This window comes from Sulfitobacter aestuarii (assembly GCF_042685005.1).
In the GTDB taxonomy this organism is placed as follows: Bacteria; Pseudomonadota; Alphaproteobacteria; order Rhodobacterales; family Rhodobacteraceae; genus Sulfitobacter; species Sulfitobacter aestuarii.
In genome coordinates this window covers 1-444,231 of sequence record NZ_JBHUMP010000001.1, presented here as the reverse complement: position 1 = coordinate 444,231, position 444,231 = coordinate 1, and the positions used below count along the sequence as shown (strand labels likewise).

Genomic DNA, 444,231 nt, shown 5'->3' with positions numbered 1-444,231 from the left:
GCATTGGCGCAAACCTCCTCCTACAACGGGGCCGAGACCACCGAGAACGAGCGCGACTTGACCGAGACCGTGCAGCGCAATATCTCGAGCTTCCGCTCGTTGGATTGGCAGCCTTATTTCAGCAACACGCGCAACGGTGCGATTCTGGTCGATATCGACAGCCGCGCGGTGCATTACTGGTCAGAGGATCAGAGTATCTACAAGCTCTACCCTTCCAGCGTTCCGCTGACCGAGGATCTCACGCGGCGCGGCCGCACATCGGTCGTGAAGAAGGTGGAGGGTCCGAGCTGGCGTCCGACACCGTCGATGCTCAAGCGCAACCCGGAGTGGCCGCCCTATGTCGGTCCCGGTCCGGACAACCCGCTGGGGACCCATGCGCTCTATCTGAGCTGGACCTATTACCGGATCCATGGCACTCACGATACGCGCAAGATCGGCCGCCGTTCATCCAATGGTTGCATCGGCCTCTACAACGAGCATATTGCTGAGCTTTTCGCGATGACGAAGGTCGGAACGCAGGTGTTGCTTATTTGACGACATCCCGGCGTTTGTACGGGACCCAGACCAAAACTAGGTTTTCAAACCGACAGTTATGCTGTTTAGAAAGTTGTACGAGGTAAGTCTTGGGTGCGTGTGCGCACAATGTGTGGCACGCCTTTTCTGGAGGTTATGATATGAAGAAACTCGTTCTCGCCGCTGCTCTGTCGGGCGCTGCTTCGACTGCTTTCGCCGGTTCGCTGGCCGAGCCGATCATCGAAGCACCTGTCATCGTCGAAGAAGCTGCCGGTTCGTCCTCGGGCGTTCTGATCCCGCTTCTGCTGCTGGCGCTGGTCGCTGCTGCTGTTGCTTCCGACTAATCGGACACGACTTCTTTATGAAAAAGGCGGTGCTTGGCGCCGCCTTTTTTATGCCCGGTAGAGACGTTCCTGCGGACAGATCCAGCCGTACTCAGTCAAGCCAGCCCTGCAGGTTTTCCTCGATCACCGCGCTCAGGGCCCTGATATGGGCTTCGTCGTCGTTGAGACAGGGAATATATGTGAACTTTTCTCCGCCCGCTTCCTCGAAGCTTTCCTTGATTTCCTCGTTGATCTCCTCAAGCGTCTCGATGCAATCGGCCGAAAAGGCAGGGGCGCAGAGGGCGATATTCTTCTTTCCCGCCTTGGCGAGACGGGCCACCTCCTCGACAGTATAGGGCTGCAGCCATTCCTCCGGCCCGAACTGGGACTGGAAGGTCGTGACGATCTCGCAATCCCGCCAGTCGAGTCGCTCCCTCAGCAGTCGCGTGGTTTTCTGGCACTGGCAATGATAGGGGTCACCCTCCATCAGATAGCGGATCGGCAGGCCATGGTAGGAGCAGACCAGCACATCCGGGCGGTTCGTGCCGTCCGGATAGGTACGCTCGATAGATTGCGCCAAAGCTTCGATATAGTCGCCGCGGTCGAAATAGGGCGGGACGGTGCGGCTCGCAGGCTGCCATTTCTCCTTGGCCAGCGCAGCGAAGAACGCATCATTCGCAGTCGCGGATGTCGCGCCGGCATATTGCGGATAGAGCGGAAAGAACAGGATCCTGTCGCAGCCCGCTGCCGTCATCTCGGCCACTTTCGAGCGGGTCGAGGGATTGCCGTAGCGCATGCAGAAATCGACCATGACATCCGTGCCATAGCGCGCCTCCAGTGCGGAGCGGATCTTGCCCGTCTGCGCCTTGGTAATGGTCATCAGCGGGCTTTCGTTCTCAGCCTCGTTCCAGATCGACTTGTAGGCCTTGCCGCTGCTGAAGGGACGTTTGCTCAGGATCACCAGCTGCAGCAGCGGTTGCCACTTCCAGGGGCTGTAGTCGATGACGCGGCGGTCCGAGAGGAACTCGTTGAGATAGCGGCGCATCGACCAGTAATCGTAGTTATCCGGGGTGCCGAGATTGGCCAGCAACACGCCGACCTTGCGGCTCGGCAGTGCCGGGTGGTCGGGTTCGGCGTGTTCTGGACGGGTATTCGGCATGGGCTTCCCTCGGTAAAGACATCTCCCCGAGATATAGCCTTTGGCACCGGGGTCAATTGCGCAACTTTGTCTCATCCGTGCGCAGTGCGTCGGCCAGCCGCTGCTGCGCGGAACCCGGACGCAGCGGTTTCTGCTGGCTCTCGTCCGGTGCCCAGCCTGTCAGGAACACCAGTTCGAATGTCGCGGTAATACGGCCGGTCTGCGTGCCGAAATGCTGTTGATAGAGCGCGGCGGCCTTTGCCAGCACACTGCGGCGTGTCGGATGGCGCAGTCTTCCCTGCAGGGCATTGCCTTCGCCCATTTGCCGCAGGTCCCGCATCAACGCCCATGCATCGGCATATTCGACGTGGAGCGGCACGACGTCAGCCACCGGCAGGGCGTATCCGGCGCGTTGCAGCAACCCCCCAAGGTCGCGCAGCTCAGCCATCGGAGCAATCCGCGGTGAAAGCCCCCCGACGATCTCCGCCTCGGCCTGGGCAAGACAGGCGCGCAACTCATGTAGCGTTTGCCCGCCAAAGGCCGCGCAGAGGAACAGCCCGTCAGCGCGCAGCGCGCGGCGGCACTGGATGAGTTGACCGACCGGGTCATTGGCCCAGTGCAGCGCCATCGCATGGATCGCCAGATCATGAGCGCCCTGTTCGAGCGCCAGCGTCTCCGTGTCGGAGACAACCCGCGCCGAGGGGCATATTCCTGACCATATCCCGGGGAAGCCGGTGATCACGACGGGAGCGGTAAAGGACTTGTTAACCAGTTCCAGCCGATCCTGAACCTCATCCATCGCAGTGCGATGCAGGAACATGCCGGTGTCCTCGGCACGGCTGCGATGTCGCGCGAGAGCCGCGCGGTCGGTCAGGAGGGGCTGTGATGTCATCAGGGCAGTTTAAGGTGCTGGCTCGGGGAGTTCAAACGGCACTTGATCTTATCTACCCGGCGCGCTGCCTGACCTGCGGTGATCTTGTAACCGGAGATTTCGGTCTCTGCGGTCCCTGTTGGCGCGAGACCGGATTTATCGGCGGAACAATCTGCGATAGCTGCGGGGCGCCTCTGCCGGGGACCGCGGGCGAGGCGGCCGAGCATTGCGATGGCTGTCTGTCCGCCCCGCCGCCCTGGCGACAAGGGCGCGCTGCGTTGCTTTACCGGGATACAGCGCGTCGCCTTGTTCTGGCACTGAAATACGGTGATCGTCTCGAAGTTTCCCGCCCGGCCGCGAAATGGATGGCCCGCAGCGCCGCAGATCTGCTATGCGACGATATGCTTGTTGTACCGGTGCCGCTGCACTGGCGTCGTCTGGCGGCTCGCCGTTACAATCAATCCGCGTTGCTGGCCAGTTCGCTGGCACGTGAAACAGGGCTGGCCTGCTGCCTCGACTTGCTGCAACGGCCCCTCAGCACGCCGCCGTTCAAGAAAATGGACTCCGCTGCACGCTTTGCCACGATGCAGGGAGCGATCAGGGTGCGGCCGAAACGACGGCAGCGGATCGTTGGACGCCCGCTGCTGCTGGTCGACGATGTCATGACCTCGGGCGCCACTCTGAGCGCGGCGACCAAAGCCTGCGTCGAGGCCGGATCCGGACCGGTTTGCGTGGTAACACTGGCGCGGGCGGCAAAAGACACCTAAATCCTTTGCAACACGTCGATGCAAAGGACACCGCAATGAAGAATGTCGAAATCTACACCTCGCCGCTCTGCGGCTATTGCCACGCCGCCAAACGGCTTCTGAACCAGAAGGGCGTAAGCTTCGTCGAGGTGGACGTGCTGGAGCAGCCCGAGCGCAAGGCAGAGATGATCCAGCGCGCCAATGGCGGACGCACTGTGCCGCAAATCTTCATCGGCGAGATGCATGTCGGCGGCTCCGACGAATTGCATGCACTGGAGCGCGCGGGCAAGCTCGATGCGTTGCTGGCGGCATGATGAAGGCCGCGCTGCTTCAGCTCAACGTTTCGGATGATCCGGCGGCCAACCTAGCTGGCACGTTGGAGATGCTGCGTGACGCGGCCGGGCAGGGCGCAGAATTCGTGCTCACCCCGGAGGTGACGAACTGCCTTTCGACCAGTCGCGCCCATCAGGACATCGTCCTGCAGCATGAGCGCGACGATGCGACGCTCAAAGCATTGAGCGCGGCTGCCGCCGAACTCGGCACCTGGCTGCTGATCGGCTCGCTTGCGCTGAAGACCGATGCGGCCGACGGTCGATTTGCCAATCGCTCGCTGCTGATTTCACCTGCGGGCGCGGTGGTGGCGCATTATGACAAGATCCACATGTTTGATGTGCAGATATCCCCCGAAGAAACCTTCAGGGAATCCGACGCCTATCGTCCCGGCGAGCAGGCCGTGGTTGCCCATACGCCGTTTGCCCGCATCGGTATGAGCATCTGCTATGATCTGCGCTTTCCGATGCTTTATCAGGCGCTGGCAGATGCCGGGGCCGAGATCCTCACGGTGCCCGCTGCCTTCTCGCCGGTCACCGGCGCGGCACATTGGCATGCGCTGCTGCGCGCCCGGGCCATTGAAACCGGCTGTTTCGTGCTGGCCCCGGCGCAGACCGGCGAACATGCCAGCGCCGCGCACAAGACGCGCAGCACCTATGGGCATAGCCTGGTCGTCGCCCCTTGGGGAGAAGTGTTGCTGGATGCCGGTGAGCGCCCGGGTGTCTACATGTTCGACCTGGACATGGATCAAGTCGGATCGGCCCGGCAGCGGGTGCCCAGCATGGCCAATCGCCGCGCCTTTACCGATCCATGATGGACAAGCAATGAGCGAAGACCGGAATATCCTTGCCATCCTGTTGTTCAGCGAAATGCTTGCCGCGGAACAATCGCTGCGCAACCGGCTGACCCGGGTGTTGCCGAAGGGGATGGAAATTTCGCATTTCTCGGTGCTGAACAACCTCGCGTGGCATGGCGGTGAACGGTCTCCGGCGCAGCTGGCCGAGACGTTCAACGTGACCCGGGGCGCGATGACCAATACGCTGAGCAAGCTCGAATGGGCGGGATATATTCATGTACGCCCTGATTGGGACGATGCCCGGCGCAAGATGGTCGCGATCAGCCCGGCGGGGCGACAGGCCCGCGATGCGGCTGTCGGCGCGATTACCCCGATGATCAATCACGTCGTGGAGGAGCTTGGCGAGGAAAAGGTCCGCGCGACGCTGCCCTTCCTGCGGGCGATCAGGGGGCAGTTGAGCCAGGAGAATTAGGCAGCCTCTGCCGGACTGCCCCTGTTGCAAGGTCGGGGGCTGCGAGCCATTGATTACGCGGGTTTGAGACTCGCGGTCACGTAATTGACGCTGAGATCCCTTTCCGACAGCCGCCAGGACCAGGCCACCGGGTTGAAGACGAAACCCTTGCGGTCCACCGGCTCGAGCCCGGCGTCGCGCAGCAGCTTGAACAGCTCGTCGGGGGTGATGAATTTTGACCATTCATGTGTCCCCTTGGGCAGCCAGCGCATCACATGTTCGGCCCCGATGATCGCCATCATGTAAGATTTCGGATTGCGGTTGATCGTCGAGCAGATGTGTAACCCACCGGGTTTTAGCAAGGCGCGACAGGCAGTCAGGTAATCGATCGGCGAAGCGACATGTTCGACGACTTCCATGTTCAGCACCACGTCGAATTGCTCGCCGTGCGCCGCCAGCGCCTCGGCAGTGGTATGGCGGTAATCGATCGCAAGACCCGATTGTTCGGCATGCACCTGCGCCACCGGGATATTGCCTGCTGCCGCATCAGCGCCCACCACGTCAGCCCCAAGCCGGGCCATCGGCTCGGCGAGCAGCCCGCCGCCGCAGCCGATGTCGAGGAGCCGCAGTCCGGCGAAGGGCGTCTCCGCGTTCAGGTCGCGGTCGAATTCTCCGGCGATCTGACTGGTGATGTAATCCAGCCGACAGGGATTGAGCATATGCAGCGGCTTGAACTTGCCGTTCAGGTCCCACCATTCCGCGGCCATCGCCTCGAACTTCGCGACCTCGGCCGGGTCGATCGTCGTGTGATCCGCTTGCATTTTACTCTCCCTGTGATCTTCTGAGCTGAAACACTATATAGGCCGATGATGGATAAGTTTCCCGATCAAAAACACGCAGTACAATATCTGTATCCGCCGATTGAGCCTTTCGATCAGCGGATGCTTTCGGTGGGTCAGGGGCATCGGGTCTATGTCGAGCAATGCGGCAATCCCGACGGCTTGCCCGTGGTGGTGCTGCATGGCGGTCCCGGCGGCGGGTGCAGCCCGTCCATGCGCCGCTATTTCGATCCGCAGATCTACCGTATCATCCTGTTCGATCAGCGCGGCTGCGGCCGCTCGCGCCCCCATGCAACGGTTGCCGACAACACGACATGGCATCTCGTCGCGGATATCGAGCTGATTCGCAGCACATTGGGGATCGGGGACTGGATCGTCTTCGGCGGCAGCTGGGGCGCCACGCTGGCGCTGATCTATGCCGAGACCCATCCGGACAGGGTGCGGCATTTGGTCCTGCGCGGGGTGTTCCTGATGACCCAGGCCGAGCTCGACTGGTTCTACGGAGGCGGCGCGGGGCGGTTCTGGCCGGAGGTCTGGGCGCGGTTCGTGGGACTGGTGCCGGAGGAGGAGCGCAGTGATCTGGTCAAGGCCTATCACAAGCGCCTGTTCTGCGGCGATCTGGCGACAGAGCAACGGTTCGGGCGCGCCTGGGCTGCCTGGGAAAACGCCCTTGCCTCGATCCATTCGAGCGGCGGTTCCCACGAGGGTCCGAGCGAATATGCCCGCGCTTTCTCCCGTCTCGAAAATCACTATTTCACCCACGGGGGATTTCTCGAGTTCGATGGCCAGATCCTCGCACATGTCGATCGGATCGCGCATATCCCCGGAATCATCGTTCAGGGTCGTTATGACATGATCTGCCCACCTTCGAGCGCTTACGCCCTGTCCGAGAAATGGGGCAATTGCGAATTGCGCATGGTGCGCCATGCCGGTCATGCGCTCTCGGAACCCGGGATCAGCGCCGAGCTGGTCCGGGCCATGGACAGGATCGCCAAGTTATGAGCCGTCGCGCCGCGTCATTCGAACGGCGGACGCTGTTCAGCATGGGCGCTGCCGCGGCGCTGCTGGCCGCGACTGGTGTCTCGGCGGCCGGATTGCCCCGACGCGGCGGACGGCTGCGGCTGGCATTGTCCGGCGCAAGGCGCGATGATGATTGGCAGCGGGGCGATGGGCTGTTCATGCAGGTCGCCCGGCAGGGGCTTATCTTCGACACGCTGACCGAGATTGCGGCCGACGGCACCCTGCGCGGTGAACTTGCGACCGGCTGGCAGGCCAGTGCCGATGCGCAGAGCTGGCTGTTCGAGCTGCGCCGCGGCGTGACCTTTCATGACGGTCGGCCCCTTCGTGTCGAAGACGCGATTGCCAGCCTCGCCCCCGGCCTTGATAAGAATGCGATACTACTGCGTGACGGAGAGAGCCGTTTGCGGATCACCCTTCCGGCGCCTGACCCAAGCCTGCCTTTCCGGCTTGCCGCGCCGGATTATGTGATTCGCCCCGCCGCTGCGCCGGGGAGCGGTATTGGCACGGGGCTTTATCGGCTCGCACATTTCGCCCCCGGTCAGCAGATTTTGAGCGAACGCGTCGCGCAGCATTACAAGGGCCAGAATGTCGGATGGTTCGACGAGGTCGAACTGGTCTCGATTCCATCGGAGCCGGTGCGGGCGCAGGCGCTGGGCGAATACATGGTCGATGCTGTGGATCTGAGCGATCCTGCGCTGTTGGGGCCGCGTCAGGACGTGATGTTGCTGCCGGACGCACAGGGCGCGATGCAGGCGGTTTCTGGGGCGCTCGGAATACCAGCCAATGTCGGACGCAGCCGTCCACTCGACGACCTGCGCGCGCCTGAGCGCTGGTGGTTTTCCTGAAGGGGTTGCAGACTCGGGGCTCGAAGCGTATATGGCTATCAACAGCGGCGCTTTCGGGTCCAAACCGAAGGTTCCACCGATCTTGAACACGGGCCGCGCGCCCGTTTTTTTGTGCCTGACGGAAGGCTGACAAATTCATGACAAACGATCTGATCGCCAAAGCCGCCATCGACCGTCGCCTCGCCGAGATCATCACCCCGGTGATCGAGGATATGGGATTCGAGCTGGTCCGTGTCCGACTGATGTCCGGCAAGTCCACCATCCTGCAGATCATGGCCGACAAACCCGAAGGCGGGATCGAGGTCGATGATTGCGCACAGATCAGCCAGGCCGTCGGCGCGGTGCTCGATGTCGAGGACCCGATCCTCGACGAATATGCGCTCGAGGTTTCAAGTCCGGGTATCGACAGACCGCTGACGCGGCTGAAGGATTTCGAGATGTTCGAAGGCTATGAAGCCAAGATCGAGACGACCGAGTTGATCGACGGACGCCGCCGCTTCAAGGGCGAGTTGGCGGGAGTCGAGGGCGATGAAGTGCTGATCAATGTCGAGGAAGGCACGATTGGCCTGAGATTTGACTGGCTGAGCGATGCCAAGCTGGTGCTGACTGACGAGCTGATCAAGGAAATGCTGCGCCAGCGCAAGGCGTCCGGTGCAATTGACGATTCCAATTTCGATGAGATCCAGACCGATGAGTCTGCTGAGGGAGAAGACTGATGGCCATTACATCCGCCAACCAGCTTGAGCTGCTGCAAACCGCCGAGGCCGTGGCGCGCGAGAAGATGATCGACCCCGGCCTGGTCGTCGAAGCGATGGAAGAATCGCTCGCCCGGGCGGCCAAGTCCCGCTACGGCGCCGAGATGGACATCCGTGTCAGCATCGACCGCAAGACCGGTCGCGCCACCTTCACCCGCGTGCGCACCGTGGTCGAGGATGAAGAGCTGGAGAATTATCAGGCCGAGTTCACTGTGGAGCAGGCCAAGCAATACATGGCCGATCCGAAGGTCGGCGACACTTTCGTCGAGGAAGTGCCGCCCGTCGAGATGGGGCGTATTGCCGCGCAGGCAGCCAAGCAGGTGATCCTGCAAAAGGTCCGCGAAGCCGAGCGCGATCGCCAGTACGAGGAGTTCAAGGATCGCGCCGGCACGATCATCAACGGTCTGGTCAAGCGCGAGGAATACGGCAACGTCATCGTCGATGTCGGCGCTGGCGAAGCGATCCTGCGCCGCAACGAGAAGATCGGCCGCGAAAGCTATCGCCCGAACGACCGTATCCGCGTCTACATCAAGGACGTGCGCCGCGAGCAGCGTGGCCCGCAGATCTTCCTGAGCCGTACCGCACCCGAGTTCATGGCCGAGCTGTTCAAGATGGAAGTGCCGGAAATCTATGACGGTATCATCGAGATCAAGGCCGTGGCCCGTGATCCGGGTTCGCGTGCCAAGATCGCCGTGATCTCCTATGATGGCTCGATCGACCCTGTCGGAGCCTGCGTCGGTATGCGGGGCTCCCGCGTGCAGGCTGTGGTGAACGAGCTGCAAGGCGAAAAGATCGACATCATTCCGTGGAATGAAGACCAGCCGACCTTCCTCGTGAACGCGCTGCAGCCGGCCGAGGTTTCAAAGGTGGTCCTGGACGAAGAAGCGGGCAAGATCGAAGTTGTCGTGCCTGAGGAGCAGCTGTCGCTCGCTATTGGCCGTCGCGGTCAGAACGTGCGTCTGGCCAGCCAGCTCACCGGTCTGGACATTGACATCATGACCGAAGAGCAGGAAAGCCAGCGTCGTCAGGCCGAATTCGAACTGCGCACCAAGCTGTTCATGGACAATCTCGATCTGGACGAATTCTTCGCCCAGCTGCTGGTTTCCGAAGGCTTCACCAACCTTGAAGAGGTTGCCTATGTCGAGCTTGACGAACTGCTGGTGATCGACGGGGTCGATGAAGGCACCGCCGGCGAGCTGCAGGCCCGCGCACGCGATGTGCTTGAGGCGCAGAACAAGGCGGCTCTCGAAAACGCCCGCGCGCTGGGGGTCGAGGACAGTCTGGTTGACTTCGAGGGGCTCACCCCCCAGATGATAGAGGCGCTGGCGAAGGATGACGTCAAGACTCTGGAAGATTTCGCGACCTGCGCGGACTGGGAGCTGGCAGGCGGCTGGACCACGGTGAACGGTGAACGGGTCAAGGACGACGGCGCGCTGGAACCGTTCGACATTTCGCTAGAAGAGGCGCAGAATATGATCATGACGGCCCGCGTGATGCTGGGTTGGGTCGATCCTGAAGAACTGGAAGCGGAAGCGGCTGAAGATGACGCCGCCGAAGGGGATGTGTCCGAGGAGGCCGAGGCCTGATCGCAGGGCTCGGGGTGAACCGGATGGGACACAACGGCGATTCCGACGACCGCAAGATCGGTCCAGAGCGCAAGTGTATTGCCACGGGCGAGGTGCAACCAAAGCATGGGTTGCTCCGTTTCGTGGTCGGTCCCGAAGGGCAGCTGGTGCCGGATATTCTCGGCAAGTTGCCGGGACGCGGTATATATGTCGCGGCAGAGCGCGGAGCGCTGGAACTGGCGGTGAAGAAGAACCTGTTCTCCCGGTCCGCCAAGCAGCCGGTCAAGTTGCCGGATGGTCTGGTTGAAGAGGTCGAAAGACAATTGGCGCGACGCGTGGTCGATCTGATTTCGCTGCAGCGCAAGGCAGGCAAGGCCGTGGCCGGCTATGAAAAGGTCAAGAGCTGGCTGCAGATGGAAGAGGCCGAAGTTCTGATTCAGGCGGTGGACGGATCGGGGCGTGGCAAGTCGAAGTTGAGCACGCCGCATTATGGCAGCTACATCGGCTGGCTGACGGCAGATGAATTGGGTTTGGCATTCGGACGCCAAACTGTGATACATGGGGCGCTCGCCTCTGGTGGACTCACGCAACGTGTTGTAGAGGAAGCCCGACGGTTAAAAGGCGTGCGCGTAAACGAGGGTGGCAAGGGCCATCCGAAAGGATAGACGAGCTTCATGAGCGATAGTGACGGCAAGAAAACATTGGGTCTGCGCGGCAGCGGCGCGCGTCCGGGAAATGTAAAGCAGAGCTTTAGCCACGGGCGGACCAAGAACGTCGTGGTCGAAACCAAACGTAAACGCGTTGTGGTCCCCAAGCCGGGCGGCCAGAAACCTTCCGGCCCGGGCGCCGGACCGATTGGCGATCCCAAGAAGCGTCCCGCCGGGATCACCGATGCCGAGATGGAACGTCGTCTGAAAGCGGTTCAGGCCGCCAAGGCCCGTGAAGCAGAGGAAGCCGCGGCTCGCGAAGCCGAAGAAAAGGCCCGTGCCGAGGAGCGCGAACGGCGTCGCGCCGAAGTCGAGGCCAAGGAGGCTGAAGAGCGCGCGCGCGAGGAAAGCCTCAAGGCGAAGGCTGAGGAAGACGCACGTCGTCAGCGCGAGGCCGAAGCCGCCGCGCAGGCCGCTGCCGCGCCCGCGGCCCCGACCGAGACACGCTCACCCGCGGCCAACAAGTCTGCGCCAGCCACGCCCGCCCGCAAGACCGAGCGCGAGCGCGAGGACACCAGCAAGCGCAGCAAGGGTGGTGACAACCGCCGTTCAGGCAAGCTGACAGTGAATCAAGCCCTGGCCGGAGGCGAAGGCGGACGGCAACGCTCCATGGCGCAGATGAAGCGCAAGCAGGAACGTGCCCGTCAGAAGGCGATGGGTGGCAATGTCGAGCGCGAGAAGATCGTGCGCAATGTGAATCTGCCCGAGGCGATCGTCGTTTCCGAACTGGCGAACCGGATGGCCGAGCGGGTTGCCGAGGTCGTCAAGTCCCTGATGAAGATGGGCATGATGGTCACGCAGAACCAGACCATCGATGCGGACACCGCCGAACTGATCATCGAGGAATTCGGTCACAAGGTTGTCCGGGTGTCGGATTCCGATGTTGAGGACGTGATCAAGGAAGTCGAGGATGACGCGAAGGATCTGATCCCGCGCCCGCCGGTGATCACGATCATGGGTCACGTCGACCACGGCAAGACCTCGCTGCTGGACGCAATCCGCAACGCCAAAGTCGTTGCCGGGGAAGCCGGGGGCATTACCCAGCATATCGGCGCCTATCAGGTCACTGCGGATAATGGTGCGGTCCTGTCGTTCCTCGACACGCCAGGCCACGCGGCTTTCACTTCAATGCGCTCCCGCGGTGCCCAGGTCACCGATATCGTGGTGCTGGTCGTGGCGGCGGATGATGCCGTGATGCCCCAGACCATCGAGGCGATCAATCATGCCAAGGCCGCCAAGGTGCCGATGATCGTGGCGATCAACAAGATCGACAAACCCGCCGCCAATGCGGACAAGGTGCGTACCGATCTGCTGCAGCATGAGGTGATCGTCGAGAAGATGTCCGGCGACGTGCAGGATGTCGAAGTTTCCGCGGTCACCGGAAAGGGGCTCGACGAACTGCTCGAAGCAATTGCGCTGCAGGCCGAGATCCTTGAGCTCAAGGCGAACCCGAACCGCGCCGCCGTTGGTGCCGTGATCGAGGCACAGCTCGATGTGGGCCGTGGTCCGGTCGCGACCGTGCTGGTACAGAACGGCACATTGCGCCAGGGCGACATCTTCGTTGTCGGGGAGCAGTATGGCAAGGTTCGCGCGCTGATCAACGATCAGGGTGAACGTGTCAAGGAAGCCGGTCCCTCGGTGCCGGTCGAAGTGCTCGGTCTCAACGGGACGCCGGAGGCCGGCGACGTGCTGAACGTCACCGATACCGAAGCGCAGGCCCGCGAGATCGCCGAATACCGTGCCAATGCCGCGAAGGACAAACGCGCGGCGGCCGGTGCGGCTACGACGCTCGAACAGCTCATGGCCAATGCCAAGGCGGACAAGGATGTGAGCGAATTGCCCATCCTGCTGAAGGCCGACGTGCAGGGTTCTGCCGAAGCAATCGTGCAGGCGATGGAAAAGATTGGCAACGATGAGGTCCGTGTCCGCGTGCTGCACTCGGGCGTCGGTGCGATCACCGAGACCGATGTCGGCCTGGCGGAGGCTTCCGGCGCGCCGATCATGGGGTTCAACGTCCGTGCCAATGCCTCGGCCCGTAACACGGCCAACCAGAAGGGTGTGGAGATCCGCTACTACTCGATCATCTACGACCTCGTGGATGACGTGAAAGCAGCGGCTTCCGGTCTGCTCAGTGCCGAGATCAAGGAGCACTTCATTGGCTATGCCAATATCAAGGAAGTGTTCAAGGTTACCGGCGTGGGCAAGGTTGCCGGCTGTCTGGTCACCGAAGGCACGGCGCGCCGCTCTGCCGGTGTGCGCTTGCTGCGCGACAACGTCGTGATCCACGAAGGCACGCTGAAGACACTGAAGCGCTTCAAGGACGAAGTGGCGGAGGTTCAGTCCGGTCAGGAATGCGGCATGGCCTTCGAGAACTACGATGACATCCGCCCCGGCGATGTGATCGAGATTTTCGAGCGCGAGGAAGTGACCCGAACACTCGCCTGATCCGACGGCTAGTCGAGAAATCTGCCAGAGACCCGGTCGAAGTGCCGGGTCTCTGTGTTTGTGAAGCTATGCGTCGCATCGTCGAAGCTGATCCGCGCGATGGTGAAACGCTCCGGCGCGATATCGATCACATTGTAGTCGTTCGGCTCTCCCCGTACCCGCGATGACAGGCTCGTCCCGGCATGGATCTGGATCGCATTCGCTTGGCCGCCGTCGCTGGCTCTATGGGCGAAGGCCCCGGCGTGCCAGACATGGAGATGCCCGGAAAGGATCATGTCTGCACCGCAATCGATCAGGGTCTCCAGCGCTTGCTCGGCGCCCGGTATCGGCTTCTTCTTGGTGGTGTTGGGATGGTTTAGCGGGTGATGCGCCACGATCACCTTGGCCATCCCCGGCTCGGCCTGACGCAGCGCCGCGCAGGCCCGGCGCGCGCGGCTATGGCTCAGCCGCCCGGTCTGCCAGCGGAAGCGATCCACGGTATTGACCCCGACAACCAGACAATCGGCGCGGCGATGCACCGGTGTAAGATCGCTGTCGATCCAGCGCTTGTAATAGCGCCATGGCCAGAGAAAGCGGGTTGCCGGTCGATGCACGGGAATATCGTGATTGCCCGGAACGCTCAGTACGGGCGCTTCTATCCGATCGACGAAGGCGCGTGCGGCGCGATATTCGCGCTCGCGGGCTCGCTGGGTAAGGTCGCCCGAGATCGCCACCAGATCGGGACGGCTTTCGTTTACGCTGCCCAACAGGGGTTCGAGCAGATCGGCACGATCCTTGCCGAAATGCAAATCGGAGAGGTGAATAAGACGACTCATCGCACACGGCCCTGATAATCCGCCGGGACGAAAACCGTCAACGCATCGGGCAGAATCCGAAGCCGGAACGGACCGCGCATCCGTTCCAGCTCGCCATCGCGCGCCACATGTTTGCGCCGATGGCGCAGGTCTATCTCGATTTCGTCTCCGCAGAGCATTTCGTAGTTTGTCTCCTCTTTCGCAATTCCCAGGGCCAGCGCGAAGGCATGGCGGAACAGCCCCCAGCGATTGGCCGGAGGGGCAATCAGCAGCACCATCTTGCCTTGCTCAATGCATTCGCGCCCGCCGAGCCCCATCTGGTCAAGCTGGAACGCGTTGTTGATGGCAAAGATCAGCGGCGTACGGAAACGGCGGGTCTGGCCCGAGAGTGTCACCCTCAGGTTCAGCGGCGCCCGGAAACTCGCCAGAGCCTTCAGAACCGACCAATAGGCTGCCAGCCGACTGCGCCCCCAGCGGTGATAGATCCCTTCGCGGGTCTTGAGAATGGCCGCATAGGCGCCGATGCTGGTATTGTTCAGAAATATACGGTCATTGATTGCCGCGACGTTGAGCCGTTCGACCCGCCCTGCGGCGATAACGGCCACAGCGTCGGGAATGTTTTGAGGCAACCCCAGCGATCTGCCGAAATAATTGAACGTGCCCGTCGGAATGATCCCCATTTCCCGGTCGCTGCCGCTCAATACGGAGGCGACGCCGCAGATCGTCCCGTCGCCTCCGGCTACCACGATCTGCTTGATATCGAGCGACAGCGCCTTCTTGGCAGCGGCGGCAACATCCCGGTCCGGACCGATCTCGATCAGGGCGACCGCAATGCCGTGAACGGCAAAGGCGGCAGAAATCTCCGCCGCCCGATCCGTGCCATTGTCGGCCCCGGAATGCTGATTGAGGATCAGCGCTACCTGTTTGATCAGCATTGTCGCCCCTGTACTGCTTCGGGGGCTCAACGCGGCCGCGGCCTTTCGGTTCGCAGCTCACCGTGGCTTTGGTTCAGAGCCAGTCCCGCAGGACCGCGATCAGCGGAATATCGGCGGCCGGCATCGGATAATCGCGCATCTGGTTCGGGCGCAGCCATCTCAGGGTCTGCCCCTCCCGCGACATCGGTGTGCCCTGCCATTTGCGGCAGGCATAGAGCGGCATCAGCAGGTGGAAATCCTGATAGCTATGGCTGGCAAAGGTCAGGGGCGCCAGGCAGGAGGCCCAGGTATCGATGCCGAGTTCCTCATGCAATTCGCGGATCAGGGCGGCTTCGGGTGTCTCTCCCGCTTCGACCTTGCCGCCGGGAAATTCCCAGAGCCCGGCCATCGCCTTCCCCTCCGGGCGCTGCGCGAGCAGCACCCGGCCATCGACGTCGATCAGCGCCACGGCCGATACCAGCACGACCTTCTTTATCGGGTCAGTCATCAGGAGCGGTAATCGGCGTTGATCTCGATATAACCATGGGTGAGGTCACAGGTCCACACGGTCGCTGTTCCCTCGCCCAGGCCAAGATCGACACTGATGAGGATTTCCTGACTCTTCATATGCGCTGCCGCGGCCTCTTCCGAGTATGCCGGACTGCGCCAGCCGTCCTTGGCAACCTCTACGTCGCCGAAGCGGATCGACAGGCGGTCGCGGTCGGCGGCGGCGCCGGATTTGCCGATCGCCATCACCACGCGACCCCAGTTCGGGTCCTCGCCGGCCACGGCGGTCTTGATCAGCGGTGAATTGGCGATAGCCATGGCATGGGTCCTCGCGTCGTCGTCGCTGGCGGCGCCGCTGATCGTAACCTCTACGAACTTGCTCGCCCCCTCGCCGTCGCGCACCACCTGATGGGCGAGGTCGCGCATCAGGTCATGCAAGGCGGTGTTGAAGGCGGCGCTGTCGCTCACATCGACGCCCGAGGCGCCCGTCGCGGCCACCAGCAGGCTGTCCGAGGTCGAGGTGTCGCTATCCACGGTGATGCAGTTGAAGGTCCGGTCGCAATGTTCCGAGACCATGCGTTGCAATGCCACCTGATCCGCCTTGGCATCGGTGAAAATATAGACGAGCATCGTCGCCATGTCCGGTGCGATCATGCCCGACCCTTTGGCGATCCCGGCGATACGGACCTTCTGACCGTCCACATCGATCTCCGCCCCGGCCCCCTTGGGGAAGGTGTCGGTGGTCATGATCGCCTTGGCGGCTGCGGCGATGCCTTCTGCATTCTGTCCTGCGGCGAGATCGCCGAGCGCGGCAGTGATCCTGTTATAGGGTAGGGGCTCACCGATCACCCCGGTTGAGGAGGTAAAGACACGTGCCTGCGGTACCCCGGTCGCCTGCGCCACGGCGGCAGTGATCGCTGAAACCGCATCGACGCCGCCCTGACCGGTGAAGGCATTGGCATTGCCGGAATTAACCAGGATCGCGGCGCCTTCTTCGGCAATGCCGCCGAGCTTCGCCTGGCAATCCAGCACGGGGGCCGCGCGGGTGGCCGAGCGCGTGAACGCTCCGGCCATCGCAGTGCCTGGCGCCAGAAGCGCCAGCATCACATCGGTGCGACCCTGATATTTGACCCCGGCGGCAGCGGTGGCGAAAGTCACCCCCGCAATCACCGGAAGGTCAGGAAAGGCAGCCGGAGCCAGCGGCGACACGGCGAGCGACTTGCCCATGGATCACTCCAGCATTTCGATATTGGTGAGGATCGAGGGATCGATCGTCGACGCGGCTTCCTTGTCGACATCCGCGGCTTCGGTCAGCTCTTCGATATGCGATTGCACGCGGGTCTGCCGGACCTGCATCTCAAGCTCGTCACGCACCTCGTCTAGCGCCGGAGCCTCGGACTTGCGGGTTTCATTGAGCTTGATGACATGCCAGCCGAACTGGGTCTCGACCGGGGCGGAGATTGCACCGACCTCCATGTCCATCACCGCTTCCTCGAAGCTCGGGACCATCGAGCCCGGGCCGAACCAACCCAGCGATCCGCCCCCGGGGCCGGAAGGCCCGGTCGATTTCTCGCGCGCCACGGCTGCAAAATCGGCTCCCTCGTCGAGCTCCTTCTTGATCGCCTTGGCCTCTTCCTCGCTTTCTACCAGGATATGCGAGGCATTGTATTCGTCGCTCGGCTCCACGCTGGCATATTGCTCGTCATAGGCGGCCTGCAGGTCGGCGTCGCTGATTTCTGCATTCATCACCCCTTCGATCACCTCACCGGCGGTCAGGGAGCGTGTCTCGTTGTCGAGTGACAATTTCACGCGCGGCGGCAGTTCGCCGGTGAATTGCTCGGCCAGCGCGGTCTGCTGGATGAGCTGATCGAGAATGCCGGTGAACAACACTTCCGCGGGCAGTTGTTGGTACTGCTCAGGCAGGCGTGCGCGCGCCACCATCATGTGACCGAGCGTGATTTCGGTCCCGTTCACCGTGGCAACGACGGTGTCGATCGTCGCATCGCCGGTCGTTCCGGCGCCGCTTTCCGTGTTCGTTTCGGCTTCTGCCGCTGTCTCATCCTGCGGCGCTTCCGATGGGGTTTCCTGAGCGAAGGCGGGGAGGGCGAAGCTGGCGGCGAATGCCAGCGGCGCGAGATATGTGAGGTGTCTTTGCATGGATCGATCCTAACGCTTCGCTCGTAGCGGGCTGCTACATTGACTAAGTTTGGCATGGCCCTTACATCGCCCTATGGGCGCGGCTCGGGCGCCGGTTCACCGTCTTATCTAGGGGGTGGCACCTTTCTGGGCAAGCAGATCGGCGCAAGACATCACAACTTCGGCTGGAGATTACATGCTGGGTATCGGTACAATCGCAAAAAAGGTCTTCGGCACGCCGAATGACCGGAAAATCAAGGCGACCCGCCCGCTGGTCGAGAAGATCAACGCGCTGGAGCCCGAGTTCGAGAAGCTCAGCGATGACGATCTGAAGCAGAAGACCCAGGAGTTCCGCGAGCGTGTCGAAGGCGGTGAAAGCCTCGATCACCTGCTGCCAGAAGCCTTCGCCAACTGCCGCGAAGCCGCGCGCCGGACCCTTGGACTGCGTGCCTTCGATACCCAGCTTCTGGGCGGGATATTCCTCCATCAGGGCAACATTGCCGAACAGAAGACCGGTGAAGGCAAGACCCTGACCGCGACATTCGCCGCCTATCTCAACGCGCTGACCGGCAAAGGCGTGCACATCGTTACCGTCAACGAATATCTTGCCAAGCGTGACGCCGAATGGATGGGCAAGGTCTTTGCCGCACTCGGGCTGACTTCGGGCGTGGCATGGTCGGGCATGCCCGAAGAGGCCAAGCGCGCCGCCTATGCCAGTGATATCACCTATGCGACAAACAACGAGCTCGGGTTCGACTATCTGCGCGACAACATGAAGTCCGAGCTCAGCCAGATCATGCAGAAGCATCATAACTTCGCGATCGTCGACGAGGTGGATTCCATCCTGATCGACGAGGCGCGGACGCCGCTGATCATCTCCGGCCCGGCGCAGGACCGTTCAGAGATGTACGAGGTGATCGACAAGGTGATCCCGCTGCTGCAGCCCGATCACTATGAGCTCGACGAGAAGACACGCAACGTGACCTTCACCGACGAGGGCAATGAGTTTCTCGAAGAGCAACTGCGCGCGCGTTCGCTGCTCGAAGAAGGTCAGACGCTCTATGACCCGGAAAGCACGTCGATCGTGCATCACGTCAACCAGGGTCTGCGCGCTCACAAGCTGTTCCTGCGCGACAAGGATTACATCGTCCGCGATGGCGAGGTCATGCTGATCGATGAATTCACCGGCCGGATGATGCAGGGCCGCCGCCTGTCTGACGGTCTGCACCAGGCGATCGAAGCCAAGGAAGGCGTCAAGATCGCGCCGGAGAACGTGACGCTGGCCAGCGTCACCTTCCAGAACTACTTCCGGCTCTATGACAAGCTCGCCGGGATGACCGGTACGGCGCTGACCGAGGCCGAGGAATTCGCGGAGATCTACGGTCTCGGCGTGGTAGAAGTGCCGACCAACCTGCCGATCCAACGGGTCGACGAAGACGATCAGGTCTATCGCACTGCGACCGAGAAATACGAGGCGATGATCGAGCAGGTCAAGGAGGCCAATGCCAAGGGCCAGCCGGTTCTCGTCGGCACCACCTCCATCGAAAAATCGGAGATGCTGAGCCAGTTGCTGACCCAGGCCGGGATCACGCACAATGTGCTCAACGCGCGCCAGCACGAGCAGGAAGCGCAGATCGTCGCCGATGCGGGCAAGTTCGGCGCCGTAACCATCGCCACCAACATGGCCGGTCGCGGGACGGACATCCAGCTTGGCGGCAATGTCGAGATGAAGGTTCTCGAAGCGCTGAGCGCCGATCCAGAGGCGGATCCGGTGGCGATCCGCCAGCGTATCGAGGCGGAACATGCCGACGAGAAGCAGAAGGTGCTCGAGGCCGGCGGGCTCTATGTGCTGGCTTCCGAACGCCATGAAAGCCGCCGCATCGATAACCAGCTGCGCGGCCGTTCGGGCCGTCAGGGCGACCCGGGCCGCTCGTCATTCTTCCTGTCACTGGAAGACGATCTGATGCGGATCTTCGGGTCGGAACGTCTCGAAAAGGTGCTGACTACACTCGGCCTCAAGGAAGGCGAGGCGATCATCCATCCTTGGGTTAACAAGTCGCTCGAACGCGCCCAGGCGAAGGTCGAAGGGCGCAACTTCGACACGCGCAAACAGCTGCTGAAATTCGACGACGTAATGAACGAGCAGCGCAAGGTGATCTTCGGCCAGCGCCGTGACATCATGGAAGCCGCAGATCTCAACGAAATCGTAACCGACATGCGCGAACAGGTGATCGACGACCTGATCGACACCTATATGCCCCCGCGCACCTATGCCGATCAGTGGAACACCCAGGGCTTCTATGCAGCAGTGATCGAGCAACTCAATATCGATGTGCCGGTGATCGAATGGTGCGAAGAGGACGGTGCCGATGACGAGGTGATCCGCGAGCGTCTCAACGCCGCGGCCGACAAGATGATGACGGAGAAGACCGAGGCCTTTGGCGCCGAGAACATGCGCAACATCGAGAAGCAGGTCTTGTTGCAGGCGATCGACGGCAAGTGGCGCGACCATCTGCTCATGCTCGAACATCTTCGCTCGGTGGTGGGATTCCGCGGCTATGCACAGCGCGATCCGCTCAACGAATACAAGAACGAGTCCTTCCAGCTTTTCGAGAGCATGCTAGACTCGCTGCGCGCCGAAGTGACCCAGAAACTCGCGCAGGTCCGCCCGATGACCGAAGATGAACAGCGCGCCATGATCGAGGAGATGACCACCCGTCAGGCCGCGATGCAGGCTGCGGTCGATGCGGCAGCTGAAAAAAACCAGGCCGCCAAGGAAAAAGGCATCGGTGGCGGTTTCGTCGAGCAGGATCCCTCAACCTGGGGCAATCCCGCGCGCAATGACGACTGCCCCTGTGGCTCCGGCAAGAAGTTCAAACATTGTCACGGCCGGCTGGCCTGAGCCGGGGCATCGCGCCATGAATCCACACCTTCGCGCCACAAGATAGCCCTGATCCTGGACTATCCTTATCCTTGTAGCGATTCCGGTGAGGAGAGTAACGATGGCACGAGGCAAGGAAGTACTGACCGCGGCTGGCACGTTGGGCTGCGCTGCCGCCGTAGGATTCGTGATGCAGAGTTCGGATATCGCGGACCAACGCTACAGCAAGGTGAGCGCCGAAAGACAGGCGATCTTGCAGGCTCAACACACGCTGCTAGATGTCGAGTCAATCACCCTGACCTCTGCGGTTTACGATGACGCGGTAGATCTGCCCGGCTCGAATAGTCGCGTTGCCAAGCGCTCGCCGCCGCCGCTCCTGCCGCGACCCGATCTGCCCAACGCGGTTGCCACACCAGATTGCGCCATGAAAGCCGAGGCGCGTGCGATGCAGGCGGCGATGGTCAGCCTCAGCCTTTCGGCGTCCTGCCTGCCCAATGAGCGCATCAGCATCCATCACAATGGCATGATCTTCACGGAGACCACCTCTGCCGAGGGCAGCCTCGATCTCGAAATTCCCGCCCTTGCGCGTGATGCGGTGTTCATCCTAGCCTTTGGAAATGGTGAGGGCGCGGTGGCTCAGACCAGAGTCGACGATCTTACCGATTTCGACCGAGTGGTATTGCAATGGAAGGGCGACACAGGTTTCCAGATCCACGCCCGCGAATTCGGCGCTGACTACGGTGCGGAGGGCCATGTCTGGGCCGAAGCGCCCGGAGAAATGAGCGCAGCGATGACGGGCGAGAGCGGCTATCTGGTGCAGCTCGGGAATACCGACGTGTCCGACCCCCTGATGGCCGAGGTTTACAGCTTTCCGGCAGCCGCGGCAGCGCCGGGTGGCAAAGTCGATCTGAGCGTCGAGACCGAAATAAGCGCGCAGAATTGCGGCATGGAAATCGAGGCGCAGGCACTGGAGCTGAGCGGGGCCGGGCAGGTTCGCAGCAGGGATCTGACCCTCGCAGTTCCGGACTGCGACACCATTGGTGGCTTTCTGGTGTTGAATAATCTGCTCCAAGACATGAAAGTCGCGCAGAAATAGTTAATTCTGCGGGGTCTCATGATCAGCATCAAGCGTGCGGCGGTTTGCGCCGCACTCTTTCTTTTCAGCCCAGCGGGGGCGGCGAACGCGCAGGACGTCACCCTGACCTCTCGCGACGGCAAGGTCGAGGTTAGCGGCACGCTTTCCGGTTTCGACGGTGAATTCTATCGGCTGGACACGGAATATGGCGAGTTGACGGTGGACGGCTCCGGTGTGCGCTGTCTCGGTCCCGGTTGCCCGAACCTGGAGGATTACGTCGCCGAGCTGCGGCTGTCGGGGGCGGCCAGCATGGGCGCGGTGTTGATGCCTGCTCTGGTCGAAGCCTTCGCGCAGAGGGATGGATATTCCGTGACCCGCGACGAAAACGGACCGGGACTATTTACCCTGTCCTTGACCCGGACCGAAGGCGACAAGCTCGCCGCGCGGTTTCATTTCCGTGCCAGCAATACGGATGAAGGGTTCGCCGATCTGCTTGCGGATGAAGCCGATATCGTCATGGCGCTGCGCGAGATCCGCCGCAAGGAGCGGATCAACGCGCGCGAAGCAGGGCTCGGCGATCTGACCGGGGCAAACCGCAGCCGGGTGCTGGCGCTGGATGCTCTGGTGCCGGTGGTGGCGCCGGGCAACCCTCTGCGCGAGATCACGCCGCGACAATTGGCCCGCGTATTGGCGGGGAAGATCACCAATTGGCAAGCACTTGGCGGCCCGGATGCGCCGATCGAGTTGCATTTGCCGGATTCACGCAGTGGCCTGGCACAGGCCATCGAGAACCAGGTGATGCGCCCGATCGAACTTGAGATAGCCGAGACGGTCACCCGGCATCCGTTGCCCGAAACTCTGGCCGAAGCGATCACGGCGGATAGTTTCTCACTCGGTGTGACCAATTATTCGGAACGGCGTGAAAGCCAGATGCTGGTCCTGACCGGAGGGTGCGGTTTCGCGCTGTCCGCCACCCGGCGCAGCGTTAAGACGGAGGACTACCCGCTCACCGCGCCGATGTTCCTGTATTTTCCGGCACGCCGGCTGCCGCTGATCGGTCGGGAGTTTCTCGGATTCATTCAGGGGCCGACGGCGCAGAACGTGATCCGGCGGGCCGGTTTCGTGGATCAGCGGCCCGAGGAAATCTCCATTGACGAACAGGGCAACCGTTTCGCGAATGCCATATCGGCCGCCGGCTCCGAAACCTCGCTGGAAGAATTGCAGCGGATGGCTGCGACTCTTTCGCCTCTGGCGCGACTGAGTACCACGTTCCGGTTCGAGGCCGGATCGATCCGGCTTGATGCGCAGTCACGATCGAATGTGCAGCAACTGGCCCTGGCGTTGGAGCAGGGGCAATATGACACGAGGCGCCTGGTCTTCGTCGGTTTTAGCGATGGGGACGGGCCTGCGACGGCCAATCGCGACATTGCCTTGCGCCGCGCCGAGGCGGTACGCCGCGCCGTGATCGCGGCAGCGGTCACCGCCAATCCCGAACGTCTGCAACTCGATGTCGATGCGTTCGGGGAGGCGATGCCGATGGCTTGTGACGACAGCGAATGGGGCCGACAGGTCAACCGGCGCGTCGAGGTTTGGGTCCGCTAGGCTGGATCAGAGATAGCCTTGACTGCGGAAGCTGAGCTCGCGTCCTCTACCGATGATTAGATGATCATGAAGCACCAGTCCAAGCGCATCGCAGGCGGTCTTGATCTGTTCGGTCATCGAAATGTCCGCCTGCGAAGGGCTCGGATCGCCCGACGGATGATTATGCACTAGGATCAACGCGGAGGCGTTGAGCTCGAGCGCTCGTTTTGCCACTTCACGCGGATAGACCGGCACATGATCCACCGTTCCCCGACCCTGCACCTCATCGGCAATCAGAACGTTTTTGCGGTCGAGATACAGCACGCGAAACTGTTCCGTCTCGCGATGCGCCATATAGATATGGCAGTAATCGAGCAAGGCGTTCCAGTTTGAAACTACATGCTGCTGCAGGATCCTGGCGCGGGCCATCCTTTGCGCCGCCGCTTCGATCACCTTCAATTCGGTGATCACCGCATCCCCGATGCCGGTTACGTCGCGCAAGCGTGCGGTGTCAGCGGCGATTACGCGGTTGAAGTCGCCGAATTGATCCATCAGCGCCCGCGCCAGTGGTTTGACATCGCGTCGAGGGATGGCGCGGAACAGAACCAGTTCGAGCAATTCGTAATCCGGCATCGCCTGGGCTCCGCCCTCACGGAACCTTGTCCGGAGGCGCTGTCGATGGTCAGCAAGGTAGGACGGCGGTTTGAGCGTCGCACGGTTGGCCTTGGCGCTCCCTTCCAGCAGGGAGGGCAGGGCTTGCTCGGAAAAGTTCGATGCTGGACGGCTCATGAAGCCAAGATGCCGGGCATCGGTTACTTTCCGGTTAATTGCCCTGGCACGGAAAAAGGGCGGGATGACCCCGCCCTTTCATGTCGATCAGAGCCGACGCATATAATACGGATCAGCCTTTCATGCTGTCCCAGAAGGATTTGACGCTCGAGAAGAAGTTGCTGCTCTCGGGGTTGTTGTTCTCCGCGAGCTCTTCGAATTCGCGCAGCAAATCCTTTTGACGGCTGGTCAGGTTGACCGGTGTCTCGACCGCGAGCTCGATGATCATGTCACCGGTGCCACCCCCCCGCAGCGGTGGCATGCCCTTGCCACGCAGGCGCATCTGGCGACCCGACTGGCTGCCTGCGGGCACCTGCACACGGCCGCGCCCACCATCGATCGTGGGCACTTCGATGCTGCCGCCGAGCGCGGCGGTGCTCATTGAAACCGGAACCCGGCAGAACAGGTTCGGGCCATCGCGTTCGAAGAGCTCATGCTCCTGAACCTCGATGAAGATATAGAGATCGCCGACCGGACCGCCACGCATCCCGGCTTCACCTTCACCGGCAAGCCGGATCCGCGTCCCGGTCTCCACCCCGGCGGGGATATTCACGGACAATTGCCGGTCTTTCTCGACTCGGCCTGCACCGCGACAGGTCTTGCAGGGATTCTTGACGATCTGCCCCATGCCCGAACAGGTCGGACAGGTGCGCTCGACGGTGAAGAAACCTTGCTGGGCACGAACCTTGCCCATGCCCGAACAGGTCGGACAGGTCGTCGGTTCGGCGCCCCCTTCGGCGCCGGAGCCGTCACAGGAGCCGCATTGTACGGAGGTCGGCACGCTGATCGACTTCTGCAGACCGCTGAACGCGTCTTCCAGCGTGATCCGGAGATTGTAGCGCAGATCGGCGCCGCGCGCGGCCCGTCGGCCGCCGCCACCGCCGCCGCGTTGACCCATGAAATCGCCGAAAAGGTCATCGAATACATCGGAAAATGCGCTGGAGAAATCGCCCTGACCCCCGCCGAAGCCGCCGCCCGGGCGACCGCCGCCGGCACCGCCCATTCCGCCTTCGAAGGCCGCATGGCCATAGCGATCATAAGCCGCCTTCTTGTCAGCGTTCTTCAGGATTTCGTAGGCCTCGTTGGCCTCCTTGAACTTCGCCTCGGCGTGGGGGTTGTCGCCATTGCGGTCAGGGTGCAGTTCCTTCGCCTTGCGGCGGTAGCCCTTTTTGATCTCGTCGGCCGAGGCCCCTTTGGCAACGCCAAGCACCTCGTAATAGTCACGTTTTGCCATCGGTCATCAGCTCCTGCTAGGAACGTGACGGGCCGGCCCGTCTGACGGACCGGCCCGATCAATCGCTCCGGCTACAATTTAGGCGCGCTTGTCGTCATCGAGATCTTCGAAGTCCGCATCGACGATGTCGTCATCGGCTCCGCCGCGCGGCTCGTCTGCCGCCGCCCGTGCGCCATCGTCGCCGCCTTCTTCCTGAGCCGACTTGTAGATCGCCTCGCCCAGTTTCATCGCCGCTTCGGTGACGTTCTGGATGCCGGACTTGATCTTGTCGACATTCTCGGTTTCCAGTTCGTCTTTCAAAGCGGCAATCGCCAGTTCGATGGCCTCGACCGTTGTCGGATCGACCTTGTCAGAATGCTCCTCCAGCGATTTCTCGGTGGAATGGATCAGGGATTCTGCCTGGTTCTTCGCCTCGATCAGGGCGCGGCGTTCCTTGTCGGCTTCCGCGTTCTCTTCGGCGTCCTTGACCATCTTCTCGATATCCGCGTCCGACAGACCGCCCGATGCCTGGATGGTGATCTTCTGCTCCTTGCCGGTGCCCTTGTCGAGGGCGCCGACCGACACGATGCCGTTGGCGTCGATGTCGAATGTCACTTCGATCTGCGGCATGCCGCGCGGGGCGGGCGGGATGTTCTCCAGGTTGAAGGCGCCGAGGATCTTGTTGTCGGCCGCCATCTCGCGCTCACCCTGGAATACCCGGATGGTCACGGCGTTCTGGTTGTCCTCCGCGGTCGAGAAGATCTGGCTCTTCTTGGTCGGGATCGTGGTGTTGCGGTCGATCAGACGGGTGAAGACACCGCCGAGCGTTTCGATGCCGAGGGACAGCGGCGTCACGTCGAGCAGCACCACGTCCTTGACGTCGCCCTGCAGCACGCCGGCCTGAATGGCGGCACCGAGCGCCACGACCTCATCGGGGTTCACCCCCTTGTGCGGCTCCTTGCCGAAGAACTTGGTAACTTCCTCGATCACCTTCGGCATCCGGGTCATACCACCGACCAGAACGACTTCGTCGATATCGGAGGCCGACAGGCCCGCATCCTTAAGCGCGGCCTGACAGGGCTTCATTGAGGCCTTGATCAGATCACCAACCAGGCTTTCCAGCTTGGCGCGGGTCAGTTTCATGACCATGTGCAGCGGCGAACCGTCCTTGCCCATCGAGATGAAAGGCTGGTTGATTTCGGTCTGGCTGGAGGAGGACAGCTCGATCTTGGCTTTCTCGGCCGCTTCCTTCAGACGCTGCAGCGCCATCTTGTCCTTGGTCAGGTCGACGCCGTGTTCTTTCTGGAATTGCTCGGCCAGGTAGTTGACGATGCGCATGTCAAAGTCTTCGCCGCCAAGGAACGTGTCGCCGTTGGTCGATTTCACTTCGAACAGGCCGTCGTCGATTTCGAGGATGGTCACGTCGAAAGTACCGCCGCCGAGGTCATAGACCGCGATCGTATGGGTGTTTTCCTTGTCGAGACCATAAGCAAGCGCCGCTGCCGTGGGCTCGTTGATGATTCGCAGCACTTCGAGACCGGCAATCTTGCCGGCATCCTTGGTGGCCTGACGCTGTGCATCGTTGAAATAGGCCGGCACGGTGATGACCGCCTGGGTCACTTCCTCGCCGAGGTAGCTTTCCGCGGTTTCTTTCATCTTGCCGAGGATGAAGGCAGAAATCTGCGACGGGGAGTATTTCTCACCCTTGGCTTCGACCCAGGCATCGCCGTTGCCGCCGTCGATCACGTTGAACGGCATGTTCTTCTTGTCCTTGGCCAGGTCCGCATCGTCGTTGCGGCGGCCGATCAGGCGCTTGACGCCAAAGACAGTGTTCTCGGGGTTGGTGACCGCCTGACGCTTCGCCGGCTGGCCCACGAGCCGTTCGTCGTCGGTGAAGGCGACGATCGACGGGGTGGTGCGCGTGCCTTCGGCGTTCTCGATCACGCGGGGTTGGCTGCCGTCCATGATGGCGACGCAGCTGTTAGTGGTTCCAAGGTCAATACCAATTACTTTGGCCATGTTTTCGATCCCTCATGTTATTCAAGGCGATGACACGAGGCGCGGACCCGTTGCGGCATCCTGCCCCGATCTGTGACACTGAAGCGATATGGGCTTGCAGCGGTTCGGAGCGTATATAAGGAGCGAAAATCCACCCTGCAACCGTTGCCAGAAGATGGATTGCAGCATTTTTCACGGTTTTGTGGCGCTGGCGGTAGGGAGCGGTAAAGATATGACGATTCTGCGGCTGCGGGGCTTCGAGATACACAAGGGTCGGCTCGACGCCGCGGCCCAGCAGGAGATCTTCGCCGCCGTGCGCGCGGTGGTGCGCAAGGCACCGCTGTTTCGCCCTGATACCCCCTATGGCAGGAAGATGTCGGTGCAGATGTCCGCGGCGGGACGTTACGGATGGTTCTCGGATCGCAATGGCTATAGATATGTTAACGAACATCCGAGTGGCGGGGCCTGGCCTGAGATACCCCCGTCCGTACTGAAAGTGTGGGATCAGCTGACCGGACTAGCGCGGCAGCCGGAATGCTGTCTCATCAATTATTACGGCCCCGAGGCACGGATGGGATTGCACCAGGACAAGGACGAGGCCGATTTCGATTTCCCGGTTGTCTCGATTTCGCTCGGCGACGACGGGTTGTTGCGGATCGGCAATGCCAGCCGTGGCGGCAGGACGGAATCCCTGTGGTTGCAGTCAGGCGATGTGGTGTTAATGGGCGGCGCGGCGCGGCTGACCTATCACGGGATCGACCGGATCAGGCCGGGCTCGTCCACGTTGCTTCCAAAAGGCGGACGCCTGAATCTGACACTGCGGGTGGTCGAATGAGTATTTCATGCACAAAGAAGTCAGGGGGCGAGCCAACAGCAGCCGGAATGGAGGGCCGGACCGGAGCCGAAATCGGCGATCATGTCGATCTCCAGCCCGAAAGCCCGGTCCGACATGCCGTCAATGCAATCACCGCCTGTGACAAGCGCGGTGATTTGCTGTGAAAGAACGGCTGTTCCCCGCGTTTCGAAGAGCAGGGCGTGATGGTCGCGGCGCGAGAGCGAGCCGAGGCGCGCGGTGATACGTCCTTCGAGCCGATCGATCTCGGGAGTGGCCAGGCTGACGCGGTCCGCGGCTTCGAAACGCAGTGACCAGAACGGCTCGGTCCCGAAACATTGCGCGAGCGGCGGCAGCGCGCCGAGCCATTGTCCGGGCTGACGGGTCATATAGGCGAGCGAGACCCACCCCCGGCCTTCGCCGGTGTTGATCAGTGCCCAGGTATGACGGTCGTTGGGGCGGATCAGCTCGATATCGCGGGCGTCCGGAGCCAAGGCGCCGATTACCGGCGCATTTGAAGAGTCGCGTTCACGGATATTGAGTCGGTCACCTTGCGCAACGCCATGAACGTCATAAAGGGCGGGCCATGCGTCCTGGGTGGCCTGCGCCGGGCCTGCCGGGAAGAACAGCAGCCAGATCAGGGAGCGGATCATCGTCGGGCGCTCCAGCTCAGCGAAGCGTGTTTGCGAGTGTAGAATTCGCCCATCAACCCGATGATCAGCAGAACCACACCAACCCAGAAGGCATATTCCCAGGTGCTGTAGCGCGGGTTGTAATTGATGAAGGCGAAACCGCGCGCCTGATCGATGACGTGGAACAGGGGGTTCCAGTCGAACATCGCCAACATGAAACCCGGCAGCGTATTGGCCAGGAACATCTTGCCCGATGCGATCATGTTGGCGCGTTGATAGATCGTATAAAACAGGCTGACGAAGGTGGGAAACCAGGGTTTGACTGCCAACAACACCAGCCCAAGCGCGCAGCCGGTGAACCAGGCGATGAGCAACATGCCGAAGGCGGCGAAGGGCTGCTCGACCTGCAGCGGTGTGAAGGCCACGTGATAGACGAACAGGATGGTGACGAGCGACAGGACCTGGATATAGAGCGCTCCGACTGCGGCCGAGGCGATCGAGATGATTGTCGTCATCGGCGCGTGTTGCATCATCGCGCTCGCGGGCCCTTCGGAGCCGACGACGGCGCCGAGCGCCTTGGTATGGGTCAGGTAGAGGAAGATTCCGGACATGATATAGACCAGGAAGTCGCCCCTGATCGCCGCGCCGCGCAGGCCGAGGACCGTGAACATCACATAGAAGGCAGCGATGAAGATCACCGCCTGCAACATGTTCATGGCGATGGCCATGAAGGCGTTGTTGTGGGTCTTGCGCACCGAGCGCACCACCGAATGATAGACCAGCTCGGCAATGCCGATGGCGGAAGCAAAACGGCCCCGTGGCTTTCGGATCGGTTTGAACATGCTGTCCTGCGCCTCCTGATCGTTCAGCCTTGCACGGAATTCTTGCTGTTCTGTTAGCTGCAAAGCATAAGAAGGGCGATAGTACAAATCAACGACAGCCGAAGGGGATGAGCCGCGTGGATTACGAAAGATTGGTGGAAGTGATGCGGCGGCTGTCGTTGGAGGCCGGCGAGCGGATCATGGAAATCTATGGTCAGGATGATTTCGACGTGAAGGCGAAATCGGACGACAGCCCGGTCACGGCGGCCGACGAGGCGGCGGATGCGATCATCGCGGCCGGGCTGCGTGCCGCCTTTCCCGACGTGATACTAGTGACGGAAGAGCAGGCCGCGACCCATGACGCAAAGGGGGATACCTTTCTGATCGTCGATCCGCTGGACGGGACCAAGGAATTCATTCATCGGCGCGGCGACTTCACCGTCAACATCGCTCTTGTCGAGGCGGGCGTGCCGACACGGGGGGTCGTATATGCGCCGGCCAAGGGGCGGATGTTCTTCACCCGGGCCGATGGCCAGTCAGTCGAGGAAACCGGCGCGTTCGAAAAGGAACGGCCCGGCGCATTGCGCGAGATCTCGGTTTCGGAGGCGGATAACGACGCGCTCATGGTCGTGGCGTCGAAGTCGCATCGCGATCAGGCCACCGACGATTACATCGGCAAATATGCGGTGCGCGACATGAAAAGCGCCGGCTCCTCCCTGAAATTCTGCCTTGTGGCGACAGGCGAGGCTGATCTCTATCCTCGCGTCGGGCGCACGATGGAATGGGACACGGCGGCAGGGCATGCGGTGCTGAGCGGGGCCGGTGGCGCGGTCGTGCGTTTCGACGATCTGACCCCGCTGCGCTATGGCAAAGAGGGATTTGCCAATCCGTTCTTCATCGCTCATGCGCCGGGCGTTGCGCTGAAGGCAGGCTGATGTCGGTCCTGGTCATCATCCCCGCCCGCTATGCGTCGACCCGCTATCCGGGCAAGCCGCTCGTGGCCCTGACTGGTGCCGGGGGCGAGAAGCGCAGCCTGATCGAGCGCAGTTGGCGGGCTGCCTGTGGCGTGCAAGGGGTGGACCGCGTGGTCGTTGCCACTGACGATGACAGGATCAGAAAGGCCGCCGAAGCTTTCGGTGCCGAGGTGGTGATGACCTCCGAAAGCTGCGCCAACGGGACCGAACGCTGCGCCGAGGCCCATGCAGCCTTGGGCGGTGGCTTTGACATCGTGGTCAATCTACAGGGCGATGCGCCACTGACGCCGCATTGGTTTGTCGAAAGCCTCGTTAAGGGCCTTCGGGATGCGCCTGATGCCGATATCGCCACGCCGGTGCTGCGCTGCGACGGGGCGACGCTGAACGCGCTGCTGGCCGATCGCAAGGCAGGCCGGGTTGGCGGGACCACGGCGGTTTTTGCCGCAGATAAAACGGCGCTCTATTTCTCCAAAGAGGTCGTGCCCTTCACCGCACATTCCTATGCGCAGAGCGAACCGAGCCCGGTTTTCCACCATGTCGGGGTCTATGCCTATCGCCCCGCGGCGCTGGCGGCATATCCGTCTTGGGCGACCGGACCATTGGAGCAGCTCGAAGGCCTGGAGCAACTGCGTTTCATGGAGAACGGACGCGCGGTGCTCTGCGTGGAAGTCGAAGCGCGGGGACGTGAGTTCTGGGAGCTGAACAATCCCGAGGATGTGCCGAAGCTCGAAGCGATGATGGCCAAGATGGGGATTGAGTGAGCGACCCTGCGGTCAGCGTGGTGATTGTCAGCCGGGGTCGGCCCGCCGCGCTCACCCGCTGTCTGCTGGGTGTCTCCCAATTGCAATATCCTCGTTTCGAGGTTGTGGTCGTCGCGGACCCGAGCGGCATCGCAGCCGCGGCGAAAACGCAATTCGCGTCCTGCCTCAAACTCGTGCATTACGATGAGCCGAACATTTCCGCGGCGCGCAATCTTGGGGTCGACCATGCGGCGGGTGAGATCATCGCCTTCATCGATGACGACGCGGTACCGGAGCCGCAATGGCTGCGACATCTGACGGGACCGGCTGCAAAGCGGGACGTCGCTGCCATGGGCGGTTTCGTGCGCGGGCGCAATGGCATCTCCTTTCAGTGGCGCGCCCGGTCGCTCGATGCGCTTGGCGAGCCGGAGAGGCTTGAGGTCAAGGGGGCGGAGCCCCATGTGCCTACGCCACCGGCAGGCTACGCGGTCAAGACCGAGGGGACCAACATGGCGATCCGCCGTGAGGTGCTGGTCGCCCTGGGTGGCTTCGACCCGGCGTTTCATTACTATCTCGATGAGACCGACCTCAACATGCGGCTGGCCGGGGCGGGCCATGCGACGGCGATCGCGCCGCTGGCGGAGGTGCATCACGGGTTTGCCGCCAACTGTATGCGACACCGCAATCGCGCGCCGCGTGATCTCTTCGATATCGGTGCGAGCTGGGCGGTATTTCAGCGCAAACATGTGCCGAAATCCGCAAGGTTTAGCCAATGGTGCCGGTTGCGGGATGGTCAGCGACGCAGGCTGATCCGCCATCTGGTTGTCGGCACGCTGGAGCCGCGCGAGGTGCGCTATCTGCTCGAACGGCTCGATGCGGGCTATGAGGTCGGCCGCAATCGGCCGTGCGGCGCACCGGGGCTTACCTCCCGCCCGCTATCGCCGTTTCGCCCCTTTCCGGCACCGCAGAGGGAACATGTCTGGTTGACCGCGAATTGGTTGCGCAGCGCCGCCGCGCGACGGGATGCGGAGCGTCTTGTGCGTGCGGGCAGGATCGTCACCCTGCTGCTCCTGTCGCGCAGTGCCCTGTTTCATCAGGTCAGCTTTGAGGCCGGGGGATACTGGTTGCAGCGCGGTGGTGTCTCCGGGCGCGCTGAGCGGGACGAACCGTTGCTGCGATGGGCAACCAGCGAACAACGTGCAATTCAGGAACATGCGCGGATAACGCCGCAGCGGGGCAACGGGGCATGGTAACCGCTGGTTGTAGCATATATCATATATGCACTGCATTTATTGCCAGTTTTTGCTAGCATTGCGAAACAACCGGGTGAAATCCTACATAAGCCCGCTAATATAGTCAGATTGTCATTAAGAAGTGCCCGGCGTGACCGGGCCAGTTTTAAACCAGGTTAAGACAGAGGTAACTCATGAACAGAAAAGTCACGAAAGCCGTTTTCCCGGTCGCAGGTTTGGGGACACGTTTCCTCCCGGCGACCAAATCGGTCCCCAAGGAGATCATGACCCTCGTGGATCAGCCGTTGATCCAATATGCGATCGATGAGGCCCGGGCCGCCGGGATCAAGGAATTCATCTTCGTGACTTCGCGAGGCAAAGGCGCACTTGAGGATTATTTCGACCATGCCCCGGTGCTGGAACAGCAGTTGCGTGCCAAGAACAAGGACAAGCTGCTCAAGGTGCTGGAGCGCACCAACATGGAGAGCGGCGCCATCGCCTATATTCGCCAGCACAAGGCGCTCGGTCTCGGCCATGCGGTATGGTGCGCGCGGCGACTGATCGGCGATGAACCCTTTGCGGTGATTCTTCCCGACGACGTGATTGCGGCGGAAAAGCCCTGTCTGCAACAGATGGTCGAAGCCTATGAAGAGACAGGCGGTAACATGGTCGCGGCAATGGAGGTCAATCCAAGCGATTCGTCGATGTATGGCATGCTCGACATTGCCGAAGATATGAACCAGATGGTTCGGATCAAGGGCATGGTGGAAAAGCCGAAGGCATCGGAGGCTCCCTCCAACCTGGCGGTGATCGGGCGCTATATCCTGTCGCCCGGCGTTCTGCAGAATCTCGACAACATCAGCGCCGGTTCGGGTGGCGAGATCCAGCTGACCGACGCGATCGCGCAGGAGATTGCACAGGGCAGCAACGTCTATGGCTATCGCTTCGCCGGCCAGCGTTTCGACTGCGGCTCGAAGGCGGGTTTCCTGCAGGCGACAGTGGCCTTCGCCCTGGCACGGGAAGAGCTGCGCGATGATCTGGACGGCTATCTGCGCAACCTGATGTCGCAGGACAAGGCCGCGCAATAACAGTCGCGGAAGGCGTATGAGTTATGAGTAATGTTCTGGTTACCGGTGGCGCGGGCTATATCGGCTCCCATGCCTGCAAGGCTCTGAAGGCGTCCGGGTTCACCCCGGTCACCTTCGACAATCTCGCTACCGGTTGGCGGGATGCAGTGAAGTTCGGCCCCTTCGTTAAAGGCGATCTGCTGGATCGTGCAGCACTCGACCGGGTTTTCGCGCAATATGAGCCGGTTGCCGTCATGCATTTCGCCGCCCTAAGCCAGGTCGGCGAAAGCATGCAGGATCCCGGTGGCTATTGGCGCAACAACGTGCAGGGCTCGCTGAACCTGGTGGAGGCTGCCGTGGCGGCGCAGTGTCTCGATTTCGTCTTCTCGTCCACCTGTGCAACCTATGGCGATCAGGACAACGTCGTGCTCGACGAGCAAAGCGTCCAGCTCCCGATCAATGCCTATGGCGCGTCCAAACGTGCGATCGAGGATATCCTGCGTGATTTCGAGGCAGCACATGCGCTGCGCCACGTGATCTTTCGCTATTTCAACGTCGCCGGCGCGGATCCGGAAGCCGAGATCGGCGAGTTCCACCGCCCCGAGACCCATCTGATCCCCCTGATACTGGACGCGGTTGAGCGCAAGCGTGATGCGCTCACGGTGTTTGGTACAGATTATGACACGCCCGATGGCACCTGTATCCGCGATTATGTACATGTGTGCGATCTGGTCGATGCCCATGTGCTCGGCCTGCGGTGGCTTCAGGCGGACCGCGGGAGCCGGGTTTTCAACCTCGGTACGGGCAGCGGGTTCTCGGTGCGCGAGGTGATGGAGGCCAGCCGTGATGCAACCGGGCGTGACGTGCCTTTTGTGGAAGGACCGCGTCGTCCGGGCGATTGTACCAAGCTGGTCTCCGGTTCGACACGCGCGGAGGCTGAGCTTGGTTGGACGCCGACGCGTTCGACGCTGGAGCTGATGATCCATGACGCGTGGAAATGGCATCAGACCGGCCATTACGCGGCCTGAAGTGCCCCCGGCTCGGCTGCTCGATCTGACCCGCAGCCTGCGCCGGGCGGGGCATGTGGTCACCGGCGTGGATCGGGTTGAACGGGCCTATCTGCGTCATCTCTTGCAGGACGACCCGCCGCTCTACGGATTGCTGCGCAGCGCATTCGGCTATCTGCTATTGGACCGAGACGGACTGGTTGAGCTCGACAGGCGGCTTCGCGAACGGCTCGATTGGGACACGTCCGATTTGTTGTCGAACCTTGCGGGACGGCGCAGCGAAGTGCTGAAACGCGCGGAGACGACGGCCCGGCGCCTGGCAATTGCACGTGCCGCCCCGCACCGGATGGCAGCTTTGCTGCGGCGATATCTGCCGCAAGGGTTCGACTATTACAATGTCGGACATAGCAACCTGACCATCCGTGTGCTTTCCGGTGTCCGGCAGGCGGGTGGGCGTATTTCGGTGCTGCTGCATGATGTGATCCCTCTCGAATACCCCGAGTTCCAGCGTCCCGTGACGGTGGTCCGATTCCGCAAGAAGCTTCAACGGATCGGGAAATATGCCAACCGAGTGATCTACAATTCGCAGGATACCCGGCAGCGCAGCGAGACCTATCTGGCGCAATGGGGTCGCATCCCTCCCGGCGTGGTCGCGCATCTCGGAATTGACATGCCGGAGCCGCAGCCGGGCGGATCTTTGCCGCAGGAGCCCTATTTTCTCATGCTCGGCACCATCGAACCCCGCAAGAACCATGAATTCCTTCTCGATATCTGGGAGGGTTGGGGGGAGGCCGCGCCGCTGCTGCTGATCTGCGGCAAACGCGGCTGGAACAACGACAAGGTCTTTGCCCGGCTCGACAATCTGCCTGCAGATGGGCGCATCAGGGAACTCTCCGTCCTCCCGGACTCTGCTATTGCACCATTGATGCGCAATAGCGCCGGGTTGCTCTTCCCCAGTCTTGCCGAGGGCTTCGGCCTGCCGCCGATCGAGGCTGCGGCGTTGGGAACGCGTGTTTTATGCAACAATCTGCCGGTGCTGCGGGAAATACTGGGGGATTATGGCGTTTACCTCCCTGTCTCGGACAGCTATTTGTGGAGACGTAGGATAGAGAGCTGGGCTCTGGAACCGCTGAAAGCGCAGATGACGTCGGGTTTCGTCGCCCCGTCATGGACCTCACACTTCAAGACGGTGTTAAGGTTAACCTGATAGCGCGTTGAAAAGTGCGGGTGATCCCGGTGGTAAAGGGCAGTGTGTGGGTATCTTCCAGTCATATCGGCTGAGACTACAGCGCAAGAGATGGCGGATCAGAGCCTTTCGCAAGCGACGTGAGCTCAAACGCATCGCCAACCGCACCGGACAGATCCGCCCGGACGACCTGCTGCTCTTCTGCACACAGCGCAATGAACGTATCCGTCTGCCATTCTTTCTCGACTATTATCGCGAGCTCGGAATCGGTCATTTCTTCTTTGTCGACAATGACAGCGATGACGGCGCGCTCGAATATCTGACGGAGCAACCCGATGTCTCGGTCTGGTCCAGCAAGTCGAGCTACAAGCGCGCGCGCTTCGGGGTTGATTGGCTGAACTGGTTGCAGATGAGATATGCCCACGGGCACTGGGCGCTCACGGTAGATCCAGATGAATTTCTCGTCTATCCTTTCTGTGATACCCGGCCGCTCCGGGCCTTGACCGACTGGCTCGATGCCTCGTCGATCAGATCCTTCTCGGCGATGTTGCTGGACATGTATCCCAAGGGGCGACTGGATTCGCAGCCCTATCAGGAAGGTCAGAACCCGATCGAGATCGCCTCCTGGTTCGACAGTGGCAATTACACCATGTCGCGCAATCCTTTGTTTACCAACCTGTGGATACAGGGCGGCCCCCGGGCCCGGGTGTTCTTCCCCGAAGCGCCACAAAAGGCACCTGCGCTGAACAAGGTGCCGCTGGTCAAATGGGACCGACGCTATGCCTATGTCAGCTCCACTCATATGTTGCTGCCGCGCGGGCTTAACCAGGTCTATGACGAATGGGGCGGCGAGAAAGCTTCCGGTGTGCTTCTGCATGCCAAGTTCCTCGACACGTTTTCCGGCAAGGCAGAGGAGGAACTGGCCCGCGGACAGCATTACGCGGCTTCGGTCGAGTATCGCGCCTATGCCGAACGGCTGCGCGAGAATCCTCAGCTCTGGTGCAAATGGTCGGAACGCTACATCAACTGGCGTCAGCTGGAGATCCTCGGGTTGATGTCGAAGGGGAACTGGGCATGAGCGTCGGCATCGTCATGCTGGTGCATACCGCGCTCGGCCGCGCCGAACAGGTGGCCCGGCATTGGTCTGCGGCTGGCTGCCCGGTGGTAATCCACGTGGACCGAAGCGTGCCGAAACGCACCCACGAGGCCTTCGTAAAGGCGCTGCGCGATGTGCCGAATCTGGAATTCTCGTCCCGCTATCGCTGCGAATGGGGCACCTGGGGTATCGTCGCTGCCTCGCAGGCGGCCAGCGAGCTGATGTTGGCCCGTTTTCCGGATGTGCGGCATGTCTATCTTGCCTCCGGCTCCTGTCTGCCGCTGCGCCCGGTGCAGGAGCTGATCGATTATCTCGCTGCCCGGCCCCATACCGACTTCATCGAGAGCGCCACGACTGCCGATGTGCCCTGGACGGTCGGCGGTCTCGATCACGAGCGGTTCACCCTGCGGTTTCCATTCGCCTGGAAACGCCATCGCTACCTTTTCGACCGCACCGTCGAATTCCAGCGTCGGCTCAAGCTGCGCCGCAAGATGCCGAACGGCATCCTGCCCCATATGGGCTCGCAATGGTGGTGCCTAAGCCGCCGCACCCTCTCCGCGATCCTGCAGGATCCCGAGCGCCCGACCTATGACAGGTTCTTCCGCCATGTCTGGATACCAGACGAAAGCTATTTCCAGACTCTGGCGCGGCAATATTCGACCCGTATCGAGAGCCGATCGCTGACTCTGTCGAAATTTGATTTCCAGGGCAAGCCGCATATCTTCTATGATGATCATCTGCAGCTTCTGCGGCGTTCCGATTGTTTTGTGGCGCGCAAGATCTGGCCTCATGCCGATCGGCTCTATGAAGCCTTCCTGACCGACGCGGCGGGCGCAATGAAACGGACCGAACCCAACCCGGGCAAGATCGACCGGATCTTCGCCAAGGCAGTCGAACGGCGCACACGCGGCCGTGCGGGTCTCTATATGCAGAGCCGGTTTCCCAACGAGGACTGGGAGAACGGCATCACCGCCGCACCCTATTCGATGTTTCAGGGGTTCTCCGAACTATTCGAAAATTTTGAGCCCTGGCTCGCCAAGGCGACCGGTGCTCGGGTACATGGGCATCTCTTCGCCACCGAACGCGCGGAATTTGCCGACGGGCAGACGGCGATCAATGGTGCGCTCAGCGATTCGACGTCTCTGCGCGATTACAATTGCGGAACCTTCCTGACCAACCTGATCTGGAATACCCGTGGCGAACGCCAATGTTTCCAGTTCGGCCCTTCGGACAATCAGGACATCAACTGGCGTATCGCCAAGGACGCGAATGCGCAGGTCTCGGTGATCACCGGTGCCTGGGCAGTACCGTTGTTTCGATCGAACCTAGATTTCGCCGATATCCGACGCATTGCCGCGCGGCTGCAAAAGATCGAGAGCGAGCATATGAAGGTGCTGCGCTCGCCCTATACCAAGGCACGCGTGCGGATCTGGAGCATGGCCGAATTCATCGAAGCCCCGATGGAACCGCTGCAGGGCATACTCGATGAGATTGGCCGCACGAGATTGCGCCGACTTTCCGAAGCACCGCGCATGGTCGATCTGAGCGGATTCGGCCAGTTTCTTCAAAATCTGAAAAATCAGGGAATGCATCCCTATCTGATGGGCGATTTTCCAGTCGAACGCGGGGCTTCCAACAGCAGTCAACCTGCCCGCAAACCCTATCTGGTGCGCTGACCCATGACCCAGGCCTTCGACAGTTTCGTGATTTTCGCAGAGATGCGCACGGGCTCGAATTTTCTCGAAACCAACCTCAACGCCTTCGCGGGGATTACCTGCCACGGCGAGGCATTCAATCCGCATTTCATCGGCTATCCCGACAACAAGCCGATCCTCGGTATCGACCAGAAACGCCGCGATGCGAAACCGGGCGACCTTTTGGACGCGATCCGTGGGGACCGCGCCACGCTGGGGGGATTTCGCTATTTCCACGATCATGACCCCCGTATCTTCGACGACATCATCGCGGACCGACGCTGCGCCAAGATCATTCTGACCCGCAACCCAGTCGAAAGCTACGTCAGCTGGAAGATCGCACAGGCCACAGGGCAATGGAAATTGACCAATGTGAAATCACGCAAGGCCGCGTTGGCACGGTTCGATCCCGATGAGTTCGGCGCCCATTTGACCGCATTGCAGGATTTCCAGATCAAGCTGCTGAATCGGCTGCAGACGAGCGGGCAGACTGCCTTTTATATCGCTTACGAGGATTTGCAGAACCTCGATGTGATGAACGGGCTGGCGGCCTTTCTAGGCATTGATGAACGTTTGGACGCATTGGATCGCGAGCTCAAGAAACAGAATCCGAGCCCGGTTACCGCCAAGGTCAGCAATCCCTATGATATGGTTGAGGCGCTGGCCCGGCTTGACCGGTTCGATCTGACCCGGACGCCGAACTTCGAGCCGCGGCGCGGTCCGGTGGTGCCTTCCTACGTGGCCGCGGCGCAAAGCCCGCTGCTCTATCTGCCGCTGCGTGGAGGACCGGAAGCGCAGGTCGTGGACTGGCTGGCGCGGCTCGACGGGGTTGCCCAGACGGCCCTGCACCGCAAAATGAACCAGAAGGAACTGCGGCGTTGGAAACGGCAGCGCCCGGGTCACCGCAGCTTCACCGTGTTGCGCCATCCACTGGCCCGGGCACATCATGCCTTTTGCCGTCATATTCTGGGGACCGGCCCGGAAAGCTACCTGCAATTGCGCCAGACGCTGATCCGCCAACATGGGCTGCCGCTGCCGGAGAACGGACCGGACGCGACTTATGACATCGCGGCGCATCGTGCCGCTTTCGTCACCTTCCTGACCTTTCTCAAGGCCAATCTATCCGGGCAGACCGCCATCCGCGTCGATGCTGCCTGGTGCAGTCAAAGTGCGGCAGTACAGGGCTTCGGCGAGCTGCTGTTGCCGGATCGGATCATCCGTGAAGAGGAGCTGGGACAGCAGCTGCATGAGCTTGCACGATCTGTCGGGCATGGGGCCGCGCCGTCGATTGACGTGGCCAAGGCAAGCGAACCGTTCACGCTTGACGATATCTATGACGAGGAGATCGAAAGCCTGGGGCAGGCGGCCTATCAGCGCGACTACCTGATGTTCGGATTCGGCCCCTGGCGCTGAGCGACGGCGTGCGTCAGGCGGCCTTGTTGGATTTATCCGAGGTAAGGATCGTATAGAGCGTCGCCGGATCCGGGTTGGCGCGCAATTTCGAGCAGATGGCAGGATCCCGCAAGGTCCGCGCCACCAATGCCAGCGCCTTCAGATGTTCGACACCGGCATCCTCCGGCGCAAACAGAGCGAAGGCGATGTCCACAGGTTGCCGATCGACGGAATTGAAGTCGATCGGCTTGTCGAGCAGCACGAAAGCCCCGAGCACCACGTCGAGACCTTCGAGTCGGGCATGGGGCAGGGCAACGCCGTGACCCACCCCGGTCGGCCCCAGGGACTCACGCGTGATCAACGCATCGACAACCTCGGCAGCATGAAGCCCATGCGCCTGAGCCATCAATTCGCCGATGTCATGCATCAGCCGCTTCTTGCTGGAGGCCGAGGTCAATACCTTCACGGCCTCCGGTTTCAGGAGATCTGCAAAATCCATGCCACTTGCTCTGTTCCGATGGCGGAAGTCATCCGCCGTATCCAGTTGATTATGGATCGATCCAGCCGATATTGCCGTCTTCGCGACGATAAACGACGTTCAACCCATCCTTGCCTTCCTTGCGAAACAACAGCACGGGTGCGCCTGCCAATTCCATCTGCATGACGGCCTCGCCCACAGACAAGGTTGCAATCTTGGTCTGCATCTCGGCGACAATCATGGGTTGGAGGCTGTCAGGTTCCTGCGCGTCAGCGTTGCTATCAGAGGCGAGGATATAGGATGAGGCGCCGGAAAGTTCAACCGGTTCGCTCCGCTCCTTGTAATGGTCCTTCAACCGGCGCTTATAGCGTCGCAACTGCTTGTCGAGCTTCTCCCTGCAGGCCTCGAAGGCACCGTAGATTTCCGTCGCGGAGCCTTTGGCGGAGGCGGTGAGGCCGGTGGAGAGATGGACCGTCGATTCGCAGGCGAACAAATGTGCCGACTTCGAGAACACCACCTGCGCATCGGTTGGCCGCTGGGCGTATTTCTCGACAATTTCGCCGAGCTCGTTCGTCACATGGGTTCGCAATGCTTCTCCGATGTCGATCTGTTTGCCACTGATCTGGTACCGCATGATCTCTCCTCGTGTTTGGCTTTCCTGCTCGCGAGATGGGCGCCGCTAGAGCGCTTCGCAGCAGAACGATGGGCAGCTGGTTCGCTCTTGTTTCCCTTTCCGGACTGACGTCGATACCCGCATGGTATCAAACAGGAACATTCTCCTGCCCAAGGACAATGAGGCCCAAATACCGACAAAGAGTCAATGGCGTCAGACCGGTCGGCAGGGCGATGGAAGAGCTTGGTTCACGAGATACGAAAATTGTCCCCCAGATAGACCCGGCGGACGTTTTCATTCTCTACCACTTCCTCGGGACTCCCGGACATCAGCACCCGTCCTTCATGCAGGATATAGGCACGATCGACGATTTCCAGCGTCTCGCGCACGTTGTGATCGGTGATCAGGACGCCGATGCCCCGGTTCTTCAGATCAGCGACAAGCTGGCGGATATCTCCGACGGAGATCGGATCGACGCCGGCGAAAGGCTCGTCGAGCAGCAGATACTTCGGGTTCGCCGCCAGGCAACGGGCGATCTCCACCCGGCGCCGCTCCCCGCCCGACAGGGCCAAAGCCGAGGCACGGCGCAGATGCTCGATGGAGAATTCCGACAGCAATTCCTCCAGCCGCTCGCGGCGCTGATGGCGGTGGGGCGTGGAAATGTCGAGAATTGCGCTGATATTGTCCTGCACATTGAGGCCGCGAAAGATACTCATCTCCTGCGGCAGATAGCCGATACCCAGCTGCGCACGACGATACATCGGCAGCATGGTCACGTCCTTGCCGTCGACCGTGACATTGCCGCCTTCCGGCGTTACGAGGCCGGCAATCGCATAGAACGTCGTGGTTTTGCCCGACCCGTTGGGGCCGAGCAGGGCGACCACCTCGCCACGGTCGAGCTGCATCGAGAAATCGCGGATCACCGCCTTCTTGCGATAGGATTTGCGCAAATGCGCGATGCGCAATCCCGGCGTTCCCTCGGCTACCTCCAACGTAGGCCGCGCCATCAATCGTTGCCGCCAGGCTGCAATATGGTTCTTACCCGGCCGGACATCTCGGCGGTACCATCGCTCAGATGCACGCGCATCCGTTCAGCACTGAGCGCATTACCGCCCTGGGTCAGCAGCACGTCGCCGATCATCACGATAGTGCCGTCATCGATGTCGTATTCCGCCCGCTGCGATTCCGCGGCATCCTCCCCCGACACCAATATCACACCGCCGGAAGCCTCCAGCCGCGCGATCCCCTTGTTCTTTTCGCGATAGACCACTTCGACCACGGCGGCCGAAAGCCGCATGTCGCCCTGACCGATCTCGACATTGCCGCTGAAAGTGGCGACGCCCGTTCCCTGATCCACGGCAAGATTATCCGCCGTGACCTCGACCGGGAGGCTGGTGTCCTGACGGATCGTACCGAAGGCGACACTGGCGCCCTGTGCAAACAGCGGATGCGTCAGCCCAATCAGCGACAGAACCGCAAGAACCAGCATGGCCCGGGTCCGGGCAAACAGCAGAAATCGCAAATATCTCACGGCAGGTCACTCTTCCATTTTCGAGGGTTCGTATACCAGTTTCACGCCGTCTTTGAAAATCAATTGCACGGCGCCGCCCTTCTGCGGCGCGGTCAACGACATGCTTCCCGCGGTGATTGTGCCAGCAGGCCCAATACCCTCGACTGGCCCCGGCGACTGGACATTGAGCGCGGTGAGTTCGGAGATCAGTCGGTCCGTGCTGATCCGGTATCCGGTAGAGCTCGTGAATATCACGTCGCCGCTAAGCTCCGCCTCATCGCGCGACAGGGCGACATTGGCTTCGCGCGCCTGCAAGGTGATCGCCGTACCCTGCGACAGGTCGAGCTCCGCATGGACACGCTGCGCGCGGTTCGCCCCGGTCTCGCCGCTCGGAGTGATCAGCTTTTCTGCCGAGAAGGCGATCTGGTCGCCATCCGCGGTGACACCGGAAAAGAACGGGCCAGTAATCTGCTGGTCGCGCAGGCGCTCTTGGATTTCCTTTTCGGCGAAGGGGATGACATCGCCGGGTTCGATCGCCCTCGACAGGAGGAACAGGGTCGAGAGCAATGCCAACGCGATCAGGGGGAAGAGCACCTTGAGCCAGGAAACCATCCGGGAATAGCGATCCGCCTGCATGCTGACTCAATTCCATTGCAGCGCCAGAGACGCATATGTGAATCGGACTGCGCCGCTATCAGACAAGGTGCTCATGCGTGTGCGAAAATATCCGTGTCGGGCCAGCCTTCGAGGTCAAGCTGTGCGCGCGTCGGAAGAAAATCAAAACACGCTTGCGCGAGCTCCATCCGGCCCTCGCGCATGAGGCGCTTGTTCAGCTCCTCGCGCAGCCGGTGCAGGTAGAGCACGTCCGAAGCGGCGTAATCGAGCTGAGCATCGGTCAAGGAGGCTGCGCCCCAATCGCTCGATTGCTGCTGTTTGGAGATATCGATGGACAGCATTTCCTGCAGCAGTTTGGCCAATCCATGCCGGTCGGTATAGGTCCGGATCAGCCGACTGGCGATCTTGGTGCAATAGACCGGTGCGGCCCGCGCGCCGAATGTCTTCAGCATCGCTGCAATGTCGAAACGGCCGAAGTGGAACAACTTCAACATTTCAGGGTCTTCCAGCAGAGCACAGAGATTCGGCGCCTCGGTCTGACCTCGTGCCACCTGCACCAGATGTGCATTCCCGTCCCCGCCGGATAATTGCACGACACAGAGCCTGTCTCTATGCGGGTTCAGACCCATGGTTTCGCAGTCGATCGCGACAACCGGTCCCAGATCCAGCCCATCGGGCAGATCGTTCTGGTAAAGATAATTTGTCATGCGCATCCTATATCGCGATGCCGACCTCTGGGAAAGCACCGGTTGCCGTCAGGCGCAGATGTTTGACCGGTTCGGTTTCGGATTTGGTAACGTGCCACGGATTCGGTGTCGGACCGCAAGTTCTGCGGTGTGGCTCGGGGCGGATATAACGTGGCCGAAAGTGTTGTCGAGGAACGCAGCGATAGCGGCTGCTCTTTGGCTTCTAAAGCCGCAAACGTTACATCACATCACAAGTGCGTCGATAATCGCTCGAGGGTCCAGCCCCGTTGTCTCGATGCCAAGCTTGATGCTGCATCGGGTTTGCAGGTCCCCGCTCCCTGCGAAACGCGCTCAAACGCCGATAAACCGCATGATCAATGCCCCTGCTCGCTCCCCAGAACCGAGAATTCGTAAAGAGCCTTGAGTGTGTTGCCGCCAATCCCTTGCAGCAATTCGGAAGGATCGCTGGTGTTGGTCAGGAGCGCGCTGGTCAGGCCGATTTCCTGCTGTTCCCGGGAGCTGCGTACCACTTCCTTGATGTCCGACACCGCACGCTGCACAGCGCGACAGACACCGGATAGCTTTGAAATCCGCTGCATGTTGTCGGCGTTGAATATCTCGTCATTTGCGGCGGTTTCGAAAATAGTGATCAGATTCTGCAGCTGCAGATCAGCGATGGAGCTGAAATACTGGATGTCATCAAAAGCCAGCGTCTTCACCGCGTCCTGAGAGGATTTGATGATCTGAAACGCGGTGCCCACAATTCTCTCGCGGCCGTCCGGCAGTTTCACATATTGCAGGGATGTATCCCATTCCATGACCTGATGAGCCATGGTCAGCTTTTCCTTGTAGCGCACGTCGCATCGATTGTCGGCGCAGAGCGCATATTTCCGGTTCACCTCTTCGGCTTCGTCCGGAGGCAGGAGATCCCGAAGATCAGCCCCGGTACCATCAATTCGCATGAAGCCCGAGGCCCGTTCCAGCGCCCGGTTGATACAGGTCAGGCGGAACCGCTCGCCTTGAGACCGTCGATCGGCCGCGAACATGGGTACAGAAAAGTTGTCGAACAAATCTGCAAGCTCTTCGGGCGAAGATGTATCAAACATAAGGACTCCTTCTTTCCACCGATCATGCGGGCGATGCGTGAAGAAATCATTTCCGCGTGAGGGCAAATTCTCGGTAATCTGCAGAGATGTCACGCTGACCGGTTATGGGTCCGAAGGCAGGGTCTGGGGCATAGTGTGCGACAGAAATAGAGAAATGCACCCCATAAACGCAAAAAGCCCAGCATTGCTGGGCCTTTTCGCTTGATATTGGTGCCCAGGAGAGGACTCGAACCTCCACACCGTTGCCAGTACTAGCACCTGAAGCTAGCGCGTCTACCATTCCGCCACCTGGGCAGGTGTCGTGAGCGCTGCATTAAGGGGGGCGTCGGCCGGTGTCAATCGGGTTTCCCGAAAAAACGCGCCTCGCGCGCGGAATTCTTCGCATCGTCGCGCAGAGCCTTTCCCCCCGCCCGGAATGCCCGGGGCGGGGCGATTTGCGCCTTGTTCGGAGCGGGGCGGGCAGGTACATCCCTTCCGAGTAATCGCGCGCGCAGGAGGTATTCATGTCCAAGCTGGTCACCATTTACGGCGGGTCGGGTTTCGTCGGGCGCTATGTCGCGCGGCGGTTGGCACTGGCCGGCTGGCGGGTGCGGGTAGCGGTGCGACGGCCCAACGAAGCGCTTTTCGTGCGAACCTATGGCGTCGTCGGGCAGGTGGAACCGATCGCATGTAATATACGCGACGACGTGTCGGTACGGGCAGCGATGGCAGGGGCCGATGCGGTAGTCAATTGCGTGGGCATTCTGGCGGAGCGCGGCAAGAACCGTTTCGACGCAGTGCAATCCGAAGGCGCGGAGCGGGTCGCGCGGCACGCTGCCGATCTCGGCATCGCGCGGCTGGTGCAGATTTCCGCAATCGGTGCGGATATGGATGCAGAAAGCGATTACGCCCGCAGCAAGGGCGAAGGCGAAGCGGCAGTGCTCAAACATGTGCCGGACGCGGTGATCCTGCGTCCGTCGATCATTTTCGGTCCCGAGGACGAGTTCTTCAACCGGTTCGGAGCGATGACGCGGTTCGGTCCGGCGCTGCCGGTAGTCGGGGCCAATACCCGTTTTCAGCCGGTTTTCGTCGATGATATCGCCCATGCGGCGGAGCTGGCCGTGACCGGGGCGGCAGCGCCCGGTATCTATGAGCTTGGCGGGCCGGAGCAGGTCACGTTCCGCGGGCTGATGCGGCGGATGCTGAAGGTGATCCAGCGGCGTCGCATGGTGCTGAATATCCCGATGCCGCTGGCGAAAGTCATGGCTTTCGGGTTCGACCTTCTTCAGACGCTGACACTCGGCCTTTTCCATAACACCATGTTGACCCGCGACCAGGTGCGCAACCTGCACCGCGACAATGTGGTGGCGCCCGGTGCCAAGGGGTTTGACGAATTGGGAATCGAGCCGACGCCGATGGCGACGGTGCTGCCGGAATATCTCTGGCGTTTCCGTCCGTCCGGCCAATATGAGGCGATCAAGGATTCCGCGCGGAACCTGCGGCACAATTGATGGAACATTCGACGACGCTGGTTGCGGCCATTCTGGGGCTCCTGGAAGGGCTGACCGAATTCATCCCGGTTTCCTCTACCGGACATATCCTGCTTGCCGGTCATTTTCTCGGCTTTGACAGTGCCGGCAAGACCTTCGAGGTGGTGATCCAGCTCGGTGCTGTGCTGGCGATCCTGACGCTCTACCTCGGGCAGCTGGTCTCCGTCTTTCGCAACGCGCCGCATGATCCGGCGGCGCGGCGGTTCATCCTGTCGGTGCTGATCGCCTTCCTGCCCGCCGTCGTGATCGGCGTGCTGGCGCATGGCTTCATCAAGGACGTGCTGTTCGAGACGCCGATGCTGATCGCGTCCATGTTGATTCTCGGAGGGGTAGCGCTGGTCTTAGTGGACCGGATCGCGCCGCCGACGACCCAGCCGGACGCGATGAGCTTCCCGCTGCCGATGGCGCTGAAGATTGGGTTCATCCAGTGTCTGGCAATGATCCCCGGCGTATCGCGTTCGGGGGCAACGATCGTCGGTGCGCTGATGCTGGGGGCGAGCAAGCGGGCGGCGGCTGAGTTCTCCTTCTTCCTGTCGATGCCGACGATGGCCGGGGCCTTTGCCTATGATCTCTATAAAAACCGCGATGTCCTTGACGGATCGGCTTTGGGGGAGATCGCGGTCGGTTTCATCATGGCGTTCATTGCGGCGGTGATCGTGGTGAAGTGGTTGCTCGGCTATGTAAGCAAGCATGGTTACGCGCTGTTCGGCTGGTGGCGAATCGCTGTCGGAGGAGTGGCTTTGGTGGTACTTGGAATGGGAATTTGACTGAAAGGTCCAGATCGGCCCTAATAATTGCAAGAAATCTGACTGCATTTGGGTGCCCTACGAGGATTTCTTGTGAATAGGTCAGCGTTGCTGCCTTTATTTTTCTTTACGGTTAGATTATCCGGAGGCCTCGGGAGAAATATGAAGGGGCCGGATCATGGCAGAACAGCCGATGCTGAAATTCGTGAGCGTGGAACGGGGCATGCCCGAGAAGCGGCTTCCTGATCTACGCCGCACCGACTTCAAAGAGATTTATGCCGAGTACGCCGATGCCAAGGCCAAGGAGCAGTCCAGCCGCTGCAGCCAATGTGGCGTGCCCTATTGCCAGACCCATTGTCCGCTTCACAACAACATCCCTGACTGGCTGCGCCTGACCGCCGAAGGGCGGTTGCAGGAAGCCTATGAAATCAGCCAAGCCACCAATACGTTCCCGGAGATCTGCGGTCGAATCTGCCCGCAGGACCGCCTTTGTGAAGGCAATTGCGTGATCGAGCAATCGGGCCATGGCACCGTGACCATCGGCTCGGTCGAGAAATACATCACCGATACCGCTTGGGAACAGGGCTGGGTGCAGCCAATCAAGCCGCGTCAGGAACGCAGCGAGAGTGTCGGGATCATCGGTGCCGGGCCGGGCGGGCTGGCGGCGGCCGATGTGCTGCGCCGCGCCGGTGTGCAGGTCACGATTTATGACCGCTATGACCGGGCCGGCGGGCTGCTGACCTACGGCATCCCCGGTTTCAAGCTGGAAAAAGACGTCGTCATGCGCCGCAATGACCAGCTCGCGGAGGGTGGGGTCAATTTCGAGCTCAATTGCGATGTCGATGCGGATATCTTCCAGACCATCCGCGCCGAGCATGACGCGGTGATTATCGCCACCGGGGTCTACAAGACCCGCGAGATCCAGGCGCCCGGCGTCGGGGGCCTTGGGGTCGAGCGGGCGATTGATTTTCTCACCGCCAGCAACCGCAAGAGCTTTGGCGATGCGGTGCCGGAATTTGACAGCGGCCGCTTCAACGCCAAGGGCAAGCGCGTGGTAGTGATCGGCGGTGGCGATACCGCGATGGATTGCGTGCGTACCAGCATCCGGCAGGGCGCGGAGAGCGTCAAATGCCTGTATCGCCGGGACCGGGCCAACATGCCGGGCAGTCAGCGCGAAGTGGCCAATGCCGAGGAAGAAGGCGTGGTTTTCGAATGGCTCAGCGCCCCGAAGGGGATCGTTGGCGATCCGGTCACCGGGGTGATGGTGCAGAAAATGCGGCTCGGCGCGCCGGATGTCACCGGGCGTCAGGCGCCAGAGGTGATCGAGGGGGCCGATTATGTCGAGGATGCCGATCTGGTGATCATGGCGCTCGGTTTCGAGGCCGAAGACCTGCCGACGCTCTGGGATACGCCGGAACTTCCAGTGAACCGCTGGGGCACGATCAAGGCCGATTATATCACCGGGGCTACGGAGATGGACGGCATTTATGCGGTGGGTGACATCGTGCGCGGTGCCAGCCTCGTGGTCTGGGCGATCAAGGACGGGCGCGATTGTGCCGCCGCGATTCTGGAAAAATTCGGCGCTGGATCGCAGGTGTTGGCGGCTGAGTGAGCCGCAGTATCGTTTGGTAAGACGTCGGTAATGCGTCGGTATTCCTGCCGACGGCCGGCAGAGGACCGGGCAACGGGGCTGACCTGTCTCCAAGAGGGTGAAACGGGAGGATGAACAATGTCTGAATCTGCTGAACATCACGGCCGCTGTCTCTGCGGTGCGGTGCGGGTCACCGTCACCGGGGCGCTGGGCAATATCTCGGCCTGCCATTGTGACATGTGCAAACGTTGGAGCGGGTCGATCTTCATGGGGATCGAGGTGGATCGGGGCCGGGTCAAGATCAGCGGTCCGGTGAAGACCTATCAATCCTCGCCCTTCGCCGCGCGCGGCTGGTGCGAGCTCTGCGGCTCGGCGCTGTGGTTCGGTGATACCGAGGGACGCCATGGCGATGTGCTGGAGCTGGCGCCCGGGCTCTTCGACAATGCGGGCGGCGCGCGACTGACCCGCGAAGTCTATGCCGACAGATGCCCCGAGGGCTATGCGCTAGCCGGGGATCACCAGCGGGTGAGCCGGGCGGAATACGAAGCCGAGAACAAATTCGTGGAGGATGCGGGATGAGCGAGACGAGAAACGGAAAATGCCTCTGCGGCGCGGTCAAGGTCGAGATCAACCTGCGTGAGGACAATGCCGAACTGCACGCCTGCCATTGCGGCATGTGCCGCAGTTGGAGCGGCTCGGCGCTGATCGGGATGGCGGTGAAACCCGATGACATCAGAATCGAAGGACCGGTCAGAAGCCGTGCCTCTTCGGATTGGGCGGCGCGCGACTGGTGCGACACCTGCGGTTCGACCCTGTGGTATCGTCTGACCGTGCCGGGGCATGAGTTTTACCATGTCTCCGCGGGGCTGTTCGACAACGCCGCGGATCTGCCGCTGACCAAGGAGATTTTTATCGATCGCAAGCCTTCGGGCTATGCCTTTGCGGGCGATCACGAACTAAAGACACAGGCCGAGATGGAAGCGATCTTTGCCTCCTTCGGCAAGGAGACCGGACAATGATAAAATACGATGATGCATGGATCGCCCGCGAGGAAGCCAAGCGCGCCTACATGGCCGAAAACGGTCTCTATTCACCGGAAGAAGAACATTCGTCCTGCGGCGTTGGCCTTGTCGTTAATATCGACGGCAGCAAGTCGCGCGATGTGGTGCTGAACGGGATCAAGGCGCTCAAGGCGATCTGGCACCGTGGCGCGGTGGATGCCGATGGCAAGACCGGCGACGGGGCCGGTATCCATGTGCAGATTCCGGTGAATTTCTTCTGGGATCAGGTCAAGCGCACTGGTCACACGCCGCGTGAGGAAGAGCTGTTTGCGGTCGGTCAGGTGTTTCTGCCGCGCACCAATTTCGCAGCACAGGAGACCTGCCGGACTATCGTCGAGACCGAAGTGCTGCGCATGGGCTACTATATCTACGGCTGGCGCCACGTCCCGGTGGATATTTCGGTGCTGGGCGAGAAGGCCAACGCGACACGGCCCGAGATCGAGCAGATCCTGATCTCCAACGCCAAGGGTGTTGATGAGGACACTTTCGAGCGCGAGCTCTACGTGATCCGCCGCCGTATCGAGAAGGCCGCCGTGGCAGCACAGGTACCGCATCTTTATATCGCGTCGCTGTCCTGCCGTTCGATCATCTATAAGGGCATGATGCTGGCCGAACAGGTGGCGGATTTCTATCCTGACCTGCAGGACGAGCGCTTCAGCAGTGCCTTCGCGATTTATCACCAGCGTTATTCGACTAACACCTTCCCGCAATGGTGGCTGGCGCAGCCGTTCCGGATGCTGGCGCATAACGGCGAGATCAACACGCTGAAGGGCAATTTGAACTGGATGCGCAGCCACGAGATCCGCATGGCCTCGGGGGCTTTCGGTGACATGGCCGAGGATATCAAGCCGATCGTCGCGGCGGGGTCTTCGGACAGTGCCGCGCTTGATGCGGTGTTTGAAGTGCTGGTGCGCGCCGGGCGCAACGCGCCAATGGCCAAGACGATGCTGGTGCCGGAAAGCTGGTCGAAGCAGGCGGTGGAACTTCCGCAGGCCTGGCGCGACATGTATTCCTATTGCAACTCGGTGATCGAACCCTGGGATGGTCCCGCCGCGCTGGCGATGACCGACGGGCGCTGGGTCTGTGCCGGGCTTGACCGCAACGGGCTGCGTCCGATGCGCTATGTGGTGACCGGGGACGGCATGCTGATCGCCGGGTCCGAGGCCGGGATGGTGCCGCTCGATGAGGCCAATGTGCTGCGCAAGGGCGCGCTGGGGCCGGGGCAGCTGATCTCGGTCGATATGGCCACCGGGCGGCTTTATGACGACGAGGAAATCAAGAACGAGATGGCGGCAAGCCAACCGTTTGGCGAATGGGTCGGCAAGATCACCGAGCTTGATGCGCCGTTGGCCGAGGTCACCGAAGCGCCGGTCTTCGAGGGGGGCGAGCTGCGCCGCCGTCAGGTCGCGGCCGGCTACACGATTGAGGAGCTGGAGCAGATCCTTGCGCCGATGGCCGAGGATGGAAAGGAAGCGCTGGCCTCGATGGGGGATGACACGCCGTCGGCGGTGTTGTCGAACCAATATCGGCCGCTGAGCCATTTCTTCCGGCAAAACTTTTCTCAGGTCACCAACCCGCCGATCGACTCCTTGCGCGAATTTCGGGTGATGTCACTGAAGACGCGGTTCGGCAACCTCAAGAACGTGCTGGATCAGGACAGCAGCCAGACCGAGATCCTGGTGCTCGACAGCCCCTTCGTGGGCAATGCGCAATTTGATGCGATGGTCGGGCATTTCAAAGCCGCTCTCGTGACCATCGATTGTACCTTCGAGCCGGGCACTGGCAGCCTGAACTCCGGGCTGGCGCGGATCCGCGCCGAGGCCGAGGATGCGGTGCGTTCCGGTGCGGGGCATCTGGTGCTGACCGATCAGGGCAGCGGCGAAGCTCGGGTGGCGATGCCGATGATCCTGGCGACCAGCGCGGTGCACAGCCATCTGGTGCGCAAGGGGTTGCGGACGTTTACCTCACTCAACGTGCGCTCGGCGGAATGTATCGACGCGCATTATTTCGCGGTGCTGATCGGTTGCGGCGCGACGGTGGTGAACGCCTATCTCGCCGAGGATTCGCTGGCCGACCGGATCAACCGCAGCCTGCTCGACATGAGCCTCACCGAGGCGGTGGCGCGATACCGTGACGCGATCGACGCCGGATTGCTGAAGATCATGGCGAAGATGGGGATCAGCGTGATCTCCTCCTATCGCGGCGGGCTGAATTTCGAGGCGGTCGGGCTGAGCCGCGCGATGGTGGCGGAGTTCTTCCCCGGCATGACCAGCCGGATCAGCGGTATCGGTGTTTCCGGTATCCAGCGCAAGGCCGAGGAGGTGCATTCCCGCGGCTGGCGCGGCGACGGTGTGGTGATGCCGATTGGCGGCTTCTACAAGGCGCGCAAGTCGGGCGAGACCCATGCCTGGGAAGCCAATTCGATGCACATGCTGCAAATGGCCTGCAACAGAGCCTCATATGAGTTGTGGAAGCAATATTCCGCGAAGATGCAGAGCAATCCGCCGATCCATCTGCGTGACCTGCTCGACATCAAGCCTTTGGGCAAGCCGGTGCCTCTGGAAGAGGTGGAGAGCATCACAGCGATCCGCAAGCGGTTCGTGACCCCGGGCATGTCGCTGGGGGCGCTGAGCCCCGAGGCGCACAAGACGCTGAACGTGGCGATGAACCGGATCGGGGCAAAATCCGACTCCGGCGAAGGCGGCGAGGATCCGGCACATTTCGTGCCGGAGAGCAATGGCGACAACCCGTCTGCGAAGATCAAGCAGGTGGCGTCCGGGCGGTTTGGTGTCACGGCGGAATATCTCAACCAATGCGAAGAGCTGGAAATCAAGGTTGCGCAGGGCGCCAAGCCCGGCGAGGGCGGGCAGCTGCCCGGCATGAAGGTGACCAAGCTGATCGCGCGGCTGCGTCATTCGACGCCGGGCGTGACGCTGATCAGCCCGCCGCCGCATCACGACATCTATTCGATCGAAGATCTGGCGCAGCTGATCTATGATCTCAAGCAGATCAATCCGCGCTGCAAGGTGACGGTCAAACTGGTGGCCTCTTCCGGTGTCGGCACGATCGCGGCCGGCGTGGCCAAGGCCAAGGCGGATGTGATCCTGATCTCGGGTCATAACGGTGGCACCGGCGCTTCGCCTGCGACCTCGATCAAATATGCGGGTCTGCCCTGGGAAATGGGGCTGACCGAAGCGCATCAGGTCTTGTCGATGAACAACCTGCGCGGCCGGGTGACCCTGCGCACCGACGGTGGGCTGCGCACCGGGCGGGACATTGTCATGGCTGCGATGATGGGGGCCGAGGAATATGGCATCGGCACCGCCGCGCTGATCGCCATGGGCTGCATCATGGTGCGCCAGTGCCAGAGCAATACCTGCCCGGTCGGCGTCTGTACCCAGGACCCGGCATTGCGCGAGAAATTCACCGGCAATGCCGACAAGGTGGTCAATCTGATCGGATTCTATGCCCAGGAGGTGCGCGAGATCCTGGCGCAGATCGGCGCGCGCAGCATCGATGAGGTGATTGGGCGGGCCGACCTGCTGGCACAGGTCAGCCGCGGTTCGGCGCATCTCGATGATCTGGACCTGAACCCGCTGCTGGTGACCGTCGATGGCGCCGATACCATCGTTTATGACCGCGACAAGCCGCGCAATGCGGTGCTCGACACGCTGGATGCGCAGATCGTGCGCGATGCGGCACGCTTTCTTGAGGATGGCGAGAAGATGCAGCTTTCCTATGCGGTGCAGAACACGCATCGTACGGTGGGCACGCGGATCTCGAGCCATATCGTCAAGCGTTTCGGGATGCGCGACAACGGGTTGCAGCCCGATCACCTGACGGTGAAGCTGACCGGGTCGGCAGGCCAGTCGCTGGGCGCCTTCGCGGCGCCGGGGCTGAAGCTGGAAGTGTCGGGCGATGCCAATGATTACGTCGGCAAGGGGCTGTCCGGCGGGACCATCGTGGTGCGTCCGCCGATGGCAAGCAGTATCGTGGCCTGCGACAATACGATCATCGGCAACACGGTACTCTATGGCGCGACGCAGGGGCATCTTTTCGCCGCCGGTCGGGCCGGGGAGCGTTTCGCGGTGCGCAACTCGGGCGCGCATGTCGTGATCGAGGGCTGCGGCTCCAACGGTTGTGAATATATGACCGGCGGCGTGGCCGTGATCCTCGGCGATATCGGTGCCAATTTCGCGGCCGGGATGACCGGCGGCATGGCCTATCTCTATGACCCGGAAGGAAAGGCCGCGGCCTTGCTGAACCGCGAGACGATCGTGACCGGGCCGGTAGAGGTCGACCATTGGGTTGGCGAGCTGAAGCGGCTGGTCGAGCGGCATCTGGCGGAGACCGGCAGCCGCAAGGCGGCGGATATCCTGCAGCATTGGGACATCGAACAGGGTAATTTCCTGCAGATTTGCCCTAAGGAGATGCTTGCGCTGCTGCCTGCGCCGCTGCGCCATGAACCTGCAGCGATGCCTGCGGAATAACGCGGAGCTGGCGCGCCCCGAGAGCGACGGAGCGGGGGTTTCACACCCCCGCGCCCCCGTGAGGTATTGAAGGCCAGAAGAAGGCCGGGCGGTGCTTGTTCACAAATCAAACGTCAGCCCCTATAGCTGGATCATGGCAAGAGCGAGCAGAACGGCGAAAGGCCGTCCAACACCGATATTGCGCCACTGGAAACGGCGGCTGACCCGGCTCGCCCTGCGCGGCGTCGCGTTGGTCCTGGCCCTCGTTCTGGTGCTGATCCTGCTGTTTCGTCTGATCGATCCGCCGAGCAATTTCTACATGTTCTCGGAATCGCGTCGGCTTGGCGGGGTTGCGCAGGAATGGGTGCCGATGTCGCGCATCGCTCCGGTAGTGGCGCGCTCCGCCGTGGCGGCGGAGGATGCCAATTTCTGTCGGCATTGGGGGTTCGACCTCGTGGCGATCCGCAAGGCGATTGCCGAGGGTTCCGCGCGCGGCGCCTCGACGCTGAGCCAGCAGACCGTCAAGAACGTCTATCTCTGGCATGGCCGGTCATGGGTGCGCAAGGCGATGGAAGCGGGGCTGACGCCGCTGCTCGAGGCGCTGTGGAGCAAGCGGCGAATTCTCGAGGTCTATCTCAACGTCGCGGAATTCGATGAGGGGGTCTTCGGGGTCGAGGCGGCGGCGCGGCATTATTTCGGCGTTTCGGCGCAGGATCTGAGCGCGACCCAGGCGGCGCGCCTGGCGGCAATCCTGCCTTCGCCGAAGGACCGTTCGGCGGCCAACCCTTCGAGTTTCGTGCGCCGTCGCAGCGCGCAGATCCGCGACGGCGCAGCGACGATCCGTGCCGATGGTCGCGCGGCCTGTTTCGAGAGTTGAAAAGAGGCGCCAATACGGGCATGGAAGGGGTCTCACCCTCTAGCTCTCGAGAAAACATGATGGCCCGCCTGTTCCACGTTCCCCTGTCACCTTTCTGTCGCAAGGTCCGTCTGAGCCTGGCAGAAAAGAAGATCGAGGTGGAGCTTGTCGAGGAGCGCTACTGGGAGGCAGACCCGGATTTCCTGCGCCGCAATCCGGCGGCCAAGGTGCCGGTGCTGCGGCTTGACGGGATCATGATGGCCGAAAGCGCGGCGATCTGCGAATATCTCGAGGAGACGCGGCCGGAGCCGAGATTGCTGCCGAAGGATCCGGTACAGAGACTGGAAGTGCGGCGGCTGGTGAGCTGGTTCGACGACAAGTTCCATCACGAGGTGACCTCGAAACTGCTTTACGAGCGGGTCAACAAGAAGGTGATGAAACAGGGATATCCGGACAGCAGCAATGTGAAATCCGGGGCCAAGGCGATAAAATATCACCTGGATTACATGTCCTGGCTGCTCGATCATCGCCGCTGGCTCGGCGGGGATGTGATGACCCTGGCTGATTTCGCCGCTGCGGCCCATCTGTCCTCGCTCGATTACATCTCGGATGTTGACTGGAACCGCAGCGAGGTGGTCAAGGATTGGTATGCCAAGATCAAATCCCGGCCGGCCTTCCGCTCGATCCTCGCCGATCAGGTGCCGGGCTTTCCGCCGCCGCTGCATTACAACAACCTCGATTTTTGAGGGCACCGGGCGTTTATTGCCCGGCGAGGGACCCATGAGCGCGACATTGAAAGACCGATTGGTGACGCAGGCACGCGCCGAGGGCTTCGTCGCCTGCCGGATCTGCCGCCCCTGGGATGTGCCGCAGGTGGCGGCAAGGCTCGAGGCCTTTGTCGCCGCCGGCTATCACGGGCAGATGGGCTGGATGGCGGAGCGCATGGGCTGGCGCGGCGACCCGGCGGCGCTCTGGCCCGAGGCGCGTTCGGTGATCATGCTGGCGGAGAGCTATGCTCCAGAGCAGGATCCGAGGGTAATATTGGAGCGGCCCGAGAAAGGGGCGATTTCGGTCTACGCGCAGGGGCGCGACTACCACGACATCGTCAAGAAGCGGCTGAAGCGCCTGGGGCGTTGGCTGATTGCGCAGGAAGACTGCGAAATCAAGGTCTTTGTCGATACCGCACCGGTCCCTGAAAAGGCTTTGGCGCAGGCGGCCGGGCTCGGCTGGCAGGGCAAGCATACGAATCTGCTGAGCCGCGATTTCGGCAATTGGGCCTTTCTGGGCTCTGTTTTCACAACGTTGGACCTGGTTCCGGACCCGGCCGAGGCGGATCATTGCGGCTCCTGTCGAGCCTGTCTCGATATCTGTCCCACGGCGGCATTCGTCGCGCCCTATCAGCTCGATGCCCGGCGCTGTATTTCCTATCTCACGATCGAGCATAAGGGGCCGGTAGATCTGCAGTTGCGTGAAAAGATGGGCAACAGGATTTATGGCTGCGACGATTGCCTGGCCGTCTGTCCGTGGAACAAATTTGCCGTGCCAGCCAGCGATCTGCGCTATCATGGGAAGGAAACCACGGCGAGCGACCTGGCGGATCTGGCCGGGCTCGATGACGCGGCGTTCAGGGCGCGGTTCTCCGGTTCACCGATCAAGCGCATCGGGCGCGACCGGTTTCTGCGCAACGTGCTCTACGCAATCGGCAATTCCGGGTTGGCCGAGTTGCGCGAGGTGGCGCAGCGCAGTGCCGAAGACCCGGATGCGACTGTCGCCGACGCGGCGCGCTGGGCGGTGGCGCGACTGCCGCTGGAATGACGCAAATGGGATGGCAGACGTGTCGATAACCTCTAGACCGGAGGTGTAGAGGCAAGGAGATCGACGTGGCGTTGCTGTTGGGGGTGGATACCGGGGGGACCTATACCGATGCGGTCCTGATCCGTGACGAAATAGAGGTGCTCGCGTCCGCCAAGGCGCTGACCACGCGTCATGATCTGGCGATCGGTGTCGGGAACGCCGTGCGCGCCGTTCTGGAGGAGGCAAAGGTTGCGCCGCGAGAGGTCGCACTCGCCTCGCTTTCCACCACCCTGGCAACCAATGCGCTGGTCGAGGGGCAGGGCGAGCGCGTCGGTCTGATATATATCGGTTTCAGGGAACGCGATCTGGAGATCCATGGGCTTGCGGAAGCGCTCAACGGTGATCCGGTGGTGCTGCTGTCCGGCGGCCACGATCATGCGGGCAACGAGGTGGCAACACTGGATGAACCGCGGCTGATCGCCTTTCTGGAGGCCAACAGGGGCAATGTCAGCGGTTTTGCCGTGGCCAGCCAGTTCGCGACGCGCAATCCGGCACATGAGCTGCGCGCTGCGGCTCTGGTGGCCGAGGTGACCGGTCGACCTGTCTCGGCTTCCCATCACCTGTCGGCGAAGTTGAACGGCCCGAAGCGCGCCCTGACGGCGGTGCTCAATGCCCGGCTGATCGGGATGATCGACCGGCTGATCGGGAGGACCGAAGATATCCTGACCGAACTCGGCATAGAGGCGCCGCTGATGGTGGTGCGCGGTGACGGTGCGCTGATCTCGGCCCTGCAGGCACGAGAGAGGCCAATCGAGACGATCCTCAGCGGTCCGGCGGCCTCGATCGTCGGGGCGCGCTGGCTGACCGGGGCGGATCTGGCCTTGGTCAGCGACATCGGTGGCACCACGACGGATATTGCCCTGCTGCGCGCCGGGCGGCCGAAGATCGATCCGGCGGGCGCGCGCGTTGGCCCCTATCGTACCATGGTGGAGGCCGTGGCGATGCGCACCACCGGGCTCGGCGGCGACAGCGAGGTTCACTTCATCAGCGAAGGCTTGCAGGGCGGCGTCACGCTCGGGCCGAGACGGCTGTTGCCGGTCGCGCTGATCGCCATGGAGGCCCCGGAGGTGGTTCACAGCGCGCTTGACGCGCAATTGCGCGGCAGCACACCGGGTGAGCATGATGGGCGTTTCGTGCGCGCCATACCCGGGCAGGTTGCCGAAGGGGCGGGACCGCGTGAGAAGGCCCTGCTGGACCGGATCGGCGATACGCTTCGCCCGCTTGGCCATGTCCTGCAGAACCGAGTGGAGTTGTCGGCAATGCGACGTTTGGTGGAGCGCGGCCTGGTTCAGATTGCCGGGGTAACGCCGTCGGATGCAAGCCATGTTCTGGGGCGCGTCGGAACCTGGGATGTCGAAGCGGCGCGCAAGGCGTTGCTTCTGTTCGGGCGCAAGCGCACAGGGGCCGGAACGCGGCTTACCGCCGAGGCCGAGAGCACCGCTCATATGATCATCGACCAATTGACCGAACAGACGACCTTGGCCTTGTTAGAGACCGCTTTTGCCGAAGAAGGCGAGATATTCGGTCAGTCGCCGGAGGCGATGGCGCGGCATGTTCTGCTGCGCGCGGCGCTTGCCGGACATCGCGGGTTGCTACGGCTCGACGCAGGGCTGAACCTGCCGGTCGTCGGGCTCGGCGCCTCCGCCAGCAGCTATTATCCGGCAGTTGGGCAGAGGCTGGACAGCGAGATGGTCCTGCCGAAACATGGCGGCGTCGCCAATGCGATCGGTGCGGTGGTCGGTCGGGTGACGATGCGACAGAGCGGTGTCGTGACCTCTCCAAGCGAGGGGAAATATCGGGTGCATCTGGAAACGGGGCCGCAGGATTTTACCGATCAGGAGAGCGCCTTGACCCAACTCGAACAGGAATTGCGCAGTCGGGCGGTGGCGCAGGCACAGGCGGCAGGAGCAGTGGATATTCAGGTCACGCTGGAACGGGATGTGCAGGTCGCCGGGATCGAATCGCGGCAGGTGTTTGTGGAAGCGACGTTGACGGTAGAGGCGGCGGGACGGCCTCGGGTGGCTTTGGGGTAGGGTGAGGGGAGTATTGGGAGACTGGTAGGAGGTCCCCGGATCTAGTCCGGGGATCACGGGGGCTTTGAAATGTCAGCCCCGGACTAGATCCCGGGATCTCGCTCCTCTCGAACCGGCCGGACTACTCCGCCGCGTCGCGCTTGGGCAGGACCCAGTCCGCGCGGGGGAAATGGCAGGTGTAGCCGTTCGGGATACGTTCCAGATAGTCCTGATGTTCGGGCTCGGCCTCCCAGAAATCACCGACCGGCTCAACTTCGGTGACCACCTTGCCGGGCCAGTGGCCGGAGGCTTCGACATCCGCGATAGTGTCCAGCGCCATGGCTTTCTGGGCCTCGCTCTCGTAGTAGATCGCCGAGCGATAGCTCATCCCCCGATCGTTGCCCTGTTGGTTCAGCGTTGTCGGGTCGTGAATCTGGAAGAACAGTTCCAGCAGATCACGATAGCTCAGCTGCTCATCATCAAAGATTACCTCGATTGCCTCTGCATGGGTGCCGTGATTGCGATAGGTCGCATTCTCAACGTCACCGCCGGAATAGCCGACGCGCGTCGAGAGCACGCCCTTCCTCTTGCGGATCAGATCCTGCATGCCCCAGAAACATCCACCTGCCAATACTGCGCGTTGCCTGCTCATGTGACGTCCTCCACCTGGTTGATATAATCGCCATAGCCTTCCGTTTCCATGTCGTCGCGATGGATGAAGCGCAGGGAGGCGGAATTGATGCAGTAGCGCAGCCCGCCGGTCTCGCGCGGGCCATCGGGAAAGACATGCCCGAGATGGCTGTCTCCGTGGCTGCTGCGCACTTCGGTGCGGACCATGCCGAGCGAGTCGTCGCGCAATTCGGTAACATGGGCAGGCTCGATCGGCTTGGTGAAACTGGGCCAGCCGCAACCGGATTCGAACTTGTCCGAAGAGGCAAAGAGCGGCTCGCCCGAGACGATATCGACATAGATCCCCGGTTCGCTGTTATGCAGCAGCTTGCCGGTTCCGGGCCGTTCGGTACCGCTGTTCTGTGTCACGTGATATTCCTCGGGCGTGAGGGCGGCGATGGCGTCTGGGTTCTTTTCGTATCTGGGCATTTCGGCTCTCCTTGGAGTCTTTGGCCTATTAGATGGGGTGTTCCAGCGAGATTCAAAGGGAGTCGGTGGATCGTATCCGGTGCTGAAACGAGAAAGGGCCGCCCGAGGCGACCCTTTATTGGCAGACCTTGCGAAGGTTCAGCCGTTGACGCTGTCCTTCAGCGCCTTGGCGATGGTCATTTTCACCACCTTGTCGGCTTCCTTCTTGAACTGCTCGCCGGTCGCCGGGTTGCGGACCATCCGCTCGGGGCGCTCGCGGCAATAGATCTTGCCAACGCCCGGCAGGGTCACCGCACCGCCGTTCGAGACTTCGCGGGTGATCAGGTCGCAGACCGCTTCGAGCGCCGTGTTGGCTGATTTCTTGTCGGTGCCCATTTCCTCGGCCAGTGCGGCGACGAGCTGGGTTTTTGTCATCGGTTTTGCCATTGTTATCTCCTTCGTCCGCCCGAATTTAGGGCCTCATGGGCAGAATGTAACGGTATGTAGTGTAGGAACACAACGAATAGTGGGCTGATCGGCCTTAAAACATGCGTTTTTTTGCTGGTTTTGGACGTTTCGCAGCTCAGAGGAAGGCCGTTTCCTCGAAAGAACGCAGTTTCCTGCTGTGAATACGTTCGATCGGCGTGCTGCGCAACAGTTCCATGGCGCGTATTCCGATCATCAGATGTCGCGCAACCTGGCTCTTGTAGAAGTCCGAGGCCATGCCCGGCAGCTTCAACTCGCCATGCAATGGCTTGTCCGAGACGCAGAGCAGCGTGCCGTAGGGGACCCGGAAACGGTAGCCGTTGGCGGCGATCGTGGCACTTTCCATGTCAAGCGCGATGGCCCGGGACTGGCTGAGGCGCTGCACCGGGCCGGATTGGTCGCGCAACTCCCAATTGCGGTTGTCGATGGTCGCTACAGTGCCGGTACGCATGATCCGCTTGAGCTCGTAGCCCTCGAGTTCGGTCACCTGCGCGACCGCCTGTTCCAGCGCGATCTGGATCTCGGCCAGTGCCGGGATCGGCACCCAGATCGGCAGGTCATCGTCGAGCACGTGATCTTCGCGCAGATAGGCATGAGCGAGCACGAAATCCCCCAGAGCCTGCGAATTGCGCAGGCCGGCGCAATGGCCGACCATGATCCAGGCATGCGGACGCAGCACGGCGATATGATCTGTCGCTGTCTTGGCGTTCGAGGGACCAACTCCGATGTTGACCAGCGTGATGCCGGCGCCGTCGGCCCGCTTGAGGTGATAGGTCGGCATCTGCGGCATCTTCAACGAACTGGCCAGCTCGGCGTCCCCGTCGGCGATCTCGGCATTGCCGGTGGAGACGAAGGAAGTATAGCCGCTGTCGGGATCGCGCAGCATGGCGCGGGCATATTCCTCGAATTCGGTGACGTAGAACTGGTAGTTGGTGAACATCACGTGGACCTGGAAATGCTCAGGATCCGTAGCGGTGTAATGGGCCAGCCGGGCGAGCGAGTAATCGACCCGCTGCGCCGAGAAGGGCGCCAGCGGCGCGACGTTGTCGGGGGGCACATAGGTGCCGTTGACGATGTCGTCATTGGTGGTCGAAAGGTCCGGCACGTCGAAGACATCGCGCAGCGTAAACTCGGCGGCCCCCTCCTGCGGGACGTTCAGCCGCCGGTCGCCCGTGACCGCGAAGTGCACCGGGATCGGCGTGTCGGAGGGACCGATGATCACCGGCTGGTCATGATTGTCGAGCAACAGCGAGATTTGCTGGATCAGGTAATTGCGGAACAAGTCCGGCCGGGTAATCGTCGCCGCATAGGTGCCGGGGGCGGAGACATGGCCGAACGACAGGCGGCTGTCGACATGGGCATAGGTCGATGTGCGAAAGCGAACCTCGGGATAGAAGGCACGGACACGCGCCTCCGGCGGGCCGACTTCCATCGCATTGGTGAACTGGGTGCAGAGGAAATCCGTCGCCTGCGCGTAGAGCTCAGTGAGCCGGTCCACGGCGGCGGTGGCGTCGTGGAATTGCTCGGACATCGGGGCGTCGGGGGTGAGGATTGCGGTCATGTATGGGACTCTAACAGGGGAATGAACTCGAACTTCCGAACATCGACCAGACCGAGATCGGAGATGCGCAGCTCCGGTATCACCACCAGCGCGAGCAGCGAATGTTGCATATAGGCATTATACAGCTTGCAGCCGCAGTCCCGCATCGCCTCCATCATCGCTTCGGCCTTGGCGGCGACCTCGGGGGCCGGGCTGTCTGACATCAATCCGGCTATCGGCAGTTCGACCAAGGCAAGCTCCGCGCCGTCGCGGAAAATCGTGATGCCGCCGCCGACATCGCGCAAACGGTTCGCGGCAAGCGCCATCTGTTCCTCGTCGGTGCCGACCACGATCATGTGGTGACTGTCATGGGCCACCGTCGAGGCCATCGCCATCGCCCCTTCATAGCCAAAGCCCGAGACGAAGGCGTTGACCACATTGCCGGTGCCCCGGTGACGCTCGACCAGCGCAATCTGGCAAACCTCGCCCCCGGCCTGCACCCGCCCCTCAGTAACCCGCAGTTCGAATTGCAGCGCCTTGGTAGGGGCCTGGTTTTCCACCACGCCGATGACATTGGCCATCACCGCATTGGCGCCTTCCGGGGCAGGGATGAGGAAATCCTTCGCCGTCAGTTCGCGGCCCATGTTCACGGTCTGCCGGGCGGCCGCAGGCCAGTCGTAATGCGGACAATCGACCAGACAGGTGTCCCCTTCGGCGACGATCTTGCCGCGGGCAATCACCAACTCGATCGGGAGGGTGTCAAGGTCTGAAGTCAGGATTACGTCCGCCCTGCGCCCCGGGGTCAGCGAGCCGATCTCGCGTTCCAGCCCGAAATGTGTCGCGGTATTGATCGTCGCCATTTGCAGCGCCACAAGCGGGTCGCAACCGCAGTCGATCGCGTGGCGCACCACCCGGTTCATATGGCCGTCATTGACCAGCGTGCCGGAGTGGCAATCATCGGTGCACAAGATGAAGGAACGCGGATCGAGCCCCTTTCCGGTAATCGCGGTAATTTGGCTTTCGACATCATACCAGGCCGAGCCGAGCCGCATCATCGCGCGCATGCCCTGACGGACCCGGGCGATGGCGTCGGCTTCGCAGGTGCCCTCGTGATCATCCGCCGGGCCACCCGCGACATAGGCGGCGAAGGCCGGGCCGAGATCGGGGGAGGCATAATGCCCGCCGACAGTCTTGCCCGCGTGCTGGGTCGCGGCGATCTCCGCCAGCATCTTCGGATCAGCGCCTGAGACACCGGGGAAATTCATCATCTCACCGAGCCCGATGATGCCGGGCCAATGCATCGCCTCGGCAACATCTTCGGCGGTGATCTCGAAACCCGTGGTTTCCAGCCCCGGCGCCGAGGGCGCGCAGGAGGGCATCTGTGTGAAGATGTTGATCGGCTGCATCAGCGCCTCGTCATGCATCATCCTCACGCCCTTGAGCCCCAGCACATTGGCAATCTCATGCGGGTCGGTGAACATCGATGTGGTGCCATGCGGGATCACCGCGCGGGCGAATTCAGCCGGAGTCAGCATGCCGCTCTCAATATGCATATGCGCGTCACAGAGGCCGGGGATCATATAGCGGCCATGGGCCTCGATGATCTGCGTCTGCTCACCCCGGCAATGGCTTGCGTCAGCGCCGACAAAAGCGATGCGCCCGACGGCGATGGCGATGTCGTGGCCAACTAAGGCTTCGCGGGTGTGGACGTTGACCCAGATGCCGCCGGTGATGATCATGTCGGCGGCCCGGCGTCCGGCGGCCACGTCGATCAGGTGCGCGGCGCTGTCGGGCCAGGAGGGAAATATTTCTTGCGTCATGGTCCAAGTTGACACGAAGCTGGCGGCAGGTTCAAGCTTGGGTAACGTAAGGTGTCGTCATGGATTACGAGACGGTATCGGCCGAGGATTTCGGCCAGTCGCTCCGTGGGATAGGATTGAACCTGCTGGTCCGCGACGTGCCGCGGCAAGTGGCCTTTCTAGAGGCTGTTTTCGGTATGAAAGGACATCGCGTCTCCGCCGATTTCGCGATCATGGTCTATGGTGATCAGCTTTTTCAGCTGCATAGTGACGGCACCTATCACGAGAACCCGCTGCTCACCCTGTTGCCGGAAAACCCGCCGCGCGGCGCCGGACTCGAGATCAGGCTCTATGACAGCGATCCCGAGGATGTTTGCGCGCGTGCCGAAGCGGCCGGCGGTATGATCCTGCAGTTGCCGAGCGATCGGCCGCATGGGCTGCGCGAGGCCTATGTGTTGTGTGAAAACGGCTATGCCTGGGTTGCCAGCCGCTCGCTTTGAAACGCGGCGAGTTCGGCGCGCAGCCATGTAACGAAGACCTGCGCCGAGGCCATGCCCTGTGCCGGAGCCGATTGGATCAGGTAATAGGCTTCCTGCATCGTCGCGCGATGCGAAAAAGGCGCGACAAGGCGACCTTGCACGATCAGATCGGCGGCAATCGCATCATGCCCCAGCGCCAATCCGCCGCCTGAAAGCGCGACGGCCAGCGGCATGGAATAGGTGGTGAAATAGGTGATAGGCGGCTGCGGCCAGTCCATATCCTGTTCCTCCGCCCAGCCTGCCCAGCTGCCCATCATGTTCGAACAATCGTATAGCGGCTGCGCCGTTAGATCGGCCAGCGTCACCGCATAGCCCGGGGCGCAGACCGGGTAGTAGGCATCCCTGTGCAACAGCTCGGCCAGCACCGTGTCGGCAGGACGCAGGGAATAGCGGATCTCGATGTCGATACCCTCGGCGATGTCGCGGGGCTCCCAGAGCTCGGTCGAAAGATAGAGCTGCACGTCGGGATGCGCGGCCTGGAAGCGGGGCAGCCGCGGCGCCAGCCAATATACCGCAAAGCTGAGGTTGCATTGTATGCGCAGCACGTCGCCACTGGCCCTTGTGATGGCGCGGGTGCCCTGGCTGAGCGTGCGAAATGCGTCTCTGACAACGGGAAGATAGGTCAGACCGGTCTGCGTCAGTTCCAGTATCCGGGCGCGCCGATAGAACAGCGGCCGTCCCAGATGTCCCTCCAGCGCCTTGACCTGCTGGCTTACCGCACTTTGAGTCATGTTGAGATCCCTCGCCGCGCCTGTGAAGGAAAGATGCCGCGCCGCGGCCTCGAAGGCGCGCAGCCAGTTCAGCGGCGGCAGTGAATTACGGTCCATAACATATCCAGTAGTAAAACTTATACGAGACTAGCGTTTTTTTCGTTGGTCATTCAACCCGTGCTTCGCCAGTCTGACGCAAACGGAGGAATGTCACATGAGCGTCACCAATCTGCGGCAGAACATGGAGCATTGGCAGGAGCGGGTCGATCTTGCCGCGGCCTTCCGCTGGACCGCGCGGCTCGACATGCATGAAGCAGTGGCCAATCATTTCTCGCTGGCGATCAACGAGGAAGGCACGCGCTTCCTGATGAACCCCAATCAGGTGCATTTCTCCCGCGTCAAGGCAAGTGACCTGCTGGTTGTGGATGCCAACGACCCCGAGACGCTCGAGGGGCCGAACGCTCCGGATCCGACGGCCTGGGGCCTGCATGGCGGCGTGCATCGCCTTTGCCCTCACGCCCGCTGCGTCATGCATGTGCATTCGATCTACGCGACGGTACTGGCCTGCTTGCAGGACAGCCGCCTGCCACCGATCGACCAGAACAGCTGCACCTTTTACGACCGAGTGGTGATCGACGAGGATTACGGTGGCCTGGCCTTCGAGGAGGAAGGCGCGCGCTGTGCGGCGTTGCTGCATGATCCCAGGCAGAAGGTCATGGTGATGGGCGGTCACGGGGTAATGGTGATCGGGGAGACGGTCGCGGAGACGTTCAACAGGCTCTATTATTTCGAACGTGCGGCCGAAACCTATATCAAGGCACTGCAGACCGGCCTGCCCCTGCGCCGCATCCCCGATGACATTGCCGAGAAGACCGCCCGCGAGCTGGAGGCCTATCCCGAACAGGATGCGCGGCATCTGGCGGAGTTGAAGGCGATCCTCGACAGCGAAGCCTCCGACTACGCAACTTGAGCCGCCCGACCGGTTCGACACGGTTATATTGTCCGATTGAGTGTCGGCCCGTGTTTGGCACGGCGGTAACCCGATCCCGGTGACGAATTCCAAGGAACAGTGACGCTGAAGGGCGTCTGAAGAGAAGAAAGACATCGCATGCATTACGGCCTCACCGAAGAAAATCACATGATCGCCGATACGGTGCGCAGCTTTGTCGAAAAGGAGATCTATCCTCACGAAGAACTGGTGGAGCGTACCGGCGAAGTGCCGCGGGAGATCGCGGACGAGATCAGGCGCAAGACGCTGGAGTTGGGGTTTTACGCCTGCAATTTCCCCGAGAGCGTCGGCTGCGCCGGTCTCAACCATCTGGAGTTTGCGCTGGTCGAACGCGAGCTGGGACGCGGCTCGATGGCGCTGAATCACTTCTTTGGCCGACCGCAGAACATTCTGATGGCTTGCGAGGGCGAGCAGGTGGAGCGCTACCTGATGCCGACGGTCCGCGGTGAGCGGATGGACGCGCTGGCAATGACCGAGCCCGGCGCCGGCTCGGACGTGCGCGGCATGAAATGCGCCGCCGTGCGCGACGGCGGCGACTGGGTGGTCAATGGCACCAAGCATTTCATCTCGGGCGCCGATCACGCCGATTTCATCATCGTCTTTCTTGCCACCGGCGAAGACGAGACGCCGAAAGGACCGAAAAAGCGGATCACGGCTTTCCTTGTTGACCGGGATACGCCGGGTTTCACGATCCGGGAGGGCTACAAATCGGTCAGCCACCGGGGATACAAGAACATGATCCTCGATTTCGACGATTGTCGCCTGCCGGATGCGCAGGTGCTCGGAGCAGTCGATGGTGGCTTTGAAGTAATGAATACCTGGCTCTATGCCACGCGGATCACCGTGGCGACAATGTCGGTGGGGCGCGCACGCCGGGTCTTTGACTATGCCCTCGATTACGCCGCAACGCGCGAACAATTCGGGCAGAAGATCGGCAAGTTCCAGGGGGTGAGCTTTCAACTCGCCGACATGATCACGGAGATCGATGCGGCGGACCTCCTGACACTTGCCGCCGCCGACCGGCTCGACAAGGATCTGCCCGCCAATCGCGAGATTGCCAGCGCCAAGCTCTACGCGTCCGAGATGCTCGCTAGGGTTACCGATGCGGCGATCCAGTTGCATGGCGGCATGGGGCTGATGGATGATTATCCGCTGGAAAGATTCTGGCGCGATGCGCGGGTCGAACGGATCTGGGACGGGACCAGCGAAATCCAGCGCCATATCATCAGCCGTGAAATGCTGCGCGCGCTGGGCGCCTGACGGCGGGCCTGAGAAAGAGGGGGCCAGCCCCCGTCGCGCAGGCGCGACGTCCCCCGAGGTATTTGAAACCCAAAGAAGCCGAGTGACGCAGATGTTTAGGGTTCGTTCATCATGACACAGCTAGCCTACAGAGGCGGTACAGGCGGAGGCGCCGATGACCGCACCCGAAGAAGCCCCTTGCTTGGGACATGCGGCAAGGGGAGGATTCCTGCCGGATCTCTTGGCTTCTCCTGGCCGGAAATACCTCCGCCGGAGGCTCGAATTCTCTTTCGGCGGGACATTGTCCATGCAGCGTGATCTTTCGAGATTGTTGCGCCCCCGCTCCATCGCGGTGATCGGCGGCGGGGCATGGTGTACCCAGATCATTCGTCAATCACGGCGCATGGGGTTTTCCGGTTCCATTCATCTCGTGCATCCCAAGGGGATCGAGGTTGACGGGGTGACCGCCGTTACGTCGCTGGCAGATCTGCCGGAGGTGCCCGATGCGGTATTCATCGGGGTCAATCGTTTTGCCAGCGTCGAGATCGTCTCGATCTTGGCGCAGATGGGCGCGGGGGGCGCCGTTTGTTTCGCCTCCGGATTTGCCGAGGCGGCGGCGGAGGATGCGGAAGGACAGGATCTCCAGGCCCGGCTCGTCAGGGCTGCGGGTGCGATGCCGGTACTGGGGCCGAATTGCTACGGATTCATCAATGCCCTTGACGGAGCATTGCTCTGGCCGGACCAGCATGGCTGCACCGGCGTCGAGTGCGGCGTGGCGATCCTCACGCAATCCTCCAATATTGCCATCAACCTGTCAATGCAGCAGCGCAGCTTGCCGATCGCCTATGTGGTGACCTGCGGCAACATGGCTCAGACCGGCCAGGCCGAGATTGCTAGGGCGCTGCTCGATGACCCGCGGGTGACTGCCATCGGGCTGCATGTCGAGGGGTTTTCGGACACGGGCACCTGGCACGCCCTGGCCCTAAAGGCAGCGGCGCGCAATGTGCCTTTGATCGCGCTGAAGGTCGGTGCGTCCGATCAGGCCCAGCAAGCGACCGTCTCCCATACCGCGTCGCTGGCCGGCAGTGATGCCGGGGCCGCAGCCTTGCTGGCGCGTTTGGGCATTGCGCGGGTGGCCGATCTTTCCGTTTTCTTGGAGACGTTGAAGCTGCTTCATTGCAATGGTCGACTTTCGTCAAGTTCTTTGTCCTCGGTCAGTTGTTCGGGCGGCGAGGCGAGCCTTGCGGCGGATAGCGCCCATGGACGTGCGATCGATTTCCCGCCTCTCACGGAAACACAGCGCAGCGCGCTTGCTGAGGCCTTGGGTCCGATGGTCGCGCTGTCCAATCCTCTGGATTATCACACCTATATCTGGCGCGACGCGGAAAAGATGGCGCGCGCCTGGGAGCCGATGGCGGCCGCGCATATCGGATTGACGCTGTTGATCGTAGATTATCCTCACACGGATGCGAGCGATTGGGAATGTGCCACGCAGGCGGCCTTGACGGTGCGCGCGCGCAGCGGACGGCCGGTGGCGGTTGTCGCCACCCTGCCGGAATTGATGCCCCCCGAGGTTGCCGCGCGGCTCATGGCGGGGGGCGTGACGCCGCTATGCGGCTTGAGCGAGGCCATCGCTGCGGCGGAGGCGGCAAGCTCTGCCGGGCTGCCGGACCCCGAACCGCCTCTCCTCCCCGGCGCTTCAGGCGGTGCGGAGATGATCAGCGAAGGGGAGGCGAAGTGTGCCCTGCAAATTTTCGGCCTCGATATTCCGCGGGCGCGGCAGGCAGCTTCGGCAAGTGATGCCGCAATCGCGGCGCGGGATCTGCGACCGCCCCTGGTGCTCAAGGGCATGGGGTTTGCCCATAAATCGGAGGCTGGCGCGGTGCGTCTCGGGCTGAAGGCCGACGAGATTGCGTCAGCGGCGCGGCAGATGCAGGCCGCTGACTATCTGGTCGAGGAGATGGTGCAGGATGGTATGGCTGAACTGCTGATCGGAGTGACCCGCGATCCTGCGCATGGATTCGTGCTGACCCTGGGGGCCGGGGGGGTGCTGACCGAGCTTTGGTGTGACACGGTCTCCCTGTTGCTGCCGGTGCGGCCGGAGGATATCGAACGCGCGCTCGATAGACTGCGCATCGCGCCATTGCTGCACGGATATCGTGGCAAGCCCGGCGTTGACCGAGCCGCGATCTGCTCGGCTGTTCTGGCGGTCCAGGCCTATGTGATTGCGCATCAGGACAGCATCAGCGAGGTTGAGATCAATCCGCTCATCTGCACGCCGGTGCGCGCCGTCGCCGCCGATGCGTTGATCAGAAAAGCCTGAAGGAGAGCCATTATGGACCCGATCAAGACCCGCGCCGAAGATGGCGTTCTCGAAGTCACACTGGATCGGCCGAAGGCCAATGCCATCGACCTGGTCACCTCGCGTCGCATGGGCGAGGTCTTTGCCGAATTCCGCGACGATCCGTCCCTGCGGGTGGCGATAATCACCGGAGCGGGCGAGAAGTTTTTCTGCCCCGGCTGGGATCTCAAGGCCGCTGCCGAGGGCGACGCTGTGGATGGCAATTACGGTGTCGGCGGCTTTGGCGGGCTGCAGGAGCTGCGCGATCTCAACAAGCCGGTCATTGCCGCGGTAAACGGGATCGCCTGCGGCGGCGGGCTGGAACTCGCGATTTCGGCGGATATGATCCTGGCAGCGGAACATGCCACTTTCGCGCTGCCGGAGATACGATCCGGCACCGTGGCAGATGCCGCTTCGATCAAGCTGCCCAAACGCATTCCCTATCATATCGCGATGGAGCTGCTGCTGACCGGTCGCTGGTTCGACGCCGAAGAGGGCAAAGGTTGGGGGCTGGTGAATGAGATCGTGCCTGCGAATCGGCTGATGGACCGGGCCTGGGAGCTGGCGCGGCTGCTCGCCTCGGGGCCGCCGCTGGTCTATGCGGCGATCAAGGAGGTGGTGCGCGATGCGGAGGATTCAAAGTTTCAGGACGCGATGAACCGGGTCACCCAGCGTCAGCTGCGCAGTGTCGATGTGCTTTATTCCTCGGAGGATCAACTCGAGGGTGCCCGAGCCTTTGCCGAGAAACGCGACCCGGTCTGGAAAGGCAAATAGCAGGGCCATTTGCCAAGAGACGTGCGCTGCGGTTATCTGGATCCTGTTGATTTGTTTTCAGGTATCCGCGGATGAACATTCTCTTCGTACATCAGAACATGCCCGGCCAATACCGTGAACTGGTGCAATGGCTGGCGGCGCAGGGCGGGCATCGGATCTATTTCCTGACCCAGCGCCGCCAGCCGCCACGGTTCGCCGGGGTCGAAACCCGTATTTATCAGCCACATCACCGGCCCGCCAAGGATGCCTATGGATTGTCGAAAGCCTGGGAGGAGGCCACCGGCAACGGATTTGGAGCGGCGATGGCAGCGCGCAAGCTCGAGCGCGAGGAGGGTTTCCGCCCGGATATCGTAATCGGCCATGTCGGCTGGGGCGAATTGACCTTTTTCAAGCAGGTCTGGCCGGATGTGCCGATCATTGGCTTTTTCGAATATTACTACAGCGCCAGCGGTGGGCCGGTTGGTTTCGACCCTGAGGAACCGGTGAGCGATCATGCGCCCTTCCTGCTTGAGGCGCGCAATGCGGTACCGCTGGCGAATATCGAGAATGTGGATCTCGGGCTCGCGCCGACCCGGTGGCAGCGGGATCGCTTTCCGGCGCGGTTCCATGACAAGCTCTACGTCTGTCACGATGGTATCCGCACGGATTTGCTCATGCCCGATCCGGAGGTCAGCCTGTCGCTCGGGCGGCTTTCGCGTCCCCTGACGCGGGAGGACGAGATCGTTACATATGTGGCGCGCAATCTCGAGCGAACCAGGGGATTTCACATATTCATGCGCGCGCTGCCGCGGATCCTGAAGGAGCGGCCCGGGGCCCGCGTTCTGGTGGTTGGGGGCAATGATGTTTCCTACGGCGGCAAGAGCAGCAATCCCGGCGGGTTGCGGGCCGAGATGGAGGCCGAGGTCGGCAGGAATGTCGATTGGGAGCGGGTGCATTTTCTCGGGCAGGTGCCCTATCCTGACTATCAGAAACTCGTGCAGATCAGCCGCTGTCACATCTATCTGACCATGCCCTTCGTGCTGTCCTGGTCACTGCTGGAATCGATGTCGATGGGTGCCACGATCGTGGCGTCCGACGTGGCACCGGTACGCGAGGCGCTCAGTCATGGGGAGACCGGGCTGCTGGTCGATTTCTTCAATCCGCAGGCGCTGGCCGAGCAGGTGGTCGATGTGCTGGCGCGGCCGGGAGCCTACGCGCATCTTGGTCCGGCGGCGCGCAAACATGTCGTGGAAACCTATGATTTCCTCGGCAAATGTCTGCCCGAACATTTGGCACGTATCAACGCGCTGGTGCAGCAGGACAAGCGGATCGCCCTGCCATAAGCCTGTGGGGGCACAGGGTCTAGTTGGTCACCCTGTTGGCCGTGTTGACCAGTCCGAAGCCAGCGCCGATCAGTCCCAGAATGGTACGTGCGGAGGTGACCGGGCTTTCGGTCGCCAGTACCAGATCTCCGGATTGAATCAGGAAGTTGCGGGCGGAGAAAAGGCCGTCGGATGTCGTCAGATCGAGGGTGAAAACGACCCTCTGCTGACGCGGGCCGCGGATGCCGGGACGGACCGCGCTGGCCGGGTATTCGCGCAGGATCAGGATGCCCTGCGGGTCGGCCCGGCCTTCGTTCACCCCGCCGATGATCGCCAGCGCATCTAGCGCAGAGACTTCGTCACGGTTGAAGGGGAACTGCGCTTCGCTACCGGCGGCGCCGAGCGAGAGGAAGTAGCGTCGGTCGGCCTCGACGATCACCTTGTCGCCGCCGCGCAGACGTGTGTCGAGACTCGGGTTTTCATAGAGCCGTTCGACGGATGTAGTGTAGATCTGGCTGCCACGGACCAGTTTCACCTGCGGGTTCTGCAGCGAGTCACGTACCCCGCCACCGGCCGAGATCGCGGCCAGCACGGTGAAGTTATTGTCGGGCATGACGATATTGCCCGGCGCGGTGACGCCGCCGACCAGATCGACCGAATTGCCCCGCCCTTCGGCCATGGCGAGCTGCACCTGCGCGGAGGGCACAATCGCTTCGAGCCGCCGCTGGATAAGGCTGCGCGCGCTGTCCGGCGTACGCCCGGCGACGTTGAGCCGTCCGACATAGGGTACGAAGATGCTGCCGCTTTCGGAGACCCGCACGCCGCTGAGCTGCGCCATGCGTTGTTCCGGTGCGGTCAGGAGCGAATTTTCGCTGCTGTCCCAGATCGCCAGATTGAGCGTGTCACCGGAGCGGATGATCTGCGCGTTCGAGCCTTGGCTGCGACCGATCCAGGCATGATCGGCCCCGCCGTTGCCCGGCCATTCCCGGACGCTGGGCAGAAAGGCGCGGGTGACGGGATAGACGGCGAAATCAGCATCCGCGTCATCGGCACCGCGCAGAATTTCCCGCTCGACCGCCGCACCGCGCGGCAAGCTGCTGCAGGCGCCGAGGGTCAGGGCCAGCACGACCCAGATAACGTTTCTGATAGTAAGACCCATGACTGCACGACCGCTCTCTTTGGGTGATCCCATTTCCGGGAGGTTGCCGCCCGTTTACGCAAATCGGCGCAGAAGTGGAAGTATGGCGGATGATATTTCCGCCCCCGGTTGGAATTCTCTGGCGCGCAGGATAATGGCTTGACGGATCGGGTCAATCATTTCGGCGGCGGAACAGTGACGGGGCGGGCAGATATAGGCCATATTGTCGACAGAACGTTGGTGCTGGGCGCATCGGGACGTCTGGGGGCGATGGTGTGCGGCTTCTGGCCGGAGCGCGGGGATCTCGTCTGCCATTCACGTCGCGCCCTGCCGGGTTTCGTCCGCTTCGATCCCATGTCGGAACCCGAAGCGCTGTATAATGCCGCGCGCGGCGCGCGTGCGCTGATTTGCCTGTCGGGTGTCACGCCGATACGGGCGGCGCAGGATGGCGATCTGTTCTCATTGAACCGCGATCTGGCATTGGCAGCCGTTCAGGCAGCGGCCCGGGGAGGGGTAGGGCGGGTGTTCCTTGCCTCTTCTGCGGCGGTCTATGGAAATGCATCGGGGATTTGCTCGGAAGAGCTGTCCTGCACCCCGGTTTCCGATTACGGCAAGGCGAAGTTGGCAATGGAGCAGGCGGCACGGAGTGCCGCCCGGGACTTGGATCAGCCGCTTACCATTCTGCGCATTGGCAATGTCGCCGGGGCAGATGCAATTCTTGGGAATTGGCATCCCGAGATGCAGCTCGACCGTTTCCCCGACGGCCGCACGCCGCGGCGCAGTTATATCGGGCCCGAAAGCCTGGCCCTCCTGCTGCATCAGCTTACCCATCTCGCGGACGCGCCGGAGATCCTGAATATCAGCGCACCGGGCTGTGTGGAGATGGGTGATCTTCTCGATGCGGCGGGTCTGACCTGGACCCCGCGACCTGCGGGACCGGGGGCGATTGCCGAGGTCCGCCTCAGCACTGCGCGGCTCGAAGCGCTCACAGGGGTTGCCGCAGAGCGTGGAGAGGCGGCCGGATTGGTGGGGGAATGGCGGGCCTTCGCGGCATTGGAGCAGGGAGACCCCGAATGACCTGGCGCAAACGCATCTTCGATCTGTTTTTTACCAGCCTGCTGGTGGTGATCCTCGGTCCGATCCTGATTGGCCTGCTGATCTGGCTCTATTTCAAGGAGGGACGGCCGCTCTTCTACGTTGCCGAACGGATGAAGGGGCCGGACCAGCCGTTCAATCTCTGGAAGCTGCGCACCATGCGGATCGTCGATGAGGATCAGGGGGTCTCGGGCGGCAACAAGGCCACGCGTATCACCAAGACCGGCGCCTGGCTGCGGGCCAAGCGGCTCGATGAATTCCCGCAATTATGGAACCTCCTGCGCGGCGATCTCAGCTTCGTCGGGCCCCGACCGCCCCTGCGGGAATATGTCGAGCGTTATCCCAATATTTACCGCGAGGTGCTGAAATCGCGTCCGGGAGTGACGGGGCTTGCGACCATTCGTTTTCACAAACACGAGGAGCGCCTGCTGTCGCGCTGCGCGACGCCCGAGGAGACCGACGATATCTATTGCCGGGTTTGTATCCCGCGCAAGGCCCGACTCGATCTCATCTATCAGCGTCATCAAAGCACCTGCTACGATTTCGATCTGGTGTTTCAGACCATCGGAAACCTGTTTCGGGGCCGCAATGCGCGTCGCGATCGGCGGAAAGTGACCAAAATCCCGCGCCACAGATGAATGTTGATGCACCAGTTAACATTTCACTGTGAGAATGGGAGCTGATCCGTTAAGGACACGAGGTCTTTCAAAGGCAGTGAATTGTCGAGAATTGGCACCGGTCCGGCGTCGTGGTCGCATATCTGACCCTAAGCCCGTAAATCACAGCGGGTTGGTGCCGATTTAGCTATGAGGTAATTAGCGCTTAATGCTCAACTGGATCAAGTCACTCTCAAAGGGCCGTAAACGGACGATCATGCTGATGCTCGATTGCGGGCTGCTGGTGGCGTCGCTGATCTTTGCCTTTGGAGCGCTTGGCCTGTCGGGCGGCGTGATCGATCACCTGAGCCGCTACCTGATCATCCTGCCCTATCTATTGCTCATCTGCATCGCCGTCTCGCGGCGGCTCGGGATCGATGCGATCCGGCTCAACGACTATGACACGCCCGAGGTCGGGCTCACCGGTGTCTTCGCCACGATCCTGAGCGTTGCGGCAATCGTGCTGTCCTATATCGCCGATCTCGGCCTGCCGATTGGCGTGCATCTGGTGTTCGGCGCGGTATTCTTCTCGCTGGTGGTGATCAGTCGGGCGCTGCTGCTGCAGGTCGTGCTGCGGATCTATCGCCGTTCGAAATCCCGCTGCCGGGTGTTGATCTACGGTGCCGGCACCACCGGCTCGCAGCTCGTCTCGGCGCTGCGCAATCACGAGAATATCGAGCCCGTCGCCTTCGTTGACGACAACAAGGGCTTGCAGGGTCAGAATGTGGCGCGGCTCCCCGTTTATCCGTCCCTGCACATCGCCGACATCGTCGAGGAAAAGAACATCGACCGCGTGTTGCTCGCGCTACCCTCGCTGAGTCTGCCGAAACAGGCACAGATCGCGCGCCGGCTGGTCAAGATGGGGCTCGAGGTGCAGACCCTGCCGTCCTTCGCACAGCTGATCGGCGAGGAGCAGCTGGTCGACAAGCTCAAGCCGGTTTCGGCCCAATCCTTCCTCAACCGCGACGAGGTCGCCCATGCGATCAAGGACGGCGCCAGCAGCTATGGCGGCAAGTCGGTCCTCGTGACTGGTGCCGGCGGTTCCATCGGCTCGGAGCTTTGTCGGCAAGTTCTTGACTGCGGCCCGGCGCGACTGGTGCTTTACGAGCTCAGTGAACTGGCGCTCTACAATGCCGACATGGAATTACGCCAACTGGCCGAGGGGACCGGTATAGAGATCATCCCGATCCTCGGTTCGATCACCGATGCGCGTCAGGTACGTCAGGTGATTGAAAACAACAACGTGCAGATCGTGCTGCATGCGGCGGCCTATAAACACGTGCCACTGGTCGAGGCCAACCCCCTCGCCGGGCTGGTCAACAACGTGCTAGGCACTCAGACCCTGGCACAGCAGGCCGCCAAGGCCGGTGTCGAGCGTTTCATGCTGATCTCCTCGGACAAGGCGGTGCGCCCGACTAATATAATGGGCGGGTCCAAGCGGCTTGCGGAGCTGGTGGTGCAGGATATGGCGCGTCCCGATGCGGCGCGGAATACCGTGTTTTCGATGGTGCGTTTCGGCAATGTGCTCGGTTCTTCCGGCTCGGTCGTGCCGCTGTTTCAGGATCAGCTGCGCCGCGGCGGGCCGCTCACCGTAACCGACCGCTCCGTTGCACGCTATTTCATGACGGTGCAGGAGGCAGTGCGGCTGGTGCTTCAGGCCGGGGCGATGGCCCAGGGGGGCGAAGTCTTCGTGCTTGATATGGGCAAGCCGGTGCCGATCCTGCAGCTGGCGCGTCAGGTCATCGAAAGCGCAGGCTATACGGTGCGCGATGAAGAACATCCTGACGGCGATATCGAGATTGAATTCACCGGCCTGCGCCCGGGCGAGAAGCTGACCGAGGAGCTTACCCTGTCGGGCGATCTGATCGGTACGCGGCACCCCAAGATCTTCTCGACCCGCGAGGACGCGCTGTCTGAAATCGAGGTCGCCGCCGCCCTGCGCCAATTGCGCGAAGCTTTCGTGGCCAGCAACGAGAACATGGCGCGCGAGGTGGTGCAGCGCTGGGTCGAGGGATTCGAGAATGGCATGCCTATGCTCAAGACCTCGTGAGAACAGGTTTTCGACACTGTGCAAGGTGACGCGAAACTCGATGCAACAGTCGGCACGGGCGCAGTTGCGTTCCTCCTTCAGGATAGGCAGAAGTGGGATTGATGTGGGACGCTGGAATGGGATGGTATGATGTGGCGAGTTGACAGGCGCTGGACTGGTAACGTGCGCCCGGCCTTAATGTCACTGGGGCTGTTTGCGCTGGTCCCGGCCCCTGCGTTTGCCGCTGACCGCCATGACCTGTTCCTCTCAGCCGATCGACCTTCGCTCAATTTTTACGGCTCCCCCGGTTTGATCGACATGCCAAGCGCCCCGGCGCTGCCCGACGGGCAGCTCGCGATCGGTATCTCTCATTTCGGTGGCGTCACGCGCAACACGCTGACCTTCCAGGCCAGCCCGCGGATTTCCGCCAGCTTCCGCTATGTCGGGATACAGGATTGGAACTCCGACGGGTTTGAGACCTATCGGGACCGCAGTTTCGACGTTCGTTTCCTGCTCAACCGCGAAAGTCGCTACCTGCCCGCATTGACGGTCGGGTTGCAGGACTTTGCCGGCACGGGAATCTATGCCGGGGAATATATCGTCGCGAGCAAGAGATTTTCCGGGCTCGGCGGCCTGCCTGGAGATATCACCGTTACCGGCGGTCTCGGCTGGGGACGGCTCGGCTCCGAAGGCGGTATCGGGGAACCGTTCGGCGGCGACCGCCCGAGCTTCCGCCCGGGAGGCGACGGGGGGAAGGTCTCTTTTGATCAATGGTTCCGGGGACAGGCCGCGCCCTTCGCCGGGATCGAATGGGCGATCAACGACAAATGGGGGGTGAAGGCCGAATACAGTTCGGATGCCTATGTCGCAGAGACCGTGGATCGCGACGTCTTTACCCGCAAGTCGCGGTTCAATTTCGGCGCCGAGTATCAATATTCCGACCGTGTCAGACTGGGCGGCTATTACCTCTATGGTTCGGAGCTGGGCCTCAATGTCCAACTGCAGTTCAACCCGCGCAAACCACTGACCCCACTGCGCGTGACCCCCGCAACGCCCGTCAAGCAGCGCCCCAGCCGCGCGACGACCCCGGAGGCCTATGACACGGACTGGGCGGCCAGCGACAGCGCGCCGATGCGCCTGCGTGATCAGCTGATCCCGCTGCTGCAGGAACACGGCCTGACGCTGTCCGCACTGCGGGTCTCGGCGAGCGAAGCGGAGCTGCGCTATCGCAACGAGCGTTACCAGGCCGAAGCGGTTGCGGTAGGACGTGCGGCGCGGTCCCTGGCGCAGGTGCTGCCCGCCTCGGTGGAGACCTTCCGCATCGTGCCCATAGAGGACAACCTGGCGCAATCGGCGGTGACGATCCGGCGCACCGATCTTGAGGCGCTCGAATATGATCCGCAGGCTGCCGAAGCGCTGTTGGCGGTCAGCGGCATTGGCGCTGTGGCGCCGACCCTGACCGGGGCGATCCATAATGATGATCTCTATCCGGATTTCGCATGGTCGCTCGGGCCCTATGTCTCGCCCAGCTATTTCGATCCGGACGAGCCGGTGCGGGCCGACGGCGGTGTGCAGCTCGATCTGCGCTATCGCCCGGCACCGGGTTGGCTGATCGGCGGCAAGTTGCGGCACCGGCTTCTCGGCAATATCGCGGATTCCGTGCGCACGAGCAATTCCGTGTTGCCCCGCGTGCGCACCGACGGCGTGCTCTATGCAAGGGGCGGCGATACGACCTTGCAGTCGCTCTATGTCTCCAAGCAATGGAAACCGGGCGAGGACACCTATGCGCGGTTCACATCCGGCTATCTTGAGCGCATGTTCGGCGGAGTCTCCGGCGAGCTGTTGTGGAAGCCGGTGGCCAGCCGACTGGCACTGGGGGTCGAGGCGAATTATGCCCGCAAACGCGACTTCGACGGCGCCTTCGGGTTTCAGGATTACGACGTCGTCACCGGTCATGTCTCGGCCTATTACGAATTCAACAATGGCTTCCTCGGCCAGCTTGATGTCGGGCAATATCTCGCAGGCGACAAGGGCGCGACGGTGAGCCTGAGCCGCGAATTTGCCAGTGGTTGGCGGATAGGCGGTTTCTTTACCCTGACGGATGTTTCCTCGGCAGAATTCGGTGAGGGTTCCTTTGACAAGGGGCTGACCGTGGAAGCGCCAATCAGCTGGTTCCTGGGAGAGCCGTCCAGACGCACGGTCAATACCACGATCCGCCCCATCCAGCGCGACGGCGGTGCGCGGCTGAGCGTCCCGGGGCGGCTCTATGAACAGGTGCGGTCGGGGCACCGCGAAGCGATCGAGGAGCAATGGTCGAGAGTATGGGAATGACCGGTTTCGCCAGGGCCTGCGCCCTTCTCGCGGCGGCCATTCTGGCCGGTTGCAGCAGCGACGGCAGCCAGGATCGCGAAATCAACGCTCTGGCCGTTGGCGGCAGCGCGGTATTGCAGACATTGCAGACCGGGCGACCGGCAAAGGATGCGGCAAAGATCAGGGTCGAGGTGACCCCGGCCTTGCTTGCGGCGACGCCCGGCGCGGTGCTCGAAGTGGTACCGGAGCGGCTCGGATTGCAGGATTTCCTTCAGCGGATCGAAATCCGGCGCGATGTGACGCCGGGTGTGGTCGAGGTCTGGAAATCCTCCGATGATGCCCATGTGATCCTGCGCGACGGCGTGCTGGTCGCAACCAAGGGTTTCGGCGGGGACCTGCGCTCGGGGGAGGCTCGCACGGCGGTTGCCGGGTTCGACGGGGAAGGCGGCGGCGGTGCGCGGCTTCTGGTGATCGACCGTCTGGACGGCTCGGCGCAGAACGTACATTTCTCCTGTGAGATGGTGCAGCTCGGGCGCCAGGACGTCACCATCGCCGGGCAGCAGATCCCGACCCGACGGATCCGCGAGAATTGCCACTATCGCGATTTCAGCTTCACCAATGATTACTGGGTCGAGATCGGCAGCGGCCAACTGCACCAGTCGCGTCAATGGGCCGGGCCGCATATCGGCTATCTGAAACTGCGCCGCCTGAAAGGCTAGCCCCTTGTCGTCACCTGCGGCAGAAGTACCATTCGCTGATGAACAAGACGTTACTCTCCTTCGGACATGGCTACAGCGCCCGCGCGCTGGCTACACGGTTGCTGCCCAAGGGCTGGCGGATCATCGGCACCACGCGCAATCCCGACAAGCTGGCAGAGATCGCCGCGACCGGCGTGGAGCCGTTGCTCTGGTCCGGCAGTGACCTGCGGGACTGGCTGCGAGAGGCGCCGCAACTGCTGATCTCCGCAGGACCGGCGCCGCAGGGCGATCCGGTGCTGCATGATCTCGGCAACGAGATCCGAGCCGCGGCGCCGAGCTTGCGTTGGGTCGGCTATCTCTCGACCACCGGGGTCTACGGGGATCATCAGGGCGGCTGGGTCGACGAGACAACGCCGCTGCGCCCCGCGACCAGGCGCGGGCAGGCGCGGGTGGAGGCGGAGGCCGCCTGGCAGGCGATCCCGGAACTGCCGCTGCATATCTTCCGGCTCGCCGGAATCTACGGGCCGGGGCGGGGGCCATTCGCCAAGGTGCGGCGGGGCACGGCGCGGCGTATCATTAAGCAGGGGCAGGTCTTTTCACGCATCCATGTCGAGGATATCGCACAGGCTCTCGACAAGTCTTTGGCGCGGCCGCAGCCGGGCGCAATCTACAACCTCTGCGACGATGATCCGGCGCCGCCGCAGGATGTGATCGGCCATGCTGCCGAGCTGCTTGGATTGCCGCTTCCCCCGGCGATCGCATTCGAGGATGCCGAGATGACCGAGATGGCCCGCAGCTTTTATGCGGAAAGCAAGAAGGTGCGGAACGATCACGCCAAGGCGGCGTTGGGCTGGCAGCCGAAATATCCCGATTATCGAAGCGGATTGTCGGCGATGCTGGAAAATGACGCATAGCACAGAAGGGACGCAGGGGCGGGCATGGCGATAGAGAATGACCGCAGCCTGACCGATCTTCTGGAGCGGTTGGAACATGCCGCCGAGCACGATACGGTTTCGATGAGCGATATTCTGGATGAATTCGGCGACCGCGCGATCACGCCTTTCATCCTGCTGATTGCCCTCCTCCTGATCTCGCCGATATCCGGCATTCCCGGTGTTCCTACTCTCTCGGCGGTGGCTCTCGTGATTCTGGCGGTGCAGGCGTTGCGGGGGCAGCGGCGACTCTGGCTCCCTGATTTCCTGCTGCGCCGCGAAGTCGCAGGGCCGAGGCTGCGCAAATCGGCACATTGGTTGCGCCGTCCTGCCGCCTTCGTCGATCGTCATACCCGGCCGCGGCTGCGTATGCTCGCCACCGGCATGATGCGGTTCCTGACCCTGCTGGCGATCATGATCATTCCGCTGGCCTGGCCGGCGCTCGAATTATTGCCGATGGTCACCTCGGTGGGCGCGCTGACGGTGTTCCTGCTGGCCTTCGGCCTGTTCACCCGCGACGGGCTTTATGTGCTGCTCGGCTATATCTGCATCCTGATCACGCTTGTGCCCGGGGTTTATCTGCTCACCTGATCGTGGCGTCTTGCCGCGCGGCCCCGGCGCAGCCATATAGGGCGGATGATCAGAAGCGAAAACCGGCGAATGACGCGAGCAGATCTCCAGGCTTTCCTGGAAACCGACCGCGTGCGCAATTTCATCCTCGGCGTCATCGTCTTCAACGCGATCCTGCTCGGCCTCGAAACCTCGAAGCAGGCGATGGCGCAGGCAGGGGGGCTGATCCTGGCGCTCGATGCACTCTGTCTGGTGATTTTCGTTGTGGAACTGCTGGCCAAGATCCTCGCCTATCGCGGGCGCTTCTTCCGGGACGGCTGGAACATCTTCGACTTCGTGATCGTCGCCATCTCGCTTGTGCCGGCGGCACAGGGCTTTTCGGCGCTCCGGGCGTTGCGAATCCTCCGGGTTCTGCGGGTGGTGTCCTCGGCACCGCGGCTGCGCCGGGTGGTCGAGGGCTTCATCACCGCCTTGCCGGGCATGGCCTCCGTTTTCCTGCTGATGGCGCTGATTTTCTATATCGGCTCGGTGATCGCCACCAAGCTCTTCGGCCTGCATTTCCCCGAATGGTTCGGTACGCTGGCGCGCTCGGCCTATTCGCTGTTCCAGATCATGACGCTCGAAAGCTGGTCGATGGGGATCGTCCGACCGGTGATGGAAGTCTATCCGCTGGCTTGGCTGTTCTTCGTGCCCTTTATCATGATCACCACCTTTGCGGTGGTGAACCTTCTGGTCGGCCTGATCGTGAACTCAATGCAGGATGCGCATCAGGAGGAAAGCAATGCTGAAACCGGCGCCTATCGCGACGATGTTAGCCAGCGTCTGTCCAGAATCGAGACGCAGCTCGCACAGGTACTGGAACAGCGCGACCGTCCCGGTTCCGGCGGCTGATCAGGCCCGCTGCGCGCCGATCTGGGCGATGCCAAGCACATCGAGCACCTTGGCGGCAATCTGCTCGGCTTCCATTCCGGCGGTCTCGTACATGTCGGCGGGGCTTGCCTGATCGATGAAGATGTCGGGCAGGACCATGGAGCGGAATTTCAGGCCGGCATCGAACACGCCTTCCTCGGCCAGCAGCTGCGCGACATGGCTGCCGAAGCCACCGACCGCGCCCTCTTCGATGGTTATCAGCGCCTCGTGATCGGCAGCGAGGGCGAGGATCATATCGCGATCCAGCGGTTTGGCGAAGCGGGCATCGGCGATGGTAGGCGTGATCCCCTTCGCAGCGAGCGTTTCCGCGGCCTTGCGGGTTTCGGCCAGCCGCGTGCCGAAGGACAGCAACGCCACCTTGTTGCCGCGTGCAACGATCCGTCCCTTGCCGATCTCCAGCGGCGTGCCGCGCTCCGGCATCTCGACACCATTGCCCTCGCCCCGCGGATAGCGGAAGGCGATAGGGCCGTCGTCATAGGCCGCAGCCGTCGCCACCATATGGCGCAGCTCGGCCTCATCGGCAGCGGCCATCACCACGAAACCGGGCAGATTGGCCAGGAAGGCCACATCGAAAGCCCCGGCATGGGTGGCGCCATCGGCGCCGACCAGCCCGGCCCGGTCGATGGCGAAACGCACCGGCAGGCGCTGAATTGCCACGTCATGCACAACCTGATCATAACCGCGCTGCAGAAAGGTCGAATACATCGCGCAGAAGGGCTTCATCCCGCCCGCCGCCAGCGCCGCACTGAAGGTCACGCCATGCTGCTCGGCGATACCGACGTCAAAGCAACGGCTCGGATAGCGTTCGGCGAACAGATTGAGCCCGGTGCCGTCGGGCATCGCCGCTGTGACAGCGCAGATCTTCTCATCCGCCGCCGCCTCGGCCACCAGGCTGTCGCCAAAGACGCTGGTATAGCTCGGCGCGTTGCTCGGTGCCTTCTTCTGCTCTCCGGTCACGACGTTGAACTTGGCCGTCGCATGACCCTTGTCCCGCGCCTGCTCGGCCGGACCATAGCCCTTGCCCTTCTTGGTCAGCACATGAATCAGAATCGGGCCGGTGGCGCGCTGCTTGACGGTGCGCAGCACCGGCAGCAGCTGATCGAGATCATGACCGTCAATCGGGCCGAGATAGGAGAAGCCGAGCTGCTCAAAGAGGGTGCCCCCCACGGCCATGCCCTTGAGCATCTCCTTGGCGCGCTTGGCCCCTTCGCGAAACGGCTCCGGCAGCAGACTTACAGCACCTTTGGCGGCAGCCTTCAGCTCATGCAATGGTGCCTCGGAATAAAGACGGCTGAGATAGGAGGACATGGCACCGACCGGCGGCGCGATCGACATCTCGTTGTCGTTGAGGATCACGATCATCCGCTTGTTCAGCGCCCCGGCATTGTTCATCGCCTCATAGGCCATACCCGCAGACATCGAGCCGTCGCCGATGACCGCGATTGCATCGCCCAACCCCTCCGGCACATCGCCGCCGAGGTCCCGAGCCACGGCAAAGCCGAGCGCGGCGCTGATCGAGGTCGAGGAATGCGCTGCGCCAAACGGGTCATAGGGGCTTTCGCTGCGCTTGGTGAAACCGCTCAAGCCGTCCTTCATCCGCAAGGTGCGAATCCGGTCGCGCCGCTCGGTCAGGATCTTGTGGGGATAGCATTGATGCCCGACATCCCAGATGATCTTGTCGCGCGGCGTGTCGAACACCGCATGCAGAGCCACGGTCAGCTCGACAACGCCGAGCCCTGCGCCGAGATGCCCCCCGGTAACCGAGACGGCCGAAATCGTCTCCGCCCGCAATTCCCGCGTCAGCTGTTCGAGCTGAGCATCGGAAAGCCCCTTCAGGTCGGCAGGTCGCCGGATCTGGTCGAGCAGCGGCGTCTCGGGCGTGTTACTCATTCCTGCCTCCTCCAAGGATGGCTCAATTCTGTCGCGCAATAACGAAGCGCGCAGCGTCCCGCAAGGTTGCGGCATCCTCTCCATAGGGAGATAGGGCGTCGCAAGCGGATTCCGCCAGTTCCCCGGCCCGGCGCCGGGCGGCCTCCAACCCGAGCAGTGACACGAAGGTCGCCTTGCCGGCGGCATCGTCCTTGCCGACCGCCTTGCCCATTTCCGCCGCATCGCCCTCGACATCGAGAATGTCATCCGCGATCTGGAAAGCGAGGCCAAGGTCGGCAGCATAGCGAGACAGCGCGGTGATATCCGCTCCGGCCATGCGTGGCCCGACACTCGCCGCCCACTCGATCAGGGCCCCGGTCTTGCCAGATTGCAATCCGGTAATTTCGGCGAGGGTCAGGGGCTCGGCGGCGGATTCCGCCGCGATATCGAGCGCCTGACCGCCAACCATGCCACGCACTCCGGCTGCCTGCGCCAGGCTGAGCACCAGCGAAACCTGCTGCTGCGGCGGACATCCGACCTGGGCAATCAATTGGAACGCCAGCGCTTGCAGGGCATCGCCGGACAGCACCGCCGTCGTCTCGTCCCATCTGCGGTGCACCGATGGCTGGCCGCGCCGCAGATCATCGTCATCCATACAGGGCAGGTCGTCATGGATCAGGGAGTAGCCATGCATCGCCTCGATCGCCGCCGCCGCCGGAGCCGCGGCCGCGGCGTCGAAACCATGCAGCCGCGCGCTTTCCAGCGCCAGAAAGGCCCGCAGCCCCTTGCCGCCACGGGTGGCATAGAGCATCGCCGCAGCGACCGGCCCTTCTGCCCCGGTGAGGGCCTGCGCGATGCCATTCGCCGCGACCTCCTGTGCATGGTGCAGGGCGGTTGCGAAGGATCTGGGTTTCAGATCGGCTGTCACGCGCAGCTCACAGTCCTTCAACCGGCCGCGTGCCGACCGGTTTGCCGTCACCATCCAGTGTAATCGCCGCGACCTTTTCCTCGGCTTCCTTCAGCTTGGTCTCGCAGCGCGCCTTGAGCTGCGCTCCGCGTTCATAGAGCGCGATGCTCTCCTCCAGCGCGACATCGCCGCGTTCGAGCTGCCCCAGCACCTTTTCAAGCTCGGCCATCGCCGCCTCGAAACTCATCTCGTTCACCGCAGTCTCGCTCATATCTGCCTCGCAAATCAATTTTGCCGGGACCATAAAGGGACAGCCGGGCCAAGACCAGCAGCCTCCCCGATTCTCCGGACTAAAAATACCTCAGGGGGGTCTGGGGGTCTGAAACCCCCGGTCCGACCTCTCAGTCAGGCGCCAGCATATAGCCGGCGCCGCGCACCGTCTGCAGGTAGCGCGGCTGTTTCGGATCATGCTCGATCTTACGCCGCAGCCGGGTGATCTGCACATCGACCGCGCGTTCCTGCGCCTGACCCCGGTCGCGCCCCAGTTCCTCGACCAGCTTGGCGCGGCTCAAAGCGGTATCGGGCTGTGCAGCGAAGATCTTCATCAGCTGGACTTCGGTCGCGGTGAGACGGATCAGCTCATCCCCCTGCCACATCTCGCCGCGTTCCAGATCATATCGGATCGGTCCCAGCGACAATACCTTGGGGGTTGCATCGGCGACGCTGGTATCGGGCATCCGGCGCAGGATCGCGTTGATGCGCAGCAGCAATTCCTTGGGTTCGAAAGGTTTCGGCAGGTAATCGTCCGCCCCCGCCTCGAGTCCCTCGATCCGGTTATCGGTCTCGCCCTTGGCGGTGAGCAGCAGGATCGGTGTTTGCATGGTCTCGCGCAGCGATCGCGTCAGCGCCAGCCCATCTTCGCCGGGCATCATCACGTCGAGCACGATCAGGTCGAAATCGAGCCCTTTCAATATCCGTCGCGCATGCGGTGCATCGCGCGCGGAGGTGACGAGGAAGCCGTGACGGATCAGGAATTTCTGCAGCAGCGTGCGGATGCGTTCATCGTCATCCACGATCAGCAGATGGGCGTCCTGTTCGCTCATGGCTTGGAATCCTTGAGCCTGATGAAACTATGGCGCATTTCCGGGTCCATCATCGCCTCGAGCACGGTCTTGAACCCGGCGACCGCCTCGGGCCCGGCATCGCGGAACGCAGCGCGCAGCCGGGCGCGTTGGGCGTCGGACAGAGTCTGTTCAAGCTGCTTTCCCTGTTCGGTCAGGTAGAGATGGCGTTCGCGCTTGTCATTCTTGCCGACCCTGCTCTCTACCAGACCATCGCTGATCAGGGTGCGCAACACACGGTTCAGTGATTGTTTGGTCACCCCGAGAATGTTCAGCAGGTTGTTCACTGTCGTTCCCGGGGCCCGGTTGATGAAGTGGATCGCCCTATGATGCGCGCGGCCATAGGCCAGCTCGTCGAGAATCCGGTCGGGGTCGGCCGTGAAGCCGCGATAGGCGAAGAACATTGCCTCGATACCCTGACGCAATTGCTCATCGGTCAGGAAAAGCAGGCTTTCGCCGCTGATGCTTGAGGGGCCGCGCCCGTCTGTCATGATCATTCCCACAGGTTGCCTCTCGCGAGTTTACGTCAGCCTTGTTGACATTCCAAGAGCGAAAGGATAACGAAACGTGAGTTTAGCGCAACAAAATATCCAGTCCGGACTTGAGTCGCGCAATATTCGCAAAATTATTAGGCGAGATGTGGAAAGGAAAGACCATGGCAGGCGCATATGATGATCGGGACGGGTATATCTGGCTGGATGGGAAGATGGTCGATTGGCGCGATGCCAATATTCATATCCTGACCCACGCGCTGCATTATGCATCGGCTGTCTTCGAGGGCGAGCGCGCCTATGGCGGCAAGATTTTCAAGTCGCGCGAACATTCCGAGCGGCTGAAGCGCTCCGCGGAGATGATCGATTTCGAGATCCCCTATACGATCGACGAAATCGAGGCGGCAAAGGTCGAAGTGCTCGCGGCTTCCGGGCTGAAGGACGCATATGTCCGCGCCATCGCCTGGCGCGGGGTCGGAGAAGACATGGGTGTCGCCTCGGCACGCAACCCGGTGCGGCTTGCCATCGCTGCCTGGGAATGGGGGGCCTATTACGGCGACGCCAAGATGAAGGGCGCCAAGCTCGACATCTCGAAATGGAAGCGCCCGAGCCCCGAAACCATTCCGAGCCATGCCAAGGCTGCCGGGCTCTACATGATCTGCACGATGTCCAAACATGCCGCCGAGGCAAAGGGCTGTTCGGATGCGATGATGTTCGATTACCGCGGCTACGTCGCCGAGGCGACGGGCGCCAATATGTTCTTCGTCAAGGATGGCGAAGTCCATACGCCGGACCCGGATTGCTTCCTTAACGGGATTACCCGCCAGACGGTGATCGGCATGCTGCGCGAGAAGCAGGTCAAGGTCCACGAACGTCACATCATGCCCGAGGAGCTGGAAGGCTTCGAGCAATGCTGGCTGACCGGCACCGCGGCGGAGGTCACCCCGGTCGGACAGATCGGCGATTACAATTTCGAGGTCGGGGCCCTGACCCGCGACATCGCGGAGAGTTACGAAAAGCTGGTGCGCAGCTGATCAGAGACCCGTCAGATAGCGCGCTGTTTTCGCCGCAAGCGAAGCCATGGCGCGCGCGGAATTGAACATGGTCGCCATCTGAAAGGTGACGAAAAAGAGAGCGACATAGAAGAGCGCTTCGTAGTCATATACTCGTTCCATCCAGCGCTGTCTGATTGCCCATCCTGTGAATACCGGATGGGCAATCGCGGCGAGCCCGCCGCCGATCAGAATGCCAACGGCGATATCAGAGGGCCAGTGCAGGCCGAAGAAGATCCTCGGCACCAGCACGACCACAAGAGAATAGATTAGCGCCAAGACACCAGCCAGCCGGTTCATGTAGAAAATACACACGCATAATGCCGCGTAGAAGACCGCATGATCGCTGGGCATCGAGCTCCAGCCGTCCAGTAAGTCCTCGTAAAACCATTCAGGCAAGATTATCGAGACATCGGGGTCATGCAGTGGCCGCAACCGGTGAGGAAATGTCAAGGCAAGGAGCCGTCCTGCCAACAGCGCAATCATTGCGATGAGTATGCTCGACAATACCTGGGGTCTGTAGACATAGGCCCCCTCTTTGCGGCGCCCCCAGAAAAACCACAGGAGCGCAATGATCGGGATGCCTTTGGTCACCGGATTGGATGAGATTCTTCTATAGGCAATATCAAACTCGGGAACACGACCAATCAGGGAGTTCAGATAAGAAAGAAGCTCCAGGTCCATGAAAGAAGCCTTGTTTCAAAAAATGTTTGAGAATCGCGTGTCGAAAAATAAAAAAAACAAACTACGTGATAGAGGCATGATTCCGCCACAATAGTAAAGACTGCAGAGGGCGGCATGAACTTTGCTGGGAGCTATGCAGAGTTCACCGGTACTTCAAGCTTCCTTGCGAACGTCGGTTCAATGGTCCGCTGTCCGATACAGACAACCTCGATGTGTGATCGCGCCGAGACCGCGGGACGCCTCGACGCGTTGTGACACAGGATAAACTCATGAGGTGACGCCAAGCCGCCGCCGCTGCCGGTCCCGCAACGATGCTTCAGCCGAATGGCGCGTGTTATCGGTGAAAAGCTTCAGAAATCGACACCCTTCTGAGCCTTGATACCGGCCTTGAACGGATGTTTCACCTCTGACATCTCGGTGACCAGATCGGCATAGTCGCACAGTTCCGGCTTGGCATCGCGCCCGGTCAGGATCACTGCGGTGCGCTTGTCGCGCGCATCGAGCGCGTCGATCACCTCGGCCACTCTGACATAGTCATAGCGCATGGCGATGTTGATCTCGTCGAGCACCACAAGGTCGAACTCGCCACTCTGCATCATCTCGCGCGCCTTGGAGAAGGCGGCCTGTGCAGCCGCGATGTCGCGCTCCTTGTCCTGAGTGTTCCATGTGAAACCATCGCCCATCGTGTGCCAGGTGACGCCGCCGACGTCTTCGAGGAACAGCCGCTCGCCGGTCTTCCACTTGCCCTTGATGAATTGCACCACCCCGACCTTCTGCTTCCAGCCAAGCGCGCGGATCACCACGCCGAAGGCGCTGGAGGATTTGCCCTTGCCCGCCCCGGTATGGACCAGCACCAGCCCCTTCTCCGGATCCTGAAGCTCTGCGACCTTCGCACGTTGCTCGGCCTGACGGGCCTGCATCTTCTGTTTGTGGGCGTCCTGGTCTGCGTCCGACATGGGGTTCTCCTTGTCCAAAATTCTGCGCACCATATGCGCTGGGGCGGCGAGGTAAAGCCTCAGGCCTTCGGATCGGTGACCGATCGCGCCTTGGACCGGTCCATGCCGAGCTGGCTTTCCCGCCAGATCACCAGCGCCCCGGCGGCGATGACCAGCAGCGCTCCCGCGAGCATCACCATCGTCGGCAGTTCGGAGAAAAAGAAATACCCGATCACTATGGCGAAGAGCATCGAAGTGTAATCATAGGGTGCCAGCATCGACACCGTGCCGAAACGATAGGAGGAGGTCACCAGGATCTGCGCGACCCCTCCGATCAACCCGGCCAGCGCAAGCAGCGCCGCGGTTTCCCAGCTTGGCACGACCCAGCCGAAGGGCAGGGTCAACAGCGCCAGCAGCGAGGCGGTGACGGAAAAATAGAAGACGATGGCGGCGGTATGTTCGCTCTGCACCATCTGGCGCAGGTGGATTTGCACGAGGCTGCGCATCATCGTGGCCATCAGGACCAGCAGGGCACCGATCGTCGCGGTCTGTTCCATCGTGCCGATATCGCTGAAACGCGGCCAGAGAATGATCATCACGCCTACCAGCCCGAGCGCCACCGCGGTCACCCGGACGAGCCTGATCTGCTCGCCCAGCAGGACAGCGGCGAGGATCACGGTGAAGATCGGCGCGGCGAAGCCGATGGCTGTGACCTCGGGCAGGGGCAGCAGGCCCAGGCCGGCAAAGGTCAGCCCCATTGCGGTCGTACCGAACAGCCCGCGCCAGACATGGACCATCGGGTTCTTCGCTTTCAGCCCATAGGCAAGCTGCCCGCGCTGCGCGAGCCAGATCAGGATTACCGGAATGGCGAAGAAGGAGCGGAAGAACACCGCCTCACCGGGAGGCACTTCATCTGCGGTGGCCTTGATGATCGCCGACATGAACGTGAAAAGCAGGATCGCCGTGACCTTGAGGCCGACACCGAGGGCCGGACGGGCGGAGAAATCCTCGACCTTTGCCACCTAGACCTGCCTCACGCTTGCGGGCCGATCTGTCCGCGGTTCTGCCCGACCTGTCCACGATGCAGCAACATGTGATCGAGGATCACGCAGGCCATCATCGCTTCGCCAACCGGCACTGCACGGATCCCGACGCAGGGGTCATGACGGCCCTTGGTAATGATCTCGCTGTCTTCGCCGGTCTTGGTGACGGTCTTGCGGGTGGTCAGAATGCTCGAGGTCGGCTTCACTGCGAAACGCACGACGATGTCCTGTCCGGTGCTGATACCGCCGAGAATGCCGCCCGCGTGGTTGGAGGAATAGACCGGCCCCTCCGGTCCCATGCTGATCTCGTCTGCGTTAAGTTCACCGGTGAGCATCGCGGCGGACATGCCTTCGCCGATCTCGACGCCCTTGACCGCATTGATGCTCATCATCGCCGCGGCGAGATCGGTGTCGAGCTTGCCATAGACCGGTGCACCGATCCCGGCGGGCACGCCCCGCGCCACCACTTCGATGATCGCGCCGACGGAGGAGCCCGATTTGCGCAGCCCGTCGAGATAGTCGGCCCATTCGCTTGCCGCCCCCGCGTCGGGCACCCAGAACGGATTGCGCGCGATCTCGTCCCAGTCAAAGGCGTCGCGGTCGATCTTGTGGGGGCCCATCTGCACCATGTAGCCGGTGATCTCGACCTCCGGCGCCATGGCGCGGATCACCTCCCGCGCCAGCCCGCCCGCTGCCACGCGCGCGGCGGTCTCGCGCGCCGAAGAGCGCCCGCCGCCGCGATAATCGCGGATGCCGTATTTCTGGAAATAGGTGATGTCGGCGTGACCGGGGCGGAACTTGTCCTTGATGTCGCCGTAATCCTTGCTGCGTTGATCGGTATTCTCGATCATCAGCTGCACCGGCGTGCCGGTGGTGACGCCCTCGAACGTGCCCGACAGGATTTTCACCGCGTCGGCCTCGCGCCGCTGTGTCGTGTATTTGTTCTGCCCCGGTTTGCGCTTGTCGAGCCAATGCTGAAGCATCTCGGCATCGATCTTCACCCCCGGCGGGCAGCCATCGACGGTCGCGCCGAGCGCCGGGCCATGACTTTCGCCCCATGTTGTAACGCGGAATAGATGGCCAAAGCTGTTGATCGACATGAACGGCACTCCTGTTGCCCTGTGCATATCGCCCGGCGCGGGGTCTCTCAAGGGGATATGGCTTGCATAAGCCTGCGTGCCGCCCTACCTGTTGGCTCACCTCGGGGGGCCGCAAGGCTGATATGCGCGCAATGCGCGGACCCGTTGAACCTGAACCGGTTAACACCGGCGAAGGGAAGGTCCGGAGCTGCATCCGCCTTGCACCTTTCGCCGCAGAGGAGGATGCCATGAAGTATCTTGCATTTGCAGCGGGCCTCGTCGGGGCCTCGGCGGCGCTCGCCGAAACCCCTCAACTGACAGTCTATACCTATGACAGCTTCGTGTCCGACTGGGGGCCGGGGCCGCAGATCGAGAAGGCCTTCGAGACCGAATGCGGCTGCGACCTGAAATTTGTCGGCATGGGCGACGGTGCCGCGCTGCTGGCGCGGCTGAAGCTGGAAGGTGCCCGCTCCGAGGCCGATGTGGTGCTCGGGCTCGACACCAGCCTGATCGCTGCCGCCAAGGAGACGGGGCTCTTCGCCGGAAGCGATGTGGAGGCCGATTATACCCTGCCGATCGAGTGGCGGGATGACGTCTTCGCGCCCTATGACTGGGGCTATTTCGCATTCGTGCATGACAAGGACCTGCAGGCACCCGGCAACTTCCGCGCCCTGGCGGAAAGCGACCTGAAGATAGTCATTCAGGATCCGCGTTCCTCGACCCCGGGTCTCGGGCTGTTGATGTGGGTCAAGGCGGCCTATGGCGACGAAGCCGAGACCATCTGGCAGGGGCTGGCCAACAATGTGGTGACGGTGACCAAGGGCTGGTCGGAGGCCTATGGGCTGTTTCTCGAAGGCGAGGCCGACATGGTGCTGAGCTACACCACCTCACCGGCCTACCATCTCATTGCCGAGGAGGATGACAGCAAGACCGCCGCGGCGTTCGACGAGGGCCATTACCTGCAGGTCGAAGTCGTCGGCAAGCTGGCGGGCAGCGACCAACCCGATCTGGCCGACCGGTTCATCGCCTTCATGGTCTCCGATACGGCGCAATCAATCCTGCCAACCACCAACTGGATGTACCCGGCGGTGATGCCGGAAGCCGGTCTGCCGTCCGGGTTCGACACCTTGATTGCGCCTGAGAAGGCGCTGCTGTTGCCGAATGAGGATATCCCCACGGTACGTGACGAAGCTTTGCAGGAATGGCTCGGCGCGCTGTCGCAATAAGGCCCTGGGCGGGGCGGGCCGCCGCGCTCGGCGTTGCGGTCCTGATCCTGCTGGCGTTGCTGGCGGTGCTGATGCGCGCCGAACTCGGTCGCGGCCTCGGGGCGGCCGACTGGGCGGCGATCCGTTTCACCATCTGGCAGGCAGTTCTGTCCGCGCTGATCTCCGTCGCACTGGCGGTGCCGGTCGCTCGGGCCCTGGCGCGCCGACGCTTCGTCGGACGCGGGATGCTGGTGACCCTGCTCGGCGCGCCCTTCATCCTCCCGGTGATTGTCGCGGTGCTCGGGCTGCTCACGGTCTTCGGGCGTAGCGGCTGGCTCAACACGCTGTTCGGTCAGCTCGGCCTGCCGAGCCTCTCGATTTACGGATTGCACGGTGTGGTGCTGGCGCATGTTTTCTTCAACCTGCCGCTCGCGACAAGGCTGCTGCTGCAGGGCTGGCAGTCGATCCCGGCGGAACGGTTCCGCCTTGCCGCGCAGCTCGGATTGACCCCGCGGGCAACATTTCTGACGCTCGAGTGGCCCCTGCTGCGCCAGGTCGTGCCGGGAGCCCTGGCGCTTATCTTCGTGATCTGCCTGACCAGCTTTGCGGTGGCGCTGACCCTTGGCGGCGGACCGCGCGCGACCACGCTGGAACTGGCGATCTATCAGGCCTTCCGCTTCGATTTCGATCTCGGCCGGGCGGCCCTGCTCTCGGTGCTGCAGCTAGTGATTGCCGGGTCGGCGGCGTTGGTGGCCCTGTGGATCGCGCCACCGCTGAGCCTCGGAGGCGGGCTTGACCGGCAGATGCGGCGCTGGGATGCGCGCGGTGGCGGGCAGCGGCTGCTTGATGCATTCTTGATCGCCCTGGCGGCGCTGTTCCTGCTGGCGCCACTGGCGGCGATCCTGTCTCGTGGCTTGGTAGGGCTGCCGCTCATGCCGGTGAGCGTCTGGCGCGCCGCCGGAACATCGCTGACGGTTGCGCTGCTGAGTGTTGCCCTGCTCGGCCTTCTGGCGCTGCCGATGGCGGGCTGGATCGCTACACGGCAGCGCGGCGGCGGCGAAGCGGTGGGTCTGCTGGGGCTCGCCGCGTCGCCGCTGATGATCGGCACCGGCTGGCTCATCCTGATCAATCCGGTGCTCGATCCGTCCCGGCTGGCCTTGCCCGTCACCGCGCTAGTCAACGCGCTGACGGCACTTCCCTTCGCGCTGCGTATCCTCGTGCCCCGGTTGCGCGATACCTTGGTGGATTATGGCCGTCAGGCTCAGATGCTGGGGCTGCAGGGTCTGCCGCTCTGGCGCTGGCTGATCCTGCCGCGGCTGCGGGCACAGCTCGGTTTCGCCCTGGGTCTGACCGGAGCGCTGTCCATCGGCGACCTGGGCGTGATCGCGCTGTTTGCCGATCCGCAATCGGCGACCCTGCCGCTGCAGATGTACCGTCTGATGGGCGCCTATCAGATGGAGGCCGCTGCCGGTGCGGCGCTGCTGCTGCTGACGCTGGCGCTCGGCGTGTTCTGGATTTTCGATCGGGGCGGGCGGTATCATGCTGAAGCTTGAAGGGTTGTTGATCGCGCAGGGCGATTTCATCCTGCAAGCTGATTTCACCCTCGAGGGCGGACGACGCTATGCGGTGATCGGCCCCTCGGGCGCGGGAAAATCGACGCTGCTTGCCGCGCTCTGCGGTTTCGTGCCGCTGGCGCGCGGTCGCTTGCTGTGGCGCGGTCACGATATCAGTGCCGCCGCGCCGGGCGCGCGGCAGATGACGATGCTGTTTCAGGACAACAACCTGTTTCCCCATCTCAGCGTCGCCCAGAATGTCGGGCTCGGACTGCGCCCTGATCTGCGGCTTTCGCCGGAAGAGCGTCAAAGAGTGGAAGCGGCCCTGCACCGGGTCGGGCTTGGGGCGCATGTGGAAAAACGCCCCGGTGCGCTTTCCGGCGGACAACAGAGTCGCGCCGCCCTTGCGCGGGTTCTGGTGCAGGCAAGGCCGCTGGTGCTGCTCGACGAACCTTTCGCCGCGCTCGGTCCGGCGCTGCGCCGCGAGATGCTCGAGCTGATGCGCGAGCTGGTGGACGAGACCGGTGCGGCGCTTGTCATGGTCAGCCACGCGCCGGAAGACGTGCGCCATATTTCCGAAGAAGTGATCTTCGTCGAGGGAGGCAGGGCCCAACAGCCACAACCGACCGCGACGCTGATGGACAATCCGCCGCCCGAGCTGCGCGCCTATCTCGGCTGAGACAGACGGAATGACGCAGGGCCTCCGCTCCGTCTTTCGGGGTATCGTTCTGCGCGAGATAGTGGGTGTGTCGCGCGCGGGAAAGCGCGATACTCCGGCAAGACCGACGCTCATTGACAAGGATATTTCCCATGAAACTCTATTATTCCCCAACCTCGCCCTATGTGCGCAAAGTCATGGTCCTGCTGCACGAGACCGGTCAAATTGCCGATGTGACGCTGGAAACAACCTCCGGCACACCGCTGGCTCCGGCAGAGGGTTTTCCCTCGCATAACCCGCTCGGCAAGGTGCCGGCGCTGGCGCGTGCCGAGGGGCCAACGCTCTATGACAGTCGGGTCATCTGCGCCTATCTCGATGACCGCACCGGCGGCAGCCTTTACCCGCAGGGCGCCCGCCGCTGGGATGCGCTGACGCTGGAGGCGACGGCGGATGGTATCCTCGATGCGGCTTTGCTGATGGCCTATGAATGGCGGCTGCGCCCCGAGGAGAAGCGTATGGAGGACTGGGTGGAAGGGCAATGGGACAAGGTCTCAAGGGCCTGTTCGGCGCTGAACAATCGCTGGATGAGCCACCTCTGCGGACCGCTCGACATCGGGCAGATCGCGGTCGGCTGCGCGCTTGGCTATCTCGATCTGCGCCATGATGCGCGCAACTGGCGGCAGAATAACGAAGCGCTGGCGGATTGGTTCGCCAAATTCGATTCGCGCCCCTCGATGCAGGCGACAGCCCCGCCGACGGTCTGACCCGACGGGATGATATTGCCACAGCGGCGTGATTTTTTCCGGTGACGCCGCTTGCTGCGACGCTTTGCGCGCCATTGACGTCTGGACGGGCGCGCTATCCCTCGGTAGATAGCGCCCTGAAGTGCGGTGGCAATCAGATGCCATCATTGTGTCTGATGGCCAATTATTGGCGAAAAATTGGAGAAAGCCCGTGTCCCAAGCAGATGAACACGCAGGAAGCCGGAGGGATTTCCTCTATTACGCGACCGCCGGAACCGGTGCCGTCGCGGTCGGCGCCGCCGTGTGGCCGCTGGTCAACCAGATGAACCCTTCGGCAGACGTCAAGGCGCTGTCCTCGATCCGTGTGGATGTTTCTGGTGTCGACGTGGGGACGCAGTTGACCGTGAAATGGCTGGGCAAGCCGGTGTTCATCCGCCGTCGGACGGAGCAGGAGATCGCCGAAGCGCGCGAGGTCGAACTCAGCGCTCTGCCGGACCAGAATGCCGAAAACGCCAACCTGCCGGGCGTGCAGCCCGCCACCGACGAAAACCGCGCGTTGGACGAAACGGGCGAATGGCTGGTGATGATCGGTGTCTGCACCCATCTTGGCTGCGTGCCGCTGGGCGATGCGGGGGATTTCGGTGGCTGGTTCTGTCCGTGTCACGGGTCGCATTACGACACCGCGGGACGCATTCGTAAGGGGCCGGCGCCGAGCAACCTTCTGGTGCCGGTCGCCGAGTTCCTCGACGAAACCACGATCAAACTGGGTTAAGGGAGAGCACGGATGTCTGGAATTCCGCACGACCATTACGAGCCGAAAACCGGCGGCGAACAGTGGCTGCATCGCCGCCTTCCCGTGGTCGGTCTGCTCTATGATACATTGATGATCCCCACGCCCAAGAACCTGAACTGGATGTGGATCTGGGGCATCGTCCTGACCTTCTGTCTGGCGCTGCAGATCATTACCGGCATCGTCCTGGTGATGCACTACACACCGCATGTGGACATGGCCTTTGCTTCGGTCGAGCATATCATGCGTAACGTCAATGGCGGCTACATGCTGCGCTATCTGCACATGAACGGCGCCTCGCTGTTCTTCGTCGCGGTCTATGCCCATATCTTCCGCGGCCTCTACTACGGTTCCTACAAGGCCCCGCGCGAGGTGACCTGGATCATCGGCATGCTGATTTACCTGCTGATGATGGCCACCGGCTTCATGGGCTACGTGCTGCCCTGGGGTCAGATGTCCTTCTGGGGTGCGACCGTAATCACCGGCCTCTTCGGTGCGATCCCCTTTATCGGGGAAAGCCTGCAGACGCTGCTGCTCGGCGGCCCGGCGGTGGACAATGCCACGCTGAACCGCTTCTTTTCGCTGCATTACCTCCTGCCCTTCGTGATCGCAGGCCTGGTTCTGGTGCATATCTGGGCCTTCCACACCACCGGCAACAACAACCCCACCGGGGTAGAGGTGCGCCGCGGCTCGAAGGAAGAAGCCGAACGCGACACGCTGCCGTTCTGGCCCTATTTCGTGATCAAGGATCTCTTCGCCCTGGCGGTGATCCTGGTGGTGTTCTTCGCGATCGTCGGTTTCATGCCGAACTATCTCGGTCACCCCGATAACTACATCGAAGCCAACCCGCTGGCGACGCCCGCGCATATCGTGCCCGAATGGTACTTCCTGCCCTTCTACGCGATCCTGCGCGCCTTCACCTCGGAAGTCTGGGTCGTTCAGATCGCCTCCTTCGTGACCGGCGGCATCATCGATGCGAAGTTCTTCGGCGTGCTGGCGATGTTCGGGGCGATTGCGGTGATGGCGCTGGTGCCGTGGCTGGATACTTCCAACGTGCGCTCCGGCCGTTATCGCCCGATGTTCAAATGGTGGTTCGCGCTGCTGGTGGTGGATTTCTTCGCGCTGATGTGGCTCGGTGCCATGCCCGCGGAAGAGCCCTATGCCACGTTCTCGCTGATCGCCTCGGCCTATTGGTTCGCCTATTTCCTGGTGATCCTGCCGCTGCTCGGCGTGATCGAGAAACCGCTGCCCCAGCCTGAAACCATCGAAGCCGATTTCGACGCGCATTATGCGCCCAAGGCGGGCGGAACCCATACGCTCGTCAAGCCGACGGAATAAGGACCATGATCATGAAGAAGAACAACATCCTTTCGGCCGTGGTCGCCATGGGGTTCGTGGTGCCGGGGAGCTTTGCCCTGGCACAGGAAACCGACACGACGACCGAGCAATTGCAGCTCGACACTGCGCCGGAAACCGAGGCCACGCCGGAGGCCGAAGCCACGCCGGAGGCCGAAGCCACGCCGGAAGCTGAACAGGCTCCGGCGGCGGAAGTCGAAACGCCGGAAGCGGAAGCGGATGCAGACAGCGCTGCTGACGAAACCGAGGCCGAGGCGGATGTCACGCCGACAACCGAGCCCGAAGCGGAAGCCCCGGCCGAGGAAGTAACCGAGACCGAGACGGAAGCTCAGACCGAAGAGGCGACCGAAGCCGAAGCAGCAACCGACCCCGCGGCGGAAGGTCAGTCCGAAGGCGAAGCTCCTACCGAGGAGCCGGCGACCGAGGAAGAGGCTGCCGAGGCCGATACCCCGGCCCAGGCGGCGGTCGAGGAAACCGCCGAGGAAATGGCCGAAGAGCAGCCTGAAGCGCTCGAAGAAGGCGACGCGGAAATCGTGGTGGACGGAACGACACAAGACGACGCCGAAGTCGGTGTCGCGGATGCCGAAGGTCATGACGACGAGGAACATGCGACGGATGACGCCCATGGGGCGGAGGAGGAACATGGCGATGCCCATGCAACGCCGCATATCGAGAATATCGACTTTTCCTTCGACGGTCCCTTTGGCGCCTATGACGTCAACCAGCTGCAGCGCGGCCTGCAGATCTACACCGAGGTCTGCGCTGCCTGCCATGGTCTGAAATACGTCGCAATGCGCACGCTGGCCGATGAGGGCGGACCTGGGCTGCCCGAGGAGCAGGTCATCGAATATGCCAAGCAGTTCGATGTGTTCGACGCCGATCTCGACGACACGCGGCCCGGCACCCCGGTCGATCATTTTCCTGAATCGAGCCTGCCGAACGCACCAGATCTGTCCCTGATGGCCAAGAAGCGTGCCGCTTTCCACGGGCCCTATGGTCTCGGGATCAACCAATTCCTGAAGGGGATCGGCGGACCGGAATATATCACCGCGCTGCTGACCAGCTATACCGGCGAGGAAAAGGAGCAGGCGGGGACCGTTCTTTATGGCAACACCGCCTTCCCAGGCGGCTGGATCTCGATGGCGCCGCCGCTGGGGGATGAACAGGTCGAATTTGTCGATGGTCACGCCAATGACCTCCAGCACCTGTCCGAAGATGTCTCGGCCTTCCTGATGTGGACTGCGGAACCCAAGCTCGGTGCGCGCAAGACGGCCGGATTCGCCGGGGTGATCTTCCTGACCCTGCTGTCGGTGCTGCTTTATCTCACCAACAAGCGGCTGTGGGCGCGTCACAAGTACAAGGGCTGATTGCTGATCGGACCCGCAAAAAAGCCCCCTGAACCGACATGGCTCAGGGGGCTTTTCTTGTCCGCGGGCGCTGCAAATACCTGGCAGGCGGTATGCGGCCTGGACGATAATCGTAGGGCCGTGACGATGGATGTTTTCCCCACTGCCACGAATGGCTCCGGCTTAGCCGAAGTGAATGCTCAGACATCCCCCATTCCGTTCAAAATGCGCCGAAGCGATCCCTGAATATAAAAGGTGCTCTTGCAATCGGCGCCGATCTTCAATGGATATAGCCTGCCACGCGCTCGCTCGCGGGTCTGTGATCTGGTTCACAGCGGTTCAGGTTTTCGGAAAGGCCGCGATCCCTGTCAGCGCGGGACGATCGAGGATCCGCAGCCCGCGCCGTTCCGGCACGATGATTTCCTCGCGTTTCCAGAGCGCCAGGGTCCGCGCGACTGCCTCACGGCTCGCACCGACGAATTCCGCCAGCTCCATCTGCGACATGTGAAGCTGCGGTTCCGAGCCGCCGGAGGTGGCGGTCAGATAGAGGATCTTGCGAGCCAGTCGGGCGGGCATGGTCAGAAAAACCTGTTCGCTGAGCTGCTGTCCCATCCAGCGCATCCGCCTTCCCGCCAGCGCGAGCATATCGGCGCCGAGCGCAGGCGTGTCTCGCAGTGCGGCCATGATGTCGGCATTCCTGATCCCCCAGACAATGCTGGCACTCAGCGCCGTCACCGTCGCTGTGCGTGGCCCCGGATCGAACAGGGCAATCTCCCCGACGATTGCCCCCTCACGCATTACATCGAGGCAGAGCTTGCGCCCATCAGCCGAGATGATCGAGATTTCGAGCATACCCTCGATCACGGCATAGAGCGCGTCGCCCTTGTCACCCTGCGCAAACAGCTCTTCGCCTTCAGACAAGTCGCGGGGCCGGGCGAAGGAGGCCATGACCTCGCGCAATTGGGGCGAGGCGCCTGCAAGAAATCCGCTGTCACTGGACTGGCTCACATAATAATCCCGACTTGTTCGCGGAGGCGGCCACAGGGGCCGCTCCGCGAGGTGACGACCTCCCTAACGCTGAAATCCCGCGAGCATCCGGTGGTATTCCGCATCCATCACGACCGGTTCAGGACTCGCCGGATCATCCATCGGCGGATGGCTCAGCATGGCGTCATTGCCGACATGGCGATCTGCCACCGTGCCGCGGGTCTCTTTTGCATCCACTTCATATTCGAAAAGCAACGCGCCGGGTTCCTGCTTACAGGTGACATTGGCAGTTCCGTCGAGCAACCGGCGCAGCTTTTTCGGCCTGATCGTTGCGCACTCGCATCTCGAGCACCCGTTCGATGACATCGCTCATGATCCTGCCGTCCTGCGCAGAGGGTACCCCAGTCGGGGAAAATCACAAAGCGCGCCGTCAGGCCGTCAGATGTGCAGTCTCGTATCCGGTGATCCGGGCATCGACGATCTCGCCTTCGCGCTGCGGCTGGGTGAAATGCACTTCAGTAAATTGCTCGCTCCGGCCCATATGCGGATTCTCCATCAGGATCCGATGGGTTTTTCCGACCTGTTGTCGCAGATGGCGCTGTACCTGTGCATCACCGGCAGCTCGCAGCCGGGCGGCGCGCTGCTTGATCGCCGCGCCCTGAACCGCGGGCATCCGTGCCGCCGGTGTCCCGGGGCGGGCGGAATAGGGGAAGACATGAAGCCATGTCAGGTCGCATTCCTCCACCAGCTTTACCGAATTGTCGAACATCTCTTCGGTTTCGGTCGGAAAACCTGCGATGATATCGGCGCCGAAGGTCATATCGGGACGCAGCCGCCGGGCCTCCTGCGCGAAACGGATCGCGTCATCGCGCAGGTGTCGGCGCTTCATCCGTTTCAGGATCATGTCATCGCCATGTTGCAGCGACAGATGCAGATGCGGCATCAGCCGTGTCTCGGTGGCGATTGCCTGCATCAGATTGTCATCGACCTCGATCGAGTCGATCGACGAGATCCGCAGCCGCGGCAGGTCGGGCACGAGACTGAGGATCCGCATCACCAGATCACCCAGTTTCGGCGCGGCAGGCAGGTCGGCGCCCCAAGAGGTAAGATCGACTCCGGTGAGCACAACCTCGTTGAATCCCTTGTCCACCAACCGTTTGATCTGGTCTACGACGACTCCGGCGGGTACCGAGCGTGAATTGCCACGACCGTAGGGGATGATGCAGAAGGTGCAACGGTGATCGCAGCCATTCTGGACCTGCACATAGGCGCGCGAACGGGTGCCGAAACCGTCGATCAGATGGCCGGCGGTTTCTGTCACCGACATGATGTCATCGACCTGCAGCGCTTCGGTCTCGCCGATGAAATCGGCCGCGAGCCCCTGCCAGGTGGCGCCCTGCATCTTCTCGGTATTGCCGATCACCGCATCGACCTCGGCCATCGCGGTGAAGGTTTCGGGTTCCGTCTGCGCAGCGCAGCCGGTGACGATCAGCCGGGCGTCGGGGTGATCCCGGCGCAGGCGGCGGATGTCCTGGCGCGCTTTGCGCACCGCCTCGGCGGTTACCGCGCAGGTGTTGACGATCACCGCATTCTCGAGCCCGGCCTGTTGGGCAAGGTCTTTCATCGCCTCGGACTCATAGGCGTTGAGACGGCAACCCATCGTGCTGAAAACCGGGGCGGTCATGAGAGGCTCTCCAGAAACGCGGGCGTCAATACGCCGCTGAATACATGCGCGGTCTCGCCGGTCATCCAGACACCGTCGTCACGCCAATCGATTTCCAGCGTGCCACCATCAAGATCGATCACCACGCGCCGTCCGGTCAGCCCGCGCCGCGCCGCCGCCACTGCGGTGGCGCAGGAAGAGGAGCCGGAGGCCAGGGTGATTCCGACACCGCGTTCCCAGACCCGCATGCGGATCCGGTCGGCCCCGGTAATCTGCGCGACCTGTACGTTGGTGCGTTCGGGGTAAAGCGGATGATGCTCGATACCGGCGCCGAAGGCGGCAAGTTCGATGGCCGAGACATCCTCGACAAAGAACGTGCAATGGGGGTTGCCCATGCCGGTGGCCACGGGCGATCCCTCGATCGGCAGGTGCAGCGTGTCGGTCTCGTGTGCGAGCGGAATCTCCTGCCAGTGCAGCTGCGGCGCACCCATGTTGACCGAGGTGCGGCCATCGCCAGCGTCACGGGCGGCCAGATTCCCGCGCGCGGTGCTGAGCTGCAGCGCGCTCTTGCCGGTCTCGTCCATCAGAAACCGCGCGATGCAGCGGGTGGCATTGCCGCATGCAGCCGAGAGCGAGCCGTCGGAATTGTAAAAGGTCAGATGCGCATCCCCGCGCCCCTCCTCGATCACCGCAAGCTGATCGAAGCCGACGCCAAGCTGACGATGGCCAATGGCCCGCGCCAGCGCCGGGCTGACCGAAAGATCACCGGCGCGCGCATCGAGCACGACGAAGTCGTTTCCCAGCCCGTGCATCTTCATGAAGGGCAATCCATTGGCTCTTTGATCGGTCATTCGGCGCATATAACCCCGGGCGAGAAACTAATCCAGCAGTCGGTAAGAAAATCGCACATTTCGGGGTTGACCCTCGGCCCCGACCTTTCTAATTACCCGCGTAGTGGGCCTGTAGCTCAGTTGGTAGAGCAACTGACTTTTAATCAGTAGGTCTCCGGTTCGAACCCGGACGGGCTCACCACTTTTCTTACAAGTGAAGAGGTTATCCAGTCGGACGCGATCTGCATCGCGCCGACCGGTACCGTTTGCAAGGCGATATCACAGGCTGAAAAAAGCCCCCGCAAGCCGTTCTGGCGAGGGGGGCTGTGGCCTCTTGCCGAGCCGAAGCAGCGACGTGCTACCAGTCGTTCGGACCCTTTTCGGCGAAGGCATGGACCAGGAAATCTATGAAGGCGCGGACCTTGGGCTGGGTGAACCGCCCCGGCGGATAGACCGCGTAGATTCCTTGGGTTTCAGAAGGCAGGCCGGGGATTGCATCCTCCACCAGACCCTTCTCCATGGCTTCGGCATAAAGGAAGCTCGGTAGATAGGCGATCCCGAGCCCGGAAATCGCGGCATTCAGCAAGGATTGCCCGTCATTGACCGAAAGCCAGCCCGCCGTGCGTACCTGACGTTTTTCGCCGGATGGTGCAGTCAGTTTCCAGACATTGCCGCTCGATTGGTTCGAATAATGCAGCAATTTGTGCTCGTTAAGATCGTCGATCTTCTGTGGACGGCCATAGCGCTGGATATAGCTCGGTGAGGCGATCATCCGCTTGGTCGTCTCGGTCAGCTTGCGGGCGCGCAGGGTGCTGTCCTCAAGCTCGCCGATCCGCACCGCCATGTCGAAGCCTTCGGAGATCAACTCCACGTAGCGGTTGTTGAGCACCATGTTGACAGTGATATCCGGAAAATCAGACAGGAAGTCCGAAAGGACCGGGGAAAGGTGATTGACCCCGAAATCGGTGGCGACCGAGATCCGCAGCAGGCCGGAGGGGGCCGATTGCATCGAGGTGACCAGCGCATCCGCTTCGCCCGCATCATTGAGCACCCGGCGGGCACGGTCGTAATAGGCCAGACCGATCTCCGTGGGCGAGACCCGCCTTGTCGTGCGGTTGAGCAGACGCGCGCCCAGCCGTGCTTCGAGCGAGGAAACATGTTTCGAGACCGCCGATTTGGAGATCCCCAGCTTCTTGGCCGCGTCGGTGAAGCCGCCCTGATCCACTACCGCGGCGAAGGCTTCCATCTCTGTAAGACGGTCCATGCCCGATCCTTTCAAACTTGTTGTAAGGCACAGAAATGGCGACGAATTCGGGCGGGATCAGGGCGGCGCTGCGACAGTAGCAAGGTAATCTGCACCATCGTTCAGCCGGTGGAAACATCCCGGGCGGGCGGTACTGCCGCGAGGATCAGAGCCAGCGTAGCCATTTCAGCAGAACGAGCAACACCAAGACTAGAAGGGTCATGCCGAGGCACAGCAGCGTGAAGGCCCAGGGACTCCCCACCCCCGGCATGCCGCCGACGTTGACCCCGAACAACCCGGTAAGAAAGCTGAGCGGTAGAAAAACAGCTGCTGCGATGGACAGGACATAGCCATGCCGCGCCTGTTTGCGGGCGACATAGAGGTCATGTTCGTCCTGCACCGTGATCAGCCGTTCGCGCAGCGCGTTGAGTTCCTCTACCGCGATCGTCGTCCGGTTGGCCGATTCGCGAATGCGCAGCGTGTCGGGCTCGGGAATGATCGGCATGTTGATCTCGATCAGGCGGTCCAGAGCGGCCTGTTGCGGTTCCAGGTAACGGCGCAGCCGGATCACCCGGCGCCGGGTCTCGGACAGATCCTTGGGAATCGGTGTCGTCTCGTCTTCCAGGTCGTCTTCGTAGAATTCGGTGATGTCCGCGATCTTTACCACTTCCTGCTCGATCCGTTGGGTCAGCCTGGAGATCAGGACTTCGAGAAAATCCGCCGTGGTGGGGGGCGGATTGTCGGCCTCGGTCTGCCTGCGGATGTCGTCGATGGTGAAGACCTTGCGCATCCGCACCGTGATGATCACGTCGCTATCCACCCAGAGCCGCACCGACACCATCTCATCCGCGTCCTCCCCGGCATTGAGATTGATGCCGCGCAAATTGAGGATGATGCCATCTGCGAACCGGTCGCAGCGTGGTCGTGTCTCGGGTTGCAGCAGCGCTCCGGCCGGGATGGGTGGCAGATTGGCGGCGACCCAGCCGGGCAGCGCCGGATCGGCGAGATCGAAATGCCACCAGCGATAGGTGCCGGGGCCGGTCAGAGACTCATCTTGCGGGACTTCCGCGGTGCCGTCGGGATAGATGTCGAAGACGCAGAGAGGCATGGCGCACCCTTGTTAACCCGCGCGCAGACTGCACCGAACCCGGCGCCGTGACAATCCGGTCAGAAGGGGCTGACGGCGGCCGAATCACAGTGCGGCAGCAAGCCGTGTGCCCTGATTGATCGCGCGCTTGGCGTCGAGTTCGGCCGCGACATCGGCACCGCCGATCACATGACATTCCCGGCCCATCTCGGCGAGGCGATCCGCCAATGAGCGATCCGAAAGTTGCCCTGCGCAAAGCACGATCGTATCCGCCCGGATCAGCGTCGGAGTCTCACGCGCCTCGCCGAAAGTGACATGCAGCCCGTGTTCGTCGATCTTCTCGTAATTCACCCCGCCGATCATCTCGACCGCATTCATTGTCAGCGAAGCGCGGTGAATCCAGCCGGTGGTCTTGCCCAACCCCTTGCCGAGCTTGCTGGCTTTGCGTTGCAGCATGGTGACCTGTCGTGCCGGGGGGTGGGGCTGCGGTCCTTCGGGAGCGAGACCGCTGCGATGTTCGGCCGGATCGGCCACGCCCCATTCGCGCAGCCATTCCGGCAGGTCGAGCGTGGTACTGTCGCCATCATGCACCAGATGTTCGGAGACATCGAAACCGATCCCGCCCGCGCCGATGACCGCGACGCGCTCGCCAGCCTTGGCGCTGCCGTTCAGGATGTCGATATAGCTCACCACATTCGCCCGGTTCTGGCCGGGAATTTGCGGATCGCGCGGGACAACGCCGGTGGCGATGATGATTTCGTCGTACTTGGTGAGATCGTTGGCGGAGACTTCGGTATCGAGCCTGATCCTCACGCCAAGCGCATCGGTCATGGTCCGGTACCAGTCGACGAGGCCCCAGAACTCCTCCTTGCCCGCCACCTGCTTGGCAAGGTTCAACTGTCCGCCGATCTCGCTGGCGCGGTCAAAGAGCGTGACGTCATGGCCGCGCTCGGCTGCGGTGATCGCGGCCGAAAGCCCTGCCGGCCCCGCGCCGACGATCGCGATTGTCTTCGCCATATCGGCCGGGGCGATTTGCAGTTCCGTTTCGTGGCAGGCGCGGGGATTGACGAGGCAGGTGGAAATCTTGCCGCTGAACGTATGATCGAGACAGGCCTGGTTGCAGGCGATACAGGGCGCGATCCGCGCCGCTTGTCCGGCCATCGCCTTGGCGACGAAATCGGCATCCGCCAGCATCGGACGGGCGAGCGACACCATGTCGGCGCAGCCCTCTGCCAGCAGCTCCTCCGCGACCTCCGGGGTATTGATCCGGTTCGACGTGATGACCGGTATGCCGACCTTGCCCATCAATTTCCTGGTGACCCAGGCGAAGGCCGCGCGCGGCACCGAAGTGGCGATGGTAGGGATACGGGCCTCATGCCAGCCGATACCGGTATTGATGATGCTTGCCCCGGCTTTCTCGATCTCCTGTGCCAGTTGCCCGACTTCTTCATGTGTCGAGCCGTTGGGCACCAGATCGATCATCGAAAGTCGATAGATGATGATCGACTCCGGGCCGAGAGCGTCGCGGGTGCGGCGCACCACTTCCAGCGGCAGACGCATCCGGTTCTCATAGGAACCGCCCCAGCGGTCTTCGCGCTTGTTGGTATGGGTCACGAGGAACTGGTTGAGGAAATAGCCCTCCGAGCCCATGATCTCGACCCCGTCATACCCGGCCTGTTGCGCGCGTTCGGCGCAGGTAACGATATCGGCTATCTGCTTCTCGATCCCCTCTTCGTCGAGCTCGGTGGGGACAAAGGGCGAGATCGGTGATTTTAGCGGCGAGGGCGCTACGCATTTCGGCCCGTAGGCATAGCGCCCGGCATGCAGGATCTGCATGCAGATCTTGCCGTCCGCCGCATGGACCCCCTCCGTAACGACGGAGTGATTGTCGATATCCTGCTGGCTGACCATCATCGCTGCGCCCGGCAACACGGAGCCTTCGAGGTTCGGGCCGATACCACCCGTAACCATCAGCCCGACCTGCCCACGCGCCCGCTCGGCGTAGAATTCCGCAACCCGGTTCCAGTCCTTTGTCTCTTCCAGCCCGGTATGCATCGAGCCCATCAGCACGCGGTTCTTGAGCGTCGTGAAACCAAGGTTGAGCGGGGCGAGCATATGCGGATAATCGGACATGGAATTGCCTTTCTGGACCGGCGTTTGGACCTGACAACACCCTATGACATTGTCGATGTCACGCACAACGCGGCGTCACCGGACAGGGACGTAGGGGGAGCGTATATGGGAGGGAGCGAACTCAAGCTTCGGAGAGGGTTGCCGCGCGATGACCTTGTCCTCGGTCGAGTGATGTTCGCCGCGATCCGCGAGGGGCCAAGTCCTTATACCGAAGCCCAGCGGCGGGCCTGGCTGAGCGCGCCCTGTGCCGGGCCGGAATGGTCTGCCTGCCTCGCAGGTCAGCAGGTAATGCTCGCCGAACGGGCGGGGCGGGTGCTCGGGTTCATGACGATGCGGGAGCATGGCTATATCAACCTGGCTTTCGTTCTGCCTCAGGCGCAGCGGCAGGGTGTCTTCACGCTGCTCCTGGGCGCTTTCGAAGGTCTGGCCCAACAGAGACGGCTCACCAGTCTCGAGACCCATGCCAGTCTGACGGCGCGGCCCGCTTTCATGGCGCGGGGCTTTCATGCTATCTCGGAGGAAACCGTAGCGCGGGGCGGGCAGTATCTGACCCGGACCCGAATGGAGAAGACGCTGACATGACTCCGGATCAGATTGCCCAACTTCCCTATCGTCCCTGTGTCGGGGTGATGGTGGTCAACGGCGCGGGAGAGGTCTTTGTCGGCCAGCGGCGCGACCGCGATACCGATGCCTGGCAGATGCCGCAGGGCGGGGTCGAGCCAGGCGAGGATCCGCGCGAGGCCGCACTCCGCGAGCTCGAAGAGGAAACCGGAATCAGCCGCGATCTGGTGAAGATCGAGGCCGAGACCGAGACCTGGCTGCCCTATGATCTGCCCCACGAACTGGTGCCGAATATCTGGAAGGGCCGGTTTCGCGGGCAGGAACAGAAATGGTTCCTGATGCGCTTCTCGGGCCGCGACGATCAGATCAACATTGCCACCGAACATCCCGAGTTCTCGCAATGGCGCTGGCTGGCTGCGCGGGATCTGGTCGGACAGATCGTGCCGTTCAAACGCGCGGTCTATGCCCGGGTACTCGATGAATTCGAAGGACATATCTGATGCGGCTGCTCAGCACCCTGTTCGCCCTCCTCGCGCCGTTTCCGGCAGCGGCGCTCACCTGCATGCCCCATTCGCTCGAGGCAACCTATCAAGAAGCGATGGCGGCGGAAGAAATATACCACGTGGTACATGGACGGCTTACCTTCGATCCCCAGCGGTTGCCGAAGGTCGATCTGACCCGACAACAGGACATCCCGCCCTTGACCCGGCTCGCGGCGCGGCTGGAGGGGATGGCGCTTGCGGAGCAAGGCTTCAAGCTCCCGTTCGAGCGCGATATCACGCTGGAAGCCGCCTGCTACGGGCCCTGGTGCGCTTCTGCGGAAACCGGGCAGGATGTGCTGGCCTTTGTGCGCAAGACGCCGGAGGGCCATGTGCTGGAGACAAACCCTTGCGGAGGATTCCTGTTCAGCACGCCGAAACCGGCGCTGTTGCGCAAGGTGCAGGCCTGTTTCGCCGGAGAAAACTGCGAGCCCGCGCCGCGTTAGCGCCGAATCAGCGGCACATGCGGCGCGGCACTTTGCGGCAGCAGGCCGTTCAGCCGCGGATCGTCGTCGATCTCGATCTGCCGTCGATAGGGGGTAAAGCCGCTGCGGATGTAGAAGGGCAGGGCCTGGGGGCTGTCGAGCGTGCAGGTGTGGACGTGAAACCGCTCGATCGGCTGCTCCCACGCCAACCGGATCGCCTGGTTCATCAGATAACGTCCCGCGCCGCTACCGATCATGGCAGGCGTCACGCCGAAATATGCCAGCTCGCATTCGCCTTCCCGGCGGAAATCCAGCTCCAGCAGGGCTTCGTCCCTGCCATCCTTGCTCAGCGTGTAGTGGGTCACCTTCGGATCATGGATGATCGCGGATAATTCCGCGTCCGACATTCTCAGACGTCCGAACCAGAGCCAGTCGAGCGCACCGACGCGGGTAAAGATATCGCGAAACCAGTCGAGATCCGGCGTGACGTGCCGAAAGCTGACACCGGGCAGGTCGGGCACCTGCCGCGTCTCGGCGGGTGCCAGCATCTGCAGATGGGTTACCACCATGGCCACCTTGCCATTCTCGATGTCATGATAGCCGTTGGCGAGCATGATCAGAGCAGCCTTTCGTTGCGGAATACGTCCAGCATGTCGCGCTCGGGGCGGGGTCCAACATGGGAGATCACCTCGGCGGCGCAGAGATTGCCCATCCGCCCGCAGGTCGCAAGGTCTCGCCCGGTGGCCAGGCCGAAGAGGAAACCGGCGGCAAATTGATCGCCCGCACCGGTGGCATCGACGGGAACGACCCGGGTGACGGGCACATCGACACGTTCCTCGCCGCGGATCAGCGTCACGCCGTCGCCGGAACGGGTGCAGATCACCAGCGGACAGAGCGCCGCCGTGCGCGACAATGCATCCTCGAGATCATCGGTTTCGAACAGCGCGCGGATCTCGGCCTCGTTGCCAATGACATAGTCGAGCTCTTCACCGATCATCCGCAGGAAGTCATCGCGGTGCCGGTTGACGCAGAATGGATCGGAAATCGCGATCCCCGCCATGCCACCGGCGGCCCGGGTCAGCCGTGAGGCTTCGAGAAACGCCTGTTTGCCCTGATCCTTGTCAAAGAGATACCCTTCGAGGAACATGATCTTCGCAGCGGAAGCGACGGCGTCCGGCACGTCGTCAGGACCGAGATCTGTGGAAATGCCGAGATAGGTGTTCATCGAGCGTTCCCCGTCGGGGGAGACGAAGATCATCGAGCGCGACGTCGGAAGATCGTCCCCGGTCACCGGGTCGTTGACGAAATCTGTGCCCCCCTCGATCATCTCCTGTGCGTAGAAATGCCCGAGTTCGTCGTCACTGACCCGTCCGATGAAGGCGGTCGGCAACCCCAGCGCGCCAACTCCGGCGATGGTATTGGCGACCGACCCGCCGGGCGTCTGCAACCGGTCCTGCATGGCACCGTAAAGCTCATCGGCGCGATCGCGCTCGACAAGTTGCATGATACCTTTCTCGATGCCGCGTTCTTGCAGGAAGGCCTCATCGGCATGGGAGATCACGTCAACGACGGCGTTGCCGATGCCGACCAGTTCATATTGGGTCATACGGTTTTGTCCTCATAGGGGCATAGATCGCGGATGATGCAGGTGCGGCACAGGGGTTTTCGCGCCTTGCAGGTGTAGCGGCCGTGCAGGATCAGCCAGTGGTGGGCATGGCGCTGGAAATCGGCCGGGACATTGTCTTCGATGGCGCGTTCGACCGCGTCCACCGTCTTGCCGGGCGCGATACCCGTGCGGTTGCCGACCCGGAAGATATGCGTATCGACCGCCTGTGCGGGCTGGCCCCACCACATGTTGAGCACCACGTTGGCGGTCTTGCGCCCGACACCGGGCAACGCCTGCAGCGCGGCGCGACTGCTCGGCACCTCGCCGTCATATTGCGCGACGAGAATCTCGCTCAGCTTCATCACGTTCTTCGCCTTCTGGCGAAACAGGCCGATGGTCTTGATATGCCCGGTCAATCCGTCGAGACCGAGGTCGAGCATCTTTTGCGGCGTATCGGCGATTGCGAAAAGCTTGCGCGTGGCCTTGTTGACCCCGGCATCGGTGGCCTGCGCGCTCAGCGCCACGGCGACGAGCAGGGTATAGACATTCACATGTTCCAGCTCCCCTTCCGGCTCCGGTTCGGCAGCCTGGAAACGGCTGAAAATTTCGCGGATCGCATGGTAATCGAGCTGTTTTGCCATGGGCGCAGATATGCGCGGAATGGCGGGGCAGGGCAAGCCGGGGTCAAAGATTAATCCGGGCGCGGCAAGGCGGTTCGCGCAAGAAACGGGTCGCGTGGGGGCGCGGCGCCAACTAGATTGAGCATATGACACAGATCGCCCCTCTCCCAGCCGCCGCCGATGAAGGCTATCACTACAACGTCATGCGCCGTGCGCTCGCGGTGATCGACGCGGCGGAAGACCCGTTGCAGCTCGAACAGGTGGCAGACGAGATGGGAATGAGTGCCGCGCATTTCCAGCGGCTGTTCTCACGCTGGGTCGGGGTGTCGCCCAAGCGCTACCAGCAATATCTGATGCTCGGCCATGCCAAGACCCTGATGCGCGATCACTTCACCACGCTGGAGACCGCCCATGCACTCGGCTTGTCGGGGAGCGGGCGGCTGCATGATCTTTTCCTGCGTTGGGAAGCGATGAGCCCCGGCGAATTCGCCCGCAAGGGCGCCGGGCTCGAAATCTTCTGGGGTCGTTTCGACAGCCCCTTCGGCTCCGCGCTGGTGATGGGGACGGCAAGGGGTATCTGCGGGCTGGCGCTGACCGCGGAGGTCGGCGAGACGGCGGCGATGGACGATCTGCGCAGCCGCTGGCCGCTGGCGGAATATGTCGAGGACGCGGATATCCTGCGCCCCTGGGTCATGCGCGCGTTTGCCATGCAGGAGAGTGGCAACAGCAAGACGCCGCTCTATCTCATCGGCGCGCCGTTCCAGATCAAGGTCTGGGAGGCCCTGCTGACCATTCCTTCGGGACAGGTCACCACCTATTCCGAGATCGCCCGGGCCATCGGCGCGCCACGGGCGGTGCGTGCCGTAGGCACGGCGGTCGGGCGCAACCCAGTCAGCTGGCTAATCCCCTGCCACCGCGCCCTGCGTAAAAGCGGCGCGCTGGGCGGCTATCATTGGGGTCTCCCTGTCAAGCGGGTGATGCTGGCCTATGAAAGCGCTCGCGCCGAGGCGTGATGCGCGGGGTTTCGCCGAAATCGCGGCTTTGGCGACTTTTACAGAAACCAATCGCCACTATAGTGCGTTTCCATCGAGATGCCCCGCCCGAACGGGGTCCGAAACCACATGAAGGCAGTGAAACATGATTTCTTCGAAAATGACATTGGCGGCCGCGCTGACCGGCGTTCTGGCTCTGGGTGCCTGTACCGATCCCGCAGAATATGGCGGCGGCGGCAACACGAACGACCCGAACCAGAAGACCAAGAGCGGTGCGCTGATCGGTGCCGGAGCCGGAGCAGTGATCGGGGCGCTCTCCAAAGGTGACGGAAATCGCGCCGAGGGTGCGCTGAAAGGGGCTGTTCTGGGTGGCGCTCTTGGCGCTGGCGTCGGGTATTCGTTGGACAAGCAGGAAGCCGAGCTGCGCCGCGTAATGGACAGTCGCGTGGTGATCACCAACACCGGTGACCGTCTGATCGTGACCCTGCCGCAGGACATCCTCTTCGCTACCGATAGCACCGCCGTGCAACCGGCGTTGCAGGGTGATCTGGCGGCGCTGGCCAGCAATGTGCAGATCTATCAGAATTCGACCCTTCAGGTCATCGGTCACACCGACAGTGACGGCGAAGCGTCCTATAACCAGCAATTGTCCGAGGGCCGCGCCAGGGCTGTGGCCAATGTGCTGATCAACCAAGGCGTGCCCGCTTCGCGCGTCCAGACCTATGGTCGTGGCGAAAGCCAGCCGGTCGCCAGCAACCTCAACGCCGCGGGCAAGGCGCAGAACCGTCGGGTCGAAATCGTGATTCTCCCCAACGCGCGCTGAACATCGCGGCAATGATTGGCAGAAGCCCCGGCTCCGGTCGGGGCTTCTTGCATTTCGGTCCCGGCACGTCATGCTAAAGAGAGACGCCAGAGGAGTTCGGACGATGAACCCCGTCAACCTGATCGGTATCTGTGGTTCTCTGCGTGCAGAAGCCACTAACCGCAGATTGCTGCGCGAAGCGGTCCGCTTGTTCGGCGATTGCCGCTATCACGAGGCCGACATTCGCTTTCCGCTCTATGACGCCGATGACGAAGCCGAAACCGGCGTGCCTGACAAGGTGCAGGATCTTGCGGAACGTATTGCCACGGCGGACGCGGTACTGATCTCGACGCCTGAATACAACAAGGGCCCTTCCGGCGTGTTGAAGAATGCGCTCGACTGGATCAGCCGGGTCGAGGGTAATCCGTGGAAGGACAAGCCGGTGGCTGTCATGTCCGCAGCCGCCGGTCGTGCCGGTGGTGAACGCGCGCAGATGATCTTGCGCAGCTTCATGGTGCCATTTCGGCCACGCATCCTGCAGGGGCCGGAGATCCATCTGGCAGGCAGTTCGAAGCAATTCGACGAGACCGGTTCGCTGACCGGGGAAATCTATGTCAGGCAGCTGACCGCATTGATGGAGGGACTGCGTGCCGAGATTGCGCGCGGCTAGAGCGAATCCTCCACGCGGAACCCTTCGGGGATGTTGTCCCTGTCCTCCAGCAGCAGATCCGCCATGACCTGCGCCACCTTCGGGGCCATGCCAAAGCCGATCTTGAAGCCGCCGTTGGCGATGTAATGACCTTCGTGGCCGGGCCAGGGGCCGAGCATGGGAGCCCGGCTGCGCGCCCGGGGCCTGAGCCCTGCCCAGGTCTCGATCACCTCGGCCCGCCGCAGCACCGGCACCGCCTTGCGGGCCGCTTCGATCACCGCATCGATCTGGCGGTCCGTTGTGGCGGCGGAGGTGAATTCCCGCTCCGTGGTCGAGCCGACCGCGACCGTGCCATCGCCGTGAGGGATCACATGCACGCCTCCGGCAAACAGCTGAGGCACCTTGCCCGCATCATGGGCCAGCAGCGCCGCCTGCCCCTTGATGCCGATGCCAACCTGCCGGGAATGCCCGGCATTCAGAGCCTCGAGCCCGGCGGTGCCGGTGGCCCAGACGACCCGGCCCCGGTCAGGCGCCTCGGCCTCCACCTCCACGCCCGAGCACCGCAGCGCCGCCACAAGCGCCGCGCAGGCGAGTCGTGGGTGGATATGCGCGCTGAGATCATCTTCGATCAGCCAGCCGCTCGGGCTTAGCGGCTCCCATTCCGCGCCGCTGGCACGCCGCACCTGCCATGACGCCTGATCATACCAGAGTTGCGCCGCGCTCTCTGCACGTTGCCGCGCGAGGACCAGCGCGGCTTCGTCGGCGATCGGCTGCAGGCGCCCGGCACGGACATAACCCGCGTCAAGACCGCCGACCGCCTCGACCTCGGTCCAGAAGCGTTGCGCCATCAATAAGCTCTCAAGTTGAAAGGCTTTCTTGGCGTTCCAGTTCTCCGGAACATGCGGCGCCAGCGCCCCGACGATACCGCCACTGCTGCCCGAAGCGGCACCGTTGGGATCGACGATCCGCACGCTTGCGCCGCGCTGCGCGCAACTCCAGGCGATCGACAGCCCAAAAATACCTGCGCCCCTGATGGTGATATCGACCATTGCCAATCCCTGTCCGCTTGCCCAGTGTTCCTGCGACCAGCCATTCCTACAAGGTGCCGCCGTGCAGAACCAGACAGCGCAGATCCTCTGGCGTGACGGCGGCGTGCCGGTGTCGGCCCGGTTCGACGATCCCTATTTCTCGCTGCAGGACGGAGCGGCAGAGACCCGGCACGTGTTCCTGGCGGGCAATGACCTGCCTGCGCGCTTTGTCCCCGGCTTTCACATTGCCGAGCTGGGCTTCGGCACCGGGCTGAACCTGTTGCTGGCCTGGGACTCCTGGAGCCGCTCCGGCTGCGACGGGCCTCTACGTTTTACCAGCTTCGAGGCCTTCCCTATGGCACCTGCGGATATGAGCAAGGCACATGAAGCCTTCCCGGATTTCGATGGCAAGCGCGATGCCTTTCGCGACGCCTGGCGGCCTGAGGGCGGGTTGATGACGTTGCCGGGGCTCGAACTCCAAGTGATCATCGGCGATGCCCGCGCGACTCTACCGGCCTGGGACGGGCGAGCCGATGCCTGGTTCCTCGACGGTTTCTCCCCGGCGAAGAACCCCGAATTATGGTCTGCTGACCTGTTGGCCGAAGTTGGCGTGCATACCGCGCCCGGCGGCAGTGCGGCAACCTATACCGCCGCCGGATTCGTGCGCCGCGGGCTTGCCGATGCCGGGTTCGAGGTGGAACGCTGTGCGGGGTTCGGCCGCAAACGGCATATGACGAAGGCCCGCAAGCGCGAAGGAGCAGAGTGACCATGACTGAAATAAGCCCGGCAAAGCTGCCCCGCACCCAATCCAACAACATTCCGCTCGGCATCGCGCTGATGGTTGCCACGACCATGGTCTTTGCCGTGCAGGACGGGTTGTCGCGTTATCTCGCCGAACAATACAACGTCCTGATGGTGGTGATGATCCGCTATTGGTTCTTCGCGGCATTCGTCATCACCATCGCGGCGCGCAAGGCGGGGGGCGTGCGCAGCGCCGCGCATACCGCGCAGCCGCTGGTACAGATCTTCCGCGGGCTGCTGCTGGCTTCGGAGATCTGCGTCATGGTGGTCGCCTTCACCGTGCTCGGGCTGGTCGAGACCCATGCAGTGTTTACCGGCTATCCGCTGCTGGTCGCAGCCCTTTCGGGGCCGGTTTTGGGGGAGAAGGTCGGCTGGCGGCGCTGGTCGGCAATCGGGGTCGGCTTTGTCGGCATTCTCATCATCCTGCGACCCGGCTTCGCCGTGTTCGACCCCGCGGCGGCAATTCCGCTTCTCGCGGCCTTCATGTTCGCGATCTACGGCCTGCTGACCCGCTACGTGGCGCGCCAGGACAGTACCGCAACGAGTTTCTTCTGGACCGGGATCGTCGGCTCCATCGCGATGACCCTTGTCGGTATCTGGTTCTGGGAACCGATGCTCGCTTCGGACTGGCTGTTTATGGGCGCCCTCTGCATCACCGGGGTGACCGGCCATTGGCTGTTGATCCGCTGTTACGAAGTCGCGGAGGCGAGTGCCGTGCAGCCCTTCGCCTATCTGCAGCTGGTCTTCGTCTCGGTCATCGGCATCAGCGTCTTCGGCGAAACGCTGCGCACCAATGTCGCCATCGGTGCGGCGCTGATCGTGGCTGCCGGGCTATTTACCTTTTGGCGCGAACGCGTGAAGCGTTGAGCCGGTCAGCTCTTCGCTGAACGGTACCGGCAACGGGTTGATCCCAAGCCGGGCGCGATAGATCGGCAGGCTTTCGGTCACCCGCATCACGTAGTTCTGCGTCTCGCGGAAAGGGATCATCTCGACCCAGTCGACAATGTCGATCTCGCCTTTGCGCGGATCGCCATATTGGGCCATCCAGCTCGTCGGACGGCTCGGTCCGGCGTTATAGGCGGCTGCCATCATCACCACGTTGCCGACAAAACGCCCGGCCATCTGCGAGAGGTATTTGGCGCCGAGAGTGGCGTTGTATTCGGGATCGGCGGTGAGCCGGTCCGTGCTGTGCAGCGCGCTCACGCCGAGATCGGCAGCCACAGCGCTGGCAGTCGTCGGCATGATCTGCATCAGCCCGCGCGCCCCGACGCCGCTGCGCACCCGGGGATCGAACTCGCTTTCCCGCCTTGCGATCGCGAGGGTCATCTCCGGCGCCATCGGCAGATCGAGCTCGGTGAGCGGATGCAAGGCATAATAGGGGGCCGCGACGGTGAGCCCGCGCTGCGCCGCGCGCTTGCCGATCATCACTGCCAGATGCGGCTGACCGGCATCGATTGCCGCCTGTCCGAGCAGCGCAAGATCCTCCGCCATCAATTGCTCGGCAAGATGGGTCCAGAAGCGCTCGGCCACGTTGAGCTCGCCGGAGGCCTGCAGTAAAAGACCGGCTTCGAACAGCGGTGCCTTGGCAAGCGGCGAGTTGCGCCAATCCCGCGGCGGCGGTGCCCCGGCAAGCGTGTCGTCAAAGGGCAGGCCGCCGCGCTCCGCAGCGAGCAGTCCGTAGAAAGAGCTCTGGTATTGCGCAGCTTGTGCATAGGCCGCGGCGGCATCTGTGGAATTCCCTATCGCTTCGAACGCGCGTCCCTTCCAATAGCCTGCACGACCCTTGCTTATGGGGGATTCCACGGCGTCGTCATGATTGTTGAAATGGCGCAGGGCGGCGGCCGGATCCTGCAGGAAGCGCAGGGCGATATAACCCGAAAGCCATTCCAGATCGGCATAATCCGAACCCGAGGTCAAAAAATGCTGCGACGCGAGACGATATGCCGTGGCGGGATCACCGGAGCGCATCTCGGCGCGGGCCAGCGCCCGTCGGCGGTTGCTCCAGGCGCCGGGCTGGCCAAGTGCTTCGGCCGAGGTGGAACGTGCCAGCAGCAGCGCCTTGGCATCGTCCCGCAGGCCCTTGCGCAGGCGCCATTCAAAACGGTCATGTTGAAGCCCGGCGTCCTCCGCCTTGCTGCCGGGAAGCGCGTTGATCAGATCGTTCACGCCGCTTTCGAGATTCTGCAGGGCGATCCGCGTCTTCGCGAGAGCAATATCCGCTTTGCCAACCAGATCGAACATCTGCCGCGCTTCGCTGTGCTGGCGCTGCCAAAGCATCTCGTCGAGCCGCGCGGCGTGATGCGGCTTCAGCAGATCACCGTGCCGGTCCACGAACCGTGTCTGCGACGCGGCGTTCATCGGCATCGTGCGCCAGGCCAGCACGAGGTTGGCCTGCGCCTCGCCCTCTTCCCCGGTGCGTTGCAGGGCCGTCGCATGAGCCAGCACGGCCTGTGGCGTCTGCGGCGCGACTGCGGCAAAGAAGTCCAGTATTGCGGCATCGTCCTGTTCGATTACCTCCGGCTCGGCGCGTTTGCGCAGGTATTCCTCGCCGGGCCAATCCGGTCGCCGGGCCAGAAACGCCACCACGTCCTGATAGCTGCCACGCCCGGCGCGCAGCCGGTGCCATTCGATCACGTCGGCGGCCGCCGCACCGTCACGAGCGGCGATCTGTCTGGCGGCGGTCCAATTGCCCGAACGCATCGCATCCATCGCCCAGCCGAGCGGGCGGGGTCGCTCCGCAGCGGCAGGCAGGGCCAGCGCAAAAACGAACAGCATAAGGCTCAGGGCGCGTGTCATCACTTGCATTTCCCATCGGTCAGAGGCTAGAGCCATGCAACATATGGTATCGCGCGATGCAATCAAATCATGTTGCGATCCAGATCATTTCATCCAGTCCGGCGCCCCGTCGGCCAGCACATAAGGAGCGTGCACATGTTCAAAGGCTCTATGCCTGCCCTCGTCACGCCGTTTCGGAACGGCGAGCTGGATCTGGATACGCTCAAGAAACTGGTCGAATGGCATATCGGCGAAGGCACCAGCGGCTTCGTGCCCGTGGGAACCACCGGCGAATCGCCGACCCTGTCGCATCGCGAACATGAGATCGTTGTCGAGGAAGTGGTCAAGGCGGTGGCGGGCCGCGCGCCGGTGATCGCGGGGGCCGGGTCGAACAACACGGTCGAGGCGATTCGTCTTGCCCGGCACGCCGAAAAAGTCGGTGCGGACGCATTGCTGGTGGTCACACCCTATTACAACAAGCCCACCCAACGCGGGCTGATCGCGCATTTCACCGCCGTGCATGATTGCTGCGAATTGCCGATCATCATCTACAACATTCCCGGCCGTTCGGTCGTTGACATGAGCCCCGAGACCATGGGCGAACTTGCCAGGCTGGAGCGCATCGTCGGGGTGAAGGACGCCACCGGCGACCTCGCACGGGTCAGCGACCAGCGCATCACCTGCGGCAAGGATTTCATCCAGCTGTCCGGCGAGGATGCCACGGCGCATGGCTTCAACGCGCAGGGCGGCGTGGGTTGTATCTCGGTCACCGCCAATGTCGCGCCCGGGCTGTCGGCCAAGCTGCAGGCGGCCTGTGCCGCGGGCGATTACGCGCAGGCGCTGGAAATCCAGGATCGGCTGATGCCGCTGCACAAGGCGATCTTTGCCGAGCCCGGCCTGGTTGGCGTAAAATACGCCATGTCGCGGCTTGACCTGTGTTCCGAAGAAGTACGCCTGCCGCTTACCGGGCTGTCGGACGAGACCAAGCTGCTGGTCGAGGACGCGATGCGCCACGCCGGGTTGATGAACTGATCCCGATACGGGAAGGCGGGGCCGGTCCCTGCCTTCTCAACGCTTGCCGTAATAGAGCCCGACCACGTGCTCGGCCTCGGCAAAGAACAACCAGCGCGCGGTAAGCACCCCCGTCACATGCGCCAGCACCGCAATCGCTGCCAGCCAGTGGTTGAACGGCAGGAGCAGCAACAGGGCGGGCAGCAGGCACATCAGTACAAGCGCTATGATCCGCAGCTTCAGGCTGTGCTTGCGCCCGATCACATAGACGAATTCCCGCAACAGGTAATTGGTGCCGGTATGCGGCGGCTCAAAGGCGCGGACCTTCCCGATATGTCCGAGCTGCGTGGCGCTGGCGATGTCTGTCCCCGAGGCAGAGAGCGCCCGATCCCCGATGATCCAGGCGCCGAGCTGCAGGGCTGCGGCCAGCAATAGCAACATGATCACGGCAGTGATCTGCCCGGCCAGCAGGGCGCCGCCAGCGATGCTGAGCGACAGGAAGTTGAGCGGCGTCAGCGGGCTGTGCCAGCGCGGCACGGTCTTGAGCTGGGCATAGATCATTGACGTGGTAAAGACGGTGGCGAGCGACAGCAGCGCACCGATCATCCCGAGCGGCCACCAGCGTTGCTCGAAAAACACCAGACCGGCGCCGTAAATCGCCATAGCCAGCAGAGCCAGCACCGCGCACCAGCCTTCGCGTGACAGCCAGCTGGTCTTCCATTGTGTAAAAGCCTTGAGCGCCCGTTTCGGCCGTCCGAGATGGAAGGTCGAGGCGATCAGCCCGCCGACCGCGAGCAGATAGGCGATGACGAAAAAGGCGAGGGCGGTAAGACCCGTGACACCGGGCAGGCCGATGCCGAGCCAGACCAGCAGGCCAAAGCCGAGGCCGGAGAAGCTGCTGAAGAAGATGACGGACGGCGCCGGGTGCATCAGAAACGCTCCAGAGTGCGATCGAGCCAGCCGAGAAAGCCGCGTGGCTGATCTGCCACGGGTGCGAGCAGAGGGGCCAGCACATCGAACTCCGGTCCAGTATCCGGCAATTGGTCCCGCTCCCGGGGAGGGAGGTATTTATTGACCGGGCGAGTGCCCTGTTCCGGCATCAGATCGACGCCGCCGCGGGCGTCGACCAATCGGCTGACCGCGCTGTCAGGATCGCCGAGATCGCCGAAATGCCGCGCCCCGGCGGGGCAGGTCCGCACGCAGGCGGGGATGCGGTCGAGCTCGGGCAGGTTCTCATTGTAGATCCGGTCGACGCAGAGGGTGCATTTCTTCATCACCCCTTCGGCTTGATCCAGCTCGCGGGCACCATAGGGGCAGGCCCAGGCACAGAGGCCGCAGCCGATGCAGTCACTCTCGTTTACCAGCACGATCCCGTCTTCGACCCGTTTGTAGCTCGCACCGGTCGGGCAGACCGTAACGCAGGGCGCGTCTTCGCAATGCAGGCAGGATTTCGGGAAATGGACCAGCTGAGCGGCGCCTGCGTCGGGCTGAATTTCATAGCTGTGCACCCGGTTCAGGAAAGTGCCGGATGGGTCCGCACCGTAGGGCTCCTGATCCGACAAGGGAGCGCCGTAATTCTCGGTGTTCCAGCCTTTGCAGGAGATCACGCAGGCATGACACCCGACGCAGGTGTCGAGGTCGATCACCAGCCCGAGTTTCCTTTCGGTCCTTGCGGGCAATTCAGTCATGGTTGGATCCCCTGCTGCTGGCCGGACCGGGGCGCTGCCCCGGACCCCGAGGTATTTTTGTCCCGAAGAAGCCGGTTCATGAGCGGATTTTCCAAGCGATTTCCCCCGGGCCGGTGCCGACCGGTGAGCTCTGAGGGGAGTAGGACGGCTCCGTTTCCATCGGCGCATCGGCCTTCTCGATCCGGACCTTGAGATCGAACCATGCGGCCTGCCCGGTGATGGGGTCGGAATTGGCCCAGCGAAGACCGTCGCCCTTGGGCGGCAGCAATTCGTGGATCAGGTGGTTGAGCAGAAAACCCCTGGTCGCCTCCGGCGCGTCGGGTCTCAGAGCCCAGGCGCCCTTGCGCTTGCCGATGGCGTTCCAGGTCCAGATGGTATTTTCGTTCAGCGCTGCCATTCCCTTGACCGGCACGATGATCTCGCCATGCGGGGAGGTGACGCGGGCCCAGTCGTCGTCCTTTAGCCCATGTTCACGCATCAGGTTGCTCGGCAGATACAGCGGGTTATGACCGTGGATCTGGCGTAGCCAGGCGTTCTGGCCGCCCCAGGAATGATACATCGCCATCGGGCGTTGGGTCAGCGCGGTGATGTCATAACCCGCGTTGCCCTGTTGGTCGGCTTCATACCAGATCGGCAGCGGCGACATGTGATCCTTGATGCGCTGGCGCAGATGTTCGGGAGGCTGGCGTGTTCCATGGCCTTCGGCGGCAAGCTGAAATTTACGCAGAGGTTCGACGTAGAGCGAGAAGAGGTAGGGCTGGGGGGCGTCGAAGAGGCCCATCTTGACCGCCCAGTCCTGATAGGCGGCGTTCCAGGGTTTGTAGTAATTGGCACCCTCGGGAATATGTTCGACGAAGAAGCCCCCATTGTCGATATAGCGCTGAAGCTGCTCGGGGTGGGCATCGCCACGACCGGATTGATCACCCTGGGGGCCGCGGAAACCGGCGAGCGGGCCGATGCCGGGGCGGCGCATGTGGTTGACGATGTAATCGGCGTAGTCGGCATATTTGGCGCTGCCATCCTCGTTAATGAAACCCGGCAGCTTCAGCCGCGCGCCGAGATCGCAGAGCACCGATTGAAAGCCGCGCACATTCCGGTAGGGCTGCACCACCGGCCAACGGATCGCGTCTGCCGCGGCGTCTGCCTCGCAGATCGGGCGGTCGAGCAGCGAAATGCAATCATGGCGTTCGAGATAGGTCGTGTCAGGCAGGATCAGGTCGGCGAAGGCGACCATTTCCGATGAATAGGCATCGGAGTAGATGATTCGCGGGATCACATAATCGCCGTTTTCATCGGTATCGGTGAGCATCTCCATAACGCCACCGGTGTTCATCGAGGAATTCCACGACATGTTGGCCATGTACATGAACAGCGTGTCGATCTTGTAGGGATCCCCGGCATGGGCGTTGGAGATCACCATATGCATGAGCCCATGGCTCGACATCGGGTTCTCCCAGGTGAAGGCCTTGTCGATCCGGGCCGGGCTTCCGTCGTCTTTCAGGGCCAGATCCTCCGGCCCCTGCACGAAGCCCAGATGCGGGCCGTTCAACGGGCTGCAGGGCGAGCAGGCGGCATGGGGTTTCGGGTGCGCCTTGGCAGGTTTCGGATAGGGCGGTTTGAAGCGGAAGCCACCGGGCACTTCGACGCTGCCGAGGATGATCTGCAGCACATGCAGGGCGCGGCAAGTCTGGAAGCCATTGGCATGGGCCGAAATGCCTCGCATGGCGTGGAAGGAGACCGGGCGGCCGGTCATGCTCCGGTGCTTCTCGCCGCGAAAATCGGTCCATTCATGCGGTAGCTCGAAAGCTTCTTCGAAAGCAACGCGGGCCAGCTCGGCGGCGATGGCACGGATCCGCGTTGCCGTGATGCCGACACGGTCTGCGACGGCTTCGGGAGCGTATTCTTCGTTCAGGTATTTCTCGGCCATCTGATGGAAAACCGGTCGATGGGTCACCCCGGCGGCGCGGTGGGTGGCGGCAAGGTCGGGGCGTATGCCGGGGCTGTCGAAGGCGGCGAGCCTGCCGGTGTTGCGGTCGATGACCAGTTCCTTGCCATTGTCATCGCGCAGGAACAGGCCGAAATCGGGCGACTTTTCATCGCAATTCACCAGCACCGGTGCATCGGTATATTGCGCCAGATAATGCAGGTCGATCTTTCCCGCCTTCATCAGACAGTGGATCATCGACAGGATGAACAGCCCGTCGGTGCCCGGCGTGATCCCGACCCAATCATCGGCGACAGCGTTATAGCCGGTGCGGATCGGGTTGACGCCGATGATCCGCGCACCGCGGGCCTTGAGCTTGCCGATGCCCATCTTGATCGGGTTGCTGTCATGGTCCTCGGCGACGCCGAAGAGCATGAACAGCTTGGTATGGTCCCAGTCGGGTTGCCCGAATTCCCAGAAAGCCCCGCCGATCGTATAGATCCCGGCGGTGGCCATGTTGACCGAGCAGAAGCCACCATGGGCCGCATAATTGGGCGTGCCATAGGCCTGCGCCCATAGGCTGGTGAAGCTCTGGCTCTGGTCGCGGCCGGTGAAGAACGCAAGCTTCGACGGATCGCTCTCGCGGATCGGTGCCAGCCAGTCGGTGGCGATCTTGAGGGCCTCGTCCCAGCTGATCTCCTCGAATTCACCGGAGCCGCGCGCGCCGACCCGTTTGAGCGGCGCGCGCAGCCGCGAAGGCGCGTTGTGCTGCATGATCCCGGCGGAGCCCTTGGCGCAGAGCACGCCCTTGTTGACCGGGTGGTCGCGGTTGCCTTCGATATAGGCGACCTTGCCACCCTTCATGTGCACGTTGATGCCGCAGCGGCAGGCGCACATGTAGCAGGTGGTCTTGCGCAGCTCGTCGGAAACTTTCGGAGAAAGGTCGATCGCGGGCTGCTGCTTCATATGGGCTCCGTTTCGGGTTAGGGGGCGACCTGCAGGGCGGTGACCGCGATCATGTTGGTGACATCCTGCGCCACGCAGCCGCGGGACAGGTCGTTGGCGGGTTTCGCCAGTCCCTGCAGCACCGGGCCGATGGCCTGACAGCCACCGATGCGCTGGGCGATCTTGTAGCCGATATTGCCGGCATCGAGATTGGGAAAGATCATCACGTTGGCATGGCCCGCGACCGGCGAACCCGGTGCCTTGGCGGCGCCGACCTCGGGCACGAAGGCGGCGTCGAATTGCAGCTCGCCCTCGGCGGCAAGATCAGGATGGTCGCGCTGCAGCAGCGCCAGCGCATCCGAGACCTTGGTGACGGCGGCGTGATGCGCGCTGCCCTTGCTCGAAAAGGACAGCAACGCCACTTTCGGCTCGACCTCCAGCAGCTGACGACAGGAGGCCGCGGAGGCGGCGGCAATCGCGGCAAGCTGCGTGGCGTCGGGTTCGATCACCAGGCCACAATCCCCGAAGACCATCGCGTCGCGCCCCGAGGGGTGATTTTGGGGCAGGGCCATCAGGAAGAAGCTCGAAACCAGCGGCGCGGATTTGGCTTTGCCGATGATCTGCAAGGCGGCGCGCACCGTGTCGGAAGTGGTAGCCACCGCGCCGCCAACCGTGCCGTCCGCATGGCCATTGCGCACCATCATCGCGGCGAAGACCAACGGGTCCCGGGCTTGGGTTTTGGCGATATCCTCGCTGATACCCTTATGCTGGCGCAGCGCGTAATAGGTTTGCGCGAATTCCGCTGTCAGAGAGGATGTCTGCGGATCCTCGATGCGCAGCTTTTCGCGGTCGCCCGCCCCGGCATCTGCCAGCGCCCGGCGCAGCTCCGCGTCCGGGCCGACCAGCGTGATCCGGGCAATGCCCGCGTCCAGCGCGGCGAGGGAGCCGGCGATGATCCGCGGATCGGCGCCTTCGCTCATCACGATATGGGCGGGACGGGCGCTGGCGCGTTGCCGCAATGCCTGCAAAACGCTCATGATCTGCTCATCCGGAAGTCTGCGTCTTTCATATTGAAATCTGTACCTGTTTTCTTGGCGCACGTCGCCACTTAAAATCTGCCGCCGCCCGGTGTCCTGGAGTTTTTACGGTACGGCCAAGGCGCAGGCTAAGCTGTCGCGCTTGTATGTGATAGGTCCAGAGGGGACTGCAGGATAATTCCAGATATTGGCCGGGTGCAGCGGCTGAGCCGGGTTCTGGACAAAAAAAGACCCCGCGCGTGGCGGGGCCTTTTTTCGTCTCGGTATTTGCGAAAAACTTATGGGCAAGCTGCGGTGTAGCGCTGGCCTGCGGAGTTCTGGTAGACGCACTGACCCGAAGAGGTGCGGCCGAGGTAATTACCGGCCGCGGCACCTGCGGCACCACCGACGAGCGCGCCGACAACCTTGTCGTCACCGCCGGAGACGGCAGCACCGGCAGCCGCGCCCAGGGCTGCACCCGTGAGGGCGCCTTGGTTCGGGTTCGTGGTGTCACAGGCTGCGAGACCGGCGATCATCGGAATGGCGATAAGAAACTTTTTCATGAGATACTCCCGTTTAGCTAAGTTGATAACGCGGGGAATCCGAGCCTTGTTCCCACGTTGGTGACGGATTTGCGAAAAACTGCCGCTTATTGATATTCCAGGGCAAGAATTCACCTGTCATGTTCGGGCAAGACATTGGTGTCCATAAAGAAAGGCACCGCCGGGTCAAGGGCGGTGCCTCAATGCGCGCGGCAAGCGCGGTTTTATGCCGAGGCGAAGACCCGGCCGAGCGCGTTGTCCACCGCCGTAACGATCTCATCAATGTCGCTCTTGGTGGCAATCAGCGCCGGGGAGAAGCACAGCGTGTTGTTCTTGCCGGGCAATGAGCGGTTGGTAGCGCCGATGATTACGCCTTGGGTCATGCAGTCACCGACCACCGCCTGCACCAGCTTTTCGGAAACCGGCGCACGGCTGTCCCGGTCCTCGACCAGTTCGGCGCCGAGGAACAGACCCTTGCCGCGGACGTCGCCGATGACCTTGTGCTTGTCTGCCAGCTCACCGAGTTGCCCGAGCATGTATTCTCCCATCAGGGTGGTATTCTCGAGCAGGTTTTCCTCCTCGATGATGCGCATGTTCTCGATCCCCGCCGTGGGGCCGGCAGTGCAGCCCCCAAAGGTCGAGATATCGCGGAAATAGTTCATCGGATCGCTGGCGTCGTCCTTGAACATGTCGAACACCGCTTCGGTCGTCACCAGACATGCAATCGCAGCATAGCCCGAGGCAACGCCCTTCGCCATGGTCACCATGTCGGGCTCGATGCCGTAGTGCTGATACCCGAACCATGTCCCGGTGCGCCCGACGCCGCAGACCACCTCGTCGATATGCAGCAGCACGTCGTATTTGCGGCAAATCTCCTGCACCCGCTGCCAATAGCCGTCGGGCGGGGTGATGACGCCACCGCCAGCGGTCACCGGCTCGAGGCAGAGCGCGCCGACCGTGTCGGGGCCCTCGGCGAGGATCACCTTCTCGATCTGATCGGCGGCCCAGATACCGTAGTTCTCCTGCGGCGCGCCGTCCTGTTCGAAGGCGCGGTACTCAAGGCAATGCGGCACCCGCACGAAGCCTTCGGTGAAGGGGCCGTATTGCGCATTGCGCTCGTCCTGACCGCCGGCCGACAGGCAGGAGATGGTGGTGCCGTGATAGTCGCGGTCGCGGTAAAGTACCTTGTGCTTCTTGCCGCCGTACCGCTTGTGGGCAATCTGGCGGACCATCTTGAAGCCCTTCTCGTTGGCCTCGGAACCGGAGTTGCAATAATAGACCCGGGACATGCCCGGCATCTTTTCGATCAATTTCTCTGCGAAATGCGAGCCGGGGATCGATCCGGCGGAACCGGCGAAATAATTGAGCTTGATGAGCTGGTCACGCACCGCGTTGGCGATGCTCTCGCGGCCATAGCCGACGTTGACGGTCCAGACCCCACCGGAGACCGCGTCCAGGTGTTCCTTGCCCTTCTGGTCCCAGACCCGCATGCCCTTGCCTTCGACAATGATCCGCGGATCGGTGGTCTCGTAGGGTTTATGCTGGCTCAGGTGATGCCAGATATGCGCGCGGTCGGCCTCGACAACGCGGGAAATGTCATTTTCGTTGAAGTTGCCGTCCATGGGTCAGACCTTTCGCTTGCGGGATGCCGGTTAATGCGCGGAAATTATGACTTCCGCAGGATAACACCATAGTCTGTGTCACGCTGTGCGCGATCTATAGCGCCAGTTCTTGGGGATGTATTAGTCCAGATGGTCCGTCGCAATTCCGTTCCGCAGGTCCAAGAGCACATGAATTTGGCGCGAAAGACCCGCGTTGGTTGGCTCTCAGCTTCGCGGGACGACTCACTGCTCTACGGCGCAATGGGGCAGGGTCGCTGACGCAAAAAAAGTCGTTGATTCGATGACCCAAATCGGCTCCGATCAGGGGAAGCCGGGCGATTTGAGCATATGATCCGGCAGTTTGGCGGGCAGTCCGCAAAAAACACAAGAGCCGCAGTCCAGCTGTGGTCATAGGGAGAATATTGATGAACGTGAAAAAGACGCTGAAAGGCGCTGTGGCTTCGGCTGCGTTGATTGTGTCGGGCCAGATGGCGCTGGCCCAGTCCGGAGACGAGGTCACCGTTGCCTATTTCCTCGAATGGCCGATGCCGTTCCAATATGCCAAGGTCCAGGGCACCTACGAGGAGGAGATGGGCACCAAGATCAACTGGGTGAGCTTTGATTCCGGCACGGCGATGAGCGCCGCCATGGCGTCGGGCGATGTACAGATCGCCGTCAGTCAGGGTGTGCCGCCCTTCGTGGTCGCGACCTCGGCGGGTCAGGATATCCAGATCGTCGATATCGCCGTCTCCTATTCGGAGAATGACAATTGCGTGGTCAATTCGGCGCTGGAGATCGACAAGGATTCCGCATCCGAGCTGTCCGGCAAGAAGGTCGCCGTTCCGCTCGGCACGGCGGCGCATTACGGGTTCCTCCGCCAGATGGAGCATTTCGGCGTCGATCTCGCCAGCATGGAGGTCGTCGACATGGCTCCGGCAGAGGGCGCGGCAGCGTTGAGCCAGGGTTCCGTGGATATGGCTTGTGGCTGGGGCGGCGCGCTCCGTCGGATGAAGGAATCCGGCAATGTCCTGCTGACCGGGTCGGAAAAGGAAGAGCTCGGGATTCTGGTCTTTGACGTGACCTCGGCACCGGCGTCCTTCGTTGCCGAGAATGGCGATCTCGTGGCCAAGTTCCTGAAGGTGACGGCCGACGCGAACGAGATGTGGAATTCCGGCGAGCACAAGGAAGAGATGCTGCCGGTACTGGCCAAGGATGCCGGGATGGACGAGGCGGCGACCGAGGAAACGCTCGCGACCTTCGAGTTCCCGAGCATCGATGAACAGCTCAGCGAGAAATGGCTGGGCGGCGGCAGTCAGAAATTCATGGACGGTGTGGCGCAGGTCTTCGTCGATGCCGGCTCGATCGATTCGGCGCTCGACAGCTATGAGGGCACGGTCAACATCGGTCCGTTGCAAGCCGCACAGGGCATGTAACCTGCGCTGTGACGGTCCCGGCAAGGCAGCGCCGGGGCCGTGTTCTTCGCGGGCGGTATACATGCTCTGCCCGCTCTCCAGCCATTCGCGGTGGAGACTTTCCACCGCAAGCGCCCTGCGGGGCTGAAAAGCAGGAACATGACCGGATTATCTATCGACAAGCTCTCGATGCGATTCGATTTGCCCAATGGCAGCTCGGTGCAGGCTCTCAAGGATGTCTCGCTCGACCTCAAGGAGGGCGAATTGCTCAGCGTGCTGGGCCCGTCAGGCTGCGGCAAGACCACATTGCTCAACATCGTGGCAGGATTTCTGGCGCCGACCGAAGGCCGCATGTTGCTGAACGGTCACGAGATCAAGGGCCCGGACGCGGAACGCGGCATGGTGTTTCAGCAAGGCGCGCTGTTCGAATGGATGTCGGTGCGGGAGAACGTCGGTTTCGGCCCTTCGATGAAGGGGATGGCGAAACAGCAGAAGGCCGAGATCGTCGATCATCTGCTCGACGTGGTAGGCCTGCAGGATTTCAAGGAAAAGGCGGTTTACGAGCTGTCGGGCGGGATGCAGCAGCGTGTGGCGCTGGCGCGGTGTCTGGCCAATGACCCGGATGTGATCCTGATGGACGAGCCTTTGGGCGCGCTCGACGCGCTGACCCGCGAGAAGATGCAAAGCCTCGTGCTCAAGCTCTGGAAGGAGACCGGCAAGACCATCATCCTCATCACCCATTCGGTCGAGGAAGCGCTGCTGCTCGGGGAGCGGCTGATCGTGATGGCACCTAGGCCGGGGCGTATTCACAAGGAATATCGGCTGCCCTTTGCCGAGCTCGGAGTGGGGCAGGACCTGCGGGAGGTCAAGAAACATCCCGATTTCGCGGTGAAGCGGGAAGAGATCCTCTCGATGATCTGGGACATGGAAGAAGAGATCATGGGACGTACGGAGACCGCCGCATGATCATCCTGCTGATCTATATCGTGATCTTCACCGTCTCGTTCTTCCTGGTGACGAAACTGGTGCATCACGCCACCCGGGATTACACTTCGCTGAAAACCGTGACCTTCGGCGATGAAAGCGCGGTGCGGCCGAATCGCGTGGCCGGGGTGATCTCGATACTGACGATTTTCCTGCTCTGGGGCGCATTCACCGGCTCCAAACTGCTGCCCGGCTTTCTGCATGCGCCCGGCCCATTTGCGGGGGAGACGAGCTTCACCTATGTAGCGGAGGCCGAGGACGGCAGCCGGGACGATGCGGTTGTCTCGCTCGTCGTGCATCCGCGGGACACGGAGCCGGAACTCGCCGAAGTCGCACCGGGCGACGGTTTCGCCAAGAACGATGCTGCCAAGGTGGCGCAGTGGCGCAATATCCTGATCCCTTTCGACCGAAACGACGAGATCAAGAAGAAGGACGGCGCCCGGATCGTCGAGATCAACGGGCAGCCTGTGTCGCCGGGCGACAGCATCGCCATCGAAGGCGGCAGGGTGACCCTGTCCGACAAGGGCACACCGAATTTCGAGCCGACCCGCGGCTGGCAGATGGAACCGCTCTATCTGCCCGCTCCCGAGGCGGTCTGGAGCCGAATGCTGAAAATCGCCGACGAAGGCTTTCGAAATACCACGTTGCTCGGCCATCTTGGCTGGTCGCTGTTCCGGGTCATCGCCGGGTTCATCTGCGGTGCGCTTGTCGGTATTCCGCTGGGCTATGCCATGGGGCTGAGCAACTGGTTCCGCGGCTGGTTCGATCCGATCGTCGAATTCATGCGCCCGGTGCCGCCCCTGGCGCTGATTCCGCTGGTGATCATCTGGGCCGGCATCGGCGAGACAGGCAAGATCATCCTGCTGTTCCTCGCGGCCCTGTGGATCATGGCGATCGCAGCGCGTTCGGGCGTTTCAGGGGTGAAGATCTCGAAAGTGCATGCAGCCTATTCGCTGGGCGCGAGCAAGTGGCAGATCATGCGTCACGTTATCATCCCCAATTCGCTGCCGGAGATCTTCACCGGCGCGCGGGTGGCGATGGGCGTGTGCTGGGGAACCGTGGTGGCGGCCGAGCTCGTCGCGGCCGAGAAGGGGGCCGGCATGATGATCATGGTGGCCTCGAAATTCCAGAACACCGATATCGTGATCATGGGGATTATCCTGATCGGGATCATCGGCTTTGGCATCGACATGTTGATGCGCTGGGCCGAACGCGTGCTGGTGCCGTGGAAGGGCAAGGGCTGAACGCGGGCGGAGATTCTCGAATGCCGCGGTCATCGAAAAATGGGACCAACGAAAAACGCCGGGGTGTCGCCCCGGCGTTTGCTCATTTCGGTTTGAAACCCGGTTTGCCCCGGCGCGGCGCGGCATCGCCACCCTTCGGCTTGTTTCCCGGTTTGCCGATCTTGTTAGGCGGCGTGAACCGTTTGGAGGTATCGGCCGCACGATCATAGGATTTCGCCGCCGGCTTGCCGCCTTGTGGTTTCTTAGCCTGCGGTTTGCGCGGCGCCTCGCCTGCTGGCTTGTCCTTATTCCAGACGGCCTTTGCCTTTGGCGTGGTGGCTGTGCCCGGGTCTGATTTCGGCTTGGGTTTGGCGCCGGGTTTCATCGGGCTGCGCTCGGTCTTGTGCGATTTCGGCGGCCGTTCGCCCTTCGGCGCGCGCGGTTTTTCGAACGGCTTCTCGAAAGTCTTGTCGGTGCGCGGTTTGCGCGGGGCGCTGACCTCGGCCATGGGCGCTTCGGCCGGGGCGGCGCGCGGTTTGCGCGGCGCGCTCGGCGCATCAGGGTCATAGGCGGGGCGCGGGGCACGATCCGGGCGCGGGCCGGGCTTGCCGCCGGGTTTAGGTCCACGCTTGCCGCCCGGCTTCGGACCGCGTGCGAGGTCGGGCGCGGAATCGAGCCTGGTGATCACGGCACCGTCCTCGCCCTTCATGTCGGGACCGAGCGCCGCGACGAACCGGTCCGCCGAGGAGGCGAGGATTTCGACGAAGCTGTGGCTCGGCTGCACGCGGATCGCGCCGATGTCGTCCTTGGTCAGATCGCCCAGGCGGCAGAGCATCGGCAGAAGCGTGCGCGGTTCGGCCCCGTCATTGCGGCCCGAAGACACCGAAAACCAGACCGACGGGCCAAAGTTGCCGCGTGGCTTCTCATCAGCCGGAGCGCCCGGCTCGGCCAGTTCCTCGGGCGCCGATGCCCGCGCGCGGTAGAGGTTGACGAAAGCGGTGGCGAGCTGTTCGGGGCTGAATGTCTCGACTAGGTTGGCAACGAAACCGGTCGCATCATCAGGGGCCGGATCGCTCCAGGCCGGATCGGCAAGCAGGCGTTTTTCGTCCTCGGCGTTGACCTCGGCGGCCGAGGGCGGTGCCGCCCATTCGGCCTTGAGCTTGGCCCAGCCGAGCAGGCGATTGGCCTTGGTGCGCATCTTCGGCGGTACGATCAGCGCCGAAACGCCCTTGCGCCCGGCGCGTCCGGTGCGGCCTGACCGGTGCAGCAGCGTGTCGGAATTGCTCGGCAGGTCGGCGTGGATCACCAGCTCGAGATTGGGCAGGTCGATGCCGCGTGCCGCCACATCTGTGGCGATACAGACACGGGCTCGGCCATCGCGCAGCGCCTGCAGCGCGTTTGTACGCTCCGATTGGGTCAGCTCGCCCGACAGCGCCACGACCGAGAAGCCGCGATTTGTGAACCGCGTGGTCAGGCGCGCCACAGCGGCGCGGGTGTTGCAGAAGACGATGGCGTTCTTGGCCTCATAGAAGCGCAGCACGTTGATGATCGCGTTCTCGGTGTCGCGCGGATGCACGTTGAGGGCGCGATACTCGATGTCGCTGTGCTGCTTGGTCTCGCCGACGGTGGTGATACGCTGCGCGTCGCGCTGGTAGGATTGCGCGAGCTTGGCGATTGCCGCGGGCACGGTGGCGGAGAACAGCAGGGTGCGGCGTTCTTCGGGTGCTTCGGAGAGGATGAACTCAAGGTCTTCGCGGAAGCCGAGGTCGAGCATCTCGTCGGCCTCGTCGAGCACCACGGCGCGAATCGACGTCAGATCGATATTGCCGCGTTTGATGTGATCACAAAGGCGCCCCGGCGTGGCGACGACCACATGCGCTCCCCGGTCCAGCGCACGTCGTTCGGTGCGGCTGTCCATGCCGCCGACGCAGGTGGTGACCACGGCCCCGGCCTTGCCATAGAGCCAGGTCAGCTCGCGGCTGACCTGCATTGCCAGTTCCCGCGTCGGTGCGATGATCAGCGCCAGCGGCGCGCCTGCCGCGTCAAACCGCTCGGCACCGTCGAGCAGGGTTGGCGCGATGGCGAGGCCGAAACCGACGGTCTTGCCCGATCCCGTCTGGGCGGAGACCAGCAGATCGGACTCCTCGAGCGCGGGATCGGTGACCGCCTGTTGCACGGCGGTGAGGGTGTCATAGCCTTGTTGGGCAAGCGCATCGGCTATCGTCTGGATCACGGGTTCTGTCCTGTTCTGGTAAATGCCGCGGAACGCGGAAGCGGGGTGCAGTGGCACGCCTTGGTTGCGCGCTCGGTAAGGGGTTGTGGCGCAAATGTACATGGGGTCATCGATAAATGCGATTTCGTGGTGAAAATCGGCCTTTCGAGGGTGATTCTGCGTTCCGGGCGAGGAAACGGGCGGTTGCTTGATCCGGTGTGAGATTTGTTCCGGCTGGGGATATGTCGGATTCCATAAATATTCGCGCAGGCTTGCCGCGGACTCCTGATGTGGAGCAAAGAGACTCGCCTTAAGACCTCTTTTCAGCTAGAACAAAAAGTGAACATATGGAGGGATGCAGGATGGTCGATTCCCCTTTTGGACAGGTGATTACCCTGTCGCGCAAACGCTTTGTCCAGGATTTGCCCCGGCCGGGCGCGGCCGATGCGGTGCTGCGCGACGTGCTGAGCGGCGGGCCCTTCGATGCGGCGGTGAGCGGATTCGTTCTGGCCTGCCTGCCCGACAGCGCAGCCCCGGTGCTCTGGGTGCAGGACCGCATGTCGCGCCGCGAGAACGGGCGGCTCTATGGCGCGGCCTTGCCCGGCTTCGGCTTCAAGGGCAAGCTGCTCCGGGTCGAGGTGAGCCATCCGCGCGATGTGCTCTGGGCGATGGAGGAGGGCGCGGCCTGTGGCGGGCTGGCGGCGGCGGTGGGCGAAATCCACGGCGCACCGGAGGTGCTGAGCTTTACCGCCACCAAGCGGCTGGCGTTGCGGGCCGAGGCATCGGAAGTGCCGATCTGGCTGATTCGCTCGGGCGATCCCGGTACCCTCAGCGCGGCGCGCGAGCGCTGGCGGGTCGCCTCCTTTCCCTCGGGGCCGCATCCCTACAATGCGCAGGCCCCGGGGGCCCCTCTCTGGGAAGCGGAGCTGTTTCGGGCGCGGGGACGTGCCCCCGGTCTCTGGACGGCCAGCCATGACCCCGACGCGCGAAAAGCTGAGGATCGTCTCCGTCTGGTTTCCCGATCTGGCGATGGATCGCTGGCGGCGGAGCACGATGCAACAGCGGAGCTTGCCGGATGACGCGGTGCCGGTGGTTCTGGCCGATACAGGCAGTCATGGGCCGGTGGTCCATGCGCTGAACAAGACGGCGCAGGAGCGCGGTATCGAACCTGGCGCGCGGATCGTCGATGTACAGGCGATCCATCCCGATCTGCATGTCGAACCCGCCGACCCGCGTGGCGATCAGGTCTTGGTGGAGCGTGTTGCTCTCTGGGCGCGGCGCTGGTGCCCCTGGACGGTGCGCGACGGTCACGACGGCATCGTGATGGATGTGACCGGGGCGGCGCATCTCTTCGGCGGCGAAGCGGCGCTGCTGCGCGACATCGCGCTGCGGTTCAGGATGCAGGGGCTGAACACCCGGCTGGCGCTGGCGCCGACCCGCGGGGCGGCACAGATGCTGGCGCGGTTCGGACCGGGCAATTGCATTTGCGGGCCGCAGGATCTCGCGGAATATCTGGCGCCCCTGCCGGTGGTGGCCCTGCGCCTCGCGCCGGACACGGTGCGGTTGTTGCAGCGGCTCGGGCTGAAGACCATCGCGGCGCTGCGCGAGGTGCCGCGGGTGGCCTTGATGCGGCGTTTCGGCAAGCTGGCGGAGGAGCGCAACCCGCTGGTCCTGCTGGACCGCGCCACGGGCCGCGTGGCCGATCCGCTCAATGCGCCGCCGGACGAACGGCGCTGGCTGGCGCGCTCCCGATTGCCCGAGCCGGTGATCGACCCGGTGCCGCATCTGACCAGGCTGACCGAGGATCTCTGCCTGCAGCTCTCGCGGGCCGAACAGGGGGCACGGCTGCTGCGGCTGATCATCTACCGGGTCGATGGCGAATGGCGCAGCCGCGAGGCCGCCACCGCGCAGGCGAGCCGCGATCCGGCGCATATGCTGAGGCTGTTGAGCGGCAAGATCGAGGGGATCGACCCCGGTTTCGGTTTCGATTTGCTGACCCTGGAGGCGCTGCGGGTGGAGCCGCTGGGGCTGCAGCAGGACCAGCTCGACGGCTGTCGGGACGCAGGGCGGGACGTGGCGGCGCTGCTCGACCGGCTGAGCGCGCGGCTGGGCCCGGGGAAGATCACCTGGTCGGGCTGGCGCGAAAGCCATCTGCCCGAGCGGCTGGAACATCAGCGCGCGGCGCTGACCCATGTGCCGCAGGACGCGCCGGAACTGCTGCGCGAACGGCCCCTGCGCCTGCTCGAACCGGCGGAGGAGATCGCGGTGCTCTATGCCGTGCCCGAAGGTCCGCCTGCGCGGTTTCGCTGGCGGCGGGTTGCCTATCTCACCACCCGCCACGAGGGGCCGGAGCGGATTGCGCCCGAATGGTGGCACGATCGGCCCGGCACCCGGCTGCGCGATTATTACAAGGTCGAGGTCGGCGATGGGCGGCGCTTCTGGATCTATCGCGAGGGAATTCTGGGCGATGGACGCGGTGGCGATCCGCGCTGGTTTTTGCATGGGATGTTTGGCTGAATGCCGGAACAGGAAAGACATAAGCGCCGCCGTCTGGCGCAGGATGACCCGTTTCACTGGCATGGCCCCGGCCCCTATGTGGAGCTCGGGCTGGCCAGTTGCTTCTCGTTCCTGCGGGCTGCCTCGGATGCGGTGGACCTGACGGCGACGGCCAATCTGCTGGGCTATCATGCCATCGGCATTGCCGATCACAACACGCTCGCGGGGGTGGTGCGGGTGCATAGCGAGGCACAGACCGCCAAGGTCCGTCCGCTGATCGGCTGCCGTCTGGTGTTGATGTGCGGCGCCGAGCTGCTGGCCTATCCGAAAGACCGCGCTGCCTATGCCCGGCTCTCGACGCTGCTGTCGAAAGGCAAGATGGCGGATGTGGATGGCGGATGGCAGCAGAAGGGCGAAACTCATCTGACGCTGGAAATGCTGGCGCAGCAGGCGCAGGGGCTGCAACTGATCGTGATGCCGGGCGAGCGGCTGGATCTCTTCGAGGCGGGACTGCCGCGGCTGGTGCGCGCGCTGCCCATGCTGCGCCATGTCGGGGCGGTGTATCGCTATCGCGGCGATGACGTGGCGCGGATCAACCGGCTTGATGCGATCGCGCGGGCGCATGGGTTGGGGATACTGGCAAGCAATGACGTGCTCTATCACGCGCCGCAGCGCCGCCCGCTGCAGGATGTGATGACCTGTATCCGCGCGGGCACCACGATCGACAAGGCCGGGTTTCTGCTTGAGGCCAATGCCGAACGCCATCTGAAATCCCCCGCCGAAATGTGCCGGTTGTTCAGCCAATGGCCCCATGCCATCGCGGCGACACGGGAAGTGGCGGATGCCTGCGTTTTCAGCCTGGATGACCTGAAATACGAATACCCCCATGAGATCGTTCCCGAGGGTCGCAGCGCCCAGGAAGAATTGGAGCGGCTGACCTGGGAAGGCGCGGCGCGGCGCTATTCCGGCGGGGTGTCGGAAGATATCCGCAGGACCATCGAGAAGGAATTCGCGCTGATCCGTTCCAAGAAGATCGCGCGTTATTTCCTGACCATCAATGACATCGTGCGTTTCGCGCGGCAGGAGGCGGTGCCGCCGATCCTCTGTCAGGGGCGCGGCTCGGCAGCGAATTCGGCGGTGTGTTTCTGTCTCGGCATCACCAGCGTCGATCCGGCCGAGCATGACGTGCTGTTCGAGCGGTTCCTCAGCGAGGAACGCGACGAGCCGCCCGATATCGACGTCGATTTCGAACATGAGCGCCGCGAGGAGGTGATCCAGTACATGTATGCCAAATACGGACGCGAGCGGGCTGGGCTCTGCGCCACGGTGATCCATTACCGCCCGCGCTCGGCGATCCGTGAGGTCGGCAAGGCGATGGGGTTGAGCGAGGACGTGACCAGCAAGCTCGCCAGCACGGTCTGGGGCAGCTACGAACCGGAGGTCGGTGACGACCGGGTCAGGGAGGCGGGAATGGATCTGTCTGATCCTTATCTGCGCCGGATCATTGCCCTGGCCCGCGAGATGACCGGGATGCCCCGGCATCTGAGCCAGCATGTCGGCGGTTTCATCCTGACCGAACGACCGCTGACCGAGATCGTGCCGATCGGCAATGGCGCCATGCCGGAACGGTCCTTCATCGAGTGGGACAAGGATGACATTGATGCGCTGGGCATTTTCAAGGTCGATATCCTGGCGCTGGGGATGCTGACCTGCATCGCCAAATGCTTCAATCTGATCCGGGCGCATTATGGCGAGGATCATGATCTCGCCAGCATCCCGGCGGATGACGTGGCGACCTATGACATGCTCTGCGCGGGCGATTCGCTGGGGGTGTTCCAGGTCGAGAGCCGCGCACAGATGGCGATGCTGCCGAAGCTGCGGCCGCGGTGCTTTTACGATCTGGTGATCGAGGTGGCGATCGTGCGGCCCGGTCCGATCCAGGGCGACATGGTGCATCCGTTCCTGCGGCGGCGGCAGCGTCTGGAAGGGGTGAGCTACCCGGCACCGGGGCCGGAACATCCGCAGGATGAATTGCTCAGGATACTCGGGCGCACGCTGGGGGTGCCGATCTTTCAGGAACAGGCAATGAAGATCGCCCTCGATGCGGCGAAGTTTTCCCCGACGGAGGCCAACCAGCTGCGCAAGGCGATGGCGACCTTCCGTTCGCGCGGGCAGATCGAGACCCTGCAGCAGAAGATGGTCGGACGGATGACCGACCGCGGCTATGATCCGGAATTCGCGCAGCGCTGTTTCGACCAGATCAAGGGGTTCGGCGAATATGGTTTCCCCGAGAGCCACGCCGCAAGTTTCGCCAAGCTGGTCTATGTGTCGAGCTGGATGAAATGCCACTATCCGGCGGCCTTCGCCTGCGCCCTGCTCAACAGCCAGCCGATGGGGTTTTACGCACCCGCCCAGATCGTGCGGGATGCGCGCGACCACGGGGTCGAGATCCGCGGGGTCGATGTGAATTTCTCCGACTGGGATTGCACGCTGGAACCCTGCGAAAGCGGTTTCGCGCTGCGGCTGGGGCTGCGGCAGATCGACGGGATGCGCGAACCGGCGGGGGCGCGGATCATGGCGGCGCGGGATGTGCCCTTTGTCGATATCGAGGATCTGAAGGCCCAGGCGCGGCTTGACCGCGGCACACTGGGACGTCTGGCGGCCGGGGATGCGATGCGCAGCATGGGGCTCGACCGGCGTCAGGCGCTCTGGCAGGCCGAGGCGCTGAAGGATGCGCCGGACCTGCCGATCTTTGCCCATGCGGAATCGGGCGACGAGGGAGCCGAGCCTGCGGTCAGCCTGCCGGACATGCCGCAGGCCGAACATGTGGGGGCGGATTATCAGACCCTGCGATTGTCGCTGAAGGCGCATCCCATGAGCTTTTTCCGTGCCAGTCTGCGCGGGCAGGGTTTCATCTGCACCGATCAGTTGCCGGGGTTGGCGCATGGCGCGAAGGTCTCGATTGCCGGGCTGGTGCTTGTCCGTCAGAAACCGGGTTCGGCCAAGGGTGTCTGCTTCATCACGCTCGAGGATGAGGCCGGGGTGGCCAATCTGGTGATCTGGCCGCAGATGTTCGAACAGAACCGTGCCACGATCATGGCCGGAAGGCTGCTGGTGGTGCATGGCAGGGTGCAGAGCGATGGTCAGGTCATCCACGTGGTCGCCGACCGGCTGGAGAACCGCAGTTCACGGTTGCAGGCCCTCGCGGAGGGGGAATTGCCGGAGCTGACCAGCCGCGGCGATCATCCGACCCATCCGATCGTCGGTCAGGTCAGCGCCCGCAAACATCCCAGAGACGAGCGGGTGATACCCAAATCGCGCGATTTTCATTAGAAGAGCTCTGCGTTAGCTGGTAGCGCGGAGCCGCGACGGTGTCGCCAAGGCTAATTTGAGGGAATGAGGGACGCTGTCCCTCAAACTCCCTGAGGTATTTGACGTCAGAAGAAGCTGTGAAAGGGTAATGTGGAGCAGAATAGCACGCCTTTGACGCGGGATCTGGTGTTGGTCGGGGGCGGGCATGCTCATGCGCTGGTGCTGCGTCGCTGGGGGATGAACCCGCTGCCCGGTGCGCGGTTGACCCTGATCAACCCCGGCGCGACGGCCCCCTATACCGGCATGCTGCCCGGCCATGTGGCCGGGCATTACGGCCGCGATGAGCTGGAGATCGATCTCGTGCGGCTCTGTCGTTTTGCCGGGGCGCGGCTGGTTCTCGACCGGGCGACCGGGATCGACCGGATACGGCGCGAGATCCGTCTCGCCGGGCGGGAGCCTCTGGCCTATGATGTGGCATCAATCGACATCGGGATCACCGCGCGGATGGACCTGCCGGGTTTTGCCGAACACGCGGTCGCGGCCAAACCGCTGGATGTCTTCGCGGCGCGCTGGCGGGAATTCCTGGCAGCGGTGGCCGATGGTACGACAGCGCCACAGGTCGCGGTGATCGGCGGAGGGGTTGCCGGATGCGAGCTGGCGCTGGCGATGGCCCATGCGCTGCAGCAGACCGGGGCACAACCGCAGGTAAGCGTGATCGAGGCCGGATCGCAATTGTCGGGTTTCAGTCCCCGGGGTCGGGCGCGGATCATGCATGCGCTGGCGCGGCAGAATATCGATCTCTGTCTCGAGGCGCAGGTGATCCGGATCGAGGCCGGGCGGGTGATACTGCGCAACCGGGCGCCGGTGCGGGCGGCGCTCAGTGTTGGCGCGGCGGGAGCCTTCGCGCATCCGTGGATCGCGCAGAGCGACCTGCCCCAGGAGGACGGGTTCATCACCATTGACCGGGACCTGGGTGTGGTCGGCGACAAGGCATTGTTCGCGGTCGGGGATTGTGCGCGAATGCCCTTCGCGCCGCGGCCCAAGGCCGGGGTATTTGCGGTGCGCGCAGCGCCGGTGCTGCATGACAACCTGCGCGTCGCGCTGCGCGGCGGAGGCCGCCGGGCGTTCCGTCCGCAGAAACATTATCTGAAGCTGATCTCCCTGGGCAACAAGAGCGCGGTGGCGGAGAAATACGGGCTGGCGGTTTCGGGCCCGTTGCTATGGCGCTGGAAAGACCGGATCGACCGTAAGTTCATGGAAAAATTCGCCGACCTCCCGGTAATGCCGCCACCGCCACTGCCCCGCGCCGCGGCCCTGGGGGTGCGCGGGATGCTGGAGGCCAAGCCGCTTTGTGGCGGCTGTGGCGCCAAGGTGGGCGGCGGTGTGCTGGATGAGGCGCTCGGCGCGCTTGGCCCGCGCCAGGGGGCGGTGGTGACCGGTGTCGGGGATGACGCGGCGGTGCTGCGTCAGGATGACGGAAGTTTTCAGGTGATCAGCACTGATCATCTCAGGGCGATGATCGAGGATCACGCTCAGATGGCGCGGATCGCGGCGGTGCATGCGCTGGGCGATGTCTTTGCCATGGGCGCGCGCCCGCAGGTGGCGCTGGCCAGCCTGATATTGCCGCGCATGGCGCCGGAACTACAGGCGCGCAGCCTTGGCGAGGTGACGCGGGCGGCGGAGGCGGTTTTCGCTGCGATCGGCGCGCAGCTGGTTGGCGGGCATACCACCATGGGTGCGGAATGGACGATCGGCTTCACCGTAACGGGGCAGCGGGACTGCATGCCAATCACTGTGGCAGGGGCGCAGCCGGGTGATCTGCTGGTGCTGACGCGGCCGATCGGCTCGGGTGTGATCATGGCGGGCCATATGGCAGGCTCGGCGCCCGGCCCGGCAGTGGTGGCCGCGCTGGCGCAGATGGAGCGACCGCAGGACCGCGAGGCGGCTCTGCTCGCCAAGGCGCATGCGATGACCGATGTCACCGGCTTCGGGCTCGCGGGGCATGTGCAGGCGATCTGCCGGGCGTCGGGCCTGGGTGCCACGCTCTGGCTTGACAAGATCCCGGTCTATGAGGTGGCGCGGGCATTGTCGGGGCAGGGGGTCGGCTCGGTGCTGCTTAACAGCAACCGGGAGAATGCACCGACCAGCGGGCGCGACGAACCCTTGTTGCACGATCCGCAAACCGCTGGGGGGCTGCTGGCCAGCTTGCCCGAAGTCGCGGCGAATGACGCCGTTGCCGCTTTGCAGGCCGAAGGGCTGAACGGCTGGATCATCGGGCGAATGGTGGAAAGGTCGGGCGCGATCGAGGTCAGGTAAGCTCCGCACAGAGGCGTTCGGCCGTCGCCGCCAGGCTGGACTCGGAGAGATCCTGCAGCGCGAGCCGCCGCAGCGGGGCGGCGGCGCGGGCAGCGGATTTCTGATAGGTCGGATCATAATGTCGCGCGATCAGACCTTCGGCCAGCTGACGCCAGTTTCCCGCCATCGCCTGATGCTGCCAGCTCTCGATCTGCTCGGCGCTGTGAAACGGGCGCAGCTTTTCGATCTGTGCGCTCAGCAGGGCATGGTCCTCCGTCAGATCCTCATAGGCGCGGCAGAGAAATTTGGCGCGGGCGGACAGCGGTGCCGCGATCTCGACGCGAGGTGCCGCGCCCATCATTGACCAAAGCGCGGGCGGGATGATACGCGCGCCGATCTTGCTGCTTTCGGCCTCGACAAAGGTCATGCGCGCGGGATTGAGCGCTCCGAGCGCGGTGATCAGCCGGGTCTCGAACATTTTCTGAGCGGGCTGCCCTTCGGGGCGCGCGCCGAACAGCGAACCGCGATGTTGAGCCAGCCCTTCGAGATCGAGCACTTGCGCCCCGATGCTGTGCAGATGATCCAGCAGCCGGGTCTTGGCGGTGCCGGTGCCGCCGCCGATCAGGGTGATCCGATGGGGGAGCATCGTGTCATAGAGCGTCGCGACCACCAGCCGACGGTAGGACCGGTAGCCACCTTTCAGCAGGTTCACCCGCCAGCCGACCTGATCGAGAATCGTCGCGAAAGAGCCCGACCTCTGACCGCCGCGCCAGCAATAGATCAGCGGCTGCCAATCGCCGGACTTGTCGGCGAGCGGTCCCTGCAGGTGGCGCGCGGTGTTCCGGGCCACCAACGCGGCGCCGATCTTGCGGGCGGTGAACGGGCTGTTTTGGGTATAGATCGTCCCGACCTCGGCGCGCTCGCTGTCCGAAAGCACCGGCAGATTGACCGCACCGGGCAGGTGATCCTCGGCGAATTCCGCCGGGGCGCGTACGTCGATGATCGTGTCGACGGTCAATGCGGCGAGATCGGAAAAGGAAGTGAGCGTGAGCGGTGTCATCGAAGGCCCCTGACAGGAATGCCCCCTTCTAACCGCTCAGGCGCGAGCGTCCAGTGTCGCGACACCCGCGGGCAAAGGCCGGATGCGACAGGTATCGCAAAATGCATTCTAAGGGGAATGGTGGAGCCTAGCGGGATCGAACCGCTGACCTCCTGCATGCCATGCAGGCGCTCTCCCAGCTGAGCTAAGGCCCCATTACCGGGTCGTTGACCCTGTGTTGGTGCGCCGGTGAATAGGCGCTGGCGGAGGCGGGATCAAGAGGAAAATGATCTCCGCCTCCGGAAAAATCAATCGTCGTCTTCTGCCGGTACATCGGCGATGTCATCGAGCGGCACGCTGCTGTCATCGTCGTCGTCGTCATCGAGGATATCGTCGTCGAGATCAACGTCCACATCGTCCTCGTCATCGACCAGAACCTCGTCATCCTCGACGGTCGATTTCTTTGCCTTGGCGGTGACCGCATCCTCACGGTCGGCAGCGATCATCCGCGACTTGGAGCTGTCGATCTCGACAGCCTCGCCGGTATAGGGGCTGACGATCGGATCCTTGTTGAGGTCATAGAAGCGCTTGCCCGTTGTGGGGCACAGGCGCTTGGTTCCCCATTCTTCATTGGGCATGAAACACCCCTTCTCAAAGTTGCTGTTGCTGTAGATGATTCCGGGCAAGTGCCATATGAAGCTGACACTGTCAAAGGCTTTGGCCCATAACCAGGATCGAGTGCTCTCCGATGAAAGATCCCGTGCTGCCCGGCGATCCGCCGATTCCGCTGCTCCTGCGCCGTTCCGCGCGCGCCCGGCGTATCAGCCTGCGGATTTCGCAGCTCGACGGGCGGGTCACCTTGACCATGCCGCGACGTGTGCCCGAGCGCGAAGCGCTGGCATTCGCGCAGAGCAAGGCGGAATGGATTCGCGGCCACCTGGCGGCGCGGGGGGCGGATGTCCCGGTGGGGTTCGGGGTGCAGCTGCCTCTGGCCGGACGCATGCGAGAGGTATCCCAGGGCACCGGGCGACGGGTTCGGATCTCGACAGCGCAGATCCACGTGCCGGGGCCGGAGGCGCAGGTCTCCGTGAAGCTGGCGGCGCATCTGCGCGAACTGGCCCGTGACCGGCTGACCGCGGCCTGCGATACCTATGCAGCACAGCTCGGGCTGCCCTACACCCGGCTCACCATGCGCGATACGCGGTCGCGTTGGGGCTCCTGTACCAGCAACGGAGCCCTGATGTTCTCCTGGCGGCTGATCATGACGCCGCCCGAAGTGCTCGCTTATGTCGCGGCCCATGAGGTCGCGCATCTGGCCCAGATGAATCACTCTCCCGCTTTTTGGGCCGAGGTGGAACGGCTTTACGGCGATTACCGGGCTCCGCGCGGCTGGTTGCGCGAGAATGGCTCTGATCTGCACCGCTACCGCTTCTGATCCCTCGCGACGGAAGCTTGACCGGCGGCCGATTAGTGACCACATGAGGGGATGAACCTGTCTCCCCGCCCCGTCGAGGCCACGCCCTTGGCCCATGACCGCGTCTATCGCCGTCTGCGCAGTCGCATCATGCATGGCGATCTGCCCCCCGGCCAGGCGCTCACCCTGCGCGGCATCGGCCGCGAATACGAGGTCTCGATGACCCCGGCCCGCGAGGCCGTGCGCAGGCTGGTGGCGGAAGGAGCGCTGACCATGTCTGCCTCGGGGCGCATCTCGACACCGGCGCTCAGCAACGAACGGATCGAGGAACTTGCGGCGCTGCGGGCGCTGATCGAGGTGGAGCTGGCGAGCCGAGCGCTGCCGCGCGCCCATATGGCGCTGATCGAACGTTTGCAGACGATCAACGGTGCGGTTGCCGACGCGGTGGCGCAGCGCGACGCGGTCAGCTACATCCGCGCCAATCTCGAATTCCACCGCACGCTCTATCTGCGCGCTCAGGCCCCGGCGATGCTGGCGATGGCGGAAACCGTCTGGCTGCAGATGGGGCCGACGATGCGGGCGCTCTACGGTCGGCTGCGCCGCACCGATCCGCCGCAGTTCCACCGGCTGATCATCGCCGCCTTACGTGCGGGTGACGAGCCGGGGCTGCGGCTCGCCGTGCGTTCGGATGTTACACAGGGGCTGCGGATGCTGGCAGGCTGAAACGCGTCACTCAGGCGGCCAGCCCCTTGCCGCCCATGTCGAGATATTTCTTCCGCCGGTCCGCGATCAGGGCCTTGGCATCCTTGCCGTCGAGATCCGCAAGCATGTCGGAGATCGCGCCGCCAACCGAGGTGATCGCCTCGGCCGCGTGACGATGCGCGCCGCCCTTCGGCTCGGCAATGACACGATCGGCCACGCCGAGCTGCTTGAGATCCTGCGCGGTCAGCCGAAGCGCCTCTGCGGCCTCGCGCATCTTCTCGGCGTCCTTCCACAGGATAGAGGCACAGCCTTCGGGGCTGATCACCGAATAGACCGAATGTTCCAGCATCGCCACACGGTTGGCGGTGGCAAAGGCTACGGCACCGCCGGAACCGCCCTCGCCGATGATCACGCTCACCAAGGGCACGCCGATCTGCAGACATTTCTCGGTCGCCCGGGCAATCGCCTCGGACTGGCCACGCTCCTCGGCGCCCTTGCCCGGATAGGCGCCGGGCGTGTCGACAAGGGTGATCACCGGCAGGTCGAACCGCGCCGCCAGATCCATCAGCCGCACCGCCTTGCGATAGCCCTCGGGCCGCGCCATGCCGAAGTTGCGCTCGATCCGGGATTTGGTGTCGTTGCCCTTCTCATGGCCGATCACCATCACCGGCCGGTCGTTGAAGCGTGCCAGCCCGCCCATCACCGCGTGATCGTCGGCAAAGTTGCGGTCCCCTGCCAGGGGCGTGTAATCGCTGAACAGGGCCTCGATGTAATCCTTGCAATGGGGCCGGTCCGGATGCCGCGCGACCTGGCATTTGCGCCAGGGGGTCAGCGACCGATAAAGCTCATCGAGCATCGTCGCCGCCTTGCTGTCGAGCGCCTTGGCCTCGGCGGAAACATCCATGTTCTCATTGGCCCGCGCCAGGGCGCGCAGCTCTTCTGCCTTGCCCTCGATCTCCGCCAAGGGTTTTTCGAAATCCAAATACTGGGTCATCACATGCTCCGGCTTGTTGGTTGTTATATGACTGTCCTTCCAACGCAATGCAACGCAGCGCAGTGATCAGGCGGCGGACCAGATGACCGGATAGAGCGAAAGAACCAGCAGCAGCGCCATGCTCCAGTTGAACAGACGCAGCCGCCGCGGGTTGGTCAGCACACGGGCAAGCTGCTGGCCCATGGCCGTCCAGATCGTGATCGCGGGCAGGCTGCACGCCGCGACAATCAGCGCGACCAGCATCAGCCAAGGCGGCGAAACCTGCGGCGCATAGACCGCGACGACGCTGAGTCCGAAGGCCCAGGCTTTCGGATTCACCCATTGAAAGGCTGCCGCCTGCAGCAAGGTCAGCGGTGTCCCCCTGCCGCTGTCGCGGCGCAGCGGCGCCGCCGTCGCAATCTTCCAGGCCAGGTAGAGCAGATAGGCGACGCTAAGCCATTTCAACACCACATAGATGATCGGATAGGCCTCGAAGAGCCGGATCAGCCCGAGCCCGACCAGCAGCAGCATCGACATGAAGCCGAAGACGATGCCCAGCATATGCGGAATCGTCTGGCGAAAGCCGTAATTGCCCCCCGAAGCCATCAGCATCAGGTTATTCGGCCCTGGCGTGCTCGAGGTGATCAGCGCGAAAAGCGCCAGTGCGGACAGAAGATCGAAACTCATAAGCCACCTAAAGCGCATCGCCGCGCCACAGGAAAGAGGAAGATACGCCCGGCCGCTGCCATAGATGTCTCTTTATGCGGAAAATACTTCGGGGGTCCGGGGGCTGGCCCCCGGGCCGAGCGCTGCAGGCAGGCTCAGCCGCCCGAGATCATCTCCGACTGCCGCACGATCACCTCGGCCTGCTTGATGCTGGCGATATCGACGAGCCGCCCCTTGTAGACCGTGGCGCCTTCGCCCTTGCTCTTGGCATCCTCCATCGCGGCGAGAATTTCGCGGGCCTCCGCGACGGCCTTCTCGGAGGGGGTGAAAACCTCGTTGGCCAGGGCGATCTGCTTGGGATGAATCGCCCATTTGCCGACCATGCCGAGCGTGGCCGAGCGCCGGGCCTGGGCGCGGAAGCCTTCGTCGTCGGAGAAATCGCCGAACGGACCGTCGACCGGCAATACGCCGTGGGTGCGGCAGGCCGCGACGATGGCCGCCTGTGCCCAATGCCAAGGGTCGGACCAATGTTTCGCGCCCTCACGGAACATGTAGTAATCCTCCTGGGTGCCGCCGATGCCGGTGGTCTGCATGCCCATGGAGGCGGCGAAATCCGCAGCACCGAGGCTCATCGCCACAAGCCGAGGCGAGCTGGCGGCGATCTCCTCGACATGGGCGATCCCGGCGGCGGATTCGATGATGACTTCGAAGGTGATCGGCTTTTGCCGTCCCTTCGCGATTTCGATCGCGGTGACCAGGGCATCGACCGCATAGACATCACTGGCACAGCCGACCTTGGGGATCATGATCTGGTCGAGCCGGTCACCTGCCTGTTCCAGCAGATCCACCACGTCGCGGTACCAATAGGGCGTATCGAGCCCGTTGATCCGCACCGACAGCGTCTTCTTGCCCCAGTCGATATTGCCGATCGCCTCGATGATATTGGCGCGGGCCGTGTCCTTGTCCGTCGGGGCAACGCTGTCTTCGAGATCGAGGTTGATGACGTCGGCCTGCGACGCGGCCATTTTTTCGAAAAGTGCCGGGCGCGAGCCGGGTCCGAACAATTGGCAACGGTTCGGGCGGGCGGGGGCGGCGGGCTGGATGCGAAAGCTCATCGGGGGCTCCTCGGGTAACAATGTTGCGGTGACCTGCTGATGAGGGGTATGAAATTGCGTGACCTTTAACAAGCGTGATCTCGCAACCGCAGCAATCCACGCGAGGTTATCGCACAAACCTTGACATACGCGTCTATCAGGCCGGCAAGCACTAGACTTTGCAGCAAATTTGCAAGCGGTTTGCACCAGCCATCGAAGAAGTGACTGTACGTTCCCGCTAACCATGAGGAGAGAATGCCGATGATCGAGACGCCATATCTGCTTTTCCTGGGCGACGCGCCTGACCAGCTGGCCGCCAAGGTGGCGCAGGGGATCAGGGATTGGCGTCCGGAGAACGCGGTCGGGCAGTTCCGCATGGAAGGTTGCGAGGCCGATGTCGGGCTGCGGAACATGAGCCTTGCCGAGGCACGGGTCGCCGGGGCGAAGACGCTGGTGATCGGCGTGGCAAATCGGGGCGGTACGATCAGCGCGGACTGGAAGGAGGTCCTGGTCGAGGCGCTGCAGCTCGGCTTCGATCTGGCTTCGGGCCTGCATAACCTGCTGCGTGACGAGCCCGACCTGATCGCGGCTTCGCATGTCAACGGGGGCACGCTGCATGATGTGCGGGTCCCCAATGTCGCCTATCCGATTGCCACCGGGCGCAGGCGTCGGGGCAAGCGGGTTCTTGCCGTGGGTGCCGATTGCTCGGTCGGCAAGATGTATGCCGCGCTGGCACTTGACGATGCGCTGCGCGAACGCGGGGTGGCGAGCACTTTCCGGGCCACCGGTCAGACGGGCATATTGATCACCGGCTCCGGGGTCCCGCTCCACGCGGTGATCGCCGATTTCATGGCCGGGGCGGTGGAACATCTGACTCCCGACAACGATCCGGACCATTGGGATATCATCGAGGGACAGGGCAGCCTGTTCCATGTCTCTTATTCCGGCGTCACGCTGGCGCTGATTCACGGGGGTCAGCCGGATGCGCTGATCCTCTGTCACGAGCCGACCCGCAGCCACATGCGTGGCTTGCCCGATTACAGGCCCCCGACGATGGAGCTGCTGCGCGACATGGCGCTGACCCTCGCCCGGGTAGCCAATCCCGATTGCGAAGTGGTGGGTATCTCCGTCAATACGCAGCATATGTCGGAATCCGACGCGATGGCCTATCTCGAGGAGGTGGAAGAACGCCTCGGCCTCCCCGCCGTCGATCCGTTCCGCCAGGGTGCCGCGCGGCTGGCCGAGGCACTCGAGCGGATCTGACATCGCGGGGCTTCGGCCGGGGATGCCTCCGGCGGAAGTATTTGAAGCAAGAAGAGGAACGGACATGCGCATGGAAATCAGCCGGGATGTCTTCCCCCTGGCGCAGGTATTCACCATCTCGCGCGGGTCGCGCAGCGCGGCGCAGGTCCTGACGGTTCGCGTCGAGGAAGGCGGGGCGATCGGACGCGGGGAATGCGTGCCCTATGCCCGCTATGGTGAGACGCTCGACTCGGTTGCGGCGCAGATCGAGGGCCTGCCCTTTGATGTGGATCGCCGGGCCCTGCAGGAGCTCCTCCCGGCCGGGGCGGCGCGCAATGCGGTCGATTGCGCCTTGTGGGATCTGGCGGCGAAACAGGCGGGCAGGCGGGTCTGGGAGCTGGCCGGGCTGGCGCCGTCGGCGCCGCAGGTCACCGCCTATACCCTGTCGCTCGACACGCCCGAAGCGATGCAGGCGCAGGCGGCGCACAATGGCCATCGGCCGCTGTTGAAGATCAAGCTCGGGACGCCTGACGACATGGAACGGCTCGAGGCCGTGCGCCGTGGCGCGCCGCGGGCAACGATCATCGTCGATGCCAACGAGGGCTGGGACGCGGCGATCTATGCGGAGCTGGCGCCGCATCTGCAAAGGCTGGGGGTGGCGCTTGTGGAGCAGCCTCTGCCCGCAGGGGAGGACGAGGCCCTGCGCGGGCTGGAGCGCCTGGTGCCGATCTGTGCGGATGAAAGCTGTCACGACCGGGCCAGCCTCGCCGGGCTGCGCGGCAAGTATGACATGGTCAATATCAAGCTCGACAAGACCGGCGGCCTGACCGAGGCGCTGGCGCTGCGGGATGCGGCGCTGGCTCAGGGCTTCGAGATCATGGTGGGCTGTATGGTCGGTTCTTCCCTGGCAATGGCCCCCGCGACCCTCGTGGCACAGGGCGCGCAGGTCGTGGACCTTGACGGGCCGCTATTGTTGGCAGAAGACCGGGCGCATGGATTGAAATTCGACGGCGCGGGCGTGCATCCGCCCTCTGCCGCGCTCTGGGGATAGAATATGCGGACAGTCTATGTGAACGGCGAATACCTGCCTGAGAACGAAGCCACGGTCTCGATCTTCGACCGGGGGTTCCTGATGGCCGACGGGGTCTATGAGGTGACCTCGGTTCTCGACGGGAAGCTGGTGGATTTCGACGGTCATGCGCGGCGGCTGAGCCGGTCGCTGAACGAGCTGGAGATGGGCAATCCCCTGTCCAGGGAAGAGCTGCTCGAGGTTCACCGCGAATTGGTGCGGCTGAACGGGATCGAGGAGGGATTGATCTATCTGCAGGTGACCCGAGGATCCGACGGCGACCGTGATTTCGCCTTCCCCGACCCGGTGACCACGACGCCGACGATCGTGCTTTTCACCCAGAACAAACCGGGTCTCGCGGACAACCCGGCGGCCCGCGAGGGCGCGCGAATCATCTCGATCGAGGACATTCGCTGGCACCGCCGCGACATCAAGACGGTTCAGCTGCTCTACCCTTCGATGGGCAAGATGATGGCCAAAAAGGCCGATTGCGATGACGCCTGGATGGTCGAGGACGGTTTTGTCACCGAGGGCACGTCGAACAACGCCTATATCGTCAAGGGCAACCGGATCATCACCCGCGCCCTGTCCAACGATATCCTGCACGGGATCACCAGGACGGCGGTGCTGCGTTTTGCCCGGGAGGTCCAGATGGAGATCGAGGAGCGCAATTTCACCATCGAGGAAGCGCAGGATGCCGATGAGGCCTTCACCACTTCGGCCTCGGCCTTCGTGATGCCGGTGGTGGAGATCGACGGCGTGACACTGGGTGAGGGCGTGCCCGGGCCGGTGGCACGTCGATTGCGCGAGATATACATCGAGGAGATGCGCAAGGCGGCGGTCTGAGAATCAGAAACGGGACAGGACCACGCCGCCCGTCACGAGGACGGCCGCAGCAATCCTAGCGGGGCTGATCGGCTGCACCATCAGCCCGAATAGGCCGGTTGCGTCGAGCAGCAGCGCAGCGCTGAGCTGACCGAGGATCAGCGCTGTCACCGTGGTAAGCGCCCCGAGGCTGGAGATCGCCCAGAGAGCGGTCCAGACATAGAAGGCTCCGAGTGCCCCTCCGATGAGGAGGGCAGGCGGCGCAGCGGTCAGGCGGGACAGGGCGCTGCCCTGTCCTGTCAGCAGAGAGATCAGCAGCAATGTCAGGAAACCGATGCCGAAGGAGATCGTCGCGGCGGCGAGGCCCGAGCCGATATTACGCCCCAGGGCGGCGTTGATCGGTGTCTGCAAGGCCACGGCACCCCCGGCGATGGCGGTGAGGATCAGGGCGAAGACGGGCGCGTTCATGTCGGACCTTTGGTTGCTTGCAGGTTGCCGCTAATCTCCCGGCCATGGCGGGCAATGTCCAGCGAAGGGGGCGAGGATGCGGAAAATCGGTCCGGTGGCGTTGCAGAAGGCGCAGGGACAGGAAATCGGACTGTCGGCATGGTGCCGCGTCGATCAGGCCCGGATCGATGCCTTTGCCGAAGTCAGCGGCGACCGGCAGTTCATCCATGTCGATCCCGACCGAGCTGCCTCTTCGGTTTTCGGGGGTATTGTCGCGCATGGCATGTTGAGCCTGTCGATCATGTCGGGGATGGCCGCCACGACATTGCCCGAGGTAGAGGGACAGAAGGCGGCAATCAATTTCGGACTCGAGACCTTGCGCTTCCGCACCCCGGTCCGCCCGGGGGATAATATCCGAGCGCGTTTCGTCCTGTCAGAGCTGACGCGACGCGGCCGGGGCGATCTGCTGGCGCGCTTCGCCGTGAAGCTGGAGATCGAGGGCGAGAAACGCCCGGCACTGACCGCGGATTGGCTGATCCTCTACGTCTTCTGATGCCACCGGTTGTTTAACCGGTAGCAGTTCGTTCGGGAACCCTCAGCTCTTGCCGACATTCTCTGCGAAGGATTTTTCAAACGCCTGTTTCTGGCTGTCATCGGCATCAGTCTGATATCTGGATTTCCACTCATCCATGGTCATGCCGTAGAACAATTCACGCGCTTCATCCTTGCCCATTTCGATGCCGCGCTCGTTCGCGGCTTCCTGATACCAGCGGGACAGGCAGTTGCGGCAGAACCCCGTCAGGTTCATCATGTCGATGTTCTGCACGTCGGTGCGATCCTGCATCAGGTGCTGTTGCAGGCGGCGGAAGGCGGCGGCCTGGAGTTCGATCTCTTGTTGCGTCGGCATGGAAGTCTCCTTTTGTCTCTAGATTGGACTTGCCCCTTCCCGTGTCAAGCAAGGGAAGTGCGGCGCTCGGCCGCAAGATCTCGCGATACTTCGGTCTTTTTTGTGAAACCTTATTATTGCATTCTGCTAGCGGATCGCGCCAGAAGGGCGCAGGTGTTATCGCTAACACATGACGGAGCGGTAACTGCAGCAGGATAGGGACGAGATATATGAGACGGTTGCGCAATGTGAAGATCGTGGCGACCCTGGGTCCGGTATCGGAAACCCGGGAAATGATCGGCGCGTTGCACCGGGCCGGGGCGGATGTGTTCCGTCTCAACATGAGCCATGGCAGTCACGACGAGATCCGCGAGAAACACCGCATCATCCGCGAGGTCGAGGCAGAGAGCGGTGGCGCGATCGGCATCCTTGCGGATCTGCAGGGGCCGAAACTGCGCGTCGGGATTTTTGCCGATGGCAGCGAGCAGCTCGACGAGGGGGCCGATTTCCGGCTCGATCTCGACGAGGCGCCCGGCGATGCGAAGCGGGTCTGCCTGCCGCATCCGGAGATTTTCGCAGCGCTCGAGCCGGGGGCGACGCTGCTGGTCAATGACGGCAAGATCAAGCTCAAGGTGCGGAATTGCGGCGCTGATCATGCCAATTGCGAAGTCATCGCGGGCGGGGTGATCTCCAACCGGAAGGGCGTCAATGTGCCTGACGTGTTGCTGCCGCTGGCGGCGCTCTCGGAGAAGGATCGCGCCGATCTCGAATTCGTCTGCGAGCTGGGCGTCGACTGGCTGGCGTTGAGCTTCGTGCAGCGGCCCGAGGATGTGATGGAGGCCCGCGATCTGGTCAGGGGGCGCTCCGCGATCCTGTCGAAGATCGAAAAGCCGTCCGCGGTAACCCAGTTCGAGGACATCCTCGCGGTCAGCGACGGGATCATGGTGGCGCGCGGCGATCTCGGGGTCGAGCTGCCGGTGCAGAACGTGCCGCCGATCCAGAAGCGTCTGGTACGCAAGTGCCGCGCCGCTGCGAAGCCGGTTATCGTCGCCACGCAGATGCTGGAGAGCATGATCGAAAGCCCGATGCCGACCCGTGCCGAGGTTTCCGACGTGGCCACGGCGATCTACGAAGGCGCCGATGCGGTGATGTTGAGCGCGGAATCGGCGGCCGGGGATTATCCGGTCGAGGCGGTGACCACGATGGACAATGTCGCCCGCGAGGTGGAGCAGGATCCGACCTACACCCAGATCATCGAGGCCAGTCGCACCGCCGACCGGATGACCGTTGCCGATGGTATCGTTGCCGCGGCGAGGGAGATTGCCGAGACCACCGACATCAAGGCAATCTGCTGCTTCACCCACAGCGGCACGACTGCGCTGCTGACCGCGCGGGAACGGCCGCGGGTGCCGATCATCGCGCTGACGCCGCTTGCCCCGACGGCCCGGCGCCTGGCGCTGAGCTGGGGCACCAATTGCGTGATGACCGACGAGCATGACCGTTTCAAGCTCGCCGTGGTCAGCGCGGTCAAGGCGGCGCGCTCCGAAGGCTATGCGGAGGCCGCGGACATGATCGTGGTCACCGCCGGCGTGCCGTTCAACGTGCCGGGATCGACCAACATCCTGCGGGTCGCGCCCTGTGACGAGCGGATGATATACGCGTCCGACCCGGAATAGCGGCCTCTGGTCGCGGCGAGGGGGCAATCCCGCCGCGACCTGGCTGCCGGACTGTGCGCGTCGGCTCTTGCCAAGCGCCTGCTTCGCGCCTATACGCCAGCTTCGTTCCGCGCGTCCGGCCAATGTGGCATGCCGAGTCGCGCCTCTACCGCACTTTAGTAAGGAGACGGAAATGCCCAAGATGAAGACGAAATCGAGCGCCAAAAAGCGCTTCAAGATCTCGGCGACCGGCAAGGTCATCGGCGGTCAGGCCGGTAAACGGCATGGCATGATCAAGCGGACCAAGAAATTCATCCGTGACGCACGTGGCACGACAGTTCTGTCCGAGCCCGATGCAAAGATCATCAAGGGCTTCATGCCCTACGACCGCTAAGATAGGAGAGCCGACATGTCCCGAGTTAAAGGTGGCACCACAACCCACGCCCGTCACAAGAAGGTCATCAAGGCCGCCAAAGGTTACTATGGCCGCCGCAAGAATACCTTCAAGGTCGCCCGTCAGGCGGTCGACAAAGCCAACCAATATGCAACGCGTGACCGCAAGAACCGCAAGCGCAACTTCCGCGCCCTGTGGATCCAGCGGATCAACGCCGCCGTGCGCAGCCATGACGAGGCGCTGACATACAGCCGCTTCATCAACGGCCTGTCGCTGGCCGGCATCGAAGTGGACCGCAAGGTTCTCGCCGATCTGGCCGTGCATGAGCCCGAAGCCTTCGGTGCGATCGTCAAGCAGGCGCAGGACGCGCTGGCGGCCTGAGCGATCTCGCCAATTGAACGGAAAGCCCCGCCAGCGTGCGGGGCTTTTTGCGTTTGGCGCCGCGTCATGCATCCTCGCGCGCCCGGGGGTGCGGGTTGCAATCGCAGGGCGGTGGGGCTAGCAGGACAGGGTGAATTTCCAAGGTGGTGTCATGGACGATCTGAAGCAAAAATATCTCGGACAAATCGCCAATGCAGCGGATGAAGCTGCGTTGGAAGACATCCGCCTGACGGCCGTCGGCAAGAAGGGCGAGGTCGCGCTCAAGATGCGCGAACTTGGCAAGATGACCCCCGAGGAACGCCAGGTCGTTGGCCCGGCGCTCAACGCGCTGAAGGATGAGATCAACTCGGCGCTGGCGGCCAAGAAGGCGGCGCTTTCGGATGCGGCCCTTGATGAGCGGCTGCGCAGCGAATGGCTCGACGTGACCCTGCCGACCCGCACCCGCCGCCAGGGCAGCATCCATCCGATCAGCCAGGTCACCGAGGAGTTGACCGCGATCTTCGCCGAAATGGGCTTCTCCGTCGCCGAGGGGCCGCGGATCGACACCGATTGGTATAATTTCGACGCGCTCAACATCCCCGGCCATCATCCCGCGCGCGCCGAGATGGACACGTTCTACATGCACCGCGCGGAAGACGACGAGCGTCCGCCGCATGTGCTGCGCACCCATACCAGCCCGGTGCAGATCCGCACGATGGAGGCCGAGGGCGCGCCGTTGCGCATCATCTGCCCCGGCGGTGTCTATCGCGCCGATTATGACCAGACCCACACGCCGATGTTCCATCAGGTCGAGGGTCTGGCGATCGACAAGAACATCTCGATGGTCAATCTCAAATGGGTGCTGGAGGAATTCTTCGCCGCCTTCTTCGAGATCGACGGCATCAAGACCCGCTTCCGCGCGTCGCACTTTCCCTTCACCGAGCCTTCGGCAGAGGTCGATATCCAGTGTTCCTGGGTCGATGGGCAGCTGCGCATCGGCGAGGGCGACGACTGGATGGAGGTGCTGGGCTCGGGCATGGTACATCCCAAGGTGTTGCAAGCCGGCGGGATCGACCCGAACGAATGGCAGGGCTTTGCCTTCGGCATGGGGATCGACCGGATCGCGATGCTGAAATACGGGATTCCGGATCTGCGGGCGTTCTTTGACTCAGACCTGCGCTGGCTGCGGCACTATGGGTTCGCGAGCTTGGATCAGCCGAATTTGCATGGTGGGTTGAGTAGGTGAGCAAGGCACTTCCGTTTCATCCAAGGGCTGGTCAAGTCTTGGTCGCGGATTTTAGAGCTTTTGAGGTCCCCGAAATTACCAAAGTTCGGCCCGTAGTCGTTATTTCTCCAAAGCTTCGCTTCCGAGCTGGATTGGTCACTATTGTGCCAGTCAGTACTACGGCACCTCGCCACAGCGAGCCATACTGTTATAGGTTGTCGCGGAATTAACTCCCCGTGGGGTGAAGAGGATGTTCCGACCTGGGCAAAATGTGACCTTGTTATAAGTGTTTCACTCAAGCGGTTATCGGCATTCAAAGTGGGTCGGCGCCAATTTCACACGCCGCAAGTTTCAGGCGAGGATCTAGCTGGCATACGTAAGGCTGTTCTAGCGGGCTTAGGCTTTACTTCTTCTTGATTGTTTGATGATAGCTAACTACATTGTTCGTGTATCCCGCTTGTCGGGCTTAAGACCTAGATCACTAGGCAGGTTGTTCGACGGTCGATGACAAGACCAGAGCAGCCTAAATATTGTCAACGTCCCAAGACCCCGCTTCGGCGGGGTTTTGTGTTGCTGGACAATGTGTCGCTACACTCATACTACAGCCTCGGATCAATCTGAGGGCATAGCATGAAATTCACTCTCTCCTGGCTCAAGGACCATCTCGACACCACGGCGTCGATTGATGAGATCACCTATGCCCTGACCGACCTCGGCCTCGAGGTCGAGGGCGTCGAGGATCGCGGCGCGCGGCTGCGGGATTTCACCCTCGGCTATGTCAAATCCGCCGAGAAACACCCCGACGCCGACCGCCTGCGGGTCTGTCAGGTCGAGACCGACGAGGGGCTCCAGCAGATCATCTGCGGCGCGCCCAATGCCCGCGAGGGGATTACGGTGGTTGTCGCCAAGCCCGGCGTCTACGTGCCGGGCATCGACACAACCATCGGTGTCGGCAAGATCCGCGGCATCGAGAGCTTCGGGATGATGGCCTCCGAGCGGGAACTTGAACTCAGCGAAGAGCACGACGGCATCATCGAACTGCCCTCGGGCAAGGTGGGCGACCGTTTCATCGACTGGCTGGCCGAGAACGATCCGGCCAAGGTCGACCCGGTGATCGAGATCGCGATCACTCCCAACCGCCCCGACGCGCTCGGCGTGCGCGGCATTGCCCGCGATCTCGCGGCGCGCGGCCTCGGCACACTGAAGAACCGCGACGTGGCGGCGATCGGGGGCAGCTTCCCCTGTCCTGTCTCGGTCAGCATCGATGCGGATACGCTGGAACAGGCGCCGGTTTTCTACGGGCGGGTGATCCGTGGCGTCAGGAACGGACCGAGCCCCGAATGGCTGCAGCAGCGCCTGCGCGCCATCGGGTTGCGTCCGATCTCCTTCCTTGTCGATGTGACCAATTTCTTCACCTATGACCGCAACCGCCCGCTGCATGTCTTTGACGCGGACAAGATTGCCGGAAACGCCCTGCGCATTCACCGCGCCGAGGGTGGCGAGACGCTGATGGCGCTCGATGACAGGGAATACAGCTTCTCCGAGGGTATGACGCTGATTTCCGACGCCAACGGCGTCGAGAGCATCGCGGGCGTCATGGGCGGCCTGCCGAGCAGCGTTACCGAAGAGACGGTGAATGTCTTCATCGAGGCGGCCTATTTCGATCCGGTACGCACCGCCTATACCGGGCGTGCGTTGAAGATCAATTCCGATGCACGCTATCGCTTCGAGCGGGGCATCGACCCGGAATGGACAGGCTATGGCATCGAGCATGCCACGCGGATGATCATCGATCACGCCGGCGGCGAGGCTTCGGAAGTCGTGGTGGCTGGGCAAATCCCCGACACGTCCCGCGCCTACAGGCTCGACACGCAGCGGGTGCAGTCGCTGGTCGGCATGTCCATCCCCGAAAGCGAGCAACGCCAGACGTTGACCAACCTCGGTTTCCGGCTTGAAGGCAACATGGCGCATGTGCCGTCCTGGCGTCCGGATGTGCAGGGCGAAGCCGACCTCGTGGAGGAGGTGGCGCGGATCGCATCGCTGACCAAGCTCGAGGGTCGTCCGCTGCCTCGGATCACGCCCGGCGTGCCGCGTCCGGTTCTCTCTCCGATGCAGCGCCGCGAGATCGCCGCACGGCGGACCGCCGCCGCCCTGGGCTATAACGAATGTGTCACCTACAGCTTCATCGATCAGGCCAGCGCGGCGCTGTTCGGCGGCGGTGATGACGCAACCCGTCTGGAGAACCCGATTTCCAGCGACATGAGCCATATGCGCCCGGCGTTGTTGCCCGGCCTGTTGCAGGCGGCGGCCCGCAACCAGGCGCGCGGGTTTGCCGACATGGCGTTGTTCGAGGTCGGCCCCGCCTTCCAGGGCGGCGAGCCCGGCCAGCAGCAGTTGCAGATCAGTGGCCTGCTGGTCGGTCGCACCGGCCCCAAGGACGTGCACAATGCCTCTCGCGCGGTGGATGTCTTCGACGTCAAGGCCGATGCCGAGGCGGTGCTGGCCGCCATGGGCGCTCCCGCCAAGGTGCAGATCCTGCGTGGCGCCGACGAGAGCTGGCATCCGGGGCGCCATGGCATGATTTGTCTGGGGCCGAAGAAGGTGCTCGGCATTTTCGGCGAGGTGCATCCGCGGGTGCTCGCGGCGATGGATGTGAAGGGTCCGGCAATGGCCTTCACCCTGTTCCCTGCCGAGATCCCGCTGCCGCGCAAATCCGGCGCCACCCGCTCGGCACTGAAAGTCAGCGATCTGCAGGCGGTCGAACGGGACTTCGCCTTCGTGGTCGATGCCGATGTCACGGCCGCGACGCTGGTCAATGCCGCGATGGGGGCCGACAAGGCGCTGATCGAGGAGGTCCGGGTGTTTGACGCCTTCAGCGGCGGTTCGCTGGGGGAGGGCAAGAAATCCATCGCCCTGACGGTGCGGCTGCAGCCGGTGGAAAAGACCCTGAAGGATGCGGATATCGAAGCCGTGGCCGCCAAGGTGATCGAAAAGGTCAGCAAGGCGACCGGCGGCGTGCTGAGAGGCTAGACGCGGCAGCGTCCGGCGAAGGAGGAGGAAGCGATGACGTTGAAAATCTATCTGTCCGGTGAGATCCATACCGACTGGCGCGAGCAGATCACCGAAGGAGCGGCCGATCTCGATGTCAGCTTCGACAGCCCGGTGACCGACCACGCCGCCAGCGACGATTGCGGCGTGGCAATCCTTGGCGAGGAAGCAGACAAGTTCTGGCATGACCGCAAGGGCGCGCAGATCAACGCGATCCGCACCCGCAAGGGCATAGCCGAAGCCGACGTGGTGGTGGTGCGCTTTGGCGAGCAATACAAGCAGTGGAACGCCGCCTTCGATGCGGGCTATGCCGCGGCGCTCGGCAAGTCGCTGATCATCCTGCACGGCCCGGATCACGCCCATGCGCTGAAAGAGGTCGATGCCGCGGCGCTGGCGGTGGCGCAGAGCCCGCAACAGGTCGTCCAGATCCTCCGCTATGTGCTGAACGGCAGCCTGCCAGGCTGATCGTGGGGAGGGGGCCGCGGCCCCCTTCATCCTTCAGTCGCGTGCCGGGGTGACGAGGCCTTTTTGTACCGCTGGGCGCTCTTCGAACCGCGCGACGTAATCCACCAGATTGCGGTGATCGTCCCAGCCGACCGCGTCCTTGGCTCCATAGAAATCCAGCGCCCGCAGCCAAGGCGCGATGGCGATGTCGGCGATGGTGTAATCGCGCCCGATGATCCAGTCCTTGCCGGCCAGTTCGAGGTCGAGCACAGCGAGGAGACGCTTTGTCTCGTTGAGGTAGCGTTGCTGAGGGCGCTTGTCCTCCCATTCCGAACCCTTGAATTTGTAGAAGAAGCCCAGCTGCCCGAACATCGGGCCCACCCCGCCCATCTGGAACATCAGCCATTGCAGGACATGGGCCCGGTCACCGGCTGTCTGCCCGAACAGCTTGCCGGATTTCTCCGCCAGATAGATCAGGATCGCCCCGGATTCGAACAGGCCGATGGGTGTGCCATCCGGACCGTCGGGATCGATGATCGCCGGGATCTTGTTGTTCGGGTTCAGCGACAGGAACGCCGGGCTCTTCACATCGTCATCCGACAGGGTCACGAGATGCGGCTCATAGGGAATTTCCGTCTCCTCTAGCGCGATCGACGCCTTGACGCCATTGGGCGTCGGAAAGGCGTAGAGCTGCAGCTTGTCGGAATCCTGCGGTGGCCATTTGGCGGTGATCGGGAAGGCGGACAGGTCAGCCATGGTGATGCTCCTCTGCTGGCGTGGAAGCCGGTTTGCCGAAAGAAGCTAGCGGAGATTGCATCGAGGAACAGCCTCACGGCACTGATAAAATTGTGCTAATTCCTGTGCATTGCTGAACAGGAGCGTCGCGGGACAGGCCCGCGCGCAGGCAGACAGGAAAGAAAGCATGATCAACGAATTCAAGGATTTCATCGCCAAGGGCAATGTCATGGATCTCGCGGTCGGGATCATCATCGGGGCGGCCTTCACGGCAATCGTGAACTCGCTCGTGCATGACCTGATCAATCCGGTGATCGGTCTGATCCTCGGCGGCGTCGACTTCACCAGCATGTATCTGGTCTTGTCCGGTGACGTGCCCGCCGGTGCCGGGCTCGACGCGGCGCGGGAGGCCGGGGCGGCGGTCTTTGCCTATGGCGCCTTCATCACGGCCTGCATCAATTTCCTGATCATCGCCTTCGTGGTCTTCATGCTGGTGAAATTCGTCAACCGGGTCAAATCCCTCGCCGAGAAACCGGACGAGGTCGCTCCCGAGGTCAAGACCGGACCGAGCCAGCTTGACGTGTTGCTGGAGATCCGGGACGAGCTGGCAAAGCCGGGCAGGGGCTGATCGACGGTAAGGAGGTCCGGTACCTGGCCGGGCCTCCGAAGCGCTGCATCATGGTCAGCTCGCGAAGGCTTCATCCGCGCTGATACTGTCGATCCCCAACGCTTCGCCGACGGCGGCATAGGTGAGCCTGCCGGCATGGACGTTGAGCCCCGCCTTGAGATGCGGATCATCGGCGCAGGCCTGTTTCCAGCCCTTGTCGGCGATTGCCAGCATGAACGGCATGGTCGCATTGCCGAGCGCGATGGTCGAGGTCCGTGCCACGGCGCCGGGCATATTGGCCACGCAGTAATGCATGACGCCATCGACCTCATAGACCGGATCCTGATGCGTGGTGGCTTTCGACGTCTCGAAACACCCGCCCTGGTCAATGGCCACGTCAACCAGCGTCGCGCCATGATTCATCAAGCCGAGCTGGGCGCGGCTGATCAGTTTCGGCGCAGCGGCCCCCGGCACCAGGACCGCGCCCACGATCATGTCGGCACGCGGCAGCAGTTCCTCGATGGCGCCCCGGTCGGAAAATTGCGTCGTCAGCCGCCCCATGAAGACGTCATCAAGATAGGACAGGCGCGGCAGCGAGCGATCGAGCACGGTGACATTTGCGCCCATGCCAGTAGCGACCCGTGCCGCCGCGGTGCCGACGACACCGCCGCCGATGATCACCACATTGGCCGGGCGCACGCCGGGCACGCCGCCCATCAGCACGCCGCGGCCGCCATTGGCCTTTTGCAATGTCCAGGCGCCCATCTGCGGCGCCAGCCGTCCGGCCACTTCCGACATCGGGGCGAGCAGCGGCAGGCCGCCATTGCGATCCGTCACCGTCTCATAGGCGATGCAGGTGGCGCCCGATTGCATCAGATCCCGGGTCTGGTCCGGATCCGGCGCGAGATGCAGATAGGTAAAGAGCACCTGACCTTCGCGCAGCATCTTGCGCTCGGCGGACTGCGGCTCCTTGACCTTCACGATCATCTCGGCTTCGACAAAGACCGCCTCCGCCGTATCGACGATCCGCGCACCGGCGGCTTGATAAGCATCGTCTTCGAAGCCCGCGCCGACCCCGGCACCGGCCTGGACGATCACCTCGTGACCCCGACCGATCGCCTCCAGCGCGGCATTCGGGGTCAGGCCGACACGGTATTCCTGGGGCTTGATCTCTGTTGGGCAACCAATCTTCATAATTTCACTCTCCTCCATCCATTGTTACAAACCATAGCGCTTTGCCGCCGCAAGGCGCGTCGATTATGCCTCGCCAGCTGGCATTGGCTTCGTATAGGGTTGCACGAATATGACGACAGACGCGAGAATTTTGCGAGCATGACCCTGGACGAGATCGACCGCCGCATCCTGCGCGCGTTGCAGCGGGACGGGCGGATGTCCAATGCTGACCTGTCCGAGGTCGTGCATCTGTCGCCTTCGGCCTGTCATCGTCGGGTGCAGCGGCTGGAGAAGGACGGGTTGATCGACAGCTACGTGGCGCTGCTCGATCCGCGCAAGCTCGGTGTGCCGACGATCGTTTTCGTGGAGATCACCCTGCAGGGGCAAGCCGACGACCTGCTCGATGCTTTCGAGAAATCCGTCGCGCGGATTCCGGACGTTCTGGAATGTCATCTGATGGCCGGGACGGCAGATTACCTGCTGAAGATCGTGGCCGAGGATACCGAGGACTTTGCCCGGATCCATCGCCAGCATCTCTCGCGTCTGCCGGGTGTGGCGCAGATGCAATCGAGCTTTGCGCTGCGCACGGTCTGCAAGACCACGGCGCTGCCGCTCTGACAATCAGGCTCTGATAATCAGGCGCTGACCCCGGGCAAAGCAAAACCCCCGCCGCCGAGGGGCCACGGGGGTTGAAACTGTTGCGTCATGCGTCGGGGATGATTTACATCATGCCTTCGCGTTGCGCTTTTTTGCGTGCCAGCTTGCGGGCACGGCGGATCGCTTCAGCTTTCTCGCGCGCTTTTTTCTCGGACGGTTTCTCGAAATGCTGCTTGAGCTTCATTTCACGGAAAACGCCTTCGCGCTGGAGCTTTTTCTTCAGAGCCCGGAGGGCCTGATCGACATTGTTGTCGCGAACACTAACCTGCATGTGGTTGTCACCACCTTTCTAGGATAAAGTTGCAAGGATTTGCAGGAACCCGCCCTATATCAACCTGTGGCAGCTTTGTCCAGCCTGCACCGCTATTGCCTGGACCTGCCGAAAAGGAGCCCGTCATGAGCAATACTCTCCCCGATCCGAAGGCAAGGCTGCTTGATGCCGCGCTTGACCACGTGCCCTTCGATGGCTGGTCCGAGGCGACTTTTGCCGCGGCGATCAGCGATTGCGATATGGACCCGACCATGGCGCGGGCCATCTGTCCGCGCGGCGCTGTCGATCTCGCCGTTGCCTATCACAAACGCGGCGATGCGCTGATGCTTGAGCGGCTCGCTGAGGCACCGCTCAAGGGCATGCGTTTTCGTGACAAGATTGCCACGGCCCTGCGCTTTCGACTGGAGGCGGTCAGCGACAAGGAGGTGGTGCGCCGGGGCAGCGCGCTCTTTGCCCTGCCGCAATATGCCGCGGAGGGCGCCAAGCTGATCTGGGACACCGCCGATGCGATCTGGACCGCGCTCGGCGATACCTCGGAAGATGTGAACTGGTACACCAAACGGGCGACGCTGAGCGCCGTTTACACTGCCAGCGTGCTCTACTGGCTGGGCGATACCAGCGATGAACATGCCGCCACGCGCGCCTTTGTCGATCGTCGGATCAACGAGGTGATGCAGGTCGAGAAGCTGAAGGCGCAGGTGCGCGAAAGTCCGACGCTCAGCCGGTTGATGGCGGGGCCGAACTGGCTGTTGAGCAGGGTGAAAGCGCCGGTGCGACCGCCGAAAGCCGATTTGCCGGGCAGCTGGACATCGCCGCGCCGGTAGTGACAGCTTTCCCCTTCGCTGTCCGGGTGGTACAGGCGGGGAAACATGCCTGCCGAGGTTGACCGCCCATGGAAGCCGACATTCCGCCGCTGATCGCGCTCGAAAACGTGCAATTCGCACCTGAAGCCACGCCGGTGCTGCGTGACATCAGCCTGCGCGCTTCTGAAAGGCGGATCGCCATTGTCGGGCGCAACGGTTCGGGCAAGACCTCGCTGGCCCGGATAATCGCCGGATTGGTGCTGCCGGACGAGGGGCGGGTGCGCATTGCAGGTGTCGATGTCGGCAAGGACCGCAGGGCAGCGCTGAAGGTGGTCGGGGTGCTGTTTCAGAACCCGGATCACCAGATCATCTTTCCCACTGTCGAGGAGGAGATCGGCTTTGGCCTGACCCAGCTTGGCCAGTCGAAAGCCGAGGCGGCCCGCAACGTCACTGCGATTTTGGAGCGGTTCGGCAAGTCGCATTGGGCGAGGGCGGCGATCCACAGATTGTCGCAGGGTCAGCGCCAGCTTGTCTGCCTGATGGCCGTGCTGGCAATGCGTCCGAAGGTGATCCTGCTCGACGAGCCTTTTGCCGGGCTCGACATTCCGACTTCGCTGCATCTGGAGCGGGTGCTTGACGGGATCGACGCGACATTGCTTCAGATCACCCATGATCCGGCGACGGTGCAGCATTATGACCGCGTGGTCTGGCTCGACGAGGGCAGCATCCGCCAACAGGGCGCGCCCGCCGTCGTCCTGCCCGCCTTCACAGCCGCGATGACCGAGCTTGGAGGCGTCGATGATCTCTCTGACCTCGCCGGTTGAGACCGCTGCGCATCGCTGGCCCGCGGGGCTGAAGCTGGCGCTGCTCTGCGCCGCCACGATGGTGCTTTTCGCGGTCGAGAGCGTGTTCCTGCATCTGACCTTTCTGGCGCTGACCGTCGCGTTCTACCTGTTGCCGGGCCTGCGCTTCCTGCTTCTCGGCGCAGGGCGGATCAAAGTGCTCTGGCCCTTCGTGGCGGTCATCTTGCTGTGGCATTTTGTGACCGGGGATTTCATTGTCGGCGCGGTCATCGTGCTGCGGATGGTCACTGCCGTGGCGCTGGCCAATCTGGTGACCATGACCACGCGGCTGACCGACATGATGGCAGTGCTGCGCTGGTTGCTGACGCCCCTGCGCCGTTTCGGCGTCCAGACCCGGCGGATCGAACTCGCGATGGCGCTGGTCGTGCGCTTCGCCCCGGTGCTCGCGGAAAAGGGCGGGATGCTGGCGATGGCCTGGCGCGCCCGGGCGCGGCGGCGGGCGGGGTGGCGAATCGTCACGCCCTTTGCCGTTCTGGCGATCGATGATGCCGAACATGTGGCCGAAGCCCTGCGCGCCCGGGGCGGGCTCTGAAACCGCGCCCTGCCAACCCAGGGTTGACCGCTGCACTGCAGCATACTACCGATTGAGGCGAGAAGCGCCGCGGGCGCATAGACAAGGATAGACAGATGGAACGTTCCCTCACCCTGATCGCGCTGTTTGCCGCGCTGATCGCAGCACTCGGCCTGGTGCCCAAATTCACGCTCGCCTTCGGTGTCCCGATCACCGCTCAGACCCTCGGCGTCATGCTCTGCGGCACCGTGCTCGGCGCACGCCGGGGGGCCGCGGCGGTGCTGTTGTTCCTCGCCCTTGTGGCCCTCGGACTGCCGCTGCTGGCAGGCGGGCGCGGCGGGCTCGGCGCCTTTGCGACACCGTCGGTCGGTTTCCTGATCGGCTGGCCGATCGCGGCTTTCGTCACCGGTTTCATGGTCAGCCAGTGGCGCAGCCTCCCGTTGGGCCTTGCGGCCGGGATCGCCTCGGTGGTCGGGGGGATACTCGTCATGTATGTCTTCGGGATCTTCGGCATGATGGTGATGCTGAACAAGACCGCGCTCGAGGCCACCGCTCTGGTCACAGCCTTCATTCCCGGTGATGTGCTCAAGGCGGTTTTGGCCGGGTTCATCACCGCCGGCCTGGCGAAAGCCCGCCCGGCCAGCCTGCTGTCACGCGGATAGGACCAACGCGGTCCCGAGGCCTCCTGCCGCCGCTATGGCGGCGAGGCCGACCCCGCCGCAGTGCCGCAGCTCATGATAAAGCCGCACCGCATTGATCGCGCCTGAGGCACCGATCGGATGCCCGCGCGCCAGTGCCCCGCCGCCCCGGTTGACGCGCGAAGGATCGAGGCCCGCGCCTTCGACGCAGGCGATGGCCTGCACGGCGAAAGCCTCCATGATCTCCGCGGTGTCGATATCGCAGATTTCCAGAGACGCATTGGCGAGCGCTTTCTCGATCGCGGCAAGTGGCGCCAGCCCGGGACATTCCGGCACGGCACCCAGCGTCGCCCCGGACACGAGTTCAACACCCGTTCGCCTCTGCCGCGCCGCTGTCTGCGCGGACACCACGACGCAAAAGGCGGCGGCATCGGCCGCCACCGCCATGTTGGCTGCGGTGATACTGCCGCTGATCACCTTTGCACGCTGGCAGAGAGCCGGGCCGAGGCGGCGGGTGAAAGCATCCTGCGCCAGCCCTGCCACAGACACGATTTCGCCGCGTCCCGGCACCGCGTTCCTCGCCTTGGCATGGCTGGCGATCGCCCATTCGTCCTGCGCCTGCCGCGCGATCCGCTGGCTCTCTGCCAAGATCGCCGCGGCGTCAGCCATGCCAGGGTCACGGTCGGGCCAGGGCGTGAAGGGCGCTTGATCATAAGGCTGTGGCGCCCGGCCATCGGCAAAGGTCGCCAGGCGCAGAGGTCGGCGCGAATAGCTCTCGACACCGCCCGCGATCACCACCTCGGCCGCGCCGCTCAGCACTATCTGCCGTGCCAGCAGCAGCGCATCGAGCCCGCCCGCGCATTGCCGGTCGATGCTCAGCCCCGCCACCCGCTGCGGCAGACCGGCCGCCAGCGACACCAGTCGCGCCGGATTGCCGCCGGCTCCGAGCGCATTGCTGACGATCACCTCGTCGACCTGATCGGGCGCCAGCTCCGCCTGTTCGAGCAGGCCAGCGATCACCGGCGCGGCAAGATCCTGCAAAGACAGGGCCGCCAGCGCCCCGCCACGTGGCGCGACCGGGCTGCGACAGGCGGCAATGATCCGGACGCTCATACAGGCTCTTCCAGCCAGCGCGCGAGCGCCCGCAGGTCGGTCTTGCCGGAGGGCAGCAACGGCAGACTCTCGCGAAACAGGACCCGGTGCGGCGCTGCCAGCGCGCCGAGCGTTTCACGGCAATGGCGCTGCAGCCGCGTGGCCAGTTCGACGTCGTGAACCCCCTCCACGATCGCCACCAGACGATGACCGCGCAGCGGATCGGCGACCGGGAGAACGGCGCAGGCCGCGACCTCCGGAAGCGCGAGGATCGCCTGTTCGACTTCCTCGGGAAAGACGTTCTGATCGGCAATCGTCACCATACGGCTGCGTCGTCCCCGCAGCCAGAGGTTGCCCCGGGCATCGATTTCGCCCATCTCGCCGACAGTCACGAAACCTCCGTCCAAAAGGGTATCCCGGCTCTGTCCGGCCGCATAGCCGTCAAAGAGATAGGGGCTGCGCACCCAGACCGCGCCGACACCGTCGATCGGAGACCCATGGGCATCGCGGATCTCGAGGGTGACACCCGGATAGGGGTGGCCCACCGATCCGTCCGGCGTATCAAGATCAGTGATGGTGGCGAAAGAGGTCTCCGCCGCGCCGTAGAATTCATGCAGCCGGGCGCTTGGGAACGCGCGTTGCATCGCGGATCGCGTGGCCCGGTCGCACATGCCGCCCCCGCAAATGACCAGCCGCAAATCCTCGTTCACCCGACCCCTGGCCGCCTGGCAGATCAGACGCATCTGCGTCGGGGTCAGATAGAGAATGGTGATCCGCTGCCGTTCGAGCGCGGCCCATTGCCGTCCCGGCGACAGCCCGTCCAGCACATGTGCGTCCATCCCCAGATGCAGCGCTTCGAGCAGGCCGTAAAGCGCCAGCGAATGGCTCAGCCGCCCAAGCAGCGCGACCCGGTCCCGCGGCGTGAAACCGAACAGCGCGGCGTTGACCATGAAAGAGGCGATCCAGGACATCTGGCTGCGCCGGATCACCTTGGCATTCCCCGAAGAGCCGCCGCTCAGGGTACAGAAATTTCCGGGTGGCAGGTTGTCGACCCTCGGTGACGGACCGTCGTAAAGGCAGAAAGGCACCTGATCCATCAAGGCTTCGCCGAGCCGTGGCAGGCTTTCGGCGCTCGGTACGGCCCGGATAAGCCGAAATCCGCTCCCCTGCGCCGACGAGGGGCGCGAGACGGGACGCGTTTCGACGAAGAGCCGCGCCGCCTCATGCCAGTCGAATGTCGTCTCAGCACCCATACGTTGCTCCTGCTGCCGTCACTTCTCTGCCATAGCAAATCCCCCGCGCCCGGGCCAAGTGCGCAAAATCGGGATGCGCCGGGCCATCGCCTGACCTATGCTGCCGCAAACCAGAACGGAAAGGACCAGCGATGACCGATACGATGCGCGCCGTCGAGATCACCAAGCCCGGCGGACCGGAGATGCTGCAACTCACCCAGCGCCCGATCCCGCAGCCGGATCATGATCAGGTGGTGATCAGGGTGGCCTATGCCGGGGTCAATCGCCCCGACGCGTTGCAGCGGGCGGGAATGTATGCCCCGCCACCCTCCGCCAGCGACCTTCCCGGACTCGAAGCCTCCGGCGAAATCGTCTCCGTCGGGGCAGGTGTGACGGATCTGTCCGTGGGCGACAAGGTCTGCGCCCTGCTGCCCGGTGGCGGCTATGCGGAATATGTCGCGACCCCGGCCGCCCATTGTCTGCCGGTGCCACGGGGCATGGGGATGAAGGAAGCCGCCTGCCTGCCCGAGACCTTCTTCACGGTCTGGTCGAACGTCTTCATGCGCGGCGGGCTCACCGCCGGCGAACGATTTCTCGTGCATGGCGGCTCTTCAGGGATCGGCACGACGGCGATCCAGCTCGCCAAGGCTTTCGGCGCCCGTGTCTTCACGACCGCCGGCACCGACAGCAAATGCGCGGCCTGCATGAAACTCGGGGCCGAAGCGGCAATCAATTACCGGGATACGGATTTCGTCGATGTGCTGCAGGCCGAAGGCGGCGCAAACCTGATCCTCGACATGGTCGGGGGCGAATACATCCCGCGCAACCTCAAGGCGCTGGCGGATGACGGTCGACTGGTGCAGATCGCTTTTCTGCAGGGACCGAAGGTCGAGGTCAATTTTGCACCGCTGATGACCCGTCGCCTGACCCTGACCGGCTCCACCCTGCGCCCACAGAGCGACCTTGCCAAGGCCAGGATCGCAGCGGAATTGCGCGAGAATGTCTGGCCCTTGCTCGATGCCGGGCGGGTCGCTCCGGTCATGGATTCCGAATATGAACTCGCGGCTGCCGGTGATGCCCATGCACGGATGGAGACCAGCGGTCATATCGGCAAGATCGTCCTGAAGGTCGACGGTTGAACGCGGCTTGATTTGCCTGACGGCAAATGCCTCCGGCGGAGGTATTTAGGGTCAGAAGAAACGATATGTTCACCCTGTCCTGTCACGAAGGCAGCACGGTACAGGCTGAGGAGCCGATGACCGTGTCAGGAGAAGCGACCGATCGGTCCTTCAACCTGCCCGCCTCGCAACCGCGTCTGTGAGGCGGGCTTCCGCTTCTTCTGGCCGAAAATACCTCCGCTGGAGGCTTCGACGGCTCATCGAAGTGCCGCCGACTATGTTTCAGCGCAGCGGCGCGAAGAGCGCGTCTTCAAGGCGGCAGTCACGCCGTACATCGGCGCCACAGGGTATCGGAGTCATTTCGCGGGACAGGCAGGTCCGCGCCTCCTGTATGTGTCCCGCCTTGCAGGTGATGGTGATCGATTCCGGCGTCAGGTCGGGATTGGCCTTGAGGAAGGCTTCCTCGACCACCGAAGCAGGCAGGCGGATGTCGCGGCTGAGTTTGCGAAATACCACCGGGCGGGCAATATCGGCATAGGCGCTGCGGGACAGCTCGAAATATTCTGCCGCGCTGAGACCGGTGCAGCTGCCGTGTTTCTTCCATTGATGCCAGGCCAGGCCGGGATTGCCCATGATGTCTGCCATTGCCGCGGTCATGGCGCGGGTCGGCGGGCGTGCGGCGGCCTGGCAATAGCTCGGGTAACCTCGATCATATTGCGGCCAGAGCCCGTGCAGGACCCAGCCCTGACCGCTGCCTTCTGCGCATTGACGCTCTTCGTCGCGGCCCGGATTGCGGGCACACCAGTTTGGGGACCAACTCAGCGACAATACGAAATAGTCGAAATATCCGGCCCGGTCTTCCGCCGCCGTGGCCGGGTGGGAAAGTGCAAGGCCGAGGAGAATGAGCCGCAGGAGGTGACGCCGCATTTGGTCTTTCCTTGTCCGGTTGATCTCTCTATATAGATGCCAATTCCCCTACAATGGAAACCGTTCCGCCCCGCGGGACAGCCTTTCAGGCGACGGGGAAAATGTGTTTTTAGGAGAGAGCGACATGGCAAAACCGATCATGGCCAAGGCCACTGCAGTCTGGCTGGTCGACAACACCACCATCAGCTTCAAGCAGATTGCCGATTTCGTCGGCATGCATGAGCTGGAAGTGCAGGGCATTGCGGATGGTGATGTCGCGCAGGGTGTGAAGGGGTTCGACCCGATAGCAAACAATCAGCTGACCCAGGAAGAGATCGACACCGCCGAGGGCAACCCGTTGCATCGGCTGAAGCTGAAGTTCAACGCGGCCGCACAGGGCGAGGAAAAGCGGCGGGGGCCGCGCTATACGCCGCTCAGCAAGCGGCAGGACCGCCCGGCGTCGATCCTTTGGCTGGTGAAGTTCCATCCCGAGCTCAGCGATGGTCAGATCGGCAAGCTGGTCGGAACGACGAAGCCGACTATCCAGGCGATCCGCGAGCGCACGCATTGGAATATTGCCAATATCCAGCCTATCGATCCAGTGGCGCTTGGACTGAGTCGTCAATCCGAGCTCGATGCCGCGGTGCAAAAGGCCGCTGCCAAGAAGCTCGCCGAAGGTGGCGTGATGAGCGATGACGAGCGCCGCAAGCTGGTGAGCACCGAGCAGAGTCTTGGCATGGAGAACGAGCCGAAGATCCCGACGGCGATCGAGGGTCTCGAGACCTTCACCCTGTCCGGTACGTCCGAGGAGGATGAAGACGAGGAAGAGAGCCGCCACAAGGGTGATTATTCCGATGCTGACAGCTTCTTCAGCATCCCTGACGACAAGGATGAAGAAGCCGACAAGGACGACGACGACAAATAGGTTGCTCCTTCGCCATGGCGGGACGGTTTCGGAACTCTCCGCTTGTCATCGGAGTTGATAATGCAGGGTGCCGGGCAATGTCCGGCGCCCTGTTGTCATTGAATCCCCTGGGAGGCAAAGCGCGCGCGGATGGAGAGCAGTGTTCTGAACATCTTGCTTTGGGGACTGACCGGACTTCTCATTCTCGCGACACTGATGCCGCTCAGCAAATTGCCCCACGGCAGCGTCCGCGGGTTGGCCTTTCCGCGGGAGCAGTTTTTTGGACTGGCCCTTGTTCTTGCCATCGCGATGTTCTTCACCCAATCGGGCCATGCGCGATGGATTGGGACCCTGTTGCTGCTGTTGGTGGCGGGCGCGCAGGCGATCTACATCGCCAAGTTTACGCCGTTCTGGCGTAGGCAATCGGTGAAGGCCGACGGTGATCTTGTCCAGGCTCGCGACCGACGGGTTTCGCTGCTGGCATCGAATGTAAAATTATCCAATCGCGCCTATGGTCGGCTGATCTCGCTCATTCGCGAACGGGATCCGGACATCGGCATGGCAATCGAAGTGGACGCCGACTGGATCGCGGCACTGTCGCAGGAATTTCGCGCCGATTATCCTTATTGGGTCGAGGTGCCGAAAACCAACGGCTATGGCCTCTGCGTGATGTCAAAGCTCGAGTTGCGGGATACGCAGGTGCGCGAGATGATCACTGACGGGGTTCCGTCGATCAGGGCGACGGTCGTACTGCGCGACGGAGCGAAGTTCCGGCTCTACGTCGTGCATCCGGAGCCCCCCGTGATCGATCACGATACCCAGGGCCGGGACGCCGAGATCGCGCTGATCGGGATGGAGGCCGCCGAGGATCCGCTCCCCGCCATCGTCACCGGCGATCTGAACGATGTCGCCTGGTCAACCACGACGCGCCGTTTTCAGCGGCTATCGGGTCTGCTCGATCCGCGGGTGGGACGCGGATTTTACAACACGTTCAGCGCCACGATGCCCTGGATGCGCTGGCCGCTCGATCACCTGTTTCATGACCCGAAGTTTCGTCTGGTGTATATGGAGAGAACCGAGAAGATCGGATCGGATCATTTTCCCATGTGGTTTGTCCTGGCGCTGGCCGCGAGCGAGAAAGCCGATGCGGACCCGGGCGAAAGCGATGTCGAGGAAGAACGCGAGGTCGTGGAGATGGTCGAGGACGAGAAGAAACGCGAGCGTGAGGCGATCGGCAGCGACTGGGAGGATTGACGCGCGAGCCGCCCCGGGCCTCTGCCGGAAGCCGCGGCGGGGGCGCGAAAGAGCCAATTTCAGAATTCTCCGAAATACCCCTTGATCGAATCTCAAAACAACGTATGTGGCGCTTCACAGACGCCAACGCACGCGCCTCTGGCCGGTCGGTTCGAACCTGACTGACCCGCGTTTATGTAGCGACGGTAACGTCTCTTGAAACGACTCTTGGGGCGTTTACAGCCCCACCTGCTCTTTGGAGATGACCAATGAACGCTATGGTTTCCGGCGCATTTGACGCCCCATCCGCAAATGTTGATCTGGCCGCCGCCTATATCGCGGCGCACAGCTTTGACCGTCCGACCCTTGTGATCAGCCGTGGCCGGGTGGCCATGCAGTACGACGCTCTGCGCAACGGGCTCGGCCGGGCGAAAATTCACTACGCGGTGAAGGCCAATCCGGCTGCGGAGATCATTCGTCTGCTGGTCGAGAAGGGAGCCGGATTTGACGCGGCCTCGCGCGCCGAGATCGAGCTCTGCCTTAGCCAGGGCGCGAGCCCGTCCGATATTTCCTTCGGCAATACCATCAAGCGCGCTTCCGACATTGCGTTTGCCCATGGCGTCGGCGTGACCCTCTTTGCCGCGGATTCCGATGCCGAGCTGGAGAAGATCGCCGCTTATGCGCCGGGCGCGCGGGTCTATCTGCGGTTGATCGTGGAAAATTCCATGGCCGATTGGCCGTTGAGCCGGAAGTTCGGCTGTGCCGCGCAATCGCTTCCCGGCCTGCTTGATCATGCCAAGGCGCTCGGCCTTGTGCCCTACGGCCTGTCGTTCCATGTCGGCTCGCAAACCCGCAAGGCAGCGTTCTGGATCCCGGTTCTCGATCAGGTCGCGCCGCTCTGGCATGCGGCGCGCGCTGCCGGTCACGACCTGCAATTGCTGAATCTCGGGGGCGGCTTCCCGGCCTTTCACGGCGAGGCGATCGAGGCACCGCAAAGCTATGCGGCCAGTGTGATGGCGGCGGTCGAGGCCCGTTTCGGCGCCGTTCCCGAAGTGATGGCGGAGCCCGGCCGGGGATTGGTCGCGGATGCAGGTCATATCGCTGCAGAGGTGGTGCTGGTCAGCCGGAAATCGGAGGATGATCTGCATCGCTGGGTCTATCTCGACATCGGACGATTTTCGGGTCTGGCGGAGACCGAGGGCGAGGCGATTCGCTATCAGATCGCAACACCGCATGACGGCGGCGATACCGGCCCCTGCGTGCTTGCGGGTCCGTCCTGTGATTCGGCGGATATCCTCTATGAAAAGCGCCCGATCCATTTGCCGCTCGCTCTGAAAGATGGCGACAAGGTTATGATTCGCAACTGCGGGGCCTATACATCCTCCTATAGTTCTGTAGGGTTCAATGGATTTCCGCCGCTGGATGTGATCGTCCTCTGAACGGGCTGATCTGCGTCGCACGGAAAAGGCCGTCCGCTTTGGGAGGAGCGGGCGGCCGTTCATCATTCAAGGGCTAATCGTGAATGTTGTTCGGCGTGCGTGCAGCGATGTTTAGAGCGACTTGCGCGCGCGCATCGCCGCGGTGATCGTGCCGTCATCGAGGTAATCGAGTTCACCGCCGATCGGCACGCCCTGGGCAAGCGATGTAAGACGCACCTTGTCCTCGAGCTGATCGGCAATGTAATGCGCGGTCGTCTGCCCGTCGATCGTGGCATTGAGGGCAAGGATCACCTCGCTGATATTCTCCCCGGCCACCCGGTCGATCAGCTGGGGAATCCGCAATTCCTGCGGGCCGACGGCATCCAGCGCGGAGAGCGTGCCGCCGAGCACGTGATAGCGCCCCTTGAACACGCCGGAACGTTCCATCGCCCAGAGATCGGCGACATCCTCGACAACACAGAGCTCGCCGTTGGCGCGCTTTTCTGAGTTGCAGATATCGCAGATATCGCTGGTCCCGACATTGCCGCAGTTCAGGCATTCGCGCGCCGTGGCGGCAACCTGCTGCATCATGTCGGCCAGCGGTGTCAGCAGCAGCGCGCGTTTGCGGATCAGATGCAGTACCGCGCGCCGGGCCGAGCGCGGACCGAGACCGGGCAGCCTTGCCATCAGGTCGATCAGGGCGTCGATGTCACGCGTGCTGTTCACGGCCGCTCTTTCTGCGCCAGGGCACGGGACGATGCCCCGGCGCGTCTTGGTACCGCGCCGATCAGAACGGCAGCTTCATGCCCGCGGGCAGGCCCATGCCTTCGGTCAGCTTGGTCATCTCTTCCTGGGCCCGGTCGCTGGCCTTGCCCTGCGCGTCCTTGATCGCGGCGAGGATCAGGTCTTCGACGACCTCCTTGTCATCGCCGTTGAAGATCGACGGATCGATGTCCAGCGTCTTGAGCTCGCCCTTGGCGGTGCAGGTCGCCTTGACCAGCCCGGCACCGGCCTCGCCCTCGACCATGATGTTGTGCATGTCTTCCTGGAGCTGGGTCACCTTGCCCTGCATCTCCTGCGCCTTTTTCATCATCCCGGCCATGTCGCCGAGCCCGCCTAATCCTTTGAGCATTGCTCTCTCCTAATGTTCAGCTTGGGTGTCATATGAGGCTGCCTGTGCCGCGGATCAACCGTCTTCGAACGGGTCCCATACATCTTCGACCTCGGGCAATGCCTCGCTTACCGCCGCGGCGGCGATCTGTTCGGGCGTGCGGATCGAGGTGATCCGGGCCTTGGGGAATTGCGCCAGCACGGCCTGCATCAGCGGATGCTCGGTGGCCTGCGCCTTGAGAGTCAGCTCCTTGGCATCGCGCACTTCCGCGATAGTCTCACTGCCGCCCTCGTTGACGATGATCACCGCCCAGCGGTTGCCGGTCCAGAGCTGCAGCTTGGCGCCGAGCCTTTGCGCGAGATCGCGGGGGGCGGTCTCGGTCGGGACGAATTCAATCCGCCCGGGCTGATAGGCGGCGAGGCGCAGCGAGGTTTCGACCTCGACCAGCAGTTTCACGTCACGATGCGTACGGATCAGCTCGACCACATGATCGAAGCTCGGAAACCGGGCCAGGGCGGATTCGGCCTGAGCGGCCAGCGCCGTGACCTGACCGCCGCCGCCACCGGCAGGGTGGCGGCCTACGGCACTGGCCTGCGAGCCGGTGCCGGAAATCGAAGCCCCGCCACCGCCACCGGGTGTCCGGGCAGGAGGCACCGGCGTATTGTTCAGTTTGCGCAGCAATTCCTCGGGACTGGGCAAATCCGCCACATGGGTAAGCCGGATGATCGCCATTTCCGCTGCCATCATCGCGTTCGGGGCGGCCGCGACCTCGTCGAGCGCTTTCAGCAGCATCTGCCAGAGCCTTGTCAGTACCCGCATCGGCAATGCTTCCGCCATCGCCTGACCGCGGGTGCGTTCTTCCGGCGAAATCGTCGGGTCCTCGGCGGCGTCGGGGGTGATCTTCACCACCGAAACCCAATGGGTGATCTCGGCAAGGTCGCGCAGCACCGCCATCGGGTCCGCGCCATCGGCATATTGACCGGAAAGTTCGGTCAGCGCCCCCGCCGCATCGCCGCGCAGGATCATGTCGAGCAGGTCGAGCACCCGGCTGCGGTCCGCCAGGCCGAGCATTGCGCGGACCTGTTCGGCGCTGGTCTCTCCGGCGCCGTGGCTGATCGCCTGATCGAGCAGCGAGGTCGCATCCCGAGCCGAACCTTCCGCCGCCCGGGTGATCAGCGCCAGCGCGTCCTCGGCGATCTCGGCGCCCTCCGCCCCGGCGATCTTCTTCAGCAGCGCGATCATTACCTCGGGCTCGATGCGCCGCAGATCGAAGCGCTGGCAGCGTGACAGCACCGTAACCGGCACCTTGCGGATCTCGGTCGTGGCGAAGATGAATTTGACGTGTTCGGGCGGTTCCTCCAGCGTCTTCAACAGCGCGTTGAAAGCGCCTGTCGAGAGCATGTGAACTTCGTCGATGATATAGACTTTGTAGCGCGCCGACGCCGCCCGATAATGGACGGAATCGATGATCTCGCGGATATTGGCCACCCCGGTATTCGAGGCCGCGTCCATCTCCATCACATCGACATGGCGGCCTTCCATGATCGCCACGCAATGCTCGCATTGCCCGCAGGGGTCGGTCGTCGGGCCGCCCTGACCATCGGTGCCGATGCAGTTCATCCCCTTGGCGATGATCCGCGCGGTCGTGGTCTTTCCGGTGCCGCGGATCCCCGTCATCACGAAGGCCTGCGCGATACGGTCGGCCGCGAAAGCGTTCTTCAGGGTGCGCACCATGGCGTCCTGCCCGACGAGATCGGCGAAGGTTTCGGGCCGGTATTTGCGGGCCAGCACGCGATAGGCGGTTGCGTCGGTCATGATGCCTCGGTTCGGATTCGTTCACCGGGCCAAACTAGGCGCTGAGCGCGGGCGCGTCCACCGCTTCACAGCATCCAGAGAATCGCGCCCACCGCAAATGAGGCGATGCTGAACACCACCGCCATGGCTTTCATGCGGCGGTTCGGCTGGGCATTGGCATGGTGATCGTTCAGCCGCTCGAGCGTCTTCGTCGCCGTGTCATGCGCCGCCCAGAAGATGTAGACCGCCGCGATCACGAAGATCGTCGCCGCGGCCTTGGCCACCCATGTCGGGTCGAAAGCGCCGAATACCGCCTTGAGCCCGATCGCCACTGCCAGGGATGCCATGCCGGTGCGCATCCAGCCCGCAAAGGTGCGCTCGTTAGCAAGGATCGTCCGATCCTCTGCCCAATCGGTGCGGTTTTCGGCAAGGTCATTCTTGTCGCTCATTGAACCATTTCCGTTATCATGCGTTGCTTTGGCAATAACATCAGATAGCACGGGATCGATCACATGCGACTACGCGGGATAAGACGCAGCCGGAATGTGGAAGTACGGCGCGGTCGCGGGGTCGGACGGGCCGGGGGGCTTGGCGTCGTCGGCGTGCTGGCGGTGCTGGCGATCGGTTATTTCACCGGCATCGACGTCACGCCGCTGTTGACCGGGGGCGGCGGTGCGCCGGTCGAGCGGAGCGCACCCGTCACTGCGGAGGACAGCGAGATGACGCAATTCTCCGCGCAGGTATTGGCGACAACCGAAGATGTCTGGGGCAAGATATTTCAGGAACAGCTCGGTGAGACCTACACGCCGCCCAAGTTGGTCGTGTTCTCCGGCGTGACACAGAGCCAGTGTGGCGGGGCCTCCGGCGCGACCGGACCGTTCTATTGCCCGGCGGATCAGCGCGCCTATCTCGATACGCAATTCTTCGATCTGCTAGGCCAGCGCATGGGAGCGGAAGGCGATTTCGCCGCAGCCTATGTCATCGCGCATGAGGTTGCGCACCATGTGCAAAACGAGCTCGGCATTCTTCCCCAGGTGAACGCCGCCCGCCAGCAATCGTCCGAAGTCGAGGCCAATGCCCTGACCGTGCGGCTTGAGTTGATGGCCGATTGCCTGTCGGGCATCTGGGCATCCAATGTAAGAGGCCTGATGGAAAAGGGCGACCTTGACGAAGCGCTGAACGCGGCACGCAAGATCGGCGATGACTATCTGCAACGGCAGGCCGGACGGGTTCCCCAGCCGCATACGTTCACCCATGGCACTTCCGAGCAACGCTCGCGCTGGTTTGCCACCGGGTTCGAGAGCGGTCAGATTGGATCCTGCGATACGTTCTCCGCCGAGAGCCTGTGAGGGGTGTGTAGGGAGATCGCCTCGACCGATTTCATCCATCTTGAGGCTGGATTTCCAAGCATCGCCTTTCTGCAAGGCGAATGGTCTAAGGTGAGAGGCTGATAACGACCCAAGCGGGGCTCGTTACGGCTGCTTCCTTCCGGATCTGACCGGGTTGGCGAGGCGCCTGCCCGCACCAACCTCTCGAAACCCGATATAGGACCTCCGCGCACGGAGTGCAAGGATCACAACGTTTGCCCTCTTTGTCCTAAGCAGACTTTCGTCGATCTCGAACTCTCAGGTCCGGAATGTGGACCCTGCAGCGATCTGGATTTCGATATGCGAGCGGATCACGACGCTGCGCCCAAGCCCCCCGGCATTGCCATTTCATCCATCCCCGTGCCAAGCCTTGCATGAGAAACAGGAGAACAGGGGCAGCAGGTGCGAAGAGCGGAGCAGGTAACCTTCGGCGGTTCGGCGCTGGACAGGGCAGGGGAGCTGCGCGCCGATGCAGAGGCGGTGCATCGCGCCAAGACCGACCCGGCGGCCCGGGGGCTGCTGTTCTGGCGCGGCAAACCGCTGGTGAATATCGCGCGGCCGGCATTTCTGGTGCGTCTTGGCATGGACCATCCGGTGCTGAGCGATACGCGCCTGCCCCCGATCTTGCTTGGCCGGGAGTCCGGCGCGCCGCGTTTCGCGTTCGATATCTCGCACTGGACCCCACCCGATCTTCACACCGAGACACTGGGGGCTTTCACCGATACCAGCGAACAATGCCATCCGCTTCTTGAAGACGGTCAGGTCTTTGCGGAGCTGCGCCGGGTTATGCCCTGGCTTGACGCGCGCGATGCCGAGCTGGCGGCGACCGGCAAGGCGCTCCTCGCCTGGCATGACAGTCACGGATTCTGCGCGGCTTGCGGCACGCGGAGCGAGATGACGCAGGCCGGGTGGCAGCGCGTCTGCCCGTCCTGCAAGGCGGGGCATTTTCCGCGCACCGACCCGGTGGCGATCATGCTGATCACCCATGGCAATTCTGTGCTGATGGGGCGCAGCCCGGGCTGGCCCGACGGCATGTACTCGCTGCTGGCCGGGTTCGTCGAACCGGGCGAAAGCCTTGAGGCCGCGGTGCGTCGCGAGGTTTTCGAGGAGGCCGGGGTTCGGGTCGGGCAGGTCGATTATCTGGCCAGCCAACCCTGGCCTTTCCCCGCCTCTTTGATGCTGGGCTGCTCGGGAACCGCGCTGGGAAGGGAACTCACCGTCGATCCGGTCGAAATAGAAGACGCGCTCTGGATCAGCCGCGAGGATATGGCGGATATTTTCGCAGGACTGCACCCGGTAATCCTGCCGGCACGCAAAGGCGCAATTGCGCATTTTCTCCTGGCAAACTGGCTTGCGGATACATTGAATTGACGGATAAGTGGGGAAATCGAAACAGGCAGGCAGACGTGGCATGAAATTCTCCACAAAGGAAGATATCAACGCGCCGATCGAGGCGGTATTCGACATGCTCTGCGATTTCGAAAACTTCGAACGCGCGGCCATTCGGCGCGGTGCCGAGGTGCAGCGGGTCGATCAGCTGCCTAAGCCCGCTACGGGCATAACCTGGCGCGCGGCCTTCGATCTGCGCGGGAAACGCCGTGAAATGCAGCTCGAAATGGTGGCGTTCGACCGGCCGCAGGAGATGGTGCTGGAAAGCACGTCGCCTGGCCTCATGGGGGTGATGGCGATCGAACTGATGCCGCTGTCGCGCAATCGTACACGGGTTGCCATCGTGCTCGACATCAAGCCCCTCAACCTGTCGGCGCGGCTGCTGGTGCAATCGATGAAGCTGGCGAAAACGTCGCTGACCCGCAAGTTCAAGCTGCGCATCGCCGACTACGCGAAAACCCTGGAAGAACGCCATGGACGTCTCGCCTGACCTGCGCCGCGATGCTGACGCAGGGTGGCAGTGAGGTGCGCGAAACAGCATGAAACCTGAAATCATCGAACTCGCCGGACGCGCTGCTAGCCTCGGATCAAGCGATGAGCTTTGGAATGTCTGTCAGCAGATGCTGCCCGAATACGGGGTGACGGCGATTGGCTACGGGATCATTCCGCTGGCCGCCGAGGCGCGGCGGCTGGGAAATGCTACCGCGGGATATTTTCGCAACACCTATCCGCAGGATTGGGCCGCGGGCGGCGACGATCCGATCAATGACAAGATCACCATCGACAAGGTGCGCGACGGCGCGCGGCTGGTGTTTTGGGAGGATCCCCGACTGCTCGACGGCGCGCGACCCGCGCAAATCCGTCGCCGCGCTCACGAGGCTGAGATCGGGATGCGTCAGGGCGTATCGATCGGAACCAGCTTTGCACAGAATGGCCGACCGGTTTCAGGTCTCGCCTTCGCCTTTGGCACGCTGCGGACCTATAAGGAAATGGTGGCGCATTGGCGTGAGTATTCCTACGATTTGAACTATATCTCGCAAATCATCGACAATGGATTTCGGGGGCCGTCATCGATACTCCTGCCGCAATTGTCGCAGCGCGAACGGGATTGCCTGAGCTATCTCGTGATTGGCATGCGGCCTGCCGAGATTTCCCATGCGCTTAATATCAGTGAGAAAACGCTGGAAAAGCATATCGGCAGCGCCAAGCATAAACTCAATGCGCGCACCCGCGATCAGGCCCTGGTGAAGGCGTTGGTGCTCAACCTGATTGATCCCTGACCGGGTCAAATGGGGAATTTCCCCCAATAGTAGAAAACCGCCGATCTGACTAGGTATCCGGGCATCGTGCGACCACCCTGTCACACGAGGATTTCAGGCAGTGATTATCGCCAACCTGATGGTAGCCCGTTAACGTCTTCCGATTTGAAGACATGGGGCTGCCATCGGGTTGGATGCTGCCGCGTCAGGCGGGCGTCAGGAATCGCCGCGGCCCGGATGGGCCGGATAAACCCCGAGAATGTCGAGACTGTTGGTGAAATAGGCCAGCTCTTCGAGCGCACGCTGCACGGCGGGGTCGTCGGGATGTCCCTCGATATCGGCATAGAATTGCGTCGCGGTGAAGGAGCCACCGACCATGTAGCTTTCGAGCTTGGTCATGTTCACACCATTGGTGGCGAAACCGCCCATCGCCTTGTAGAGCGCCGCAGGAATGTTGCGGACCTCGAAGACGAAAGTGGTCAGCATCCGTTCGGCGCGGCGCGCCAAATCGATATCCGGCGCCATCAGCAGGAAGCGGGTCGTGTTGTGATCCTGATCCTCGATGTCGCGGGCCAGAACCTCGAGCCCATGGATGTCGGCGGCCACCGCGCTGGCCAGCACTCCCTCGCTGCGGGCGCCGGAGATCGCGAGCTCGGCGGCGGCGCCGGCGCTGTCGGCAGCGGCTTCCGAAGTGATGTTGTGGGTGTTGAGGAAGCTGCGCGCCTGCGGCAGCAGCACCAGATGGGCCCGCACATGCCGGATGTCGCCCAGCTTCACGCCCGGCACCGCCATCAGCGCGATCCTTACCCGCACGAAAGCCTCGGCGATGATATGCAGTCCGCTCTCCGGCAGCAGCCGGTGGATATCGGCGACCCGGCCATAGGTGGTGTTCTCGACCGGCAACATCGCAAGATCGGCGCGGCCCTCGCGCACCGCACGGATCACCCCTTCAAAGGTCTTGCAGGGCACCGGCGTCATGTCGGGGCGCGCCTGCAGGCAGGCCTCGTGGCTATAGGCACCCAGAGCGCCCTGAAAGGCGATACGCGGGGCGGATTTGACGTTCATCGGCGCGTTCCTCGGTGTTTGCTGCCCGTGCAAGGCTGGGGCAGGGCGATTGGTCGCGGTAACTACATCTTGCTTGCAACAAGGGAAAGCAATAGATACCCGCCCAGACAAAGCTGACTCCCGTGCCCAATACCAAGTGATGGACCCTGACGCATGTTCGATACAATGACCCTTACCAAAATTGCCGCCGGCCTGTTCGGGGCATGGCTGATCCTTCTGCTTGGCAAATGGGCAGGCGAGGAGCTCTATCATGCAGATGCCCATGGTGAGCCGTCCTACGTGATCGAAGTGGCGGATGCCGGTGGCGAAGAGGCCGAGGATATCGACTTTGCCGAGGTCATGGCTGCCGCCGATGCCGAGAAGGGCGCCAAGGTCTTCAAGAAATGCTCTTCCTGCCACAAGACCGAAGCAGGCGCGAATGCCACCGGGCCCTATCTGCATGGCGTGGTCGGCCGCGCCATCGCCTCGGTCGACGGGTTCGGCTATTCCGGCGCGCTGAGCGGCATCGAGGGCGACTGGACCCCCGAGGAACTGAGCGCCTTCCTGGAAAGCCCGAAAGGTTATGCCCCCGGCACCACCATGGGTTTCGCGGGTCTGAGGAAGATCGAGGACCGCGCCGACGTGATCGCCTATCTTGACAGTCTCGACAACTGATCGCGCGCAATGCCGCATGACGAAGGCCGTCCTCGGGGCGGCCTTTTGCTTATGGAATCCGGGATTTCCGCCGGATAACATTTTCGCAACTTGTAACTTGCGTCAGTGCGCCGTTAGCCTACGTCCTGAGCAATTCCGCCTGATCCCCTGACCGAGGATATGCCCGATGTTTCGAGCCAAGACCGCCACCGCCGCCCGCAGCCGTGATTTCGCCGTGCCGGTCCTGCGGGCAGGTTTCCTCGGACTCGCGGCTTCGATGCTGCTGATCGCCGGACAGGGGCGGGCGCAGGATCAGGAAGAGTCGCAGAAGATCATCAAGAGCCACGGGTATTCCTTTTATGGCGATCTCAAATATCCCGAGGATTATTCGCATTTCGATTACGTGAACCCCGACGCACCGAAGGGGGGCGAGATCTCGCTTTCGGCGCTTGGCACTTTCGACTCGATGAACCCCTATAGCCGCAAGGGCCGCGGCGGTGCGCTGAGCACGATCATGTACGAGAGCCTGCTCGGCGAGGGCACCGGTGGCGAACTTGCGCCTTCCGATGTCTATGGCGAGGAGTATTGCCTGCTTTGCGAGAGCCTGGAGTATCCCGAGAGCAAGGATTGGGTTATTTTTCACATGCGCAAGGATGCGAAATTCTCTACCGGTGATCCGGTGACCGCCCATGACATCGCTTTTTCGCATAACCTCCTGCTCGATCAGGGGCTGCAATCCTATGCCGAGGCGGTGCGCAAGCGCATTCCCAAGGTCGAGGTGATCGACGATCACACGATCAAGTTCCATTTCACCCCCGGCATCTCGCGGCGCAGCCTGATCGATCAGGTCGGCAGCGTGCCGGCATGGTCGAAGAAATGGTACGAGGAGACCGGCGCCCGGCTCGATGAATCCCGGCTCACCGCCTCGCCCGGCTCCGGCCCCTATATGGTCGACAGTATCGATGTGAACCGTCGTATCGTTTACAAGCGCAATCCGGATTACTGGGGCAAGGATCTGCCGTTCAATGTCGGGCGCAACAATTTCGACAGGATCCGCGTCGAATATTTCGGAGACGAGAATTCCGCCTTCGAGGCGTTCAAGGCTGGAGAATACACTTTCCGTGTCGAGGGCAATTCAAAGCAATGGGCCAGCGCCTATGACTTTCCGAAGGTCCAGCAGGGCTATGTCGTGAAAGAGGAAGTGCCTGACGGCTCGCCGCCGACCCCGGGAGGGATCGTCTTCAATCTTGGACGCGACGTGCTGCAGGACAAGCGTGTCCGTCAGGCCGTGGCGCTCGGGTTCAATTTCGAATGGACCAATGAATCGCTGCAATACGGCCTGTTCAAGCCCCGCGCATCCTTCACGCAGGATACGCCGCTGATGGCGCAGGGCGTGCCAGAGGGGGCCGAGCTCGAATTCCTGAAATCGCTTGGTGACGTCGTGCCGCCGGAGTTGCTGAGCGAGGAAGCGGTGATGCCGCATGGTTCGGACGCTTCCCGCCTGCTCGACCGGCGCAATGCGCGCCGCGCGATGAAACTGCTCGACGAGGCGGGTTGGCAGGTCGGGGATGACGGGATGCGCCGCGACGAACGCGGCGTGCCCCTGCGGCTGACCTTCCTGCTCAACTCCTCCGGTTCGGCCACGCTGAGCGCCGTCGTGGAGAACTTCATGTTGAACCTGCGTGCAATGGGGATCGACGCCGTCCTCGAGAAGGTCGATGCCTCGCAATATACCGCCCGCGAACGCGACCGCGATTACGACATGGTTTACGATTCCTATGCCTCCTTCCTCGGCACCGGCACCGGGCTCGCGCAGCGCTATGGTTCGGAAGCGGCGGAATTTTCGCTTTTCAACCCGGCCGGGCTCGCCAGCCCGCTGGTCGATGCGATCATCGAGGCTTCGCTGAATGCGCCCGATGCGGAGCTTGAACATGCCACGTTGAAGGCGCTCGACAGGGCTCTGCGCTATGAGTTCTTCATGATCCCGACCTGGTATACCGACAGCTATTGGGTTGCCTATTACGACCAGTACGAGCATCCCGATGCACAGCCCGCCTATGCGCTCGGACAGCTCGATTTCTGGTGGTACAACGCCGACAAGGCCGCCGACTTGCGCGCGGCCGGCGCCTTGAGATAACCACCCCCCATGGGCGCATATATTTTCAGAAGGCTGTTGCTGATCATTCCGACGCTGATCGGAATCATGCTGATCAACTTTGCGCTGGTGCAATTCGTGCCGGGCGGCCCGGTGGAACAGGCGATTGCCCGCATTCAGGGTGGCGGCGACGTTTTCGAAGGCTTCGCCGGGGCCGGTAATGACGCGGGCAACAGCGATCTTGGCGGCAACGAGAATTACGTCGGCGCGCGCGGCCTGCCGCCGGAGTTCATCGCCGAACTGGAAAAGGAATTCGGCTTTGACAAGCCGCCGGTCGAGCGTTTCTTCAACATGATGTGGAACTACATGCGCTTCGATTTCGGGGAGAGTTACTTTCGCTCGATCAGCGTGATCGATCTGGTCAAGGAGAAGCTGCCGGTGTCGATCACGCTCGGCCTGTGGTCCACCCTGATCGCCTATATGATCTCGATCCCGCTCGGCATTTCCAAGGCGGTGCGCGACGGATCGAGCTTTGACACCTGGACCTCGGGCGCGATCATCGCCGCCTATGCGATCCCCGGCTTTCTTTTCGCAATCCTGCTGCTCGTGCTTTTCGCAGGCGGTTCCTATTGGCAGATATTCCCTTTACGGGGGCTGACCTCGGATAATTGGGATCAGCTCAGCCCGCTCGGCAAGGTCGCGGACTACTTCTGGCACATCACCCTGCCGGTGCTGGCCTCGACCATCTCGGCCTTCGCGACGCTGACCCTGCTGACCAAGAACAGCTTTCTCGACGAGATCAAGAAACACTACGTGATGACCGCGCGCGCCAAGGGGCTGAGCGAGCGCAAGGTGCTCTACGGCCATGTTTTTCGCAACGCGATGTTGATCGTGATCGCGGGCTTCCCGGCGGTGTTCATCGGGGTGTTTTTCGGCGGTTCGCTGATCATCGAGACGATTTTTTCGCTGGATGGTCTCGGGCGGCTGGGCTTCGAGGCGGCGGTGGCGCGGGACTATCCGATTGTCTTCGGCACGCTGTTCATCTTCGGGTTGATCGGCCTCATTGTCGGCATCCTGTCTGACCTGATGTATGTGCTGGTCGATCCGCGCATTGATTTCGAGCGGAGAGAAGGCTGATGGAACGCGCCACGGGAATGGAAGGCCAGCGTCTGACGCCGGAGCCGACACCGGGCCAGCCGGTGGCCCCCGAGCCGCCGCGCGGGCGTTTTGCGCTGTCACCGCTGAACCAGCGCCGCTGGCGGAACTTCAAACGCAACCGCCGTGCCTTCTGGTCTCTGTGGATCTTCGCAATCCTGTTCGGAATTTCGCTGTTTGCCGAGTTCGTCGCCAACGACAAGCCGATCCTGATCAACTACCGCGGCGAATATTTCATGCCGATCTTCAACTTCTACCCGGAGACCGCTTTTGGCGGCGATTTCCAGACCGAGGCGGTCTATCGCGATCCGGAGGTCAAATGCCTGATCGCCACCGGCGGGCTGGATCTGTGTTTTGATGATCCGGAGGGGTATATCATCGATGCCGAGGACGGGATGATCGAAGGGCAGGCCATCGAGAAGGGCTGGTCGGTCTGGCCGCTCATCCCCTATTCCTTCAACACTGCCGTGGACCGCCCCGGCGCCGCGCCGCTGCCGCCCAACGAGCAGAACTGGCTCGGCACCGACGGCACCAAGCGCGACGTGCTGGCGCGGGTGATCCACGGTTTCCGCCTGTCGATCCTGTTCACCCTGATCGTCACCGGGCTGGCCAGCCTGATCGGGGTGATTGCCGGGGCCGTGCAGGGCTTCTTCGGTGGCTGGACCGATCTGATCTTCCAGCGCATCATCGAGATCTGGTCCTCGACCCCGTCGCTCTACGTGATCATCATCATGTTCGCGATCCTCGGGCGCAGTTTCTGGTTGCTGGTGTTCCTGCTCGTGCTGTTCTCCTGGACCTCGCTGGTCGGGGTGGTGCGGGCGGAGTTCCTGCGCGCGCGTAACCTCGAATATGTCCGGGCAGCGCGGGCACTCGGGGTGGGCAACCTGACGATCATGTTCCGCCACATGCTGCCCAATGCCATGGTCGCGACGCTGACGATGTTGCCTTTCATCATCACCGGCACGATCTCCACCCTGGCGATCCTCGATTTCCTCGGCTTCGGCCTGCCGTCTTCGGCGCCCTCGCTGGGCGAGCTGACCCTGCAGGCCAAGCAGAACCTGCAGGCGCCCTGGCTGGCCTTCACCGCTTTTTTCACATTCGCCATCATGCTGTCGCTGCTGGTCTTCATCTTCGAGGGCATCCGTGACGCATTCGACCCCCGAAAGACATTCTCGTGAGCGCATTGCTGGACGTCAGAGACCTGCACGTATCCTTCCGTCAGGACGGGCAATTGAGCCATGCGGTGAAGGGTGTGAGCTTCACGCTGGAGCGCGGCGAGACCGTGGCGCTGGTGGGGGAGAGCGGTTCGGGCAAGTCGGTCTCGGCGCTGTCGACCGTGTCGCTGCTGGGCGATTCCGCCGAGGTTTCGGGCTCGGTCACCTATGACGGCCAGCAGATGATCGGCGCCGATAAGGCTCTGCTGCGCAAGGTGCGCGGCAACGACATCAGCTTCATCTTTCAGGAGCCGATGACCTCGCTGAACCCGCTCCACACGATCGAGAAACAGCTCGCCGAGTCGCTGGCTCTGCATCAGGGGCTGGCCGGGCAGGCGGCACGGGCGCGTATTCTGGAGCTGCTCGACAAGGTCGGGATCAACGATGCGGAAAGCCGTCTTGGCGCCTATCCGCACCAACTTTCGGGCGGGCAGCGCCAGCGCGTGATGATCGCCATGGCGCTGGCCAACAAGCCGGATGTGCTGATCGCCGATGAGCCGACCACCGCGCTCGACGTGACCATTCAGGCGCAAATCCTCGACCTGCTGAAGGAGCTCAAGGACAGCGAGGGCATGGGCCTGCTCTTCATCACCCATGACCTCGGTATCGTGCGCCGGATTGCCGACAGGGTCTGCGTGATGCAGAAGGGCGAGATCGTCGAGCAGGGGCCGACGCGAGAGATCTTCGACAATCCGCAACACCCCTACACCAAGAAACTGCTCAGCGCCGAGCCGACGGGCCATCCGGCACCGATCCCTGAGAATGCCGAAGTGATCGTCGAGACCGACCAGCTCAAGGTTTGGTTCCCGATCCAGAAGGGGCTGCTGCGCCGCACCGTCGGTCATGTGAAGGCGGTCAACGAAGCGACCATGTCGGTGTGCGCCGGGGAGACATTGGGGATCGTCGGGGAATCCGGCTCCGGCAAGACCACGCTGGCGCTGGCGATCATGCGTCTGATCTCTTCCGAGGGGCGGATCGTCTTCATGGGGCAGGATGTGCGCAAATGGTCGACGCGCGAGCTGCGGCGGTTGCGCAAGGACATGCAGATCGTGTTCCAGGACCCCTTCGGCTCGCTGTCACCGCGGATGACCTGTTTCCAAATCATTTCCGAAGGTCTGTCGATCCACAAGGTGGACGAGGGCCGCGATCAGCGCGGATTGGTGAGCGAAGTGATGCTGGAGGTCGGGCTCGACCCGGCGACGATGGATCGTTACCCGCATGAGTTTTCCGGCGGGCAGCGCCAGCGTATCGCCATTGCCCGCGCCATGGTGCTGCGGCCGCGGCTTCTGGTGCTTGATGAGCCGACGTCGGCGCTCGACATGACGGTGCAGGTGCAGATCGTCGAACTGCTGCGCAAGCTGCAGATCAAATACGGGCTGGCCTATCTGTTCATCAGCCATGACCTGAAGGTGGTGCGGGCCATGTCGCACAAGGTGGTGGTGATGAAGCGCGGCGACGTGGTTGAATATGGCAGCGCCGATGCGCTCTATGACAATCCGCAATCGGATTATACGCGCAGTCTCCTGCAGGCGAGCGGCTGAACGGCGCATTTGCGATCATGGAATGGGCGAACGAAAAAGCCGCGCTGCAGAGATGCAGGCGCGGCTTTTTTCGCATCTGCGTTTGGCGTGAGGTCAGCCCGGCCCGACCATGAAACAGCTGACATTGCGGGCCTGCAGGCGGCGGCAGGCCAGATCGGCGGTCTCGCGGGACATGCCGAGGAAGTTCGCGTCAAAGCCCTGCGGACGCTGCACCACCTTGCGCAATGTACCGTCCAGCGTCGCCATCTCTGCCAGCGCTGTCTTCAGCAGGACCTTCTCCGCGGCATAGCGGCTCGGATAGCGTCCCACATTCACGCCCCAGTGACGCCCTCCGGAAGTCGAGACGCGGGTCACAACTTCCTGTTCGGCGACCGATGCGCTGGCCACGGCCAGCTCGATCGCGGCCGCGGGCTCGGGATCGGCTTGTGCGACGGCCCGGGTGACCTGCGGTGCGCTGCGCGAGGTGGCGGCGCGTGGGCGCAGGGTCGGACGTACCTCGACGGCGGCAAGGGTGACCGGCGCTTCCGGTTCGGCCGTCACCAGCGGTGTTTCGACGGCTTCGCGCAGGGCCGCGGTCACGTCGGCGTCGGAAACCGGCACCGGCGGCGGGGCAACCGGCTCTGCCGAGGCGACCAGCACCGGCGCTTCGGGCATTGGACGCAGCTGCGGCCGTTTGGACAATTTCACGGCTCCGACGACGCGGATCGTCTTGCCCGCGCCACCGTTGCTGTCGTTCCTGAGATCGGCATAGACCGGCACGCTCGGCTTTCGCACCGGCGCGCCGTTGGGGGCGCGGCGGAAACCGAGATCCATCAGCTCGGCGACCTTGGCATTGCGCTGCGCCGTCGACTGGCCGCCGAATACGGTAACGATGATACGCTGGTTGCCGCGTTCCGCAGAGGCCGTGAGATTGAACCCCGCCGCGTTGGTATAGCCGGTCTTGATCCCGTCCGCTCCCTTGTAGGAACGCAGGAAACGACGATTGGTGTGATAGACCTCGCGCACCCCGGCATTGGCAGTGATCCGCGAGAACAGGTTGTAATATTGCGGATAATCGTAGAGCAGATGGCGGCCCATCAAGGTCATGTCATGGGCGGTGGACAGATGGCCGGACTGCGTCAGACCATGCATGTTCTTGAAGCTCGTCCGCGTCATTCCCAGCGCCTTGGCCGTCCGGTTCATGCGCGCTGCAAAGGCCGCTTCGGAACCGCCGATCGCCTCGCCAATGGCGGTGGCCGCATCATTGGCGGATTTGATCGCGGCGGCGCGGATAAGATAGCGCAGGGCGATCTCCTGACCGAAGCGCAGACCGAGCTTGCTCGGGGGTTCGGCGGCCGCGTTCTTGGAGATCTTGACCTTGGTGTCGAGAGAGATCTCGCCATGCTCGATCGCCTGGAAGGCGATATAGAGGGTCATCATCTTGGTGAGAGAGGCCGGGTGCAGACGGGTGTCGGCGTTGCGGGAATAGAGCTCTTCACCGCTTCGGGCGTCGATCACATAGGCCGCGTAGGGCGCCGCCAGAGCGCTCAACGGGCCCAGAATCAGCAGAATGATAGTTGTCAGGATGAATAGCCCGGAACGGGCCGGCTGAACGCGCCGCGCCTTCATGGTAACCTGCCTTTTTGCTCTGCCTCGGGCCGCCGATTTTTCGACTGACCATATTATTATTGAGAAACTAGCACAGGATAGGTTTCCGAGAAACCCTTTGGGCACCGGTAATTAACCATTTTGATGAAATACGCGTGCCGAAATCTTGCGTATCCGGTATCTCTTCCCACCATAGCGATGATTGGGGCGGAAATAAGGCGGGAATGTGCCGTGATTGAGGCAGATGGCGTGCCGCGCGTGACGCTCCCCTTCAGGCGATTCCATCGATGCGCCTGATGAGCTCCGGCAACGCCGCGAGGTCGGCAATTTCGGCATATCGGTAATGATCGCCCGGCGGCTCGGCATGTTCGATGGCCCATACCAACCCATGCGGAACGTAGACGCCCCAGCCCCCGGCCTCGATCATCGGCAGCACATCCGAGCGCATGGAATTGCCCGCCATCACCCCCCGAGTAGGACCGTCGCCATGTCTTTCGAAAACCCGTTGATAGGTCTCGCGGTCCTTCCGCGAGACGATCTCCACGGCATCGAAATATGCGCGCAGCCCGGATTGTGCCAGCTTGCGTTCCTGATCCAGCAAATCGCCCTTGGTGATCAAGACCAGCCGGTACTCGTGGCGCAGCGCCTCGAGAGTAGCCGTGGCATGGGGCAGCAATTCGACCTCATGGCTCAGCATCTCGCGTCCGGCGGCCAGGATTTCGCTGATCACCGGGGCGGGCACTTCGCCGCCGGTCACCTCGATGGCCGTCTCGATCATCGACAGGGTGAAACCCTTGATGCCGAATCCGTAATGGGGCAGGTTGCGACGTTCCGCCGCGAGCAGGCTGTCCATCAGGTCATCCTGCGCGGCATGGTCGGCCAGGAGGGTGGCAAACCGTTTCTGGGTAAGGGAAAAGAAACGTTCGTTATGCCAGAGAGTATCATCGGCATCAAAGCCGATCGTGGTGACGGGGCGGGGCATCTTGGGCGGAGCCTCTTTCCTAAATTGGTGCAGAGGTTATATAGATATGGGGAAGACTCGCAATTATTCACGCAACCCGCAGGAGCTGCAATGCGCCTTGATGATCACATGATGGCCAGCCGTCCCGGGGACAATGACGAAACCGAGCTGCTGACCAAGACCAAGCCCAAGACCAAGCGGCCGCCGCTTTACAAGGTCCTGTTGCTGAATGACGATTTCACCCCGATGGAATTCGTCGTGCATGTCCTCGAGCGTTTTTTCGGGCTCAACCACGCCCAGGCCTTCGAAATCATGCTGACGGTTCACAAGAAGGGTCTGGCAGTCGTCGGCGTGTTCAGTCACGAGATTGCCGAGACCAAGGTCGCCCAGGTGATGGATTTCGCGCGGCGCCACCAGCATCCGCTGCAATGCACAATGGAAAAAGAAGAATAACGCGTGATAGATGCTCGATTGCAGCTGGCGCTGAGCGGCGACGGGCTCGACCTGCCGGGGGATGGCATGATTGCCGTCTTTCAGCCGTCCAAGGATGCCGACCTGTCGGACCTGCCACGCGAGCGCGTGCAGATCATTCATGATTTCAAACCCGAATGCACGGTCTGGGAGGGTCGTGGCTTCGCGGTGTCCCAACAGAGCGAGGGGCGTTTCGCCGTCGCGATCGTCTGCCTTCCGCGAGCCAAGATGCAGGCCCGTGCATTGATCGCCGAAGCCTGCGCCGTGAGCGACGGGTTGGTGGTGATCGACGGGCAGAAGACCGACGGGGTCGATTCCATTCTGCGCGAGATGCGCGACCGGGTGACCGTTCAGGGGCCCATCGCCAAGGCGCATGGCAAGATGTTCTGGATCAGCGCCCCGGCGGCGGATTGTTTCGCCGACTGGGCGGCCGGACCGGCCCTTACCGAGGGTGGCTTCTGGACCGCGCCGGGCGTATTCTCCGCGGATGCGGTGGATCTTGCCTCGGCCCTGCTCGTCGAGGCGCTGCCGGAGGATCTGGGGCGCGAGGTCGTCGATCTCGGCGCCGGTTGGGGTTTCCTCTCCGCCCATGCCCTGACCCGGCCGAATATCGAGACATTGTATCTGGTCGAGGCCGGTCACATGGCGCTGGATTGCGCGCGCCATAATATCACCGACGAGCGGGCACGGTTTCACTGGGCGGACGCCACCGAATGGGAACCGCCCCACCGGATGGACAGCGTCATCATGAACCCGCCCTTCCATTCCGGCCGGGCGGCCGAGCCGCAGATCGGTCAGGCCTTCGTCGCGGCAGCGGCGCGGATCCTGTCGGGGCAGGGACATCTCTGGATGGTGGCGAACCGTCATCTGCCATATGAAGGTGAACTACAGAAGCGCTTTTCCTCGGTCGAGGAGATAGGCGGCGACGCGCGGTTCAAGCTGTTTCACGCCGCCCGACCGCTTCGCAAGCGCGGCTGAGCCAGCGCGCAGGAAAGGATCACCATGTCATTCTCGATTTCCGGCAAGACTGCGATCATCACCGGCGCCTGCGACGGGATCGGGCTCTCCATCGCCCGGCACCTCGCCGATCAGGGCGCCAATGTGATGTGCGCCGATGCCAATGAAAAACGTCTGCTCGAAGAGCTGGGCGACAGTCCTGACGAGGGCAACGTCCGGGTCTTCGCCGGAGATCTTCGCCAGCGCCTGACCATCGCCAATCTGGTCTCCGCCACGATCGATGCCTATGATCAGGTCGATATCCTGGTCAATGCCGCGCGCCAGGTGCTGCCGACCGATCCGCTCGATGTCGAGGATACTTCCGTCGAAACGCTCTGGGAGCAGAATGTGAAGACGGCGCTGCAATTGTCCCAGCAGGTGGCGCGGCGGATGATCAAGCAGGCGGAGAGCCAGCCCGAAGGCCAGATCGGCTCGATCATCAACCTCAGTTCCATCGCCGCGCGGCAAATGCAGCCGCAGTTGATGGGCTATGCCATCGCCTCGGCGGCGGTGCAGCAGATGACCCGGTCGATGGCACTGGTGCTGGCACCGCATCGGATCAGAATCAACGCGATTTCCTTCGGCTCGGTGATGAGCGCATCGCTGCGGGCCTCGGTGGCGGACAACCGCGAATGGCGCGACGATATCCGCAGCCATACACCGCTGGGCCGGATCGCGGCGCCGAACGAGCTTTGCGAGGCGGTGCAGTTTCTTGCGGCGGAAAGCTCGGGCTTCATGACCGGCGAGGTGATGGTCATTGATGGCGGCCGCACCCTGCTCGATCCGGTGACGGCGCCGGCTCACTAAGGGTCGGGCAATTCTGCGGAATATCGGGCGTGGTTTCACGGGAAACAGCGCCGGATCATCCGGGGAAAGCGCCTTCCGGATGCGCGATCCGGAAGGCGTAACAAGATCAGACGTAGAAAATCAGGGCTGTTTTGGCAGCATCACCCCGTCGATCACATGGATGACCCCGTTGGATTGCTTCACATCGGCAATCGTCACGAAGGCACCATTGCCGTTCTCGTCGGTCAGAAGAACCCGGCCATCATCGGCCAGGGAGGCGTCCAGCACGCAGCCGCCCAGGGTCTCCACCGGGTGATGGCCGTCATCGTCCGCGATCATCCCGGTAATCGCATCTGACATCGCGGTCGTGCCGACCACATGGCAGGTCAGCGTCTCGACCAGCCGGTCCTTGTTCTCGGGCTTGAGCAACATCTCGACCGCGCCGCCCTCGAGCCGCTCGAAGGCCTTGTTGGTGGGCGCGAAAACGGTGAAGGGGCCTTCACCCGCCAATGTATCGACCAGCCCGGCCGCCTTCACGGCGGCGACAAGCGTGGTGTGGTCCGCTGAGTTCACCGCATTTTCGACGATGTTCTTGTCGGCATACATCTCTGCGCCGCCGACCATCGGGTTCTCGGCGCTCGCCGCACCAGCGAATAGGGCAAGGGCGGCAGCGCTCATCATGGTTTTCTGAAAGGTCATCGGTTTTCTCCCGGTTGTTATGCTGATCGTCTTTCGATCCGTGAGTAACTACGAGACCTTCGATGCAAGAGTTTCAGCCGCGAGCGATTTAGCGCCGCAGCCGTCATGACGAAAAAAATGCCGGGCTGCGCCGGTCGCGGCGGATTTCTCCCTTGACGGCATCGCGGGCCTGACTTAGTGCAAGCGCCCATGGCGTGGTAGCTCAGTCGGTTAGAGCGAACGACTCATAATCGTTAGGTCGGTGGTTCAAGTCCACCTCACGCCACCATATCTTCTTGCCGGTCGGCCCCGCGACGCAAGATCTGTTTCGCCATTGTGGCGACGCTTCCGATACGGCCGAACTGCAGCTTTCCCTCGAAATCTATCGACCACGCGCAATTTTACGTGACAGGTTGTCCTTGCTCGCATAGGAAATTGTAACGTATCACCATGTCGCGACATTTCGTAAAAGAAAGGCGCATCGGTCAGCAGGGAGGAATCACATGACCATTACCCGTAAATCGTTTCTGGGCTTCATGGGGGCGGCCGCGTTCGGGCTCGCTTTCGGCGCCACCTCGGCGCTGGCTCAGGAGGTCACCTTGCGCATGCACCAGTTCCTGCCACCGCAGGCGACCGTGCCGAGCCAGGTGCTGGATGTCTGGGCCGACAAGGTCGAGGCGGACAGTGAGGGTCGCATCAAGGTCGAGCGTTATCCTTCGATGCAGCTCGGCGGCACGCCGCCGGAGTTGATGGATCAGGCGATCGACGGAATCGCCGATATCGTCTGGACCGTGGTTGGCTATACGCCGGGCCGCTATCCTTCGACCGAAGTCTTCGAACTGCCGTTCATGATGACCAATGCCCGCGCCGCGAGCTCGGCCTATTGGCAGATGTTCGAAAAGCATATGAAGGACAGCGAGTTCAAGGATCTGAAGATCCTCGCGACCTGGGTGCACGGCCCCGGCATGTTGCACACCAATAAGGAAGTCCGCAGCCCCGAAGACATGCAGGGCATGAAGATCCGCGGCGGTTCGCGGCTTGCCAATGCGCTGCTCGAGCAGGTCGGCTCGACCCCAGTCGGCATGCCCGTCCCGGCCATTCCCGAAGCGCTTTCCAAGGGCGTTATCGACGGTGCGACGATTCCCTGGGAAGTGACCACCGCGCTGAAGGTACCCGAGCTGGTCGATTACCATACCGAGTTCGAAGGCAATGCGCTTTACGTGCTGACCTTCGTTCTGGCGATGAACAAGGACCGCTACGAGGGCCTGCCGGAGGATCTTCAGAAGGTGATCGATGACAATTCCGGTCTTGAGTTCTCGATCTTCGCCGGAGGTACACAGGCCGATGGCGATGCCCCGGCCCGCAAGCTTGCCGAAGAGCGCGGCAACACGATCGTCACCGTGAGCGCGGAAGAGGCCGCGGCGTGGAAAGAGGCGGCACAGCCGGTCTATGACCAGTGGATCCAGGAGATGGACGCCAAGGGCATCGACGGTCAGGCGCTGATCGACGAAGCGCGCGAGCTCATGGACGCCTACGACAACTGACCCTGAAGGGGTGAGCGAGGTCTGCGGCAGATGCGCCTGCCGCAGACCTGTTTTTTCCGGCAGGACGAAGAGGTCCGACATGCATCGAATTGTTCACGCGATGGCCAAGGTCACCGCCCTTTTCGGCGGGCTGGTGTTGGTGGTGCTGGTGGTCCTCACCAGCCTGTCGATCATAGGACGTTCGCTCAACAAGGCGCTGCATGGCGGCTTTTTCCAGGACAATCTGCAGGGTGTGGCGCAGGTTCTGCTCGACCTCGGCATTGCCGAAATCCGCGGCAATTACGAATTGCTCGAGGCGGGGGTGGCTTTCGCGATCTTCGCCTTCCTGCCGATCTGCCAATTCTACGGCGGACATGCCTCCGTCGATGTTTTCACCTCCTTTCTCAGCCGCCGCATCAATCGCTGGATCATCGCCTTTTGGGAAGTGGTCCTGGCGCTGGTGATCGTTTTGATCATCTGGCGGCTTTATGAGGGGATGCAGCGCTATATCGGAAATGGCGAGACCACGCTGTTCCTGCAATTCCCGGTCTGGTGGGCCTATGCGGCGAGTTTCGCCGCCGGGATCATCGCCGCGCTTGTCGCTGTCTACTGCGCCATTGTCCGGGTGATCGAAGCGCTGCGCGACCAATCCATTCTCCCCCAAGAAGACGGAGCCCATTGACGTGAGTAACCTCGAGCTCGGCTTCTGGTCCTTTCCGGTCCTGCTGTTGATGATTTTCCTACGCGCGCCGATCGGGCTGGCGATGCTGCTCTGCGGATTTGGTGGCTGGTATCTGGCGATGGGCGGCAATGCGACGCCGCTGCTCGCCAAGCTGAAATCGGAGACCTACACGACCTTTTCCAGCTACTCGCTGTCGATCATTCCGATGTTCCTCCTGATGGGCCAGTTCGCGACGCTGTCGGGCATGTCCACAGCGCTGTTTCGAGCGGCGGAAAGCTTTCTCGGTCACCGGCGCGGCGGGGTTGCCATGGCAGCCGTCGGCGCCTGTGCCGGGTTCGGCGCGATCTGCGGCTCATCGCTGGCCACTGCCGCCACGATGTCCAAGGTCGCATTGCCGGAGCTGCGCCGCTATGGCTATTCAGGCGGTTTTTCAACCGCGACCCTGGCGGCGGGCGGCACGCTCGGTATCCTGATCCCGCCCTCGGTGATCCTGGTGATCTATGCGATCCTGACTGAACAGAACATCGCCAAACTGTTCCTTGCCGCCTTCCTGCCCGGCGTGCTCGCGGCGATCGGCTATATCATCACCATCTCCCTCTACGTGCGGCTGAACCCCGGCAGTGCGGGTACGAGAGCGCCGCGTCCGATGGCCGAGCGGTTCCGCGCGCTGTTCGATACCTGGCCGGTGCTGGTCATCTTCTTCGTTGTGGTCGGCGGTATCTACCTTGGCTGGTTCACGCCGACCGAAGGTTCCGCGATCGGCGCGGCGGGCACCGGGCTGGCGGCGCTGGCGGCGGGTAGCCTGAATTGGCGGGTGCTCGGAGAAAGCCTGCTCGGCACTGCCCGGACCACCGCCATGATCTTCTTCATCGTGCTCGGCGCGGCGTTCTATAACGGCTTCCTGGCGCTGTCCGGCGTGCCGCAATTCCTGGCCGATTGGGTGGTGACGCAAGGGTTCAGCCCGTTCTTCGTCCTGACGATTATCCTGGTCTTCTACCTGCTCTTCGGCTGTCTGATGGATTCGCTCAGCATGATCCTGTTGACCGTGCCGATCTTTTTCCCGGTGATCTCGGCCATGGATTTCGGCATGAGCCCGGAGCATCTGGCGATCTGGTTCGGCATCCTGGTGCTGATCGTGGTCGAGGTTGGGCTGATCACGCCGCCGGTCGGGATGAACCTGTTCATCATCAATTCGATGGACCGCGAAACCCCGATGAGCGAGACCTACAAGGCGGTGATGTATTTTGTCGGGTCCGATATCGTGCGGGTGGTGATCCTGGTACTCTTCCCCGCAATCACCCTGTTCCTGCTACCCGGCTGATGTATATGACCGATCCCTTCATCCATCCGATCAACGTCACCTGGGGCGATTGCGATCCGGCGCGGATCGCCTATACCGCGCGGCTGCCCTGGTTCGCGCTCGATGCGATCAATGCCTGGTGGGAGGCGCATTTTAACGGAGACGGGTGGTATCAGCTTGAGCTTGACCGCAACATCGGTACGCCCTTCGTCAACCTGACAATGGATTTCCGCAGCCCCGTTACCCCCCGGCACAAGCTCCTCTGCGAGACCTATCCGACCCGGCTTGGTGACAGGTCGATCACCTTTGGCATGAAGGCGCGACAGGATGGCAGGCTCTGTTTCGAGGGCTCCTTCACCTGCGTCTTCACCATTGCCGATCAGTTCAAGAGCCAGTCGGCCCCGAACGAACTGCGCCGCGTGATCGAGCCGCTGATCCGCGCGGAGTAGCGCCTGCAAACAAAAGGGCCGCGACTGGCGCGGCCCTTTTCTGTCGGCTGTCGGTGTCCTACTCGGTCCAGGCCATCCGCGCCGGGTGGTATTCGAAACCTATATGATGCTCGGCCCCGACCAGCCCCTGACGGGTGTGATTATAGAGCGAGCGCCAATAGGGCTGGATCGTCACCCCGGCATTCTGGATCATCGCCTCGCCCTCTTCCATCAGCTTCCGGCGTTCATCGACATTCGCCGTGGCCAATGCCTTTTCAAGCAGGGCGTCGAAATCCGGGTTGGACCAGCCGAACTCGTTCCAGGCCTCGCCGGAGCGATAGGCGAGCGCCCAGATCTGCACGCCCAGCGGCCTTGCGTTCCAGTTGGTCGAGGAGAAAGGGTACTTGGTCCAGTCGTTCCAGAAGGTCGAGCCGGGCAGGATAGTGCGTTTCACCTTGATCCCGGCGTCGCGCAGCTGCGCGGCGACCGCGTCGGTCGTGTCCTTGCGCCAGGCGTCGTCGATGGAGAACAGCTCATGCTCGAAATCCGCCATCCCGGCTTCCTCCATCAGCGCCCGGGCGGCTTCCGGATCGACGGTGCGTGCGGGCAGTTCGGCATATTCGGGATGCATCGGGCCGACATGGTGGTTTTCGGCGACGAGTCCGCGCCCGGCGTAGCCAAGCTCGAGCAGCACCTCGTTATCCACGGCCATGGTAATCGCCCGGCGGACCCGCTCGTCCTCATAGGGCTTCATGCCATCGACGTCGGCGAGCTGGTTGGGACGGATGACGATCGTTGCCGCGGTGGCGATGCTGTTCTCGTTCCAGCCATCGAGCGTGCCGAAGATGTCGATATATTCGCCCTCGATGGAATAGGTCGCGTCGATCTCCTCGGCCTCGGCGGCGGCGACGAAGGCAGAGGGGTCGGTGCCGTAATCGATATATTCGAGCCGGTCGATATAGGGCCCGCCATAGACCTCGGTACCCCACCAGGTATGGTCCGGGTTCTTCACCAGCACGCCCTTCACGCCGACCTCGAGGGATTCGGGCAGGTAGGCACCGGTGCCGACGGGGTTGTCGAGCATCGTGTCGGCATCGAAACCTTCGGGCACGATGGCGGCCGGATAATCGGCCATGCCCGGCACGAGGGTGATGTCGGGACGCGGCAGCGACAGCTTGACCGTATGATCGTCCACCACCTCGATCGCGCCTTCGATGGCCTTGCCGCTTTCCTCGTCGATCAGCGTCGCGAAGCGCCCGGCCATGGAATTGCCCTCCAGCGACTTGTCACACCAGCGTTCGATATTGCGCGCCACGTCCTGGGCGGTGAAATCCTCGCCATTGTTCCATTTCACGCCCTGACGGACGTTCAGCAGATATTCCGTGGCGTTGTCGTTGATCTCCCAGCTTTCCAGCAGCGCCGGTGTGAAGGTGCCGTCGTTCTCCCAGATCGCGAGATATTCGAGCCAGCCGCGGCTGAAATTGGCGATCTGGCTCCAGTCATAGGTGCGCGGATCCTTCAGGGCGCGGACCTCCATCTGCATCCGCACCGTCCCGCCTTCCTTGTGGGCCGCGGCCTGCGCCGGGGGCGCCATGCCGATCATCGCATAGGCTGTCGCAGTGGTGGCGCCGAAAGCGCTGGCGAGCGCGAGGAATTCGCGGCGGTTCACCGGGTCTCGTTTGGCGGCCTCCGCGGAATCCAGAATGGACTGGGGCAGTTTCTTGCCGGTACGGGTCAGAAATTCCATGATCTTCCTCTCTGTTGAACGAGCGGCCCAAAAGCCGCCCAAGGCGATACCGACGATGTGCGCTCTGGTCGGTCGGTGCGGTTTTCCCGCATTTTCTTCCCCTTGCGCCGGGGCCGCTCCAGTGTCGAACAGACAGATGCGCTGCGTCAAGGCAAAGCGGCCTGCGTGTCGGGGCGGGATGATGCGCGGCACGCGGGAGCGCGCATCGATCCTGCGCCCCTTGCCCTCAGCGCGCGTCGGCGCGGGCGGCTTTGATCAGTTCTTCAAGGGTTTGAAGATCACCGATCTGATTGGCGAAAATCAACACCAGCCGCGCATTGAGCGCGTGGCTTTCGGCCTCGTCGAGCCCGGCATGGGCATCCATCAGCGCATTGTAGAAGGCATCACCATCGGGGCCGAGTTTGTCCTGCAGGATCATGGCTCACCTCCCAGAGCACGTTGATGGGCATCGCGGATAGCCTGCACGTCCGGCTCGGTGAAGGCGGCACAGATATGGCCATCCGGGCGCAGCAGATAGATCATGTCGCTGCCATAGCGGGCGCGGGCAAGCCCGTCGCGGTCGGCAAAACAGGGGTAATCCGCATTCTGCTGATCGATCCCCAGTCGCCGCAGCCCCTCGACCGGGGGCAGGGCAGCTGCGCCCAATCCGAGCAGCGTGAAGGCACCCTGCGCTTGCGCGACCAGCCAGGTCGGCCCGGACGGCCCGTCCAGCGGCGCATCGACAAGCGCTGCACCGGGCGCAAGAGGCGCCTCGCCGGGGGTCTGCAGCGGCAGACCCTTCAGCGAGCAGGGTTGCGACAGGCGGCCCGAATTGATCAGCTTGCGGGCGAAAGGATGTCGCCGCGCGAGGTTCAGCACCTCGTCGCGGAACAGCGCCTCGACCGGGCTTTTCGGGGTCATGAAATTCGTGGCGCGTGACGAATTCAGGATGTTCTCGGCAGATCCATGGCGGCGCTCCTCGTCATAGCTCGCGATCAGCGCCGACGTCGCGTCTCCGCGCAGCACTGCGGCCAGTTTCCAACCGAGATTGTCGACGTCCTGAATACCGCCGTTGCCGCCACGTGCCCCGAAGGGGCTGACCACATGGGCACTGTCGCCGACAAAGAGCACGCGGTTGTGCACGAAACGTTCGAGCTTGGCGCAGCGGAACTTGTAGACGCTCATCCAATCGAGACGGAACGGCGTGTCACCGACAATCGCCTTGATCCGCGGGATCACCTTCTCCTCGGTTGCCTCGGCCTTGGGATCGGTCTCGGGGCCGAGCTGCAGGTCGATGCGATAGATGTTATCGGGCTGTTTGTGCAGCAGCGCCGACTGGCCGGGATGGAATGGCGGCGCGAACCAGAACCAGCGTTCCGGCGTGTCATGATCGCCGAAAGGGCTCTGTTCCATCTCCACATCGACGATGAGGAAATGCTCATCGAAGACCTGACCCTCGAAGGTCAGGCCCATACGCTGCCGCGTGGCGCTGCGCGCGCCGTCGCAGGCGATGTAATAGCTGGCTTCCAGCGCGTAGGAGCCATCCGGCGTCTGCACGCAGAGGGATACGTGATCGCCGTGATCGACATGATCGGTGACCTTGTTGAGAAACCGCAGGTCGATCAGATCGGGGAAGTCCCGTGCGCGTTCGACCAGATATTGTTCGACGTAATATTGCTGCAGATTGATGAAGGCCGGGTATTTGTGCCCCGGCTCCGGCAGCAGGTCGAAGGCATAGACCTGCCGGTCTCCGAAAAAGTTGCGCCCGACTTTCCAGGTCACGCCCTTGTCGAGCATCCGCTCGCCGATGCCGAGCCGGTCGAAGATCTCCAGCGTTCGCTTGGCCCAGCAAATCGCGCGGGAGCCCACCGAAACGACGTTGTTGTCATCGAGCACCACCGAGGCGATGCCGCGCTGTGCGAGATCGATTGCCATGGCAAGGCCGATCGGACCGGCGCCGACAATGGCAACGTCGTGGCGCGGCTCCGGCGCGCTCAGACCCGGGGGCGTGACATAGGGAAAGGGAGCGTATTCATAGGCCATGAGCGGTTCCGGAAAAGGGGGCGGCCCCGGCAAGGGAGCCGCCGGTAGAGGTCAGGCTTGCAGCGCTTCCCACATCGCGATGTCGCGTTCCGCGGTCCAGATCCGCGGCGTGTCGATGTCGCGGGCCTCGTCATAGGCGCGGGCGACGTTGAAGGGCAGGCAGTGTTCGTAGATCGCGTAATCGCCGAATTTCGGATCGCATTCCGCGCGCACCGCGTCCCAGGCTTCCTTCAGCGTGCCGCCGCGCAGCGCCACCTGGGCGGCCGGGCGGTAGGTGGAGCGCACGAAATCGGCGGTATTGTCAATTGCGGCATTGACCATGTCGCGGCCCACCAGCGCGTCGCCGCGGCCCGGCGCGATGGCGTCGAGATCAAAGGCGCGGATACGCTTCAGCGTGCCGGGCCAGTCGTGAAAATGCCCGTCGCCGCAATAGCAGGCCGAGTGATATTCGACGATATCCCCGGTGAACATGACGTTCTGATCGGGCACATAGATTACCGCATCGCCCGCAGTATGGGCGCGGCCGAGATGCATGATGTCGACGCGACGGTTGCCGAGATAGACCGACATGCGGTCATTGAACGTGGTTGTCGGCCAGGTCAGGCCGGGAATGCTCTCATGGCCCTCGAAGAGCCGCGGAAAGCGCTGGAACTCGCTGTCCCAGTCTTCCTGACCGCGCTCGACGACCATCGAGCGGGCCTTTTCGGACATGATGATCTGCGACGCGCCGAAGGCAGAGGCGCCGAGGACCCGCACCGCGTGGTAATGGGTCAGCACTACATGGCTGATCGGCTTGTCGGTGACCGAGCGCACGCAGTCGATGACCTTGTTGGCAAGCCGCGGCGTGGCCTGGGCCTCGATGATCATCACGCTGTCATCGCCGATGATCACGCCGGAATTCGGATCGCCCTCGGCGGTGAAGGCATAAAGACCCTCACCCACCTCGGTGAAGGATATTTCCTTTTCGGTCATGTCGCCCTGGGAGGCAAACTTCTTGGCCATTCTCGTCGTCCTTTGTCGAAGGGCCGCGCCCTGTGGCGGCGCAGCGAATGAGTATTTGGGAAAGGGTGAAGATCAGGGGTATTCGACCGCCGGGAGGATCTTGCCCGCGCAGGCGCCGAAGCCGATCCGATAGCCCTCGCCTTGCGCATGGCCGGTCAGGATCATCGTGTCGCCGTCCTCGATGAAGCTGCGGGTGGCGCCGTTCTGCAGGGTGATCGGCTCCTTGCCGCTCCAGGTCAGTTCGAGCAGCGAGCCGCGTTCGGATTTTTCCGGGCCGGAGATGGTGCCGGAGCCGAGCAGGTCGCCGGCGCACATGGCGCAGCCCGAGGAGGCATGGTGGGTCAATTGCTGGGCGGCGGAGAAATACATCTGGTTGTAATTGGTGCGCGCGATGACTTCCTGTTCGCCGCCCTCGGGCTCGATGAGCACGGCAAGGTCGATGTCATAGAGCATCGGGCCGGGCTCCTGCAGGTAGGGCAGCAGGTCCTTCTCGCGCTCCGGTGTCGAGGTGCGGAAGGGTTCGAGCGCGGCACGGGTGACGATCCAGGGCGAGATCGACGTGGCGAAGGCCTTGGCTTGGAAGGGCCCGAGCGGCTGGTATTCCCAGGCCTGGATGTCGCGGGCCGACCAGTCGTTGAGCAGCACATAGCCGAAGATCATCTCGTCGGCCTCGGCTACGGTGACCGGGCGGCCCATTTCGTTGGAGCCGCCGACGACGGCGCCCATTTCGAGCTCGATATCGAGACGTTTGCAGGGACCGAAGGAAGGTTTCTCCGCATCCGGTGACTTGAGCTGGCCATTGGGCCGGTGAATGTCGGTACCGGAGACCACCACGGTGGAGGCGCGGCCATTGTAGCCGATCGGGATATGCAGCCAGTTCGGTGGCAGCGCGTTCTCGGCGCCACGGAAGATGGTGCCGACATTGGTGGCATGATGGCGGCCGGCGTAGAAATCGGTATATTCGGAGACCACCATGGGCATGTGCAGGCGGGCGTCGGAGAGCGGGACCAGATGCGGAGCGACGGCGGCCTGATCGGAGGCGTCCGAGCTCAGCAATTCCATCAACCGGCTGCGCAGCGTTTCCCAGGCCTTCGGGCCGAGCTCCATCACGTCGTTCCAATAGGGTACATCGAAGACCGGCTCATCATCGAGGGCGATCAGACCGTTCTCCTCGAGCGCCTGCATGTCGAGCACCTGATCGCCGATTGCCACGCCGCAGCGCGGCTCGAGGCTGTTGGTGGAGAAGACCCCGTAGGGCAGGTTGTTGAGGGGAAAGTCGGTGTCGGCGCTGTTGGCGCTTTCCACCCAGGAGGTGAGGAGGGTCATTTATCGTCCTTTCTTGGGGAGGTGGCGTGGGTTTCACCCACCCTACGTAGGATGGGGACAACCTGCGTCACGCCGTCATTTCCTGCCCGGGGTACCGTCGAACTTCTTCTCGAGGCTTTCCCAGCAATCGATGTAATCGTCCTGCAGCGGCGCTTCCTTGGCGGCAAACTCGGTCAGGTGCTGCGGGAAGCGGGTTTCGAACATGAAGGACATGGTATTGTCGAGCTTTTCCGGGCCGAGCTCGGCATTGGAGGCGCCCTCGAAGGCGTTCTTGTCCGGACCGTGCGGCAGCATCATGTTGTGCAGCGACATGCCGCCGGGGATGAACCCCTTGGGCTTGGCGTCATATTGGCCGTAGATATTGCCCATGAGTTCGGACATGACGTTCTTGTGGTACCACGGCGGGCGGAAGGTATTTTCGGCCACCATCCAGCGTTCGCGGAACAGCACGAAATCGATATTCGCGGTGCCTTCGACACCGGAAGGGGCGGTGAGCACGGTGAAGATCGACGGATCCGGATGGTCAAAGAGAATCGCGCCGACCGGGCAGTAGGTGGTGAGGTCGTATTTGACCGGACAGTAATTGCCGTGCCAGGCCACCACGTCGAGCGGCGAATGTCCGATCCTTGTCTCGTGAAACTGGCCGCACCATTTGATGGTGACGGTGGAGGGCGTCTCGCGGTCCTCGAAAGCGGCGACCGGGATCTTGAAGTCGCGCCGGTTGGCCATGCAATTGGCGCCGATCGGACCGCGGCCGGGCAGCTCGAACTTCTGTCCGTAATTCTCGCAGACGAAGCCGCGGGCCGGACCGTCGAGCAGTTCGACCCGGTAGACCAGGCCGCGCGGGATGATGGCGATCTCCTGTGGTGCGAGATCGATCACCCCAAGCTCGGTGCAGAAGCGCAGGCGGCCTTCCTGGGGGACGATCAGCAATTCGGAATCGGCAGAGTAGAAATAGGCGTCGACCATCGAGTCTGTGACCAGGTAGATGTGGCTGGCCATGCCGACCTGGGTATTCACGTCCCCGGCGGTGGTCATGGTGCGCATGCCGGTGAGCCAGGTCAGCTTATGATCACCATGCGGCACCGGATCCCAGCGATATTGGCCCAGGCTGGTGACATCCTGCGGAATATGCGGTGCGGATTTCCAATAGGGAAGGTCGATCTTCTCGTAGCGATGCGAATGTTTGACCGAGGGGCGGATCCGGTAGCACCAGGTGCGTTCGTTCTGATGGCTTGGCGCGGTGAAGGCAGTGCCGGAGAGCTGTTCGCCATAGAGGCCGTAATCGCATTTCTGCGGCGAATTCATGCCCTGCGGAAGCGCGCCGGGGAGCGCTTCGGTTTCGAAATCATTGCCGAAACCGGGCATGTAGCCTTCCGTCGTGCCCATCGGGGTGGCGGCGCGGGTCAGCTCGTCTGATTTGGTCGGAATGTTCATCGGCGGGTCCCCCAGTGTCAAATCCTGGCCCCGTCTAATAGTTGAATTTGTAACTAACAAGAGGTGTCACCGGAAATTTCGATGCAACCGTGCGAACACGTCGCGGGCGCCGCACGGCGGCTTTACTTGCGCTGCGAAAAACCGCACCGATAGGGGATGAATGATCATCTTAAAGGGCTTTTGATCACAACGGCGGGGGTGCTCTGCGTGGTGCCGGATTCGCTGTTCGTACGGCTGATCGAGGCCCCGGCGCTGGCCATTGCCTTTTGGCGCGTGGCGCTGGCGGGGGTGGCAACCGGGCTTGGTGTGCTGTTACTGCAGGGACCGGGGCCGTTCCGTGCATTGTCTCGCTCCGGCTGGCTGGGTGTGGTCTATGTGGTTGGCATCGGGTCGGCCGGAGTGCTTTTCGTCCTGGCGGTCAGCCTCACCTCCATCGCCAACGTGGTGTTCATCATCGCCTCCCTGCCGGTTTTCGCCGCGCTGTTCAGCCGGATCTTTCTGGCCGAGATGCTGAGCACGCGGATGTTGCTGACCCTGGCGGCGGTGCTGCCCGGTCTGGCGGTGATCGCCTATGGCTCGGGCGAAACCGAAGGAGCGCGTCTTGCCGGGGATCTGCTGGCCTTGTCGGTCTCGGCGATGTTCGCCGCCGCCCTGACGGCTGCCCGATATCTGCGGGGTATCTCGATGGTGCCGGGGGTGGCGGTCGGCTATCTGCTCGGCGCGCTGGCGATCTCTCCCTGGGCAATGCCGCTATCGGTGTCTGCGGAGCAATTTCCCTTGGTATTTACACATGCCGGTTTCATCGCCGCGAGCGGGGCGCTTCTGGCGATCGGTCCGCGCTACATCGCATCTGCCGAAGTCGGATTGCTGGTGCTGCTGGAATCGGTGCTGGCGCCGTTGCTGGCCTGGGCGGTGATCGGCGAGGATCCGGGGCGTTATGCGCTGCTGGGGGGCGCTGTCGTCCTGGGCGCCCTGGGGATCTCCAACCTCGCAGCGCTGCTACGGCCGCGCCCGGCTAGGGCCGGATTGCTCAGAAATCGGCGCTGACATTGGGCAGGTTCAGCGCCTTGACCAATTCGCGCAGTTCCTGACGGGCGGCGATATTCGAGATGTTGAGCTGTTTGACGCCGATGTCGAGCAGGTCGAGCAGGGTCAGGCCCCGGGGGAAGAGCTCGCGGAAGATCACCCGCTCGTTGAACCCCGGCGCCACCCGGAAGCCGATGCGCTTGCTGAGATTGCCGACCGCACGCTGCATCTTCTCCTTGTTGACCATGCGCTGCGCCCCGAGGCGGTTGCGGACCACGATCCAGTCGATCGGCGAGAGCCCGGCCTGCGCACGCAGCTGCCGCGCGTTCCAGACCATCTCGGAATAGACCGAGGGGCCGGTGATCTTCTCGGCAGATGCATCGGTATGGGCGAGCAGATCGAAATCGATGAAGCTGTCGTTGAGTGGCGTGATCAGCGTGTCGGCGAGCGAATGGGCAACCTGGCTGAGCCGGGTATGCGAGCCGGGGCAGTCGATCAGGATGAAATCGCTGGAGGATTCGAGCCCCGCAACCGCGGCGCTGAGCCGGTGGTCATACATGTTCTCGCCGGGACGCAGCGCATCGGCGGTAATCTCGGGCAATTCGCAGAGATCGGGGCTCGGCAGGTCGAGTTCGGCCTCGGCGAGGAATTCGCGGCGGTTCTCCACATAGCGGCCGAAGGTACGCTGGCGCAGATCGAGATCGAGCGCGCTGACCCGGTGGCCCATGCGCACCAGCGCGGTTGCCAGATGCATCGAAACCGTCGATTTTCCCGCGCCGCCCTTCTCGTTTCCGACGACGATGATATGCGCCATTGCCCGTATCCCTTCGTGCCCCGCCATTAGTACGGGTTCTTTGCGGCCCGACTATATGTGGGGGCGATTGCTTTGGAAAGTGGTGCAGCGAGGGCGCTGCAATGTTATCGGTGCCGAATGCGGACCGGCCCGTTTGAATCGAAAAAGGCGCGGCCAGTGGCGGCCGCGCCTTGGTCAATCCGAAGGTCGGCTTTCTTAGAAGCCCAGACCTGCGTATTTGTTCTTGAACTTCGACACGCGGCCGCCGGTATCCATCAGGCGCGATGTGCCGCCGGTCCATGCCGGATGCACGGAGGGGTCGATATCCAGCGACAACTGGTCGCCTTCCTTGCCCCATGTCGATTTCATCTGCACGATCGTGCCGTCGGTCATCTTGACGTTGATCATGTGATATTCGGGATGTGTATCAGCTTTCATCGATCTGATCCTTTAAGCGTTCGCGCCGGACTTGGGCTTGTAATGGGCGTTTTCAACGATACGCGCCGATTTACCGCGACGGCTGCGCAGGTAATACAGCTTGGCGCGACGCACGCGGCCGCGGCGGACCACGGTGATGCTGTCGATGTTGGTCGAATGCAGGGGGAACACACGCTCCACACCTTCGCCGAAGGAGATCTTGCGCACGGTGAAGGTACCGGCGATGCCGTGACCGTTCTTGCGCGAAATGCACACGCCTTCGTAATTCTGCACACGGGTGCGGGTGCCTTCGGTAACCTTGAATCCGACGCGGATGGTGTCGCCGGCACGGAAGTCGGGGATCTCTTTCCCCAGTTCGGCGATCTGTTCCGCCTCGATCTCTGCGATCAGGTTCATGACCTTCTCCTATGATGCTCGTGGTTGGGCCACGAAGTTTTCTGCGATCCAAGAGCTTCGGGATCTGTCGGGACGGCCCTTGGGCGCCCGCCGGAGGTAGCATCGTCGTTCCTTGCACAGCATCTGCCACAGCAGACGCGTCCGGAACCCACGGGTGATTCCAGACCTGGGCGGTATAGGGCGGATTATTGCACGGATCAAGGGGCGACGCGCAGGCCGATAGCCGAAACAGACCGGTCGGCCCATCGGATGGGGGAGGCGTAGGAAAATGCCCTTCCCCCGGCACATTGCTCTCGCGCGGCGCCGCGCCTAGGGTGCGCCCAGCTGGGCAGTTCCAATTTCCGAGGGCCGTATTTTGATGGTATTCTTTCCGCCCGCGCAGACGATCTCGACCGGGCTTGTCGTCGCGATCGTGGGTTTTTTCAGCTCCTTTCCGATCATCCTGCAGGGGCTTGTGGCCATGGGTGCCGATGCCGATCAATCGGCCTCCGGGTTGATGGCGGCGGCCCTGTCGATGGGGCTGGCGGGGATCGCTCTCAGCCTGTGGAAGCGCCAGCCGACCAGCGTGGCCTGGTCCACCCCCGGTCTCGCTCTGCTGGCGGCTTCGGCCCTGCCCGAACATGGCTTCGCCGGAGCGGTCGCCGCCTTTCTCTTTGCCGGGCTGTTGACCGTGGTCTCCGGCCTCTGGCGCCCGCTTGGCCGACTTGCAGCGTCGATCCCGGCGCCGCTGGCCCAGGCGATGCTCGCGGGCGTTCTGCTGGCACTTTGCCTGGTGCCGTTTCGCGCGCTCGCGGAGGCGCCGCGGCATGCCGTGCCGATCCTGTTGACCTGGTTCGTAGTGCGCCTGTTCAGCCGACCCTTCGCCGTACCCGCCGCGGTGATCGCCGCAGCGCTGGTGACGCTGGTGGCCGTGGAGTTCCAGGTGCCGCTGCCGGAGCAGCTGATCTCGCGGCCGGTCTGGGTCACGCCGGAATTCCACCTCGGAAATATTCTCAGTATCGGCGTGCCGCTGTTCATCGTGACCATGGCCACGCAGAACATCCCCGGCATCGCGATCCTGAAGAGCTTCGGCTATACGCCGCCGCCGGGGTCCCTGCTGGCCAGTGTCGGATTCGCCAGCGTGGTGACTGCGCCCTTCGGCTCGCCGCAGACCTGCCTGGCGGCGATCACCGCGGCGATGTGTGCGAGCGAGGATTCACACCCGGACCGCAGCCTGCGGTTCTGGTCGGCGGTCAATGGCGGGATCTTCTACTGTCTGCTCGGTTTGTTTGCCGGGGTCATCACCGCTTTCGCGAGCCTCGCGCCACCGATGGTGCTCGGCACGCTGGCGGGTGTGGCGCTGCTCGGGGTTTTCGCCAATGCCACATTCGCAGCGCTGGAAAACCCGAAATACCGCGAGGCCGCGGCGATCACCTTCCTCGTGACCGCCTCGGGAATCACGATCTTCGGGCTCGGCGCGGCGGTCTGGGGATTGCTGATCGGAGGCTTGGTGCAGACGGTGAGCCAGTTGAGAATGCGCTAGTCCTCGCCGCGAAGTTTCTGCCACAGGTCGGGACGGCGCAGACGGGTCAATTCCTCGGATTGCGCGCGCCGCCATTTGGCGATCTCGCCGTGATTGCCCGACATCAGCACCGGCGGGATCGGCCGACCCTGCCAGTCGGCAGGCCTTGTAAATTGCGGGTGTTCGAGCAACCCGGCGGAATGGCTTTCCTCGACCGCGCTCTCGGCATTGCCGAGCACGCCCGGCAACAGCCGCACGCTCGCGTCGATCATTGCCTGCGCCGCCAGTTCGCCGCCGGTCATCACGAAATCCCCGAGACTCACCTCGGTGATGCCGTAATGTTCGATCACCCGCTCATCGACGCCCTCGAACCGGCCGCAGAGCATGGTGACCCCGGCGCAATCGGCCAGATCGCGCGCCATGGCCTGATCGAAACGCCGACCGCGGGGCGACATGTAAAGGATCGGCCAACGCCCGCGCGCGTGATGCTGGGCCGCCTCGATGGCCGGGCCGACGACATCGGCACGCAGCACCATGCCGGCGCCGCCGCCTGCCGGGGTATCATCGACATTGCGATGCTTGCCGATCCCGAAGTCGCGCAGATCATGGGTGTGCAGCTGCCACAGCCCGTCCTGCAGGGCCCGCCCCGTCAGGCTGGCGCCGAGCACACCGGGGAAGAGCTCGGGAAAAAGGGTGATGATCCGCGCCTGCCAGATGTCGGTATAGGCGGGTTCCTCAGCCATGAGATCGCGTGGGATGGCGCTGGGGCGAATGCTCTGGCGGCCATGCGAACGGGTGGGGTGATCGGTCATAGAATGCCTGCTTGAATGAGGATTTCGGCCTTGGCTGCGGCGCGCTGCGTCGGTTCCTGGCGGCGGCGGTTGAGCTCCGGCAGGGTTTGCAGAAGCGCCCCATCCCCGCTGCGATAGCGCGGCGCCACCGGACGGTGCTGTACCCTGATGAGGCTAAGCGGGTCGCGCCAGGTTGAATCGCCGCGGGTGACGTAAAGAGCTTCAGCATCTGACCGCACAGGCGCAGGGCGCCCTGTGGTTTGGGCGCAGCGCGATTCTCATGCAGGACATTCTGCAATGTGGTGGTGCCGGACTTGCGAGATCCGTTGTGCAGGATGATCCGCCGGGGCATCAGCCCTTGTCCGGGTCGGGCAGGATCCCGAGTGGCGGATCCGCCACGATCCGTCCGGCGGCAAGATCGACCGTCGGCACCGCCGCCTTGGTGAAGGGCAGGAGAATCGTCGCGGAACTGCCCGCGAGTTGCAGTTCGAGAAGATCGTCGGCGCCGTGGTTCTGCACCGTCTTGACGATTCCGAGCAGAGCCCCGCCGGTGTCATGCACGGCAAGACCGATCAGGTCGGCATGGTAGAATTCGTCATCGGGCAGGGAGGGCAGCCGGGCACGGTCGGTAAAGAGCTCGGTGCCGCGTAGCGCATCGGCTTCTTCCTTGCTGGAAACATCGGCGACCCGGGCGGCGAAACCGTTCTTGATCGGCCGCAGCAGCGCCAGGGCAAACTGCCGCGATCCGTCCTCGCTGACGAGCGGGCTGTAGGTTTCGATATCCTCGGGCACGGCGCAGAAGCTCTTGATGCGCACTTCGCCCCGCACGCCGTAGGCTCCGGCGATGGCTCCGACACAGATCATTTCGCTCATTTCATTAACTCCGAATTGACGCAGATCGAACCGGCCCATCGGCCCTGACCGGAGGCGCAGAGGTCACGCATCTGGGCGCGTTCATACCAGATACCAACAAGAAAACCGACCGATAGCAGGATGACAAGACGGAACGGGCGCAGCATCAGCGGGACTCGATGACGAGCTGCGCAGCGCGGCTCTCCCAGTTCCTGGTTTCCAGTTCAGGGGTGAGCGAGGTCTCGCAGGGCCAGCCAAGACAGAGATAGGCAATCAGACGCCAGTCTTCCGGCGCGGCGAGGTCGCGGTTCAGCCTGTCGGGATCGATCACCGAGACCCAGCCGATGCCGAGCCCGAGAGCGCGGGCGGTGAGCCACATCAGATTGATCGCTCCGACGACGGAATACCGCCGCATTTCGGGCATCGTCGCGGTGCCGAGCCCATGGCCCTTGTCGGTCGCTTCGTCGCAATAGACCGCCAGCTGCACCGGCGCGTCTCGCATGCCCGAAAGCTTCAGCGAAGCATAGAGCGCCGCCTTCTCGCCGTGATAGCCCGCCAGCGCCTGGGCATTCGTCTCGCTGAAATTCTGCAAGGCCGCGCTGCGCGCGTCTTCGGAGGTGATCCGCAGGATGCGCCAGGGTTCGGACAGGCCGACGGAGGGGGCTAGGCTGAAAGTGTCGAGGCATTGCCTCAGCAAGGCCTCGTCCACGGGATCGGTGCGGAAATGGCGCACATCGCGGCGCCAGCGCATCAGATCGTGCAGCCCGGCACGGAATTCGTCGGAAAACTGTTCCATGCCGGGCCCGCCGGTCTTATTCCGCCGCGGCGTCGTCGGCCGGAGCGTTCGCGGCTTCCTCGGCTGCGGCCTTCTTGGCGGCTTTCTCTTCGACGCGTTCCTGGGCCTTCTTGCCCGGCGTGCCCTTCTTGGGGTTGCTGCGCTCGGTCTTGTCGCGGACGCCTGCGGCTTCGAGCATGCGGGCAACACGGTCGGTCGGCTGGGCGCCCTTGGCGATCCATTCCTGGATCTTCTCGACGTCCATCTTCACCCGGTCTTCGCTGTCCTTGGGCAGCAGCGGGTTGTAGGTGCCGAGCTTCTCGATGAAGCGGCCGTCGCGCGGCATGCGGCTGTCGGTGGCGACAATGCGGTAGAACGGGCGTTTCTTGGAGCCGCCGCGGGCGAGACGAATTTTCATGGCCATGTGAGTATCTCCTTGAAGGTCATGTCTTGGGGTTGGGAGGAAGAGCGGGGATCGCCCGCCCTAGGTCTGCTGTCGTTGATGGTGCCTGATCACTTCGGCGATAATGAAGTTCAGGAATTTCTTGGCGAATTCGGGGTCGAGATCGGCCTCCTCCGCCAAGGCTTCGAGCCGTTCGATCTGGGCGGCCTCACGGGCCGGATCGGACGGGGGAAGGTCGTGTTCCGCCTTGAGTTTCCCCACGGCCTGGGTGTGTTTGAACCGCTCGCCAAGGGTATAGACGAGGATCGCGTCGAGCCTGTCGATGCTGGCGCGGTGGTTCTTCAGCAGCTCGGCGGCCAAGACGGTAGCGTCGCTCATGTGGCGCTCCTGTGGCAAAGGGCGATTCCGGCCGCGGGGGCGGGACGCCTCCGGCGGGAGTATTGGAGGCATAGAGAGGCGGGCATCATTTCTTCTTTCCGAAACCGCTGAGACCGGAGGGCAGCCCCATGCCGCCGCCCATGCCACCGGGCAGCTTGGCGCCCATCTGCTTGGCAGCCGCTTCCAGCGCCTTGGGATCCATCTGGGAGGGGTCCATGCCGCCGGGCATGCCGCCCTTGCCCATCATGCCTTTCATCGCCTGTTTCAGCATGCCGCCTTTGCCCATCTTGCCCATCTTCTTCATCATGTCGGACATCTGGCGGTGCATTTTCATCAGCTTGTTGAGGTCGGAGACCTCCATGCCGGCACCTTTGGCGATGCGCTTCTTGCGGCTGGCCTGCAGCAGGGCCGGGTTGGCGCGTTCCTTCTTGGTCATCGACTGGATCAGTGCGATCTGCTGTTTCAGGACCTTGTCGTCGAAGCCCGCGTCTTCGACCTGTTTGGCCATCTTGCCCATGCCGGGCATCATGCCCATCATGCCCTGCATGCCGCCCATCTTGATCATCTGTTCAAGCTGCATCTTGAGGTCGTTCATGTTGAACTGACCCTTGGCCATGCGCTTCATCATCTTCTCGGCCTGTTCGGCCTCGATGGTTTCCTGCGCCTTCTCGACGAGGGCGACGATATCACCCATGCCGAGGATGCGGCCCGCGATGCGCTCCGGCTCGAAAGTTTCGAGCGCGTCCATCTTCTCGCCCAGTCCGACGAATTTGATCGGCTTGCCGGTGACCGCGCGCATCGAAAGCGCCGCGCCGCCGCGGCCGTCGCCGTCCATACGGGTCAGGACGACGCCGGAGATGCCGATGCGGTCATCGAAATTCTCGGCGGTGTGCACCGCGTCCTGACCGGTCAGGCCATCGACCACCAGCAGCGTCTCGCGCGGGGTGGCGACATCGCGCACCGCGGCGACCTGGACCATCAGCTCTTCATCGATGGAAAGGCGGCCGGCCGTGTCGAGCATGTAAACGTCATATCCGCCCAGAGCCGCCTGGGTCTTGGCTCGTCTGGCGATCGCGACGGGATCTTCGCCCTTGACGATCGGCAATGTGTCGACCCCGATCTGCATGCCGAGGATCGCCAGCTGTTCCATCGCCGCGGGGCGGTTGACGTCGAGCGAGGCCATCAGCACGCGCTTGCCGTCGCGGTCCTTAAGCCGCTTGGCGAGTTTGGCGGTGGTGGTGGTCTTGCCCGAACCCTGCAGGCCGACCATCAGGATCGGGGCGGGCGGGCTGTCGATCTTCAGCGCGCCGGGCTCGCCTTCGCCTTTCAACGTGTCGATCAGCGCGTCATGGACGATCTTGACGACCTGCTGGCCGGGGGTGACCGACTTGGTCACCGCCTGGCCGGTGGCCTGATCTTGCACCGCCTTGACGAAATCGCGCGCCACCGGCAGCGACACGTCCGCTTCCAGCAATGCGACGCGGACCTCGCGCAGGGCGGTCTTCACATCGTCTTCGGAAAGCGCACCCTGTTTGGTCAGGCGGTCGAAGACCCCGGAGAGGCGTTCGCTTAGATTTTCAAACATGGGCGGCGGCCCCCTATGGTCGGTTGCAATCCTCCCAACCTAGGAAGTCTTGCGGCAATTCACAAATGCCCCCGCCACGCTGCATCGTGGGGCCGAAACCAAATGGTTTCGCCCCCACGGGCGTAACACGCTGGTGGGGGGCGATCCCTGCACCGGGCAGGGACCGGAAGGCTTTGCTTCCGGAGATTGCGCCGCGTTTACGCTGCGAGGGCCTGGCTGTCAACACTGGCGCGCAGGGCCCCGCGCCCGTCAGGCGGCAGCGCGCAGCTCCGCGATACTGGCATGGGCCCGGGCGATGGTGTCTTCGGGATCCTTGGCCAGCGCATCCGCGGCGACGAAGGTCACGTCGCTCATGCCCATGAAGCCGAGCACATGTTCCAGATAACGGCTGTTGAAGTCGATCTCGGAGCCGAGCGGGGTGCCGCCGGACGCCATGGCGATGATCACCCGCTTGCCCTTGACCAGCCCTTCGGGCCCGTTCTCGGTATAGCGGAAGGTCACGCCGATGCGGGCGATCAGGTCGATCCATGCCTTGAGCGCAGCAGGAATAGAGAAATTGTAGACCGGCGCGCCGATCACGATCGTGTCTGCGGCCAGGAGCTCTGCAACGAGTTTGTCGGATTGTGACAGCGCTTCCTTCTGCTCGGCGCTGCGCTCCTCCTCCGGCTGGCTGCGTGCGATTGCCCAGGTGTGGGTGATCTGAGGGAGCGGACTGTCCGCGAGATCACGGGTGACGACGTCGGCATCCCCCAGCGTGGCGATGATGCGATCGGTGAGATCGCGGGTGATCGAGGTTTCGGTATTGGCGGAAGAATCGATACGAAGAATGGACATTGGCAGGGTTCCTTTCGGGTTTTGGGGTTCTTGAAGGATGAAATGGGCCTTGCGACTGCGAACGCAACTGGCAGAATGAGACATAAGCTGTTCATCGGTGCACAGGAGGCGTCGTGGAAAACTGGGATGAGGTCAGGACCGCCTTTCACGTCGCGCGGCTCGGCACTGTCAGCGGCGCCGCGGAGGTGCTTGGCGTGCATCATGCCACCGTAATCCGCCACATCGACGCGCTGGAGCGGCGGCTCGGGGTCAAGCTGTTCCAGCGTCATGCCCGCGGCTATACCCCAACCGAGGCGGGGCTTGACCTGCTGCGGGTGGCCAAGGCGACCGATGATCAATTCAGCCAGCTGGTGAGCCGGATCAAGGGCCGTGGCTCGGCGGTGAGCGGCGATCTGGTGGTGACTTCGCTGGTCTCGCTGGCGCCGCAGATCGCACCGCTGCTTGCGTCGTTTCAGGCGCAGCATCCGGCCGTGGTGGTGCGATACCTCACGGGGGATCGGCTGTTCCGGCTCGAATATGGCGAGGCACATGTCGCGATCCGCGCCGGGCGCGCCTCGGATCAGCCCGACAATGTGGTGCAGGCCCTCGCCACGCAGGAGATCGGCGCCTATGCCAGCAAGGCCTATGTCGCCGCGCAGGGTATCCCGCAGGGGCCGGAGGATTACGCGGCACATCGCTTCGTTGCCCACGACAACCGCAACAGCCGGGCACCCTATTACCAATGGCTGCGCGCCCATGTGTCTGAAGAGCGGATTACCTTCCGCAGCACCGATGTCGGCGCGCTGGCCGCCGCGGTGCGGGCCGGTGCCGGGATAGGCTTCCTGCCGGAAGTCGAGGCGCGACAGGACGGGGAGCTTGTGGAAATCCATGCGCCGCGTCCGGAATGGTCGGGGCCGCTGTGGCTGGTTACCCATGTCGATCTGCACCGCACCACCAAGGTCCAGGCCCTGCTGCAATTCCTCAAGGAACAGATGCGGGACGGCGTTCTGTGAGGCTCGGTCCGCAGGGGCAGGGCCATCTGGCGATGCTGTTCTTCTCGGCGCTGGTCGCTGGGTCGTTCTCGCTTGGCGCGCTGGTGGCGAACGACATTTCGCCGATCGCCTTCACCGCCCTGCGTTTCTGTCTGGCAGCGCTGTTGGTCGGGGCGATGGCGATGGCACAGGGCGGCATGTCACGGCGCAGCCTGGCGTCGCCCTGGCGCCATGCCCTGCTTGGCGGGCTCTTCGCGATCTATTTCGTGCTGATGTTCGAGGGTCTCAAGACCGCGCCGCCGGTCAGCGCCGCCGCCGTCTTCACCCTCGTGCCGCTGATGGTGGCCGGCTTTGCCTATCTGCTGCTGCGCCAGCGCCTGACCGCACGGATTTCCGCGGCGCTGGCGATCGGCGGGGCCGGCGCGCTCTGGGTGATCTTTCGCGCGGATCTCAGTGCGCTGCTGGCGTTCGACATCGGGCGCGGTGAGCTGATCTACTTCATCGGATGCATCAGCCATGCTCTCTATGCTCCGCTGGTGCGGCGGCTGAACCGGGGCGAGAGCCCGGCGATGTTCGGCTTCGGTACATTCGCCGCCGGGGCGGTGCTGCTGCTGATCTACGGCTGGCCGATGCTCTGGGCAACCGACTGGTCGTCCCTGCCGCCACGGGTCTGGGTGACCTTGTTCTACGTCACGTTCTTTGCCTCGGCGGTCACAATCGTACTCCTCCACTTCGCGACATTGCGGCTGCCCTCGGCCAAGGTCATGGCCTATACCTATCTGACCCCTTCCTGGGTGATTGTCTGGGAGATCATGCTCGGACATGGCGCACCGGGGGTGATGGTGCTGGGCGGCGTGATCCTGACGATGTTTGCCCTGCTGCTTCTCCTGCGCGATGACGATCCGCAGGTTTCGTGATATCATATGGAACTTCAAGGCCTTGCAGTAGTTGACTGTTGAACGTAACGCTCACAAGGAAATCAAGACATGCGTAGCATTATCTATATTATCGGCCTGATCGTCATCGTACTGGCCATTCTCAAATTCGCATTTGGCGCTTTCTGAATGCTCTTCCTCCCGTTCCTGCCCGGCCGGAACGGGAGTTTCACGATCTCTCCTGCTCCCTGTCTTCCGGCAATTCCGATCTGAGAAACCGTTCGAACGCGTCTAGGTTCACCGGTTCGAACTGCCCGAACCCCTGCATCCAGACCGATGCGGCACGCAGGGCATCCGGCTCCAGCTTGCACCATTTGACCCGGCCGCGCTTTTCCTGAGCAATCAATCCGGCGGCACTCAGCACTGACAGATGCTTCGAGATCGCTGCCAAAGACATGGCAAAGGGTTCCGCCACATCGGTGACAGCCATGTCATCTTCCAGCAGCATGGCTAGAATGGCGCGCCGCGTCGGGTCCGCCAGCGCAGCGAAGGTGATGTCCAGGGGATCGCTCATCCTTCATCATCTGGGCGAGTGCAGTGCCATCGTCAACCATTTGGTTGAATAACATTTGCCGCCCATTGTGCGCCGTACCCTGTGATGCAAAAGCATCAGCCGCGCCTCTTTATGCTATAAATACTCATATAAACAACGACTTGTCACAGGGTCAACGAGAGTTGACTCTGTTCCCCCCGCAGATTAGCACCAGCCCCAGACATCCAAAGGGGATTTTGGCATGACCGACCCGGAGCGCCAGCGGCAATTGCAGCAGCTCGAGGCCCGGATCGACGCCGCCAAGAAGCGCGGCGCGCCGAAACCCCGGGCGGATGAGCATTATTCGCAGGCCAACCTGGCCTGGCGCATGGTGATCGAATTGGTGGCCGGTCTGGGGATCGGTTTCGGCATCGGATACGGGTTGGACCTGCTGTTTGGCACCCTCCCCATCTTCATGGTGCTGTTTGTCATGCTGGGTCTGGCGGCGGGGGTGAAGACGATGCTTCGCTCCGCGGGGGAAATCCAGCACAAGAAACTGGCCGACGAGGCCGAAAATGATGCGCCCGCCAAGGGCGGCAAGGACGAAGGGGCCTGAAATGGCGACAGATGTGAACGCAGCAGCAGGCCAAGAAGCCGAAGAGGGCGGTCTGGTCTTTCACCCGATGGATCAGTTCAAGGTCGAGCCGTTCTTCGGCGACGGCGCGGTGGCCTGGTATACGATCAGCAACGCCGCGGTCTGGACCGGGCTGGCGGTGCTGGCAGTCTTCCTCCTGCTGGTGCTCGGCAGCTCGAAACGCTCGATCGTCCCGGGGCGTCTGCAATCGGTGGCCGAACTGGCCTATGGTTTCATCTACAAGATGGTCGAGGATATCTGCGGCAAGGAAGGGGTGAAATACTTCCCCTATATCATGACCCTGTTCATGTTCATCGTCTGCGCCAACTTCCTCGGGCTGATCCCCACCGCTTTCACCCCGACTTCGCATTTCGCCGTGACGGTGCTTCTGGCGCTGGCGGTGTTCCTGACGGTGACCGTCCTCGGCTTTGTGAAGAACGGCGCCGCCTTCCTCGGGTTGTTCTGGGTGTCCTCGGCGCCGCTGGCGCTGCGCCCGATCCTGGCGGTCATCGAGCTGATCTCCTATTTCGTGCGCCCGGTCAGCCATTCCATTCGTCTGGCGGGCAACGTCATGGCAGGCCACGCGGTGATCAAGGTGTTTGCCGGCTTTGCCGCCATCGCGGTCATCAGCCCGGTATCGGTCGTGGCAATCACCGCCATGTACGGCCTGGAGGTCCTTGTGTCCTTCATCCAGGCCTATGTCTTCACCATCCTGACATGCGTGTATCTGAAAGACGCACTGCATCCGGGTCACTAATTCGGGCGACTTAATCCCGTCCAAATACTCAACTTCCAATCGTAAGGAGAATTCACATGGAAGGCGATCTCGCACATATCGGCGCAGGCCTGGCAGCAATCGGTTCCGGCGCAGCCGCGATCGGTGTGGGCAACGTGGCAGGCAACTTCCTGTCCGGCGCCCTGCGCAACCCTTCGGCAGCCGCCGGTCAGACCGCGACCCTGTTCATCGGCATCGCGTTCGCAGAAGCGCTGGGGATCTTCTCGTTCCTCGTCGCCCTGCTGCTGATGTTCGCCGTCTAAGCTCTCGGAATCGACATCCTTACGAGCGGGCGGACGCGATTTTCGTGTCCGCCCGAAAGTAACGGCAGAGTTTCCAAGGAGAAGCCAAGATGGCAACTGAAACACATAGCGACGGTCTGGCAGACGCCGTTGGCGTTGACATGCACGTGCCCGGCGACGCGCCCGGCATGCCGCAGCTGGACTTCGCGACCTGGGGCAACCAGATCTTCTGGCTGGTCCTGGCGCTGATCGCGATCTACTTCATCCTGTCCCGCGTGGCCCTGCCGCGTATCGGCGGGGTGCTGGCCGAACGTCAAGGCACCATCAGCAACGACATCGCCGCCGCGGAGGACCTCAAGTCCAAGGCCGGTGAAGCCGAGGCCGCCTATGACAAGGCGCTGCTCGATGCCCGTGCCGAGGCACAGCGCATCGTTGCGGATGCAAGGGCCGACATCCAGGCCGACCTCGACGTGGCCATCGCCAAGGCGGATGCCGAGATTGCCGCCAAATCGGCCGAGTCCGAGAGAGCGATCTCCGAAATTCGTGCCGGGGCGTTGGAAAATGTCAAGGACGTGGCCCGAGACACGGCCCGGGAGATCGTTGCCGCACTCGGCGTCGAGGCCGACGCGCAAACCGTCGATGCGGCCGTTGCGGCCCGGATGAAGGGATAGACAATGCGTTTGACTTTTTCCGCCCTGACCGCCGCGCTTCTGGCCGGTCCGGCGCTCGCCGCCGAAGGCCCCTTCGTATCGCTGCACAACACCGATTTCGTGGTGCTGCTTGCTTTCCTGCTGTTCATCGCGGTGCTGTTCTATTTCAAGGTGCCATCGCTGATGGCCGGGATGCTGGACAAGCGCGCCGAGGGGATCAAGAGCGAACTCGACGAAGCCCGCGCCCTGCGCGAAGAAGCGCAGACGCTGCTTGCCAGCTATGAGCGCAAGCAGAAAGACGTGCAGGATCAGGCAGATCGCATCGTCTCCGCCGCCAAGGAAGAGGCCAATGCCGCCGCCGAACAGGCACGGCTCGACCTCGCCAAGTCGCTGGAGCGGCGCATGGCCGCCGCGGAAGAGCAGATCGGCTCCGCCGAGGCTGCCGCGGTGAAGGAAGTGCGCGACCAGGCGGTGATCATTGCCGTGGCCGCGGCCCGCGAGGTGATCGCCAAGCAGATGAGCGCTGCTGACAGCAACAAGCTGATCGACGACTCCATCGCCCAGGTGGACGCCAAGCTGCACTAGGCGGCGTTGCCCCTTTCAGAGACGGAAAGACCCGGCCCATGGCCGGGTTTTTTGTTTCGGACAGGCCAGCATAATCTTGTCTGTTAAACCCGCGGTAACCTATCCCCGCCATTCTCCGTCGCATGATCCGCTCCACCCTCCTCTTGCTCATCGCTCTTGCTTTCTCGGCTTGTAACGTGCCGGGGCCGCATTTCCGCGATCTGGCTGCCACACGCGTGACGGTAGATGGGTCAACCTTCGATGTGCGTCATCGCGGTGAGCTGGCCGAGGCAACGCGTGTCAACGTGCAATACGCACCCCGTTTCGGCCCTATCCGGTCACGGGCAGGCCGTGCAATGGCGCTTGTCAGCGGCTGCCGCGTCATGGAAGTGTACGGCGATCAGGCGCTGTCGACAGGCGTGCTCGATTGTGCGAAAAACCGCCCGGTTCCGCATGATTGATCCCGCGTAGGGATTGCGCAGTCGCTTCGAGCGGGCTAGGTCCGCTGGCAGAATGACCCGATTTGCAATGAAGTTGCATCTCGTCGGCTGACGCAATATCTTGTGGATAAGATGGTAAACACCCCCTTTGATAGTGTGGTGCGATTGACTCGTCGCAGCTGCCTCCGGCACATTCGCGGTATAGACTGAAACATCGGAGCGGACCGCCCCTTGCGTTTTTCCAAACTCAGACTGACCGGCTTCAAAAGCTTCGTCGACCCGACCGACCTGATCATCTCCGACGGGCTGACCGGAGTTGTTGGTCCCAATGGCTGCGGCAAGTCCAACCTGCTTGAGGCGCTGCGCTGGGTGATGGGTGAGAACCGCCCGACTGCGATGCGCGGTGGTGGCATGGAAGACGTCATCTTCGCCGGTGCGGCGACCCGACCGGCCCGCAACTTCGCCGAAGTCGCGCTGCATATCGACAACGCCGAGCGGCTCGCTCCCGCTGGTTTCAACGACCATGACGCGTTGGAGATCACCCGCCGCATCACCCGCGATGTCGGCAGCGCCTACAAGGCCGGCGGCAAGGAGGTGCGTGCGCGCGATGTGCAGATGCTCTTTGCCGATGCCTCGACCGGTGCGCATAGTCCGGCGCTGGTCCGGCAGGGGCAGATCGCCGAGCTGATCAATGCCAAGCCGCGCAACCGCCGTCGCATTCTTGAAGAGGCGGCGGGGATTTCCGGTCTTTACCAACGGCGCCACGAGGCCGAGCTGAAGCTGAACAGCGCCGAGGCGAATCTGGCGCGCGTCGAAGACATCATCGAACAGCTTGCGACGCAGCTGTCACAACTGGCCCGTCAGGCCCGTCAGGCGGCGCGCTACCGTGAGATCGGCGAGGAGCTGCGGCGCAGCGAGGGGATGCTACTCTACCGGCGCTGGCATGAAGCCGACGCAGCGCGCCTGCGCACGGAGGATGAGTTACGCCAACGGATCACCGCGGCGGCGCAGGCCGAGACGATCGTCAAGCAGGCGCTGGCGGCGCGTCAGGCCGCCGAGGATTCCCTGCCGCCCCTGCGCGAGGAGGAAACCATCGCCACGGCATTGCTGCAACGCCTGACGGTGCAGCGCGATACGCTGGCCGAGCAGGAAGACCGTGCGCGCAAGACGATCGCCACGCTGGAAGCGCGGATCGCCCAGCTTGGCCGCGACATCGACCGCGAAGCGGAGCTCAATCGTGATGCCGAAGAGACCATCGCCGGGTTGAAAGCGGAAGCGGTCGAGCTGACCCGTGCGAACACCGGGCACGAGGATGCGCTCGAAGCTGGCGCGCTGGCCGCCTGCGAGGCCGCGGAGATATTGCAAGGCCGAGAGACGGAACTCGCCGCCCAGACCGAGGATGTCGCGCGCCTCGCCGCGCGGCACAATACCGCGCAGCGCCTGCTCGCCGATAACCGCAAGATCCAGGCCAAGTCGGAGACCGAGGCGCAGAAGGCGCAGCGGGCGGTCGCCGACAGCAAGGCGGCGCTGGACAGGTCGGCAGAGGATTTCGAAGCCGCCAAACACGCCGAAACAGCAGCGGTGAACGCGGCGGCAGCCGCGGATGAAGCGCTGCTGCGGGCGGAGGAAACACGGGCGGAGACGCAGGGCCGTGAAGCCGTGGCGCGCGACAAAAGATCCGAAGCGGAAGGCGAGATGAACGCGCTGCGTGCGGAAGTCGCGGCCTTGGCCACGCTGGTGGAACGCGACGCCGCCGAAGGGGAGCAGCTCCTTGACCGGCTGCAGGTCGCGCCGGGCTTTGAAAAGGCGCTGGGGGCAGCTCTGTCCGATGATCTCCGTGCCCCGGCCATCGACGCGGATGTGCCAACCGGTTGGGCCGAACTGTCAGCCTATGCAACGCCGCAGCCCCTCCCGCCGGGGGTCACGCCGCTTGGTCAGCATGTCACGGCGCCCGAGGTGCTTGAGCGACGCATGGCGCAGATCGGATTGGTGGAACCCGAGCTTGGCGCAAGGTTGCAGGGTGATCTTCTGCCCGGTCAGCGGCTGGTTTCGCAAGCGGGCGATCTCTGGCGCTGGGACGGTTATCGCGCCGCCGCCGAAGACGCGCCCTCTGCTGCGGCGCTGCGTCTGCAGCAATTGAATCGGCTCGAAAGCCTGAGAAAGTCCCTCGCGGAAGCGGAGGCGCGCAGCGATGTGGCGCGGGTGGCGCATGAGGAAGAGCAGCAGCTGCTCGCCGCACAATCAGCCGCCGACAAACAGGCCCGCGAGGCACGCCGCGACGCTGACCGGCAGGTCGCCGAAGCCGGTCGCGCGCTGAGCCGCGCGGAGGCGGATCGCAACCTCGCCGAGGGACGGCTGGAATCGCTGGGGATCGCGGTGAAACGGCACGAGGACGAAGCCATGGCCGCCCGTGGCCGGGTGCTCGAGGCCGAGCGCGCGATGCTTGATCTCGATGATCTCGGCGCGGCCCGCAAATCGGTCGAAGAACTGCGCATGGCGGTGGAGGCGGCGCGGATCATGATGATGACCCGCCTTTCCTCCCATGACGAATTGCGCCGTGACGGTGAGAGCCGCAGCCGCCGTCAGGAGGAGATCGTCCGCGAGATCAACAATTGGCAGCAGCGGCTCGACAATGCCGCAGAGCGCAGCACCGAATTGGTGAACCGCAAGGCTGGCGCCGAGGCGGAACTGGCCGAGGCCGGCAGCGCGCCGGGCAAGATTGCCGGTGAGCGGGCCGCGCTCGCCATTTCGCTTGCCGATGCCGAAAGCCGCCGCACGGCTGCGACCGAAGGGCTGGCCGGGGCCGAGGCGGCATTGCGTGAGGCCACGCAGGCCGAGCGCGATGCGGAGCGTTCGGCCTCCGATGCCCGTGAGACTCGCGCCCGCGCCGAGGCGCGCAGCGATGCCGCGCACGAGACATTGACGCAGGCAGCAGAGCGGATCTCCGAGGTGCAGCAGCTCAGCCCAGAGGCGCTATTGCGTGAGCTTGGCACGGCTGTGGACGCGATGCCGGGTATCGACGCGCTGGAAGCCGAGGTGACCCGGCTCCGGCGCCAGCGGGATACGCTCGGCGCGGTGAACCTGCGGGCCGAGGATGATGCCACTGCCGTGCGCGAGGAGCATGACCTGCTTGCCGGGGAGAAGGCCGATCTCGAAGAGGCGATCAAGACCCTACGCAGCGGCATTGCCGGGCTCAACAAGGAAGGCCGCGAACGCCTGCTGAGCGCTTTCGATCAGGTCAACTCGAACTTCTCGATGCTCTTCACCCATCTGTTCGGGGGCGGTGAGGCCAATCTCGTGATGGTCGAATCCGATGATCCGCTCGAGGCGGGGCTCGAGATCATGTGTCAGCCGCCCGGCAAGAAGTTGAGCACGCTGAGCCTGTTGTCCGGCGGGGAGCAGACATTGACCGCGATGGCGTTGATCTTCGCCGTCTTCCTCGCCAATCCGGCGCCGATCTGCGTGTTGGACGAGGTCGACGCGCCGCTCGACGACGCCAATGTGACGCGGTTCTGCGACCTGCTTGACGAGATGTGTCGCCAGACGGACACGCGTTTCCTGATTATCACCCATCATGCTGTGACAATGTCGCGGATGGACCGGCTGTTCGGTGTGACCATGGCCGAACAGGGCGTCAGCCAGCTGGTTTCCGTCGATCTCAAGAAGGCCGAATCCCTGGTCGCCTGACCATTGACCCGCGGTTCGGGTCGTTCTTCGGCAGGCCGGGTCGCCCGGGTCAGCGATTGTCCTTGGATGTCCGCCTCTCCACCGGCCCTCCGGCCTTCTCCCAACCCGCGAATCCGTCGCGCAGATGGGCGGCTTCGAAACCCATATCCTGCAGGGTGGCAACCGAAATGGCCGAGCGCCAGCCCGAGGCACAGTGAAAGACGAACTTGCTGTCTTCTGCGAAAACCTCCTTGAAATAGGGGCTTTCGGGGTCCACCCAGAATTCGAGCATGCCGCGCGGACAGTGAAACGCCCCGGGAATATACCCGCTGCGTTCGCGTTCGCGCGGGTCGCGCAGATCGACGAATTGCACATTGGGGTCATCGAGCATCGCGACGGCGACGGTGCTGTCGATCTCCTCGATCCGGGCGCGGGATTCTGCGACCATTTGGGCGGCGGTTTTCTTCAGGGCCATGGGTACCTCTCCGTTGAATAGGAAACTAGGAGGTCGACTGGCCTTTCGTCAACTCAGCACCAGTCCGAGACCCAGTGTGGCGAGCAACATCAGCGTCCAGGCTTGCCAGAGGCAGGTGACGGATCTATCGATGTCGGGCGGGCCGATGTCTCGGCCGCCGCTGCCGTTGACCCAGGCGAATTGCTGCATGACACCATCATAGGCGCGCGGCCCGGAAAGCGCGACGTCGATGGCGCGAGCCGTGGCCGCTTCGGGCCAGCCGGCGTTGGGGGACCGGTGCCGGGCGGCGTCTTCGCGGATTGCGGCCCAATCCCCCATGACGCCCCCGGGCAGGGCGATGAGCAGGGCGGTCAGCCGGGCCGGGATCAGGTTCAGCAGGTCATCGAGACGGGCGGCGGCCTTGCCGAATTGCTCATAACGGGTATTGCGATAACCGATCATGCTGTCGGCGGTGTTGACGATCTTGTAGATGAAGATGCCGGGCAGGCCCCCGATCAGGAACCAGAAGGCCGGAGCGACCACCCCGTCGCCAAGATTTTCGGCGGCGCTTTCGATGGCGGAACGGCATATGTTTGGCGTCGGCATCGCGTCGGTATCGCGGCTGACAATCATCCCTACTGCGCGGCGGCCCTCCGGTAGCGAGATTCGCAGCCCGTCGGCCACCGCGCGCACATGCGCTACCAGTGAGCGCTGCGCCAGCAATATCGCTGCGAGCAGGATCTCCACCAGCGGACCGAGCAGGCTCAGCAGAGCGCCGAGCAGACCGGCCGCGAGCACCAGCAGCGCCACGCTCAGCGCGCCCTTGGCGAACCGGGAGCGGCCCTGGTTCAGGCGCTTGTCAAGGAATGCGACGGCACGGCCCATCAGCACCGCCGGATGCGGCAGGCGCTGCCAGAGCCAGTCGGGCTCACCGAACAGCGCATCGAGCAGCAGGGCGCAGACCAGCAACAGCGCGGTATTCATCGCAGGGCGTTTTCCAGCCGCTCCCAGCCCTCGGCAGCAGGAAGGCCAAGGCGCAGCCAGCGCGGGTTATAGGGGAAGACACGGCTCCAGATCCGCTGTCGGGCGAGATGGTCCTGCCAAAGCGCGGAGTCGGCCACGTCGTAGAGACGGAACAGATTGCTGCCGCCGACAAGCGTCGCATCGCCTCTGCAGATCAGCTCGTCGAGCCGAGCTGCGTCCGCCGCCAACCGCAAGCGCGTGGCTTCTGCCCAGCCCCGATCCCGCAGCGCGGTTGCGCCGATATGCAGGGCCGGACCCGAGACCGGCCAGGGGCCGAGCATGGCGCCAAGTCGCGCGATAAATTCAGCATCGCCGATCACGAAGCCGAGGCGGAGACCGGCCAGCCCCCAGAACTTGCCGAAGCTCTTGAGGATCAGCGTACCGGGTTTCGTCGCTTCATGAATCAGGCTGGCGTCGGGCGCGATGTCGCAAAAACTCTCGTCGATGATCCGCAGCTCGCCGTCCAGATCATCGGCGCGCCAGAAGCGTCCGTCGGGGTTGTTGGGATGGACACGCACGCTGGCAGTGCCGTCCGCCTCTGTCACCTGCCAACCGGCTTGCATGAAACTCGCCGCATGTTCGTTATAGGTCGGCGCCGGAATCGCAACTCTGCCCGGCGCGGCAAGGCGCGGGATATGGACGATGGCGGCGGAAGCCCCCGGCACGGCAAGGATCGCGGCGGATTCGGGAACCTCCCAGAAACAGCGCGCTGCGTCGATCGCCCGGTTTTGCGCGTCCCGGTCGGGCAGGGCCGTCCAGACATCCGATGCCATTGCGGGAACGGGATAGGGAACCGGGTTTATCCCGGTGGACAGATCGAGCCATTCCGCCCGATGCCCGCCGAAACGGGCGGCCGCCGCATCGACACCGCCGCCATGGTCGCGCTTCGCCTCTGTCACATCGCCCCCCACCGCGTTTCCGAGCGCGGGCCTGCCGCCTCTGCACCTGCACAAAGCTGAAAACGCCCTTGCGATCAAGCGCCAAGCGTTCAGCCGCGACCGTGTGGTGCTTCGAAATCTAGTATCGGGTTGATCGGGATGATCCGCTGCGGATTGATGCTGTCGTGGCTGTAATGGTAATGACGCACGATATGCTCGAAATTCACGGTCTCGGCGACACCGGGATATTGATAGAGTTCGCGGGTATAGGCCCAGAGATTCGGATAATCGACGATCCGCCGACGATTGCATTTGAAATGCTGGTGATAGACCTTGTCGAACCGCACCAGTGTGGTGAACAGCCGCCAGTCGGCCTCGGTCAGCCGCGCACCGACAAGGTAGCGTTGCTTGGAAAGGATATCCTCGATCCAGTCGAGACTGTCGAACAGCGGATAGACCGCCTCGTCATAGGCGCTCTGGCTGGTGGCGAAACCGGCCTTGTAGACACCGTTGTTGACGCTGTCATAGACCCGGTCGTTGATCTCGTCGATCTCCCGGCGCAGTGTTTCGGGGTAATAGTCGCCATCGTTTCCGGTGATGCCGTCGAAGGCATTGTTGAACATGCGGATGATCTCGGCGGATTCGTTGGAGACAATGGTATCCTGTTTCCTGTCCCAGAGCACCGGCACCGTCACCCGGCCGGAAGCCTCTTGATCGGCTCTGAGATAGATGTCGCGCAGATAGGGCAGGTCATGCAACCTGTCGCCGCTGGTGCAGGGAAAATCCTGGTCGAAGGTCCAGCCTTCGCCAAGCAGATCGGGATGCACGACAGAGACGTCGATGTGATCGGCCAGTCCCTTGAACCGGCGAAAGATCAAGGTGCGATGCGCCCAGGGGCAGGCGAGGCTGACATAAAGGTGATAGCGGCCTGATTCTGCCGCAAATCCCCCCCTGCCGCGCGGGCCGGGGGCACCGTCCGGGGTGATCCAGTTGCGGAATTGGGTTTCCGAACGTTCGAACTTGCCGCCCGAGGAATCGGTGTCATAACCCACATCCCGCCATTCGCCGTTGACCAATAGGCCCATGTTGTTCTCCTTCGCTTGTCATGGAGAACATATAGCGTGTCGAGTGCATTGCGACCTTGGCAGGCGTCGCACATGCGCGTTGCGGCAATGCACAAAGGCCGGATGTCATAAAAAATTAACTTGATTATCCCTAGGTTTAAGGCAGCCTTGAGACACAAGCTGGGGGATATCATGGAAGCGATTTTGTCAAAGGAAGTGCAGGCGGGGCTCGACGCGGCGCGCCTTTCCGCGCTGCGCAAAGCGTCTCGGTTGCGCATCGAGGTGGACGGCAAGCAGCACAAGGTGCTGCGCATGTGGAAGACAGGTTTCGCACTGGAAGCGGAGACGGCGCCGTATCTGCGCGGGCTGGTTGATCTCTATGACGGGGCCAACCACCTGTTTCAGTGTCTTATCGTGGCTTCCGACGAGGAGGCTGGCGAAATGCATTACGAGTTCAAACGCGCCACGGCGGTCGCCGATGCCGCGGCGCTGGATTTTGAGCGTCCCGATAATGCGCCGGTCGCGCTGATCGAATAGGCCGACCGGCTCGACCCTGCCGGATGCAGTAGGGCGCTTCCGGCAGGGCTATTGACGGTTGATCTCGCTATTGCAGGTCGCCGAATGCTTCTGTGAGACGTGCGCAGGCGTCCTTCACCCGCGCCCGGGGGGTCGCGAGGTTGAAGCGCAGGAAGCTTTCGCCCCCTTTCCCGAAGCTCGGCCCGTGGTTGACGGCAATTTGCGCATCCTGCTCGACACGTCGGGTGAATTCCTCTGTCGTCATGCCGGTGTCGGCGAAATCGACCCAGGCCAGATAGGTGGATTCAAGTTTCATCGAGGATACGCCGGGGATTGCGTTGACGGCGGCGTCGAAGAGCTGTCGGTTGCCGTCCAGATAGGTGGTCAGGTCATCGACCCAAGCCGCGCCCTCAGGCGAATAGGCGGCGGTGGCGGTGATCATTCCGAAAGCGTTGGGCGACAGGCCGAGCGCCGCCTGTCGCGCGGCGAAGCGGGCGCGCAGGTCGGGATCTTCTATGATCACGTTGCCGGTATGGGCGCCTGCGAGGTTGAAGGTCTTGGAGGTCGAGGTCAGCATCACCAGCCGCTCGGCGATGTCGTCGAGCAGGGCCATCGGGATATGGCTCTGGCCGGGCATCACCAGATCGTGGTGGATCTCGTCGGAAACCAGCAGCAGATCGTGGCGGCGCGCGAAATCGGCGACGCCCTGCAGCTCTTCGCGGCGCCAGACCCGGCCACCCGGATTATGCGGCGAGCAGAGGATCAGCATCTTTTCAGCGCCACTCATCTGCGCGTCATAGGTGTCGAAATCCATTTCATAGCGGCCATTGTCACTGACCAGCGGACATTCGACCACCTCGCGTCCGGCAGCGCGGATCACGCGCGCGAAAGCGTGATAGACGGGGGTGAACAGCACCACCCCGTCGCCGGGCGCGGTATAGGTATCCACGCATAGGCCGACCGCGTTCACGAGACCATGGGTCGAGGATATCCAGTCCGGTTGCACCTGCCAGCCATGGCGATGCCGCATCCACCAGCAGATCGCGGCGGTATAGGCAGAATCGTCGCCGAAATAGCCGTAGATCCCGTGATCAAGCTTCTCCTGCAGCGCCTGCTGCACCACCATGGGAGGGCGGAAGTCCATATCCGCGACCCACATCGGGATGCCGGTGTCCGGCGAGACGCCATAGACCTTCTCCATCATGTCCCATTTGCTGGAATGGCTGTTGCGCCGCTCGATCATCTCGTCGAAGCTCATCTCGGTCTCCTTTGCTCGCATCGGCCCAAGCTATCCGCTATCGCGCCGGGAGCAAGCCCTGTTGCAGCGCCGACTGGCATCGCCTAAATCAACCTCATGAAACGCCCCATTCTCCTGCACCCCGACCCGCGGCTCAAGAAAGCCTGCGCCCCCGTCGATGATCTTTCGGATGCCCGCCGCGCGCTGGCCGATGACATGCTTGCCACCATGTATGACGCCCCCGGCATCGGCCTGGCGGCGCCGCAGGTCGGCGTGCTGGAACGGCTGATCGTGCTCGATTGCGTCAAGGAGGAGGGCGAGGCGCCGCGGCCGCTGGTGATGTTCAACCCCGAAGTGATCGCCAGTTCGGAGGCGCTCAGCACCTATGAGGAAGGTTGCCTGTCGATCCCCGAGCAATTCGCCGAGGTGACGCGGCCCGCCGAGGTCGAGGTGACCTGGCTTGATCGCAACGGGCGCGAACAGCGGGAAACTTTCGCCGGGCTCTGGGCGACCTGCGTGCAGCACGAGATCGACCATCTGAACGGCAAGCTGTTCATCGATTACCTCAAGCCCCTGCGCCGCCAGATGATCACCCGCAAGATGGTCAAGATGAAACGCGAGCTGGCGCGCGGATGAGCGTGCTGCCGATCCTGACCTGGCCCGATCCGCGCCTGACCGAGACCTGTGCGCCGATAAGTGAGATCACGCCGGAGATCGAAGTGCTGGCGGCGGATATGCTCGCGACCATGTATGCCGCCCCGGGGCGCGGGCTTGCCGGACCTCAGGTCGGCGCGATACTGCGAATCTTCGTGATGGATATCGGGTGGAAAGACGGCAAGCCCGATCCACTGATCTGCATCAACCCGATGTTTCAGGAGATTGGCGAAGAGCGGGCGAGCGGACCCGAGGGCTGTCTTTCGACTCCCGGTATCAATGTCGAGGTCTGCCGCGCGCGTCAGGTGCAGATGGTCTGGACCGGGCTCGACGGGGCCCGTTACGTGCAGAGCTTCGACGGATTCGGCGCAATTTGCGCGCAGCACGAGATGGACCACCTCGATGGTGTGGTCACATTCGATCATCTCGGCGCAGAGGATCGCGCGGCGCTGATCGCGGACTATGAAGCCCGATGAGCATCCGCCGTATCATTCCCTGGCCCCATGCCTGTCTGCGCCAAGCTGCGGCACCGGTTGCCGGGATCACCGACGAGATCCGCGCGCTTTGGCAGGACATGGTCGAAACCATGGACGCGATGCCCGGCGTCGGTCTGGCCGCGCCGCAGATCGGGGTGGCGTTGCAGGTTGCGGTGGTCGATGCCTCTGAGCTGCGCAACCGGCGTATTCTGCTGGCCAATCCGGAGATCATCGACGCATCGGCGGTACTGCGCGAACATGAAGAGGCGAGTCCCAACCTGCCGGGGGTTTCGGCAAAGCTGAGCCGCCCGCGCGGGGTGACGGTGCGATTTCTTGGCGAAGACGGAGAGATCACGCAGCGCGACTTCGTCGGACTCGAGGCGACGTCCGTGCAGCATCAGATAGACCATCTGAACGGCAGGATGTTCTTTGACAACCTGAGCAAGACCAGACGGGACATGCTGATCCGCCGTGCCCGCAAGCGCAACCCGTAGGGTAGGTGCAACCCACGGCCCCCTCCCGCCCGCCTGAAAAAGGAAGCCCCACATGCGCATCATCTTCATGGGAACGCCGGAATTTTCGGTCCCGGTGCTCGAAGCGCTGGTCGAGGACGGTCACGAGATCGCCGCCGTCTATTGTCAGCCGCCCCGCCCCGCCGGGCGCGGCAAGAAAGACCGTCCGAGCCCGGTGCAGGCCCGGGCCGAGGCGCTCGGATTGCCGGTGCGCCATCCGGTAACGCTGAAGACGCCCGAAGCTCAGGCCGATTTCGCGGCGCTCGGTGCCGATGTCGCGGTGGTGGTGGCCTATGGGCTGATCCTGCCGCAGGCGGTGCTCAATGCGCCACGCCGCGGCTGTCTCAATATTCACGCCAGCCTGCTGCCGCGCTGGCGCGGGGCGGCGCCGATCCATCGCGCGATCATGGCCGGGGATGAGTGGACCGGGGTCTGTATCATGCAGATGGAAGCCGGGCTCGACACTGGGCCAGTGCTACTCTGTGAGGAGACGCAGATCGGCGAGAGCGAGACCACGGCGCAATTGCATGACCGGCTGAGCGCGATGGGGGCGGGGCTGATCGTCACGGCGCTGGGACGGCTCGATGAGCTGCGCGCCACGCCGCAGCCCGAAGCCGGTGTGACCTATGCCGCCAAGATCGACAAGGGCGAGTCACGGATCGACTGGACCCTCCCGGCGGCCGAGCTCGACCGGCGGATCCGTGGCCTGTCGCCTTTTCCGGGTGCCTGGTTCGAGCAGGACGGTCAGCGCATCAAGGTATTGGCTTCGGAACTTGCCGACGGTTCGGGTGCGCCCGGCGAGGTGCTCGACGCTGATCTGCGCGTCGCCTGTGGCAGCGGTGCCATCCGCCTGACCCGCCTGCAGCGGGCGGGCAGGGGGGCGCAGGATGCCCCGGACTTCCAGCGCGGCGCGCAGTATACGCCGGGGCTGCGGCTCGGGTAGCGCCGAAATGGCCTTGCAGGGCAAGGCCGGCCTCCGGCGGGAGTATTGCCCGGCATAAAGAGGCGGGTCAGGATTTCGGCGGGGTGCTTTTGTAGACCGGCAGGTGCCAGCCGAAATGGAGCGATCCGGCGCGCAGGATCCAGGTGAGGCAGGCGCAGGTCAGCAGCGGTACGGTCGGTGACTCGAAGTGCCCTTCGAGCAGCGCCGCGCCGGCCGCGCCGGTGAAGGCGGCGGAGACATAGAGTTCGCCCTGTTTGAGCACCAGCGGCACCTGGCCGACGACGACGTCGCGCATCAGCCCCCCCATGCACCCGGTAATCATGCCCATCAGGATGACGATCACCGGGGCCTGGTCGCGGGCCATCGCGACACCGGCCCCGGCTGCGACGGCAACGGCGAGGGCGAAACTGTCGAGCCAGATCAACGCACGCATGCGGCTTTCGAGGCGGTGGGCCGTTAAGAACACGACGACGGCGGCAGCGCTGGCGACGGCCAGATAGGTCGGGTCGGCAATCCAGAACACCGGATCGCGGTGCAGGAGCTGGTCGCGGATCGTGCCGCCGCCCACGGCGGTCAGGCAGGCGAGAAAGGCGAATCCGACCAGATCGAGCTGGGCGCGGCTGGCGACCAGCGCGCCGGTGATCGCGAAGACCAGCACCGAGGCGTAATCCAGCAGGGAGATCAGGGTCATTTCTTGAACGGCGCCATTCCCGCCCTGGCCAGCGCATCGGCGCGTTCGTTTTCGGGATGACCGGCATGGCCTTTCACCCATTTCCAGGTGACCTGATGGCGGGCGTTGGCGGCGTCGAGGCGCTGCCAGAGTTCGGCGTTTTTCACCGGATTCTTGGCCGCGTTCTTCCAGCCGTTCTTTTTCCAGCCGAAGATCCAGCCGGTGATGCCGTTCTTGACGTAATTGCTGTCGGTGACAATGGTGATCTCCGTGGGGCGGTCGAGCGCTTCGAGCGCGTTAATCGCGGCCAGGAGCTCCATGCGATTGTTGGTGGTAGCGGCTTCGCCGCCTTTGAGTTCCCGTTCCTTGACCACCTGCGCGCCGTCCTTGGCCTGCATCAGCGCGCCCCAGCCGCCGGGGCCGGGATTGCCGGAACAGGCGCCATCGGTATATGCGTAGAGTTTGGTCATCGGGTCAGTCTTTCTTGCAGTGATATCGGGTGCGCGCGGCGCGGTCAGGTGAGCCAGAGCGCGAGTCCGAGGCAGGCCAGTACCACGATGCTCAGCGGCAGACGCAGCGCCATCCACCAGGAAGGCGCCAGTGACCAGCGCCAGAAGGCGAAATCGAGGATCAGCAGCCCGGCGAAGCCCGACATCAGGTTGAGCAGGGCGCTGCTCGGTCCGGCGCCGGGGGCGAAGAACCACCAGAGCGCGGGGAGGGTGGAGAGCGCATAGGCCGCGGCGGCGCGGGTGCCGCGCGCGCGGGTGGCGAAACCCCAGAGTACGCCCGACATGAACGGCAGAATTACCGAGCCGTAGCGCAGCATCACCAGGCGGCCGTCCGTGCCGAGCGCGCGCGGCAAGCGGCCGGAGATCCCGCCATCGACGCCGAGCAGGAGCATTGCCGCCCAGAGGAAGGGCAGCAGCCCGGCAAAGCCGAGGATCAGCGCCGGGGCGGGCACGCGCTTGAGCGGGGCGAGGAACATGACCGGGATCCGATCAGGCGGGCTTGCGCAGCACGCGCGGGACTTTGAATTCGACGTTCTCCTGCGCGGTTTCGACCAGTTCGGTCGTCACTTCATAGCGCGCCCTGAAGGCATCGATCACCTCGTTGATCAGCACTTCCGGCGCGGAGGCGCCGGCGGTGATGCCGACGCTGGCGATGCCTTCGAGCGCCCGCCAGTCGATGTTTTCGGCGCGTTGCACCAGCTGGGCATAGCTGCAGCCGGCGCGCGACCCGACTTCGACCAATCGGCGCGAATTGGACGAATTGGGCGCGCCGACCACCAGCATCGCGTCGCATTTCGGGGCCATCGCCTTGACCGCCTCCTGACGGTTGGTGGTGGCGTAGCAAATGTCTTCCTTGTGCGGTCCGATGATCGCCGGGAAGCGGGATTTGAGCGCGGCGACGATCTCGGCCGTGTCATCGACGCTGAGCGTGGTCTGGGTGACATAGGCGAGGCGCTCGGGGTCACGCACCGAAACCTCGGCCACATCCTGCGGGGTTTCGACGAGCAGCACTTCGCCCTCGGGCAGTTGCCCCATCGTGCCGACGGTCTCGGGATGGCCCGCATGGCCGATCATGATCATCTGCAACCCTGCATCGGCATGGCGCTGTGCTTCGATATGGACCTTGCTGACGAGCGGGCAGGTGGCATCGACATAGACCATGTTGCGGGCCTGCGCGGCATTCGGGACCGATTTCGGCACACCATGGGCGGAGAAGATCACCGGGCGGTCGTCGGGGCATTCGGAAAGCTCCTCGACGAAGACGGCGCCCTGATCGCGCAGCCCGTCGACCACGAATTTGTTGTGCACGATTTCGTGACGCACATAGACCGGCGCGCCCCATTTCTGCAGCGCCATCTCGACGATCTTGATCGCCCGGTCCACACCGGCACAGAATCCGCGCGGGGCGGCGAGATAGAGGGTCAGGGGCGGCTTGGTCATCGAAGTCCTCCGGGGCGCAGGTGAGACGGGCCACAGGTAGGGAATTGGCGCCGCTTCGTCCAGTGCCGCTCAGCGCTTGTCGCGGTCTTCGGCGTGCAGCAGCGCCGCGACCTGCGCACGGTTGCGCACGCCGAGCTTGCGATAGGCGGCCTTGGCGTAATCGGAGACGGTATGGATCGACAGGTTGCAGATCTGTGCCGCTTCGCCGCGGCTGTGCCCTTCGGCGAGCAGGTGGATCACCTCGCGTTCCCTCGGGCTGAGGCTATCGAAAGCCGGGGGGAGGCGCTGCGGCGGTTCCGACGCAGAGGCGGCAGACGTCGGCTCGGGCGGTGTCATGACGTCTGAGAGCTCTTCCATGCGTCGATGAATGATCAGACAAAACAGTCGGAATTCCTCGGCACGGGGCATGTAACGGGCCGTGAAGGTTGCCCGGTCGAGATCGCAACCGAGCAGGAAGCCGCCGAATCGCGCGGAGCCCTTGAGCCGCATTGGCACCGCCATCCCGACCCGGAAGCCGCGCGCGCCCGCACCCTCGACGAAAGCGCGATCCTCGGCAGTGACCCGGGGGTGGCTGTCGAGGAATTCGACACCGATCGGAAGAATCTCGTAGCTGCGACAGAAATGCGCCATGAAGGGATCTTCGTGGACAGGGATCCGATCATAGAGACCTGCGAGCGTGCAGCGCACCACCGGGGCGTCGTTGTCCGCCCCGACGCTCAGATAGATCACATGATCGATGCCGACGCTGTTGAGCGTCTCCACGGTGCCCTGCCACAACGCATCCGCCGTATCGGCGCGTTCGAGCTCGGCTGCACGTTTGACCAGCATAAGTCTCCAGACGGAGGCTCCCCCTTTTTCAGGGGGTTTCACCCATAACCTCTATTTATGTACAGTCTAATGCGGGAGACGCAGAAAAAAAGACAAGCGTTTTGAATTAGTCCCATTGAATTTTCAGCATTTTCGCGCGTCAGGGCCCGAAAGGATCCTGACGCGCTATTTTGCGGAAAATCCTTGGATTACCTGTTGCCGCCGTCGCCGCCGGCAGGTTCACGTGGAGGGCGGCCTATGACATCGCGCAGATCTTCGAGCTCGATGAAATTATCGGCCTGGCGGCGCAGATCGTCAGAGATCATCGGTGGCTGGCTGCGAATCGTGCTGACCACGGAAATGCGCACGCCTTGGCGCTGCAGGCTTTCCACGAGCGGGCGGAAATCACCGTCGCCGGAGAAGATCACGATATGGTCGACATGCGGCGCGAGCTCCATCGCATCGACCGCGAGTTCGATGTCCATGTTGCCCTTGACCTTACGGCGGCCCATGCTGTCGGTATATTCCTTGGCCGGTTTGGTCACCATGGTAAAGCCGTTGTAATTCAGCCAGTCCACCAGAGGCCGGATCGGGGAATATTCGTCATTTTCGAGGAGAGCAGTATAATAAAAGGCACGCAGCAGCTTGCCGCGACGCATGAATTCCTGACGCAGAAGCTTGTAGTCGATGTCGAAGCCGAGTGTTTTAGCCGCCGCGTAGAGATTCGAGCCGTCGATGAACAACGCCAAGCGCTCATCTTTGTAAAACATAGTTATTCCCTTTCGGCGTGGGCAGTCGCCTCTGCCGCCAGATTTGTTTATTGCTTTTGCTTACAAGCACAACGTTCTGAAATTATGCCCTGTTTGCATCGGGCTCTTACGTAAAGAATTTTGTCCATGCTGCAAGTTGAAGTTCACTCGCACGGGGGTAACAAATTGGTTGACCAGAATAACAATTTTCTTATTGCACTGGGCGGAAACCTGCCGTCCGACTGCGGTGCGCCCGCCCAGACGCTGACCGCGGCGATCAAGGCGCTTGAGAATTGCGGCGCAGTGATTCGTTCCGTCAGTACATATTATCACACTCCGGCGTTTCCGAAGGGCTCCGGTCCCGATTATGTGAACGCCGCGGCGGTGATCCGCGCGCCCTGGACCGCGCAAGAGGCCCTGCGGCATCTGCACGCGATCGAGGCGCAGATGGGCCGCGAAAGAGTGCAGCGCTGGGGCCAGCGGACGCTCGACCTTGACCTGCTGGCGATGGACGACAAGGTGCTGCCGGATGCGCAGATCCAGCAGAATTGGCGCGATTTGCCGCTTTCAGAGCAGATCGGACAGGTTCCGGCGCAATTGATCCTGCCGCATCCGCGTCTGCAGGACCGCGCCTTCGTGCTTGTGCCGCTTGCGGAGGTGGCGCCGGATTGGCGTCATCCTCTGCTGGGCCGCAGTGTGGCGGAGCTGCTGGCGGCCTTGCCGGAGGCCGATCGCGCAGCCGTGCGGCCGATGGAATAGTTGCTTGTAAATTCGCCCGAAGCCGCATAAATACTGCCCTTCTGACCGAACTTTTTGAGCATTGGAGCGCCCCCATGGCCCGCGTCACCGTCGAAGATTGTGTGGATAAGGTACCCAACCGGTTCGAGCTTGTTATGTTGGCGGCGCATCGGGCCCGCGAAATCTCGGCAGGTTCGCCAGTCACCGTTGACCGCGACAATGACAAGAACCCGGTCGTCTCCCTGCGCGAGATCGCCGAGGAAACCCAGATCGCGGACGATCTGCGCGAGCGGCTGATCGAGAGCAACCAGAGCCAGATCGAGGTCGACGAACCCGAAGAGGACGCGATGGCGTTGCTCATGGGGGCCGAGCAGGACAAGCCGGATGAGGACAGCATGTCCGAGGAAATGCTGCTGCGTCAGTTGATGGCAGCGCAGGGTCAGGGCTGACGCCGCTCCCCGGGGCGGGTCTTGAGGCAGAGATGGCATGAACAACGCCGATATTGCTGCCGACGACCTGATCGCGCTTGTCCAGGGCTACAACCCGAAGGCCAATCAGGATCTCATTCGCACGGCCTTCGAATTTGGCCGCGAAATGCATGATGGCCAGTTCCGCCATTCCGGCGAACCCTATTTCACCCATCCGGTATCGGTCGCGGCGATCCTGACCGAGCAGCAGCTTGACGATGCGACGATCGTTACCGCGCTGCTGCATGACACGATTGAAGACACCAAGGCGTCCTACGGCGAGATCGAAAAGCGTTTCGGCTTCGATGTCGCCGAGCTCGTCGATGGTGTCACCAAGCTGACAAACCTGCAGCTCAATTCCACCGAAACCAAGCAGGCCGAGAATTTCCGCAAGCTGTTCATGGCGATGTCCAAGGATCTGCGGGTTATTCTGGTGAAGCTCGCCGATCGTCTGCACAACATGCGCACGATCAAATCGATGCGCCCGGACAAGCAGGTCAAGAAGGCCCGCGAGACGATGGATATCTATGCGCCGCTGGCCGGGCGCATGGGTATGCAGTGGATGCGCGAAGAGCTGGAGGATCTCGCCTTTCGGGTGCTGAATCCCGAAGCCCGCGCCAGCATCATCCGCCGCTTCATCACCTTGCAGCGCGAAACAGGCGACGTGATCCAGAAGATCACCGGCGACATGCGTCACGAGCTGGAGGCCGCGGGGATCGAGGCCGACGTCTTCGGCCGGGCCAAGAAACCCTATTCGATCTGGCGCAAGATGGAGGAGAAGGAGCAGAGCTTCTCGCGGCTCTCCGACATCTACGGGTTTCGGATCATCACCGAGAGCGAAGAGGATTGCTATCGCACCCTCGGGGCGATTCATGGCCGCTGGCGGGCGGTGCCGGGGCGGTTCAAGGATTATATCAGTCAGCCCAAGACCAACGGCTATCGCTCGATCCACACCACCGTGTCGGGGCGCGACGGCAAACGGGTCGAAGTGCAGATCCGCACCCGGCAGATGCATGATGTGGCCGAAACCGGGGTCGCGGCGCATTGGTCCTATCGCGATGGGGTCCGCTCCAAGAACCCCTTTGCCGTTGATCCGGTCAAATGGGTCGCGCAGCTGACCGAGCAATTCGACGGCGAAGATGATCACCAGGATTTCCTCGAAGCGGTCAAGCTCGAGATGTATGCCGATCAGGTGTTCTGCTTCACCCCGAAGGGCGAGGTGGTGAAACTGCCCCGCGGCGCCACGCCGATCGATTTCGCCTATGCGATCCACACCCGGATCGGCAATGCCTGTGTCGGTGCCAAGGTCGATGGCATGCGCGTACCGCTCTGGACCCGGGTGAAGAATGGCCAGTCGATCGAGGTGATTACCGCGCAGGGGCAGACCCCGCAGGCGACTTGGCTCGACATCGCCACCACCGGCAAGGCCAAGGCCGCGATCCGCCGCTCGCTGCGCGAGATGGACCGGGCCAAGTTCATCAAGCTCGGGCAGGAGCTGGCCCGCGCTGCCTTTGCCCATGTCGGCAAAAAGTCCACTGACAAGGTGCTGCGCACCGCGGCCAAGAACCTGCGCCTCGCGGGGCCCGAGGAATTGCTGGCACGTCTTGGCTCTTCCGAGGTGACCGGGCGCGAGGTGGTTCAGTCGGTCTATCCCGATCTCGCCCCGAGCAATACCGATCTGATCGACGCGCAGCGCGCGGTGGTCGGGCTCGAACCCGGGCAATCTTTCGACCGGGCGCCCTGCTGCGAACCGTTGCCCGGCGAGCGCATTGTCGGTATCACCTTTCGGGGCCGTGGGGTGACGGTCCATGCCATCGATTGCGACCGGCTGTCGGATTACGAAGGCCAACCGCAACGCTGGATCGACCTGCGCTGGCATGACGGCAACCATCCGGCGGTCTATGGCGCGACGCTGGACGTGACGATTGGCAACGGTGCCGGTGTGCTGGGCCGCATCTGCACGCTGATCGGCGAGACCTCCGCCAATATCGCAGACCTGATTTTTACCGAGCGCAAGCCTGACTTTTACCGTCTGTTGATCTATGTTGAACTGCGCGATGTGGGGCATCTGCATTCGCTGATGTCGACCCTTGAAGCCGAGAGCGAAGTCGCCGAGATTGCCCGGCGCCGCGATGTCCAGCCCGCTTCAAGGGAACCGCGCCGGATCTGAGCCGCCTCGTCACATATTCGACACTGGATTCTTGACTTGATTTTCAAACGCCGCGATCCGAAACCCACCTTGCGTGCCGTGGCCGAATTCATCTGGCCGCGCGGCGGCTGGACCCGCGCGTTTCACTACGTCAAGCACCGGATGCGGCGGCTGCCCGATAGTCCCGAGCGGATCGCGCGGGGGATCTGGGCCGGGGTCTTCACCTGTTTCACGCCGTTCTACGGGCTGCATTTCGTCATCGCGGCGCTGCTGGCGCGGATGATGCGCGGGAATATCCTCGCCGCGTTGATGGGTACGTTCTTCGGCAACCCGCTGACCTATATCCCAATCGGCCTTGCCTCGCTGAAAACCGGCTATTGGATCCTCGGCACCAGGCTCGATGAGGCGGAACATCGCTCCTTCGGGGGCAAGTTCATCGACGCGGGGCGTGATCTGCAGGAGAATTTCATCGCGATCTTCACGGATACGCGCATGGACTGGACCGGTCTGGCGGTGTTCTTCAAGCAGATTTTCTATCCCTACCTGATCGGTGGCATCCTGCCCGGCATCCTCTGCGCCTCGGTCTGCTATTACATTTCCGTGCCGGTACTTCGGGCCTATCAGAAACGTCGTCATGGGCTGATCAAGGCGAAGTTCGAGGCGCTCAAGCTGAAGGCTGCGGCAAAGGCTGACGCCAAGCGCAAAGCCGACTAACGTGGGCCGCGACTCACTGGTAAGGAAACGACATGGCGCAATCTGAAAAGCTCCGACTGGGTGTGAACATCGATCACGTGGCAACGGTGCGCAACGCCCGCGGCGGTGCCTATCCGGATCCGCTGCGCGCCGCCAAGATCGCCGAGAAGGCCGGGGCGGACGGCATCACCGCGCATCTGCGCGAGGATCGGCGCCACATCACCGATGCCGATATCGAGGGGCTGGTCGAGGTGCTTACGGTCCCGCTCAACTTCGAGATGGCGGCGACCGAAGAGATGCAGAAGATCGCCCTGCGTCACAGGCCCCATGCGGTCTGTATCGTGCCGGAAAAGCGCGAGGAGCGCACGACCGAAGGCGGGCTCGACCTGCTGCGCGAGGAAGCACGCCTAACCGATTTCATCGCGCCGCTGCGCGAGGCGGGCAGCCGGGTGTCGATCTTCATCGCCGCCGAGGCGGGGCAGATCGAAGCCGCCCATCGGATCGGGGCGCAGGTGATCGAGCTTCATACCGGAGCCTATTGCGACGCGGTGAGCGAAGCGCGGACCGAGGCGGCCGATGCGGAGCTCGACCGGCTGCGCGCCATGGCTACCCATGCTTATGGGCTCGGGCTCGAGGTGCATGCGGGGCATGGGCTGACCTATGACACCGTGACGCCGATTGCCGCATTGCCCGAAGTGCGTGAGCTTAATATCGGGCATTTCCTGATCGGGGAGGCGATCTTTCTCGGGCTCGAACCGGCGATCGCCGAGATGCGTCGCCTGATGGATGCGGCGCGCGAGCATTGAACGCATATTCTCGCGGCTTCGCCCGCGAGACATGGACCTCCTTGGGCTCTGGCGCGTTGAGTGGCAGAGCTGAAAAGGAGTAGAACATGAGTGACCATATCGACATTCTGAAGAAACTGCACACCCGCCTGATCGACAGCCGGGATGGCTATAAATCTTCTCGCGAGCAAGTCTCTGACCAGGCCAGCTATCTGGGGTTCTTCGACCGGCGTATTGCCGAGCGTGAAACCTTCCACAGCCAGCTGCACCGCCAGCTTACCGCTGAAGGGGTGGATCTGGATGACAGCGGTTCCGTTGCCGCCTCGGCGCATCGGGGTTGGCTCAAGTTGCGTGACGCGCTGACCGGGGATGATGAAGCGGTCTATGACGAAATCGTCAACGGCGAAGAGGCGCTGCTGGAGAATTACCGCGACGCCATCCAAGCGACCGCGGGCAAACCAGGCTATGACTTCCTCGAGCAGCAACGCGCCAGCGTCGAACGCGCCGTGGCCGAAGCGAAGTCCGAAAAGGCCCGCCACGCGGCATGATGGGTTAGCTGGAAGACTGACCGATATCGGCGGTCAGAGCGTTTCTCGATCAGCACCGCCCCGATCCCGCCGGATCGGGGCGGTTTTCTTGTGCTCGTTGCGACGAGCGGCTAAGCCGATTGTATGATTTTAGGCATCGGCACCGATCTTGCGAATATCGAACGTATCGAGGCAACGCTGGCGCGTTTCGGCGATCGATTCCGCAACCGGGTCTTCACGTCGGTAGAACAGGCCAAGGCCGAGCGGCGGCATGATGTGGCGGGTACCTACGCCAAACGTTGGGCGGCCAAGGAGGCATGTTCCAAGGCGCTCGGCACCGGGCTGCGCATGGGCATCGCCTGGCGTGACATGGCGGTGAGCAATCTGGCCACCGGCCAGCCGGTCATGCAGGTCACCGGCTGGGCGGCCGAGCGGCTGGAAAAGATGACGCCGCCGGGTCACGAGGCGATCATCCACGTCACCCTGACCGACGATCATCCCTGGGCGCAGGCCTTCGTTGTCATCGAGGCGCGCCCGATCGTTCCCTGACCGCCCGGCGCGGAGAGATCAGCACGGAAAGATACGCTCGGCAAATCGCGCCAAACCAAGGCCTTGAAGGCGATATTCGCCGAACGGCGCATGTCGGCCCGTTTGAGCCCCGCCCATCGCTTGACTTGCCCCCTGCGCACCCGCATGTAACGCCGGAGCAGAACAGATGGAGCGCCTGATGGCCGCGAAGGAAAAAACCGGCAATGCTTTTGTCGAAACGATCAAGACAATCGTCTATGCTTTGTTGATTGCCGGTGTGTTTCGCACCCTGTTCTTCCAGCCCTTCTGGATCCCGTCCGGGTCGATGAAGGAGACGCTGTTGATCGGTGACTTCCTCTTCGTCAACAAGATGGCCTATGGCTATTCCTATGCCTCCTGTCCGAGCCTGATGATGCCCGGTCTCGGGATCGAGATCGACGCCAAGGATGTCTGCGGCGTTTTTGACGGCGACAACGAGCGCCTGTTCGGGCGGCAGCCGGAACGCGGGGACGTGGTGGTGTTCCGCCATCCGGTCTCCGGTCGTGACTATATCAAACGCCTGATCGGCCTGCCCGGCGAGAAGATCCAGATCAAGGAAGGCGTCGTGCATATCAACGGCACGCCGGTCGAGCTGCGCGACGATGGCAGCTTTGACGAGGTGATGGCGCCCCAGGGGCCGCAGGGGCTGCGGCCGCGCTGCGAGAATGGCGCGCTCGGTGTCGGGGGTGTCTGCAAAAAGAGCCGCCAGATCGAAACCTTGCCGAACGGGGTCGAACATGCGATCCTGAATATCGCCGATCAGCAATCGGACCGGACCGGGGTCTATACCGTACCCGAAGGGCATTACTTCTTCATGGGTGACAATCGCGACAATTCCGCCGACAGCCGCCTCGCACAGCAGGTGGGAGGGGTCGGCTTCGTACCCTTCGAGAACCTGATCGGCCGTGCCGACCGGATCATGTTCAGCTCTGCCGGACGCTCGATGTTGTATTTCTGGACCTGGCGCAGCGACCGTTTCTTCAAAGCGGTGCGATGAAGCTGAGCGCAGACGTCAGGGCCTTCGAGGTCCGGATCGGACATCGCTTCGCGGAGCCGGCGCTGCTGTCGCAGGCGCTGACCCATGCGTCGATGTCCACGCCCAACCGCGAAGACAACCAGCGGCTGGAATTCCTTGGCGACCGGGTGCTGGGGCTGGTGATGGCCGAAGCGCTGCTGGCGTCGGATCCGAAGGCCAGCGAAGGGCAGCTGGCGCCGCGTTACAACGCCCTGGTGCGCAAGGAAGCCTGCGCCGATGTCGCCCGCGAGATCGACCTCGGCAGGGTGCTGCGGCTCGGACGCTCGGAGATGATCTCAGGCGGGCGGCGCAAACAGGCGCTCCTCGGCGACGCGATCGAGGCGGTGATTGCCGCGGTCTATCTCGACGCGGGGTTCGAGGCCGCCAAGGCGCTGGTGCTCCGGCTCTGGGGCGAGCGGATCAGCAAGGTCAAGGACGACGCACGCGATGCCAAGACGGCCCTGCAGGAATGGGCCCAGGCGCGCGGGCTGACGCCGCCCGATTACGTGCAGACCGCGCGGACGGGGCCGGACCACGCACCGGTCTTCACCATCGCCGCGCGGCTGTCAAACGGCGCCGAGGCCAAGGCGACCGCCGCTTCGAAACGCGCCGCCGAACAGGCTGCGGCAAAGGCGCTTTTGGCGCGATTGGAGAAAGAGACATGAGCACCCGCGCCGGATTCGTCGCCTTGATCGGGGAGCCCAACGCAGGCAAATCCACCCTGCTCAACCGCATGGTGGGGGCCAAGGTCAGCATCGTTACCCACAAGGTCCAGACCACCCGTGCGCGGATCCGCGGCGTGGCGATGGCGGGCGAAAGCCAGATCGTCTTCGTGGATACGCCCGGCCTGTTCAAACCGCGGCGCAGGCTCGATCGGGCAATGGTCGCCGCCGCATGGGGCGGGGCCGCGGATGCCGATGTCGTGGTGCTGCTGATCGAGGCGCAGCGCGGCGTTACCGAAGGGGTCGAGCGCATCCTGGAAGGGCTCGGCGAGATCGGCCTGGACCGCAAGGTGGCGCTGGCGATCAACAAGATCGACCGTGTCGAGGCGCCGGTCCTGCTTGGGCTCAGCAAGGATCTGAACGACCGCTATGATTTCGTGGAGACTTTCATGATTTCGGCCGAGAAGGGACACGGGGTCGAGGCGCTGCGCGGCTGGCTGGCACAGGAAGTGCCGGAAGGACCGTGGCTCTATCCCGAGGATCAGATCGCCGATCTGCCGATGCGGATGATCGCTGCCGAGATGACCCGCGAGAAGCTGACCCTGCGGCTGCATCAGGAGTTGCCCTATCAGCTCACCGTGGAGACCGAGAGCTGGGAGGAGCGCAAGGACGGCTCGGCCCGGATCGACCAGATCGTCTATGTGGTGCGCGACGGGCACAAGGGGATCGTGCTGGGCAATCGCGGCGAAACCATCAAGGCGGTGAGCAAGGCGGCCCGCGAGGAGCTGGAAGAATTCCTCGGGCGACGGGTGCATCTGTTCCTGCAGGTCAAGGTGCGGCCGAACTGGCTCGACGAGGCGGAGCGCTATTCCGAGATGGGGCTGGACTTCAAAGATGGCAACGGTTGAGCAGGCGGCGGCCCGGCCCTCCGGGGGGAGTATTTGCCAAAGGGTGAAACGGGCTGTCCCATGGCACGGCTGACGGCGCGGTTCTGGGTCGATGCCTATCTGGCGCGGCTGCGGCTGCGGGATATACCGGCTTTCGTGGTGGCGCATGGCGATGACACGGGCGGGGCGGTGCTGGTCAAGCAATCGACGCTGGACGGGCGCGCGCGGGTCTTTCAGCGCTCTTTCGACCTGATGAGCGGTGCGCGGCTCTGGATCGAGCTTGCGGCAGGGGAGGAGCGCGAGGTCGATGCGGCCGTGGCGCGCCAGCGCGGCTTTGATCCCGACCTCTGGGTGATCGAGGTCGAGGACAGGGCGGGGCGGCACTTGCTCGACGAGGAGGGGCTTGGCTGATGGAGTGGCGCGATCAGGGCATATTGCTGAGCGCGCGACGACATGGCGAGACCTCCGCGATCCTCGAGATGTTTACCGCTTCGCAAGGCAGGCATCTGGGCATCCTGCGCGGCGGAACGAGCCGCAAGATCGCGCCGATCCTGCAGCCGGGGGCCCAGCTCGACGTGGCCTGGCGGGCCCGGCTGGCGGATCATATCGGCAGCTTCACCGTCGAACCGCTGCGCAGCCGGGCCGCGGTGGCCATGGGCGACCGGCTGGCACTGGCCGGACTCAATGCGGTGACGGCGCTGCTGTCCTTCTGTCTGCCGGAGCGCGAGCCCCATGCACGGCTTTACCGGCGCAGCGAAGCGCTGCTGGATCTGCTCGGACAGGGGGAACTCTGGCCGCTGGCCTATCTGCAATGGGAATTGGCGCTATTGGAGGAGATGGGCTATGGGCTCGATCTGTCGCGCTGTGCCGTGACCGGGGGGCACGAGGATCTAGTCTATGTCTCGCCGAAAACGGGCCGGGCGGTCTCTCGTCGGGGGGCAGGGGAATGGGCCGAACGGTTGCTGCCCTTGCCCGCAGTGTTACGCCGCACCGGCGAGGCGCCGGACGCGGAGATTGCCGAGGGTTTCGTCACGACCGGGTATTTTCTTTCCGCGCACTTAGCCCAGGATCTCGGTGCCAGGCCACTGCCCGAGGCGCGGGCGCGGTTTGTCGAGGCATTCCGGCGCAGCTTGTGAGTTTCAGTACCGGGAGAGGTCGAGGATCGTGTCGATCAGCGTATCGAAGGTCGCGGACTGTGCCGATGTATCGCCCGGATGCAGATACGGGAGGCCGATGAGTGCCGCAAGCAGAGCATGGGCGAAATCGGGGTTGCCGAGGCCGACGCTTTCCAGCAGCTTTGTGAGATGATCGCGCCGGGCGGCGTCCACCTCGGCGAGGGCCGCGGCAACGACCACGTCATCCTGCGCCCAGACCCGCAGCCGCGCCTCGATCGGATCGGAAAGCAGCCTGTGTCCGAAATGACGCAGGCGGCGGTCGGCGCGTTCCTCCGAGGCGCGAAGTTGTGACAGATTCCTCATCGTATCCTGCTGCCAGCGGCTGAGCAGGGCCGTCTGAAAGCTGCGCACATCCTTGAAATGCCAGTAGAAGGAGCCCTTGGTGGTGCCGAGCGCGCGGGCCAGGGGCTCGGCTGCAAGTGCCTTGGGACCCTGTGCCTGCAGGGCGGCGAGACCGGCGTCGAGCCAGGCATCGGGGGACAGGCGGGCGGAGCGCATGCTGCAGGGATAGGCACCGCAGGGGCGGGACGCAAGACGACGTTGCTTCAAACGCCGCCTTGCTGGGCATTATCCGAGCAAACGCCGGGCGATGACCTGGGCCTGGATCTCCGCCGCGCCTTCGAAAATGTTCAGGATCCGCGCGTCGCAGAGCAGGCGGCTGATCTTGTATTCCAGCGCGAAGCCGTTGCCGCCGTGGATCTGCAGCCCGTTGTCGGCGGCGGCCCAGGCGACGCGGGCGCCGAGCAGCTTGGCCATGCCGGCCTCGAGATCGCAGCGGCGGCCATGGTCCTTTTCCCAGGCGCTGAAATAGGTCAGCTGACGGGCGATCATCAGCTCCACGGCCATCATCGCCAGCTTGCCGGAGACCCGCGGGAAATTGATCAGCGCCTTGCCGAATTGCTTGCGGTCCTGCGCATATTGCATCGAGATGTCGAGCGCCGCCTGGCCGACACCGATGGCGCGCGCGGCGGTCTGGATACGGGCGGATTCGAAGGTTTCCATCAACTGTTTGAAGCCGCGTCCTTCCTCGCCGCCAAGCAGGTTCTCGGCCTTTACCTCGAACCCGTCGAAGCCGAGCTCGTATTCCTTCATGCCGCGATAGCCGAGCACTTCGATCTCGCCGCCGGTCATGCCCGGTGTCGGGAAGGGATTGGCGTCATCGCCCGGGGTCTTTTCGGCCAGGAACATCGACAACCCACGATGGTCGGTCGTGTCCGGGTTGGTGCGCGCCAGCAGGGTCATCACATGGGTGCGAGCCGCATGGGTGATCCAGGTCTTGTTGCCGGTGACGCGATAGGTGTCGCCGTCCTTGACGGCCCGGGTGCGCAGGGCGCCGAGATCAGAGCCGGTGTTGGGCTCGGTGAAGACCGCGGTGGGCAGGATCTCACCGCTGGCGATGCGCGGCAGCCATTGCGTCTTTTGTTCCTCGGTGCCGCCGCAGAGGATCAGCTCGGCGGCGATCTCGGAGCGGGTGCCGAGACTGCCGACACCGATATAGCCGCGGCTGAGTTCCTCGCTGACGACGACCATCGAGGCTTTCGACAGGCCGAGGCCGCCGTGTTCTTCGGGGATGGTCAGGCCGAAGACGCCGAGCTCGGCCAGTTCCTCGATCACTTCCATCGGGATCAGTTCGTCCTTGAGGTGCCAGTCATGGGCATGCGGCTCGACCTTTTCCGTCGCATAGCGGCGGAACTGGTCGCGGATCATCTCTAGCTCTTCGTCGAGTCCGCTGGCGCCGGTGGTGGCATTGGCAGAATGTTCCTGCATCAGCTCGACGAGACGGCTGCGCGCCGACTGGGTATTTCCCGATTTCGTCAGGGTCAAAATTTCCGGGGTTTCGAGCGTGGTGAGATCCTCGGGTGCGAGGCCGAGATCCTGGGGGCGGATCACCTCGCCCTGGTTCATCTGGATGCCGCCGCGGATCTGCGAGAGATATTCACCGAAGGCGATCTGGTGCAGCAATTGCTCGGTCTCGCTAAAACGCCCATCGCCCTTCAGCTTCTCGGCCCAGGTTTGCATCTGGTGAAGCGCCTGCACATAGGTGGCAAGCCAGGCGAGGCCATGCGCGGCGGTTTGATTCGCTTCGATCAGCGCGGCGGAGACACGTCCGTCGGCGGAGACCAGATGCCGCACTGCGGCTTTGGCCCGGCCGAGCATGTCGTCCAGCGGTGCAAGACTGGCGGCGCTTGCGCTCAGCAAATCGGGGAGAATCACGGGTGTCTGCATCGTCGGGGCCTGACCGTCATGGGGCATCTGTCTCATCCTCTGCTATCACCGCACCGGGATAACCTTTTCGCAGGTGCAGCACAACAAAGATACGTTTGACTGCGCTCTTTTGGTCGATTATTGCGCGACAGATTTGCCGTGCAGGCGGCTGCATCCCTGCTATGAACCGGAACATGAACGCTATTTTTGCCCTCCTCACACCGGCCGAATTTACCGCGGCGCTGTTGATCGCCGTCTGTGCGGGTTTCGTGAAGGGGGTGGTCGGATTCGCCATGCCGCTGGTGCTGATTTCGGGCCTAACAAGTTTTGTCGCGCCGGAACTGGCCTTGGCGGGGCTGATCCTGCCGACCGTCGTGGCGAATCTGATCCAGGCATTGCGGCAGGGGCCGGGGGCGGCCTGGGCCTCGATCAAGCTGTTCCGGGCGTTCCTCTGTGCCGGTTTTGTCACGCTGGTACTATCGGCGCAGCTGGTACGGGTGATACCCGACCGGGCCCTGTTGCTCGCCATCAGTATCCCGGTGATTTTCTTCGTCGGGCTGCAGTTGAGCGGGTCCCGTTTTCATCTGAAAGGGCGGTCGCAGCGGCTGGAATTGTCCATCGGCGCTTTCGCCGGAGCGATCGGGGGCATGTCGGGGATCTGGGGGCCGCCGACGGTGGCCTATCTGACGGCTCTTGGCACCGCGAAACAGGATCAGATGCGCATCCAGGGCGTGATCTACGGACTTGGTGCGCTGACCTTGCTGGGCGCGCATGTCGGTTCGGGCATATTGCGGGCCGAGACCCTGCCATTCTCCGCCGCACTGGTGCTGCCGGGGGCCATTGGCATGTGGATGGGGGGGAAGATCTCCGACCGGATCGACCAGCATATATTCCGCCGCGCGACGCTCGTGGTCCTGCTGCTCGTCGCGCTCAACCTCCTGCGCCGGGCGATCATGCAGTGAGCTCGACCGGTGCGGGCTGAAGACCTAGCTCTGGCGCGCGACCGTCACGCCCGAGACATCCTCGATGAAGGTCACGATCCGCCCTTTGACCGCATCATCCTCGATGGCGGAAATGGCGTTGACGATCTCCATGCTGGTATCGCGTTTGGCGGGGGTGTCGCCATCGCTACTCAACCCTTCGAAGAAATAGGAGGTTTCAACCTCGAGGATCCGCGAAAGCTCGAAGAGCCGACTGGCGGCGATCCGATTGGCGCCGATCTCGTATTTCTGGATCTGCTGGAAGGAGAGGTCGAGCTTGCGCGCGACGTCGGTCTGGGAGAGGCGGCGCAGTGTGCGGATCTGTTTCAGTTTGCGTCCGACATGAATATCTACAGGATGTGACATGAAAATGGATACCTCTGGTTGAACCTGCTCCAGTCATCCAGAAATGCACCCTCCCGATCAATTGGGTAGATTTGTGCGCAATCGGACCATTGATCTTACAGCGTGGTGTGATTAATGTATGGGTAATGAGTGATTAGTTTACCATGTTGTGTCAGGGAGATCATGAATTCGGAAGCTGTTGCTATGACAACGCGTTCTGAAAAAGCGGCGGTGGAACCGCCGGCCCTGCTTTATGAAATGATGCGTTCCTTCGCGGTCCTCGCGCAGACCTTGAACCTCAGTCACGCAGTGCAACAGCTTGGCAGCACCCGACAGACGGTGCGGCGCCACATCAGCCAGTTGGAAGATTCCATGGCCGTGAAGTTGTTCGATGTGCAGGATCGCCGCTATCACCTCACGGAAGCCGGGCAGCGTGCCTTGCCCTCGGCGCAGTCGATGCTGGCGCAGGGAGCCGTCTGGCTGAACGGGCAATATGACCATGTCAACGGCATGGAGCGGTTGACCTACGAGGACGACAACGGCTGGATCTTTCATCAGCAACAACAACCCCTCAGCCGAGTGTGGGAGGGGGAGTCCGATCTTCTGAAAGCGGCGGCGCGTGGCTGGGCCGCCGCAGGCGGCGAGTTGGAGAACCCGGCCATGAAGCCGGTACGTCCCTACATCCTCGTATTCCGTGATTCGCCGGGCGGCTGGATCTGCGTAGAACTCGGCGAGGAGACGCTCTACGCCAAATGGTACGGTTGGGCCAATGCGCGCAGCAGTATCGGCCGGGCGCTCGATCAGTTTCCCGGCGGGGAGGAATTCGCCCGGCTGACCAATGTGCCCTTCCAGGAGGTGCAGGCAGGGCAGGGGATCCGGCTCGATCAGGTGCTGACCAAAATGCCGCGCGATGCGGGCGGGCCATTGCATTACATCGGTTTCTACCGCCTGATGCTTGGCATGCGGCTGCCTGATGGCAGCCCTGCGATCGTGGCCGCCGTGGACCGGGCCGACCGGCTCAGGATTACCGATGTCGATCCGACGCTGATCGAAAAGATGCCGCGCGACGCGACGGTGACCTTCGACCGGAGCCGCCTGTAAAACAGAATCGTTAACCACCTTTTTGGGTTAGACTTGCCTGCATTGATGCAATGAAGGGCAATTCTGATGAGCTTACTTTCGATGCGCAAGGGCGAGCGTTTTCTCGTCCACAGTGCCGAGATCCTGCAGCGTCACGGCGTCACGCTCGAGGTGGGGCATGACTTCGGCCTGTACCGCGAGATCCTGAGAACCGCCCGGCCCGACCATGAGCTCGGCGCGCCTTTTGATCCGGCACGTCACCGGCTGGAGGCGGACAACGCGCTCTGGATCGTCGGGCGCGACCGCGACGGCGAGGTCATGCACAGCCAGGCGCTGCGCATGCTCGATCTTGGCGGACGGAATGTCGCGCAATATTTCACCCGTCGGTTCCGAGATTTTCCGCCCTCCGGTGTGGCGCTCGACCTGCCGCGCTGTCGCTACCGGGCCGGGCCCGGGGCAGGACGGATGCGCGGGCAGGTAGCCTATCATGGTGAATTCTGGATCGGCGGGGAGGCGGGGCAGTTCCGTGGCGCGGGCCTGTCCTGCATCCTCGGGCGTTTCGGGTTCTGGCAGGCGATCCAGCACTGGGACCCGGACCACGTCATTGCCTTCATGGTCAAGGCGGTTGCCTTCAAGGGCCTGGCCGAGCGCACCGGCTGGATGCATACGGAGCCGGGCGCGCTGCGCTGGTTTCTCGCGGGCGAGTCCAAACCGGTCGAAGGGTTCATGGCCTATATGGGGCGGGAGGATCTGCGCTACGTGCTCAACCTGCCGCTCGCGGATCTGATGCCGCTGGCGGCCTAGGGATGCAGTATGGAAGAGCCACTCGGCCGGGGATGTCCGGCCGGGTGGGTCAGGTCATTGTCGCGGATCAGCTGATTGCCGCGGCTTTCACATCTTCGTCGATATAGGGCAGATATTGCTCGAAATTGTTCGAGAACATCGCCACCAGCTTGGCAGCCTGACGATCATAGGATTCCGGGTTGTCCCATGTCCGGCGCGGATCCAGCAGGATGTCGGCGACCCCGGTGACCGAGACCGGCACTTCAAAACCGAAGTTCGGATCCTTGCGGTATTCGACATCCGCCAATGAGCCGTCGAGCGCGGCTGTGAGCAGCGCCCGCGTGGCCTTGATCGGCATCCGCGAGCCCGTGCCATAGGCGCCGCCGGTCCAGCCGGTGTTGACCAGCCAGCAGGTGGCGCCGTGCTGGGCGATCTTCTCACGCAGCAGGTTGCCATAGACCTCGGGGCGGCGCGGCATGAATGGGGCGCCGAAACAGGTCGAGAAGGTCGGTTCCGGCTCGGTGATCCCCCGCTCGGTGCCCGCCACCTTGGAGGTGAAGCCCGACAGGAAGTGATACATCGCCTGCGCCGGGGTCAGCCGCGCGATCGGCGGCAGCACGCCGAAGGCGTCGCAGGTCAGCATGATGATGTTCTTGGGATGCCCGCCGACCGCCTTCGTCGAAGCGTTGGAGATATAGTGCAGCGGATAGGCACAGCGCATGTTCGCGGTCAGCGAATCGTCGTCGAAATCCAGTTCTTTGGTCTCTTCGTCGAAGACCATGTTCTCGATCACGGTGCCGAATTTCTCGGTCGTGGCATAGATTTCAGGCTCCGCCTCACGGCTGAGATTGATGGTCTTGGCATAGCAGCCGCCCTCGAAATTGAAGGTACCGTTGTCGGACCAGCCGTGTTCGTCGTCCCCGATCAACGTGCGCTCGGGATCGGCCGACAGCGTCGTCTTGCCGGTGCCGGAGAGGCCGAAGAACACGGCCGTATCGACCGGATTGCCGGTGGCGTGGTTGGCCGAGCAATGCATCGGCATGATGCCCTTTTCCGGCAGCAGGTAGTTGAGCAGGGAGAACACCGATTTCTTGTTCTCACCGGCATATTCCGTCCCACCAATCAGGATCATCTTGCGGTCGAAATTCATCGCGATGACGGTTTCGGAACGGCAATCGTGCTTTGCCGGGTCGGCCTGAAAGCTGGGGCAGTTGATGACGGTGAAATCGGCAATGAAATCATCCAGCGCCTCGCGTTCGGGACGGCGCAGCATGGTGCGGATGAACAGCCCGTGCCAGGCCAGTTCGGTGACCATGCGCACGTTGATCGCGTGTTTCGGATCGGCACCGCCGACCAGGTCCTGCACGTAGTAATCGCCGCCTTCCATATGCTTGAGCATATCGGTGTAAAGCGCGTCGAAGCCTTCCGGCGACATCGCGGCGTTGTTGTCCCACCAGATCGTATCGGCGACGCTGTCTGTCTTGACGACATGCTTGTCCTTGGGTGAACGGCCGGTGAACTTGCCGGTGGTGACGAGGAAGGCGCCGCCCTTGCCCAGCGTGCCCTCGCCGCGGTTCAGCGCCGCCTCGACCAGGGCGGGCTCCATCAGGTTGTAATAGACATTGCCAAGTCCCCCGATACCTTGGTCTTCAAGGCGGAACTGCGGGTTTACCCGTCCAGATGTCATGTGGTGTCTCCTGTAGGCGCGCCGGAAGGGGCGTATAATGGGGTGGATCGGGCTGGCTGCCCGCGGTCCGTGAAGGGCCTGTGCGCCTCTTAGCACGAGGCTTTCAGATATGAACAGGCGAGTTGCAGGCAGTTAGCGCCACCATGGCGATCTTTGCGCGACCTACCCGAAGGAATGGTCACGATCGCCGCGCACAAGAGACTGATTCGACCGGCAAACTGCGGCAATTTAGTCATTCTTAGCCAAATTATGGTCCGAATAGGACTAACTGGCGGCGTGATTCGCAGTTAATGATTGATCCGACAGGCATTCTCACCATCAATGGTCGAAAAATTCATTGGTATGGGCAGCACAAGGAAACGGGCAATGTCGAAAATTGCGTTGGTGGATGACGACCGCAATATCCTCACGTCGGTCTCGATGACCCTCGAAGCCGAAGGTTTCGAAGTCGAAACATATAACGACGGTCAGGCGGCGCTTGATGCGTTCAACAAGAAACTGCCCGACATGGCGGTTCTCGACATCAAGATGCCGCGGATGGACGGGATGGACCTGCTGCAGCGGCTGCGCCAGAAAACCGCGATGCCGGTGATCTTCCTGACATCCAAGGATGACGAGATCGACGAGGTGCTCGGGCTACGCATGGGCGCCGACGATTACGTCAAGAAACCTTTCAGTCAGCGTCTGCTCGTCGAACGGATCCGCGCCCTCCTGCGGCGCCAAGACGCCGTCGCCACCGACGAGGTCGGAGATGCCGAAGAAACCAAAGTGATGGAACGTGGCGACCTGCGCATGGATCCGCTGCGCCATGCGGTGAGCTGGAAGGGCAAGGACGTGTCCCTGACCGTGACCGAATTCCTGTTGCTGCAGGCGCTCGCGCAGCGCCCCGGTTTCGTCAAATCCCGCGATCAGTTGATGGATGTGGCCTATGACGATCAGGTCTATGTGGACGACCGGACGATCGACAGCCATATCAAGCGCTTGCGCAAGAAGATGCGCAGTGCCGACGAGGAGTTTTCCGCGATTGAGACCCTCTATGGTATTGGTTACAGATATAACGAAGAGTGATCTGAGCTGATGGCGCTGGCCGAAAGGAGCTTCGTGCGGGATCAAGGCCCATCCATTGAGGAGGGCGCCGTTGTGCTGGGCGATGACTGGGTCGCGCCGGAGAATGGCGCTACCGAGGAACTGCGTCCGTGCCGCGAGAGCCGGGGCCTCTGGCTGCTGCGCGCCTCGCCGCTGACCCGCAAGATCATCACCTTCAACCTGATCGCGCTGAACGTGCTTGTCGCGGGTATCCTTTATCTCAATTCCTCGCGCGATTCCCTGGTAATGCAGCGTGCCGGCTCGCTGGTCTCCGAAGCCGAGCTGATCGCCGATGTGATCGAAGCGCAATTGCCAAGCGGTGCACCGGTCAACCTGGCCACGGGCGATGGTGTGGACGTTGACGGCACGCTCTCGGCGCTCGACCTGCGCAGCGGGATCGAGGTCTTCGTCTATGACCCTTCCGAAGCCCTGATCGCCCGATCCGAAGGCCAGAAGGACCTGACGGCGGAACCCACCGCTTCTCCCGCCGGGCGGACCCTGATGATCGACGGTCTGGACTGGATATGGCGCAAGATCTCGGCCCCTTTCGGAGGGTCGGACCCGTCATCCGCGCCACAGATCGAGGACGAGCTGCGCGAAATGATCGCGATGAGCCTCGAGAACGGCACCCAGATCGAGAATAATTTCGACGCCGTCGGCGGTGTCCTGCTTACCGTCGCGACCCCGATCCTGCAGGCCGGACGCCCGGTCGGCGTGGTGGCCGTGACCAGCGCCGCCGGGGAGATCGACAAGCTGGTGCGCGGCGAACGCGAGCGCGTCCTGCAGATGTTCGTAATCGCGACGCTGGTCAGCATCGGCCTGTCGCTGGTTCTCGCCTCCACCATCGCCAACCCGCTCGCCGACCTCGCCGCCGCCGCCGAACTCGGCCGCGACAAGGATGCGCGCAAGATGAATCCCGGCCGCATCCGGATCCCGGACCTGACCGGCAGACCGGATGAGATCGGTCGGCTCTCCGGCGCGCTGCGTGGCATGGTCTCGGCCCTATACAACCGCATCGACGGCAATGAACAATTTGCCGCCGACGTGGCTCATGAGATCAAGAACCCGCTGGCCTCGCTGCGCTCCGCCGTGGGCACGCTGCGCCTCGTCAAACGCGAAGATCAGCGCGACAAGCTGCTCGACGTAATCGACCACGACGTACGCCGCCTCGATCGGCTGGTCAGCGACATTTCCAACGCCTCGCGGCTCGACAGCGAATTGGTGAAAGAGGAGGAGGAGCCGTTCAATCTGCTGCAGATGCTGGGCAATCTCGGTCAGTATCTGGGAGAGGACGCGAAGCGCAAAGGCATCGACTTTATCATCGACCTGCCGGAAAAACCCATCACCGTGCACGGGCTGGAAGCGCGGCTGGCGCAGGTCTTCGTCAACCTGATCACCAATGCGATTTCCTTCTGCGAGGACGGCGACGCGATCCGGGTCTGGGCGCGCCAGCGCGAGAACCGGGTGCTGATCGTGGTCGAGGATACCGGCCCCGGCATCCCCGATCAGGCCCTGTCGAAGATCTTCAAACGTTTCTATTCGGAACGGCCCGAGGAACATTTCGGCAATAATTCCGGGCTCGGCCTGGCGATCTCCAAGCAGATCGTCGAAGCCCATGGCGGGGTGATCTGGGCCGAGAACATCCGTCCGACCGTGGCCGACATCACCTCCGAACCGCTGGGGGCCCGTTTTGTCGTCGGTCTGCCGACCTGACCTCAGGGGCGGACGCCGCGTTCCGGCGGCGCCATGACGAAGGCCTCGGTCATCCTGCATGCCACAAGCCTGCGGATCACGCAGAAGGCGGTGTTGATCATCGGGCCTTCCGGCAGCGGCAAATCCTCCCTGGCGCTTCAGCTTCTGGCGCTGGGTGCCGGTCTGATCAGCGATGACCGCACCCTCGTGTCCCGTCGGCAGGACGCCTTGCTGGCCAGCGCGCCGGAGCAGATTGCGGGCCTGATCGAGGCGCGCGGCGTCGGGCTCCTGCAGGTTCCGCCTGCGGCTCCGGCTCCGGTTGCCCTGGTCGTCGATCTGGCGATCAGGGAGCGGGACCGTTTGCCGCTGTTGCACCATCACCGTGTCCTTGGCATTGATGTGACTTGCCTTCACAATGCCGACAGCCCTCATTTCGCAGCGGCAATCATGCTCTACCTGAAGGGCAGCAGAAAAGACACGTGATGACCCGACCTGACCAATCCTCCCGCCGCATCGTGCTTGTTACCGGCCCCTCCGGGGCCGGCCGTACCTCGGCGCTCAACGTGCTCGAAGACGCCGGTTTCGAGACCATCGACAATCTGCCCCTGCGGCTGCTGACCCCGCTGCTCGACGGCACCGGCGAGCTGCGCCCGCTGGCGCTCGGCATCGATCCGCGCAACCGCGATTTCTCCGCCAACAACGTGCTCGACTTGCTGGGCAGCCTGTCGGCGCGGCCCGGACTGGTGGCCGAGCTGCTATACCTCGATTGCTCGACCGACGTGCTGCTGCGCCGCTTTTCGGAGACCAGACGCCGCCATCCGCTGGCCCCCGCCGACCGACCCGCCGTGGGGATCGCGCGCGAGCTGGAGATGCTGGCGCCGATCCGCGCGCGGGCCGACGTGCTGATCGAGACCAGCGATCTCAACGTGCATCAGCTGCGCAGCGAGGTTGAACATTGGTTCGCACCGGGGGGCGAACATCACCTCACCGTCTCGGTGCAGAGCTTCTCCTACAAACGCGGCCTGCCGCGCAGTGTCGATATGGTCTATGACTGCCGGTTCCTGCGCAATCCGTTCTGGCAACAGGATCTGCGCACCCTCGACGGTACCGATGCCGCCGTCGCGAGCTATGTGCAAGGCGATCCGCTGTTTGCCGAATTCTCGCAGAAGGTTCTGGAACTCAGCCTGCTGCTGCTCCCGGCGAGCCGCGACGAGGGCAAATCGCATATCTCCATCGCCTTTGGCTGTACCGGAGGGCAGCATCGCTCGGTCACCCTCGCGGAACATCACGCTTTGCGCCTTGCGGAGCAGGGCTGGCAGGTGTCAATTAGGCACCGTGAGTTGGACCGGCGGAACCGGGAAGAGGCGCGGACGTGATTGGAATCGTGATAGTCGCACATGGCGGGCTGGCGCAGGAATATCTTGCCGCCATCGAACATGTCGTCGGCTCGCAATTTGGCATGCGCGCCATCGCCATCCAGGCGGATCACGACCGCGCCGCCAAGGAGATCGAGATCTGCGCGGCCGCGGACGAAGTCGATCAGGGATCCGGCGTGGTGGTGGTGACCGATCTTTTCGGCGGCTCGCCATCGAATCTCAGTCTGCGGGCCTGCAAACCGCAGAATCGCCGGATCATCTATGGCGCCAACCTGCCGATGCTGATCAAGCTCGCCAAGTCGCGACAGATGGATGTCCCCGACGCCGTGCGGGCCGCGCTTGAGGCAGGCAAGAAATACATCGACAGCCAGAATGTCAGTACCGGACCACAGGGCGAAGCCACATGACCAAAGTCAGCCTCAAGATCGTCAATGAAAAGGGCCTGCATGCCCGCGCTTCGGCGAAGCTCGTCGAGGTGGTGGAGGCATTCGACGCGCGTGCAGAGGTCTGCAAGGAAGGCATGAGCGCGTCGGGCGATTCCATCATGGGACTTTTGATGTTGGCAGCCGCAAAGGGAAGCTCTATTGACGTGCATATCTCCGGGCCTGACGCCGAAGCCCTGGCTGTCGCGCTGACCGAACTGGTCGCGGACAAGTTCGGAGAAGGGGCCTGACGCCCTGCAAAATCTCCCCGGAGGGTGCTCCAACTTGATCGACGAAACACAATCCGCAGCGCCGCGCGACCTTGCCGGCCCGCCACAGCCGACGGTCAGCTTCACCCGCTATGACCGCCGCAGCCTGTCCTACGCCTCGACCTTCGACGATCCGGTGAAGGCAGGGGTGATCCGGGTCATGGAATGGCTTACCGGCAAGCTCACGGTTCTGCGCCTGATCCGCAAATTCGAGAAACGCGGCACGCCCTCAGGCCAGGCGTTCTGGCGCGCCGCGCTCGACACGATGGGCATCGAGCTGCAAACCCCGAGCGAGCAGCTCGCGCGGATTCCCCGACAGGGACCGGTCGTGGTGGTGGCCAATCACCCGCATGGCATGGTCGACGGAATGATTTTCGCCGATCTGATCGGCCGGATACGCCCCGATTACCGGATCCTGACCCGTTCGCTGCTGACCTCGCTTGACGAGGTTGCCGGAAGCTACATGATCCCGGTGCCCTTCCCCCATGACCCTGACGCACAGCGCAAGGGCGTCGAGATGCGCAGCAAGGCCATGGCCCATCTGAACGAGGGCGGCGTCGTGGCCCTGTTTCCCTCCGGCGTCGTGGCCAGTTCCGAAACCTGGTCCGGCCCGGCCATCGAAGCCGAATGGAATGTCTTCACCGCCAAGATGATCCGGCGTTCGGGTGCCACCGTGGTGCCGATCCGGTTCCCGGGCCAGAACAGCCGTGCCTATCAGATCGCCAACAAGCTCAGCCCGATCCTGCGTCAGGGCCTGTTGCTGCATGAGATCGTGCACAGCTGCGACAAGCCACAGGCGCCGATCATCGGCCACCCGATCCCGCAGGACCGGATCGAACGCTGGGCCGACGACCCGCGCGGCTTCATGGTCTGGCTGCGTGAACACACGCTGTCGCTGCAGAACTGACCGGGCACCGGGTCTCGCTTCTTTATGCGGAAAATACTCCGGGGGCGGGGGGCGGCCCCCGCTCCACCCGCGAGGATCAGCGCGTCGGCACCGGTGTCTCGCCCCGATAATCGTAGAATCCGCGTTGGGTTTTGCGTCCCAGCCATCCGGCCTCGACATATTTTGTAAGCAGAGGGCAGGGTCGGTATTTCGTATCCGCGAGCCCGTCATGCAGCACGTTCATGATCGCGAGACAGGTGTCGAGCCCGATGAAATCCGCCAGTTCCAGCGGCCCCATCGGATGATTGGCCCCGAGCTTCATCGAGGAATCGATCGATTCAACCGAGCCGACGCCTTCATATAGCGTGTAGACGGCCTCGTTGATCATTGGCATCAGGATCCGGTTGACAATGAAGGCGGGAAAATCCTCGGCCGAGGCGGCGGTTTTGCCTAGGCGTCGCACGACCTCGCGGCAGGCCGCGAAGGTCTCCTCGTCGGTGGCGATCCCGCGGATCAGCTCGACAAGCTGCATCACCGGCACCGGGTTCATGAAATGGAACCCCATGAACTTTTCCGGCCGGTCAGTGCGGCTCGCCAGCCGGGTGATCGAGATCGACGAGGTATTCGAGGTCAGGATCGTCGTCGGCTTCAGATGCGGTATCAGATCTTCGAAAATCGCCTGTTTGACGGTCTCCCGCTCGGTCGCCGCCTCGATCACAAGGTCGCTGTTGCCGAGATCGGTAAGCTGCTGTGTCGTGGTGATACGGGCCAGCGCGGCGTCCTTGTCGGCGGCGGAGATCTTCTCGCGGCTGACCTGCCGGTCCAGATTGCCGGTGATGATCTTCATCGCGTCGCTCAGCGCGGCCTCGCTCACATCCGTCAGCAGGACGTCATAACCCGCCAGCGCCATCACATGGGCAATGCCATTGCCCATTTGCCCCGCGCCCACGATGCCGATTGTCTGGATTTCCATCGTCTGTCCTTTGCTGTTCCGGCGCTACCATAGCGCTGCAGCGGGGCGCCGCAAGGGCCGGGTTTTCAGCGGTTTCATCACAAATTCGCCCGTTAAGCGAATCGAAAATGCAGATGTGCAATGTCATTCCCGGGTGTGAAAAGAAGGGTGGGTGTGATGACCTGTGACTCAAGGGGGCCGGGGGCCCTCGACCATGAGCCGTGCCGTTATGGCCGGTCGAAGCTGACGTTCCGCGGGCCAAAACGTGTGTTGGACCGGCCCTATATGGCCTTTCTGGGCGGTTGCGAGACATTCGGGCGTTTCATGCGCAGCCCCTATCCGGCGCTGGTCGAGGCGGGCAGCGGGAAGACCTGTGTGAACCTCGGTCTCGCCAATGCCGGGATTGACGCCTATCTGAACGATGGGCCGGTGATGGAGATTCTCGACCGTGCCGATCTTACAATCGTGGAGCTGCTTGGGGCGCGGAACCTGAACAATCGCTTCTACCAGGTACATACGCGGCGCAATGACCGTTTCATCGCCGCATCGGAGGCGCTGCGCGCGCTCTATCCAAAGGTCGATTTCTCGGAATTTCATTTCACCGGGCATTTGCTCGATCACCTCTATCGAACCTGTCCGGAGCGGTTCGCCACGCTGAAGGCCGATTTGCAGCGCGCCTGGCTGCGCGCGATGCGGCTGCTGCTCGGCCGGATCGGGAGCCGCTGCATGTTGCTGGGGCTCGCCGAACCGGCGCCTCGCTATCATGCCGGTATTGCCTCGGTATCGCGACGGCAAACTCCGGCGTTCGTGACCCGGGAAATGATCGCGCAGATCGCGCCTCTGGCCGACGGGCTGGTCGAAGTGATCGTCCCTCCCCGTGCGGCAGGCGCGGCAGATGACGACATGGCGTTCAGCGAGATGGAAGCCCCCGCCGCCGCGCGGATGCTCGGCGGCGCGGCGCATCGGGAAGTGGCCGCGCAGATACTGGCGCGGGTCTCTGCGAAGGTCTGAGCCGCCAAAGCCTCTCTTGCCAAAGGCGAAGGCCCGCCATAGCGGCGGGCCTTTGTAATTTCGTCGGACCGGGCCGCAGCCCGATCAGGGTCAAAGCTTCTCGATCAGCTCCGGCACGGCTTCGAAGAGGTCCGCGACCAGACCGTAATCGGCAACCTGGAAGATCGGCGCTTCTTCGTCCTTGTTGATCGCGACGATGACCTTGCTGTCCTTCATGCCGGCGAGATGCTGGATCGCGCCGGAAATGCCGACCGCGACATAGAGCGCCGGGGCGACGACCTTGCCGGTCTGGCCGACCTGCCAGTCGTTCGGGGCATAGCCGGAATCGACCGCGGCGCGCGAGGCACCGACGGCGGCGCCGAGCTTGTCCGCGAGCTTCTCGATCAGCGCGAAATCCTCTTCCGAGCCGACACCGCGGCCGCCGGAGACGACCACACCGGCCGAGGTCAGCTCGGGACGATCGCTTTCCGCGACCTTGTCCTCGACCCAGGAGCTGAGACCCGGGTTCTCGGCAGCCGAGATGGTTTCGACCGAGGCCGAGCCGCCGTCACCGGCCGCATCGAAGGTCGATGTGCGGAAGGTGATGACTTTTTTCGCATCCTTCGATTTCACTGTCTGCACTGCGTTGCCGGCATAGATCGGGCGTTCGAACGTGTCCGCATCCACGACGCCGGAAGCATCGGAGATGATCTGCACATCGAGCAGCGCGGCGACGCGGGGCATCACGTTTTTCGCATCGGTCGTAGCCGGGGCAACAATGTGCTCGTAATCATCCGCAAGGCTGACGATCAGCGCCGCGGTGGATTCCGCCAAGCGGTGACCGAGAGATTCGTCCTCGGCAACCAGCACCTTGGAAACGCCGTCGATCTTGGCAGCGCTTTCACCCGCGGCGGCGGCATGGGCGCCACAGCACAGCGCGGTCACGTCACCCAGTTTTTTTGCGGCGGTCACGGCCTTCGCGGTCGCGTCCATCGCCAGCTCGCCATCGGTTACTTCTGCAAGGAGAAGAACAGCCATTACACAGCCCCCACTTCTTTGAGTTTCGCCACCAGTTCATCAACCGATCCGACCTTGATGCCCGCGGCACGGGCTTCCGGCTCGACGGTCTTCACGATTTCCAGACGGTTGGAGACATCGACACCGTAATCTTCGGGCGTCTTTTCCTCGAGCGGTTTCTTTTTCGCCTTCATGATGTTGGGCAGCGAGGCATAGCGCGGCTCGTTGAGGCGCAGGTCGACGGTCACGATGCTGGGCATCTTGACCTCGATGGTCTGCAGGCCGCCGTCGACCTCACGGGTGACCTTGGCGGTCTCGCCCGAGATCTCGATGTCCGAGGCGAAGGTCGCCTGGGACCAGCCGAGCAGCGCGGCTAGCATCTGGCCGGTGGCGTTCATGTCGTTGTCGATGGCCTGCTTGCCGCAGAGCACGAGGCCGGGCTGCTCCTCATCGACGATCGCCTTGAGGATCTTGGCGACGGCCAGCGGCTCGATGTCCTGATGCACATCGTCGGAAGCCACGACCAGGATCGCCCGGTCCGCGCCCATCGCCAGGGCGGTGCGCAGGGTTTCCTGGGCCTGTTTGACGCCGATCGAGACAGCGATGACCTCTTCGACCTGACCGGCTTCCTTCAGGCGGATCGCCTGTTCGACGGAAATCTCGTCGAACGGGTTCATCGACATTTTCACATTGGCGAGATCCACACCCGATCCGTCCGCTTTGACGCGCACCTTCACGTTGTAGTCGATCACGCGTTTGACAGGTACCAGTACCTTCATGGGCGATTTTTCTCCTCGATTTGCGACTCGACCTTGCGGCCGGTCTCCCTAAAACTCACCACGGGTTTAACGAAGCCGGACCCGTTGAAACAGGCCAAAATCGGCAATCTGCGCCCGTTCGACGCCGCGGCATGCCGGTTTTCACCTCGCCTTGGCATTACGCATCACCGATTGGCACCCGGAACCCAGAGAACATCCTTGTGACCGCGATCATTGGCCATGCGTGCCGCGACGAAGAACCAGTCGCTCAGCCGGTTGAGATATTTGACCGCCGCCGGGTTGATTGTCTCGCTCCCGGCGAGTGCCACGGCGAGCCGTTCGGCGCGGCGCGCGACGGTCCGGCAGACATGCAGATGCGCCGCCAACCGCTCACCGCCGGGCAGGATGAAGCTGCGCAGCGGTTCGAGCTCGCTGTTCATCACGTCGATTTCCCGTTCCAGCCGGTCGACCTGTTCGGAGGCGAGCCGCAGCGGCGGATATTCCGCTTCGGCATCGGCTTCCATGTCGGGACGACAGAGATCGGCGCCGAGATCGAAGAGATCGTTCTGGATCCTCGCCAGGGCGGCATCGGTTTCGTTCTCCGCTTCGAGCCGGGCGACGCCGACGAAACAATTGAGCTCATCCGCGGTGCCATAGGCTTCGACACGGATGTCATGTTTGGCCACCCGCGCGCCATTGCCGAGCGCGGTCTCGCCCTTGTCTCCGGTGCGTGTGTAGATCTTGTTGAGGACAACCATCAGCCAGCCTTTCTGCGCAGATAGATATAGGCCAGGATCAGCAGGACCGCGATGAACTGCGCGATGATCCGCCAACGCATCAGCCTGTTGCTGTGACGCTTGTTGAATGCGCCGCCACCGGCAAAACCTCCAAGCCCCAGAACCAGTACGATGGCCACCGCGACGACGGCGAGCAGGACGATGATGAATAACGGGTCAGCGGGCATGGCGTTCCTTTCCGGCGTGTCCGAGGTGTAACGAGGCAGGATCGCGACGCAAGGTTTTTTACCGGCTCAGCACCCAGTCGAGCGCCCGTGTCGGCAGGATTCGCCGCAGAAAACCCATGAGATATGTCGGTGTTGTGACATAATATCGCGGTCTCGGACGTGGCGCCTCGACGGCATGGACGAGTTTTCGCAGCACCGCCTCGGGCGGCAGTTCGAAACGATCGGGCCGCTCGCGGCTGGCGTAGAGGCGCTTCAGTAGCTGGCTTTCGTATTGGGCGCGACGCGGTGAGGCACGCCAGTCGATCCAGCGTTCGAAATGCGGGATCGAATTGGCGCGGATCCGCGAGGTCACCGGACCGGGCTCGATCAGGGCCAGCGCGATGCCGGTACCGCGCATCTCGATCCGCAACGTGTCGCTCAACCCTTCGAGCGCGAATTTCGTGGCGTTATAGGCGCCGCGCCAGGGCAGGGTGATGAAGCCGAGAACCGAGGAACATTGCACGATGCGCCCGTGACCCTGCGCGCGCATCACCGGCAGCACCGCCCGGGTCAGGCTGTGCCAGCCGAAGAAATTGGCTTCGAAAATCGCCCGCAGCGCCTCTGTCGGCAGGTCTTCCACCGCGCCGGGCGTGGCATGGGCGCCGTTGTTGAACAGCGCATCGAGCCTGCCACCACTGGCCTTCAGGACTTCGGCGAGGGCCGCTTCGATACTGTCGCCGTCGGTGTAATCGAGCCGAGGGCTTTCGAACCCCTCCGCGCGCAGCCTGACGCAATCAGCTTCCTGACGGCAGGCGGCGAAGACGCGCCAGCCGCGTTCCCGCATCCCGTGGGCAGCGGCATAGCCGATGCCGGAGGAACAGCCGGTAATCAGGATAACGCGCTCGGACATGAAAAAAGGCCTCCGGTTGGGAGGCCTTGATCGACGCTTGCCGGGGGTTTGGCAAGCAATCAGCTGTCGGCGAGGAGGAAATCGGCCATCCAGCCGACCGGGCCGCCGTCGACCGGGCGCAGCTTGACCCAGCCATTGCCGTTGTCGCGGAGGATCTCCACCTCGTCGCCACGGCTCATCTTGTTGACAATGCTGTACTTGGTACCCGGACCGCCACGGACATTGACCCGATCCCCGGAGACGACGCGCAGGTCATGGCCGGTGTCGCTCTCAAGCGCGGCTTTCTGCACGGTACCGGCTTGCGCGGAACCGATCAGGCTCGGCAGAATGATGGCCGGAGTATCGGCACTGGACACGACGCTGCCGCCATTGGCCTTGGCATTCGGCATCCTGTCGTCGTCGCGCGCGACGGCTTTCTGTACGGGAACGCGGGTGGTCAGGTTGAGCAAGGCGGGGGTGACGCTGGCACCCATCGTCGTGTTGCTGGCAAAGGCGGCCTGGGTGACCAAGGGTTGACGGCGCTCGACATTGCGGGGCGATGTGGCGGCTGTGCTACGTTCTGCGACGACGGTTTGGGAATCGGATTCGGCTTCTGCTGCGCGGGCCAGGCGATAGGCGTCAGGGTCGAAATTCGTCCCGCCGCTCATTTCGAAAAAGGCCCATCCCAGAAAGCCGAAGGTGATAAAAATGAAACGTGCCATGTCGTGGTCCCCCAAAGTCATTTGCTTTCGAGCCCAACGCCAAAACCTCCCCAATGGTTCAATAACATGTTTCGCCGATTCCCCGCAGAGGAAAGCGAAACTGGTTAGCGATGCGTCGCCGCCGCAGGCATCTGCCGCGACGCCGCGGAAGCAAAGTGGCGCTTGCCGGGAAATTGCGGCTTGGCTACACAGCATCCATGTCTGACCTGACCGCCCCCCCGACCCCGCATCCCGGTGATCTGTCCGAACCTTTGCGCCGCGCGCTGGGGGATCGGTATCTGACCTATGCGCTCAGCACGATCATGCACCGGGCCCTGCCCGATGCGCGGGACGGGTTGAAGCCGGTGCACCGGCGTATCCTCTATGCGATGCGCGAACTGCGGCTGTCATCGACGGGCGGTTTCCGCAAATCGGCAAAGATCTCCGGCGACGTGATGGGCAATTACCATCCGCATGGCGATGCGGCGATCTATGACGCGATGGCGCGTCTGGCGCAGGATTTCAACGTCCGCTACCCGCTGGTCGACGGGCAGGGGAATTTCGGCAATATCGACGGCGACAACCCGGCCGCCAGCCGCTATACCGAGGCCCGGATGACCGCGGTCGCCGAGGCGATGCTGGAAGGGCTCAACGAAAACGCCGTTGATTTCCGCGAGAATTACGATGGCACGCTTACCGAACCGGTGGTGCTGCCCGCGCAATTTCCCAACCTGCTGGCCAATGGCTCTTCCGGGATCGCGGTGGGCATGGCCACCAATATTCCGCCGCATAACATCGCCGAGCTTTGCGACGCCTGTATCCACCTGATCAAGACCCCCGACGCGCGCGACGACACGTTGCTGAATTATGTGCCGGGACCGGACTTCCCGACCGGCGGGGTGATCGTCGAGCCGCCGGAGAACATCGCGACCGCCTATCGCACCGGCAAGGGCGGCTTCCGTCTGCGCTGCCGCTGGGAGGTCGAGGAACTGGGCCGCGGCGCCTGGCAGATCGTCGTCACCGAGATTCCCTATCAGGTCCAGAAGTCCAAGCTGATCGAGAAGATCGCCGAGCTGATCCAGACCAAGAAGATCCCGATCCTCGCCGATGTGCGCGACGAATCGGCGGATGACGTGCGGATGATCATCGAGCCGCGCAGCAAGAACGTCGATCCGGAAGTGCTGATGGGGATGCTTTATCGCAATTCCGATCTCGAGGTCCGGTTCTCGCTCAACATGAACGTGCTGATCGACGGGGTGACGCCGCAGGTCTGCTCGCTGAAGGAAGTGCTGCGCGCTTTCCTCGATCACCGCCGCGAGGTGCTGCAGCGCCGCTCGACACATCGGATGGAGAAGATCGACCACCGGCTCGAGGTGCTCGAAGGCTTCATCATCGCCTTCCTCAACCTCGACCGGGTGATCGACATCATCCGCTATGACGAGGACCCGAAGGCGGCGCTGATGCGCGAGGCATGGGGGCGTGAGCATGTCCGGGCCAGGGACGAGGCGGATTATGTCTCGCCGGGGCCGGGCAGCGGTGAGCTCAGCGAGGTGCAGACCGATGCGATTCTCAACATGCGGCTGCGCTCGCTGCGCCGTCTCGAAGAGCTGGAACTGCTGCGCGAGCAATCGGAACTGAAAGCCGAGCGGGCCGGACTGGAGGATCTGCTCGCCAGCGAGGTGCTGCAATGGGACAGCATCACTGCGCAGCTGCGCGAGACCCGCAAGCAATTCGGCAAGGATTGGCATGGCGGCGCACGGCGCACCAGCTTCGCCGAGGCCGGTGTGGTGGAGGACGTGCCGCTCGAAGCGATGATCGACCGCGAGCCGATTACCGTGGTCTGTTCGCAGATGGGCTGGATCCGGGCCATGACCGGGCATATCGACCTCAATCGCGAGCTAAAGTTCAAGGACGGCGACGGGCCGCGTTTCATTTTCCACGCCGAGACCACCGACCGGCTGTTGATCTTCGGTTCAAACGGACGGTTCTACACGTTGTCGGCGGCGAACCTGCCGGGCGGGCGTGGCATGGGGGAGCCGTTGCGGCTGATGGTCGACCTTCCGAACGAGGTGCAGATCGTCGATCTGTTCATCCACAAGCCGGGGCGACGCCTGCTGGTGGCTTCCAGCGCCGGGGACGGTTTCGTGGTGCCGGAGGATGATGTGCTCGCGCAGACCCGCGGCGGAAAGCAGGTGCTGAACGTGCGGGGCGAGACCAGGGCGCTGATCTGTCGTCCGGTCAGCGGCGATGCCGTGGCCACGGTGGGCGAGAACCGCAAGGTGCTGGTCTTCGATCTGGAGGAATTGCCGGAGATGGGCCGCGGCAAGGGCGTACGGCTGCAGAAGTTCAAGGACGGGGGCCTGTCGGATGCGACGACATTCTCGCGGGCCGAGGGGTTGAGCTGGCTCGATCCGGCAGGGCGCACGCGCACGCAGAGCGATCTTGGCGAGTGGACCGGCAAGCGCGCCGGAACCGGACGCATGGCGCCACGCGGTTTCCCGCGGGACAACAAGTTCAACTGACCCTGACGGATTAACGGATTTTACGGGCTGGAATTTTGCGAAAATTCCGGTCCGTTCTCTTTCAGAAAAACGGCTTCGTCAGACAGGTTCCGCGCTGAGCCAGACGCCGCCTTCCGGACGCAGGGTGAGGATCATCACCGGTTCGGGTTCCTTGCCCGGCACCGGGGTGAAGCGGAAGCGGGACAGCAGGGTCGCAAGGATGATCACCGCCTCCTGCAGCGCGAAGGACGCACCGATGCAGATGCGCGGGCCGTCACCGAAGGGCAGATAGGCATAGCGGTCAATGCTCTTGCGATCCGCGAATCGCTCGGGACGGAAGGCGTCGGACTCCTCCCAGAGCTGCTTGTGACGTCCGAGCGCATAGATCGGGATCATCACCGTTTCCCCGGCGCGGATCTCGCGGCCGCAGAGTTCGTCCGGCTTTCGCGCCGTGCGCGAGACGATCCCGGCCGGGGGATAGAGCCGCAGTGCCTCGTCGATGATCTGCCGGATATAGGGCAGCCGTTCGACATCCTGCGCCCCGGCCGCGCGCCCTTGCAACACCGATTGCGCCTCCGCCCGGGCCCTGTCCTGCACCTGCTGGTCAAACGCCACGAGGTACATCGACCAGGCCAGCGTCAGCGCAGTCGTCTCATGCCCCGCGACGATGAAGGTGAGCAGGTTGTCGCGCAGCTCGGCGGTGCTCATCCGGCGCTTGGTCTCGGGATCCTCGCCCGCCAGCAGCAGATCGAGCAGATCCGGCACGCCTTCGTGCTCGCGCGCGGCGCGGCTCTCGATGGCCTTGTCGGCCATCGCCTTCATCTCCTTCATCGCCTGACCCGACATGATCCGACCGGGCCGTGGCACCCAATCGGGGAAGCCGAGGATGTCGAACAGGCTGATCTTGCCGGCCTCGGCGATGTAATCGTCGATGGCGCCGTGCACCGCGTCCCGGTCGAAGGTATCTCCGCTTGAGAATGTGACATCGGAGATCACATCGAAAGTGGTCGTGACCATCTCATCGAGCAGGTCGACAGCGCGCGGCCCGGCGGCGGCGATGCGCGCGGCGGCGCGCTCTGCGGCGGCGGACATGATCGGCGCCAGGTTCTGCACGTTGCGATGCGAGAAGACCGGCGCAGCGGTGCGCCGCTGCCAGCGCCAATGGGCGCCCTCGGCGATGAACAGCGATTCCCCGATCGCCGGTTTCAGCAGGTTCTTGGTCACCACAGACTTGGGATAATCCTCGAGCCGGTCGAGCAGGATATGACGGATCGCGCCGGGGTCCATCACCATATGCCAGCGTTTGCCGGTCTTGCCGGTGACCATCGGCTGTCTTGTGGCGATCTCCGGAATGATGCGCAGCACGTTGCGACGGGCGGTGGACAGGCTCTTGAATATGCCCATCGGTGCCGTGACCAGCGGCACGCGGACTGGAATTGCGCTGTCTTGGGCCATTTTCGGCAACTCCTTTCGCCTGTCTCGGGCAGAAGGTAGGGCGGCGCGGCGCCTCTGCCAACGCGGCAATTGATTGCACCCTGCGCGGCGCTGCGGTATCGCCTGTCGATGTGTTTTTGTTCCGGGAGCCGCCGATGATCCGCCTCAGCGCCGTTTTGATGTCTTTTCTGTTTCTGGTGGCCTGCAACGGCGCCTCCGATCTTGACAAGGCACCGGTGCCGCTGGGCGATTTCAACCTGTCACATAATATCGCCGTCGCGCCGAAGGCGGTGAAGGGGCCGTTGAGCCGGGAGGTCAGCGAGGCCGAACTGACCAAGGCGCTGACCGATGCGGTGGCGGAGCGGTTCGACCGCTATGACGGGGAGCGTGCCTATCATTTCGGCATGAGCGTCGAAGGCTATGTGCTGGCGCAGCCGGGAATTCCGTTGGTCTTCGCGCCGAAATCGATCCTGATCGTCAACCTGACCGTCTGGGATGATGCCAAGGGCATCAAGCTGACCCCGAAGCCGCATCAGATCACGGTGCTGGAATCGCTCGACCAGGGGCCGATTGTCGGGTCGGGCTATACCAAATCCGCCGCGGAGCAGTTGAAGAACCTCAGCCAGAACGCCGCCAAGTCGATCGAAAGTTACCTTGTCGAGCAGAATGCCGAAAAGGGCTGGTTCAACAACGGCGTACCGGTCGCGGCGCCGGGTGCGGCGGAGAGCCGGGGCAAGTGAGCCGCGGGGTCCGCCGAGGGCTGCGGCCCGAAACCGCCCCCGATCGGGCATAATGCCAAGACCTGCTTGATTTTACGGCCCAGACCCAATACATCGCGCGCCAGTTAGGTAAGGGTCCCCGGCGGGGCCCGGCAATGTAAAGGGCGCCCAATCATGGCAAAGGCAAAGTTTGAACGTACCAAACCGCACGTCAACATCGGCACGATCGGCCACGTTGACCACGGCAAGACCACGCTGACAGCAGCGATCACCAAGTATTTCGGCGATTTCCGCGCCTATGACCAGATCGACGGCGCGCCCGAAGAGAAGGCCCGCGGCATCACCATCTCGACCGCGCATGTCGAGTATGAGACCGAAGCCCGTCACTACGCGCATGTCGACTGCCCCGGCCACGCCGACTACGTCAAGAACATGATCACCGGTGCAGCGCAGATGGACGGCGCGATCCTGGTGGTGAACGCGGCCGACGGCCCGATGCCCCAGACCCGCGAGCACATCCTGCTCGGCCGTCAGGTCGGTATCCCGAACATGGTCGTCTACATGAACAAGGTTGACCAGGTCGACGACGCCGAGCTGCTCGAGCTGGTGGAAATGGAAATCCGCGAGCTGCTGTCCTCCTATGACTACCCGGGCGACGACATCCCGGTGATCCCGGGCTCCGCCCTGGCCGCCATGGAAGGCAACAACCCGGAGATCGGCGAGGAATCCATCCGCAAGCTGATGGCCGCCGTGGACGAGTATATCCCGACGCCCGAGCGCGCCGTGGACCAGCCCTTCCTGATGCCGGTCGAGGACGTGTTCTCGATCTCCGGCCGCGGTACGGTTGTGACCGGCCGTGTCGAGCGTGGCGTGATCAACGTGGGTGACGAGATCGAGATCGTCGGCATCCGCGACACCAAGAAGACCACCTGCACCGGCGTGGAAATGTTCCGCAAGCTGCTGGACCGCGGTGAGGCGGGCGACAACATCGGCGCGCTGCTGCGCGGTGTCGACCGTGACGGTGTCGAGCGTGGCCAAGTGCTCTGCAAGCCGGGCTCCGTGACCCCGCACACCAAGTTCGAAGCCGAAGCCTATATCCTGACCAAGGATGAAGGTGGCCGTCACACGCCGTTCTTCGCCAACTACCGTCCGCAGTTCTACTTCCGCACCACGGACGTGACCGGCACGGTCAACCTGGCCGAGGGCACCGAGATGGTCATGCCGGGCGACAACGTCTCCTTCGGCGTCGAGCTGATCGCACCGATCGCCATGGAGCAGGGCCTGCGCTTCGCGATCCGCGAAGGCGGCCGCACCGTCGGCGCCGGCGTGGTCTCCAAGATCACGGAATAAGAGGCGACGCGGATCTGGGTCCGCTAAGTCATGAAGGGGGCCGGGTGATCGCAGGATCGCCCGGCCTTTTTCTTTTCGTGCGCTGGCGGGCTTCGTTCAGCCGCCGTCGGTTTGCCTATGGCACCGACCAGGCCGAGAAATCGTGATGTGACATGCCGCGCACCGAATCTGCCGGACCTGCCGAGACCCCGGACATCGGATAGCGGCTTTCATTGGCGCAGCCCGATAACAGCAAGGCGGCGATGGCGAATGTGACGATGGCCCTGAACCTCATGATGAACCCCTTTCGTGGAGATCGGGCACGGGAGGTGTCATTCGTTATCGAGGCCGGTCGTTATACGCCGTGCGGTCTGATGGATTAAAGCGCCACAGCTTGCAGAAACCGGGCGCCGGTGAGGATCCATAGCATTTCGGGGTAGGGTGGTCTGTGAGACATGTCACAGAAGATGTAACCTTTTTCGTCGAAGGACGCCGGGGAAGGACGCCGGGGAAGGACGCCGGGGTCGGCTTTTGCCTGTCTGACCGTCCTCGTTTCGCAGTCGGCCCGCTGCGGGGCCGACTGCGATCGCTTGGAAGTAGCGTTCAGCTCGCCTTGTCGTTGATGCCGCCCTTGGTGGCGATCTCCGTCATGTGGCGGTCGCCGTCATAGGTATGATCAAGCAGGTTCTGCAGCCGCGCGCCGTCGTCATCCTTGCCGAGACGGTTGGCAAAGGCAACGAGACAGCCATAGCCCGCCAGCGCGTAATGGACCATGCGCTGATACTGGGTGATGATCATCGCATCGCGGGTCGCGTCATCGCTGAAACTTTCCTCGAGCGCATGTTTGCGGGCTTCGGTCGCGAGACCCTCCATGCCCTTGCAGTGCTCGCCTTCGGGATCGATGTCATTCTCCGCGCAAAGCGATTTCAATTCGTCCATGCCGCGGCTGATACCCTGGCTGCCCGATTGCAGCGCCTTGCTGAGGTCGCTGTCACTGGCGGCGCGGCCGAGTTCCGTGGTGACTTCGAGGGATTGCTTGCAGGCCGAATAGAGATCCTGAAGCTGATCGTGATAGACGTCGGTCAGATTGTTGAGTGTCATCGGTCTCTCCTGTGTGGTTGGGCTGAGGATTCAGCGAAGAAACGTGTCCCTCGGGCGCAATGTTCCGCCCGGGGCGGATAAATGGCCGATCCATGCCGATCTCCTCTTGATCCGGCGGGCATTTGCGACTACCCCAAGCCCCGGCACAGGGGTTTAGCTCAGTTGGTAGAGCATCGGTCTCCAAAACCGAGGGTCGTGGGTTCGAGTCCCTCAGCCCCTGCCACTTTCCCGCGGTGATGGATCTATTCGGCAGAAGTTGCCAAAGGCGGTGTTTGGGAAGGCGCTCCAGGCTGTGGCACAGCGGCTGCCCGCCTGTCGCCAGCAGGCTTGAAACCGCCGGGCTTTGCCGTTACATCCGGCCAATCTGGCAAAACAGGATACGCGACATGGCCACCACTAATCCGCTTCAGTTCATTCAGCAGGTCCGGGCCGAAGTTGCCAAGGTCGTCTGGCCGACCCGCCGTGAAGTGATGCTGACCACTGTCATGGTGTTCATCCTTGCCGCTTTGACCGCGATCTTCTTCGCGCTGGTCGATATCGCGATCCGCAGCGGCCTGACCGCCGTGCTGAATATCTTCAGCTGACCGTGCGGGTCACTAAAATCGCGTTGAGCACTTGAAAGATCGGGGCGTGCGGGCTATTCGCAGGCCTCACCTGACATAAGGGCGTGCGGCGATTCGTGTTGCGCGCCGATTTTTTGTTCAGGGCGCGGACCGAATGTCCGGGCAGAAGCAGAATTCCGCATGGGTCCCCGGGCCGTGCAAGAGACAAGGACCAAGGATCAAATGGCAAAAAGGTGGTATTCGGTCAGCGTCCTGTCGAACTTCGAGAAGAAGATCGCCGAGCAGATCCGCACATCCGTGGAAGAGCAGGGCCTCGAGAATGACATCGACGAGGTGCTGGTCCCGACAGAAGAGGTGATCGAGGTGCGGCGCGGCAAGAAGGTCTCGACCGAGCGCCGTTTCATGCCGGGCTATGTGCTCGTCCATATGGAGATGTCCGACAAGGGCTATCACCTGATCAACTCGATCAACCGGGTCACCGGCTTCCTCGGCCCGCAGGGTCGTCCGATGCCGATGCGCGATGCCGAGGTTCAGGCGATCCTTGGCCGCGTGCAGGAAGGCGAGGATGCGCCGCGTACGCTGATCCATTTCGAGATCGGCGAGAAGGTAAAGGTCGCCGATGGCCCGTTCGAGGATTTCGACGGGATGATCGAGGAAGTCGACGAAGAGAACCAGCGCCTCAAGGTGTCGGTCTCGATCTTCGGCCGGGAGACTCCGGTCGAACTGGAATTCACTCAGGTCAACAAGCAGATCTGAGTGGGACGATGGGTGCGAGCACCCATCCTACGGTTTAACGACCGTTCATTTGTGGGAGGCGAGGCTACGCGTAGCCGGACCAGACCACGCTAGCCAAGGGCCGCGACGCGTTGCGGTCACGTAGGGTGGGATCGATCCCACCGATGACATAGGAGAAGGCCAATGGCCAAGAAACTCGTCGGTACGATGAAGTTGCAAGTCAAGGCGGGGCAAGCCAACCCGTCCCCGCCCGTCGGTCCCGCTTTGGGCCAGCGCGGCATCAACATCATGGAATTCTGCAAGGCGTTCAACGCCAAGACCGCAGACATGGAGCCGGGCGCACCGTGCCCGACCGTGATCAGCTATTATCAGGACAAGTCCTTCACCATGGACATCAAGACGCCCCCGGCGGCTTATTACCTGAAGAAGGCTGCCAAGGTGAACTCCGGCGCCAAGACGCCGAGCCGCGAGACTGTCGGCACCATCACTGCCAAGCAGGTCCGCGAGATCGCGGAAGCGAAAATGGCCGATCTGAGCGCGAATGACGTTGAATCCGCGATGAAGATCATTCTGGGCTCCGCCCGCTCCATGGGCATCGAGGTGAAGTAAGATGGCAAAAATCGGAAAACGCACCCGCGCCGCACGTGAAGCTTTCGCCGGTAAGGAAGACCTGACCGTCGAGGAGGCCGTGAGCCTGATCAAGTCGAACTCGAGCGTCAAATTCGACGAGACCATCGAGATCGCGATGAACCTCGGCGTCGATCCGCGCCACGCTGACCAGATGGTCCGCGGCGTCGTGGGCCTGCCTAACGGTACCGGCAAGACCATGCGCGTTGCCGTGTTCGCACGTGGCGCCAAGGCTGAAGAGGCCGAGAAGGCCGGTGCCGACATCGTCGGTGCAGAGGACCTGATGGAGACCATCCAGAGCGGCAAGATCGACTTTGATCGCTGCATCGCGACGCCCGACATGATGCCGATCGTCGGTCGTCTGGGTAAGGTTCTGGGCCCGCGCAACCTGATGCCGAACCCCAAGGTCGGTACCGTGACCATGGATGTTGCCGACGCCGTGAAAGCGGCCAAGGGCGGTGAAGTGCAGTTCAAGGCCGAAAAGGGCGGTGTCGTCCACGGAGGCGTTGGCAAGCTGTCCTTTGACGAATCCAAGCTGGCCGAGAACATCCGTGCCTTCGTCGGCGCAGTTTCCAAGGCCAAGCCGACGGGTGCCAAGGGCACCTATCTGAAGAAGATCAACCTGAGCTCCACCATGGGCCCGGGCGTGTCGGTCGCTGTCGAGAACGCGATCGCCGAGTGATTTCGCGGGGAGGGCTTCGCCCCTCCCTGCACCTGAGATCTGTCGGGTTCGCCCGTCAGATGAGCGGGGCCAGAGTATCGGCCCAGCTTCTGTCCGAGACGGAGGGTGCGGCGCAAGCTGCATAATTCCTTCCTGAGATGGGAAACCGGGAATTTACTGCCTTCGGGTGGTTTTGGCCGGGACCCTGACATTGGACCCGAATGGGATGCAAGAGTACGCATCCTGAACTGAGCCGGGGGGAAACCCCCAAATTTGGAGTGAAACTGTGGATAGAGCACAAAAAGAACAGCTGGTCGACGAACTCGGCCAGATCTTTGAAAGCTCTGGCGTCGTTGTGGTCAGCCACTACGTCGGCCTGACAGTTGCTGAAATGCAGGACCTTCGGGCGCGCGCACGCGCTGCCGGTGGGGCCGTGCGTGTTGCCAAGAACAGGCTCGCCAAGATCGCCCTTGAGGGCAAGCCGTGCGAAAGCATTGCCGACCTTCTGACGGGTATGACCGTTCTGACCTATTCCGAAGACCCCGTGGCAGCAGCCAAGGTGGCCCAGGAATTCGCCAAAGAGAATCAGAAATTCGTGATTCTCGGCGGTGCAATGGGTGAGAACGCTCTGGACCAGGCCGGTGTCGAAGCCGTGTCGAAGATGCCCTCGCGCGACGAGCTTATCGCTCAGATCGCAAGCTGCATCGGCGCACCTGCATCGAACATCGCCGGGGCCATTGGCGCACCTGCAAGCAATATCGCATCCATCCTGTCCACCATCGAGGACAAGGCGGCTGCGTAACGCAATTCGTCAAGCTGGCGTTCGGTTGCATACCGGCGTTGGAACACACATATCGTTAACGGAAAGAGCTAAACATGGCTGATCTGAAGAAACTGGCAGAAGAGATCGTTGGTCTGACCCTGCTTGAGGCACAAGAACTGAAAACCATCCTGAAAGACGAGTACGGCATCGAGCCCGCCGCTGGCGGCGCAGTGATGATGGCCGGCCCTGCCGAAGGTGGCGCTGCCGAAGAAGAGAAGACCGAATTCGACGTCGTTCTGAAGAACGCCGGCGCTTCCAAGATCAACGTGATCAAGGAAGTCCGCGGCATCACCGGTCTGGGCCTGAAAGAAGCCAAGGACCTGGTCGAAGCCGGTGGCAAGATCAAAGAAGGCGTGGACAAGGCCGAAGCAGAAGACATCAAGAGCAAGCTGGAAGCAGCTGGCGCCGAAGTCGAGCTGGCCTAAGCCGGGGGTGCGCGTCGCGCACCATTCAAAAGAGGGCTGGACGGGGGCAATCCCTGTCCAGCCTGACCTGTTTTGACGAATGTTCCACGGGGAACATTCCTCTGGATAGGTCCAAATGGTCGGAAGAGCGGCGGTGGGACGCCACTCGAGAATTGACCCGGATTTTCCGCTCTTATGGGCGCGCACCACGGCCCCGGTGGTTGATGCGCTCGGCAAGAGACACGAAAGGTGACACGACACATGGCACAATCCTTCCTTGGCCAGAAACGTCTACGTAAATATTATGGCAAAATCCGCGAAGTGCTGGAGATGCCGAATCTGATCGAGGTTCAGAAATCCTCCTACGACCTGTTCCTTAATTCCGGCGATGCCGAGACCCCGACCGACGGGGAAGGGATCATGGGCGTTTTCCAATCGGTCTTCCCGATCAAGGATTTCAACGAGACTTCGGTCCTGGAATACGTCAAATACGAGCTCGAGAAGCCCAAGTATGACGTAGAGGAATGCCAGCAGCGGGACATGACCTACAGCGCGCCGCTGAAGGTCACCCTGCGGCTGATCGTGTTCGATATCGACGAGGACACCGGCGCCAAGTCGGTCAAGGACATCAAGGAGCAGGACGTCTTCATGGGCGACATGCCCCTGATGACCCCGAACGGCACTTTCATCGTCAACGGCACCGAGCGGGTCATCGTTTCCCAGATGCACCGCTCGCCCGGCGTGTTCTTCGACCATGACAAGGGCAAGACCCATTCCTCGGGCAAGCTCCTGTTCGCCTGCCGCATCATCCCCTACCGCGGCTCCTGGCTCGATTTCGAATTCGACGCCAAGGACATCGTCTATGCCCGTATCGACCGGCGCCGCAAACTGCCGGTGACGACCCTGCTCTATGCCCTGGGGCTGGACCAGGAAGGCATCATGAATGCCTATTACAATACCGTCACTTTCAAGCTTGAGAAGAACAAGGGCTGGGTCGCACCCTTCTTCCCCGACCGGGTGCGCGGCACCCGTCCGACCTATGACCTGATCGACGCCAGCACCGGCGAGATCCTTTTCGAAGCCGGCAAGAAGGTCACCCCCCGGGCCGTCAAGCAGCTGATCGACGAGGACAAGGTCAAGGAGCTGCTGCTGCCCTTCGATCACATCGTCGGCAAATTTGTCGCCAAGGACATCATCAACGAGGAAACCGGCGCGATCTATGTCGAGGCCGGTGACGAGCTGACGCTTGAGTATGACAAGGACGGCGATCTGATCGGTGGCACCGCGAAGGAGCTGATCGACGCGGGCATCACCGAGATCCCGCTGCTCGATATCGACAACGTCAATGTCGGCCCGTACATGCGCAACACCATGGCAAACGACAAGAACATGAACCGCGACACCGCGCTCATGGACATCTACCGGGTCATGCGTCCGGGCGAGCCGCCCACCGTCGAAGCCGCCTCGGCGCTGTTTGACACGCTGTTCTTTGACAGCGAGCGTTATGACCTCTCTGCCGTCGGCCGCGTCAAGATGAACATGCGTCTGGATCTCGACAAGCCCGACACCCAGCGCACGCTCGACCGTGACGATATCGTCGCCTGCGTCAAGGCGCTGGTCGATCTGCGCGACGGCCGTGGCGACATCGACGATATCGACCACCTCGGCAACCGCCGGGTGCGCTCGGTCGGTGAGCTGATGGAAAACCAGTACCGCGTCGGCCTGCTGCGCATGGAGCGTGCGATCAAGGAGCGGATGTCTTCGGTCGAGATCGACACGGTGATGCCGCAGGATCTGATCAACGCCAAACCCGCCGCCGCAGCCGTGCGCGAGTTCTTCGGCTCCTCGCAGCTGTCGCAGTTCATGGACCAGACAAACCCGCTCTCCGAAGTGACGCACAAGCGTCGCCTCTCGGCGCTCGGGCCGGGCGGTCTGACCCGTGAGCGCGCCGGTTTCGAAGTGCGCGACGTGCACCCGACCCACTATGGCCGGATGTGCCCGATCGAGACGCCGGAAGGCCCGAACATCGGTCTGATCAACTCGCTGGCGACCTTTGCGCGCGTCAACAAGTATGGCTTCATCGAAACGCCCTACCGGAAGGTTTCCGGCGGTGTGGTTTCCGATGATGTCCAATACATGTCCGCGACCGAGGAAATGCGTCACACCGTGGCGCAGGCGAACGCCAACCTCGACGAGAACATGAAGTTCGTGAACGACCTCGTCAGCACCCGCCAGTCGGGTGACTACACGCTGGCCCCGTCCGAGAACGTGGACCTGATCGACGTCAGCCCGAAACAGCTGGTCTCGGTAGCGGCCTCGCTGATCCCGTTCCTTGAAAACGACGACGCCAACCGTGCTCTGATGGGCTCGAACATGCAACGCCAGGCCGTGCCGCTGCTGCAGGCGGAAGCACCGCTGGTCGGGACCGGTATCGAAGAAGTCGTGGCCCGGGATTCCGGTGCTGCAATCATGGCGCGCCGCGCCGGTGTCATCGACCAGGTCGATGCCAGCCGGATCGTGATCCGCGCCACTGAAGACCTCGAGCTGGGCGACGCGGGTGTGGACATCTACCGCATGCGCAAGTTCCAGCGCAGCAACCAGAACACCTGTATCAACCAGCGCCCGCTGGTGAAGGTGGGTGACACGGTCCAGAAGGGTCAGGTCGTTGCAGACGGTCCGTCCACCGACATGGGGGAACTGGCGCTCGGCAAGAACGTCGTCGTCGCCTTCATGCCCTGGAACGGCTACAACTACGAGGACTCGATCCTGATCTCCGAGCGCGTCAGCCGGGATGACGTCTTCACCTCGATCCATATCGAGGAATTCGAAGTCGCCGCCCGGGACACCAAGCTGGGGCCGGAAGAGATCACCCGCGACATCCCCAACGTCGGCGAGGAAGCCCTGCGCAACCTCGATGAGGCGGGCATCGTCTATATCGGTGCCGATGTGGAGCCGGGCGACATTCTCGTCGGCAAGATCACTCCGAAGGGTGAAAGCCCGATGACGCCGGAAGAAAAGCTTCTGCGCGCCATCTTCGGTGAGAAAGCCTCCGACGTGCGCGACACCTCTTTGCGGGTGAAGCCGGGCGATTTCGGCACCGTTGTCGAAGTCCGCGTCTTCAACCGTCACGGCGTCGAGAAAGACGAACGTGCGCTGCAGATCGAGCGTGAGGAAGTCGAACGTCTGGCCCGTGACCGGGACGACGAGCTGGCGATCCTCGACCGCAACATCTATGCGCGTCTCCGGGACATGATCCTCGGCAAGGTCGCGGTGAAAGGTCCGAAAGGCGTGAAGGCGCACAGCCAGATCACCGAGGAGCTGCTCGAAAGCCTGTCTCGCGGTCAGTGGTGGCAGCTCGCCCTCGAAGGCGAGGACGACGCCAAGATTGTCGAGGCCCTGAACGAGCAATACGAGATCCAGAAACGGACGCTCGATGCGCGCTTCGAGGACAAGGTCGAGAAAGTACGTCGTGGCGACGATCTGCCCCCGGGCGTGATGAAGATGGTCAAGGTCTTCGTGGCGGTGAAGCGCAAGCTGCAGCCAGGCGACAAGATGGCCGGTCGTCACGGGAACAAGGGTGTAATCTCGAAAGTGGTGCCGATGGAGGACATGCCGTTCCTCGCCGATGGTACCCCGGTCGACTTCTGCCTCAACCCGTTGGGTGTGCCGAGCCGGATGAACGTCGGTCAGATCCTCGAAACCCACATGGGCTGGGCCGCGCGCGGTCTCGGGATCAACGTGGACGAGGCGCTGCAGGAATACCGTCGTTCCGGCGACCTGACTCCGGTGCGCGAGGCGATGCACCACGCCTATGGCGATGATGTCTACGAAGAAGGCATCAAGGACATGGACGAGGCCACGCTGGTAGAGACTGCCAAGACCGTCGTGCGCGGCGTGCCGATCGCGACGCCGGTCTTTGACGGTGCCAAGGAAGCCGATGTGAACGACAGCCTCACGCGGGCCGGTTTCGACACGTCGGGTCAGTCGGTGCTGTTCGATGGCCGGACCGGCGAGCAGTTTGCCCGCCCGGTGACCGTCGGCGTCAAGTACCTGCTGAAGCTGCACCACCTGGTGGACGATAAGATCCACGCGCGTTCGACCGGACCCTACAGCCTCGTCACACAGCAGCCGCTGGGTGGTAAGGCGCAGTTCGGTGGTCAGCGCTTCGGGGAAATGGAGGTCTGGGCTCTGGAAGCCTACGGTGCCGCCTATACCCTGCAGGAAATGCTGACCGTGAAGTCGGACGACGTGGCCGGGCGGACCAAGGTCTATGAAAGCATCGTCAAGGGCGAGGACAATTTCGAGGCGGGCATTCCGGAGAGCTTCAACGTTCTCGTCAAGGAAGTCCGCGGTCTCGGCCTGAATATGGAACTCCTGGATGCGGAGGAGGATGAGTGAGGCACTGATCGGGATTTTTCAAAAATCCCGGTCCGCTTTCTTTTTAAGAAAACGGTTCCCCTCGACCCCAACGCACCCCTTTCAAGGATTTGAAAATGAACCAGGAACTGACAAACAACCCGTTCAACCCGCTCACGCCGCCCAAGGTGTTCGATGAGATCAAGGTCTCTCTGGCCTCGCCGGAGCGGATCCTCAGCTGGTCCTTCGGCGAGATCAAGAAGCCCGAAACCATCAACTACCGCACGTTCAAACCCGAGCGTGACGGCCTGTTCTGCGCGCGTATCTTTGGCCCGATCAAGGATTACGAATGTCTCTGCGGCAAATACAAGCGGATGAAATACCGCGGCGTCGTCTGTGAAAAGTGCGGCGTCGAAGTCACCCTGCAGAAGGTGCGCCGCGAGCGCATGGGCCATATCGAGCTGGCCTCGCCGGTGGCGCATATCTGGTTCCTCAAGTCGTTGCCGTCGCGCATCGGCCTGATGCTGGACATGACCCTGCGGGATCTCGAGCGGGTGCTTTATTTCGAGAATTACGTGGTGATCGAACCCGGCCTGACGGACCTCACCTACGGTCAGATGATGACCGAGGAAGAGTATATGGACGCGCAGGATGCCTATGGCATGGACGCGTTCACGGCCAATATCGGTGCCGAAGCGATCCGGGAGATGCTGGCGGCGATCGATCTCGAAGCCGAGGCCGACCAGCTGCGCGCCGATCTTAAGGAGGCGACAGGTGAGCTGAAGCCGAAGAAGATCATCAAGCGTCTGAAAGTGGTCGAATCCTTCCTGGAATCCGGCAACCGCCCCGAGTGGATGGTGCTGACCGTGATCCCGGTAATTCCGCCGGAACTGCGCCCGCTGGTGCCGCTCGATGGCGGTCGTTTCGCGACCTCCGATCTCAACGATCTCTATCGTCGGGTGATCAACCGGAACAACCGTCTGAAGCGTCTGATCGAGCTGCGCGCGCCTGACATCATCGTGCGCAACGAAAAGCGGATGTTGCAGGAATCCGTCGATGCTCTGTTCGACAACGGCCGCCGTGGCCGCGTCATCACCGGTGCCAACAAGCGTCCGCTGAAGTCGCTGTCTGACATGCTGAAAGGCAAGCAGGGTCGCTTCCGTCAGAACCTTCTGGGTAAGCGAGTCGACTTCTCTGGCCGTTCGGTCATTGTGACCGGCCCGGAGCTCAAACTGCACCAATGCGGTCTGCCCAAAAAGATGGCCTTGGAACTCTTCAAGCCGTTCATCTACTCGCGGCTTGAAGCCAAGGGTCTGTCCTCCACCGTGAAGCAGGCCAAGAAGCTGGTCGAGAAAGAGCGCCCCGAGGTCTGGGACATTCTGGACGAAGTGATCCGTGAACATCCCGTCATGCTGAACCGCGCGCCGACGCTGCACCGTCTGGGCATTCAGGCGTTCGAGCCTGTTCTGATCGAGGGCAAGGCGATCCAGCTCCATCCGCTGGTCTGCTCGGCCTTCAACGCCGACTTTGACGGTGACCAGATGGCCGTGCACGTCCCGCTGAGCCTCGAAGCCCAGCTGGAAGCGCGTGTTCTGATGATGTCGACCAACAACGTGCTTTCGCCCGCCAACGGCGCGCCGATCATCGTGCCGTCGCAGGATATGATCCTCGGTCTTTACTACGTGACCCTGGAACGCGACGGCATGGTTGGCGAAGGCTCGGCGTTCGGCTCGGTCAACGAGGTGCAGCACGCGTTGGAAGCCGGTGCCGTGCATCTGCATTCCAAGATCAAGGCGCGGATCAAGCAGATCGACGAAGAAGGCAACGAGGTGGTCAAGCGTTATGACACCACCCCTGGCCGGATTCTGCTCGGTGCGCTGCTGCCGCTCAACGCCAAGGCGCCGTTCGATCTCGTAAACCGTCTGCTGCGCAAGAAGGAAGTGCAGCAGGTCATCGACACCGTCTACCGCTACTGTGGTCAGAAGGAATCGGTGATTTTCTGCGACCAGATCATGACCATGGGCTTCCGCGAAGCCTTCAAGGCCGGCATCTCCTTTGGCAAGGACGACATGCTGATCCCTGACAATAAGTGGAATCTGGTCGACGAGACCCGCGAACAGGTCAAGGATTTTGAACAGCAGTACATGGACGGTCTGATCACCCAGGGTGAGAAGTACAACAAGGTCGTCGATGCCTGGTCGAAATGTAACGACAAGGTCACGGACGCGATGATGGGGTCGATCTCGGCCACCACCTATAACGACGACGGGTCCGAGAGAGAGCCGAACTCGGTCTATATGATGGCCCATTCCGGTGCGCGTGGCTCGGTCACCCAGATGAAGCAGCTCGGCGGGATGCGCGGCCTGATGGCCAAGCCGAACGGCGACATCATCGAGACGCCGATCATCTCGAACTTCAAGGAAGGTCTGACCGTTCTCGAATATTTCAACTCGACCCACGGTGCGCGGAAAGGTCTGTCGGATACGGCGCTCAAGACCGCGAACTCGGGTTACCTGACCCGGCGTCTGGTGGACGTGGCGCAGGACTGCATCGTGCGCATGCACGATTGCGGTACCGAGACCGCGATCACCGCCGAGGCGGCGGTCAATGACGGCGAGGTTGTTTCCTCGCTGGCCGAGCGTCTGCTTGGCCGGGTGACGGCAGATGACATCCTGCGTCCGGGCACCGACGAGGTGCTGGTGCCGGCGGGCACGCTGATCAACGAGCGCATGTCCGACCTGATTGACGAGGCTGCCGTAGCCTCGGCCCGGATCCGCAGCCCGCTGACATGTGAGGCCGAAGAGGGCGTCTGCGCCATGTGCTATGGTCGTGACCTGGCGCGCGGTACGCTGGTTAACCAGGGCGAGGCCGTCGGTATCATCGCGGCGCAGTCGATCGGTGAACCGGGTACGCAGCTGACGATGCGGACCTTCCACATCGGCGGCGTTGCCCAGGGTGGTCAGCAGTCCTTCCTCGAAGCCAGCCAGCCCGGCAAGATCGTGTTCGAAAACGCGCAGACCCTTGAGAACACCGCCGGTGAGATCATGGTGATGGGCCGGAACATGAAGCTGTCGATCCAGGACGAGAACGGCGAGGAACGTGCCAGCCACAAGGTCGGCTACGGCACCAAGCTCTTCGTCAAGGAAGGCCAGGACGTGCAGCGTGGCGACAAGCTGTTCGAATGGGACCCCTACACCCTGCCGATCATCGCCGAGAAATCCGGTACCACGAAATTCGTCGACCTCGTGTCGGGGATCGCGGTGAAGGACGAGACCGACGATGCTACCGGCATGACCCAGAAGATCGTGATCGACTGGCGCGCGGCCCCCAAGGGCAACGAGCTCAAGCCGGAGATCATTCTGGTCGGCGAAGACGGCGAGCCGGTCCGCAACGATGCGGGCAACCCGGTGACCTATCCGATGTCGGTGGACGCGGTCCTGTCCGTCGAGGACGGCACGCAGATCTCGGCTGGTGACGTGGTCGCACGGATCCCGCGCGAAGGCGCCAAGACCAAGGACATCACCGGCGGTCTGCCGCGTGTGGCCGAACTCTTCGAGGCGCGCCGCCCGAAGGATCACGCCATCATCGCGGAGATCAACGGCTATGTGCGCTACGGCAAGGACTACAAGAACAAGCGCCGTATCGCGATCGAGAGCGCCGATGATCCGGATCACAAGGTCGAGTACATGGTGCCCAAGGGCAAGCACATCCCGGTGGCCGAAGGCGACTATGTGCAGAAGGGTGACTACATCATGGACGGGAACCCCGCGCCGCATGATATTCTCGCCATCATGGGTGTCGAAGCCCTGGCGGAATACATGATCGACGAGGTTCAGGACGTCTATCGCCTGCAGGGTGTGCGGATCAACGACAAGCACATCGAAGTCATCGTGCGCCAGATGCTGCAGAAATGGGAAGTCCAGGACAGCGGCGACACCACGCTGCTCAAGGGCGAGCATGTGGACAAGCAGGAATTTGACGCGGCCAACGAGAAGGCCATTTCGAAGAACGGCCGCCCCGCCAAGGGCGAACCGATCCTGCTCGGCATTACCAAGGCGTCGCTGCAGACCCGCAGCTTCATCTCGGCGGCGTCCTTCCAGGAGACCACCCGCGTGCTGACCGAGGCTTCGGTTCAGGGCAAGCGCGACAAGCTGGTCGGTCTCAAGGAGAACGTCATCGTCGGCCGCCTGATCCCGGCCGGTACCGGTGGGGCGACCCAGCAGATGCGCAAGGTGGCGGCGGATCGCGACAACGTCGTGATCGAGGCGCGCCGGGAAGAGGCGGAAGCCGCGGCGGCCTTGGCAGCACCGACGGCGGATGCCGACGACGTGGTCGGCGGCGATGTCTTCAACACGGTGATCGTTGACGAAGACAGCCGCGATTGATGCAACCGCGCCATAGTTGAAACCGGCCCTCGCACTGTCATGGTGCGGGGGCTTTTTTTATGTCGCGCCACATCCTAGCGTGACCTGCGGACGGGGCCGCACCTGCGCCGCTTCGGGATCTGCAGAGGGCCTTGCCATGTCTCCCAATCTCGGCGGCGCGCTTTTGATGATGGCCTCGATGGCGGCCTTCACGCTCAACGATACCTTGATCAAGCTGACCGCTGGAGCGCTGCCGCTGTTTCAGCTCATTTTCCTGCGCGGGGTGATCACCAGCGCATTGATCCTCGCGCTCTCGGGGCGGCTCGGGCCGATGCATCTGCGCATCGACAGACGCGACTGGGGTCTGATCGCCCTGCGTAGCCTGTCGGAGATCGGCGCGGCCTATCTGTTCCTGACCGCGCTGATCCACATGCCGCTGGCCAATCTGACGGCCATCCTGCAGGTGGTGCCGCTCAGCATCACGCTGGCGAGTGCGCTGGTCTTCAGGGAGCCGGTGGGCTGGCGGCGGATGCTGGCGATCGCGGTCGGTTTCACGGGGGTGCTGCTGATCGTCAAGCCGGGGGCGGAGGGCTTCACCATCTGGTCGCTTTATTCACTTTTGGCGGTGCTCTGCATCACCCTGCGCGACCTGACAACCCGGCGCCTGTCACGCGGCGTGCCGTCGATGTCGGTCACGCTGGTGACCTCGCTGGTGGTCATGACGGCGGCCGGTCTCGGTTCGCTGAGCGATCCCTGGGCGCCGGTCACCGGGGAGCTGGCATTGCTGATCTGTAGTGCCTCGGTTTTCGTGCTCGGCGGGTATTTCTTCAGCATCCAGGTCATGCGGGTCGGCGAGGTCTCCTTCACCGCGCCGTTCCGCTATACGGGCCTGATCTGGGCGCTGCTGCTCGGTTGGCTGGTGTTCGGCGACTGGCCCGGCCCGCTGACCCTGATCGGGGCGGCGATCGTCGTTACCACCGGCCTTTTCAGCCTCTATCGCGAACGCAGGCTGCTTGCCTCCTGAAGCGGCGAGAAGGCGCGTTTCACGGCTTCGTTGTCGATGTTGAACCGGGCCTTGATGTGCCGTTCCCCTGCCGCGTCGAGCAGGGCCAGATGCGGGGTCTTCATCCCCGGCTTCTGCCGTGAATCGTTGAAGGCGTTGTAGCCGCGGATCAGCATGTCCCGTCCGGTGAAGGTCAGCGTCGGCATTTTCTGGGCCAGCTTGCGATGCGCGAAATTCATCACGCTGAGCTGCAGTTCCGGGCGCAGCATCAGCGCCAGCGCGGCCGTGGTATAGGGCGCCTGGGTGGGCGCGACTTCCAGACCCGGCGCTCCGGGCCGCGCGATATAGCCCTGATTGAAGTCGATTGCCACGTGCCGGTGACGTTGCAGCAGGCCTCGTACCTGCTGCGCCGCGGCGCGCAGCTCGGCGACGAAATCGACCGATACGGCGTCATCGTCGTCCATGCGGAACTGCAGGCAGGGCGCGCCGTCGATGCGGCGTTGCTCATTAATCGCTGCCTGCATCACCTGCCGGTGCGGCCCGGGCGGGCGCGCCACCATCACGGCCTGTGGCAGATCGGCCAGCAGATGTTCCAGCCTTGCGCGGTATTCGGGCGGAAGACTGTCGCCGATGACCACCAGCAGGGTGAAATCCGCATCGCTCTGGGCGCGCAGGGGCGGCAGCGTCATGGTCTCGAAACTGGCGAAACGCTGGGCCATCCGCTCGGGCGCATAGAGATAGGCGATCCGCTCGGCCAAGGTCCGGTGTTCGACCTGGAAGCCGCCCTCGCCGGGGTAGGAAAAGCGGCAGATACCGATTACTTGCATGACAGCCGGGCCTTTGTGCGGGGCAGGGGAGCGCGCAGCATTGCAGCGCACCGGGCCGGGCGCAAGACGGGCAGGGCTGTTGACACCGCCTGCGACTCCTTCTATACGCCCGCTATCTCGGAGGTGGGGGTCGCCCCACGAGCCCGATATCATAACTGAAGTGGTCACGATCCGGTCTAATGCTGACCCGATCCTCTGTTACCTCACCGCCTCGTTTTCCTCGGTACGGAAACGTTGCGGTCATTTCGCTTTGCGGACGTGTAAAGTGAGCGATTTTTGAAACCGCATGAGGGTCATCCTCGTGCACACATATGTGAGCTACACGGGGATAATACCGGAATGCCAACGATCCAACAGCTGATCCGCAAGCCGCGGCAGCCCAAAGTCAAACGTTCGAAATCGATGCACCTGCAGGAATGCCCGCAAAAGCGCGGCGTTTGCACACGGGTTTATACCACCACTCCGAAGAAGCCGAACTCGGCGATGCGGAAAGTGGCCAAGGTCCGCCTGACCAATGGCTTCGAAGTGATCTCCTATATCCCGGGCGAAAGCCACAACCTTCAGGAGCACTCTGTGGTTCTGATCCGTGGCGGCCGTGTGAAAGACCTTCCCGGTGTGCGTTACCACATCCTGCGCGGTGTTCTGGATACTCAGGGCGTCAAAGACCGTAAGCAGCGTCGTTCGAAATACGGCGCCAAGCGTCCGAAGTAAGAGGAATCATCAATGTCTCGTCGTCACGCCGCTGAAAAACGCGAAGTTCTGCCCGACGCCAAATATGGCGATCTGGTGCTGACCAAATTCATGAACAACCTGATGATCGACGGCAAGAAGTCGGTCGCAGAGCGTATCGTCTACAACGCGATGACCCGCGTTGAGGACAAGATCAAACGCGCCCCGATCGAAGTCTTCCACGAAGCCCTCGACAACATCAAGCCCTCCGTCGAAGTGCGCTCGCGCCGCGTTGGTGGTGCCACCTATCAGGTCCCGGTCGAAGTGCGCCCCGAGCGTCGCGAAGCCCTGGCGATCCGCTGGCTGATCAAGGCTTCCCGCGCCCGCAACGAGCACACCATGGAAGAGCGTCTCGCCGGTGAGCTGCTGGATGCGGTGCAATCCCGCGGTACCGCGGTGAAGAAGCGCGAAGACACCCACAAGATGGCCGATGCCAACAAGGCGTTCAGCCACTACCGCTGGTAAATTCGAAGATCAGGGCCTCCGCCGTGGAGGCCCTGATGATTTTGACGCAGACACACCTGAGGAAGCAGCCCCATGGCACGCGACTATCCGCTCGATCATTACCGTAACTTCGGCATCATGGCCCATATCGACGCAGGCAAGACCACCTGCTCGGAACGGATCCTTTTCTACACCGGCAAGAACCACGTGATGGGGGAGACCCACGCGGGTGCCTCGACGATGGATTGGATGGAGCAGGAACAGGAGCGCGGCATCACCATTACCTCCGCCGCGACCACCACGTTCTGGCAGCGTCAGGAGGAGCCCACCAAGGAGGGCACCGCCGAAACCAAGTACCGGATGAACATCATCGACACCCCCGGCCACGTGGACTTCACCATTGAAGTCGAGCGTTCGCTGGCGGTTCTTGACGGTGCCGTGGCCGTGCTGGACGCCAATGCCGGCGTCGAGCCGCAGACCGAGACCGTCTGGCGCCAGGCCGACCGCTACAAGGTGCCGCGCGTCGTTTTCGTCAACAAGATGGACAAGATCGGCGCCGACTTCTTCAACTGCGTACGCATGATCAAGGACCGCACCGGGGCGACCCCGGCGCCGATCCAGATTCCGATCGGTGCCGAGAACGAGCTCGAGGGCGTTGTCGATCTGGTGACCATGGAAGAATGGGTCTGGGTGGGCGAAGACCTCGGCGCGAGCTGGGAAAAGCGCCCGATCCGCGAGAGCCTGCAGGAGCTGGCAGCCGAATGGCGCGCCAACCTGATCGAGATCGCCGTCGAAATGGACGACGAGGCGATGGAGAACTACCTGATGGATGGCGCCGAGCCGGACGTCGATACGCTGCGCGGGCTGATCCGCAAGGGCACGCTGGCGATCAAGTTCATTCCGGTGCTCTGTGGTTCCGCGTTCAAGAACAAGGGCGTGCAGCCGCTGCTCAACGCCGTGGTCGATTACCTGCCGAGCCCGCTCGACGTGGTCGATTACATGGGCTTCAAGCCCGGCGACGAGACCGAGACCCGCAACATCGCGCGTCGCGCCGATGACAACATGGCCTTCTCCGGTCTGGCGTTCAAAATCATGAACGACCCCTTCGTCGGTTCGCTGACCTTCACCCGCATCTATTCGGGCCACCTGAAGAAGGGCGAGACGCTGCTGAACTCGACCAAGGGCAAGAAAGAGCGCGTCGGTCGGATGATGATGATGCACGCCATCAACCGCGAAGAGATCGAAGAAGCCTTTGCGGGCGACATCATCGCGCTGGCAGGACTGAAGGACACTACGACCGGTGACACGCTCTGCGCGATCAACGATCCGGTGGTGCTCGAAACCATGACTTTCCCGGATCCGGTGATCGAGATCGCGGTCGAGCCGAAGACGAAGGCCGACCAGGAGAAGATGTCCACCGGTCTGGCGCGTCTGGCCGCCGAGGACCCGTCCTTCCGCGTGGAGACCGATCTTGAATCCGGTCAGACCATCATGAAGGGCATGGGCGAACTTCACCTCGACATCCTCGTCGATCGTCTGAAGCGCGAATTCAAGGTCGAGGCCAACATCGGTGCGCCGCAGGTGGCCTATCGTGAGACCGTGAGCCGTGAGGCGGAGCATACCTACACCCACAAGAAACAGTCGGGTGGTTCGGGTCAGTTCGCCGAGGTCAAGATGATCATCACCCCGACCGAGCCGGGCGAAGGCTTCTCCTTCGAGAGCCGCATCGTCGGCGGCGCGGTGCCCAAGGAATATATTCCGGGCGTTGAAAAAGGTGTGAAGTCGGTCATGGATTCCGGTCCGCTGGCAGGCTTCCCGGTCATCGACTTCAAGGTCGCGCTGATCGACGGCAAGTTCCACGACGTTGACTCCAGCGTCCTTGCCTTCGAAATCGCCGCCCGCCAGTGGATGCGTGAAGCGATGAAGAAAGCAGGCGCCAAGCTGCTCGAGCCGATCATGAAGGTCGAAGTGGTGACGCCGGAAGAATACACCGGTGGCATCATCGGCGACCTGACCTCGCGTCGCGGTCAGGTGCAGGGACAGGATACACGCGGCAATGCCATCGCGATCGACGCCTTCGTGCCGCTGGCCAACATGTTCGGCTACATCAACACCCTGCGGTCGATGTCGTCGGGTCGTGCGAACTTCACCATGCAGTTCGATCACTACGAGCCGGTGCCGCAGAACATCTCCGACGAGATCCAGGCCAAATTCGCATAAACGGGATGGCGGGGTGAACCCCGCCCTACCCACCAACCGTAGGGCGGGGCCCACCCCGCCACCCACGAAAGTAAAAGGAGCCATACCATGGCAAAGGCAAAGTTTGAACGTACCAAACCGCACGTCAACATCGGCACGATCGGCCACGTTGACCACGGCAAGACCACGCTGACAGCAGCGATCACCAAGTATTTCGGCGATTTCCGCGCCTATGACCAGATCGACGGCGCGCCCGAAGAGAAGGCCCGCGGCATCACCATCTCGACCGCGCATGTCGAGTATGAGACCGAAGCCCGTCACTACGCGCATGTCGACTGCCCCGGCCACGCCGACTACGTCAAGAACATGATCACCGGTGCAGCGCAGATGGACGGCGCGATCCTGGTGGTGAACGCGGCCGACGGCCCGATGCCCCAGACCCGCGAGCACATCCTGCTCGGCCGTCAGGTCGGTATCCCGAACATGGTCGTCTACATGAACAAGGTTGACCAGGTCGACGACGCCGAGCTGCTCGAGCTGGTGGAAATGGAAATCCGCGAGCTGCTGTCCTCCTATGACTACCCGGGCGACGACATCCCGGTGATCCCGGGCTCCGCCCTGGCCGCCATGGAAGGCAACAACCCGGAGATCGGCGAGGAATCCATCCGCAAGCTGATGGCCGCCGTGGACGAGTATATCCCGACGCCCGAGCGCGCCGTGGACCAGCCCTTCCTGATGCCGGTCGAGGACGTGTTCTCGATCTCCGGCCGCGGTACGGTTGTGACCGGCCGTGTCGAGCGTGGCGTGATCAACGTGGGTGACGAGATCGAGATCGTCGGCATCCGCGACACCAAGAAGACCACCTGCACCGGCGTGGAAATGTTCCGCAAGCTGCTGGACCGCGGTGAGGCGGGCGACAACATCGGCGCGCTGCTGCGCGGTGTCGACCGTGACGGTGTCGAGCGTGGCCAAGTGCTCTGCAAGCCGGGCTCCGTGACCCCGCACACCAAGTTCGAAGCCGAAGCCTATATCCTGACCAAGGATGAAGGTGGCCGTCACACGCCGTTCTTCGCCAACTACCGTCCGCAGTTCTACTTCCGCACCACGGACGTGACCGGCACGGTCAACCTGGCCGAGGGCACCGAGATGGTCATGCCGGGCGACAACGTCTCCTTCGGCGTCGAGCTGATCGCACCGATCGCCATGGAGCAGGGCCTGCGCTTCGCGATCCGCGAAGGCGGCCGCACCGTCGGCGCCGGCGTGGTCTCCAAGATCACGGAATAAAGCGACAGGGCCGGGGCGTAATCCCCGGCTTAGCGCTTGCATATTCGGGTGCCGGGTAATACTGGCACCCAATACTTTTCCGGGGTCCGCTCCGGAATCATCGCAGACGCGATGAAGGGCAGCGATGAGGTTGCCCTTCCTCTCCGTTTAAAGACCCCGAGCAAGGGAAAAGAAAAAATGGCCATCCAAAGCCAAAATATCCGCATCCGCCTGAAGGCGTTTGACTATCGGGTGCTGGACGCGTCCACACAAGAGATCGTCAACACCGCCAAGCGGACCGGTGCATCTGTTCGCGGCCCGATTCCGCTGCCGAACAAGATCGAGAAATTCACCGTTCTGCGTGGTCCCCACGTTGACAAGAAATCCCGTGACCAGTTCGAGATCCGCACGCACAAGCGCCTGCTGGACATCGTTGATCCGACCCCCCAGACCGTGGACGCGCTGATGAAGCTCGACCTCGCCGCTGGCGTGGACGTCGAGATCAAGCTGCAGTCGTAAGCCAGGGAGGGTAATATCATGTTGCGCTCAGGCGTTATTGCAAAAAAAGTCGGCATGACCCGGCTGTTCCTGGAAGACGGCAAGCAGATCCCTGTGACCGTTCTCCAGCTCGACAAACTCCAGGTTGTGGCACAGCGCACCGTTGACCGTGACGGCTATACCGCCGTTCAGCTCGGTGCCGGTACCGCGAAAGCCAAGCGGACCAGCCAGGCCATGCGCGGCCATTTCGCCGTCGCGAAAGTGGAACCCAAGCGCAAGGTCGCCGAGTTCCGGGTCGACGAGGACGCGATGATCAATGTCGGTGAAGAGATCACCGCCGATCATTACTTCGCCGGTCAATATGTCGATGTGGCGGGGACTTCGATCGGTAAGGGTTTTGCCGGTGCGATGAAGCGTCACAACTTCGGCGGTCTGCGGGCGTCGCACGGTGTGTCGATCAGCCACCGTTCGCATGGTTCCACCGGTCAGTGTCAGGATCCCGGCAAGGTTTTCAAAGGCAAGAAGATGGCCGGTCACATGGGTGCCGCCCGTGTCACCACGCAGAATCTCGAAGTCGTCAAGACCGACAGTGCCCGTGGCCTGATCATGGTCAAAGGCGCCGTTCCGGGTTCCAAGGGTGGCTGGGTGACGGTCAAGGACGCGGTGAAGAAGCCGTTCCCCGAGAACGCGATCCTGCCCGCCGCGCTTAAATCCGCAGCAGAGGAAGCCGCGAAAGCCGCTGAGGAGGCCGCAGCCGCTGCCGCCGCTGAGGCCGAAGCAGAAGCCAATCGTCTGGCCGAAGAGCAGGCCGCGCAGGAAGCCGAAGCCCTGAAGGCGGCGGAAGCCGAAATCAAGGCCGAAGGCTCGGATGCGGACAATTCCGACGCTGACAAGAAAGAAGGTGACGCATGAAACTCGATGTCATCAAACTCGACGGCGGCTCGGCCGGGTCGGTAGACCTGGACGAGGCCCTGTTCGGCCTCGAGCCGCGCGCCGACATCCTGCACCGCGTCGTGCGCTGGCAGCGTAACAACGCGCAGCAGGGCACGCACAAGGTCAAGACCCGGTCCGAGACCAGCTACTCGACCAAGAAGATCTATCGCCAGAAGGGCACCGGCGGCGCACGCCACGGTGACCGGAACGCGCCGATCTTCCGCAAGGGTGGTATCTACAAGGGCCCGACCCCGCGCAGCCATGGTCACGAGCTGACCAAGAAGTTCCGCAAGCTGGGTCTGCGTCACGCACTGTCCGCCAAAGCCAAGGCCGGTGCGCTGGTAATCATTGACGAGGCAACATCCGAGGGCAAGACCGCCGCTCTGGCCAAGCAGGTTTCGAACCTGGGCTGGAAACGCGCTCTGATCATCGATGGCGCCGCCGTCAACGAGAACTTCGCACAGGCTGCACGCAACATCGAAGGTCTAGATATCCTGCCGTCGATGGGTGCGAACGTCTATGACATCCTCAAGCGTGACACCCTAGTGATCACCAAGGCGGGGATCGAAGCACTGGAGGCCCGTTTGAAATGACCGCCAAGCACCAACATTATGACGTGATCCGCAAGCCGATCATCACTGAGAAGGCAACCATGGCGTCCGAACAGAACGCCGTCGTCTTCGAAGTGGCGATCGACAGCAACAAGCCGATGATCAAGGAGGCCGTCGAGGCGCTCTTTGGGGTCAAGGTGAAGGCCGTGAACACGTCCATCACCAAAGGCAAGGTCAAGCGTTTCCGCGGCCAGATGGGCAAGCGCAACAACGTTAAGAAGGCCTATGTAACGCTCGAAGAGGGCAACACGATCGACGTATCGACCGGCCTCTAAGCTGACGTTAGAATGATCTTCAAGGGCCCCCGCAATCGCGGGGGCCTTTTTGGTTTTCAGGGACTTGCGCGGGGTCTTCCTATTCAGGATGCGGCGAAAGGTGTCGCAAACGCGTACTGGCCGTACATGTTCCCAATTTATTCTCACAAAAATGTCGGAACGGAGGTCTCGGCAACTTGTTGCTTTCCTGTGAATGAACTCGAGCCATCCGCTTGAACATGCAACCTGGGAGACGACCTTTGACCTATTACAAGAGCACCTTGCTGGCCGGCGCCTCGGCCATCGCAATGCTGGCGGCCACCCTGCCGGTAACCGCGCAGACCGCAGCCGATCCGGAAACCGAAACCGAAGCAGACATGGATGCGGATCCCGCCGCGACTGCGGATGTGGCCGGTGGCCAGGTCGTTGTCGAGCAGGAAGAAGCAACGGTTGACGTGACTGTTCCCGACCCGAATGTCGAAGTGAGCCAGGGTCAGCCCGTCGTGACCGTCGAACAGCCGCAGCCGGAAATCACCGTTGTTGTGCCCGAGCCGACCGTGCGCGTGCAGCAGCAGGCACCGATAATCACCGTCGAGCAGGCCCAGCCGCAGATCACCGTGCGCATCCCCGAACCGGTCGTGACCGTGATGGTGCCGAACCCGCAGGTCGATGTGGAGACCGGCGAGCCGATCGTGGATCTGAACCAGCCCGAACCGGTCGTGCGCTTTGTGCGTCCCGAGCCGAAGATCACCATCGAAGAAGCCGAGCCCCGTGTTTCTGTCGAGCAGGCCGACGCGAACATCAATGTGGATGAAGCCGCCGAGGCCGAGGTCAACGTGGAACAGAGCGAGGCTCAGGTGAATGTCGAGCAGGGCGAAGACGCGAATGTCGTCGTCGAGGAGGCTCAGGACCCGCAGGTTGACGTCGTCGGCGGCGGAGAGGCCCAAATCGAGGTTGATCAGGAGCAGGCCCGCGTAGTCATGGAAGAGTTCAATGCCGATGAAGAGGGTCGCATGCAGGAAGAGGACCGCGCGCGCTATCAGGAGAGCGTGCAGGCCCTGCCGATCTTCAATCTGCGCAGTGACCAGCTGGTCGGCCGCAGTGTCGCGACCGAACGTGGCGAAGACGTCGGCGAGATCGATTTTATCGGCAAGCGCGGTGACACTCTGGTCGCGATTGTCGGTGTCGGCGGTTTCCTCGGGATGGGTGAGAACGAAGTCGCGATCCCGCTGCAGCAGCTGATCCTGCGTGAAGATGAGGTCATCGTGCCCGGCGTGACAGAAGAGCGTCTTGAAGCGATGCCTGAATTCAACGAAGCCGAAGTCGAACTTCTCGACCCCGGTGTTCGTCTCGCCGAGCATATCGGTCTCGATTGATCGGGTGCTGACAATATGAAGAATATGAGAAGGCGCCTCGGCGCCTTCTTCTTTTTTGGACCGACGCTTTCCTGTCTTGCCACTTGCTTCGTCCAGAACCGGCTGCGAGAGCGCATTATCCGCTTAAGCGGTTGACCCTCCCGACGTCCTCGCCTAAACGACCCCATCGGCAAGGCCCCGGATTCGTCCGGGGCTTCGCCGTTGTTCGCAAGGACATGAGATTGGGGACCTTCGGGGCCCTATAACCAACGCGCCCACATCACGTTGCGGGCGTGCCAAGCAAACGGAAGACAGAGAACATGGCACTCAAGTCGTACAAACCGACGACGCCAGGCCAGCGTGGACTGGTACTGATCGACCGTTCGGAGCTGTGGAAAGGCCGCCCGGTCAAAGCCCTTACTCAGGGTTTGACCAAATCTGGCGGTCGGAACAACACCGGACGGATTACAATGCGTCGCACAGGCGGTGGGGCAAAGCGCCTTTACCGTATCGTTGATTTCAAGCGTAACAAGCTGGACATGTCCGCTGTTGTCGCGCGGATCGAATATGACCCCAACCGGACCGCTTTCATCGCACTGATCCAGTACGAAGACGGCGAGCAGGCCTACATCCTGGCCCCCCAGCGTCTGGCCATCGGCGACAAGATCATCGCCGGCGCCAAAGTAGACATTAAGCCGGGCAACGCGATGCCTTTCTCCGGCATGCCGATCGGTACGATCGTCCACAACATCGAGATGAAGCCCGGCAAGGGCGGTCAGATCGCACGTGCCGCCGGTACATACGCCCAGTTCGTGGGTCGTGACGGCGGCTACGCCCAGATCCGTCTGAGCAGCGGCGAGCTGCGTCTCGTGCGTCAGGAATGCATGGCCACCGTCGGTGCCGTGTCCAACCCCGACAACTCCAACCAGAACTACGGTAAAGCCGGCCGCATGCGTCACAAGGGCATCCGTCCTTCCGTGCGTGGTGTCGTGATGAACCCGATCGACCACCCGCATGGTGGTGGTGAAGGCCGTACTTCCGGTGGTCGTCACCCGGTAACGCCCTGGGGCAAGCCGACCAAGGGTGCCAAGACCCGCAACAAGAACAAAGCGTCCAGCAAGCTGATCATCCGCTCGCGGCACGCCAAGAAGAAGGGGCGTTAATAGATGTCTCGTTCAGTCTGGAAAGGCCCTTTTGTAGACAGCTACGTGCTGAAAAAGGCCGAAGCGACCCGCGAAAGCGGCCGCAGCGAAGTGATCAAGATCTGGTCGCGCCGTTCAACGATCCTGCCCCAGTTCGTGGGTCTGACGTTTGGCGTGTACAACGGTCACAAGCACATCCCTGTTAACGTGTCAGAAGACATGATTGGTCAGAAGTTCGGTGAGTATTCCCCGACCCGGACCTATTACGGTCATGCTGCCGACAAAAAAGCGAAGCGGAAGTAAGCCATGAGCAAGGATAAGAATCCCCGCCGCGTGGCAGACAACGAAGCAATGGCGAAACTGCGCATGCTCCGTACCTCCCCGCAAAAACTGAACCTCGTCGCCGCGATGATCCGTGGCAAGAAGGTGGACAAGGCCCTGACGGACCTGACCTTCTCCAAGAAGCGGGTCGCACAGGACGTGAGGAAATGCCTCCAGTCCGCCATCGCCAACGCCGAGAACAACCACAATCTTGACGTGGATGAACTGGTGGTTGCCGAGGCCTATGTCGGCAAGAACCTGATCATGAAGCGCGGCCGCCCCCGGGCCCGTGGCCGGTTCGGCAAGATCATCAAGCCGTTTTCCGAGATCACGATCAAGGTGCGTCAAGTTGAGGAGCAAGTCTGATGGGTAACAAAGTAAATCCGATCGGCATGCGCCTGCAGGTGAACCGCACCTGGGACAGCCGCTGGTATGCCGACACGAAGGATTATGGTGATCTTCTGCTGGAAGACCTCGCCATCCGTGCCTTCATCAAGGAAGAGTGCAAGCAGGCCGGTGTCGCCCGCGTGATCATCGAGCGTCCGCACAAGAAGTGTCGCGTCACGATCCACACGGCCCGTCCCGGCGTCATCATCGGCAAGAAGGGCGCGGATATCGAGACGCTGCGCCAGAAGATCGCCAAGATGACCAACTCGGAACTGCATCTCAACATCGTTGAGGTCCGCAAGCCCGAGCTGGACGCCGCCCTCGTCGGTGAGAGCATCGCTCAGCAGCTCGAGCGCCGTGTGTCCTTCCGTCGCGCCATGAAGCGTGCCGTGCAGAACGCGATGCGCATGGGCGCCCTGGGGATCCGGGTGAACGTCGCCGGTCGTCTGGGCGGTGCGGAGATCGCGCGGACCGAATGGTACCGTGAGGGCCGGGTGCCGCTGCACACCTTGCGTGCCGACATCGATTACGCGCATGTCGAGGCGACCACCGCCTATGGCATCATCGGGATCAAGACCTGGATCTTCAAAGGCGAGATCATGGAGCATGACCCGGCCGCGCGTGACCGCAAGGCACAGGAACTCCAGGATGGCCCAGCACCTCGCGGTGCCGGCGGTCGTCGCTAAGGGGGAATGACAAATGCTTCAACCAAAGCGCACTAAATTTCGCAAGCAGTTCAAAGGCTCGATCAAGGGCATGGCGAAGGGCGGGTCTGACCTGAACTTCGGCACCTACGGCCTGAAGGCGCTGCAGCCGGAGCGGGTTTCCGCCCGGCAGATCGAAGCCGCACGCCGTGCCATGACGCGTCACATGAAGCGTCAGGGCCGTGTCTGGATCCGGATCTTCCCGGACGTGCCGGTCACTGCGAAGCCCATCGAAGTTCGTATGGGTAAGGGCAAGGGCTCGGTCGACCGTTGGGTCGCCAAGGTCAAGCCCGGCCGCGTGATGTTCGAGATCGACGGCGTGTCCGAAGACGTGGCCCGCGAAGCGCTGCGTCTGGCTGCGATGAAACTGCCGATCAAGACCCGCGTCGTGGTTCGCGAAGATTGGTAAGAACATGAAGGAGGGCGGGGGTAGCTCCGCCTCTCTTCGGTCAAGAAGAAGCCCCTGCCGAGTGATCGGCGGGGGCTTTTTTAATGTGGTGTATTGTTTGGGTGGTGGGTGCAAGCACCCATCCTACCGGTTTATTTGCAGGAGGATGAGGGGGCGGCGTAGATGGTGCTCTTACCCATCACCCCGCACCAACCCGAACCGTCATTCCCAACCGTAATTGAAACTCACCGAAATCCGATCATCCTCGGCCATGTTCATCGGCACCTCGTGGCGCAGCCAGCTTTCCCAGAGCAACACATCGCCGACCTTCGGCGCGACGTAGACGAACTGCTGCAATTCTTCAGGGGCGCTCTTCTTGCGCCCCGGCGCTGCCATCATCATCGCCAGCCGCGGGTCCTCGAATTTGATCGCGCTCGTGTCTTCCGGCATCGCGACATAGGTGGTGCCGCTGATCACCGAATGAGGGTGGATATGGGCGGTGTGGATGCCGCCTTCGGGCAGGATGTTGATCCACAGCGAGTCGAGCTTGAGCTTCTTGTCTCCGAGATCGAACCCCAGGTCCTGCGCGAAGCTGGCGACATGGCGATCGAGGGCATCAACCACGTCCTTGAAGATCGGAAAGCGCCAGGGCAGGTCGCTGAGCGAAGCATAGCTCGTATAGCCGGGGAAGGCGTTCTGCTCGCACCAATCCTGCCCGGCGTCGTCGTCCTGGGCGATCGACAGGCAGGAGGCTTCGAGTTCGGCCGGATCGACGCCCGGGCCGAAATCCGACAGGGCGGCTTGATAGAGCCGGGTGACAAAGAGGGATCTGATCTGTGACATGACCCTGTCTTATCGCAGCCAAAACCGCCCCGCCAGCGGATAAGATCCGGTTACGGGGGCATTTGCCCCTTGCAGGGGTTGCTTTATGCGGACCCGCAGCGTATTGGCAGCCTTCATCATGAACTCCACCAGAATCATGGTCACCCTACAGGGGCCTACTGGTGATGTTGAAAGGAAGAGGCCGTGAAAGCCAGCGAACTGCACGACAAGACGCCGGACCAGCTCCGCGACGAGCTTGTGAACCTGAAAAAAGAATCCTTCAATCTGCGTTTCCAGCAGGCCACCGGCCAGCTGGAGAACCCCGCACGTCTGAAGAGCGTCAAGCGTGATGTGGCCCGTGTCCACACCGTGCTGAACCAGAAAGCCGCTGCTGCGGCAGCCGAATAATAGGAGCCTGAAACATGCCCAAGCGTATCCTCACAGGCACCGTGACATCGGACGCCAACGCCCAGACCATTTCAGTATCCGTCGAGCGTCGCTTCACGCATCCGGTTCTGAAGAAGACCATTCGTAAGTCCAAGAAATACCGGGCTCACGATGAGAACAACACGTTCAAGGTGGGCGACAAGGTCCGCATCATCGAATGTGCACCTCGCTCGAAAACCAAACGTTGGGAAGTGCTGACTTCGGACCAAGCCGAAGCCTGAACATCCCCAATTAATCGAAACCCTGGGACAGGGGCCGCATCGCCCCCCAGAAGGTCGGGAGAAACCAAATGATCCAGATGCAGACCAACCTGGATGTTGCTGACAACAGCGGCGCGCGCCGTGTTCAGTGCATCAAGGTATTGGGTGGTTCCAAGCGTAAATACGCGTCCGTCGGCGACATCATCGTCGTGTCGGTCAAGGAAGCCATCCCGCGCGGCCGCGTGAAGAAAGGTGACGTCCGCAAGGCCGTCGTCGTGCGCACCGCCAAGGAAGTTCGTCGTGAAGATGGCACCGCCATCCGTTTCGACCGCAACGCCGCCGTGATCCTCAACAACAACAACGAGCCGGTGGGTACGCGTATCTTCGGGCCGGTTGTGCGTGAGCTGCGGGCCAAGAACTTCATGAAAATCATCTCGCTCGCTCCGGAGGTGCTGTAATCATGGCTGCTAAACTTCGCAAAGGTGACAAGGTCATCGTGCTGGCAGGCAAGGACAAGGGCAAGACGGGTTCGATCTCGTCGGTTGATCCGAAGTCCAACAAGGCCGTCGTTGATGGCATCAACATCGCCATCCGCGCCACCCGGCAGACCCAGACCTCCCAGGGCGGGCGCATCCCCAAGGCAATGCCGGTCGATCTGAGCAACCTCGCGCTGGTCGATGCCAACGGCAAGGCCACCCGCGTCGGCTTCCGGATCGAGGGCGACAAGAAAGTCCGCTTCGCAAAAACCACGGGGGACGTGATCGATGCTTGATAATGCAAACTACACACCCCGCCTGAAGTCGGTTTACGTGGACACGATCCGCGCCGCGCTGAAGGAAGAATTCGGCTACAAGAACGATATGCAGATCCCGCGTCTGGACAAGATCGTTCTGAATATCGGCTGTGGTGCCGAAGCCGTGCGTGACAGCAAAAAGGCCAAGTCGGCTCAGGAAGACCTGACGCTGATCGCCGGCCAGAAGGCGCTGACCACCGTCGCCAAAAAATCGATCGCCGGCTTCAGGGTGCGTGAGGAAATGCCTCTGGGTGCGAAAGTGACCCTGCGCGGCGAGCGCATGTATGAATTCCTTGATCGTCTGATCACGGTTGCAATGCCCCGTATCCGCGACTTCCGCGGCATCAACGGCAAATCTTTCGACGGGCGTGGCAATTATGCCATGGGCCTGAAAGAGCACATCGTGTTCCCGGAAATCGACTTCGACAAGGTCGACGAGACCTGGGGAATGGACATCGTCATCGCCACCACGGCGAAAACCGACGCAGAAGCCAAGGCGCTGTTGAAGCATTTCAACATGCCCTTCAATTCGTAAGCGCGGGAAGGATTAGATATGGCTAAGAAATCCATGATCGAGCGCGAGAAGAAGCGCGAAGCAATGGTCAAGAAATACGCGGCAAAGCGCGCCGCGCTGAAGGACATCGTCAGCGATGAAAGCAAGCCGATGGAAGAGCGTTTCCGCGCCTCCCTGAAGCTCGCGAAACTGCCGCGCAACTCCAGCGCCGTGCGTCTGCACAACCGCTGCCAGTTGACCGGCCGTCCGCATGCTTACTATCGTAAACTGAAAATTTCGCGGATCGCGCTGCGTGATCTCGGCTCGCAAGGCCAGATCCCCGGCATGGTCAAGTCGAGCTGGTAAGGAGCGCATCAGATGAACGATCCTATCGCAGATATGCTGACACGCATCCGTAACTCCTCGCTGCGCGGCAAGTCCACCGTGGTCACACCGGCCTCCAAGCTGCGTGCCTGGGTGCTGGATGTGCTGGCCGACGAGGGCTACATCCGTGGCTACGAGAAGACCACCGGGGCCGATGGCCATCCGGCGCTCGAAATCAGCCTGAAATATTACGAGGGCGAGCCCGTCATTCGCGAGCTGAAGCGGGTCTCCAAGCCCGGTCGTCGCGTCTACATGGCCGTCAATGACATTCCGGTGGTCCGTCAGGGCCTCGGCGTGTCGATTGTCTCCACCTCGAAAGGGGTGATGTCGGACGCAAGCGCGCGCAGCCAGAACGTTGGCGGCGAAGTGCTCTGCACCGTATTCTAAGGAGGGCGTAATGTCTCGTATTGGTAAAAAGCCGGTCGACCTGCCCAACGGTGTTTCGGCATCGGTCAGCGGTCAGACCATCGAAGTCAAAGGGCCGAAAGGCACCCGCAGCTTCCAGGCCACGGATGACGTCACCCTCGCGGTCGAGGACAATGTCATCACCGTCACACCGCGTGGCAAGTCCAAGCGCGCGCGTCAGCAGTGGGGCATGTCCCGCACGATGATCCGCAACCTGGTCACCGGTGTCTCCGACGGCTTCAAGAAGGAGCTGGAGATTCAGGGCGTTGGTTATCGTGCCGCGATGACCGGCAACACGCTGAAGCTGAACCTGGGCCTGTCTCATGACGTTGACTACACGCCGCCGGCGGGAGTCACAGTGACAGCGCCGAAACAGACCGAGATTGTGGTTGAAGGCATCGACGAACAGCTTGTTGGTCAGGTTGCCGCGAACATCCGCGCTTGGCGCAAGCCCGAGCCCTACAAGGGCAAAGGCATCCGCTACAAGGGCGAGTTCATCTTCCGCAAAGAAGGCAAGAAGAAGTAAGGACGCACAAGATGGCAAACAGCAAAAGAACCCTGTTTCTGAAACGCCGCCTGCGCGTTCGGAACAAGCTGCGCAAGGTCAATGCCGGGCGCATGCGCCTGTCGATCCACCGCAGCAACAAGAACATCAGCGCTCAGCTGATCGACGATGTGAACGGCGTCACCCTGGCGTCGGCCTCCACCCTCGAGAAAGATCTCGGCGTTGTGGGCAAGAACAACATCGAAGCGGCCACCAAGGTCGGCTCGGCAATCGCCGAGCGCGCCAAGAAGGCCGGTGTCGAGGAAGCCTATTTCGACCGGGGCGGCTTCCTGTTCCACGGCAAGGTGAAGGCTCTGGCCGACGCTGCCCGCGAAGGCGGCCTGAAGATCTGAGGCGCCGGGCGGTCATGGCCGCCCGACACCGCTTCTCACAGGCAGACGACCGGGTGGGGGTCACCCCGCCGAAACCAAGTCCGAAGACGGCCCTTGCGGGGCCGTCTCGATGATCCGGGAGCTGGCAGCCGCCACTCACCTGGATTGACCAACCTTGGCGCAGCCGCGCCGAACCGAAAGGATGCCAAATGGCAAGAGATGACAATCGTGGGGGCAACCGCCGCAATCAACGCGACGAAACCCCGGAATTCGCCGACCGCCTGGTCGCGATCAACCGCGTTTCCAAGACCGTAAAGGGTGGTAAGCGCTTCGGCTTCGCCGCACTTGTCGTCGTCGGCGACCAGAAGGGCCGCGTCGGCTTCGGCAAGGGCAAGGCCAAGGAAGTGCCCGAGGCGATCCGCAAGGCCACCGAACAGGCCAAGCGCCAGATGATCCGCGTGCAGCTGCGCGAAGGTCGCACCCTGCATCACGACATGTCCGGCCGCCACGGCGCCGGCAAGGTGATCATGCGCTCCGCACCGGAAGGTACCGGAATCATCGCCGGTGGTCCGATGCGTGCCGTCTTCGAAATGCTCGGCGTCAAGGACGTCGTGTCCAAGTCGGTCGGTTCGCAGAACCCCTACAACATGATCCGCGCCACCATGGACGGTCTCATGAAGGAACAATCGCCCCGCGCGGTTGCCCAGCGTCGCGGCAAGAAGGTCGCTGACATCCTGCGCAGCCAGGACGGCCCGAAAATCAGCGGCGAACAAGCCCCAGTGGTTGAGGAGGCATAAACATGGCCAAAACCATCGTCATCAAGCAGATCGGCTCGCCGATCCGCCGCCCCGCCAAGCAGCGCGCGACGCTGATCGGCCTGGGCCTGAACAAGATGAACAAAACCCGCGAACTGGAAGACACACCTTCCGTGCGCGGCATGATCAACGCGATCCCGCACATGGTGCAGATCGTCGAAGAAAAGGGCTGAGGCTTGGGATGGGTGGTTTTCCACCCCTCGGCCGAGACCGCCTACTTTGATGGGTGAAATCACCCATCCTACTTAGCATACCGTAGGATGGGTGGTTCCCACCCATTACTCTCCCAAATCGATCGAACACCCCGCAGGAAACTGCGGGGTGTTTTCCGTTCACACCACCACGATCACCCGACAGCCAACCCCGCCACTCGGTCAGCCGCGCCACCGGCGCCCCAACCCCCGCGCCTCCTGTCCCGCCGCCGACCCCTTGATCCTCCCGCGGCCTTCGCCTATACGCCCCCGGTGGCCTCCGTTCTGGCCACCAGAATCGTAAACGCCGCGTTTGGCCGCTCCCGTCGCTGGGGGTCACATCCGGCAAAGAGGAGAAGCGACATGAAACTGCACGAACTTTCCGACAACGAAGGCGCCGCCAAGAAACGCATGCGCGTCGGTCGCGGCCCCGGCTCCGGCAAGGGCAAGATGGGCGGCCGTGGTATCAAGGGTCAGAAGTCCCGCTCCGGCGTGGCGATCAAGGGCTTTGAAGGCGGCCAGATGCCGATCTACCAGCGCCTGCCCAAGCGCGGCTTCACCAAGCCGAATCGCAAGTCCTACGCTGTCGTCAACCTGGGCCTGATCCAGAAGTTCATCGACGCGGGCAAGCTCGACGTCAAGAACGCCATCGACGGAAAGGCGCTGGTCGCCTCCGGTCTGGTGCGTCGCGAGCTCGACGGTATCCGGGTTCTGGCCAAGGGTGAATTCACCTCCAAGGTCGAACTGACCGTGGCCGGCGCTTCCAAATCCGCCATCGAAGCCGTCGAAAAGGCCGGCGGCACGCTCACCGTCACCGCCCCGAAAGCGGCTGAAGCGGCAGAGTAATCGGCCTCAAGGCTTGTGAGCGGGACGCGTCCCGCTTACATAAACCCGAGTTTTCCCGAACGCCGCCCGCCGGAAAACGGTCTGGGCGGCGTTTTCGCAACAGAAAAGAGCCCCATTCATGGTATCTGCCGTCGAAAACATGGCCGCCAACACCAGCTGGTCCGCGCTGGGTAAGGCGACCGACCTTCGCAACCGCATCCTGTTCACGCTCGGCCTGCTGATCGTCTACCGCCTTGGCACCTTCATCCCGGTGCCGGGCATTGACGGCGGTGCGCTGCGCGAGTTCATGGAGAGCGCCGGGCAGGGGATCGGCGGCATGGTGTCGATGTTCACCGGCGGCGCGCTGGGGCGGATGGGAATCTTTGCTCTGGGCATCATGCCCTATATTTCGGCCTCGATCATCGTGCAGCTGCTGACCTCGATGGTGCCCTCGCTGGAACAGCTCAAGAAAGAGGGCGAGCAGGGCCGCAAGAAGATCAACCAATATACCCGCTACGGCACCGTCGCCCTCGCGACGCTGCAGGCCTATGGTCTCGCCGTTTCACTCGAAGCGGGCGACATCGCCGCGGACCCCGGCATGTATTTCCGCATCGCCTGCATGATTACCCTCGTGGGCGGCACCATGTTCCTGATGTGGCTCGGCGAACAGATCACCGCCCGTGGCATCGGCAACGGCATCTCGCTGATCATCTTCGTGGGCATCATTGCCGAGGTCCCCGCAGCCATCGCGCAATTCTTCGCCTCCGGCCGTTCCGGCGCGATCTCCCCGGCGGTGATCGTCGGCGTGCTGGTGATGGTGATTGCCACCATCATGTTCGTGGTCTTCATGGAGCGCGCCCTGCGCAAGATCCACATCCAGTACCCCCGCCGCCAGGTCGGCATGAAGATGTACGACGGCGGCTCATCGCATCTGCCGGTCAAGGTCAACCCGGCGGGCGTGATCCCGGCGATCTTCGCCTCCTCGCTGCTGCTGCTGCCGGTGACGATCAGCACCTTCTCGGGCAATTCCACCGGCCCGGTCATGTCGCTGCTGCTCGCCAATTTCGGTCCCGGGCAACCGCTCTACCTGCTGTTCTTCGTCGCGATGATCGTGTTCTTCGCCTATTTCTACACGTTCAACGTCAGCTTCAAACCCGATGACGTGGCCGACAACCTGAAGAACCAGAATGGCTTCGTCCCCGGGATCCGCCCGGGCAAGAAGACCTCGGAATACCTGGAATATGTCGTCAACCGCGTGCTGGTGCTCGGCTCGGCCTATCTCGCGGCGGTCTGCGTCATGCCCGAGATCCTGCGCGGCCAGTTCGCGATCCCGTTCTATTTCGGCGGCACCTCGGTTCTCATTGTGGTCTCCGTGACAATGGATACGATACAGCAGGTACAGAGCCATTTGCTGGCGCATCAGTACGAAGGTTTGCTCGAACGCTCGCAGCTGCGCGGCAAAGGCGCCGGCAAAGGCAAAGCTACACGCAAGAAACGGAGCCCGATACGTCGATGAATATTATTCTGCTTGGGCCTCCGGGGGCCGGTAAGGGAACGCAGGCACGCCACCTGGTCGAAACCCGCAACATGGTCCAGCTCTCGACCGGCGACATGCTGCGCGACGCCAAGGACAGCGGTACCGAGATGGGCAACATGGTCGCCGAGGTCATGGCGCGCGGCGATTTGGTCACCGACGAGATCGTGATCGGCCTGATCCGCGAGAAGCTCGAAACCGCGGGTGAGCATGGCGGCTATATCTTCGACGGGTTCCCGCGCACCCTGGCCCAGGCCACGGCGCTCGGCGAATTGCTCGAGGAAACCGGCCAGAAGCTCGACGCGGTGATCGAATTGCGGGTCCGCGACGAGGCGCTGGTCACCCGGATTGCCGGGCGCTCGACCTGCGGCCAATGCGGGGAAGTCTATCACGACGTGACCAAGCCGCAGCCCGCGGATGGCAAATGCATCACCTGCGGGGCCTCCGATTTCCGTCGCCGCGCTGATGACAACGAGGAAGCCCTGCGCAACCGGCTGATGGAGTATTACAAGAAGACCTCGCCGCTGCTCGGCTATTACTATGCCCATGACCTGCTGCGCCGGGTCGACGGGCTGGCCGAGATCGCGGTGGTCCAGGCCGCCATCGCCGCCATTCTCGACGCCTGAACAACGCCGAATCCGCGACTTCAGGATGCTGAAGTTGTCGGGGCGATGCGGCCGACCGCTTCGCCCCTGCGCTTCTCCGGGCCGGAAATACCTCGGGGGTCCGGGGGCTGGCCCCCGGGGGCGCCATCCCCGCCGAAGCTGCGGGTTGACCTCCCCCCGAAAAGCCCCTAACCAGCCCTATCTCGCGAGAGAATCAAACTGCCAGGGTCCCGATCAGGCCCGGTGCAGTATTACCTGATCAGCTGTAGCCCGACGGCAGAGCGCCTCGGGCTTCACGTTGTGAAAAAAGGGTCTGGTATCACGGATCCGCAACGAAAAGGAACATGACACGTGGCACGTATTGCCGGCGTAAACATCCCGACTGCAAAGCGGGTTCCCATCGCCCTCACCTATATCACCGGAATCGGTAATTCCTCCGCTCAATCGATCTGCGAAGCCGTGGGCATCGACCTGACGCGCCGCGTCAACGAGCTCAGCGACGCCGAAATCCTGAAGATCCGCGAGCATATCGACGAGAACTTCACCGTCGAAGGCGACCTGCGCCGCGACACGCAGATGAACATCAAGCGTCTGATGGACCTCGGCTGCTACCGTGGCCTGCGTCACCGCCGCAACCTGCCGGTGCGCGGTCAGCGGACCCACACCAATGCTCGCACCCGCAAAGGCCCCGCAAAGGCCATTGCCGGCAAGAAGAAATAAGGGGGGTCTGATCAATGGCACGCGATAAGACGAAGACGAAGCGCAAGGTCAGCAAGAACATCGCCGCGGGTGTGGCGCATGTGAACAGCTCCTTCAACAACACCAAGATCCTGATCTCCGACGTTCAGGGCAACGCGATCTCCTGGTCCTCGGCCGGCACGATGGGTTTCAAGGGGTCGCGCAAATCGACTCCCTATGCCGCCCAGATGGCCGCGGAGGATGCGGGCCGCAAGGCCCAGGATCACGGCGTCAAGACGCTGGAAGTCGAAGTGCAGGGCCCCGGTTCGGGCCGCGAGAGCGCCCTGCGCGCCCTGGCTGCCGCCGGTTTCAACATCACCTCGATCCGTGATGTCACCCCGATGGCCCACAACGGCTGCCGCCCGCCGAAGCGCCGCCGCGTCTAAGCGACAAATGTATCGGGAGCCGCGTGTCTGGCGCGGCTCCCATCCGCTTTTTTTAAACCTCGAGCGTTTGTGCTTTTGGACATGAGGCATGAACAAGGATGGAGGGACGCATGATCCACAAGAATTGGGCTGAATTGATCAAGCCGACACAGCTTGACGTGAAGCCGGGGAATGATCCCGCACGCCAGGCCACCGTGATTGCTGAACCGCTGGAGCGCGGCTTCGGTCTGACCATGGGCAATGCGCTGCGCCGCGTGCTGATGAGCTCGCTGCAGGGCGGCGCCATCACCTCCGTGCAGATCGACAACGTATTGCATGAGTTTTCCTCCGTCGCCGGTGTGCGCGAGGACGTGACCGACATCATCCTGAACCTCAAGGGCGTCAGCCTGCGCATGGAAGTCGAAGGGCCCAAGCGCCTGTCGATCTCCGCCAAGGGTCCGGGCGTCGTCACCGCCGGTGACATTTCCGAAAGCGCCGGGATCGAGATCCTGAACCGCGATCATGTCATCTGCCATCTCGACGACGGCGCCGATGTCTATATGGAGCTGACCGTCAATACCGGCAAGGGTTATGTCTCCGCGGACAAGAACAAGCCCGAGGACGCGCCGATCGGCCTCATTCCGATTGATGCGATCTATTCGCCGGTCAAGCGGGTCTCCTATGACGTGCAGCCGACTCGCGAGGGCCAGGTGCTCGATTATGACAAGCTGACCATGAAGGTCGAGACCGACGGCTCCATCACCCCGGATGACGCCGTGGCCTTCGCCGCACGGATCCTGCAGGACCAGCTCGGCATCTTCGTGAACTTCGACGAGCCGGAATCGGCCTCGCGTCAGGACGACGACGACGGTCTGGAGTTCAACCCGCTGCTGCTCAAGAAGGTCGACGAGCTCGAGCTTTCGGTGCGCTCGGCAAACTGCCTGAAGAACGACAACATCGTCTACATTGGCGATCTGATCCAGAAGACCGAAGCCGAGATGCTGCGCACCCCGAACTTCGGCCGCAAGTCGCTCAACGAGATCAAGGAAGTGCTTTCGGGCATGGGTCTGCATCTCGGGATGGACGTCGAGGATTGGCCGCCAGACAACATCGAGGACCTCGCCAAAAAGTTCGAGGATTCGTTTTAAAATCGGTGGGTGCGAGCACCCATCACCCCGCATCGGCCCAAACGACCGATGCAATACCGACGTCGAACAGAGGTCGGAAGACCGGGCCCCGCGCCCCAAGGAGAGCCGGTGACACGCATCACCGACCGGACAAAGCAAAACAGCCCGTAGAGGGCCACACTATTGGAGACAAGACATGCGTCACGCACGTGGATACCGCCGCCTCAACCGCACACATGAGCACCGCAAGGCGCTCTGGGCCAACATGGCCGGCTCGCTGATCGAGCATGAGCAGATCAAGACCACCCTGCCCAAGGCAAAGGAACTGCGCCCGATCATCGAGAAGCTGATCACCCTCGGCAAGCGTGGCGACCTGCATGCCCGCCGCCAGGCGGCCGCGCAGCTCAAGGAAGACCAGTATGTCGCCAAGCTCTTCGACATCCTCGGACCGCGCTACAAGGAACGTCAGGGTGGCTATGTGCGTATCCTGAAGGCCGGTTTCCGCTATGGCGACATGGCGCCGATGGCGATCATCGAATTCGTCGATCGCGACCGTGACGCCAAGGGTGCCGCCGACAAGGCCCGCGTCGCCGCTGAAGCCGACGCCGAATAAGACACGCGCAAGTTTGCCTATGAAAGCCCTGCCTCTGGCGGGGCTTTTTGCTGTTTGGGGGCGCGCAGAGGTATTTTCAGTCAGAAGAAGCCGGAAGGATTGCGCTTCTTGGCGGGCCTGCGCATATCTGGGCCATGAGAATGCTATTGCTTGTCCTGGCGATGCTTGCCGCCCCCCTGGCGGCGCAGCAGGTGCCGCATTCCGCCGCGCAGATGCAGCTGAGCTTCGTGCCGCTGGTCAAGCAGGCGCGCCCCGCGGTGGTCAATATCTATGCCCGCAGCATCGTGCAGAGCCGCCGCACGCCATTGCAGATGGATCCGTTCTTCGAGCATTTCTTCCGCAGTCCCGACGCCGGGCGGCCCCGGGTGCAGAATTCGCTGGGCTCGGGGGTGATCCTGTCGCCCGACGGGATCGTGGTGTCGAATTACCATGTGGTCGGCATGGCCACGGATATTCGGGTCGTCCTTTCGGACCGGCGCGAGTTTTCCGCCCGGGTGCTGCTCAGCGATGCCGACAGCGATCTGGCGATTCTGAAGCTCGAGGGGGCGGCGGATCTCAGCTTCCTTGCGCTGCGCGATTCCGACGCCGTCGAGGTAGGGGAGCTGGCGCTGGCGATCGGCAATCCCTTCGGGGTGGGGCAGACGGTGAGCAGCGGTATCGTTTCGGGTCTGGCGCGCTCGGGCGGGCCGAACGGCGGCGGGCAGGGCTATTTCATCCAGACCGACGCGCCGATCAATCCCGGCAATTCCGGTGGCGCGCTGATCGACATGGCGGGCAATCTGATCGGCATCAATACGTCGATCCTGACCCGGTCGGGCGGCTCCAACGGCATCGGTTTCGCAATTCCCGCCAATCTGGTCGCCGCCTTCGTCGCGCAGGCGCGGCAGGGGGAGACGCGTTTCGCGCGGCCCTGGGCGGGGCTCAGCGGTCAGTCGGTGGATGCGGATATGGCGGCGCCGCTGGGCCTCGACCGGCCCGGCGGGATCATCGTTTCGGGGCTGCATCCTGTTAGCCCGTTCAGCGATGCCGGACTGGCGGTCGGCGACGTGATACTCGCGGTGGACGGGCAGGAGGTGCACAGCCCGGCCGAGATGATCTACCGGATGAGCGTGATCGGGTTGGGCGGGCGCGCGCGGATCACCCGGCTGCGCGACGGCGTGTCCGGCGAGATCGAGGTGCTGCTCATGGCGGCGCCGGAGAACCCTGCGCGCGATGCGCTGACGCTGGGCGCGCACAGTCTGCTGCCCGGGCTGACCCTGTCGCGGATCAATCCGGCGGTGATTTCCGAGCTTAACCTGCCGCTCGAGGCGGAGGGGATCGCGGTGCTCGATGCCGGACGCTACGGACCGCGGATCGGGTTGCAGCAGGGCGATGTCATCCTTGCGATCAATGGCGCGACGATGGCCGAGCCGAAACAGGCGCTGGCGGCGCTTGACCGGCGCGCGGGGCGGATCGAGATAATGGTCCAGCGGGGCGCGCAGCGTCTGGCCCTCCGGTTCCGGAGTTAGGCCATGGCGGATCTCTTCGACAATGGCGCAGAGGCGCGCGAGAGCAGGCATCGTCCGCTGGCGGACCGGCTGCGGCCCAAGGCGCTGGCGGAGGTGATAGGCCAGGAGAAGGTGCTTGGTCCCGAGGCGCCGTTGACGGTGATGCTGGCATCCGGTGCGCTGTCATCGCTGATATTCTGGGGGCCGCCCGGGGTCGGCAAGACCACGATCGCGCGGCTGCTGGCGGACGAGACCGATCTGCATTTCGTGCAGATCTCGGCGATTTTCTCCGGCGTTCCGGAGCTGCGCAAGGTTTTCGACGCGGCGAAGATCCGGCGCCAGAACGGGCAGGGCACCTTGCTGTTCGTCGACGAGATCCACCGGTTCAACAAGGCCCAGCAGGACGGTTTCCTGCCGCATATGGAGGATGGCACGATCCTGCTCGTCGGGGCGACGACCGAGAACCCCAGTTTCGAGCTCAACGCCGCCGTGCTGAGCCGCGCACAGGTGCTGGTGCTGGAGCGGCTACCGCTCTCCGATCTGGAGCGGCTGGCGCAACGGGCCGAGGGCGAGCTGGACCGCGCATTGCCGCTGGATGGCGAGGCGCGCGAGGCGCTGCTGGAGATGGCCGATGGCGATGGCCGGGCACTGCTCAACCTGATCGAGCAGGTCGCGGCCTGGAAGGTCGAGGGCAAGCTCGGCAAGACCGCGCTGGGGCAGCGGCTGATGCGCCGCGCGGCGCAATATGACAAGGGCGGTGATGCGCATTACAACCTGATCTCGGCACTGCACAAATCGGTGCGCGGTTCGGATCCGGATGCGGCGCTCTACTGGTTTGCGCGGATGCTGGAGGGGGGCGAGGACCCGCGTTACCTGGCGCGGCGCATCACCCGCATGGCGGTGGAGGATATCGGCCTCGCTGATCCGCAGGCGCAGGCGATCTGCCTGCAGAGCTGGGAAACGTTCGAGCGGCTGGGCAGCCCTGAGGGCGAGCTGGCGCTGGCCCAGGCGGTGACCTATCTGGCGCTAGCACCGAAATCCAACGCCGGATACGTCGCCTACAAGGGCGCGCGCAAGGCGGCGAAACAGACCGGTTCGGAACCGCCGCCGCGGCATATCCTCAACGCGCCGACCAAGATGATGAAGGAACAGGGCTTCGGGGCGGGCTATGCCTATGATCATGATGCCGAGGACGGGTTTTCGGGGCAGAATTATTTCCCCGAGACGATGAAACGCCCGGTGCTCTATGCGCCGGTCGAACGCGGGTTCGAGCGTGAGTTGAAAAAGCGGCTGGATTATTTCAGCAAGCTGCGGCTGAAGCGCGACGACCAGACGTAAGAACCAGGCAAACTTGACATTGCCGCGGATAGGCGAGACAGACCGCGGATGATTTCGACCCTCACACTCGTTGCGCTCGGCGGCGCGATTGGCGCCTCGCTGCGCTATCTTTGCAGCGTGGCAATGCTGCGGCTGACCGGGCCGGGGGAGTTTCCGCTGGCGATCCTGAGTGTCAACATTCTGGGGTCGTTGCTGATGGGGGTCTTTGTCATTGTAACGGCACAGCGCGGGCTTGCGCCGCTCGGTCCCTTCGTGATGACCGGGCTGCTGGGTGGATTCACCACGTTCTCGGCATTTTCGCTGGAGACGGTAACATTGATCGAACGCGGGCAATTCGCCTCGGCAGGGCTTTACGTGGCGCTGTCCGTGGTATTGTCGGTGGCGGGGCTGTTCATTGGCCTGTGGCTGGCGAGAGGGATATTTCTATGAGCAGGGTCCAGATACGCAGCGTCGAGGAGGGCGATGGCGAGCAGCGGCTCGATCGCTGGTTCAAGCGGCAGTTTCCGCAGATCTCGCAGGGGCTGGTCGAGAAAATGTGCCGAAAGGGCGACATCCGTGTTGACGGCGGGCGGGTCAAGGCCTCGACCCGGCTTGAGGTCGGCCAGCAGGTGCGGATCCCGCCATTACCCGACAGTGATGCGCCGCCGCCGCCGAAACGCACGCGGGTGACGGATGCGGATGCCAAGTTCATCCGTTCCTGCGTGATCTATCGGGACGATTACGTGATCGCGCTCAACAAGCCGCCGGGACTGCCGGTGCAGGGTGGCTCGGGTCAGTCGGATCGGCATGTCGATGCGCTGGCCGAGGCGCTGATGTTCGAACTCGACGAAAAACCGCGGCTGGTGCATCGGCTCGACAAGGACACGTCGGGCGTGTTGATCATGGCGCGCACCCGCAGTATCGCCGCCGCGCTGACCGCGAGTTTCCGGCACCGCGAGACCCGCAAGATCTACTGGGCCGCCGTGGCCGGTGTGCCGCATCCAAAGAACGGGCAGATCAAGTTCGGTCTGGTCAAGGCGGGCGGCCATGGTGCGCGCGGTGAGGGCGAGAAGATGCATTGTGTGCATCCGCGTGACATCGACGCGACCGAGGGCGCCAAGCGCGCCACGACCGATTACGCCGTGCTCGCGCAGGCCGGGACGCGGACCTGCTGGGCGGCGCTGATCCCGGTGACCGGGCGGACCCATCAGCTGCGTGCCCATATGGCGGAAATCGGTCATCCGATTGTCGGGGACGGTAAATATGGCGGTTCCGGGCAGGACAACCTGGGCGATGGCTGGGGCGCGCAGCTCGGCGGTGACATTTCAAAGAAGCTGCATCTGCACGCACGTTCGCTGACGCTGGAACACCCGGTGACCAAGGCGCGGCTCAACCTGATTGCGCCGATGCCCGAACATATGCAGCGCACTTGGGACACGTTCCAATGGTCGCCTTCGGACGTGCCTGCCGACCCGTTCGAGGAGGATTGGGCGTGAGCGCCCCGCTGCGGCTGGTGATCTTCGATGTCGACGGGACGCTGGTGGATAGCCAGGGTGACATCGTGGCGGCGATGGGTGCGGCCTTTGCGGCAGTCGGTTTGCCCGCACCGAAACGCGAGGCGGTGCTGTCCATCGTCGGCCTGTCGCTTGACGTTGCGGTGCCGCGGCTGGCGGCAGGGGGATCGGCGGCGGACCATGCGCTGATGGTGCAGGGCTACAAGGATGCCTATATGGGCCTGCGCGCGCAGAGTGGCGTGGCGGCTTCCTCGCCACTCTATCCCGGCGCGCTTGACTGCCTGGAACGTCTGCATGCGATGCCGGATGTCCTGCTTGGAATCGCCACCGGCAAGTCCAAACGCGGGCTCGACAAGCTGATCGAAGGGCACGGGCTCGAGCATTTCTTCATAACCCGGCAAGTCGCCGATTTTCACCCGTCCAAACCGCATCCCTCGATGATATTGGAGGCGATGCGCGAGACCGGCGTCGCGCCCGAACATACGCTGATGCTGGGCGATACCAGCTATGACATGGAGATGGCCGCTGCCGCCGGAGTGCGGGGCGTCGGGGTGAGCTGGGGCTATCATCCGAAGGAGCAGCTTTGCCGCGCCGATCACCTGATCGATGATTTCGCTTCGCTGTCCGGTCTCATCGAAGAAATGTGGAGCCTTGGGGCATGAGTGAATGGAAAGCCAAGCGATTCTGGACAAATGCTAGTATCGTGGCGCGGGAGGGCGGCTTTGGCGTCGAACTTGACGGTCGTACGGTCAGGACACCGGGCAAACGGCCGCTGACCCTTCCGACGCAGGCAATGGCGGCGGCTGTCGCGGCGGAATGGCAGGCGCAGGAGAAGGCGATCGACCCGACGACGATGCCGGTGACCCGGACCGCCAATGCGGCGATCGACAAGGTTGCCGTGCAGCATGACGAGGTGGCCGACATGCTTGCCGCCTATGGCGATGCCGACCTGCTCTGCTACCGGGCCGAAGCCCCCGCAGAGCTGGTGGCGCGGCAGGCAGAGCTTTGGGATCCGCTGCTCGACTGGGCGCGCGATGCGCTTGGCGCCGAGTTGGCGATTCGCACCGGCGTCATCCACGCGCCACAGGACGCCGCGACGCTCGCGCGGTTGCAACAGAAAGTCCGGCAGATGAGCGATTTCGAACTCGCCGCCTTTTACGATCTGGTGAGCCTTTCGGGCTCGCTGATCATTGGATTTGCGGCCGCCGAGGGCGCGCGGGAAGCGGAGGATCTCTGGGATATCTCGCGGCTCGATGAGGCCTGGCAGGCCGAACAATGGGGGCAGGATGATGACGCGGAAGCGGTCGCGGCCCTCAAGAAACAAAGTTTCCTGCACGCAAAGCGCATGTTCTCCCTCGCCAGCGCACAATAAGGGCGAGTTTACCTAGGGTGATGTGCTCAGACGCAAGGTAACTCGGCCATCGCGCCCTTGACGACCTGTCGGAATTCCGCCCACACTGACGCGACTGAGCAGGCGATTTTCTGCCAGTATCGCATCCGGTTTGCGAATGAACCGGTTTAACCGCCCGACTACGTGGCGGAAATATCAGGAAGAGGTAAAAATGAAAAAAACCGTAATTTTTGGCACGTTGACTGTCGCGGGCCTCGTGGCCGGCGCTGCGGCGGCCGGAACCTTGGAAGATGTCCAGGCACGTGGCAAGCTGAACTGCGGCGTAACCACCGGGCTCGTCGGTTTCGCGGCACCGGACGCGAATGGCGAATGGAACGGTTTTGACGTCGCCGTCTGCCGCGCCGTCGCCGCCGCCGTGCTGGGCGATCCGCAGGCCGTCGAGTTCATTCCGACCACCGGCAAGACCCGCTTCACCGCGCTTGCCTCCGGCGAGATCGACCTGCTGGCACGCAACACCACCTGGACCTTCAGCCGTGACGTCGACCTGAAGTTCGATTTCGTCGGTGTGAACTATTATGACGGGCAGGGCTTCATGGTGCCCAAGGAGCTGGGCGTTTCCTCGGCCAAGGATCTCGACGGGGCCACCGTGTGCATCCAGACCGGCACCACCACCGAGCTGAACCTCGCGGATTTCTTCCGTGCCAACAACATCAGCTATGAGCCGGTGCCGATCGAGACCAATGCCGAGGGCCAGCAGCAATATCTGGCGGGTGCCTGTGACACCTATACCACCGACGCATCCGGTCTGGCCTCGACCCGCGCGACTTTCGAAACCCCGGGCGACCATGTGCTCTTGCCGGAGATCATCTCCAAGGAGCCGCTCGGCCCGCTCGTGCGCCATGGCGACAACGAATGGGGCGACGTGGTGCGCTGGACCCTGAACGCGCTGATCGCCGCCGAAGAGCTGGGCGTGACCTCGGCCAATGCCGAAGAGATGGCCGGCAACACCAACAACCCCGAAGTGGCGCGTCTGCTCGGCACCGAAGGCAACCTCGGCGAGATGCTGGGCCTCGAAGCCGGTTGGGCCAAGGACGCGATCCTGGCTGAGGGCAACTATGGTGAGATCTTCGCCAAGAACATCGGTGAAGAGACTCCGATCGGCCTTGCACGCGGGCTGAACGCACAATGGACCGATGGCGGCCTGCTGTACTCGCCGCCGTTCCGCTAAATCCTGAGCTGAAGGGCGCACCAGTTGCGCCCTTCAGCACCTGGACGACACGACAATAAACACCGGACCGACCGTGCCAGCAAAGGCACGCAAGAAAACAAGGCCGGGTTACAGGGAAAATACAGATGACAACTCTCACCGATCCCCCCAGGGAGTCGTTCCGTCTCTCTATGCTGCTCTACGACACCCGGTATCGGTCGATCACGATCCAGGTAGTGGCGCTGATCGGGGTGCTGACGCTGGTCGGCTTTTTGATCAACAACGCATTGACCAATCTCGACGCGCTCGGCAAGGAGATCGATTTCGGCTTCCTGACAGAGACGGCCGGCTATGACATCAACCAGCGGCTGCTCGATTACAATTCGCAGGACAGCCACTTGCGCGCCGCCTTCCTGGGGGTTCTGAACACGCTGCTGGTCGCCGTGATGGGCTGTGTGCTGGCGACCATACTAGGCGTTCTGATCGGGGTCGCGCGTCTGTCGAAGAATTGGCTGGTTGGTCGGCTGATGACCTTCTACGTCGAATTCTTCCGCAACATTCCGGTGCTGCTCTGGATCATTCTCGCGATGGCGATCATGATCGAGATCCCGCCTGCGCCCAATGCCTTCCGCGGCGAGGATCCGGCCGCTTCGATGGTGCTGTTTGATTCCGTCGCGATCACCAATCGCGGTGTCTATGCGCCCGAACCGCTGTTTTCGCGCAGCCTCGGGGATGTGCATCTGTTGGGCAATTCGCCGCTGCGCTTTGATGTCAGCCTCGATCTGATCGCCATCGTGATCGTATTGGTCGCCAGCTTCTGGGCCTCCGCGCAGATCAAGCATCGCGCCGAACGCCTTCAGGAAAAGACCGGGCGGCGCCCGACCACCTGGTATCTGCGGCTCGGCGTCGTGGTGCTGCCGATCCTGGCGCTGCTGATCGCGCTCGGGTTTCACCTCGGCTATCCCGAACTCAAGGGCTTCAACTTCCGGGGCGGTACCTACATGCGCAATTCGCTGATTGCGCTGTGGCTGGCCCTGTCGCTCTATACAGCTGCCTTCATCGCCGAAATCGTGCGCGCCGGTATCATGGCCATCAACAAGGGCCAGTCCGAAGCCGCCGCGGCGCTGGGACTGCGCCCCAAGCGCGTGATGAACCTGGTGATCCTGCCACAGGCGCTGCGGGTGATCATCCCGCCGCTGATCTCGCAATATCTCAACCTTACCAAGAATTCCTCGCTGGCCATTGCTGTCGGCTACATGGACATCACCGGGACGCTGATGGGGATCACCCTCAACCAGACCGGACGCGAACTTGAATCGGTGATGCTGGGGATGCTGATCTATCTGGTTATCTCGCTCATCGTATCGAGCTTCATGAATTGGTACAATAATCGCATGCAACTGGTGGAGCGGTAACATGAGCGACACACATGCAGAAACGGTCGCCTATGTCCGCGACACGATGGTGCCGCAGAAGGCACCGCCCCCCTCGACTGTCGGCCTGATCGGCTGGGGACGGGAAAACCTGTTCTCCGGCTGGGTCAACACGCTGATGACCATCGTATCGAGCGCGGTAATCCTCCTGGCGCTTTACAAGTTGGTGCCGTGGTTCATCTCGCCCACCTGGGAGGCCGCCTCGCTTACCGAATGCCGCGAGATCCTCGCCGCGCTCGGCCGGGGCGGCGAACATGGCGGCGGCGCCTGCTGGGGCGTGATCCGCGACCGTTGGCAGCAGCTGATGTTCGGTTTCTATCCCTCGGATCTCTACTGGCGTCCGGTGCTGGCCTTCGCGATCTTCCTGCTGGCAATCACACCGGTGCTCTTTCACCGCGCCCCGCGGGCGCTGCTCTATCTGCTGCCGGTGTTTCCGTTCATCGATGTCTGGCTGCTCTGGGGCGGGTCGATCTGGCATCCGGTCTCCGCGCTGATGGGCTTCGTGATCGGCTATGGCGTCTTCATCCTCGTCTCGCGCTGGACCAGCAGCCTGATCGGGGTGATTGCGGCGGTGATCGTGCCGGTGATCTGGTGGCTCTACCTCGGCCCGGCAATCGCCACCGATCTGGCAAGGATCGTGCCAATGCGCATCGAGTCGGTGCAATCCCGCGAGTTCGGCGGCTTCATGCTGTCGATCACCATCGGCGTCACGGCGATCCTCGCGGCCTTTCCGCTCGGCATCATCCTGGCCTTGGGACGGCGGTCGGACCTGTTCATCGTGAAATCGCTCTGCGTGGGGTTCATCGAGTTCATTCGCGGCGTGCCGCTGATCACGCTGCTCTTCGTGGCCTCGGTGCTTCTCAACATCTTCCTGCCGCCGGGCACCAATTTCGACATCATCCTGCGGGTGATGATCATGGTGACCCTGTTCTCGGCCGCCTACCTGGCCGAGGTGATCCGCGGCGGGCTCGCGGCGCTGCCGAAGGGTCAGTACGAAGGCGCCGATTCGCTCGGGCTCGATTATTGGCAGGCGCAGCGGCTGGTGATCATGCCGCAGGCGCTGAAGATCTCGATTCCGGGCATCGTCTCGACCTTCATCGGGCTCTTCAAGGATACCACCCTGGTCTCGATCATCTCGATGTTCGACCCAGTCGGACTGGCCTCGGCGATCCGCGCCGATACCGCCTGGAACGGTATCTACTGGGAGCTTTTCATCTTCATCGGAGCGGTGTTCTTCGTCTTCTGTTTCTCGATGTCCCGTTATTCCATGTACCTTGAGCGCAAGCTCAAGACATCTCACTAAAGGAGCTGAGCCATGGCTGAGCCGGCAACAAGCAACGTGATCGACCCGACCAAGCTGGAAGTCTCCGACGAGATCGCCATCCAGATCACCAACATGAACAAATGGTACGGCAGCTTTCACGTCCTGCGCGACATCGACCTGACGGTGCATCGCGGGGAGCGCATCGTCATTGCCGGGCCTTCGGGCTCGGGCAAATCGACGCTGATCCGCTGTATCAACCGGCTGGAAGAGCACCAGCAGGGGCAAATTATCGTCGACGGGACCGAACTGACGTCGGATCTGAAGAACATCGACAAGATCCGCTCCGAGGTCGGCATGTGCTTTCAGCACTTCAACCTGTTTCCGCATCTGACGATCCTTGAGAACTGCACGCTCGCGCCGATCTGGGTGCGCAAGACGCCCAAGAAAGAGGCCGAGGAAACCGCGATGCATTTCCTCGAAAAGGTGAAGATCCCCGAGCAGGCGCATAAATATCCCGGTCAGCTTTCGGGCGGTCAGCAGCAGCGCGTGGCGATCGCCCGGTCGCTGTGCATGCGTCCGCGCATCATGCTGTTTGACGAGCCGACCTCGGCGCTTGACCCGGAGATGATCAAGGAAGTGCTCGACACGATGATCGAGCTCGCCCACGAGGGGATGACCATGCTTTGCGTCACCCACGAGATGGGCTTTGCCCGTCAGGTGGCGAACCGGGTGATCTTCATGGATGAGGGCCAGATCGTCGAGCAGAACGAGCCAGAGGAGTTCTTTAACAATCCCCAATCGCCGCGCACCAAGCTGTTCCTTAGCCAGATCCTCGGCCATTGACACCGGTAGGGCGGGGGCAACCCCGCCCTAGCTGTCCGCTGCGGGAAGGTCGCGCGGCACCACGAAGTCGCAGCAGACGCCACTTCCCCAGCGCAGATCCTGCCATTTATCGATATCGAAATCCGCCACTAGCGTCGCGCCGGTCGGGTAGGCGCTGAAACGCGGATGCTCCGGCACCTGCGCCAGAAGTCGCCGCGCCGTGATGCTGCTGCCCGGATTATGCGCCAGCATCAGCACGCAATCGCCAGTGGCGCTGCGCAGCACCGCGAGCATCTCTTCGGGCTCGGCCAGATAGAGATCACGGGTGAGGGTCACGGGCAGGTCTTCGGGCAGGCTCAGCCGGAGCAGTGTTTCGTGGGTGCGTATGGCGGAGGAGCAGAGCACCTGATCCGGCTCCAGTTCCTGTTCGCGCAGCCAGTCCCCCAATGCCGCGGAGCTGCGTCTCCCGCGCTTGTTGAGCGGGCGCTCATGATCCGAGTTCGGCCCCCCGGACCAGTCGGACTTTGCATGACGCATCAGGATCAGGCGTTTCATCTTGTTCTCCGAGAAAGGCGCGCATGTGAAAGCCCGATTGCGCCGGGTTGCGGTCGAAATTCTGACTGATCGGGCAGGCACGGCGTAGTTCGCACCCCTCGCTCATACAAGATCGCCCCGCCGCTGTCGCCAGGAATGCCTTGCAGCGGGGCACGTCGTAAAGGTGCCGATCCGACAGGGCATCGACCGGGCAGGCATTGATACAGGGTCGGTTGGCGCAGCGCTCGCAGGGGTGTTCTGCGGTCGCTGCAGGAAGGAGCAGTTCCTGTTGGAAGGCCAGTGCTCCGCGCAGGGAGATCATCAGCCCGGCGCGCTCATGCACCATCATCCCGGTCGGGCTATGAAAGAACCGTCCCGAAGCCAGCGCCCAAGCGATGAACGGTGCATAAGGGGGGCCGTCAGAGGGAAAGATACAGCGATAGCGAAGCCCGGGCAGCAAAGATGCCAACACCCGCTTTGACCAGCGATCGAGCGGGTCGGCCCGGCCATCGAAATATTCCGGCGCGGACGTGAAAATTGGCCAGCAGCCCGGCCCGGCGCCGATCAGCACGAGTGTTCCGCAGGTTTCGGCAAGCCCGACATGGCGGCGCGGATGCAGCGCGCCCATCACGATCAGACCCTGCGCTGCCGCGGCGTGCTCGATATCGTCGAGGCTCATCTTCGGGTGAACGGCAGGGCCAGCGACCAGAGCAGCCGCGCCGGGCGGCCGTCCTGCCATTTCAGGCCCGTGACCATGCCTTGGTGACCGTCGCGCGGCTGGGCGCGGTAGGTGCCGAAGAGGCGGTCCCAGATCGAGAGCGCAAAACCGTAATTGCTGTCATGCTCGACGCGATGCACCGAATGATGCACCCGGTGCATGTCGGGAGTCACGAACACCCTGCGCAGCAGCGCATCGAGCGGCAGCGGCAGACGCAGGTTGGCATGGGTGAACAGCGCCGTGCCGTTGAGCAGGATCTCGAACAGAATCACCGCAAGCGCGGCCGGACCGAGCAGATAGGCCAGCCCTATCTTCAGCAGCATCGACAAGGCGATCTCGACCGGATGGAAGCGGATCGCGGTGCTCACATCCATATCGACATCGGCGTGATGCACCCGGTGCAGCCGCCACAGCAAGGGCACCTTGTGGGTGATCAGATGTTGCAGCCAGATCGCGAAGTCGAAGATCAGCACCGCCAGCAGGATTTCCAGCCAGATCGGCCAGTCGAGCCGGTTGAACAGGCCCCAACCCTGCGCCGCCGCATCGAGCGCCGCCCCTACCGCCAGCAACGGCAGAAAAAGCGCCAAAAGGCGCAGGCCGAGGGTGCCGAGGATGAGGATGCTCCAGTTTGTCAGCCAGCGCCGCGCTTGTGGCTGACGTCGGTCCCGGCGCGGCATCCATGCTTCGGCCCCCGCCAGTATAGCGAACAGGCCGAGAAAGATGGCCAGCCGGATCAGCGCCTCATGTTCCATACCCGCAGGATAGGCCGATCAGGGCAGGGCGCAATGGCTACTCAGCCCTTGCGGATGATACTGCCCGCGCCATGTTCGGTGAACAGCTCCAGCAGACAGGCATTGGGCGCACGCCCGTCGAGGATCACCGCCGCCCGGACGCCGCCTTCTAGCGCGGCAAGCGCGGTCTCGGTCTTGGGGATCATGCCGCCCGCGATGGTCCCGTCGGCGACCATCTCGCGAATCTGGCTGGCGGTGAGCTCGGTCAGGACCTCGCCCGCGCCATTCTTGACGCCCGCGACATCGGTGAGCAGTAGCAGCCGGTCGGCCTTGAGCGCCGCGGCAATGGCCCCGGCGGCCGTGTCGCCGTTGATGTTGAAGGTCTCGCCACCGCGTCCCATGCCGAGCGGTGCGATCACCGGGATGATACCCTTCTCCGCGAGGTCGCGCAGCAGACGCGGATTCACCTCGGAAGGTTCGCCGACAAGACCGAGGTCGGGGTCTTCCTGATCGCAGATGATCAACCCGCTGTCCTTGCCCGACAGGCCGACACAGCGCCCGCCCTGCGCCGAGATCGCCTGCACGATCTTGGCATTGACCCGCCCGGCCAGTACCATCTCGACCACTTCCATGGTCGCTTCGTCGGTGACCCGCTTGCCGTTCCTGAAATCCGACTTGATCTGCAGCCGGTCGAGCATTTCGTTGATCATGGGCCCGCCGCCATGGACGATCACCGGATTGACCCCGACCTGACGCATCAGCACCACGTCGCGGGCAAATTCCTCCATCGCGGCATCGCTGCCCATGGCGTGACCGCCAAGCTTGATGACCACGGTGGCATCGGCATAGCGCTGCAGATAGGGCAGAGCCTGTGACAGGGTGCGGGCGGTGGCGATCCAGTCGCGGTTCATGTCTTGTGTTCTCATCTCTTGACCTTCGGGAAACGCAGCATAGCGCGGCGGACCAGCTATTCCAGCGTTGCGATGGTGGCGCGCAATGTCGGGATGCCCCAGCCCTTCTCAGAGGAGGTGACGATGATCTCGGGATAGGCCGCCGGATGTCTGGCCAACGCTTCGCGCACCTGGTCGAGCACTTTCTGACGTTCCGCCTCCTTGACCTTGTCGGCCTTGGTCAGCACCGCCTGAAAGGTCACCGCCGAGCTGTCGAGCAGCGACAGGATTTCCTCATCCACCTTCTTGACGCCATGGCGCGCGTCGATCAGCACAAAGGCGCGGCGCAGCGTCTGACGACCGGACAGGAATTGCTTGAGCAGTCGCTGCCATTTCTCGACGACCGGCACCGGCGCATTGGCATAGCCATAGCCCGGCAGGTCAACGAGATAGAGCGCCTCACCGGCGGTGAAATAGTTGATTTCCTGCGTACGCCCCGGCGTGTTGGAGGCACGCGCCAGCCCCTTCCGCCCGGTCAGCGCGTTGATCAGGCTCGACTTGCCGACGTTGGAGCGCCCGGCGAAACAGACCTCGAGCCGGTCGGGCTCTGGCAGTCCCGACATCGCCACCACGCCCTTGACGAATTCGGTCTCACCGGCAAACAGCAGGCGGCCCTTTTCGGCGGTGAATTGATCGGGCTCTTCGGCGACGGGGAAGGGGAGTTTCATGTCAATGCACCTTGATCTTGTCGCCCCGGGCGACAGTGCCGCTCCGGATTACCTCGGCATAGATGCCGAAATCCTGATGATTCCAGGTTGAGTTGAGGGTCCCGAGCGTATCGGCATCGCGCTTCCCGGTCTCGGGGTTGGCCGCGGTGGCCAGGCAACGGCGGATCCTGTCGCGGATACGCAGAAGGGTGTCGCCGATGCTGATCTCGCGTCCGAGAAGGTCGAATTCCTGCCAGGGGGCGAGCCCGTCGATCCAGAAATTGCTGCGCCAGCGCGCCCGCGCAAGCGGCTGACCAAGCTGGGCTTCGACTTCGCGAAGCGAGGCGCTGTTGCACAGGCTCACGCAAGGATAGGGGCTGTCGGTGAATCCGCGCTTGTCGAGCCGCACAATACCCATCGGCTGCGCCCGGTCCGACGGCATCAAAGGCGCGATCCACTCGAGATACCGCGCCTCTTCACTGTCCGGATCGAAGCAAAGTTCGGGGCGTTCCGGATGGCTCAGGGTCAGCATGTCGCTGTCCTGATCGAACGCGGCGCGGATCGCCATCAGCGTTGGCACCTTGGCGGCGCGGCTGAAATTGGCGCAGGGCGCCCATGCGCCCGGGCTCACCTTGGCCGCCTCATGCGCGACGGCCCAGATGCGGTCGAAGGGCATCGACTGCCCTTCGTGCAATGTCACGTCGCGCAGCTCTTCCTCACCATGGGCTTTCAGCGGATGGCGGAAAATCTGGGCGACCTGCATCACTTTTTCGGATCCGGCTTGGACTTGCGGGTGAAACCGCCTTTGATGTTGCCGAGCAGGTCGGGTTTGTAGCCCTGGCTGCGCATGATCAGGTATTGCTGGATGAAGGTGATCGTGTTGTTCGCGATCCAGTAGACCACCAGCCCGCTGGCAAAGCCGCCGAGCATGAACATGAACACCCAAGGCATCCAGGCGAAGATCATCTGCTGGGTCGGGTCCGTGGGCGCCGGGTTCAGCTTCTGCTGCAGCCACATGGAAATACCCAGGAGCAGCGGCAGGATGCCGATGAAGATCAGCGCCATGAAGGAGCCGGTTTCCGGCGCTGTCCAGGGCAGCAGCCCGTAGAGATTGAACAGCGAGGTCGGATCCGGGGCCGAAAGATCGCGGAACGGGCCGAAGAAGGGCGCGTGGCGCAGTTCGATCGTGACGAAAATCACCTTATAGAGCGAGAAGAAGATCGGGATCTGCAGCAGGATCGGCAGACAACCCGCGGCGGGGTTTACCTTCTCGCGCTTGTAGAGCTCCATCATGCCCTGCTGCATCTTCTGACGATCGTCGCCCGCTTCCTTCTTGAGCTTCTCCATCTGCGGCTGAAGCTCTTTCATCTTGGCCATCGAGACGTAGGATTTATAGGCCAGCGGGAACAGCAGCGCCTTGATCAACAGGGTCAGGCCGATGATCGCCAGGCCCATGTTGCCGATGAGCTGGTTCAGGTGATGCAGCAGCCAGAAAATCGGCTTGGTGAGGAAGAAGAACCAGCCCCAGTCGATCGAATCGATGAACTTGGCCACGCCCTTGGCTTCGTATTCGCGCAGCGTTTCCCATTCCTTGGCCCCGGCGAAGAATTGCGAGGTGACTTCGGTGCTGGCACCGGGGGCCACGGTCTCCGTCGGCATGGTCGCGAAGGCGCGGTAGATATCCGAGCGCGGATCATAGGTCAGCGCCTGATCGAAGCTCTGGCCTGCGCCGGGGATCAGCATTGCCTGCCAGTAGTGGTCGGTAAAGCCGATCCAGCCTTCCTGCACATCATCGGTGACGATGGCCGGGCGGCCCAATTTCGCATCGACCTCGGCATCGGGGATATTGTCCCAGTCGATCTCGCTCAGCTCACCATCGGCCATCGCCACGGCGCCTTCGTGCAGGATGAAGAAGCTCTTCACGTCCTGCGGCTCGCCATGCTGGGCAATCATCCCGTAGGGGGCAAGGCTGACCGGCGTCTCGCCTTCGTTGCGCACCGATTGGCTCACGGTGAACATGAAATCCTCGTCAACGGCGATCCTGCGGGTGAAGATCAGCCCCTGACCATTGTCCCAGGTTAGGGTGATCGGCTTGTTGACGCCAAGCGTGTCGCCTTCGGCGAGGGCCCATTCCGTGTCGAGACCGGGCACCGAAGCAGCATCGAGCTCGGCGCCGGGCGCCCAGCCGTGCATCGCGTAATAGGCATCGTTCGATCCCGCGGGGGAAAGCAGTTCGACGATCGGCGCGTCCTCGTCGAGCGAGGTACGGTAATCGTTGAGATAGAGTTCGTCGATACGTCCGCCGAGCAGGGAGATCGAGCCGCTGAGCCGTTCGGTCGCGATTGCCACCCGCGGGGCGTTGTCGAGCGCCGCGCCCTGCGCGCTGCTGTCGGCAGGCTCCTCGGTCGGTGCTGCGGCGTCGCGTGCGGCGCTCGGCACGGGAGTGGCGGCGGAGGGCGCGCTCTCGCTGCTTTCGATGCTGCTTTCCAGTGGCGCTTCCGGCTCCGGGGGTGGGAAGACAACGAACCAGACCAGGATCACCAGAAAGCTGAGAACCGTAGCGAGGATGAGATTCTTGTTCTGCTGGTCCATGGGGACGTTCACCTGATGCCTCTTGATATCAGCGTGGGTTCAACAGAGTGCGGCGGCAAAGGTCAAGGGGAAACCGGGTAAACTTGCCGCGCCGGACGGGACGGCAGCACTTCTCGGCACGGCTTTGCGCGGAAATGGGCGTGACGCTCACGTGGTCTTGCCATCCATGATCCGCGGCACATCGCGCAGTTTCGCCCTGTGTCGCGCGATCCAGTCCAGCGTCTGTTCGAAGGGCATCGGCCGGGCGATCCCGTATCCCTGCACATGATCGCAGCCGAGCTGGGCAAGCAGCACATGTTCGCCAACGCTCTCGACACCTTCGGCCAGGGTCTCGAGATCGAGCCGCTCGGCCATGGTCAGGATCGCGGAAATCATCCGCTGCTGCTCGGGATCGCGATCCGCCTTGATGACGAAGGAACGGTCGATCTTGATACGGCTGACCGAGAAGCGGCGGATCGACGCGATCGAAGCATGGCCGGTACCGAAATCGTCGAGATCGATGCGGCAGCCGAGCGCTCCGAGCGCGTTGATATTGCGGGTGATCATGTCGTCAGGGGCGCTGGCCACGACGGTTTCCAGCACTTCGACAGCCAGCCGGTCAGGACTGAGATCGAAACGGTCGAGCTCCCATTTGATCTTGTCGAGCAGCCGCGGATTGTTGAGCTCCGATCCGGCGAAATTGACACCGACCTGCGGCACTTCCGCATCGGCGCCGTCCCAGGCTTTGAGCGCCGCGAAACTGTGATACATCATTACCTCGGCCAGCCGTTCCAGCAGCCCGGCCTCTTCTATCGCGGGCAGGAAATCGGACGGCGAGATCATGCCGCGGGACGGATGGTTCCAGCGTGCCAGGGCCTCGAACCCGGTGATCTCTCCGGTGTCGGTGGAGATTTGCGGCTGGAACCAGGGTTGAATCTGACCCGCTTCCAGCGCCCGGGCAACGTCTTCGCGCAGTTCCGCCCGGCCTTGCGTATCGCGGCGCATCTGCTCGGAGAAGGCCCTGACCGCCGAGGGGCCGTGGCGCTGCGCCTTGCGCAGCGCGGTGGCCGCAGCTTGCAGCCAGTCCTCTGGCGCGGTGCCGGGGGCGCGCGACAATTGGCAGAAACCGACGGAGGCCGAAACATAGATCGAAAGCCCGTCGACCGAGATCGGCTCTTCGAGCGCGGCCTGCAGCCGTCCGGCCATCTGGATGCAGAGCTCCAGATCGAGCTGGCGCACCGGGGCGAGGCAGACGGCGAAACGTGCATCGCCCATCTGTCCGACATTGTCATCAGCGCGCAGCACCGCCAAGAGCCGTTCGCCGCTACGCTGTATCGCGATGTCGGCGGCGGTCTGGCCGAAACGCTCGCTGAGCTGATCGAAATCCTCGATCGCCACGTAGAAGGTGGCCGAATGGCGGCCCTGTGCGCGGCTGCGGGTGCAGATTTCACTTACCAATTCCTCAAAGGCGGCGCGCTGAAACAGGCCGCTTATATCGTCGCGTGATACGCGGCCGGGCAGGGCGGCACCCCATCTGACCCAGAGCAGGTAGAGCAGGGGCAGGCAGACCGCGACCGCGATCAACGCCGCCTCGCCGCCGAACCAGAAGGCGGCCAGCGTGAGCGCTGGAATGAAGGCAAGCGCCTGCGGACTCGATATCAACGACGCGAGGCGCCCCTGCCGCCCCGTCGGCGCCTGGCTCTTGCTCCATGACATCGCGATCCTCCACCAACGGCGCCCCAAGGCGCTCAGACAGGAGTGATGTAGCCCAAGCCGGGTTCGGCGCGGGTTAATCGCCCGGGACTTTGTCCTGAGGATTTTCCTCAATCCCGCCACAATCGCGCTGCAGCCCGGCAAAATCGAATAATTTCGCATCGAGCAGATGCGAGGGCCGGGCGTTGGTCAGGGCGCGGAACATTACCTGTCGGCGGCCGGGGGAATTGCGTTCCCAGCCGTCGAGGATCGCTTTGACCTGCTGACGTTGCAGACCGTCCTGCGAACCGCAGAGATCGCAGGGAATGATCGGATACTTCATTGCCGTGGCAAATTTTTCGCAATCGGCTTCCGCGACATGCGCAAGCGGACGATAGACAAAGAGATCGCCTTCCTCGTTGAGCAGTTTCGGCGGCATCGTCGCCAGACGCCCGCCGTGGAACAGGTTCATGAAAAAGGTTTCCAAAATATCGTCGCGATGATGGCCGAGTACCACGGCGGAACAGCCCTCTTCCCGTGCGATGCGATAGAGATTGCCCCGGCGCAGGCGACTGCAAAGTGCGCAGAAGGTGCGCCCCGCCGGGATCTTGTCCATGACGATAGAATAGGTGTCCTGATATTCGATCCGATGCGGCACGCCCATCTTTTCGAGGAATCCCGGCAATACGGTCGCCGGGAAACCGGGTTGGCCCTGATCGAGATTGCAGGCCAGCAGGTCGACCGGCAGCAGGCCACGCCATTGCAGCTCGTGCAGCACCGCGAGCAGGGTATAGCTGTCCTTGCCGCCCGAGAGACAAATCAGCCATCGCGGCTTTTTCGCATCCACGTCGGCCGCCGGGTCGATCATGCCGTATTGCTCGATCGCCTCGCGGGTCATCCGTACGATCCGCTTGCGCAGCTTGCGAAACTCGGTGCTCTGCGGCGCGCCGTAAAACAGCGGGTGGATGTCGTCGGGTTGATCCAGCATCGGGGGTCCTCGGTTATGTTCGACTCTTCACTAGAGCGATTCTGCGCCAGTCCATAGGTGCCATCACCGGTCCGGTACGTTGTCGATGCCGCTTCGTCCCCAGGGATGGCAGCGGGCAATGCGCCGCAGCGCCAGCCAGCCGCCCCGCAAGGCGCCGTGTTTTTCGAGCGCTTCCAGCGCATAGGCGCTGCAGGTCGGATGGTAGCGGCAGTTGAACCCGACCCAGGGGCTGAAGACCAGCCGGTAGAGGCGTACCGGCAGGGCGAACAGCCGGGCGAGCGGGCTCATCTGCGCTTGCCATGCAGGACGCTCAGCGCCTTCACCAGATCGGCGCGGAGCAGGTCGAACGGACGGGTGGCTGTGACGTCCTTGCGGCCGACGAGCACATAGTCGCAACCGTCCTGTCCCGCGAAGGGCAGGGTCAGCCGAGCGATCTCTCGCAGGCGGCGCTTGGCGCGGTTGCGGGCGACCGCATTGCCGACTTTCTTGGAGCAGGTATAGCCCACGCGAATGCCTTCGGCTTCGTCGGGCGCGCGCCTGCGCATCTGCAGGATGAAGCCGGGCATCGCCGTGCTCTGCGCCCGTGTGGCGCGTTGGAAATCGCGGCGTTGGCGCAGTGTCCGTACGCGAAATGACACCGCCGGTGGACTGTCCCCGCTGGCGGCGTTGCTGCCTGCTGGGAATGCCTCCGGCGGTGTCATGCTGCTCTGGTCCACGAAGCGCGGATTACGCGCTCAGCGACTTCCGGCCCTGTGCGCGGCGTGCGTTGATGATCTTGCGGCCGGCCTTGGTTGCCATGCGCGCACGAAAACCATGGCGCCGCTTGCGCACGAGGTTCGAAGGTTGAAAGGTGCGTTTCATCGCGCCGTCTCCACAAATTCAGTTAAGCGCCGCCACGGAATCGCAGCGCCTTAGATCAATTCAGGCCCGTGCTCTAAAGCCGCGAGGCGGCCAAGTCAAACCCTTCGGGCACAAAATCGGCGTGAGCTGCAAGAAATTTTCCCGAAGTCGCGGGAAATATTTCAGCTTTCCGCCGCGATTGCTCTTTGAGCCGCGATTCCCACACCTGCGATCAAGCGCGCGTGAAACCCCTGTGCAGCGTCGGGCTTCCGGGCCATCTTGAGGGAAAGCGGCGGCTCCCGGCGCTGGTTCCTTGCGCGGAAAGAGTTCACATGCCCGATAACGATGCCGAGAACAACAGTGCAGACAGCCAGAGTGCAGGGAATGGCGATGCGACTGAAAGGGACGGGAAAAAACCGACATTGATCCGGTATCTGCCGCTGATCGTCATCGCACTGGTCGCTGCCGTCGGGGCGTTTACCTTGCGCGATTACCTCAGCTTCGAGACATTGCGCGACAACCGCGAGGCGTTGATCGCCTTTCGCGACGATCATTATCTGCTGACCGTCGTGGTGTTCATCGTCGCCTATGTCGTTATCGTGGGCTTCTCACTGCCGGGTGGCACGATCGCGACGCTGACCGGCGGGTTTCTCTTCGGCACCGTCTTTGGGGTTATGTTCAACGTGACCGGAGCCACGATCGGCGCGATGCTGATCTTCACGGCGGCGCGATTCGGACTTGGGGAGCAGCTCAAGCAGCGGCTCGATGCCTCGGAGGGGATGGTACGCAAGGTCAAGCGCGGGCTCGATGAGAATCAATGGTCCATGCTATTCTTCATCCGGCTGGTGCCGGCGGTGCCCTTCTTCGTTGCCAATCTGATTCCCGCCTTCCTGGCGGTGCCGCTCTATCGTTTCGCGATCTCCACCTTTCTCGGCATCATTCCCGGCGCGCTGATCTTCACCTCCGTGGGGGCGGGGCTCGGTGCGGTCTTTGCACGTGGCGAATCCCCCGATCTCGGGATCATCTTCGAACCTCATATCCTGTTGCCGCTGCTGGGCCTCTGTGCGCTGTCGTTGTTGCCGGTACTGATCAAGGCCGTGACCGGCCGGAAGGAATTGCTCAAATGAAGCGGATAAAGACGGATGTTCTGGTCATCGGCGCAGGGTCCGGCGGCCTGTCGGTGGCGGCCGGCGCGGTGCAGATGGGTGCCGATGTGGTGATGCTTGAAGGCCATGAAATGGGCGGGGATTGCCTCAATTACGGCTGCGTGCCATCCAAGGCGCTGCTGGCCAGCGCCAAGGTGGCGTACGGCCAGCGCCACGGCGCAGCCTTTGGGGTCGAGAATGCACCCGGCGCCGTCGATTACGCGGCCGCCAAGGACCACGTGCAGCAGATCATTGCCAAGATCGCCCCGGTGGACAGCAAGGCACGCTTTGAAGGGCTCGGCGTCAATGTGATCCGCGAATACGGGCGTTTCATCTCCGAAAGCGAGGTGCAGGCGGGCGATACGATCATTACGGCAAGGCGCATCGTGATCGCCACCGGCTCCTCGCCGCTGGTGCCGCCGATCAAGGGGCTCGCCGATGTTCCATATGAAACAAACGAGACCCTCTTCGATCTGCGCGTCAAGCCCGAGCACCTGCTGATCATCGGCGGTGGGCCGATCGGGATCGAGATGGCGCAGGCGCATCGGCGGATGGGCTGCGAGGTCACCGTGATCGAAGGCGACAGGGCGCTGGGCAAGGATGACCCCGAGCTCGCTGCGCTGCTGCTGCAAAGCTTGCGCGATGAGGGCGTCGTGATCGAAGAAGGCGCCACCGCCGCGGAGATCCGCGGGAAAGCTGGCGCCATTGAAGTCGAGGCCGGGGATGGTCGGGTCTTCAAGGGCTCGCATCTGCTGGTTGCGGTCGGGCGCAAGACCAATACGGAACGGCTCGATCTGGACAAGGCCGGAGTGGAGACCGTCAAGGGCAGCATCAAGGTCGATGCCAGCCTGCGCAGCTCCAACCGGCGGGTCTATGCGATCGGCGATGTAACGGGGGGAATGCAATTCACCCATGTGGCAGCCTATCAGGCCGGGGTGATCCTGCGCTCGATGCTGTTTTCGCTGCCCTCCAGGGCCAAGACCCGTCACATCCCTTGGGCGACCTACACGGCGCCGGAACTGGCGCAGGTGGGACTTACCGAGGCTCAGGCACGTGATACCCATGGCGAGAAGCTCGAAGTGGTGCGCTTTGCCTATGACGAAAACGACCGTGCCATCGCCGAGCGCAAGAGCGAGGGGCTGATCAAGCTGATGGTGGTCAAGGGCCGACCCGTCGGCGCGTCGATCTACGGACATCAGGCGGGCGAGCTGATCTCGCTTTGGTCATTGGCGCTGGCAAATGGCCTGAAGATGCGCCAGATTGCTGCCATGGTGGCCCCCTATCCAAGCTATGGCGAGATCAACAAACGTGCGGCTGGCGCCTATTTCAGCCCGCGACTGTTCGACAGTGCCCTGGTCAAGAAGGCGGTGCGGCTGGTGCAGCGGCTGCTGCCCTGACGGACGGCCCCGGCATGATCAATTCCCTGTCCGGTCGCCTGCTGATCCTCACCACGATCTTCGTGATGCTGGCCGAAGTGCTGATCTTCGTGCCCTCGATCGCGCGGTTTCGCGAGGAATACATGCTCAACCGGCTGGAGCGCGCTCAGATCGCCTCGCTGGCGCTGCTCGCCGAGGAGATGATCGATCCGGCGCTGGAGGACGAGCTGCTGCGCAATGCCGAGGTCTTCAACGTCGTGCTGCGCCGTGACGAGGCGCGTCAGCTGATGCTTTCCTCGCCCCTGCCGGAGCCGATTTCGGCGACCTACGACCTGCGCGACGCCTCTGCTGCGACCCTGATCCGCGATGCGATGCTGCGGCTCTTCCGCCCTGCCAATGACGTGATCCGGGTGATCGGCGCGCCGGTACGCGAAGCCGGGCTGCTGATCGAGGTGACGATGGAATCCGCGCCGATGCGCACTGCGATGATCGACTACGGTATCCGCATCCTGGCCCTTTCGGCCGTGATCTCGGTCATCACCGCTTTCCTGCTGTTTCTGGCCATGCGGGCCTTGCTGCTCAAGCCGATCAAGGGAGTCGTCGGACATATGCAGCGCTACGCCCGTGCGCCGGAAGACGCGCGCCGGATCATTCTGCCCTCAGCCAGCGTCACCGAGCTGCGCGAGGCCGAAGAGGCGCTCAAGACCTTGCAGACCGAACTCACCCAGGCGCTCAAGCAGAAGGAGCGACTGGCCCAGCTCGGCGCGGCGGTCAGCAAGATCAGCCATGACTTGCGAAATATCCTGACCTCGGCGCAGCTCTTCACCGACCGGATCGAAGCCTCCGAAGATCCGGCGGTCAAGCGCATGGCGCCGAAGCTCGTCGGCTCAATCACCCGTGCCGTGCATCTGTGCGAATCCACGCTCGCCTTTGGCAAGGCGGAGGAGCCCGGACCGACCCTGACCATGGTCAGGCTGGCCGAGCTGGTGGAGGACGTGATCGACGGCGAGCGTCTGGCCGTGGACAGCGCCCAGATCAGCTTCCGCACCGAAATTCCCGCCGACATGCTGATCCGCGCCGATCCCGAGCAGATCTACCGCGTGCTCGCCAATCTGATCCGCAATGCGCGACAGGCCATCGCCACCTCGGGGTCAACGGGCGAGGTCAGCCTGCGCGGCGGCGAGGACGAGGCGGCCTGGCATATCGACGTATCCGATACGGGCCCGGGCCTGCCGCCGCGCGCGCGTGAACATCTGTTCACGCCATTCCAGGGCGGCACGCGCAAGGGCGGCACCGGGCTCGGTCTGGTGATCGCCGCCGAACTGGTGCGCGGCCACGGCGGCAGTCTTGATCTGCTCGAAACCGGCGAGGACGGCACCCGCTTCCGTATTCTGCTGCCCAAAGGCGATGGCACGCTCTGAGCAGTTACTTCGCCGACAGGCCCCGGGGTGCCGTGTGGAAAAAAATCGACAAACCGTGAAAGAAGGGCTTGCGCCCACCGCCCCACAACACTAAACCCCGCCCCAGTGGACCGATAGCTCAGCTGGATAGAGTACTTGACTACGAATCAAGGGGTCGGGGGTTCGAATCCTCCTCGGTCCGCCACTATACCATTTCATATGATTTGATTAGGTCGCCTCTGGCGGCCTTTTTCATTTGTATGGCTGGGCTTAGCCGGAATCCACATCGCCTTGAGTTTCTTCCGATGATGTCTATGTTCGTTCCTTGAGTGGTATGAATTGTGGTATGTTTCTATGGCGCTGTCCGGGAAGCTGACGAAGAAGCTAGTCGAGAACCTGGGCGCTGGGCGTCACGGTGACGGCAATGGCCTGTATCTGGTGGTCGATCCATCCGGAGCGCGGCGTTGGATCGTGCGGGTGGTGGTCAAGGGGCAGAAGAACAAGAAGGGTGCTCCGCTGCGCACCGACTTCGGTCTCGGTGGTGCGGACATCGTAACCTTGAACCAAGCGCGCGAACGCGCGCTGGAATATCGCCGGATGGCCAAGCAAGGGCTGAACCCGCGGTTCAATGCGCGCCAGGAGATGCCGACTTTCGAGGAAGTGGCGCAACAGGTCCATATCGACCGGATGCCGACGTGGAAGAACGCCAAACATGGCCAGCAGTGGATCAATACGCTGCGCGACTATGCCTTCCCGAAAATCGGGCGGATGCCGATCGACAGCATCGGTCAGCCGGAGGTGATGATGTGCCTCGCGCCGATCTGGACCGAGAAACACGAGACGGCGAAACGCTTGGCGCAGAGGATCAAGACGGTGCTCGACGTCGCGCGTTCGAAGGGGTTCCGGTCGGGCGAAAACCCGGTGACGGCGATCAAGGACGCGCAGGTGCTGCCCAAGGTCAAGGCCAAGGTGAAACATCACCAGGCGATGGGCTGGCAGGATGTCCCTGCCTTCTACGCCGAGCTGAGAACACGCAAGGCCATGGCGGCCAAGGCGCTGATGTTCACCTGCCTCACAGGGTCCCGAACCGGCGAGGTGCTCGGGCTGCGCTGGGAGGAGATCGATCTTGAGGAACGTCTGTGGACCTGCCCGGCGGAGCGGATGAAGACCGGCGAAGCGCATCGGGTGCCGCTGACCGACGAGATGCTGGCAATCATCGAGCCGCTGAGAGTCCTGCAGTCTGACTACGTGTTCGAGGGACAGAAGCGGCACCAGCCGCTTTCCAACATGTCGATGTTGATGCTCCTGCGCCGAATGAATGTAGCGGGCATCACCGTGCATGGGTTCCGCTCCACATTCAGGGACTGGGCTGGCGAGGTGGCGAATGTCCCGCGCGAAGTCGCCGAGAAAAGCCTCGCCCATCTGGTGGGCTCGGATGTCGAGCGGGCCTATGCGCGGTCCGACCTGCTGGACCAGCGCCGCGCATTGATGCGCAAATGGTCTCGATTCGTCGAAGGTAACAGCGTTTAAAAGGGGGTGTGATGTACAAGGTAGCGATCAACGGAGCTGAGGTTCATTATCTGGAACTCTTTAGAATTGCCGTAAGCGAGTCGGATCACGAGAAACGGATGCGCTCGATCCATAACGTCAGACATGAGGTCAAGATGGAATGGCTCAAACTGCAGATTTCCGACAAGGAGACGACCGGCATGTCGGGGTCGAGCAATGTCGAACTTTTGCGAGATATGGCGGAGCTGGCAATGGATGCCCCAGAGATGATCCGTGAATTCACTCAGACCGTAGGGAGATATGAAGGCGCGAACGGAAGAGGCAATGAACGCAAGCTCAACGTTGCCGAGCACATCGGGAAGCAGGTCCTGCTCTCGATCAGGGAAGGGACGTTTCACGGTGTTCAATCGGACTTCGGAATCCTGGAACAAGTTCGACACGATGCAAAGGACCTTGGGATCACCGGTGCAAGAGATGTCGATACGTTGCGAGAAATCTGGAAAACCTACCGTGGTGTCGTCCATCTGGGCATCGCCATGGATGAATTTAAGAACGCCCCCGACTGGGGACCGGATGTTCTCATTAACGCCGAAATGATTCGCCGCACCCTGAGCCAGAACTGTCCGAGGAGCCACAAAAGCCCCTATGTCGACCCAAAGTGCCAGATTTACTTTCCATATAATCCAATAGTTTAGGGTCCCCGATTTCGAAATCGGGGACTGCCGGACGGTGGAAGATTTGGCCCATCCATTCGTTGTCAACCACGGCAACGAAAGGAAAATAGACGGTGCCCAATCTCTTTGAAAATGATCGCAGCTACGTCCTGGGCGATCCCGAGCTCGATATCATCGGCGACCGCGACAAACTCGCGCAGTGGCGTCACAAGATGAAAGGCCCCGCCTTCTACCGACTGGGACGGAAAATCATCTATCGCGGGGCGGACCTCAACGCCTGGGTCGAGGCGGGGCGCGTCGATCCTTCGGTACGGGGGACATCATGATGGGTGCTCCTATTCTCCTACCGCAGAGCTTGTTTCCATTCTGCAAAAGCGTGCTCCTGCGCTGGGCGGTTTCCGTGCTCTGTCCGGCGTGGTCCGCGCGCCGTGACATGGCAGGGGAAGGATATTCGTACCGAGATGCGGAAGGGTGCGTACCGGTCGCCGCGAGTTCAGCCTCCATCGTGCACAACGCGCAATTGCATTGGCGGGGGCGCACATGTTGAAAAGGAATCGCACGGCGGTCCAGGGCGACCTTTTCGGAAATTTGCCCGCCGAGGTCAAAGGAGGGCCTGCCAAATCGGCGCCGAATACCACGAAGGCAGCAGCCGTTCCCGAACAACATGATACCGGGCAGGAGCCCCTGCTCCCTGCGGCGGAGGAGCGCTACCTGAAGGACAGAGAGGTTGCGGCGCGCTACGGCATTTCCCGCCAAACGGTCTGGAGGCGCAAAAAAAATGGTCAGCTTCCACCTCCGGTCAAAATCGCGCCCCATAGCACGCGATGGAAGCTGTCCACCCTCATGGAGTTTGAACGCAGGTTCAACCGGGAACCGACCGCCACGGCCGTTGCTGATCATTCCGGGCAGGTGCGCAAATGACCCGTGCTCATCGAAAGGTTCGCGTCTTTGCCGCCCAGGTCTATTCTGTCGAGGAGATCTGCGGGGTCTATAACGTCACCCGAAACACGGTGACAAACTGGATACATTCCGGGCTCCGCAAATCTGACGAGCGTCGCCCATATGTCTTTCGTGGGGCTGAGCTTCAGCGGTTCCACAAGGCCCGAGAAACCAAGGATCGGAAAAACCTGAAGCATGGAGAGTTCAATTGTTTGGCATGCAGCTCTGCCGTCTTTCCGGACACGGAGTCGCTGAGAATTTCGACGACTTCGAAGGGTAGGGCGATGGCTCTCGGGGTATGCCCCGACTGCAGAGCGAACGTGTCGAAGTTACTAGGTGTGACAGAATGCGACATCGTTCAAAACTGCATAGCGACCAACACCAGCCTGGCTTGGACTGACGAATTAACTGGCAACATCCCAGCCTGTATTGGGAATAAAGCCACGGTTCACGCCTCCGATTGGTACAACGCCAACGACAGGGTCCTACATGAATGGCAGAGCTACGCCGGGCGCTATGATCTCAAAACCGTCCAGGCGCACCTCTATAGCATCCGGGATTTCGAGAGCTTTCTAGGGGGCAAACCTTTCGACAAGGTGTCGCCGAAGGATGCCGGAGCCTATCGCGATCACCTGGTAAAACTCGGCCAGCTGCAGAAGCCGGAAGGCGGTTTGAGCAGCTCCACCATTCGTCACCGCGTTGCCCATCTGCGGGCTTTCTTTCAGTGGCTGTGTCATCAGGACGGTTACAGACGTCTCAGCGGGAATATTCCGGCCTACTTCGAGCTGCCCCGAGCCAGTCGCGCAAAGACCCTGCCTCGGGATGATCGTGACTTTCTGACCATCGAGGAGGCAGAAAGCATGGTGCGCAAAATGCCGGGAAAGACGCGCGTCGAGCGGCGCGACCGCGCCATGGTCGCTTTTGCCTATGTTTCTGGCTTGCGCGCATCTGCGCTCGCCTCCCTACGGCTGAAACATGTCGACATCGAAAAGAAGGAGGTGGTGCAGGACGCTCGCGAGATGGAAGCCAAGAATGGCAAGAGTTTCAGAGTTTACTGGTTTGCGAGGACTGATGTGTTCCAGGACATATTTCTTGCCTGGCTGGAGGAGCTTCTCGAATGGGGATTTGAGCCACGCGACGCGGTGTTCCCTGATGCGTCAAATCTGACTGAGCGCTCTCCGGAGCTGGCCAGAGTCGAACCGATGCGCACCGCACGGGCCTTGCAAGCTGCTTTCCAGCGGGCCACCGCGCTGATTGATCGGAATTGCTCGCCCCATTCTGCGCGTCATACCCTAAAGGCGCTGGGCGACTCCCTTTGCTCGAGCATGGAGCGACGCAAAGCGTGGTCCCTCAACCTGGGGCATTCCACAGAGCGCATCACCGAAGCGCATTATGCGAAGATGTCGGATCAACACCGCCGAGGGATCATGGAAGGGCTCGGCGCTGACGACCTGGTCACCGAGGAGGAGGCGACGATGATCATCGATTACTATGAAAATCGCTTCACGCGGGGTACCGAGGAACACCGAATCGCCCGACGTTTGGCGAAGAGGCGTGAGCAGTCGCGTGACGGGGAGGACGTAATCGATTGAGCCAAAGTAGCGTCGAAGTGACTCTCCAAACTGCGCCATGGCTGTACGTTTTGCGGGCGGTTCGTCGCAAGCCAGAATCCGCAATCCGCCATGCGCTGCATATCGCGGCCTATCCGGCGATAACCTTGGCGGGAAAACCTTTGATCGTAAAAGGAATGCCGTGCGCTTTACCGAAGAGGTGACCTCTGGCAGCCTGTCCATCGACCCCCAAGCGGAGAGCGATGATGCTGGCGGAAGAATACGCCTCGACCCTGATGCACCATTGGAAGGAATGGCACCCGAAGAGGTATCGCCGGTTGGTGAAGAGCGGGACGCTGGAAATGGAAGCACATCGCCGAGGGCGCCGGATCGCGGAAACGGTAGTCCAGTTGATGGGGCAGGGGATGAACTGTCTGGAGGCACAGGAAATCGTCAGGGACGACCTGTATCCGCCCCCGGAAAGCGACGACTAAAGAAGGCACCGGGCTCCAAGGCGGTCGCGGCGTCCAAACACGCCGACACCCCCGGTATCGACTTCCAGATCACCGAAGATTTGCGTCTCGGCCAAGGCACCGAAGGCGCTCTGGCAGGCCGCGCAGAAGGCCGGGTTCAGCGACGGCGTCATGCGGGAGCCCTCCATGTGCACCGGCAATTTCCTCGGGCAAATCCCGCAGAACCTGCGCGGCAATAGCCCGGTGATGGCGGTCGAATAGGACAGTCTGACCGCGCGCATCGCCAAGTAACTTTATTCCAATACCAGCGTGTTTCGCTCGAGTTTCAGGACGTGCTCCTGACGGTTCAGGAATGGCGCACGTGCGATCCGAAGCTGCCAAGAGCTTCCTGATAGTTTCAGCTGCGACTTTCTGCAGACAAGTTGCGCTGGATCAAAGTCCCGCATCTGGCGCGTTGCTACAACAGTCTCGCAGAGCAGTTAAACAAGGGAAGGAAACGAGATGTTCATCCGCAAAGCAGCGATCTTTGCTGCCTGCCTGATGCTGTCAGGCGCTGCCCAGGCCGCCACTGTCGAGGTGCAGATGCTCAACCGGGGCGAAGCCGGGTCGATGGTATTCGAGCCCGGTTTCGTGCAGGTCCAACCCGGCGACACGGTCAAGTTCATCGCCACCGACAAGAGCCATAATGCGGCCAGCATCGACGGCATGATCCCAGAAGGCGCCGAGGCGTTCAACGGCAGGATCGACGAAGAGATCGAAGTGACCCTGGACATACCCGGCTACTACGGGGTCAAGTGCACACCGCATTTCGCCATGGGCATGGTAATGACCATCGCGGTGGGGGACGCCGACATGCCCGCCGACTTCCTCGCCGGTCGCCTGCCGAAAAACGCCAGGGAGCGTTTCGAAGCGCAGGTGGCTGACAAGTAATCCGACCATCGCGGCGATCCGCAAGGCGGGTCGCGTGCGCACTCAAGGAGAGTGACATGAAACGATCAGCCAATGATGTCCCGCAATCCCCCGGCCGCCGCAATGTGCTGCGCGGTACCGCGCTTGCCGGTGCCGCCGCCCTGACCGGGACTTTGGCCTCCGCGGCGTCACTGCGCGCGCCCTTTGCACCTTCGACATTCGCGCTGCCGGATGACAAGGCCATGCGCGTTCAGATGCAGCAGATGAGCAATGCGGAACCCGTGGACCTGTCAGGTCTGGAGCGGGTCAGGCAGGTGATGGTCCGCCCGCCTTTCGCGCCACAGCATGAGCAGGTGGCGCAGGGCGATCCGAAGATCGTCGAAGTCGAACTGGTGGTTGATGAACGCCTGATGGTGGTCGACGAGGACACCGGTGCCTCGATCTGGGCGATGACCTATAACGGCTCGGTCCCCGGTCCGCTGATCATCGTGCATCAGGACGATTACGTCGAGCTGACCCTGAAGAGCCTTGGGCGCAACCAGCTGGAACACAACATCGACTTTCACGCCGCGACCGGTGCGCTGGGCGGCGGGGCGCTGACCCATATCTATCCCGGCGAGGAAACCGTGCTGCGCTGGAAGGCGACCAAGCCGGGTGTCTTCACCTATCACTGCGCCCCGGGCGGGGCGATGATCCCCTATCATGTCTGTCATGGCATGAACGGTGCGGTGATGGTGCTGCCGCGCGACGGGCTGAAGGATGGCGCGGGCAGGGCGCTGACTTATGACCGGATCGCCTATATCGGCGAGCAGGATTACTATCTGCCGCGCAAGCAGGACGGCACCTTCAAGACCTATGCCAATGCCGGTGACGATTACGCCGAAGCGCTCGAGGCGATGCGCAGTCTCACACCGACCCATTCGGTATTCAATGGATCGGTCGGGGCGCTGACCGGGATCAACGCGTTGCGCGCGAAGGTGGGCGAGACCGTGTTGATGATCCACAACCAGGCCAACCGCGATACACGGCCCCATCTGATCGGGGGGCACGGCGATTTCGTCTGGGAAGGCGGCTCGTTCAGCGATGCGCCGCAGACCGGGATGGAAACCTGGTTCATCCGTGGCGGCAGCGCCGGGGCGGCAATGTATACGTTCGCGCAGCCGGGCGTCTATGCCTATGTGAACCACAACCTGATCGAGGCGACCATGCTCGGTGCCACCGCGCATTTCGTGGTCGACGGGGAGTGGGATAACGATCTGATGGAACAGCTGGTACCACCACGGCAGAGTTCGGTCTGACAGGAGAGCGGGCCTTCGGGCAAGCACGATCGCAATAGCGCCGGACTCAGCCCGCACTTTCCTCAATGTCAGATTTCGCGCCTATGCCGGTCTGCCTATTCCAGAAATGCCAAGACGTGCCGAAGACTACTGTCATTCGTCAGACCTCTTGCATGTTCGTAGACGCGCCAATTGCTATCGGTGTGCTTGTAGGCAGCATCAAACTGCGAGAAGAGATGTTCCTTTTGCGTGCCTCTGGGTAAAAGGCAAATGTCCGACGGGGTTTCGTACAAGTAATGGGTGAAGGCGCCCGGACCGGAAAGCCAGAATATCCCCTCAACCGGCTGCTCCACGAGGTTGCGCAAAACGTGGTTCAGAAAGCCCTCGAACACGGGTGAATTCGGTGGTCCGGCTAGGAAGTAATTGTTTGCGACGCAATTCGGTACATTCGTCATCGATGTCGCCCAGGCTTCTGTACCGGCCAATTTCGCAAATGCCGCAAGGCCTGGACCCGGGAGACTGTCGGCATCGGCATATATGCCTCCTTCCCGCACCAACCGGTAGAGCCTGAAAAGATCGGACTTCGAGGCCGGATGCCACAATTCCTGAAATTGCTTGGCTGCGTCTCTGCCGAAATGCGCGGTGATGTAGTCCGTCGCGGTTCCTTCGGAGTACCATTCCCCAGGGTGAGGGATTTCCGCCCATGCATCGCGGCCGATTTCGATCTCGTCCGGCGGGTCGGGATTATCCCAGAATTGGAAGATGTCCGAAACAGGTGTGCCGTTTTCAGGAAGATTTGCACGATTGCGCAGGAAGACCGTCCAGCCCATTGCCTCAAAGCGTGTCATCGGATGGGCCTCGGCATCACGGATAAGGCTGCAAAGGGAGCTCTGGCCATGTTTGCTCATGTCCTCAACGATGGATCGAAACAGCCGTGGCTGGCCGCCCCGGGTCACATTGGCCAGGTCGGCCATATGTTCCAGCCCCTCCGTGTGATTGGTCGATAATGCCCTGTCCAACAACCGAAACGGAACACCGGCGACATCAAACCCGCGCCCGGAAAGTTTTTGCAGAAACCCGGTGAGTTCCTGAGCCTTCCGTTTGTCAAAAAGCCGCTCGATCTTGATCCGGTGTTGAAACTTCAGCGCTTTGCTCAAGACAGCCCCCTGACAGGCATCGCATTTGCCGCTTCATGAATCGGGTATTCGGATCTATCGCTCGGCGGAGAAGTGCACCCCCAAGACGGGAGCGGCGAGCCAGTCGGCATGGGCATCAATACCCCTTCCTGGCTGTTCGCTTCATGCTACCATGCCTCGGCAAGAAACGACTTGATGCCCGACTGGCAATTCGCCCTGATCCGTTCGCGATGATAGTCATTCACAAAACGGACGTATAGCTGTTCACCTACGAAGAAGGGAAGGGTCGTGCTCTGTTCCTCTTCGCTCAGCACGCCACTTGACAGCATCGCCTTCCAATCCGCCTGATATATGCCGAATTTACGCGCTGCCCCGATCGTGTTGTCGTGAATCTGCTGCCACACAAGAAATCGGGCAACCTCGCGTGCGACGAACATCCAGCACTCGCCCTGCGTGTCGAAGCCGTAGAGGACGCCCTCGCAATAATGCGCATTCATGCCGACGAAGTCACCATGGACCGCCGCCCTGAGCGCCGTGACTTCTCGAACAATCGGGACCCTGCGCCGAAGCGCTTTGAAAAGTCGATCAAGCAAAGCGAGGTCGTCAGGATTGCTGATATGATCAAGTGATCGGCCTTCAAGCAATCCTATCCAACGTCTGGGCCAGAACCTGGATTTTTCTGATCGGCCCTCTGCATATTGCACTATCCAGCGCCCGCAATGCGCCAACACCTTTTCTCGGGCCTCGCCGGATAAATTGTCGAGCACTTCATCGAGGCGACGTCCGGGCGCGTAGCTCAGCACGAGTATGCCCTCTTCCGGGGCTGCCAGGACGCATCGGTTCGCTTGACAATCACCATCCTTGAAAACCCTTTCCAGGTGATCCAATTCGGTCTTGGCACGTAGAACGATCTCTGCCTTGTTGCTTGAATGAAAGCGTTTGATAATAACCGGAGCGCCATTCAGCGTTGCCCGGTAGACTCTGGCCTCGTCGGAAGCTTTGATTTCCTGGTCTAATGCAAACGTCTGAACCTCTGGATGGCGGGTGAGGTTCAAGGTAAGCGAATTGGCGGCATCAAGACGGGCTGTAACGGATTCTTCCGACCAGAAATCATGTTTCATTCCAATTGATCCAATCGGCCTTGGCTCAGCAGGCAAGACATCTGTTTTGATATCGGCATGTTTAAAGAATCCCTCAGTGAAGTTAAGCCGTTGTCTGCTGAAGTTGCGACCGAGTGCTTGATTGCATGGCAACGGGCCGTATTGAGCGGCTCATCACAGCGCCATGGCAAATATGAGCGCTTCATGCCGGTCTACCAGAAGGTCCGCGCTCGAAGTCTTCCTCTACATTACCGGCCCACCGGAAGTCGCGCCGCGCATCATGAAAAACTCTCAAACCTTCCAGCGCAGTAGCTGTTGACGGGTGCCGGGCGATCCGTCATGCCTTTGCACAATGAGCAGCAGTTCCGTCCTTACTCTCGCCCTACGCGCGCTGGCCAGCCTGACGCTGGTGCTGGCTGTCGTGCTGCTGCCGCCGTCCTCGGCGCATGCGCAAAGCGGCATGCATGAGGTGGGGATGGCCGGAGATCACGTGGTCCATGTCGGGCATGGAATGACAACCGAGGAAGTCACGCCGGAACATTGCCGGGCCGACATCGATGCCGATACCGCAAGCTTCGGCGCGCCGCATGACGCGGATCAATGCTGCAGCGGCATCTGTTTTGCTGCCTTCCTCGAAGTGCCCGATATCGCGCTCTTGCAGCATGCCAACGACGGGCATGATCCTTCACCGCTGGCGCAGCTGGCGTGGACTGTCACCTCCGGCTTCCTGCGTCCGCCAAACTCCTGATCTGATACCCGGCCGCTGAGCGGCTTTTCCCATGCGACTTTCTGCATGGGACCGTTTCCCCGTATCAATCAGGTTATCAAGATGAAATCTCCCATGATCGCAGGGGCGCTGTCCCTGACCCTCGGCGCATGTAGCAACGCGCCCGCCTTTTTCGCTGATCCCACGTCGGTCTATGTGCAACAGCCGACCCCCTTGCCCGAGCTCAGTGCGCTTCAGGCCGCTGCCGCACCGGGAGGCACCAGTCATGCCAGCGCCGAAAGCCCCTTCGCCGGGTATCAGCGCTACGGCGTTGTCGAGCCGCTGGACTGGCGGCGGCTGAATGCCGAGCAAGCGCCGAAGCAGGAGCAGCATTGATGGGTTATCGCATGAAAACCACGATGATCCTGCTGCCGCTGGTGCTGGCCGCGTGCAGCGCGCCGCAGGTGCCGACCCGTTTCTCGGCCCGCGATGCCGGGTTCGATACGGTGCAGGCCCGCACTTCCAAGGCCATCGGCAAGCGCACCGTCTGGGCGCAGTCGCAGGCCGAGACCGTTAACCTGTCCAAACAGGTCCGCGCCATGGTGCAGGGCAAGACGATCTCGGCCGAGACGGCGGTGCAGGCGGCGCTGCTGAACAACAAGGGGCTGCAGGCCTCCTATGCCGCGATCGGCCTGTCCGCGGCGGAGGCCTGGCAGCAATCGACGCCGGAGAACCCGGTGGTCTCGATCGGGCTGATGGGCATCGGCGCACCGGAAGTCGGGCTCTACCGCGCCATTGAAAGCGCCATTGCGGTCAACCTGCTCGACGCGCGCACCCGCAAGGAGCGCGTGGCACTGGCCGAAGCAGCGTTCCAGCAGGCGCAGATGAGCGCGGTCAACGACACGCTGAGCCTCGCCAATGAAACCCGCGAAGCCTGGATCAACGCCGTCGGCGCCTTCGAGACGCTGTCCTATCTGAAGAAGGCGGCCGCCACCGCGGATGCCTCGGCGGAACTGGCCCAGCAGCTCGGCAAGACCGGCGCGCTCAACAAGGCCGGGCAGGCCCGCGAACAGGCGTTCAACGCCGAGATGGCCGGACAGGTAGCGCGCGCACGGCTCGATGCGCAGCTCGCCAAGGAGCAGCTGACGCGGCTGATGGGGCTTTGGGGCGCGGATGTGAATTATTACGTGCCCGACGCGCTGCCGTCGCTGCCCAACGGGATCAGATCCACCGGCAATGTCGAGCAGCTGGCGCTGGCCAACCGGGTCGATCTTGAGGTGGCGCGGCTTGGTCTGGCCGCCACCGCGCGGGCCTTCGGGCTGAGCGACGCGACCCGGACGCTCACCGATCTGGAGGTGATCGCCGGGGTCGAGCTGGAGAAGGAGGTTGAGGACGGCGACAAGGAAATCGTCGCAACCCCGCAGGTCGAATTCGAATTCGCCATTCCGATCTTTGACAGCGGCAAGGCCCGGCTGCGCAGCGCCGAGCTGAGCTATCTGCAGGCGGCCAATGTGCTGGCCGAACGGGCGGTCAACGTGCGCTCGCAAGCGCGGGCGGCGGCGGCGTCCTATCGCTCCAGCCATCAGATCGCGCAGCATTACCGGCAGGTGGTCCTGCCGCTGCGCCGCACCATCGAGGAAGAGGCGCTGCTGAGCAACAACGGCATGATCACCAGCACGTTCGATCTGCTGAACGACACCCGCGAGAAACTGTCGAGCGAGCTGGAGGCGGCCAATGCCAAGCGCGACTTCTGGCTCGCCTCGGCGGGGCTGAGCGCGGCGATCTACGGCGGCGGATCGGGCGCGGGCGGCGGCGGGGAGGCCGTGGCCATCGCCGCCGGTGGCGGCGGTGCCGGACATTGAGCAAAGGACAACATGACATGATCAACAGACGCCAATTGCTGGGGGCCGGGGCCGCGGGCGCGACCCTGGTTTCCTCCAAAGCCTGGGGCCAGACCCTCAACATGGGCCTGCCCGAAGCCGCGCTGATGGACAGCGCCCTGACTCAGAGCCCGACGCGGCCGAGCAGCGGACCGGATTACAATCCCGTCGTCACGCTCAACGGCTGGACGCTGCCGCACCGGATGAACAACGGCGTGAAGGAATTCCACCTTGTGGCCGAGCCGGTGGAGCGTGAGCTTGCCGATGGCATGACCGCCTTTCTCTGGGGCTATAACGGCCAATCGACCGGCCCGACGATCGAGGCGGTCGAGGGCGACCGGGTGCGGATCTATGTGACCAACAAGCTGCCAGAGCACACCACGGTGCATTGGCACGGGCTGATCCTGCCCTCGGGCATGGACGGGGTCGGCGGGCTCAGCCATCCCGGCATCCCGCCGGGCAAGACCTTTGTCTATGAGTTCGACCTGATCAAATCCGGCACCTTCATGTATCACCCGCATGGCGACGAGATGGTGCAGATGGCGATGGGGATGATGGGCATGTTTGTCGTGCACCCCAAGGACCCCAGCTTCATGCCGGTGGACCGCGACTTCCTGATCATGCTCAACGCCTTTGACATCGACCCGGGCACCTATGTGCCGCGGATCATGGAGATGACCGATTTCAACCTCTGGACCTGGAACAGCCGGATCTTTCCGGACATCGACCCGCTGGTGGTCAACCGGGGCGACCGGGTGCGGGTGCGGGTCGGCAACCTCACCATGACCAACCACCCGATCCACATGCATGGCTATGATTTCGAGGTCACCTGCACCGATGGCGGCTGGGTGCCGGAATCGGCGCGCTGGCCCGAGGTCTCGATCGACATTCCGGTGGGCGCGATGCGGGCCTATGAGTTCACAGCCGATCATCTGGGGGATTGGGCGATCCATTGTCACAAATCGCATCACACGATGAACGCGATGGGCCATGACGTGCCGACCTTCATCGGCACCAACAAAACCAATTTGACTCGCAAAATACGCACATTGCAGCCCGAATACATGCCGATGGGCACGGCCGGAATGGCGGATATGGGCGAAATGTCGATGCCGATCCCCGACAATACCGTGCCGATGATGGCCGGATGGGGGCCGCATGGCCCGCTGGAGATGGGCGGCATGTTTTCGGTCGTGAAGGTGCGCGAGGGCATCGGCGCGGACGATTACGAAGATCCCGGCTGGTATGAAAACCCGCCGGGCGAGCAGGCGTATGAATGGACGGGCGAACTGCCCGATTTCGCGCAGAACAGCAGCGCGAAGACCGTGATCACGCCCAAACCGACCTCCCGGGGCTGACACCGGCCCCCGGATCAACGAACCTCAAACCATACAGGACCAACAGATGAAAAACCTATTTCTGAGCACCAGTATCTCCCTGTTATTCGCCACCTCCGCCTTTGCGGCGGGCAGCCATGGCGGCGGCCATGGCGAGGACCACGCCGCGATGATGGAAATCGGCCTGCCCGGCACGGCCGCCAATGTGACCCGCACCATCGACGTGACCATGCGCGAAACCGACGAGGGCATGGCGTTCGAGCCGAAGAGCTTTGACATCGAGCAAGGTGAAACCATCCGCTTCAACGTGAAGAACGCGGGCGAGATCGAGCATGAGTTCGTCATCGACACGATGGATGGCAATGCCGAACACCGCGAGATGATGGCCAAGATGGAAATGGAGCATGACGACCCGAATTCCGTCCGGCTCGATGCAGGCAAGGAAGGCGAGGTGATCTGGACCTTCGCCAACGCCGGGACGTTCGAATTCGCCTGCCTGATCCCGGGTCATTATCAGTCCGGCATGTATGGCCCGATCACCGTGTCCGAGAAACTGGCCGAAGCGCCGGTCGAATATTCCACCGGCAAGGTCAAGAAGGTCGACAGCAAGGGCGGCAAGGTGACGATCATCCACGGCCCGCTGGTCAACCTCGACATGCCGTCGATGACCATGGTGTTCCGGGCGGATGAAGATCTGATCGGCAAGATGAAGGAAGGCCAGAACATCGACTTCGTCGCCGAGCGGGTCAAAGGCAAGCTGACCGTTGTCGCGATGAAGTAACGCATCAAAGCGGGGCCGGTCGCGCGGACCGGCTCCGCAACTTTCCTCGCCAGAATATCGGGAATGCCCAGCATGCGCCCCTTTCTTGTCACCTTGAGCCTCGGATTAGCCGCCATCCCCGCCGCTTCGGGGGCGTCGGCACCCGTTGACCTGGCGCGTCCGGGACAACAGGACGCCCAACCCGTCTCTGCCGATCAACCCGGGACACAAGTGGAAACACAGGCAGCTTCTGAGCCCGAGATAGACACCGTGATCGCGATCACCCTCGTTGAGACTCCGGCAGGCTACATGCGCTTTTCGCCGCAAGCTCTGCATGTGAAAAGTGGCATGACAATGCGGGTCACCTTCAGAAATGAAAGCCCGCGCGAGCACGCGATATATCTCGGCGCGCAGCACGAGGTCGAGAAACTTCGCAGCCGGCGCGCGGCCCATCCGCAAGCCCCGATCGACACCACCGACACGCTCCGCATTCCCGCAGGAGGCGATGCCCAGTTGATCTGGCGGTTCACCGGCACCGAACCGGTTGATTTTCTCTGCCTGCTGCCCGGTCATTTCGAGGCCGGGCTGCGCGGTCTGTTCGTCGTGCATGATCACGGCACCGAGCCCGAGCAGCCCTCCTCCCTGATTGCCCGGCCCTGATCTGCGGGCTGCCTGAACCGGATGCATCTCTTGGACAGATACCACCTGATCGTGCATGACATCGCCGCGCTGTTCGGCTATGAATATGGCGATGCGGTGCCTTCATGGGCTCATCCGTTTATCCACCTTATCCTTGTCGCGATGCCGGTAATGCTCGTTGGCGCGCTGATTTATCTGGTCCTGCGCTGGGGACTGGCTTATCGGTCGCGCCCGCCGCGCGGCCCGGAAGTACAGGCGCCGATCCGCGGTCTCGACCCGAGCCTCGTGCGCATGGTGCTACGCCATTCGCGTCATCGCCAGGCGTTGACGATCCTGCTCAGCCTTTTGGCGATGCCGATCCTCTACGTGACCCTCGAATTGCCCAAGCAGATCGTGAACAATGCGCTTGAGGCGGAGCGGTTTCCGGTTGCGATCCTCGGGTTTCAGCTCGATCAGGTCGCGCTGCTGGCGCTGCTTTGCCTGACCTATCTCGTGGCGATCATCCTCAACGGGCTCAACAAATACACGCTCAACGTGCTCAAGGGCGATCTTGCGGAACGGTTCCTGCGTCGCCTCAGATTGCTCGTCTACCGGCAGTGGCGCCGGGCCGGAGCCCGCAACCGTCAGAGCGAGATCATCCCCATCCTCGCGCAGGAAGTCGAGCCGATCGGCGGTTTTGCCGCCGATGTGCTGACCCTGCCGATCCTGCAGGGCGGCACGCTGGCGACGATCCTGCTGTTCATGTTCGTACAGGACCCCTTGCTCGGCGCCGCCGCGCTGACGGTCCTGCCGGTGCAGATTCTTCTGCTGCCGAACCTGCAGCAGAAGGTCAACGCATTGTCGCGCCTGCGCATTCGCGAAGTGCGTCTGATGGGGCGGCAGCTGGGCGAAGAGTTCAGCCTCGAGCGTCCGGCCGCTGACGGGCTGCGGCGCGGCGCCAGAGGGTTTCGGGAGCTTGAACAGATCCGGCGACGCATCTTCCGGCTGAAATATTTCTTAAAGGCGCTCAACAATTTCCTCACCGCGCTGACGCCGTTCCTGTTCTATTCGCTTGGCGGGTATTTCGTACTCGAAGGCCGCATCAGCCTCGGCGCGCTTGTTGCAGTTCTGGCAGCGCACAAGGACTTCTCGGCGCCGCTGCGGGAATTGTTCCGCTATTATCAGATGTCGGCCGACAGCCGGGTCAGGTATCAGGAAGTCAATGCGTTCTTCTCATCCGAAGGCGAGGTCGAGGCGACAACCCTGCCGTTGTCCCCCCGCCGAACCTCCGTACCACTGCGGCGGATCAATACTGCCATGGAAGGTCGCCAGATTGTTTAACGAAGGAGAAAAACCATGAAATGGGGAACTATCATCGCGCTGCTTATCGCGGCTGCGGCCCTGATCTTTTACCTCACCCAGGACCGTTCCGGCGGCCCGAATAACGCAGGTGTCGCGGAAACGCCTTTGCCTGAAGGCGCACTGGTCGCGGTCACGCTGCCTGCCAGTTTGAGCGACCAGGAGAAGATGGGTGAACGCGCCTATGACGCGACCTGTGCGACCTGCCACGGGGCCAACGCTCAGGGCCAGGACGGCATCGCGCCGCCGCTCGTGCACAAGATTTACGAGCCGAGCCATCACGGAGACATGGCGTTTCTTGTCGCCGCCAAAAATGGCGTGCGCGCCCATCACTGGAACTTCGGGAATATGCCGCCGATCGAGGGCATCACCCAGGCCGAGGTGCGCGACATCGTCGCCTATGTCCGGGCTTTGCAACGGGCGAACGGGATCGAATAGCCCGGTGGCAGGACCAGGATCAGCCGCGGGCAACTCTCGATGATCGCAGGTCTTTAGGAACGGTTTTCGCCGCGAAGCCCTCGCTTGTTAACAAAGCTCAGGTCGGGCCCGACCCAGCCGGGCATTCCCTATCGTCGCGACGCCAGCACGGCGGGGGCGGTTCTGTCTTCTGATGTCATGAAATCGGACAGCGTCGCGGCGAGTTGGGTCCAGTCGGTAAACTCGTGCTCCCCGTCAGCCGGATCATAATCATGCCCGCGCAATACTACGTGGCGTAGGACCTGGGTGGCGAAATAGTCATAATCACCGGTCTTGACCGCCCCGGCGACCAGCGCGACGGCGTTCGGTGTGAATTGGGTGCGCATCTCCAGCTCCGTGACATATTCCATTGCCTCTTCACGCCCTTCCGCGAAGGCCGCATTCAGGCTGACCGACAGTAATAATGTGTTGTGGGTCTGCAGTTCGTCGCGGTGGGCGGCGAGGAATACTTCGAAGGTCTGGGGGTGGCGGCGCTCGTGAACCGATCCTGCCAGAATGATCCTGTCGAGATCCCGAAAGGTAACGGCCGAGGTTTTCCGCGAGATATCGAACAATTCGACCTCATGACCGGCGTCGACAAGCTCCTTCTGGATATGGCGGGCGATCTTTCGGGTCTGGCCCTCGACGGTGGCGAATGCGACAAGAATCTTCATTGTTTGGCCTTCCGTTCGGCGAGTGGTTCAGCTGTGATCCCTTCATCATAAGGCACTGTGCGTTGCCGCGCCCTGATCTGGATCAAGTCTGGAACATGTCGGACCATGTTTGCCCCCTTGCGCTTCAGCGGGAGGTGAAAGGACCGCGCTCGGCGCCCTGTCTTTAGCGGTCTACGCACCGTCACCTGACAAAAAGATCGCAGCCGGACCGCCTTTCGCCGGGGGGATCGGCCAGATTTGCCGGGCCTTGGCCGGGGCTGGCGGCGTGTCCGTATCCACCGCGTGATCGAGGGTCACCACGCAATGCAGAACCTGTCCGGCGTGGCGACGCGCGAAGGCCAGCACGCCGCTTGCCGCTTCCGTCCTCTCGTAACTGCCTTCGAGGAACAGCCCGGGATTATCCCGGCGCAGCCGCAGGAGCGCATGGGTCAGCGCGAGCTTTTCGCGCGCCAGTCCCGGCGGCAGGGGCGATTTTCCCGCGAGCGCGTCCGACAGAAGGTCGAAATCAACCGCGCCGCGATTGTCCGGATCGGTAAGGGCGAAAAAGGCGGTTTCGCTGCCCTGGTAGATGTCGGGGATACCAGGGATCGTCAGCTTCAGCGCCGTCTGTATCAGCGAGATGCGTCGGGTGATCTCGTCGAGGTCTTGCGGATGCGGATGATCGGCCAGGCGCAGCCCGGCAAGATGCCGGGCAAACTCCTGCGCCTGTGCTTCCAGCGCCGTATTCGGCGCGGTGTGGAAAGATCCGCTTTTCGCCTCGCGCAGGGCTTTCACCGCATGATCGGCCAGCCGCGTTGCTGCTTCCGGTGCCTCCTCGCCGAAGGCCAGGCGGCTCTGAACGAGATACCAGATCGTGTTGGCGTCCAGATCCGGCGGCGCCATTCCGGCGCAGGCTTCGGCAAAGGCGCAAAGACCCTTGGCGTCCCGGCTTGCCGCCAGAAGCCGGGCGCGGGCGTCTTCGGAACGTTTGGTATCATGCGAGGAGGTCAGGGTCAGCCCGTGCGGCATCTGCGCCCTGCGCTGCGCCATCATCGCGTGGAATTCATCGACCGAGAGGGCGCCATCGTCGGGCTCGCCGGCGACCTCGTTCATCGCGAGCAGCCGGACCTCGCGGTAGAATGCGGTGTCTTCCTGCGCCTTGGCCGCGACCGCGCCTGTCACCTGCTGCAGGCGCTGGCGCAGGCGCGCCGCCGCCGAGCCTGATGCCAGGATCGCAGCACCCAGGGCCGACAACGCCGCCGCGCCCAGTAGACCGGCATCGGCCCGGGCCAATGTATCCTCGATCAAGGCGCGGTCCTGCGGCGATATTGTCCGGGCGCCCATATAGGTGCGATAGCGTGGAAAGGCGGCGACGAAGGCGAGGATTGCCTGGCGTCCGGCCTCGGGGCCGATCTCCCGCCCTTGCGGCAAAGCCGCGAGCGCTGCCGCGAAAAGCTCCTGCAGCTGCCAGAGTTCGGCGGCCAGATCCTGGCTCAGGATCTGGCGTTTCGCCGCTTTCAGGACCGTCTCGAAATCATCGGTGCGACCGGTCAGGCGGCGATAGCAGGCACCGATCTCGGTCAGACCCTTCTCATGGACCAGCAGCCGGTTCAGACTTCGGGTGATTTCGTAGCCGGTGGTGCCCTCGACGGGCCAGTCGGGCAGGGATTCCGGGCCGGTGAGGATTTTCTCAACCCAGAGCGGCAGATCCGGCAGGCGCTGGCGCAGCCGTGCCAGATATCCGGCCGGATCGGCAAGCCCGTCGATATGATCGATCCTGACCCCGTCGACGATATCGGCGGCAACGAGGTCGAACAGCAGGGCATGGACATCCTCGAAGACAGCCTCGTCCTCGACCCGCAGGCCGATGAGCCCGGTGATGTTGAAGAAACGCCGATGCGAGATCGCGTCCATCTCGCTGCGCCAATGGATCGCCTGCCAAGGCTGTTCGTCGTGCAGCTTCGGGATGGCAGCGGGGTCTGTGCGCGCGGCTCCCAGCGTCGCGGTCGACGCCAACGGGATGCGCAGCGCATCACTCACCAGCACCGGACCGTCGTCATCCTCCTGCACGCTGAACCGCCCGGCCTCGGCCAGTTCATGGAAAGGGGCAGACAGCCAGGGGAGTCGCAGTCTGCCTTGGCTTTCCAGAAGATCGAAATGTCGGATAAAGCGGCTTTCGCTGCCATGGCGCAGCAGATCGCGCAGCCAGGGCGTCTGCGGCGAGAATGCCATGTGATTGGGCACGATGTCGAGAATGAGTCCCAGCCCTTCGGCCTTGAGCGCGCGCGAGAGCCTTTCCAGCCCGGCGCGACCGCCGAGCGCGGGGTCGATCCGCGTCGGATCGGTGATGTCATAGCCATGGGTCGAACCCTCGTTCGCGCAGAACAGGGGTGAGGCATAGAGGTGGCTTACCCCGAGTTCGGCGAGATAGGGCGCCAGCGCCGCGGCACGGTCGAAATCCATGCCATTGCGAAATTGCAGGCGGTAGGTCGCAGTGGGCAGTTTCACGGGACGGCACCTCCGGGGCGGGGACGTTCGGCGCGCATCAACGCCGCAATGCGCTGGAATTGCGGATGTTCGGCAAGGTCTTCCAGCCTAGTCGGACTGCGCGGCCGCCAGTTCGGATAGGCGTCGATCGTGCCCGGCAGGTTGGTCGGCGCGGTCGGGCCAACGAGATCCGCAAGGCGCAGGGCGCAAAGCAGGGAGGGCGTACGGGCCAGGAAGCGATGCGCCGCCACCAGCACCGGGTCAGGCAGGCTGGGAGCCGTGGCGCTATGACTCGTTTCGAGGGCTCCGTTGCGGGCAAGGGCATGCAGCAGGGCGGCGCGTTCGCTGGCGCGGTGGCGGGAATGCTGGCGCGATGTCTCGGCATCAACAAGCCCGTGTTCGCGGCGCAGCGCGATGTCGATACCCTGCCACCAGCCGCTCAGCACCGGCATGTCATGGGTCGAAATACAGGCCAGCGCCTTGGCCGGATAGGCAACGCTGTCGAGGAAACCCTGTTCGGATTGCTCGAAATAGAGGATCCGGTAGGACAGTATGTTGGCCGCCGCCATTGCCGTGCGGAACCCCTCCGGCACGAAGCCAAGATCTTCGCCGATGATCACCGCCCCGTGACGGCGCGACAGCTCCGCCAGCGCGTCGAGCAGGGCCGCGAAAGGCTGGCGCAGATGGGTGCCCGCTGCTGCGGGCGCGCCTTCGGGGATCAGGAAGAGCTGCCACAATGCCATCACATGATCGATGCGCAGCGCACCGGCATCGCGCAATTGCGCCGCGATCACCTCGCGGAACGGCGCGAAACCGGTCTGCGCCAGAGCGGTTGGCGATGGAGCGGCGAGGCCCCAGTTCTGCCCCCCGGTGGCAAAGATGTCAGGCGGCGCGCCGATGCTCAGCCTTGGCAACGCCGCAGCGGCGCCTGACCAGGTCGAGGAGCCATCCGGCGCCTCTCCGACCGCAAGATCGAGATAAAGACCGATCCGCATGCCTTGCATGCGTGCCTGCGCCGCCGCCTCGCCGAGCTGACGGCGGGCGACCCACTGAAGCCAGAGGTGAAAGGTGATCTCGCGCGCCAATTTCCGCGCCAACTCCGCCACTTGTGCGCTGCCGGGGTCGCGCAGCGGCTCTGGCCAGCCATGCCAGCCCGCGCCGTGTCCCTGTGCCACCATGTGATGCGAAAGCGCTTCGAACAGCGCGTGGCGGCGCAGTGCCTCTTCGCCTTCTGCACAGAAGGTCTCGAACTGGGCTTCTTCCTCGGCACCATCGTGGGGGCGCGTCGCGAAGATGTCCTGCAAGGCCCGCAGCTTCAGCCGTGTCACCTCGACGTAATCCACGAGTTCGGTGCGGCGCAGCTCGGCAATTTCCGGCGGGACGATCGCACCCGGCAGGGCATCCACGGCGATGTAGAGCGGGTTGAGGAAGCGGCGATTGGAGGGCGAGAAGGGGCTGATCCGACCGGGATCGGCGGTGAAGAGCGCATGTAGCGGGTTGACACCGAGGAAGTCGGCCCTGGCCGCGCCGCAGATCCGCGTCAGCTCGGCCAGATCGGCGAAATCGCCGATGCCCCAATTGCGCTGTGAGCGCAGTTCGTAAAGCTGACAGAAAACGCCCCAGCCGGGCGCGCCCTGCAGGCTCGGCGGAAGAAAGCACCGCGCATCCTCTGGCACCTGCATCGTCACCGGCGCCGACGCTCCCGAAGGTGCAACCTCGGGATCGACGCCAAGGCCGCGCAGGATCAGCCGCAGGGTTTCGGGCGGCACCGGGCGGGGGGCGCCGCTGCCCGGCGCGACATAGGACGTTGTAAGCCCGTAATGACGCGCTGCTCGCTCAAGATCGGCGCTCATTTCAGCACCTGAAGGTAATGGCGCACCAGCGGCGGCGCATCCTCCTGCCCATATTGATGGAACAGCTCGCCCTCGGCCGTCGGCAGGGGGGCGGCGCGTTCGGAGAGGCTGGCCCGCAGCGCGAGATTGGCACCATTGAGCCGCCAGTCCACCGCGATCACCCCGTTTTCGGCGGTGACCAGCCTTCCCGCCCCGGCGTCGGTACCGGAGAGATAGGGCGTCACGTGCCGGGCACGCAGCGTCAGCAATTCACGCATCCGCGCCAGGGCGGCGCGCCCCGCGGGCGTGTCGCGGCGGCGGCGATCGAGACGGGAGGCCTCAAAGGTCGCGGGGGCAATAGGGTCCGGTACCTCGCTGGTGGCGAAGCCGGAAAAATCGGCGAATTCGCCGCGGCGTCCGCGCGTCACGGCAGCGCCGAGGTCGCCCTCGAAACCAGCAAAGAACAGGAAAGGCCGCGTCTCGCCGTATTCGTCGCCCATGAAGAGCAGCGGGATATGCGGCGACAGCAGCAGAATGGCGTTCAGCGCCGCGAGCATTTCGGGCGCTATGAGCGTGCCCAGCCGTTCCCCGAAGGCGCGGTTGCCGATCTGGTCGTGGTTCTGAAGGAAATCGACAAAGCTCGCGGGCGGCAAATGCGCCGAAGGATGGCCGCGCCCGTTCTCGCCCTGAAGGGCGAACCCCTCGGCCAATGCGCGGCCCAGCAACCGCCAGGACCCTTCCGCGAAGGGACGGTAATAGCCTTCGGACTCGCCGGTGACGGCGACATGGGCGGCGTTGTGGAAATCATCGTTCCACTCGCCGCGGTAGAGTGGCGGCTCCTTGCCGCGCGGCTCGTGCAGATGCGTGACGTTGCGGTTGTCCTCGGTGGTCAGATAGACGGGGCGGTCGGGCAGGGCGCGTGGCAGCTCCTCGCCGAGCTCGACGGGCAATTCCGGCTGCGACGGGTCGCGGATCTGGTCGATGGCATCGAGCCGAAGACCGTCGAAGCCGAATTCGCTCAGCCAGTAGAATGCGTTCTCGATGAAGAAGCGCCGCACCGGAGCGCGGGTGTAGTCGATCCCGGCCCCCCAGGGGGTATGGCGCGACGCATCGAAGAATTCCGGCGCATAGGCATGGAGATAATTCCCCTCCGGCCCGAAATGATTGTAGACCACATCGAGCAGCACCATCAGCCCCCGTGCATGGGCAGCAGCGACCAACGCGCGCAGGTCATCCGGGTTGCCATAGGCCGGGTGCGGGGCATAGGGCAGCACCCCGTCATAGCCCCAGCCCTGCTGCCCGCCGAAATGTGCCACCGGCATGAGCTCGATGGCGGTGAACCCGAGATCGGCGAGATCGTCCAGATACGCGATCGCGGCGCGGCAGGTGCCTGCCTCGGTGAAGGTGCCTAGGTGCAATTCATAGATCACCGCCTCTTCCCAGGGCCGTCCGCGCCAGAACGCGGGCCGACGCGGCGCTACCAGTCTCGAGAGGCCATGCACGTCTGCGGCCTGCTGGCGGCTCGCGGGATCGGCCACAACGCTCCCGTCGTCCAACACGAAACCATAACAATCGCCCTCATCGGCCCGCGCCTCGCCGGAGAACCAGCCATCCGGCATGGGCTGCATCGCAAGGTCGTCGCCGCCGAGCCGCAGCGCCAGACGCTCCTGTCCCGGCGCCCAGAGGCGGAAGCGCCAGGAGCCGTCACCCAGCGGCCGGGCGCCCCAGCTGTATTCCCATTCACGCATCCTTGCGGCTTTCCAGCAGGATCAGGGCGCGTTCCGGCAATTCCAGCGCGCCGCAATCGATTTGCAATGACCGGAGATCGGCGACCCCCTTTGCCGTGTCCACCAATCGTCGCCATTGCCGCTTTTCCGCGCCCGGGAGCCGGAAGTTCAGCGGCTCGTGTCCGGCGTTGAACAGCATCAGCATGGCGCCTTCACCGGCCTGTTGCATGAGCAGTCCGGTCGCGCGGTTCCCGTCGTCCTCCCAATCCTGCGGTGACATCTCGCGCCCCTCCGGATGACGCCAGCCCGCACAGCGCGGCGCGCGCAGGCCGGGCCAGTCGCGCAGGTAATGCGGGTCGGTGAAATGCGACCTTGCGCGGCGGATCGCCAGCAGGCCGCGCATGAAATCCTCAAAGGGACCGCCCATTGCCGCCTCGGACCAGTCGAGCCAGTTGATTTCTCCGGGCTGGCAATAGGTATTGTTGTTGCCGTTCTGACTGCGGCCCTGTTCATCGCCCATCAGCGTCATCGGAGTGCCCTGGCTGAGCAGCAGCGTCGCCATCAGGTTGCGCCGCTGCCGGTCGCGCAGGGCGTTGATGGCCGGATCGTCGGTCGGGCCCTCGGCGCCGCAGTTCCAGCTCAGATTATGATCGTGCCCGTCGTTGTTGTCCTCGCCGTTCTCCTCGTTGTGCTTGTGATCGTAGCTCACCAGATCCATCAGGGTAAAACCATCATGGGCGGTGATGAAGTTGATGCTGCTCCAGGGGCGGCGCCCGTCATGGGCAAAGGTCCCCGCCGAGCCGAGCAGACCGTCCGAGACCTTGCGCATCATCCCGCCGTCGCCGCGCCAGAAGGCCCGCACGTCGTCGCGGTAGCGGTCGTTCCATTCGGCCCAGACCGGCGGGAAATTTCCGAGTTGATAGCCATTCGGCCCGGTATCCCAGGGTTCGGCGATCATCTTGACGGTCTGCAGCACCGGATCCTGGCGGATCGCCTCGTAAAAGACCGCGTCGCGGCTGAAATGGGCGTGATCGCGCCCCAGCGTCGTTGCCAGGTCGAAGCGGAAACCGTCCACATGGCAGACCTCGACCCAGTAGCGCAGGGAATCCATCACCATCTGCAACACCCGGCTGTTGCGCAAGTTCAGCGAATTGCCACAGCCCGTGGTGTCGAAATAATGGCGCGGGTTCTCGTCAAGCATGTAATAGCTGGCATTGTCGATCCCCCGGAAGGACAGGGTCGGGCCCAGCTCGCTGCCTTCGGCGGTGTGGTTGTACACCACGTCGAGGATGACCTCGATCCCGGCCTCGTGCAGGCGACGCACCATGAGCTTGAACTCATGTGGATTGCCCTGCGGGGTCAGGTAGCGCTGCGCGGGCGCGAAGAAGCCGAGCGTGTTGTAGCCCCACCAGTTCACCAGGTTCTTCTCGCTGAGATGTCCGTCATCGTAATAGGACTGGATCGGCAGGAGTTCGATCGCCGTGACCCCAAGCCTGACCAGGTGATCGATGGTGCGCGGATCGGCCAGCCCTTCGAACGTGCCGCGGATCGGGGGCTCGAGATCCTCCCGCCCCATGGTCATGCCGCCGACATGGGCCTCGTAGATGACCGTCTGCGACCAGGGTGTCTCGAGCCGCCGGTCGCCGCCCCAGGTATGCGTGGTGTCAACCACGACGCATTTGGGCATGACAAATGCGCTGTCGCGCCGGTCGAAGGACATGTCGGCCTTGTCATGGCCGATCCTGTAGCCATGCAGCGCGTCGTGCCAGCGCAGATCGCCGTGATGGCGAAGCGCGTAAGGGTCGAGCAACAGCTTGTTCGGATTGAAACGGTGTCCCTCTTCGGGCGCATAGGGGCCGTTTACCCGATAGCCGTAAAGCTGACCGGGGCGCACTTCGGGCAGGTAGCCATGCCAGATCTGATGGGCAAATTCCGGCAGGGCGACCCGCTCGATCTCGCGGCGGCCGCGCTTATCGAAAAGGCAGAGTTCCACCTTGGTGGCATTAGCCGAGAACAGCGCGAAATTCGTGCCGCTCCCGTCCCAGGTCGCGCCGAGCGGGCGGTCGCTCCCTGGCAGGACGCGGCTGCCGGTGTGAACGGCGGGAGCTTTGGGCATTCTGGATCTACTCCGCTGTGAGGATGATGATGGCGAGGGGCGGCAAGGTCAGGGCGGCGCTGAAAGGCTGGCCATGACTGCCCGGTTGTTCGGCCACGACACCTTCGGGATTGCCGACGCCGGAACCGCCATATTGCTCGGCATCCGAATTCAGCACTTCGCGCCAGCGCCCGCCGGAGGGCAGGCCGATCCGGTAATCCTGCCGGGGCGTGGGGGTCATGTTGCAGATGACGGCGACGGGGGGCGTCTGCGCTGCGCCCTTGCGCAGATAGGAAAAGACGCTGTTCTCGCTGTCCCCGCCCTCGATCCACTGGAAACCCTCAGGTTCGCAATCGCGTTCATGTAGCGCCCGTTGGCCGCGGTATATCGCGTTCAGATCGCGGACCAGACGGCGCAGCCCTTCATGGGCCGGATCTTCCAGCAGATGCCAGTCGAGCGAGCGGTCATGGTTCCATTCCCGCTCCTGACCGAACTCGCCGCCCATGAACAGGAGCTTCTTGCCAGGATGTGTCCACATGAAGCCCAGATAGGCCCGCAGATTGGCGAACTTCTGCCAGCGGTCGCCGGGCATCTTGCCCAACAGCGAGCCCTTGCCATGCACCACCTCGTCATGGCTGAGCGGCAGGATGAAGTTCTCTGAAAACGCGTAGTGCAGTCCGAAAGTCATCTCGTGGTGATGGTATTTGCGATGCACCGGGTCCTGGGACATGTATTGCAGCGTGTCGTGCATCCAGCCCATGTTCCATTTGTAATCGAACCCCAGCCCGCCTTCGGACACCGGGATGCTGACGCCGGGCCAGGCGGTGCTCTCCTCGGCCATGGAAAGCGCGCCGGGACTGTATTCGGTGATGGCGCTGTTCATTGACTTGAGGAATTCGATCGCATCGAGGTTCTCGCGCCCGCCGAAACGGTTGGGGATCCATTCGCCCTCGTTGCGGGAATAGTCGAGATAGAGCATCGAGGCGACGGCATCCACGCGCAGGGCATCGACATGGTATTCCTTCAGCCAGAAAACTGCCGAGGCACGCAGGAAATTCGCCACTTCCCGGCGCCCGAAATTATAGATCAGCGTGTTCCAGTCCTTGTGAAAGCCAAGGCGCGGGTCGGCATGTTCGTAAAGCGCCGTACCGTCGAAATGCGCCAGCCCGTGGGCATCGGAAGGAAAGTGTGCCGGCACCCAATCGACGATGACCCCGATCCCGGCATTGTGCAGCCGATCCACCAACGCGGCAAAATCGGCCGGGCTGCCGAAACGCGATGTCGGGGCAAACATGCCGATCGGCTGGTAACCCCAGGAACCGGAGAAGGGATGTTCGGTGACGGGCAGCAATTCCACATGGGTGAAACCCATGTCGCTGACATAATCTATGAGTTGCTCGGCCAGGGCCGCGTAATCCAGCATCTCTCCGGACTCGCCGCGCCGCCAGCTGCCAAGGTGCACCTCGTAGATCGATACCGGCTGCGCATGCCCGTCGGAGCGCGCGGCCATCCAGGCATCGTCAGACCAATCATGCTCGGGCAGGCCGGAGACGAGCGAGGCTGTCGCGGGGGGCAGTTCGGCGGCGAAGCCCACCGGGTCGGCCTTGAGCGGCTGCAGATGGCCGTAGGCGTTCAGGATCTCGTATTTGTAGAGATCGCCGCGGGTGAGCCCGGGCAGGAAAATCTCCCATATCCCCGCCCCGCCACGGCGGCGCATCGGGTGGCGGCGCCCGTCCCAGGCGTTGAAGTCGCCCACGACACTGACCCGCCGCGCATTCGGCGCCCAGACCGCGAAGGCGACGCCCTCGACGCCCTCATGCACCATCGGATGCGCGCCCAGACGACGGTAGAGCGCCTCGTGACGCCCCTCGGCCAAAAGATATTCGTCTATCTCGCCGAGCACGGGGCCGAAGCCATAGGGGTCGATCCGTTCCCAGCTAAGCCCGTCGCGGCGGCAGTGCAGGCGATAGGCGAAGGGCTCGGCCCGATCAGGAAAATCCGCGTGAAAGAAGCCTTCCCGATGAAGCAGCGTCATCTCACCGAGGGGCTGACCCTCGGCATCGACGATCTCGATCTCCGCCGCATCCGGGGCAAAGACATTGAGCGCGGCCCCGTCGGGACCGCCGTGCAATCCGAGTACGCGAAACGGATCGCCGTGCTGGCCCCGCAGGATGGCTTCGATCTCGTCGGGATCGGGCGCGCGTTCGGGGCGAATTGTCGGCTCGGTCATCGGCTCTGCTCCGCATCGCCCGAGAGGTTGAGCAACCCGCGAAGCGGAATTTCGAGCCAGTCCGGGCGCATCGAAAGCTCGTAACCCAGTTCATAGGCGGCCTTGCGAATCAGGAAGAGATCGAGCAGCGCGGTCTCGAACTTACGGGTCGCCGGATGCAGGGTCGACCCCTTCATCACCTCGCGGTAGGCATCGAGGAACGCGCCTTCGGTCGCCTCGCGCCAGGTCGCGATGCCGCGTGCGGTTGCCTCCGGATCCGCGCCGAACTCGCTGCGACGTCGCATGGTGCTCCAGAAAGCATAGTCAAAGCTGCGCAGCATACCGGCCACATCGCGTAGCGGGGCGCTGCGGGCGCGCCGTTCGGCGACGCTGCGGGCCGGTTCCCCTTCAAAATCGATGATCTGAACGTCGTTCTGCGCCACCAGGACCTGTCCGAGATGGTAATCACCGTGAATCCGGCACATGCCGCCGGACGGCTTGGCGGCTTTGACCGCACCGATACGCTGCTCGAGCGCCCCGCGTCGGCTCAGCAAGCGCCGGGCAAGCTCCTGCGCCGGTTCGGACAGCCCATCGATTGCGGCTTCCAGCCGGTCGAGTTCGGCGGAAAGCTCGGCGAGCGTCTCTTCAAACAGCGCGCTCACGGTCTCGGCGGTCATGGGTTCGACCCCGAAGCCCTCGTCGAGGCCGCCCCCCGCCAGCGCGCGGTGCATCTGCGCCGTGCGGCGACCGAGAGTGTCGCCAAGGTCGAGCGGGCCGCCCAGCATCGAGGGCAGTGCCTCCGCCGCGTGGGGATCATCGGGCTCTCCCCCCATGTCCATACGTTCGAGATCCCGCAACAACGTGTCGGTGATATAGGTCCAGGCATCGCCCTGGTTGCGTACGAAGTCGAAGGCAGCGGCCAGGGTAATGCGGCCGCCGTCGGCCTGTTCGAGCTCCACCGTGCCGAGCAGCGCCGGAGTGGCATCGAACTCTCCCTGTGCGGCCAGGAAGCGGCCGATCTCGATATCCGGCTGAACCCCGTCGCGCAGGCGGCGGTAAAGCTTCAGGATCAGCGTGTCACCGAACGCGATGGAGGCGTTTGATTGCTCGCCCGAAAGCAGGCGCGGCTCCCCGATGTCCTCGCCCAGATCCGACAGGCTCTGTACCGAGCTGAAGACGATCCGGCCCTCCGGTGTTTCCAGCGTCCGGCGCGTGCGCAGGGCGTCGAGCATGGTGCGGGGGAAGGCATCATCGGCAGCCCCGTCGAGCAGCGCCCCGATCCTGTTGGTGCGGCGCAACTTGGCCAGCGTGGCGGGCAGGCGCGGCGAGATGGTCAGCGCCTCTTCGCCCCAGACCGTCGAAAGGGGCAGGAAGTAGCGCTGCATCTCGCCTGCCACGTCGACTTCGGCAATTGCGAGCAGATGCTGGCCATCGGCCATTTCTGTCAGGCTGTGCAGGGTGACGCCGCTAGGCGCCTGTTCCTTTCCGGCGAACCAGCGCTGCAGCGGCAGCCAGTCGCACAGGGTCTGTGACTGGAACTGGCGTGCCGAGCGGTCCTCGAGCGCGGTGGAGATCCGCCCGTCTCGTGTCGTCAGGGTCAGGAAATCCGGCAGCACCTGAACATAGGGCGTATGCCAGGCCGGAGCCTCCTTTTCCTCGGCCAGCAGGAACCAGTAGAATCCATAGGCGGGCAGGGTGAAGAGATAGGGCAGCTCGCCGATCGGCGGGAAAGGGGATTGCCCGGTCAGCTCGACCGGCACCCGGCCTTCGAAATCCCCGAGGTCGATCTCCGCCGCTTGCGCCTGGCGCGAGAGGTTGGCCACGCAAAGCACCACCTGATCGCCGTGCCGCCGCAGATAGGCCAGCACCTTGCGGTTGCGCGGATAAAGGATCTCGATCTCTCCGCGACCGAAGACATCGAGCGTCCGGCGCACCCCGATCATCCGTTTCATCCAGTTCAGCAGCGAAGAAAGCGCGCCTTGCTGGGCCTCGACATTGATCGCCTCGTAGCCATAGACCGGGTCCTGGATCGTTGGCAGATAAAGCTGCTGCGGGATGGCGCGGGAAAAGCCGCCGTTGCGGTCGGCGCTCCATTGCATGGGGGTCCGCACCCCGTCGCGGTCGCCGAGATAGTAATTGTCGCCCATGCCGATCTCGTCGCCGTAATAGAAGATCGGCGTGCCCGGCATCGACATGAGCAGCGAATTGAGCAGCTCGATCTTGCGCCGGTCGTTCTGCAGCAGCGGCGCCAGGCGGCGGCGGATGCCCATGTTGATCCGCGCCCGCTTGTCGCTGGCATAGAAATCCCAGAGGTAATCGCGCTCGCGGTCGGTCACCATCTCCAGCGTCAGTTCGTCATGGTTGCGCAGGAAGATACCCCATTGGCAATCTTCCGGGATCGCTGGGGTCTGGCGGATGATGTCGCTGATCGGGTAGCGGTCCTCCTGCGCCAGTGCCATGTACATGCGCGGCATCAGCGGGAAGTGGAACCCCATGTGACATTCGTCGCCCTCGCCGAAATAGGGACGGGTATCCTCGGGCCATTGGTTGGCCTCGGCCAGCAGCATCCGGCCCTCGTAATGCTTGTCGAGATCGGCGCGGATCGCCTTCAGCACCTCATGAGTCTCCGGCAGGTTCTCGTTGTTCGTGCCGTCCCGTTCCACCAGATAGGGGATCGCGTCGAGCCGCAGTCCGTCCACCCCCTTGTCGAGCCAGAAATGCATGGCGTCGAGCACCGCCGCGAGCACCTCGGGATTGTCGAAGTTCAGATCCGGCTGGTGATCGAAGAACCGGTGCCAGAAGAATTGCTCCGCCACCGGATCCCAGGTCCAGTTGCTGTCATGGGTGTCGTTGAAGATCACCCGCGTCTTGTCCATCCATTTGTTGGGGTCGTCCGACCAGACATACCAGTCTCGTTCGGGGCTGCCCTTTGGTGCATGGCGCGCGCGCTGGAACCATTCGTGCTGATCGCTGGTGTGATTGATCACGAGTTCGGTGATGACCTTGAGCCCGCGCCGATGCGCTTCCTCGACGAAACCTTCGAAATCCTCCATCGTGCCATAGGCGGGGTTGATCGCCTTGTATTCGGCGATGTCATAGCCGTCATCACGCAGTGGTGAGGGATAGAAAGGCAGGAGCCAGACCGCGGTGGCGCCCAGTTCCTGCACGTGATCGAGTCTCGTCATCAGCCCACGGAAATCGCCGATCCCGTCGCCATTGCTGTCCATGAAAGCCTTCACGTGCAGCTGGTAGATCACCGCGTCCTTGTACCAATCGGACGCGCTCTGCGTTGTCGCCGCGCCGGGTGTTTCAATGTCCCGCGTTGTCATGATACCCCTCCCGGCGGCTTCAGTTTCCAGATTGCATAGGGGCGCTCTACCGGATCGAGCCGCAGCCGGTGGCCCTTGCCGTGCCAGGTGAAGCTGTTGCCCTGGATCATGTCCTGCACCTCGATCGAAGCGGCATCCGGCAGCTCGAATTCCCACAATGGCACCTCGAAATCGAAGGTCGCCGCCTGGAACGGATCGATCAGGACGTGAAACAGCAGGTAACTGCGCGATAGCGGGCAGAAGCGGCCGTAGTAGAGCACTTCGTCATGATAGGCGGGGAAGAACCTGAGATTGCGGAAATCCTTCATCGCGGGTTCGCTTTGGCGCAGCTCGTTGATCAACCGCACATCATCGCGGATCGACTCCGCGGCAGCGAAATCCCGTTGCCTGAGCTCGTATTTCTCGCTGTCGAGATATTCTTCGCGCCCGGGCAACGGCGCGCCCTCGCAGAGCTCGAAGCCCGAATACATGCCCCAGTTACCGGCCAGCGACGCCGCCAGGATCACCCGCGTGCGGAACCCGGGCCGCCCCGATGTCTGGTTGAAGATCGGGTTGATGTCCGGCGTATTGGTGAAGAAATTCGGCCGCATGTAATCGCGGCAATCCTCCCGCGTCAGTTCGGTGAGATATTCGGTCAGCTCCGCCTTGGTGTTGCGCCAGGTGTAATAGGTATAGCTCTGGTCGAATCCGATCTTGGCAAGACGTTTCATCACTTTCGGCCGGGTGAAGGCCTCGGAAAGGAAGATCGCCTCGGGATAGCGCTTGCGCACGTCCTCGATCAGCCATTCCCAGAAAGGGAAGGGCTTGGTATGCGGATTGTCGACCCGGAAGACCAGCACCCCGTGACCGGCCCAGAACAGGAACAGGTCGCGTATCGCCTCCCAGAGCGGTGCGTTCGCCGTGCCGTCCTCGCGGTAATAGCGGAAATTGACGATATCCTCGTATTTCTTCGGCGGGTTCTCGGCGTATTTGATGGTGCCGTCCGGACGCCGCTCGAACCAGTCGGGATGTTCGGCGATCCAGGGGTGATCCGGCGAGGCATTGAGCGCGATGTCCATGGCCAGTTCGAGGCCCTGCGCCCGGGCCGCCGCTACCAGAGCCTCGAAATCCTCCATCGAGCCGAGTTCGGGGTGGAGCGCGTCCATGCCGCCTTCGGGCGAGCCGATGGCATAGGGCGAGCCGACATCGCCCGGTTCCGACGTGAGGCTGTTGTTGCGCCCTTTGCGATTGGTCTGGCCGATCGGGTGGATGGGCGGAAAATAGAGCACGTCAAATCCCATGTCGGCGACATAGGGCAGATGGTCGATGACATCGCGGAAGGTGCCGTGACGGCCGTCCTTCCCGAGCGAGCGGGGGAACAATTCGTACCAGGCGGAAAAGGCAGCGCGCTCACGCGCTACATATACCGGGTATTGCTCCGAGCGCGTCAGGTCGGCGCGCGGGCCACAGCGGTCCAGAAAGGCGGCTGTTTCCTCTGAAAAGATCGTCTCGGTATCGCGACGCTTCGCGGCACTGCGCAGGGCCTTGAGCTCGCCCCCCTCTCCGCGCGGCGCTTTCATCGCGTTCAACAGCGCGGAGAGTTCCTGAAACTCGACCCCGATTTCCTGATTGGCGGTAAGCTTCTTGAGCGTGTCGCGACGCCAGGTGCCGAAGAGATCCCGCCAGGCCAGGATGCAGAAATTGCTCGGACCGATCCCCTCGAAGCAAAGCTCGGCCTCCCAGCGATCATTCTCCACATGTTTCAGCCGGTGCTCGCTGCCATCGGGCATCAGCACCGCCGCGGCGAGCACCTCATGTCCGTCGCCGAAGATGTCGGCGCTGATCGTTACCGGCCAACCGCTCACCACATTGGCCGCGAAGGCCCCGCCATTCACCGAGGGGCGAACATCTTCGATCACCATCCTCGGGCCCCAGATCTGCTGCTGCTTTTGCGCCATGCCTTCGTTCACTCCGAAGTTCTGTCTGACTGCCCAGAGACTCTGAGCATTCAACCTTGTGACACGCGATCGGTTCCGGATAGCCGCCGATAATGGCGGAAGATCGCGCCTCCCTATCTGCACATGAGTCTAGACTGGGTGACGCTCCGGTCCAGCCCGGGCACTGAAAGGTCTGCAAAATAGTGCTCGGGCAGGGGCGTCTGACGGCCCGCTCCAATATCGCGGGACGATAGGCTTGGATCTCAGGCCAGCGACCCGCGCAGCCGGATCTCCGTCTCAAGCAGTATGTTCGAATTTTCGCTGCCGGTCTTCGCCGTGCTCATCAGGAGCCGCGCCGCTTCCTGACCCATTCTGCGATGCGGAACATGGATCGTGGTCAGCGGCGGGAAAGACAGTTTGGCGAGTTCCATGTCGTCGAACCCTGTCACGGACACGTCTAAAGGGACATCGAGCCCCAATTCCCGGGCACGGCCGATGGCCCCGACGGCCAGCACATCGTTGCCGCACATGACTGCCGAGGGTCGGTTCTCGCGCGACATCAACGCCTCGAAGGCTTGCGCACCCTCGTCGATCCCATAGGAAGTTTCAACGATATGCACGCGATCCGACCCCAGACCGGCCTGCGCCGCTGCGTCCACGATGCCGCGCACCCGTTCGCGCGCCCGGTCATTGCCTGCCTGTCTCGCGGAGACGATTCCCAGCGATGAATGGCCCCGTGATATCACCGCATGCGCAAGAGCCTTCATGGCCCGGTAATTGTCGAAACCCACGCTGGCCACCCCGGCTCGCGGGTCATGCGCCCAGGCGATGACGACGGGGATGCCCTGACGTTTCAGAAAACTGTAAATCGCGGGATCCCGGTCATAGCCGATCAGCAGCATGCCATCGGCGCCGCGGGCGGCGAGGGTGCGGATCTGCTCTTCCTCCAGATCGGCCCGGTAGGAGGACGAGGCGACGAGCAGGGTGATGCCGTTCTCCCCCAGTTCCTCCTGAAAGGCCTGCAAACCGCGCGCGAAAATCGCGTTCTCCATGGTCGGGATGACCGCACCGACGGTGTTGGTGCGTCTTGCGGCAAGGGCCCGGGCGCCGAAGTTGGGCGAATAGCCAAGTTCCCGTACTGCCGCCATGACCCTTTCACGCGTCGCGCCGATCACCCGGTCAGGCTCGTTCAGGCAGCGCGAGACCGTCGCGGTGGACACGCCGACCCGGCTTGCCACGTCGGCCAGGGTAGGGAGCCTCGAATTGTCCGGTTTGCGGTCGATCATTTGTGAAAACTTCATCCCGGTTGCAAGGTTCTGGAAACTGCGCGCTCTATCAGCAAAAGCCTCCCACAGAAGCTATGTAAGCGCTTGCAGAAAAATCATGCAAGCGCTTACATGCCGGTGCGAATCGCGGTTTCGGTGAAATCTCCGGAGAGGCCGAAGCCTTTTGTTCCAACGGTGGTTTGCTGGCCACCCCGGCAACGACGGTCTCGGTCAGCTTCCTTTCCGATGCCTGATGATAGGATAGACTGATGCCCATAGAATATCTCAAGAAGGCCAAGCTCACTGCCGCTTCCGACGCTTCGGATGTGCAGGAGACGGTTCAGAAGATCCTGGCGGATATCGAGGCTGGTGGCGACGAGGCGGCGCTCGACTACGCGGCGCGGTTCGACGGATACGACGGCAATATCGTACTGAGCGAGGAGGAGATCGCGGCCGCCTGCAGGCTGGTCCCCGAGAAGCTGAAGCAGGATATCCGCTTTGCGCAGGACAACGTGCGGCGTTTCGCGGAGGCCCAGAAGGCCACCCTCACCGATGTCGAGCTCGAAATCATACCGGGACTGGTCGCCGGTCAGAAGGCCATCCCGGTCGATGCGGCGGGCTGCTACGTACCCGGCGGACGTTACAGCCACATCGCCAGCGCGATCATGACCGTGACCACGGCAAAGGTCGCCGGATGCCGACATATCATGGCCTGCTCGCCGCCCCGGCCCGGTGTCGGGATCGCGCCCGCGATCGTCTATGCTGCGCATATCAGCGGCGCGGATACGATCATGGCCATCGGCGGGGTGCAGGGTGTGGCGGCGATGACCTTCGGCCTGTTCGGCCTGCCCCCGGCGAATATTCTCGTCGGCCCGGGCAACCAGTTCGTCGCCGAGGCCAAGCGGATCCTGTTCGGCCGCGTCGGCATCGACATGATCGCCGGGCCGACCGACAGCCTGATCCTCGCCGACGCCAGTGCCGATCCGATGGTCGTGGCCACTGATCTCGTCAGCCAGGCGGAACATGGCTACAATTCCCCGGTCTGGCTGGTCACCGACCGGCGCGAGCTGGCCGAAGAGGTCATGCGCCTGGTGCCCGAACTGCTTGCTGACCTGCCCGGGCTGAACCGGGACAATGCCGCTGCCGCCTGGCGCGATTACGCCGAGGTCATCCTCTGCGGCGACCGCGAGGAAATGGCCGCGACCTCGGACCGTTATGCCCCGGAACATCTGACCGTGCAGGCCGATGATCTCGATTGGTGGCTCGAACGGTTGACCTGCTATGGCTCGCTGTTTCTAGGCGAGGAGACGACGGTGGCCTTCGGCGACAAGGTCTCGGGGACCAACCACGTGCTTCCGACCTCGGGGGCGGCCTCCTATACCGGCGGGCTGAGCGTGCATAAATACATGAAGATCGTGACCTGGCAGCGCGCCACGCGGGAAGGGGCGCGGCCGGTCGCCGAGGCGACGGCGCGGATCTCGCGGCTGGAAGGAATGGAGGGACACGCCCGCAGCGCCGATATCCGGCTTGCCAAGTATTTCCCGGACGCGACATTCGATCTGTCCGCCCATGGCTGACCCTCGTGCTCTCTTCGATCTGGGCGGCAAGGTCGCCTGCGTGACCGGCGCCAGCGCCGGGCTCGGACGTCGCGCGGCGAGCGTTCTGGCGCAGGCCGGGGCGCGGGTGGTGGGCGTCGCGCGCCGCCAGGATGCGCTGGCCGATTGGCAGGCCGCGACGCGGGGCGAGACCCATGCCCTGTCATTCGATCTATCGAACCGCGCTGCCCTGCCCGAGCTGGCCGAGCAGGTCGCGGCACCCTTTGGCGCGCCGGATATCCTGATCCATGCGGCGGGCATCAACACCCGGCAGGACGCCGACGCGGTGACACCGGAGGGCTGGGACATCACGCTGGGCCTCAACCTCACCGTGCCGTTTTTCCTGAGCCAGCAATTGGTGCCCCACATGAAGCGCAAGGGATGGGGGCGGATCGTCAATTTCGCCTCGCTGCAGAGCTTTCGCGCCTTTCCCGGCGGTCTGGCCTACGGCGCCTCGAAAGGCGGCATCGCCCAGATGACCCGCGCCATGGCCGAGGCCTGGTCGCGCGACGGGATCAACGTCAATGCCATCGCGCCGGGTTTCTTTCCCACGGAGCTCACGTCCGCCGTCTTTGACGATCCCGACCGCGCGGCGCGCAATGCGGCGCGGACCTGTATCGGGCGCAATGGCCTGCCCGGGGATCTCGACGGGCCGTTGCTGTTCCTGTGTTCGCAGGCCTCGGCCTATGTCACCGGCCAGCTATTGATGGTGGACGGGGGGTATACGGCGAAATGAAAACATTCGGACAGCATCCGGTTGCGGATGCGTGCCACGCCGGAAACCGACAGTTCAAAGGAGACAAAGACTTGTCCATAGACAAAAAAATCGCCGATGACCTCATCGCCAATGATGTCAGATTCATCACCACGGTGCCCTGCAAGCAGCTCGCGGGCGTGATCGAAGAGGTCGAGAACCGCCCCGAGTTCCACCACGTTCCGGCCAACAAGGAGGACGAGGGGGTCGGCCTGTGCGCCGGGGCCTGGATGGGCGGCAAGCGGCCCGCGATCATCATGCAGAACACGGCGCTCGGCGTTGTTGTCAACACGCTGGCCACGCTGACCCAGTTCTACAGAATGCCGCTGCCGATGCTGATCTCCTATCGCGGCGAGCTGGGCGAGCCCGTCGCCTGCCAGGTCGAGATGGCGGTGCATACCAAGGCATTGCTGAACCAGCTGCATATCCCGACCTATCATTTCCACCGGCGCGAAGATGCGGATGAGCTCGATGCAATCCTCAAATATACCTTCATGAGCAACAAACCCGTCGCCATCCTGACGGACGCCACTTTCTGGGGAGGCTATTGATATGATCCGGTCCGAGATTCTGAAGGAAATCGCCCCGATCCTGCGGGAACAGCTCGTTGTCTGCAACATCGGTATCCCCAGTCAGGAGCTGCATGCAATCGACGATCAGCCGAGCAATTTCTATATGCTGGGCACCATGGGGCTGGCCTCGTCCATCGGCCTCGGGCTGGCGCTCGCCCAGGAAAAGACGGTGATCGCCATCGACGGCGACGGTTCCGTGCTCACCAACCTCGGCACGCTGCCGACCATCGCCAACAACGTCGCGGATAATTACATCCTGCTGATTATCGACAACGGCTCTTATGGCTCGACCGGGGACCAGCCGACCTATGCGGGCAGGAAGACCTCGCTCGCCGCCGTGGCGCAGGCCTGCGGCTGCGAGAACGTGGTGGAATGTCAGGCGGAGGATAGCGGGCGGGTGCTGGAAGAAGCCATCGCATCCCGGCGGATGACGGTGATCGTATGCAAATGCGAAAGCGGCAATGCCAAGATGCCGGTCATCACCATGGATCCGGTCGTGATCCGCGATCGATTCATGAAGGCGGTAAAGGCCTGAACAGCGCGCCCGTTCGGGAAGCACGGGGATGCATTTCACGGCAGGCGCCCGCCGCACCAGGCGCGGGCGTCTCACTTAGGTTGACGACCCGGCGAACGGTGCACATGGCGCGCCAGAAGCCCACTGCCAACCCCTCCTCTGTCAGCCCGCGCCGCCTGGCTGAGGCTCATCCTAAGCAATGGTGCGAGATTCCGTAATTTTCCAAACCGCGACATTGTCCTAAGAACGGTGCAACGTCCCGCTCGCGGGCCGGTTCACACAACCAACGAGGGGATCTCTGACGTGGTGCTGGAGAAGACAGATACTCTGATAGTCGGGGGTGGGCAGGCCGGTATCGCGATGAGCGAACATCTCGGACGGGCGGGCGTGCCGCATATCGTGCTGGAGAAACAGCGCACCGCCGAAGCGTGGCGCAGTGGGCGATGGGACAATCTGGTTGCCAATGGACCCGCCTGGCATGACCGGTTTCCGGGGCTGGAATTCGAGGATTGCGCTCCCGATGCCTTCGTGCCGAAGGATCGGATGGCGCGGTATCTCGTCGATTACGCCGCGATGATCGAGGCGCCGATCCGCGAAGGTGTCGAGGTGAGCGAGGCCACGCGCATTCCGGGCCGGGGGGGCTTTCTGGTCCGGACCAGCGCAGGCGAGATCGAGGCGCGGCGCATCGTGGCGGCCACGGGCGCGTTCCAGCATCCGGTGATTCCGCCGATCGTGCCGAAGTCCGCGCCGGTCGCGCAGCTCCATTCGTTCCACTACAAGAACCCCGATCAATTGCCGGAAGGGGCGGTGATGGTCGTCGGTGCGGGGTCTTCCGGCGCGCAGATCGCGGATGAACTCAACCGCGCGGGGCGCAAGGTGTTCCTTTCCGTCGGGCCACATGACCGTCCGCCGCGGCGGTATCGGGGGCGGGACAATGTCTGGTGGCTGGGCGTGCTGGGGCTTTGGGACATGGCGGCCCCCGCGCCGGGGACCGAGCATGTGACCATTTCCGTCAGCGGAGCGCGGGGCGGGCAGACGATGGATTTCCGCCGACTGGCAAGCGAGGGTGTCACCCTCACCGGTCTGACCAGCAGCTATGAAGACGGCGTCCTGCATTTTGCCGATGATCTTCAGGCCAATATCGCGGCTGGGGATGCGAATTATCTCGAGCTTCTGGATATGGCGGATGCCTATGTCGAACGCACGGGGATCGACCTGCCCGAAGAGCCGGGGGCACGTGCGGTCCATCCCGACCCCGACTGCCTCGCCCGGCCGATCAGCGAGATCTACCTGGCGGCCGAGAACGTGACCTCGATCATCTGGGCCACCGGCTTCCGGCAGGATTTCGGCTGGCTGAAACTCGATGCCTTCGACGAGAAGGGCGCGCCGATCCATCAACGCGGTCTGTCTGTCGAGCCGGATGTCTATTTCCTCGGCCTGCCGTGGCAATCGAGGCGTGGATCCTCCTTTCTCTGGGGGGTCTGGCACGACGCCCGGCATATCGCCGATCAGATCGAGATACAGCGCGCCTATCAGCGCTACGAAGGCGAGGCCGCCATCGTGCGGTCCGCCGCCGAATAGTCCAAGGAAACCAGAATGGCCCATACCCGTATCCGCAAGTTCAACACCGGCGTGACCTATCCCGAGCAGAGGCTCGACAACGACCTGTGCCAGGCCGTGGTCACCCAGGGCGGCAAAACCATCTGGCTGCGCGGCCAATGTCCGCAAAATCTGGACGACGCCCGAAACATCGACAGCCATGACCCGGTCGAGCAGACCCACAAGGTGATGCAGAATATCCGGCAGCTGATCGAGGAGGCCGGCGGGGAGATGGCGCATCTGGTCAAGGTCGTCGTCTATATCACCGATGTGCGCCACCGCGAGGCGGTCTATCGGACGATGGGAGAATATATCAAGGGCGTGCACCCGGTCTCCACCGGGCTGGTGGTGCAGGCGCTGGCCCGCCCGGAATGGCTGGTCGAGATCGACGGCACGGCGGTGATTCCCGAGGGCTACGGCACATGACCTTCTCGCTAGTTGCCCGCTGCCCCGATACAGGCATGTTCGGCGTGGCGATCTCGTCCTCTTCTCCGGCGGTCGCGGCGCGTTGTTCCTATACCCGGGCCGGGATCGGTGCCGTGGCGTCGCAGAATGTCACGGATCCGACGCTGGGGCCGCTGACGCTCGATCTGATGCAGGAGGGGATGAGCGCCGGGGCGGCGATCGCCCGGATGGTCTCGCAGGCGCGCTTCGTCGAGTATCGGCAGGTTCTTGCGGTTGACGGCAGTGGCGGCACGGCGATCCATTCGGGGCCGCACTCGCTGGGCGTGTGGACCCAGGCGCAGGCCGAGAACGTGGCTTCGGGCGGCAATCTGCTGGCCAACGACAATGTGCCCCGGGCGATTGTCGATGGCTACCTTTCCGCCTCCGGCCATATCGGTGACCGCCTGATCGCCGCCATGCGCGCCGGGCTCGCTGCGGGCGGCGAGGCCGGACCGGTCCATTCCGCCGGGATGCAGATCGCGGACAAGGTTGCCTGGCCGGTGGCCGATCTGCGCTGCGACTGGACCGAGGATTGCCCCATCGAGGCCATTGCCACCGCCTGGGACGTCTACAAGCCGCAGCTCGACGCCTATATCCAGCGCGCACTCGACCCCCGCGAAGCGCCATCCTACGGCGTGCCCGGCGACGATTGAAAGCGAAACATTGCTCGATCATTCGCACCAGACCTGAAAACCCGCGCCGACGCGATGCAGCGCGGGTTTAATGACATTCTGCGGCAGTCGCCTGAGCTGTGAAACAGATCATGCAGACGTTTGGATTGGCCCGCATCTCGCGGGGATACCGACAGGTTTACCCTCGACGGTATTCAATTGATGTACTGCGATCTGCCCAGCGGGTCGGCGGGTCGGCTTCGTACCTCGTCCTTTCAGGGTCAGGCGAGCCGCCCTATATGGGCTGCTGTCCTGTGACCACATATTCAGCGACCCTTCGTGGAAAGACTCCGGCGCGCGGCTACTGCTAGCCGACTGAAGCAACGACGTTTTCAGAAATACTGAACTTGACTGAAGTAATTCGCGATTGATTGAAGGCGACGATCCGGGTCATTTGGCAGCCAGCCAGATCCGGACTCCCCGGGTGAGACAGGAGATTTTCCATGAACACCATGACCGACCTCAATCGCAACTACATCGCAGGGGCCTGGGTGGCCGGAAGTGGCGAGATCGAGAACCGCAATCCTTCCGATCTTTCAGAGCTGGTGGGCCGCTATGCGCAGGCCAGTGCAGCGCAGCTTGACGAGGCGCTCACCGCGGCCCGCAAGGCGCAGGCGGTCTGGGCGGGCTATGGCCCCGAACGGCGCCACAACGTGCTGATGGCGATCGGTACGGAGATGATGGAGCGCGCCGAAGAGCTCGGCACGTTGCTGTCGCGCGAGGAGGGCAAGCCTTTCGCCGAGGGCAAGGGCGAGGTCTATCGCGCCGGGCAGTTCTTCACCTATTACGCAGCCGAATGTCTGCGCCAGATCGGCGACACGGCCGATTCCGTGCGCGCCGGTGTCGAAATCGACGTGCGCCGCGAGCCGGTGGGCGTGGTGGCGATCATCAGCCCCTGGAACTTCCCGACCGCGACGGCAAGCTGGAAGATCGCTCCGGCGCTGGCATTCGGAAACGCGGTGATCTGGAAACCCGCCAACATCACCCCGGCCTCCGCCGTGGCACTGACCGAGATCATCTCGCGCCAGGACATCCCCGAAGGGCTGTTCAACCTCGTCATGGGCGCGGGCCGCGAGATCGGTCAGAAACTGGTCGAAAGCCCCGAGCTCGACGCGATCTCCTTTACCGGCTCGGTGCCGGTGGGCCGTGGCATCGCCGCCGCCGCCGTGCAGAACTTCACCAAGATCCAGATGGAGATGGGCTCGAAGAACGCGCTGGCCGTGATGGATGACGCAGATATCGACCTGGCCGTGAGCCTGGCGCTCGGCGGCGCTTTCGGCGGTACCGGGCAGAAATGCACCGCCTCCTCGCGGCTGGTGGTCCATGCGGCCGTGCATGACGAATTTGTCGAGAAGCTGGTGGCCGGGGCCAAGGCCATGAAGGTCGGTCCGGCACTGGCCGAAGGCACGCAGATCGGCCCGGTGGTGAGCGAGGAACAGCTCAAGGCGAACCTCGATTATATCGGGCTCGGCAAGTCCGAGGGCGCGACGCTGGAATGTGGCGGTGAGCGGCTGAGCATGGACACCGAGGGCTATTACATGTCGCCAGCCGTATTCACCGGCACCACCAACGACATGCGCATCAACCGCGAAGAGATGTTCGCCCCCATCGCCTGCGTGATCAAGGTCGGCAGCTATGCCGAAGCGCTGGAGGTGGTAAACGACACCGAATTCGGCCTGACCTCGGGCATCGTCACCCGCTCCATCGCACGGGCCACGCATTTCCGCCGCAACGCCCGTACCGGCTGCGTCATGGTCAACCTGCCCACCGCCGGCACCGATTACCACGTGCCCTTCGGCGGGCGTGGCAACTCCTCCTACGGGCCGCGCGAACAGGGCAGCTATGCCGAGGAATTCTACACCACGGTGAAGACCGCCTATATCGCGGCCGGGACGCCGGAGGAGCTGGCGTGAGCTATCGCATCGACAATCTGCAATATGCCAATTGGTCGGAGAAGATCTTCCGCGAGATGCGCGAAGGCGGGGTGGACGCGGTCCATGTCACCATCGCCTATCACGAGAATTTCCGCGAGACCGTGCTCAACATGGAGCGCTGGAACCGCTGGTTCGAGCAGTTTCCCGAACTGATCTTCCAGGGCCGCACCGGCGCCGATGTCCGCCGCGCCCGCGAGACCGGGCGCACCGCGATCTTCTTCGGCTTCCAGAACCCGTCGCCGATCGAGGATGACATCGGGCTGGTCGAAATCCTGCACAGCCTCGGCGCCCGGTTCATGCAGCTCAGCTACAACAACCAGTCGTTGCTGGCGACCGGCTGCTACGAGGCCGAAGACCCCGGTATCACCCGCATGGGCCGTGAGGTCATCGCGGAGATGAACCGGGTCGGGCTGGTCATCGACATGAGCCATTCCGCCGAACGCTCGACGCTCGAGGCGATGGAGATCAGCAGCCGTCCGATCGCGATCACCCATGCCAACCCGAGCTTTTGGCACCCGGCGCTGCGCAACAAGTCCGACACGGTGCTGAACGCGCTGGCCGAAAGCGGCGGCATGCTCGGCCTGTCGCTCTATCCGCATCACCTCAAGGACAAGTCGGATTGCACGCTGGAAAGCTTCTGCGAGATGATCGCGCGGGCTGCGGAGATGATGGGCGCCGACAAGCTCGGCATCGGTTCGGATCTCTGCCAGGATCAGCCCGACAGTATCGTCGAATGGATGCGTGTCGGACGCTGGACCAAGCGCATCGATTATGGCGAAGGCTCGGCCTCCGCCCCCGGTTTCCCGCCGCAGCCCGATTGGTTCAGGGACAACCGCGATTTCGGCAATATCGAAGCGGGTCTTTCCGCGGTCGGTTTCTCGGCCGAAGAGGTCGCCGGGATCATGGGCGAAAACTGGCTGCGTTTTTATGACGAGAGCTTCAGCGCCGCCCCGGAGGTGTCGCTGCCACGGGCCGCCGAATAGCGGCCACTCACCACAACGATAAAAAAAGAAGATATTCCGACAGGGAGAATGGAATGACGGATCAAACTCAACGCGCGGAGGCGCAGGCCCCAAGTCCCGGCCATATCAACAAGCCGCTGTTTGCCATAACCGGCGGTTTCATCACCTTGTTCTGCGTGATCGCTCTGTTCGATCTCGACCTGTTGTCGACCCTGGTCGACACGGGCTTTGCCTTCTCGGCGAAATATTTCGGACTCTACTGGCAGGTGCTGCTGCTCGGCACGTTCCTGATGGGGCTGGTGCTGGTGGTGCTGCCGGGCGGACGTGCGATCATGGGCGGAACCGCGCGCCCCGAATTCAGCGTGTTTCAATGGGGCTCCATGATCATGTGTACGCTGCTCGCGGGCGGCGGCGTGTTCTGGGCCGCCGGTGAACCGATGGCACATTTCCTGTCCTCGCCGCCGCTCTTCGGGGGCGAAGCGGGCACCGCCGAAGCGGTCACCCCGGCGCTGGCGCAGAGCTTCATGCACTGGGGCTTCCTCGCCTGGGCGATCCTCGGTGCGCTGAGCACCGTGATGCTGATGCATTATCACTACGAAAAGGGTCTGCCGCTGGCTCCGCGCACGCTGCTTTATCCCGTGTTCGGCGACAAGGCGATCAAGGGACCGATCGGGCTGATCGCCGATGCCTCCTGCATCATCGCCGTCGTCGCGGGCACCGTCGGGCCAATCGGGTTCCTCGGGCTGCAGGTCAGCTACGGGCTCAATGCGCTCTTCGGCGTCTCCGACACGTTCACCACCCAGGCGGTTGTGATAGCCGGGCTGGTCGCACTCTATACCGTGTCGGCAATGACCGGGCTGACCCGCGGCATCCAGCTTCTGAGCAAGATCAACGTGATCCTGGCAGCGCTGCTGTTGCTGTTCATCCTGGTGTTCGGGCCGACCGCCTTCATCTTCAAGAGCTATTTCGCGGGTTTCAGCGCCTATCTGGGCAACTTCTTCCAGATGGCACTCTATCGCGGCGAGGCGGGCCTGTTCGGCGAACCAGGTTGGCTCAGCTGGTGGACCGTCTTCTTCTGGGGCTGGTTCATGGGGTACGGCCCGCTGATGGCGATGTTCATCGCGCGGATCTCGCGCGGGCGGTCGATCCGCGGGATCGTGATCATGCTGTCGCTGGTGGCGCCGATCATCACCACCTTCTGGTTCACCATCATCGGCGGTTCCGGTATCGCCTTCGAGCTTGGCAATACCGGCTCGGTCTCAACCGCCTTCGAGGGGTTCAACCTGCCCGCCGCGCTGCTGGCGATCACCCAGCAATTGCCGATGGGCTTCTTCGTGTCGCTGCTGTTCCTTGTGCTGACGACGATCTTCGTGGCCACCACCGGCGATTCGATGACCTATGTGATTTCGGTCGCCATGTCGGACGAGGATAAATCCTCTATGCCGGTGCGGGTGTTCTGGGGGGTCGGCATGGGCCTGATGGCGCTGATCCTGATCTCGCTCGGTGCCGGCGGTGTCGGCAAGCTGCAGAGCTTCATAGTGATCTCCGCAGTGCCGGTGTCGCTGGTGTTGCTGCCGACCTTGTGGGATGCGCTGCGCATCACCATTGCCAAAGGGCGCGGCACGATCTGATACCAACGCCGGGCGGTCCGACAGGGTCGCCCGGCTCGAAACCATGATACCGTGCAAGAGGAGGCGCGCGATGAAACTCGATCAGCTCAACCCCGAGACCGTGGCGCTGCGTCCTGCCGAAACCGTGATGCGCCTTGCCCGGATGGGGTCATTCCATCAGTCGCGCCTGTCCTTCATGCGGGTGCTGCTGCGGCGGCTCAAGGCCGAGAGCTGGCGGTTCGAGCGCCGCAAGTTCGATATTGATACACAGGGCGTCGGCCGCGCAGTCTACACGATGCACGGCCCGACCCACAGCTACAGTCTCGTCGCCTTCGCCCATAACCTGCCGCCCGAACAGCGGTCCGACCGGGTGATCGCCACCGCTTGGGATTGCACCTTCACGCTCTATGACGGGTTGCCCGGCGAGGCCGATATCGAGCGGCTGGCGCAGAACGTGCCGCTGCAGGAGGCCGGGCGGGTAACCGCGACCGAGCTCACCGTGTCGCGCGCCAATCGTTCGGTTCGGCTGTTCGACTACGTCGTCGATTGCCTGAGCCGCGGCGATCAGCCAGATCCCGCGCAGGTCGATGCCGTCGGCTACCTGATGCGGACCACCGCGGTCTATGGCTCTGGCAAGCTCGGCGCCGCCGACCGCGAAAGCATTGCCGAGCGCCCCGAATTCGCCGCGCCGTTCCAGGCCGAGATGCTGACCGTCTTCCTGATCCGCGCCTTCGTGCTCGACCTGATCGAGCATCTCGCCGAGATGCGCGCGCCCGACACCGCGGTGAAGATCGAGCCGGTCCTGCGCCGCCGCTTCGGCATCGGCAATTCGACCGGGCTCGGCATGGCGCCCTTCCTCATCAACCACCCGATCCTGCTCAACAACTGGATCGCCGCGCGCGAAACCGCGCTGGCACGGGTGCGCGCCTTGCCTGCGATTTGCCCGGCCGAGGCGGGCGCCTTTCGCATCATGCTGCGCCGCGGCCGCTGCAACGTCGATGACTGGCATTCCGAACATCCGCTGCAGCAGCAGAAGGTGACCGAGCTGAAGAGCGATCTCGATCGTCTCGCGGCCCATATCGAGACCGGCGCCCTCAACGAAGCGCAGCCCTGGGATCGGCTCTATCGCTGGGCGGAGACCGCGCTCAGCCTCGAAGGGCAAGAGCTTCTGGTGGCGCTGATGATGGAGCCCTATGGCGCATTGATCGACGATCTCCCGAACGGCATGAGCGCCGATGAGGGCAGCGCCTTCCGCATCGAGGGGGGTATGAGCGTCGCCCGACTGCGCGAGATCCTTGAGAGCGATTACGCCTGGGCGCTGAAGATCGACTGGGACGATCCGGACAGTCAGGCCCGGGCCTGGTATGTCTCCGCCGAGAAGCTCGAACCGCGCCTTGGCGAGCGGCATCTCGAACCGCTGGCCGCCTATGAACAGCCCCTGGCACCGGGCCGCGACGCCGCGCTGCTGTACGGCGATCTGGTGGATAAGCCCGGCGACGCTCCCGTCGCCGACTTCCTGCTGCGCCATCCCGAGCACCGCCACATCCTGCGCCGGGTACAGATCGCCGCGCGCTATCCCTATGCGGAGATCCGTGACAACACCGTCAGCGCCGATATCCTGCCGATCGACCTGCTGCGCACCAAGCTGTCGTTCTTCGGCGCCTGTCATTTCGACCCGCGCTCGGACCGCTGGGTGCGGATCAACATGTTCCGCAACGCGCCGTTCCCGCATGAGGTCGCGCAGATGGATTTCGCCGGCTGGACCTATCCCGAACTGCCGGAGGCGCCATCGTGATCTGTTCCCTCAACGAGATCGAGGCCCTGTCACGCAAGGCCGCCCGCGGCGGCGGGCTGAGCTGGGGGCTGGCCGAGGAGGCGGGCAAGGCGGTGCGCTGGCTCTGTGACGCCGGTTTCCCGGGGGCGCGGCTGCTGGTCGCGCTGCTGCAGCTCAACGATGGCAAGGAATATGCCGAGCTGGTGCCGCAGCTGGGCGACGGCATCTGGCAGACGCGCGGCGGCAGGCTCTGTCCGGTCATCGCCGGGTCGCTGATATGCGATCGTGCCGACATGCTCCGGCAGGGCGAGGCGCTGCTTTTCGGCGATACCGCGCTGCCGTTGTTGCTGGCGCCCTTCGCGGCAGAGGCGGCGCGGCTCGCGGAGGTGAGCGTTGTGCTGGAATGGCCCGGCGCGCGGCTTTCGCTGGGACAGGGCGCGACGCTGGCAGAGGGCGACGCCGCGGCGCTTGAGGTGGCCTGCGCCGGACCGGTGACACTTTCACGGGGGGCGCGGCAGGGCCATGCCCCGGCAGCCGGAGACGTCGGGCGTCGGCTCGATACCGTCACCCTGGGCGCGCTCGAAGCATTCGCGCAGCGGACCTATGCGCCGGCCACCGAGGCCAGCCGCGCCGGGGCAGGGGCCGGGCAGGACAACGATTGAACTGCGGGGCCTGATCGCACGCGTTTGGCAATTTTCCCTGCAGCGGCGAGCCTCCGGCGTGGCGCTTTATCTTCGCGCCGCCTGCAGTTTGTCCTCGTCGCCGTCGCAGGGCTTGTTATCCTCCCGTCAGATACATCGAACCCGGGGGGAAACATGCAGGCAACCGACATCCTGAACATCACGCGGAAAGACAACGTCGCGCGGATCACCCTGACCCGGCCCGCCGCCCGCAACAGCCTGTCGCTGGAAATGCTGGCGCGGCTGCGTGGCGCCGTGGATGAACTTGGCCATGACGCCACGACCCATGTCATCGTGCTCGCGGCGGAAGGACCTGCCTTCTGTGCCGGTCATGACCTCAAGGAGCTGACCGCCGCACGCGCCGCCGAGGATGCGGGACGGGAATTTTTCGACGAGACGATGCAGAGCTGCGCCGCGTTGATGCAGGCCATCGTCACCTGCCCGAAACCGGTGATCGCCTCGGTACAGGGCATCGCCACCGCTGCCGGCTGTCAATTGGTGGCGAGCTGCGATCTGGCCATCGCATCCAACGCGGCAAAATTTGCCACGCCCGGGGTTAATATCGGGCTGTTCTGCTCGACCCCGATGGTGGCGCTGAGCCGCAATGTCACGCGCAAACAGGCGATGAAGATGTTGCTCACCGGCGAGTTGATCGACGCGGCCGAGGCTGAGCGGATCGGGCTGGTCAATGACGTCGTCCCCGGCGAGCAGCTCGAAGAGGCAACGACGGCGCTCGCCGCACAGATCGCGGCCAAGGCCCCGGCGACGTTGAAGATCGGCAAGGAGGCTTTCTATCGTCAGCTCGAAATGCCGCTGGCGCAGGCCTATGAATATACCGCTGAAGTCATGGTGATGAACATGCTCGACGCCGATGCCAGGGAAGGGATCGGTGCCTTTGTTGAAAAACGTCGGCCACAATGGCGACCGCTCGACCCCGGCGAAGCCTGAACCGCTCTCAGGCGACGCTGCCCTTCACCAGTTCCGGCAGACGTTCGGCGGGCGGCGTGTTGCGGCTTCGCAGCGAGCGCACCTCGCCGTCGATCACCGTCATGCCGACGCCGGGCAGATTGCCAAGCTGCACCGATTCCAGCAGGGTCTTGCCCGGCGCATGCTGGGCCTGATCCATCAGCACGAAATCCGCCGCCAAGCCCTTTTCGATCAACCCGGTATCGAGCTCCCGCCGACGTGCGGTATTGCCGTTGGCAAAGCAGAACGCCGTCTCTGCCGCCACGTTGCCGAGTGAGGACAGCATCGCCACCATGCGCAGGATCCCCAGCGGCTGCACCCCCGAGCCCGCAGGGCCATCGGTGCCAAGAATGATCTGGTCAAGCTTGCCAAGCTCGCGCGCGGTATTGAGCGTCAGCAAGGCGGCGCGTTCATTGCCATTATGCACGATCTCCAGCGCCGCGGTGCAATTCTCGCAGAGACAGGTGATCTGGTCGTCAGGCAGGGCCGAATGGCCGCCGTTGATATGGCCGACGACATCGGTGCCGGTCTCCAGCACCATGTCTGCATCGATAAGCCCGGAGCCGGGGATTGACGGGCCGCCGGTATGAATCGTGCTTTGCATCCCGTATTTGCGCGCCCAGCCGACCATCTGCGCGGCGGTCTTGCCATCCTTCACGGTGCCGAGCCCGACCTCGCCGAGCAGCTTCACCCCCGCCTTGGCCATTTCGGCGAAATCCTCCTCGACCATGCCATGTTCGATCACCGGCGCGCCGGCATGGACCTTGACCCCGGAGGGGCGGAAATTCTCGTACCAGCGCTGCGAGGCGATCGCCATCGCCTTGAGCCCGACCACGTCCTTGGGGCGGCCCGGCATATGCACCTCGCCGGCCGAGATCAGCGTGGTGACACCGCCATGCAGGGTTGAATCGATCCAGTGCAGCTGCTGCTGGCGTGGCGTGTAATCACCGACCACCGGGTGAATATGGCTGTCGATCAGCCCAGGCGCGAGGGTGACACCCTTTGCGTCGATCTCGATATCCGCATCTTCGCAATCCAGATCCCTTTCCTTGCCCCAGTTGCTGATCCTGCCGTCCAGCGCGATCAGGCAATCGGCATCGAGAATCGGCTCTTCCATGCGGCCCGACAGCATCATGCCGATGTTGCGGATCACCAGTTTGCGCGGCGCGTCGGACATGGTTCGGCCTTCCCTGAAGCTGACATTTCGTTTGAACGCTAACAGAATCCGTCCTTCGATCAAGCGTGTTTGATGTGCCGGGGCGGCCCGCGCTGCCGCTGCGATGCGAATTGATTTGACAGGATGGCACTTGGCGATCTTTTATTCGTGTACCAACAAGTTTTTACCTGCGGACAAGCCGTGGGGACGGGAGGACGGGATGAGCTATGTGGTTGCGACGGACCTGCAGCAGGCCCTGAATGCGCTGGCGGCCGATCCGGTATCGCTGATCGCGGGTGGCACCGACTGGTTTCCGGCGCAGGGGCACCGGCCCTTTAAGGGGCGTCTGCTTGACCTCACGAGGGTCGCGGCTCTGCGCGGGATCACGCGGCAGGACAACTGCTGGCGCTTCGGTGCAACCACGACCTGGAGCGATGTGATCCGCGCCGATCTGCCGCCCGCATTCTCAGCGCTTCAACAGGCAGCGCGCGAGGTCGGATCGGTGCAGATCCAGAACACCGGCACGTTGGCAGGCAATCTGTGCAACGCTTCCCCCGCCGCCGACGGGGTACCACCGCTGTTGATGCTGGATGCCGAGGTGGAACTGACCTCGCTCACCGGACAGCGCCGGATGAAGGTGACGGAGTTCCTGCTGGGCGTGCGCCAGACGGCACGACGCCCCGATGAATTGCTGAGCGCAATCCATGTCCTAGCACCGCCGGAACGCGCCCAAAGCGCTTTCGTCAAGCTCGGCGCGCGCAAATATCTGGTGATCTCGATCTGCATGATCTCGGCGCTGGTCGTGGTCGAGCAGGGGCATATCAGTGACGCGCGTGTCGCGGTCGGCGCAGCCTCGCCGGTGGCGCAACGGATGACAGCGCTCGAACAGGCATTGGAAGGCCTGCCGGTGGCCGAGGTGGCGGCCGCGATCAGGTCGGCGCATTTCAAAGGTCTCACGCCGATCTCCGACATTCGAGCCACGGCCGAATACCGTCGCGAGGCACTGATGACCGCCACGTCCCGCGCGCTTGCGCAGGCCATCGAGCGGAGCCTGTGATGGACAAGCCAGCCACGAAAGACCTCACGGCCTTCATCCTGAACGGAAACCACGTGCAATGCGAGCCGCGCCCCGGCGAACGTCTGTCCGAAAGCCTGCGCGAAAGGCTCGGCGCGCGTGATGTCAAGGAAGGCTGCAGCGCCGGAGATTGCGGCGCCTGTACCGTGCTGCTCGACGGCGATCCGGTCTGCGCCTGTCTGGTGGCGAGCCAGCAGGCCGCCGGGCGCAGGGTCGAGACCCTGGCGGGGCTGGTGCGGGAGGATCGCGATGCACAGACGCTGATGACGCGCTTCCAGCAGCATCAGGCGGCGCAATGCGGGATCTGCACGCCGGGGATGATGGTCAGCGCCGTGGCGCTGCTGCGCGCAGAACCGCACCCCTCGGCGGAACAGGTGCAGGATGCGCTCGGCGGCGTGCTCTGCCGCTGCACCGGCTATCGCAAGATCATCGACGCGGTCGTTGGTGCGCATGATGGAACCGCCCCTGCGCCGGTATCGCAGGAGCTTGGCCAGCCGACACCGCGCTTTGACGGGCAAGCCAAGGTCGATGGCTCCGAGCGCTTCGGGGATGACGTCGCCCCGCAGGCTGCGCTGGTGGCCCGCGTCATCCGCTCCCCGCATCCCGCGGCACGGTTCGAATTCGGCGATCTCGCTGCCTGGCAGGCGGCGCATCCCGGCGTATATTGCGTGCTCAGCGCCCGCGACATTCCCGGCCAGAACCTCTTTGGCGTGATCCCCGGTTTCATTGACCAGCCGGTCTTCGCTCTGCGCCATGTCCGTTTCCGCGGCGAGGCGGTGGCATGCGTGGTGGGTGAGGTCGAGGCGATGGCCGCGCTCGATCTCGCCAGCTTCCCGGTGAACTGGACGCAGGAGCCGGCGGCGATGGAAGTCGCGGCGGCCCTCGATCCGGACGCCCCGCAGCTTTTCGAGGAACGCCCCGGCAACATCATGTGCAGCGGCCTGGTGCAATGCGGCGATGCCGAGACGGCCCTGGCGGCAGCGGATCACGTGGTCGAGGCCGCCTATACCACCAGCTTCGTCGAGCACGCCTATATCGAGCCGGAAGCGGGCTTTGCGGAGATGGTGGAGGGGCGGCTGCATGTCCATGCCTGCACCCAGGCTCCGGGCATGGATCGCGCCGCGCTGGCCGAAGTGCTGGCCCTGCCCCAAAGCGCGATCCGCATCGTGCCGACAGCGGTAGGCGGTGGGTTCGGCTCGAAAATCGACCTGTCCCTGCAACCCTTCATTGCACTTGCAGCGATGAAGACGGGCCGTCCGGTGCGGATGACCTACAGCCGGGTCGAGTCGCTGCAGTCAACCACCAAGCGCCACCCGGCGCAGATCCGCGTCAGGATCGGGGCGAAGGCTGATGGCAGCCTGAGCGGCATGACCTTTGATGGTGACTTCAACACCGGAGCCTATGCGAGCTGGGGGCCAACCGTGGCGAACCGGGTGCCGGTCCATGCCTCCGGTCCCTACGCCTTGCAGGACTATCGCGCCCGTTCCCGCGCCGTCCATACCCACTGCCCGCCGTCGGGCGCCTTCCGCGGCTTCGGCGTGCCGCAATCGGCCATCGCGCAGGAAACGGCTTTCGACCTGCTGGCCGAAAAACTCGGGATCGACGCGCTCGACTTCCGGCTGAAGAACGCGCTTGCAAACGGCGTGCCGACGATCTGCGGTCAGGTATTCGAGCAGGGGGTGGGCATCCGTGCATGTCTTGAGGCTTTGCGCCCGGCCTGGGAAAAGGCCAAGTCGGACTGCGCCGATTTCAACGCCCGACACAACACCCGCAAACGCGGCGTCGGGCTGGCATCGGGCTGGTATGGATGCGGCAATACCTCGCTGCCCAACCCCTCGAGCTTCAAGGCAGGGCTGACCGCCGCCGGAGAGATCGTGCTGCATCAGGGCGCGATGGACATCGGGCAGGGTGCAAACACGGTGATCCCGCAGATCTTCGCCCGGGCCATCGGCCTGCCGGTCGCCGCGATCAGCGTGCTCGGGGCCGATACCGATATCACGCCCGACGCGGGCAAGACCTCCGCCTCGCGCCAGACCTTCGTATCCGGCAATGCGGCACGGCTGACCGGAGAGGCGCTGCGCAGTGCGATTTTGCGGCAGGTCAATGCCTCTGAAACGGCCCGGATCCGGCTTGAGGCAGGCCGCCTCCTTGTCGAAGATGCGACCCATGTCAAAGAGCTCGACCTGAGCCGTCTGGAACCGGACGCCGAAGGTTACGTGCTGCGCGCCGAGGAAAGCTATGATCCGCCGGTCCGGGCGATGGATGCGAACGGGCAGGGCGAACCCTATGCGCAGTTCGGCTATGCCGCGCATCTGGCAATCGTCGAGGTCGATATCCCTCTCGGCCTCGTCCGTCCGCTGCATTTCACTGCCGCCCATGACGTCGGACGTGCGATCAACCCGCTGCTGGTCGAGGGGCAGGTGCAGGGCGGCATCGCGCAGGGGCTCGGCATGGCGCTGATGGAGGAATTTGTGCCGGGACGCACCGAAAACCTGCATGATTATCTGATCCCCACCATCGGTGACGTACCACCGATCGACACGCTGATCATCGAGATCGCCGATGCGCACGGGCCCTACGGTGCCAAGGGGCTGGGCGAACATGTGCTGATCCCTACCGCCCCGGCGATCTTCAACGCGATCTATCACGCCACCGGCGCGCGGATCACCCATGCGCCCGCGACACCGTCGCGGCTGCGCGCCGCCCTGAAGGAGGCCGGACATGCTTGACGACAAGCCCGCCGCGAAACCCGAGAAGATCCGCTGCGATGCCTGCCCGGTGATGTGCTACATCGCCGAGGGCAAATCCGGCGCCTGCGACCGCTATGCCAACCATGCGGGTGAACTGGTGCGGCTCGACCCGCTGACCGTGATTCAATCGGGCGCCAAGGCGGTGGCCTTTCTCGATCAGGGCGACAACGCGCAGGACTGGGACGGCGACGTGATTCAGGGCGGCCGCGCCTTCGTCACCGCGGTCGGGGCCGGCACGACCTATCCCGACTACAAACCCGCCCCGTTCATCGTCTCGCAGGAAGTCGAGGGGGTGGATATGGTGACGGTGGTGACCGAAGGCATCTTCTCCTATTGCGGGGTCAAGGTGAAGATCGACACCGACCGTCACATCGGCGAGGAACGCGCCATCGTGCGGGTCGAGGGCGAGGCGATCGGCCATGTGATGACCTCCGAATACGGCTCCAAGATGCTGTCGCTGGGGGGCGTCGAACACCTGACCGGCGGCTCCAAGAAAGAGGGCCGGGTGACCTGTGATGCGCTGCTGAAACTGTGCAACCGCGAGCCTGTGGAAATGACCATCGACGGGGGCTGCGAACTGGTGGTGCAGGCCGGTCAGGCGCCGGTGATCAACGGCGTGCCGGAAAAGCTGATGCGGGTTGGCTGCGGCTCCGCGACCATCGGCATGTTTGCCAAGCAATGGCACGGCCATGTCGATGAGGTGGTCGTCGTGGATGATCACATCACCGGCGTGCTGAGCGAGCATGAGGCCGGACGCGGGCTCGACATGACGCCTTCGGGCATCAAGGTGAAGGGCCGCCGTTCGACGCCGGGGCGCTACTTTCAGGTTGCCGAACCGGGTACCGGCTGGGGCGGCACCGATGTCGAAGACCCGCTGGGCATCCTCAAACCCGCCGATCCGAAGACCGCCTGGCCGGGGCTGCGCCTGCTGATGATCTCCACCACCGGCGAGCAATGGGCCTATTTCATCCTCGACGACGATCTCGTACCGCAACCTGCCGAGATCACCGCGCCGCTGCTGGCAGTCTCCGAGCGGATCGCGGAGAATTGCGAACCCTCGCTCTGTTCGGTGCTGTTCATGGGCGGGGCGGGCGGCTCACTGCGGGCCGGCGTGACGGAAAACCCGGTGCGCCTGACCCGCTCGGTCAAGGAGGCGCTGACCTATGTGTCCTGCGGCGGTGCGGCGGCCTATGTCTGGCCCGGCGGCGGCATCACGGTGATGGTGGATGTGATGGACATGCCGACCAATTCTTTCGGCTACGTGCCGACTCCCGCCTTGGTCGCGCCGATCGAGTTCACCCTGCGGCGCGAGGATTACGGCACCTTAGGCGGCCATGTGGAGCATGTGCGCCCGGTGGCCGAAGTCATGACCCCGGAGATCCGCAAGGTCGGCCCGGCGGCGTTGCAGCCCGATCCGAACGACCGGCAGAACTACAATTGGAAGCAGTCGGAGCGATGACCCCGCAGGCCGCCCTTCTGCCGGGCGACCGGCTGCATCTGCAACATGGTCCGATCGACCTGATCATCGGGGCGGAGGGGCAGCGCGCGCGCGCCTTCGCGGCGGCGCGGGATCGGTTCGAGAGCGTGTTGAGCGAGCTCACGGCAGAGCTTGACCTGCTGCGCCAGCCGGTCGGACGGGTGCTGCAAGGCGGTATTGCGCGGCGGATGTATGATGCCGCCATGCCCCATGCGGACGGGCATACCACACCGATGATCGCAGTTGCCGGAGCGGTTGCCGAAGAGGTGCTGGCAGCAATGAGCGACGCCGCCGACCTGACCCGCGCCTATGTCAACAACGGCGGCGATATTGCCCTGCATCTCACCCGCGATACCCGTTTCCTTATCGCCATGGCGGCCCCGGATGGCAGCGACCTTGGGCGCGTCGGGATCGCCGCCGCTGATCCGGTGCGCGGCATTGCCACCAGCGGCCGACAAGGCCGCAGCCTGAGCCTCGGTATCGCCGAAAGCGTCACGGTCCTGGCAGGCGGCGCGGCGCAGGCCGATGCCGCCGCAACCCTTATTGGCAACGCGGTGGACCTGCCGGGCCATCGCTTAATTGCCCGGCTTCCTGCCAACGAGGTCCAGCCTGACAGCGACCTCGGCCCCACGCCGGTGGTGCAGTATGTCGGCAGGCTGAGCGAAGTCGAGATTTCACAAGCCCTCGCACCCGGTGAGACGCTGGCCCGCCAGATGATCGCGCGCGGTCAGATCAACGCCGCCGCCTTGTTCCTGCGCGGGCAATCCCGCATCGTGACCTCAAATCCCTCCCTGATCCGACAGAAAGAACCCATATATGCCTGACGTCGAAATCCGTAAAATCTCCTCGGTGCTCGAAGAGATATTCCACGAGGGCGGCCCGCCTGCCAACGTGCCGCCGCGCCGCGCCGCGATCATTGCGGTGATCAAGAACCCCTTCGCCGGGCGCTATGTGGAGGAGATCCAGCCGTTCATGGAAGATCTCAAGCCGCTCGGGCTCGACATGGCGAAACGGCTGGTCGAGATGCTCGGCGGCGATGCCGGGATCGTCGAGGGCTATGGCAAGGGCGCGATCGTCGGGGCCGCGGGTGAGCTGGAACATGGCGCGCTCTGGCATGCGCCGGGGGGCTATGCGATGCGCGAGGTGCTGGGCGGTGCCAAGGCGATCGTGCCGAGTGCGAAAAAGGTTGGCGCGGCGGGTACAAGGCTCGACGTGCCGGTGACCCATACCGACGCCTCCTATGTCCGCAGCCATTTCGACTCCATGGAAGTCGGCATCAACGACGCGCCGCGCGCCGACGAGCTGGCGCTGGTGCTGGTGATGACCACCGGGGCGCGGGTTCACAGCCGGTCGGGCGGATTGCTGGCCGAGGATATCACAGGGGAGGACGGTCTGAGATGAGCGCGGAAATCAGGAAAATCGCCACCTGGGTCGAGGAAACCCACCGTGAAATCGGCCGCGAGATCTCGCCCCCCACCCGCAAGGCCGTCTCGGTGGCGGTGATCGCCAATCCCTTTGCCGGGAAATATACCGAGGATCTGGGCAAGCTGATGGAGATCGGCGCCGAACTCGGCGCGCTTCTGGGCACCAAATGCGTCGCCGCGCTGGGCATCCGGCCCGATCAGGCCGAAAGCTACGGCAAGGCGGCGATGGTGGGCGAGAATGGCGAGCTTGAACATGCCGCCGCGATCCTGCACCCGAAGCTTGGCGCGCCGCTACGCAAAGCGGTCGAGAAGGGCGCGGCGCTGGTGCCGTCGAGCAAGAAGATGGGCGGGCCGGGACAGGCGCTCGACGTGCCGCTCGGCCACAAGGATGCGGCCTATGTGCGCAGCCATTTCGACGGGATCGAGGTGCGGCTCAACGATGCGCCGCGCGCCAATGAAATCATGGTCGCGGTCGCGGTGACCGATTCAGGGCGTCCGCTGCCCCGGGTCGGCGGGCTCACCCATGATGAGGCCGAGGGCAAGGACGGGCTGCGCTAGAGCTTGTCGAGCAGGGCCAGCAGCCGCTCCGTCTCGCGGCGGCTGAGCCGCGCCAGGGTCTCCTGCGAGACCCGGCGTGCATCCTCGACCGCCTGACATGCGAAACTCTCGCCCTCCGGCGTCAGCGAGATTTCCAGCCGCCGCAGGTCGGTGCCGGAACGTGCCGATTGCACCAGCCCCTTGGCGCGCAGCCGGTCGACCACCCCCTTGGTCGTCGCCGCATCCATGCCGACAAAGCGGCCGAGCTGGTTCTGGCTGATGCTCCCGGCATCGCGCAGCTTGGCCAGCACCGCGAATTGCGTCGGCGTGATCTCGGGCATCAGCCGGTTGAAGATCTCCAGATGCCGCTGGTTGGCCAGCCGCAGCTTGAAGCCGATCTGCTCCTCCAGAAAGTAACCGTCTTCTCCTTGGTCCGATCTCGCTTCATCAGGCAATCGGGCTCTCCATCCTGTTCCGCGCGGCGTAAAATCCGCAATTGATGTTCCCATGAAACGGCGGTCCGGTCCATCGCAAACCTGCCGATAAATTGTTTGACAGCTAACAAGTTTTCGGGGCTTCATGAGGTGTTCGCACTATCGCGCGCCCGCTTCAAGTCCGCTTCAGGGAGGTCTGCAGATGTCATTTGTGAGAAACGCCTGGTACGTGGCCGGTTGGTCGCGCGAATTCGGCGAGGCGCTGGTGCCGCTGACCATCTGCGCACAAAATCTGGTAGTGTTCCGCGCCAGCGATGGCGCGATCACGGCGCTGGAGGATCGCTGCCCGCACCGGCTGTTGCCGCTGAGCCATGGCAAGCGGATCGGTGATACGATCCAATGCGGCTATCACGGCATGACCTTCGGCACGGACGGCAAATGTGTGCGGGTTCCGGGGCAGTCGAACCTGCCGGCATCGGCCTATGTCGATGCCTATCCGGTGCTTGAACGTCACGGCATCGTCTGGATCTGGATGGGGGAGGCCGACAAGGCCGACCCGGCGCTGGCCTTTGACATGCCCGAGTTCAGCGACCCCGACTGGCACATCCATCACGGCGATCAGCTGCACATCCGTGCCAATTACCTCAATGTCGCGGAAAACCTTGTCGATCCGGCCCATGTCAGCTTCGTCCATCCCACGACGCTGGGCAATGCCGCCTCCGAAAACGTGCCGGTGCATGTGAAGACATCGGGCGAGGCGATCGTCGCATGGCGCTGGATCCGCGATGCCGAGCCGATCGGCTTTTTCAAGAAATTCGGCGGTTTTGCGGGCAATGTCGACCGCTGGCATTACTACTACCTGCACCTGCCTTCCACGGCGGTGATCGATTTCGGCAGCGCCGATGCGGCGCTCGCTCTGCCGGAAGAGGAACGCGACAAGGGGGTGCGGATCTTCGCGCTGCATTTCGTCACCCCGGTCGAAGAGGGCTACACGATCGATCACTGGATGCATCTGCGCAACACCGCGGTGGGGGATGAGGCCGCCTCGGAACAGATGGACGCGATGTTTCGCATTGCCTTTGCCGAGGACAAGGCCATTCTGGAGGCGATCCATCAGGAAGAACAACGGCCGCAGAAGCGCAAACCGATCCGCATCGCCATCGACAAGGGGCCGAACGTCTATCGCAAACGCATCCGCGAATTGATCGAGGGCGAAGCGACAGACGACCTCGGCGAGGCGGAGATGCCGGTTTTCGTTCAGCACGATTGAGAGCATACAGAAGAGAACAATCCCGAAAACGGGAGCCTGACAACAGAGAGGACGATACATGAACCGCAAGACATTCCTGCAGGGCTTGGCCGGTGCCGTCGCGCTGTCACTTACCGGGATCGGGGCGAACGCGCAGTCCGGCGACCCGATCAAGGTCGGCGAGATCAACCATTACAAGCGCATGGCAGCCTTTGCGGAACCCTACAAACAGGGGATAGAGCTGGCGCTCGAACAGATCAACGAACAGGGCGGCGTGCAGGGGCGCCCGCTGGAATTCATCTTCCGCGATGATCAGGGCGAACCAGGCGAGGCGATCAAGATCGCCGAAGAGCTGATGACTTCCGAAGGCACGGTGATGATTACCGGGTCGATCCTGTCAAACGTCGGGCTCGCGATCTCCTCGCTGGCGGCGGAAAAGCAATGGGTCTATCTCGCCGCCGAGCCCTTGGCCGACGCGGTGACCTGGAGCCAGGGCAACCCCTGGACCTTCCGTCTGCGCGCCTCGACCTACATGCAGGCGGCGATGCTGGCCGAGCAGGCCGCCAAGTCCGACGCGGTGAAATACGCCACGATCGCGCCGAACTACGCCTATGGCAAGGATGCCGTCGCGGCCTTCAAGGAGGTGCTGACCAGGCTGAAACCGGAGGTCGAATTCGTCGGCGAGCAATGGCCGGCCCTGTTCAAGATCGACGCCGGTGCCGAGGTCCAGGCGCTGGAACGCGCCAAGCCCGATGCGATTTACAACGTCACCTTCGGCCCGGATCTGGCGAAATTCGTTCGCGAGGGCGGCACCCGCGGCCTGTTCGAGGGGCGCACGATCTATGGCCTGCTGTCGGGCGAGCCCGAATATATCGACCCGCTCGGCGACGAGGCCCCCGAAGGCTGGGTGGTGACCGGCTATCCCTGGTATGACTTCACCGAGGAAGACGGCGCCAACAAGCCTTTCGTCGATGAATATCAGGCGCGCTGGAACGAGCCGCCCAAGCTCGGCTCGCTGGTCGGCTACATGACCGCGCAATCCGTTGCCGCCGCGCTGGAAAGGGCCGGATCGACGGAAAGCGACGCGATCCGCCAGGCCTTCGAGGGGCTCACTGTCGAAACGCCGGTCGATACGATCACCTATCGCGAGATCGACAATCAGGCGACCATGGGCGCCTTCGTCGGTACCACGACGCTGCGCGACGGCGCCGGGGTGATGCAGGACTGGACCTATCTCGACGGGGCCGATTACCTGCCCTCGGACGAGGAAGTCAAAAAGCTCCGCCCCGCCGAGTGATCCGGTAAAACGCGCTTTCTATGCGTGGGTTTCACCCACCCTACGGGGCGAAATCCGCCGCGCGCGCCCTGCTGAACAGGATTTTCCATGGGCCTCTTCATCGCACAGCTCCTCACCGGCCTCGCCAACGCCGGGGCGCTCTTCATGGTCGCCTCCGGCCTGTCGCTGATCTTCGGCGTCACCCGGGTGGTCAATTTCGCCCATGGCTCCTTCTATATGCTGGGGGCCTATGTCGGCTATTCGCTGATGCAGGTGCTGCCCGGCGTGGTCGGTTTCTGGGGGGCGATCCTGCTGGCCGGGCTGATCGTCGGGCTGATCGGGGTGATCGTCGAAATCTGCGTGCTGCGCCCGGTCTATTCGGCGCCGGAACTGTTCCAGCTGGTCGCGACCTTCGGGGTAATTCTGGTGATCCAGGATCTGGCACTGATGATCTGGGGGCCGACCGACCTGCTGGGGCCGCGCGCGCCGGGGCTCAAGGGCATCGTGCGGATCATGGGCGAGCCGGTGCCGCAATATGACATCGCGCTCATTGTCATTACGCCCTTCGTGGCGCTGGCCCTGTGGTATCTGATCACCCGCACCCGCGTCGGCACGCTGGTCCGCGCCGCGACGCAGGACCGCGAGATGGTCGGGGCGCTCGGCGTCAATCAGGCCTGGCTGTTCACCGGCGTGTTCTTCCTCGGCTGCGCCTTGGCGGGGCTGGGCGGAGCGCTGCAATTGCCCAAGGGCGGGGCCGACCTGCTGATGGATTTCTCGATCCTCGCTTCCGTCTTCGTGGTGGTGGTGATCGGCGGCATGGGCTCGCTGCCCGGTGCCTATCTCGCGGCGGTGATCATCTCGGTGCTCAACGTCTTCGGCGTGACCTACATGCCGCAATCGACGCTGGTGCTGATGTTCGTGGTCATGGTCATCGTGCTGATGCTGCGCCCCTATGGCCTGCTCGGACGCGAAGAGGTGGCGGGCGAACACGGCCAGGTCGGCGAGCCCGAACGCCCGATCAAGCCCGCGGGGCCCCGCATCCGCCTGCTGGTCGCCGGGCTGATCCTGCTGCTGGCGCTCGTGCCGCTGACAGGCAGCAACTTCGCCGTGGTACTGGTCACCGACATTCTGATCTTCTGCCTCTTCGCCGCGTCGCTGCATTTCCTGCTCGGGCAGGGCGGGCTGGTCAGCTTTGGCCATGCCGCTTTCTTCGGCGGCGGTGCCTATGTGGCGGCGCTGCTGGTCACCTTTGCGGATACGCCGATGGAACTGGCGCTGCTGCTGGCACCCGTCGGCGCAGGCCTCGCCGCCATCGTCATAGGCTGGGTCTGCCTGCGCTCCACCGGCGTCTATTTCGCCATGCTGACGCTGGCCTTCGGGCAGCTTTTGTGGAGCCTTGCCTTCCAATGGGGCGAGATCACCGGCGGCGATGACGGTCTCGTCAATATCTGGCCCTCCGACTGGGCCTCCGACAATGACGTCTATTACTACCTCGCGCTGGTCTTCTGCGTCGGCGGCATCCTGGTGCTGCGCCACGTCGCCCATGCGCCCTTCGGCTATGCCCTGCGCGCGGCGCGGGATTCCGCCCGTCAGGCCGAGGCAACGGGCATCAATACCAAACGCATCCAATGGGTCGCCTTCGCCTTCGCCGGGACCATGGCCGGACTCGCGGGCGGGCTCTTCGTCTTCTCCAAGGGCAGTGTCTTCCCCAATGAGCTCGAGATCGCGCGCAGCTTCGATGCGCTGATCGTGGTGTTCCTCGGCGGCGTCAAGACGCTGTCGGGCGGCTGGGTCGGCGGCGCCTTCTTCGAGAGCGTCAAGGATTGGCTGACCCGCTTCGAATATTGGCGACTGGCACTGGGCCTGCTGATCATCGCGGTGGTGATCCTCGCGCCCGAAGGCATCGTCGGTTCCCTGCGCAAACTGAGCGAACGCCTCGGCCTGCTGCGCAACCCGGAGGAAACGCGATGAGCCCGATCCTGTCGGTCCGCAACCTGTCGAAGAACTTCGGCGCCATCGAGGCGGTCGCGGATGTCAGTTTCGACCTCGCCCAGGGCGAGCTGCTGGCGCTCATCGGCCCCAACGGCGCGGGCAAGAGCACCTGTTTCAACATGCTGATGGGCCAGCTCAAACCGAGCGCCGGGTCGGTCAAGCTCAAGGGGCGAGAAATCACCGGCTGCAAACCCCGCCAGATCTGGCGCATGGGGGTCGGGCGCACCTTCCAGATCACTGCCACCTATGCCTCGATGACCGTGGTGGAAAATGTGCAGATGGCGCTGATCTCGCATCACAAACGTCTCTATTCGCCATTTCCCTTCGCCCACCGCCTCTACCGGGCCGAGGCGCTGGCGCTGCTCGACACGGTGGGCATGGCCGATCAGGCCGAGCGCCATTGCGCGGTGCTGGCCTACGGCGATCTCAAACGGCTCGAGCTCGCCGTGGCGCTGGCCCATGAGCCGATGCTGCTGCTGATGGACGAACCCACCGCCGGCATGGCCCCGCGCGAACGCATCGCCCTGATGCAGCTCACCGCCGACATCCTCGCGCAGAAAGGCATCAGCGTGCTGTTTACCGAACATGACATGGACGTGGTCTTTGCCCATTCCCACCGGATCATGGTGCTGAACCGCGGTCGCCTGATCGCCGACGGCACCGTCGAGCAGATCCGCAACGACCCCAAGGTGCAGGAGGTCTATCTCGGCGGCGGCACCCTGTTCAAACCGGCCGGGGAGAGCGCCGATGCTTGAGGTCAGCAGCGTCAATTCCTTCTACGGCAAGGCCCATGTGCTCAATGACCTGAATTTCTCCGTCGCGCGCGGACAGGTGGTGGCGCTGCTCGGGCGCAACGGCGCGGGCAAGACCACGACGATGAAATCGATCATGCAGCTGGTGCGCCCGCGTTCGGGCAGCATCACCTATCAGGGCCAGGACATCACCCGCTGGCCTGCCTTCCGGGTGGCGCGGGCCGGGCTCGGCTACGTCCCCGAGGAACGCCGTATTTTCACCCAGCTCACGGTGCTGGAAAACCTCGAAGTCGGCCGCCAGGCCCCGCGCGAGGGCTGCGTCACCTGGTCCGAGGACATGCTCTTCGATCTCTTCCCCAACCTCGCCGAACGCCGCCACAACCGCGGCAAGGCGCTCTCGGGCGGCGAGCAGCAGATGCTGACCATCGCGCGCACGCTCATGGGCAACCCGGCGTTCATCCTGCTAGATGAACCCTCCGAAGGGATCGCGCCGGTGATCGTGGAACAGATGGCCAGGGTGATCCTGCAGATCAAGAACGAAGGCCTGACGGTGCTGCTCTCCGAGCAGAACCTGCATTTCGCCCAGGCGGTCGCCGACGGCGTGGTGATCATCGAACATGGCACCCAGAAATTCACCGGCACCCTCGCCGCGTTGCAACAGCAACCCGAAATCCGCGACGCCTACCTCTCGGTCTGACCCCCTTCACCCTTTCTTAAATACTCAAATCCCCGCCCGCCGGATGCAAACCGGGCGGCGGCCCGAAAGCCACCGCCCGCCCGCCGCGCATTCATCGCGCTCAGCTCTTTTTGCGATCATCCACGATCGACATCTGCGCGATGCCGCTCTGCCCCAGATCCACCTTGGCAAACGGCCCGCCATGGCACATCTCGCCGGGATCGCTGAGATCCGCGGGACTGGCCTCCGCCAGCACTGCTTCCGCGAATTGCTCGGCATTGTCCTTGGGCCGGTAGCCGAGGAAGGACGCTTTGGCATTGTCGACCGGGCAGCGGTCGTTGTTCGACACCCCATAGATCACGCTGAACCCGACCGAGGGCGTGTCCACCGCCCGCGTTACCAGCTGGATCAGGTCGTCATAGGAGAGCCAGGAACCGAGCGCGCGGGGATTGTTGACCTGCGCGGCTGATAGGATCCGCAGATGCACCGATTCCAGCCCGCGCTTGTCCCAATACATCGAGCCGAGATCCTCGGTGAAGCATTTCGCCAGCCCGTAGAATGTATCGGGGCGGTGCGGCGCATAGACGCCGATGAAATCGGCCTTCTTGTGCATCCCCACCGCGTGGATCGAAGAGGCATAGACGATGCGCCGCACCCCGGCGCGATAGCCCGCCTCCCAGATGTTGTAGGAGCCGACGAAGTTCGGGCCGAGAAGCTCTTCAAACGGCTTTTCATCGACGATGGCACCGAAATGCACCACCATGTCGGCCCCTTCCAGCACCGGTGCGATGGCGTCATATTGCGCCAGATCGGCCTGCACATAGCGCTCACCGTCATAGAGCTTGCCGATATCCTCGGCGATGTCGGTGGAGACCAGCTCCTCGGCCATGCGGCTCAACGGTTCGCGCAGATAGGAGCCGAGCCGTCCGGCGGCGCCTGTCAAAACCAGTTTCTTCATCTTCATCGTTCACTTCCTTCCATATCCGTACCATCAGCGGCACGCCGGGCGTCCCGGATCATATCACGTTCTTTTCGAAGAATTTCTCGCCCTGCTCAACCCGCGCATAGTCAAACGGGCTGAGATCGAGACTGCGGTAGCTGCCATAGGCGATCAGCTCGGCAATGCCGCGCCCGATTGCCGGGGCCTGCTGCAGCCCATGACCCGAGAAGCCGTTGACGAAGACGAAATTCGCCACCTTGCCGTGCCGCCCCAGAATCGCGTTCTGATCGAGCTTGTTATAGGCGTAATGCCCGACCCATTGGTTGATCACCTTGACCTGTTCAAAGGCAGGCACCCGATGGGCCAGCGCAGGCCAGACCTTGTTTTCCCAGATCCCGTGATCAAAGCCAAAATCGTCATAGGCGACGTCCGCATCCTCGTCGGGCGGGCAGCCGACCATGTAATATTTGCCGTCCGAGCGCATATGCACGCCCGAAGGGTCAATGGTCAGCGGAAGGTCGCGCTCAAGCGGATGAGCCGCGTCGAAGATGAACGTATAGCGGCGACGCGGGACCACCGGCAGGGCAAGCCCGGCCATTGCAGCAGTGGCGGCGGCGCGCGGACCCGAGGCGTTCACCACAATGCCGCAGGCGATGCGCCGACCGGACTTCAACGTCACGCTGTCCACCGCTGTGCCTGCTGAATTCAGCGTCATGGCGACCACCTCGTCGTGGATGTATTCGACACCGCGCCGCCGGGCCATGCGCTTGAACCAGTCGAACATGGTCCCGCCGTCGAAATATCCCTCGTCGATCAGGTTGTGATTGCCCGCGATGATGTCATCGAGATTGTAGAACGGATAGGCCGCGGCGATCTCGGCACGGCTCATGTGCCTTGTCCCGGCGCCAAGGGCGGCCTGAATGCCCTGAGCCTCCTTCAGCGTCGCGGCAAATTCCGGCGTGTCGGCGAGATACATGTAGCCAAAGCTCTGCAGCACCAGCTCCGGCACTTCCGGGTCGCCGCCCAAGAAATTGCGGAAATCCTTGATGAACTCGGCGCCGAATTGCGAGACCCTGATGTTCACCGGCGCCGAGAATTGCTGGCGGATGCAGGAATTTGTGTGGCTGGTGGAGGCGAATTCGTAGCTCGGGTCGCGCTCCACCACCAGCACCCGGCCCTGAAAGCCCGGCGTGTTGGTCAGCCACCAGGCGACGGCAGAGCCGTAGATCGCGCCCCCGACGATCACCACGTCATAGCTGTCGTGCTGCGCGGTGCTCATTCGACCTCTCCAACGCGGATCGCCCGTTCGACCTGCGCGACATCTTCCGCCGTAAGCCCGTAATCCCTCTGTGCCGCCTCTGGCGAGATATAGCCTCGCGCCAGATCGCGCCGCACCGCGGCCGGGTCGCGGGCCGCTGCCGGACCATAGCCCGCACCGCCGGGGAAGGCGAGCCGCACCCGTTCCCCGTGGGGAACCAATTGTTTGCCCTTGCCCTTCATCGCCGCGCCATCGCTGCGGGCGATCTTGGTCGGGGCGCCATTGCCACCGCCTTGTCGGCCCCGCGCCGGATGATCGACCCGGTCGAACATCGCTGAAAAATCGAACTCGTACCCCTCGACAGCGCCGACTTCCATATATTGCCCGAGCCCGCCGCGCTGTGCGCCGACACCGCCGGAATCCGGGCGCAGTTCCTTGCGCCAGATGATCACCGGGCCGGCATGTTCGGTGGCCTCGACCGGCATGGTCATCACCCCGGAGGGGAAGGCGGTGGCGTTGAGCCCGTCGAACTGCGGGCGCGCCCCCGCCCCGCCGGAGTTGAACGCCAGCACCTCCGAGCGCCGCGCACCGGCCGGTACCGGAGCATCGCGGCGCGGACGCAGCGAGACCTGGAAATTGCACAGACAGCCCGCGCCTTCGGCAGGCACCAGCCGTGGCAGCAACTGGTCAAGCGCGGCATAAACGGTGTCGGGTATCATGTGACCGATGACATGGCGCAGCGCCACCGGCGCCGGATGCAGCGCGTTGACGATAGTGCCCTGCGGCGCGGTGATCCGGAACGGCTCGAGCGAGGCGGCGTTGTTGGGGATCTCCGGCGCAACCGCGCATTTCAGCGCATAGCAGGCATAGGCCTTGGTATAGACCATCGGCACGTTGATGCCCTTTGGATCCGGCCCGGACGTGCCGGTGAAATCGCAGGCGATGTGGTCTGCCGCGATGCTGACTTTGGCGCAGAGGTCGATGGGCTTGGAATAGCCATCAATCCGCATCGACCCCTGTGCCGACCCGCGGGGCAGGGCGGCGATGGCCGCCAGCGTCGCGCGGCGGGAATTGTCGAAGATATACCCGGCCACCCCGACAAGATCGGTGAGACTGAATTCGCCCATCATCTCGGACAGGCGCCGCTGGCCGATCTCGTTGCAGCTTGCCAGCGCATAGATGTCGCCGATCAGCTGATCAGGCTCGCGCACGTTGCCGCGCAGCATCCGCACCAGGGTCCGGTCGACCTCGCCCGCCTCGGCGAATTTCATGATCGGGATATAGATGCCTTCCTCGTAGACCGAATTGGCATCGGCGCCGAAACCGCGCCCGCCGATATCGACCACATGGGCGGTACAGGCAAAGAAACCGACAAAGGCCCCCTCGTGAAAGGCCGGGGAAACCACGGTGATGTCATGCAGATGCCCGGTGCCTTCCCAGGGATCGTTGGTGATATAGACATCGCCTTCGCGAATGTTTTCAACGCCGATCCGGCGCAGGAAATGCGGCACCGCATCGGCCATGGCGTTGACGTGGCCGGGGGTGCCGGTCACCGCCTGCGCCAGCATCGCGCCGCTGGCGTCATAGACGCCTGCCGAAAGGTCACCGGCCTCGCGTACCGAGGTCGAAAAGGCTGTGCGCACCAGCGCCTGCGCCTGTTCCTCGACCACCGAGATCAGCCGGTTCCACATCACTTGATAGGCTACATTGGACGGTTTCATCGCTTGGCCTCCATGTCGATCGTGCCATCGGCCTGCATGAGGGCGCGGCGGCTGCCGGGAATGATAATGCTGGTTTCGGCCTCGGTAATCACTGCCGGTCCCGCGAGCGTCTGGCCCGGTGCCATGTCATCGCGCCGGACGACCTGGGCGTTTGTCGCCATGGCCTGTGCAGGGTCGAACAGGCGGCGGCTGGCGCTGGCCTGTGCCGGACCCGTTTCGGCGAGGCTTCCGGCGCTTTGAACAATATCCTTCGGGGTGCTGGCGTTGACCGACCAGACGGTGATTTCAACATCCATGCCTTCGACCACCCGACCAAAAAGCCGGGCGTAATCGGCCTCGAATAGGTGCTGATAGGTCGCGGCATCGGGGGTGGCGGCCTGCTCCGAGCTAAGGGCGACGGGGATCTCCCAGCCCTGACCGGCATAGCGCATGTAGATCTTGTGCTCGGCCTCGATCGGCGCATCGGCGTCGCAGGAACGTACGAAGCCGGTGGCCTCGCGGGCCAGCTCGGCAAAGAGGTCCCGCACCGTGTCGTTGTCGAAGTCCGACAGGCGCATGTAGACGCTGCGGTTGGCCTCGAAGCTGAACGGCGCGCGCAGGAAGCCGATGGCGGAACCGACACCGGCGCCTTTGGGGATCAGGCAGCGGCTGACGCCGAGTTTTTCGCAAAGCCGCGCGGCATGCAGGGGCGCGGCACCGCCGAAGGCGATCATCGTGTATTCGGACAGATCCTCGCCGTTCTCGACAGCGTGAACCCGCGCGGCGTTGGCCATGTTTTCATCCACCACTTCAGCTACCCCGAAGGCGGCGGTTTCCGCGTTCATCTCCAATATGTCGCCAAGCTCGCTGCGCAGCGCCGCTGCGGATTTTTCCGGGTGCAGCAGGATCGACCCGCCGGCAAAATTTGCCGGATCGAGCTTGCCGAGTACCAGATCGGCGTCGGTCACCGCCGGGCGGGTGCCGCCGCGGCCATAGCAGGCGGGGCCGGGTTCGGAGCTGGCGGATTCGGGGCCGACGCGGATCTGGCGCAGCCCGTCCACATGGGCAAGGCTGCCACCGCCGGCACCGATTTCCACCATGTCGATCACCGGGATCGAGATCGGCATGCCGGAGCCTTTCTTGAAGCGGTAGGAGCGCGCCACTTCGAAGACCCTTGCGGTTTTCGGGGTCTGGTTCTGGATCAGGCAGATCTTGGCCGTGGTGCCGCCCATGTCAAAGCTCAGCACCTTGTTAAGCCCATAGCGCGCCGCCAGCGTCGCGGCGAAGACCGCACCGCCGGCCGGACCGCTCTCGACCAGTCGCACCGGGAATTCTGCGGCTGATTCCAATGAGATGATGCCGCCGCCGGAATGCATCAGGAAGATCGGACAGTCGGCGCCTGCGTCTTTCAGGCGGCCTTCGAGCCGCCCGAGATAGGATTTCATCAGCGGCTTGATATAGGCATTGGCGACGGTGGTGTTGAAACGCTCGTATTCGCGCATCTGCGGCGAGACATCGGAGGACAGCGAGATCATCACGCCGGGCAGCCGGTCCGCCAGCACATCGCGGACCATGCGCTCGTGCCCGGGGTTGAGATAGCTGTGCAGGAAGCCCACGGCGATGCTCTCATAGCCCGCTTCGGAGAGGGTATCGGCAAGGGTCTCTATGTCGGATTTTTTAAGCGGGATCAGTGCCTTGCCATCCGCGCCGATACGCTCTTTCAGCGTGTAACGACGCTGGCGGGGCAGCAGGGGTTCGGGCAGCACGAGGTTGAGATCATATTGCTCGAACCGGCTTTCGGTGCGCATCTCGATCACGTCGCGGAAGCCCTCGGTGGTGATCAGCGCGGTCTTGGCACCGCGCCTTTCGATCAGCGCGTTGGTGGCCAGAGTGGTGCCGTGGATGATCTGGGAAATGTCCTGCGGGGTGATCCCGGCCTTGGCGCAGACCTGACCCATACCATCGAGTATCGCTTTCTCGGGGGCGGCATAGGTGGTCAGCACCTTGGTGGAGAATTGCGCGCCGCCGCCCTCAAGCACCACGTCGGTGAAGGTGCCGCCGATGTCGACGCCAAGACGCCAGTTCGGGCCGCTCATGGCTGCACCTGAAAAGCGGTCGGGCGGGGGGATCTGGGGCATCGGTTTGATGTCGGTATCACGGCGGTATCCCGTCTGTATTGGCACTGAGGTTGCGCTCAGGCTTAGCCAGCGGGAAGGATCGCGTCCAATTCTTCTTTTGTATCGAGTCGATCAGTTTTCTGGATTGTACCTCTGCGCCAGCGTCACCGCCCGCCCCAGGAAATCCGGCGCGCGTTCGGCATCGAAGCGGGCAGCGAAATGCAGGGGCTCGGGCACCCAGTCGAAATCGAGCCGGACCAGCCTGCCGTCCCCGAGCGCCGGAGCCACCATCACGATCGGCAGGCAGGCGACGCCGTACCCATCGAGCGCCATCTGCAGACAGGCGGCGAGGTTGCTGGAGGGCACCAGCCGGGCGCCGCGGATCTGGGCGGCGGCGACATGGGCGGCGAGCTGGTCATAGGGCAGGGTGCCGCGGGCATGGGTCAGGATCGGATGGGCGGCGAGATCGGGGAGTGTCAGCGGCGCCTGCGCATTCATCGCCAGCTCGGGGCCGACGACCCAGATCAGCGGATAGCGCCCGAGATCGACATGACCGGAACTGGCGCGCGGAAACGGGCCGCTCTGGAAGCACAGGTCGATGACCCGATCGGCCAGCGCCTTGGACAGGTTGGCCGAGAGATCGACGGTCAGCTCGACGACGACGTTGGGCACCTCGGCCTTCAGCGCGCGCAGGAAGTCGGGCAGCCAGGTATGCACGACGAGCTCGGTGACGCCGAGACGCAGTGCGCCCTGCATCAGCCGCAGGTTGCCTAGCGCGCCGCTGAAACCTTCGAGGCTGCGCAGCACCGCGCGGGCATGGGGCAGCAGAGCCAGACCGCCGGGCGTCAGCCGCACCGAACCTGCGTCGCGTTCCATCAGTCGGGCGTCGAGCAGCTCTTCGAGACTGGCGATGCGGGCAGAGATATTGGGCTGAGTGGTGTTGAGCAGAACCGCGGCACGGCGGAAGCTGCCCTGATCGGCAACCTGCACGAAGGCTTCGATCTGCTTGATGGTCGGCTTCACGGCACACCTCGCGGTAAAGTTGCACAGCGCCGCGCCCGGCGCGACGGCACGATTTCTTCGCATCCTGCTTCGTCCTTCGGGACTCCTGATCCCGGCGTCAAGCCTTTGCGGTACCGGCAAAAGACGGTGCCGAGGCGCGGTTGACTTTGCGGGAAGCTGCTACATGTCAAGCGCGATACCGGGCTGGACCTGAGGTGCGCGGCGTTGCTATTGAGGAGAGATAGGGCCAGATGGAGCGTGACGAGATCGAGAAGCTGATTGCCCGGGTCGCGCTCAGCGACCGGGGGGCCTTCGAGGAGCTATACGACCGGGTCAGCGCGAAACTTTTCGGGGTTTGCCTGCGTATCTTGGACAAGCGCGCCGCCGCAGAGGATGCCATGCAGGACACTTTCGTGAAGATCTGGAACAATGCGGGACGCTACCAATCCAATGGTCTGTCGCCGATGACCTGGCTGATCACCATTGCCCGCAATACCGCGATCGACAGGTTGCGGGCACGACGTGCGGGACATCAGGACATCGACACGCCGGGGCTGAAGCTTGCGGCGCCCGGGCCCTCGCCGGAGCAATCGGCAATCGCGGCTTCCGAGGCGGCGCGGCTCGGCGCCTGTCTCGATGCGATGGACAAGGACCGTGGCGCGGCGATCAGGGGCGCCTATCTGCAGGGGCAAAGCTATACCGAACTGGCCGAGCAATTCGACGTCCCGCTCAACACGATGCGGACCTGGCTGCGCCGCGGCCTGATCTCCCTGCGCGATTGCATGAGCCGATGAGCATGCAGGAAGGTCCCGAACGCGACGACGACATGCTGGCCGCCGAGTTGGCGCTGGGCCTGCTCGAAGGGGAGGCCCTGGCAGAGGCCGAGAGCCGGTTGCGCGCGGATCGCGGCTTTGCAGCGGAGGTCGCAGGCTGGCAGGAGCGCCTAGCTTCGCTGGCCGAGGAGATCGACGAGGTCAACCCGGACGCGGCGCAGAAGCGGGCACTGCTGGCACGGTTGTTCCCGGAGCGGAAAGTGTCGCTGTTGCAGCGGCTCTGGTTCTGGAAGGGGCTGAGCCTCGCGGCGCTGGTTCTGGCCGGGCTGCTGGGGCTGGCGCTGTTGCAGCGTCCGGCGCCGCAGGAGGCCGCGCCGCTCTATGCCGCGCAGATGCGGGGCGAGGGCGAGACGCTGGAGTTGCTTGCGGTGCTCGATGACCGGGCGGGAGATATCGCGCTGCGTCGGCTGGCCGGAGCGGCGCCCGAGGGTCGGGTGCTGGAGCTCTGGGCGATTCTGCCGGAACAGGCGCCGATCTCGCTCGGGGTGCTGCCGGAAGACGAATCCATGCGGGTCGTCCTGCCGCAGGAATTGCGCAGCCGGGTCGGCGCGCTGACCCTTGCGGTCACCGACGAACCGCCCGGCGGGGCGCCCGCAGGCGTGCCGAGCGGGCGAATCATGGCCGCGGGTTCCGTCGCGGAACTTTGATGCTACTATCGGTGGAAATCCGCCGATTCATCATTTATAACGAAACCATGTTCTCCGTTGCCACGTGTTTATGGCGGGACCGGAAGAACTGGATCGAGCAGCTTCTGATCCGAGGGTTACCAGTGTGCAGGCGTTTGTTCTGCAGTTTACGAGTGGTCGGGCCGATGGTCACATCGGTCCGATTCCCTCAACCTTTGATCCGAGGAGCCAAGTAATGAACCGTCGAACCTTTCTGATTGCAACGACCGCTACAGGCGCCCTATGGGGGCTCAATGCCAGCGGAGCGCGCGCCGCGCCCTATGTGGCGGGGGACTTCGAAGTGCAGCGTAGCGCGCAGGAATGGCGCGAAATGCTCAGCGATGCCGAATATGCGGTGATGCGCGAGGGCGATACCGAACGGGCCTTTTCCAGCCCGCTCAATGACGAGAAACGCGCCGGGATCTTTCACTGCAAGGGCTGCACCCAGCCGCTCTACAGCTCGGAAGCGAAATACATGAGCGGCACAGGCTGGCCGAGCTTTTATGAATCACTGCCCGAGGCGGTGGAGACGATGCCCGACAACAGCTTTTTCTCGCGCCGCACCGAGGTGCATTGCGACCGCTGCGGCAGCCATCTCGGCCATATCTTCGACGATGGTCCGCCGCCGACCGGCAAGCGCCATTGCCTGAACGGGCTGTCGCTGACCTTCACCGCGGCCTGAGCCGAATCGTTCAGCTGCCGCGCGGCTTGGCACGCAGGGTCGGGTCCGCCGCCGTCGGGTCTTCGGGCCAGGGATGGCGGGGGTAGCGGCCGCGCATGTCCTTGCGCACATCCGCATAGGAGCTGGTCCAGAAGCCCGGCAGGTCGGTGGTGACCTGAACCGGGCGCTGGGCGGGCGAGAGCAGGGTGATCTGCAGCGGCTGACCGACCACTTTGGGATGCGATGTGACGCCGAAGACTTCCTGCAGGCGCAGGGAGATGGCGGGCCGTTCGCCGGAGTAATCGATCGGCACGTCGCGGCCCAGTGGCGTGCGGAAATGCGCAGGCGCGGCGCGGTCGAGCTTCTGTTGCTGATCCCAGTTCAGCCGGGCGCGCAGGGCGGGAAGCAGGTCGAACCCTTTCCAGTCTGCGGCGGTGCGGATGCCGGCAAGATGCGGCAGAAGCCAGTCTCCGAGCGTTGCCATCAGGCGGTCGTCGGAGAAATCGGGGAAATCCTGACCGATCAGCCGGGCGCGTGACAGGAAACGCGCGGCGGCGGGCGAGGGTTTGAGCCCAAGCTGGCGCACCCCGTCGAGCATCGCCAGTGCCACCGCGTCGGGCGGGGCGTCGGGCCAGGTCCGGTCGTCGAGCACCAGCGCGCCGAAACGTTCCTGCTGGCGGGTCAGTACCCGGTTGTCGCGGCGCGACCAGTGGCAGAGATCGTGCCAGGCGATCTGGTCGGGGAAGGTATCGCGCAGTTCGGCTTCGCTGATCAGCGCCGCCTGACGGATGCGTGCTTCGCGCGGGTCACCGTCAAGATCGGTGGCGACGATCAGCCGCGCGCCCGCCATCGGGTCGGCCTCGGGCAGCACCGCGCCCTTGCCGCCCGAGAGCACATAGCGCGGCGCTTCGCCCTTGCGGCGCAGGCCGATCCGGTCGGGATAGGCGAGGGCGGCCAACACGCCGAGACCGTCTGGCCCGTGCCCGCGCGTCCCTTTGGCCAGACGTTTGGCGTCCTGTCGTATCCGCGCCAATGTGCCCTGATGCGGCTCATGGCCGCCGGGCCTGCCCTGTGCGGCGGTCAGTCGCAAAGAGAGATCGACAGGCGCGCCGCGCAGCGGGTCGCGCTCTGACAGGATGGCGGCGAGCATCGGCGCAGAAGGGCCGCCCCGGGCGACCATATGGGCCAGGCGCGGGTGCAGCGGCAGCTTGGCGAGGTGGCGGCCGTGAGTGGTGATCCGGCCCTTGTCATCGAGCGCACCGAGCATCTGCAGCACAGTGCGCGCCTCGGCAAGACGGCCCTCGTGCGGCGGTGTGACGAAGGCCAGATCGGCGGCCTCCGCGCCCCAGAGCGCCAGTTCAAGCGCGAAGCCGGTGAGGTCGGCGGCCTCGATCTCGGCCGGGGGGAAGGCGGCAAGTGCCCCTTCCTCGCCGCGGGTCCAGAGCTTGTAGGCGACGCCCGGCTCGATCCGCCCGGCGCGCCCGGCGCGCTGGACCGCCTCGGCGCGGGTGACGCGTTCGGTCACCAGGCGCGACATGCCCGAGGCCGGGTCGAACCGCGCACGCCGGGCGCGCCCGCCATCCACGACAATGCGGATGCCCTCAATGGTCAGCGAGGTTTCGGCGATCGCGGTGGCCAGCACTACCTTGCGCCCCGAGGCAACCGGCGCGATGGCGGCCCGCTGGGCCTTGAATTCCATCGCGCCGAACAGGGGCGCAAGGGTGCAATCGGCGGGAAGCTGCGGTTTCAGCAGCGCTTCGACGCGGCGGATTTCGCCCTCGCCGGGCAGGAAGACGAGGGCAGAGCCTTCGGCTTCGTTCAACGCCCTGAGGACCGTGTCAGCGAGGGCATTTTCAAAACGCTGCTTGCCGGTGGGACGGTCGAGCCAGACCGGGGTGACCGGATGGGCGCGGCCCTCGGAAGTGACGATCGGCGCCTGCATCAGCTCCGCCACCGGGGCGGCATCGAGTGTGGCGGACATGGCGAGCAGGATCAGGTTATCGCGCAGCGCGCCCGCGACCTCGAGGCAGAGCGCGAGACCGAGATCTGCGTTGAGCGAGCGCTCGTGAAATTCGTCGAAGATCACCGCGCCGACGCCGGGCAGGTCGGGATCGTCCTGCAGCATTCGGGTCAGGATGCCTTCGGTCACCACCTCGACGCGGGTCGCCGCCGAGACCGCCGACGCGCCGCGCACCCGGTAGCCGATGGTCTCGCCCGCGCGTTGCCCGAGCGTCGCCGCCATGCGCTCGGCGGCGGCGCGTGCGGCAAGGCGCCGCGGTTCGAGCATCAGGATGCGCCCCTGGGTCAGCCCCGCGTCAAGCATCGCCAGCGGCACCCGCGTAGTCTTGCCCGCCCCGGGCGGCGCTTGCAGCACGGCGCGTCCGGCGCGGCGCAGGGCGGTGATGAGCTCGGGGAGGACGGCGTCGATGGGCAGGGCGAAGGACATGGCGCTTTATCCGGTAAAGCGGCGGCGGGGGGAAGGGGGATGGACATTTGCGCGGCGCCTCGCAAAAGATGCTGCCATGAAATTTGAAGATCTGAAAAACGGCATCATCGCGGGCGACCGGCGGGCGCTGGCACGGGGTATCACGCTGGTTGAATCCGCACGCGAGGATCATCGCTCGCGGGCGGCGGAATTGCTGGCGGCGCTGCCAAAGGACCGGGCCGCGCTGCGCATCGGCCTGTCGGGCACGCCCGGTGTCGGCAAATCGACCTTCATCGAGAGTTTCGGGCTGATGCTGACAAAACGCGATCTGCGCGTTGCGGTACTTGCGGTCGATCCCTCCTCGGCGCGGTCGGGCGGTTCGATCCTCGGCGACAAGACGCGGATGGACCAGCTCTCGCGCGAGCCGCGGGCCTTTATCCGGCCTTCGCCGAGCCAGAGCCATCTCGGCGGGGTGGCGCGGCGGTCGCGCGAGGCGGTGGCGCTCTGCGAGGCCGCCGGATTCGACGTGGTGCTGATCGAGACCGTGGGCGTCGGGCAATCCGAGACCGTGGTGGCGGAGATGTCGGATCTCTTCCTGCTGCTGCTGGCCCCGGCTGGCGGAGACGAGTTGCAGGGGGTCAAGCGCGGCATCATGGAAATGGCCGATCTCATCGTGATCAACAAGGCCGACGGCGAGCTCAAGGGCGCGGCGCGGCGCACCTGTGCGGATTATGCCGGGGCGCTGCGGCTGCTGCGCAAACGGCCCCAGGATCCCGAGGGCTTTCCGTTGGCGATGACCGTTTCGGCGATCGAGGAACATGGGCTCGACGTCGCCTGGGAGAAGATGCAGGAGCTGATGCAGTGGCGCCGCGCCAAGGGCTTCTGGCAACGCACCCGCGCGGCGCAGGCGCGGTATTGGTTCGAGCAGGATGTGAAGCATCGCCTGCTGGCGCAGATGGAGACGCCGGAGGCACGCGAGGCATTGGAAACGCTCAGCGACCGGGTCGCCGGGGGGGAGATCGACCCGTCCTCGGCGGCGCGTGATTTCGTGGCGCGGCTGCGCGGCTGAACGGCATGTGTCAGGCGCTGCGCTGGCTCTGCGGGATCGGGAAGATCACGTCATAGAGCCAATTGAAGCAGAACGCGTAGATCAGGTAGAACAGCGCGAAGCCGACATCGATCAGGAAGGCCTCGATCAGCGAGATGCCGAGATACCAGGCGATGAAGGGCATCAGCACCAGCAGCAGTCCGGCCTCGAAGGTGACGGCATGCAGGATGCGTATTCCGACGGTTTTGCGCAGGTCACCGCGCAGGCGCAGCATCGCGTGATCGAAGAGGATGTTGTAGAGGTAGTTCCAGAGCGTCGCGATGGTGGCACTGACGATGGTCACCACGCCCATCTCGTGCAGCGGCAGGTGAAACAGCCAGGCACCGAGCGGCGTGACGATGAGCAGTGCGAGGATCTCGAAGCTGAGCGCGTGGCGGATCCGATCTCTGGTTGTGCGCATGTCGGGTCTCCCGATGTCGTTCCGGGCCGTCCCGTGCTGCTTTGCCCATGATGGGGGAGGTCGTCCTCGCTTCTCCAAGAGCTAGGCAAGATTGCCTGTCGCTTCAAGGAAAATTCTAGCCATCGGCCTTCGGATGGGCGCGGTTGTAGACTTCCATCAGCCGGGCCGTGTCCACCGCGGTATAGGCCTGGGTGGTGGAGAGCGAGGCATGGCCGAGCAATTCCTGAATGGCCCGCAGATCGCCGCCCGCGTCGAGCAGATGGGTGGCAAAGCTGTGGCGCATCGCATGCGGCGTGGCGCTGGCGGGCAGGCCGAGCTGCATCCGCGCATCGGCCATGACCTGCGAGATCGCCCGCGGCCCCAGTGCGCCGCCGCGGATGGCGCGGAACAGCGGTGCCTCGGGGCGTTGTGGATGCGGACAGAGGCGCAGGTAGTGGTCGATGGCGGCGGCCGCGGCCGGGAGCACCGGCACCTGCCGTTCCTTGCCACCCTTGCCAAAGATCCGCAGCGTTTGCGCCAGGGGCGCGTCTGTGCCTTTCAGCGCCAGCGCTTCGGAGATCCGCAGCCCGCAGCCCCAGAGCAGGGTCAGCACCGCCACGTCACGCGCCGCGACCCAGGGTCTGCGGGCTTGGGTGCGGACATTGTCGAGCATGTCATGGGCCGCCTCGACGGCGAGCGGGCGTGGCAGCTTGCGGGTGAATTTGGGCGCGCGGGTGGAGAGCACGGCGGTCGGCTCGAAGCCTTCGCGCTCGGCCAGCCAGCGGTAGAACGCTTTGACCGCCGAGAGCTTGCGCGCCATCGAGCGCGGCCCGACGCCGCTGCCGCGGGTCTGGGCCATCCAGGCGCGCATGTCGGAGATGCTGATCCGCGCCAGCGCGCCGAGCCCCTGGCTGTCGCCCTTGTGCAGGGTCATGAAGGCAAGAAAGTCCACCACGTCGCCGCGATAGGCAGTGATGGTGTTCTCCGCGGCGCCATTGAGGGCGCCCTGCTGGGCCAGCCAGACTTGCAGCGCATCCCGCGCCGCGGGGCTGATCAGGGTGTTGCGGGCCCCCGCGTTCACGACAACCAGCGGCGCATCGAGCGCTCGAAGACCCCGGTGAAGAAGGCCAGCAGGTCGCTGCCCTGTTGCGGCGTGAACATATGCGGATCCTCCGCTCCCATGACCAGCAATCCGGGCAGGCGGCCGGGGCCGAAATCGAGTTTCAGGCAGGCTTCCGACCGGATCCAGCCGGCCTTGTCGCCGTATAGCTGCGGCGCGGCGTCCTGCACCCCGCGCAGGGTCACCTGACGCGGGCTGCCGCCGCGACCCTGGCTGAGGTAATCGTCGATGAAGCCGGGTTCGGCGACGCTGAGCACGTCGCCGAGCCGTCGCAGCGCCGGATCCTCGTCGCTCTGCAGCGTTTCGAGCACCAGGCGCACCGCATCGACGCGCAGGATATCTGCCACTTCGGCACCGAGGTTGCGCAGGAAGGGCTCGAATTCCACCGGATCGAGCATGCGCAGGATGGCGCGGTGAATCTGGTTGGTGCCGGCGAGATTTTCATAGGCAGCCGCGATGACGCTGCGATGGGTGTCCTCGAGCCGGTCGAGCCGGGTTTCGAGCCGCTCCATGGCAATGCCGCGCAGATCGACGATATTGCCGCCCATGGCCTTTTCATTGGCGGCGATCAGCGCCTGCATCAGGTCGGTATCGTCAAGGATCACGTCGGGCCGGGAGATGATCGCCTCGCGCAGGGAATCGTCGATCTTGGGGCTGCTGCTGCTCATGTGGGTCTCTTGTAGTTTTGTCCCGGTATAACACGGTGAATCGTGAATATCTGCATTTTTTCTGCAGCTTGGGTCGTTATGTCTTCGATCGTATTGCGCTGCGCGCCGGAAAGCTCCGCCGGTTCCGGATTGGCGGGATCATCGCCGGCGAATCCTGTGCCGGGATCGGGTAATGAGTATTTCCGGCATAAAGAAGGCGGGGGCGGGCAATATCTTTGCCGTTGGAAAAAAGGCGCCCCGGGGAGGGAGCGCCTTGCAGCCAGTCGGGCGGGTCGGTTCAGAGGATCTTCTGACCGGTCTTCTCCCAGTCCTTGGTGAATTGCTCCAGCCCCTTGTCGGTCAGCGGGTGGGCCGCGAGTTTCTTGATCACCTCAGGCGGTGCGGTCATCACGTCCGCGCCGATGCGGGCGGCGTCGAGCACGTGGTTCACCGAGCGGATCGAGGCGGCGAGGATCTCGGTATCGAAGGCGTAATTGTCATAGATCGTGCGGATGTCCTGAATGAGGTCCATGCCGTCGAGGTTGATGTCATCGAGCCGTCCGATGAAGGGCGAGATGAAGGTTGCCCCGGCCTTGGCGGCGAGCAGCGCCTGGTTGGCGGAGAAACACAGGGTGACGTTGATCATGTGACCTTCGCCGGAGAGCACCTTGCAGGCCTTGAGGCCGTCCCAAGTCAGGGGCAGCTTGATGGCGATATTCTCGGCGATTTCGGCCAGCTTGCGGCCTTCGGCGATCATCGCGTCGGAATCGAGGGCCACGACTTCGGCGCTGACCGGGCCGTCGACCAGATCGCAGATCTCCCTGGTCACTTCGATGATGTCGCGGCCCGATTTCAGGATCAGCGAGGGGTTGGTGGTGACGCCATCGACCATGCCGAGGTCGTTGAGTTCGGCAATGGCATCGATTTCGGCGGAGTCTACGAAGAATTTCATCTGGCTTTCCTTCCGGGTTGGAATGAGGGCGCGAAGCTCATATCGGTTGCCTTGGCTTTAGCGCATGATCTGCGATGCTGAAACCCTCAAATCCGTGATTGCCCTTGGAGTGCCCGTTGAATTTCCCCCCTCATTTCGATCACGGTGAGCTCGTCGCGGTATTGACCACCCAGCCGCTCGGCAGGGCGCTGGATTACAAGGCACCGGAGGGGGGCTGTCATCTCGGGGCCTTCGTCGAGGTGCCGCTCGGGCCGCGCAAGGTGATCGGCGTGGTCTGGGGGGCGGGGCAGGGCGATTACGATTATGCCAAGGTGCGCCCGGTGATCCGGGTGCTCGATGTGGCGCCGATGCGCGAGGAGATGCGCATGTTCCTGACCCGCGCCGCCGCCTATACGCTGACGCCGATGCCCGCGATGCTGCGGCTGGGCACCCGCGCGCCGGGGCTCGGCGATCCGCCGTCGATGCGCAAGGTCTACCGGCGCGGGGCGCAGGAGCCCGAGCGGATGACCGATGCGCGGCGTCGGGTGCTGGAGGTGCTGGCGGAATATGGCGATCTTGCTTTTACGCTGAAGGAGTTGGCCGATCAGGCCGGGGTGACTGCATCGGTGGTCAAGGGGCTGGTCGATCAGGGCGCGGTGCATGAGGAGGACAGCCCGCGCGACCTGCCGTTCGCGCGGCTCGATCCCGACCTGCCGGGCAAGGCGCTGAGCGCGGATCAGGCGGTTGCGGCGGAGGTGCTGGCCGAGGCGGTGCGCTCGGAGCGATATGGCACCACGCTGCTGCGCGGGGTGACCGGGTCGGGCAAGACCGAGGTCTATCTGGAAGCGGTGGCGGCGGCGCTCAGGGCCGGGCGGCAGGCCCTGGTGTTGCTGCCCGAGATCGCGCTGACCGAGCAGTTCCTGACCCGGGTGCAGGCGCGTTTCGGCGCCAAGCCCGCCGAGTGGCATTCTGGCGCGACGATGACCGAACGGCGGCGGATCTGGCGGATGGTCGGGGAGGGGCAGGCGCAGCTGGTGATCGGTGCGCGTTCGGCGCTGTTCCTGCCGTTTCAGAACCTCGGGCTGATCGTTGTCGATGAGGAACACGACACCTCCTACAAGCAGGAGGACGGAGTGCTTTATAATGCCCGCGACATGGCGGTGCTGCGGGCTTCGATCTGCGGCGCGCAGGTGGTGCTGGCCAGTGCCACGCCGTCGTTGGAAACCTGGGCCAATGCAGAGGCGGGCAAGTATCGGCGGCTGGAGCTGACCTCGCGCTATGGGGCGGCGGTGTTGCCGGAGATGCGCGCCGTGGACATGCGGGAGGCCGGATTGCCGGGGGATCGCTGGGTCTCGCCGGTGCTCAAGCAGGAGGTGGATGCGCGGCTTGAGCGCGGTGAGCAGGCAATGCTGTTCATCAACCGGCGCGGCTATGCGCCGGTGACGTTGTGCCGGGCCTGTGGGCAGCAGATCGGTTGTGATCACTGCGATGCGCGGATGGTCGAGCATCGGTTCCTGAAGCGGCTGATCTGCCACCAATGCGGGGAAAGCAGGCCGATGCCGGAGGCCTGTCCGTCCTGCGAGGTCGAGGGCAAGCTTGCCCCGGTCGGGCCGGGCGTTGAGCGGCTCGGCGAGGAGGCGGCGGCGCTCTGGCCGCAGGCGCGGATCGCGACGCTGAGTTCGGACATGTATGGTTCGGCACGGGCGCTGAAAGCGGAGATTGCCGGGATTGCCGAGGGCGCGGCGGATATTGTCATCGGCACGCAGCTGGTGGCCAAGGGGCACAACTTTCCCAAGCTGACGCTGGTCGGAATCATCGATGCCGATCTCGGGTTGATGGGGTCTGATCTGCGCGCGGCGGAGCGCAGTTTCCAGTTGATCCGGCAGGTCGCGGGGCGGGCCGGGCGGGCGGAGGCGCCCGGCATGGCGCTGTTGCAGACCTATCAGCCCGAACATCCGGTGATCCGGGCGATCCTTGCGGGCGATGAGGAGGAATTCTGGGCCGCCGAGGCCGGAGAGCGGCGCCAGGCCGGGGTGCCGCCCTATGGGCGCATGGCCGGGATCATCCTGAGCGGACCGGATCTGGCGCAGACCTTTGATGCCGGTAACCTGCTGGCGCGTCAGGACGGGGCGTTGCGCAAGATCGGTGCGCAGGTGTTCGGACCCGCCCCGGCGCCGATCGCACGGGTGCGCGGGCGGCATCGGGTGCGGCTGCTGGTCAAGGCGGAGAAAACCGCACCGCTGCAGGAGGCGCTGGCGCAATGGGTCGCGCAGCTGCGGCTGAAGGGGGATTTGCGGCTCGCGGTGGATATCGATCCGCAAAGTTTCTATTGAGCGTTCCGGCGGGGGTTTCACACCCCCGGACCCCCCGTGGAGTATTTGCCGCATAAAGAGGCGGTTTCGGTCAGCGGCGCAGAGGGCGCTGTGCGGATTTTCAGGCTCGTTTTATGCGGGCATTGCGCGTAGTGGATTTGCCATGAGACAATTCATCACCCTTGAGGCGGCCAAGGCGCTGCCGTTCTGGCGGCGGCCCGTGGCCTTGTTGTTCCTGATGGCCCTCGCGATGCCGGTGGCCTTCAACACCTGGTCGGCGCTGCTGAATAATTTCGTCATCGAGGCAGCGCAGTTCGACGGGTCGGACATCGGGTTGCTGCATACGGTGCGCGAGATTCCGGGATTCCTGGCGGTCGGGGTGATCGCGATCATCATTTTCGTCCGCGAGCAGGTGCTCGGGCTGGTGTCGCTGGTGCTGCTCGGGGCGGCCACGGCGGTGACTGCCTGGTTTCCGTCGATGAGCGGTATCCTGACCATCACCATGCTGAGCTCGATCGGGTTTCATTATTACGAGACGGTGAACCAGTCGCTGCAGCTGCAATGGCTGAAGATTGAGGATGCACCACGGATGATCGGCTGGTTGATGGCGGCCGGATCGGCCGCGACCTTGCTGGCCTATGTCGCGATCATGACGCTCTGGGATACGCTGGGTCTGAGTTACAATATTGTCTATCTGACCGGCGGCGGGATCACCGTGGCGGTCGCGCTTTTCGCGATGCTGGCCTATCCGCAATTCGAGGCGCCGCATCCGCAGGTCAAGAAGATGGTGCTGCGGCGGCGCTACTGGCTGTATTATGCGCTTCAGTTCATGTCCGGGGCACGGCGGCAGATCTTCGTCGTCTTTGCCGGGTTCATGATGGTCGAGCGGTTTGGCTTCGACGTGCATCAAATCACCCTGCTGTTCCTGATCAATCTGGTGGCCAACATGATCTTCGCGCCGCTGATGGGGCGGGCCGTCGGGTATTTCGGCGAGCGTCGGGCGCTGGGCGTTGAATATGTCGGGCTGATCCTGGTGTTCCTGAGCTATGGCGGGGTCTATTACCTCGGCTGGGGCGTGGTTGTGGCGGCGGTGCTCTATGTGCTCGATCACATGTTCTTCGCGCTGGCGCTGGCGCTGAAGACCTATTTCCAGAAGATCGCCGATCCCGGTGATATCGCGCCGACAGCGGCGGTGGCCTTTACGATCAATCATATCGCGGCGGTGTTCCTGCCGGTGTTGCTCGGGCTGCTGTGGCTGGTTTCTCCGGCGGCTGTGTTCTTCCTCGCGGCGGGGATGGCGGCGGTGTCGCTGGCGCTGGCGATGCTGATTCCGCGCCATCCGATGCCGGGCAACGAGACGATCTTCACCCGGCGACTGGCGGCGGTGGCCGAATAGCGCGGCGGCGTCGGGCGCGCGGGTCTTGACCGCAGTGGGATGCGCGCCTAGGCGAGGGCGGACAGCAGCCCGGAGATGAGCCATGCCCACATTTACTGCCCTGACCACCCTGAGCGGGCGCGATGCTGCCTATGCGCTGGGCGATGCGCTGGAGCGGTTGACGCCCGAGCCGACCGGTATCGGCGTTTTCGAGCTCGAGGACGGCTCCGGTCTCTGGGAAGTCGGTGGCTATTTCGAGGCGACGCCGGATGCGACCGCGCTGGCGCTGCTGGCGGCGGCGAGCGGCGCGGCGGATTTCGTGGTCTCGGAACTGCCGGAGACGGATTGGGTCGCCCATGTGCGCCGCGAATTGGCGCCGGTCGAGGCGGGGCGTTTTTTCGTCTATGGCAGCCATGATGCCGACAGGGTGCCCGAAGATGCGGTGCCGCTGCTGATCGAGGCGGCGATGGCTTTCGGCACCGGGCATCACGGCACGACGCTTGGATGTCTGCGCGCGCTGGACCGGCTGGCCAATGACGGGTTCGTCGGGCGCGATGTCGTGGATATCGGCTGCGGCACGGCGGTGCTGGCCATGGCGGCGGCGCGGATCTGGGATGATCCGGTGCTGGCCAGCGATATCGACACAGTCGCGGTCGAGGTGGCGCAGGCCAATGTGCTGGCCAACGGGCTTGAAGGCCGGGTCCATTGCGTTGAAGCGGCCGGGTTCGATCATCCGGATCTGGCCAAGGCTGCGCCGTTCGATCTGATCTTTGCCAATATCCTCAAGGGGCCGCTGGTGGCGCTGGCGCCCGACATGGCCGAGGCGCTGGCCCCGGGGGGCTATGCGATTCTTTCGGGTATCCTCAACGAGCAGGCGGACGAGGTGATCGCCGTTTATGCAGGCAATGGCATCAATCTCGAGCGGCGCGAGGAGATTGTTGACTGGACCACACTGACACTGCGAAAAATGCCATGATTTCGGCGTGATTTCGGTGCGATTATAGGCATTTGGCTGGCTTTCGCCTTATTTTGGCGGTAATTTGACGGAGCAAGCGGTGGGGGTCGGTTTGTTTTCGGAGGTTGCCGTGGTCGAGACCCATGCAGATTTCCTCAGACGCCTGAAGCTACTCGGGCGCAAACATGCGCGGATGACGCATGGCTATAGCGCAAGGGTGCGGCAGGACGGGTTGATCGTTCTGCAGCCGCGCAGGCTGCGGCGCGGATTCCCGCTGCGTGGAACGATGCTGCTGCTTGCGGGGTTCTTCTGCTTCAAGGCTTTCATGCTGGCCGCGATCGGTCCGGTGACCTATGGCGAACGCTTGGCAAAACTGTCGAACGGGACGGTTGTCGAACAGGCGGGGGCCTGGTTGCTCGCTATGGATCCGCTGACCGATGCGCTTGCCGGAGCGATGGGGCCGGTCCTGCGGTAAAACAGGCGAAGGGCGCCTCGCGCCGGATGCGGGCCGAAAAAAAACCGCGCAGCTGGTTGTCAGCTACGCGGCTTTTCGCGTTGTTGCAGGGTCCGGCACGGTGCCGCGAGCCGCGTGTCAGCGGATCAGGTGACCCTGTGCGACAAGGTCGATGTCGCCCCGGACCAGACCGATGTCTTCGAGTTCACGATCGCTCAGTGCGGAGAGCACCTTGCGGGTCACGCGGGCGTCGTTCCAGGCGATCAGCGTCGCGCTGATGTCGCTGATGAATGCGAAAAAGCGATTGACGGCCGAAGCAGTGCCGTAGGTGGTGCGGGAAGTGTCGAAAACTGCCATTTTAGCCGTCCTTCTGGAAAAGAGGTTATGCCGGTTCCCCCGGCGGTGTGAGCGGCAGATAGGCTGAAAGAATGACCGGCACAATCAACAGGAACGCATGTGTGATCTGCGTTTTCTGCATAGCAGAATTTGCCGGTAACTTCCCGATAATAAACGCGAAAATCCGCCTCTGAAAAGGTCGTTTTCAGACCCCGGAGAGGCGGATTCGGACCGCGTGGCGTGAAAGCGACATGGCCGCTGTCGCTTTTGTCTCGGCGGGTAAATGCCTTGGCGGATGTTCGCGTTTCGTGCTAGGCCGGAAAAAAGGCGAAAACGGGAATGAGGCGGCGGATGATACGGGTAATCGGCATTGATCCGGGGCTGCGCAACCTCGGCTGGGGCGTGGTGGACGTGGCCGGAGCCCGAATCAGCCATGTGGCGAATGGCATCTGTCATTCGGAAGGGACGGAACTGGCGATGCGGCTTTTGTCGCTTCATGGTCAGCTGACACGGGTGATCGCGACCTACCGACCGCAGGCGGCGGCTGTGGAGCAGACTTTCGTCAACAAGGATGGCGCGGGCACGCTCAAGCTCGGTCAGGCGCGCGGCATTGCGATGCTGGTGCCGGCCCAGGCCGGCCTGGCGGTCGGGGAATATGCGCCCAATACGGTGAAGAAGACCGTTGTCGGCGTGGGCCATGCGGACAAGGGACAGGTGGCGCATATGGTGCGGATGCAATTGCCGGGGGTCGAGATCGCCGGGCCGGATGCGGCGGATGCGCTGGCGATCGCGATCTGCCATGCCCATCACGGCGGTGCCAGCGCGCTGGCCGCGGCGGTGGCGAGGGCACAGGCATGATCGGCAAGATCTCCGGTCGGATCGACTATCGCGCGCCGGATCACGTGCTGATCGACGTGCGCGGCGTCGGCTATCTCGTCTATTGTTCGGAGCGTACGCTGATGGCCCTGCCCGGTGTGGGCGAGGTCGTGGCGCTCTATACGGATCTGGTTGTGCGCGAGGATCTGCTGCAGCTCTTCGGATTCCAGAGCCTGGCGGAGAAGGAATGGCACCGGCTGCTGACCTCCGTGCAGGGGGTCGGCGCGAAGGCTTCGCTGGCGATCCTCGGGACGCTGGGCCCGGACGGGGTCAGCCGGGCAATCGCGCTGGGTGACTGGAATGCGGTGAAGGCGGCCAAGGGGGTCGGCCCGAAGATCGCGCAGCGGCTGGTGCTGGACCTCAAGGACAAGGCGCCCGGCGTGATGGCGATGGGCGACAGTCTGGCCGCGGCACAGGGCGAGGTGCCGACAGCCGAGGTGATCGAGAGCGCCCCGACGGGGATCCCACGGGCCGCGCCGGTCAGTGCATCGGCACAGGCGGAAGCATTGTCGGCGCTGGCCAATCTGGGCTACGGGCCGGGCGATGCGGCCGGGGCAGTGGCGCAGGCGGCGGGGGAGATGCCGCAGGCCGAGACGCCGCAGCTCATTCGCGCGGCGTTGAAACTTCTGGCCCCCAAGGGGTAGGGTGCGCGCAACGGGCCGTTCGCGGCTCCAAGCGCCTCTGGATAGATCATGACCGACAGCGACCCGACATTGCGTCCCGACCCTCTGCCGGAGGATTTCGACCGCGCCCTGCGTCCGCAGATGCTCGACGAGTTCGTCGGTCAGGCCGAGGCGCGTTCCAATCTCAAGGTGTTCATCCAGTCGGCGCGCCAGCGCGGCGAGGCGATGGACCATACGTTGTTTCACGGCCCGCCCGGGCTTGGCAAGACGACGCTGGCGCAGATCATGGCGCGCGAGCTCGGCGTCGGTTTCCGGATGACCTCGGGGCCGGTGCTGGCCAAGGCGGGGGACCTCGCGGCGATCCTGACCAATCTCGAATCCCGCGATGTGCTATTCATCGACGAGATCCACCGGCTCAACCCGGCGGTCGAGGAGGTGCTCTATCCCGCGCTGGAGGATTTCGAGCTTGATCTGGTGATCGGCGAGGGACCGGCGGCGCGCACGGTGCGCATCGAGTTGCAGCCCTTTACCCTGGTCGGGGCCACGACGCGGATGGGGCTGCTGACGACGCCGCTGCGCGACCGGTTCGGCATCCCGACGCGGCTGCAATTCTATACCGAGGATGAGCTCTATGTCATCATTTCCACCAATGCCCGCAAGCTCGGCGCCCCGGCCGACGAGGGCGGCGCGCGGGAGATTGCCCGGCGTGCACGCGGCACGCCGCGGATTGCCGGGCGGTTGCTGCGCCGGGTGGTGGATTTCGCCGTGGTCGAGGGCGACGGGCGGGTGACGCAGGATCTGGCCGACATGGCGCTGACCCGGCTCGGGGTCGATCATCTCGGGCTCGATGGTGCGGATCGTCGCTATCTGCGGCTCATTGCCGAGAATTACCACGGCGGCCCGGTCGGGATCGAGACGATGTCGGCGGCGCTGAGCGAGAGCCGCGACGCGCTGGAAGAGGTGATCGAACCGTTCCTGCTGCAGCAGGGGCTGATCCAGCGCACTCCGCGCGGCAGGATGCTGGCGCCCAAGGCCTGGATGCATCTGGGACTAGCGCCGCCGCGCCAGCAGAGCGACCTTTTCGGCTGAACGCGGCCGGTCGCGTGACAAGATTGGAAAGACCATGCAAGCAGACGAGATCGAGAGATTGTTCACCCGCCAGGACGGCGGCTATCACTTCGCCCGCTGGGGGCGGCCCATCGCCCCGGTGGTGTTCGGCGTCGAGGATGCGACGCTGTCGGTGGTCAAGGGCGCGCTCGAAGCGACCTGCAGTCTGGCGGGGCACGAGATAGCCGAAACCGATCCCGAGCTTGGCAGCAACCTGATGCTGTTCTTCTTCCGCAACTGGACGGAATTGCTCGACGTGCCGGGTATGGACCATCTGGTGCCCGAGCTTGCCGGCCTTGTGACCCGCCTGCAGGGGCAGGGGGCCAATCAATACCGGCTGTTCCGCTTTGACGAGACCGGCGCGATCAAGGCCTGTTTCGTGTTCCTGCGCATGGATGAGGGGCTCAGCGAGATGCCCGCCCAGACGCTGGCCCTGTCGCAGATCGTGCAGGCGATGCTGCTCTGGTCGGAACAGGCGTTCCAAAGCACCTCGCCCCTGGCGGTGGCCGGAGAACAGATCATCCTGCGCCCGGAAATCGCGGCGCTGATCCGCGCGGCCTATGACCCGGTGATGCCCGCCATGGCCCAGGATGCCGCCCACGCGCTGCGGCTCGCGGCGCGGGTTGGCCAGCATCTCGGCGGCGATGCCCCGTGAGCGGTCACAGTTTTGCGGTCCGGGTCCATTACGAGGATACCGACATGGCCGGGATCGTCTATTACGCCAATTACCTGCGCTACATCGAGCGGGCGCGCAGCGATTGGGTGCGTGGCCTCGGGATCGACCAGCTGGCGCTGAAGGATGCGGGTATCGTCTTCGCGGTGCGCCGGGTCGAGGCGGATTATCTTGCACCGGCGCATTTCGAGGATGAGCTGCAGGTGCAAAGCGCGGTGGAAAGCGTCGCCCCGGCGCGGCTCGTGATGCGTCAGGACGTGCAGCGCGGCGAGGAGCGTATCTTCTCGGCATTGGTTACGCTGGTGGCGATCGGGCCGGGGGGCAGACCGGTGCGGCTTCCAGCGAAACTTCGCTCACTGCAGGGCGTGATCGGCGGATAGATACCATAAATCTGGCATTCCCCATTGCCTTTGGCTAGTTTCATGGCAAGTGGAGCCTTGGCAAACAAGGCCGCCAAGGCAGACCGCCCGTTGAGGGCAGCAGAGCGAAGAGCAGGATAGATGGAAGCAGAGACGCTGGCACTGGCGCAGGGGATTGATTTCTCCATGTGGGGGTTGTTCGCACGGGCGACCCTGACCGTGAAATTGGTAATGCTGTTGCTGATCGGGGCCTCGTTCTGGTCCTGGTCGATCATCGTCCAGAAAGCCCTCCAGTATCGCCGCGCCCGCGCCCAGGCGGTGCAGTTCGACCAGGCCTTCTGGTCCGGTGAGCCGCTTGACGGGCTCTATGAAAGCATCGGCAGCGAACCGCATGGGTCGGCAGAGAAGATCTTTGCCGCCGGGATGACCGAGTGGCGGCGCTCGCATCGCGACGACGGCGGGCTGATTCCCGGCGCCACGGCGCGGATCGACCGGTCAATGGACGTGGCCATTTCGAAGGAGGCGGAGCGCCTGCAGAAGGGTGTGCCGGTACTGGCGACGATCGGCTCGACCGCGCCTTTCGTCGGGCTCTTCGGCACCGTCTTCGGGATCATGAACGCCTTCATCGAGATCGCGGCCCAGCAGAACACCAACCTTGCCGTCGTGGCACCCGGCATCGCCGAGGCGCTTCTGGCGACTGGCATGGGGCTGTTCGCGGCGATCCCGGCGGTGATTTTCTACAACAAGTACAGCGCTGACAGCGACCGGATTCTCGGCAATTACGAAGCCTTTGCCGATGAATTCGCCACCATCCTCAGCCGCCAGCTGGACAGTTGAGCCATGGGTGCCGGTGTCATCAAGAAAACGAGCGGCGGCAGCGGGCGTCGGCGGCGGCGCGGCGGCGCGGCGCAGATGTCGGAGATCAACGTCACGCCCTTCGTTGACGTGATGCTCGTGCTGCTGATCATCTTCATGGTCGCGGCCCCGCTGCTGACCGTCGGGGTGCCGGTGGAACTGCCCAAGAGCGCCGCCAACGCGCTGCCTTCCGAGCCCGAGGAGCCGCTCACCGTGACCGTGACCGCCGAGGGCGCCGTGCAGATCCAGACCACCGACACCGCGCGCGATCAACTGATCCCGAAGCTGCGCGCCATCGCGGCCGAGCGCGCGAGCGACCGGGTCTATCTGCGCGCCGACGGCAGCGTGCCCTACAAGGCGGTGATGGAGATCATGGGCGCGCTCAACAAGGGCGGCTTCTCCAATATCGGGCTGGTGACGGATATCGGCGGCCCGACGCTCGACGGCGCGCCTGCTTCGGGTGGCTGAGCGGTGCATACCGGGCATTATATTTCAGGTGCGGGCCATCTGGGGCTGATCGGCTGGCTGCTGCTAGGCGGACTCCTTACACCCGATCGAGAGCCCTTCGAGATGACCGAGGTATCGGTGATCAGCAGCGCCGAGTTCGACGCGCTGATGGCCGCGCAGCAGGCGCCCGACCAGACCAGCGAAGTGGCGCAGCCGACGGCACCGGAGATCACGCCCGACGCACCCGAGGTCAGCAGCGAGGCCGATCCCGAGATCGAACAGCCGGACCCGTCGCAGGCAGTGACCCCGCAGGACGATGCGGCGCCGGAGGTTGCCGAGCAGGAGGCGCTGCCGCCCGAGGCCGAGGTCAGCGAACAGGCGCCCGAGCTGCCCGAACCGCCCTCCGACATCGCCGTGCTGGTGCCGGAGATCGCCCCGCGCCCGGTGCCCAAACCGGCGCCGCGCGTCGCACCCGAGCCGGTGGCGCAGCCCGATCCGGAAGTGACCCCCGACCCCGTGGAGGAACCGGCGGCCGCCCCCGAGCCCGAAGGTGAAACGATTGTCGAGCCCAAGGAGGCGACAGCCCCCGAAGAGGCGACCACCGAGATCGTGACTGAGGCCACCCAAGCCCCCAGGGCCGCACCAAACCAATCCCCCCGGCCGCCCGCGCGTCGTCCGGCCCCCGCGCCGCAGGTCGCGGAGGTGAAGGAACCGGTCGAGAAGCCAAAGCCACAGCCCGTCGAGAAACCCGCTGAAAAGCCTGTCGAGGAACCGGCAAAGCCGAGCGAGGATGTCGATGCGGCGGCGATTGCCGCAGCCGTGGCGGCAGCGCAGGGCGGCAGCGAGGCGCCAGCAGCCGCGGAGCCCGGCGGGCCACCGCTTTCCGCCGGGGAGAAGGAATCGCTGCGCGTCGCCGTGTCGAGCTGCTGGAACGTCGGTTCGCTCTCCTCCGAGGCGCTGCAGACCACCGTCGTGGTCAGCGTCGCGATGAACCAGGACGGCACGCCGATCACCGGTACGATCCGGCTCGAGGGCAGTTCCGGCGGCTCTGACGGGGCGGCCAGACAGGCTTTCGAGGCGGCGCGCCGTGCGATCATCCGTTGCGGGGCCAAGGGATATTCCCTGCCGATCGACAAATACGGCGAATGGCAGAATATCGAGATGACCTTCAATCCAGAGCGGATGCGGGTGAAGTGAGACTTCTGGCTCCGGCCCCGGCTCGGTGCCCACGCGGCGCGGGTTTTGGCAGAAACATGCCGGTTGCGCCGCCTTCGCCCTTGCCGCAGCCCGCGCGCCCTTTAGGTTGGCAGAAAAGCGCGGAAAGCCGCCCGGTCGGGGCAGATCGGCCGAAGCAGGTAAAATCCCGTGCGGATCGGTGCAGCAGCACCGGCAAGGCGAGGCAGTGATATGACATTCAATCCCGAAAGGTTGCGGAGCAAATGAGTCTACGGTTTCTGAGCATCTGTCTGGCGCTGATCGGCGCGCTGGTCGGTACCGCGCAAGCCCAGCAGGGGCCCCTGCGTATCGAGATTACCGAAGGGGTGATCGAACCCTTGCCCTTCGCCGTACCGAGCTTTCAGCCCGAAAGCGGCGAGGCCGGGCAGTTGGCGGTTGATATCGCGCGGGTGGTCTCGGAGGACCTGACCGGCACGGGATTGTTCCGCGAAGTGCCCGCCAGCGCCTTTATCTCGACGGTGAGCGATTTCAACGCGCCGGTGCAATATGCAGATTGGAAGGCAATCAACGCCCAGGCGCTGATCACCGGGGCGGTCAATGTCTCGGGCAATACACTCAACGTGAAATTCCGCCTCTACGATGTCTTTTCGGGGGCCGAGCTCGGCGACGGGCTGCAATTCTCCGGGACGGCGGATGGCTGGCGGCGCATGGCGCACAAGGTGGCCGACGCGGTCTATAGCCGGATCACCGGGGAGGGCGCCTATTTCGACAGCCGGGTAGTTTTCGTCTCCGAAACCGGGGCCAAGGACGAGCGTCAGAAACGGCTGGCGATCATGGATTACGACGGCGCCAACCTGAAATACCTGACCGATGCCGGGTCCATCGTGCTGGCGCCGCGGTTCTCGCCGAGTGGGGATCGCGTCCTCTATACCAGCTATGAAAGCGGCTTCCCGCGGATCTACGTGCTCGACATCGGCAGCGTCTCGCGCCGGGGGCTGGAGAGTGCCGAAGGCACGATGAGCTTCGCGCCGCGTTTCTCGCCCTCGGGGCAGACCGTCGTCTATTCGCTGACCACCGGAGGCAATACCGATATCTACACGATGGATATCAACAGCGGCCAATCGGTGCGGCTGACAAATACCCCGGCGATCGAGACCGCGCCGAGCTATTCCCCCGACGGCAGCCAAATCGTCTTCGAAAGCGACCGCTCCGGCACCCAGCAGCTCTATATCATGCCCGCCACCGGGGGCGAGGCGACGCGGATCTCCTTCGGTGAAGGGCGCTACGGCACGCCGGTATGGTCCCCGCGCGGCGATCTCATCGCTTTCACCAAGCAGAACAAGGGCCGGTTCCACATCGGCGTGATGCGCACGGATGGTTCGGAAGAACGCCTTCTGACCGCCTCCTTCCTCGATGAGGGGCCGACCTGGGCGCCCAATGGCCGGGTGATCATGTTCGCGCGCGAGACGCAGGGCGCGGGCGGTTCCTCCTCGCTCTATTCGGTGGACATTTCCGGGCGCAACCTGCGGCCAGTGCGCACGCCGCAGGGCGCCTCGGACCCGTCCTGGTCGCCCTTGCAAAAGTAGCGCTACGGCAGGCGTCAGCACATTTCCCATGGCCGGGCTGATATGATAGACATCGGCCAAACAACGAGAAACGCCATTGAAGAGGGCAGTTAACATGAAGTCCATTCTGACCAGCACGATCCTGATTGCCACGCTGGCCTTGTCGGCCTGTACCAACCCCGACCGTTTCGGCAGCGGCGGCGCGGCGGGCGGTGCCGGGGCCGGTGCAGGCACCGGGGTGAACAGCGGTGTCATCCCGGGCAGCGCCAACGATCCGACCTCGACCGCCTATTTCCAGCAGGCGATCGGCGACCGTGTTCTTTTCGAGAACGACCAGTCGAGCCTGACCGCGGTGGGCCAGGCAACGCTGGACGGGCAGGCGCAGTGGCTGATGACCAATGCCGATTACCAGGCGGTGATCGAGGGCCATGCGGATGAAAAGGGCACGCGCGAATACAACCTTGCGCTCGGCGCCCGCCGGGCCAATGCAGCGCGCGAATACCTCATTTCCAAGGGCGTCGCCCCGTCGCGTCTGCGCGTGGTGAGCTACGGCAAGGAACGCCCGATCGAGATCTGCTCCGTTGAGGCCTGCTATGCCAAGAACCGCCGCGCCGTGACGGTGCTTGCGGGCGGCCTCACAAGCTAGTCTGAGAGAGGGTGAATAACATGCGATTTGTTTTGGCTGTGACCCTGGGGTTGATCCTGTCACCCGGCTTTGCGATGGCGCAGGATGCGCAGACCCTGGCCGATGTGCGTCAGGAACTGACGATCCTCAACGTCGAGATGCAGAAACTGCGGCGTGAGCTCTCGACCTCGGGCGGCGCGTCGGTGGCGGTCACCGGCTCCTCCGTGCTCGAGCGGGTCAATTCCATGGAAAGCGAATTGCAGCGTTTGACCTCGAAGACCGAAGAGCTGGAAAACCGGGTCAACCGGGTGGTGTCCGATGGCACCAACCGGATCGGCGATCTGGAATTCCGGCTGGTCGAGCTGGAAGGCGGCGATGTCGGCGCTCTCGGGGAGACATCGACCCTCGGCGGCGGCGAGATCGAACCCTCCGGCGGCGCGGCGTTGCCCGCGGCATCTCCGCAGCCGAGCGATCCGGCGGCGGCGACCGCCACGCCGAGCGCCCCCGCCACCCCGATCGATTCCTCTGAACTGGCCGTCAACGAGGAGGCCGATTTCAAGCGGGCGCAGGAGGCGCTCGCATCCAGTGACTTTCGCAGCGCCGCGGACCTCTTTGAGACCTTCAACGAGACCTATCCGGGCGGCCCGCTAGCCGCGGAGGCGGAGCTGCGGCGCGGTGAGGCGCTGAACGGTCTGGGAGATTCGCGGGAGGCGGCACGCGCCTTTCTCGCCAGTTTCAGCACCGACCCGGTCGGACCGGTTGCGCCACAGGCGCTGTTCCACCTCGGTCAGGCACTCGGCACGCTGGGCCAGATCCAGGAGGCCTGCGTCACGCTGTCTGAGGTCGCGATCCGCTTTCCCGGCAATCCGGCGGTCGCCGAAGCCGAGGCCGAGCGGCGCGCATTGAATTGCTCCTGATTTTGTACCGCTAGAATGGAGGGGGAGGGGCTGATCAGGCGGTTGACCGGGAAGGTCAGCGATGCGCTGTTGCCCCATCCTCCCGAGCGGATCGGGGTAGCGGTATCGGGCGGCGGCGACTCCATGGCGCTGCTGCAGCTCCTGCATCGGTTCTGCGCCACGCAGGTCTGCACGCTGTTTGCGGTCACCGTCGATCACGGGCTGCGTGCCGGGGCGGTCGAGGAAGCCGCGCTGGTGGCGCGTCACTGTGCGGACCTCGGCATCGAACACGATATCCTGAAATGGCACGGCTGGGACGGCAGCGGCAATCTTCAGAACGCGGCGCGCACGGCGCGCTATGGGCTGATGGTGGACTGGGCAAGGACGCGTGGGCTTGACCATGTGGCGCTCGGCCACACGGCTGACGATCAGGCCGAGACATTGCTGATGCGTCTGGCGCGGCGGGCCGGGGTCGACGGGCTTTCCGGCATGGCGCCGCGACGGCTTCATGACGGGATCACCTGGCTGCGCCCCCTGCTTGGCGTCAGCCGTGCCGAGCTGCGCGAATATCTGCGGAGCGAGGGGGTCGTCTGGGTCGAGGATCCAAGCAACGAGGACGAAAGGTTCGAACGTATCCGGGCACGCCAGACGCTTGCGGCGCTGGCACCGCTGGGGATCGACGCAGAGGGGCTGTCCGCCGTCGCGGCCAATCTGTCGCAGGCGCGACGGGCGCTCGACTGGCAGACCTTCCTCGCCGCACGCGACATGGCCGAGATCCACGCCGGTGCCGTGGTGTTCGACCGCCGCAGACTGCTGATTCTGCCTGACGAAATCCAGCGCCGACTGCTGATCGGTGCGCTGAACTGGATCAGCGGCGCACCCTATCCGCCCCGACGCGGCGCCGTCAGCGGCATGATCAAGGCCTTGCAAAAGGGTCAGGCCGGCACGGTCGACGGCTGTCATGCACGGCCGAACCAAGGCAGGATCTGGGTATTTCGCGAATATGACAAGGTGCGCGACAGCCGCGCCGCGCTGGACACGCCGTGGGACGGGCGCTGGAAACTGCGTCCCCCTGCCGATGTTCCACAGAATGAGACGCTGCACGTTGGCCCTCTCGGCGGCGCCGGTCTCACCCAATGCCCGGATTGGCGCGCCACCGGGCGGCCCCATGCGGTCCTGCTCTCGACCCCGGCCATCTGGCAGGGAGACGCGCTGATTGCCGCGCCCCTTGCCGGAATGGGCGGAAACTGGCAGGCTGAACTCCTTGATGGGGCAGAAGGTTTCTTCACCGCCCTATTATCGCATTGAACATGGCCACATGATCTCTATCTTAGAGTGGTGGTCGGATTATGTTGGTGCGGCCCCCCGAATTTAGGAGAGTTTCCTTGGGCAATGTTCGCAACCTCGCCTTTTGGGTCGTATTGATGCTGTTGATTCTGGCGCTGTTCAACCTGTTCAGCGGCTCCGACGGCGCCATGCAAAATCGCGAGATCAGCTATTCCGAATTTGTTTCCGCCGTGAAGGGGGGCGACGTGCGCAACGTGACGCTCGACGGCGAGCAGGTGCGGTTCCGCCGTTCCGACGGCAGCGATTATATCGCGATCAAGCCGGAAGATGCCGAGATCACGACGCTGCTGATCGACAACAATATCCCGGTGCGCGCCGAACAGCAGGCGCAATCGGGGTTCCAGACCTTCCTGATGTCGCTGCTGCCGGTGCTTCTGCTGATCGGTGTCTGGATATATTTCATGAATCGCATGCAGGGCGGCGGCAAGGGCGGCGCCATGGGCTTCGGCAAATCCAAGGCCAAGATGCTGACCGAGAAACATGGCCGGGTGACCTTTGATGACGTCGCGGGCATCGACGAGGCCAAGGAAGAGCTCGAGGAGATTGTCGAATTTCTCCGCAATCCGCAGAAATTCTCCCGTCTCGGCGGCAAGATCCCCAAGGGCGCGCTGCTGGTCGGCCCTCCGGGCACCGGTAAGACGCTCCTGGCCCGTGCCATCGCCGGCGAGGCGGGCGTGCCGTTCTTCACCATCTCCGGTTCCGATTTCGTCGAGATGTTCGTCGGCGTCGGCGCGAGCCGGGTGCGTGACATGTTCGAACAGGCCAAGAAGAACGCCCCCTGTATCGTCTTCATCGACGAGATCGACGCGGTCGGCCGCCATCGTGGTGCCGGTTACGGCGGCGGCAATGACGAGCGCGAACAGACGCTGAACCAGCTTCTGGTCGAGATGGACGGTTTTGAGAGCAACGAAGGCGTGATCATCCTTGCCGCCACCAACCGGCGCGACGTGCTCGACCCGGCGCTGCTGCGTCCCGGTCGTTTCGACCGTCAGGTCACGGTGCCCAATCCCGACATCAAGGGCCGCGAGAAGATCCTGCACGTGCATGCCCGCAAGACGCCGCTCGGCCCGGATGTCGATCTGCGCATCATCGCCCGTGGCACCCCTGGTTTCTCTGGCGCGGATCTCGCCAATCTGGTGAACGAGGCCGCGTTGATGGCGGCACGCGTCGGGCGGCGTTTCGTGACGATGATCGATTTCGAACAGGCCAAGGACAAGGTGATGATGGGCCCGGAGCGCCGTTCGATGGTGATGACCGCCGAGCAGAAGGAGATGACCGCCTATCACGAGGCCGGTCACGCGCTCGTCGGCATGACGCTGCCGAAATGCGACCCGGTCTACAAGGCGACGATCATCCCGCGCGGCGGGGCGCTCGGCATGGTCATGAGCCTGCCGGAAATGGACCGGCTCAACATGTTCAAGGACGAATGCCATCAGCGCCTCGCCATGGCGATGGCCGGCAAGGCGGCGGAGATCCACAAATACGGGGCCGATGCTGTCTCCAACGGTCCGGCAGGCGATATCCAGCAGGCTTCCGCGCTGGCGCGGGCCATGGTGCTGCGCTGGGGCATGTCCGACAAGGTCGGCAATATCGACTATTCGGAAGCCGCCGAGGGCTATCAGGGTAATACCGCCGGTTTTTCGGTCTCGGCCAATACCAAGGAGCTGGTCGAGGAAGAGGTGCGCCGCTTCATCCAGGATGGCTATGACCGCGCGATGGAGATCATCACCGAGAAGGAAGTCGAATTCGAGCGCCTGGCACAGGGCCTGCTGGAGTACGAGACGCTGACCGGGGACGAGATCAAGCGGGTGCTGAAAGGCCTGCCGCCCTCCGAACATCCCGATGACGACATGCCCGATCAGGGCAGCGCGCCGAGCGTCACGGCGATCCCCAAGGCCAAGGGCAAGAAGTCGCCGCCCTCCGGCGGGCTGGAGCCGGAACCCTCGACCTGACAATCTCGCGACCGCACAGAGATACAGGCCCCGCCACGCGCGGGGCCTTTTCTTTGCCGCCACGCTGCGCCAGTCTTCGCGCAACGACAGGAGACGATATGCCCGCCCTCAAACCCAGCGAGTATTCCGCCCGCATCACCTGGCTCGGAGTGGCCGGCGACAGCAGCCGGGATCTGCGGGCCGAGCGCCGCGCCCAGATCTTCGCCAGCTATGCCGGGTTCGAAGGCGATTGCCATGCCGGGCTGACCAGGGCGTCCTGCGTTCGCGTGACGGCGCAGCATCTCAAGGGAACCGAGATCCGCAACACCAGGCAATTGTCGATCCTCTCGGTCGAGGAATTGGCCCAGATCGCCGCCGCGATGGAACTCGCGCATCTCGACCCCGGCGCGCTCGGCGCCTCGATCGTGCTCGAAGGTATTCCCGATTTCAGCCATGTGCCCCCCTCGTCGCGGCTGCAGGCCCCGTCCGGTGCCAGCCTGGTCATCGACATGGAAAACCGCCCCTGTGTGCTGCCCGGTCGTGTCATCGAGGAGCGCCATCCCGGCCATGGCCCGCGTTTCAAATCCGCGGCCCGGGGGCGGCGCGGGGTCACGGCCTGGGTGGAGCGCGAGGGTATTCTGCAGCTCGGCGACCGGCTCCGCCTGCATCTGCCGGACCAGCCCGTCTGGGCGCCGGTTTGAGCGACAAAGGTTTCCCAAAGGAAACCCCGTCCCCCGTGGCCGCCGCATCATGCAGCCTGAATGTCGGAAATGCGCCCCTTGCCGGGCCGCATGCCCCTGTATGCAGAAACGGCTTCAGGCCACCAGTCACAGGGGAACAACATGGCTTTCAAGACCGACATTCAGATTGCGCGCGAGGCGCAGAAGCGGCCGATCCAGGAGATTGGTGAGAAGCTCGGGATCTCCAGCGACGATCTTCTGCCCTATGGGCATGACAAGGCGAAGGTGAGCCAGACGTTCATCGACGGCGTGCAGGAGCGCAAGGACGGCAAGCTGATCCTGGTCACGGCGATCAACCCGACCCCGGCGGGCGAGGGCAAGACCACGACCACGGTGGGTCTCGGCGACGGTCTGAACCGGATCGGCAAGAAGGCCGCGGTCTGCATCCGCGAGGCCTCGCTCGGGCCGAACTTCGGCATGAAGGGCGGCGCCGCGGGCGGGGGCTATGCGCAGGTCGTGCCGATGGAGGAGATGAACCTCCATTTCACTGGCGATTTCCACGCCATCACCTCGGCGCATAACCTGCTCAGCGCGATGATCGACAACCACATCTACTGGGGCAACGAGCTCGAGATCGACACCCGCCGGGTGGTCTGGCGCCGGGTGCTCGACATGAACGACCGCGCCCTGCGCAACATCACCGCCAGCCTCGGCGGCGTCTCCAACGGTTTCCCGCGCGAGGCCGGGTTCGACATCACCGTGGCTTCCGAAGTCATGGCGATCCTCTGTCTGGCCAAGGATCTGGCGGATCTGGAGAAGCGCCTGGGCGACATGATCGTGGCCTATCGCCGCGACCGCAGCCCGGTCTTTGCCCGCGACATCAAGGCCGACGGCGCGATGACCGTGCTGTTGAAGGACGCGATGCAGCCCAACCTGGTGCAGACGCTGGAAAACAACCCGGCCTTCGTGCATGGCGGCCCGTTCGCCAATATCGCGCATGGCTGCAACTCGGTGATCGCCACCACCACGGCGCTGAAACTGGCCGATTACGTGGTCACCGAAGCCGGTTTCGGGGCCGATCTCGGCGCCGAGAAATTCATGAACATCAAGTGCCGCAAGGCCGGGCTGCACCCTTCGGTGGTGGTCGTGGTCGCCACGGTGCGGGCGATGAAGATGAACGGCGGCGTCGCCAAGGCCGATCTGGGCACCGAGAATGTCGATGCGGTCAAGAAGGGCTGTGCCAACCTCGGCCGCCACATCGAGAACGTCAAATCCTTCGGCGTGCCGGTGGTGGTGGCGATCAACCATTTCGTCACCGACACCGATGCCGAGGTCGACGCGGTCAAGGCCTATGTCAAGGAACAGGGTTCCGAGGCGATCCTGAGCCGTCACTGGGAGCTGGGCTCGGAAGGCTCGGCGGAACTCGCCACCCGCGTGGCCGAGATCGCCGATCACGACCAGGCCAATTTCGCGCCGCTCTACGGCGATGACATGCCGCTGTTCCAGAAGATCGAGGCGGTGGCCAAGCGCATCTACCGCGCCGACGAGGTGCTGGCGGACCAGAAGATCCGCAACCAGCTCAAGGATTGGGAGGCCCAGGGCTATGGCAACCTGCCGGTCTGCATGGCCAAGACCCAGTACAGCTTCACCACCGACCCCGAGCGGCGCGGCGCGCCGACCGGCTTCTCGGTGCCGGTGCGCGAAGTGCGTCTGAGCGCGGGTGCCGGGTTCGTGGTGGTGATCTGCGGTGAGATCATGACCATGCCGGGCCTGCCGCGGGTGCCCTCGGCCGAGAACATCCGCCTCAACGAGGAAGGCGACGTCGAAGGCCTGTTCTGAAGCACGGGGGTGGGTTTTACCCAGCCTACGGGGGCGGGGCGGGATGATCCCGCCCGCCCCGACACGACACGAGATCAACGGGCGCCGACCCGCTCCGCGCGCAAAGAGGAAAGTGACATGACAGCGACAATCATCGACGGCAAGGCATTCGCGGCCAAGGTGCGTGGCCAGGTGGCGGAACACGTGACGCGCCTGAAGGAGCAGCACAACATCACGCCAGGCCTCGCCGTGGTGCTGGTCGGCGAGGACCCGGCCTCCGAGGTCTATGTCCGCTCGAAGGGCAAGATGACCGTCGAGGTGGGCATGAAATCGGTCGAGCACAAGCTCGATGCGGAGACCGGCCAGGGCGACCTGCTGGCGCTGATCGAACAGCTCAACAACGACCCGGAGATCCACGGCATCCTGGTGCAGCTGCCGCTGCCCAAACATCTCGACGAGGACCTGGTGATCAATTCGATCGACCCGGCCAAGGATGTCGACGGCTTCCACATTTCCAACGTCGGCCTGCTCGGCACCGGGCAGAAATCGATGGTGCCCTGCACGCCGCTGGGCTGCCTGATGATGCTGCGCGAACATCACGGCTCGCTCTCGGGGCTTGACGCGGTGGTGGTGGGCCGTTCCAACATCGTCGGCAAGCCGATGGCGCAGCTGCTGCTCGGCGACAGCTGCACCGTCACCATCGCCCATTCCCGCACCAAGGACCTGCCCGAGGTGGTGCGCCGCGCCGATATCGTGGTGGCGGCGGTCGGCCGCCCCGAGATGGTGCCGGGCGACTGGATCAAGCCGGGGGCGACAGTGATCGACGTCGGCATCAACCGCATCGAGCGCGACGGCAAGAACAAGCTCGTCGGGGATGCCGATTACGCCAGCTGCGCCGAAGTCGCGGGCGCCATCACCCCGGTCCCCGGCGGCGTCGGCCCGATGACCATCGCCTGCCTGCTGGCCAACACCCTCACCGCCTGCTGCCGCGCCAACGGGCTCGAAGAGCCCGAAGGCCTGACGGCGTGAAGGACAGGGTGATGCGCGATCATCGCCTGATCGACGGCAAGGTGGTGCGGGCCCGCATCCTCGACGAGGCCAAGGCCTATGTCGAGGCGGCGGGCGGCTCGAACCGGATTGGCCGACTGGTATCGGTCAGCATCGGCGATAATCCGGAAGTCGCGGTCTATGTGCGCAACCAGGCACGCGGCGCGGTGGCGGCGGGCATCCGATTTGACCAGCAGCTCTGGAGCGCCGACGTCACCCAGGAGGAATGCAAGCAGCGCATCGCGGCGATGAATGACGATCCCAACGTGCTTGGCGTGATCCTGCAGCGCCCGGTGCCCGAGCATATCCATGTGCGCTCGCTGCAATCGGCGATCCATCCGCTCAAGGACGTGGAGGGGATGAACCCGTCCTCGATCGGCAATATCGTCTATTCGGATGTAGCGTTGGCGCCCTGTACCGCCGCCGCCTCGGTCGAGTTGATCAAGGAAACCGGGCTCGAGCTCAAGGGGCTCGAGATCGTGATGATCGGCCATTCCGAGATCGTCGGCAAGCCGGCGGCGATGATGCTGATGGCCGAGGGTGCAACGGTGACGGTCTGCCATCACATGACCCGCTCGGTGGCTATGCATTCGCGCCGTGCCGATGTGGTGGTGGTGGCCGTCGGCAAGGCGCATCTGATCGGGCCGGAGATGATCAAGCCGGGTGCGGCGGTGATCGACATCGGCATCAACCAGATCACCGATGCGGATGGCGAAACGCGGATTGTCGGCGATGTCGATACCGACGCGGTCAAGGAAGTGGCGGGCTGGATCACCCCGGTGCCCGGTGGCGTCGGGCCGGTGACGGTGGCGATCCTGATGCGCAACGCCACGGTGGCACATCAGCGGCAGAAGGCGGCGGGCTGGATCTCCTAGAGCCCGAGATAGCCGATCCCGCAGAACACCAGCGCCGCGGCGGCCCATTGCCGCGCGCGCATCGGCTCGCGCAGGATCGCCCAGGCCAGCAGCACGGTCAGCATTCCGAAGAGCGAGGCGGCCACGGCGGCGAATTCGGGCCGCGGCAGGTTGCCTGAATAGGTAACGAGGCCGATGGCGAGCGCGTCGAGCAACCCCATCAGCGCCAGCACGGGCAGGGCCGACCGCACCGGCAGGGCGCGGTGGCGCATTCCCCAGACGAGCAGCGCGATCAGCAGCGTCGCGGCGATCCGGCTGGTCAGGGTCACCGGCAGGTCGGCGCCGCGCTGCGCGGCGATCTGGGCGGTGGCGAAGGTCGCGGCAAAGCCGAGCGCGGCGAGCAGCGAATAGGCGATGGCACGGGATTTCCCGGCCTGACCCGCTCCCGGCTCCGAAAGCAGCGCCACCAGCCCGACGCCGAGCACGATGGCGATCACCGCAAGCCATTGGCCGATGCCGATCTCGACCCCCGAATACATGGCCCAGAGCGTCGAGAGCAGCGGAAAGGCCCCGATGATCGGCGAGACGAGCCGCACCGGGCCGATCTCGAACGCCGCATAGAGGCTGAGCGCGGCGAGCCCGTAGAGCAGGCCGGACACACCGCTCATCCGGTAGGCCGGGATATTCATCGCGCCCCAGTCTCCGGCGAGCACGGCAACCGGCAGCAGGAACAGCGCGCCGAAGACGAAGACGCAGAGCAGCGCGGGCAGGATGGCGATATGCTGACTGATCCGGCGCACGCTGAGATCATGCAGCGCCCAGCAGATGGCGGCGCAGAGGCCGAGGATCAGCGACATTGGAGTCTCCACGCAAGGGGCACTGACGGTATTCTTGCAGAGAAAAAAGTTTTCCTCAAGCAGGAGGATTTGCTATCATACCATTACAGGGAGATGCGACGGACGGTTCCGGGAATGGAGGCGAGATGAAGCAGAGCATGTTGGAGGAGATCGGCGGCGAGGAGGTTCTGCGCAAGCTGGTCGATGATTTCTACGACCTGATCGAAACGATGCCCGAGGGCGAGCAGATCAAGAAACTGCATCTGCGCGGACACGGGCTCGACCATGTGCGGCTTGAGCAATTCAACTTCCTGTCGGGATTCCTCGGCGGGCGGCGCTATTACGAAGAGAAATTCGGCCATATGAACGTCAGGCAGATGCATGAACATGTGCCGATTTCGCAGCAGGATGCCGAGGATTGGCTGACCTGCATGGACGCGGCCCTAACGATGAACGGTCTTGAAGGGGCCAAGGTCGAGCGGCTGCGCGCCGTGTTCCGGCGCGTTGCCCTGATGCTGGTCAACGATCTCGGTGCCTGGGGCATGCCCGCTGCCGCTCAGGGCAGCAGCAGCACCTGAACATCCGCGACATTGGTGCCGGTGGCGCCGGTGATCAGCAGGTCGTCCCCTGTTGCCAGCGCGGCGTTGCTGTCGTTATTGGCCAGTAACATTTCGGGGTCGGCCGCGGCCATCCGTGCCGCGCTGCCGCCATCGACAATGCCGCCGGCCGCATCGGTCGGGCCGTCGCGCCCGTCGGTGCCGCCGGAGAGGAAGACCCAGCCTTCGGGCAGATCCGCGCCCTCTAACGCCACGCGCAGGGCCAGTTCCTGATTGCGCCCGCCGCGGCCGGTGCCGGTGATCTGCACGGTGGTTTCGCCGCCGAAGATCAGCGCCGTGGGCCCGGATCTGCGACAGTTTCTCGCGGCGTCGATGATCGTTGCCGCCGCGTCCTTCACGTCGCCGGTGAGCCGGTCGCTGACGATCTCTCCGTGCCAGTCGCTTGGCAGCGCCGCGAACATCGCGTCGAGCGATTGGCGGTTGCTGCCAACCAGATGGTTCTTGCCCTCGGGCGGCGCGGGACGCGTGTCCGGGCTTTGCAGGAGGGCTTGAACTTCATCCGGTATCCTGTTGAAAATGCGATGCTCTTTCAGCAGCGCTACCACGTCTTCACGGCTGCCGAGCGGCGCGACGGTCGGGCCGCTGGCAATGGCGCGCAGGTCGTCGCCGATCACGTCGGAGAGGATCAGCGCGGTGACCGGGGCCGGAGCGGCATGGCGCAACAGCCCGCCGCCCTTGATCTCGGAAAGTTGCTGGCGGACCATGTTCATCGCCACGATGTCGAGCCCGCTGTCGAGCAATACCTGACTGACCGCCTGCTTGTCGGCAAGGGTCAGCGGCGCGATCGGGGCTGGAACCAGCGCCGAACCGCCGCCGGATATCAGTGCCAGCACGCGGTCATACTTCGTGGTCTCGCCGAGCAGGGACAGAATCCGCCGCGCGGCATCGAAACCGGCCTGATCGGGGACCGGATGACCGGCGGTGAGGATCGTGGCCCCTGCCACGTCCTGCCTGTTTTCGTGATGCGTCACGCCGAGCGCGACAACCGGGCTCGGCAGATGCGCGAGCGCTTCGCGCAGCATCGCCGGGGCGGCCTTGCCGATGGCGAGCACCAGATATTTCCCGCCAGCCGGGAGAGGGGCTGGCGGGGTTGCCGTCAGGTGCCGCCGCACTGCCAGGGCAGGGTCGGCGGCCTCCACGGCGGCTGCGAACAGCTGGCGCGCGAGGGTGCGCATGTCAGCCGTATTGCTCATTCACCGGCGATCTGCTTGGCCTTTTCCACCAGCACTTCGGCCTGGCGGATGGAGGCGTAGTCGATCAGGCGGCCGTCGAGCGAAACGGCGCCCTTGCCTGCGGCTTCGGCCTCGGCCATTGCCTTGAGAATCCGCTGCGCGCGGGTGACTTCCTCCTCGGAGGGGCTCATCACCTCGTTGGCCAGCGCGATCTGGCTCGGATGGATCGCCCATTTGCCTTCGCAACCGATCACCGCGGCGCGGTAGGCGGCAGCCTTGTAGCCCTCGGGATCGGAGAAATCGCCGAACGGGCCGTCGATCGGGCGCAGCCCGTTGGCGCGCGCCGCGACCACCATGCGCGAGATCGCGTAATGCCACATGTCGCCCCAATGGGTCTCGCGGTTGCCGCTGCCATCCGGGTCGGTCAGCACCGAGTAATTCTCGTTCACACCGCCGATCACGGTCGTGCGGGCGCGGGTGGAGGCGGCGTAATCGGCGACGCCGAAATGCAGGCTCTCGTTGCGCTTGGAGGCGGCGGCGATCTCGTGCACGTTCTGCATGCCGAGCGCGGTTTCGATGATATGTTCGAAACCGATGCGCTTGCGCCAGCCCATGGCGTCCTCGATCTGGGTGACCATCATGTCGATCGCATAGACGTCAGCGGCGGTGCCGACCTTCGGGATCATGATCAGGTCGAGCCGCTCGCCGGCCTGTTCGACGATGTCGACGACATCGCGGTACATGTAATGGGTGTCGAGCCCGTTGATCCGAATCGACATGGATTTGTTGCCCCAGTCGATCTCGTTGAGCGCCTTGATGATGTTCTTGCGCGCCTGCGGTTTCTCGTCGGGTGCGACCGCGTCCTCAAGGTCGAGGAAGATCACATCGACATCGGATTCCGCTGCCTTCTCAAACATTTGCGGCTGGCTGCCGGGCACGGCGAGTTCGCTGCGATTGAGGCGGGCGGGGGCCTGATCTACGGGGTGGAATGACATGTTCGCTGCTCCTTTGGCGGGCGTGGGTCTGGATGCCTTTATGCAAGGAGGAAAATATCTTTCCTGTCAAGAAATAATATTTCGCGCCTGCCGGGGGCGGTTTTCAGCTCTTGTCGCGTTCCTTGGCGGCGCGTTCGGCGGGCAGGCGGCTCGAATAGTAGAACGCGATGGCCTGGGCGCGGTTGCGGACCGAGAGCTTCTCGAACAGGTTCGACAGGTGGAACTTCACCGTGTTGATCGAGATCCCGAGTTCCTTCGACAGCTCGCGATTCGTCAATCCCTTCGACAGCGCTTCGAGCATCGCCCGTTCGCGCCGCGACAGGGCATGGATCGGATCCTGCTGCAATTCGCGCACATCGAGGAACGGGAAAACCATCTTGCCCGCCGCCACCGCGATGCAGGTGTCGAGCAGCGACTCGACCGGACCGTTGCGGGCGACGAACCCGGCCGCCCCCGCGCCCATCGCGCCGCGATGCGCATCGCTTTTCTCGTCGGCATAGACCACCAGCCGGGGCGCCCGCTCGTGTTCGCGCAGCACTTCGAGCAGCCGCGCACCGCCCAGCACCGGCAGGTTCCAGTCGATCACCCCGACCTGAACCGGCACCCGCATGACGGTCCCGAGGAAGCCCTCGGCAGTGGCGGTGGTGGCGACGAGAGAGAATCGCCTGTCGCGCTCGAAATAGGCGGACATCGCCGAGAGCACGAGCGGATTGCTGTCGGCCAGCATGATCTTGATCGGATCGTCGGGAGGCTTAACCATCTGTTTCTAAGTCCTTTATCGCAATAAACTACCCAAGTTTACGGGGTCTGGAACGGTATACATCGGTATCCTTACACCTATGGGTAGGTATTTCCCCACCCAATTAGATACCCAAAAGCAGCATTAAGGGATATTGCGCGTTTTGTCGAGGCAAGCTTTCCTGTGATTAACCGAGGATTAACTGACAGGAAACAAACTTGCCATGACCGACACCCAGATCTTCCCGCAGCTCGAAATTCCCCAGACCATCGCCGCCGGTCCCGGGCCGGGCAATACCGACCCCCGCGTGCTGCAGCGCTTCGCCGCCGCCGGGGTGGCCGACCACATGCAGCCCGACGTGCTGCGCGGCATGGTCGAGGCAAAGCAGATGCTTCGCGAGGTCATGGGCACGAAGAACGTCCATACCTACGGCGTCGCGGGTACCGGCTGGAGCGGTCTCGACGTGATGTTCAACGCGGTGATGCCGGGCGACAAGGTCGTCGTCTTCAACAACGGCACCTTCTCGGGCATCGACGGGCTGACCGTGCGGATGAAGGCGGCCACCGCCGAAGAGCTGGCCGCCAGCCCTCTCGATCCGAAACCGGCCTCGGTCACCATCATCGACGTGCCGCACGGCACTTCCGTCAGCGGCGAGATGGTCGAAAGGGCGCTGGCCGAGCACAAGCCGAAATGGGCCGCGATGGCGCATTGGGAAACCGGCTCGGGCCGGATCAACGACATCCGCGGCTTCTCGGATGCCTGCGAGAAGCACGGCGCAATGGGGCTGGTCGACGCGGTCTCCTCGCTCGGCGTCGAAGATTTCAAGATCGACGATTTCCCCGGCGTGCACGGCTGGGCCTCCTGCCCGCAGAAGGGCATCTGCTGCCTGCCGCTGACCTATGCGCCGGTCTCCTTCACCGACACCTATATCGCCGAGCTCAAGAAAACCGGCTGCCGCAGCTTCGTACATCATCCGATCCTGGAGGCCCGGCACTGGGGCATCATCGAGGGCAAGGATGTGGAGAAGGGCACCTATCACCGCACCCACAGCGCCTATGCCGTCGCCGCATTCCACGAGGCGCTGCGCATCACCCTGCAGCAGAGCGTTGCCCAGCGGGCCAAGGATTACGCCTTCCACGAGGCGGCGCTGCGCGAAGCGGTCACCGCCATGGGCTGCAAGGTCACCTCGAACATGACCTCGCTCGTCGTGCTCAACCTGCCCGACAGCCTGGCGGGCCGCGAGATGGAGCTGGTGCAGAATTGCCGCGCCGAGGGTTTCGGCATCTGGCCGACCCTGTCCGAGCCGGTTCAGGTCCGGATCGGCATCCTCAACCTGCTCACCCCCGCGGCGATCTCCGACATCGTGACCCGGTTCGGCGAGGCGATGCGCAAGCTCGGCGCCGAGGTCGACATGGCCGCGGTCAGCGACGGTCTCGACAAGCATTACAAGGCCAGCATGGCGGCCGAATAAGAAACGCATCAGGAAGGACAGAAAATGGATATCCACGAATATCAGGCCAAGGAAGTTCTCAGTAACTTCGGCGTGGCAGTGCCCCAGGGGGCGCTCGCCTACAGCCCCGAACAGGCGGCCTACCGGGCGCGCGAAATGGGCGGGGAGCGCTGGGTGGTCAAGGCCCAGGTCCATGCCGGGGGGCGCGGCAAGGCGGGCGGCGTCAAGGTCTGCGACAGCGATGTCGAGATCCAGGAGGCCACCGAGGACATGTTCGGCCGCAAGCTGGTGACGCATCAGACCGGCCCCGAGGGCAAGGGGATCTATCGCGTCTATGTCGAGGCGGCAGTGCCGATCGACCGCGAGATCTACCTCGGTTTCGTGCTCGACCGCTCCAGCCAGCGGGTGATGATCGTGGCCTCCGCCGAGGGCGGCATGGAAATCGAGGACATTTCCGCCGAGCGTCCCGACAGCATCGTGCGCGCCACCGTCGAACCGGCGGTCGGGTTGCAGGAATTCCAGTGCCGCGAGATCGCCTTCAAACTGGGGATCGAGGCGGGCATGGTGCAGCAGATGGTGCGCACCCTGCAGGGCTGTTTCCGCGCCTTCACCGAGCTTGACGCGACCATGGTGGAGATCAACCCGCTGGTGATCACCGGCGACAACCGGATCATGGCGCTCGACGCCAAGATGACCTTCGACGACAACGCCCTGTTCCGGCATCCGCAGATCTCCGAGCTGCGCGACAAGTCCCAGGAAGACCCGCGCGAGAGCCGCGCGGCGGACCGTGGCCTGTCCTATGTCGGCCTTGACGGAAACATCGGCTGCATCGTCAACGGCGCGGGTCTCGCGATGGCGACGATGGACACGATCAAGCTGGCCGGCGGCGAGCCTGCCAACTTCCTCGATATCGGCGGCGGCGCAACGCCCGAGCGGGTGGCCAAGGCCTTCCGCCTGGTGATGTCGGACAGCAAGGTCGAAGCGATCCTGGTCAATATCTTCGCGGGCATCAACCGCTGTGACTGGGTGGCCGAGGGCGTCGTTCAGGCGCTGCGCGAAGTGCAGGTCGACGTGCCGGTCATCGTGCGCCTCGCGGGCACCAATGTCGAAGAGGGGCAGAAGATCCTGGCCGAAAGCGGTCTGCCGCTGATCCGCGCCACGACCCTGATGGAAGCCGCCGAGCGCGCCGTGGGCGCCTGGCAGAGCGATCTCAACCAAAGCACCAAAGTGAGGGCTGTCTGATGAGCATTTTTCTGGATCGCGACACGAAAGTCATCGTGCAGGGGATCACGGGCAAGATGGCCCGGTTCCACACCAAGGACATGATCGAATACGGCACCAATGTCGTCGGCGGCGTGGTGCCCGGCAAAGGCGGCGAGACGGTCGAGGGCGTGCCGGTGTTCAACACCGTCAAGGAAGCGGTCGAGGCAACCGGCGCCGAGGCGACACTGGTCTTCGTGCCGCCTCCCTCCGCGGCGGACAGCATCATGGAAGCCGCCGATGCGGGCATCCGCTATTGCGTCTGCATCACCGACGGTATCCCGGCGCAGGACATGATCCGCGTGAAGCGTTACATGTACCGCTATCCCAAGGAGCGCCGCATGGTGCTGACCGGCCCGAACTGCGCCGGCACGATCAGCCCCGGCAAGGCGCTGCTCGGCATCATGCCCGGCCATATCTACCTGCAGGGCAATGTCGGCATCATCGGCCGTTCCGGCACGCTCGGCTATGAAGCGGCGGCCCAGCTCAAGGAACGCGGCCTCGGGGTCTCGACCTCGGTGGGCATCGGCGGCGACCCGATCAACGGTTCCTCGTTCAAGGATATCCTGGAGCAGTTCGAGGCCGATCCCGACACCCATGTGATCTGCATGATCGGCGAGATCGGCGGGCCGCAGGAGGCCGAGGCCGCGGATTACATCCGCGATCACGTCACCAAGCCGGTGGTCGCCTATGTCGCGGGTCTGACCGCGCCGAAGGGCCGGACCATGGGCCATGCCGGGGCAATCATCTCCGCCTTCGGCGAAAGCGCCAGCGAGAAGGTCGAGATCCTCACCGCGGCCGGCGTGACGGTCGCGGAAAACCCCGCAGTGATTGGCGAGACCATCGCCAACGTCATGCAATAGGAGGCAAGGTCATGGTGAAACCCAAGGTTCTGGTCACCCGGCGCTGGCCGGCAGCTGTGGAAGCACAGCTGTCGGAGAGCTTCGACACGGTGCTCAACACCACCGACAAGCCGCTCTGCGCGGCGGATTTCAAGGCGGCCCTGTCCTCCTATGATGCGGTGCTGCCGACGGTCACCGACGTGATCGGCGCCCCGGCGCTGGAGCTCGAGCGGGCGCAGACCAAGATCATCGCCAATTACGGTGTCGGCTACAGCCACATCGATATCGGCGCGGTCAATCATCTGGGCATCACCGTGACCAACACCCCCGATGTGCTGAGCGAATGCACCGCGGATCTGGCGATGACGCTGCTCTTGATGGCGGCGCGCCGGGCCGGGGAAGGCGAGCGGGAAATCCGCGAAGGCCGCTGGACCGGCTGGCGTCCGACCCATCTGGTGGGGACCAAGGTCTCCGGCAAGACGCTGGGGATCGTCGGCTACGGGCGGATCGGACAGGAAATGGCGCGCCGTGCGCATCACGGTTTCGGCATGAAGATCCTCGTGCAGAACCGCAGCAAGGTCGCGCCCGAGGTGCTGGCTGAATGCAATGCCACGCAGGTCGAGAATATCGAGGCGCTGTTGCCGGAATGCGATTTCGTCTCGCTGCATTGTCCGGGCGGCGCCGAGAACCGTCACCTGATCAATGCGCAGCGGCTCAACCTGATGCGCCCCGGCGCCTTCCTGATCAACACCGCCCGCGGCGAGGTGATCGACGAGCTGGCGCTCTCGCAGGCGCTGTGGTTCGAGACCATCGGCGGTGCCGCGCTCGACGTATTCGACGGCGAGCCGCGGATCAATCCGGCGCTGCTGGACTGTGACCGTCTGGTGATGCTGCCGCATCTGGGCAGTGCCACCCGCGAGGCCCGCGAAGCCATGGGCTTCCGGGTGATCGACAATCTCCGTGATTTCTTCGAAGGGCGCGAACCGCGCGACAGGGTGAATTGATGGAACAACGCGCGCCTCTTGTTGACCCCAACTTCGCCGATCCGGCGAAGGATCCTTATGCCGACCGTCTGCGCGCCGAGGTCTTTGGCCTTTGGCAGAATGTCATCACGAGGCGCGCGCCCGCTGTCCTGCCATTGCTGACCGGGGTCGAGGGCCAGCTGCCCGAGGGCCGCGACCTGATTTCCTATCTGCAGGCGCTGAACATCTGGTTCCAGCTGCTCAAGATCGTCGAGGAAAACGCCGCGATGCGGGGGCGTCGGCAGGACGAGACCGAAGAGGGCCCGACCGCCGTGGAGGGCAGTTTCGCCAAGGCACTGGCGGATTCCGGCGATGTCTCGCTGGAGGATTTCCGTGCCGCCGCGCATCGTCTCTCGGTCGGCCCGACCCTGACCGCACATCCCACCGAGGCCAAGCGCGTAACCGTGCTGGAAATTCACCGGCGGATCTATCGCGGGCTGGTCAACCTGGAAACCCAGCGCTGGACCCCGCGCGAGCGCCGCGAGCTGTTGCTCGATCTGGAAAGCGAGATCGACCTCTTGTGGCTCACCGGCGAGCTGCGGCTCGAACGGCCCTCGCCCGAGGACGAGATCGAATGGGGACTGCAATTCTTCCGCGACGCGCTGTTCGACGCGGTGCCGGAGCTCTTCGAGAAATTCCACGCAGCGGCGCAGAGCCGCTTCGGTGTGGAGGACGATTCCACCCCCTGCGTGCAGTTCCATTCCTGGATCGGCGGCGACCGTGACGGCAATCCCAATGTCACAATCAAGACCACCCGCACCGCGCTGGAGCGCAACCGCGCGGCGATCCTGGACCGCTATGCCGGGGCGCTGACCGTCGCGGCCCAGCAGATCAGCGTCAGCGCCGCCATCGCGCGGCCGGACGAGGAAACGCTGGCCGTGCTCAATGAGGTGATCGCCGCCAGCCCGGCCGAGGGCAGCGAGGCACGGCGCAATCCCGGCGAACATTTCCGCCAGGCGCTGAGCGCCATGCGCCGCCGGATCGAGGCGACGCGTACGGACGGTGCCCATGCCTATCCGCATGTCACGTCCTTCATCGCCGATCTGCGCCGGGTCGAGGCGGCAATGGCCGCGATCGGCGCCGACCGTCTCGCCGCCCGTCACCTGCGCCCGATCCGCTGGCAGGCCGAGGTTTTCGGTTTCCGCACCGTGACGCTCGACGTGCGCCAGAATTCCTCCGTCACCACGCGGGTGATCGGCGAGATCTGGGCGCAGCGCGGCGAGGCGCCGGAATATGGCACGCCGGATTGGTCCGCCCTGCTGCGCCGCCAGCTTTCCCGCCCCGATCTGGTCGCCGTGGATCGCGACAGGCTCAGCGAGGAAGGGCAGGAGCTGCTAAATCTGCTCGGCCTGATGCGCGAGGCGCAGCTGGGGCGTGATCCGAGCGCCATGGGGCCGTTCATCCTGTCGATGACCCGCTCCTGCGATGACCTGCTCGGGATCTTCCTGCTGGCGCGACATGCCGGGTTCGGCGCCGAGAAGCTCGACCTCAGGGTGGTGCCGCTGTTCGAGACCATCGAAGACCTGCGCGCCGCGCCGCAGATCCTCGACACGCTGCTCAACGTGCCGCTGGCCAAGCGCAGCCTCGGCGGCGGCGAGGGGCTGATCGAAGTGATGCTGGGCTATTCGGACAGCAACAAGGACGGCGGTTTCGTCTGCTCGACCTGGGAGCTGGAAAAGGCGCAGCGCAATATCTCGCGCTGTCTGGAGGCGCATGATTGCCGCCCGGTGTTCTTCCACGGGCGCGGCGGCTCAGTCAGCCGCGGCGGCGCCCCGACCGAACGCGCCATCGCGGCGCAGCCAAAGGGCACGATCCACGGCCGGTTGCGCACCACCGAACAGGGCGAGGTCGTCTCCTCCAAATTCGCCAACCGCGGCACCGCGCAGCACCAGCTCGAGCTGCTCGCCTCCTCGGTGCTGGCACGCTCGCTCAACAAGGTCGTGCCCGACATAAGGCCCGATTTCCACGACGCGCTCGAAGCGCTGTCAGGCATGTCGCAGACCGCCTACAGCACCTTGCTGCACCAGCCGGGTTTCATCGATTACTTCCAGCAGGCCAGCCCGGTCGAAGAGCTGGCGATGCTGAAGATGGGTTCGCGCCCGGCCCGCCGTTTCGGGGCCTCGAGCCTCGATGACCTGCGCGCGATCCCCTGGGTCTTCGCCTGGTCGCAGAACCGCCACCTGATCACCGGCTGGTACGGTTTCGGCTCGGCGATCGCCTCGTTCCGGCGCTTCCGCAAGGGCGAGGGCGACGCGCTGCTCCAGAAGATGTTCGCGGAATCGCCGCTGTTCCGGCTGATCGTGGACGAGGTCGAGAAATCGTTGTTCCATACCGATATGGACGTGGCGGGGCGCTATGCGACGCTGGTTACCGATGCCCAGGCGCGGGCGACGATCTTCGGGATGATCGAACGGGAATACATGGCCAGCTGCCTCGGCCTGCGCGCGATCACCGGGTCGGAACAGATCGGCGCGCGCTTCCCCAAGATGAAGTCGCGTTTCGCGCGGGTTCAGAGCGAACTTCACCGCGTCCATGACGTGCAGATCGCGCTCTTGCGCGAGATCCGCGCCAAGCCCGAAAAGCCCGGCAACGTGCCGCTGATGCAATCGATGAACTGCGTGGCCGCCGCCCTCGGCTGGACCGGCTGACCTATTTCCCAGGAGACCCAAATGAACGCCCCCCAGAAATTCCCCGACTTCTTCACCGCCACCTTGGCCGCCACCGACCCGGATATCGCCGCCGCCGTCACCAACGAGCTCGGCCGCCAG

At 63.2% G+C, this 444,231-nt stretch carries 439 protein-coding genes, 6 tRNA genes, 1 other RNA gene, 2 pseudogenes and 1 riboswitch (1 of these 449 only partly in view); of the genes and pseudogenes, 284 read left to right on the top strand and 164 right to left on the bottom strand.

Annotated elements, in window-relative coordinates:
- Positions 1-534, top strand: the 3' portion of a protein-coding gene (locus ACFSUD_RS02240) for a L,D-transpeptidase (RefSeq protein WP_386371042.1). It extends 75 nt beyond the left edge of the window; the window shows 534 of its 609 coding nt (coding positions 76-609); its start codon lies off the left edge, out of view; it ends in the stop codon at positions 532-534.
- Between the two features lie 140 nt (positions 535-674).
- Positions 675-857, top strand: coding sequence for a hypothetical protein (locus ACFSUD_RS02235; protein WP_386371041.1), 183 nt, complete (start codon positions 675-677; stop codon positions 855-857).
- Positions 858-948: 91 nt separating this feature from the next.
- Here ACFSUD_RS02235 and hemH read toward each other — a convergent pair whose 3' ends face one another.
- Both hemH and ACFSUD_RS02225 read right to left on the bottom strand, forming a co-directional pair.
- Positions 949-1,995 (bottom strand): ferrochelatase, encoded by a 1,047-nt coding sequence (gene hemH / locus ACFSUD_RS02230; RefSeq protein ID WP_386371039.1) that lies wholly within the window; start codon positions 1,993-1,995, stop codon positions 949-951.
- Positions 1,996-2,047: 52 nt separating this feature from the next.
- Positions 2,048-2,866, bottom strand: a complete 819-nt coding sequence (locus tag ACFSUD_RS02225) for a methyltransferase domain-containing protein (protein WP_386371037.1) — start codon at positions 2,864-2,866, stop codon at positions 2,048-2,050.
- Between ACFSUD_RS02225 and ACFSUD_RS02220 the strand changes: the two are divergent.
- From ACFSUD_RS02220 to ACFSUD_RS02200, 5 genes and pseudogenes are all read left to right on the top strand, one after another.
- Positions 2,860-3,075, top strand: a pseudogene (locus ACFSUD_RS02220) (double zinc ribbon domain-containing protein); the annotation flags it as partial. The gene ACFSUD_RS02225 and the pseudogene ACFSUD_RS02220 sit on opposite strands and share 7 nt — an antisense overlap.
- Positions 3,076-3,123: 48 nt before the next feature.
- Positions 3,124-3,612 (top strand): ComF family protein, encoded by a 489-nt coding sequence (locus tag ACFSUD_RS02215; protein WP_386371093.1) that lies wholly within the window; start codon positions 3,124-3,126, stop codon positions 3,610-3,612.
- A 35-nt stretch (positions 3,613-3,647) separates the two neighbouring features.
- Positions 3,648-3,905, top strand: a complete 258-nt coding sequence (grxC, locus tag ACFSUD_RS02210; protein WP_386371035.1) for a glutaredoxin 3 — start codon at positions 3,648-3,650, stop codon at positions 3,903-3,905.
- Entirely contained in the window at positions 3,905-4,735 is an 831-nt protein-coding gene (locus tag ACFSUD_RS02205; protein WP_386371033.1) for a carbon-nitrogen hydrolase family protein, read from the top strand. The genes grxC and ACFSUD_RS02205 overlap by 1 nt, the downstream gene beginning before the upstream one ends.
- Before the next feature lie 10 nt (positions 4,736-4,745).
- Positions 4,746-5,189, top strand: coding sequence for a MarR family winged helix-turn-helix transcriptional regulator (locus tag ACFSUD_RS02200; protein WP_386371031.1), 444 nt, complete (start codon positions 4,746-4,748; stop codon positions 5,187-5,189).
- 53 nt (positions 5,190-5,242) lie between these two features.
- Here the strand turns inward: ACFSUD_RS02200 and ubiG are convergent, their stop codons facing one another.
- Complete coding sequence (ubiG, locus tag ACFSUD_RS02195; protein WP_386371029.1) at positions 5,243-5,989, bottom strand: bifunctional 2-polyprenyl-6-hydroxyphenol methylase/3-demethylubiquinol 3-O-methyltransferase UbiG; 747 nt, start codon at positions 5,987-5,989, stop codon at positions 5,243-5,245.
- Between the two features lie 48 nt (positions 5,990-6,037).
- On the opposite strand from ubiG, the gene pip reads away from it, so the two are divergent.
- The 6 genes from pip (at position 6,038) to infB (ending at position 13,344) form a co-directional block, all read left to right on the top strand.
- Positions 6,038-7,009 carry a prolyl aminopeptidase gene (pip, locus tag ACFSUD_RS02190; protein WP_386371027.1) on the top strand — a complete coding sequence of 324 codons (972 nt, stop codon included), beginning with the start codon at positions 6,038-6,040 and terminating at the stop codon, positions 7,007-7,009.
- Positions 7,006-7,872, top strand: coding sequence for an ABC transporter substrate-binding protein (locus ACFSUD_RS02185; RefSeq protein WP_386371025.1), 867 nt, complete (start codon positions 7,006-7,008; stop codon positions 7,870-7,872). Before pip ends, ACFSUD_RS02185 begins: the two co-directional genes overlap by 4 nt.
- 137 nt (positions 7,873-8,009) lie before the next feature.
- Positions 8,010-8,588 carry a ribosome maturation factor RimP gene (gene rimP / locus ACFSUD_RS02180; protein ID WP_386371023.1) on the top strand — a complete coding sequence of 193 codons (579 nt, stop codon included), beginning with the start codon at positions 8,010-8,012 and terminating at the stop codon, positions 8,586-8,588.
- Entirely contained in the window at positions 8,588-10,213 is a 1,626-nt protein-coding gene (gene nusA / locus ACFSUD_RS02175) for a transcription termination factor NusA (protein WP_386371022.1), read from the top strand. The genes rimP and nusA overlap by 1 nt, the downstream gene beginning before the upstream one ends.
- 23 nt (positions 10,214-10,236) lie before the next feature.
- A complete protein-coding gene (locus ACFSUD_RS02170; protein WP_386371020.1) occupies positions 10,237-10,857 on the top strand; it encodes an RNA-binding protein in 621 nt (206 codons plus the stop codon).
- A gap of 9 nt (positions 10,858-10,866) precedes the next feature.
- Positions 10,867-13,344 carry a translation initiation factor IF-2 gene (infB, locus tag ACFSUD_RS02165; RefSeq protein WP_386371018.1) on the top strand — a complete coding sequence of 826 codons (2,478 nt, stop codon included), beginning with the start codon at positions 10,867-10,869 and terminating at the stop codon, positions 13,342-13,344.
- 8 nt (positions 13,345-13,352) lie between these two features.
- On the opposite strand, the gene ACFSUD_RS02160 is transcribed toward infB, so the two are convergent.
- The 5 genes from ACFSUD_RS02160 to ACFSUD_RS02140 form a co-directional block, all read right to left on the bottom strand.
- Positions 13,353-14,159: a metallophosphoesterase family protein gene (locus ACFSUD_RS02160; protein WP_386371016.1), complete on the bottom strand. Its 807-nt coding sequence runs from the start codon at positions 14,157-14,159 to the stop codon at positions 13,353-13,355.
- Entirely contained in the window at positions 14,156-15,073 is a 918-nt protein-coding gene (locus ACFSUD_RS02155) for a diacylglycerol/lipid kinase family protein (RefSeq protein WP_386371014.1), read from the bottom strand. Before ACFSUD_RS02155 ends, ACFSUD_RS02160 begins: the two co-directional genes overlap by 4 nt.
- A gap of 73 nt (positions 15,074-15,146) precedes the next feature.
- The gene (locus ACFSUD_RS02150) at positions 15,147-15,560 is read right to left on the bottom strand and encodes a (deoxy)nucleoside triphosphate pyrophosphohydrolase (protein ID WP_386371012.1); all 414 of its coding nucleotides are present in this window, start codon (positions 15,558-15,560) and stop codon (positions 15,147-15,149) included.
- The gene (argJ, locus tag ACFSUD_RS02145) at positions 15,560-16,786 is read right to left on the bottom strand and encodes a bifunctional glutamate N-acetyltransferase/amino-acid acetyltransferase ArgJ (RefSeq protein WP_386371010.1); all 1,227 of its coding nucleotides are present in this window, start codon (positions 16,784-16,786) and stop codon (positions 15,560-15,562) included. The genes ACFSUD_RS02150 and argJ overlap by 1 nt, the downstream gene beginning before the upstream one ends.
- Before the next feature lie 3 nt (positions 16,787-16,789).
- Positions 16,790-17,716, bottom strand: coding sequence for a peptidylprolyl isomerase (locus tag ACFSUD_RS02140; protein WP_386371009.1), 927 nt, complete (start codon positions 17,714-17,716; stop codon positions 16,790-16,792).
- Between the two features lie 175 nt (positions 17,717-17,891).
- On the opposite strand from ACFSUD_RS02140, the gene secA reads away from it, so the two are divergent.
- The 3 genes from secA (at position 17,892) to ACFSUD_RS02125 (ending at position 23,253) form a co-directional block, all read left to right on the top strand.
- Positions 17,892-20,597, top strand: coding sequence for a preprotein translocase subunit SecA (gene secA / locus ACFSUD_RS02135; RefSeq protein ID WP_386371007.1), 2,706 nt, complete (start codon positions 17,892-17,894; stop codon positions 20,595-20,597).
- A 100-nt stretch (positions 20,598-20,697) separates the two neighbouring features.
- Positions 20,698-21,672, top strand: coding sequence for a hypothetical protein (locus tag ACFSUD_RS02130; protein WP_386371005.1), 975 nt, complete (start codon positions 20,698-20,700; stop codon positions 21,670-21,672).
- 18 nt (positions 21,673-21,690) lie between these two features.
- On the top strand, positions 21,691-23,253 hold the full coding sequence (locus tag ACFSUD_RS02125) for a substrate-binding domain-containing protein (RefSeq protein WP_386371003.1): 1,563 nt from the start codon (positions 21,691-21,693) through the stop codon (positions 23,251-23,253).
- A gap of 6 nt (positions 23,254-23,259) precedes the next feature.
- On the opposite strand, the gene radC is transcribed toward ACFSUD_RS02125, so the two are convergent.
- The 3 genes from radC to dnaK form a co-directional block, all read right to left on the bottom strand.
- Entirely contained in the window at positions 23,260-24,021 is a 762-nt protein-coding gene (gene radC / locus ACFSUD_RS02120; RefSeq protein ID WP_386371001.1) for a RadC family protein, read from the bottom strand.
- Positions 24,022-24,133: 112 nt separating this feature from the next.
- Positions 24,134-25,294 carry a molecular chaperone DnaJ gene (gene dnaJ, locus ACFSUD_RS02115; protein ID WP_386370999.1) on the bottom strand — a complete coding sequence of 387 codons (1,161 nt, stop codon included), beginning with the start codon at positions 25,292-25,294 and terminating at the stop codon, positions 24,134-24,136.
- A 78-nt stretch (positions 25,295-25,372) separates the two neighbouring features.
- Complete coding sequence (gene dnaK / locus ACFSUD_RS02110; RefSeq protein WP_386370997.1) at positions 25,373-27,292, bottom strand: molecular chaperone DnaK; 1,920 nt, start codon at positions 27,290-27,292, stop codon at positions 25,373-25,375.
- Positions 27,293-27,503: 211 nt separating this feature from the next.
- On the opposite strand from dnaK, the gene ACFSUD_RS02105 reads away from it, so the two are divergent.
- Complete coding sequence (locus ACFSUD_RS02105) at positions 27,504-28,106, top strand: alpha-ketoglutarate-dependent dioxygenase AlkB family protein (RefSeq protein ID WP_386370995.1); 603 nt, start codon at positions 27,504-27,506, stop codon at positions 28,104-28,106.
- A 20-nt stretch (positions 28,107-28,126) separates the two neighbouring features.
- On the opposite strand, the gene ACFSUD_RS02100 is transcribed toward ACFSUD_RS02105, so the two are convergent.
- Both ACFSUD_RS02100 and ACFSUD_RS02095 read right to left on the bottom strand, forming a co-directional pair.
- On the bottom strand, positions 28,127-28,756 hold the full coding sequence (locus ACFSUD_RS02100; RefSeq protein WP_386370993.1) for a peptide-binding protein: 630 nt from the start codon (positions 28,754-28,756) through the stop codon (positions 28,127-28,129).
- Positions 28,753-29,577, bottom strand: coding sequence for an ABC transporter permease (locus tag ACFSUD_RS02095; RefSeq protein ID WP_386370991.1), 825 nt, complete (start codon positions 29,575-29,577; stop codon positions 28,753-28,755). The genes ACFSUD_RS02100 and ACFSUD_RS02095 overlap by 4 nt, the downstream gene beginning before the upstream one ends.
- 116 nt (positions 29,578-29,693) lie before the next feature.
- On the opposite strand from ACFSUD_RS02095, the gene cysQ reads away from it, so the two are divergent.
- The 9 genes from cysQ to ACFSUD_RS02050 all read left to right on the top strand — a co-directional run bounded on the left by cysQ (position 29,694) and on the right by ACFSUD_RS02050 (position 39,965).
- On the top strand, positions 29,694-30,491 hold the full coding sequence (cysQ, locus tag ACFSUD_RS02090) for a 3'(2'),5'-bisphosphate nucleotidase CysQ (RefSeq protein ID WP_386370989.1): 798 nt from the start codon (positions 29,694-29,696) through the stop codon (positions 30,489-30,491).
- Positions 30,491-31,291 (top strand): 3-deoxy-manno-octulosonate cytidylyltransferase, encoded by an 801-nt coding sequence (locus ACFSUD_RS02085; RefSeq protein WP_386370987.1) that lies wholly within the window; start codon positions 30,491-30,493, stop codon positions 31,289-31,291. Before cysQ ends, ACFSUD_RS02085 begins: the two co-directional genes overlap by 1 nt.
- On the top strand, positions 31,288-32,523 hold the full coding sequence (locus ACFSUD_RS02080; RefSeq protein WP_386370985.1) for a glycosyltransferase family 2 protein: 1,236 nt from the start codon (positions 31,288-31,290) through the stop codon (positions 32,521-32,523). The genes ACFSUD_RS02085 and ACFSUD_RS02080 overlap by 4 nt, the downstream gene beginning before the upstream one ends.
- A 173-nt stretch (positions 32,524-32,696) precedes the next feature.
- Positions 32,697-33,590, top strand: a complete 894-nt coding sequence (gene galU, locus ACFSUD_RS02075) for a UTP--glucose-1-phosphate uridylyltransferase GalU (protein ID WP_386370984.1) — start codon at positions 32,697-32,699, stop codon at positions 33,588-33,590.
- A gap of 23 nt (positions 33,591-33,613) precedes the next feature.
- A complete protein-coding gene (gene galE, locus ACFSUD_RS02070; protein WP_386370982.1) occupies positions 33,614-34,597 on the top strand; it encodes a UDP-glucose 4-epimerase GalE in 984 nt (327 codons plus the stop codon).
- Positions 34,554-35,783, top strand: a complete 1,230-nt coding sequence (locus tag ACFSUD_RS02065) for a glycosyltransferase family 4 protein (RefSeq protein ID WP_386370980.1) — start codon at positions 34,554-34,556, stop codon at positions 35,781-35,783. The genes galE and ACFSUD_RS02065 overlap by 44 nt, the downstream gene beginning before the upstream one ends.
- Positions 35,784-35,829: 46 nt before the next feature.
- Positions 35,830-36,840: a glycosyltransferase family 2 protein gene (locus ACFSUD_RS02060; protein WP_386370978.1), complete on the top strand. Its 1,011-nt coding sequence runs from the start codon at positions 35,830-35,832 to the stop codon at positions 36,838-36,840.
- Complete coding sequence (locus ACFSUD_RS02055) at positions 36,837-38,534, top strand: DUF5927 domain-containing protein (RefSeq protein ID WP_386370976.1); 1,698 nt, start codon at positions 36,837-36,839, stop codon at positions 38,532-38,534. The genes ACFSUD_RS02060 and ACFSUD_RS02055 overlap by 4 nt, the downstream gene beginning before the upstream one ends.
- 3 nt (positions 38,535-38,537) lie before the next feature.
- Positions 38,538-39,965, top strand: coding sequence for a nodulation protein NodH (locus tag ACFSUD_RS02050; RefSeq protein WP_386370974.1), 1,428 nt, complete (start codon positions 38,538-38,540; stop codon positions 39,963-39,965).
- 13 nt (positions 39,966-39,978) lie between these two features.
- On the opposite strand, the gene ACFSUD_RS02045 is transcribed toward ACFSUD_RS02050, so the two are convergent.
- The 8 genes from ACFSUD_RS02045 to ACFSUD_RS02010 form a co-directional block, all read right to left on the bottom strand.
- A complete protein-coding gene (locus ACFSUD_RS02045) occupies positions 39,979-40,443 on the bottom strand; it encodes a PTS sugar transporter subunit IIA (RefSeq protein WP_386370972.1) in 465 nt (154 codons plus the stop codon).
- A gap of 49 nt (positions 40,444-40,492) precedes the next feature.
- Positions 40,493-41,056 (bottom strand): ribosome hibernation-promoting factor, HPF/YfiA family, encoded by a 564-nt coding sequence (gene hpf / locus ACFSUD_RS02040; RefSeq protein WP_386370970.1) that lies wholly within the window; start codon positions 41,054-41,056, stop codon positions 40,493-40,495.
- Between the two features lie 227 nt (positions 41,057-41,283).
- Complete coding sequence (gene lptB / locus ACFSUD_RS02035; protein ID WP_386370968.1) at positions 41,284-42,042, bottom strand: LPS export ABC transporter ATP-binding protein; 759 nt, start codon at positions 42,040-42,042, stop codon at positions 41,284-41,286.
- Positions 42,042-42,524: an LptA/OstA family protein gene (locus ACFSUD_RS02030; RefSeq protein ID WP_386370966.1), complete on the bottom strand. Its 483-nt coding sequence runs from the start codon at positions 42,522-42,524 to the stop codon at positions 42,042-42,044. Before ACFSUD_RS02030 ends, lptB begins: the two co-directional genes overlap by 1 nt.
- Before the next feature lie 48 nt (positions 42,525-42,572).
- Entirely contained in the window at positions 42,573-43,181 is a 609-nt protein-coding gene (gene lptC, locus ACFSUD_RS02025) for an LPS export ABC transporter periplasmic protein LptC (protein ID WP_386370964.1), read from the bottom strand.
- Between the two features lie 71 nt (positions 43,182-43,252).
- Entirely contained in the window at positions 43,253-43,867 is a 615-nt protein-coding gene (locus ACFSUD_RS02020; RefSeq protein ID WP_386370962.1) for a ribonuclease D, read from the bottom strand.
- A 353-nt stretch (positions 43,868-44,220) separates the two neighbouring features.
- Positions 44,221-44,952, bottom strand: a complete 732-nt coding sequence (locus tag ACFSUD_RS02015; protein ID WP_386370960.1) for a hypothetical protein — start codon at positions 44,950-44,952, stop codon at positions 44,221-44,223.
- 208 nt (positions 44,953-45,160) lie between these two features.
- Positions 45,161-45,246: transfer RNA gene (locus ACFSUD_RS02010), tRNA-Leu, on the bottom strand.
- A 209-nt stretch (positions 45,247-45,455) separates the two neighbouring features.
- On the opposite strand from ACFSUD_RS02010, the gene ACFSUD_RS02005 reads away from it, so the two are divergent.
- The 10 genes from ACFSUD_RS02005 to ACFSUD_RS01960 all read left to right on the top strand — a co-directional run bounded on the left by ACFSUD_RS02005 (position 45,456) and on the right by ACFSUD_RS01960 (position 59,091).
- Positions 45,456-46,442 (top strand): complex I NDUFA9 subunit family protein, encoded by a 987-nt coding sequence (locus ACFSUD_RS02005; protein ID WP_386370958.1) that lies wholly within the window; start codon positions 45,456-45,458, stop codon positions 46,440-46,442.
- The gene (locus tag ACFSUD_RS02000; protein WP_386370956.1) at positions 46,442-47,248 is read left to right on the top strand and encodes an undecaprenyl-diphosphate phosphatase; all 807 of its coding nucleotides are present in this window, start codon (positions 46,442-46,444) and stop codon (positions 47,246-47,248) included. Before ACFSUD_RS02005 ends, ACFSUD_RS02000 begins: the two co-directional genes overlap by 1 nt.
- A gap of 157 nt (positions 47,249-47,405) precedes the next feature.
- A complete protein-coding gene (locus ACFSUD_RS01995; protein ID WP_386370954.1) occupies positions 47,406-48,839 on the top strand; it encodes an NAD(P)-dependent oxidoreductase in 1,434 nt (477 codons plus the stop codon).
- Between the two features lie 117 nt (positions 48,840-48,956).
- Positions 48,957-49,397 (top strand): GFA family protein, encoded by a 441-nt coding sequence (locus ACFSUD_RS01990; RefSeq protein ID WP_386370952.1) that lies wholly within the window; start codon positions 48,957-48,959, stop codon positions 49,395-49,397.
- On the top strand, positions 49,394-49,837 hold the full coding sequence (locus ACFSUD_RS01985) for a GFA family protein (RefSeq protein WP_386370950.1): 444 nt from the start codon (positions 49,394-49,396) through the stop codon (positions 49,835-49,837). The genes ACFSUD_RS01990 and ACFSUD_RS01985 overlap by 4 nt, the downstream gene beginning before the upstream one ends.
- Entirely contained in the window at positions 49,834-54,369 is a 4,536-nt protein-coding gene (gene gltB / locus ACFSUD_RS01980; RefSeq protein ID WP_386370948.1) for a glutamate synthase large subunit, read from the top strand. The genes ACFSUD_RS01985 and gltB overlap by 4 nt, the downstream gene beginning before the upstream one ends.
- 133 nt (positions 54,370-54,502) lie before the next feature.
- On the top strand, positions 54,503-55,225 hold the full coding sequence (gene mtgA / locus ACFSUD_RS01975) for a monofunctional biosynthetic peptidoglycan transglycosylase (RefSeq protein WP_386370946.1): 723 nt from the start codon (positions 54,503-54,505) through the stop codon (positions 55,223-55,225).
- Between the two features lie 59 nt (positions 55,226-55,284).
- Positions 55,285-55,950 (top strand): FtsZ-binding protein FzlA, encoded by a 666-nt coding sequence (gene fzlA / locus ACFSUD_RS01970; RefSeq protein ID WP_386370944.1) that lies wholly within the window; start codon positions 55,285-55,287, stop codon positions 55,948-55,950.
- Positions 55,951-55,984: 34 nt separating this feature from the next.
- Positions 55,985-57,019: a tRNA epoxyqueuosine(34) reductase QueG gene (gene queG / locus ACFSUD_RS01965; protein WP_386370942.1), complete on the top strand. Its 1,035-nt coding sequence runs from the start codon at positions 55,985-55,987 to the stop codon at positions 57,017-57,019.
- A 65-nt stretch (positions 57,020-57,084) separates the two neighbouring features.
- Positions 57,085-59,091, top strand: coding sequence for a hydantoinase/oxoprolinase N-terminal domain-containing protein (locus ACFSUD_RS01960; RefSeq protein WP_386370940.1), 2,007 nt, complete (start codon positions 57,085-57,087; stop codon positions 59,089-59,091).
- Between the two features lie 121 nt (positions 59,092-59,212).
- On the opposite strand, the gene msrA is transcribed toward ACFSUD_RS01960, so the two are convergent.
- From msrA to ade, 5 genes are all read right to left on the bottom strand, one after another.
- Positions 59,213-59,722 (bottom strand): peptide-methionine (S)-S-oxide reductase MsrA, encoded by a 510-nt coding sequence (msrA, locus tag ACFSUD_RS01955; RefSeq protein ID WP_386370938.1) that lies wholly within the window; start codon positions 59,720-59,722, stop codon positions 59,213-59,215.
- The gene (gene msrB / locus ACFSUD_RS01950; RefSeq protein WP_386370936.1) at positions 59,719-60,168 is read right to left on the bottom strand and encodes a peptide-methionine (R)-S-oxide reductase MsrB; all 450 of its coding nucleotides are present in this window, start codon (positions 60,166-60,168) and stop codon (positions 59,719-59,721) included. The genes msrA and msrB (ACFSUD_RS01950) overlap by 4 nt, the downstream gene beginning before the upstream one ends.
- A 138-nt stretch (positions 60,169-60,306) precedes the next feature.
- Complete coding sequence (locus tag ACFSUD_RS01945; RefSeq protein WP_386370934.1) at positions 60,307-60,594, bottom strand: HU family DNA-binding protein; 288 nt, start codon at positions 60,592-60,594, stop codon at positions 60,307-60,309.
- Between the two features lie 136 nt (positions 60,595-60,730).
- Positions 60,731-62,194 carry an AMP nucleosidase gene (locus tag ACFSUD_RS01940; RefSeq protein ID WP_386370932.1) on the bottom strand — a complete coding sequence of 488 codons (1,464 nt, stop codon included), beginning with the start codon at positions 62,192-62,194 and terminating at the stop codon, positions 60,731-60,733.
- Positions 62,191-63,993, bottom strand: a complete 1,803-nt coding sequence (gene ade / locus ACFSUD_RS01935; protein ID WP_386370930.1) for an adenine deaminase — start codon at positions 63,991-63,993, stop codon at positions 62,191-62,193. The genes ACFSUD_RS01940 and ade overlap by 4 nt, the downstream gene beginning before the upstream one ends.
- Positions 63,994-64,052: 59 nt before the next feature.
- Between ade and ACFSUD_RS01930 the strand changes: the two genes are divergently transcribed.
- The gene (locus ACFSUD_RS01930; RefSeq protein ID WP_386370928.1) at positions 64,053-64,472 is read left to right on the top strand and encodes a VOC family protein; all 420 of its coding nucleotides are present in this window, start codon (positions 64,053-64,055) and stop codon (positions 64,470-64,472) included.
- Here ACFSUD_RS01930 and ACFSUD_RS01925 read toward each other — a convergent pair.
- Complete coding sequence (locus ACFSUD_RS01925) at positions 64,442-65,338, bottom strand: LysR substrate-binding domain-containing protein (RefSeq protein WP_386370926.1); 897 nt, start codon at positions 65,336-65,338, stop codon at positions 64,442-64,444. The genes ACFSUD_RS01930 and ACFSUD_RS01925 overlap by 31 nt on opposite strands.
- A 97-nt stretch (positions 65,339-65,435) precedes the next feature.
- On the opposite strand from ACFSUD_RS01925, the gene ACFSUD_RS01920 reads away from it, so the two are divergent.
- The 5 genes from ACFSUD_RS01920 (at position 65,436) to ACFSUD_RS01900 (ending at position 71,906) form a co-directional block, all read left to right on the top strand.
- Entirely contained in the window at positions 65,436-66,191 is a 756-nt protein-coding gene (locus tag ACFSUD_RS01920) for a class II aldolase and adducin N-terminal domain-containing protein (protein ID WP_386370924.1), read from the top strand.
- A 138-nt stretch (positions 66,192-66,329) separates the two neighbouring features.
- The gene (locus tag ACFSUD_RS01915) at positions 66,330-67,490 is read left to right on the top strand and encodes an acyl-CoA dehydrogenase family protein (protein ID WP_386370922.1); all 1,161 of its coding nucleotides are present in this window, start codon (positions 66,330-66,332) and stop codon (positions 67,488-67,490) included.
- Positions 67,491-67,776: 286 nt separating this feature from the next.
- Positions 67,777-69,792 carry an acetate--CoA ligase family protein gene (locus ACFSUD_RS01910; protein WP_386370920.1) on the top strand — a complete coding sequence of 672 codons (2,016 nt, stop codon included), beginning with the start codon at positions 67,777-67,779 and terminating at the stop codon, positions 69,790-69,792.
- 12 nt (positions 69,793-69,804) lie between these two features.
- Positions 69,805-70,584, top strand: a complete 780-nt coding sequence (locus ACFSUD_RS01905; RefSeq protein WP_386370918.1) for a carnitinyl-CoA dehydratase — start codon at positions 69,805-69,807, stop codon at positions 70,582-70,584.
- 71 nt (positions 70,585-70,655) lie between these two features.
- The gene (locus ACFSUD_RS01900) at positions 70,656-71,906 is read left to right on the top strand and encodes a glycosyltransferase family 4 protein (RefSeq protein ID WP_386370916.1); all 1,251 of its coding nucleotides are present in this window, start codon (positions 70,656-70,658) and stop codon (positions 71,904-71,906) included.
- Positions 71,907-71,925: 19 nt separating this feature from the next.
- Here the strand turns inward: ACFSUD_RS01900 and ACFSUD_RS01895 are convergent, their stop codons facing one another.
- Positions 71,926-73,044: a polysaccharide biosynthesis/export family protein gene (locus ACFSUD_RS01895; protein WP_386370914.1), complete on the bottom strand. Its 1,119-nt coding sequence runs from the start codon at positions 73,042-73,044 to the stop codon at positions 71,926-71,928.
- A gap of 219 nt (positions 73,045-73,263) precedes the next feature.
- Here ACFSUD_RS01895 and ACFSUD_RS01890 point away from each other — a divergent pair, with 219 nt between their 5' ends.
- The 8 genes from ACFSUD_RS01890 to ACFSUD_RS01855 all read left to right on the top strand — a co-directional run bounded on the left by ACFSUD_RS01890 (position 73,264) and on the right by ACFSUD_RS01855 (position 82,204).
- Positions 73,264-74,100: an NAD-dependent epimerase/dehydratase family protein gene (locus ACFSUD_RS01890; protein WP_386370912.1), complete on the top strand. Its 837-nt coding sequence runs from the start codon at positions 73,264-73,266 to the stop codon at positions 74,098-74,100.
- On the top strand, positions 74,097-74,756 hold the full coding sequence (locus ACFSUD_RS01885; RefSeq protein ID WP_386370910.1) for a sugar transferase: 660 nt from the start codon (positions 74,097-74,099) through the stop codon (positions 74,754-74,756). Before ACFSUD_RS01890 ends, ACFSUD_RS01885 begins: the two co-directional genes overlap by 4 nt.
- Positions 74,757-74,943: 187 nt before the next feature.
- Positions 74,944-76,824, top strand: coding sequence for a polysaccharide biosynthesis protein (locus ACFSUD_RS01880; RefSeq protein ID WP_386370908.1), 1,881 nt, complete (start codon positions 74,944-74,946; stop codon positions 76,822-76,824).
- 162 nt (positions 76,825-76,986) lie between these two features.
- Positions 76,987-79,134, top strand: coding sequence for a YjbH domain-containing protein (locus tag ACFSUD_RS01875; protein WP_386370906.1), 2,148 nt, complete (start codon positions 76,987-76,989; stop codon positions 79,132-79,134).
- Positions 79,131-79,832, top strand: coding sequence for a YjbF family lipoprotein (locus ACFSUD_RS01870; RefSeq protein WP_386370904.1), 702 nt, complete (start codon positions 79,131-79,133; stop codon positions 79,830-79,832). Before ACFSUD_RS01875 ends, ACFSUD_RS01870 begins: the two co-directional genes overlap by 4 nt.
- A gap of 38 nt (positions 79,833-79,870) precedes the next feature.
- Complete coding sequence (locus ACFSUD_RS01865; protein ID WP_386370902.1) at positions 79,871-80,725, top strand: SDR family oxidoreductase; 855 nt, start codon at positions 79,871-79,873, stop codon at positions 80,723-80,725.
- A 24-nt stretch (positions 80,726-80,749) separates the two neighbouring features.
- Positions 80,750-81,334, top strand: coding sequence for an exopolysaccharide biosynthesis protein (locus ACFSUD_RS01860; protein ID WP_386370900.1), 585 nt, complete (start codon positions 80,750-80,752; stop codon positions 81,332-81,334).
- A 69-nt stretch (positions 81,335-81,403) separates the two neighbouring features.
- Entirely contained in the window at positions 81,404-82,204 is an 801-nt protein-coding gene (locus ACFSUD_RS01855) for an ion transporter (RefSeq protein WP_386370898.1), read from the top strand.
- Here ACFSUD_RS01855 and dxs read toward each other — a convergent pair whose 3' ends face one another.
- From dxs to ACFSUD_RS01830, 5 genes are all read right to left on the bottom strand, one after another.
- On the bottom strand, positions 82,205-84,133 hold the full coding sequence (dxs, locus tag ACFSUD_RS01850) for a 1-deoxy-D-xylulose-5-phosphate synthase (RefSeq protein WP_386370896.1): 1,929 nt from the start codon (positions 84,131-84,133) through the stop codon (positions 82,205-82,207).
- A gap of 22 nt (positions 84,134-84,155) precedes the next feature.
- Entirely contained in the window at positions 84,156-85,094 is a 939-nt protein-coding gene (locus ACFSUD_RS01845) for a polyprenyl synthetase family protein (RefSeq protein WP_386370893.1), read from the bottom strand.
- The gene (locus tag ACFSUD_RS01840) at positions 85,048-85,290 is read right to left on the bottom strand and encodes an exodeoxyribonuclease VII small subunit (protein ID WP_386370891.1); all 243 of its coding nucleotides are present in this window, start codon (positions 85,288-85,290) and stop codon (positions 85,048-85,050) included. The genes ACFSUD_RS01845 and ACFSUD_RS01840 overlap by 47 nt, the downstream gene beginning before the upstream one ends.
- Before the next feature lie 130 nt (positions 85,291-85,420).
- A complete protein-coding gene (locus ACFSUD_RS01835) occupies positions 85,421-86,122 on the bottom strand; it encodes a response regulator (protein WP_386370889.1) in 702 nt (233 codons plus the stop codon).
- The gene (locus tag ACFSUD_RS01830) at positions 86,119-86,631 is read right to left on the bottom strand and encodes a MarR family winged helix-turn-helix transcriptional regulator (protein ID WP_386370887.1); all 513 of its coding nucleotides are present in this window, start codon (positions 86,629-86,631) and stop codon (positions 86,119-86,121) included. Before ACFSUD_RS01830 ends, ACFSUD_RS01835 begins: the two co-directional genes overlap by 4 nt.
- Before the next feature lie 164 nt (positions 86,632-86,795).
- Here ACFSUD_RS01830 and ACFSUD_RS01825 point away from each other — a divergent pair, with 164 nt between their 5' ends.
- Positions 86,796-87,665: a branched-chain amino acid aminotransferase gene (locus ACFSUD_RS01825; protein ID WP_386370885.1), complete on the top strand. Its 870-nt coding sequence runs from the start codon at positions 86,796-86,798 to the stop codon at positions 87,663-87,665.
- Here ACFSUD_RS01825 and ACFSUD_RS01820 read toward each other — a convergent pair whose 3' ends face one another.
- The 4 genes from ACFSUD_RS01820 to aroC form a co-directional block, all read right to left on the bottom strand.
- Complete coding sequence (locus tag ACFSUD_RS01820; RefSeq protein WP_386370883.1) at positions 87,666-88,367, bottom strand: phosphatase PAP2 family protein; 702 nt, start codon at positions 88,365-88,367, stop codon at positions 87,666-87,668.
- Between the two features lie 350 nt (positions 88,368-88,717).
- Positions 88,718-89,323 carry a cob(I)yrinic acid a,c-diamide adenosyltransferase gene (gene cobO / locus ACFSUD_RS01815; RefSeq protein ID WP_386370881.1) on the bottom strand — a complete coding sequence of 202 codons (606 nt, stop codon included), beginning with the start codon at positions 89,321-89,323 and terminating at the stop codon, positions 88,718-88,720.
- A gap of 59 nt (positions 89,324-89,382) precedes the next feature.
- Positions 89,383-90,324, bottom strand: coding sequence for a DMT family transporter (locus ACFSUD_RS01810; RefSeq protein WP_386370879.1), 942 nt, complete (start codon positions 90,322-90,324; stop codon positions 89,383-89,385).
- Between the two features lie 11 nt (positions 90,325-90,335).
- The gene (aroC, locus tag ACFSUD_RS01805; RefSeq protein WP_386370877.1) at positions 90,336-91,445 is read right to left on the bottom strand and encodes a chorismate synthase; all 1,110 of its coding nucleotides are present in this window, start codon (positions 91,443-91,445) and stop codon (positions 90,336-90,338) included.
- 92 nt (positions 91,446-91,537) lie between these two features.
- Positions 91,538-91,639, top strand: a riboswitch (TPP riboswitch).
- A 33-nt stretch (positions 91,640-91,672) separates the two neighbouring features.
- Between aroC and thiB the strand changes: the two genes are divergently transcribed.
- From thiB to ACFSUD_RS01770, 7 genes and pseudogenes are all read left to right on the top strand, one after another.
- A complete protein-coding gene (thiB, locus tag ACFSUD_RS01800; protein ID WP_386370875.1) occupies positions 91,673-92,650 on the top strand; it encodes a thiamine ABC transporter substrate binding subunit in 978 nt (325 codons plus the stop codon).
- Entirely contained in the window at positions 92,626-94,182 is a 1,557-nt protein-coding gene (locus tag ACFSUD_RS01795; RefSeq protein ID WP_386370873.1) for a thiamine/thiamine pyrophosphate ABC transporter permease ThiP, read from the top strand. The genes thiB and ACFSUD_RS01795 overlap by 25 nt, the downstream gene beginning before the upstream one ends.
- The gene (locus ACFSUD_RS01790) at positions 94,169-94,861 is read left to right on the top strand and encodes a thiamine ABC transporter ATP-binding protein (protein WP_386370871.1); all 693 of its coding nucleotides are present in this window, start codon (positions 94,169-94,171) and stop codon (positions 94,859-94,861) included. Before ACFSUD_RS01795 ends, ACFSUD_RS01790 begins: the two co-directional genes overlap by 14 nt.
- A 131-nt stretch (positions 94,862-94,992) precedes the next feature.
- On the top strand, positions 94,993-95,604 hold the full coding sequence (locus ACFSUD_RS01785; RefSeq protein ID WP_386370869.1) for a glutathione S-transferase: 612 nt from the start codon (positions 94,993-94,995) through the stop codon (positions 95,602-95,604).
- A 190-nt stretch (positions 95,605-95,794) separates the two neighbouring features.
- The gene (gene petA / locus ACFSUD_RS01780) at positions 95,795-96,355 is read left to right on the top strand and encodes a ubiquinol-cytochrome c reductase iron-sulfur subunit (protein ID WP_386370867.1); all 561 of its coding nucleotides are present in this window, start codon (positions 95,795-95,797) and stop codon (positions 96,353-96,355) included.
- A gap of 12 nt (positions 96,356-96,367) precedes the next feature.
- Entirely contained in the window at positions 96,368-97,711 is a 1,344-nt protein-coding gene (petB, locus tag ACFSUD_RS01775) for a cytochrome b (RefSeq protein ID WP_386370865.1), read from the top strand.
- Between the two features lie 683 nt (positions 97,712-98,394).
- A pseudogene (locus tag ACFSUD_RS01770) lies at positions 98,395-99,096 on the top strand (cytochrome c1); the annotation flags it as partial.
- A gap of 318 nt (positions 99,097-99,414) precedes the next feature.
- Here ACFSUD_RS01770 and ACFSUD_RS01765 read toward each other — a convergent pair.
- The 4 genes from ACFSUD_RS01765 to dapF form a co-directional block, all read right to left on the bottom strand.
- Positions 99,415-100,083: a Crp/Fnr family transcriptional regulator gene (locus tag ACFSUD_RS01765; protein ID WP_386370863.1), complete on the bottom strand. Its 669-nt coding sequence runs from the start codon at positions 100,081-100,083 to the stop codon at positions 99,415-99,417.
- Between the two features lie 63 nt (positions 100,084-100,146).
- A complete protein-coding gene (locus ACFSUD_RS01760; RefSeq protein ID WP_386370861.1) occupies positions 100,147-100,365 on the bottom strand; it encodes a hypothetical protein in 219 nt (72 codons plus the stop codon).
- 127 nt (positions 100,366-100,492) lie between these two features.
- Entirely contained in the window at positions 100,493-101,746 is a 1,254-nt protein-coding gene (gene mtaB / locus ACFSUD_RS01755; RefSeq protein WP_386370860.1) for a tRNA (N(6)-L-threonylcarbamoyladenosine(37)-C(2))-methylthiotransferase MtaB, read from the bottom strand.
- Positions 101,743-102,576 carry a diaminopimelate epimerase gene (gene dapF / locus ACFSUD_RS01750; protein WP_386370859.1) on the bottom strand — a complete coding sequence of 278 codons (834 nt, stop codon included), beginning with the start codon at positions 102,574-102,576 and terminating at the stop codon, positions 101,743-101,745. The genes mtaB and dapF overlap by 4 nt, the downstream gene beginning before the upstream one ends.
- A 105-nt stretch (positions 102,577-102,681) precedes the next feature.
- On the opposite strand from dapF, the gene ACFSUD_RS01745 reads away from it, so the two are divergent.
- Positions 102,682-102,757 (top strand) — tRNA-Lys (locus tag ACFSUD_RS01745).
- A gap of 156 nt (positions 102,758-102,913) precedes the next feature.
- On the opposite strand, the gene ACFSUD_RS01740 is transcribed toward ACFSUD_RS01745, so the two are convergent.
- The 3 genes from ACFSUD_RS01740 to ACFSUD_RS01730 form a co-directional block, all read right to left on the bottom strand.
- Positions 102,914-103,819, bottom strand: a complete 906-nt coding sequence (locus ACFSUD_RS01740) for a LysR family transcriptional regulator (protein WP_386370857.1) — start codon at positions 103,817-103,819, stop codon at positions 102,914-102,916.
- A 145-nt stretch (positions 103,820-103,964) separates the two neighbouring features.
- Positions 103,965-104,906, bottom strand: a complete 942-nt coding sequence (locus ACFSUD_RS01735; protein ID WP_386370855.1) for a CorA family divalent cation transporter — start codon at positions 104,904-104,906, stop codon at positions 103,965-103,967.
- An 84-nt stretch (positions 104,907-104,990) separates the two neighbouring features.
- Entirely contained in the window at positions 104,991-107,018 is a 2,028-nt protein-coding gene (locus ACFSUD_RS01730) for an FAD-dependent oxidoreductase (RefSeq protein WP_386370853.1), read from the bottom strand.
- A gap of 171 nt (positions 107,019-107,189) precedes the next feature.
- On the opposite strand from ACFSUD_RS01730, the gene ACFSUD_RS01725 reads away from it, so the two are divergent.
- Genes ACFSUD_RS01725 through ACFSUD_RS01715 form a run of 3 tightly spaced genes read left to right on the top strand, consistent with a single transcriptional unit; the run spans position 107,190 to position 108,564 of the window.
- Positions 107,190-107,600, top strand: a complete 411-nt coding sequence (locus ACFSUD_RS01725; RefSeq protein WP_386370851.1) for a GNAT family N-acetyltransferase — start codon at positions 107,190-107,192, stop codon at positions 107,598-107,600.
- Entirely contained in the window at positions 107,597-108,079 is a 483-nt protein-coding gene (locus tag ACFSUD_RS01720; RefSeq protein WP_386370849.1) for an RNA pyrophosphohydrolase, read from the top strand. Before ACFSUD_RS01725 ends, ACFSUD_RS01720 begins: the two co-directional genes overlap by 4 nt.
- Positions 108,079-108,564, top strand: coding sequence for a hypothetical protein (locus ACFSUD_RS01715; protein ID WP_386370847.1), 486 nt, complete (start codon positions 108,079-108,081; stop codon positions 108,562-108,564). The genes ACFSUD_RS01720 and ACFSUD_RS01715 overlap by 1 nt, the downstream gene beginning before the upstream one ends.
- Here the strand turns inward: ACFSUD_RS01715 and ACFSUD_RS01710 are convergent.
- The 3 genes from ACFSUD_RS01710 to nth are packed head-to-tail and all read right to left on the bottom strand — an operon-like array spanning position 108,561 to position 110,790.
- Positions 108,561-109,157 (bottom strand): GNAT family N-acetyltransferase, encoded by a 597-nt coding sequence (locus ACFSUD_RS01710; RefSeq protein WP_386370845.1) that lies wholly within the window; start codon positions 109,155-109,157, stop codon positions 108,561-108,563. The genes ACFSUD_RS01715 and ACFSUD_RS01710 overlap by 4 nt on opposite strands.
- Positions 109,158-109,159: 2 nt before the next feature.
- Entirely contained in the window at positions 109,160-110,149 is a 990-nt protein-coding gene (locus tag ACFSUD_RS01705) for an adenosine kinase (protein WP_386370843.1), read from the bottom strand.
- Entirely contained in the window at positions 110,146-110,790 is a 645-nt protein-coding gene (gene nth / locus ACFSUD_RS01700; protein WP_386370842.1) for an endonuclease III, read from the bottom strand. Before nth ends, ACFSUD_RS01705 begins: the two co-directional genes overlap by 4 nt.
- A 125-nt stretch (positions 110,791-110,915) precedes the next feature.
- On the opposite strand from nth, the gene ACFSUD_RS01695 reads away from it, so the two are divergent.
- The 3 genes from ACFSUD_RS01695 to ACFSUD_RS01685 all read left to right on the top strand — a co-directional run bounded on the left by ACFSUD_RS01695 (position 110,916) and on the right by ACFSUD_RS01685 (position 113,233).
- Entirely contained in the window at positions 110,916-111,782 is an 867-nt protein-coding gene (locus ACFSUD_RS01695; protein ID WP_386370840.1) for a methylated-DNA--[protein]-cysteine S-methyltransferase, read from the top strand.
- A 124-nt stretch (positions 111,783-111,906) separates the two neighbouring features.
- A complete protein-coding gene (locus ACFSUD_RS01690; RefSeq protein ID WP_386370838.1) occupies positions 111,907-112,584 on the top strand; it encodes an OmpA family protein in 678 nt (225 codons plus the stop codon).
- 103 nt (positions 112,585-112,687) lie between these two features.
- On the top strand, positions 112,688-113,233 hold the full coding sequence (locus ACFSUD_RS01685; RefSeq protein WP_386370836.1) for an NADPH-dependent FMN reductase: 546 nt from the start codon (positions 112,688-112,690) through the stop codon (positions 113,231-113,233).
- Here ACFSUD_RS01685 and ACFSUD_RS01680 read toward each other — a convergent pair.
- A complete protein-coding gene (locus ACFSUD_RS01680) occupies positions 113,230-114,261 on the bottom strand; it encodes an NAD(P)/FAD-dependent oxidoreductase (RefSeq protein ID WP_386370834.1) in 1,032 nt (343 codons plus the stop codon). The genes ACFSUD_RS01685 and ACFSUD_RS01680 overlap by 4 nt on opposite strands.
- Positions 114,262-114,322: 61 nt before the next feature.
- On the opposite strand from ACFSUD_RS01680, the gene mnmD reads away from it, so the two are divergent.
- Positions 114,323-115,006: a tRNA (5-methylaminomethyl-2-thiouridine)(34)-methyltransferase MnmD gene (gene mnmD / locus ACFSUD_RS01675; protein ID WP_386370832.1), complete on the top strand. Its 684-nt coding sequence runs from the start codon at positions 114,323-114,325 to the stop codon at positions 115,004-115,006.
- A 2-nt stretch (positions 115,007-115,008) separates the two neighbouring features.
- Complete coding sequence (locus ACFSUD_RS01670; RefSeq protein ID WP_386370831.1) at positions 115,009-115,908, top strand: DMT family transporter; 900 nt, start codon at positions 115,009-115,011, stop codon at positions 115,906-115,908.
- Here ACFSUD_RS01670 and ACFSUD_RS01665 read toward each other — a convergent pair.
- The gene (locus ACFSUD_RS01665) at positions 115,873-117,846 is read right to left on the bottom strand and encodes a lytic transglycosylase domain-containing protein (RefSeq protein ID WP_386370829.1); all 1,974 of its coding nucleotides are present in this window, start codon (positions 117,844-117,846) and stop codon (positions 115,873-115,875) included. The two genes, ACFSUD_RS01670 and ACFSUD_RS01665, sit on opposite strands and share 36 nt — an antisense overlap.
- A gap of 126 nt (positions 117,847-117,972) precedes the next feature.
- Between ACFSUD_RS01665 and dapA the strand changes: the two genes are divergently transcribed.
- Positions 117,973-118,848, top strand: coding sequence for a 4-hydroxy-tetrahydrodipicolinate synthase (gene dapA, locus ACFSUD_RS01660; protein ID WP_386370827.1), 876 nt, complete (start codon positions 117,973-117,975; stop codon positions 118,846-118,848).
- A 36-nt stretch (positions 118,849-118,884) separates the two neighbouring features.
- Here the strand turns inward: dapA and ACFSUD_RS01655 are convergent, their stop codons facing one another.
- The 6 genes from ACFSUD_RS01655 to ACFSUD_RS01630 all read right to left on the bottom strand — a co-directional run bounded on the left by ACFSUD_RS01655 (position 118,885) and on the right by ACFSUD_RS01630 (position 126,564).
- Complete coding sequence (locus ACFSUD_RS01655) at positions 118,885-119,757, bottom strand: dimethyl sulfoxide reductase anchor subunit family protein (protein ID WP_386370825.1); 873 nt, start codon at positions 119,755-119,757, stop codon at positions 118,885-118,887.
- Complete coding sequence (locus tag ACFSUD_RS01650) at positions 119,757-120,515, bottom strand: 4Fe-4S dicluster domain-containing protein (protein WP_386370823.1); 759 nt, start codon at positions 120,513-120,515, stop codon at positions 119,757-119,759. The genes ACFSUD_RS01655 and ACFSUD_RS01650 overlap by 1 nt, the downstream gene beginning before the upstream one ends.
- Positions 120,516-120,591: 76 nt before the next feature.
- Complete coding sequence (locus ACFSUD_RS01645; protein WP_386370821.1) at positions 120,592-123,405, bottom strand: molybdopterin oxidoreductase family protein; 2,814 nt, start codon at positions 123,403-123,405, stop codon at positions 120,592-120,594.
- Positions 123,406-123,422: 17 nt separating this feature from the next.
- Complete coding sequence (gene pta / locus ACFSUD_RS01640) at positions 123,423-124,421, bottom strand: phosphate acetyltransferase (protein WP_386370819.1); 999 nt, start codon at positions 124,419-124,421, stop codon at positions 123,423-123,425.
- A 278-nt stretch (positions 124,422-124,699) separates the two neighbouring features.
- Complete coding sequence (locus ACFSUD_RS01635) at positions 124,700-124,963, bottom strand: YMGG-like glycine zipper-containing protein (protein ID WP_386370817.1); 264 nt, start codon at positions 124,961-124,963, stop codon at positions 124,700-124,702.
- A gap of 203 nt (positions 124,964-125,166) precedes the next feature.
- Positions 125,167-126,564 (bottom strand): aminotransferase family protein, encoded by a 1,398-nt coding sequence (locus ACFSUD_RS01630; protein ID WP_386370815.1) that lies wholly within the window; start codon positions 126,562-126,564, stop codon positions 125,167-125,169.
- Positions 126,565-126,968: 404 nt separating this feature from the next.
- Between ACFSUD_RS01630 and ACFSUD_RS01625 the strand changes: the two genes are divergently transcribed.
- The 3 genes from ACFSUD_RS01625 (at position 126,969) to ACFSUD_RS01615 (ending at position 130,183) form a co-directional block, all read left to right on the top strand.
- Complete coding sequence (locus ACFSUD_RS01625; protein WP_386370813.1) at positions 126,969-127,976, top strand: taurine ABC transporter substrate-binding protein; 1,008 nt, start codon at positions 126,969-126,971, stop codon at positions 127,974-127,976.
- Positions 127,977-128,114: 138 nt separating this feature from the next.
- A complete protein-coding gene (locus ACFSUD_RS01620) occupies positions 128,115-128,921 on the top strand; it encodes a taurine ABC transporter ATP-binding protein (RefSeq protein ID WP_386370811.1) in 807 nt (268 codons plus the stop codon).
- The gene (locus ACFSUD_RS01615) at positions 128,918-130,183 is read left to right on the top strand and encodes an ABC transporter permease (protein ID WP_386370809.1); all 1,266 of its coding nucleotides are present in this window, start codon (positions 128,918-128,920) and stop codon (positions 130,181-130,183) included. Before ACFSUD_RS01620 ends, ACFSUD_RS01615 begins: the two co-directional genes overlap by 4 nt.
- Positions 130,184-130,265: 82 nt before the next feature.
- Here the strand turns inward: ACFSUD_RS01615 and ACFSUD_RS01610 are convergent, their stop codons facing one another.
- Entirely contained in the window at positions 130,266-132,395 is a 2,130-nt protein-coding gene (locus ACFSUD_RS01610) for a DEAD/DEAH box helicase (protein ID WP_386370807.1), read from the bottom strand.
- Positions 132,396-132,736: 341 nt separating this feature from the next.
- On the opposite strand from ACFSUD_RS01610, the gene ACFSUD_RS01605 reads away from it, so the two are divergent.
- The 4 genes from ACFSUD_RS01605 to selD all read left to right on the top strand — a co-directional run bounded on the left by ACFSUD_RS01605 (position 132,737) and on the right by selD (position 140,498).
- Complete coding sequence (locus ACFSUD_RS01605) at positions 132,737-133,453, top strand: hypothetical protein (RefSeq protein WP_386370805.1); 717 nt, start codon at positions 132,737-132,739, stop codon at positions 133,451-133,453.
- Complete coding sequence (locus ACFSUD_RS01600; RefSeq protein WP_386370803.1) at positions 133,347-134,891, top strand: Y-family DNA polymerase; 1,545 nt, start codon at positions 133,347-133,349, stop codon at positions 134,889-134,891. The genes ACFSUD_RS01605 and ACFSUD_RS01600 overlap by 107 nt, the downstream gene beginning before the upstream one ends.
- Positions 134,892-138,203 carry an error-prone DNA polymerase gene (locus ACFSUD_RS01595; RefSeq protein ID WP_386370801.1) on the top strand — a complete coding sequence of 1,104 codons (3,312 nt, stop codon included), beginning with the start codon at positions 134,892-134,894 and terminating at the stop codon, positions 138,201-138,203.
- Between the two features lie 129 nt (positions 138,204-138,332).
- The gene (gene selD, locus ACFSUD_RS01590; protein ID WP_386370799.1) at positions 138,333-140,498 is read left to right on the top strand and encodes a selenide, water dikinase SelD; all 2,166 of its coding nucleotides are present in this window, start codon (positions 138,333-138,335) and stop codon (positions 140,496-140,498) included.
- On the opposite strand, the gene mnmH is transcribed toward selD, so the two are convergent.
- From mnmH to ACFSUD_RS01575, 3 genes are all read right to left on the bottom strand, one after another.
- The gene (gene mnmH, locus ACFSUD_RS01585) at positions 140,491-141,537 is read right to left on the bottom strand and encodes a tRNA 2-selenouridine(34) synthase MnmH (RefSeq protein WP_386370797.1); all 1,047 of its coding nucleotides are present in this window, start codon (positions 141,535-141,537) and stop codon (positions 140,491-140,493) included. The genes selD and mnmH overlap by 8 nt on opposite strands.
- Before the next feature lie 118 nt (positions 141,538-141,655).
- Positions 141,656-141,731: transfer RNA gene (locus ACFSUD_RS01580), tRNA-Ala, on the bottom strand.
- A gap of 93 nt (positions 141,732-141,824) precedes the next feature.
- The gene (locus ACFSUD_RS01575) at positions 141,825-142,154 is read right to left on the bottom strand and encodes a TIGR02300 family protein (protein WP_386370795.1); all 330 of its coding nucleotides are present in this window, start codon (positions 142,152-142,154) and stop codon (positions 141,825-141,827) included.
- Between the two features lie 110 nt (positions 142,155-142,264).
- On the opposite strand from ACFSUD_RS01575, the gene ACFSUD_RS01570 reads away from it, so the two are divergent.
- Both ACFSUD_RS01570 and ACFSUD_RS01565 read left to right on the top strand, forming a co-directional pair.
- Positions 142,265-142,951, top strand: a complete 687-nt coding sequence (locus ACFSUD_RS01570) for a M48 family metallopeptidase (protein ID WP_386370793.1) — start codon at positions 142,265-142,267, stop codon at positions 142,949-142,951.
- A gap of 51 nt (positions 142,952-143,002) precedes the next feature.
- Positions 143,003-143,653 carry a GntR family transcriptional regulator gene (locus tag ACFSUD_RS01565; protein WP_386370791.1) on the top strand — a complete coding sequence of 217 codons (651 nt, stop codon included), beginning with the start codon at positions 143,003-143,005 and terminating at the stop codon, positions 143,651-143,653.
- Positions 143,654-143,663: 10 nt separating this feature from the next.
- Here the strand turns inward: ACFSUD_RS01565 and ACFSUD_RS01560 are convergent, their stop codons facing one another.
- The 3 genes from ACFSUD_RS01560 to ACFSUD_RS01550 all read right to left on the bottom strand — a co-directional run bounded on the left by ACFSUD_RS01560 (position 143,664) and on the right by ACFSUD_RS01550 (position 146,386).
- Complete coding sequence (locus ACFSUD_RS01560; RefSeq protein WP_386370789.1) at positions 143,664-144,626, bottom strand: acetyl-CoA carboxylase carboxyltransferase subunit alpha; 963 nt, start codon at positions 144,624-144,626, stop codon at positions 143,664-143,666.
- Positions 144,627-144,692: 66 nt separating this feature from the next.
- The gene (locus tag ACFSUD_RS01555) at positions 144,693-145,292 is read right to left on the bottom strand and encodes a LysE family translocator (protein ID WP_386370787.1); all 600 of its coding nucleotides are present in this window, start codon (positions 145,290-145,292) and stop codon (positions 144,693-144,695) included.
- A 134-nt stretch (positions 145,293-145,426) separates the two neighbouring features.
- Positions 145,427-146,386: an L-malyl-CoA/beta-methylmalyl-CoA lyase gene (locus ACFSUD_RS01550; protein WP_386370785.1), complete on the bottom strand. Its 960-nt coding sequence runs from the start codon at positions 146,384-146,386 to the stop codon at positions 145,427-145,429.
- Between the two features lie 240 nt (positions 146,387-146,626).
- On the opposite strand from ACFSUD_RS01550, the gene dgcN reads away from it, so the two are divergent.
- The 3 genes from dgcN to ACFSUD_RS01535 all read left to right on the top strand — a co-directional run bounded on the left by dgcN (position 146,627) and on the right by ACFSUD_RS01535 (position 149,522).
- A complete protein-coding gene (gene dgcN, locus ACFSUD_RS01545) occupies positions 146,627-147,628 on the top strand; it encodes an N-acetyltransferase DgcN (RefSeq protein WP_386370783.1) in 1,002 nt (333 codons plus the stop codon).
- 64 nt (positions 147,629-147,692) lie between these two features.
- Positions 147,693-148,658 carry an N-acetyl-D-Glu racemase DgcA gene (gene dgcA / locus ACFSUD_RS01540; protein ID WP_386370781.1) on the top strand — a complete coding sequence of 322 codons (966 nt, stop codon included), beginning with the start codon at positions 147,693-147,695 and terminating at the stop codon, positions 148,656-148,658.
- 3 nt (positions 148,659-148,661) lie between these two features.
- Positions 148,662-149,522 (top strand): D-amino-acid transaminase, encoded by an 861-nt coding sequence (locus tag ACFSUD_RS01535; RefSeq protein WP_386370779.1) that lies wholly within the window; start codon positions 148,662-148,664, stop codon positions 149,520-149,522.
- A gap of 3 nt (positions 149,523-149,525) precedes the next feature.
- On the opposite strand, the gene ACFSUD_RS01530 is transcribed toward ACFSUD_RS01535, so the two are convergent.
- Positions 149,526-149,969, bottom strand: a complete 444-nt coding sequence (locus ACFSUD_RS01530; RefSeq protein WP_386370777.1) for a DMT family transporter — start codon at positions 149,967-149,969, stop codon at positions 149,526-149,528.
- A 76-nt stretch (positions 149,970-150,045) separates the two neighbouring features.
- Here ACFSUD_RS01530 and ACFSUD_RS01525 point away from each other — a divergent pair, with 76 nt between their 5' ends.
- Positions 150,046-150,501: a MaoC family dehydratase gene (locus ACFSUD_RS01525; protein WP_386370775.1), complete on the top strand. Its 456-nt coding sequence runs from the start codon at positions 150,046-150,048 to the stop codon at positions 150,499-150,501.
- Positions 150,502-150,543: 42 nt separating this feature from the next.
- On the opposite strand, the gene ACFSUD_RS01520 is transcribed toward ACFSUD_RS01525, so the two are convergent.
- Entirely contained in the window at positions 150,544-150,855 is a 312-nt protein-coding gene (locus tag ACFSUD_RS01520; protein WP_386370773.1) for a DUF1244 domain-containing protein, read from the bottom strand.
- 209 nt (positions 150,856-151,064) lie between these two features.
- Here ACFSUD_RS01520 and pyk point away from each other — a divergent pair, with 209 nt between their 5' ends.
- The 7 genes from pyk to ACFSUD_RS01485 all read left to right on the top strand — a co-directional run bounded on the left by pyk (position 151,065) and on the right by ACFSUD_RS01485 (position 157,981).
- The gene (pyk, locus tag ACFSUD_RS01515; RefSeq protein ID WP_386370771.1) at positions 151,065-152,510 is read left to right on the top strand and encodes a pyruvate kinase; all 1,446 of its coding nucleotides are present in this window, start codon (positions 151,065-151,067) and stop codon (positions 152,508-152,510) included.
- Positions 152,511-152,682: 172 nt separating this feature from the next.
- Positions 152,683-152,883 (top strand): 50S ribosomal protein L35, encoded by a 201-nt coding sequence (gene rpmI / locus ACFSUD_RS01510; RefSeq protein ID WP_386370769.1) that lies wholly within the window; start codon positions 152,683-152,685, stop codon positions 152,881-152,883.
- Between the two features lie 15 nt (positions 152,884-152,898).
- On the top strand, positions 152,899-153,264 hold the full coding sequence (gene rplT / locus ACFSUD_RS01505) for a 50S ribosomal protein L20 (protein ID WP_386370767.1): 366 nt from the start codon (positions 152,899-152,901) through the stop codon (positions 153,262-153,264).
- Between the two features lie 151 nt (positions 153,265-153,415).
- Positions 153,416-154,489, top strand: coding sequence for a phenylalanine--tRNA ligase subunit alpha (pheS, locus tag ACFSUD_RS01500; protein WP_386370765.1), 1,074 nt, complete (start codon positions 153,416-153,418; stop codon positions 154,487-154,489).
- Entirely contained in the window at positions 154,486-154,698 is a 213-nt protein-coding gene (locus ACFSUD_RS01495; protein ID WP_386370763.1) for a type II toxin-antitoxin system PemK/MazF family toxin, read from the top strand. The genes pheS and ACFSUD_RS01495 overlap by 4 nt, the downstream gene beginning before the upstream one ends.
- A 400-nt stretch (positions 154,699-155,098) precedes the next feature.
- Entirely contained in the window at positions 155,099-157,498 is a 2,400-nt protein-coding gene (pheT, locus tag ACFSUD_RS01490; RefSeq protein WP_386370761.1) for a phenylalanine--tRNA ligase subunit beta, read from the top strand.
- A 33-nt stretch (positions 157,499-157,531) separates the two neighbouring features.
- On the top strand, positions 157,532-157,981 hold the full coding sequence (locus ACFSUD_RS01485) for a YtoQ family protein (protein WP_386370759.1): 450 nt from the start codon (positions 157,532-157,534) through the stop codon (positions 157,979-157,981).
- Between the two features lie 33 nt (positions 157,982-158,014).
- Here the strand turns inward: ACFSUD_RS01485 and ACFSUD_RS01480 are convergent, their stop codons facing one another.
- Entirely contained in the window at positions 158,015-158,716 is a 702-nt protein-coding gene (locus ACFSUD_RS01480) for a glutathione S-transferase family protein (protein ID WP_386370757.1), read from the bottom strand.
- 166 nt (positions 158,717-158,882) lie between these two features.
- On the opposite strand from ACFSUD_RS01480, the gene mscL reads away from it, so the two are divergent.
- On the top strand, positions 158,883-159,323 hold the full coding sequence (mscL, locus tag ACFSUD_RS01475) for a large conductance mechanosensitive channel protein MscL (RefSeq protein ID WP_386370756.1): 441 nt from the start codon (positions 158,883-158,885) through the stop codon (positions 159,321-159,323).
- 54 nt (positions 159,324-159,377) lie between these two features.
- On the opposite strand, the gene ald is transcribed toward mscL, so the two are convergent.
- A complete protein-coding gene (ald, locus tag ACFSUD_RS01470) occupies positions 159,378-160,496 on the bottom strand; it encodes an alanine dehydrogenase (protein ID WP_386370754.1) in 1,119 nt (372 codons plus the stop codon).
- Between the two features lie 138 nt (positions 160,497-160,634).
- On the opposite strand from ald, the gene ACFSUD_RS01465 reads away from it, so the two are divergent.
- Positions 160,635-161,093, top strand: a complete 459-nt coding sequence (locus ACFSUD_RS01465; protein WP_386370752.1) for an Lrp/AsnC family transcriptional regulator — start codon at positions 160,635-160,637, stop codon at positions 161,091-161,093.
- 103 nt (positions 161,094-161,196) lie between these two features.
- On the opposite strand, the gene rpsU is transcribed toward ACFSUD_RS01465, so the two are convergent.
- Positions 161,197-161,403: a 30S ribosomal protein S21 gene (rpsU, locus tag ACFSUD_RS01460; RefSeq protein WP_007118112.1), complete on the bottom strand. Its 207-nt coding sequence runs from the start codon at positions 161,401-161,403 to the stop codon at positions 161,197-161,199.
- A gap of 125 nt (positions 161,404-161,528) precedes the next feature.
- Between rpsU and ACFSUD_RS01455 the strand changes: the two genes are divergently transcribed.
- The 4 genes from ACFSUD_RS01455 (at position 161,529) to ACFSUD_RS01440 (ending at position 164,242) form a co-directional block, all read left to right on the top strand.
- Positions 161,529-162,227 carry a COQ9 family protein gene (locus ACFSUD_RS01455; RefSeq protein WP_386370750.1) on the top strand — a complete coding sequence of 233 codons (699 nt, stop codon included), beginning with the start codon at positions 161,529-161,531 and terminating at the stop codon, positions 162,225-162,227.
- A 68-nt stretch (positions 162,228-162,295) separates the two neighbouring features.
- The gene (locus tag ACFSUD_RS01450) at positions 162,296-163,030 is read left to right on the top strand and encodes an energy-coupling factor ABC transporter ATP-binding protein (protein WP_386370748.1); all 735 of its coding nucleotides are present in this window, start codon (positions 162,296-162,298) and stop codon (positions 163,028-163,030) included.
- The gene (locus ACFSUD_RS01445) at positions 163,005-163,601 is read left to right on the top strand and encodes a CbiQ family ECF transporter T component (protein WP_386370746.1); all 597 of its coding nucleotides are present in this window, start codon (positions 163,005-163,007) and stop codon (positions 163,599-163,601) included. Before ACFSUD_RS01450 ends, ACFSUD_RS01445 begins: the two co-directional genes overlap by 26 nt.
- A 95-nt stretch (positions 163,602-163,696) precedes the next feature.
- Positions 163,697-164,242, top strand: a complete 546-nt coding sequence (locus ACFSUD_RS01440; RefSeq protein ID WP_386370744.1) for a biotin transporter BioY — start codon at positions 163,697-163,699, stop codon at positions 164,240-164,242.
- Here ACFSUD_RS01440 and ACFSUD_RS01435 read toward each other — a convergent pair.
- Together ACFSUD_RS01435 and ACFSUD_RS01430 are read right to left on the bottom strand one after the other, a co-directional pair.
- The gene (locus ACFSUD_RS01435; RefSeq protein ID WP_386370742.1) at positions 164,231-165,331 is read right to left on the bottom strand and encodes an acetyl-CoA C-acyltransferase; all 1,101 of its coding nucleotides are present in this window, start codon (positions 165,329-165,331) and stop codon (positions 164,231-164,233) included. The two genes, ACFSUD_RS01440 and ACFSUD_RS01435, sit on opposite strands and share 12 nt — an antisense overlap.
- On the bottom strand, positions 165,328-166,563 hold the full coding sequence (locus tag ACFSUD_RS01430; protein WP_386370740.1) for a class I adenylate-forming enzyme family protein: 1,236 nt from the start codon (positions 166,561-166,563) through the stop codon (positions 165,328-165,330). The genes ACFSUD_RS01435 and ACFSUD_RS01430 overlap by 4 nt, the downstream gene beginning before the upstream one ends.
- Before the next feature lie 131 nt (positions 166,564-166,694).
- Here ACFSUD_RS01430 and ACFSUD_RS01425 point away from each other — a divergent pair, with 131 nt between their 5' ends.
- Positions 166,695-167,681 (top strand): NAD(P)H-quinone oxidoreductase, encoded by a 987-nt coding sequence (locus tag ACFSUD_RS01425; RefSeq protein ID WP_386370738.1) that lies wholly within the window; start codon positions 166,695-166,697, stop codon positions 167,679-167,681.
- Between the two features lie 261 nt (positions 167,682-167,942).
- Here the strand turns inward: ACFSUD_RS01425 and ACFSUD_RS01420 are convergent, their stop codons facing one another.
- Positions 167,943-168,587 (bottom strand): ribonuclease T2 family protein, encoded by a 645-nt coding sequence (locus tag ACFSUD_RS01420; RefSeq protein WP_386370736.1) that lies wholly within the window; start codon positions 168,585-168,587, stop codon positions 167,943-167,945.
- Positions 168,588-168,711: 124 nt separating this feature from the next.
- Between ACFSUD_RS01420 and ACFSUD_RS01415 the strand changes: the two genes are divergently transcribed.
- From ACFSUD_RS01415 to ACFSUD_RS01405, 3 genes are all read left to right on the top strand, one after another.
- Positions 168,712-169,491 carry a DUF1013 domain-containing protein gene (locus ACFSUD_RS01415; RefSeq protein WP_386370734.1) on the top strand — a complete coding sequence of 260 codons (780 nt, stop codon included), beginning with the start codon at positions 168,712-168,714 and terminating at the stop codon, positions 169,489-169,491.
- Between the two features lie 129 nt (positions 169,492-169,620).
- The gene (locus ACFSUD_RS01410) at positions 169,621-170,724 is read left to right on the top strand and encodes an endonuclease/exonuclease/phosphatase family protein (protein ID WP_386370732.1); all 1,104 of its coding nucleotides are present in this window, start codon (positions 169,621-169,623) and stop codon (positions 170,722-170,724) included.
- A gap of 248 nt (positions 170,725-170,972) precedes the next feature.
- Positions 170,973-172,142, top strand: a complete 1,170-nt coding sequence (locus ACFSUD_RS01405; protein ID WP_386370730.1) for a type III PLP-dependent enzyme — start codon at positions 170,973-170,975, stop codon at positions 172,140-172,142.
- 111 nt (positions 172,143-172,253) lie between these two features.
- Here the strand turns inward: ACFSUD_RS01405 and recR are convergent, their stop codons facing one another.
- The 4 genes from recR to ACFSUD_RS01385 all read right to left on the bottom strand — a co-directional run bounded on the left by recR (position 172,254) and on the right by ACFSUD_RS01385 (position 175,475).
- Entirely contained in the window at positions 172,254-172,847 is a 594-nt protein-coding gene (gene recR, locus ACFSUD_RS01400) for a recombination mediator RecR (protein WP_386370728.1), read from the bottom strand.
- 61 nt (positions 172,848-172,908) lie between these two features.
- The gene (locus ACFSUD_RS01395; RefSeq protein ID WP_386370726.1) at positions 172,909-173,253 is read right to left on the bottom strand and encodes a YbaB/EbfC family nucleoid-associated protein; all 345 of its coding nucleotides are present in this window, start codon (positions 173,251-173,253) and stop codon (positions 172,909-172,911) included.
- A gap of 54 nt (positions 173,254-173,307) precedes the next feature.
- Positions 173,308-175,047 (bottom strand): DNA polymerase III subunit gamma/tau, encoded by a 1,740-nt coding sequence (locus ACFSUD_RS01390; protein WP_386370724.1) that lies wholly within the window; start codon positions 175,045-175,047, stop codon positions 173,308-173,310.
- Between the two features lie 65 nt (positions 175,048-175,112).
- On the bottom strand, positions 175,113-175,475 hold the full coding sequence (locus ACFSUD_RS01385; protein WP_386370722.1) for a DUF202 domain-containing protein: 363 nt from the start codon (positions 175,473-175,475) through the stop codon (positions 175,113-175,115).
- Between the two features lie 63 nt (positions 175,476-175,538).
- Between ACFSUD_RS01385 and ypfJ the strand changes: the two genes are divergently transcribed.
- Positions 175,539-176,375 carry a KPN_02809 family neutral zinc metallopeptidase gene (gene ypfJ / locus ACFSUD_RS01380; RefSeq protein ID WP_386370720.1) on the top strand — a complete coding sequence of 279 codons (837 nt, stop codon included), beginning with the start codon at positions 175,539-175,541 and terminating at the stop codon, positions 176,373-176,375.
- 88 nt (positions 176,376-176,463) lie between these two features.
- Here the strand turns inward: ypfJ and ffs are convergent.
- Positions 176,464-176,561, bottom strand: an RNA gene (ffs, locus tag ACFSUD_RS01375) — signal recognition particle sRNA small type.
- A gap of 234 nt (positions 176,562-176,795) precedes the next feature.
- Here ffs and nudC point away from each other — a divergent pair.
- From nudC to ACFSUD_RS01360, 3 genes are read left to right on the top strand one after another with little or no spacing between them, the layout of a single operon-like run.
- Positions 176,796-177,764: an NAD(+) diphosphatase gene (gene nudC / locus ACFSUD_RS01370; RefSeq protein ID WP_386370719.1), complete on the top strand. Its 969-nt coding sequence runs from the start codon at positions 176,796-176,798 to the stop codon at positions 177,762-177,764.
- Positions 177,765-177,804: 40 nt separating this feature from the next.
- Positions 177,805-178,272: an SRPBCC family protein gene (locus ACFSUD_RS01365; protein ID WP_386370717.1), complete on the top strand. Its 468-nt coding sequence runs from the start codon at positions 177,805-177,807 to the stop codon at positions 178,270-178,272.
- A 49-nt stretch (positions 178,273-178,321) separates the two neighbouring features.
- On the top strand, positions 178,322-179,062 hold the full coding sequence (locus tag ACFSUD_RS01360) for a helix-turn-helix transcriptional regulator (protein WP_386370715.1): 741 nt from the start codon (positions 178,322-178,324) through the stop codon (positions 179,060-179,062).
- 195 nt (positions 179,063-179,257) lie between these two features.
- On the opposite strand, the gene ACFSUD_RS01355 is transcribed toward ACFSUD_RS01360, so the two are convergent.
- Entirely contained in the window at positions 179,258-180,106 is an 849-nt protein-coding gene (locus ACFSUD_RS01355; protein WP_386370713.1) for a prephenate dehydratase, read from the bottom strand.
- A 153-nt stretch (positions 180,107-180,259) separates the two neighbouring features.
- Between ACFSUD_RS01355 and ACFSUD_RS01350 the strand changes: the two genes are divergently transcribed.
- The 5 genes from ACFSUD_RS01350 (at position 180,260) to ACFSUD_RS01330 (ending at position 186,744) form a co-directional block, all read left to right on the top strand.
- The gene (locus ACFSUD_RS01350) at positions 180,260-180,760 is read left to right on the top strand and encodes a c-type cytochrome (protein ID WP_386370711.1); all 501 of its coding nucleotides are present in this window, start codon (positions 180,260-180,262) and stop codon (positions 180,758-180,760) included.
- Positions 180,761-181,016: 256 nt separating this feature from the next.
- Complete coding sequence (locus tag ACFSUD_RS01345; protein WP_386371088.1) at positions 181,017-182,876, top strand: extracellular solute-binding protein; 1,860 nt, start codon at positions 181,017-181,019, stop codon at positions 182,874-182,876.
- A gap of 9 nt (positions 182,877-182,885) precedes the next feature.
- On the top strand, positions 182,886-183,971 hold the full coding sequence (locus tag ACFSUD_RS01340; protein ID WP_386370709.1) for a microcin C ABC transporter permease YejB: 1,086 nt from the start codon (positions 182,886-182,888) through the stop codon (positions 183,969-183,971).
- A gap of 17 nt (positions 183,972-183,988) precedes the next feature.
- Entirely contained in the window at positions 183,989-185,167 is a 1,179-nt protein-coding gene (locus ACFSUD_RS01335) for an ABC transporter permease (protein ID WP_386371086.1), read from the top strand.
- Positions 185,164-186,744 (top strand): ABC transporter ATP-binding protein, encoded by a 1,581-nt coding sequence (locus tag ACFSUD_RS01330; RefSeq protein ID WP_386370708.1) that lies wholly within the window; start codon positions 185,164-185,166, stop codon positions 186,742-186,744. Before ACFSUD_RS01335 ends, ACFSUD_RS01330 begins: the two co-directional genes overlap by 4 nt.
- Before the next feature lie 93 nt (positions 186,745-186,837).
- Here ACFSUD_RS01330 and ACFSUD_RS01325 read toward each other — a convergent pair whose 3' ends face one another.
- Both ACFSUD_RS01325 and ACFSUD_RS01320 read right to left on the bottom strand, forming a co-directional pair.
- Complete coding sequence (locus ACFSUD_RS01325; RefSeq protein WP_386370706.1) at positions 186,838-188,352, bottom strand: D-alanyl-D-alanine carboxypeptidase family protein; 1,515 nt, start codon at positions 188,350-188,352, stop codon at positions 186,838-186,840.
- 250 nt (positions 188,353-188,602) lie between these two features.
- Complete coding sequence (locus ACFSUD_RS01320) at positions 188,603-189,313, bottom strand: HAD family hydrolase (protein ID WP_386370704.1); 711 nt, start codon at positions 189,311-189,313, stop codon at positions 188,603-188,605.
- Between the two features lie 90 nt (positions 189,314-189,403).
- Between ACFSUD_RS01320 and clpS the strand changes: the two genes are divergently transcribed.
- From clpS to ACFSUD_RS01305, 3 genes are read left to right on the top strand one after another with little or no spacing between them, the layout of a single operon-like run.
- Positions 189,404-189,745, top strand: coding sequence for an ATP-dependent Clp protease adapter ClpS (clpS, locus tag ACFSUD_RS01315; protein WP_386370702.1), 342 nt, complete (start codon positions 189,404-189,406; stop codon positions 189,743-189,745).
- A gap of 3 nt (positions 189,746-189,748) precedes the next feature.
- Complete coding sequence (locus ACFSUD_RS01310; protein ID WP_386370700.1) at positions 189,749-190,741, top strand: class I SAM-dependent methyltransferase; 993 nt, start codon at positions 189,749-189,751, stop codon at positions 190,739-190,741.
- A gap of 24 nt (positions 190,742-190,765) precedes the next feature.
- Positions 190,766-191,566, top strand: a complete 801-nt coding sequence (locus ACFSUD_RS01305) for an SDR family NAD(P)-dependent oxidoreductase (RefSeq protein WP_386370697.1) — start codon at positions 190,766-190,768, stop codon at positions 191,564-191,566.
- A gap of 120 nt (positions 191,567-191,686) precedes the next feature.
- On the opposite strand, the gene ACFSUD_RS01300 is transcribed toward ACFSUD_RS01305, so the two are convergent.
- A complete protein-coding gene (locus ACFSUD_RS01300; RefSeq protein WP_386370695.1) occupies positions 191,687-192,244 on the bottom strand; it encodes a fasciclin domain-containing protein in 558 nt (185 codons plus the stop codon).
- A 191-nt stretch (positions 192,245-192,435) separates the two neighbouring features.
- Here ACFSUD_RS01300 and ACFSUD_RS01295 point away from each other — a divergent pair.
- The 5 genes from ACFSUD_RS01295 to ACFSUD_RS01275 all read left to right on the top strand — a co-directional run bounded on the left by ACFSUD_RS01295 (position 192,436) and on the right by ACFSUD_RS01275 (position 196,177).
- Positions 192,436-192,512, top strand: a tRNA-Met gene (locus ACFSUD_RS01295).
- A 214-nt stretch (positions 192,513-192,726) separates the two neighbouring features.
- Complete coding sequence (locus ACFSUD_RS01290) at positions 192,727-193,767, top strand: TRAP transporter substrate-binding protein (RefSeq protein ID WP_386370694.1); 1,041 nt, start codon at positions 192,727-192,729, stop codon at positions 193,765-193,767.
- 79 nt (positions 193,768-193,846) lie between these two features.
- On the top strand, positions 193,847-194,428 hold the full coding sequence (locus ACFSUD_RS01285) for a TRAP transporter small permease (RefSeq protein WP_386370692.1): 582 nt from the start codon (positions 193,847-193,849) through the stop codon (positions 194,426-194,428).
- 1 nt (position 194,429) lies between these two features.
- Complete coding sequence (locus ACFSUD_RS01280) at positions 194,430-195,749, top strand: TRAP transporter large permease (protein WP_386370690.1); 1,320 nt, start codon at positions 194,430-194,432, stop codon at positions 195,747-195,749.
- On the top strand, positions 195,749-196,177 hold the full coding sequence (locus ACFSUD_RS01275) for an acyl-CoA thioesterase (protein ID WP_386370688.1): 429 nt from the start codon (positions 195,749-195,751) through the stop codon (positions 196,175-196,177). The genes ACFSUD_RS01280 and ACFSUD_RS01275 overlap by 1 nt, the downstream gene beginning before the upstream one ends.
- 58 nt (positions 196,178-196,235) lie before the next feature.
- Here the strand turns inward: ACFSUD_RS01275 and ACFSUD_RS01270 are convergent, their stop codons facing one another.
- The 6 genes from ACFSUD_RS01270 to hmgA form a co-directional block, all read right to left on the bottom strand.
- Positions 196,236-197,903, bottom strand: a complete 1,668-nt coding sequence (locus ACFSUD_RS01270; RefSeq protein WP_386370686.1) for an ABC transporter substrate-binding protein — start codon at positions 197,901-197,903, stop codon at positions 196,236-196,238.
- Positions 197,904-198,129: 226 nt separating this feature from the next.
- Positions 198,130-198,321 carry a DUF2783 domain-containing protein gene (locus tag ACFSUD_RS01265; RefSeq protein WP_386370684.1) on the bottom strand — a complete coding sequence of 64 codons (192 nt, stop codon included), beginning with the start codon at positions 198,319-198,321 and terminating at the stop codon, positions 198,130-198,132.
- Complete coding sequence (locus ACFSUD_RS01260; protein WP_386370682.1) at positions 198,318-199,925, bottom strand: FAD-dependent oxidoreductase; 1,608 nt, start codon at positions 199,923-199,925, stop codon at positions 198,318-198,320. Before ACFSUD_RS01260 ends, ACFSUD_RS01265 begins: the two co-directional genes overlap by 4 nt.
- 51 nt (positions 199,926-199,976) lie before the next feature.
- On the bottom strand, positions 199,977-200,927 hold the full coding sequence (locus tag ACFSUD_RS01255; protein WP_386370680.1) for an MBL fold metallo-hydrolase: 951 nt from the start codon (positions 200,925-200,927) through the stop codon (positions 199,977-199,979).
- A 72-nt stretch (positions 200,928-200,999) separates the two neighbouring features.
- The gene (fahA, locus tag ACFSUD_RS01250; protein ID WP_386370678.1) at positions 201,000-202,253 is read right to left on the bottom strand and encodes a fumarylacetoacetase; all 1,254 of its coding nucleotides are present in this window, start codon (positions 202,251-202,253) and stop codon (positions 201,000-201,002) included.
- A gap of 75 nt (positions 202,254-202,328) precedes the next feature.
- Entirely contained in the window at positions 202,329-203,690 is a 1,362-nt protein-coding gene (gene hmgA / locus ACFSUD_RS01245; RefSeq protein WP_386370676.1) for a homogentisate 1,2-dioxygenase, read from the bottom strand.
- Positions 203,691-203,846: 156 nt separating this feature from the next.
- Here hmgA and ACFSUD_RS01240 point away from each other — a divergent pair, with 156 nt between their 5' ends.
- Positions 203,847-204,737, top strand: a complete 891-nt coding sequence (locus tag ACFSUD_RS01240) for a DMT family transporter (protein ID WP_386370674.1) — start codon at positions 203,847-203,849, stop codon at positions 204,735-204,737.
- Here ACFSUD_RS01240 and ACFSUD_RS01235 read toward each other — a convergent pair.
- From ACFSUD_RS01235 to rplS, 3 genes are all read right to left on the bottom strand, one after another.
- Positions 204,721-205,530: a division plane positioning ATPase MipZ gene (locus ACFSUD_RS01235; RefSeq protein WP_386370672.1), complete on the bottom strand. Its 810-nt coding sequence runs from the start codon at positions 205,528-205,530 to the stop codon at positions 204,721-204,723. The two genes, ACFSUD_RS01240 and ACFSUD_RS01235, sit on opposite strands and share 17 nt — an antisense overlap.
- Positions 205,531-205,725: 195 nt before the next feature.
- The gene (rpmE, locus tag ACFSUD_RS01230; RefSeq protein WP_386370670.1) at positions 205,726-205,947 is read right to left on the bottom strand and encodes a 50S ribosomal protein L31; all 222 of its coding nucleotides are present in this window, start codon (positions 205,945-205,947) and stop codon (positions 205,726-205,728) included.
- Positions 205,948-205,959: 12 nt separating this feature from the next.
- Positions 205,960-206,343, bottom strand: a complete 384-nt coding sequence (gene rplS, locus ACFSUD_RS01225) for a 50S ribosomal protein L19 (RefSeq protein WP_386370668.1) — start codon at positions 206,341-206,343, stop codon at positions 205,960-205,962.
- Positions 206,344-206,701: 358 nt separating this feature from the next.
- Between rplS and ACFSUD_RS01220 the strand changes: the two genes are divergently transcribed.
- On the top strand, positions 206,702-207,865 hold the full coding sequence (locus ACFSUD_RS01220; protein WP_386370666.1) for a benzoate/H(+) symporter BenE family transporter: 1,164 nt from the start codon (positions 206,702-206,704) through the stop codon (positions 207,863-207,865).
- Here ACFSUD_RS01220 and trmD read toward each other — a convergent pair.
- From trmD to ACFSUD_RS01185, 7 genes are all read right to left on the bottom strand, one after another.
- Positions 207,862-208,656, bottom strand: a complete 795-nt coding sequence (gene trmD / locus ACFSUD_RS01215; RefSeq protein ID WP_386370664.1) for a tRNA (guanosine(37)-N1)-methyltransferase TrmD — start codon at positions 208,654-208,656, stop codon at positions 207,862-207,864. The genes ACFSUD_RS01220 and trmD overlap by 4 nt on opposite strands.
- 330 nt (positions 208,657-208,986) lie before the next feature.
- On the bottom strand, positions 208,987-209,508 hold the full coding sequence (gene rimM, locus ACFSUD_RS01210) for a ribosome maturation factor RimM (protein WP_386370662.1): 522 nt from the start codon (positions 209,506-209,508) through the stop codon (positions 208,987-208,989).
- A 145-nt stretch (positions 209,509-209,653) separates the two neighbouring features.
- On the bottom strand, positions 209,654-210,283 hold the full coding sequence (gene bluB, locus ACFSUD_RS01205; RefSeq protein ID WP_386370661.1) for a 5,6-dimethylbenzimidazole synthase: 630 nt from the start codon (positions 210,281-210,283) through the stop codon (positions 209,654-209,656).
- 16 nt (positions 210,284-210,299) lie between these two features.
- Positions 210,300-210,686, bottom strand: a complete 387-nt coding sequence (gene rpsP, locus ACFSUD_RS01200; RefSeq protein ID WP_386370659.1) for a 30S ribosomal protein S16 — start codon at positions 210,684-210,686, stop codon at positions 210,300-210,302.
- A gap of 60 nt (positions 210,687-210,746) precedes the next feature.
- Positions 210,747-211,043: a chorismate mutase gene (locus ACFSUD_RS01195; RefSeq protein WP_386370657.1), complete on the bottom strand. Its 297-nt coding sequence runs from the start codon at positions 211,041-211,043 to the stop codon at positions 210,747-210,749.
- A gap of 85 nt (positions 211,044-211,128) precedes the next feature.
- Complete coding sequence (gene ffh, locus ACFSUD_RS01190) at positions 211,129-212,628, bottom strand: signal recognition particle protein (RefSeq protein ID WP_386370655.1); 1,500 nt, start codon at positions 212,626-212,628, stop codon at positions 211,129-211,131.
- 249 nt (positions 212,629-212,877) lie between these two features.
- Positions 212,878-213,462, bottom strand: coding sequence for an FMN-dependent NADH-azoreductase (locus ACFSUD_RS01185; protein ID WP_386370653.1), 585 nt, complete (start codon positions 213,460-213,462; stop codon positions 212,878-212,880).
- Between the two features lie 113 nt (positions 213,463-213,575).
- On the opposite strand from ACFSUD_RS01185, the gene ACFSUD_RS01180 reads away from it, so the two are divergent.
- Both ACFSUD_RS01180 and ACFSUD_RS01175 read left to right on the top strand, forming a co-directional pair.
- Positions 213,576-214,454: a LysR family transcriptional regulator gene (locus ACFSUD_RS01180; RefSeq protein ID WP_386370651.1), complete on the top strand. Its 879-nt coding sequence runs from the start codon at positions 213,576-213,578 to the stop codon at positions 214,452-214,454.
- Positions 214,455-214,486: 32 nt separating this feature from the next.
- Complete coding sequence (locus ACFSUD_RS01175) at positions 214,487-215,350, top strand: DMT family transporter (RefSeq protein WP_386371084.1); 864 nt, start codon at positions 214,487-214,489, stop codon at positions 215,348-215,350.
- Between the two features lie 187 nt (positions 215,351-215,537).
- Here the strand turns inward: ACFSUD_RS01175 and ACFSUD_RS01170 are convergent, their stop codons facing one another.
- Positions 215,538-215,882, bottom strand: coding sequence for an ArsR/SmtB family transcription factor (locus ACFSUD_RS01170; protein WP_386370649.1), 345 nt, complete (start codon positions 215,880-215,882; stop codon positions 215,538-215,540).
- A gap of 220 nt (positions 215,883-216,102) precedes the next feature.
- On the opposite strand from ACFSUD_RS01170, the gene ACFSUD_RS01165 reads away from it, so the two are divergent.
- The 7 genes from ACFSUD_RS01165 (at position 216,103) to ACFSUD_RS01135 (ending at position 222,832) form a co-directional block, all read left to right on the top strand.
- Positions 216,103-216,456, top strand: a complete 354-nt coding sequence (locus tag ACFSUD_RS01165) for an AtpZ/AtpI family protein (protein WP_386370648.1) — start codon at positions 216,103-216,105, stop codon at positions 216,454-216,456.
- A 1-nt stretch (position 216,457) separates the two neighbouring features.
- Complete coding sequence (locus tag ACFSUD_RS01160) at positions 216,458-217,231, top strand: F0F1 ATP synthase subunit A (RefSeq protein ID WP_386370646.1); 774 nt, start codon at positions 216,458-216,460, stop codon at positions 217,229-217,231.
- 56 nt (positions 217,232-217,287) lie between these two features.
- Positions 217,288-217,512: a F0F1 ATP synthase subunit C gene (locus ACFSUD_RS01155; RefSeq protein WP_084351458.1), complete on the top strand. Its 225-nt coding sequence runs from the start codon at positions 217,288-217,290 to the stop codon at positions 217,510-217,512.
- 89 nt (positions 217,513-217,601) lie between these two features.
- The gene (locus tag ACFSUD_RS01150) at positions 217,602-218,162 is read left to right on the top strand and encodes a F0F1 ATP synthase subunit B' (protein WP_386370644.1); all 561 of its coding nucleotides are present in this window, start codon (positions 217,602-217,604) and stop codon (positions 218,160-218,162) included.
- Between the two features lie 3 nt (positions 218,163-218,165).
- Positions 218,166-218,726 carry a F0F1 ATP synthase subunit B gene (locus ACFSUD_RS01145; RefSeq protein ID WP_386370643.1) on the top strand — a complete coding sequence of 187 codons (561 nt, stop codon included), beginning with the start codon at positions 218,166-218,168 and terminating at the stop codon, positions 218,724-218,726.
- Positions 218,727-218,848: 122 nt separating this feature from the next.
- On the top strand, positions 218,849-219,166 hold the full coding sequence (locus tag ACFSUD_RS01140; RefSeq protein ID WP_386370641.1) for a hypothetical protein: 318 nt from the start codon (positions 218,849-218,851) through the stop codon (positions 219,164-219,166).
- Between the two features lie 210 nt (positions 219,167-219,376).
- Positions 219,377-222,832: a chromosome segregation SMC family protein gene (locus tag ACFSUD_RS01135; RefSeq protein WP_386370639.1), complete on the top strand. Its 3,456-nt coding sequence runs from the start codon at positions 219,377-219,379 to the stop codon at positions 222,830-222,832.
- A 49-nt stretch (positions 222,833-222,881) separates the two neighbouring features.
- Here ACFSUD_RS01135 and ACFSUD_RS01130 read toward each other — a convergent pair whose 3' ends face one another.
- The 4 genes from ACFSUD_RS01130 to ACFSUD_RS01115 form a co-directional block, all read right to left on the bottom strand.
- A complete protein-coding gene (locus tag ACFSUD_RS01130; protein WP_386370637.1) occupies positions 222,882-223,286 on the bottom strand; it encodes a rhodanese-like domain-containing protein in 405 nt (134 codons plus the stop codon).
- Positions 223,287-223,334: 48 nt separating this feature from the next.
- A complete protein-coding gene (cbiB, locus tag ACFSUD_RS01125; protein ID WP_386370635.1) occupies positions 223,335-224,249 on the bottom strand; it encodes an adenosylcobinamide-phosphate synthase CbiB in 915 nt (304 codons plus the stop codon).
- Complete coding sequence (locus ACFSUD_RS01120) at positions 224,246-225,187, bottom strand: threonine-phosphate decarboxylase (RefSeq protein WP_386370633.1); 942 nt, start codon at positions 225,185-225,187, stop codon at positions 224,246-224,248. Before ACFSUD_RS01120 ends, cbiB begins: the two co-directional genes overlap by 4 nt.
- 89 nt (positions 225,188-225,276) lie before the next feature.
- Positions 225,277-226,251, bottom strand: coding sequence for a glutathione S-transferase family protein (locus tag ACFSUD_RS01115; RefSeq protein ID WP_386370632.1), 975 nt, complete (start codon positions 226,249-226,251; stop codon positions 225,277-225,279).
- Between the two features lie 171 nt (positions 226,252-226,422).
- Between ACFSUD_RS01115 and ACFSUD_RS01110 the strand changes: the two genes are divergently transcribed.
- Positions 226,423-226,767 carry a hypothetical protein gene (locus ACFSUD_RS01110; RefSeq protein WP_386370630.1) on the top strand — a complete coding sequence of 115 codons (345 nt, stop codon included), beginning with the start codon at positions 226,423-226,425 and terminating at the stop codon, positions 226,765-226,767.
- 67 nt (positions 226,768-226,834) lie between these two features.
- Here the strand turns inward: ACFSUD_RS01110 and ACFSUD_RS01105 are convergent, their stop codons facing one another.
- Complete coding sequence (locus tag ACFSUD_RS01105; RefSeq protein ID WP_386370629.1) at positions 226,835-228,004, bottom strand: MalY/PatB family protein; 1,170 nt, start codon at positions 228,002-228,004, stop codon at positions 226,835-226,837.
- 96 nt (positions 228,005-228,100) lie between these two features.
- Between ACFSUD_RS01105 and def (ACFSUD_RS01100) the strand changes: the two genes are divergently transcribed.
- From def (ACFSUD_RS01100) to fmt, 4 genes are read left to right on the top strand one after another with little or no spacing between them, the layout of a single operon-like run.
- Positions 228,101-228,619, top strand: coding sequence for a peptide deformylase (gene def / locus ACFSUD_RS01100; RefSeq protein ID WP_386370626.1), 519 nt, complete (start codon positions 228,101-228,103; stop codon positions 228,617-228,619).
- Positions 228,616-229,113, top strand: coding sequence for a peptide deformylase (def, locus tag ACFSUD_RS01095; RefSeq protein WP_386370623.1), 498 nt, complete (start codon positions 228,616-228,618; stop codon positions 229,111-229,113). The genes def (ACFSUD_RS01100) and def (ACFSUD_RS01095) overlap by 4 nt, the downstream gene beginning before the upstream one ends.
- Positions 229,110-229,607: a peptide deformylase gene (gene def / locus ACFSUD_RS01090; protein ID WP_386370620.1), complete on the top strand. Its 498-nt coding sequence runs from the start codon at positions 229,110-229,112 to the stop codon at positions 229,605-229,607. Before def (ACFSUD_RS01095) ends, def (ACFSUD_RS01090) begins: the two co-directional genes overlap by 4 nt.
- Positions 229,608-229,659: 52 nt before the next feature.
- Positions 229,660-230,568 carry a methionyl-tRNA formyltransferase gene (gene fmt / locus ACFSUD_RS01085; RefSeq protein ID WP_386370617.1) on the top strand — a complete coding sequence of 303 codons (909 nt, stop codon included), beginning with the start codon at positions 229,660-229,662 and terminating at the stop codon, positions 230,566-230,568.
- A 67-nt stretch (positions 230,569-230,635) separates the two neighbouring features.
- On the opposite strand, the gene ACFSUD_RS01080 is transcribed toward fmt, so the two are convergent.
- The 6 genes from ACFSUD_RS01080 to ACFSUD_RS01055 form a co-directional block, all read right to left on the bottom strand.
- Positions 230,636-231,259 carry a trimeric intracellular cation channel family protein gene (locus ACFSUD_RS01080; protein WP_386370614.1) on the bottom strand — a complete coding sequence of 208 codons (624 nt, stop codon included), beginning with the start codon at positions 231,257-231,259 and terminating at the stop codon, positions 230,636-230,638.
- Positions 231,256-231,708, bottom strand: coding sequence for a ribonuclease HI (gene rnhA / locus ACFSUD_RS01075; RefSeq protein ID WP_386370611.1), 453 nt, complete (start codon positions 231,706-231,708; stop codon positions 231,256-231,258). The genes ACFSUD_RS01080 and rnhA overlap by 4 nt, the downstream gene beginning before the upstream one ends.
- 44 nt (positions 231,709-231,752) lie before the next feature.
- Entirely contained in the window at positions 231,753-232,223 is a 471-nt protein-coding gene (locus ACFSUD_RS01070; protein ID WP_386370609.1) for a DUF3429 domain-containing protein, read from the bottom strand.
- A gap of 13 nt (positions 232,224-232,236) precedes the next feature.
- Positions 232,237-233,187 carry a 4-hydroxy-3-methylbut-2-enyl diphosphate reductase gene (gene ispH, locus ACFSUD_RS01065; protein ID WP_386370606.1) on the bottom strand — a complete coding sequence of 317 codons (951 nt, stop codon included), beginning with the start codon at positions 233,185-233,187 and terminating at the stop codon, positions 232,237-232,239.
- Between the two features lie 69 nt (positions 233,188-233,256).
- Entirely contained in the window at positions 233,257-234,015 is a 759-nt protein-coding gene (locus tag ACFSUD_RS01060) for a helix-turn-helix transcriptional regulator (protein ID WP_386370603.1), read from the bottom strand.
- A gap of 188 nt (positions 234,016-234,203) precedes the next feature.
- Positions 234,204-234,764, bottom strand: a complete 561-nt coding sequence (locus ACFSUD_RS01055) for a LabA-like NYN domain-containing protein (RefSeq protein ID WP_386370600.1) — start codon at positions 234,762-234,764, stop codon at positions 234,204-234,206.
- A 165-nt stretch (positions 234,765-234,929) separates the two neighbouring features.
- Here ACFSUD_RS01055 and folK point away from each other — a divergent pair, with 165 nt between their 5' ends.
- From folK to recO, 12 genes are all read left to right on the top strand, one after another.
- Positions 234,930-235,502, top strand: a complete 573-nt coding sequence (gene folK, locus ACFSUD_RS01050) for a 2-amino-4-hydroxy-6-hydroxymethyldihydropteridine diphosphokinase (protein WP_386370598.1) — start codon at positions 234,930-234,932, stop codon at positions 235,500-235,502.
- A 74-nt stretch (positions 235,503-235,576) separates the two neighbouring features.
- Positions 235,577-235,930: a DNA-directed RNA polymerase subunit omega gene (rpoZ, locus tag ACFSUD_RS01045; protein WP_386370595.1), complete on the top strand. Its 354-nt coding sequence runs from the start codon at positions 235,577-235,579 to the stop codon at positions 235,928-235,930.
- Between the two features lie 37 nt (positions 235,931-235,967).
- Positions 235,968-238,118 (top strand): RelA/SpoT family protein, encoded by a 2,151-nt coding sequence (locus ACFSUD_RS01040; protein WP_386370592.1) that lies wholly within the window; start codon positions 235,968-235,970, stop codon positions 238,116-238,118.
- Between the two features lie 36 nt (positions 238,119-238,154).
- The gene (locus ACFSUD_RS01035; protein ID WP_386370589.1) at positions 238,155-238,811 is read left to right on the top strand and encodes a DUF2062 domain-containing protein; all 657 of its coding nucleotides are present in this window, start codon (positions 238,155-238,157) and stop codon (positions 238,809-238,811) included.
- Positions 238,812-238,843: 32 nt separating this feature from the next.
- Positions 238,844-239,596, top strand: a complete 753-nt coding sequence (locus tag ACFSUD_RS01030) for a pyridoxine 5'-phosphate synthase (RefSeq protein WP_386370586.1) — start codon at positions 238,844-238,846, stop codon at positions 239,594-239,596.
- An 86-nt stretch (positions 239,597-239,682) separates the two neighbouring features.
- A complete protein-coding gene (locus ACFSUD_RS01025) occupies positions 239,683-240,123 on the top strand; it encodes a PA2169 family four-helix-bundle protein (protein ID WP_386370584.1) in 441 nt (146 codons plus the stop codon).
- A 123-nt stretch (positions 240,124-240,246) separates the two neighbouring features.
- Positions 240,247-240,651 (top strand): holo-ACP synthase, encoded by a 405-nt coding sequence (gene acpS / locus ACFSUD_RS01020; RefSeq protein ID WP_386370581.1) that lies wholly within the window; start codon positions 240,247-240,249, stop codon positions 240,649-240,651.
- A gap of 178 nt (positions 240,652-240,829) precedes the next feature.
- Positions 240,830-241,666: a signal peptidase I gene (lepB, locus tag ACFSUD_RS01015; RefSeq protein WP_386370578.1), complete on the top strand. Its 837-nt coding sequence runs from the start codon at positions 240,830-240,832 to the stop codon at positions 241,664-241,666.
- A complete protein-coding gene (gene rnc, locus ACFSUD_RS01010) occupies positions 241,663-242,349 on the top strand; it encodes a ribonuclease III (RefSeq protein WP_386370575.1) in 687 nt (228 codons plus the stop codon). Before lepB ends, rnc begins: the two co-directional genes overlap by 4 nt.
- A complete protein-coding gene (era, locus tag ACFSUD_RS01005) occupies positions 242,346-243,254 on the top strand; it encodes a GTPase Era (protein WP_386370572.1) in 909 nt (302 codons plus the stop codon). The genes rnc and era overlap by 4 nt, the downstream gene beginning before the upstream one ends.
- 60 nt (positions 243,255-243,314) lie before the next feature.
- Complete coding sequence (locus tag ACFSUD_RS01000; RefSeq protein ID WP_386370569.1) at positions 243,315-243,644, top strand: DUF1491 family protein; 330 nt, start codon at positions 243,315-243,317, stop codon at positions 243,642-243,644.
- On the top strand, positions 243,644-244,369 hold the full coding sequence (recO, locus tag ACFSUD_RS00995) for a DNA repair protein RecO (protein WP_386370566.1): 726 nt from the start codon (positions 243,644-243,646) through the stop codon (positions 244,367-244,369). Before ACFSUD_RS01000 ends, recO begins: the two co-directional genes overlap by 1 nt.
- A gap of 3 nt (positions 244,370-244,372) precedes the next feature.
- Here the strand turns inward: recO and ACFSUD_RS00990 are convergent, their stop codons facing one another.
- Positions 244,373-244,906 carry a TetR/AcrR family transcriptional regulator gene (locus ACFSUD_RS00990; RefSeq protein WP_386370564.1) on the bottom strand — a complete coding sequence of 178 codons (534 nt, stop codon included), beginning with the start codon at positions 244,904-244,906 and terminating at the stop codon, positions 244,373-244,375.
- Between the two features lie 69 nt (positions 244,907-244,975).
- The gene (locus ACFSUD_RS00985) at positions 244,976-246,661 is read right to left on the bottom strand and encodes an acyl-CoA dehydrogenase family protein (protein ID WP_386370562.1); all 1,686 of its coding nucleotides are present in this window, start codon (positions 246,659-246,661) and stop codon (positions 244,976-244,978) included.
- A 146-nt stretch (positions 246,662-246,807) separates the two neighbouring features.
- Here ACFSUD_RS00985 and ACFSUD_RS00980 point away from each other — a divergent pair, with 146 nt between their 5' ends.
- A complete protein-coding gene (locus tag ACFSUD_RS00980; protein ID WP_386370560.1) occupies positions 246,808-247,575 on the top strand; it encodes a sulfite exporter TauE/SafE family protein in 768 nt (255 codons plus the stop codon).
- A gap of 24 nt (positions 247,576-247,599) precedes the next feature.
- Here ACFSUD_RS00980 and ACFSUD_RS00975 read toward each other — a convergent pair whose 3' ends face one another.
- On the bottom strand, positions 247,600-247,959 hold the full coding sequence (locus ACFSUD_RS00975; protein WP_386370558.1) for a helix-turn-helix domain-containing protein: 360 nt from the start codon (positions 247,957-247,959) through the stop codon (positions 247,600-247,602).
- Between the two features lie 183 nt (positions 247,960-248,142).
- Between ACFSUD_RS00975 and ACFSUD_RS00970 the strand changes: the two genes are divergently transcribed.
- Both ACFSUD_RS00970 and ACFSUD_RS00965 read left to right on the top strand, forming a co-directional pair.
- The gene (locus ACFSUD_RS00970) at positions 248,143-249,039 is read left to right on the top strand and encodes a LysR family transcriptional regulator (RefSeq protein WP_386370555.1); all 897 of its coding nucleotides are present in this window, start codon (positions 248,143-248,145) and stop codon (positions 249,037-249,039) included.
- A gap of 66 nt (positions 249,040-249,105) precedes the next feature.
- Entirely contained in the window at positions 249,106-249,822 is a 717-nt protein-coding gene (locus ACFSUD_RS00965; RefSeq protein WP_386370552.1) for a hypothetical protein, read from the top strand.
- 67 nt (positions 249,823-249,889) lie between these two features.
- Here ACFSUD_RS00965 and ACFSUD_RS00960 read toward each other — a convergent pair whose 3' ends face one another.
- Positions 249,890-251,488, bottom strand: a complete 1,599-nt coding sequence (locus ACFSUD_RS00960) for a phosphoenolpyruvate carboxykinase (protein WP_386370550.1) — start codon at positions 251,486-251,488, stop codon at positions 249,890-249,892.
- Positions 251,489-251,854: 366 nt separating this feature from the next.
- On the opposite strand from ACFSUD_RS00960, the gene ACFSUD_RS00955 reads away from it, so the two are divergent.
- From ACFSUD_RS00955 to ACFSUD_RS00925, 7 genes are read left to right on the top strand one after another with little or no spacing between them, the layout of a single operon-like run.
- Entirely contained in the window at positions 251,855-252,556 is a 702-nt protein-coding gene (locus tag ACFSUD_RS00955; protein ID WP_386370548.1) for a response regulator transcription factor, read from the top strand.
- Positions 252,557-252,565: 9 nt separating this feature from the next.
- Positions 252,566-254,287 carry a sensor N-terminal transmembrane domain-containing protein gene (locus tag ACFSUD_RS00950; RefSeq protein ID WP_386370545.1) on the top strand — a complete coding sequence of 574 codons (1,722 nt, stop codon included), beginning with the start codon at positions 252,566-252,568 and terminating at the stop codon, positions 254,285-254,287.
- 33 nt (positions 254,288-254,320) lie between these two features.
- Positions 254,321-254,749, top strand: coding sequence for an HPr kinase/phosphorylase (locus tag ACFSUD_RS00945; protein WP_386370543.1), 429 nt, complete (start codon positions 254,321-254,323; stop codon positions 254,747-254,749).
- Positions 254,749-255,642: an RNase adapter RapZ gene (gene rapZ, locus ACFSUD_RS00940; protein WP_386370540.1), complete on the top strand. Its 894-nt coding sequence runs from the start codon at positions 254,749-254,751 to the stop codon at positions 255,640-255,642. Before ACFSUD_RS00945 ends, rapZ begins: the two co-directional genes overlap by 1 nt.
- Positions 255,639-256,049 (top strand): PTS sugar transporter subunit IIA, encoded by a 411-nt coding sequence (locus ACFSUD_RS00935; protein WP_386370538.1) that lies wholly within the window; start codon positions 255,639-255,641, stop codon positions 256,047-256,049. Before rapZ ends, ACFSUD_RS00935 begins: the two co-directional genes overlap by 4 nt.
- Positions 256,046-256,315, top strand: coding sequence for an HPr family phosphocarrier protein (locus tag ACFSUD_RS00930; RefSeq protein WP_386370535.1), 270 nt, complete (start codon positions 256,046-256,048; stop codon positions 256,313-256,315). The genes ACFSUD_RS00935 and ACFSUD_RS00930 overlap by 4 nt, the downstream gene beginning before the upstream one ends.
- 34 nt (positions 256,316-256,349) lie before the next feature.
- On the top strand, positions 256,350-257,240 hold the full coding sequence (locus ACFSUD_RS00925) for a lysophospholipid acyltransferase family protein (RefSeq protein WP_386370532.1): 891 nt from the start codon (positions 256,350-256,352) through the stop codon (positions 257,238-257,240).
- A gap of 76 nt (positions 257,241-257,316) precedes the next feature.
- Here the strand turns inward: ACFSUD_RS00925 and ACFSUD_RS00920 are convergent, their stop codons facing one another.
- The gene (locus ACFSUD_RS00920; protein WP_386370529.1) at positions 257,317-258,192 is read right to left on the bottom strand and encodes a 3-hydroxybutyryl-CoA dehydrogenase; all 876 of its coding nucleotides are present in this window, start codon (positions 258,190-258,192) and stop codon (positions 257,317-257,319) included.
- Between the two features lie 156 nt (positions 258,193-258,348).
- Here ACFSUD_RS00920 and ACFSUD_RS00915 point away from each other — a divergent pair, with 156 nt between their 5' ends.
- Entirely contained in the window at positions 258,349-259,182 is an 834-nt protein-coding gene (locus ACFSUD_RS00915; RefSeq protein WP_386370527.1) for a DUF6473 family protein, read from the top strand.
- Positions 259,183-259,272: 90 nt separating this feature from the next.
- Here the strand turns inward: ACFSUD_RS00915 and ACFSUD_RS00910 are convergent, their stop codons facing one another.
- The 6 genes from ACFSUD_RS00910 to ACFSUD_RS00885 form a co-directional block, all read right to left on the bottom strand.
- Positions 259,273-260,199, bottom strand: a complete 927-nt coding sequence (locus tag ACFSUD_RS00910) for an electron transfer flavoprotein subunit alpha/FixB family protein (RefSeq protein WP_386370524.1) — start codon at positions 260,197-260,199, stop codon at positions 259,273-259,275.
- Positions 260,199-260,957, bottom strand: a complete 759-nt coding sequence (locus ACFSUD_RS00905; RefSeq protein ID WP_386370521.1) for an electron transfer flavoprotein subunit beta/FixA family protein — start codon at positions 260,955-260,957, stop codon at positions 260,199-260,201. Before ACFSUD_RS00905 ends, ACFSUD_RS00910 begins: the two co-directional genes overlap by 1 nt.
- 164 nt (positions 260,958-261,121) lie before the next feature.
- Positions 261,122-261,694 carry a cob(I)yrinic acid a,c-diamide adenosyltransferase gene (locus ACFSUD_RS00900; RefSeq protein WP_386370518.1) on the bottom strand — a complete coding sequence of 191 codons (573 nt, stop codon included), beginning with the start codon at positions 261,692-261,694 and terminating at the stop codon, positions 261,122-261,124.
- Positions 261,694-261,900 (bottom strand): twin transmembrane helix small protein, encoded by a 207-nt coding sequence (locus ACFSUD_RS00895; RefSeq protein WP_386370515.1) that lies wholly within the window; start codon positions 261,898-261,900, stop codon positions 261,694-261,696. Before ACFSUD_RS00895 ends, ACFSUD_RS00900 begins: the two co-directional genes overlap by 1 nt.
- Positions 261,901-261,958: 58 nt before the next feature.
- Positions 261,959-262,789, bottom strand: a complete 831-nt coding sequence (locus ACFSUD_RS00890; protein ID WP_386370512.1) for an SDR family oxidoreductase — start codon at positions 262,787-262,789, stop codon at positions 261,959-261,961.
- Between the two features lie 59 nt (positions 262,790-262,848).
- The gene (locus ACFSUD_RS00885) at positions 262,849-263,490 is read right to left on the bottom strand and encodes an SH3 domain-containing protein (protein ID WP_386370510.1); all 642 of its coding nucleotides are present in this window, start codon (positions 263,488-263,490) and stop codon (positions 262,849-262,851) included.
- Positions 263,491-263,687: 197 nt separating this feature from the next.
- Between ACFSUD_RS00885 and parC the strand changes: the two genes are divergently transcribed.
- A complete protein-coding gene (gene parC, locus ACFSUD_RS00880; protein WP_386370507.1) occupies positions 263,688-265,991 on the top strand; it encodes a DNA topoisomerase IV subunit A in 2,304 nt (767 codons plus the stop codon).
- Between the two features lie 78 nt (positions 265,992-266,069).
- On the opposite strand, the gene ACFSUD_RS00875 is transcribed toward parC, so the two are convergent.
- A complete protein-coding gene (locus tag ACFSUD_RS00875) occupies positions 266,070-267,425 on the bottom strand; it encodes a cytochrome P450 (RefSeq protein WP_386370504.1) in 1,356 nt (451 codons plus the stop codon).
- A 134-nt stretch (positions 267,426-267,559) separates the two neighbouring features.
- Between ACFSUD_RS00875 and ACFSUD_RS00870 the strand changes: the two genes are divergently transcribed.
- Together ACFSUD_RS00870 and tuf (ACFSUD_RS00865) are read left to right on the top strand one after the other, a co-directional pair.
- On the top strand, positions 267,560-268,144 hold the full coding sequence (locus ACFSUD_RS00870; RefSeq protein WP_386370501.1) for a hypothetical protein: 585 nt from the start codon (positions 267,560-267,562) through the stop codon (positions 268,142-268,144).
- Positions 268,145-268,297: 153 nt separating this feature from the next.
- Complete coding sequence (gene tuf, locus ACFSUD_RS00865) at positions 268,298-269,473, top strand: elongation factor Tu (RefSeq protein ID WP_386370456.1); 1,176 nt, start codon at positions 268,298-268,300, stop codon at positions 269,471-269,473.
- 115 nt (positions 269,474-269,588) lie between these two features.
- On the opposite strand, the gene ACFSUD_RS00860 is transcribed toward tuf (ACFSUD_RS00865), so the two are convergent.
- Entirely contained in the window at positions 269,589-269,747 is a 159-nt protein-coding gene (locus ACFSUD_RS00860; protein ID WP_386370498.1) for a hypothetical protein, read from the bottom strand.
- Between the two features lie 308 nt (positions 269,748-270,055).
- On the bottom strand, positions 270,056-270,553 hold the full coding sequence (locus tag ACFSUD_RS00855) for a DUF892 family protein (RefSeq protein ID WP_386370495.1): 498 nt from the start codon (positions 270,551-270,553) through the stop codon (positions 270,056-270,058).
- 147 nt (positions 270,554-270,700) lie between these two features.
- Here ACFSUD_RS00855 and ACFSUD_RS00850 point away from each other — a divergent pair.
- The 10 genes from ACFSUD_RS00850 to ACFSUD_RS00805 all read left to right on the top strand — a co-directional run bounded on the left by ACFSUD_RS00850 (position 270,701) and on the right by ACFSUD_RS00805 (position 284,110).
- Positions 270,701-270,776: transfer RNA gene (locus ACFSUD_RS00850), tRNA-Trp, on the top strand.
- Positions 270,777-270,939: 163 nt separating this feature from the next.
- On the top strand, positions 270,940-271,137 hold the full coding sequence (gene secE, locus ACFSUD_RS00845; RefSeq protein ID WP_386370493.1) for a preprotein translocase subunit SecE: 198 nt from the start codon (positions 270,940-270,942) through the stop codon (positions 271,135-271,137).
- Between the two features lie 201 nt (positions 271,138-271,338).
- Positions 271,339-271,872: a transcription termination/antitermination protein NusG gene (gene nusG, locus ACFSUD_RS00840; RefSeq protein WP_386370489.1), complete on the top strand. Its 534-nt coding sequence runs from the start codon at positions 271,339-271,341 to the stop codon at positions 271,870-271,872.
- A gap of 162 nt (positions 271,873-272,034) precedes the next feature.
- Positions 272,035-272,460 carry a 50S ribosomal protein L11 gene (gene rplK, locus ACFSUD_RS00835; protein WP_386370486.1) on the top strand — a complete coding sequence of 142 codons (426 nt, stop codon included), beginning with the start codon at positions 272,035-272,037 and terminating at the stop codon, positions 272,458-272,460.
- Position 272,461: 1 nt separating this feature from the next.
- Positions 272,462-273,160 carry a 50S ribosomal protein L1 gene (gene rplA, locus ACFSUD_RS00830; RefSeq protein ID WP_386370483.1) on the top strand — a complete coding sequence of 233 codons (699 nt, stop codon included), beginning with the start codon at positions 272,462-272,464 and terminating at the stop codon, positions 273,158-273,160.
- Between the two features lie 265 nt (positions 273,161-273,425).
- Entirely contained in the window at positions 273,426-273,941 is a 516-nt protein-coding gene (rplJ, locus tag ACFSUD_RS00825; protein ID WP_386370480.1) for a 50S ribosomal protein L10, read from the top strand.
- A gap of 74 nt (positions 273,942-274,015) precedes the next feature.
- Positions 274,016-274,387: a 50S ribosomal protein L7/L12 gene (gene rplL, locus ACFSUD_RS00820; RefSeq protein ID WP_386370477.1), complete on the top strand. Its 372-nt coding sequence runs from the start codon at positions 274,016-274,018 to the stop codon at positions 274,385-274,387.
- A gap of 240 nt (positions 274,388-274,627) precedes the next feature.
- On the top strand, positions 274,628-278,764 hold the full coding sequence (gene rpoB / locus ACFSUD_RS00815; RefSeq protein WP_386370474.1) for a DNA-directed RNA polymerase subunit beta: 4,137 nt from the start codon (positions 274,628-274,630) through the stop codon (positions 278,762-278,764).
- Between the two features lie 95 nt (positions 278,765-278,859).
- On the top strand, positions 278,860-283,107 hold the full coding sequence (rpoC, locus tag ACFSUD_RS00810) for a DNA-directed RNA polymerase subunit beta' (protein WP_386370471.1): 4,248 nt from the start codon (positions 278,860-278,862) through the stop codon (positions 283,105-283,107).
- A 136-nt stretch (positions 283,108-283,243) separates the two neighbouring features.
- Entirely contained in the window at positions 283,244-284,110 is an 867-nt protein-coding gene (locus tag ACFSUD_RS00805) for a DMT family transporter (protein ID WP_386370468.1), read from the top strand.
- Here the strand turns inward: ACFSUD_RS00805 and ACFSUD_RS00800 are convergent.
- Positions 284,080-284,916 carry a putative rhamnosyl transferase gene (locus ACFSUD_RS00800; RefSeq protein ID WP_386370465.1) on the bottom strand — a complete coding sequence of 279 codons (837 nt, stop codon included), beginning with the start codon at positions 284,914-284,916 and terminating at the stop codon, positions 284,080-284,082. The genes ACFSUD_RS00805 and ACFSUD_RS00800 overlap by 31 nt on opposite strands.
- Before the next feature lie 339 nt (positions 284,917-285,255).
- Between ACFSUD_RS00800 and rpsL the strand changes: the two genes are divergently transcribed.
- The 14 genes from rpsL to rplP all read left to right on the top strand — a co-directional run bounded on the left by rpsL (position 285,256) and on the right by rplP (position 296,165).
- A complete protein-coding gene (gene rpsL / locus ACFSUD_RS00795) occupies positions 285,256-285,627 on the top strand; it encodes a 30S ribosomal protein S12 (RefSeq protein WP_007118826.1) in 372 nt (123 codons plus the stop codon).
- Between the two features lie 12 nt (positions 285,628-285,639).
- Positions 285,640-286,110, top strand: coding sequence for a 30S ribosomal protein S7 (gene rpsG, locus ACFSUD_RS00790; RefSeq protein WP_386370462.1), 471 nt, complete (start codon positions 285,640-285,642; stop codon positions 286,108-286,110).
- Between the two features lie 72 nt (positions 286,111-286,182).
- The gene (gene fusA / locus ACFSUD_RS00785; RefSeq protein ID WP_386370459.1) at positions 286,183-288,309 is read left to right on the top strand and encodes an elongation factor G; all 2,127 of its coding nucleotides are present in this window, start codon (positions 286,183-286,185) and stop codon (positions 288,307-288,309) included.
- A gap of 87 nt (positions 288,310-288,396) precedes the next feature.
- A complete protein-coding gene (gene tuf / locus ACFSUD_RS00780; protein ID WP_386370456.1) occupies positions 288,397-289,572 on the top strand; it encodes an elongation factor Tu in 1,176 nt (391 codons plus the stop codon).
- A gap of 183 nt (positions 289,573-289,755) precedes the next feature.
- Positions 289,756-290,070, top strand: a complete 315-nt coding sequence (gene rpsJ, locus ACFSUD_RS00775) for a 30S ribosomal protein S10 (protein ID WP_108838874.1) — start codon at positions 289,756-289,758, stop codon at positions 290,068-290,070.
- An 18-nt stretch (positions 290,071-290,088) separates the two neighbouring features.
- A complete protein-coding gene (gene rplC / locus ACFSUD_RS00770; protein ID WP_386370453.1) occupies positions 290,089-290,961 on the top strand; it encodes a 50S ribosomal protein L3 in 873 nt (290 codons plus the stop codon).
- Complete coding sequence (rplD, locus tag ACFSUD_RS00765) at positions 290,958-291,575, top strand: 50S ribosomal protein L4 (RefSeq protein WP_386370450.1); 618 nt, start codon at positions 290,958-290,960, stop codon at positions 291,573-291,575. The genes rplC and rplD overlap by 4 nt, the downstream gene beginning before the upstream one ends.
- Positions 291,572-291,868 carry a 50S ribosomal protein L23 gene (locus ACFSUD_RS00760; protein WP_386370447.1) on the top strand — a complete coding sequence of 99 codons (297 nt, stop codon included), beginning with the start codon at positions 291,572-291,574 and terminating at the stop codon, positions 291,866-291,868. The genes rplD and ACFSUD_RS00760 overlap by 4 nt, the downstream gene beginning before the upstream one ends.
- A gap of 239 nt (positions 291,869-292,107) precedes the next feature.
- Positions 292,108-293,223 (top strand): PRC-barrel domain-containing protein, encoded by a 1,116-nt coding sequence (locus tag ACFSUD_RS00755; protein ID WP_386370444.1) that lies wholly within the window; start codon positions 292,108-292,110, stop codon positions 293,221-293,223.
- A 299-nt stretch (positions 293,224-293,522) separates the two neighbouring features.
- Positions 293,523-294,365 carry a 50S ribosomal protein L2 gene (gene rplB / locus ACFSUD_RS00750; RefSeq protein WP_067267965.1) on the top strand — a complete coding sequence of 281 codons (843 nt, stop codon included), beginning with the start codon at positions 293,523-293,525 and terminating at the stop codon, positions 294,363-294,365.
- A gap of 3 nt (positions 294,366-294,368) precedes the next feature.
- Positions 294,369-294,647 (top strand): 30S ribosomal protein S19, encoded by a 279-nt coding sequence (gene rpsS / locus ACFSUD_RS00745; RefSeq protein ID WP_386370441.1) that lies wholly within the window; start codon positions 294,369-294,371, stop codon positions 294,645-294,647.
- A gap of 3 nt (positions 294,648-294,650) precedes the next feature.
- Positions 294,651-295,031, top strand: coding sequence for a 50S ribosomal protein L22 (gene rplV / locus ACFSUD_RS00740; RefSeq protein WP_386370439.1), 381 nt, complete (start codon positions 294,651-294,653; stop codon positions 295,029-295,031).
- Entirely contained in the window at positions 295,031-295,738 is a 708-nt protein-coding gene (gene rpsC, locus ACFSUD_RS00735) for a 30S ribosomal protein S3 (protein ID WP_386370436.1), read from the top strand. The genes rplV and rpsC overlap by 1 nt, the downstream gene beginning before the upstream one ends.
- Before the next feature lie 13 nt (positions 295,739-295,751).
- Entirely contained in the window at positions 295,752-296,165 is a 414-nt protein-coding gene (gene rplP, locus ACFSUD_RS00730; RefSeq protein ID WP_386370433.1) for a 50S ribosomal protein L16, read from the top strand.
- Between the two features lie 201 nt (positions 296,166-296,366).
- Here rplP and ACFSUD_RS00725 read toward each other — a convergent pair whose 3' ends face one another.
- A complete protein-coding gene (locus ACFSUD_RS00725) occupies positions 296,367-296,987 on the bottom strand; it encodes a TIGR02466 family protein (protein ID WP_386370430.1) in 621 nt (206 codons plus the stop codon).
- A 183-nt stretch (positions 296,988-297,170) separates the two neighbouring features.
- Between ACFSUD_RS00725 and rpmC the strand changes: the two genes are divergently transcribed.
- The 28 genes from rpmC to ACFSUD_RS00585 all read left to right on the top strand — a co-directional run bounded on the left by rpmC (position 297,171) and on the right by ACFSUD_RS00585 (position 317,793).
- A complete protein-coding gene (gene rpmC / locus ACFSUD_RS00720; protein ID WP_386370427.1) occupies positions 297,171-297,374 on the top strand; it encodes a 50S ribosomal protein L29 in 204 nt (67 codons plus the stop codon).
- Between the two features lie 14 nt (positions 297,375-297,388).
- Positions 297,389-297,634, top strand: a complete 246-nt coding sequence (gene rpsQ / locus ACFSUD_RS00715) for a 30S ribosomal protein S17 (RefSeq protein ID WP_386370425.1) — start codon at positions 297,389-297,391, stop codon at positions 297,632-297,634.
- 68 nt (positions 297,635-297,702) lie between these two features.
- The gene (rplN, locus tag ACFSUD_RS00710; protein ID WP_005621870.1) at positions 297,703-298,071 is read left to right on the top strand and encodes a 50S ribosomal protein L14; all 369 of its coding nucleotides are present in this window, start codon (positions 297,703-297,705) and stop codon (positions 298,069-298,071) included.
- Between the two features lie 2 nt (positions 298,072-298,073).
- On the top strand, positions 298,074-298,385 hold the full coding sequence (rplX, locus tag ACFSUD_RS00705; RefSeq protein ID WP_386370423.1) for a 50S ribosomal protein L24: 312 nt from the start codon (positions 298,074-298,076) through the stop codon (positions 298,383-298,385).
- Positions 298,378-298,941 (top strand): 50S ribosomal protein L5, encoded by a 564-nt coding sequence (rplE, locus tag ACFSUD_RS00700; protein ID WP_386370420.1) that lies wholly within the window; start codon positions 298,378-298,380, stop codon positions 298,939-298,941. The genes rplX and rplE overlap by 8 nt, the downstream gene beginning before the upstream one ends.
- Before the next feature lie 18 nt (positions 298,942-298,959).
- Entirely contained in the window at positions 298,960-299,265 is a 306-nt protein-coding gene (rpsN, locus tag ACFSUD_RS00695; protein WP_386370418.1) for a 30S ribosomal protein S14, read from the top strand.
- A gap of 12 nt (positions 299,266-299,277) precedes the next feature.
- Positions 299,278-299,670, top strand: a complete 393-nt coding sequence (rpsH, locus tag ACFSUD_RS00690; protein ID WP_386370416.1) for a 30S ribosomal protein S8 — start codon at positions 299,278-299,280, stop codon at positions 299,668-299,670.
- Between the two features lie 10 nt (positions 299,671-299,680).
- Positions 299,681-300,214 (top strand): 50S ribosomal protein L6, encoded by a 534-nt coding sequence (gene rplF / locus ACFSUD_RS00685; protein WP_386370413.1) that lies wholly within the window; start codon positions 299,681-299,683, stop codon positions 300,212-300,214.
- Between the two features lie 11 nt (positions 300,215-300,225).
- A complete protein-coding gene (gene rplR / locus ACFSUD_RS00680; RefSeq protein ID WP_386370411.1) occupies positions 300,226-300,585 on the top strand; it encodes a 50S ribosomal protein L18 in 360 nt (119 codons plus the stop codon).
- Positions 300,586-300,773: 188 nt separating this feature from the next.
- Positions 300,774-301,361 carry a 30S ribosomal protein S5 gene (rpsE, locus tag ACFSUD_RS00675; protein ID WP_386370408.1) on the top strand — a complete coding sequence of 196 codons (588 nt, stop codon included), beginning with the start codon at positions 300,774-300,776 and terminating at the stop codon, positions 301,359-301,361.
- Between the two features lie 2 nt (positions 301,362-301,363).
- On the top strand, positions 301,364-301,552 hold the full coding sequence (gene rpmD / locus ACFSUD_RS00670; RefSeq protein WP_386370406.1) for a 50S ribosomal protein L30: 189 nt from the start codon (positions 301,364-301,366) through the stop codon (positions 301,550-301,552).
- 381 nt (positions 301,553-301,933) lie between these two features.
- Positions 301,934-302,416 carry a 50S ribosomal protein L15 gene (rplO, locus tag ACFSUD_RS00665; protein ID WP_386370404.1) on the top strand — a complete coding sequence of 161 codons (483 nt, stop codon included), beginning with the start codon at positions 301,934-301,936 and terminating at the stop codon, positions 302,414-302,416.
- A 118-nt stretch (positions 302,417-302,534) separates the two neighbouring features.
- Positions 302,535-303,911, top strand: coding sequence for a preprotein translocase subunit SecY (gene secY, locus ACFSUD_RS00660; RefSeq protein WP_386370402.1), 1,377 nt, complete (start codon positions 302,535-302,537; stop codon positions 303,909-303,911).
- Positions 303,908-304,555 carry an adenylate kinase gene (locus ACFSUD_RS00655; RefSeq protein ID WP_386370399.1) on the top strand — a complete coding sequence of 216 codons (648 nt, stop codon included), beginning with the start codon at positions 303,908-303,910 and terminating at the stop codon, positions 304,553-304,555. The genes secY and ACFSUD_RS00655 overlap by 4 nt, the downstream gene beginning before the upstream one ends.
- Positions 304,556-304,885: 330 nt before the next feature.
- Positions 304,886-305,254: a 30S ribosomal protein S13 gene (rpsM, locus tag ACFSUD_RS00650; protein ID WP_386370396.1), complete on the top strand. Its 369-nt coding sequence runs from the start codon at positions 304,886-304,888 to the stop codon at positions 305,252-305,254.
- A 14-nt stretch (positions 305,255-305,268) separates the two neighbouring features.
- The gene (gene rpsK / locus ACFSUD_RS00645; RefSeq protein ID WP_067622222.1) at positions 305,269-305,658 is read left to right on the top strand and encodes a 30S ribosomal protein S11; all 390 of its coding nucleotides are present in this window, start codon (positions 305,269-305,271) and stop codon (positions 305,656-305,658) included.
- A 110-nt stretch (positions 305,659-305,768) separates the two neighbouring features.
- The gene (locus ACFSUD_RS00640) at positions 305,769-306,785 is read left to right on the top strand and encodes a DNA-directed RNA polymerase subunit alpha (RefSeq protein ID WP_386370394.1); all 1,017 of its coding nucleotides are present in this window, start codon (positions 305,769-305,771) and stop codon (positions 306,783-306,785) included.
- Positions 306,786-306,960: 175 nt separating this feature from the next.
- Positions 306,961-307,377, top strand: a complete 417-nt coding sequence (gene rplQ / locus ACFSUD_RS00635) for a 50S ribosomal protein L17 (RefSeq protein WP_386370391.1) — start codon at positions 306,961-306,963, stop codon at positions 307,375-307,377.
- Between the two features lie 134 nt (positions 307,378-307,511).
- Positions 307,512-308,885 (top strand): trypsin-like peptidase domain-containing protein, encoded by a 1,374-nt coding sequence (locus tag ACFSUD_RS00630; RefSeq protein ID WP_386370388.1) that lies wholly within the window; start codon positions 307,512-307,514, stop codon positions 308,883-308,885.
- 3 nt (positions 308,886-308,888) lie between these two features.
- Positions 308,889-310,202 (top strand): replication-associated recombination protein A, encoded by a 1,314-nt coding sequence (locus ACFSUD_RS00625; RefSeq protein WP_386370385.1) that lies wholly within the window; start codon positions 308,889-308,891, stop codon positions 310,200-310,202.
- Between the two features lie 48 nt (positions 310,203-310,250).
- Positions 310,251-310,631: a fluoride efflux transporter CrcB gene (gene crcB / locus ACFSUD_RS00620; RefSeq protein ID WP_386370384.1), complete on the top strand. Its 381-nt coding sequence runs from the start codon at positions 310,251-310,253 to the stop codon at positions 310,629-310,631.
- Positions 310,628-311,677, top strand: a complete 1,050-nt coding sequence (locus tag ACFSUD_RS00615) for an RluA family pseudouridine synthase (protein ID WP_386370382.1) — start codon at positions 310,628-310,630, stop codon at positions 311,675-311,677. The genes crcB and ACFSUD_RS00615 overlap by 4 nt, the downstream gene beginning before the upstream one ends.
- On the top strand, positions 311,674-312,357 hold the full coding sequence (locus ACFSUD_RS00610; RefSeq protein ID WP_386370379.1) for an HAD-IA family hydrolase: 684 nt from the start codon (positions 311,674-311,676) through the stop codon (positions 312,355-312,357). Before ACFSUD_RS00615 ends, ACFSUD_RS00610 begins: the two co-directional genes overlap by 4 nt.
- Entirely contained in the window at positions 312,354-313,067 is a 714-nt protein-coding gene (locus tag ACFSUD_RS00605; protein WP_386370377.1) for an ATP12 family chaperone protein, read from the top strand. The genes ACFSUD_RS00610 and ACFSUD_RS00605 overlap by 4 nt, the downstream gene beginning before the upstream one ends.
- Positions 313,068-313,257: 190 nt before the next feature.
- A complete protein-coding gene (locus ACFSUD_RS00600) occupies positions 313,258-314,274 on the top strand; it encodes an amino acid ABC transporter substrate-binding protein (RefSeq protein WP_386370374.1) in 1,017 nt (338 codons plus the stop codon).
- Between the two features lie 125 nt (positions 314,275-314,399).
- Complete coding sequence (locus tag ACFSUD_RS00595; RefSeq protein WP_386370371.1) at positions 314,400-315,668, top strand: amino acid ABC transporter permease; 1,269 nt, start codon at positions 314,400-314,402, stop codon at positions 315,666-315,668.
- 1 nt (position 315,669) lies between these two features.
- On the top strand, positions 315,670-316,989 hold the full coding sequence (locus ACFSUD_RS00590) for an amino acid ABC transporter permease (protein WP_386370368.1): 1,320 nt from the start codon (positions 315,670-315,672) through the stop codon (positions 316,987-316,989).
- Between the two features lie 12 nt (positions 316,990-317,001).
- Positions 317,002-317,793: an amino acid ABC transporter ATP-binding protein gene (locus tag ACFSUD_RS00585; protein ID WP_386370364.1), complete on the top strand. Its 792-nt coding sequence runs from the start codon at positions 317,002-317,004 to the stop codon at positions 317,791-317,793.
- A gap of 27 nt (positions 317,794-317,820) precedes the next feature.
- On the opposite strand, the gene ACFSUD_RS00580 is transcribed toward ACFSUD_RS00585, so the two are convergent.
- The 12 genes from ACFSUD_RS00580 to rpmH form a co-directional block, all read right to left on the bottom strand.
- Positions 317,821-318,327, bottom strand: a complete 507-nt coding sequence (locus ACFSUD_RS00580) for a SixA phosphatase family protein (RefSeq protein ID WP_386370361.1) — start codon at positions 318,325-318,327, stop codon at positions 317,821-317,823.
- Positions 318,260-318,985, bottom strand: coding sequence for a ferredoxin (locus ACFSUD_RS00575; RefSeq protein WP_386370359.1), 726 nt, complete (start codon positions 318,983-318,985; stop codon positions 318,260-318,262). Before ACFSUD_RS00575 ends, ACFSUD_RS00580 begins: the two co-directional genes overlap by 68 nt.
- Complete coding sequence (locus ACFSUD_RS00570; protein WP_386370356.1) at positions 318,982-319,776, bottom strand: sterol desaturase family protein; 795 nt, start codon at positions 319,774-319,776, stop codon at positions 318,982-318,984. The genes ACFSUD_RS00575 and ACFSUD_RS00570 overlap by 4 nt, the downstream gene beginning before the upstream one ends.
- Before the next feature lie 41 nt (positions 319,777-319,817).
- Entirely contained in the window at positions 319,818-320,681 is an 864-nt protein-coding gene (argB, locus tag ACFSUD_RS00565) for an acetylglutamate kinase (protein ID WP_386370353.1), read from the bottom strand.
- 41 nt (positions 320,682-320,722) lie between these two features.
- Positions 320,723-321,373: a ribosome biogenesis GTP-binding protein YihA/YsxC gene (gene yihA, locus ACFSUD_RS00560; protein ID WP_386370350.1), complete on the bottom strand. Its 651-nt coding sequence runs from the start codon at positions 321,371-321,373 to the stop codon at positions 320,723-320,725.
- A 1-nt stretch (position 321,374) separates the two neighbouring features.
- Positions 321,375-322,115, bottom strand: coding sequence for an MOSC domain-containing protein (locus ACFSUD_RS00555; protein WP_386371082.1), 741 nt, complete (start codon positions 322,113-322,115; stop codon positions 321,375-321,377).
- The gene (gene yidC, locus ACFSUD_RS00550; protein ID WP_386371081.1) at positions 322,115-323,944 is read right to left on the bottom strand and encodes a membrane protein insertase YidC; all 1,830 of its coding nucleotides are present in this window, start codon (positions 323,942-323,944) and stop codon (positions 322,115-322,117) included. The genes ACFSUD_RS00555 and yidC overlap by 1 nt, the downstream gene beginning before the upstream one ends.
- Positions 323,945-324,091: 147 nt before the next feature.
- Positions 324,092-325,639 carry a putative bifunctional diguanylate cyclase/phosphodiesterase gene (locus ACFSUD_RS00545; protein WP_386370347.1) on the bottom strand — a complete coding sequence of 516 codons (1,548 nt, stop codon included), beginning with the start codon at positions 325,637-325,639 and terminating at the stop codon, positions 324,092-324,094.
- Between the two features lie 73 nt (positions 325,640-325,712).
- The gene (gene ttcA, locus ACFSUD_RS00540; protein WP_386370345.1) at positions 325,713-326,603 is read right to left on the bottom strand and encodes a tRNA 2-thiocytidine(32) synthetase TtcA; all 891 of its coding nucleotides are present in this window, start codon (positions 326,601-326,603) and stop codon (positions 325,713-325,715) included.
- A gap of 63 nt (positions 326,604-326,666) precedes the next feature.
- Positions 326,667-326,891: a membrane protein insertion efficiency factor YidD gene (gene yidD, locus ACFSUD_RS00535; RefSeq protein WP_386370342.1), complete on the bottom strand. Its 225-nt coding sequence runs from the start codon at positions 326,889-326,891 to the stop codon at positions 326,667-326,669.
- Complete coding sequence (rnpA, locus tag ACFSUD_RS00530) at positions 326,888-327,304, bottom strand: ribonuclease P protein component (RefSeq protein WP_386370340.1); 417 nt, start codon at positions 327,302-327,304, stop codon at positions 326,888-326,890. The genes yidD and rnpA overlap by 4 nt, the downstream gene beginning before the upstream one ends.
- Before the next feature lie 25 nt (positions 327,305-327,329).
- Positions 327,330-327,464, bottom strand: coding sequence for a 50S ribosomal protein L34 (gene rpmH / locus ACFSUD_RS00525; RefSeq protein WP_007118882.1), 135 nt, complete (start codon positions 327,462-327,464; stop codon positions 327,330-327,332).
- Between the two features lie 311 nt (positions 327,465-327,775).
- Here rpmH and ACFSUD_RS00520 point away from each other — a divergent pair, with 311 nt between their 5' ends.
- From ACFSUD_RS00520 to ACFSUD_RS00475, 10 genes are all read left to right on the top strand, one after another.
- Positions 327,776-328,570, top strand: a complete 795-nt coding sequence (locus ACFSUD_RS00520; protein ID WP_386370337.1) for a TVP38/TMEM64 family protein — start codon at positions 327,776-327,778, stop codon at positions 328,568-328,570.
- Positions 328,567-329,985 carry a dihydrolipoyl dehydrogenase family protein gene (locus tag ACFSUD_RS00515; protein ID WP_386370335.1) on the top strand — a complete coding sequence of 473 codons (1,419 nt, stop codon included), beginning with the start codon at positions 328,567-328,569 and terminating at the stop codon, positions 329,983-329,985. Before ACFSUD_RS00520 ends, ACFSUD_RS00515 begins: the two co-directional genes overlap by 4 nt.
- Before the next feature lie 14 nt (positions 329,986-329,999).
- On the top strand, positions 330,000-331,385 hold the full coding sequence (locus tag ACFSUD_RS00510) for a sensor histidine kinase (RefSeq protein ID WP_386370332.1): 1,386 nt from the start codon (positions 330,000-330,002) through the stop codon (positions 331,383-331,385).
- Between the two features lie 107 nt (positions 331,386-331,492).
- Positions 331,493-331,569 (top strand) — tRNA-Arg (locus tag ACFSUD_RS00505).
- Positions 331,570-331,718: 149 nt separating this feature from the next.
- On the top strand, positions 331,719-332,894 hold the full coding sequence (locus ACFSUD_RS00500) for a tyrosine-type recombinase/integrase (RefSeq protein ID WP_386370330.1): 1,176 nt from the start codon (positions 331,719-331,721) through the stop codon (positions 332,892-332,894).
- 11 nt (positions 332,895-332,905) lie between these two features.
- On the top strand, positions 332,906-333,568 hold the full coding sequence (locus ACFSUD_RS00495) for a hypothetical protein (RefSeq protein WP_386370327.1): 663 nt from the start codon (positions 332,906-332,908) through the stop codon (positions 333,566-333,568).
- Between the two features lie 92 nt (positions 333,569-333,660).
- Entirely contained in the window at positions 333,661-333,873 is a 213-nt protein-coding gene (locus tag ACFSUD_RS00490; protein WP_386370324.1) for a MerR family transcriptional regulator, read from the top strand.
- A gap of 214 nt (positions 333,874-334,087) precedes the next feature.
- A complete protein-coding gene (locus ACFSUD_RS00485; RefSeq protein WP_386370321.1) occupies positions 334,088-334,468 on the top strand; it encodes a helix-turn-helix transcriptional regulator in 381 nt (126 codons plus the stop codon).
- Positions 334,465-336,078, top strand: coding sequence for a tyrosine-type recombinase/integrase (locus ACFSUD_RS00480; RefSeq protein ID WP_386370319.1), 1,614 nt, complete (start codon positions 334,465-334,467; stop codon positions 336,076-336,078). Before ACFSUD_RS00485 ends, ACFSUD_RS00480 begins: the two co-directional genes overlap by 4 nt.
- 224 nt (positions 336,079-336,302) lie before the next feature.
- Positions 336,303-336,530 (top strand): hypothetical protein, encoded by a 228-nt coding sequence (locus ACFSUD_RS00475; RefSeq protein ID WP_386370317.1) that lies wholly within the window; start codon positions 336,303-336,305, stop codon positions 336,528-336,530.
- Here ACFSUD_RS00475 and ACFSUD_RS00470 read toward each other — a convergent pair.
- Positions 336,527-336,682 carry a hypothetical protein gene (locus tag ACFSUD_RS00470; protein WP_386370316.1) on the bottom strand — a complete coding sequence of 52 codons (156 nt, stop codon included), beginning with the start codon at positions 336,680-336,682 and terminating at the stop codon, positions 336,527-336,529. The genes ACFSUD_RS00475 and ACFSUD_RS00470 overlap by 4 nt on opposite strands.
- A 328-nt stretch (positions 336,683-337,010) precedes the next feature.
- Between ACFSUD_RS00470 and ACFSUD_RS00465 the strand changes: the two genes are divergently transcribed.
- Both ACFSUD_RS00465 and nirK read left to right on the top strand, forming a co-directional pair.
- A complete protein-coding gene (locus tag ACFSUD_RS00465; protein WP_386370314.1) occupies positions 337,011-337,439 on the top strand; it encodes a pseudoazurin in 429 nt (142 codons plus the stop codon).
- A gap of 56 nt (positions 337,440-337,495) precedes the next feature.
- Positions 337,496-338,716, top strand: a complete 1,221-nt coding sequence (nirK, locus tag ACFSUD_RS00460) for a copper-containing nitrite reductase (RefSeq protein WP_386370313.1) — start codon at positions 337,496-337,498, stop codon at positions 338,714-338,716.
- Positions 338,717-338,811: 95 nt separating this feature from the next.
- On the opposite strand, the gene ACFSUD_RS00455 is transcribed toward nirK, so the two are convergent.
- On the bottom strand, positions 338,812-339,852 hold the full coding sequence (locus tag ACFSUD_RS00455) for a glycosyltransferase (protein ID WP_386370310.1): 1,041 nt from the start codon (positions 339,850-339,852) through the stop codon (positions 338,812-338,814).
- A gap of 146 nt (positions 339,853-339,998) precedes the next feature.
- Positions 339,999-340,952: a phosphotransferase gene (locus ACFSUD_RS00450; protein WP_386370308.1), complete on the bottom strand. Its 954-nt coding sequence runs from the start codon at positions 340,950-340,952 to the stop codon at positions 339,999-340,001.
- A gap of 331 nt (positions 340,953-341,283) precedes the next feature.
- Here ACFSUD_RS00450 and ACFSUD_RS00445 point away from each other — a divergent pair, with 331 nt between their 5' ends.
- From ACFSUD_RS00445 to ACFSUD_RS00410, 8 genes are all read left to right on the top strand, one after another.
- On the top strand, positions 341,284-341,679 hold the full coding sequence (locus ACFSUD_RS00445; protein ID WP_386370305.1) for a hypothetical protein: 396 nt from the start codon (positions 341,284-341,286) through the stop codon (positions 341,677-341,679).
- An 81-nt stretch (positions 341,680-341,760) separates the two neighbouring features.
- A complete protein-coding gene (locus ACFSUD_RS00440) occupies positions 341,761-342,033 on the top strand; it encodes a hypothetical protein (protein ID WP_386370302.1) in 273 nt (90 codons plus the stop codon).
- Positions 342,033-343,499 (top strand): TolC family protein, encoded by a 1,467-nt coding sequence (locus ACFSUD_RS00435; protein WP_386370299.1) that lies wholly within the window; start codon positions 342,033-342,035, stop codon positions 343,497-343,499. The genes ACFSUD_RS00440 and ACFSUD_RS00435 overlap by 1 nt, the downstream gene beginning before the upstream one ends.
- Before the next feature lie 17 nt (positions 343,500-343,516).
- Positions 343,517-344,875 carry a multicopper oxidase family protein gene (locus tag ACFSUD_RS00430; protein ID WP_386370296.1) on the top strand — a complete coding sequence of 453 codons (1,359 nt, stop codon included), beginning with the start codon at positions 343,517-343,519 and terminating at the stop codon, positions 344,873-344,875.
- Positions 344,876-344,921: 46 nt separating this feature from the next.
- Positions 344,922-345,635, top strand: a complete 714-nt coding sequence (locus ACFSUD_RS00425; RefSeq protein ID WP_386370293.1) for a copper-binding protein — start codon at positions 344,922-344,924, stop codon at positions 345,633-345,635.
- Positions 345,636-345,884: 249 nt separating this feature from the next.
- Positions 345,885-346,274 (top strand): hypothetical protein, encoded by a 390-nt coding sequence (locus ACFSUD_RS00420; protein ID WP_386370290.1) that lies wholly within the window; start codon positions 345,885-345,887, stop codon positions 346,272-346,274.
- 21 nt (positions 346,275-346,295) lie between these two features.
- Positions 346,296-347,573, top strand: coding sequence for an ABC transporter ATP-binding protein (locus ACFSUD_RS00415; RefSeq protein ID WP_386370287.1), 1,278 nt, complete (start codon positions 346,296-346,298; stop codon positions 347,571-347,573).
- A gap of 15 nt (positions 347,574-347,588) precedes the next feature.
- On the top strand, positions 347,589-348,029 hold the full coding sequence (locus ACFSUD_RS00410) for a c-type cytochrome (protein WP_386370284.1): 441 nt from the start codon (positions 347,589-347,591) through the stop codon (positions 348,027-348,029).
- 128 nt (positions 348,030-348,157) lie between these two features.
- Here the strand turns inward: ACFSUD_RS00410 and ACFSUD_RS00405 are convergent, their stop codons facing one another.
- The 9 genes from ACFSUD_RS00405 to ACFSUD_RS00365 all read right to left on the bottom strand — a co-directional run bounded on the left by ACFSUD_RS00405 (position 348,158) and on the right by ACFSUD_RS00365 (position 365,581).
- Positions 348,158-348,721: a flavodoxin domain-containing protein gene (locus ACFSUD_RS00405; protein ID WP_386370282.1), complete on the bottom strand. Its 564-nt coding sequence runs from the start codon at positions 348,719-348,721 to the stop codon at positions 348,158-348,160.
- 171 nt (positions 348,722-348,892) lie between these two features.
- Positions 348,893-351,208, bottom strand: coding sequence for a malto-oligosyltrehalose synthase (gene treY, locus ACFSUD_RS00400; protein WP_386370279.1), 2,316 nt, complete (start codon positions 351,206-351,208; stop codon positions 348,893-348,895).
- Positions 351,205-353,040: a 4-alpha-glucanotransferase gene (gene malQ, locus ACFSUD_RS00395; protein ID WP_386370276.1), complete on the bottom strand. Its 1,836-nt coding sequence runs from the start codon at positions 353,038-353,040 to the stop codon at positions 351,205-351,207. The genes treY and malQ overlap by 4 nt, the downstream gene beginning before the upstream one ends.
- Positions 353,037-354,767, bottom strand: a complete 1,731-nt coding sequence (treZ, locus tag ACFSUD_RS00390; protein ID WP_386370273.1) for a malto-oligosyltrehalose trehalohydrolase — start codon at positions 354,765-354,767, stop codon at positions 353,037-353,039. The genes malQ and treZ overlap by 4 nt, the downstream gene beginning before the upstream one ends.
- A complete protein-coding gene (glgX, locus tag ACFSUD_RS00385; RefSeq protein WP_386370270.1) occupies positions 354,760-356,862 on the bottom strand; it encodes a glycogen debranching protein GlgX in 2,103 nt (700 codons plus the stop codon). Before glgX ends, treZ begins: the two co-directional genes overlap by 8 nt.
- Positions 356,863-356,869: 7 nt before the next feature.
- Positions 356,870-359,071 (bottom strand): 1,4-alpha-glucan branching protein GlgB, encoded by a 2,202-nt coding sequence (gene glgB, locus ACFSUD_RS00380; protein ID WP_386370268.1) that lies wholly within the window; start codon positions 359,069-359,071, stop codon positions 356,870-356,872.
- On the bottom strand, positions 359,068-362,379 hold the full coding sequence (gene treS, locus ACFSUD_RS00375; RefSeq protein ID WP_386370265.1) for a maltose alpha-D-glucosyltransferase: 3,312 nt from the start codon (positions 362,377-362,379) through the stop codon (positions 359,068-359,070). The genes glgB and treS overlap by 4 nt, the downstream gene beginning before the upstream one ends.
- Positions 362,376-364,316, bottom strand: a complete 1,941-nt coding sequence (locus tag ACFSUD_RS00370) for an alpha-1,4-glucan--maltose-1-phosphate maltosyltransferase (protein ID WP_386370262.1) — start codon at positions 364,314-364,316, stop codon at positions 362,376-362,378. The genes treS and ACFSUD_RS00370 overlap by 4 nt, the downstream gene beginning before the upstream one ends.
- Positions 364,317-364,558: 242 nt before the next feature.
- The gene (locus ACFSUD_RS00365; RefSeq protein ID WP_386370259.1) at positions 364,559-365,581 is read right to left on the bottom strand and encodes a LacI family DNA-binding transcriptional regulator; all 1,023 of its coding nucleotides are present in this window, start codon (positions 365,579-365,581) and stop codon (positions 364,559-364,561) included.
- 248 nt (positions 365,582-365,829) lie between these two features.
- On the opposite strand from ACFSUD_RS00365, the gene hisD reads away from it, so the two are divergent.
- The 13 genes from hisD (at position 365,830) to ACFSUD_RS00300 (ending at position 379,617) form a co-directional block, all read left to right on the top strand.
- Positions 365,830-367,137: a histidinol dehydrogenase gene (gene hisD / locus ACFSUD_RS00360; protein ID WP_386370257.1), complete on the top strand. Its 1,308-nt coding sequence runs from the start codon at positions 365,830-365,832 to the stop codon at positions 367,135-367,137.
- Positions 367,130-367,891: an SDR family NAD(P)-dependent oxidoreductase gene (locus tag ACFSUD_RS00355; protein ID WP_386370254.1), complete on the top strand. Its 762-nt coding sequence runs from the start codon at positions 367,130-367,132 to the stop codon at positions 367,889-367,891. The genes hisD and ACFSUD_RS00355 overlap by 8 nt, the downstream gene beginning before the upstream one ends.
- Before the next feature lie 71 nt (positions 367,892-367,962).
- Positions 367,963-368,460, top strand: coding sequence for a sulfopyruvate decarboxylase subunit alpha (gene comD, locus ACFSUD_RS00350; protein ID WP_386370252.1), 498 nt, complete (start codon positions 367,963-367,965; stop codon positions 368,458-368,460).
- A gap of 1 nt (position 368,461) precedes the next feature.
- Entirely contained in the window at positions 368,462-369,016 is a 555-nt protein-coding gene (comE, locus tag ACFSUD_RS00345) for a sulfopyruvate decarboxylase subunit beta (protein ID WP_386370250.1), read from the top strand.
- A gap of 282 nt (positions 369,017-369,298) precedes the next feature.
- Entirely contained in the window at positions 369,299-370,576 is a 1,278-nt protein-coding gene (locus ACFSUD_RS00340; RefSeq protein ID WP_386370247.1) for a flavin-containing monooxygenase, read from the top strand.
- A 15-nt stretch (positions 370,577-370,591) separates the two neighbouring features.
- Positions 370,592-371,020, top strand: a complete 429-nt coding sequence (locus ACFSUD_RS00335) for a RidA family protein (protein WP_386370244.1) — start codon at positions 370,592-370,594, stop codon at positions 371,018-371,020.
- Positions 371,017-371,691 carry a DUF1028 domain-containing protein gene (locus ACFSUD_RS00330; protein WP_386370242.1) on the top strand — a complete coding sequence of 225 codons (675 nt, stop codon included), beginning with the start codon at positions 371,017-371,019 and terminating at the stop codon, positions 371,689-371,691. Before ACFSUD_RS00335 ends, ACFSUD_RS00330 begins: the two co-directional genes overlap by 4 nt.
- A 470-nt stretch (positions 371,692-372,161) precedes the next feature.
- Positions 372,162-373,622, top strand: coding sequence for an aldehyde dehydrogenase family protein (locus tag ACFSUD_RS00325; protein WP_386371079.1), 1,461 nt, complete (start codon positions 372,162-372,164; stop codon positions 373,620-373,622).
- The gene (locus ACFSUD_RS00320; protein WP_386370239.1) at positions 373,619-374,626 is read left to right on the top strand and encodes a membrane dipeptidase; all 1,008 of its coding nucleotides are present in this window, start codon (positions 373,619-373,621) and stop codon (positions 374,624-374,626) included. Before ACFSUD_RS00325 ends, ACFSUD_RS00320 begins: the two co-directional genes overlap by 4 nt.
- A 53-nt stretch (positions 374,627-374,679) precedes the next feature.
- Positions 374,680-376,236, top strand: a complete 1,557-nt coding sequence (locus ACFSUD_RS00315; RefSeq protein WP_386370236.1) for a BCCT family transporter — start codon at positions 374,680-374,682, stop codon at positions 376,234-376,236.
- A 70-nt stretch (positions 376,237-376,306) separates the two neighbouring features.
- Positions 376,307-378,010 carry a hypothetical protein gene (locus ACFSUD_RS00310; RefSeq protein ID WP_386370233.1) on the top strand — a complete coding sequence of 568 codons (1,704 nt, stop codon included), beginning with the start codon at positions 376,307-376,309 and terminating at the stop codon, positions 378,008-378,010.
- Positions 378,007-378,651 carry a DUF3726 domain-containing protein gene (locus ACFSUD_RS00305; protein WP_386370231.1) on the top strand — a complete coding sequence of 215 codons (645 nt, stop codon included), beginning with the start codon at positions 378,007-378,009 and terminating at the stop codon, positions 378,649-378,651. The genes ACFSUD_RS00310 and ACFSUD_RS00305 overlap by 4 nt, the downstream gene beginning before the upstream one ends.
- 153 nt (positions 378,652-378,804) lie before the next feature.
- On the top strand, positions 378,805-379,617 hold the full coding sequence (locus ACFSUD_RS00300; RefSeq protein ID WP_386370228.1) for an enoyl-CoA hydratase: 813 nt from the start codon (positions 378,805-378,807) through the stop codon (positions 379,615-379,617).
- Between the two features lie 7 nt (positions 379,618-379,624).
- Here ACFSUD_RS00300 and ACFSUD_RS00295 read toward each other — a convergent pair whose 3' ends face one another.
- Positions 379,625-380,812, bottom strand: coding sequence for an amidohydrolase family protein (locus ACFSUD_RS00295; protein WP_386370225.1), 1,188 nt, complete (start codon positions 380,810-380,812; stop codon positions 379,625-379,627).
- A 199-nt stretch (positions 380,813-381,011) separates the two neighbouring features.
- On the opposite strand from ACFSUD_RS00295, the gene ACFSUD_RS00290 reads away from it, so the two are divergent.
- The 6 genes from ACFSUD_RS00290 to ACFSUD_RS00265 are packed head-to-tail and all read left to right on the top strand — an operon-like array spanning position 381,012 to position 388,075.
- Positions 381,012-381,848 carry an FAD binding domain-containing protein gene (locus tag ACFSUD_RS00290; RefSeq protein ID WP_386370223.1) on the top strand — a complete coding sequence of 279 codons (837 nt, stop codon included), beginning with the start codon at positions 381,012-381,014 and terminating at the stop codon, positions 381,846-381,848.
- Complete coding sequence (locus tag ACFSUD_RS00285; protein ID WP_386370220.1) at positions 381,848-384,595, top strand: molybdopterin-dependent oxidoreductase; 2,748 nt, start codon at positions 381,848-381,850, stop codon at positions 384,593-384,595. Before ACFSUD_RS00290 ends, ACFSUD_RS00285 begins: the two co-directional genes overlap by 1 nt.
- Positions 384,588-386,075, top strand: a complete 1,488-nt coding sequence (locus tag ACFSUD_RS00280; protein WP_386370217.1) for a 6-hydroxynicotinate reductase — start codon at positions 384,588-384,590, stop codon at positions 386,073-386,075. Before ACFSUD_RS00285 ends, ACFSUD_RS00280 begins: the two co-directional genes overlap by 8 nt.
- Positions 386,072-386,917: a UPF0280 family protein gene (locus tag ACFSUD_RS00275; protein ID WP_386370215.1), complete on the top strand. Its 846-nt coding sequence runs from the start codon at positions 386,072-386,074 to the stop codon at positions 386,915-386,917. Before ACFSUD_RS00280 ends, ACFSUD_RS00275 begins: the two co-directional genes overlap by 4 nt.
- Entirely contained in the window at positions 386,910-387,494 is a 585-nt protein-coding gene (locus ACFSUD_RS00270) for an amino acid synthesis family protein (protein ID WP_386370212.1), read from the top strand. Before ACFSUD_RS00275 ends, ACFSUD_RS00270 begins: the two co-directional genes overlap by 8 nt.
- Positions 387,491-388,075 (top strand): amino acid synthesis family protein, encoded by a 585-nt coding sequence (locus tag ACFSUD_RS00265; protein ID WP_386370210.1) that lies wholly within the window; start codon positions 387,491-387,493, stop codon positions 388,073-388,075. Before ACFSUD_RS00270 ends, ACFSUD_RS00265 begins: the two co-directional genes overlap by 4 nt.
- Here the strand turns inward: ACFSUD_RS00265 and ACFSUD_RS00260 are convergent.
- Complete coding sequence (locus tag ACFSUD_RS00260; protein ID WP_386370206.1) at positions 388,072-388,509, bottom strand: MarR family winged helix-turn-helix transcriptional regulator; 438 nt, start codon at positions 388,507-388,509, stop codon at positions 388,072-388,074. The genes ACFSUD_RS00265 and ACFSUD_RS00260 overlap by 4 nt on opposite strands.
- Positions 388,510-388,690: 181 nt before the next feature.
- Between ACFSUD_RS00260 and ACFSUD_RS00255 the strand changes: the two genes are divergently transcribed.
- The 5 genes from ACFSUD_RS00255 (at position 388,691) to ACFSUD_RS00235 (ending at position 394,454) form a co-directional block, all read left to right on the top strand.
- Entirely contained in the window at positions 388,691-389,758 is a 1,068-nt protein-coding gene (locus ACFSUD_RS00255) for an aromatic ring-hydroxylating dioxygenase subunit alpha (RefSeq protein WP_386370203.1), read from the top strand.
- A gap of 58 nt (positions 389,759-389,816) precedes the next feature.
- Positions 389,817-391,034, top strand: coding sequence for an ABC transporter substrate-binding protein (locus ACFSUD_RS00250; RefSeq protein ID WP_386370200.1), 1,218 nt, complete (start codon positions 389,817-389,819; stop codon positions 391,032-391,034).
- An 87-nt stretch (positions 391,035-391,121) separates the two neighbouring features.
- On the top strand, positions 391,122-392,984 hold the full coding sequence (locus ACFSUD_RS00245; protein ID WP_386370197.1) for an ABC transporter permease: 1,863 nt from the start codon (positions 391,122-391,124) through the stop codon (positions 392,982-392,984).
- The gene (locus tag ACFSUD_RS00240; RefSeq protein ID WP_386370194.1) at positions 392,981-393,760 is read left to right on the top strand and encodes an ABC transporter ATP-binding protein; all 780 of its coding nucleotides are present in this window, start codon (positions 392,981-392,983) and stop codon (positions 393,758-393,760) included. Before ACFSUD_RS00245 ends, ACFSUD_RS00240 begins: the two co-directional genes overlap by 4 nt.
- Entirely contained in the window at positions 393,753-394,454 is a 702-nt protein-coding gene (locus ACFSUD_RS00235; protein ID WP_386370191.1) for an ABC transporter ATP-binding protein, read from the top strand. The genes ACFSUD_RS00240 and ACFSUD_RS00235 overlap by 8 nt, the downstream gene beginning before the upstream one ends.
- Positions 394,455-394,554: 100 nt before the next feature.
- Here the strand turns inward: ACFSUD_RS00235 and ACFSUD_RS00230 are convergent, their stop codons facing one another.
- The 5 genes from ACFSUD_RS00230 to ACFSUD_RS00210 form a co-directional block, all read right to left on the bottom strand.
- On the bottom strand, positions 394,555-395,391 hold the full coding sequence (locus ACFSUD_RS00230; RefSeq protein ID WP_386371077.1) for an NAD-dependent epimerase/dehydratase family protein: 837 nt from the start codon (positions 395,389-395,391) through the stop codon (positions 394,555-394,557).
- 58 nt (positions 395,392-395,449) lie between these two features.
- Entirely contained in the window at positions 395,450-396,652 is a 1,203-nt protein-coding gene (locus ACFSUD_RS00225; protein ID WP_386370188.1) for an NAD(P)/FAD-dependent oxidoreductase, read from the bottom strand.
- Positions 396,649-398,352 (bottom strand): hydantoinase B/oxoprolinase family protein, encoded by a 1,704-nt coding sequence (locus tag ACFSUD_RS00220; protein WP_386370186.1) that lies wholly within the window; start codon positions 398,350-398,352, stop codon positions 396,649-396,651. Before ACFSUD_RS00220 ends, ACFSUD_RS00225 begins: the two co-directional genes overlap by 4 nt.
- Positions 398,349-400,427 carry a hydantoinase/oxoprolinase family protein gene (locus tag ACFSUD_RS00215; protein WP_386370184.1) on the bottom strand — a complete coding sequence of 693 codons (2,079 nt, stop codon included), beginning with the start codon at positions 400,425-400,427 and terminating at the stop codon, positions 398,349-398,351. Before ACFSUD_RS00215 ends, ACFSUD_RS00220 begins: the two co-directional genes overlap by 4 nt.
- Positions 400,428-400,580: 153 nt before the next feature.
- Complete coding sequence (locus ACFSUD_RS00210; RefSeq protein ID WP_386370181.1) at positions 400,581-401,534, bottom strand: LysR family transcriptional regulator; 954 nt, start codon at positions 401,532-401,534, stop codon at positions 400,581-400,583.
- A gap of 167 nt (positions 401,535-401,701) precedes the next feature.
- On the opposite strand from ACFSUD_RS00210, the gene ACFSUD_RS00205 reads away from it, so the two are divergent.
- From ACFSUD_RS00205 to msrB (ACFSUD_RS00195), 3 genes are all read left to right on the top strand, one after another.
- Positions 401,702-402,244, top strand: coding sequence for a sigma-70 family RNA polymerase sigma factor (locus tag ACFSUD_RS00205; RefSeq protein ID WP_386370178.1), 543 nt, complete (start codon positions 401,702-401,704; stop codon positions 402,242-402,244).
- A complete protein-coding gene (locus ACFSUD_RS00200) occupies positions 402,241-402,930 on the top strand; it encodes an anti-sigma factor (RefSeq protein ID WP_386370175.1) in 690 nt (229 codons plus the stop codon). The genes ACFSUD_RS00205 and ACFSUD_RS00200 overlap by 4 nt, the downstream gene beginning before the upstream one ends.
- 214 nt (positions 402,931-403,144) lie before the next feature.
- A complete protein-coding gene (msrB, locus tag ACFSUD_RS00195) occupies positions 403,145-403,630 on the top strand; it encodes a peptide-methionine (R)-S-oxide reductase MsrB (protein ID WP_386370172.1) in 486 nt (161 codons plus the stop codon).
- A gap of 10 nt (positions 403,631-403,640) precedes the next feature.
- Here msrB (ACFSUD_RS00195) and hrpB read toward each other — a convergent pair whose 3' ends face one another.
- Entirely contained in the window at positions 403,641-406,055 is a 2,415-nt protein-coding gene (hrpB, locus tag ACFSUD_RS00190) for an ATP-dependent helicase HrpB (RefSeq protein WP_386370170.1), read from the bottom strand.
- 76 nt (positions 406,056-406,131) lie between these two features.
- Here hrpB and meaB point away from each other — a divergent pair, with 76 nt between their 5' ends.
- Entirely contained in the window at positions 406,132-407,103 is a 972-nt protein-coding gene (gene meaB / locus ACFSUD_RS00185; RefSeq protein WP_386370167.1) for a methylmalonyl Co-A mutase-associated GTPase MeaB, read from the top strand.
- A gap of 10 nt (positions 407,104-407,113) precedes the next feature.
- On the opposite strand, the gene ACFSUD_RS00180 is transcribed toward meaB, so the two are convergent.
- The 4 genes from ACFSUD_RS00180 to fsa form a co-directional block, all read right to left on the bottom strand.
- Entirely contained in the window at positions 407,114-407,542 is a 429-nt protein-coding gene (locus ACFSUD_RS00180) for a PACE efflux transporter (protein ID WP_386370164.1), read from the bottom strand.
- 115 nt (positions 407,543-407,657) lie between these two features.
- Positions 407,658-408,602, bottom strand: a complete 945-nt coding sequence (locus tag ACFSUD_RS00175) for a tyrosine recombinase XerC (protein ID WP_386370162.1) — start codon at positions 408,600-408,602, stop codon at positions 407,658-407,660.
- Complete coding sequence (locus ACFSUD_RS00170) at positions 408,599-409,309, bottom strand: DUF484 family protein (protein WP_386370159.1); 711 nt, start codon at positions 409,307-409,309, stop codon at positions 408,599-408,601. Before ACFSUD_RS00170 ends, ACFSUD_RS00175 begins: the two co-directional genes overlap by 4 nt.
- A 277-nt stretch (positions 409,310-409,586) precedes the next feature.
- Complete coding sequence (gene fsa / locus ACFSUD_RS00165) at positions 409,587-410,240, bottom strand: fructose-6-phosphate aldolase (protein WP_386370157.1); 654 nt, start codon at positions 410,238-410,240, stop codon at positions 409,587-409,589.
- Positions 410,241-410,356: 116 nt separating this feature from the next.
- On the opposite strand from fsa, the gene ACFSUD_RS00160 reads away from it, so the two are divergent.
- The 4 genes from ACFSUD_RS00160 (at position 410,357) to ACFSUD_RS00145 (ending at position 415,336) form a co-directional block, all read left to right on the top strand.
- Positions 410,357-412,552, top strand: coding sequence for a primosomal protein N' (locus ACFSUD_RS00160; RefSeq protein WP_386370154.1), 2,196 nt, complete (start codon positions 410,357-410,359; stop codon positions 412,550-412,552).
- Positions 412,553-412,694: 142 nt separating this feature from the next.
- On the top strand, positions 412,695-413,927 hold the full coding sequence (locus ACFSUD_RS00155) for an MFS transporter (RefSeq protein ID WP_386370151.1): 1,233 nt from the start codon (positions 412,695-412,697) through the stop codon (positions 413,925-413,927).
- Between the two features lie 82 nt (positions 413,928-414,009).
- The gene (locus ACFSUD_RS00150) at positions 414,010-414,882 is read left to right on the top strand and encodes a 50S ribosomal protein L11 methyltransferase (RefSeq protein ID WP_386370148.1); all 873 of its coding nucleotides are present in this window, start codon (positions 414,010-414,012) and stop codon (positions 414,880-414,882) included.
- A gap of 79 nt (positions 414,883-414,961) precedes the next feature.
- Positions 414,962-415,336 carry a hypothetical protein gene (locus ACFSUD_RS00145; RefSeq protein ID WP_386370145.1) on the top strand — a complete coding sequence of 125 codons (375 nt, stop codon included), beginning with the start codon at positions 414,962-414,964 and terminating at the stop codon, positions 415,334-415,336.
- 117 nt (positions 415,337-415,453) lie between these two features.
- On the opposite strand, the gene ACFSUD_RS00140 is transcribed toward ACFSUD_RS00145, so the two are convergent.
- Positions 415,454-415,672 (bottom strand): DUF1127 domain-containing protein, encoded by a 219-nt coding sequence (locus ACFSUD_RS00140; protein ID WP_386370143.1) that lies wholly within the window; start codon positions 415,670-415,672, stop codon positions 415,454-415,456.
- Positions 415,673-416,005: 333 nt separating this feature from the next.
- On the opposite strand from ACFSUD_RS00140, the gene ruvC reads away from it, so the two are divergent.
- The 17 genes from ruvC (at position 416,006) to ACFSUD_RS00055 (ending at position 432,551) form a co-directional block, all read left to right on the top strand.
- Entirely contained in the window at positions 416,006-416,509 is a 504-nt protein-coding gene (gene ruvC / locus ACFSUD_RS00135) for a crossover junction endodeoxyribonuclease RuvC (protein ID WP_386371075.1), read from the top strand.
- Positions 416,506-417,171, top strand: a complete 666-nt coding sequence (gene ruvA / locus ACFSUD_RS00130) for a Holliday junction branch migration protein RuvA (protein ID WP_386370141.1) — start codon at positions 416,506-416,508, stop codon at positions 417,169-417,171. Before ruvC ends, ruvA begins: the two co-directional genes overlap by 4 nt.
- Before the next feature lie 48 nt (positions 417,172-417,219).
- Complete coding sequence (gene ruvB, locus ACFSUD_RS00125) at positions 417,220-418,239, top strand: Holliday junction branch migration DNA helicase RuvB (RefSeq protein ID WP_386370138.1); 1,020 nt, start codon at positions 417,220-417,222, stop codon at positions 418,237-418,239.
- A 34-nt stretch (positions 418,240-418,273) separates the two neighbouring features.
- Complete coding sequence (locus ACFSUD_RS00120) at positions 418,274-418,912, top strand: hypothetical protein (RefSeq protein ID WP_386370135.1); 639 nt, start codon at positions 418,274-418,276, stop codon at positions 418,910-418,912.
- A complete protein-coding gene (ybgC, locus tag ACFSUD_RS00115; RefSeq protein WP_386370132.1) occupies positions 418,909-419,310 on the top strand; it encodes a tol-pal system-associated acyl-CoA thioesterase in 402 nt (133 codons plus the stop codon). The genes ACFSUD_RS00120 and ybgC overlap by 4 nt, the downstream gene beginning before the upstream one ends.
- A 120-nt stretch (positions 419,311-419,430) precedes the next feature.
- Positions 419,431-420,126 (top strand): protein TolQ, encoded by a 696-nt coding sequence (tolQ, locus tag ACFSUD_RS00110; protein WP_386370129.1) that lies wholly within the window; start codon positions 419,431-419,433, stop codon positions 420,124-420,126.
- Between the two features lie 3 nt (positions 420,127-420,129).
- The gene (gene tolR, locus ACFSUD_RS00105; protein WP_386370127.1) at positions 420,130-420,612 is read left to right on the top strand and encodes a protein TolR; all 483 of its coding nucleotides are present in this window, start codon (positions 420,130-420,132) and stop codon (positions 420,610-420,612) included.
- A gap of 102 nt (positions 420,613-420,714) precedes the next feature.
- A complete protein-coding gene (locus ACFSUD_RS00100; RefSeq protein WP_386370124.1) occupies positions 420,715-421,788 on the top strand; it encodes an energy transducer TonB in 1,074 nt (357 codons plus the stop codon).
- Between the two features lie 242 nt (positions 421,789-422,030).
- Complete coding sequence (tolB, locus tag ACFSUD_RS00095; protein WP_386370122.1) at positions 422,031-423,353, top strand: Tol-Pal system beta propeller repeat protein TolB; 1,323 nt, start codon at positions 422,031-422,033, stop codon at positions 423,351-423,353.
- Positions 423,354-423,447: 94 nt separating this feature from the next.
- A complete protein-coding gene (gene pal, locus ACFSUD_RS00090) occupies positions 423,448-423,978 on the top strand; it encodes a peptidoglycan-associated lipoprotein Pal (RefSeq protein WP_386370119.1) in 531 nt (176 codons plus the stop codon).
- A gap of 20 nt (positions 423,979-423,998) precedes the next feature.
- Entirely contained in the window at positions 423,999-424,874 is an 876-nt protein-coding gene (ybgF, locus tag ACFSUD_RS00085; protein WP_386370116.1) for a tol-pal system protein YbgF, read from the top strand.
- 42 nt (positions 424,875-424,916) lie between these two features.
- Complete coding sequence (tilS, locus tag ACFSUD_RS00080) at positions 424,917-426,161, top strand: tRNA lysidine(34) synthetase TilS (RefSeq protein ID WP_386370114.1); 1,245 nt, start codon at positions 424,917-424,919, stop codon at positions 426,159-426,161.
- A 77-nt stretch (positions 426,162-426,238) separates the two neighbouring features.
- Entirely contained in the window at positions 426,239-428,152 is a 1,914-nt protein-coding gene (ftsH, locus tag ACFSUD_RS00075; RefSeq protein ID WP_386370112.1) for an ATP-dependent zinc metalloprotease FtsH, read from the top strand.
- Between the two features lie 98 nt (positions 428,153-428,250).
- Positions 428,251-428,832 carry an MOSC domain-containing protein gene (locus ACFSUD_RS00070; RefSeq protein ID WP_386370110.1) on the top strand — a complete coding sequence of 194 codons (582 nt, stop codon included), beginning with the start codon at positions 428,251-428,253 and terminating at the stop codon, positions 428,830-428,832.
- Positions 428,833-428,973: 141 nt separating this feature from the next.
- Positions 428,974-430,650 carry a formate--tetrahydrofolate ligase gene (locus ACFSUD_RS00065; RefSeq protein WP_386370108.1) on the top strand — a complete coding sequence of 559 codons (1,677 nt, stop codon included), beginning with the start codon at positions 428,974-428,976 and terminating at the stop codon, positions 430,648-430,650.
- Positions 430,651-430,767: 117 nt separating this feature from the next.
- Positions 430,768-431,658, top strand: a complete 891-nt coding sequence (gene folD, locus ACFSUD_RS00060) for a bifunctional methylenetetrahydrofolate dehydrogenase/methenyltetrahydrofolate cyclohydrolase FolD (RefSeq protein WP_386370106.1) — start codon at positions 430,768-430,770, stop codon at positions 431,656-431,658.
- Positions 431,659-431,669: 11 nt separating this feature from the next.
- Positions 431,670-432,551 carry a bifunctional 5,10-methylenetetrahydrofolate dehydrogenase/5,10-methenyltetrahydrofolate cyclohydrolase gene (locus ACFSUD_RS00055; protein WP_386370104.1) on the top strand — a complete coding sequence of 294 codons (882 nt, stop codon included), beginning with the start codon at positions 431,670-431,672 and terminating at the stop codon, positions 432,549-432,551.
- On the opposite strand, the gene ACFSUD_RS00050 is transcribed toward ACFSUD_RS00055, so the two are convergent.
- On the bottom strand, positions 432,548-433,387 hold the full coding sequence (locus tag ACFSUD_RS00050) for an EamA family transporter (RefSeq protein ID WP_386370101.1): 840 nt from the start codon (positions 433,385-433,387) through the stop codon (positions 432,548-432,550). The genes ACFSUD_RS00055 and ACFSUD_RS00050 overlap by 4 nt on opposite strands.
- Before the next feature lie 125 nt (positions 433,388-433,512).
- Between ACFSUD_RS00050 and ACFSUD_RS00045 the strand changes: the two genes are divergently transcribed.
- On the top strand, positions 433,513-433,944 hold the full coding sequence (locus ACFSUD_RS00045) for a group II truncated hemoglobin (RefSeq protein WP_386370099.1): 432 nt from the start codon (positions 433,513-433,515) through the stop codon (positions 433,942-433,944).
- Here the strand turns inward: ACFSUD_RS00045 and ACFSUD_RS00040 are convergent.
- The 3 genes from ACFSUD_RS00040 to ACFSUD_RS00030 form a co-directional block, all read right to left on the bottom strand.
- Positions 433,923-435,176, bottom strand: coding sequence for a glycerate kinase type-2 family protein (locus ACFSUD_RS00040; protein WP_386370096.1), 1,254 nt, complete (start codon positions 435,174-435,176; stop codon positions 433,923-433,925). The genes ACFSUD_RS00045 and ACFSUD_RS00040 overlap by 22 nt on opposite strands.
- Entirely contained in the window at positions 435,173-436,150 is a 978-nt protein-coding gene (locus ACFSUD_RS00035) for an HpcH/HpaI aldolase/citrate lyase family protein (protein ID WP_386370094.1), read from the bottom strand. Before ACFSUD_RS00035 ends, ACFSUD_RS00040 begins: the two co-directional genes overlap by 4 nt.
- A 103-nt stretch (positions 436,151-436,253) precedes the next feature.
- Positions 436,254-436,910, bottom strand: a complete 657-nt coding sequence (locus ACFSUD_RS00030; RefSeq protein WP_386370091.1) for a response regulator transcription factor — start codon at positions 436,908-436,910, stop codon at positions 436,254-436,256.
- A 202-nt stretch (positions 436,911-437,112) separates the two neighbouring features.
- Between ACFSUD_RS00030 and ACFSUD_RS00025 the strand changes: the two genes are divergently transcribed.
- From ACFSUD_RS00025 to ACFSUD_RS00005, 5 genes are read left to right on the top strand one after another with little or no spacing between them, the layout of a single operon-like run.
- Entirely contained in the window at positions 437,113-438,360 is a 1,248-nt protein-coding gene (locus tag ACFSUD_RS00025) for an aminotransferase (protein ID WP_386370089.1), read from the top strand.
- 24 nt (positions 438,361-438,384) lie between these two features.
- A complete protein-coding gene (locus ACFSUD_RS00020) occupies positions 438,385-439,581 on the top strand; it encodes a malate--CoA ligase subunit beta (RefSeq protein WP_386370086.1) in 1,197 nt (398 codons plus the stop codon).
- Entirely contained in the window at positions 439,581-440,462 is an 882-nt protein-coding gene (gene sucD / locus ACFSUD_RS00015; protein WP_386370084.1) for a succinate--CoA ligase subunit alpha, read from the top strand. Before ACFSUD_RS00020 ends, sucD begins: the two co-directional genes overlap by 1 nt.
- Before the next feature lie 11 nt (positions 440,463-440,473).
- Entirely contained in the window at positions 440,474-441,445 is a 972-nt protein-coding gene (locus ACFSUD_RS00010; protein ID WP_386370081.1) for a 2-hydroxyacid dehydrogenase, read from the top strand.
- Positions 441,445-444,111, top strand: coding sequence for a phosphoenolpyruvate carboxylase (locus ACFSUD_RS00005; protein WP_386370078.1), 2,667 nt, complete (start codon positions 441,445-441,447; stop codon positions 444,109-444,111). The genes ACFSUD_RS00010 and ACFSUD_RS00005 overlap by 1 nt, the downstream gene beginning before the upstream one ends.
- The last annotated feature ends 120 nt before the right edge of the window (positions 444,112-444,231 follow it).

Excerpts from the sequence above, each read along its gene's own strand:
- ACFSUD_RS02235 (WP_386371041.1), top strand. The coding sequence starts at position 675 with ATGAAGAAACTCGTTCTCGCCGCTGCTCTGTCGGGCGCTGCTTCGACT.
- hemH (WP_386371039.1), bottom strand. The coding sequence starts at position 1,995 with ATGCCGAATACCCGTCCAGAACACGCCGAACCCGACCACCCGGCACTG.
- ACFSUD_RS02225 (WP_386371037.1), bottom strand. The coding sequence starts at position 2,866 with ATGACATCACAGCCCCTCCTGACCGACCGCGCGGCTCTCGCGCGACAT.
- grxC (WP_386371035.1), top strand. The coding sequence starts at position 3,648 with ATGAAGAATGTCGAAATCTACACCTCGCCGCTCTGCGGCTATTGCCAC.
- ACFSUD_RS02205 (WP_386371033.1), top strand. The coding sequence starts at position 3,905 with ATGAAGGCCGCGCTGCTTCAGCTCAACGTTTCGGATGATCCGGCGGCC.
- ACFSUD_RS02200 (WP_386371031.1), top strand. The coding sequence starts at position 4,746 with ATGAGCGAAGACCGGAATATCCTTGCCATCCTGTTGTTCAGCGAAATG.
- ubiG (WP_386371029.1), bottom strand. The coding sequence starts at position 5,989 with ATGCAAGCGGATCACACGACGATCGACCCGGCCGAGGTCGCGAAGTTC.
- pip (WP_386371027.1), top strand. The coding sequence starts at position 6,038 with ATGGATAAGTTTCCCGATCAAAAACACGCAGTACAATATCTGTATCCG.
- ACFSUD_RS02185 (WP_386371025.1), top strand. The coding sequence starts at position 7,006 with ATGAGCCGTCGCGCCGCGTCATTCGAACGGCGGACGCTGTTCAGCATG.
- rimP (WP_386371023.1), top strand. The coding sequence starts at position 8,010 with ATGACAAACGATCTGATCGCCAAAGCCGCCATCGACCGTCGCCTCGCC.
- nusA (WP_386371022.1), top strand. The coding sequence starts at position 8,588 with ATGGCCATTACATCCGCCAACCAGCTTGAGCTGCTGCAAACCGCCGAG.
- ACFSUD_RS02170 (WP_386371020.1), top strand. The coding sequence starts at position 10,237 with ATGGGACACAACGGCGATTCCGACGACCGCAAGATCGGTCCAGAGCGC.
- infB (WP_386371018.1), top strand. The coding sequence starts at position 10,867 with ATGAGCGATAGTGACGGCAAGAAAACATTGGGTCTGCGCGGCAGCGGC.
- ACFSUD_RS02160 (WP_386371016.1), bottom strand. The coding sequence starts at position 14,159 with ATGAGTCGTCTTATTCACCTCTCCGATTTGCATTTCGGCAAGGATCGT.
- ACFSUD_RS02155 (WP_386371014.1), bottom strand. The coding sequence starts at position 15,073 with ATGCTGATCAAACAGGTAGCGCTGATCCTCAATCAGCATTCCGGGGCC.
- ACFSUD_RS02150 (WP_386371012.1), bottom strand. The coding sequence starts at position 15,560 with ATGACTGACCCGATAAAGAAGGTCGTGCTGGTATCGGCCGTGGCGCTG.
- argJ (WP_386371010.1), bottom strand. The coding sequence starts at position 16,786 with ATGGGCAAGTCGCTCGCCGTGTCGCCGCTGGCTCCGGCTGCCTTTCCT.
- ACFSUD_RS02140 (WP_386371009.1), bottom strand. The coding sequence starts at position 17,716 with ATGCAAAGACACCTCACATATCTCGCGCCGCTGGCATTCGCCGCCAGC.
- secA (WP_386371007.1), top strand. The coding sequence starts at position 17,892 with ATGCTGGGTATCGGTACAATCGCAAAAAAGGTCTTCGGCACGCCGAAT.
- ACFSUD_RS02130 (WP_386371005.1), top strand. The coding sequence starts at position 20,698 with ATGGCACGAGGCAAGGAAGTACTGACCGCGGCTGGCACGTTGGGCTGC.
- ACFSUD_RS02125 (WP_386371003.1), top strand. The coding sequence starts at position 21,691 with ATGATCAGCATCAAGCGTGCGGCGGTTTGCGCCGCACTCTTTCTTTTC.
- radC (WP_386371001.1), bottom strand. The coding sequence starts at position 24,021 with ATGAGCCGTCCAGCATCGAACTTTTCCGAGCAAGCCCTGCCCTCCCTG.
- dnaJ (WP_386370999.1), bottom strand. The coding sequence starts at position 25,294 with ATGGCAAAACGTGACTATTACGAGGTGCTTGGCGTTGCCAAAGGGGCC.
- dnaK (WP_386370997.1), bottom strand. The coding sequence starts at position 27,292 with ATGGCCAAAGTAATTGGTATTGACCTTGGAACCACTAACAGCTGCGTC.
- ACFSUD_RS02105 (WP_386370995.1), top strand. The coding sequence starts at position 27,504 with ATGACGATTCTGCGGCTGCGGGGCTTCGAGATACACAAGGGTCGGCTC.
- ACFSUD_RS02100 (WP_386370993.1), bottom strand. The coding sequence starts at position 28,756 with ATGATCCGCTCCCTGATCTGGCTGCTGTTCTTCCCGGCAGGCCCGGCG.
- ACFSUD_RS02095 (WP_386370991.1), bottom strand. The coding sequence starts at position 29,577 with ATGTTCAAACCGATCCGAAAGCCACGGGGCCGTTTTGCTTCCGCCATC.
- ACFSUD_RS02085 (WP_386370987.1), top strand. The coding sequence starts at position 30,491 with ATGTCGGTCCTGGTCATCATCCCCGCCCGCTATGCGTCGACCCGCTAT.
- galU (WP_386370984.1), top strand. The coding sequence starts at position 32,697 with ATGAACAGAAAAGTCACGAAAGCCGTTTTCCCGGTCGCAGGTTTGGGG.
- galE (WP_386370982.1), top strand. The coding sequence starts at position 33,614 with ATGAGTAATGTTCTGGTTACCGGTGGCGCGGGCTATATCGGCTCCCAT.
- ACFSUD_RS02065 (WP_386370980.1), top strand. The coding sequence starts at position 34,554 with ATGACGCGTGGAAATGGCATCAGACCGGCCATTACGCGGCCTGAAGTG.
- ACFSUD_RS02055 (WP_386370976.1), top strand. The coding sequence starts at position 36,837 with ATGAGCGTCGGCATCGTCATGCTGGTGCATACCGCGCTCGGCCGCGCC.
- ACFSUD_RS02050 (WP_386370974.1), top strand. The coding sequence starts at position 38,538 with ATGACCCAGGCCTTCGACAGTTTCGTGATTTTCGCAGAGATGCGCACG.
- ACFSUD_RS02045 (WP_386370972.1), bottom strand. The coding sequence starts at position 40,443 with ATGGATTTTGCAGATCTCCTGAAACCGGAGGCCGTGAAGGTATTGACC.
- hpf (WP_386370970.1), bottom strand. The coding sequence starts at position 41,056 with ATGCGGTACCAGATCAGTGGCAAACAGATCGACATCGGAGAAGCATTG.
- lptB (WP_386370968.1), bottom strand. The coding sequence starts at position 42,042 with ATGGCGCGGCCTACGTTGGAGGTAGCCGAGGGAACGCCGGGATTGCGC.
- ACFSUD_RS02030 (WP_386370966.1), bottom strand. The coding sequence starts at position 42,524 with ATGCTGGTTCTTGCGGTTCTGTCGCTGATTGGGCTGACGCATCCGCTG.
- lptC (WP_386370964.1), bottom strand. The coding sequence starts at position 43,181 with ATGCAGGCGGATCGCTATTCCCGGATGGTTTCCTGGCTCAAGGTGCTC.
- ACFSUD_RS02020 (WP_386370962.1), bottom strand. The coding sequence starts at position 43,867 with ATGACAAATTATCTTTACCAGAACGATCTGCCCGATGGGCTGGATCTG.
- ACFSUD_RS02015 (WP_386370960.1), bottom strand. The coding sequence starts at position 44,952 with ATGTTTGATACATCTTCGCCCGAAGAGCTTGCAGATTTGTTCGACAAC.
- ACFSUD_RS02005 (WP_386370958.1), top strand. The coding sequence starts at position 45,456 with ATGTCCAAGCTGGTCACCATTTACGGCGGGTCGGGTTTCGTCGGGCGC.
- ACFSUD_RS02000 (WP_386370956.1), top strand. The coding sequence starts at position 46,442 with ATGGAACATTCGACGACGCTGGTTGCGGCCATTCTGGGGCTCCTGGAA.
- ACFSUD_RS01995 (WP_386370954.1), top strand. The coding sequence starts at position 47,406 with ATGGCAGAACAGCCGATGCTGAAATTCGTGAGCGTGGAACGGGGCATG.
- ACFSUD_RS01990 (WP_386370952.1), top strand. The coding sequence starts at position 48,957 with ATGTCTGAATCTGCTGAACATCACGGCCGCTGTCTCTGCGGTGCGGTG.
- ACFSUD_RS01985 (WP_386370950.1), top strand. The coding sequence starts at position 49,394 with ATGAGCGAGACGAGAAACGGAAAATGCCTCTGCGGCGCGGTCAAGGTC.
- gltB (WP_386370948.1), top strand. The coding sequence starts at position 49,834 with ATGATAAAATACGATGATGCATGGATCGCCCGCGAGGAAGCCAAGCGC.
- mtgA (WP_386370946.1), top strand. The coding sequence starts at position 54,503 with ATGGCAAGAGCGAGCAGAACGGCGAAAGGCCGTCCAACACCGATATTG.
- fzlA (WP_386370944.1), top strand. The coding sequence starts at position 55,285 with ATGGCCCGCCTGTTCCACGTTCCCCTGTCACCTTTCTGTCGCAAGGTC.
- queG (WP_386370942.1), top strand. The coding sequence starts at position 55,985 with ATGAGCGCGACATTGAAAGACCGATTGGTGACGCAGGCACGCGCCGAG.
- msrA (WP_386370938.1), bottom strand. The coding sequence starts at position 59,722 with ATGAGCAGGCAACGCGCAGTATTGGCAGGTGGATGTTTCTGGGGCATG.
- msrB (WP_386370936.1), bottom strand. The coding sequence starts at position 60,168 with ATGCCCAGATACGAAAAGAACCCAGACGCCATCGCCGCCCTCACGCCC.
- ACFSUD_RS01945 (WP_386370934.1), bottom strand. The coding sequence starts at position 60,594 with ATGGCAAAACCGATGACAAAAACCCAGCTCGTCGCCGCACTGGCCGAG.
- ACFSUD_RS01940 (WP_386370932.1), bottom strand. The coding sequence starts at position 62,194 with ATGACCGCAATCCTCACCCCCGACGCCCCGATGTCCGAGCAATTCCAC.
- ade (WP_386370930.1), bottom strand. The coding sequence starts at position 63,993 with ATGACGCAAGAAATATTTCCCTCCTGGCCCGACAGCGCCGCGCACCTG.
- ACFSUD_RS01930 (WP_386370928.1), top strand. The coding sequence starts at position 64,053 with ATGGATTACGAGACGGTATCGGCCGAGGATTTCGGCCAGTCGCTCCGT.
- ACFSUD_RS01925 (WP_386370926.1), bottom strand. The coding sequence starts at position 65,338 with ATGGACCGTAATTCACTGCCGCCGCTGAACTGGCTGCGCGCCTTCGAG.
- ACFSUD_RS01920 (WP_386370924.1), top strand. The coding sequence starts at position 65,436 with ATGAGCGTCACCAATCTGCGGCAGAACATGGAGCATTGGCAGGAGCGG.
- ACFSUD_RS01915 (WP_386370922.1), top strand. The coding sequence starts at position 66,330 with ATGCATTACGGCCTCACCGAAGAAAATCACATGATCGCCGATACGGTG.
- ACFSUD_RS01910 (WP_386370920.1), top strand. The coding sequence starts at position 67,777 with ATGCAGCGTGATCTTTCGAGATTGTTGCGCCCCCGCTCCATCGCGGTG.
- ACFSUD_RS01905 (WP_386370918.1), top strand. The coding sequence starts at position 69,805 with ATGGACCCGATCAAGACCCGCGCCGAAGATGGCGTTCTCGAAGTCACA.
- ACFSUD_RS01900 (WP_386370916.1), top strand. The coding sequence starts at position 70,656 with ATGAACATTCTCTTCGTACATCAGAACATGCCCGGCCAATACCGTGAA.
- ACFSUD_RS01895 (WP_386370914.1), bottom strand. The coding sequence starts at position 73,044 with ATGGGTCTTACTATCAGAAACGTTATCTGGGTCGTGCTGGCCCTGACC.
- ACFSUD_RS01885 (WP_386370910.1), top strand. The coding sequence starts at position 74,097 with ATGACCTGGCGCAAACGCATCTTCGATCTGTTTTTTACCAGCCTGCTG.
- ACFSUD_RS01880 (WP_386370908.1), top strand. The coding sequence starts at position 74,944 with ATGCTCAACTGGATCAAGTCACTCTCAAAGGGCCGTAAACGGACGATC.
- ACFSUD_RS01870 (WP_386370904.1), top strand. The coding sequence starts at position 79,131 with ATGACCGGTTTCGCCAGGGCCTGCGCCCTTCTCGCGGCGGCCATTCTG.
- ACFSUD_RS01865 (WP_386370902.1), top strand. The coding sequence starts at position 79,871 with ATGAACAAGACGTTACTCTCCTTCGGACATGGCTACAGCGCCCGCGCG.
- ACFSUD_RS01860 (WP_386370900.1), top strand. The coding sequence starts at position 80,750 with ATGGCGATAGAGAATGACCGCAGCCTGACCGATCTTCTGGAGCGGTTG.
- ACFSUD_RS01855 (WP_386370898.1), top strand. The coding sequence starts at position 81,404 with ATGACGCGAGCAGATCTCCAGGCTTTCCTGGAAACCGACCGCGTGCGC.
- dxs (WP_386370896.1), bottom strand. The coding sequence starts at position 84,133 with ATGAGTAACACGCCCGAGACGCCGCTGCTCGACCAGATCCGGCGACCT.
- ACFSUD_RS01845 (WP_386370893.1), bottom strand. The coding sequence starts at position 85,094 with ATGGTGACGGCAAACCGGTCGGCACGCGGCCGGTTGAAGGACTGTGAG.
- ACFSUD_RS01840 (WP_386370891.1), bottom strand. The coding sequence starts at position 85,290 with ATGAGCGAGACTGCGGTGAACGAGATGAGTTTCGAGGCGGCGATGGCC.
- ACFSUD_RS01835 (WP_386370889.1), bottom strand. The coding sequence starts at position 86,122 with ATGAGCGAACAGGACGCCCATCTGCTGATCGTGGATGACGATGAACGC.
- ACFSUD_RS01830 (WP_386370887.1), bottom strand. The coding sequence starts at position 86,631 with ATGACAGACGGGCGCGGCCCCTCAAGCATCAGCGGCGAAAGCCTGCTT.
- ACFSUD_RS01825 (WP_386370885.1), top strand. The coding sequence starts at position 86,796 with ATGGCAGGCGCATATGATGATCGGGACGGGTATATCTGGCTGGATGGG.
- ACFSUD_RS01820 (WP_386370883.1), bottom strand. The coding sequence starts at position 88,367 with ATGGACCTGGAGCTTCTTTCTTATCTGAACTCCCTGATTGGTCGTGTT.
- cobO (WP_386370881.1), bottom strand. The coding sequence starts at position 89,323 with ATGTCGGACGCAGACCAGGACGCCCACAAACAGAAGATGCAGGCCCGT.
- aroC (WP_386370877.1), bottom strand. The coding sequence starts at position 91,445 with ATGTCGATCAACAGCTTTGGCCATCTATTCCGCGTTACAACATGGGGC.
- thiB (WP_386370875.1), top strand. The coding sequence starts at position 91,673 with ATGAAGTATCTTGCATTTGCAGCGGGCCTCGTCGGGGCCTCGGCGGCG.
- ACFSUD_RS01795 (WP_386370873.1), top strand. The coding sequence starts at position 92,626 with ATGGCTCGGCGCGCTGTCGCAATAAGGCCCTGGGCGGGGCGGGCCGCC.
- ACFSUD_RS01790 (WP_386370871.1), top strand. The coding sequence starts at position 94,169 with ATGCTGAAGCTTGAAGGGTTGTTGATCGCGCAGGGCGATTTCATCCTG.
- ACFSUD_RS01785 (WP_386370869.1), top strand. The coding sequence starts at position 94,993 with ATGAAACTCTATTATTCCCCAACCTCGCCCTATGTGCGCAAAGTCATG.
- petB (WP_386370865.1), top strand. The coding sequence starts at position 96,368 with ATGTCTGGAATTCCGCACGACCATTACGAGCCGAAAACCGGCGGCGAA.
- mtaB (WP_386370860.1), bottom strand. The coding sequence starts at position 101,746 with ATGACCGCCCCGGTTTTCAGCACGATGGGTTGCCGTCTCAACGCCTAT.
- dapF (WP_386370859.1), bottom strand. The coding sequence starts at position 102,576 with ATGACCGATCAAAGAGCCAATGGATTGCCCTTCATGAAGATGCACGGG.
- ACFSUD_RS01740 (WP_386370857.1), bottom strand. The coding sequence starts at position 103,819 with ATGGACCGTCTTACAGAGATGGAAGCCTTCGCCGCGGTAGTGGATCAG.
- ACFSUD_RS01735 (WP_386370855.1), bottom strand. The coding sequence starts at position 104,906 with ATGCCTCTCTGCGTCTTCGACATCTATCCCGACGGCACCGCGGAAGTC.
- ACFSUD_RS01730 (WP_386370853.1), bottom strand. The coding sequence starts at position 107,018 with ATGTCCGATTATCCGCATATGCTCGCCCCGCTCAACCTTGGTTTCACG.
- ACFSUD_RS01725 (WP_386370851.1), top strand. The coding sequence starts at position 107,190 with ATGTTCGCCGCGATCCGCGAGGGGCCAAGTCCTTATACCGAAGCCCAG.
- ACFSUD_RS01720 (WP_386370849.1), top strand. The coding sequence starts at position 107,597 with ATGACTCCGGATCAGATTGCCCAACTTCCCTATCGTCCCTGTGTCGGG.
- ACFSUD_RS01715 (WP_386370847.1), top strand. The coding sequence starts at position 108,079 with ATGCGGCTGCTCAGCACCCTGTTCGCCCTCCTCGCGCCGTTTCCGGCA.
- ACFSUD_RS01710 (WP_386370845.1), bottom strand. The coding sequence starts at position 109,157 with ATGCTCGCCAACGGCTATCATGACATCGAGAATGGCAAGGTGGCCATG.
- ACFSUD_RS01705 (WP_386370843.1), bottom strand. The coding sequence starts at position 110,149 with ATGACCCAATATGAACTGGTCGGCATCGGCAACGCCGTCGTTGACGTG.
- nth (WP_386370842.1), bottom strand. The coding sequence starts at position 110,790 with ATGGCAAAACAGCTCGATTACCATGCGATCCGCGAAATTTTCAGCCGT.
- ACFSUD_RS01695 (WP_386370840.1), top strand. The coding sequence starts at position 110,916 with ATGACACAGATCGCCCCTCTCCCAGCCGCCGCCGATGAAGGCTATCAC.
- ACFSUD_RS01690 (WP_386370838.1), top strand. The coding sequence starts at position 111,907 with ATGATTTCTTCGAAAATGACATTGGCGGCCGCGCTGACCGGCGTTCTG.
- ACFSUD_RS01685 (WP_386370836.1), top strand. The coding sequence starts at position 112,688 with ATGAACCCCGTCAACCTGATCGGTATCTGTGGTTCTCTGCGTGCAGAA.
- ACFSUD_RS01680 (WP_386370834.1), bottom strand. The coding sequence starts at position 114,261 with ATGGTCGATATCACCATCAGGGGCGCAGGTATTTTTGGGCTGTCGATC.
- ACFSUD_RS01670 (WP_386370831.1), top strand. The coding sequence starts at position 115,009 with ATGACTGAAATAAGCCCGGCAAAGCTGCCCCGCACCCAATCCAACAAC.
- ACFSUD_RS01665 (WP_386370829.1), bottom strand. The coding sequence starts at position 117,846 with ATGCAAGTGATGACACGCGCCCTGAGCCTTATGCTGTTCGTTTTTGCG.
- dapA (WP_386370827.1), top strand. The coding sequence starts at position 117,973 with ATGTTCAAAGGCTCTATGCCTGCCCTCGTCACGCCGTTTCGGAACGGC.
- ACFSUD_RS01655 (WP_386370825.1), bottom strand. The coding sequence starts at position 119,757 with ATGCACCCGGCGCCGTCCGTCATCTTCTTCAGCAGCTTCTCCGGCCTC.
- ACFSUD_RS01650 (WP_386370823.1), bottom strand. The coding sequence starts at position 120,515 with ATGACTGAATTGCCCGCAAGGACCGAAAGGAAACTCGGGCTGGTGATC.
- ACFSUD_RS01645 (WP_386370821.1), bottom strand. The coding sequence starts at position 123,405 with ATGAAGCAGCAGCCCGCGATCGACCTTTCTCCGAAAGTTTCCGACGAG.
- pta (WP_386370819.1), bottom strand. The coding sequence starts at position 124,421 with ATGAGCGTTTTGCAGGCATTGCGGCAACGCGCCAGCGCCCGTCCCGCC.
- ACFSUD_RS01635 (WP_386370817.1), bottom strand. The coding sequence starts at position 124,963 with ATGAAAAAGTTTCTTATCGCCATTCCGATGATCGCCGGTCTCGCAGCC.
- ACFSUD_RS01630 (WP_386370815.1), bottom strand. The coding sequence starts at position 126,564 with ATGGACGGCAACTTCAACGAAAATGACATTTCCCGCGTTGTCGAGGCC.
- ACFSUD_RS01625 (WP_386370813.1), top strand. The coding sequence starts at position 126,969 with ATGAACGTGAAAAAGACGCTGAAAGGCGCTGTGGCTTCGGCTGCGTTG.
- ACFSUD_RS01620 (WP_386370811.1), top strand. The coding sequence starts at position 128,115 with ATGACCGGATTATCTATCGACAAGCTCTCGATGCGATTCGATTTGCCC.
- ACFSUD_RS01615 (WP_386370809.1), top strand. The coding sequence starts at position 128,918 with ATGATCATCCTGCTGATCTATATCGTGATCTTCACCGTCTCGTTCTTC.
- ACFSUD_RS01605 (WP_386370805.1), top strand. The coding sequence starts at position 132,737 with ATGGTCGATTCCCCTTTTGGACAGGTGATTACCCTGTCGCGCAAACGC.
- ACFSUD_RS01600 (WP_386370803.1), top strand. The coding sequence starts at position 133,347 with ATGACCCCGACGCGCGAAAAGCTGAGGATCGTCTCCGTCTGGTTTCCC.
- ACFSUD_RS01595 (WP_386370801.1), top strand. The coding sequence starts at position 134,892 with ATGCCGGAACAGGAAAGACATAAGCGCCGCCGTCTGGCGCAGGATGAC.
- mnmH (WP_386370797.1), bottom strand. The coding sequence starts at position 141,537 with ATGACACCGCTCACGCTCACTTCCTTTTCCGATCTCGCCGCATTGACC.
- ACFSUD_RS01575 (WP_386370795.1), bottom strand. The coding sequence starts at position 142,154 with ATGCCCAATGAAGAATGGGGAACCAAGCGCCTGTGCCCCACAACGGGC.
- ACFSUD_RS01570 (WP_386370793.1), top strand. The coding sequence starts at position 142,265 with ATGAAAGATCCCGTGCTGCCCGGCGATCCGCCGATTCCGCTGCTCCTG.
- ACFSUD_RS01565 (WP_386370791.1), top strand. The coding sequence starts at position 143,003 with ATGAACCTGTCTCCCCGCCCCGTCGAGGCCACGCCCTTGGCCCATGAC.
- ACFSUD_RS01560 (WP_386370789.1), bottom strand. The coding sequence starts at position 144,626 with ATGACCCAGTATTTGGATTTCGAAAAACCCTTGGCGGAGATCGAGGGC.
- ACFSUD_RS01555 (WP_386370787.1), bottom strand. The coding sequence starts at position 145,292 with ATGAGTTTCGATCTTCTGTCCGCACTGGCGCTTTTCGCGCTGATCACC.
- ACFSUD_RS01550 (WP_386370785.1), bottom strand. The coding sequence starts at position 146,386 with ATGAGCTTTCGCATCCAGCCCGCCGCCCCCGCCCGCCCGAACCGTTGC.
- dgcN (WP_386370783.1), top strand. The coding sequence starts at position 146,627 with ATGATCGAGACGCCATATCTGCTTTTCCTGGGCGACGCGCCTGACCAG.
- dgcA (WP_386370781.1), top strand. The coding sequence starts at position 147,693 with ATGCGCATGGAAATCAGCCGGGATGTCTTCCCCCTGGCGCAGGTATTC.
- ACFSUD_RS01535 (WP_386370779.1), top strand. The coding sequence starts at position 148,662 with ATGCGGACAGTCTATGTGAACGGCGAATACCTGCCTGAGAACGAAGCC.
- ACFSUD_RS01530 (WP_386370777.1), bottom strand. The coding sequence starts at position 149,969 with ATGAACGCGCCCGTCTTCGCCCTGATCCTCACCGCCATCGCCGGGGGT.
- ACFSUD_RS01525 (WP_386370775.1), top strand. The coding sequence starts at position 150,046 with ATGCGGAAAATCGGTCCGGTGGCGTTGCAGAAGGCGCAGGGACAGGAA.
- ACFSUD_RS01520 (WP_386370773.1), bottom strand. The coding sequence starts at position 150,855 with ATGCCGACGCAACAAGAGATCGAACTCCAGGCCGCCGCCTTCCGCCGC.
- pyk (WP_386370771.1), top strand. The coding sequence starts at position 151,065 with ATGAGACGGTTGCGCAATGTGAAGATCGTGGCGACCCTGGGTCCGGTA.
- rpmI (WP_386370769.1), top strand. The coding sequence starts at position 152,683 with ATGCCCAAGATGAAGACGAAATCGAGCGCCAAAAAGCGCTTCAAGATC.
- rplT (WP_386370767.1), top strand. The coding sequence starts at position 152,899 with ATGTCCCGAGTTAAAGGTGGCACCACAACCCACGCCCGTCACAAGAAG.
- pheS (WP_386370765.1), top strand. The coding sequence starts at position 153,416 with ATGGACGATCTGAAGCAAAAATATCTCGGACAAATCGCCAATGCAGCG.
- pheT (WP_386370761.1), top strand. The coding sequence starts at position 155,099 with ATGAAATTCACTCTCTCCTGGCTCAAGGACCATCTCGACACCACGGCG.
- ACFSUD_RS01485 (WP_386370759.1), top strand. The coding sequence starts at position 157,532 with ATGACGTTGAAAATCTATCTGTCCGGTGAGATCCATACCGACTGGCGC.
- ACFSUD_RS01480 (WP_386370757.1), bottom strand. The coding sequence starts at position 158,716 with ATGGCTGACCTGTCCGCCTTCCCGATCACCGCCAAATGGCCACCGCAG.
- mscL (WP_386370756.1), top strand. The coding sequence starts at position 158,883 with ATGATCAACGAATTCAAGGATTTCATCGCCAAGGGCAATGTCATGGAT.
- ald (WP_386370754.1), bottom strand. The coding sequence starts at position 160,496 with ATGAAGATTGGTTGCCCAACAGAGATCAAGCCCCAGGAATACCGTGTC.
- ACFSUD_RS01465 (WP_386370752.1), top strand. The coding sequence starts at position 160,635 with ATGACCCTGGACGAGATCGACCGCCGCATCCTGCGCGCGTTGCAGCGG.
- rpsU (WP_007118112.1), bottom strand. The coding sequence starts at position 161,403 with ATGCAGGTTAGTGTTCGCGACAACAATGTCGATCAGGCCCTCCGGGCT.
- ACFSUD_RS01455 (WP_386370750.1), top strand. The coding sequence starts at position 161,529 with ATGAGCAATACTCTCCCCGATCCGAAGGCAAGGCTGCTTGATGCCGCG.
- ACFSUD_RS01450 (WP_386370748.1), top strand. The coding sequence starts at position 162,296 with ATGGAAGCCGACATTCCGCCGCTGATCGCGCTCGAAAACGTGCAATTC.
- ACFSUD_RS01445 (WP_386370746.1), top strand. The coding sequence starts at position 163,005 with ATGATCTCTCTGACCTCGCCGGTTGAGACCGCTGCGCATCGCTGGCCC.
- ACFSUD_RS01440 (WP_386370744.1), top strand. The coding sequence starts at position 163,697 with ATGGAACGTTCCCTCACCCTGATCGCGCTGTTTGCCGCGCTGATCGCA.
- ACFSUD_RS01435 (WP_386370742.1), bottom strand. The coding sequence starts at position 165,331 with ATGAGCGTCCGGATCATTGCCGCCTGTCGCAGCCCGGTCGCGCCACGT.
- ACFSUD_RS01430 (WP_386370740.1), bottom strand. The coding sequence starts at position 166,563 with ATGGGTGCTGAGACGACATTCGACTGGCATGAGGCGGCGCGGCTCTTC.
- ACFSUD_RS01425 (WP_386370738.1), top strand. The coding sequence starts at position 166,695 with ATGACCGATACGATGCGCGCCGTCGAGATCACCAAGCCCGGCGGACCG.
- ACFSUD_RS01420 (WP_386370736.1), bottom strand. The coding sequence starts at position 168,587 with ATGCGGCGTCACCTCCTGCGGCTCATTCTCCTCGGCCTTGCACTTTCC.
- ACFSUD_RS01415 (WP_386370734.1), top strand. The coding sequence starts at position 168,712 with ATGGCAAAACCGATCATGGCCAAGGCCACTGCAGTCTGGCTGGTCGAC.
- ACFSUD_RS01410 (WP_386370732.1), top strand. The coding sequence starts at position 169,621 with ATGGAGAGCAGTGTTCTGAACATCTTGCTTTGGGGACTGACCGGACTT.
- ACFSUD_RS01405 (WP_386370730.1), top strand. The coding sequence starts at position 170,973 with ATGAACGCTATGGTTTCCGGCGCATTTGACGCCCCATCCGCAAATGTT.
- ACFSUD_RS01395 (WP_386370726.1), bottom strand. The coding sequence starts at position 173,253 with ATGCTCAAAGGATTAGGCGGGCTCGGCGACATGGCCGGGATGATGAAA.
- ACFSUD_RS01390 (WP_386370724.1), bottom strand. The coding sequence starts at position 175,047 with ATGACCGACGCAACCGCCTATCGCGTGCTGGCCCGCAAATACCGGCCC.
- ACFSUD_RS01385 (WP_386370722.1), bottom strand. The coding sequence starts at position 175,475 with ATGAGCGACAAGAATGACCTTGCCGAAAACCGCACCGATTGGGCAGAG.
- ypfJ (WP_386370720.1), top strand. The coding sequence starts at position 175,539 with ATGCGACTACGCGGGATAAGACGCAGCCGGAATGTGGAAGTACGGCGC.
- ACFSUD_RS01365 (WP_386370717.1), top strand. The coding sequence starts at position 177,805 with ATGAAATTCTCCACAAAGGAAGATATCAACGCGCCGATCGAGGCGGTA.
- ACFSUD_RS01360 (WP_386370715.1), top strand. The coding sequence starts at position 178,322 with ATGAAACCTGAAATCATCGAACTCGCCGGACGCGCTGCTAGCCTCGGA.
- ACFSUD_RS01355 (WP_386370713.1), bottom strand. The coding sequence starts at position 180,106 with ATGAACGTCAAATCCGCCCCGCGTATCGCCTTTCAGGGCGCTCTGGGT.
- ACFSUD_RS01350 (WP_386370711.1), top strand. The coding sequence starts at position 180,260 with ATGTTCGATACAATGACCCTTACCAAAATTGCCGCCGGCCTGTTCGGG.
- ACFSUD_RS01345 (WP_386371088.1), top strand. The coding sequence starts at position 181,017 with ATGCTGCTGATCGCCGGACAGGGGCGGGCGCAGGATCAGGAAGAGTCG.
- ACFSUD_RS01340 (WP_386370709.1), top strand. The coding sequence starts at position 182,886 with ATGGGCGCATATATTTTCAGAAGGCTGTTGCTGATCATTCCGACGCTG.
- ACFSUD_RS01335 (WP_386371086.1), top strand. The coding sequence starts at position 183,989 with ATGGAAGGCCAGCGTCTGACGCCGGAGCCGACACCGGGCCAGCCGGTG.
- ACFSUD_RS01325 (WP_386370706.1), bottom strand. The coding sequence starts at position 188,352 with ATGAAGGCGCGGCGCGTTCAGCCGGCCCGTTCCGGGCTATTCATCCTG.
- ACFSUD_RS01320 (WP_386370704.1), bottom strand. The coding sequence starts at position 189,313 with ATGCCCCGCCCCGTCACCACGATCGGCTTTGATGCCGATGATACTCTC.
- clpS (WP_386370702.1), top strand. The coding sequence starts at position 189,404 with ATGCGCCTTGATGATCACATGATGGCCAGCCGTCCCGGGGACAATGAC.
- ACFSUD_RS01305 (WP_386370697.1), top strand. The coding sequence starts at position 190,766 with ATGTCATTCTCGATTTCCGGCAAGACTGCGATCATCACCGGCGCCTGC.
- ACFSUD_RS01300 (WP_386370695.1), bottom strand. The coding sequence starts at position 192,244 with ATGACCTTTCAGAAAACCATGATGAGCGCTGCCGCCCTTGCCCTATTC.
- ACFSUD_RS01290 (WP_386370694.1), top strand. The coding sequence starts at position 192,727 with ATGACCATTACCCGTAAATCGTTTCTGGGCTTCATGGGGGCGGCCGCG.
- ACFSUD_RS01285 (WP_386370692.1), top strand. The coding sequence starts at position 193,847 with ATGCATCGAATTGTTCACGCGATGGCCAAGGTCACCGCCCTTTTCGGC.
- ACFSUD_RS01275 (WP_386370688.1), top strand. The coding sequence starts at position 195,749 with ATGTATATGACCGATCCCTTCATCCATCCGATCAACGTCACCTGGGGC.
- ACFSUD_RS01270 (WP_386370686.1), bottom strand. The coding sequence starts at position 197,903 with ATGGAATTTCTGACCCGTACCGGCAAGAAACTGCCCCAGTCCATTCTG.
- ACFSUD_RS01265 (WP_386370684.1), bottom strand. The coding sequence starts at position 198,321 with ATGATCCTGCAGGACAAACTCGGCCCCGATGGTGATGCCTTCTACAAT.
- ACFSUD_RS01260 (WP_386370682.1), bottom strand. The coding sequence starts at position 199,925 with ATGGCCTATGAATACGCTCCCTTTCCCTATGTCACGCCCCCGGGTCTG.
- ACFSUD_RS01255 (WP_386370680.1), bottom strand. The coding sequence starts at position 200,927 with ATGGCCAAGAAGTTTGCCTCCCAGGGCGACATGACCGAAAAGGAAATA.
- fahA (WP_386370678.1), bottom strand. The coding sequence starts at position 202,253 with ATGACCCTCCTCACCTCCTGGGTGGAAAGCGCCAACAGCGCCGACACC.
- hmgA (WP_386370676.1), bottom strand. The coding sequence starts at position 203,690 with ATGAACATTCCGACCAAATCAGACGAGCTGACCCGCGCCGCCACCCCG.
- ACFSUD_RS01240 (WP_386370674.1), top strand. The coding sequence starts at position 203,847 with ATGAATGATCATCTTAAAGGGCTTTTGATCACAACGGCGGGGGTGCTC.
- ACFSUD_RS01235 (WP_386370672.1), bottom strand. The coding sequence starts at position 205,530 with ATGGCGCATATCATCGTCGTCGGAAACGAGAAGGGCGGCGCGGGAAAA.
- rpmE (WP_386370670.1), bottom strand. The coding sequence starts at position 205,947 with ATGAAAGCTGATACACATCCCGAATATCACATGATCAACGTCAAGATG.
- rplS (WP_386370668.1), bottom strand. The coding sequence starts at position 206,343 with ATGAACCTGATCGCAGAGATCGAGGCGGAACAGATCGCCGAACTGGGG.
- ACFSUD_RS01220 (WP_386370666.1), top strand. The coding sequence starts at position 206,702 with ATGGTATTCTTTCCGCCCGCGCAGACGATCTCGACCGGGCTTGTCGTC.
- trmD (WP_386370664.1), bottom strand. The coding sequence starts at position 208,656 with ATGACCGATCACCCCACCCGTTCGCATGGCCGCCAGAGCATTCGCCCC.
- rimM (WP_386370662.1), bottom strand. The coding sequence starts at position 209,508 with ATGAGCGAAATGATCTGTGTCGGAGCCATCGCCGGAGCCTACGGCGTG.
- bluB (WP_386370661.1), bottom strand. The coding sequence starts at position 210,283 with ATGGAACAGTTTTCCGACGAATTCCGTGCCGGGCTGCACGATCTGATG.
- rpsP (WP_386370659.1), bottom strand. The coding sequence starts at position 210,686 with ATGGCCATGAAAATTCGTCTCGCCCGCGGCGGCTCCAAGAAACGCCCG.
- ACFSUD_RS01195 (WP_386370657.1), bottom strand. The coding sequence starts at position 211,043 with ATGAGCGACGCTACCGTCTTGGCCGCCGAGCTGCTGAAGAACCACCGC.
- ffh (WP_386370655.1), bottom strand. The coding sequence starts at position 212,628 with ATGTTTGAAAATCTAAGCGAACGCCTCTCCGGGGTCTTCGACCGCCTG.
- ACFSUD_RS01185 (WP_386370653.1), bottom strand. The coding sequence starts at position 213,462 with ATGTCCATTCTTCGTATCGATTCTTCCGCCAATACCGAAACCTCGATC.
- ACFSUD_RS01175 (WP_386371084.1), top strand. The coding sequence starts at position 214,487 with ATGCTGTTCTTCTCGGCGCTGGTCGCTGGGTCGTTCTCGCTTGGCGCG.
- ACFSUD_RS01170 (WP_386370649.1), bottom strand. The coding sequence starts at position 215,882 with ATGAGCGATCCCCTGGACATCACCTTCGCTGCGCTGGCGGACCCGACG.
- ACFSUD_RS01165 (WP_386370648.1), top strand. The coding sequence starts at position 216,103 with ATGACCGACCCGGAGCGCCAGCGGCAATTGCAGCAGCTCGAGGCCCGG.
- ACFSUD_RS01160 (WP_386370646.1), top strand. The coding sequence starts at position 216,458 with ATGGCGACAGATGTGAACGCAGCAGCAGGCCAAGAAGCCGAAGAGGGC.
- ACFSUD_RS01155 (WP_084351458.1), top strand. The coding sequence starts at position 217,288 with ATGGAAGGCGATCTCGCACATATCGGCGCAGGCCTGGCAGCAATCGGT.
- ACFSUD_RS01150 (WP_386370644.1), top strand. The coding sequence starts at position 217,602 with ATGGCAACTGAAACACATAGCGACGGTCTGGCAGACGCCGTTGGCGTT.
- ACFSUD_RS01145 (WP_386370643.1), top strand. The coding sequence starts at position 218,166 with ATGCGTTTGACTTTTTCCGCCCTGACCGCCGCGCTTCTGGCCGGTCCG.
- ACFSUD_RS01140 (WP_386370641.1), top strand. The coding sequence starts at position 218,849 with ATGATCCGCTCCACCCTCCTCTTGCTCATCGCTCTTGCTTTCTCGGCT.
- ACFSUD_RS01130 (WP_386370637.1), bottom strand. The coding sequence starts at position 223,286 with ATGGCCCTGAAGAAAACCGCCGCCCAAATGGTCGCAGAATCCCGCGCC.
- cbiB (WP_386370635.1), bottom strand. The coding sequence starts at position 224,249 with ATGAATACCGCGCTGTTGCTGGTCTGCGCCCTGCTGCTCGATGCGCTG.
- ACFSUD_RS01115 (WP_386370632.1), bottom strand. The coding sequence starts at position 226,251 with ATGGGCCTATTGGTCAACGGCGAATGGCGGGATGTGGGTTATGACACC.
- ACFSUD_RS01110 (WP_386370630.1), top strand. The coding sequence starts at position 226,423 with ATGGAAGCGATTTTGTCAAAGGAAGTGCAGGCGGGGCTCGACGCGGCG.
- ACFSUD_RS01105 (WP_386370629.1), bottom strand. The coding sequence starts at position 228,004 with ATGAGCTTCGACGAGATGATCGAGCGGCGCAACAGCCATTCCAGCAAA.
- def (WP_386370626.1), top strand. The coding sequence starts at position 228,101 with ATGAAACGCCCCATTCTCCTGCACCCCGACCCGCGGCTCAAGAAAGCC.
- def (WP_386370623.1), top strand. The coding sequence starts at position 228,616 with ATGAGCGTGCTGCCGATCCTGACCTGGCCCGATCCGCGCCTGACCGAG.
- def (WP_386370620.1), top strand. The coding sequence starts at position 229,110 with ATGAGCATCCGCCGTATCATTCCCTGGCCCCATGCCTGTCTGCGCCAA.
- fmt (WP_386370617.1), top strand. The coding sequence starts at position 229,660 with ATGCGCATCATCTTCATGGGAACGCCGGAATTTTCGGTCCCGGTGCTC.
- ACFSUD_RS01080 (WP_386370614.1), bottom strand. The coding sequence starts at position 231,259 with ATGACCCTGATCTCCCTGCTGGATTACGCCTCGGTGCTGGTCTTCGCG.
- rnhA (WP_386370611.1), bottom strand. The coding sequence starts at position 231,708 with ATGACCAAACTCTACGCATATACCGATGGCGCCTGTTCCGGCAATCCC.
- ACFSUD_RS01070 (WP_386370609.1), bottom strand. The coding sequence starts at position 232,223 with ATGTTCCTCGCCCCGCTCAAGCGCGTGCCCGCCCCGGCGCTGATCCTC.
- ispH (WP_386370606.1), bottom strand. The coding sequence starts at position 233,187 with ATGACCAAGCCGCCCCTGACCCTCTATCTCGCCGCCCCGCGCGGATTC.
- ACFSUD_RS01060 (WP_386370603.1), bottom strand. The coding sequence starts at position 234,015 with ATGCTGGTCAAACGTGCAGCCGAGCTCGAACGCGCCGATACGGCGGAT.
- ACFSUD_RS01055 (WP_386370600.1), bottom strand. The coding sequence starts at position 234,764 with ATGTTTTACAAAGATGAGCGCTTGGCGTTGTTCATCGACGGCTCGAAT.
- rpoZ (WP_386370595.1), top strand. The coding sequence starts at position 235,577 with ATGGCCCGCGTCACCGTCGAAGATTGTGTGGATAAGGTACCCAACCGG.
- ACFSUD_RS01040 (WP_386370592.1), top strand. The coding sequence starts at position 235,968 with ATGAACAACGCCGATATTGCTGCCGACGACCTGATCGCGCTTGTCCAG.
- ACFSUD_RS01030 (WP_386370586.1), top strand. The coding sequence starts at position 238,844 with ATGGCGCAATCTGAAAAGCTCCGACTGGGTGTGAACATCGATCACGTG.
- ACFSUD_RS01025 (WP_386370584.1), top strand. The coding sequence starts at position 239,683 with ATGAGTGACCATATCGACATTCTGAAGAAACTGCACACCCGCCTGATC.
- acpS (WP_386370581.1), top strand. The coding sequence starts at position 240,247 with ATGATTTTAGGCATCGGCACCGATCTTGCGAATATCGAACGTATCGAG.
- lepB (WP_386370578.1), top strand. The coding sequence starts at position 240,830 with ATGGCCGCGAAGGAAAAAACCGGCAATGCTTTTGTCGAAACGATCAAG.
- rnc (WP_386370575.1), top strand. The coding sequence starts at position 241,663 with ATGAAGCTGAGCGCAGACGTCAGGGCCTTCGAGGTCCGGATCGGACAT.
- era (WP_386370572.1), top strand. The coding sequence starts at position 242,346 with ATGAGCACCCGCGCCGGATTCGTCGCCTTGATCGGGGAGCCCAACGCA.
- ACFSUD_RS01000 (WP_386370569.1), top strand. The coding sequence starts at position 243,315 with ATGGCACGGCTGACGGCGCGGTTCTGGGTCGATGCCTATCTGGCGCGG.
- recO (WP_386370566.1), top strand. The coding sequence starts at position 243,644 with ATGGAGTGGCGCGATCAGGGCATATTGCTGAGCGCGCGACGACATGGC.
- ACFSUD_RS00990 (WP_386370564.1), bottom strand. The coding sequence starts at position 244,906 with ATGCGCTCCGCCCGCCTGTCCCCCGATGCCTGGCTCGACGCCGGTCTC.
- ACFSUD_RS00985 (WP_386370562.1), bottom strand. The coding sequence starts at position 246,661 with ATGCCCCATGACGGTCAGGCCCCGACGATGCAGACACCCGTGATTCTC.
- ACFSUD_RS00980 (WP_386370560.1), top strand. The coding sequence starts at position 246,808 with ATGAACGCTATTTTTGCCCTCCTCACACCGGCCGAATTTACCGCGGCG.
- ACFSUD_RS00975 (WP_386370558.1), bottom strand. The coding sequence starts at position 247,959 with ATGTCACATCCTGTAGATATTCATGTCGGACGCAAACTGAAACAGATC.
- ACFSUD_RS00970 (WP_386370555.1), top strand. The coding sequence starts at position 248,143 with ATGACAACGCGTTCTGAAAAAGCGGCGGTGGAACCGCCGGCCCTGCTT.
- ACFSUD_RS00965 (WP_386370552.1), top strand. The coding sequence starts at position 249,106 with ATGAGCTTACTTTCGATGCGCAAGGGCGAGCGTTTTCTCGTCCACAGT.
- ACFSUD_RS00960 (WP_386370550.1), bottom strand. The coding sequence starts at position 251,488 with ATGACATCTGGACGGGTAAACCCGCAGTTCCGCCTTGAAGACCAAGGT.
- ACFSUD_RS00955 (WP_386370548.1), top strand. The coding sequence starts at position 251,855 with ATGTCGAAAATTGCGTTGGTGGATGACGACCGCAATATCCTCACGTCG.
- ACFSUD_RS00950 (WP_386370545.1), top strand. The coding sequence starts at position 252,566 with ATGGCGCTGGCCGAAAGGAGCTTCGTGCGGGATCAAGGCCCATCCATT.
- ACFSUD_RS00945 (WP_386370543.1), top strand. The coding sequence starts at position 254,321 with ATGACGAAGGCCTCGGTCATCCTGCATGCCACAAGCCTGCGGATCACG.
- rapZ (WP_386370540.1), top strand. The coding sequence starts at position 254,749 with ATGACCCGACCTGACCAATCCTCCCGCCGCATCGTGCTTGTTACCGGC.
- ACFSUD_RS00930 (WP_386370535.1), top strand. The coding sequence starts at position 256,046 with ATGACCAAAGTCAGCCTCAAGATCGTCAATGAAAAGGGCCTGCATGCC.
- ACFSUD_RS00920 (WP_386370529.1), bottom strand. The coding sequence starts at position 258,192 with ATGGAAATCCAGACAATCGGCATCGTGGGCGCGGGGCAAATGGGCAAT.
- ACFSUD_RS00915 (WP_386370527.1), top strand. The coding sequence starts at position 258,349 with ATGACCTGTGACTCAAGGGGGCCGGGGGCCCTCGACCATGAGCCGTGC.
- ACFSUD_RS00910 (WP_386370524.1), bottom strand. The coding sequence starts at position 260,199 with ATGGCTGTTCTTCTCCTTGCAGAAGTAACCGATGGCGAGCTGGCGATG.
- ACFSUD_RS00905 (WP_386370521.1), bottom strand. The coding sequence starts at position 260,957 with ATGAAGGTACTGGTACCTGTCAAACGCGTGATCGACTACAACGTGAAG.
- ACFSUD_RS00900 (WP_386370518.1), bottom strand. The coding sequence starts at position 261,694 with ATGGTTGTCCTCAACAAGATCTACACACGCACCGGAGACAAGGGCGAG.
- ACFSUD_RS00895 (WP_386370515.1), bottom strand. The coding sequence starts at position 261,900 with ATGCCCGCTGACCCGTTATTCATCATCGTCCTGCTCGCCGTCGTCGCG.
- ACFSUD_RS00890 (WP_386370512.1), bottom strand. The coding sequence starts at position 262,789 with ATGTCCGAGCGCGTTATCCTGATTACCGGCTGTTCCTCCGGCATCGGC.
- ACFSUD_RS00885 (WP_386370510.1), bottom strand. The coding sequence starts at position 263,490 with ATGGCACGTTTCATTTTTATCACCTTCGGCTTTCTGGGATGGGCCTTT.
- parC (WP_386370507.1), top strand. The coding sequence starts at position 263,688 with ATGTCTGACCTGACCGCCCCCCCGACCCCGCATCCCGGTGATCTGTCC.
- ACFSUD_RS00875 (WP_386370504.1), bottom strand. The coding sequence starts at position 267,425 with ATGGCCCAAGACAGCGCAATTCCAGTCCGCGTGCCGCTGGTCACGGCA.
- ACFSUD_RS00870 (WP_386370501.1), top strand. The coding sequence starts at position 267,560 with ATGATCCGCCTCAGCGCCGTTTTGATGTCTTTTCTGTTTCTGGTGGCC.
- tuf (WP_386370456.1), top strand. The coding sequence starts at position 268,298 with ATGGCAAAGGCAAAGTTTGAACGTACCAAACCGCACGTCAACATCGGC.
- ACFSUD_RS00860 (WP_386370498.1), bottom strand. The coding sequence starts at position 269,747 with ATGAGGTTCAGGGCCATCGTCACATTCGCCATCGCCGCCTTGCTGTTA.
- ACFSUD_RS00855 (WP_386370495.1), bottom strand. The coding sequence starts at position 270,553 with ATGACACTCAACAATCTGACCGACGTCTATCACGATCAGCTTCAGGAT.
- secE (WP_386370493.1), top strand. The coding sequence starts at position 270,940 with ATGGCCACCACTAATCCGCTTCAGTTCATTCAGCAGGTCCGGGCCGAA.
- nusG (WP_386370489.1), top strand. The coding sequence starts at position 271,339 with ATGGCAAAAAGGTGGTATTCGGTCAGCGTCCTGTCGAACTTCGAGAAG.
- rplK (WP_386370486.1), top strand. The coding sequence starts at position 272,035 with ATGGCCAAGAAACTCGTCGGTACGATGAAGTTGCAAGTCAAGGCGGGG.
- rplA (WP_386370483.1), top strand. The coding sequence starts at position 272,462 with ATGGCAAAAATCGGAAAACGCACCCGCGCCGCACGTGAAGCTTTCGCC.
- rplL (WP_386370477.1), top strand. The coding sequence starts at position 274,016 with ATGGCTGATCTGAAGAAACTGGCAGAAGAGATCGTTGGTCTGACCCTG.
- rpoB (WP_386370474.1), top strand. The coding sequence starts at position 274,628 with ATGGCACAATCCTTCCTTGGCCAGAAACGTCTACGTAAATATTATGGC.
- rpoC (WP_386370471.1), top strand. The coding sequence starts at position 278,860 with ATGAACCAGGAACTGACAAACAACCCGTTCAACCCGCTCACGCCGCCC.
- ACFSUD_RS00805 (WP_386370468.1), top strand. The coding sequence starts at position 283,244 with ATGTCTCCCAATCTCGGCGGCGCGCTTTTGATGATGGCCTCGATGGCG.
- ACFSUD_RS00800 (WP_386370465.1), bottom strand. The coding sequence starts at position 284,916 with ATGCAAGTAATCGGTATCTGCCGCTTTTCCTACCCCGGCGAGGGCGGC.
- rpsL (WP_007118826.1), top strand. The coding sequence starts at position 285,256 with ATGCCAACGATCCAACAGCTGATCCGCAAGCCGCGGCAGCCCAAAGTC.
- rpsG (WP_386370462.1), top strand. The coding sequence starts at position 285,640 with ATGTCTCGTCGTCACGCCGCTGAAAAACGCGAAGTTCTGCCCGACGCC.
- fusA (WP_386370459.1), top strand. The coding sequence starts at position 286,183 with ATGGCACGCGACTATCCGCTCGATCATTACCGTAACTTCGGCATCATG.
- tuf (WP_386370456.1), top strand. The coding sequence starts at position 288,397 with ATGGCAAAGGCAAAGTTTGAACGTACCAAACCGCACGTCAACATCGGC.
- rplC (WP_386370453.1), top strand. The coding sequence starts at position 290,089 with ATGTTGCGCTCAGGCGTTATTGCAAAAAAAGTCGGCATGACCCGGCTG.
- rplD (WP_386370450.1), top strand. The coding sequence starts at position 290,958 with ATGAAACTCGATGTCATCAAACTCGACGGCGGCTCGGCCGGGTCGGTA.
- ACFSUD_RS00760 (WP_386370447.1), top strand. The coding sequence starts at position 291,572 with ATGACCGCCAAGCACCAACATTATGACGTGATCCGCAAGCCGATCATC.
- rplB (WP_067267965.1), top strand. The coding sequence starts at position 293,523 with ATGGCACTCAAGTCGTACAAACCGACGACGCCAGGCCAGCGTGGACTG.
- rpsS (WP_386370441.1), top strand. The coding sequence starts at position 294,369 with ATGTCTCGTTCAGTCTGGAAAGGCCCTTTTGTAGACAGCTACGTGCTG.
- rplV (WP_386370439.1), top strand. The coding sequence starts at position 294,651 with ATGAGCAAGGATAAGAATCCCCGCCGCGTGGCAGACAACGAAGCAATG.
- rpsC (WP_386370436.1), top strand. The coding sequence starts at position 295,031 with ATGGGTAACAAAGTAAATCCGATCGGCATGCGCCTGCAGGTGAACCGC.
- rplP (WP_386370433.1), top strand. The coding sequence starts at position 295,752 with ATGCTTCAACCAAAGCGCACTAAATTTCGCAAGCAGTTCAAAGGCTCG.
- ACFSUD_RS00725 (WP_386370430.1), bottom strand. The coding sequence starts at position 296,987 with ATGTCACAGATCAGATCCCTCTTTGTCACCCGGCTCTATCAAGCCGCC.
- rpsQ (WP_386370425.1), top strand. The coding sequence starts at position 297,389 with ATGCCCAAGCGTATCCTCACAGGCACCGTGACATCGGACGCCAACGCC.
- rplN (WP_005621870.1), top strand. The coding sequence starts at position 297,703 with ATGATCCAGATGCAGACCAACCTGGATGTTGCTGACAACAGCGGCGCG.
- rplX (WP_386370423.1), top strand. The coding sequence starts at position 298,074 with ATGGCTGCTAAACTTCGCAAAGGTGACAAGGTCATCGTGCTGGCAGGC.
- rplE (WP_386370420.1), top strand. The coding sequence starts at position 298,378 with ATGCTTGATAATGCAAACTACACACCCCGCCTGAAGTCGGTTTACGTG.
- rpsN (WP_386370418.1), top strand. The coding sequence starts at position 298,960 with ATGGCTAAGAAATCCATGATCGAGCGCGAGAAGAAGCGCGAAGCAATG.
- rpsH (WP_386370416.1), top strand. The coding sequence starts at position 299,278 with ATGAACGATCCTATCGCAGATATGCTGACACGCATCCGTAACTCCTCG.
- rplF (WP_386370413.1), top strand. The coding sequence starts at position 299,681 with ATGTCTCGTATTGGTAAAAAGCCGGTCGACCTGCCCAACGGTGTTTCG.
- rplR (WP_386370411.1), top strand. The coding sequence starts at position 300,226 with ATGGCAAACAGCAAAAGAACCCTGTTTCTGAAACGCCGCCTGCGCGTT.
- rpsE (WP_386370408.1), top strand. The coding sequence starts at position 300,774 with ATGGCAAGAGATGACAATCGTGGGGGCAACCGCCGCAATCAACGCGAC.
- rpmD (WP_386370406.1), top strand. The coding sequence starts at position 301,364 with ATGGCCAAAACCATCGTCATCAAGCAGATCGGCTCGCCGATCCGCCGC.
- rplO (WP_386370404.1), top strand. The coding sequence starts at position 301,934 with ATGAAACTGCACGAACTTTCCGACAACGAAGGCGCCGCCAAGAAACGC.
- secY (WP_386370402.1), top strand. The coding sequence starts at position 302,535 with ATGGTATCTGCCGTCGAAAACATGGCCGCCAACACCAGCTGGTCCGCG.
- ACFSUD_RS00655 (WP_386370399.1), top strand. The coding sequence starts at position 303,908 with ATGAATATTATTCTGCTTGGGCCTCCGGGGGCCGGTAAGGGAACGCAG.
- rpsK (WP_067622222.1), top strand. The coding sequence starts at position 305,269 with ATGGCACGCGATAAGACGAAGACGAAGCGCAAGGTCAGCAAGAACATC.
- ACFSUD_RS00640 (WP_386370394.1), top strand. The coding sequence starts at position 305,769 with ATGATCCACAAGAATTGGGCTGAATTGATCAAGCCGACACAGCTTGAC.
- rplQ (WP_386370391.1), top strand. The coding sequence starts at position 306,961 with ATGCGTCACGCACGTGGATACCGCCGCCTCAACCGCACACATGAGCAC.
- ACFSUD_RS00630 (WP_386370388.1), top strand. The coding sequence starts at position 307,512 with ATGAGAATGCTATTGCTTGTCCTGGCGATGCTTGCCGCCCCCCTGGCG.
- ACFSUD_RS00625 (WP_386370385.1), top strand. The coding sequence starts at position 308,889 with ATGGCGGATCTCTTCGACAATGGCGCAGAGGCGCGCGAGAGCAGGCAT.
- crcB (WP_386370384.1), top strand. The coding sequence starts at position 310,251 with ATGATTTCGACCCTCACACTCGTTGCGCTCGGCGGCGCGATTGGCGCC.
- ACFSUD_RS00615 (WP_386370382.1), top strand. The coding sequence starts at position 310,628 with ATGAGCAGGGTCCAGATACGCAGCGTCGAGGAGGGCGATGGCGAGCAG.
- ACFSUD_RS00605 (WP_386370377.1), top strand. The coding sequence starts at position 312,354 with ATGAGTGAATGGAAAGCCAAGCGATTCTGGACAAATGCTAGTATCGTG.
- ACFSUD_RS00600 (WP_386370374.1), top strand. The coding sequence starts at position 313,258 with ATGAAAAAAACCGTAATTTTTGGCACGTTGACTGTCGCGGGCCTCGTG.
- ACFSUD_RS00595 (WP_386370371.1), top strand. The coding sequence starts at position 314,400 with ATGACAACTCTCACCGATCCCCCCAGGGAGTCGTTCCGTCTCTCTATG.
- ACFSUD_RS00590 (WP_386370368.1), top strand. The coding sequence starts at position 315,670 with ATGAGCGACACACATGCAGAAACGGTCGCCTATGTCCGCGACACGATG.
- ACFSUD_RS00585 (WP_386370364.1), top strand. The coding sequence starts at position 317,002 with ATGGCTGAGCCGGCAACAAGCAACGTGATCGACCCGACCAAGCTGGAA.
- ACFSUD_RS00580 (WP_386370361.1), bottom strand. The coding sequence starts at position 318,327 with ATGAAACGCCTGATCCTGATGCGTCATGCAAAGTCCGACTGGTCCGGG.
- ACFSUD_RS00575 (WP_386370359.1), bottom strand. The coding sequence starts at position 318,985 with ATGAGCCTCGACGATATCGAGCACGCCGCGGCAGCGCAGGGTCTGATC.
- ACFSUD_RS00570 (WP_386370356.1), bottom strand. The coding sequence starts at position 319,776 with ATGGAACATGAGGCGCTGATCCGGCTGGCCATCTTTCTCGGCCTGTTC.
- argB (WP_386370353.1), bottom strand. The coding sequence starts at position 320,681 with ATGAGAACACAAGACATGAACCGCGACTGGATCGCCACCGCCCGCACC.
- yihA (WP_386370350.1), bottom strand. The coding sequence starts at position 321,373 with ATGAAACTCCCCTTCCCCGTCGCCGAAGAGCCCGATCAATTCACCGCC.
- ACFSUD_RS00555 (WP_386371082.1), bottom strand. The coding sequence starts at position 322,115 with ATGCAGGTCGCCCAGATTTTCCGCCATCCGCTGAAAGCCCATGGTGAG.
- yidC (WP_386371081.1), bottom strand. The coding sequence starts at position 323,944 with ATGGACCAGCAGAACAAGAATCTCATCCTCGCTACGGTTCTCAGCTTT.
- ACFSUD_RS00545 (WP_386370347.1), bottom strand. The coding sequence starts at position 325,639 with ATGTCATGGAGCAAGAGCCAGGCGCCGACGGGGCGGCAGGGGCGCCTC.
- ttcA (WP_386370345.1), bottom strand. The coding sequence starts at position 326,603 with ATGCTGGATCAACCCGACGACATCCACCCGCTGTTTTACGGCGCGCCG.
- yidD (WP_386370342.1), bottom strand. The coding sequence starts at position 326,891 with ATGAGCCCGCTCGCCCGGCTGTTCGCCCTGCCGGTACGCCTCTACCGG.
- rnpA (WP_386370340.1), bottom strand. The coding sequence starts at position 327,304 with ATGACACCGCCGGAGGCATTCCCAGCAGGCAGCAACGCCGCCAGCGGG.
- rpmH (WP_007118882.1), bottom strand. The coding sequence starts at position 327,464 with ATGAAACGCACCTTTCAACCTTCGAACCTCGTGCGCAAGCGGCGCCAT.
- ACFSUD_RS00520 (WP_386370337.1), top strand. The coding sequence starts at position 327,776 with ATGCCCGATAACGATGCCGAGAACAACAGTGCAGACAGCCAGAGTGCA.
- ACFSUD_RS00515 (WP_386370335.1), top strand. The coding sequence starts at position 328,567 with ATGAAGCGGATAAAGACGGATGTTCTGGTCATCGGCGCAGGGTCCGGC.
- ACFSUD_RS00510 (WP_386370332.1), top strand. The coding sequence starts at position 330,000 with ATGATCAATTCCCTGTCCGGTCGCCTGCTGATCCTCACCACGATCTTC.
- ACFSUD_RS00500 (WP_386370330.1), top strand. The coding sequence starts at position 331,719 with ATGGCGCTGTCCGGGAAGCTGACGAAGAAGCTAGTCGAGAACCTGGGC.
- ACFSUD_RS00495 (WP_386370327.1), top strand. The coding sequence starts at position 332,906 with ATGTACAAGGTAGCGATCAACGGAGCTGAGGTTCATTATCTGGAACTC.
- ACFSUD_RS00485 (WP_386370321.1), top strand. The coding sequence starts at position 334,088 with ATGTTGAAAAGGAATCGCACGGCGGTCCAGGGCGACCTTTTCGGAAAT.
- ACFSUD_RS00480 (WP_386370319.1), top strand. The coding sequence starts at position 334,465 with ATGACCCGTGCTCATCGAAAGGTTCGCGTCTTTGCCGCCCAGGTCTAT.
- ACFSUD_RS00475 (WP_386370317.1), top strand. The coding sequence starts at position 336,303 with ATGCTGGCGGAAGAATACGCCTCGACCCTGATGCACCATTGGAAGGAA.
- ACFSUD_RS00470 (WP_386370316.1), bottom strand. The coding sequence starts at position 336,682 with ATGACGCCGTCGCTGAACCCGGCCTTCTGCGCGGCCTGCCAGAGCGCC.
- ACFSUD_RS00465 (WP_386370314.1), top strand. The coding sequence starts at position 337,011 with ATGTTCATCCGCAAAGCAGCGATCTTTGCTGCCTGCCTGATGCTGTCA.
- nirK (WP_386370313.1), top strand. The coding sequence starts at position 337,496 with ATGAAACGATCAGCCAATGATGTCCCGCAATCCCCCGGCCGCCGCAAT.
- ACFSUD_RS00450 (WP_386370308.1), bottom strand. The coding sequence starts at position 340,952 with ATGAAACATGATTTCTGGTCGGAAGAATCCGTTACAGCCCGTCTTGAT.
- ACFSUD_RS00445 (WP_386370305.1), top strand. The coding sequence starts at position 341,284 with ATGAGCAGCAGTTCCGTCCTTACTCTCGCCCTACGCGCGCTGGCCAGC.
- ACFSUD_RS00440 (WP_386370302.1), top strand. The coding sequence starts at position 341,761 with ATGAAATCTCCCATGATCGCAGGGGCGCTGTCCCTGACCCTCGGCGCA.
- ACFSUD_RS00435 (WP_386370299.1), top strand. The coding sequence starts at position 342,033 with ATGGGTTATCGCATGAAAACCACGATGATCCTGCTGCCGCTGGTGCTG.
- ACFSUD_RS00430 (WP_386370296.1), top strand. The coding sequence starts at position 343,517 with ATGATCAACAGACGCCAATTGCTGGGGGCCGGGGCCGCGGGCGCGACC.
- ACFSUD_RS00425 (WP_386370293.1), top strand. The coding sequence starts at position 344,922 with ATGAAAAACCTATTTCTGAGCACCAGTATCTCCCTGTTATTCGCCACC.
- ACFSUD_RS00415 (WP_386370287.1), top strand. The coding sequence starts at position 346,296 with ATGCATCTCTTGGACAGATACCACCTGATCGTGCATGACATCGCCGCG.
- ACFSUD_RS00410 (WP_386370284.1), top strand. The coding sequence starts at position 347,589 with ATGAAATGGGGAACTATCATCGCGCTGCTTATCGCGGCTGCGGCCCTG.
- ACFSUD_RS00405 (WP_386370282.1), bottom strand. The coding sequence starts at position 348,721 with ATGAAGATTCTTGTCGCATTCGCCACCGTCGAGGGCCAGACCCGAAAG.
- malQ (WP_386370276.1), bottom strand. The coding sequence starts at position 353,040 with ATGAGCGCCGATCTTGAGCGAGCAGCGCGTCATTACGGGCTTACAACG.
- treZ (WP_386370273.1), bottom strand. The coding sequence starts at position 354,767 with ATGCGTGAATGGGAATACAGCTGGGGCGCCCGGCCGCTGGGTGACGGC.
- glgX (WP_386370270.1), bottom strand. The coding sequence starts at position 356,862 with ATGCCCAAAGCTCCCGCCGTTCACACCGGCAGCCGCGTCCTGCCAGGG.
- glgB (WP_386370268.1), bottom strand. The coding sequence starts at position 359,071 with ATGACCGAGCCGACAATTCGCCCCGAACGCGCGCCCGATCCCGACGAG.
- treS (WP_386370265.1), bottom strand. The coding sequence starts at position 362,379 with ATGACAACGCGGGACATTGAAACACCCGGCGCGGCGACAACGCAGAGC.
- ACFSUD_RS00370 (WP_386370262.1), bottom strand. The coding sequence starts at position 364,316 with ATGGCGCAAAAGCAGCAGCAGATCTGGGGCCCGAGGATGGTGATCGAA.
- ACFSUD_RS00365 (WP_386370259.1), bottom strand. The coding sequence starts at position 365,581 with ATGATCGACCGCAAACCGGACAATTCGAGGCTCCCTACCCTGGCCGAC.
- hisD (WP_386370257.1), top strand. The coding sequence starts at position 365,830 with ATGCCCATAGAATATCTCAAGAAGGCCAAGCTCACTGCCGCTTCCGAC.
- ACFSUD_RS00355 (WP_386370254.1), top strand. The coding sequence starts at position 367,130 with ATGGCTGACCCTCGTGCTCTCTTCGATCTGGGCGGCAAGGTCGCCTGC.
- comE (WP_386370250.1), top strand. The coding sequence starts at position 368,462 with ATGATCCGGTCCGAGATTCTGAAGGAAATCGCCCCGATCCTGCGGGAA.
- ACFSUD_RS00335 (WP_386370244.1), top strand. The coding sequence starts at position 370,592 with ATGGCCCATACCCGTATCCGCAAGTTCAACACCGGCGTGACCTATCCC.
- ACFSUD_RS00330 (WP_386370242.1), top strand. The coding sequence starts at position 371,017 with ATGACCTTCTCGCTAGTTGCCCGCTGCCCCGATACAGGCATGTTCGGC.
- ACFSUD_RS00325 (WP_386371079.1), top strand. The coding sequence starts at position 372,162 with ATGACCGACCTCAATCGCAACTACATCGCAGGGGCCTGGGTGGCCGGA.
- ACFSUD_RS00315 (WP_386370236.1), top strand. The coding sequence starts at position 374,680 with ATGACGGATCAAACTCAACGCGCGGAGGCGCAGGCCCCAAGTCCCGGC.
- ACFSUD_RS00310 (WP_386370233.1), top strand. The coding sequence starts at position 376,307 with ATGAAACTCGATCAGCTCAACCCCGAGACCGTGGCGCTGCGTCCTGCC.
- ACFSUD_RS00300 (WP_386370228.1), top strand. The coding sequence starts at position 378,805 with ATGCAGGCAACCGACATCCTGAACATCACGCGGAAAGACAACGTCGCG.
- ACFSUD_RS00295 (WP_386370225.1), bottom strand. The coding sequence starts at position 380,812 with ATGTCCGACGCGCCGCGCAAACTGGTGATCCGCAACATCGGCATGATG.
- ACFSUD_RS00290 (WP_386370223.1), top strand. The coding sequence starts at position 381,012 with ATGAGCTATGTGGTTGCGACGGACCTGCAGCAGGCCCTGAATGCGCTG.
- ACFSUD_RS00285 (WP_386370220.1), top strand. The coding sequence starts at position 381,848 with ATGGACAAGCCAGCCACGAAAGACCTCACGGCCTTCATCCTGAACGGA.
- ACFSUD_RS00280 (WP_386370217.1), top strand. The coding sequence starts at position 384,588 with ATGCTTGACGACAAGCCCGCCGCGAAACCCGAGAAGATCCGCTGCGAT.
- ACFSUD_RS00275 (WP_386370215.1), top strand. The coding sequence starts at position 386,072 with ATGACCCCGCAGGCCGCCCTTCTGCCGGGCGACCGGCTGCATCTGCAA.
- ACFSUD_RS00270 (WP_386370212.1), top strand. The coding sequence starts at position 386,910 with ATGCCTGACGTCGAAATCCGTAAAATCTCCTCGGTGCTCGAAGAGATA.
- ACFSUD_RS00265 (WP_386370210.1), top strand. The coding sequence starts at position 387,491 with ATGAGCGCGGAAATCAGGAAAATCGCCACCTGGGTCGAGGAAACCCAC.
- ACFSUD_RS00255 (WP_386370203.1), top strand. The coding sequence starts at position 388,691 with ATGTCATTTGTGAGAAACGCCTGGTACGTGGCCGGTTGGTCGCGCGAA.
- ACFSUD_RS00250 (WP_386370200.1), top strand. The coding sequence starts at position 389,817 with ATGAACCGCAAGACATTCCTGCAGGGCTTGGCCGGTGCCGTCGCGCTG.
- ACFSUD_RS00245 (WP_386370197.1), top strand. The coding sequence starts at position 391,122 with ATGGGCCTCTTCATCGCACAGCTCCTCACCGGCCTCGCCAACGCCGGG.
- ACFSUD_RS00240 (WP_386370194.1), top strand. The coding sequence starts at position 392,981 with ATGAGCCCGATCCTGTCGGTCCGCAACCTGTCGAAGAACTTCGGCGCC.
- ACFSUD_RS00235 (WP_386370191.1), top strand. The coding sequence starts at position 393,753 with ATGCTTGAGGTCAGCAGCGTCAATTCCTTCTACGGCAAGGCCCATGTG.
- ACFSUD_RS00230 (WP_386371077.1), bottom strand. The coding sequence starts at position 395,391 with ATGAAGAAACTGGTTTTGACAGGCGCCGCCGGACGGCTCGGCTCCTAT.
- ACFSUD_RS00225 (WP_386370188.1), bottom strand. The coding sequence starts at position 396,652 with ATGAGCACCGCGCAGCACGACAGCTATGACGTGGTGATCGTCGGGGGC.
- ACFSUD_RS00220 (WP_386370186.1), bottom strand. The coding sequence starts at position 398,352 with ATGAAACCGTCCAATGTAGCCTATCAAGTGATGTGGAACCGGCTGATC.
- ACFSUD_RS00215 (WP_386370184.1), bottom strand. The coding sequence starts at position 400,427 with ATGAGCGGCCCGAACTGGCGTCTTGGCGTCGACATCGGCGGCACCTTC.
- ACFSUD_RS00210 (WP_386370181.1), bottom strand. The coding sequence starts at position 401,534 with ATGCGAAGAAATCGTGCCGTCGCGCCGGGCGCGGCGCTGTGCAACTTT.
- ACFSUD_RS00205 (WP_386370178.1), top strand. The coding sequence starts at position 401,702 with ATGGAGCGTGACGAGATCGAGAAGCTGATTGCCCGGGTCGCGCTCAGC.
- ACFSUD_RS00200 (WP_386370175.1), top strand. The coding sequence starts at position 402,241 with ATGAGCATGCAGGAAGGTCCCGAACGCGACGACGACATGCTGGCCGCC.
- msrB (WP_386370172.1), top strand. The coding sequence starts at position 403,145 with ATGAACCGTCGAACCTTTCTGATTGCAACGACCGCTACAGGCGCCCTA.
- hrpB (WP_386370170.1), bottom strand. The coding sequence starts at position 406,055 with ATGTCCTTCGCCCTGCCCATCGACGCCGTCCTCCCCGAGCTCATCACC.
- meaB (WP_386370167.1), top strand. The coding sequence starts at position 406,132 with ATGAAATTTGAAGATCTGAAAAACGGCATCATCGCGGGCGACCGGCGG.
- ACFSUD_RS00180 (WP_386370164.1), bottom strand. The coding sequence starts at position 407,542 with ATGCGCACAACCAGAGATCGGATCCGCCACGCGCTCAGCTTCGAGATC.
- ACFSUD_RS00170 (WP_386370159.1), bottom strand. The coding sequence starts at position 409,309 with ATGAGCAGCAGCAGCCCCAAGATCGACGATTCCCTGCGCGAGGCGATC.
- fsa (WP_386370157.1), bottom strand. The coding sequence starts at position 410,240 with ATGAAATTCTTCGTAGACTCCGCCGAAATCGATGCCATTGCCGAACTC.
- ACFSUD_RS00155 (WP_386370151.1), top strand. The coding sequence starts at position 412,695 with ATGAGACAATTCATCACCCTTGAGGCGGCCAAGGCGCTGCCGTTCTGG.
- ACFSUD_RS00150 (WP_386370148.1), top strand. The coding sequence starts at position 414,010 with ATGCCCACATTTACTGCCCTGACCACCCTGAGCGGGCGCGATGCTGCC.
- ACFSUD_RS00140 (WP_386370143.1), bottom strand. The coding sequence starts at position 415,672 with ATGGCAGTTTTCGACACTTCCCGCACCACCTACGGCACTGCTTCGGCC.
- ruvA (WP_386370141.1), top strand. The coding sequence starts at position 416,506 with ATGATCGGCAAGATCTCCGGTCGGATCGACTATCGCGCGCCGGATCAC.
- ruvB (WP_386370138.1), top strand. The coding sequence starts at position 417,220 with ATGACCGACAGCGACCCGACATTGCGTCCCGACCCTCTGCCGGAGGAT.
- ACFSUD_RS00120 (WP_386370135.1), top strand. The coding sequence starts at position 418,274 with ATGCAAGCAGACGAGATCGAGAGATTGTTCACCCGCCAGGACGGCGGC.
- tolQ (WP_386370129.1), top strand. The coding sequence starts at position 419,431 with ATGGAAGCAGAGACGCTGGCACTGGCGCAGGGGATTGATTTCTCCATG.
- tolR (WP_386370127.1), top strand. The coding sequence starts at position 420,130 with ATGGGTGCCGGTGTCATCAAGAAAACGAGCGGCGGCAGCGGGCGTCGG.
- ACFSUD_RS00100 (WP_386370124.1), top strand. The coding sequence starts at position 420,715 with ATGACCGAGGTATCGGTGATCAGCAGCGCCGAGTTCGACGCGCTGATG.
- tolB (WP_386370122.1), top strand. The coding sequence starts at position 422,031 with ATGAGTCTACGGTTTCTGAGCATCTGTCTGGCGCTGATCGGCGCGCTG.
- pal (WP_386370119.1), top strand. The coding sequence starts at position 423,448 with ATGAAGTCCATTCTGACCAGCACGATCCTGATTGCCACGCTGGCCTTG.
- ybgF (WP_386370116.1), top strand. The coding sequence starts at position 423,999 with ATGCGATTTGTTTTGGCTGTGACCCTGGGGTTGATCCTGTCACCCGGC.
- ACFSUD_RS00070 (WP_386370110.1), top strand. The coding sequence starts at position 428,251 with ATGCCCGCCCTCAAACCCAGCGAGTATTCCGCCCGCATCACCTGGCTC.
- ACFSUD_RS00065 (WP_386370108.1), top strand. The coding sequence starts at position 428,974 with ATGGCTTTCAAGACCGACATTCAGATTGCGCGCGAGGCGCAGAAGCGG.
- folD (WP_386370106.1), top strand. The coding sequence starts at position 430,768 with ATGACAGCGACAATCATCGACGGCAAGGCATTCGCGGCCAAGGTGCGT.
- ACFSUD_RS00055 (WP_386370104.1), top strand. The coding sequence starts at position 431,670 with ATGCGCGATCATCGCCTGATCGACGGCAAGGTGGTGCGGGCCCGCATC.
- ACFSUD_RS00050 (WP_386370101.1), bottom strand. The coding sequence starts at position 433,387 with ATGTCGCTGATCCTCGGCCTCTGCGCCGCCATCTGCTGGGCGCTGCAT.
- ACFSUD_RS00045 (WP_386370099.1), top strand. The coding sequence starts at position 433,513 with ATGAAGCAGAGCATGTTGGAGGAGATCGGCGGCGAGGAGGTTCTGCGC.
- ACFSUD_RS00040 (WP_386370096.1), bottom strand. The coding sequence starts at position 435,176 with ATGAGCAATACGGCTGACATGCGCACCCTCGCGCGCCAGCTGTTCGCA.
- ACFSUD_RS00035 (WP_386370094.1), bottom strand. The coding sequence starts at position 436,150 with ATGTCATTCCACCCCGTAGATCAGGCCCCCGCCCGCCTCAATCGCAGC.
- ACFSUD_RS00030 (WP_386370091.1), bottom strand. The coding sequence starts at position 436,910 with ATGGTTAAGCCTCCCGACGATCCGATCAAGATCATGCTGGCCGACAGC.
- ACFSUD_RS00025 (WP_386370089.1), top strand. The coding sequence starts at position 437,113 with ATGACCGACACCCAGATCTTCCCGCAGCTCGAAATTCCCCAGACCATC.
- ACFSUD_RS00020 (WP_386370086.1), top strand. The coding sequence starts at position 438,385 with ATGGATATCCACGAATATCAGGCCAAGGAAGTTCTCAGTAACTTCGGC.
- sucD (WP_386370084.1), top strand. The coding sequence starts at position 439,581 with ATGAGCATTTTTCTGGATCGCGACACGAAAGTCATCGTGCAGGGGATC.
- ACFSUD_RS00010 (WP_386370081.1), top strand. The coding sequence starts at position 440,474 with ATGGTGAAACCCAAGGTTCTGGTCACCCGGCGCTGGCCGGCAGCTGTG.
- ACFSUD_RS00005 (WP_386370078.1), top strand. The coding sequence starts at position 441,445 with ATGGAACAACGCGCGCCTCTTGTTGACCCCAACTTCGCCGATCCGGCG.